This is a genomic window from Natrinema sp. LN54 (genome assembly GCF_052439245.1).
Lineage (GTDB): Archaea > Halobacteriota > Halobacteria > Halobacteriales > Natrialbaceae > Natrinema > Natrinema versiforme_A.
Genome location: NZ_JBQVRP010000003.1, coordinates 280,255 through 636,053, shown reverse-complemented (window position 1 = coordinate 636,053; position 355,799 = coordinate 280,255). Strand labels below are relative to the sequence as shown.

Annotated in this window: 335 protein-coding genes, 2 tRNA genes and 2 pseudogenes; 172 read left to right on the top strand and 167 right to left on the bottom strand. The window is 66.3% G+C overall.

The window, feature by feature from the left end; all coding sequences use genetic code 11:
* Positions 1–792 precede the first annotated feature (792 nt).
* Both ACT4ML_RS12375 and ACT4ML_RS12370 read left to right on the top strand, forming a co-directional pair.
* A complete protein-coding gene (locus ACT4ML_RS12375) occupies positions 793–1,170 on the top strand; it encodes a winged helix-turn-helix domain-containing protein (RefSeq protein ID WP_006431791.1) in 378 nt (125 codons plus the stop codon).
* A complete protein-coding gene (locus ACT4ML_RS12370; RefSeq protein WP_138243570.1) occupies positions 1,167–1,463 on the top strand; it encodes a DUF7521 family protein in 297 nt (98 codons plus the stop codon). Before ACT4ML_RS12375 ends, ACT4ML_RS12370 begins: the two co-directional genes overlap by 4 nt.
* A gap of 89 nt (positions 1,464–1,552) precedes the next feature.
* On the opposite strand, the gene lpdA is transcribed toward ACT4ML_RS12370, so the two are convergent.
* The 5 genes from lpdA to lipA form a co-directional block, all read right to left on the bottom strand.
* The gene (lpdA, locus tag ACT4ML_RS12365) at positions 1,553–3,022 is read right to left on the bottom strand and encodes a dihydrolipoyl dehydrogenase (RefSeq protein WP_444721144.1); all 1,470 of its coding nucleotides are present in this window, start codon (positions 3,020–3,022) and stop codon (positions 1,553–1,555) included.
* Between the two features lie 71 nt (positions 3,023–3,093).
* A complete protein-coding gene (locus ACT4ML_RS12360) occupies positions 3,094–4,773 on the bottom strand; it encodes a dihydrolipoamide acetyltransferase family protein (protein ID WP_444721143.1) in 1,680 nt (559 codons plus the stop codon).
* Positions 4,774–4,775: 2 nt separating this feature from the next.
* The gene (locus ACT4ML_RS12355; RefSeq protein WP_444721142.1) at positions 4,776–5,771 is read right to left on the bottom strand and encodes an alpha-ketoacid dehydrogenase subunit beta; all 996 of its coding nucleotides are present in this window, start codon (positions 5,769–5,771) and stop codon (positions 4,776–4,778) included.
* A gap of 4 nt (positions 5,772–5,775) precedes the next feature.
* Positions 5,776–6,882, bottom strand: a complete 1,107-nt coding sequence (gene pdhA / locus ACT4ML_RS12350; RefSeq protein ID WP_444721141.1) for a pyruvate dehydrogenase (acetyl-transferring) E1 component subunit alpha — start codon at positions 6,880–6,882, stop codon at positions 5,776–5,778.
* Positions 6,883–7,170: 288 nt separating this feature from the next.
* A complete protein-coding gene (gene lipA, locus ACT4ML_RS12345; protein ID WP_444721140.1) occupies positions 7,171–8,139 on the bottom strand; it encodes a lipoyl synthase in 969 nt (322 codons plus the stop codon).
* Between the two features lie 176 nt (positions 8,140–8,315).
* Between lipA and ACT4ML_RS12340 the strand changes: the two genes are divergently transcribed.
* Positions 8,316–8,837, top strand: a complete 522-nt coding sequence (locus ACT4ML_RS12340; RefSeq protein WP_444721139.1) for a PH domain-containing protein — start codon at positions 8,316–8,318, stop codon at positions 8,835–8,837.
* 70 nt (positions 8,838–8,907) lie between these two features.
* Here the strand turns inward: ACT4ML_RS12340 and ACT4ML_RS12335 are convergent, their stop codons facing one another.
* Both ACT4ML_RS12335 and ACT4ML_RS12330 read right to left on the bottom strand, forming a co-directional pair.
* Positions 8,908–9,927 (bottom strand): hypothetical protein, encoded by a 1,020-nt coding sequence (locus tag ACT4ML_RS12335; RefSeq protein ID WP_444721138.1) that lies wholly within the window; start codon positions 9,925–9,927, stop codon positions 8,908–8,910.
* The gene (locus tag ACT4ML_RS12330) at positions 9,927–10,850 is read right to left on the bottom strand and encodes a hypothetical protein (protein WP_444721137.1); all 924 of its coding nucleotides are present in this window, start codon (positions 10,848–10,850) and stop codon (positions 9,927–9,929) included. Before ACT4ML_RS12330 ends, ACT4ML_RS12335 begins: the two co-directional genes overlap by 1 nt.
* Positions 10,851–11,076: 226 nt before the next feature.
* Between ACT4ML_RS12330 and ACT4ML_RS12325 the strand changes: the two genes are divergently transcribed.
* The 13 genes from ACT4ML_RS12325 to ACT4ML_RS12265 all read left to right on the top strand — a co-directional run bounded on the left by ACT4ML_RS12325 (position 11,077) and on the right by ACT4ML_RS12265 (position 32,328).
* Positions 11,077–11,673, top strand: coding sequence for a hypothetical protein (locus tag ACT4ML_RS12325; protein ID WP_444721136.1), 597 nt, complete (start codon positions 11,077–11,079; stop codon positions 11,671–11,673).
* A 50-nt stretch (positions 11,674–11,723) separates the two neighbouring features.
* Positions 11,724–14,102, top strand: a complete 2,379-nt coding sequence (locus ACT4ML_RS12320; protein WP_444721135.1) for a DEAD/DEAH box helicase — start codon at positions 11,724–11,726, stop codon at positions 14,100–14,102.
* 92 nt (positions 14,103–14,194) lie between these two features.
* Complete coding sequence (locus ACT4ML_RS12315) at positions 14,195–15,745, top strand: hypothetical protein (protein ID WP_444721134.1); 1,551 nt, start codon at positions 14,195–14,197, stop codon at positions 15,743–15,745.
* Between the two features lie 241 nt (positions 15,746–15,986).
* Positions 15,987–17,582, top strand: a complete 1,596-nt coding sequence (locus ACT4ML_RS12310; RefSeq protein ID WP_444721133.1) for a cell division protein FtsZ — start codon at positions 15,987–15,989, stop codon at positions 17,580–17,582.
* A gap of 944 nt (positions 17,583–18,526) precedes the next feature.
* Positions 18,527–19,804: a hypothetical protein gene (locus ACT4ML_RS12305; RefSeq protein ID WP_444721132.1), complete on the top strand. Its 1,278-nt coding sequence runs from the start codon at positions 18,527–18,529 to the stop codon at positions 19,802–19,804.
* Positions 19,805–20,184: 380 nt separating this feature from the next.
* The gene (locus ACT4ML_RS12300; RefSeq protein WP_444721131.1) at positions 20,185–21,570 is read left to right on the top strand and encodes a cell division protein FtsZ; all 1,386 of its coding nucleotides are present in this window, start codon (positions 20,185–20,187) and stop codon (positions 21,568–21,570) included.
* Entirely contained in the window at positions 21,567–21,830 is a 264-nt protein-coding gene (locus ACT4ML_RS12295; RefSeq protein ID WP_444721130.1) for a hypothetical protein, read from the top strand. Before ACT4ML_RS12300 ends, ACT4ML_RS12295 begins: the two co-directional genes overlap by 4 nt.
* The gene (locus tag ACT4ML_RS12290) at positions 21,827–22,846 is read left to right on the top strand and encodes a hypothetical protein (protein WP_444721129.1); all 1,020 of its coding nucleotides are present in this window, start codon (positions 21,827–21,829) and stop codon (positions 22,844–22,846) included. The genes ACT4ML_RS12295 and ACT4ML_RS12290 overlap by 4 nt, the downstream gene beginning before the upstream one ends.
* Complete coding sequence (locus tag ACT4ML_RS12285; RefSeq protein WP_444721128.1) at positions 22,843–24,933, top strand: hypothetical protein; 2,091 nt, start codon at positions 22,843–22,845, stop codon at positions 24,931–24,933. Before ACT4ML_RS12290 ends, ACT4ML_RS12285 begins: the two co-directional genes overlap by 4 nt.
* A 3-nt stretch (positions 24,934–24,936) precedes the next feature.
* Positions 24,937–26,163, top strand: coding sequence for a hypothetical protein (locus ACT4ML_RS12280; RefSeq protein WP_444721127.1), 1,227 nt, complete (start codon positions 24,937–24,939; stop codon positions 26,161–26,163).
* A 2-nt stretch (positions 26,164–26,165) separates the two neighbouring features.
* Complete coding sequence (locus tag ACT4ML_RS12275) at positions 26,166–29,081, top strand: hypothetical protein (RefSeq protein WP_444721126.1); 2,916 nt, start codon at positions 26,166–26,168, stop codon at positions 29,079–29,081.
* Positions 29,082–29,084: 3 nt separating this feature from the next.
* Positions 29,085–30,080: a hypothetical protein gene (locus ACT4ML_RS12270; protein ID WP_444721125.1), complete on the top strand. Its 996-nt coding sequence runs from the start codon at positions 29,085–29,087 to the stop codon at positions 30,078–30,080.
* Positions 30,073–32,328, top strand: coding sequence for a hypothetical protein (locus tag ACT4ML_RS12265; protein WP_444721124.1), 2,256 nt, complete (start codon positions 30,073–30,075; stop codon positions 32,326–32,328). Before ACT4ML_RS12270 ends, ACT4ML_RS12265 begins: the two co-directional genes overlap by 8 nt.
* A gap of 54 nt (positions 32,329–32,382) precedes the next feature.
* Here the strand turns inward: ACT4ML_RS12265 and ACT4ML_RS12260 are convergent, their stop codons facing one another.
* The 7 genes from ACT4ML_RS12260 to ACT4ML_RS12230 all read right to left on the bottom strand — a co-directional run bounded on the left by ACT4ML_RS12260 (position 32,383) and on the right by ACT4ML_RS12230 (position 41,534).
* A complete protein-coding gene (locus ACT4ML_RS12260) occupies positions 32,383–35,322 on the bottom strand; it encodes a hypothetical protein (protein ID WP_444721123.1) in 2,940 nt (979 codons plus the stop codon).
* Complete coding sequence (locus ACT4ML_RS12255) at positions 35,315–37,078, bottom strand: AAA family ATPase (RefSeq protein ID WP_444721122.1); 1,764 nt, start codon at positions 37,076–37,078, stop codon at positions 35,315–35,317. Before ACT4ML_RS12255 ends, ACT4ML_RS12260 begins: the two co-directional genes overlap by 8 nt.
* Entirely contained in the window at positions 37,071–37,802 is a 732-nt protein-coding gene (locus tag ACT4ML_RS12250; RefSeq protein ID WP_444721121.1) for a hypothetical protein, read from the bottom strand. Before ACT4ML_RS12250 ends, ACT4ML_RS12255 begins: the two co-directional genes overlap by 8 nt.
* A gap of 1 nt (position 37,803) precedes the next feature.
* On the bottom strand, positions 37,804–38,862 hold the full coding sequence (locus ACT4ML_RS12245) for a hypothetical protein (protein ID WP_444721120.1): 1,059 nt from the start codon (positions 38,860–38,862) through the stop codon (positions 37,804–37,806).
* Positions 38,863–38,934: 72 nt separating this feature from the next.
* Positions 38,935–40,053: a hypothetical protein gene (locus ACT4ML_RS12240; RefSeq protein ID WP_444721119.1), complete on the bottom strand. Its 1,119-nt coding sequence runs from the start codon at positions 40,051–40,053 to the stop codon at positions 38,935–38,937.
* Between the two features lie 185 nt (positions 40,054–40,238).
* Entirely contained in the window at positions 40,239–40,889 is a 651-nt protein-coding gene (locus tag ACT4ML_RS12235) for an HAD family hydrolase (protein ID WP_444721118.1), read from the bottom strand.
* Positions 40,890–40,940: 51 nt separating this feature from the next.
* Entirely contained in the window at positions 40,941–41,534 is a 594-nt protein-coding gene (locus ACT4ML_RS12230) for a DJ-1/PfpI family protein (RefSeq protein WP_444721117.1), read from the bottom strand.
* Between the two features lie 431 nt (positions 41,535–41,965).
* Between ACT4ML_RS12230 and ACT4ML_RS12225 the strand changes: the two genes are divergently transcribed.
* The 3 genes from ACT4ML_RS12225 to ACT4ML_RS12215 all read left to right on the top strand — a co-directional run bounded on the left by ACT4ML_RS12225 (position 41,966) and on the right by ACT4ML_RS12215 (position 45,441).
* Positions 41,966–42,742 carry a DUF91 domain-containing protein gene (locus ACT4ML_RS12225; RefSeq protein ID WP_444721116.1) on the top strand — a complete coding sequence of 259 codons (777 nt, stop codon included), beginning with the start codon at positions 41,966–41,968 and terminating at the stop codon, positions 42,740–42,742.
* Positions 42,743–43,076: 334 nt separating this feature from the next.
* Positions 43,077–44,147 carry a tRNA-intron lyase gene (endA, locus tag ACT4ML_RS12220; protein ID WP_444721115.1) on the top strand — a complete coding sequence of 357 codons (1,071 nt, stop codon included), beginning with the start codon at positions 43,077–43,079 and terminating at the stop codon, positions 44,145–44,147.
* A gap of 139 nt (positions 44,148–44,286) precedes the next feature.
* Complete coding sequence (locus ACT4ML_RS12215) at positions 44,287–45,441, top strand: tubulin/FtsZ family protein (RefSeq protein WP_444721114.1); 1,155 nt, start codon at positions 44,287–44,289, stop codon at positions 45,439–45,441.
* A 54-nt stretch (positions 45,442–45,495) separates the two neighbouring features.
* Here the strand turns inward: ACT4ML_RS12215 and ACT4ML_RS12210 are convergent, their stop codons facing one another.
* Together ACT4ML_RS12210 and ACT4ML_RS12205 are read right to left on the bottom strand one after the other, a co-directional pair.
* Complete coding sequence (locus ACT4ML_RS12210) at positions 45,496–46,425, bottom strand: ornithine cyclodeaminase family protein (protein WP_444721113.1); 930 nt, start codon at positions 46,423–46,425, stop codon at positions 45,496–45,498.
* Positions 46,426–46,490: 65 nt separating this feature from the next.
* Complete coding sequence (locus tag ACT4ML_RS12205) at positions 46,491–46,886, bottom strand: methylated-DNA--[protein]-cysteine S-methyltransferase (protein ID WP_444721112.1); 396 nt, start codon at positions 46,884–46,886, stop codon at positions 46,491–46,493.
* 105 nt (positions 46,887–46,991) lie between these two features.
* Here ACT4ML_RS12205 and ACT4ML_RS12200 point away from each other — a divergent pair, with 105 nt between their 5' ends.
* From ACT4ML_RS12200 to pheT, 4 genes are all read left to right on the top strand, one after another.
* A complete protein-coding gene (locus ACT4ML_RS12200) occupies positions 46,992–48,572 on the top strand; it encodes a tryptophan--tRNA ligase (protein WP_444721111.1) in 1,581 nt (526 codons plus the stop codon).
* A 135-nt stretch (positions 48,573–48,707) separates the two neighbouring features.
* Entirely contained in the window at positions 48,708–50,102 is a 1,395-nt protein-coding gene (locus ACT4ML_RS12195; RefSeq protein WP_444721110.1) for a hypothetical protein, read from the top strand.
* Between the two features lie 365 nt (positions 50,103–50,467).
* Positions 50,468–51,994 carry a phenylalanine--tRNA ligase subunit alpha gene (gene pheS / locus ACT4ML_RS12190; protein WP_444721109.1) on the top strand — a complete coding sequence of 509 codons (1,527 nt, stop codon included), beginning with the start codon at positions 50,468–50,470 and terminating at the stop codon, positions 51,992–51,994.
* Entirely contained in the window at positions 51,994–53,706 is a 1,713-nt protein-coding gene (pheT, locus tag ACT4ML_RS12185) for a phenylalanine--tRNA ligase subunit beta (RefSeq protein ID WP_444721108.1), read from the top strand. Before pheS ends, pheT begins: the two co-directional genes overlap by 1 nt.
* Before the next feature lie 164 nt (positions 53,707–53,870).
* On the opposite strand, the gene ACT4ML_RS12180 is transcribed toward pheT, so the two are convergent.
* Complete coding sequence (locus ACT4ML_RS12180) at positions 53,871–54,068, bottom strand: hypothetical protein (protein ID WP_006431836.1); 198 nt, start codon at positions 54,066–54,068, stop codon at positions 53,871–53,873.
* Positions 54,069–54,305: 237 nt separating this feature from the next.
* Here ACT4ML_RS12180 and ACT4ML_RS12175 point away from each other — a divergent pair, with 237 nt between their 5' ends.
* The 3 genes from ACT4ML_RS12175 to pheA all read left to right on the top strand — a co-directional run bounded on the left by ACT4ML_RS12175 (position 54,306) and on the right by pheA (position 57,298).
* Positions 54,306–54,614 (top strand): non-histone chromosomal MC1 family protein, encoded by a 309-nt coding sequence (locus ACT4ML_RS12175; protein ID WP_006431837.1) that lies wholly within the window; start codon positions 54,306–54,308, stop codon positions 54,612–54,614.
* A gap of 468 nt (positions 54,615–55,082) precedes the next feature.
* Complete coding sequence (locus tag ACT4ML_RS12170; protein ID WP_444721107.1) at positions 55,083–56,387, top strand: MFS transporter; 1,305 nt, start codon at positions 55,083–55,085, stop codon at positions 56,385–56,387.
* A 98-nt stretch (positions 56,388–56,485) separates the two neighbouring features.
* Positions 56,486–57,298 carry a prephenate dehydratase gene (gene pheA, locus ACT4ML_RS12165; protein ID WP_444721106.1) on the top strand — a complete coding sequence of 271 codons (813 nt, stop codon included), beginning with the start codon at positions 56,486–56,488 and terminating at the stop codon, positions 57,296–57,298.
* Positions 57,299–57,325: 27 nt separating this feature from the next.
* On the opposite strand, the gene ACT4ML_RS12160 is transcribed toward pheA, so the two are convergent.
* Complete coding sequence (locus tag ACT4ML_RS12160; protein WP_175416333.1) at positions 57,326–57,484, bottom strand: hypothetical protein; 159 nt, start codon at positions 57,482–57,484, stop codon at positions 57,326–57,328.
* 465 nt (positions 57,485–57,949) lie between these two features.
* On the opposite strand from ACT4ML_RS12160, the gene ACT4ML_RS12155 reads away from it, so the two are divergent.
* Both ACT4ML_RS12155 and ACT4ML_RS12150 read left to right on the top strand, forming a co-directional pair.
* The gene (locus ACT4ML_RS12155) at positions 57,950–58,405 is read left to right on the top strand and encodes a peroxiredoxin (RefSeq protein ID WP_444721105.1); all 456 of its coding nucleotides are present in this window, start codon (positions 57,950–57,952) and stop codon (positions 58,403–58,405) included.
* A gap of 62 nt (positions 58,406–58,467) precedes the next feature.
* Entirely contained in the window at positions 58,468–58,887 is a 420-nt protein-coding gene (locus ACT4ML_RS12150) for an Hsp20/alpha crystallin family protein (RefSeq protein ID WP_444721104.1), read from the top strand.
* A gap of 38 nt (positions 58,888–58,925) precedes the next feature.
* Here the strand turns inward: ACT4ML_RS12150 and ACT4ML_RS12145 are convergent, their stop codons facing one another.
* Positions 58,926–59,696 carry an SDR family NAD(P)-dependent oxidoreductase gene (locus ACT4ML_RS12145; RefSeq protein WP_444721103.1) on the bottom strand — a complete coding sequence of 257 codons (771 nt, stop codon included), beginning with the start codon at positions 59,694–59,696 and terminating at the stop codon, positions 58,926–58,928.
* Between the two features lie 63 nt (positions 59,697–59,759).
* On the bottom strand, positions 59,760–60,257 hold the full coding sequence (locus tag ACT4ML_RS12140) for a hypothetical protein (protein ID WP_444721102.1): 498 nt from the start codon (positions 60,255–60,257) through the stop codon (positions 59,760–59,762).
* A gap of 107 nt (positions 60,258–60,364) precedes the next feature.
* Between ACT4ML_RS12140 and leuS the strand changes: the two genes are divergently transcribed.
* The 5 genes from leuS (at position 60,365) to ACT4ML_RS12115 (ending at position 67,273) form a co-directional block, all read left to right on the top strand.
* Positions 60,365–63,013: a leucine--tRNA ligase gene (gene leuS, locus ACT4ML_RS12135; protein WP_444721101.1), complete on the top strand. Its 2,649-nt coding sequence runs from the start codon at positions 60,365–60,367 to the stop codon at positions 63,011–63,013.
* Between the two features lie 298 nt (positions 63,014–63,311).
* A complete protein-coding gene (locus ACT4ML_RS12130) occupies positions 63,312–64,403 on the top strand; it encodes a HAMP domain-containing protein (protein ID WP_444721100.1) in 1,092 nt (363 codons plus the stop codon).
* 4 nt (positions 64,404–64,407) lie between these two features.
* Entirely contained in the window at positions 64,408–64,746 is a 339-nt protein-coding gene (locus ACT4ML_RS12125; protein ID WP_444721099.1) for a bacteriorhodopsin, read from the top strand.
* A 94-nt stretch (positions 64,747–64,840) separates the two neighbouring features.
* Entirely contained in the window at positions 64,841–65,605 is a 765-nt protein-coding gene (locus ACT4ML_RS12120) for a YqjF family protein (protein WP_444721098.1), read from the top strand.
* A 171-nt stretch (positions 65,606–65,776) separates the two neighbouring features.
* The gene (locus ACT4ML_RS12115) at positions 65,777–67,273 is read left to right on the top strand and encodes a sugar porter family MFS transporter (protein ID WP_444721097.1); all 1,497 of its coding nucleotides are present in this window, start codon (positions 65,777–65,779) and stop codon (positions 67,271–67,273) included.
* Positions 67,274–67,355: 82 nt separating this feature from the next.
* Here the strand turns inward: ACT4ML_RS12115 and ACT4ML_RS12110 are convergent, their stop codons facing one another.
* The 6 genes from ACT4ML_RS12110 to rio1 form a co-directional block, all read right to left on the bottom strand.
* Positions 67,356–68,348, bottom strand: coding sequence for an ornithine cyclodeaminase family protein (locus ACT4ML_RS12110; protein ID WP_444721096.1), 993 nt, complete (start codon positions 68,346–68,348; stop codon positions 67,356–67,358).
* Between the two features lie 376 nt (positions 68,349–68,724).
* Complete coding sequence (gene thsA / locus ACT4ML_RS12105; protein WP_444721154.1) at positions 68,725–70,386, bottom strand: thermosome subunit alpha; 1,662 nt, start codon at positions 70,384–70,386, stop codon at positions 68,725–68,727.
* Between the two features lie 281 nt (positions 70,387–70,667).
* Positions 70,668–71,225 carry a KH domain-containing protein gene (locus ACT4ML_RS12100; RefSeq protein ID WP_138243518.1) on the bottom strand — a complete coding sequence of 186 codons (558 nt, stop codon included), beginning with the start codon at positions 71,223–71,225 and terminating at the stop codon, positions 70,668–70,670.
* 104 nt (positions 71,226–71,329) lie between these two features.
* Entirely contained in the window at positions 71,330–71,824 is a 495-nt protein-coding gene (locus tag ACT4ML_RS12095; RefSeq protein WP_444721095.1) for a metallophosphoesterase, read from the bottom strand.
* Positions 71,825–71,898: 74 nt separating this feature from the next.
* Positions 71,899–73,122 carry a tryptophan--tRNA ligase gene (locus tag ACT4ML_RS12090; RefSeq protein ID WP_444721094.1) on the bottom strand — a complete coding sequence of 408 codons (1,224 nt, stop codon included), beginning with the start codon at positions 73,120–73,122 and terminating at the stop codon, positions 71,899–71,901.
* Positions 73,123–73,346: 224 nt separating this feature from the next.
* Positions 73,347–74,222 carry a serine/threonine-protein kinase Rio1 gene (gene rio1 / locus ACT4ML_RS12085; protein ID WP_444721093.1) on the bottom strand — a complete coding sequence of 292 codons (876 nt, stop codon included), beginning with the start codon at positions 74,220–74,222 and terminating at the stop codon, positions 73,347–73,349.
* Between the two features lie 138 nt (positions 74,223–74,360).
* Between rio1 and arcD the strand changes: the two genes are divergently transcribed.
* The 3 genes from arcD to ligA all read left to right on the top strand — a co-directional run bounded on the left by arcD (position 74,361) and on the right by ligA (position 78,575).
* Entirely contained in the window at positions 74,361–75,827 is a 1,467-nt protein-coding gene (gene arcD / locus ACT4ML_RS12080) for an arginine/ornithine antiporter ArcD (RefSeq protein WP_444721092.1), read from the top strand.
* Positions 75,828–76,000: 173 nt separating this feature from the next.
* On the top strand, positions 76,001–76,381 hold the full coding sequence (locus tag ACT4ML_RS12075; RefSeq protein ID WP_444721091.1) for a 2Fe-2S iron-sulfur cluster-binding protein: 381 nt from the start codon (positions 76,001–76,003) through the stop codon (positions 76,379–76,381).
* 88 nt (positions 76,382–76,469) lie between these two features.
* Positions 76,470–78,575, top strand: a complete 2,106-nt coding sequence (gene ligA, locus ACT4ML_RS12070) for an NAD-dependent DNA ligase LigA (RefSeq protein ID WP_444721090.1) — start codon at positions 76,470–76,472, stop codon at positions 78,573–78,575.
* Between the two features lie 95 nt (positions 78,576–78,670).
* Here the strand turns inward: ligA and ACT4ML_RS12065 are convergent, their stop codons facing one another.
* From ACT4ML_RS12065 to ACT4ML_RS12050, 4 genes are all read right to left on the bottom strand, one after another.
* Positions 78,671–79,192 carry a GNAT family N-acetyltransferase gene (locus ACT4ML_RS12065; protein ID WP_444721089.1) on the bottom strand — a complete coding sequence of 174 codons (522 nt, stop codon included), beginning with the start codon at positions 79,190–79,192 and terminating at the stop codon, positions 78,671–78,673.
* A 104-nt stretch (positions 79,193–79,296) separates the two neighbouring features.
* Positions 79,297–79,593: a translation initiation factor gene (locus tag ACT4ML_RS12060; RefSeq protein ID WP_444721088.1), complete on the bottom strand. Its 297-nt coding sequence runs from the start codon at positions 79,591–79,593 to the stop codon at positions 79,297–79,299.
* 401 nt (positions 79,594–79,994) lie between these two features.
* Positions 79,995–81,746, bottom strand: coding sequence for an excinuclease ABC subunit C (locus ACT4ML_RS12055; RefSeq protein WP_444721087.1), 1,752 nt, complete (start codon positions 81,744–81,746; stop codon positions 79,995–79,997).
* A gap of 96 nt (positions 81,747–81,842) precedes the next feature.
* Positions 81,843–82,565, bottom strand: a complete 723-nt coding sequence (locus ACT4ML_RS12050; protein ID WP_444721086.1) for a hypothetical protein — start codon at positions 82,563–82,565, stop codon at positions 81,843–81,845.
* A gap of 128 nt (positions 82,566–82,693) precedes the next feature.
* Between ACT4ML_RS12050 and ACT4ML_RS12045 the strand changes: the two genes are divergently transcribed.
* From ACT4ML_RS12045 to ACT4ML_RS12005, 9 genes are all read left to right on the top strand, one after another.
* On the top strand, positions 82,694–82,963 hold the full coding sequence (locus tag ACT4ML_RS12045; RefSeq protein ID WP_444721085.1) for a hypothetical protein: 270 nt from the start codon (positions 82,694–82,696) through the stop codon (positions 82,961–82,963).
* Between the two features lie 143 nt (positions 82,964–83,106).
* On the top strand, positions 83,107–84,033 hold the full coding sequence (locus tag ACT4ML_RS12040) for an ATP-binding cassette domain-containing protein (protein ID WP_444721084.1): 927 nt from the start codon (positions 83,107–83,109) through the stop codon (positions 84,031–84,033).
* Positions 84,030–84,983 (top strand): ABC transporter permease, encoded by a 954-nt coding sequence (locus tag ACT4ML_RS12035; protein ID WP_444721083.1) that lies wholly within the window; start codon positions 84,030–84,032, stop codon positions 84,981–84,983. The genes ACT4ML_RS12040 and ACT4ML_RS12035 overlap by 4 nt, the downstream gene beginning before the upstream one ends.
* Before the next feature lie 78 nt (positions 84,984–85,061).
* Positions 85,062–86,042 (top strand): ArsA family ATPase, encoded by a 981-nt coding sequence (locus tag ACT4ML_RS12030; protein ID WP_444721082.1) that lies wholly within the window; start codon positions 85,062–85,064, stop codon positions 86,040–86,042.
* 55 nt (positions 86,043–86,097) lie between these two features.
* Positions 86,098–86,283 (top strand): multidrug transporter, encoded by a 186-nt coding sequence (locus tag ACT4ML_RS12025; RefSeq protein ID WP_444721081.1) that lies wholly within the window; start codon positions 86,098–86,100, stop codon positions 86,281–86,283.
* 89 nt (positions 86,284–86,372) lie between these two features.
* Positions 86,373–86,882: a GNAT family N-acetyltransferase gene (locus ACT4ML_RS12020; protein WP_444721080.1), complete on the top strand. Its 510-nt coding sequence runs from the start codon at positions 86,373–86,375 to the stop codon at positions 86,880–86,882.
* A 114-nt stretch (positions 86,883–86,996) separates the two neighbouring features.
* Complete coding sequence (gene nrfD / locus ACT4ML_RS12015; protein WP_444721079.1) at positions 86,997–88,313, top strand: NrfD/PsrC family molybdoenzyme membrane anchor subunit; 1,317 nt, start codon at positions 86,997–86,999, stop codon at positions 88,311–88,313.
* Positions 88,314–88,539: 226 nt separating this feature from the next.
* Positions 88,540–89,766, top strand: coding sequence for a putative manganese transporter (locus ACT4ML_RS12010; RefSeq protein WP_444721078.1), 1,227 nt, complete (start codon positions 88,540–88,542; stop codon positions 89,764–89,766).
* Between the two features lie 100 nt (positions 89,767–89,866).
* Positions 89,867–91,174, top strand: a complete 1,308-nt coding sequence (locus tag ACT4ML_RS12005) for an outer membrane protein assembly factor BamB family protein (protein WP_444721077.1) — start codon at positions 89,867–89,869, stop codon at positions 91,172–91,174.
* Positions 91,175–91,252: 78 nt separating this feature from the next.
* Here the strand turns inward: ACT4ML_RS12005 and uvrB are convergent, their stop codons facing one another.
* Both uvrB and ACT4ML_RS11995 read right to left on the bottom strand, forming a co-directional pair.
* Positions 91,253–93,307 carry an excinuclease ABC subunit UvrB gene (uvrB, locus tag ACT4ML_RS12000; RefSeq protein WP_444721076.1) on the bottom strand — a complete coding sequence of 685 codons (2,055 nt, stop codon included), beginning with the start codon at positions 93,305–93,307 and terminating at the stop codon, positions 91,253–91,255.
* A 77-nt stretch (positions 93,308–93,384) separates the two neighbouring features.
* Positions 93,385–94,740 (bottom strand): sodium/calcium exchanger protein, encoded by a 1,356-nt coding sequence (locus ACT4ML_RS11995; RefSeq protein WP_444721075.1) that lies wholly within the window; start codon positions 94,738–94,740, stop codon positions 93,385–93,387.
* A 45-nt stretch (positions 94,741–94,785) separates the two neighbouring features.
* Here ACT4ML_RS11995 and ACT4ML_RS11990 point away from each other — a divergent pair, with 45 nt between their 5' ends.
* Complete coding sequence (locus tag ACT4ML_RS11990; RefSeq protein WP_444721074.1) at positions 94,786–94,950, top strand: hypothetical protein; 165 nt, start codon at positions 94,786–94,788, stop codon at positions 94,948–94,950.
* 131 nt (positions 94,951–95,081) lie between these two features.
* Entirely contained in the window at positions 95,082–95,351 is a 270-nt protein-coding gene (locus ACT4ML_RS11985; protein WP_444721073.1) for a DUF7553 family protein, read from the top strand.
* 36 nt (positions 95,352–95,387) lie between these two features.
* On the opposite strand, the gene ACT4ML_RS11980 is transcribed toward ACT4ML_RS11985, so the two are convergent.
* From ACT4ML_RS11980 to ACT4ML_RS11965, 4 genes and pseudogenes are all read right to left on the bottom strand, one after another.
* Positions 95,388–95,810, bottom strand: coding sequence for a DUF2267 domain-containing protein (locus tag ACT4ML_RS11980; RefSeq protein WP_444721072.1), 423 nt, complete (start codon positions 95,808–95,810; stop codon positions 95,388–95,390).
* A gap of 65 nt (positions 95,811–95,875) precedes the next feature.
* Entirely contained in the window at positions 95,876–97,249 is a 1,374-nt protein-coding gene (locus ACT4ML_RS11975; protein ID WP_444721071.1) for a hypothetical protein, read from the bottom strand.
* A gap of 81 nt (positions 97,250–97,330) precedes the next feature.
* Positions 97,331–98,419, bottom strand: a pseudogene (locus tag ACT4ML_RS11970) (saccharopine dehydrogenase family protein).
* A gap of 80 nt (positions 98,420–98,499) precedes the next feature.
* Positions 98,500–99,630 (bottom strand): ORC1-type DNA replication protein, encoded by a 1,131-nt coding sequence (locus ACT4ML_RS11965; protein ID WP_444721070.1) that lies wholly within the window; start codon positions 99,628–99,630, stop codon positions 98,500–98,502.
* 132 nt (positions 99,631–99,762) lie between these two features.
* Here ACT4ML_RS11965 and ACT4ML_RS11960 point away from each other — a divergent pair, with 132 nt between their 5' ends.
* Entirely contained in the window at positions 99,763–100,098 is a 336-nt protein-coding gene (locus ACT4ML_RS11960) for a hypothetical protein (protein WP_444721069.1), read from the top strand.
* Between the two features lie 19 nt (positions 100,099–100,117).
* Here the strand turns inward: ACT4ML_RS11960 and ACT4ML_RS11955 are convergent, their stop codons facing one another.
* The 3 genes from ACT4ML_RS11955 to ACT4ML_RS11945 form a co-directional block, all read right to left on the bottom strand.
* Positions 100,118–100,285, bottom strand: coding sequence for a DUF1059 domain-containing protein (locus tag ACT4ML_RS11955; protein ID WP_444721068.1), 168 nt, complete (start codon positions 100,283–100,285; stop codon positions 100,118–100,120).
* Between the two features lie 146 nt (positions 100,286–100,431).
* On the bottom strand, positions 100,432–102,486 hold the full coding sequence (locus tag ACT4ML_RS11950; RefSeq protein ID WP_444721153.1) for a MutS-related protein: 2,055 nt from the start codon (positions 102,484–102,486) through the stop codon (positions 100,432–100,434).
* 167 nt (positions 102,487–102,653) lie between these two features.
* Positions 102,654–103,487, bottom strand: a complete 834-nt coding sequence (locus tag ACT4ML_RS11945) for an aldo/keto reductase (protein WP_444721067.1) — start codon at positions 103,485–103,487, stop codon at positions 102,654–102,656.
* Between the two features lie 323 nt (positions 103,488–103,810).
* On the opposite strand from ACT4ML_RS11945, the gene ACT4ML_RS11940 reads away from it, so the two are divergent.
* Both ACT4ML_RS11940 and ACT4ML_RS11935 read left to right on the top strand, forming a co-directional pair.
* Positions 103,811–104,770: a DUF368 domain-containing protein gene (locus ACT4ML_RS11940; RefSeq protein ID WP_444721066.1), complete on the top strand. Its 960-nt coding sequence runs from the start codon at positions 103,811–103,813 to the stop codon at positions 104,768–104,770.
* Between the two features lie 86 nt (positions 104,771–104,856).
* The gene (locus ACT4ML_RS11935; protein WP_444721065.1) at positions 104,857–105,051 is read left to right on the top strand and encodes a hypothetical protein; all 195 of its coding nucleotides are present in this window, start codon (positions 104,857–104,859) and stop codon (positions 105,049–105,051) included.
* A 115-nt stretch (positions 105,052–105,166) separates the two neighbouring features.
* On the opposite strand, the gene ACT4ML_RS11930 is transcribed toward ACT4ML_RS11935, so the two are convergent.
* Together ACT4ML_RS11930 and ACT4ML_RS11925 are read right to left on the bottom strand one after the other, a co-directional pair.
* Complete coding sequence (locus tag ACT4ML_RS11930; protein WP_444721064.1) at positions 105,167–105,472, bottom strand: hypothetical protein; 306 nt, start codon at positions 105,470–105,472, stop codon at positions 105,167–105,169.
* A gap of 132 nt (positions 105,473–105,604) precedes the next feature.
* The gene (locus ACT4ML_RS11925; RefSeq protein ID WP_444721063.1) at positions 105,605–106,594 is read right to left on the bottom strand and encodes an aldo/keto reductase; all 990 of its coding nucleotides are present in this window, start codon (positions 106,592–106,594) and stop codon (positions 105,605–105,607) included.
* Positions 106,595–106,786: 192 nt separating this feature from the next.
* Here ACT4ML_RS11925 and ACT4ML_RS11920 point away from each other — a divergent pair, with 192 nt between their 5' ends.
* Genes ACT4ML_RS11920 through ACT4ML_RS11910 form a run of 3 tightly spaced genes read left to right on the top strand, consistent with a single transcriptional unit; the run spans position 106,787 to position 108,262 of the window.
* Positions 106,787–107,116, top strand: a complete 330-nt coding sequence (locus tag ACT4ML_RS11920; protein ID WP_444721062.1) for a DUF5789 family protein — start codon at positions 106,787–106,789, stop codon at positions 107,114–107,116.
* 29 nt (positions 107,117–107,145) lie between these two features.
* Positions 107,146–107,733 (top strand): YciE/YciF ferroxidase family protein, encoded by a 588-nt coding sequence (locus tag ACT4ML_RS11915; RefSeq protein ID WP_444721061.1) that lies wholly within the window; start codon positions 107,146–107,148, stop codon positions 107,731–107,733.
* A gap of 16 nt (positions 107,734–107,749) precedes the next feature.
* On the top strand, positions 107,750–108,262 hold the full coding sequence (locus ACT4ML_RS11910) for a YciE/YciF ferroxidase family protein (protein WP_138243478.1): 513 nt from the start codon (positions 107,750–107,752) through the stop codon (positions 108,260–108,262).
* Positions 108,263–108,317: 55 nt separating this feature from the next.
* Here the strand turns inward: ACT4ML_RS11910 and ACT4ML_RS11905 are convergent, their stop codons facing one another.
* Complete coding sequence (locus tag ACT4ML_RS11905; protein ID WP_444721060.1) at positions 108,318–108,536, bottom strand: hypothetical protein; 219 nt, start codon at positions 108,534–108,536, stop codon at positions 108,318–108,320.
* Between the two features lie 260 nt (positions 108,537–108,796).
* Between ACT4ML_RS11905 and ACT4ML_RS11900 the strand changes: the two genes are divergently transcribed.
* Complete coding sequence (locus ACT4ML_RS11900) at positions 108,797–109,957, top strand: glutamate-cysteine ligase family protein (protein ID WP_444721059.1); 1,161 nt, start codon at positions 108,797–108,799, stop codon at positions 109,955–109,957.
* On the opposite strand, the gene ACT4ML_RS11895 is transcribed toward ACT4ML_RS11900, so the two are convergent.
* Positions 109,954–110,523: a DUF6789 family protein gene (locus tag ACT4ML_RS11895; protein ID WP_138243475.1), complete on the bottom strand. Its 570-nt coding sequence runs from the start codon at positions 110,521–110,523 to the stop codon at positions 109,954–109,956. The genes ACT4ML_RS11900 and ACT4ML_RS11895 overlap by 4 nt on opposite strands.
* Before the next feature lie 119 nt (positions 110,524–110,642).
* On the opposite strand from ACT4ML_RS11895, the gene ACT4ML_RS11890 reads away from it, so the two are divergent.
* The 3 genes from ACT4ML_RS11890 to ACT4ML_RS11880 all read left to right on the top strand — a co-directional run bounded on the left by ACT4ML_RS11890 (position 110,643) and on the right by ACT4ML_RS11880 (position 113,193).
* Complete coding sequence (locus ACT4ML_RS11890) at positions 110,643–111,617, top strand: Gfo/Idh/MocA family protein (protein ID WP_444721058.1); 975 nt, start codon at positions 110,643–110,645, stop codon at positions 111,615–111,617.
* Between the two features lie 125 nt (positions 111,618–111,742).
* On the top strand, positions 111,743–112,609 hold the full coding sequence (gene larE, locus ACT4ML_RS11885; RefSeq protein ID WP_444721057.1) for an ATP-dependent sacrificial sulfur transferase LarE: 867 nt from the start codon (positions 111,743–111,745) through the stop codon (positions 112,607–112,609).
* Positions 112,610–112,836: 227 nt separating this feature from the next.
* On the top strand, positions 112,837–113,193 hold the full coding sequence (locus ACT4ML_RS11880) for a hypothetical protein (protein WP_138243472.1): 357 nt from the start codon (positions 112,837–112,839) through the stop codon (positions 113,191–113,193).
* 60 nt (positions 113,194–113,253) lie between these two features.
* On the opposite strand, the gene ACT4ML_RS11875 is transcribed toward ACT4ML_RS11880, so the two are convergent.
* The 5 genes from ACT4ML_RS11875 to tatC form a co-directional block, all read right to left on the bottom strand.
* Complete coding sequence (locus ACT4ML_RS11875; RefSeq protein WP_138243471.1) at positions 113,254–113,544, bottom strand: amphi-Trp domain-containing protein; 291 nt, start codon at positions 113,542–113,544, stop codon at positions 113,254–113,256.
* Positions 113,545–113,625: 81 nt separating this feature from the next.
* Positions 113,626–115,395, bottom strand: a complete 1,770-nt coding sequence (locus ACT4ML_RS11870) for a nitrite/sulfite reductase (RefSeq protein WP_444721056.1) — start codon at positions 115,393–115,395, stop codon at positions 113,626–113,628.
* Between the two features lie 404 nt (positions 115,396–115,799).
* Positions 115,800–117,146: an MFS transporter gene (locus ACT4ML_RS11865; protein WP_444721055.1), complete on the bottom strand. Its 1,347-nt coding sequence runs from the start codon at positions 117,144–117,146 to the stop codon at positions 115,800–115,802.
* Positions 117,147–117,152: 6 nt separating this feature from the next.
* Entirely contained in the window at positions 117,153–119,249 is a 2,097-nt protein-coding gene (nasA, locus tag ACT4ML_RS11860; protein ID WP_444721152.1) for an assimilatory nitrate reductase NasA, read from the bottom strand.
* 352 nt (positions 119,250–119,601) lie between these two features.
* Positions 119,602–120,579, bottom strand: a complete 978-nt coding sequence (gene tatC / locus ACT4ML_RS11855) for a twin-arginine translocase subunit TatC (protein ID WP_444721054.1) — start codon at positions 120,577–120,579, stop codon at positions 119,602–119,604.
* A gap of 140 nt (positions 120,580–120,719) precedes the next feature.
* On the opposite strand from tatC, the gene ACT4ML_RS11850 reads away from it, so the two are divergent.
* Positions 120,720–123,089, top strand: a complete 2,370-nt coding sequence (locus ACT4ML_RS11850; protein WP_444721053.1) for a twin-arginine translocase subunit TatC — start codon at positions 120,720–120,722, stop codon at positions 123,087–123,089.
* A 271-nt stretch (positions 123,090–123,360) separates the two neighbouring features.
* Here ACT4ML_RS11850 and ACT4ML_RS11845 read toward each other — a convergent pair whose 3' ends face one another.
* The 3 genes from ACT4ML_RS11845 to ACT4ML_RS11835 form a co-directional block, all read right to left on the bottom strand.
* Positions 123,361–123,564: a hypothetical protein gene (locus ACT4ML_RS11845; RefSeq protein ID WP_444721052.1), complete on the bottom strand. Its 204-nt coding sequence runs from the start codon at positions 123,562–123,564 to the stop codon at positions 123,361–123,363.
* Positions 123,561–123,914, bottom strand: a complete 354-nt coding sequence (locus tag ACT4ML_RS11840; protein WP_444721051.1) for a HalOD1 output domain-containing protein — start codon at positions 123,912–123,914, stop codon at positions 123,561–123,563. Before ACT4ML_RS11840 ends, ACT4ML_RS11845 begins: the two co-directional genes overlap by 4 nt.
* 94 nt (positions 123,915–124,008) lie before the next feature.
* The gene (locus tag ACT4ML_RS11835) at positions 124,009–124,650 is read right to left on the bottom strand and encodes a helix-turn-helix domain-containing protein (protein ID WP_444721151.1); all 642 of its coding nucleotides are present in this window, start codon (positions 124,648–124,650) and stop codon (positions 124,009–124,011) included.
* Positions 124,651–124,835: 185 nt separating this feature from the next.
* Here ACT4ML_RS11835 and ACT4ML_RS11830 point away from each other — a divergent pair, with 185 nt between their 5' ends.
* The 4 genes from ACT4ML_RS11830 to ACT4ML_RS11815 all read left to right on the top strand — a co-directional run bounded on the left by ACT4ML_RS11830 (position 124,836) and on the right by ACT4ML_RS11815 (position 126,855).
* The gene (locus ACT4ML_RS11830) at positions 124,836–125,492 is read left to right on the top strand and encodes a helix-turn-helix domain-containing protein (RefSeq protein ID WP_444721050.1); all 657 of its coding nucleotides are present in this window, start codon (positions 124,836–124,838) and stop codon (positions 125,490–125,492) included.
* Between the two features lie 102 nt (positions 125,493–125,594).
* Positions 125,595–125,948 (top strand): DUF7344 domain-containing protein, encoded by a 354-nt coding sequence (locus ACT4ML_RS11825; RefSeq protein ID WP_444721049.1) that lies wholly within the window; start codon positions 125,595–125,597, stop codon positions 125,946–125,948.
* A gap of 29 nt (positions 125,949–125,977) precedes the next feature.
* Positions 125,978–126,358, top strand: coding sequence for a hypothetical protein (locus ACT4ML_RS11820; RefSeq protein ID WP_444721048.1), 381 nt, complete (start codon positions 125,978–125,980; stop codon positions 126,356–126,358).
* A gap of 320 nt (positions 126,359–126,678) precedes the next feature.
* Positions 126,679–126,855, top strand: coding sequence for a hypothetical protein (locus ACT4ML_RS11815; protein ID WP_007109894.1), 177 nt, complete (start codon positions 126,679–126,681; stop codon positions 126,853–126,855).
* Positions 126,856–126,878: 23 nt separating this feature from the next.
* Here the strand turns inward: ACT4ML_RS11815 and ACT4ML_RS11810 are convergent, their stop codons facing one another.
* Both ACT4ML_RS11810 and ACT4ML_RS11805 read right to left on the bottom strand, forming a co-directional pair.
* A complete protein-coding gene (locus tag ACT4ML_RS11810) occupies positions 126,879–127,655 on the bottom strand; it encodes a 23S rRNA (uridine(2552)-2'-O)-methyltransferase (RefSeq protein ID WP_444721047.1) in 777 nt (258 codons plus the stop codon).
* A 90-nt stretch (positions 127,656–127,745) separates the two neighbouring features.
* Entirely contained in the window at positions 127,746–128,663 is a 918-nt protein-coding gene (locus ACT4ML_RS11805; protein WP_444721046.1) for a DUF106 domain-containing protein, read from the bottom strand.
* A 137-nt stretch (positions 128,664–128,800) separates the two neighbouring features.
* Here ACT4ML_RS11805 and ACT4ML_RS11800 point away from each other — a divergent pair, with 137 nt between their 5' ends.
* The 3 genes from ACT4ML_RS11800 (at position 128,801) to ACT4ML_RS11790 (ending at position 130,449) form a co-directional block, all read left to right on the top strand.
* Complete coding sequence (locus ACT4ML_RS11800) at positions 128,801–129,043, top strand: PRC-barrel domain containing protein (protein ID WP_444721045.1); 243 nt, start codon at positions 128,801–128,803, stop codon at positions 129,041–129,043.
* 189 nt (positions 129,044–129,232) lie between these two features.
* Entirely contained in the window at positions 129,233–129,976 is a 744-nt protein-coding gene (locus tag ACT4ML_RS11795) for a DNA polymerase sliding clamp (RefSeq protein WP_444721044.1), read from the top strand.
* 155 nt (positions 129,977–130,131) lie between these two features.
* Positions 130,132–130,449 (top strand): HalOD1 output domain-containing protein, encoded by a 318-nt coding sequence (locus ACT4ML_RS11790; RefSeq protein ID WP_444721043.1) that lies wholly within the window; start codon positions 130,132–130,134, stop codon positions 130,447–130,449.
* Positions 130,450–130,502: 53 nt separating this feature from the next.
* On the opposite strand, the gene ACT4ML_RS11785 is transcribed toward ACT4ML_RS11790, so the two are convergent.
* Complete coding sequence (locus tag ACT4ML_RS11785; RefSeq protein ID WP_444721042.1) at positions 130,503–131,372, bottom strand: alpha/beta fold hydrolase; 870 nt, start codon at positions 131,370–131,372, stop codon at positions 130,503–130,505.
* Positions 131,373–131,606: 234 nt separating this feature from the next.
* Here ACT4ML_RS11785 and priL point away from each other — a divergent pair, with 234 nt between their 5' ends.
* Positions 131,607–132,692 carry a DNA primase regulatory subunit PriL gene (priL, locus tag ACT4ML_RS11780; protein ID WP_444721041.1) on the top strand — a complete coding sequence of 362 codons (1,086 nt, stop codon included), beginning with the start codon at positions 131,607–131,609 and terminating at the stop codon, positions 132,690–132,692.
* A 40-nt stretch (positions 132,693–132,732) separates the two neighbouring features.
* Here the strand turns inward: priL and ACT4ML_RS11775 are convergent, their stop codons facing one another.
* Both ACT4ML_RS11775 and ACT4ML_RS11770 read right to left on the bottom strand, forming a co-directional pair.
* Complete coding sequence (locus ACT4ML_RS11775; protein WP_444721040.1) at positions 132,733–133,116, bottom strand: hypothetical protein; 384 nt, start codon at positions 133,114–133,116, stop codon at positions 132,733–132,735.
* A gap of 42 nt (positions 133,117–133,158) precedes the next feature.
* Entirely contained in the window at positions 133,159–133,428 is a 270-nt protein-coding gene (locus tag ACT4ML_RS11770; protein WP_444721039.1) for a DUF7472 family protein, read from the bottom strand.
* 193 nt (positions 133,429–133,621) lie between these two features.
* Here ACT4ML_RS11770 and ACT4ML_RS11765 point away from each other — a divergent pair, with 193 nt between their 5' ends.
* A complete protein-coding gene (locus ACT4ML_RS11765; protein ID WP_444721038.1) occupies positions 133,622–134,245 on the top strand; it encodes an SWIM zinc finger family protein in 624 nt (207 codons plus the stop codon).
* 42 nt (positions 134,246–134,287) lie between these two features.
* Here ACT4ML_RS11765 and ACT4ML_RS11760 read toward each other — a convergent pair whose 3' ends face one another.
* From ACT4ML_RS11760 to ACT4ML_RS11745, 4 genes are all read right to left on the bottom strand, one after another.
* Positions 134,288–135,823 (bottom strand): M48 family metalloprotease, encoded by a 1,536-nt coding sequence (locus tag ACT4ML_RS11760; protein WP_444721037.1) that lies wholly within the window; start codon positions 135,821–135,823, stop codon positions 134,288–134,290.
* 82 nt (positions 135,824–135,905) lie between these two features.
* A complete protein-coding gene (hjc, locus tag ACT4ML_RS11755) occupies positions 135,906–136,427 on the bottom strand; it encodes a Holliday junction resolvase Hjc (protein ID WP_444721036.1) in 522 nt (173 codons plus the stop codon).
* A 66-nt stretch (positions 136,428–136,493) separates the two neighbouring features.
* Positions 136,494–137,306, bottom strand: a complete 813-nt coding sequence (locus ACT4ML_RS11750; protein ID WP_444721035.1) for a lysostaphin resistance A-like protein — start codon at positions 137,304–137,306, stop codon at positions 136,494–136,496.
* A gap of 78 nt (positions 137,307–137,384) precedes the next feature.
* Positions 137,385–141,626 carry a PAS domain S-box protein gene (locus ACT4ML_RS11745; protein WP_444721034.1) on the bottom strand — a complete coding sequence of 1,414 codons (4,242 nt, stop codon included), beginning with the start codon at positions 141,624–141,626 and terminating at the stop codon, positions 137,385–137,387.
* A 271-nt stretch (positions 141,627–141,897) separates the two neighbouring features.
* Here ACT4ML_RS11745 and ACT4ML_RS11740 point away from each other — a divergent pair, with 271 nt between their 5' ends.
* The 3 genes from ACT4ML_RS11740 to ACT4ML_RS11730 all read left to right on the top strand — a co-directional run bounded on the left by ACT4ML_RS11740 (position 141,898) and on the right by ACT4ML_RS11730 (position 144,854).
* A complete protein-coding gene (locus tag ACT4ML_RS11740; RefSeq protein WP_444721033.1) occupies positions 141,898–142,155 on the top strand; it encodes a HalOD1 output domain-containing protein in 258 nt (85 codons plus the stop codon).
* Between the two features lie 120 nt (positions 142,156–142,275).
* The gene (locus tag ACT4ML_RS11735) at positions 142,276–143,082 is read left to right on the top strand and encodes a PAS domain S-box protein (protein WP_444721032.1); all 807 of its coding nucleotides are present in this window, start codon (positions 142,276–142,278) and stop codon (positions 143,080–143,082) included.
* A 197-nt stretch (positions 143,083–143,279) separates the two neighbouring features.
* Positions 143,280–144,854 (top strand): PKD domain-containing protein, encoded by a 1,575-nt coding sequence (locus ACT4ML_RS11730; RefSeq protein ID WP_444721031.1) that lies wholly within the window; start codon positions 143,280–143,282, stop codon positions 144,852–144,854.
* 197 nt (positions 144,855–145,051) lie between these two features.
* Here ACT4ML_RS11730 and ACT4ML_RS11725 read toward each other — a convergent pair whose 3' ends face one another.
* The 3 genes from ACT4ML_RS11725 to ACT4ML_RS11715 form a co-directional block, all read right to left on the bottom strand.
* Positions 145,052–146,341: an adenosylhomocysteinase gene (locus tag ACT4ML_RS11725; RefSeq protein ID WP_444721030.1), complete on the bottom strand. Its 1,290-nt coding sequence runs from the start codon at positions 146,339–146,341 to the stop codon at positions 145,052–145,054.
* A 175-nt stretch (positions 146,342–146,516) separates the two neighbouring features.
* On the bottom strand, positions 146,517–147,251 hold the full coding sequence (locus ACT4ML_RS11720) for a hypothetical protein (protein ID WP_444721029.1): 735 nt from the start codon (positions 147,249–147,251) through the stop codon (positions 146,517–146,519).
* 129 nt (positions 147,252–147,380) lie between these two features.
* Positions 147,381–148,676, bottom strand: coding sequence for an amidohydrolase (locus tag ACT4ML_RS11715; RefSeq protein WP_444721028.1), 1,296 nt, complete (start codon positions 148,674–148,676; stop codon positions 147,381–147,383).
* Between the two features lie 122 nt (positions 148,677–148,798).
* Here ACT4ML_RS11715 and ACT4ML_RS11710 point away from each other — a divergent pair, with 122 nt between their 5' ends.
* Both ACT4ML_RS11710 and ACT4ML_RS11705 read left to right on the top strand, forming a co-directional pair.
* Positions 148,799–149,476, top strand: a complete 678-nt coding sequence (locus ACT4ML_RS11710) for a stage II sporulation protein M (protein WP_444721027.1) — start codon at positions 148,799–148,801, stop codon at positions 149,474–149,476.
* A gap of 110 nt (positions 149,477–149,586) precedes the next feature.
* On the top strand, positions 149,587–150,492 hold the full coding sequence (locus tag ACT4ML_RS11705; protein WP_444721026.1) for a DUF4382 domain-containing protein: 906 nt from the start codon (positions 149,587–149,589) through the stop codon (positions 150,490–150,492).
* Between the two features lie 114 nt (positions 150,493–150,606).
* Here the strand turns inward: ACT4ML_RS11705 and ACT4ML_RS11700 are convergent, their stop codons facing one another.
* Entirely contained in the window at positions 150,607–153,207 is a 2,601-nt protein-coding gene (locus ACT4ML_RS11700) for a heavy metal translocating P-type ATPase (protein ID WP_444721025.1), read from the bottom strand.
* 84 nt (positions 153,208–153,291) lie between these two features.
* Entirely contained in the window at positions 153,292–153,879 is a 588-nt protein-coding gene (locus ACT4ML_RS11695; RefSeq protein WP_444721024.1) for an AsnC family transcriptional regulator, read from the bottom strand.
* 126 nt (positions 153,880–154,005) lie between these two features.
* Between ACT4ML_RS11695 and ACT4ML_RS11690 the strand changes: the two genes are divergently transcribed.
* Entirely contained in the window at positions 154,006–154,203 is a 198-nt protein-coding gene (locus ACT4ML_RS11690) for a CopZ family metallochaperone (protein WP_138243441.1), read from the top strand.
* A gap of 4 nt (positions 154,204–154,207) precedes the next feature.
* Here ACT4ML_RS11690 and ACT4ML_RS11685 read toward each other — a convergent pair whose 3' ends face one another.
* Positions 154,208–156,499, bottom strand: a complete 2,292-nt coding sequence (locus ACT4ML_RS11685) for a copper-translocating P-type ATPase (RefSeq protein WP_444721023.1) — start codon at positions 156,497–156,499, stop codon at positions 154,208–154,210.
* Positions 156,500–156,618: 119 nt separating this feature from the next.
* On the opposite strand from ACT4ML_RS11685, the gene hisG reads away from it, so the two are divergent.
* Positions 156,619–157,479, top strand: a complete 861-nt coding sequence (gene hisG, locus ACT4ML_RS11680) for an ATP phosphoribosyltransferase (protein ID WP_444721022.1) — start codon at positions 156,619–156,621, stop codon at positions 157,477–157,479.
* A gap of 22 nt (positions 157,480–157,501) precedes the next feature.
* Here hisG and ACT4ML_RS11675 read toward each other — a convergent pair whose 3' ends face one another.
* Both ACT4ML_RS11675 and ACT4ML_RS11670 read right to left on the bottom strand, forming a co-directional pair.
* On the bottom strand, positions 157,502–157,921 hold the full coding sequence (locus tag ACT4ML_RS11675) for a DUF7344 domain-containing protein (RefSeq protein WP_444721021.1): 420 nt from the start codon (positions 157,919–157,921) through the stop codon (positions 157,502–157,504).
* 359 nt (positions 157,922–158,280) lie between these two features.
* The gene (locus ACT4ML_RS11670) at positions 158,281–158,841 is read right to left on the bottom strand and encodes a TATA-box-binding protein (RefSeq protein ID WP_006671604.1); all 561 of its coding nucleotides are present in this window, start codon (positions 158,839–158,841) and stop codon (positions 158,281–158,283) included.
* Positions 158,842–159,045: 204 nt separating this feature from the next.
* Between ACT4ML_RS11670 and ACT4ML_RS11665 the strand changes: the two genes are divergently transcribed.
* Positions 159,046–160,140 carry a methyltransferase domain-containing protein gene (locus ACT4ML_RS11665; protein ID WP_444721020.1) on the top strand — a complete coding sequence of 365 codons (1,095 nt, stop codon included), beginning with the start codon at positions 159,046–159,048 and terminating at the stop codon, positions 160,138–160,140.
* Positions 160,141–160,367: 227 nt separating this feature from the next.
* On the opposite strand, the gene ACT4ML_RS11660 is transcribed toward ACT4ML_RS11665, so the two are convergent.
* The 3 genes from ACT4ML_RS11660 to ACT4ML_RS11650 form a co-directional block, all read right to left on the bottom strand.
* A complete protein-coding gene (locus ACT4ML_RS11660; protein WP_444721019.1) occupies positions 160,368–160,805 on the bottom strand; it encodes an acyl-CoA thioesterase in 438 nt (145 codons plus the stop codon).
* Positions 160,806–160,889: 84 nt separating this feature from the next.
* Entirely contained in the window at positions 160,890–161,894 is a 1,005-nt protein-coding gene (locus ACT4ML_RS11655; protein WP_444721018.1) for an AAA family ATPase, read from the bottom strand.
* 63 nt (positions 161,895–161,957) lie between these two features.
* The gene (locus ACT4ML_RS11650) at positions 161,958–163,085 is read right to left on the bottom strand and encodes a DUF7282 domain-containing protein (RefSeq protein WP_444721017.1); all 1,128 of its coding nucleotides are present in this window, start codon (positions 163,083–163,085) and stop codon (positions 161,958–161,960) included.
* Positions 163,086–163,368: 283 nt separating this feature from the next.
* Here ACT4ML_RS11650 and rnz point away from each other — a divergent pair, with 283 nt between their 5' ends.
* A complete protein-coding gene (gene rnz / locus ACT4ML_RS11645; protein WP_444721016.1) occupies positions 163,369–164,313 on the top strand; it encodes a ribonuclease Z in 945 nt (314 codons plus the stop codon).
* Positions 164,314–164,433: 120 nt separating this feature from the next.
* Entirely contained in the window at positions 164,434–166,407 is a 1,974-nt protein-coding gene (locus ACT4ML_RS11640; RefSeq protein ID WP_444721015.1) for a DUF460 domain-containing protein, read from the top strand.
* A 9-nt stretch (positions 166,408–166,416) separates the two neighbouring features.
* On the opposite strand, the gene ACT4ML_RS11635 is transcribed toward ACT4ML_RS11640, so the two are convergent.
* Together ACT4ML_RS11635 and ACT4ML_RS11630 are read right to left on the bottom strand one after the other, a co-directional pair.
* Positions 166,417–166,677: a hypothetical protein gene (locus ACT4ML_RS11635; protein WP_444721014.1), complete on the bottom strand. Its 261-nt coding sequence runs from the start codon at positions 166,675–166,677 to the stop codon at positions 166,417–166,419.
* 67 nt (positions 166,678–166,744) lie between these two features.
* On the bottom strand, positions 166,745–166,924 hold the full coding sequence (locus tag ACT4ML_RS11630) for a DUF7470 family protein (protein ID WP_138243432.1): 180 nt from the start codon (positions 166,922–166,924) through the stop codon (positions 166,745–166,747).
* A gap of 136 nt (positions 166,925–167,060) precedes the next feature.
* Here ACT4ML_RS11630 and eif1A point away from each other — a divergent pair, with 136 nt between their 5' ends.
* Both eif1A and ACT4ML_RS11620 read left to right on the top strand, forming a co-directional pair.
* Complete coding sequence (gene eif1A, locus ACT4ML_RS11625; protein ID WP_006431933.1) at positions 167,061–167,351, top strand: translation initiation factor eIF-1A; 291 nt, start codon at positions 167,061–167,063, stop codon at positions 167,349–167,351.
* Positions 167,352–167,771: 420 nt separating this feature from the next.
* On the top strand, positions 167,772–169,121 hold the full coding sequence (locus ACT4ML_RS11620; RefSeq protein ID WP_444721013.1) for a S8 family peptidase: 1,350 nt from the start codon (positions 167,772–167,774) through the stop codon (positions 169,119–169,121).
* Positions 169,122–169,196: 75 nt separating this feature from the next.
* On the opposite strand, the gene ACT4ML_RS11615 is transcribed toward ACT4ML_RS11620, so the two are convergent.
* The 3 genes from ACT4ML_RS11615 to ACT4ML_RS11605 form a co-directional block, all read right to left on the bottom strand.
* Complete coding sequence (locus ACT4ML_RS11615; RefSeq protein WP_444721012.1) at positions 169,197–170,309, bottom strand: pyridoxal-phosphate-dependent aminotransferase family protein; 1,113 nt, start codon at positions 170,307–170,309, stop codon at positions 169,197–169,199.
* 117 nt (positions 170,310–170,426) lie between these two features.
* Positions 170,427–170,909: a plastocyanin/azurin family copper-binding protein gene (locus ACT4ML_RS11610; RefSeq protein ID WP_444721011.1), complete on the bottom strand. Its 483-nt coding sequence runs from the start codon at positions 170,907–170,909 to the stop codon at positions 170,427–170,429.
* Between the two features lie 114 nt (positions 170,910–171,023).
* The gene (locus tag ACT4ML_RS11605; RefSeq protein WP_444721150.1) at positions 171,024–172,256 is read right to left on the bottom strand and encodes an MFS transporter; all 1,233 of its coding nucleotides are present in this window, start codon (positions 172,254–172,256) and stop codon (positions 171,024–171,026) included.
* A gap of 139 nt (positions 172,257–172,395) precedes the next feature.
* Between ACT4ML_RS11605 and ACT4ML_RS11600 the strand changes: the two genes are divergently transcribed.
* Positions 172,396–173,052 (top strand): DUF6517 family protein, encoded by a 657-nt coding sequence (locus ACT4ML_RS11600; protein WP_444721010.1) that lies wholly within the window; start codon positions 172,396–172,398, stop codon positions 173,050–173,052.
* 275 nt (positions 173,053–173,327) lie between these two features.
* On the opposite strand, the gene ACT4ML_RS11595 is transcribed toward ACT4ML_RS11600, so the two are convergent.
* Positions 173,328–173,666, bottom strand: a complete 339-nt coding sequence (locus ACT4ML_RS11595; protein ID WP_444721009.1) for a DsrE family protein — start codon at positions 173,664–173,666, stop codon at positions 173,328–173,330.
* Positions 173,667–173,832: 166 nt separating this feature from the next.
* Here ACT4ML_RS11595 and ACT4ML_RS11590 point away from each other — a divergent pair, with 166 nt between their 5' ends.
* The 3 genes from ACT4ML_RS11590 (at position 173,833) to ACT4ML_RS11580 (ending at position 177,313) form a co-directional block, all read left to right on the top strand.
* Positions 173,833–175,170: an O-acetylhomoserine aminocarboxypropyltransferase/cysteine synthase family protein gene (locus ACT4ML_RS11590; protein ID WP_444721008.1), complete on the top strand. Its 1,338-nt coding sequence runs from the start codon at positions 173,833–173,835 to the stop codon at positions 175,168–175,170.
* Positions 175,167–176,372 carry a homoserine O-acetyltransferase MetX gene (metX, locus tag ACT4ML_RS11585; RefSeq protein ID WP_444721007.1) on the top strand — a complete coding sequence of 402 codons (1,206 nt, stop codon included), beginning with the start codon at positions 175,167–175,169 and terminating at the stop codon, positions 176,370–176,372. The genes ACT4ML_RS11590 and metX overlap by 4 nt, the downstream gene beginning before the upstream one ends.
* Before the next feature lie 137 nt (positions 176,373–176,509).
* Positions 176,510–177,313, top strand: a complete 804-nt coding sequence (locus ACT4ML_RS11580) for a hypothetical protein (protein WP_444721006.1) — start codon at positions 176,510–176,512, stop codon at positions 177,311–177,313.
* Positions 177,314–177,502: 189 nt separating this feature from the next.
* Here ACT4ML_RS11580 and ACT4ML_RS11575 read toward each other — a convergent pair whose 3' ends face one another.
* Together ACT4ML_RS11575 and serB are read right to left on the bottom strand one after the other, a co-directional pair.
* Entirely contained in the window at positions 177,503–177,883 is a 381-nt protein-coding gene (locus ACT4ML_RS11575) for a hypothetical protein (RefSeq protein ID WP_444721005.1), read from the bottom strand.
* 197 nt (positions 177,884–178,080) lie between these two features.
* Complete coding sequence (gene serB, locus ACT4ML_RS11570) at positions 178,081–178,725, bottom strand: phosphoserine phosphatase SerB (RefSeq protein WP_444721004.1); 645 nt, start codon at positions 178,723–178,725, stop codon at positions 178,081–178,083.
* Positions 178,726–178,878: 153 nt separating this feature from the next.
* On the opposite strand from serB, the gene ACT4ML_RS11565 reads away from it, so the two are divergent.
* From ACT4ML_RS11565 to ACT4ML_RS11540, 6 genes are all read left to right on the top strand, one after another.
* Complete coding sequence (locus ACT4ML_RS11565) at positions 178,879–179,556, top strand: hypothetical protein (protein WP_444721003.1); 678 nt, start codon at positions 178,879–178,881, stop codon at positions 179,554–179,556.
* Between the two features lie 353 nt (positions 179,557–179,909).
* Positions 179,910–181,496 (top strand): phosphoglycerate dehydrogenase, encoded by a 1,587-nt coding sequence (serA, locus tag ACT4ML_RS11560; protein WP_444721002.1) that lies wholly within the window; start codon positions 179,910–179,912, stop codon positions 181,494–181,496.
* Positions 181,497–181,666: 170 nt separating this feature from the next.
* Positions 181,667–182,035 (top strand): phosphoribosyl-AMP cyclohydrolase, encoded by a 369-nt coding sequence (gene hisI / locus ACT4ML_RS11555; RefSeq protein ID WP_444721001.1) that lies wholly within the window; start codon positions 181,667–181,669, stop codon positions 182,033–182,035.
* A 1-nt stretch (position 182,036) separates the two neighbouring features.
* On the top strand, positions 182,037–183,215 hold the full coding sequence (locus ACT4ML_RS11550; RefSeq protein WP_444721000.1) for a DUF7118 family protein: 1,179 nt from the start codon (positions 182,037–182,039) through the stop codon (positions 183,213–183,215).
* Between the two features lie 68 nt (positions 183,216–183,283).
* Positions 183,284–183,679 carry a universal stress protein gene (locus ACT4ML_RS11545; RefSeq protein ID WP_444720999.1) on the top strand — a complete coding sequence of 132 codons (396 nt, stop codon included), beginning with the start codon at positions 183,284–183,286 and terminating at the stop codon, positions 183,677–183,679.
* A gap of 185 nt (positions 183,680–183,864) precedes the next feature.
* Positions 183,865–185,007, top strand: coding sequence for a sensor histidine kinase (locus ACT4ML_RS11540; RefSeq protein WP_444720998.1), 1,143 nt, complete (start codon positions 183,865–183,867; stop codon positions 185,005–185,007).
* Between the two features lie 82 nt (positions 185,008–185,089).
* Here ACT4ML_RS11540 and glmM read toward each other — a convergent pair whose 3' ends face one another.
* Positions 185,090–186,466: a phosphoglucosamine mutase gene (gene glmM / locus ACT4ML_RS11535; RefSeq protein ID WP_444720997.1), complete on the bottom strand. Its 1,377-nt coding sequence runs from the start codon at positions 186,464–186,466 to the stop codon at positions 185,090–185,092.
* A gap of 95 nt (positions 186,467–186,561) precedes the next feature.
* Here glmM and ACT4ML_RS11530 point away from each other — a divergent pair, with 95 nt between their 5' ends.
* The 4 genes from ACT4ML_RS11530 to ACT4ML_RS11515 all read left to right on the top strand — a co-directional run bounded on the left by ACT4ML_RS11530 (position 186,562) and on the right by ACT4ML_RS11515 (position 189,732).
* Positions 186,562–187,425: an HVO_0234 family beta-propeller protein gene (locus ACT4ML_RS11530; protein WP_444720996.1), complete on the top strand. Its 864-nt coding sequence runs from the start codon at positions 186,562–186,564 to the stop codon at positions 187,423–187,425.
* Positions 187,426–187,512: 87 nt separating this feature from the next.
* Positions 187,513–188,037: a hypothetical protein gene (locus ACT4ML_RS11525; protein ID WP_444720995.1), complete on the top strand. Its 525-nt coding sequence runs from the start codon at positions 187,513–187,515 to the stop codon at positions 188,035–188,037.
* A gap of 193 nt (positions 188,038–188,230) precedes the next feature.
* Positions 188,231–189,088 (top strand): ribose-phosphate diphosphokinase, encoded by an 858-nt coding sequence (locus ACT4ML_RS11520; RefSeq protein WP_444720994.1) that lies wholly within the window; start codon positions 188,231–188,233, stop codon positions 189,086–189,088.
* Positions 189,089–189,192: 104 nt separating this feature from the next.
* Entirely contained in the window at positions 189,193–189,732 is a 540-nt protein-coding gene (locus ACT4ML_RS11515) for a heme NO-binding domain-containing protein (protein ID WP_444720993.1), read from the top strand.
* 94 nt (positions 189,733–189,826) lie between these two features.
* Here ACT4ML_RS11515 and ACT4ML_RS11510 read toward each other — a convergent pair whose 3' ends face one another.
* The 3 genes from ACT4ML_RS11510 to ACT4ML_RS11500 all read right to left on the bottom strand — a co-directional run bounded on the left by ACT4ML_RS11510 (position 189,827) and on the right by ACT4ML_RS11500 (position 195,748).
* Positions 189,827–191,914 carry a CARDB domain-containing protein gene (locus ACT4ML_RS11510; protein ID WP_444720992.1) on the bottom strand — a complete coding sequence of 696 codons (2,088 nt, stop codon included), beginning with the start codon at positions 191,912–191,914 and terminating at the stop codon, positions 189,827–189,829.
* 301 nt (positions 191,915–192,215) lie between these two features.
* Entirely contained in the window at positions 192,216–195,422 is a 3,207-nt protein-coding gene (ileS, locus tag ACT4ML_RS11505) for an isoleucine--tRNA ligase (RefSeq protein ID WP_444720991.1), read from the bottom strand.
* A 95-nt stretch (positions 195,423–195,517) separates the two neighbouring features.
* Complete coding sequence (locus ACT4ML_RS11500) at positions 195,518–195,748, bottom strand: hypothetical protein (protein WP_138243406.1); 231 nt, start codon at positions 195,746–195,748, stop codon at positions 195,518–195,520.
* A gap of 115 nt (positions 195,749–195,863) precedes the next feature.
* Here ACT4ML_RS11500 and ACT4ML_RS11495 point away from each other — a divergent pair, with 115 nt between their 5' ends.
* The 4 genes from ACT4ML_RS11495 (at position 195,864) to ACT4ML_RS11480 (ending at position 197,749) form a co-directional block, all read left to right on the top strand.
* Complete coding sequence (locus ACT4ML_RS11495) at positions 195,864–196,562, top strand: uracil-DNA glycosylase (RefSeq protein WP_444720990.1); 699 nt, start codon at positions 195,864–195,866, stop codon at positions 196,560–196,562.
* 66 nt (positions 196,563–196,628) lie between these two features.
* Positions 196,629–197,048 carry an HIT family protein gene (locus ACT4ML_RS11490; RefSeq protein WP_444720989.1) on the top strand — a complete coding sequence of 140 codons (420 nt, stop codon included), beginning with the start codon at positions 196,629–196,631 and terminating at the stop codon, positions 197,046–197,048.
* Between the two features lie 95 nt (positions 197,049–197,143).
* Complete coding sequence (locus ACT4ML_RS11485) at positions 197,144–197,449, top strand: hypothetical protein (RefSeq protein ID WP_444720988.1); 306 nt, start codon at positions 197,144–197,146, stop codon at positions 197,447–197,449.
* Positions 197,450–197,521: 72 nt separating this feature from the next.
* On the top strand, positions 197,522–197,749 hold the full coding sequence (locus ACT4ML_RS11480; RefSeq protein ID WP_444720987.1) for a hypothetical protein: 228 nt from the start codon (positions 197,522–197,524) through the stop codon (positions 197,747–197,749).
* Between the two features lie 2 nt (positions 197,750–197,751).
* Here the strand turns inward: ACT4ML_RS11480 and ACT4ML_RS11475 are convergent, their stop codons facing one another.
* On the bottom strand, positions 197,752–198,777 hold the full coding sequence (locus ACT4ML_RS11475) for an A24 family peptidase C-terminal domain-containing protein (RefSeq protein ID WP_444720986.1): 1,026 nt from the start codon (positions 198,775–198,777) through the stop codon (positions 197,752–197,754).
* Between the two features lie 266 nt (positions 198,778–199,043).
* On the opposite strand from ACT4ML_RS11475, the gene ACT4ML_RS11470 reads away from it, so the two are divergent.
* On the top strand, positions 199,044–199,550 hold the full coding sequence (locus ACT4ML_RS11470; protein ID WP_444720985.1) for an HPP family protein: 507 nt from the start codon (positions 199,044–199,046) through the stop codon (positions 199,548–199,550).
* Positions 199,551–199,573: 23 nt separating this feature from the next.
* Here the strand turns inward: ACT4ML_RS11470 and ACT4ML_RS11465 are convergent, their stop codons facing one another.
* The 5 genes from ACT4ML_RS11465 to ACT4ML_RS11445 form a co-directional block, all read right to left on the bottom strand.
* Positions 199,574–200,020 carry a low molecular weight phosphatase family protein gene (locus ACT4ML_RS11465; RefSeq protein WP_444720984.1) on the bottom strand — a complete coding sequence of 149 codons (447 nt, stop codon included), beginning with the start codon at positions 200,018–200,020 and terminating at the stop codon, positions 199,574–199,576.
* A 17-nt stretch (positions 200,021–200,037) separates the two neighbouring features.
* Complete coding sequence (gene arsB, locus ACT4ML_RS11460; RefSeq protein WP_444720983.1) at positions 200,038–201,198, bottom strand: ACR3 family arsenite efflux transporter; 1,161 nt, start codon at positions 201,196–201,198, stop codon at positions 200,038–200,040.
* On the bottom strand, positions 201,191–201,586 hold the full coding sequence (locus ACT4ML_RS11455; RefSeq protein ID WP_444720982.1) for an ArsR/SmtB family transcription factor: 396 nt from the start codon (positions 201,584–201,586) through the stop codon (positions 201,191–201,193). Before ACT4ML_RS11455 ends, arsB begins: the two co-directional genes overlap by 8 nt.
* A 547-nt stretch (positions 201,587–202,133) precedes the next feature.
* Positions 202,134–202,523, bottom strand: a complete 390-nt coding sequence (gene fer, locus ACT4ML_RS11450; protein ID WP_138243398.1) for a ferredoxin Fer — start codon at positions 202,521–202,523, stop codon at positions 202,134–202,136.
* Positions 202,524–202,771: 248 nt separating this feature from the next.
* Positions 202,772–203,953 (bottom strand): anion permease, encoded by a 1,182-nt coding sequence (locus ACT4ML_RS11445; RefSeq protein ID WP_444720981.1) that lies wholly within the window; start codon positions 203,951–203,953, stop codon positions 202,772–202,774.
* 371 nt (positions 203,954–204,324) lie between these two features.
* Here ACT4ML_RS11445 and ACT4ML_RS11440 point away from each other — a divergent pair, with 371 nt between their 5' ends.
* Entirely contained in the window at positions 204,325–204,642 is a 318-nt protein-coding gene (locus ACT4ML_RS11440) for a hypothetical protein (protein ID WP_444720980.1), read from the top strand.
* A 65-nt stretch (positions 204,643–204,707) separates the two neighbouring features.
* On the opposite strand, the gene ACT4ML_RS11435 is transcribed toward ACT4ML_RS11440, so the two are convergent.
* The 4 genes from ACT4ML_RS11435 to ACT4ML_RS11420 all read right to left on the bottom strand — a co-directional run bounded on the left by ACT4ML_RS11435 (position 204,708) and on the right by ACT4ML_RS11420 (position 209,420).
* Entirely contained in the window at positions 204,708–205,892 is a 1,185-nt protein-coding gene (locus tag ACT4ML_RS11435; protein WP_444720979.1) for an anion permease, read from the bottom strand.
* 103 nt (positions 205,893–205,995) lie between these two features.
* Positions 205,996–206,817: an ABC transporter permease gene (locus ACT4ML_RS11430; RefSeq protein WP_444720978.1), complete on the bottom strand. Its 822-nt coding sequence runs from the start codon at positions 206,815–206,817 to the stop codon at positions 205,996–205,998.
* The gene (locus tag ACT4ML_RS11425) at positions 206,817–207,485 is read right to left on the bottom strand and encodes an ABC transporter ATP-binding protein (protein WP_444720977.1); all 669 of its coding nucleotides are present in this window, start codon (positions 207,483–207,485) and stop codon (positions 206,817–206,819) included. Before ACT4ML_RS11425 ends, ACT4ML_RS11430 begins: the two co-directional genes overlap by 1 nt.
* 78 nt (positions 207,486–207,563) lie before the next feature.
* Entirely contained in the window at positions 207,564–209,420 is a 1,857-nt protein-coding gene (locus ACT4ML_RS11420) for an SLC13 family permease (protein ID WP_444720976.1), read from the bottom strand.
* A gap of 63 nt (positions 209,421–209,483) precedes the next feature.
* Between ACT4ML_RS11420 and hisA the strand changes: the two genes are divergently transcribed.
* Both hisA and ACT4ML_RS11410 read left to right on the top strand, forming a co-directional pair.
* Positions 209,484–210,293 (top strand): 1-(5-phosphoribosyl)-5-[(5-phosphoribosylamino)methylideneamino]imidazole-4-carboxamide isomerase, encoded by an 810-nt coding sequence (gene hisA / locus ACT4ML_RS11415; protein WP_444720975.1) that lies wholly within the window; start codon positions 209,484–209,486, stop codon positions 210,291–210,293.
* A gap of 88 nt (positions 210,294–210,381) precedes the next feature.
* Positions 210,382–210,555: a hypothetical protein gene (locus ACT4ML_RS11410; protein ID WP_444720974.1), complete on the top strand. Its 174-nt coding sequence runs from the start codon at positions 210,382–210,384 to the stop codon at positions 210,553–210,555.
* A 223-nt stretch (positions 210,556–210,778) separates the two neighbouring features.
* On the opposite strand, the gene ACT4ML_RS11405 is transcribed toward ACT4ML_RS11410, so the two are convergent.
* A complete protein-coding gene (locus tag ACT4ML_RS11405) occupies positions 210,779–212,275 on the bottom strand; it encodes a TrkH family potassium uptake protein (protein WP_444720973.1) in 1,497 nt (498 codons plus the stop codon).
* Between the two features lie 107 nt (positions 212,276–212,382).
* Positions 212,383–212,643, bottom strand: a complete 261-nt coding sequence (locus tag ACT4ML_RS11400) for a hypothetical protein (RefSeq protein ID WP_138243390.1) — start codon at positions 212,641–212,643, stop codon at positions 212,383–212,385.
* Between the two features lie 275 nt (positions 212,644–212,918).
* On the opposite strand from ACT4ML_RS11400, the gene hisB reads away from it, so the two are divergent.
* On the top strand, positions 212,919–213,506 hold the full coding sequence (hisB, locus tag ACT4ML_RS11395; protein WP_444720972.1) for an imidazoleglycerol-phosphate dehydratase HisB: 588 nt from the start codon (positions 212,919–212,921) through the stop codon (positions 213,504–213,506).
* 226 nt (positions 213,507–213,732) lie between these two features.
* On the opposite strand, the gene ACT4ML_RS11390 is transcribed toward hisB, so the two are convergent.
* Entirely contained in the window at positions 213,733–214,521 is a 789-nt protein-coding gene (locus ACT4ML_RS11390) for a hypothetical protein (protein ID WP_444720971.1), read from the bottom strand.
* A gap of 146 nt (positions 214,522–214,667) precedes the next feature.
* Here ACT4ML_RS11390 and ACT4ML_RS11385 point away from each other — a divergent pair, with 146 nt between their 5' ends.
* On the top strand, positions 214,668–215,171 hold the full coding sequence (locus ACT4ML_RS11385) for an amino acid-binding protein (RefSeq protein ID WP_138243387.1): 504 nt from the start codon (positions 214,668–214,670) through the stop codon (positions 215,169–215,171).
* 18 nt (positions 215,172–215,189) lie between these two features.
* On the opposite strand, the gene ACT4ML_RS11380 is transcribed toward ACT4ML_RS11385, so the two are convergent.
* The gene (locus ACT4ML_RS11380; protein ID WP_444720970.1) at positions 215,190–215,600 is read right to left on the bottom strand and encodes a DUF7522 family protein; all 411 of its coding nucleotides are present in this window, start codon (positions 215,598–215,600) and stop codon (positions 215,190–215,192) included.
* Between the two features lie 192 nt (positions 215,601–215,792).
* Here ACT4ML_RS11380 and ACT4ML_RS11375 point away from each other — a divergent pair, with 192 nt between their 5' ends.
* A complete protein-coding gene (locus tag ACT4ML_RS11375) occupies positions 215,793–216,410 on the top strand; it encodes an IMPACT family protein (protein WP_444720969.1) in 618 nt (205 codons plus the stop codon).
* Positions 216,411–216,450: 40 nt separating this feature from the next.
* Here the strand turns inward: ACT4ML_RS11375 and ACT4ML_RS11370 are convergent, their stop codons facing one another.
* From ACT4ML_RS11370 to ACT4ML_RS11355, 4 genes are all read right to left on the bottom strand, one after another.
* On the bottom strand, positions 216,451–217,332 hold the full coding sequence (locus tag ACT4ML_RS11370; protein ID WP_444720968.1) for a hypothetical protein: 882 nt from the start codon (positions 217,330–217,332) through the stop codon (positions 216,451–216,453).
* A gap of 52 nt (positions 217,333–217,384) precedes the next feature.
* Positions 217,385–220,087 (bottom strand): TRAP transporter permease, encoded by a 2,703-nt coding sequence (locus tag ACT4ML_RS11365; RefSeq protein ID WP_444720967.1) that lies wholly within the window; start codon positions 220,085–220,087, stop codon positions 217,385–217,387.
* A complete protein-coding gene (locus ACT4ML_RS11360; RefSeq protein WP_444720966.1) occupies positions 220,084–220,557 on the bottom strand; it encodes a DUF1850 domain-containing protein in 474 nt (157 codons plus the stop codon). Before ACT4ML_RS11360 ends, ACT4ML_RS11365 begins: the two co-directional genes overlap by 4 nt.
* Before the next feature lie 105 nt (positions 220,558–220,662).
* Positions 220,663–221,613: a TAXI family TRAP transporter solute-binding subunit gene (locus ACT4ML_RS11355; protein ID WP_444720965.1), complete on the bottom strand. Its 951-nt coding sequence runs from the start codon at positions 221,611–221,613 to the stop codon at positions 220,663–220,665.
* A 160-nt stretch (positions 221,614–221,773) separates the two neighbouring features.
* Between ACT4ML_RS11355 and ACT4ML_RS11350 the strand changes: the two genes are divergently transcribed.
* Positions 221,774–222,052: a YgaP family membrane protein gene (locus tag ACT4ML_RS11350; RefSeq protein WP_444720964.1), complete on the top strand. Its 279-nt coding sequence runs from the start codon at positions 221,774–221,776 to the stop codon at positions 222,050–222,052.
* Between the two features lie 83 nt (positions 222,053–222,135).
* On the opposite strand, the gene ACT4ML_RS11345 is transcribed toward ACT4ML_RS11350, so the two are convergent.
* Together ACT4ML_RS11345 and upp are read right to left on the bottom strand one after the other, a co-directional pair.
* Positions 222,136–222,513, bottom strand: coding sequence for a cupin domain-containing protein (locus ACT4ML_RS11345; RefSeq protein ID WP_444720963.1), 378 nt, complete (start codon positions 222,511–222,513; stop codon positions 222,136–222,138).
* A 63-nt stretch (positions 222,514–222,576) separates the two neighbouring features.
* Positions 222,577–223,254, bottom strand: a complete 678-nt coding sequence (gene upp, locus ACT4ML_RS11340) for a uracil phosphoribosyltransferase (protein ID WP_444720962.1) — start codon at positions 223,252–223,254, stop codon at positions 222,577–222,579.
* Positions 223,255–223,530: 276 nt separating this feature from the next.
* Here upp and ACT4ML_RS11335 point away from each other — a divergent pair, with 276 nt between their 5' ends.
* The 4 genes from ACT4ML_RS11335 to ACT4ML_RS11320 all read left to right on the top strand — a co-directional run bounded on the left by ACT4ML_RS11335 (position 223,531) and on the right by ACT4ML_RS11320 (position 227,988).
* Positions 223,531–224,301, top strand: a complete 771-nt coding sequence (locus ACT4ML_RS11335) for a hypothetical protein (protein ID WP_444720961.1) — start codon at positions 223,531–223,533, stop codon at positions 224,299–224,301.
* 73 nt (positions 224,302–224,374) lie between these two features.
* Complete coding sequence (locus ACT4ML_RS11330; protein ID WP_444720960.1) at positions 224,375–225,097, top strand: DUF5828 family protein; 723 nt, start codon at positions 224,375–224,377, stop codon at positions 225,095–225,097.
* Positions 225,098–226,008: 911 nt separating this feature from the next.
* Positions 226,009–227,202, top strand: coding sequence for an anion permease (locus ACT4ML_RS11325; protein WP_444720959.1), 1,194 nt, complete (start codon positions 226,009–226,011; stop codon positions 227,200–227,202).
* 48 nt (positions 227,203–227,250) lie between these two features.
* Positions 227,251–227,988, top strand: coding sequence for a hypothetical protein (locus ACT4ML_RS11320; RefSeq protein WP_444720958.1), 738 nt, complete (start codon positions 227,251–227,253; stop codon positions 227,986–227,988).
* Positions 227,989–228,015: 27 nt separating this feature from the next.
* Here ACT4ML_RS11320 and ACT4ML_RS11315 read toward each other — a convergent pair whose 3' ends face one another.
* Positions 228,016–229,422 (bottom strand): hemolysin family protein, encoded by a 1,407-nt coding sequence (locus ACT4ML_RS11315; RefSeq protein WP_444720957.1) that lies wholly within the window; start codon positions 229,420–229,422, stop codon positions 228,016–228,018.
* A gap of 112 nt (positions 229,423–229,534) precedes the next feature.
* Between ACT4ML_RS11315 and ACT4ML_RS11310 the strand changes: the two genes are divergently transcribed.
* The 4 genes from ACT4ML_RS11310 (at position 229,535) to ACT4ML_RS11295 (ending at position 231,306) form a co-directional block, all read left to right on the top strand.
* Positions 229,535–229,837 (top strand): glutaredoxin family protein, encoded by a 303-nt coding sequence (locus ACT4ML_RS11310; RefSeq protein WP_444720956.1) that lies wholly within the window; start codon positions 229,535–229,537, stop codon positions 229,835–229,837.
* Positions 229,837–230,352, top strand: a complete 516-nt coding sequence (locus ACT4ML_RS11305) for a redoxin domain-containing protein (protein ID WP_444720955.1) — start codon at positions 229,837–229,839, stop codon at positions 230,350–230,352. Before ACT4ML_RS11310 ends, ACT4ML_RS11305 begins: the two co-directional genes overlap by 1 nt.
* A gap of 50 nt (positions 230,353–230,402) precedes the next feature.
* A complete protein-coding gene (locus ACT4ML_RS11300; RefSeq protein ID WP_444720954.1) occupies positions 230,403–230,990 on the top strand; it encodes an L-threonylcarbamoyladenylate synthase in 588 nt (195 codons plus the stop codon).
* A gap of 151 nt (positions 230,991–231,141) precedes the next feature.
* Positions 231,142–231,306 carry a hypothetical protein gene (locus ACT4ML_RS11295; RefSeq protein WP_444720953.1) on the top strand — a complete coding sequence of 55 codons (165 nt, stop codon included), beginning with the start codon at positions 231,142–231,144 and terminating at the stop codon, positions 231,304–231,306.
* 14 nt (positions 231,307–231,320) lie between these two features.
* Here the strand turns inward: ACT4ML_RS11295 and ACT4ML_RS11290 are convergent, their stop codons facing one another.
* Positions 231,321–232,004, bottom strand: a complete 684-nt coding sequence (locus tag ACT4ML_RS11290) for a CRISPR-associated protein Cas4 (protein ID WP_444720952.1) — start codon at positions 232,002–232,004, stop codon at positions 231,321–231,323.
* Positions 232,005–232,222: 218 nt separating this feature from the next.
* The gene (locus ACT4ML_RS11285; RefSeq protein WP_138243368.1) at positions 232,223–232,813 is read right to left on the bottom strand and encodes a conditioned medium-induced protein 4; all 591 of its coding nucleotides are present in this window, start codon (positions 232,811–232,813) and stop codon (positions 232,223–232,225) included.
* Positions 232,814–232,993: 180 nt separating this feature from the next.
* Between ACT4ML_RS11285 and ACT4ML_RS11280 the strand changes: the two genes are divergently transcribed.
* A complete protein-coding gene (locus ACT4ML_RS11280) occupies positions 232,994–235,180 on the top strand; it encodes a heterodisulfide reductase-related iron-sulfur binding cluster (protein WP_444720951.1) in 2,187 nt (728 codons plus the stop codon).
* Positions 235,181–235,291: 111 nt separating this feature from the next.
* On the opposite strand, the gene ACT4ML_RS11275 is transcribed toward ACT4ML_RS11280, so the two are convergent.
* From ACT4ML_RS11275 to alaS, 4 genes are all read right to left on the bottom strand, one after another.
* A complete protein-coding gene (locus ACT4ML_RS11275) occupies positions 235,292–236,032 on the bottom strand; it encodes a type 1 glutamine amidotransferase (RefSeq protein WP_444720950.1) in 741 nt (246 codons plus the stop codon).
* Between the two features lie 167 nt (positions 236,033–236,199).
* Complete coding sequence (locus tag ACT4ML_RS11270) at positions 236,200–237,447, bottom strand: class I adenylate-forming enzyme family protein (RefSeq protein ID WP_444720949.1); 1,248 nt, start codon at positions 237,445–237,447, stop codon at positions 236,200–236,202.
* A 100-nt stretch (positions 237,448–237,547) separates the two neighbouring features.
* Entirely contained in the window at positions 237,548–238,330 is a 783-nt protein-coding gene (locus tag ACT4ML_RS11265; protein WP_444720948.1) for an alpha/beta fold hydrolase, read from the bottom strand.
* A gap of 76 nt (positions 238,331–238,406) precedes the next feature.
* A complete protein-coding gene (alaS, locus tag ACT4ML_RS11260; RefSeq protein ID WP_444720947.1) occupies positions 238,407–241,184 on the bottom strand; it encodes an alanine--tRNA ligase in 2,778 nt (925 codons plus the stop codon).
* A 387-nt stretch (positions 241,185–241,571) separates the two neighbouring features.
* On the opposite strand from alaS, the gene ACT4ML_RS11255 reads away from it, so the two are divergent.
* The 3 genes from ACT4ML_RS11255 (at position 241,572) to ACT4ML_RS11245 (ending at position 245,242) form a co-directional block, all read left to right on the top strand.
* Positions 241,572–242,228: a hypothetical protein gene (locus ACT4ML_RS11255; protein WP_444720946.1), complete on the top strand. Its 657-nt coding sequence runs from the start codon at positions 241,572–241,574 to the stop codon at positions 242,226–242,228.
* On the top strand, positions 242,225–242,917 hold the full coding sequence (locus ACT4ML_RS11250; RefSeq protein WP_444720945.1) for a hypothetical protein: 693 nt from the start codon (positions 242,225–242,227) through the stop codon (positions 242,915–242,917). The genes ACT4ML_RS11255 and ACT4ML_RS11250 overlap by 4 nt, the downstream gene beginning before the upstream one ends.
* 123 nt (positions 242,918–243,040) lie before the next feature.
* Positions 243,041–245,242: a GAF domain-containing protein gene (locus ACT4ML_RS11245; RefSeq protein WP_444720944.1), complete on the top strand. Its 2,202-nt coding sequence runs from the start codon at positions 243,041–243,043 to the stop codon at positions 245,240–245,242.
* On the opposite strand, the gene ACT4ML_RS11240 is transcribed toward ACT4ML_RS11245, so the two are convergent.
* A complete protein-coding gene (locus ACT4ML_RS11240; protein ID WP_444720943.1) occupies positions 245,239–246,231 on the bottom strand; it encodes a replication factor C small subunit in 993 nt (330 codons plus the stop codon). The two genes, ACT4ML_RS11245 and ACT4ML_RS11240, sit on opposite strands and share 4 nt — an antisense overlap.
* A 263-nt stretch (positions 246,232–246,494) precedes the next feature.
* On the opposite strand from ACT4ML_RS11240, the gene ACT4ML_RS11235 reads away from it, so the two are divergent.
* The 5 genes from ACT4ML_RS11235 (at position 246,495) to ACT4ML_RS11215 (ending at position 249,549) form a co-directional block, all read left to right on the top strand.
* Positions 246,495–247,595: a bactofilin family protein gene (locus tag ACT4ML_RS11235; protein WP_444720942.1), complete on the top strand. Its 1,101-nt coding sequence runs from the start codon at positions 246,495–246,497 to the stop codon at positions 247,593–247,595.
* Between the two features lie 57 nt (positions 247,596–247,652).
* The gene (samp2, locus tag ACT4ML_RS11230) at positions 247,653–247,934 is read left to right on the top strand and encodes a ubiquitin-like small modifier protein SAMP2 (protein ID WP_444720941.1); all 282 of its coding nucleotides are present in this window, start codon (positions 247,653–247,655) and stop codon (positions 247,932–247,934) included.
* 214 nt (positions 247,935–248,148) lie between these two features.
* The gene (locus ACT4ML_RS11225; RefSeq protein WP_444720940.1) at positions 248,149–248,691 is read left to right on the top strand and encodes a redoxin domain-containing protein; all 543 of its coding nucleotides are present in this window, start codon (positions 248,149–248,151) and stop codon (positions 248,689–248,691) included.
* 3 nt (positions 248,692–248,694) lie between these two features.
* Positions 248,695–249,129 carry a GNAT family N-acetyltransferase gene (locus ACT4ML_RS11220; RefSeq protein WP_444720939.1) on the top strand — a complete coding sequence of 145 codons (435 nt, stop codon included), beginning with the start codon at positions 248,695–248,697 and terminating at the stop codon, positions 249,127–249,129.
* Positions 249,130–249,186: 57 nt separating this feature from the next.
* Entirely contained in the window at positions 249,187–249,549 is a 363-nt protein-coding gene (locus tag ACT4ML_RS11215) for a hypothetical protein (protein WP_138243343.1), read from the top strand.
* A gap of 45 nt (positions 249,550–249,594) precedes the next feature.
* Here the strand turns inward: ACT4ML_RS11215 and ACT4ML_RS11210 are convergent, their stop codons facing one another.
* The 3 genes from ACT4ML_RS11210 to ACT4ML_RS11200 form a co-directional block, all read right to left on the bottom strand.
* Positions 249,595–250,941, bottom strand: a complete 1,347-nt coding sequence (locus ACT4ML_RS11210; RefSeq protein WP_444720938.1) for a tryptophanase — start codon at positions 250,939–250,941, stop codon at positions 249,595–249,597.
* A gap of 131 nt (positions 250,942–251,072) precedes the next feature.
* On the bottom strand, positions 251,073–251,801 hold the full coding sequence (locus ACT4ML_RS11205) for a sugar ABC transporter substrate-binding protein (RefSeq protein ID WP_444720937.1): 729 nt from the start codon (positions 251,799–251,801) through the stop codon (positions 251,073–251,075).
* A 153-nt stretch (positions 251,802–251,954) separates the two neighbouring features.
* On the bottom strand, positions 251,955–253,133 hold the full coding sequence (locus tag ACT4ML_RS11200; RefSeq protein ID WP_444720936.1) for an aspartate kinase: 1,179 nt from the start codon (positions 253,131–253,133) through the stop codon (positions 251,955–251,957).
* Between the two features lie 216 nt (positions 253,134–253,349).
* On the opposite strand from ACT4ML_RS11200, the gene ACT4ML_RS11195 reads away from it, so the two are divergent.
* The gene (locus ACT4ML_RS11195) at positions 253,350–253,787 is read left to right on the top strand and encodes a hypothetical protein (RefSeq protein ID WP_138243336.1); all 438 of its coding nucleotides are present in this window, start codon (positions 253,350–253,352) and stop codon (positions 253,785–253,787) included.
* A gap of 169 nt (positions 253,788–253,956) precedes the next feature.
* Here ACT4ML_RS11195 and ACT4ML_RS11190 read toward each other — a convergent pair whose 3' ends face one another.
* On the bottom strand, positions 253,957–255,558 hold the full coding sequence (locus ACT4ML_RS11190; RefSeq protein WP_444720935.1) for a DNA-directed DNA polymerase II small subunit: 1,602 nt from the start codon (positions 255,556–255,558) through the stop codon (positions 253,957–253,959).
* A 221-nt stretch (positions 255,559–255,779) separates the two neighbouring features.
* Here ACT4ML_RS11190 and ACT4ML_RS11185 point away from each other — a divergent pair, with 221 nt between their 5' ends.
* A complete protein-coding gene (locus ACT4ML_RS11185) occupies positions 255,780–256,679 on the top strand; it encodes a S26 family signal peptidase (protein ID WP_444720934.1) in 900 nt (299 codons plus the stop codon).
* Positions 256,680–256,766: 87 nt separating this feature from the next.
* Positions 256,767–257,744 carry a S26 family signal peptidase gene (locus ACT4ML_RS11180; protein WP_444720933.1) on the top strand — a complete coding sequence of 326 codons (978 nt, stop codon included), beginning with the start codon at positions 256,767–256,769 and terminating at the stop codon, positions 257,742–257,744.
* A gap of 332 nt (positions 257,745–258,076) precedes the next feature.
* Here ACT4ML_RS11180 and ACT4ML_RS11175 read toward each other — a convergent pair whose 3' ends face one another.
* Positions 258,077–259,894, bottom strand: a complete 1,818-nt coding sequence (locus tag ACT4ML_RS11175; protein WP_444720932.1) for an AAA family ATPase — start codon at positions 259,892–259,894, stop codon at positions 258,077–258,079.
* Positions 259,895–261,277: 1,383 nt separating this feature from the next.
* Between ACT4ML_RS11175 and ACT4ML_RS11170 the strand changes: the two genes are divergently transcribed.
* From ACT4ML_RS11170 to ACT4ML_RS11150, 5 genes are all read left to right on the top strand, one after another.
* A complete protein-coding gene (locus ACT4ML_RS11170; protein ID WP_138246677.1) occupies positions 261,278–261,916 on the top strand; it encodes an Era-like GTP-binding protein in 639 nt (212 codons plus the stop codon).
* A 5-nt stretch (positions 261,917–261,921) separates the two neighbouring features.
* Positions 261,922–262,323 (top strand): DUF2073 domain-containing protein, encoded by a 402-nt coding sequence (locus ACT4ML_RS11165; protein WP_090618424.1) that lies wholly within the window; start codon positions 261,922–261,924, stop codon positions 262,321–262,323.
* Positions 262,323–263,354 carry an OapC/ArvC family zinc-ribbon domain-containing protein gene (locus ACT4ML_RS11160; RefSeq protein ID WP_444720931.1) on the top strand — a complete coding sequence of 344 codons (1,032 nt, stop codon included), beginning with the start codon at positions 262,323–262,325 and terminating at the stop codon, positions 263,352–263,354. The genes ACT4ML_RS11165 and ACT4ML_RS11160 overlap by 1 nt, the downstream gene beginning before the upstream one ends.
* 311 nt (positions 263,355–263,665) lie before the next feature.
* The gene (locus ACT4ML_RS11155; RefSeq protein ID WP_006432047.1) at positions 263,666–263,755 is read left to right on the top strand and encodes a hypothetical protein; all 90 of its coding nucleotides are present in this window, start codon (positions 263,666–263,668) and stop codon (positions 263,753–263,755) included.
* Complete coding sequence (locus ACT4ML_RS11150) at positions 263,755–264,540, top strand: DUF7089 family protein (RefSeq protein ID WP_444720930.1); 786 nt, start codon at positions 263,755–263,757, stop codon at positions 264,538–264,540. Before ACT4ML_RS11155 ends, ACT4ML_RS11150 begins: the two co-directional genes overlap by 1 nt.
* A gap of 195 nt (positions 264,541–264,735) precedes the next feature.
* Here ACT4ML_RS11150 and ACT4ML_RS11145 read toward each other — a convergent pair whose 3' ends face one another.
* Entirely contained in the window at positions 264,736–265,314 is a 579-nt protein-coding gene (locus ACT4ML_RS11145) for a DUF7090 family protein (protein ID WP_444720929.1), read from the bottom strand.
* 324 nt (positions 265,315–265,638) lie between these two features.
* Between ACT4ML_RS11145 and ACT4ML_RS11140 the strand changes: the two genes are divergently transcribed.
* The gene (locus ACT4ML_RS11140; RefSeq protein ID WP_444720928.1) at positions 265,639–266,319 is read left to right on the top strand and encodes a class I SAM-dependent methyltransferase; all 681 of its coding nucleotides are present in this window, start codon (positions 265,639–265,641) and stop codon (positions 266,317–266,319) included.
* A gap of 183 nt (positions 266,320–266,502) precedes the next feature.
* Here ACT4ML_RS11140 and ACT4ML_RS11135 read toward each other — a convergent pair whose 3' ends face one another.
* Positions 266,503–267,078, bottom strand: coding sequence for a DUF1684 domain-containing protein (locus ACT4ML_RS11135; protein ID WP_138246672.1), 576 nt, complete (start codon positions 267,076–267,078; stop codon positions 266,503–266,505).
* A gap of 148 nt (positions 267,079–267,226) precedes the next feature.
* Entirely contained in the window at positions 267,227–267,463 is a 237-nt protein-coding gene (locus tag ACT4ML_RS11130; RefSeq protein WP_444720927.1) for a DUF7127 family protein, read from the bottom strand.
* A 213-nt stretch (positions 267,464–267,676) separates the two neighbouring features.
* On the opposite strand from ACT4ML_RS11130, the gene ACT4ML_RS11125 reads away from it, so the two are divergent.
* Entirely contained in the window at positions 267,677–270,052 is a 2,376-nt protein-coding gene (locus tag ACT4ML_RS11125) for an ATP-dependent DNA helicase (RefSeq protein WP_444721149.1), read from the top strand.
* A 174-nt stretch (positions 270,053–270,226) separates the two neighbouring features.
* Positions 270,227–272,098, top strand: coding sequence for an SLC13 family permease (locus ACT4ML_RS11120; protein WP_444721148.1), 1,872 nt, complete (start codon positions 270,227–270,229; stop codon positions 272,096–272,098).
* 6 nt (positions 272,099–272,104) lie between these two features.
* On the opposite strand, the gene ACT4ML_RS11115 is transcribed toward ACT4ML_RS11120, so the two are convergent.
* The 5 genes from ACT4ML_RS11115 to ACT4ML_RS11095 all read right to left on the bottom strand — a co-directional run bounded on the left by ACT4ML_RS11115 (position 272,105) and on the right by ACT4ML_RS11095 (position 276,907).
* Complete coding sequence (locus ACT4ML_RS11115; protein ID WP_444720926.1) at positions 272,105–272,296, bottom strand: hypothetical protein; 192 nt, start codon at positions 272,294–272,296, stop codon at positions 272,105–272,107.
* Between the two features lie 154 nt (positions 272,297–272,450).
* The gene (locus ACT4ML_RS11110) at positions 272,451–272,762 is read right to left on the bottom strand and encodes a DUF4198 domain-containing protein (RefSeq protein WP_138246669.1); all 312 of its coding nucleotides are present in this window, start codon (positions 272,760–272,762) and stop codon (positions 272,451–272,453) included.
* A 71-nt stretch (positions 272,763–272,833) separates the two neighbouring features.
* A complete protein-coding gene (locus ACT4ML_RS11105) occupies positions 272,834–273,871 on the bottom strand; it encodes an ABC transporter ATP-binding protein (protein ID WP_444720925.1) in 1,038 nt (345 codons plus the stop codon).
* Positions 273,868–275,781 (bottom strand): ABC transporter permease, encoded by a 1,914-nt coding sequence (locus ACT4ML_RS11100; RefSeq protein WP_444720924.1) that lies wholly within the window; start codon positions 275,779–275,781, stop codon positions 273,868–273,870. Before ACT4ML_RS11100 ends, ACT4ML_RS11105 begins: the two co-directional genes overlap by 4 nt.
* 4 nt (positions 275,782–275,785) lie before the next feature.
* On the bottom strand, positions 275,786–276,907 hold the full coding sequence (locus ACT4ML_RS11095; RefSeq protein ID WP_444720923.1) for a thiamine ABC transporter substrate-binding protein: 1,122 nt from the start codon (positions 276,905–276,907) through the stop codon (positions 275,786–275,788).
* A gap of 108 nt (positions 276,908–277,015) precedes the next feature.
* Between ACT4ML_RS11095 and ACT4ML_RS11090 the strand changes: the two genes are divergently transcribed.
* The 3 genes from ACT4ML_RS11090 to ACT4ML_RS11080 all read left to right on the top strand — a co-directional run bounded on the left by ACT4ML_RS11090 (position 277,016) and on the right by ACT4ML_RS11080 (position 279,120).
* A complete protein-coding gene (locus ACT4ML_RS11090) occupies positions 277,016–278,140 on the top strand; it encodes an AI-2E family transporter (protein ID WP_444720922.1) in 1,125 nt (374 codons plus the stop codon).
* Between the two features lie 109 nt (positions 278,141–278,249).
* Positions 278,250–278,462 carry a hypothetical protein gene (locus tag ACT4ML_RS11085; protein WP_444720921.1) on the top strand — a complete coding sequence of 71 codons (213 nt, stop codon included), beginning with the start codon at positions 278,250–278,252 and terminating at the stop codon, positions 278,460–278,462.
* Positions 278,463–278,547: 85 nt separating this feature from the next.
* The gene (locus tag ACT4ML_RS11080) at positions 278,548–279,120 is read left to right on the top strand and encodes a DUF5518 domain-containing protein (RefSeq protein ID WP_444720920.1); all 573 of its coding nucleotides are present in this window, start codon (positions 278,548–278,550) and stop codon (positions 279,118–279,120) included.
* Positions 279,121–279,158: 38 nt separating this feature from the next.
* On the opposite strand, the gene ACT4ML_RS11075 is transcribed toward ACT4ML_RS11080, so the two are convergent.
* The 3 genes from ACT4ML_RS11075 to ACT4ML_RS11065 all read right to left on the bottom strand — a co-directional run bounded on the left by ACT4ML_RS11075 (position 279,159) and on the right by ACT4ML_RS11065 (position 281,585).
* A complete protein-coding gene (locus ACT4ML_RS11075) occupies positions 279,159–280,466 on the bottom strand; it encodes an ABC transporter permease (protein ID WP_444720919.1) in 1,308 nt (435 codons plus the stop codon).
* Positions 280,463–281,221 carry an ABC transporter ATP-binding protein gene (locus ACT4ML_RS11070; protein ID WP_444720918.1) on the bottom strand — a complete coding sequence of 253 codons (759 nt, stop codon included), beginning with the start codon at positions 281,219–281,221 and terminating at the stop codon, positions 280,463–280,465. Before ACT4ML_RS11070 ends, ACT4ML_RS11075 begins: the two co-directional genes overlap by 4 nt.
* 73 nt (positions 281,222–281,294) lie before the next feature.
* The gene (locus ACT4ML_RS11065) at positions 281,295–281,585 is read right to left on the bottom strand and encodes a hypothetical protein (RefSeq protein ID WP_444720917.1); all 291 of its coding nucleotides are present in this window, start codon (positions 281,583–281,585) and stop codon (positions 281,295–281,297) included.
* A 301-nt stretch (positions 281,586–281,886) separates the two neighbouring features.
* Between ACT4ML_RS11065 and ACT4ML_RS11060 the strand changes: the two genes are divergently transcribed.
* Genes ACT4ML_RS11060 through rpiA form a run of 3 tightly spaced genes read left to right on the top strand, consistent with a single transcriptional unit; the run spans position 281,887 to position 284,413 of the window.
* Positions 281,887–282,825, top strand: coding sequence for an ATP-binding cassette domain-containing protein (locus tag ACT4ML_RS11060; protein ID WP_444720916.1), 939 nt, complete (start codon positions 281,887–281,889; stop codon positions 282,823–282,825).
* The gene (locus tag ACT4ML_RS11055) at positions 282,822–283,655 is read left to right on the top strand and encodes an ABC transporter permease (protein WP_444720915.1); all 834 of its coding nucleotides are present in this window, start codon (positions 282,822–282,824) and stop codon (positions 283,653–283,655) included. Before ACT4ML_RS11060 ends, ACT4ML_RS11055 begins: the two co-directional genes overlap by 4 nt.
* Positions 283,656–283,705: 50 nt before the next feature.
* Positions 283,706–284,413, top strand: coding sequence for a ribose-5-phosphate isomerase RpiA (gene rpiA / locus ACT4ML_RS11050; RefSeq protein WP_444720914.1), 708 nt, complete (start codon positions 283,706–283,708; stop codon positions 284,411–284,413).
* A 45-nt stretch (positions 284,414–284,458) separates the two neighbouring features.
* On the opposite strand, the gene ACT4ML_RS11045 is transcribed toward rpiA, so the two are convergent.
* The 3 genes from ACT4ML_RS11045 to ACT4ML_RS11035 all read right to left on the bottom strand — a co-directional run bounded on the left by ACT4ML_RS11045 (position 284,459) and on the right by ACT4ML_RS11035 (position 285,637).
* Positions 284,459–284,863 carry a hypothetical protein gene (locus ACT4ML_RS11045; protein ID WP_444720913.1) on the bottom strand — a complete coding sequence of 135 codons (405 nt, stop codon included), beginning with the start codon at positions 284,861–284,863 and terminating at the stop codon, positions 284,459–284,461.
* Between the two features lie 18 nt (positions 284,864–284,881).
* On the bottom strand, positions 284,882–285,337 hold the full coding sequence (locus tag ACT4ML_RS11040) for a hypothetical protein (RefSeq protein ID WP_444720912.1): 456 nt from the start codon (positions 285,335–285,337) through the stop codon (positions 284,882–284,884).
* Positions 285,338–285,469: 132 nt separating this feature from the next.
* Positions 285,470–285,637, bottom strand: a complete 168-nt coding sequence (locus tag ACT4ML_RS11035; RefSeq protein WP_004267503.1) for a DUF1931 family protein — start codon at positions 285,635–285,637, stop codon at positions 285,470–285,472.
* A gap of 289 nt (positions 285,638–285,926) precedes the next feature.
* Here ACT4ML_RS11035 and larB point away from each other — a divergent pair, with 289 nt between their 5' ends.
* The 4 genes from larB (at position 285,927) to ACT4ML_RS11015 (ending at position 288,364) form a co-directional block, all read left to right on the top strand.
* Entirely contained in the window at positions 285,927–286,685 is a 759-nt protein-coding gene (gene larB, locus ACT4ML_RS11030) for a nickel pincer cofactor biosynthesis protein LarB (protein ID WP_138246655.1), read from the top strand.
* A gap of 119 nt (positions 286,686–286,804) precedes the next feature.
* On the top strand, positions 286,805–286,954 hold the full coding sequence (locus ACT4ML_RS11025; RefSeq protein WP_175416473.1) for a DUF7563 family protein: 150 nt from the start codon (positions 286,805–286,807) through the stop codon (positions 286,952–286,954).
* 72 nt (positions 286,955–287,026) lie between these two features.
* On the top strand, positions 287,027–287,275 hold the full coding sequence (locus ACT4ML_RS11020; protein WP_444720911.1) for a GIY-YIG nuclease family protein: 249 nt from the start codon (positions 287,027–287,029) through the stop codon (positions 287,273–287,275).
* A 99-nt stretch (positions 287,276–287,374) separates the two neighbouring features.
* Positions 287,375–288,364, top strand: a complete 990-nt coding sequence (locus tag ACT4ML_RS11015; RefSeq protein WP_444720910.1) for a hypothetical protein — start codon at positions 287,375–287,377, stop codon at positions 288,362–288,364.
* A 51-nt stretch (positions 288,365–288,415) separates the two neighbouring features.
* On the opposite strand, the gene ACT4ML_RS11010 is transcribed toward ACT4ML_RS11015, so the two are convergent.
* Positions 288,416–289,009: an NADPH-dependent FMN reductase gene (locus ACT4ML_RS11010; RefSeq protein WP_444720909.1), complete on the bottom strand. Its 594-nt coding sequence runs from the start codon at positions 289,007–289,009 to the stop codon at positions 288,416–288,418.
* Positions 289,010–289,158: 149 nt separating this feature from the next.
* Between ACT4ML_RS11010 and ACT4ML_RS11005 the strand changes: the two genes are divergently transcribed.
* Positions 289,159–290,553, top strand: coding sequence for a phosphoglucomutase/phosphomannomutase family protein (locus tag ACT4ML_RS11005; RefSeq protein ID WP_444720908.1), 1,395 nt, complete (start codon positions 289,159–289,161; stop codon positions 290,551–290,553).
* Between the two features lie 161 nt (positions 290,554–290,714).
* Positions 290,715–291,389 (top strand): TIGR00266 family protein, encoded by a 675-nt coding sequence (locus ACT4ML_RS11000; RefSeq protein WP_444720907.1) that lies wholly within the window; start codon positions 290,715–290,717, stop codon positions 291,387–291,389.
* A 44-nt stretch (positions 291,390–291,433) separates the two neighbouring features.
* Here the strand turns inward: ACT4ML_RS11000 and cysE are convergent, their stop codons facing one another.
* The 3 genes from cysE to ACT4ML_RS10985 all read right to left on the bottom strand — a co-directional run bounded on the left by cysE (position 291,434) and on the right by ACT4ML_RS10985 (position 293,537).
* A complete protein-coding gene (gene cysE / locus ACT4ML_RS10995; RefSeq protein WP_444720906.1) occupies positions 291,434–291,949 on the bottom strand; it encodes a serine O-acetyltransferase in 516 nt (171 codons plus the stop codon).
* Positions 291,950–292,204: 255 nt separating this feature from the next.
* Positions 292,205–292,873 (bottom strand): metallophosphoesterase family protein, encoded by a 669-nt coding sequence (locus ACT4ML_RS10990; protein ID WP_444720905.1) that lies wholly within the window; start codon positions 292,871–292,873, stop codon positions 292,205–292,207.
* 76 nt (positions 292,874–292,949) lie between these two features.
* Positions 292,950–293,537: an IMP cyclohydrolase gene (locus ACT4ML_RS10985; protein WP_138246647.1), complete on the bottom strand. Its 588-nt coding sequence runs from the start codon at positions 293,535–293,537 to the stop codon at positions 292,950–292,952.
* Between the two features lie 115 nt (positions 293,538–293,652).
* Here ACT4ML_RS10985 and ACT4ML_RS10980 point away from each other — a divergent pair, with 115 nt between their 5' ends.
* From ACT4ML_RS10980 to ACT4ML_RS10970, 3 genes are all read left to right on the top strand, one after another.
* A complete protein-coding gene (locus ACT4ML_RS10980) occupies positions 293,653–294,219 on the top strand; it encodes a homing endonuclease associated repeat-containing protein (protein ID WP_444720904.1) in 567 nt (188 codons plus the stop codon).
* A 124-nt stretch (positions 294,220–294,343) separates the two neighbouring features.
* Positions 294,344–294,416, top strand: a tRNA-Gln gene (locus ACT4ML_RS10975).
* 128 nt (positions 294,417–294,544) lie between these two features.
* Positions 294,545–295,255, top strand: a complete 711-nt coding sequence (locus tag ACT4ML_RS10970; RefSeq protein WP_444720903.1) for a rhodanese-like domain-containing protein — start codon at positions 294,545–294,547, stop codon at positions 295,253–295,255.
* 3 nt (positions 295,256–295,258) lie between these two features.
* Here the strand turns inward: ACT4ML_RS10970 and ACT4ML_RS10965 are convergent, their stop codons facing one another.
* The 4 genes from ACT4ML_RS10965 to ACT4ML_RS10950 all read right to left on the bottom strand — a co-directional run bounded on the left by ACT4ML_RS10965 (position 295,259) and on the right by ACT4ML_RS10950 (position 300,676).
* Positions 295,259–296,620, bottom strand: a complete 1,362-nt coding sequence (locus ACT4ML_RS10965; RefSeq protein WP_444720902.1) for an oxidoreductase — start codon at positions 296,618–296,620, stop codon at positions 295,259–295,261.
* Positions 296,621–296,695: 75 nt separating this feature from the next.
* A complete protein-coding gene (cgi121, locus tag ACT4ML_RS10960) occupies positions 296,696–297,208 on the bottom strand; it encodes a KEOPS complex subunit Cgi121 (protein WP_444720901.1) in 513 nt (170 codons plus the stop codon).
* On the bottom strand, positions 297,208–299,571 hold the full coding sequence (locus tag ACT4ML_RS10955; RefSeq protein ID WP_444720900.1) for an ATP-dependent DNA helicase: 2,364 nt from the start codon (positions 299,569–299,571) through the stop codon (positions 297,208–297,210). The genes cgi121 and ACT4ML_RS10955 overlap by 1 nt, the downstream gene beginning before the upstream one ends.
* 166 nt (positions 299,572–299,737) lie before the next feature.
* Entirely contained in the window at positions 299,738–300,676 is a 939-nt protein-coding gene (locus tag ACT4ML_RS10950) for a class I SAM-dependent methyltransferase (RefSeq protein WP_444720899.1), read from the bottom strand.
* A 114-nt stretch (positions 300,677–300,790) separates the two neighbouring features.
* Between ACT4ML_RS10950 and ACT4ML_RS10945 the strand changes: the two genes are divergently transcribed.
* On the top strand, positions 300,791–301,036 hold the full coding sequence (locus ACT4ML_RS10945) for a ferredoxin (protein WP_444720898.1): 246 nt from the start codon (positions 300,791–300,793) through the stop codon (positions 301,034–301,036).
* Positions 301,037–301,099: 63 nt separating this feature from the next.
* Here ACT4ML_RS10945 and mdh read toward each other — a convergent pair whose 3' ends face one another.
* Positions 301,100–302,014: a malate dehydrogenase gene (gene mdh / locus ACT4ML_RS10940; RefSeq protein WP_444720897.1), complete on the bottom strand. Its 915-nt coding sequence runs from the start codon at positions 302,012–302,014 to the stop codon at positions 301,100–301,102.
* A gap of 236 nt (positions 302,015–302,250) precedes the next feature.
* Here mdh and ACT4ML_RS10935 point away from each other — a divergent pair, with 236 nt between their 5' ends.
* The 4 genes from ACT4ML_RS10935 (at position 302,251) to ACT4ML_RS10920 (ending at position 305,710) form a co-directional block, all read left to right on the top strand.
* A complete protein-coding gene (locus tag ACT4ML_RS10935) occupies positions 302,251–302,727 on the top strand; it encodes a TIGR00725 family protein (protein ID WP_444720896.1) in 477 nt (158 codons plus the stop codon).
* Positions 302,728–302,798: 71 nt separating this feature from the next.
* Positions 302,799–303,485 (top strand): helix-turn-helix domain-containing protein, encoded by a 687-nt coding sequence (locus ACT4ML_RS10930; RefSeq protein ID WP_444720895.1) that lies wholly within the window; start codon positions 302,799–302,801, stop codon positions 303,483–303,485.
* Between the two features lie 239 nt (positions 303,486–303,724).
* The gene (locus ACT4ML_RS10925; RefSeq protein WP_444720894.1) at positions 303,725–304,477 is read left to right on the top strand and encodes an Sjogren's syndrome/scleroderma autoantigen 1 family protein; all 753 of its coding nucleotides are present in this window, start codon (positions 303,725–303,727) and stop codon (positions 304,475–304,477) included.
* Positions 304,478–304,852: 375 nt separating this feature from the next.
* Positions 304,853–305,710, top strand: coding sequence for a phosphatase PAP2 family protein (locus ACT4ML_RS10920; protein ID WP_444720893.1), 858 nt, complete (start codon positions 304,853–304,855; stop codon positions 305,708–305,710).
* Between the two features lie 71 nt (positions 305,711–305,781).
* Here the strand turns inward: ACT4ML_RS10920 and ACT4ML_RS10915 are convergent, their stop codons facing one another.
* The gene (locus tag ACT4ML_RS10915) at positions 305,782–308,232 is read right to left on the bottom strand and encodes a DEAD/DEAH box helicase (RefSeq protein WP_444720892.1); all 2,451 of its coding nucleotides are present in this window, start codon (positions 308,230–308,232) and stop codon (positions 305,782–305,784) included.
* 123 nt (positions 308,233–308,355) lie between these two features.
* Between ACT4ML_RS10915 and ACT4ML_RS10910 the strand changes: the two are divergent.
* Positions 308,356–308,854: pseudogene (locus ACT4ML_RS10910) on the top strand (TspO/MBR family protein).
* Positions 308,855–308,890: 36 nt separating this feature from the next.
* Here the strand turns inward: ACT4ML_RS10910 and ACT4ML_RS10905 are convergent.
* From ACT4ML_RS10905 to ACT4ML_RS10890, 4 genes are all read right to left on the bottom strand, one after another.
* Positions 308,891–310,063, bottom strand: coding sequence for an MFS transporter (locus ACT4ML_RS10905; protein WP_444720891.1), 1,173 nt, complete (start codon positions 310,061–310,063; stop codon positions 308,891–308,893).
* 168 nt (positions 310,064–310,231) lie between these two features.
* The gene (locus ACT4ML_RS10900; RefSeq protein WP_444720890.1) at positions 310,232–310,816 is read right to left on the bottom strand and encodes a dolichol kinase; all 585 of its coding nucleotides are present in this window, start codon (positions 310,814–310,816) and stop codon (positions 310,232–310,234) included.
* A 126-nt stretch (positions 310,817–310,942) separates the two neighbouring features.
* Positions 310,943–312,727 carry a glycine--tRNA ligase gene (gene glyS, locus ACT4ML_RS10895; protein ID WP_444720889.1) on the bottom strand — a complete coding sequence of 595 codons (1,785 nt, stop codon included), beginning with the start codon at positions 312,725–312,727 and terminating at the stop codon, positions 310,943–310,945.
* The gene (locus tag ACT4ML_RS10890) at positions 312,720–313,574 is read right to left on the bottom strand and encodes a CBS domain-containing protein (protein WP_444720888.1); all 855 of its coding nucleotides are present in this window, start codon (positions 313,572–313,574) and stop codon (positions 312,720–312,722) included. The genes glyS and ACT4ML_RS10890 overlap by 8 nt, the downstream gene beginning before the upstream one ends.
* 132 nt (positions 313,575–313,706) lie before the next feature.
* Between ACT4ML_RS10890 and ACT4ML_RS10885 the strand changes: the two genes are divergently transcribed.
* Both ACT4ML_RS10885 and ACT4ML_RS10880 read left to right on the top strand, forming a co-directional pair.
* The gene (locus tag ACT4ML_RS10885; RefSeq protein ID WP_444720887.1) at positions 313,707–313,868 is read left to right on the top strand and encodes a DUF7556 family protein; all 162 of its coding nucleotides are present in this window, start codon (positions 313,707–313,709) and stop codon (positions 313,866–313,868) included.
* A 265-nt stretch (positions 313,869–314,133) separates the two neighbouring features.
* Positions 314,134–314,646, top strand: a complete 513-nt coding sequence (locus ACT4ML_RS10880) for a hypothetical protein (RefSeq protein ID WP_444720886.1) — start codon at positions 314,134–314,136, stop codon at positions 314,644–314,646.
* 170 nt (positions 314,647–314,816) lie between these two features.
* On the opposite strand, the gene ACT4ML_RS10875 is transcribed toward ACT4ML_RS10880, so the two are convergent.
* The 6 genes from ACT4ML_RS10875 to ACT4ML_RS10850 form a co-directional block, all read right to left on the bottom strand.
* Positions 314,817–314,972 carry a hypothetical protein gene (locus tag ACT4ML_RS10875; RefSeq protein ID WP_175416471.1) on the bottom strand — a complete coding sequence of 52 codons (156 nt, stop codon included), beginning with the start codon at positions 314,970–314,972 and terminating at the stop codon, positions 314,817–314,819.
* Between the two features lie 193 nt (positions 314,973–315,165).
* On the bottom strand, positions 315,166–316,500 hold the full coding sequence (locus ACT4ML_RS10870; protein WP_444720885.1) for an ABC transporter ATP-binding protein: 1,335 nt from the start codon (positions 316,498–316,500) through the stop codon (positions 315,166–315,168).
* Positions 316,493–317,674: an ABC transporter ATP-binding protein gene (locus ACT4ML_RS10865; RefSeq protein ID WP_444720884.1), complete on the bottom strand. Its 1,182-nt coding sequence runs from the start codon at positions 317,672–317,674 to the stop codon at positions 316,493–316,495. Before ACT4ML_RS10865 ends, ACT4ML_RS10870 begins: the two co-directional genes overlap by 8 nt.
* 2 nt (positions 317,675–317,676) lie before the next feature.
* Entirely contained in the window at positions 317,677–318,711 is a 1,035-nt protein-coding gene (locus ACT4ML_RS10860; RefSeq protein WP_444720883.1) for an ABC transporter permease, read from the bottom strand.
* A 2-nt stretch (positions 318,712–318,713) separates the two neighbouring features.
* The gene (locus tag ACT4ML_RS10855; RefSeq protein ID WP_444720882.1) at positions 318,714–319,715 is read right to left on the bottom strand and encodes an ABC transporter permease; all 1,002 of its coding nucleotides are present in this window, start codon (positions 319,713–319,715) and stop codon (positions 318,714–318,716) included.
* A gap of 144 nt (positions 319,716–319,859) precedes the next feature.
* Positions 319,860–321,440 (bottom strand): ABC transporter substrate-binding protein, encoded by a 1,581-nt coding sequence (locus ACT4ML_RS10850; protein WP_444720881.1) that lies wholly within the window; start codon positions 321,438–321,440, stop codon positions 319,860–319,862.
* A gap of 376 nt (positions 321,441–321,816) precedes the next feature.
* On the opposite strand from ACT4ML_RS10850, the gene ACT4ML_RS10845 reads away from it, so the two are divergent.
* Positions 321,817–322,236: a PPC domain-containing DNA-binding protein gene (locus ACT4ML_RS10845; protein WP_444720880.1), complete on the top strand. Its 420-nt coding sequence runs from the start codon at positions 321,817–321,819 to the stop codon at positions 322,234–322,236.
* A gap of 1 nt (position 322,237) precedes the next feature.
* Entirely contained in the window at positions 322,238–325,873 is a 3,636-nt protein-coding gene (locus ACT4ML_RS10840; protein ID WP_444720879.1) for a DNA polymerase II large subunit, read from the top strand.
* Positions 325,874–326,104: 231 nt separating this feature from the next.
* Here ACT4ML_RS10840 and ACT4ML_RS10835 read toward each other — a convergent pair whose 3' ends face one another.
* Positions 326,105–327,016 carry an alpha/beta fold hydrolase gene (locus tag ACT4ML_RS10835; RefSeq protein WP_444720878.1) on the bottom strand — a complete coding sequence of 304 codons (912 nt, stop codon included), beginning with the start codon at positions 327,014–327,016 and terminating at the stop codon, positions 326,105–326,107.
* Between the two features lie 312 nt (positions 327,017–327,328).
* Between ACT4ML_RS10835 and ACT4ML_RS10830 the strand changes: the two genes are divergently transcribed.
* A complete protein-coding gene (locus ACT4ML_RS10830) occupies positions 327,329–327,667 on the top strand; it encodes a DUF7130 family rubredoxin-like protein (protein ID WP_444720877.1) in 339 nt (112 codons plus the stop codon).
* Positions 327,668–327,947: 280 nt separating this feature from the next.
* Positions 327,948–328,856, top strand: a complete 909-nt coding sequence (locus tag ACT4ML_RS10825) for a ketopantoate reductase family protein (protein WP_444720876.1) — start codon at positions 327,948–327,950, stop codon at positions 328,854–328,856.
* A gap of 118 nt (positions 328,857–328,974) precedes the next feature.
* Here the strand turns inward: ACT4ML_RS10825 and ACT4ML_RS10820 are convergent, their stop codons facing one another.
* Entirely contained in the window at positions 328,975–329,340 is a 366-nt protein-coding gene (locus ACT4ML_RS10820) for a NifU family protein (RefSeq protein ID WP_006432108.1), read from the bottom strand.
* Positions 329,341–329,430: 90 nt separating this feature from the next.
* Positions 329,431–329,748, bottom strand: coding sequence for a DUF5783 family protein (locus ACT4ML_RS10815; RefSeq protein ID WP_444720875.1), 318 nt, complete (start codon positions 329,746–329,748; stop codon positions 329,431–329,433).
* A gap of 217 nt (positions 329,749–329,965) precedes the next feature.
* On the opposite strand from ACT4ML_RS10815, the gene ACT4ML_RS10810 reads away from it, so the two are divergent.
* Complete coding sequence (locus tag ACT4ML_RS10810) at positions 329,966–330,355, top strand: hypothetical protein (RefSeq protein WP_138246620.1); 390 nt, start codon at positions 329,966–329,968, stop codon at positions 330,353–330,355.
* Between the two features lie 42 nt (positions 330,356–330,397).
* On the opposite strand, the gene ACT4ML_RS10805 is transcribed toward ACT4ML_RS10810, so the two are convergent.
* Entirely contained in the window at positions 330,398–331,198 is an 801-nt protein-coding gene (locus ACT4ML_RS10805; RefSeq protein WP_444720874.1) for a DUF7260 family protein, read from the bottom strand.
* Positions 331,195–332,127: a DUF7551 domain-containing protein gene (locus ACT4ML_RS10800; RefSeq protein WP_444720873.1), complete on the bottom strand. Its 933-nt coding sequence runs from the start codon at positions 332,125–332,127 to the stop codon at positions 331,195–331,197. Before ACT4ML_RS10800 ends, ACT4ML_RS10805 begins: the two co-directional genes overlap by 4 nt.
* Positions 332,128–333,386: 1,259 nt before the next feature.
* On the opposite strand from ACT4ML_RS10800, the gene ACT4ML_RS10795 reads away from it, so the two are divergent.
* Entirely contained in the window at positions 333,387–334,142 is a 756-nt protein-coding gene (locus tag ACT4ML_RS10795; RefSeq protein ID WP_444720872.1) for a PHP-associated domain-containing protein, read from the top strand.
* 37 nt (positions 334,143–334,179) lie between these two features.
* Here the strand turns inward: ACT4ML_RS10795 and ACT4ML_RS10790 are convergent, their stop codons facing one another.
* The 4 genes from ACT4ML_RS10790 to hemC form a co-directional block, all read right to left on the bottom strand.
* On the bottom strand, positions 334,180–335,709 hold the full coding sequence (locus tag ACT4ML_RS10790) for a DHHA1 domain-containing protein (RefSeq protein WP_444720871.1): 1,530 nt from the start codon (positions 335,707–335,709) through the stop codon (positions 334,180–334,182).
* 93 nt (positions 335,710–335,802) lie between these two features.
* On the bottom strand, positions 335,803–336,546 hold the full coding sequence (locus ACT4ML_RS10785) for a uroporphyrinogen-III synthase (protein ID WP_444720870.1): 744 nt from the start codon (positions 336,544–336,546) through the stop codon (positions 335,803–335,805).
* Positions 336,543–337,346 (bottom strand): uroporphyrinogen-III C-methyltransferase, encoded by an 804-nt coding sequence (gene cobA, locus ACT4ML_RS10780; protein WP_444720869.1) that lies wholly within the window; start codon positions 337,344–337,346, stop codon positions 336,543–336,545. Before cobA ends, ACT4ML_RS10785 begins: the two co-directional genes overlap by 4 nt.
* 14 nt (positions 337,347–337,360) lie before the next feature.
* Positions 337,361–338,500 carry a hydroxymethylbilane synthase gene (gene hemC, locus ACT4ML_RS10775; protein WP_444720868.1) on the bottom strand — a complete coding sequence of 380 codons (1,140 nt, stop codon included), beginning with the start codon at positions 338,498–338,500 and terminating at the stop codon, positions 337,361–337,363.
* A gap of 183 nt (positions 338,501–338,683) precedes the next feature.
* Between hemC and ACT4ML_RS10770 the strand changes: the two genes are divergently transcribed.
* The 3 genes from ACT4ML_RS10770 to ACT4ML_RS10760 all read left to right on the top strand — a co-directional run bounded on the left by ACT4ML_RS10770 (position 338,684) and on the right by ACT4ML_RS10760 (position 342,896).
* Complete coding sequence (locus ACT4ML_RS10770; protein WP_444720867.1) at positions 338,684–339,049, top strand: group I truncated hemoglobin; 366 nt, start codon at positions 338,684–338,686, stop codon at positions 339,047–339,049.
* A 206-nt stretch (positions 339,050–339,255) separates the two neighbouring features.
* Entirely contained in the window at positions 339,256–341,574 is a 2,319-nt protein-coding gene (locus tag ACT4ML_RS10765; RefSeq protein ID WP_444720866.1) for a nitric-oxide reductase large subunit, read from the top strand.
* A 122-nt stretch (positions 341,575–341,696) separates the two neighbouring features.
* Positions 341,697–342,896, top strand: coding sequence for a sensor histidine kinase (locus ACT4ML_RS10760; protein WP_444720865.1), 1,200 nt, complete (start codon positions 341,697–341,699; stop codon positions 342,894–342,896).
* 5 nt (positions 342,897–342,901) lie between these two features.
* Here ACT4ML_RS10760 and hemL read toward each other — a convergent pair whose 3' ends face one another.
* The 3 genes from hemL to hemB form a co-directional block, all read right to left on the bottom strand.
* Positions 342,902–344,248, bottom strand: a complete 1,347-nt coding sequence (gene hemL, locus ACT4ML_RS10755; protein WP_444720864.1) for a glutamate-1-semialdehyde 2,1-aminomutase — start codon at positions 344,246–344,248, stop codon at positions 342,902–342,904.
* A gap of 340 nt (positions 344,249–344,588) precedes the next feature.
* Positions 344,589–346,238 carry an ammonium transporter gene (locus tag ACT4ML_RS10750; protein ID WP_444720863.1) on the bottom strand — a complete coding sequence of 550 codons (1,650 nt, stop codon included), beginning with the start codon at positions 346,236–346,238 and terminating at the stop codon, positions 344,589–344,591.
* Between the two features lie 497 nt (positions 346,239–346,735).
* On the bottom strand, positions 346,736–347,749 hold the full coding sequence (gene hemB, locus ACT4ML_RS10745; protein WP_444720862.1) for a porphobilinogen synthase: 1,014 nt from the start codon (positions 347,747–347,749) through the stop codon (positions 346,736–346,738).
* Between the two features lie 211 nt (positions 347,750–347,960).
* Between hemB and ACT4ML_RS10740 the strand changes: the two genes are divergently transcribed.
* From ACT4ML_RS10740 to ACT4ML_RS10725, 4 genes are all read left to right on the top strand, one after another.
* Complete coding sequence (locus tag ACT4ML_RS10740) at positions 347,961–349,133, top strand: MFS transporter (RefSeq protein ID WP_444720861.1); 1,173 nt, start codon at positions 347,961–347,963, stop codon at positions 349,131–349,133.
* Positions 349,134–349,239: 106 nt separating this feature from the next.
* Positions 349,240–349,389: a hypothetical protein gene (locus tag ACT4ML_RS10735; protein ID WP_444720860.1), complete on the top strand. Its 150-nt coding sequence runs from the start codon at positions 349,240–349,242 to the stop codon at positions 349,387–349,389.
* A 64-nt stretch (positions 349,390–349,453) separates the two neighbouring features.
* Positions 349,454–350,254, top strand: a complete 801-nt coding sequence (locus tag ACT4ML_RS10730) for a TrmB family transcriptional regulator (RefSeq protein WP_444720859.1) — start codon at positions 349,454–349,456, stop codon at positions 350,252–350,254.
* A gap of 131 nt (positions 350,255–350,385) precedes the next feature.
* Positions 350,386–350,709: a 4Fe-4S dicluster domain-containing protein gene (locus ACT4ML_RS10725; protein WP_138246604.1), complete on the top strand. Its 324-nt coding sequence runs from the start codon at positions 350,386–350,388 to the stop codon at positions 350,707–350,709.
* An 8-nt stretch (positions 350,710–350,717) separates the two neighbouring features.
* Here ACT4ML_RS10725 and ACT4ML_RS10720 read toward each other — a convergent pair whose 3' ends face one another.
* Together ACT4ML_RS10720 and ACT4ML_RS10715 are read right to left on the bottom strand one after the other, a co-directional pair.
* Positions 350,718–350,882 carry a DUF6757 family protein gene (locus ACT4ML_RS10720; RefSeq protein WP_006183007.1) on the bottom strand — a complete coding sequence of 55 codons (165 nt, stop codon included), beginning with the start codon at positions 350,880–350,882 and terminating at the stop codon, positions 350,718–350,720.
* Positions 350,883–350,938: 56 nt separating this feature from the next.
* Entirely contained in the window at positions 350,939–351,718 is a 780-nt protein-coding gene (locus tag ACT4ML_RS10715) for a PHP domain-containing protein (protein ID WP_444720858.1), read from the bottom strand.
* Positions 351,719–351,875: 157 nt separating this feature from the next.
* On the opposite strand from ACT4ML_RS10715, the gene ACT4ML_RS10710 reads away from it, so the two are divergent.
* Positions 351,876–352,163 (top strand): DUF5789 family protein, encoded by a 288-nt coding sequence (locus ACT4ML_RS10710; RefSeq protein WP_444720857.1) that lies wholly within the window; start codon positions 351,876–351,878, stop codon positions 352,161–352,163.
* A gap of 245 nt (positions 352,164–352,408) precedes the next feature.
* Here ACT4ML_RS10710 and ACT4ML_RS10705 read toward each other — a convergent pair whose 3' ends face one another.
* Complete coding sequence (locus tag ACT4ML_RS10705; RefSeq protein WP_444720856.1) at positions 352,409–353,416, bottom strand: DUF5784 family protein; 1,008 nt, start codon at positions 353,414–353,416, stop codon at positions 352,409–352,411.
* A gap of 180 nt (positions 353,417–353,596) precedes the next feature.
* Between ACT4ML_RS10705 and ACT4ML_RS10700 the strand changes: the two genes are divergently transcribed.
* The gene (locus ACT4ML_RS10700) at positions 353,597–353,770 is read left to right on the top strand and encodes a DUF5786 family protein (RefSeq protein WP_229504785.1); all 174 of its coding nucleotides are present in this window, start codon (positions 353,597–353,599) and stop codon (positions 353,768–353,770) included.
* Between the two features lie 149 nt (positions 353,771–353,919).
* On the opposite strand, the gene ACT4ML_RS10695 is transcribed toward ACT4ML_RS10700, so the two are convergent.
* Positions 353,920–355,008 carry a YkgJ family cysteine cluster protein gene (locus tag ACT4ML_RS10695; protein ID WP_444720855.1) on the bottom strand — a complete coding sequence of 363 codons (1,089 nt, stop codon included), beginning with the start codon at positions 355,006–355,008 and terminating at the stop codon, positions 353,920–353,922.
* A 121-nt stretch (positions 355,009–355,129) separates the two neighbouring features.
* Here ACT4ML_RS10695 and ACT4ML_RS10690 point away from each other — a divergent pair, with 121 nt between their 5' ends.
* On the top strand, positions 355,130–355,375 hold the full coding sequence (locus ACT4ML_RS10690) for a DUF7561 family protein (RefSeq protein WP_444720854.1): 246 nt from the start codon (positions 355,130–355,132) through the stop codon (positions 355,373–355,375).
* Between the two features lie 156 nt (positions 355,376–355,531).
* On the opposite strand, the gene ACT4ML_RS10685 is transcribed toward ACT4ML_RS10690, so the two are convergent.
* Positions 355,532–355,620 (bottom strand) — tRNA-Gly (locus ACT4ML_RS10685).
* Between the last annotated feature and the right edge of the window lie 179 nt (positions 355,621–355,799).

The window sequence follows — 355,799 nt, the reverse complement described above, 5'->3', positions numbered from 1 at the left end:
CACCGAACTACCAAGGCTAACATCAGATCCCATCTGTACGGCGGACCGCAGGGGTGGAATCCTCATCTCGTGCGGATTTATTCCTAAGCCGTCCGGGGTATATAACCCCTTCGGACCGGAACCATCCGGGATGACGGGACGAGTTGAACGTCCCGTCGATCACATCTTTCGTGTTCACATCCGAATGCCCTCGTACATATAAGGGCGTCGGATCGCCGCCCAGCCGGAAATCGCATCCGGCAAGGGCGTGTGCGATCACAACTGAACGCCCACGCACGTATAAGGGCTCTGGACTGTCGCAACCGGGAACACCGGTCGCGAACACATCCATAGTGGAACCCTCGTGTACGGATAAGGCCGTCGGATCGTACCGACGGACACTCCGTGGGTGGATGTGAGACATCCCCCGCGCCGGGTTTCGGCCGGAGGGAACGTGGCGGTGTACGCCACGTCGTTCGCATTCCAATCGATGCCGGGTACACATATAAGACCGTCGGACCAGACTGATATCGGAACCCGCTACCATACCACGGTTTTCCACGAGAGGGTCGCATCACTAATACTAATAAATGCAGTCGCTCCTCGAGCAAATCGACTCAGGGCTGCAAAGGGTGTCACGCGGGCGGAGGTCGGCCGGTCATCCCGCCCTTGTAGGGAGTCGGACCGAATGATACCCGCGCGAGTCGCACTCGAGCGCGCACGCGCAAGAAGGCTTCGTGTCGACGGTTCGACGGCGGAGACCGGGGAACGCATCGATGCCGATAAACCACGTGCGTTGCAAGGTGGAGACGAATGGTCCGGGACCCGTTCGCTTCGGAATCGACGCCGGCCGCGGAGGAGATCTGCTCTGCGCTGGACGATCCCGACTGCCGTGAGATCATCCGAAACCTCGAGGAACCCATGACCGCATCGGAGCTGTCGAAGCGGTGTGAGATCCCGCAGTCGACGCTGTACCGGAAACTCGAGTTGCTGACCGAGGCGACGCTGCTCGAGGAGTCGACCGAGATTCGACAGGACGGACATCACGCGAGCAAGTACTCGGTCGCGTTCGACGAGATCACGCTCGGGTTGGACGAGGACCGGTCGCTGACGGTCCAGATCGATCGGCCGGCGCGGACGGCGGACGAACGGCTCGCGGACCTGTGGTCGGAGGTGCGAAAGGAAACATGAATCCATTTCCCGCCGGCTCGGCCGAGATCATGCTCGCGCTGGCCGTCGTCAAGACGCTCGTGCTCGTGGTCGGGGGCATTATTACGTACTTCGCGTTCAAGGCGTATCGACGGACCCGCCAGCGCGCGTTAGGCTATCTCGCGGGCGGGTTCGGCCTCGTCACGCTCGGGTTGGTGCTCGCCGGCATGTTGTACGAACTCCTCGGCGTCGAGCTCGCGACGGGGATCCTGCTCGAGAGTCTGCTCGTGTTGGCCGGCTTCGTGGTGATCGCGTACTCGCTGTACGTGCAGTGAGACCGGAGCCGTCTGTTCTTTCGGAGTCGGTACCTACCAGCGGAAAGTGAGAAACGAAGCGCGAGTACGGAACGCGGGCGGTCGCCGCGTCAGCGGTTCAGCGTGTGAATCGCATGTCCGAGCGCGTTTTCGGCGGCTTCCATCACCGCTTCCGAGAGCGTCGGGTGGGTGTGGACCGTCGACGCGACGTCCTCGAGAGTCGCGCCGAGTTCGATCGCGAGGCCGAGTTCGGCGATCAGTTCCGAAGCTTCGGGGCCGACGATCGAGGCGCCGAGGACGTAGCCGTCTTCGTCGTCGGCGACGATTTTGACGAATCCGTCGGAGTCCCCGGTCGTGAGCGCGCGGCCGCTGGCGCGGAACGGGAACTGACCGATCACGGTCTCGAAGCCGGCGTCTTCGGCCTCGGATTCGGTCATGCCGACGGTTCCGATTTCGGGATCGGTGAAGACGGCGGCCGGCATTGCTTGGTGGTCGAGAGCGGCGGGTTCGCCGGCGATCACTTCGGCGGCGACCTTGCCCTCTGCGCTGCCCTTGTGTGCGAGCATCGGTTCGCCGGCGACGTCGCCCGCGGCGAAGATGTGGTCGACGTTCGTGCGTGCGCGCGAATCGGTTTCGATGAACCCGCGGTCGTCCGTCTCGAGACCGGCTTCCGCGAGATCGAGCGTGTCCGAGACCGGCTGGCGGCCGACGGCCACGAGTACCTTTTCGGTGTCGAGTTCGAGACGTTCGTCTTCGACGGTTTCGGCGCTTCCTCCGTCAGCGGCGGCCTGCTCGGCCGGTTCGGCGACGACGCGGATACCGTCCTCGCCGTCGCGGTCGTGCCACTCCGTCGCGGTATAGCCGAACTCGAAGTCGATTCCGAGATCGTTCGCGCGTTTCTTGACCGGGCGTTTGAGGTCGTCGTCGTAGCCCGGGAGGATCGAGTCGAGCATCTCGAGGACGGTCACGTCGGTCCCGAGTTTGGCGAAGACGCTCGCGAGTTCCATCCCGATGTAGCCGGCCCCGACGACGACAAGCGAGTCGGGGACGGACTCGAGCGCGAGGGCCTGTTTCGAGTCGAGGACGGGTTCGTCCCCGTATTCGAAGTTCGGAATCTCGATGGGCCGCGAGCCGGTCGCGATGACGGCGTGTTCGAACTCGAGGCTCTCGGAGCCCTGCCCCTCGCCGCTGTGGGAGACGCGGACGGTGTTCTCATCGGCGAAGCGGGCGGTTCCCTCGAGCAGGGTGACCTGATTGGCCTTGCAGAGCTTCTCGACGCCGCCGGTGAGTTGGTCGACGACGCCGTCCTTCCAGTCCATCATTCCGGCGAGGTCGATCGCGGGGTCGGCGTGGATGCCCATCTCCTCGGCGGTGGCGGCTTCGTGGGCGACGTCAGTCGCGGTGATCAGCGCTTTCGAGGGGATACAGCCGTAGTTCAGGCAGGTCCCCCCGTAGGCGTCCTTCTCGACGAGCGTGACGTCGAGATCGAGTTGGCCCGCGCGGATCGCGGCCACGTAGCCGGCGGGGCCCGCGCCGATGACCAGTACGTCGGTTCCGGTGGTGACGTCTCCGACGACCATCAGTTATCCTCCTCCGTCGCGTGTGTCGTGCGTAAACTGTGTGCGTCCATATTCGGTAGCGTTGGCTTCGATCACTCGAGCAATAGTAGGCCGGGGTTCTCGAGGTACTCCATGACGGTGTTCGTAAACTGCGCGCCGACGGCCCCGTCGATCAGCCGGTGGTCGAACGACAGCGACAGCGTCAGTACCGAGCGGGGTTCGATCGACTCCTCGCCCGTCTCCTCGTCGACCACGACCCGGGGCTTGCGCTTGATCGCGCCGATCGCGAGGATGCCCGCCTCGGGGTAGTTGATGATCGGGGTGGCGTACTCGCCGCCGATCGCTCCGACGTTGGTGATCGTAAACGTCGAGCCCCGCAGTTCGCCGGGGCTGATCGTTCTGTCGCGGGCCTTCTGGACGACCTCGTTCATCTCCGAGGAGAGCTGCAACAGTCCTTTCCGGTCGGCGTCCTCGACCACCGGTACCATCAGTCCGACATCGGTCGCGGTCGCGACCCCGATGTTGTAGTAGTCGCGGTAGACGATCTCCTCGTTTTCCTCGTCGATGACCGCGTTCATCTCGGGGTGTTCGTTCAGCGCCGCGACGACGGCCTTCATGATGAACGGCATGTAGGTGAGCCGGATGCCGCGCTCCTCGGCACGCGGTTTGAGTTCCTCGCGTGCCTCGACGAGTTCGGTTACGTCGACCTCGTCGTGGTGAGTGACGTGGGGCGCGCTGTACTTAGACTCGACCATCGCCTCGGCGATCCGCTTGCGGACGCCCCTGAACGGCTCGCGGCGTTCGCGCTCGCCCTCGGCGAACTCGGTCCCCTTCGTCCCCACCCCCTCACCGGCTTCGACCGCGTCCCGATCCGCCTCCTGTGCCCGCTGCTGGGCGTTCGCGTACTCCTGTACGGCTTCCGGCGTGACGAACGCCTCACCGTCGCGCTCCTCGGTCGTCGGGACGGAATCGATGTCGATCCCCTCCTCGTCGGCGAGCCGCCGGGTCGCGGGCGCGGCCAGTGTCTTGTCGCGATCCGCCGACTCGACCTGTGTCGGCGTCTCGGTCCGTTGGGTACTCGAGGCCTCGGCCCCTGCCGCGGAAGCCGATCCCTCGCCGGTGCCAGTGGTACTCGCAGCGCTCGAGTCGCTCGTGCTCGATTCAGCGCCGGCCGTATCAGATGTGGCTGCGGCTGCGGGTTCGGCGGCCTCCGGCTGGGCCTGTACCGCGCCGTCGCCGGCCCCGCCGGTAGCGGCCTGCACGTCGGCCGCGGTGATTCGACCGCCGGGACCGCTCCCTTCGAGACTCGAGAGGTCGATCCCTTCCTCGCGGGCCAGCCGGCGCACGCGCGGAGGTGCGAAGACACGATCGTCGGGCGGCGCGACCGCTTCGGTGTCCGCCCCGGTCGCGCCGGGGTCGCCGGCAGCGTCACCGGTTTCCGCTTGTGGCTCGCCCGGTTCGTCGACGCCGGCGGGTTCGCTCGTCTGCTCTCGCTCCGATTCCGTCTCCGTCTCGGCTGCTCCTTCGGTTTCTCCCGCTACATCAAAGGAGATGATTACCGTCCCGACGGGGACGACCGCACCCTCCTCGACGTGTAACTCGCGGACCGTGCCGTCGACCGGCGCGGGAACCTCCACGAGGGCTTTGTCCGTCTCGACCTCCGCAACGGGTTGGTCCTCTTCGACTGTCTCGCCCGCTTCGACCAGCCACGAGACCAGTTCGCCCTCCGCGACTCCCTCGCCGACGTCCGGTAGTTCGAATTCCCTAACCATGATCAGAACTCCACGGCGTCTCGAATGCCGTCCTCGATGCGCGCCGGCTCGGGCAGATAGTAGTCCTCGAGCGCGTACAGCGGGAACGGCGTGTCGAAACCCGTGATACGCTCCACCGGGGCTTCCTGATACAGTAGGGCTTCCTCCTGCAGGGTCGCGGTGATCTCGGCTCCCAGTCCGCCGGTCTTCGGTGCCTCGTGGACGACCGCGGCGCGGCCGGTCTTCTTGAACGAGTCGACGATCGTCTCCTCGTCCAGCGGCGAGACCGTTCGCAGGTCGACCACCTCGGCGTCGATCCCCTCGTCTTCGAGATTCTCGGCGGCCTCGAGCGTCGGCCGGGTCATCGCGCCCCACGTGTAGACCGAGATATCGCTTCCCTCGCGGCGGACGGCCGCCTCGCCGAGGGGGACTTCGTACGATTCGTCGGGGACTTCCTCGCGGAAGGCCCGGTAGATGAGTTTTGGCTCGAGGAAGAGCACCGGATCGGGACTCCGGATCGCACTGGTCAGCAGCCCCTTGGTGTCGTAGGGGGTCGACGGGATGACGACCTTGAGCCCGGGCTGGTGGACGAACATCGCCTCGGTGGATTCGGAGTGGTGTTCCGGCGCGCGGATCCCGCCGCCGTAGGGGGCGCGGACGACCAGCGGACACGTGTATCGTCCGCGCGAGCGCGTCCGCAGGCGCGCGGCGTGGGAGACGATCTGGTCGAACGCGGGATAGATGAAGCCCATGAACTGGATCTCGGGGACCGGCCGCATCCCGTAGGCGGCCATCCCGATCGCCGTCCCGACGATGCCCGACTCTGCGAGCGGCGTGTCGACGACCCGGTCCTCGCCGAACTCGTCGTAGAGCCCTTCGGTCGCCCGGAAGACGCCGCCGTTCTTGCCGACGTCCTCGCCCATGACGATGACATCGTCGTCGCGAGCCATCTCGGTGTGTAATCCGTCCCGTACCGCCTGTACCAGCGTGAGGTTCTCCGAGCCTGATTCTGCAGCCATAGTATCACTCCAAGAGCGCGTCGTCGCCGTGGTCCTCGCGGATCGATTCGAAGTACTCGAGCTGTCGCTGTAGCCGTCGGGGCATCCCCTCGTAGACGTGGGCGAAGATCTCCTCGGGCTCGGGCCGCTCGACCGATTCCGCCGACTCGATCGCGTCGGCCACGTTCTCCTCGATCCGCGTCTCGATCGCGTCGACCCGCTCCGCGTCGAGGGTTCCCGTCGACCGCAGGTAGGTCTCGAGGCGCGGGATCGGATCCTTCTGCTTCCAGCGTTCGACCTCGTCGTCGGTCCGGTAGACCGAGGGATCGTCGGCGGTGGTGTGGGCTCCGAACCGGTACTGGACCGCCTCGATGAGCGTCGGCCGCAACTCGTCTTCGCCGGGATCCCTGGCTTTCTCGAGGGCTTCCTTCGTGACCTTGTACACCGCGAGCGGGTCCATGCCGTCGACCTGCACCCCCTCGAAGCCGTAGGCGGTGGCCTTCTGGGCGAGCGTGGCACTCGCCGTCTGGCGCTCGCGCGGCACGGAGATGGCCCACTGGTTGTTGTTACAGAAGAACACGTTCGGCGTGTCGAAGACGCCGGCGAAGTTCAGCCCCTCGTGGAAGTCGCCTTCGGAGGTCGCGCCGTCGCCGAAGTAGCAGACGAAGGCCTTGTCTTCGTCGCGGAGTTTCGAGGCCCACGCCGCGCCGGTCGCGTGGGGAATCTGGGTCGCGATGGGGACCGCGACCGAGAAGATATTGACGTCCTCGGGCATGTAGTTTCCGCGCTCGTGACCCATCCAGTAGAGCAGGGTCCGCTCGAGGGAGAGGCCCCGAACCAGCCCGACGCCGTGTTCGCGGTAACTGGGGAAGACCCAGTCCTCCTCGGCCAACGCGTGGGCGCTGCCGACCTGTGCGCCCTCCTGTCCGGACAGCGGCGGATAGGTGCCCATCCGCCCCTGTCGCTGGAGGCTGACGGCTCGCTCGTCGAACCGGCGCACGAGCCGCATCTGCTCGTACATCTCGACGAGTTGGTCGTCGGTGAGGTCCGGAACCTCGGCACCCTCTCGGACCCGACCCGCCTCGTCGAGTATCTGTACTCGCTCGCGGGGATCGCGCTGTAACGTACTCACGGGACAACCCACCTGTACATACCCTAATGAACTATCGCTCAGGATAAAGGAGTTTCCCAAAAGTAGGTTACTGTTCGTCGGATTTTTGCCGGACGGCTGTACGCCTCCGTACCAGATCTCGACAACAGCGAACAGAAGTGCGCAAAGTCGACCGATTTCTTCCGGTTGTGGAAGGTGACTCTCGAGCGCGAGCGACTGTCGGCGCGGGCGATCAAACGAAATGGACTCCCCGTGGCTCGTGGTCGGAACGAAGCGTCGCCCGGCAGGTGGCCGCGGTCGCGAGCGCTCTTAGGACTCGGTCTGTTGTGGCCGGGTACGACGCGCGTCGGCTCTCGCTTCCGCGACGCTCTTGCCCTCGCGCAAGACGGCGTCGACGAACAGTTCGCCGGCCTTGTACGACGAGCGCACCATCGGGCCGCTGGCACAATAGAGGAAGCCTAACTCATCTTCGGCGACGCGTCGCCACGTCTCGTACTTATCGGGGTGGTCGTAGCGCCGGACCTCGAGGTGGTCCCGCGAGGGCTGCAGATACTGCCCCAGTGTGACGATATCGACGCCGCGTTCGCGCAGGTCCGCGAGCGTCTGGTAGACCTCGTGGTCGTACTCACCGTGCCCGAGCATGACAGAGGTTTTGGTGTAAATGTCGCTTTCCCGACCGACCTGCTCGAGGACCGACAGGCTCTGCTCGTAGCCGGCGCGGCGGTCACGAACGGGATACTGCAGCCGCTCGACGGTCTCGACGTTGTGGGCGATCACGTCGGGTTCGGCGTCGATGATCTTCCGGACGAGTCGCTCCTCGCCCTGGAAATCGGGGATCAACACCTCGACGAGGATGCCGGGGTGGCGGGCCTTGATCTCGCGGATGGTCTCGGCGAAGTGGCCCGCGCCCTGATCGGGGAGATCATCCCGGTCGACACTGGTGAGGACGACGTAGTCCAGCCCGATTTCGGCGATCGCTTCGGCGACGTTTTCGGGTTCGTCGGGGTCGAGGGCCTCCATCCCACCGGTTCGAACGTCACAGAAGTTACAGCCTCGAGAGCAGCGATCACCCATCAGCATGAAGGTGGCCGTGCCGCCGCCCGACCCATCGCCGTCGGACCCGCCTCTGCCCGACCAGCACTCGCCCAGGTTCGGGCAGTTGGCCTCCTCGCAGACGGTGTGGAGGTCGTGGTCCCGCAGCGTCTCCCGGATGCCGGCGAACTCCCGTCCCGACGGCGGGCGACTCTTCAGCCAGTCGGGCTTGCGCGCGCGGCTCATATCCCCACATGGGTCCGCGCGGTCAAAAACCGTGGTGGTCCCGCGGCTCGTTTCGAGTCGGCCACGACGTGACACGTCGGTATGGAGCAGCAAACCGCCCGAAAATCGGCCGCGTCGCGGGTAACCGGTCCGTTCCCCCGATAGCTTTACGGACGGGTACGGAATAGGCGCGGCCGATGGCCTTCGGCTCGACGCCCGACTGGTTTCATATCAGCGACGACGAGAGCATCGTCTGGGAGAGCCGTCCGCATCCGTTCGCGATGGGGACCGAGCTCCCGGTCGGGATCGGGCTCGCGCTCGCGGGCATTCTGGTCGCCGGCTGGAGCGGGACCGACGGCGTCGGGCTGCTGACGATACTCGGCGTCCTCGTCACGGTGACCGGGGTGATTATCGCGCTCGCCCGGTATCTCATCTGGACGAACACGCGCTACGTCATCACCTCCACGGAACTCTACAAGAAGCGAGGCGTGATCTCAAGGGACGTGACCCAGTTCCGCCTCGATCGGGTTCAAAACACCAGTCTGCGCCAGTCCGGCATCGGCCGCCTGCTGGGTTACGGCGACCTGACCGTCTACACCGCCGGCTCCGGTGAACCGGAACTGGTCTTCGAACGCGTCCCCCAACCCGAACGGGCCAGCAGCCGGCTCAGCGACCGGCTCGAGGAGACCGCGGCCTCGAGCGAGGAAACGGCCGTCTGATCGCGGCAGAGACCGAACCGACCGCCCACTTACGTCCGCACGCTCGGTGTCATCGAGACTGGACGACCGCCTACCACGGGAACAGTGGCGGCAGCGCGGACCTGACCGCCGACGCCGTCAGTTCGTCGCCGTCCTCGCCGTGGCTCATCACCGGAGCGAGCCCGGCTGCGTCGGCGCCGTCGACGGATCGTTCGTAGCCCGCTCGCGTGTGCGGCGAGAACGGCGATCGGAGGCCCTGCTCTTCCATCGTCCACCGGCCGAACCGCTCGTTGGCGTTCTCGTTTCGCCGCCACTCGCCGCCCTCGAGCCGACTTCCCTCCTCGAACTCGGTCTCGTCGCGCTTTCGCTCGTCGACGTAGAGGTAGTGTTTGGGATACGGGCTGGCGTCCCAGGTCCGGGCGAGGGTCGTCCCGTCGGCCATCACCGCGAGCTCGAGGAAGGTGTACATCGTCGGCGGCTGGACGATGAACGCGGGCACCGCCTCGACGTCCATTCCCGTCGTCTCCAGGAACTCGACCGGCCCGAGTTCGTAGAACTTCTCGCGCATAATCTCGATGTACGTATCGGTGCCGCCGAAGACGACGGCGGCGCGGACGCCGTCGACGCCGTCGACCGTCTCGCGGACGGCGTCGCTCTCGAACCGCTTGTCCTCGACGTCGGCGGGGAGCTTGTCCTTCCCGTCGAACCAGTCGAGGTCGTCGCGCTCGATGATGTCCCTGACGACGTTCTCCTCGCCCGGTTCCCCTTCGACGGCGACGTACGACGGCCGCTCGTCCGCGTTCGTCTCGAGGGCGACGCTCGGCTCCACGAGGGTCCGTCCGTCGGGCGTCGCAAAGGAGAGGTCGATCTCGTTCGCGAGGCGGTACTGCCGGAGGCCCTCGTCGTACTCCGGGAGATGTTTTCGCATCTCCCGGACCGCCTCGAGGTCGTCGGGGAGATCGGTCACGGCGTCGGCGACGAACCACGCGTCGAGGCTCTTGCCGCCGTAGTCGGGCATCGCACTGTTCAAGGAGTCGCCGCCTTCCGAACTGTTCTCGCTGTGGCCGGGCAGCAGCGTGACGGTCGTCGCCGACGCGGCGCGGTCGACCATCAGGACCACCCCCCGCCGAACGCGATCTCGGCGTCCGCGACCGTGAGCAGGAACCGATCCGCGGCGAGGGTCTCGAACCGATACGGCTCGGTCTCGCCGTCGGCGAAGACGAACGCGCCCGTCTCCCCGGCCTCGAACTCCTCGAGAACCTCGGTCCGGACGTAGGCGCCGCGGTCGAACTGGAGGTCCCGCATCGTCGCCGCGAGTCGGGCCCGCCCCACGGGGTCGACCGAGTCGGTCGCGCGGATATTATCGAGGGCGATTCCGCCGCGGTACGCGACCGTTCCGTCCGGCGAATCGGACGAATTGGACCCGGTATCGGCCGGGTACCAGCCGATCTCGAGCCGGGAAACCGCGTCGAGAACGCCGAGATCGATGTCGCTCGCGTCCCAGTAGACGTGTCCCGGCGTCGCCTGCGGAACCGTCACCGGCTCTGACTCGGCGACCGGCTCCTCCGTCAGCCCGTCCTCGAGGAGGTCCGACGGACGATAGAGGCGGAATCTGAAGGCGACCGGCGCGTCGGTCCCGTCGATCCGGCCCGGCGTGACGTCGGCGACGAAGTACGGATGCGTCGAGAGGTCGAGATCGGTGACGGGCCGCGAGATCGTCGGTACCGACTCGCCGTCAGTGGCGACCTCGAGGGCGTACTCGCCCTCGGTGACGGCGATCGGACGGTCACCTCGGGCGACCCGCGACAGCGCGAGGTCACCGTCGGTCCCCCACCCGTCGAGCGTCGACTCGAAGGTGCCCAGCGGGAGTTCGTCTATCGCGTCGCCGATACCGTCAGTCGCATCGCCGATACTCGAGTCGCCGGTCGCGCGGTTCGACGCGGCCGTCCCGAACGCGGCGGCGACGCCGGTTCCCGCGACCGCCGACAGCACGCCGCGGCGCGACATCCGCCGCGGCTTCTCGTTTTCGGACATATACGAGAAGGCAAACATCATCGTCGTATTAATCACTTTTCGAGACCGTCGGCGCTCCTCGAGCGGTCGAACAGGCGCCGCGACCGACGAGACGAGTGGTGCGGTTTCGGTCGCAAATACGTCTCGTCGTCCGGAAACCGGCGATGTCGAGCCCGATCGAAACGCGTCAGATACGGAGATCGAACCACAAAGCACATTATATCAAACCGCTTCCGGAGGCGACACAATGAGTCGACAGTCGACGGTCTCCGACGACTCGGTTCCGAACCGCTCGAGCGTCGCGGCGAGTGCGGGACTCGGCGTCTTTGCCGCCGCGATCGGGTACCTCCTCACATATTTGCTGATCGGTGCCGAAGTTCGACAGAACCTCGACGGCGAAGTCGCCAGTTGGAAGGGCGTCGCGTGGTACTTCTACGAAGCCCACATGGTCGATATCGAGGCTACCAGACAGGCCGGTTCGTTCGGCGGAACTGGTATCCTCAATCTCATCGCCGAGTCGAACAGCGCAAGCGCCGACGTGTTGTACGTGCTCCCGCCCCTAGTGTTGTTCGCAGTCGGTGCGTTTCTGGCCGTGCGATGGGAGACTACTGATCTCGGCGATGCCGTCATGGCTGGTGCTCCGGTAACGATCGGGTACGCCGTGGTTCTCGGCCTCGGCGCGGTCGTTGCAGAAGCCAACACCGAAGCGTCCGTTTGGGGAATCGAGACGACCAGTTCGATCGGGCCGACGCTCCTGCCCGCGATCGTACTTGGCGGGATTCTCTATCCGCTGGTGTTCGCCACTGTCGGGGCTGCGATCGCCACCGCCATCAACGGACAGTAGCGGCGACTCGAAGGAAACGCCTTTGACCCGGCACTCCCCGTTTCCGTGTGATGGAGGTCGCCGAGGTTCTCCCCGAATTCGCCGACGCGTTCGCGTTCGAGGAGTTCAACCGGATGCAACGCGAGGCACTGCCCGCATTACTCGAGTCGGACGACAACGTGGTCGCGAGCGCGCCCACCGCCTCGGGAAAGACGGCGCTCGCGGAACTGGCGATCTGTAAGTCGCTCGCCGAGGGGGGCACCGCGCTCTTTATCGCCCCGATGCGAGCGCTGACGAACGAGAAGGAAGACGACTGGGACCGGTTCGAGGAGCTGGATTACTCGGTCTACGTCGTCACCGGCGAGCGCGACCTGAACCCGCGCCGGGCGCGCCGGGCGGACATCCTCGTGATGACCCCCGAAAAACTCGATTCGGCGACCCGCAAACACGACTCGCGACGGTACGATTTCGTCACGGATATCGACGTCTGCGTCATCGACGAGGTCCACCTGCTCGACGCCGACCGCCGGGGCTCGGTGCTCGAGGTGACGATCTCTCGCCTGCGCCGGCTCTGTGACCCCCGGGTCGTCGCGCTCTCGGCGACGATGCCGAACATCGAGGACGTGGCGGCGTGGCTCGACGCCCCCGAGGAGACGACCTTCGAGTTCGGCGAGGAGTACCGACCCGTAGAACTCAACGCGGGCGTCAAGACCTATACGCACGGCGACAACTCCTTTGCGGACAAGTACCGGCGGCTCTACCGGGCGCTGGATCTGGCCGAGCCCCACCTCCGCGAGGACGGCCAGTCGCTCGTCTTCGTCTCCTCCAGACAGGACACCGTTCAGGCTGCCAAGAAGGCCAGAGACGAGATCGCGGAACGTGACATTCCCATCGGCGCCCGCGGCGACTACGACTTCCACACCGAGTCGAAAGACAAGATCGAGGACGGCACGCTCCGGAAATCGGTGCTCGACGGCGTCGCATTCCACCACGCCGGGCTCTCGAAGAACGACCGCGACCTCGTCGAGGAGTGGTTCAAGGAGGGCCACGTCGAACTCCTCTTCTCGACCTCGACGCTGGCGTGGGGCGTCAACCTGCCCGCCCGCTGTGTCGTGATTCGGGACACGAAACACCACGACCCCCTCGAGGGCGAAGTCGATATGAGTCCCCTCGACGTGCTCCAGATGCTCGGCCGCGCCGGCCGCCCGGGCTACGACGACATCGGCTACGGGTGGGTCATCTCCGACTCGGCGGAAGCCGACAAGTACCGCCGGCTGCTCCGGGACGGCAAGGAGATCGAGTCCCGACTGGCCGAGAGCCTCGAAACCCACCTCAACGCCGAGATCGCGATGGGGACGATCACCGATCTCGAGGACGTGATGGACTGGCTCGAGACGACCTTCTACTACGTCCGCGGCCAGTCCAAACCCGACGACTACGACTTTCCGAACCTCCGCCAGCGGGTCCGGGACTGTCTCGAGGGGCTGGTCGACCGCGGCTTCGTCGAGACCGGCGAGGACCTTTCGATCGAGGCGACGCCGCGTGGCGTCCTCACTTCGAAGTACTATCTCAGGCTCGACACCGCGGCCCGATTCGCGGCGCTGTGTGACCGCGTCGGCGGCGAAGACGGCGGAAGCGCCAATGGCGACGAACTGACGACCGGCGCCATCCTCGAGGCGGTCGCGACCGCCGCGGAGTTCGACTCCGTCTCGTCGCGACAGGACGAACGCGACGCGATCAGCGCGGTCCTCGTCGGCGAGGATACCGACGACCTCGAGGCGGGCGAGCGGAAGGTGCTCGCGATCCTCCGCAGCGCGGCCAGCGGGTCGACCCCCTCCGAACTCCGCAGCGACGCGTGGGTCATCCGCCAGAACGCCACGCGGCTCCTCTCGGCGCTCGGGGCCTTCCTCGATCGGTTCGTCGGCCCCCACGCCGCGAACCTCGCGCGGCGGGTCGAGGCTCGCATCGAGAACGGCGTCGCTGAGGACGCGGTCGGGCTGACCGCCATCGACGGCGTCGGGCCGGGTCGGGCGAGCAAGCTCGCGACGGAGGGGCTCTCGACGCCCGGCGACGTGGTCGACGCGGGCGTCGAGGGCCTCGTCGACGCCGGCCTCTCGGAGGGCGTCGCCGACGGCGTCTACGAGGGCGCACAGTCCCTGCCCGCGATCGATATCGAGTGGGCCCAGTTCCCCGAGACCGTCGCGACGGGCGAGAACGAAGTCTGCGAGGTCACGGTCCGAAACGTCGGCGAACCCGCCCGAGCGGGCATCCGCGTGACCGTCAATAGCGTGGAGATGACGAGCATGAACACCTATCTGCGCGACGAAGAAACCCTCCCGGTCGGCGTCTTCGGTGCCGACGCAGACGAACTCGAGTTCACCGTCAGCGTCGCCTTCCCCGAGGAGCCGCTGGTCCCGATTACGGACACGCGGACCGTTCGCGTTCGGTAATCCCTGAACGACGATCCGACGATGGCTGTAACTGTTCGATAGTCGTTCGATAGCCGATACTTCTTTGCGGTTCTACCCTCGACACTCCCGACATGCAGACCGAGTTTCGGGTGGGAGAAGCGGCGGCCGCGGTGCGGTCGGGGGGTGGGGCCATCGAAACGTGGATCGGCGCGACGGAGTGGACAGGGCGATCCGGCACGGTGCTGTCGCTGGCGGACGATTCGACCGCGCTCGCACTCGTCGCGGCGGTGCTCGCGATCGTCGGTGCCGCGGTCGTCGTTCGGGTTCGGTCCGGGACGGCGACCGACGGGTCCGGCAGTTCCGACGATCGCTCGAGCGACGAACCGGCGAGGAACGACGTCGAGACCGAGCGCAGCCGCGAGGCGTTCGCGGATCGGATCGGGGAGTCGACCCTCGAGCGACTCAAGCCGATCGTTCCCGACGCGGTCGACCGCGTTCGCGAGGTCGCGGCCGACGATCGCGATCCGGATCGGGCGGCGCTCGATCGCGCCGAGCGGGACCTCCGTCGCGGGCTCGAGGACGCGCTCGCCGACGGTCGACTCGACGTGGGACTCACCGCGCCGGACGGCGAGCGCTACGAGGTCGTGAATCTGCCGAGCCGGTACCGCGAGTTCACACTGCCGCCGTCAGGTCAGACGGTCCACGTCGGGTCGGCCGAAGCGGCCGTCCGTGATCGACTCGAAGACGGGACGCTCCGTGAGGCGGCCATGGCCGCCGCGGCTGTCGACGAACACCGTGAGGAAGTCCACCGATACGTCCGTCGCCGCGAGGGGGAGATCGTCGACCTGCGAGACGAGATCGAGGCGACGCTGGGGGACGTCCGCGAACTGGTCGACCGACTCGAGGGGTCGCTGGCCGATCGCGTCGATGACTTCGTACTGGCGGGGCGACACGACGAGGTCGAGGGAGTCGCCGAAATCGAACGCGACGTATCGGACGCGACCCGGTCGCTGCACCGCTGTGCGTTCGACGACGCACAGCGGGAACTTCGAGACGCCCGCGAGGCCGCCGACGAGTTGCTCGTCACCGTCGACCTCCTCGGCGGCCTGATCGGCACGATCGAGCACGGGAGCGGCACGGTCGAGTTGCCGACCGCCGTCTCGACGGCGCTGGTGTCCGATCTCGCGCCGATCATCGAACGGCAGTACGACGTGGACGCGTCCGTCGAGGGGAACGCGATCGTCATTTCCGAACGGAACGCGCTCGGCGGCGAGGGCGACACGACGGGAGTCACGAGCGAGACGGCGAGAGGCGGCGACGGGTCGTCGGCGCGCGAACGGACGCCGACCGGTGGGTCGACGGCCTCGGCGGGGAGCAGGAACCACGTCACGACCGAGTCGGTCGCCGACGAGATCCTGTTCGTCCTCCGGGAACTCGACGGCGAGACCGGCGGCGACACCGTTCAGTGTCAGACCGAGCGACTCCCGACGGGCGTGGCACAACCGGCCGTCCTCAAGGAACTGGCCGCGTTCTGCCGGCGACAGACGGACATCGTCGCCGCGGTCGACCTGCAAGAGGGGGCCCCGCCGGGCTTTCTCGAGATCGAGTTCACCGATCGAACGACGCCGACCGGCGGCCTCGAGACGCTGCGGGAGCGCTTCGCGGAACGCCACGGTGGCTGAGCCGATCACTGCGAAACGGGTCGGCGGCGGAAGACGACCGCTGCGAGAGACGGCGTTACCCGCGTGCCGACGGCGGTGAGCGATCGAATGCTTTCGTTATCGGGCAAATATCAATAATTTTACTACAGGAATGTCCAGTAAATCGCGAACGCTATGTACGGAGGAGTACGATGCGCGAACACCGACGGATCACACGTAATCCTTTAGATAGTTCCGACGTACGGGTAGGGTAGTATCGAGAATGACGAATCTCTGTAAAATCTGTATGGCGCGGGAGGGAGAGTGGGAGCGGGCGACCCTCGTCGAGCACATCCGAGCCGCACACGGCGACGAACCGGCCTCCGTCGAACAGGTGTATCCGGAGTTGCGCGAGGAGGTCTTCGCCGCGGAGTCCGAGTCGGAGTCAACCGACCCCGGGCCCGGACCCGAACCGGGGACGCCGCCCGAGACGCCGAGCGAGGAGTTGCTCGATAGCTCGTACGGCAAGAAGTGGTTCCTCATCGGCGTCGGCGGCGCGGGGAACAACCTCCTCGACGCGATCTTGCTGCGCCGCGAAACGCTGTCGGAGAACAACGAGCGACGCGCGCGGATCTGGGAGGGCGGCCTCGCCGGCTACGGGGCGCTGAACACGAACGTCAGCGAACTCGAGCAGACCTACTACGCACAGGAGGAAAACGACTACAGCCGCAACGACCTGCTGCCGAACTGTATCATCGGCTCGGGTCGACACGATTACGCGGGGGCCGGCTACCGATGGGACATCGGCAGACAGCTCATGGAGGCCGATTTCGAGGGGGACGCCGACCCGTTCCGGGAGCGGTGGGACATGCGGACCGATCACATCAAAGATTCCCAAGCGGTGATGTTCGTCCACAGCGTGACGAAAGGCACCGGCTGCGGCGCGACGCCGGTGCTCGCCGAGAAGCTCAGAACGGAGGTCCTCGCGGACGAGACGATCGTCCCGAAACCGCTGTTCAGCAGCGTCGTCATTCCCTCGGAGGGGACCGAGTACTCGGAGTACGGCGGCCGCGCGAAGGTAAACGGCGTCGTCGGACTCGCGCGCACCTCGCGAGCGGTCGACGCGATCATCCCCTTCGACAACAACCGTCTCGAGAACGTCCAGGCGGACATCCGCCCGCGGATCGACCGCCTCGAGGAGTACAATCCGCCGCAGTACACGGAGATCAACCGGCCGCTCGTGGCGTTTCTCGAGGCGTTTACCATGTCGTCGGTGCCGCAGTTCCTCGATCGGGACGCGACGATGTCGATCATGGGCGACGTGTTCGATCCGGCCGACAGCTTCCGGCCGGTCGAAGACAAGTACCAGCTGAACCCCGACGTGTCGTTTACGCCGGCCGTGATCCTCGCGCCGGTGCTCGGACGGTCGCGGGCGAACGCCATCGATCGATCGAAACTCGAGATCCTCGTTCGGAACGCGCTGTTCCAGAACAAGCTGGCCGAGTTCGATCCGACGACCGCGTGGGGCGGGACGTTCCTGGCGTACGGCCCTCCGGAGAAGATGGACGACGTCTCGGAGTTCGTCGCCGACGGCACGTTGACCGAGATCATCTCCGGCGAGGAGTTCCTCGACGCGGGCGACGTCTCGGGGATCGAAACCGTCGACGTCCACGTCAAACAACTCGTCACGCCCGACCTCGACGACGTCTACCTCTGGGGGACGCTGTGGAACCCGGAGATGCCGTCGCTTTCGGACATGTACGATCAGGCCCAGCGGCTGAAACAGGAGGGCAATAGCGAACAGGCCGAGAACGTCCGCGAGGAGTGGGACGCGGTCGAGGCGCTGTTTTCCTCGCTCGGACGGGAGAACATGGCTTGAGGCAGCGACAGAGATCAATACCCCCAGCCAGAGATTCGACCGCAGCCGCCACACGGGACCGATATGGACCGTTCTGACTCGGTTCATAGCACTCTCCGTCTGCCACGTTTTCAGAAACGACTTTCTTCGATAGAAATCAATCTTGAACTGATATATCAGGGCAGAAGCTTAATCAGGACTTGAGTACATTCGTTCGCTATATAATGGCAGGGGAGGTTAACGGACTCCGATGGAAGATAGGGTGGTCACCGTGGCTCGTGATCATTGGTGTGACAATCGCGTTTACTGTCATCGGAGTAATGGGAGACAGCGTGGTACTGTTCGCCGGTCTCGGTTTGATTGGGGGAGTCGGCATTTGGTACTGGGGCGTCAGGGAAGTCAACAATAATTACCAGCCGTTTATCGAGGGCTTCGTCAGCGAATCGGAACGGAAGGCAAAGCAAGGTATCGCAGTCGATAGCGGCGAGATCTATAATCTGTTGTCCGGTTCAGGCAGTTCACCGATGTTGGTAAAACCGTCTGATACGTATTATAACACCTCTATCGTCCTGACTGATACGTCGATCAGTCTGCATGGAAAAGCGCAATACGATATGGAGTCCCGATCGGGGACAGACGGCGGTTCCGACAAAGAGATCTACTATGATCAGCTGACCGGTGTTCAGTCGAAGCAAACCAAGGGCCACACCGAACTCGAGATTCAGACATCGGGCGGGAACTCGACCACGATACACTCGAATACGAGCGACACTGTCGACGAACTCGTCTCCGAGATCCGGCAACGCATTCGGCGACTCAAAAACCCCAGTTCGAATCGAGAACGAAACGCCGGACCGCAGACGAATCGAAGTCACTCTCGCTCACCAGCGGCCCAGGAAGACCCATCACGAGAACAGGGGACGGAACCGTCACCGGTCACCGAACAGCCGCGCGACGACGAGCCGGTGGCCCCTCGAGACGACCGCGACGAGCCGACAGAGACGGCGGACCATCCGGTGACGACGGTCGCCGATGCCGTCACCTCGCGGACGCGACCGACCGATCCGATCGCCGACGATCTGTGTCGGGTTCTCTCGGACCCCGACCCGGACGAGGAGCAACTCGAGGACGCTCTCGAGGATGCGGTCGACCGACTCGAGCACGCAGGGGCTATCGCCGACGCCGTCGAAAGCATCGACGACCCGACGGTCGACGCACAGCTCCAGTCGGCGAAACGAACGCTGTCCGTGCGCGAGGGGCCGATCGCCGCCGGTCTCGAGCCGGTGTTCGATCGCGTCCTCGAAGGCAGCGAAACGGCGTCGGTCGAAGCCGAACTCTCGGCGACCGAGGCCGAACTTTCGGAAACCGAAGCCGAACTGGAACGGTCCAGAAGAGAGTACGAGCGGATACGGACCGCGGCCGAGACCGTCTGTCGCGAAGCCGACCGAAGCGACGCGCTCGCGTTCCGGGCGGACGATATCGCCGACCGAACCGCGGAACTCGCGGACGCCCTCGAGAGCGGGGCCATCGCGCTCGAGGACCCGAACGCGACGGGACCGACCGAGATGTCGGTCGAATCGATTGCCGCCGATCTCGAGCGCTCGATCAGACCGCAGTCGCCACAGTCCCGGGAGTTGCTCGAGACGCTGAGCGAGCCGGCGTCGGACGACACCGCGCCGGTCCTGCGGTCGACGGTCGACTCGCTCGACGCGTATGCGGACCTGCAAGCGTCGATCGCGGACATCGGCGAGCGCGACGTTCGACGGCGGCTCGACGCTCTCGATGACGAACTTCAGCGGGCGGACGGCGACGTCTACCGGCATCTCGCCGACCGGGTCCGGGAACTCGAGGCGATGCTCGAGCGGGACGGGGTGACCGACGTGCAGCTGTACGCGATCTATCAGGAGTGTACGTTCTACGATCGGACGCTGCTGCCGCGGCTGTCGCGGTCGCTCGGGGGAGACACCGGGGCAGATACCGGGCAGTTGATCGAGGATCTCGAGGAGCGGATCGACGAGATCGAGCGCGAGTACATCGACGTACGGGCCGATCACAACCACACCATTCCGCGTCACTTCCTCTCGCTGGCCGACGACCTCCGGGCCGAGGCCCAGCGCGTCGACGGCGAGAGTCCGATGCGGGCGGTCGGCCTCTGCGCGGCGGCCGACGAGGTGCTCGGACACGTCGAGGCGCTCTACGAGCGAAACGAGTATAGCGTCATGCTCCGCCGGCTCCGGGGGTAGGTCGAATCGCGGATCGCGCTGGTTGGCGACCGAAGCGGATCGGTGAATGCAGGTCGAGTTTTCGGCCGACTCCGGACGAGACGGCGAACGTCCGTCGCCGAGTGCGGGGTCGCGACCGCCAGTCACTGAACCGACTCGGATTCGGGCCCAACTATCTTATCACTGATATATATTGTCGATATATTCTATCAAAATAGTGTGGAATATCTCGCGATCCTGTTGCCAGTCGAAAATCGTTACTATCGGCCATCTCACTCGGAAACACGGTCATACATGTGGCCATTAGCTTTATTATATGATGCTCGAGTGGTCTGATTGACAAGACATGTACGATCCGTTAACTACATTTGGAGCTGAACGAGACGGTTTTCGATAGCTAGATGACGTACCTGTTCGTTGGGGCCGGACAAGCGGGGGGTGCGATCGTCGATTCGATATTCGATTACACCGACGATTCGCTGCTGGGGTTGTTCGATTCGGCCGACATTTCGACGCTCGGTCGGCCGCTGGTGTTCAATTCGACGATGCGGGACCTCCAGAACCTCTCGAACGTGCCGCCCGAAGATCAGTACGGAGTCGCAGAGCAACACGGGCTCGTCCAGGGGACCGAGCCCGGGTTCGAGGAGATGGTGACCGGCGGGTTCGGTCGGAACCCGGTCGATGCCGACGAGGTGATGGCCGAGCACGCGCCGCAGGTCCAGACGATCCTCGGCGAGAAGTTCGATCCCTCGTTCGTGAACGATGTCGGCGCGGCGTTCGACGACGCGCCCGAAGACGAGGACGGCGACCCGGTCGACGGTGGCTCGCTCGAGGATGACGCATCGGCCGAGACCGGTCCCGAACCGGCGATCGAGCCGACGGGCTCGGGCGTCCAGTTCGCGTTCCTGTTCCTCGGACTCGGGGGCGGGACCGGCTGCGGGATCGGCCCGCACCTCGCCCGCGAGATCAAGGCGTTCACCGACGGTCGGACCAAGGTGGTCGCGGTGGCGGTGCTGCCGAACACGCAGAATGCGGACACGGTCGGCGGTTCCGCCGACGACGGAGACGACGAAGACGACGTCAGCGCCGGCCGGCAGGCGTGGAACGCCCGGTACGGTCTGGATCGCCTCGAGGACGAAGTCGACGGGATCGTGCTGGTCGACAACCAGCGCATCTCGTATCTCGACTCGGCGGGCGGCGAGTTCGGCGAGTACAACGAGTACGTCGCCGCGTCGATCTACGATCTCGTCGCCGGACCGGTGTTGAGCGGGATCGACCCGAGCGCGGTCGACGGCATCGACACGCCGGACATCGACGTTCGGGACATCGTCACCTCGCTGTCGTTCGGCGTCGCCGGCGAGGAGTCGGAGCCGGGGTACGCCGCGATCGGTCGCTCGGTGACGATGACGCGGTCGCTTTCGGGCTATCTGCTGCCGTTCGTCGGAAAGCGCGATATCGACAGCGCGGCGCTCTCGCGGCTGTCGGCGGCGAAGCAGACGCTCGCGAAGGCCGACGTCGAGGACGCCCAGAAGGCGATTTCGCTGATCAGGGCACCGAAGTCGAACCTCGGGTCCGGCGGCCACAGCGTCGAGATCGGGACCGTCAAGCGATACCTCGAGGGGACCAGTAACCTGAGCGAGGTCAACCTCGGCGTCGCGATGAGCGACCGGAACCTCGCGTCGGTGACGACGCTGCTGACCTACCGCCGCGAGGACCTCGACCGGATCGCGGATATCGAAGCGGCCGCCGAGGCCTACGAAGCGGAAACGGAGGAGTTGCTCGCATGACGCGACGGCGGTACACGCTGTGCGTGCTCGTCCTCGTCGTCGTCCTCGGCGGACTCACGGCGACGGTCGCAGCCGACGACTCCGCCGTGGGAACGGCCGCCGAGGAGACGACTGGAGCAGACACCGCAACGTCGCTCGCGGAGCAAACGCTACCGCTTGCGGCCGGCGGTGCGCTGCTCGGGCTCGGGCTCGGGGCCGCGGTCGCGAGCGGAGTCACGTACTGGTACAAGAATCGGGAAATCGGAGGGCGACTGCAATGACGACTCGAGTGCGGCGAATCCTGCTTTTCGCGGTCGTCGTGTGCGCGATACTCGCCGTCGGATCGGGAACCGCCGGTGCGACCACGACCGATGTCGACTGCCCCGGCACCGATTCGACCGTCGTCGGCGATGTCGACGGCGAGTGGGTCGACGGTGCGGAGCGACTGTACGAGGGCTCGACGTTCGAGGTCGCCTACTGTAACGACGGCTCGAGGTACGAGGGCGACTGGCTGACCGACGACGGCGCCGACGGCTTCGAAATCCGCGACGAACCGAGTTCGACGACCGAGGGCGTCTACACCGTCGCGATCACCGGCGAGGCCGGAACGACGGTCGCGTTCGACGACTACGTCACCCTCAACGACGTCGAGTCCGGACTGGCCGTGACCGTTCCCGGCGAACCCACCGGCGAAGCGGCCCTCGCCGAACTCGAGGACGACCGCGCCGAGGAGTACCTCGAGGCGCGACGCTCGCTCGAAAACGCGACGGCGGCGCTGAACGAGACGACCGCGGCACTCGAGGAGGGCGACGCGGATTTCGCGGCCGCCGAGGAGGATCTAGATGAACTCGATGAGACGTACGAGACCATGAACGAGCGAGCGGACGCGCTGAGCAACTACCTGCTCGCGGAGGCCGAAGCCGGGAACGAAAGCGGCGCGATCGGCGCGCTCGCGGCGGTACAGGCGGACGCGAGCGAACAGCGCAACGAGACGAACACGGCGCTCGAGCGATACCAAACTGCCGTCGGAGCGGAACACACCGAGGCCAAATCGACGGTCCGGATGGCGACGCTGGGATCGCTCGCCGCCGGACTCGTCGTCGGCGTGGCCGCGGGGGCGGCGGTCCCGCTGATCGCGGCGCGGCGCGTCGAGGAGACGATGAAGCTGAGCCGGAACGTGTCCTACGACCGGAAGACGGCGCTGGTGCCGATTCTGGTGGGGCTCGTCCTGGCCGTCGCCGGCGCTGCGTTGCTCGTCACCCTCGGCGGGGCCGAGCTACTGGAGGTGATTCGATGAAATCGAACGCGAAGAGCGCGCTCGGGATCGGCGGGCTGGTCGTGCTGGCGGCCGCGATCGGTGCCGGCGTCTTCGTCTTGAACGGTTCCAAAATCGCGGTCTGGTTCGTCATCGGCGGCATCCCGCTGATCGTCGTCGGCGGGATCGCGCTGTACGTCCGCGGCGTCGTCTCCCGCAGCGGCACGAGCGAACAGCAGTACGTCGAAAAGCGGGCCCGTGCCGTCGCACAGGACTTTCAGGAAACGGTCCGAGAGCGAAACGACCTCCGCGGCGCGTACCCCGATTGGGAGTTCACCGCGGACGCACAGTTCGAGTCGATCGCGGGCGATCTCCGGGCGGAGGGCGTCGCGTTCGACCTCGAGTCGGGCGCGTTCGACCTCACGAAGTCGGTCAAGAACGCCGACGTGCAGTCCTTCGAGGGGATCGCGGCCGAGATCGACCGCGTCGAGGAGGAGGTCGAGACGGAGTTCCGATCGTTCGCGACCGCCGAACTGTCCCGGATCGACGGGGCCCTCGACCGGCTCGAGGAGGTCGACCTCGTCGGCCGCGACGCGGCGATCGACGAGCCAGAACCGGACGCGTCCGTCCCGACCTGTCGCGATTCGGTCGACGCCGCCAGAGCGACCGCGACGGAGACGATCGAGACGGCGATCGAAACCGTCCGCGAGATGGGACGGGGCGACCAGCGACCGGCCGACAGCGACGCGATCGAGCGGGATCTGGAGGCGGCCGAAGACGCCCTCGACCGCAACGAGTTCGGCGGGGCCGTCGAGTCGGTGCTCGAGGCGCGAGACCGGCTCCGCGATCAGTTCTCCGGCTCGTTCGACGCCGAGCGGGACGCGGTGCTGACGCTCGTCGACGCCGTCGAGGACGCCGGCGTGGCCGCACACGTCGACGCCGAGTACATCGACGCGATCGACGAGGTCGAATCGGCGGTCACCGGCATGGATTCGGCGCTCGATCTGTCGGAGGTCAGCCGGCGTCGCGCCGACCTCCGCCGGACCTGCGTCGACGTGGTCGCGGCGCTCGAGCGCACCCTCGCGGACGAAGTCGAGCCGCTCCGAGACGCGGACCTGCCGCCCGGCTACTACGCGGAGCCGGCCATCGCCGGCGAGACGTTCGTCGACGAACTCGAGGGGATCGACGACTTCGAGCGGTTCACCGAGCGGTGGCGGGAGGTCGCGGAGTCGCTCGCCGACGCCGTCGGCACCGCGAGCACCAAGGCCGCCGTCGTGGGGGCCTACGACGACGTCGCCGAGACTATCGAAGCGGAACTCGAGGCGTCGGGCGAGGTCACCGACGACGACCTGCCGGTGCGAAACGCCGACGAGTTCCTCGGGCTCTACTACCGGCGCAACGAGGCGGTCGAACTCGATCCCGACGTTCCGGTGCTCCGGCCAGGTGACGTCGAAACCCACGATCTCGCCGTCGAGGTCGCCTACGAGCGAGGCGGTTCGAAGCGGACGGCGACGCTGTCGCTGTCGGGGTCGGGGTACGACGAGACCGCGACCGTCGAGACGCGGGTCGCCGGAACGGCGACGTTCGCGGACGTCCCGGCCGGCAGCTACGCGCTCGAGGCCGAGCCCGGCGACGACGCGTTCGCGCCGATCGAGCGGGAGGTCCGGGTCGACGGCGAGACGGCGATCGATCTCGAGTTCACCGAACAGAGCCTCCGCGAACGGGTCTGTACGGACACCGACGCGGACATGAGCGAGCACCTGTCGGAGCTCCGCCCGCGCCTCGAGGAACTGTTCGAGGACGAGGGACACGTGTCGACGGCGATGGAGCTGCCGGTGCGGTCCGCACACGCCCCCTGCCTGCTCGCCGTCTGGGCCGAGACGGACGGCTACGACGCGACGGAGACCGGCGACGGCGAAATCGTCGTCTTCGAGCGTGATCGACTCGAGCGCGAACTGACCAACGTGGTCAGGTACAACCTCGAGCCGGGCGAGCGGCTCTCCTTCGACGACCTCGAGCGGAACTTCCTGACGGCGCCGGTCCCGCGGTCGGTCATCCGGGACGTTATCGCGGACCTGAGCGAGGAGCACAGCGTGACGACCAGCGGCGACGCGATCGAGTTGAAGTAATTCATGGGACAGACAGACACGTTTACGAGATGGAGCGTCATCGCCTCGGGAGAGGGTGGCGGCCGCATCGCATCGCAGTTTTTCGACCGCACCGAGAACCCGGGCATCGACGACCGGATTCTGGTGATGAACACGAACAGAGCGGACCTGCGGAACACGATCGACCGGCTCCGGTCGAAACTGGGGGCCAGCGAAGAGGAGGACGTGATCGAATCCCACGCCCTCGAGTTCGGCTCCCAGCAGGGGGCGGGGAACTTCTTCCCGAACGGGGAGGCCTGCGCGCGGGAGGACCTCGATCGGATCGTCAACCGGATCACGGAGTTCGGGACGACGGACGCGTTCATGCACGTCGCGACGCTCGGTGGGGGCACCGGCAACGGCTCGATCCCCTACGTCGTCGACCAGTTCAAAGACGGGTTGCGCGACCTGAACGACGACAACGCCTCCGAGGAGTGGATGGACAGCGTGATCCACGCCGCCGTGGGCGTCTGGCCCTACTACTACGAGCAGCCCCAGCGACACTTCAACGCGATCTGCGGGCTCTCGCGGCTGCTCCGGACCGACGACGACGAGCAGAACGCCGACATGGTGTTGCTCGCGTCGAACTCCCACCTCGACGACGACGAGACCGGCGCCGGCGATCAGTACGACTCGATCAACGACGCGATCATCACCGCGGTCGATCTGATGATTGGGGCCGGCCGGGAGACCCACAGCGTCATCGATATCAAGGACTACGTGACGATCCCGTCACAGATGGACGCCTACCACTTCACGCCCGCCGTCGCGACGGACCTCAACGGCTCCGTCTACGAACTCGAGTACATGCTCGATCAGGCGGCCGAGGGGGCGTTCGTGCCGATGGACGTGGAGACGACGACGGCCGCCTACGCGATCGTCCGCGCGCCCGAGCAGATGATCGACGACGGGGAGATCACCGAGCCGGACGTCTACGAGGCGTTTCGCGAGTGGACCGGCAAGAACGACATCAACGTCGCCGGGCAGGCGAGTCTCACGCCGAAACGCGGACGCGGTAGCGACGTGGACGTGCTCCTGTTGCTCGGCGGCTTCGATCTGAATCCGCTGCTCGATCACTCGTGGGACGATTTCGAGATGCTCGGCGACAGCCTCGCCGGCCAGTCCCGCGGTGGGGGCTCGGACCTGACGACCGCCGAACTCGACCGGATCGTCGACAACCTCGAGTCGTACGTCGAACGGAACGCGGAGTGAGCATGACGGCACTGACACTCGATTCCGACGCCCGTTCGACCGCGACCCGCGCACTCGTCGCCGTCGTCCTCGCGCTCGCACTCGCCGGTGCGACCGTCGCACCGGCGACGGCGGCAGCGACGGCCCAAGACGGCAACGGGGAGATCGGTATCGAACGGACCGGCGACTTCCTCGAGGTCTCCCTCTCGGAATTCGGCGACGACCGGCCCGAGGAGGTGACCCTCGAGGTCACTGCGGCCAACGAGAGCGCCTCGACGACCGAAAATAGCAGCGACGGCTCGGCCGAGGTGGCGATCGCCGAACTGGCCGACGGTATCGGCCACGAGTCGCTACGCGAGGCGACCGTGACGGTCACAGCCGGCGATCAGACGGCGACCGAGACCCTCGATCTGCGCACGATCGCGTTCGCGGGCGACGGGGTCCCGGTTCGGATCGACGGCGGCGACGAGCCACAGGTCGTGCTCCCGCTCGAGCAGCGCAACACGGTCGGGATCACGGAAAGCGACGCGGTCACGGTCTCCGCCGGCGGCGACGAGACCGAGGCCGAGATTCGGGCGAACGGCACCCAACTCGCGATCGACCACTCGTGGCTCGTCGGCGCGGTCGCGCCCGGCGACGGGATCGCCCTCGAGGCGTCCGTCGGCGGCTGGGAACCGACGGAGCGACCCCTCGAGCCGGAACTGCGCGATATCGGCGACGACCTCGTGCTCTGGCACCCGCTGGTCGAGACTGGCAGTCAGTACGACATCGCGGCCGAGGACGGCGACGGGAACCGGTACGTGAACAACAGCGTCGACCCAGTTCGCCCCGGCGAGATCGACCTGCCGTCGCTCTCGAGTGCGGGCGACGTTCGCGTCACCCTGTCGGCCGCGGACGGGAGCGACGCGCTCCTCGAGGACGAATCGCTCTCGCTCGCGGAGCCGGCCTCGCTCTCCGCGACGGTCGCGGACGACGGCTCGGCGGTCTCGTTCGAGCAGAGCGTCGACGGGCTCGCGGTCTCGTCCGTCGTCGTCAACGCGAGCGATGGGTCCCTCGAGCGATTCGCGCTCGAGAACGGGACGATCGAGAACGGCGCACTCGACCTCGGGGGGACGACGGTGACGGCGGACGACGAACTCTTGCTGGCGACCGACGCGGGGCTCGCGAAGGTGACGCTCAGCGCTGCCAACGGCAAGACGGAGGAAGACCCCAACGGGTTACTGAGTGATATTACTGAGATCGCCGGGCAGGCGGGCACGCTCGGCGGGCCGCTGGTGCTGCCGGGACTTGCCGGACTCGTCGTCGGCTACTGCGCCTACTGGTTCCGCGACGATTGGACCAAAGAGCGGCTCGGACTGAGCGCCCTCATCGCCGTCGGACCGGCGCTGACGGTCGCGATCGTGAGCGTCGTTCTCCTCACTGAGGATCCGCTCTCACTCGTACTGAGCGTTCATGGTCCAGCCTTCGGCGGCGTCTTGCTTGGTGCGGCGCTGGCACCGGTGACCTACTACCTTCTCGGCGTTCCGGCCGGTGCCGATCGGGACACCGGGTTTACGATCGACGTATCGGTTACCGACGGAGAGTATCCGCTGGTCAAGCGAGCGAAGATTCATTACAAACGAGTAGACGACGGCAAGAAGGACTCGCGAAATAAGACGATCTCAGACGGAGAGGGGCGGATCACAGTGCCGGATCAAGGGCCGTGGGAGGTCGTCGCGGAAATCGATTCACACTATTCCGACCTCGTCGAGGTGAGTAAGCACGACCCGAAGGCCACGCTTACCCTATCGCTCCCGTCGACGGGGCTCGTCGTCACCGACCGAGCTGACGGCGAACCGATCCCCAGTGCGACGGTTACGCGCGGGGACGACGGGGCCACGCTATCGACGAACTCGAATGGAGTCGCCAATATCGAACCGGGAGATGGCGGCTCGAGCGTTGACGTGGAGATTTCCCACGAGAAATACGATGGGAGAACTGAGACGATCGACTTCCCGCAGGACGGGGACAGACAGTTCGCCCTCACCCCACACACTGGGCGCGTGCGGCTAGTCTCCCGCGTCGACGGTGTTCAGACGCCGTCGATGCCGCTTCGACTCAGCCCGCGGGAGAAGGTGCTCGACGATCGCTACGGGACCGTCAGCATGACGACTGACCGCGACGGGGTCGCCACCCGCGACGGGCTCCTGATCGGGCAGTACCGGGCCGCGATCGGTGCGCCGGCCGGGCGCGATCACCTGTTCGACGGCGGGAAAACCGTCCTGACAGTGCGCGAAGACCGGTCGACGAAGGTCGAGGTCGACGCCCGCTTCACGTGGTCGCTGTCCGCGAGCCACCGGGATCGGATCGATCAACTACGACGTGAGGTCCGGGCCCTGTCCGACCACAGCGGGCGGGACACGACCATCCCGCGGTACTACGGCTCGGTCGTGACGGCGATCCTCGAGGCGGTCGAGTCCCTCCCCGACGCGGGCCATCACTTCGCCCACAGCGAGGCGGAGCCCGACGCCGTCGCGGACGCGCTGCTGGCCGCCGCCGAGGCGGCTATCGACGCGATCAACGACGCGATGACGACCAAGCGGAACGTCGATCTCTTCGCCGCCTGCGCGGACATGCCCGATCCCGGCGTCGGGTGGGAGGGCGACTGTGATCTCGAGACGGTCCTCGAGTGGCTCGAGTCCGACGCGATGAGCCGACGAAACACGCTCAAGGACCGGTACGAGAACGTCACGGCACAGGTCGAGACCCAGCGAGAGTCGGTCTCGGAAGCCGCGCCCGCCGAGGAGATGCTGCGACGCGCCTGGGAACTGGGCAGCGACGCCGGTCGCGGTGACGAGGCGATCGTCACCATCTACACCGCCCTGCTGTTGCTCGACGCGGTCGAGGCCGTGTTCGAGCGCGATCCCCTCCGCGATAGGCTCTCACGGACGGTGTTCTAAGCCATGCCCACACGATCTACCCGACGGTCGATGCTACTCGCGGCGATACTCGTCGTCGCGACGGTCGCGACGGTGCCCCTCTTCGGGGGGACCGCCGCCGCACAGGAGGAGAGCGCGAACGACTACTTCGAGACGTTCCGCGCGATGGAGGGGACCGAGGCCTACCAAGAGTACGACGAACTCGAGACGGTCCGAACCTTCGCCGTGTCCCAGACGCAGGTAACCGGCGACCTCTCGGCCGACGAGCGCGCGGAGTTCGCCGCCGTCGCCGACACGCTGCGGGCGTTCGACCGCGCCTACGTCCGCGCCGAAGACGGCGAGTACGAGGCGAGTCTCGCCGCCGCCGAGAACGTCAGCGCACACATCGACGACCTCGAGCGGTACGACCAGACGCAGGCGACCCTCGCCGGCCTCGCGCTGACGCGGTTCTACGAGCGACTCGGCGACGGGCTCTACGAGGAGGCCGACGCCGTGAACCGAACGCCCGACCGGATCGAGCGCCTCGAGATGACCGCGACCGCCTACGAGCGGGCGGACATGCCCGACGAGGCGGCCCAGTTCCGGGTGCAGGCCGAACAGTTGACCGCGGAGTACGAGCGCGACCGCGAGACCATCGCGACCGCGCGCAACGCCACCGCGACCTTCGTCGAAGACTGTGCCGACTGCGCGGACGTGCAGGCGGTCATCAGCGCCAACGGCCTCGAGACGTTCGCGGCCTACGAGGAGGCCCGAGCGACTGATAGTCAGATTCGGGACGCCCGCGACCGCGCGGCGACCCACGGACTCGCCGACCGCGAGCAGGAACTGGGCGCGATGGCCGACGACGTGGCCGAAACCCGAACGACGCTCGCGATCGCCTCGAGCGCGGTGCTGGTCGGCTACGGGGTCGCCGTCGGACTGTTGGGAACGATCATCGTCGCGCGGCTCTTCCTCTGGCGACGGACCTACGAGGCGTCCAGAGTCGGCTCGGTCGTCGCAGTGGGTGATAGCGATGTCTAAGCGCAAACGAGTGCTGTTCGTCTCGTTCGTTCTCGCGATCGGCCTGACGATGGCGGCCGTCCCGGGGGCGACGGCACAGAGCAGTGTCACCGTCACCGCGGAGAGCGGGACGGTCGATCTGGGGACCGAGACGGAGACGCACTCGGTCACAGTCGAGAACAGAGGGAACAACTCTGTCTCACTCGACATCTCGTCGCCGTCGGGCATCGACGTCGATCCGGAGCAGCGAAGCGTTCCGGGCGAATCGACGCGAACCATCGACCTCGATATCAGCGGCGACGACGACGCGAGCGGCGGAACGGTCACCGTAAGCGCCGGCGGCGACTCGGACAGCTTTCAGGTCGACCGGCTCCCGATCGCCGGCCTCGAGGACGAACCCCTCGACACCGGTGACGTACTCGTCGGCGGGAGCGCATCCGGTGAGGCCGATATCGAGGAGCTCACCGGCGAGGGCGGGCTGAGTTACGCCAGCGCGACCGTCGTCAGTACCGATCCGGACGCCGATCTGGGCGTCAGCGTGAGCGGCACCACGCTGAACTGGAACGTCTACGCCGACAGCGGCGTCGACCAGCACGAGGACCTCGAGTGGGAGGTGCAACTCGAGGCCAACGGCGATTCCAGAACGACCCGCACCGTCGAGGTCGAGAGCCGTGTCATCTACCCCGCCGAGTTCGGCGAGGTAACGCTCGACGACGAGATGACGTTCGACGAACCCCGCGGGTCGTCCTCGACGATCACGAAGACGGTCGATCTCGACATCGAGAACAGCGGCGACCTCGAGTTGGATCTCGACGGTGTGACGGCGTACGCATCGAACCGGGGACTCGACGTCTCGATCGCGGACCGACCGGACACGATCGACGGACAGTCTACCGGGACGGTCGAACTGGCGGTGACGGCGGACACCGGTCTCTCCGAAGGGACCTACGACGTGACCGGCTCGGTCAGCGCGGCGGATTTCAGCGTCAGTGACGCGAGCTACGACGGGACCGTCGACATCGAGCACGGAACGGAACTCGACGTTCCCAGTCGGATCGACCTCGGGGACGTGCCGATCGGCGAACCCGAACGGCGGTCGACGACCGTCGGTGAATCGCTCGGCTACAACGATGTCGAGAACCTCGAGATATCGCTCGAGGACGGGCCGGACAGGTGGCTGACGGTCGAAGAGTCCCCGTCGCGGCTCGCCGGCGGCGACTCCCAGCCGGTCGTCTTCGGGATGGCCTTCGAACCCGACGCCGAAGTGGGGACCAGCTACGAGTGGACGTACGTCGTCGACGGCGACGGCGTCGAGGAAGAGACCGTGACGGTCACAGCGTCGCCGGTCCCGCTCGATCTCGGGCCGATCCGGTCGGACGTGTCGTCCTACGACGGGACGGTCGCCGACCGCACCGTCTCGATGATCGACACGATGGACGAGCGGTCGCGGTCCGGCGACGTTTCGGGCGACGACATCACGCGGGTGCTGTCCTACGGGAGCGCCGCCTCGCTCTACCTCGAGTCGATGGAGACCGCAAGCGAGCGACAGACCGCCGGCGAGTACGAGTCCGCCCAGCGGGAGATCGTCCAGGCCGCGGCCGCCTACAACACGATGACTCTCTACGCGAACGAACTCGAGGGCGACGCCTTCCGGGCGGACAGTTCGGCGGTGGTGGCCGCCGCCGAGAGCGACCTCGATGCGGTGATCGCCGAACAGGAGGCGTACTACGAGGACCGCCTCGAGTCCGAGAACGTCTCGCTGATCGAGGAGGCGACGGTCCAGCGCCAGCTCGCCCGTGTCGCGCTGTTGCAGGGCGACGACGAGCGAGCAGCGACGCTCGAGTCGGACGCCGAATCGGCCTTCGAGAGCTACACCGAGTCAGTGTCTGCGGGCGAGCGGGCCCGCCAGCGGGCCGACGAGACGTGGACCGCGATGGAGGCGGAGCAGTTCGTCACGATCGCCGGACAGCCGCTGTTCCTGAACCCGGCCGAGTACGACGCGTACGCGGAGCGCGTCGACGAGATGAACGCCGCCTACGAGAACGCGACCGCGACGTTCGAGGACGCCGGCGAGACGAGCCGGGCCGAGGCGGTGACGGCGGAGTACGAGCAGCGGGCCGACGCGCTGCAGGTGACTCGCTGGTCGCTGTTCGGCGCGGTCGCGGTGTACGCGGCGCTCGTCATCGGGATCGTCTTCCGGACCGCACGCGGGATGTACTGGTATCTGCGGGACGCGCGCGAATCGGTCAGCGGCGACTTCCTCGTCTGAAATCCCGCCATCGGCCGGTCGGTCGGTGACGGCGCACTGTCAGGGAGAATCAGCTTATTCGAGTCGGAACGACGTCGACAGCGACGACGGAACGGTTCGGTTCGACGGTTCGTTTTCGACGCGGTCGATCGACCAGCGCTCGCGGTGGGAATCGGTCCAGTCGGCCTCGTCCGCGACCGAGGGGCCGGCCGCGCGAACGGCGTGTTCGCGCTCGGCGTCGTCGACCGCGTACCGCACCGTCGCGTCGAACGAGGGGTCCGACACGCCGGGTTCGATATCGACGAAGTGCTCGATCCGATCGCCGGGCTCGAGACGCTCGCGGCGCGCTTCGGAGTAGAACAGTTCGTTGATCGGCTCGCCGGTCGCCGACACCGCGACATCCGACAGCGGCCGGTCGCCCTCGTTCTCGAAGACGAGCACGACGGTTCCGTACTCGCCGGCGACCTGCGTCTCCGGGCCGATCGCGATCCGGAACCGGTCGCCGTCATCGCCGCTGTCGGGCGCGACGGACGAGACCGTCGCGACGATATCGATCCGGCGCTCAGTGCCGTCCCCGTCGGTGACTTCCAGCACTCCCTCGAGTGCGTCCGCGGCCCCGTCCACGCCCGCCGCGTCCCATCGCTCGGCGCTGGCGGTCGCGGTCGTCGACTCGCCGGCGGCGAGGCGGGCCTCGAGCGGGACCGCGCGGCCGGCGATCTCGAGCCCGCGAACCCGGCGGGGCCGGTCGTCGCGGTTCTCGAGGTCGGCGACGACGGTCCCGTCGGTCGGGTCGACGGTGGCCCGGACGGCGACGCCGTCCTCGTCGGCGGTAATGGTGTGCTCGGAAAGCCGCTCGCGAACGTCCCCGTCGACTCTGATCGACGCGGGCGGCAGGGTGGCGCTCTCGCCCGAGAGGACCGCCACCGAGCGCTCGAGGGTCGTCCGCTCGCCGCCCGCGAGCCGGCCGACATCGACGGTCGAGTCGCCGATATCGACGGCGACGGTCGCCACCGATTCGCCCTCGTTCTCGAGTGCGATTCGGTCGCGGACCGCGTGACCGACCGGGGCCCGCTCGCCGTCGGGCCGCCGCGTCGCGACGATGCGAGGGCCGCCGGCGGTCTCGTCGCCGGTCGCGGATTCGGCGGGGTCGGGACTTGGGCGTTCCTCGGCATCGGCGACTGCGGGGCCGCCAGCGGCCGTCTCGGGACGGTCTTCGATACTGTTCGCCGGCTCCGGCTCGTCTCCGCTCGTCGGCTCGGTTCCGACCGCCGACCCGTCTGAAGCGCCGCCGTCGCCGACCGAATCGTCGGCGGTCGCGGACGGCGTGGTGGCCGATTCGGATCGGACAGAACGGGCGGACCGGGATCGGCTCGCGCCGCCGAGCCCCGACGGACCCGAGAGCGTTCCCGGGCCCGCGCCGGAGAGCCGGACCCGCTCGTCGACGTCGATCGACTCGAGGCCGATCCGGGCGGTGCCGTCCTCGAACCGGGGGACGACGAGCAGCAGGTCGTCGCCCTCGACGGTCACCTCGGTCCGGACGCGACCCGCCCCCGGAAGCTCGATCACGAGCCGATCGACGACGGGCACCGAGCCGTCGGTCTCGAGGGTCGCACGGACCGCGTCCTCGTCGGGTTCGACATCGATCGTCGGGGCCGCCGGCAGCGTACACGTCGGGGCGTACTCCCGGCGGCGCTCGCCGCGGGCGACCTCGAGGCCGACCGACACCCGCCGGTCGGGTTCGTACGGCCGCGTGACGGATCCCGTCCACGTCTCGCCGGGCTCGAGCGCGTCCGTTCCCCCGTCCGTCTCGCGGAGCCGAACGTCCTCGAGCGCCACGCCGCCGACGTTCTCGACGGCGACCGCGAGTTCGGCGACGCCGTGGTCGATCGCCGTCGCCTCGAGATCGGTCTCGACGGCGATCCCGCCGCTCGCGGCGTCGTCGAGATCGATCGCCGCCCGCTCGACGACCGAGCCGTCGACGGCGAGTTCGACTTCCGTCTCGCCTTCGGCTCTGACCGACTCGACCGGGAAGTCCACGAGCGTCGTCTCGCCCGCCTCGATGGCCGCCGTCCGCTCGCTCGGCGAGAGCGTCGCCCCGTCGACGGCGGCGGTCAGCGAGACGCGGCGCTCTCGGTCGGTCGCGTTGGTCACCTCGACGTCGATCGTGCCGCCGACGCCGACGCCGTCAGTCGGGACGGCGATCCGGAGTCGATCGCGGCTATGCGCGTGGATCGACACCGTCCCGTCCCGGATCGCACAGGCGAGCGACCCGTCGGCCGTCGCGTACCCGTCGCCGCTCGAGAGGCCCGAAACCGAGGTCGTCTCGCCCGTGGGGTCGACCGCGCGGATGCCGTCCGCCGTGGTCACCAGCACCGACGAGTCGCCCACCGGTGCGATGTGGTCCGCCGCGAGTTCCGTCTGCCAGCGCGACTGGCCGGTCTCGAGGTCGGCCGAGACGAGCCGATCGTTCTGCAGGGCGGCGACGATCGCGCCGTCACACCGCCCGAGACTCCGCACGACGGCCTCGAGGTTCCGGTCGAAGGCGACCTCGCCGTCGGGGTCGATCCGGGTCAGGAACGACCACGTCGCGATCACGAAGCCGGAGGGCGTGCCGAGCAAGCCGTCGTCGGCCGGGCCGCCCGGCCGGGTGCGCTCGATATCGAACCGCTCGCGGCCGGTCGCGATATCGACGGCCCGGAGCCGATCCGGTCCGAGCACGCCGACGAGTCCCGTCTCGGGGACGGCGGCGATCGCGTGGGCGTCCCCGACCGGCTGCTGTCGAATCCGGTCGCCGTCCCGCGAGTAGGTCGTCAGCGCCTCCGCCGAGAGGACGAGCACGCGATCGGCCAGCGCGACATCGACGACCCGTTCGCCGTGGTCGATCTCGACGCTGTCTCCGCCCGTGGCCACGACGACGCGGTCGTCGGTCCCGAGCGCGATCGCTCCGTCACCGACACCGACGGCGTCGACGCGGCCGCTCTCGAAGGAGCCGACCTGTCGGTAGCCGTCACTCATCGCCCTCACCTCCGCTCGAGCCGGCGTCCCCGTCCGCCTCGTCGGGCTCCGAGATGTCGATCTCGGCCATGTCCGAACTCGACCGGTCCGTCGCCGCCGATTCCGAGGGCGGTTCGTCCGACGATGTCGCGGCTCCGTCCGTCGTAGCCACCTCCGCCGGCGTCGCGGCCCCGTCCGTCGCGGCCGGGTCGCCGCCGAGCAACTGGCCGAGCGACGACGGCTCCGAGCCGAGGGACATTCCCAGCCGGTCGGCCTGCTCCTCGACGTAGCGTTTGAGTTCGGGATAGCCCTCGAGGTCGTCGATCTGGGTCCGCACGCTCGCGACGTACTGGCGGATCGTCTTCGGCTCGGTCGCCTCGAGGCGCTCGAGGAAGTAGTCGGTGTCCGGTTCGATCGGCTCCCGATCGGGGAGGTGGACGCTCTCGACGAGTTCGCGCTGGAGTTCGCTCCCGAGGACGCGGTCGGCGATTTCGGCCGGCGTGTACCCCCGTGATTTCGCTCCGATCCGCTCGTAGTCGACCCCCGTCGTGCCGGCCATCTCGGAGAGGTGTTTGCGCCAGACCTCCGCCATGACCGTCTCGTCGGGCTGGGGAATGAACTGCTGGATCGGGAACCGGCGGGTCGCCGCCGGATCGATGGTAAACGGCATGTTCGTCGCCCCGATCACGAGCAGGTTGTCCTCGATCTCGTTCATCTCCTGCAGGAAGGCGTTTGTCAGCGACCGCTCGTGGCGCTGCAGGGAGTCGTCACCGCGGTCCGGAATGAGGGTGTCGACCTCGTCGAAAAAGAGGACCGCGAAGCCGTCCTGTGCGATCCCGTGGGCCTTCTCGAAGATCGCCTCGACGCGTTTCTCGGACTCCCCCGAGTACTTCGAGAGCACGTCGCTGCCCTTGATCTCGAGGAACTTGACCTCGCCGTAGCTCTCCTCGATGCGGGAGTTGAACTTCGCCTCGTAGGCGATCGCCTCCGAGATGAGCGTCTTCCCGCAGCCCGGCGGTCCATAGAGCAGCATGCTGTTGCCCCGCGAGGCGAACTCGTCGCCGTAGCGGTCGATGACCTCGTCGCGAACGTCTGGATCGAACAGCGCGAGCAGGTTCTCCGCGGTCCGCTTGACCTCCGGCAGCCCGGCGACGTCCTCCTCGAAGCTGACGGTCGGCTTCTTCGGCTCGAGCGACACCTGGACCTCCTCGTCGTCAGCCCCCTCCTCGCCGGCCCCGCCGGGACCGGGGCCGCGACCCGCCGCCGTTCTGGTCGCGCGAAGCTCCCGGAGTTCGCCGGCGTCGATGAACTCGAGGTCGGTATTGGGCGTGACCCGGAGCGTGGCGTAATCGGTCGGTTCCATCGCCGCGACCTCGAAGGTCGCCAGTTCGTCGCCTTTCGGGACGACTTCTTCCATCCGATGGAGGAGGTAGTCGTTCTCCCGGAGGAACGGCTCGAGGTCGTCGGGACCGATCTCGCTGGTGTGGATCTTCGCCGACGAACACTCCACGACATCGCGTTTCGAGACGTCGGAATCGACGAGGAAGTCCTTACCCCGGTCGATGCCGCCGAACACGGTTTCGACGTTCTGGTGCATCCGGACCTTGTTCCCGATTCCGTCGATGATCGAGTCGTCGACCGGTTCGACGTAGAAGAACGCCCGCCTGTCGTTGTGGCGAATCTCGACAGTGTCGGTGTTGGGCCCGACTTTCTTCGCTCCGATCTTGATCCGGGACGTCGGCTGATCTCGCTTCAGTATTGGCGTCAGGTTATGCATTGTCGTCACTCCGTAGCTGCGTCGTCGCGTCCTCGATCGTCGATAACAGTTCGTCCTGCCGCTGGTCCGCCCGATCGCGCACGTACCGGGTGTCGGCGTCCGCCCGGCGAACGACCAGCGAGAGCGTCTCGAGCATCTGGGCGATCGCCTCGCAGCCGGTCGCGAGCGGCCCGTCGGCGTCGCCGGCCCGCACTCGACGGACGATCCGCTCGAAGTCCTCGCGGACGCCCTCGAGTCGCTCGAGTAAGGTCTCGATGAGCGGTCGCCAGTTGCGCGCGTACGGCGCGGTGGTCGACAGCGGCACGATCACCCGTGAGTCGACGGTCTCGAGGCGATCGGCGGCCGCGACGCGGTCGGCGACCGCCGGCTCGAGGCGCTCGATCGGCGTCGACCCGCGCTCGTAGCCGGTCTCGAGGACCAGCCGAACGATGTCCGCCTCGTCCCGTTCCGCCGGCTTCCCCTCGGTCCCCGTTGCCGGTTCGGAGCCGCCGTCGGGACGGCACTCACGGCCCGCCCGATCGCCGGCCTCGGCCTCGGTCTCAGTCTCGAGTCGCGGCGGGAACGGTGCCCCGGCGCGAAGTAGTTCGGCGAGATCGACGAGCGCGGCCATCGCGATGTCGACCCACAGTGCGGGTTCCGAGCCCGAGAAGGTCCGCACGGAGAGGAGCCGCTCCCCCTGTTCGTCGACCCGACGAACACCCTGCAGCAACGAGTCTGCGCGCATCCTACGACATCCCGAGTTCGCTGGCCTCGGTTTCGGGGTCTGTCTCCTCGACCTCCTCGCCGGCCGTCTGCTGTGCGGTCTCGCCGAGCGAGCCGATATCGCTGAGGATGTCGTCGGCCATCGAGTCTAGCTCGTGGTCTGCCGTGTTCTCTAGCTCCTCCTCGAAGCCGCCGACGCCGGCGAGTTGGGTCGTCAGCTCCCCCATATTGTCGACGATGTTCATCGCCTCGTCGGGGAACGTCTGCTTCTTGAGCGCTTGGGTCCGGACCTGTTCGCGCTTGTTCCCGAGGGTCGTCTTGGCCGACTCCAGCATCTCGATGTTGTCGGCCAGCCTGTCGGCACCGCTCTCGACCTTCTCGGCCAGGTTCTCCTGATCGGCCTCCTTCATCTTCTTGTGGTAGATCAGCTTCCGCTTGAGCTGTTTGAAGCGTTCCCGCTCCTCCTCCGGGAGCGTCGAGGGGTCCTTCGGGACGCCCGCGCCGGTGCCGAGGCTCTTCAGTTCCTGTGCGGTCTCTTCGAGATGTTCGTCGATCTTCCCGGAACTCTGGTCGATATCGGCCATCCGGTTCTCGAGTTTCTCCTTCGCGCCGTCGACCCGGTCGATCGTCTCGGAGATCTTCTCGACGCAGGCGTCGATCGCGGCCGCCCAGTTGAGGATCATCCGGCCGTTTATCTCCTCGGGGTTGTCGCTGGGGTTGCGGAGCATCACGACCTGTCCGCCCTGCAGGTCCAGGATGTCCTCGTGGGCGAGGAACTCGAGCAGCGCCTCGGCCTGCTGTTCGCTCGTGACGATATCGCCCTCCTCGTCGCTGGCCGAAGCGAGCGTCTCGATCGCCCGTCTGCGGTCGATCCGTCCGTTCCCCTCCTTGAGTTCCATCGATCCCAGCAGATCGGTCTTGATGATCGCCCGGATGGCCCGTTCCCACTCGCCTTCGATGTCGTCGCCCTCGATCCAGCGGGCGTCGAGGCGAACCGGGTCGTCGGTCTGGTTGACTGGGTCGGCGATCACGAACTCCCGTCCGTCGCTTTCGATGCGTTCGAATTCGTACTTTTGAGGCATTGTGTCTCTGTTGCGGTCGCGTCGGTCGTTCAGGATGACTGTGTGTCGCGTTCGATTATACGTTCCGGCCCGTTAGGCGGCCATACCGCCGAACTCCTCCTCGTTGACGAGGCTCCGGTAGCGGTCCCGAACCGCGTCGCGGACGTACTCGTTGACTTCCGTCGCGTTGCTCACCTGCAGTTCCTCGAAGTGGTCCGCGGCCAGTTCCACCCACTCCGGCAGCGTGCCGGGCAACTGGTCCTGCTCGGCTTTCAGGTCGGTCCGGATCCGTCTGGCGTGGTCCTCGACCACGTCCTCGAAGGGGCCGACGGCTTCGACCATCTCCCGCCCTCGGTCGAGTCCGAGCCGGTCGACGACCGAGTCGCGGGTGCTCTCGAGGATCTCGCTGCGGACGCTTCGAGCCGTCGAGAGGACGTCGAATCGTCTGGCGATCTCGTTTTCGACGACCTGCTCGAACTCGCCGGTTCGGAGCACGTAACTCGAGTCCGCGAACTCGGCCTCCACGTCGTCTTCGATCCGTTCGGCCAGATACCGGGCGTACTCGTCGATCGCCTCCTCGACCAGATACTCCCCGTCGAGGTCGACGATGTACCCCTCGCGGTCGAGATACCGGATCACGTCGGCGGTCGCATCGACGTCGATGACGCTCTCGAGGTCGCTGTGGGCGATCTTCCCGTTCGAGGCCTCCCGCTCGAGCCGCGAGTCCAGGCCGACGTCGTCGGCGTGTTCTTTGAGCTGGGGGCCGATCGTGTAGTAGTCGCGCTTACCGGCGGTGATCCGCCGCACGTAGTTCCGGTCGTCGAGTTCGTCGGCGAAGAACTCCATGTCGTCGATGGCGAGCGAGAACCGCGAGCGCAGGGTCTCCCCGGTGACGACCAGCCGCTGGCCGAACAGGTTGGTCAGCTCCCGGGTGATGTTCATGTTTCCCTTGACGCCGAACGGATCCACGTAGAAGACGCCGTCCCGGAGTTGCTCGAGGTCGATGAACTCGTCGGCCGTCATCTCGGTCAGCGCCTTGCGCATGTCGCTCGAGGAGAGCGACCGCGCGTTGACGAGACCGATATCGGCGCTTTCGTAGGCGGACTTGATCTCGCTCTTCTGATCGGAGACGTAGATAAATCCGTAGTTGTCCTGGGCAATGTCGCGACAGACGTCTTCCAGAACGTCGGTATCGACCGGTAAGAGCGTCATTGTAGAGTGAGTTATATGCTCGCATACTAAACCTTGCGACCGTTGTATTCGTTTCCCGGCGACAGTGGATATTTCAACAGTTCGGGCGGAAATATCGAAAAACGGTCGCGGGAGAGCCGGCGCCAATGGGGATCGAGAAAACGAGCACAGCGATTACCCGCGGTCGCAAGCGATCGCGGGCAGCGTTACGCTGCCGTCTCGAGGACGCGCTCCCGAAGTTCGGCCGGCGAGTCCACGATCTCGTCCGCCGGCGAGCGGTCGATGTCGCCGTGGGCGTCGATCCGGTAGGCGACGACGACCGTCCCCGCTCGAGCGGCCGCCTCGATTCCGTTCGCAGAGTCCTCGACGACGACACACTCCGCGGCGGGAACGCCGATCTCGTCGGCTGCGTACTCGAAGACGTCGGGAGCCGGCTTGCTCGCCGCGTCGATGTCGTCGGCGCTGATGACGCGGTCGAACTCGCCCTCGAGGTCGAAGCGTTCCGTGACCATTCCGATCCAGTCGTGGGGCGAGGAGGAGACGAGCGCGGTCGGGACGCCGCGGTCGTCCAGTTCGGTGAGGAGGTCGCGGAGACCGTCTAAGAGTTCGACGCGGTCGGTGTAGATCTCCTCGGCGGCCTCGGTAAAGCGCTGGATGAACTCCTCGCGGGAAATCGCGGTGCCGTACTCCGCGTCGAGGTAGTCGTAGATCTCGCGGAAGTTCATCCCGCTCGTCTCGGCGACATCGACGTCCTCGTCGGGGACGGCCGCGGGGAAGATGTCCTCGCGCTGGAAGTCGACCCAGTAGTCTTCGCTGTTGACGAGCACGCCGTCCATATCGAACAACACAGCAGGCATGTATGGCGGGGTATTCGATCGCCGCGTATAGCCGTTTGGCCCGAACGACACTCAGCCGAAGACGGTACCGCGCCGTTCGTGTTCCATCTCCGTCTCGACCGCCTCGGCGATGTCCGCGCCGAACTCCCGCTCGAGCAGCCACAGCGCCAGATCGATCCCCGCGGTGACCCCGCCGGCGGTGAGCACGTCGCCGTCGTCGACGACGCGGTCGTCGATCACGCTTCCGGCGTACGCCTCGAGATCGTCGATCGCGACCCGATGGGAGGTCGCGGGTCGCCCCTCGAGCAGGCCGGCGTCGGCAAGTATCATCGCGCCGGTACAGACCGATGCAACCGTCGCGCCGTCCGCGTGCCGCGCGGTGACGGCCTCCGGCAAACGCCCGTCCTCGACGACGGCCCGGACGCCGCCCTCGGTGGTCCACCCGCCACCGGGAACGACGAGCAGGTCGGGGTCGCCGAGGACCCCGTCGGGCTCGACGCGGAGCCCGTGACTCGCCGTCACGAGCGCGGTCTCCTCGAGGGTCACCAGCCGCGTCCCGATCGACGCGCCGGCGTCGGCCCCGTTCTCGAGGACCTCGTAGGGGCCGATCGCGTCGAGTTCGTCGAAGCCGTCGAACAGCACGATTTCGGCGGTCGTCTCGTCCATACGGGATCGTCGCGATCGATCGTGAAATCCGTTGTGTAGACGGGCGACTCACCTGCCACTGACTGGCCGTGGCCGGTGGCTCGCCCTCGATCGCCGTCGCTGTGACCGACCGAACTCGCACGGTCCGCGACGATTTTGAACGGCATCGCAACGTCCGGTGCGCGGCCGCTCGAGTCGCTCGATCGCCGGCGACGACGTCGGCCGCTCGAGCGGGAGCGAACCCGGCGTCGGCGGCCCGAGCGACGGCCCCGTCGACGACCGGCCCGGTGATCAAGCGGGCGATAGAAACGGTACCGTTGCAGGACCGAACGGGGAGTAAGGCCGTCGTTCTCGAGCGAAGCGTTCGACCGCCAGCATCAATTTTATTCGAAATCGGAATCCGTCGGCGATCGTCCGCGGATTTAAGTACGAAACCGCGGCCAACCGCAGCCATGATCGACGACGCGATCCGCGTGCTCGCGGGCGATTGCACCGTCATCGCCGAGGACGCCGACCGGGAGGAGTACCGCGGCCGAGTGACGACGATCGTCAAACCCGACAACACCGTCCTCGTCCACGACAGCGACGGCTACCAGCCCGTCGCGTGGCTCACCCGCGCCGACAGCGTCTCGAGCGAGCGCCGAGACGGCTTCACCCTCGTCGCGAAAAAGGACACCCAGACGCTGCGGATCGCCGCCCACGAACAGGAGGGGTTCGCCCACTATCCGTCCTCGGCGGCCGGCACGCCCGTCGGGGAGTGTCCCGACTGCGACGGCGCGCTCGTGCGCTCGAGCGGCGTCCACTGCGTGGGCTGTGGCAACCGCTACGGCGTGCCGGCGGACGCGACGATCCGCGACGAGCGCTGCGATTGCGACTGCGGGCTCCCGAAGATGCGCGTCGAACGGGGGCTCGCCTTCACTGTCTGCCTCGACAGAGGTTGTGAGTCCCTCGACGCCGCGGTCAAGGCGGAGTTCGACCGCGAGTGGGCGTGTCCGGAACCGGGCTGTGACGGCGACCTCAGAATCCTCCGCCGCGGCGGCCTCATCGCCGGCTGCGAGCACTACCCCGACTGCGACACCGGCTTCGCCGTCCCCGCCGGCGTCGTCGACGGCGAGTGCGGCTGTGGCCTCCCGACCTTCGAAACCGCCAGCGGCGTCCGGTGTCTCGACGCGACCTGCGATCGAGCCCTCGAGGGACCGCTCGAGGTCGAATCCGACGCCGACGACTGAACAACACGATCGAACGCAACGGCGGAAATCCACCGTACGATAGCCGCCCGATCAGCCGCCGCGGCTGCGGGTGGGACTGAAAGGGGCTGACGGGGTCGGCGACGCCCGACACCCCGAGCACCGCACTCGAACGAAGTGAGATGCGGAGCGCAGGGGTGGCGCGCGAGTCGAGCCCGTCAGGGGCTTTCGAGGGAGGGACTGCAGAGCGATCCCCGAATTTCGTCGGGGTTCTCGAGCCGGTCGCCGCCGAAGCGGTGGCGCACCCGTATGCCGTGACACTCGCTCTCTGGAATCGATCCGCAGCCACTTAATCCCGGCCGGCCAACAGCCGGCTATGGCACTCGAGGGGCGGTTCGACGACGGCGTCGTTCGCGTGGGCAGCGACGCTCGCCAGCGGTATCACGACTCGCGAGGCTACGGCTATCCGCTCGAGGGCAACGAGATCGCCCTCGCACCCGTCGAGGCGGCACACCTGCTCTACCGGGGCGACCTCGAGGCGGTCATCGACGCCGAGAGCGGCGAGCGGCTGGGGTTCCGGGAGTTCGTCGCGCGCGAACCGGGCGAGGACTTCGGCGTTCGGTTCCTCGTCTACGCGGATCTGCGGTCGCGCGGGTTCTACCTCTCGCCGGCCGCGGAGCCGTGGGTGCAGGAGCCGCTGAGCGGCGAGGCCGACTTCGCGGTCTTCCCGCGCGGAAAGGGGCCCGGTGACGGCGAGATCGCCTACGCCCTGCGCATCATCGGCGAGCGAACGGATATTCCGGCCAGCGAACTCCGGGAGGGGGTACTGGCGGTCGTCGACGAGGAGAGCGAAATCACCTACTTCGAGGTCGGCCGGCGAGATCCGACCGGGACGTCGACCCCCGACGCGTCACTGCCCGAGGGCTGTGCCGCAGACCTGCTCGCCGACCGGGTCGTCGTCTGGGAGCCCCCGCTCGAGCTCTACGAGCGGACCTTCTACGGCCAGCCCCTCGAGGGGCGAGAGTACGACGAGCCGACGCTGCAGTGTTCCCTGCTCGAGGCGGCCTACCTCGCCGAACGGGGCGCGATCGATCTCGAGCCCGAGACGGTCCGCGAGCGGGGCCGCGAGGTCGAAGGCGAGCGGTTCGATCGCCGGCTGACCGTCTACACGGCCCTGCGGGAGCGCGACGTGGTGCCCAAGACGGGGTACAAGTTCGGGGCGGACTTCCGGACCTACGCCGACGTGGACTCCGTCGAGGAGTTGGGCCACTCCGAACTGCTCGTCCGGGTCCACCCGGCCGACTACGTCTTCGAACCGCGTGATCTGGCGCTCGACGTTCGGCTCGCCCACGGCGTCCGGAAGACGATGGTGTTCGCGCTCGTCGACGACGACGCCACGGGGGTCGAAGGGATCGACTGGTGGTCGCTCGAGCGGCTGACACCCTGAGCGGATTAGCTTAGCGGTCCATCAGTCGTCGGTTCTCAGCCCCGCTGCCGCCGGCGGCCACCGAAATCCACGCCGACCCGGTTCGGCGACGATCCGAGCGAGCGGAATCCTGAAAACCCCGACGGACGAGGAACGCACCATGCAACTCGAGGTGATCGGCGTCGGCGGCGCGGGCTGTCGGATCGCCGATGCGATCCGGGCCGCGGAGCCGACCGACCGCTCGTTTCTCACCGATGTCTTCGCGTTCGATACCGACGAGAGCGACCTGAACCGGACCGTCATCCCCGAATCCCACCGGTTTCGGTACGGCCCTGACGGGTCGGACGGCGGCCTCGAGGGCGATCTCGAGCGGCGTCGGACTCTCGGCCGGGATCACGTCGACGACCTCCTCGAGCGCGCGGACCGAGCCACACCGGGTGCGGCCGACGGGGTGCTCGTCGCGGTCGGCCTCGGCGGGGCGACCGGCGGCGGTGCGGTCCCGGCGCTCGTGTCGGCGCTCCAGCAACGGTCCGACGCGCCGGTCTACGTTCTGGCGACGCTGCCGGCCGACCGCGAGTTCGACGCCGCGGCAGAGCCGTCGGGAACCGGCCCGCACTCGAGCGAGCCGATCACCGCCACCGATGCACCGCCGCGACCGAACGCGGCGGCGAACGCCGTCGCCACCCTCGAGCGACTCGACGGGGTCGCGAGCGCGATCATCACGTTCGACAACGAGGACTGGCTCCGCCCCGGAGAGACGCTCGCAGACGGTCGCGACCGCTGTAACCGCGAGCTGGCGACGCGAGTCGCGGCCGTCTTCGCCAGCGGCGGTGATTCGGCGGAGTCGGTCGCCCAGACCGTCATCGACGCGAGCGACATCCGCCGGATCGTCGGCGACCAGTCGGCCGTCGTTGCGCTCGGCTACGGCGACCAGACGGTCGAGACGAGCGGCTCGCGGTTCGGCCTCGGGCTCCTGTCGGCGGAGCCGGACGTCGAGACGAGCGAGGCGGTCAGCGCCGTCGAGACCGTGGTTCGAAAGGGGATCCACGGGAAGCTCACCCTCGAGTGTGAGCCCGAAACGGCCGACCGCGGACTGCTGATCGTCGGCGGGCCACCGGCGTGGCTCAACCGCCGGGCGATCGCCGAGGGCCGGCGGACCCTCGAGTCAGCAATCGGCGGTTCCGGCATCCTCGGCGGCGACGCGCCGCGGCCCGACGGCGACCGCGTCTTCGCGGCGGTCGTCCTCGCCGGCGTCCGATCGGATCGGCTCGCGGAGTTGCGATCGGCAGCCGACCGGGCCGGTCGAGTCGACTGACGCCGGCCCGCCGCCGGTCGGTCTCGAAATCGTCTCGCCGGTCCGTTGCCCGAGCTACGCGAACCGCTCGAGGAATCGCTTTCCGAGAACGACCTCCGTCCCCGCCAGCCCGACCGAGCAAAACAGCGTGATCTCGTTCTCGCGTCGCCGTCCGCAGTCGGGATTCTCGAGCACGTCGGCGAGTTCGACCATCCGCTCGCGGTCCGCGCCCGACGCGACGTACGGCCGGTCGTAGGCGTCGACCTGCGGGAGCGAGTCGGTCGCGACGATGTCGGCGCGGGAAACGACCTCGAGCGGGAGTTCGTGAGCGTCTTCGAATCGCGGGCCGATCGTCGTGACGTGCGTCCCCGCTTCGAGCCACTCGGGGTCGAAGACCGGCTCCTCGCTGGTCGTCGCACAGACGAGCGCGTCGGCCCCGCGGACGACCGGTTCGGGATCGTCGAGCGCGCGGACGGGCGGTTCGACTTCGCCGTCGACCGTCTCGGCGAAGGACTCGCGGCTCTCGCGGGTCGGGCTGTAGACCAGCACGTCCTCGAAGCCGCGGGCCGCACACGCCGCGCCGACCTGCGCTCGAGCCTGAAACCCCGAGCCGAGCACGCCGAGCGTCTCGCTGTCGTCCCGGGCGAGGCAGTCGATCGCGACGCCGCCGATACCGCCCGTTCGAAGCCCGCCGATCGCGTGCCCGACGAGCAGCCCCTCGAACCCGCCGGTCGTCGCGTCGAAGACCGCGACCAGTTCGGTGTGCTCGTCGCCGGAGTCGGGAAAGGTCTCGTAGACCCGAAAGCCGGCCGCGTTCGCGGGTCCGGTCACGGCTCCCGCGGTGAACACGAGATCCCCCTCGCCGGCGTCGACGTGCCAGCGCGGCGGGGCCTCGAGCGTCCCGGCGGCCCGCTCGGCGAACGCGTCGCGCACGGCGGCGACGACCTGCTCGTAGTCGAACTGCGAATAGACGTCGGCGTCGGTGAGGACGGAAAAATCAGTCATGACCGACGTATCAGTCGGAGCGACCATAACAGGTGCGGCGCGGGACCCGATCGGGAGCCGAACCGTTACGAGTCGCCCGGAATCGCGGCCCCCTCGTGCTCGAGCAGCCGCCGTTTCAACGCCAGTCCGCCCGCGTACCCGGTGAGCGAGTCCGCGCCGACGATCCGGTGGCAGGGGACGATCACGGGAGTCGGATTGCGGCCACAGGCCTGCCCGACCGCGATCGGTGCCGTCTCGAGGTCTGCGGCGACCTCGCCGTAGGTTCGGGTCTCGCCGGGCGGAATCCCGGTCATCGCTCGCATCACGTCGCCCGTGAAGTCGTCGGGGAACTCGACCTCGAGGTCGAACGCCGTCCGCGCACCGGCCTCGTACTCCCGCACCTGCTCGCGGATCGCAGCCGGTTCCGCGTCGATCGCCGAGGCGCCGATCTCCTGCTCGTGCCCGAAGAGCTGAATCTGCATCGGTAAGCGAGGTTCGGTCCGCACTGACATTACTTTCGGTGGCCGAATATTTCGGCGACGGCGAAGCCGAAGGCTTTTGCGCGCTGCCACGCCAAAACGCACGTAATGACCGGAGACGACCCACTCGAGGAGTCCGAGTCAGGGGAACCGCTGACCGATGGAGGGGCCGCTGGTGCCGATGATGTCGCGCTGGACCCGTGGGGATCCTCGAGCGTCTCCGACTACCGGAACCTCTTCGAGGAGTTCGGCATCGAGGAGTTCGACGAGGTGCTCGAGGAGGTGCCGAACCCCCACTACCTGATGCGCCGCGGCGTGATCTTCGGTCACCGGGACTACCGCCCGGTCGCGGAGGCGCTGCAGAACGACGACCCGGCAGCCGTCCTCTCGGGCTTCATGCCCACCGGCGACCCCCACATCGGCCACAAGCTGGTCTTCGATGAGATCATCTGGCATCAACAGCAGGGGGCCGACGCCTACGCCCTGATCGCCGACCTCGAGGCCAACTCCGCCCGCGGGATGAGTTGGGCGGAGATCGACGAGCACGCCCGGGACTACCTGCTCTCACTGCTCGCGCTCGGGTTCGACCTCGAGGAGGGGACCCTCTACCGGCAGTCGACCAACCGCGAACTCCAGGATCTGGCCTTCGAACTCGGTGCCGACGCCAACTTCTCGGAGTTTCAGGCGATCTACGGCTTCGACGGCGAGACCGACGTCTCGCACATGCAGTCGGTCGTCACCCAGATGGCCGACATCCTCTACCCGCAACTCGAGGAGCCCAAGCCGACCGTGATCCCCGTCGGTCCCGACCAAGACCCCCACGTCCGGCTGGCGCGGGACCTCGCCGAACGGATGCGCTTTTTCAAGGTCAGCGACGCCTACGCCAGCTTCGAACTCGACCCCGAGGAGCGCGCGCTGGTCGCCGAGTTCTACGAGCGACTCGACCCCGCCGACTTCGACGACGACGACCTCCGCTGTGTCCACGTCGCCGAGGCGCTCGAGGAGACGCCGCTGTCGGAGCTCGGGGTCAGCGCCGACACGCTGAGTTCGGTCCTGACGAAACTGAACGAGGCGGGGATGGAACCGGTCCGGCCGCGCACCCGCTTTTTCGACCGGCGGGCCACCGACGACGCGTTCGACGCCCTGATCGACGCCATCGAGGGCGAAAAGCGAGTCTACGAGAGCCACGTCGACGCGTTCGAACTGGACCTCGCCGAGGCCGAGGAACTCGCCCGCGAGGTCGAAGTCGACAACGGCGGCTACGGCTTCCAGCCGCCCTCGTCGATCTACCACCGCTTCATGACCGGGCTGACGGGCGGCAAGATGTCCTCTTCGATCCCGGCGAGTCACATCTCGCTGCTTGACGACCCCGAGGACGGCTACGACAAGGTCAAGGCCGCGACCACTGGCGGCCGCGAGACCGCCGAGGAACAGCGCGAGAAAGGCGGGAAAGCCGACGAGTGTCCCGTCTACGAACTCTACGCCTACCTGCTGGCCGGCGACGACGACGAGTTCGCAAAGCGCGTCTACGACGAGTGCGTCGGCGGCGAACGCCTCTGTGGCGACTGCAAGGAACAGGCCGCCCAACTCATGAAGGAGTTCCTCGAGGAGCACCAAGAGAAACGCGACGAGGTCGAGGAGTTGCTCGAGGCGGCCGACATCGAACTCGAGTCGCCGCGCCGTCGCTGAGCCGGATCGACTCGGTACGGAACCGCCGAACACCAGCGCTGGCTCGACGCTGCCGGTTTTTTCGAATCCGACCCGAGATGCGTTTTGATGTCTGACGTAGATATATAGGGCCGGTTGTGGAACCGTGAGCTATCGATGGCTCGGCCCTCCCGTGACTCGGACGGCGACCTACTGGTCTCTGCCGACGTCCTCGGTGCAGTCGGCGTCACGGCGGCAGACATTCGACGGACTGCGGCCGAGGGCGACACCCTCGAGTCGGCGCTGGCCGACGCGCTCGCGACGCCGGTCGACCGGACGACGGTGCTCCGCCGGACGATCTGCCGGAGCGATCGCGGGATCGCCTGTGCGGCCCGCTACTCGCAGGCGGCCCTCGAGCGGGAACTCACCACCGTCTTCGAGGCGATCGGGTGGTCGCTCTCGGTCACGGGGACGCGGGACGGACTGGCACTGACCGCGACCGATCCGTACGATCGAAGCCGTGAGGCCGCCGTTACGTACCCCGAAACGCCGCTCGCGGGCGATAACTTCCCCGCCGTCCTGTGGACGCTCAACGAGACCGTCTTCGCGGCGACCGACGTGCGGTTCGTCCTCCTCTCGTCGGGCGTCGACCGCTGGCGGGCCGCACTGGTCGAAACGAGCGAACTCGAGCGGCTACGGGATCGTTACGGCCCGCAAATCGGCGCGTTCGATCGGCCGTTGTTGCCGAAGTACGGGCTCGAGGCGTACGTTCCCGACGCCGATGCCGACGGCGGGACAGCACCACCGCTCGGAGCCACCGCCGGCGACGGCGACCCGTGGCCGCCGTGGGCGCTCGAGGGCGGCGCTCGCCGACCGACGGATCCGGCTCCGACCGTCGACTCGCTCATCGACGAAGCGGAACCGAGCGCGGGCCCGGGCACGGAGCAGGCCACCGGTCCGGGTGGGGACTCGGGGGCAGATTCGAGGGCGACGGCGACCGGCGGCTCGAGCGACGCGGCGACTGCGTCATCGTCGGAAGCCTCGAAGCAAACGGCGGCCCCCTCGAGCGAGATCGACGGGTTCGAAATCCGGGGGACTCCGTCGGTCTCGCGGCGTCGGAGTACCGAGACCGACCCGTCCAAGAAGCGGGACTCCGGAACCGCAGGGTCCGGCGACTCGAGTTCGGCCGACGATTCGAGCGCGGTCGACGACTCGAGTCGAACCGACGAGACGGGGACGGACGAGTTCGGGACGCTCTCCGGAACCAGTACGACCGCGCGCGTCGGCAACGACTCGTTCGGGACGGATCTCGACAGTCCGTCCGAGGACGACCGCTACCGCGCGCTCGGTGCGGCGCTCGACGCGGGCGGCAACGTCTCCGTCCGTGGGCTGCTCGAGGACGACGAGTTCCTCCCCGAACTGCCGGCGACCGAGTCCGCGGAGACCCGCATCGAGTTCGCGGACCGGTGTGGGCCCGTGACGGTTCCCGAGACGAGCGCCGCCGCCGAGCAGTCGGGATTCGAGTGGGTCGAGACCGACTCGCTCGAGACGACGCGGATATCGAACAGCTGACGCGGGTCGCCGGAACGTCGAAGGGGGCTATAGTAGCCACTGACGGCCGAGTGTCGTGTGGTGACCCGCAACACAACGTTTTTATACTGTTCGTCGTATCCTCCGCGTATGGCAACCGGATCCCACGCAGTCGGTGTCGGCGATCAGCCACCGCGTTCGGTCCTGGGGTCCGGCTTCTTCTTCGCCCGGTAACCGGGCCGGTGGATCCGAGGGCGGCCATATCAGTCGCTCGCGGCGAAACCGTCCGCGTCAGCGCCGTCGGCTCGAGAGATGGAATCGGTCGTCACGACGGCGACTGCAACGGTCTCGAGTCGACTCGAGTCGGAACCGCTAACTGACCGACCCACGCCAATTCGGATAAGCGAATGCAACTGCCAGCACAACAGGTCGCGGTCTTAGAGGCCGCGACTGCGGACGAGGCAACGTCCGTCGATGCCCTCGCCGCGGCGACCGAGCTCCCCCCCGAAACCGTCACCGGGGCCGTCTTCGAACTCGAGGACGAGGGGCTACTCGCCGTCAGCGAACGCGTCGACGAAACGGTCGCGCTCACCGACGAGGGGCGTGAGTACGTCACCGACGGCCTTCCCGAGGTTCGGCTCTACGAGGCCGCACTCGAGGCCGGCGCCGACGCCGACCCCGTCTCGATGGGGCAGGTCATCGGCGCGTCGGGGCTCGAGGGCGGCGCGGTCGACATCGCGCTCTCGAACTACGCGCGCAAGGGCTACGGCGTGATCGACAGCGGCGAGATCACCGCCGATCCCGACGCCGACCCCGACGCGGACGCCGAAGCGACCGCGCTCGAGGAACTGGCCGACGCGGACGACGCGCCGGTCGACAGCGTCGACGTGGATTCGGAGACCCTCGAGTCGCTCGAGCGCCGCGGTCTGCTGGACCGACGCGAGTCGACGGTCCGCGAGGCGACCCTGACCGAGCGCGCCGTCACGGAGCTGATGGCGGGGATCGAGACCGCCGAGACGGTCGGACAGGTCACGCCGGAACTGCTCACGAGCGGCGAGTGGGAGGACGTCGAGTTCTCCGAGTACAACGTCGAGGCCGACGCCGAACAGTTCGACGGCGGCAAGGTCCACATCCTGCGCCAGACGTCCGAGCGCGTCAAGGACGTCCTCGTCGGGATGGGCTTTCAGGAGATGGAAGGTCCCCACGTCGACGCGGACTTCTGGATCAACGACTGCCTGTTCATGCCCCAGGACCATCCGGCGCGCACGCACTGGGACCGGTTCGCCCTGGAGCAGCCGACCCACATCGACGAGCTTCCGGACGACCTCGTCGACCGCGTCGAGCGGGCGCACAAGGAAGGCGTCGGCGAGGACGGCGAGGGCTACCACTCGCCGTGGGACGAGGACTTCGCGCGGGCGCTCGCACTGCGCGGGCACACCACCTCGCTGTCGACGCGCTACCTCTCGGGCGAGGAGATCGGCGACCTCGAGCCGCCACAGCGCTATTTCAGCGTCGAGAAAGTGTATCGCAACGACACGCTCGACCCGACGCACCTGCTCGAGTTCTTCCAGATCGAGGGGTGGGTGATGGCCGAGGACCTCTCGGTGCGCGATCTGATGGGTACCTTCGAGGAGTTCTACGCCCAGTTCGGCATCGAGGACATCCGGTTCAAACCCCACTACAACCCCTATACGGAGCCCAGTTTCGAGCTGTTCGGCACCCACCCGACGACCGGCGAACTCGTCGAGATCGGCAACTCGGGGATCTTCCGCGAGGAGATGCTCGAGCCGCTCGGTGTGGAGTGCGACGTGATGGCGTGGGGACTCGCCTTAGAGCGGCTGCTCATGCTGATGTACGGCTTCGAGGACATTCGAGACATCCACGGGACGCTGTGTGACCTCGAACTGCTGCGCGAGACGGAGGTGACCTACTGATGCCCACGGTCGATATCGACCCCGACGAACTGCGCGACCTGACCGGTCACGACGAGAAGAGCGACGACGAACTGATCGACGACCTGTTCGGCCTCGGCCTCGAGTTCGAGGGCCGCACCGAGGAGGGGGCGTTCGAACTCGAGTTCGCGCCCGACCGGCTCGACCGGCTCTCCGTCGAGGGGGTCGCACGCTCGATGCGCTACCAGTACGGCGACGCGCGAGGGACCCACGTCCCCTCGCCGAACTCGCCGGAGTGGACCATCGAAGTGGACGAATCGGTCCCCGACGAGCGACCCTACGTCACGGGCGCGGTCGTCCGCGACATCGATTTGGACGAGGAGAGCCTCGAGTCGCTGATCCAACTCCAAGAGAAACTCCACGCGACGATGGGGCGCAAGCGCGCGAAGGGTGCGATCGGGATTCACGACCTGACGATGCTGAAGGGCAACCCCGCGACCGAGGGGAACCCGACGATTCAGTACGTCGGCGTCGAACCCGACGCGGACCGGTTCGTCCCCCTCGATTCCGACGCGGAGATGACGCCGGCCGACGTGCTCGAGGACCACCAGACGGGGCAGACCTACGCCGATCTGGTCAGCGAGTACGAGCGGTATCCGGCGATCTACGACAGCCTCGGGCTGTTCTCGTTCCCGCCGGTGATCAACGGCCGCCGGACCGAGGTCTCGACGGACTCCCGTGACCTGTTCGTCGAGATGACGGGCACCGACCAGTGGACGATCGACAAGATGCTGAACATCGTCTGCTACGCGCTGTCGGCCCGCGGAGCCACCATCGAGGAGGTGCGCGTCGAGTACCCCGATTACGAACTCGTCCGACCCGACCTCTCGATGAAGACGAAGACGGTCGCTCACGACCGGATCGAGACCATCCTCGGCATCGGGCTCGATCCCGACGAGGTGATCGACCTCGCCGAGCGGTCCGGTCTCGAGGCCACGAAAGAGGAGAGCGACGACGGCGACCTCGTCTACGAGGTCACCATCCCGCCCTATCGCGTCGACGTGCTCCACCCGTTGGACGTCATCGACGACCTCGGGCGGGCCTACGGCTTCAACGAACTCGAGCCGCGCTATCCCGACATCGGGACCGTCGGCGGCCGCCACGAGCGCTCCCGGCTCGAGCGCTCGGTCCGCGAGCAACTCGTCGGCCTCGGCTTCGAGGACATGCTGAACTTCCACATGATCAGCGAGGGCGAGAACTACGACCGGCTCGATATCGCGCCCGGCGACGACGCCTACGGAGCCGGCGAGCCGGCGACGATCAAGGAGCCCTACAGCGAGGACTTCACCATGCTGCGGACGTGGGTCACGCCCTCGCTGCTGATGGTCCTCGAGCGCAACACGCACCGCTCGTATCCGCAGAACCTCGCCGAAATCGGCTTCGCAGCCGAAGTCGACGAGAGCGAAAACACCGGCGTCGCGGAGGGTCGCCGCGTCGGTGCCGTCCTCGCCCACCACGAGGCCGGCTACGAGGACGCCAAGGCGCGCCTGCAGGCGCTCGCTCGCAACTTCGACGTCGACCTCGAGACGCCGCCGACCGAGCACCCGACCTTCATTTCGGGTCGAACCGCGGCAGTCGTCATCGACGGCGAGGAAGTCGGCGTGATCGGCGAGGTCCACCCGAAGGTGCTCGTCGAACACGACCTCGAGGTGCCGGTTTCGGCCTTCGAGTTCGATCTCGAGGCGCTGCGCTGAGGGGAAGGCGGTCTCTCAGTTTAGCGGTTTGCTGCGATGGCGGTCCAGATACTGTACCGCGAGCGAAGCCGAAGGCTGAGCGAGCGGCTCTTTTTGGTCCAGATTTTTGCGCCGAGCGGTTCGCTCGCGGAGCGAGCGAATCCCGAGGCGTAAAAAGGTGGGTTCTAGAACTCGTGTTCTACGTCGTCGTCGTCTGCTTTCTGGATGATTATTTTGCCGTCCCGGACTCGGACGAAGACCTCGTCGCCGATATCCATACCCGCGACCTCGAGTTCGTCCTCGTGGAGGTTGAGGTGGACGTTGTGGTAGTTACCGTCGTCGTCTTTCGCACCGCTTGGACTCAGCTTCTTTTTCCGTACCATCGCGGGATTCTATTCCGAACTTCGCCGCAGGATATACTTAAGTGTTTTCGACGCCACAACGAATGACTTCGGGACGCGACCAGTGTGCCGGAAATACGAGACGGCGACGCACTCGAAACGCAGCTACTGCGGGAGAAATGGTCACGCAACACACTTAAAGATACCGCCGCAGTCGGTCGATTTGCGGGGATATCTTTATGTCGGATCGTGTGCTGAATTGACACGGAGGCGAAAATCATGGTACGCGAAGACGGTAAACGGAACTTTGCACTGCGCGAATCGGGCGGTGACGAGTCGAGCGTCTTCTCGGGCAACACGCCCCGACAAGCGGCGCTCAAAGCGGCCCGACGGCTCGAGCCGGGCTCGAGCGAGGAGGATGCGGAACGGGTCGAGTTACAGCTCCGAGAGAAAGGAACGGACAAGGTCCACATCTACGACGGCTGGGCGTGGGAGGAGACGGCCCCCGACGACAAGCCGGACTGGATGCCGAACGAGATCACGGAGGCCAACGTCGCGAAGAAAGGAATCGAACACCTCGAGGAGTGAGGCGGCCGATCGGTAGCTTTCTCCGGCAGCAGATCGACCGGAAGCGATACGTCTCGGTCGGCAGGGATCGAGAGCGGCGCTGAGAGGTCACAGCACTAGCGGAGCGCACGGAGAGGGGATGAATACGGAGCGGGTGCCTCGACGAAGGAGCAACGTCTAATTTTAAAATCTGTCCATCATTGCTGAAAATGTGACGTTTGTTCGAAGTATAAACGGGATAGTACTAGCTGAGTTTGTGCCATCACTGCCCTATAGTTGGATGGATTCTAATAATCAAGTATATACGGGAGTCGCCGGACCATCCGAGTGACACATGTGGAGAAACATCGAAAAGAAGAATTCATTGATCGAGAGAAGGGGGAAGATACACGAAATATCCAAAACTATTGTGTCACATTCGCCGTGGTCGTGGACGCGAGCAGACTGTGGAGTCACCGGCGGCATCGGGGGTGACTGGTCGTGATCAAGATGACCAAGTGGCGGACGCTGGTGTTGGCGACGATCGGGTTCAACTTCTCGTTCCTGATCTGGTTCTCCTTCGCCCCCTTTACCGGCCCGATGGCCGACGAGTTCGGCCTCTCGGTGGCCGAACTCGGCCTGCTGGCCAGCGCGAACATCTGGCTGGCCCCGTTCGGTCGGATCCTGACCGGCTGGCTCTCCGACCGCTGGGGCGCGCCGACGGTGTTCGCGATCGTGTTAGCGTACGTCGGCGTGTTCTCGATCGCGTCGGCGTTCGCGCAGTCGTACACCGTCTTCTTCGTCGAGCGGATGATCGTCGCGACGGCGGGGATCACGTTCGTCATCGGCATCCAGCACGTCTCCGAGTGGTTCGAGGAGGGTGAACTGGGAACCGCCGAAGGGGTCTACGCCGGCATCGGCAACGCCGGCGCGGCCGGCGGAGCGCTCATCCTCCCCCGCGTGTTCGGCGAGAGCTGGAGCGGCCCCCTCTTCGAGAGCAACTGGCGGGCCGCGTTCTTCTACACCGGAATCGTCTCGATCCTGCTCGCGATCACCTACTTCGTGCTCGGCGAAGCCGCGAAGAGCGAGGAGAAACGGCAGGCGACCAAGGCGAGCGCGAATCTCAGAGACTGGCTCTACACCGCCACGCGCTACGGAACCGTCGTGCTCGCGCTGGCCTACGTGATGAGCTTCGGCCTCGAGCTCTCGATGAACGGCTGGCTCGCGACCTACTACCGCGAAGGGTTCGACACGAACAACCTCGTGCTCGCGAGCACGTTCGCCGCGACGTTCTCCGTCGCGGCCGGCCTGTTGCGACCGATCGGCGGCTACGTCAGCGATCTGCTGGCCCGCAAGGAGAAGAACATCCTGCCGATCTTCACCGGCAGATACCGCGAGCAGTGGACGTTCGTCTCGCTGTGTTTCATCGTCGTCGCGATGGTGGGCATGACGCTGGCCGGCCTGACCGGCGAGGTCATGCTGGCCGTCGGGGCCGGCTTCGTCGTCGGGATGGGCTGTGCGTTCGCCGAGGGCGCGATCTTCGCACAGGTCCCGGCCATGTTCCCCGACAGTTCGGGGAGCGTCGCCGGCGTCGTCGGCGGTGTCGGTACCGTCGGCGGGATCGTCTACCCGCTCGTCTACGCCGCGCCGCTGATGCCGAGTCTGCACACCGGCTACTCCGTCGTCGCGGCGACGATGCTCCCCATCGTCCTCCTGTGCGCGTGGGTCTTCCAGCCCCACGTCGCCGAGCGGGCGACCTCAGGTGGCTGGCTCGTCTCGAGCGAGCGTCCGTCCGGCGCGCCGACCGACGACTGAGACGGACTGCGACCGATCGCGGCCGCACCGATCGACGGTCGATCCGCGCGTCGGAAAACCCGACGGTCTTTTGACCCGTTCCCTGCTATCGTCGGGTAATGACTGCAGTTACGCTCGGACCCGAAGGAACCTACTCCCACAGAGCGGCGGGCGCGATCGCCGACGACGACGAGATCGACTTCCGGCAATCGGTCACGGCGATCGTCGACGCCGTCGCGAGCGGCGAGTACGACCGCGGCGTCATCCCGATCGAGAACAGTATCGAGGGCAGCGTCACCGAGAGCCTCGACGCCGTCGCCGACTACGAGGTCGCCGTCGTCCGCGAGATCGTCACCCCGATCAGACACGCCTTACTCGCGCAGGGTCCGGAATTCGACACCGTCGCCAGCCACTCGCAGGCGCTGGCCCAGTGTCGGTCCTACCTCGACCGCGAGCACTCCGGCGCCACCCTAGAGGCCGTCGCGAGCACGGCACAGGGCGTCGAGTTCGCCCGCGACGATCCCTCGGTCGCGGGGATCGGCCACCCGGCGAACGCGGGCGGCGACCTCGAGGTGTTAGCCGAAGACATTCAGGATCAGGACTCGAACGCGACGCGCTTTTTCGCGCTCGCGCCCGCCGACGAACGCTCGACCGGCGGCGGGAAGACCTCGCTCGTGGTCTACCCGAACGCGAACTACCCCGGCCTGCTGCTCGAGTTGCTCGAGCCCTTCGCGGACCGGGACATCAACCTGACCCGCGTCGAGTCGCGGCCGAGCGGCCAGCGGCTCGGCGATTACGTCTTCCACATCGACTTCGAGGCCGGGCTCTACGAGTCGCGGACGGCGGACGCGATCGCGGACCTCGAGGACCTCGCGGAGAACGGCTGGGTCCGACGGCTCGGCTCGTACGATACCGAACACGTCGTCGAGTAAGCGCGGTCGCTCGAACCGAGTCGTCGATCAGTCGGTCGTCGCGGCGTTCTCGCGGCCGATCCACGTGCGGATGCGGTCGGCGTACGTCGCCGCGCCGAGCCCCGCGACGAACGAGAGGAAACTCGGGACGAGAATCCAGAGAAGATTGGGGTGCTCCGAACCGGTGTGAAGGACGGTATCGATCATACTCGAAGCAACCGGCACGGCGGGTATAAGCGAACCGGATTTGGCAGCACCATCCGGTACCGACTCGAGACGGTACGGCTGTCACGGCGTCGAAGTCCGGGTGCGAGAATCGAACCACGCCGAGACGTGCTCGCTCCGCTGCGCGCGACTCGTCTGATTCGATCTCGCCGTCCGGCTTTTCCGCTCTCGTTTTACTCGTCGCGAAAAAGTCCGGGTGCGAGAATCGAACTACGCGTCTCAGCCGCACAGGCTGAAGGATAGGCCACTACCCCAACCCGGACACGAGCACGCTGCACTCATTGCTACGGCGAGGGATCTATAATAAGCTCGGAGACTCCTCACGAGCTGTAAATCACGGAGAAGTACTTGAGGCGCGAACGGGAGCAGACCACGCCGACCGGTGGCGAGGGGGAGACGAGGCGACCGACCGCAACTTGTTTTTCCTCGTCTCCCGGTACCACGAGTATGGTACTCGCTGCGGGCGACGACGCGCCGACCGTGACCGCACCGAATCAGGACGGCGACACCGTCAGCCCCGACTTCGAGGAGCCGACGGTCCTCTACTTCTATCCGCGGGACGACACGCCCGGCTGTACGATCGAGGCGAACCAGTTCCAGCGCGAGCGCGAGACGTATCTGGACGCCGGCGTCGACGTCTACGGCGTCTCGACGGACGACGTCGACTCCCATCGGTCCTTCTGTGACTCGGAGGGCCTCGAGTTCGACCTGCTCGCGGACCCCGACGGGGAGATCGCCGAGGCCTTCGGCGTCGAACTGCGAGACGGCGCGACCGCGCGGACGACGTTCCTGCTGGCCGACGGCGAGGTCAAAGCCGTCTACGAGGGCGTCGATCCGGACGGCCACGCGCGTGAGGTCTTGCTCGACGCGCTCGACGACGGCCTCGTGACCCTCCCCGAGTAGTCGCCCCTTCTGTCGTCGCGTTGCGGGCAGAATTTATCCCCGTCGGGCTCCTACGACCGAGTATGCGACGCAATCCGTTCGACAACATCGAGGAAATGCTCGACCGCGTCAGCCGTCAGGTCGAGGAGGGAATGACCGCCGGCGGCCTGCAGGTCCCCGGGTCGGTCCCGGTCGACGTCGCCGACACGGACGAGGAATACGTCGTCACGGCCGACCTGCCCGGCTACGAGACCGACGACATCGAACTGACGCTGTCGAACGGCACGCTCCGCCTCGAGGCCAACCGGACCGACGAGGACGACTACGCCGAGGGGCGCTATATCCGGCGCGAGCGGACCGAAACCTCGGCGAGCCGGCGGATCCGCCTCCCGGAACCGGTCGACGAGGAGGAAGTCGCAGCCGGCTTCGAGAACGGTGTGTTGACGGTGCGGCTACCGAAGGTGTCGAGCGGTGAGGACTCGCGACAGATCGACATCGAGTAGTTCGACCGACTGGACCGCCGCTCGAGCCGTTGATCCGACTAGTACCACGCCCCGCCCGAGGAGACGTTGATATCCTGTCCGGTGACGTGTTGTGACGCCGCGCTCGCGAGGTGGACGGCCACCTCGGCTACTTCCTCGGGCGGGACGAGATCGTCGATCATGAGACTCTCGAGCACCTCCTCCTCGACGGCCTCGGCGGGGACGCCCGCTTCCTCGGCCTGTCGCTCGAAGACGCCCCGGATCCGATCGCCCTCGACCGGGCCGGGACAGATCGCGTTGACGGTGACGCCGTCGTCGCCGAACTCGGCGGCCAGCGCCCGGGTCAGCCCGATCACGCCCATCTTCGAGGCGGCGTAGGGCGTCCGGTTCGCGTACGGTCGCTTGCCGCCGATCGAGGAGATGTTGACGACGCTCCCCCGCTCTGACTCGCGCAGGTGCGGTGCCGCCGCCCGCGTGACGCGGGCGATCCCGACGACGTTGACGTCCAGCGTCTCGAGCCACTCGTCGTCGGTCGTCTCCTCGATCGGCGCGGTCGGGCCGGCGATCCCCGCGTTGTTCACGAGACAGTCCAGCCCGCCGAAGGTCTCGACCGTCTCGTCGATGGCGTCGGCGACCGATTCGGGATCGGTCACGTCGGTCTCGACGGCCAGCGTCCGCTCGGGTGCATCGATCGCGTCCGCGGTTTCGTGGATGCCGTCGCTCCGGGCTGCGAGAACGACGTTCGCACCCGCGTCGGCGAACGCGACGGCGATTTCGCGGCCGAGACCCTGACTCGCTCCCGTGACGAAGACTGTGGAGTCTGCTACCATGACTCGAGAGTTGCGGGGACGAGGATAAAACGTTCCGCCCACGCGTCGCAGGCCTCGTCGACGTTAGAACTCGAGGCGTGCGTCGATCGATTCGACGGTGGCATCGACGGCTTCCGGGAGGTCGTCGGGGCGGTCGCCGCCCCGTTTCGGCGGCTCGAGGGGGAGTTCGACGGGGTGATACGCGAACCGCTCGACGGCTCGGGCCGCAATCGCGCCGACGAACTCGGCGTTTACCCGCTTCGAGGAGACGCCGCCCGAGGCGAGGTCGTAGTACTCGGTAAAGCAGTGACAGACGGTGATCGAATCGTACTCGTCGAGCAGGCCCGCCTCGAGGTGGCGAAACAACTTCGCCGCGTTGTCGGCGGGATCGGCCCGCCGCCACTCGAGTTCGATGAGTACCAGCCGGGAGTCGCCGATCCCCGCGATGTCGACCGGCGTCCCGGCGAGCCGGTGTTCGACGCGCCACTCGAGGCCGGGGCGGCGCTCGGCGAACGCGTCGCGGAGGCGTTCTTGGGTCTCGCGTGCGAGTTCGCCCACGAGCTCGAGCTGGGAGCGGGTCACCGTAAGCGTTGCTCTCGAGAGACCGGCGCTGGAGCCGTTCGACGGCCCGGTGGGCCGCGGTATGGAAAGGTATAGGGTGGCGTCCCGCCCTAGAGGTATATAAGCAAATGAGCGACGCGGGATACGACCACGCGACGGTCGAACGGCGCTGGCAAGAGGCGTGGGACGATGCGGACGTCTATCGGACGCCCGACGACGTCGAGGATCCGACGTACGTCCTCGGGATGTACCCGTACCCCTCGGGCAAACTCCACATGGGTCACGTCCGTAATTACACCATTACGGACGCGTACGCCCGCTACCGCCGGATGCGCGGCGACGATGTCCTTCACCCGATGGGGTGGGACGCGTTCGGCCTCCCCGCGGAGAACGCGGCCAAAGAGCGCGACACGAACCCGCGCGACTGGACCATCGACTGCATCGAGACCATGACCGATCAGATGGAGTCGATGGGCTTTGGCTACGACTGGGACCGAGAGATCACCACCTGTACACCCGACTACTACCAGTGGAACCAGTGGCTCTTCTCCCGGTTCCACGAGGAAGGGTTGGTCGAGCGCCGCGACGCCGAAGTCAACTGGTGTCCCCACTGCGAGACGGTGTTGGCAGACGAGCAGGTCGAGGGCGAGGCCGAACTCTGCTGGCGCTGTGACACCCCCGTCGAACAGCGCGAACTCGAGCAGTGGTTCCTGAAGATCACCGAGTACGCAGACGAGTTGCTCGAGGACATCGACGACTTGGAGGGGTGGCCCAACTCGGTGCGCCAGATGCAGCGCAACTGGATCGGCCGGCAGGAGGGGACGGAACTCGAGTTCGGCATCGACGGCTACGGGGACGTTGAGGCCTTCACCACCCGCGTCGACACCATCCACGGCGCGACCTTCTTTGCGCTCGCTCCGGACCACCCGATCAGCGAGGAGTTGGCGGCGGAAGACGCCGACGTTCGGCACTTCATCGAGGAGGAAGCCGACCCCGATGGCGACGAGCCCAACGGCGTCGAGACGGGCCTGACCGCGACGAACCCCGTCACCGGCGACGAGATCCCGGTCTACGTCGCGGACTTCGTCCTCTCGGACGTCGGGACCGGCGCGCTGATGGCCGTTCCCGGCCACGACGAGCGCGACCACGCGTTCGCCGAGAAACACGGCATCGACATCGTCCCCGTCATCGCGCCCGAACCCGATGGCGACGAGGAACCGACCGCACCCGACGTAGCGGAAGGCGCCTACACGGAAGACGGCGTCCTGATCAACTCCGGCGAGTACGACGGCCTCGACAGCGAGACCGCCCGCGATCGCCTGACCGAAGACATCGACAGCGCCGAGTGGACCGAGCAGTATCAGCTCCGCGACTGGGGAATTTCCCGCCAGCGCTACTGGGGAACGCCGATTCCGGTGATCCACTGCGACGACTGCGGTCCCGTGATGGTGCCCGAGGAAGACCTGCCGGTCGAACTGCCGGAGTTCATCAACACCACCGGGAATCCGCTGGACGCCGCCGAGGAGTGGAAGCAGACGACCTGTCCGGACTGCGGCGGCGACGCGACCCGCGAGACGGACACGATGGACACCTTCGTCGACTCCTCGTGGTACTTCCTGCGGTACGTCTCGCCCGGACTGGACGAGGCGCCATTCGACTTAGCGCAGGCCAACGACTGGATGCCCGTCGATCAGTACGTCGGTGGCATCGAACACGCCGTGATGCACCTGCTGTACTCCCGCTTTTTCACGAAGGTCCTGGCGGACCACGAGGGACTCGAGCACCGCGAGCCGTTCACGAACCTGCTCGCACAGGGGATGGTCCAACTCGAGGGCGAGAAGATGTCCAAGTCGAAGGGCAACGTCGTCTCCCCCCAGCGGATCGTCGAGGAGTACGGCGCCGACACCGCACGGCTGTTCATGATGCAGGCCGCCCAGCCCGAGCGGGACTTCGACTGGAGCGAGGAGGGCGTTCGATCGACCTACGCCTTCCTCGACCGGTTGAAGGGGATGGTCGAGGGCTATATCGCCGACGAGCCCGACGGCGACGACGACGCGATCGCGAGCTACGTCGACGCAGAGATCGACGCGACGATCGCCATCGCCAGCGACGAGTACGACGACCTGACGTTCAACAAGGCGCTGCGCGAGACCCAGGATCTCGTTCGAACGCTCCGGCAGTACGCGGAGTACACCGACCCCCACGCCGAGACGTACGAGCGCGGGCTGTCGGCCGTCGTCCGACTGCTCTCGCCGGTCGCACCGCACCTCACCGAAGAACTCTACGAGACGCTCGGCAACGACGGGTTCGTCGCCGAGGCCGCGTGGCCGACCGCCGAGGTCGACCGCGACTACGTCGCCAAACGCCGTCGGCTGGTCGCGAACACCCGCGAGGACATCCGCGACATCGTCGAGGTCGCCGGGATCGAGGATCCGAACGCGATCGACGTCGTCATCGCGCCCGACTGGAAGTACGACGCCCTCGAGATCGCGATCGAGAGCGACGCCGACAACCTGATCGGCGAACTCATGCAGGAGTCACACATCCGCGACCAGGGCGACGCGGCCGCCGATTACGGACAGGACCTGCAGGCAGAGCGAGAAGCGCTCTCGATGACCCTCGAGCCCGAGGCCGAACACGCGGCCCTCGAGTCGGCCGCCTGGCTGATCGAACGCGAGTTCGACGCGCCGGTTCGCGTCGTCCGGGCCGAGGACGCCGACGAGGACGTGCTCGCGAACGCCGAGCCCGGTCGGCCGGCGATCGAGATCGACGACTGAGCCCGTTCCTCGGCGACCCCGGGATCGACGGCTTCTCTCGAATCGGATCGGGTCGATCACGGCGAGTCGCTCCGACCGTGCCGGTATCACTCGCTCGGGAACAGAATTATCGTTTATATTTCATACTTGTCGCCGAACATAGATCCGGTTGCTACCACCTGTCGGCGGCGCTCAGACGAGGCAGCGATTAATTATCAGCTGTGATAGTAATTCCAACCGACACATTCAATTGGCGCGGGAGACCACGGATAACGAAGGCGTCGGGCAGCCTCGCGCTGCCCACCCGCCGTTTGACACTATGGCACTCGAGGACTATCTCCCTGATCGGCTCAGAGAAACGTACAGTGTAAAGATCGGTCTCATTTTCCTGCTGGTCGCCGTGATGACGATCGCCGTCTCCGCGCTCTTCTTGGGACACGTCTCGGGCACGGTCGGCCCGGCCGCGGAAGACCACTTCAGCGATCGCACCGACGACCGGAGCGACGTCGCAGCGAACTGGCTCGAGACGACGGCCGAAACGGCGAACGGACTCGCCGCGGACGCGACCGTCCGAGCGGGAACGGACGACGAGATCAGCGATCGACTCGCGACGGCCCAGTCGACTCGCGGGGATCGGATCGCTGAAATGCACTATCTCGACGGCGACGGCGAGATACGCGCGAGCAGCGCGGACGGCGCGGTCGGCGGGAACTTCTTTGAGACGGCCGGCGTGCAGGGCGCGACCGACGGCCCCCGCACCCACGACGCGGTCGGGAGCGAGGACTCGGTGCTCTCGTTCGTCTCGAGCGTCGAGGGCGAAGACGAGCGATACGTCGCCGTTTCGGCCCCCACGAGCGCGTTCGCGTCCGTTCTCGAGACCGACGGTGACTCGCGTCGAACGGTCGTCACGAACGCCGACGGCGAGACGATCGCGGCGGTCGGCGAGGAGGCCCCGGTCGGCGACGACGCCGTCCTCGCCGCGGTCACACCGGATTCGGACGGGGTCGCGACCGGCACCCCCGACGGCTCGGAGACGGAGTTCGCGGGGACGGCGGCGACGATCGAGAGCGGCGGCGAGTCGCTGACGGTCACGACCTACGATACCGCGGCGGCCGTCTACGGGCCACAGGGGACCGCGACCTCGTCGGTGCTTGCACTACTGCTGATCTTCATCCTCCATCTCGGGCTCGTCGGGATCGTCCTCGGCGGCAACGTCTCGCTGAACCTCCGTCGGCTCGCGTCCAAGGCCGAGCGGATGGGGAACGGCGACCTCGAGGTCGACCTCGAGACGGACCGGATCGACGAGGTCGGGACGCTCTACGGCTCCTTCGACTCGATGCGGAACTCGCTCACGGAGACCCTCACCGATCTCGAGGAGGAACGCGAACGCGCTCGCGAGGCCCAACAGTAGACTGATGATCTGGCCGATTACGACACGCTCCGGCCAGCAGAGCGGCGAACGAGTGCTCCTCTTCGGGAAGCTCCGGAACCTGCTCCTGTTGCTCTGGGTCTTCTACCTGGTCATGGGATTCGTCTCGCGGCAGGGACTGGGACTGCTCGACGCCTTCGGCGGAATCTTCGTCACGGCGTACATCGACGCCCTCACCCGGATCGGGTTCGGCGTCCTGTTACTCCGGGCGACCGACGCCGTCGATCAGGTGATCGTGGCGACCGAGTCGTCCGATGGAGACGACGGCTCGGACGGCGTCACCCTCGAGAAGACCGACGGGACCGCGGTCGATCCGGCGGACTGACGACGCCGGCCGAAACACCATCGGATCTGACAGCAGACTATCTATTTTATACACCGGCTCGTCGTAGGGTCCGGACAGCAACTGTTGGTCGAGGATGAACGCACAACGTACGGATCCCTTTCGATGGACGTTCGCAGACGGGTCGTCGCCGAAAGCACCACACGTCGCCTCGATGACATGGCGAGACGGGTTGTTCGTCCACTGGCCGGTCGATCCCGACGACCTCCGGCCCCACGTCCCCGGACAGGTGACCCTCGAGACTCGAGACGGCCGCGCGTGGCTGAGCGTGCTCCCGTTCGTGCTCACGAACGTAGGGCTCCGGGGGACGCCGTCGATCACCCGGCTGGCCTTTCCCGAACTCAACGTCCGGACCTACGTCCGGTATCGCGGCGATCCCGGCCTGTTTTTCTTCAGCATCGACATCGGGAACTCGCTCGTCGCGACGAGCGTCGGTCGAGCGACCAGATTACCCGTCTATCGCGCCAAGATGCGCGTCGGAGCCACCGAGGATAATCACGTCGCCTTCGAAAGCGAGCGCCGATCGAGTGAGTCGGCGGACGATACCGCCGCTCGGTTCGCTGCGACCTACTGCCCGAACGGCGAGGTCTTCACCGCCGAGCCGGACACGCTCGAGCACTGGCTCACGGCTCGTCGCCGGTTCTACGCTCCGGAAGCCGACGGCGTCCTGACCGGCGAGATCGCCCACGATCCGTGGCCGCTCCAGCCGGCCGCGGTGACGATCCACGAGAACACGCTGTTCGAGGCCAACGGCCTGCCGACGCCGACCGGCGATCCGGTCGTCCACTACGCCGACGAACTGTCGATGACGGGCTCGATTCCGCGCCGAATCGGAACGTAACCGAGTCTCGGTGAGAGGCCTGGACGACCGATTTCGACGCGGTAATACCGTCCAGACACCGGAAAGCCGCCGATACTTTCCGTGCGGGAGAGCGTCGACTCCGGCTACGACGGACGCACATCGTTAGATTTGTTAACTACAGTGTGAGACAATAATTTACACAGAGTAGCAATGTCTACGACACACTCAGGAGCGACCGGCAGCGGCCGGAATTCGTTCGTCTACGTCGTCGCGGCCTTGGCCGCACTCAACGGGTTACTGTTCGGATTCGACACCGGCGTTATCTCCGGCGCGATGTTGTACATCCGGAACACGTTCGAACTGACGACGGTGTTTGGCGTGTCGATGAACGCCTCGTTCGTCGAGGGGATCGTCGTCAGCGGCGCGATGATCGGTGCAATCGTCGGCGCGGCCCTCGGCGGTCGGCTCGCCGATCGGCTCGGTCGGCGACGGCTCATCCTCGTCGGTGCCGGCATCTTCTTCGTCGGGTCGTTCATCATGGCGATCGCCCCGACCGTCGAGATCCTGATCATCGGTCGAATCGTCGACGGGATCGGCGTGGGCTTCGCGTCGGTCGTCGGACCGCTGTACATCTCGGAGATCTCACCGCCCAAGATCCGCGGCTCGCTGGTTTCGCTGAATCAACTGACGATCACCAGCGGTATCCTCATCGCCTACCTCGTGAACTACGCGTTTTCCAGCGCCCAACTGTGGCGCTGGGTCGGCCTCGGAACGGTCCCTGAGGAGGTGTTCGCAAGCGGCGGCGGGTGGCGCTGGATGCTCGGTCTCGGCATGGTCCCCGCGACCGTCCTGTTCCTCGGAATGCTGTTCATGCCGGAGAGTCCCCGGTGGCTCTACGAGCACGGACGCGAATCGGACGCCCGCGAGGTACTGACGACCACCCGCGTCGAGAGCCACGTCGAGGACGAACTCCGCGAGATCAAGCAGACGGTACGCACCGAATCCGGGACGCTACAGGACCTGTTCGAGCCGTGGGTGCAACCGATGCTGATCGTCGGCGTCGGGCTGGCGGCGTTCCAGCAGGTCACCGGCATCAACACGGTCATGTACTATGCACCGACGATCCTCGAGTCGACCGGCTTCGCGGACACCGCCTCGATCCTCGCAACCGTGGGGATCGGTGCCGTCAACGTCGTCATGACCGTCGTCGCAGTGTTCCTGATGGACCGCTCCGGCCGCCGTCCGCTGTTGCTGACCGGACTGGCCGGAATGACCGTCATGCTCGCCGTCCTCGGCGTCGTGTTCTACCTGCCCGGCCTCTCGGGCGCGATCGGCTGGGTCGCGACCGGGAGCCTGATGCTGTACGTCGCCTTCTTCGCCATCGGGCTCGGCCCGGTCTTCTGGCTGATGATCTCCGAGATCTACCCGATGGAGGTCCGCGGGACGGCGATGGGCGTCGTCACCGTCGTCAACTGGGCCGGCAACCTGATCGTCTCGCTGACCTTCCTCCGACTGGTCGACGGCATCGGCCAGACCGGCACGTTCTGGCTCTACGGCGTGCTCTCGCTGTTCGCGCTCGTCTTCTGTTACCGGCTCGTCCCCGAAACGAAAGGGCGGTCGCTCGAGGAAATCGAAGCCGACCTCCGCGAAACGGCGTTCGGCAGCGAGACCAGCGAACGGTCCCGTGCCGTCGAGACGGACGACTAACGATCGAGAAAACCGCGTTCCGTATTTTTCGCGAGACGACACTCGGGATTCGGCGCTGGTCGCAGACCGGCGGTCGGAACCGTTACTGGTCGGTGTCGATCATCCCGAAGTCGTATCCGGAATCGGTCTCGCGAGCGTTTTCGTAGACCACGCGGGCGGCCGCGACGTCCTGAATGGCGAGCCCGGTCGAGTCGAAGACGGAGACGCCCGTCTCCTCCGTTCGACCCGCTTTCGCACCGACGACGAGTTCGCCGATTTCGCCGTGGATGTCCGCGTCGGTCAGGGCCCCCTCGCCGTAAGGGACGTTGATCTCGCCGGAGTGAGTACACTGCTCGTGATCGTCGATCACGATCCGCGCCGCATCCAGTAGCTCGTCGCTCAACTCGTGTTTCCCCGCGGCGTCCGCCCCGATCGCGTTGATGTGGGTCTGCTCGCCGACGTCCTCGAGACCCACGATCGGGTCCTCGACCGGCGTCACGGTCGACAAGACGTCGCAGTGACCCGCCTCCGAAATCGAGCCGCCGCGAACGTCGAACCGGTCCTCGTAGGTCTCGACGAACCGCCGGACGCGGTCCTCGTCGGGGTCCGAGACGACGACCTCCTCGATCGGCCGCACCTCGCTGATCGCCTCGAGTTGGGTGTACGACTGGACGCCGGCCCCGACGAGTCCGAGCGTCGTGGCGTCCTCGACGGCCAGATAGTCGGTGGCAACGGCGGCCGCGGCACCCGTTCGTTTCATCGTGAGCGTCGTCCCGTCCATGATGGCAAGCGGGAACGCGGTCTCGGGGTCGGAGTAGATCATCGTCCCCAGTACGGTCGGCAGCCCGTGGTCCGCGGGGTTGTCGGGGTGGACGTTGACCCACTTCAGCCCGGCGGCGTCCCAGTCGCCGGTATCGAGATACGCCGGCATCGAGCGAAAGTCGCCGTTGTACTGCGGGAGGTCGATGTACGATTTCGCGGGCATCTGGGTGTCGCCGCGCTCGAAGGCCCCGAAGGCCTCCTCGACGGCGTCGATGACGGCCGCGAGTGCAGCGTGCTCGTCGACGTCGTCGCTGTCCAGTAGAAGCGTGTTCATACCCGCGAATATTGCGGGCTCGCACTTAGTTCGTCGTGACTCGACGGCAGCGTGGGATACGGGACCGTCCGATATATGCTACGCTATCGCTGCTCACGGTAGACTCGAGCCAATCGCGGATCGAATACTTGCCACTCACCCGAAGGTACTCGGCGCGACAACGAAACAGCAAAACGCAAAGATGGGCCGACTCGAAACGGCGGAGACGGTGATTTGAGCGGTAATGGACACCGTCTCCCTCCGCGAGGGCCGCAGGCCCGAGCGGGCCGACGACCGATGTGGTGGCCCCGAAGGGGCCGAACGGAGGGAGGAGTGCTTTTAATCGAATTTTTGCCGAGGGCGCGGCTTTGCCGCGCCCGAAGAGCAAAACTTCGTTTTACATCATGCCGCCCATGCCGCCGCCCATACCGCCCATGCCGCCGCCCATGCCACCGCCGCCCGGCGGCATCTCTTCGTCATCGTCGTCGTGGGAGACTGCGAGGTCGCCCGCGGCGATGACGTCGTCGATGCGAAGCAGCATTACGGCCGCCTCGGTGGCGGACTCGATGGCTTGGGTCTTCACGCGGAGCGGCTCGTAGACGCCCTCGGCGTCCATGTCGATGGTGTCGCCGGTGTAGGCGTCGAGACCGGCACCCGTGTCGCCGCCGTCGTGGGCGCTGCGGAGTTCGACCAGCGAGTCGATGGGATCGAGGCCCGCGTTCTCGGCCAGCGTGCGCGGGATGACCTCGAGCGCGTCGGCGAAGGCTTCGACGGCGAGCTGCTCGCGGCCGCCGACGGAGTCGGCGTAGTCACGGAGCGCGAGCGAGAGGTCGATCTCGGGCGCGCCGCCGCCGGCGAGGACCTTGCCGTCCTCGATGGTCGTGCGGACGACGCCCAGCGAGTCCTCGACGGCGCGGTCGATCTCGTCGATGACGTGCTCGGTGCCGCCGCGGAGGATCAGGGTGACGGCCTGCGCGTCGTCGACGTCCTCGACGAAGATGCGCTGGTCGCCGGCGATCTCCTTCTGGGCGACGCTGCCGGCGACGCCGAGGTCGTCCTCGGTGAGGTCGTCGACGCTCGAGACCGGCGTCGCGCCGGTCGCGCGTGCGAGCTGACCCTGGTCGCTGGACTTGACGCGGCGGACGGCGATGATGCCCTCCTGTGCGAGGTAGTGCTGGGCCATGTCGTCGATGCCGCCGTCGACGAAGACGGCGTCGGCGCCGGCGTCGGCGATCTGCTCGGCCATCTCTCGCAGCTGGGCCTCCTCCTGCTCGAGGAACTGCTCGAGCTGGTCGGGGTCGGTGACGTTGACCTCGGCGTCGATCTCGGTCTCCTTGATCTCGAGGTCGCCGCCGATGATCGCGACGTTGGCGTCCTCGGCAAAGTAGGGCATGTTCTCGGAGACGCGCTCCTTGTCGACGATGACGCCCTCGACGAGCTCGGAGTTCTCGATGGAGCCGCCGACGACCTTCTCGATCTTGATGTTGTCCGTGTCGACGCCGTCGTCGTCGGAGACCGTGCGAACGGCCTCGACGATGAGCTCGGAGAGGAGGTCCTTGGCGTTCTCCGCGCCCTTGCCGGTCATCGCCGTCGCGGCGATCTGCTCGAGGATCTCGGTGTCGTCCTCGTCGACGTCGATGGCGATCTCCTCGAGGGCCTCGGTGGCCTCTTCGGCGGCCTCTCGGTATCCCTGCGCGAGGGTGGTCGCGTGGATGTCCTGGTCCAGCAGGTTCTCGGCCTGACTGAGGAGTTCGCCGGCGATGACGACCGCGCTGGTGGTGCCGTCACCGACTTCCTCTTCCTGGGTCTCGGCGACTTCGACGATCATGTCGGCCGCGGGATGGTCGATCTCCATCTCCGAGAGCAGGGTGACACCGTCGTTGGTGACGATGACGTTGCCCGAGGAGTCGACGAGCATCTTGTCCATCCCCTTCGGGCCGAGCGTCGTCCGAACCGATTCGGCGACCGCCTTCCCGGCCTGCACGTTCATCGACTGCGCGTCCTCCCCGGAGGTGCGCTGGCTGTCCTCCGAGAGTACGATAAGGGGCTGGTTGCCCATCTGCTGTTGAGCCATAGTCACTCGAGGGATTGTTTGCTATTCTATATAAACCTTACCCTATTGAATAGGTAGGGGCGCTAGAGGTGGCTCCTGTCGTGCGTTTTCGAACCGGTGGCTGTTCGGGTATTTATACTTGCACTGTGTGAGAACCACCGCACAGATGACGTGTCGGCGGGGATTCGAACGGGTTCAGCTATCGGTCGAAAAGCGGTTCACACGGCGACTCCTCCGAGCGCGGGAGAAGACGGTCGACGGAGCAGAAATCGGGGCGAACAGACGGATCAGGACTGACCGCCGGGGAACCGGTGGTACTCCATTCCCTTGTGTTTCATCTCGTTGTGCTTCTCCTCGAGGAAGGAGTAGACCGCGCCGTGGGGCGCGCCGTCGAGCAGCATCTCGGCGGCGCTGCGGACGACGTCGACCTCCTGTGGCGCGCCGATGACACCGAGCGTCGAGCCGTAGATGACGACATCGGCACCGGTCAGTTCCTCCATCAGTTCCCGGGTCCGGCCGCCCTCGCCGATGAGCCGGCCCTTCTTGCGTTTCATGTCGGTCTTGTTGCGCGAGGCGGCGTCGATGTCGACCACGTCGAACAACATCATGTCGTCCTCGAGCAGTCGCAGGGCGTCCTCCGGTGCGAAGCCGCGGCCGATGGCGCGGACGATCTCGGGGCCTTTGAGGCCGAGCACGGGATCGCCGACGGTTTCGACGGCGACGGAGCCGTTCTCCGAGTCGATGTCGAGTCGTACTTCGGCTTCCGCCTCGATCTCGCGCATCGTCTCGCCTCCTTCACCGATGAGAACGCCGATGCGGTCCTGCGGAATCTTCACGTGCTGCATACAGTCCGGTACTCGCTGGTCGAGGTTAAGCGCTTGGTCCGCGAGTACCGGGTGTTCCGTGGCACCGTCACACGCGTCTCGAGGCGCGGCGCGGTCGAAGCCCGCTACTCGCGGACCGAGCGGAACCGCACCGACTCCGAGCGGGTGTCGACGATTGCGACCGTCCGATCCGACGCCAGCACGTGCGCGCCGGGATTGAGTACCGTCGTCCGCCCGTCCTCCGACAGCTCGCGCTCGTGGTGGTGGCCGTAACAGACGAAATCGTAGCTGTCGCCGGCCGCGATCGCCGCGACCTCCGCCTTACTCTCGCCGTGGAGAACTGCGAACGAGAGCCCGTCGAACTCGAGGTCGGCGAAGCGGCCGTGGAGTCGGCTCTCGTCGCCGAGCCGGTCGAACGCCGCCTGGATGTTCGCGACGTCGCCGTCGTTGTTCCCGAGGACGCCGTGAAGTTCGAACCCCTCGAAGTAATCGATCATCAGGGGTGCGACGAAGTCGCCGCAGTGAACGACGATCTCGACGCCCTCCTCGGCGAAGACCTCGGTCGCCCGTTCGATGGCTTCGACGTTGTCGTGAGTGTCGGAGACGATGCCGATGTTCATACGCGTTCGCGTGGGAGCGAGCCACTAAGGCGTTCGGGGAACGCCGATTCGGGAGACACTGCGCGATCGAACGGCTATCGATCGAGTCCCGTCGGCACGCCGGCCCGCTCGAGCGCCCGCTGCCGCTCCTCGTCGGTCAGCCGGTAGGGCTCGAGGTCGGCCTCGATCGATCCCAGTTCTTCGCGCCGGCGCTGGTGATCGGCGAGAAACGCTGTAATCCGCTCGATCGCGAGTTCCTTCAACTCCCCGCTGAGCAGGTCGCCAGACCGGTAGTCGGCCGCGATGCGCTCGAGTTCGGCGTCGTCGGGTTCGAAGAAGTATCGGAGGTACTGGAAGGGGACATCGACGGTCGGGTCACCGCCCTTCTCGCGGTGTTCCTCGATGGTTGCTCGGCCGCCGGTGTAGGCGTGGGTCCGGATCGTCTCGGCGACCGTTTCGGGATCGGCGGTGAGTTCGATCGAGGGCGCGTCGCCGGAGGAACTCATTTTGCCCGGTCCGTCGAGACTCGGGAGGAACCGGCCGAGCAGCGCGCCCGGCTTTTCGACCGGCAGCGCCTCCTTCGCGGCGACGTCGCGACAGACGCGGACGTGAGGGTCCTGATCAATGGCGATGGGGACCAGCGTCGGCTGCCGGCCGGCAACGAGTTGCGGGAGCAAGAGGTGAGTCGCCTGCACAGCGGGGTAGAACTGTAGGCCGACGGTGTCCTGCTCGCCGTAGACGGCCTCGACTGTGGCTGGCGTGAGGTGCTTCGCGAGGCGGACCGCGATCGGGTAGACCACGTCCGCGTCGGCGGTGTCGACGACGATCCGCGTCCGGTCGGGATCGAAGCCGACGGCGAGGATATCGCGCAGGTTCTCGCGGGTGTGCTCGCCGATGGCGTCGAACGGCTGGTCCTTCGCGAGGAACTTCTCGTCGTCGGAGAGCGGGATATAGACCGTCGCGCCGGTCTCCCGCTGGAACCGCTTCGCGAGGTACAGCGGGAGGACGTGGCCCAGATGCATCGGTCCCGAGGGGCCGCGACCGGTGACGATCGCGTGCGGATCGCCGGCCGCGGCGGCTTCGAGGTACTCGTCGACGTCTCGGCCCGCGTAGAACGTCCGCCGTCTGAGCAGCGGGTGGTCAGGGAAGCGTTCGATCTGCTCGTCGGTGAGCCGGTCGGCCCCGAACCGCTCGAGCAGTTTCTCGTAGTCGATCTCGCCGTCGACGGCGTAGGGAGTGACGGTGAACTGGTCAGCGGGCGAACTCGAATCCGTGCGCGTCGTCTCAGTGGTATCTGCGGTTTCGCGTGAGTCTGTCATTCGTGTCTCGGAGTCGACTGCAGCGGCTGGAAGACGATTCAAACGGAAAACGAGCGAAGGGAGCGTCACCGCCGCGGTCGCCGGGTTAGGCCGCGTCGTCCGCCGCGACGACACTGTCCGCTCTCGAGAGGGGCTGCCAGCGCCACTGCCACTCGAGAGCGGAGATCACTGTCCGCCCATTTTCAGTCGGTGGTGAAGAAGATTTCGGGGGATCGACTCGAGGATCAGTCTCGAGACGGGTCCGGTTCCGGACTCGTGACGAACTCGAGGAGGTCGTCCTCGGTCACCTCGAGCCCTTGCCGGGAGAAGAAACTCGCGACGTTTCGGCAGTCCCGCTCGAGGAACTCGCGGCTGTTGGGATGGTGGACGGTGACGGCCTGTCCGAGGTCGATCAGGACCAGTTGACCCTCGTCCTCGTCGAAGACGACGTTGTACTCGCTCAGGTCGCCGTGGATCAGGCCGGCCGAGTAGAGCCGGCGCATGTACTCGCGCATGACCTCGTAGGCGGTCTGGGGGTTCTCGATCTGGACCTCGCCGAGCCGCTTCGCGCGGCCGTCTTCGGTCCCGATGTACTCCATGACCAGTACGTTGCGCTCGGTCGCGATCGGTTCCGGCACCCGCACGCCCGCCGCTTTCGCGCGCTCTAAGTTCGCCAGTTCCTTTTTCGTCCACGCGAGGACGACGTCTTTCTTCTTCCCGCCCAGTCCCTCGAATCGGGGGTCGCCCTCGAGATAGTCACGCATCTGCCGGAAGTTCGAGGCGTTGATCCGGTAGATCTTGACCGCGACCTCGCGGTCGTCGCCCAGCGCGTGGTAGACGTTCGCCTCCTTGCCCGTCGAGAGCGGCCCGCCGAAGGCCTCGACGTAGCCGTCCTGGACGAGCTTGTACAACGCCGCGAAGGTCGCGTCGTCGAACACCGACTGCTCGACCTTGAACTGCTCGGCGTCTTTGATCCGCTCCTCGAACTGCTCGAACTCGCGGTCGCGTTTGCGGGCGATCCGGTCCGCCTCGGTGTCCGAGACGTCGATCTCCTCCCACTCGTCGCCCGGGGTATCAGCTTCCTCGAGGTCGACCAGTCCGAACTCCGTTCCCTGTCCCATCTACTCGGTCGTAGGCTCTCCGACGGGTAAAGTACTGGGTCTGGTCGCCGGCTCGGTTCGGTCGCTGCGACGCCGGAAGTCGACCGGCGAATGACGGTTTATTTATAGCCGCTGTCGCAAACTCGGGTCGACCCGAACATGGGACTGGATTTCACACCGAAGACCTACGACGAAATCCCAGAGGACAAGCAGCCGTCGTTGGGGGAAGCGCTCGTCCCCATCACGGGAATGCTCTTGTTCCTCTCGGTCGGGATGATTTGGCTCGATATGGACCCGCAGATGCCGCTGCTGTGGGGGATCGCCTTCGCGGGACTGTTCGGACGGTACTACTTCGGCTACTCGTGGGGCGACCTCTACGACGGCATCGGGCGCAGTATTCTGACCGGGCTTCAAGCCATTCTCATCCTGTTCGTCATCTACATGCTCATCTCGTCGTGGATCGATTCCGGGACGATCCCGACGCTCATGTACTACGGGCTGGAGTTCCTGTCGCCGCGGATATTCCTCCCCTTTACCGTCGTCCTCTCGGCGGTCGTCGCCTTCGCGATCGGGTCGTCGTGGACGACGGCCGGGACGCTCGGCGTCGCGATGATCGGGATCGGCTCCGGGCTCGGGATTTCGGAGGCGATGACGGCCGGCGCCGTCCTGTCGGGAGCCTACACCGGCGACAAGAACTCGCCGCTTTCCGACACCACGAACCTCGCCGCCGCGGTGACGAACACGGACCTGATGGATCACATCCGCGCGATGCGTCCCGGGACCGCGATCTCCTTTGCGATCTCGCTGCTCCTGTTCGTCGTCTTGGGCCTGAGCGCGAGCGGGACGATCCCCGCCGACCGCGTCGCCGAGATTCAAGGCGGACTCTCGAGTAGCTACGTCATCTCGCCGATCACCTTCGTCCCGCTGATCATCACGTTCGCGCTTGCGCTGTATGGCTTCCCGGCGTTGCCGTCGCTCGGAGCCGGTATCTTCGCCGGCGTCGCGGTCAGTACCACGCTGCAGGGCGTCGGCTTCGCCGCCGCGTGGGAAACCATCCACTTCGGGACCGGCCCCGAAACAGGAGTCGACCTTACGGACGAACTGCTCGCGAGCGGCGGCCTCGAGGGCTCCGTGTGGGTGATCTCGATCGTCGTCGCCGCGCTGGCGCTGGGCGGAATTTTGCAGGAAACCGGCGTGCTGGCGGCGATCGCGTACCACATCGGACGGGCCGTCAGCAGCGTCGCGGGCCTGACCGCCGGCACGGCCGTGGGGACGGTCGCGATGAACTTCCTCGCCGCGGAGCAGTACATGGCGATCGTCGTGCCCGGCATGACGCTGCAGAACCTGTACGACGAGTACGACCTCGACAGCCGGAACCTCTCGCGGGCGGTCGAAGCGTCGGGGACGACGACGTCGGCGTTCGTGCCGTGGGGCTCGGGCGGCGCCTTCATGGCCTCGGCGCTCGGCGTACCGGTGATCGAGTACGCCCCGTACTACTTCTTCGGGATCCTCTCGCCGCTGGTCCTGATCCTGATGGGGGCGACCGGTTGGGGAATCGTCTACACGGAAGACACCGACCGGGACGCCGCCGAGACAACGGGCGAATCGACGCCAACCGTGGACTGATTCCGCATTCCGGACTGCGGCCACCCTGTCGCGGACGGAGAACCACACCGGTCACAAGGAGATCGTGTTTCGCGTCTCACCCGTGGCTCGCGCGCACGGACTTTTGCCGTCGCGGACCGTACCCACGCTATGATCGACCGATCCGAACGACGAGCGCAGCCAACGGGGGGACGATGACGGACTACGACGTGACCCTCGAGTGGGCCGACGGCCGGACCGAGTCGGTCGTCGTCGCCGAGGACGAGACGGTGCTCGAAGCGGCCCAGCGGGACCGTATCCGGCTTCCGTACGACTGTCGGACCGGGACCTGCATCACCTGCGTCGGTCGGCTGGTCGCGCTCGAGGACGGAGACGGCGACCTCAAGGAGAACGAACCGAACGAACCGATCGACGCCGCGGAGGGGTTCACGTACCGGCGGTCACCGCAGGCGCTGACCGAGCAGGAAGGGGCGGACGGCTACGTCCTGTTGTGTATCGCCTCGCCGCGAGCCGACTGCCGCATCGAGGTCGGGCCGCGAGTCCGCGCCGAGGTCGGTGACAGTCCGTGGGCGTAGGCCCCCGCCGGCACGCGGGATTCGGGCCGAAGCAACTGCAGTAACGTTAACGGCTCCGCGGAGCAAGCTCCGAGCAAGACCGATATCGATGTCGCTCACACACGAGACTGCAGACGAAGACAACCCGTATCTCCGGGATCCGCCGACCGATTTCGCGCCGCTCGAGGAACTCTCGGCGGCCGAGGCCGAACGGCAGGTCGAACTGCTTCGGGAGGCGATTCGCGAGCACGACCGCCGGTACTACGTCGAGAGCGAGCCGCTGATCGCCGACCGCACGTACGACGCGCTCTTCGCCCGACTGCGCGACCTCGAGGACGCGTTCGATCTCTCCCATCCCGACAGCCCCACGCGAAGCGTCGGCGGCGAGCCCATCGAGGCGTTCGACACGGTCGAGCACGTCGCGCCGATGCTGTCGATCGACAACAGCGGCGAGGAAGACGACGTCCGGGAGTTCGACGAGCGGGTGCGCCGCGAGTTACGCGCCAGCGGGCACGCGGGCGACGTTCGGTACGTCTGCGAGCCCAAGTTCGACGGCGTTTCCATGGAGTTCGTCTACGAGGAGGGCAGCTTAGAGCGGGCGGTCACCCGCGGGGACGGCCGCGAGGGCGACGACGTGACCCGCAACGCCCGGACCATCGGCTCGGTGCCCCAGCAACTCCACGGCGATTACCCCGAGACCCTCGCGGTTCGGGGCGAGGTCTACATGCCGAAAGACGAGTTCCAGAGACACAACCGCGAGCGCATCGAGCGCGGCGAGGACCCCTTCGCGAACCCGCGCAACGCGACCGCCGGCACGATCCGCCAACTCGATCCCTCGGTCGTCGCCGAGCGCCCGCTCGCGGTCTTCTACTTCGACGTGCTCGCGGCCAGCGAACTCGAGGACACCCATCGAGAGGAACTCGAGCGCTTCCCCGAGTTCGGACTGCGGACGAACGACCGCGTCGAGGTGGTCGACGACATCGACGGGGCGATCGACTACCGCAACCGCCTGCTCGAGGCCCGCGACGAACTGGACTACGAGATCGACGGCGTCGTGATCAAGGTCGACGACCGCGAGGCCCGGGAGGAACTCGGTCGGACGGCGCGCCACGACCGCTGGGCGTTCGCCTACAAGTTCCCCGCCCGCGCGGAGGTCACCCCGATCGCCGATGTCGCGGTACAGGTCGGCCGAACGGGTCGGCTGACGCCCGTCGCCCTGCTCGAGCCGGTCGACGTGGGCGGCGTCACCGTCTCGCGAGCGAGCCTGCACAACCCCGACGAGATCGAGGCGAAGAACGTCAACGTCGGCGACACCGTCCGCGTGCAGCGGGCGGGCGACGTGATCCCCTACGTCGAGGAGGTCGTCGAGAAGGGCAGCGAGGGCCACTACGAACTGCCCGAGACGTGTCCCGTCTGCGACAGCCCCGTCGAGCGCGACGGCCCGATCGCGTTCTGTACCGGCGGCCTCGGCTGCGACGCGCAACTCCGGCGCTCGATCGAGTACTACGCGAGCGACGACGGCCTCGACCTCGAGGGACTCGGTGAGAAAAGCGTCCGCCAGCTCGTCGATGCCGGCCTGCTCGAGACGGTCGCGGACCTCTACGAACTCGACCGCGAGGACCTCACCGACCTCGAGGGCTGGGGTGAGACCAGCGCCGAGAACCTGCTCGCGGAGATCGACGCCAGCCGCGAGCCGCCCCTGCCCGACTTTCTCTCCGCGCTGGGCATCCCCCACGTCGGCCCGACGACGGCCCGCGAACTCGCCCGCGAGTTCGGGACGTTCGAGGCCGTCCGCGAGGCCGCCGAGGACGAGCCCGGGCAGCTCGAGGGCGTCGACGACGTCGGCGAGACCGTCGCCGAGACGATCCACGAGTTCTTCGCGAGCGAGGCGAACGCCGCCGTGGTCGACGACGTGCTCGAGCACGTCTCCCCGCAGGAAATCGACGTCGATACCGACACCGGCGGCGAACTCGAGGGACTCACGTTCGTCTTCACCGGGTCGCTCGCCGAGATGACCAGAGGCGAGGCACAAGATCTCGTCGAGACCCACGGCGCGAACGCGACCGGCAGCGTCTCCGGGAACACGGACTACCTCGTCGCCGGCGAGAACCCGGGCGCGACGAAACAACAGGACGCGGAAGACAATGACGTGCCGATCCTCGACGAAAGCGAGTTCCGGGCGCTGCTCGCGGACCACGGGATCGACCTCGAGTAGCGAGTATCGGGCGAATCGGGACAGCCGGAGCCGGGGCGATAGTTCAACAGCGCGGAAGGCAGTTCAGCGGCCCGGAGACAGTTCAGCGGTCCGGCTTACAACTCGAGCGTGTAGACCGCCTCGGGATAGTAGTCGCCGTCGATCTCGACCTCACCCTCGTCCGTCTGTTCGAAGCCGAGTCCCTCGTAGAAGGCGCGGCTGGCGTCGTTGAACGCGAAGTCGATCGACCGAATTCGCTCGATATCATAGGCCTCGAGTTCGGCCATCAGTCGCTCGTGGAGTTGCGAGCCGATGCCCTCGCCCTGCCGGTCCGGGTGAACGTACATCCGGAGGATATCGGCTTTGTCGCCCTGTGCGACCGCGTGGGTGAAGCCGACGACCTCGCCGTCTTCAGCGGCGTTACCGCTTCGTTTCGAGGCGCGTTGCGCCTCGCGCTCTTCCGCAACGAGAACGATCGTTCCCGGTGCCTCGAGCGGCATCGAATCGTCGGTGTACCAGTCGTCGACCGTCCGGTCGATCACGTCCGCCTCGAGTTCGTCGTAAGTGTCGTGCCACGTGGCGCAAGCGACGGCCGTGATCGCCTCGAAGTCGTCGGTCGTCGCGGGTCGAACGTGCATACGTCATTATCGAACGTGGAACATAAATAGCCCGTTGCCCGAAGCGACCGATTCTGCGGCGAGCGCTCCTCGAGCGTCGGCGGGCGGAGACGGCCGTCCCGTCTTCACTCGCGAACGTCGAATCCCCGGTCCCGAAGCAGGTCCGGGACGCGGTCGCGGTGGTCGCCCTGCAGTTCGATCCGGCCCTCGTCGACCGTGCCGCCCGTCCCGAGCGAACTCTTGAGGTCCGAGGCGGTCGATTCGATCTCGGATTTCGTGAGGTCGAAGCCCTCGATGATCGTCACCGGCTTGTCGTACCGGCGGCTCTCGGTCCGGATCGATAACACCTGCTGGGAGGTCTCGAGGTCGCCCTGACTGTCGAGTTCGTCGAGCAAGTCGTCGAGGTCGTCTTCCTCTGCCATACTCACACATGGATCAGGCCGGGGGATAGCCCTGTCCTTGCCTTCGCAACGGTCGCATTACACGCCGACTTCAACGGCGCATCGAGAACGGGTCGCTCGAGAACCGGACTGGTGCCCGCTACTGCAGTGGCGCGCGCTGTGGTGTGGCGAGCGAACAGCGAGCCACACCACGAAAACTGTGCGAGGTCTTCGCGAGTAGCACGAGCGAATGGCTCGGAAGACGCACTGCGTCTTCCGGTGGATGAGCGAACGAACCGTGTGAGTGAGCGAATCGGCTGGGGAGGACGTGGCGATTCACTGTTGCCACGATAGCGGGACACTCGTCTCCGTCGTTACTCGCTGTGAACTCGACCGTTCTATCCGAAAAGCGGGCGAAGACAGTAAATCGTATTCAACGGCTGTCAGAGTCTCGATTTGATCGTCTCCGCCGTCTTCTCGCCGATTCCCTCGACGCTCTCGAGGTCGTCCAGACTCGCCTCCCGAACGTTCTCGACGCTGCCGAAGCGTCCGAGCAACCGCTTTCGCGTCTCGGGACCGACCCCCTGCACGTCGTCGAGGACCGTTTTGACCTCGTCTCGGACCGTCTGGTGGTACTGCACGGCAAAGCGGTGGGACTCGTCGCGCACGCGCTGGAGGAGGTGCAGGTGCGGCGCGTCGCTCGGCCACGAGAACGTCCGATCGGGCGTGACCACCCGCTCCTCGGTCTTCGCCAGCGCGACCGCCGGCACGTCCCAGCCGACCGCCGAGAGCGCGTCTCGAGCCGCCTCGAGTTGGCCCTCGCCGCCGTCGATCAGGAGCAGGTCGGGGTCCGGCCGATCGTCCCGGTCCTCGACGGCGCGGCGGGCGCGCCACTCGAGTAAGGCGTGCATATTGTCGTAATCGTCGTTCTGGTCGGTCAGCTTCTTCCGGCGGTAATCGGCCTTCTCGGCGCTGCCATCGACGAAGGTGACGTTGCTGCCGACCGCCGCTTTTCCCTGCGCGTGGCTCACGTCGAAACCCTCGATCCGCCGGGCCGACTCGATCTCGAGGGCGTCCGCGAGCATGCCGCACTCGTCGCGCCGACCCACGTTGCGCCGGGCGTTCTTCAGCGCGAGTTCGACGAGTTTGGCCTCTCGGCCCGCGCCCGGCACGCGGACCGAGACGCCCTCGGCCTCGAGCCACGCGGCGACCTCCTCGTCGCCGTGGCGCTCGGGCAGGAGCAGGGCGTCGGGGAGGTCGCGTTCGGCGTAGTACTGGACGAGGAAAGCGGCCAGCACTGCGGGGACGCCGCCCTCCTCATTTCCGGCGCCTTCGGCCGCGGGCGCCTCGAGCGTGTGCCGATCCCGATCGACCAGTTTGCCGTCCTCGGCGCGCAGCCGGGCGACCGTCGCGTCCTCGCCCTCGATCGCCACGCCGAGGACGTCGACGCCCTGCTCGTCGCCGACCGACTGGACCGCCTCGCCGCCCTCGCCGTGGAACGCCGCGACGGTCTCGAGGCGGTCCCGCAGGTTCGCCGCGCGCTCGAAGTTCTGTTCCTCCGCGGCGGCTTCCATCTCCCGACGCAGCGGGTCCGCGAGGATTCCCGTCTCGCCCTCGAGGAACCGCTCGACGGCGGTGACGTCCTCGCCGTAGCTCTCGAGGTCGATCTCGCGGGTACAGGGGGCGGTACAGAGCCCCATTTCGTAGTCCAGACACGGCCGGTCCCGGCCGGTGTACTTGTGGTCCGAACACCCGCGGACGCCGTAGGTCTCCCGCAGGGCTTTGACGACCGTCTCGACCTGCCCCTTGCTGGTGTAGGGGCCGAAGACGGTCGCCGACTCGTCGGGATCGCGGGTGACCTCGATCCGCGGCGCGTCGTGGTCGGTCAACTGCACCATCGGATACGATTTGTCGTCCTTGAGCCGGACGTTGTACCGCGGCTGGTGGCGCTTGATCAGGTTCGCCTCGAGCAGCAACGCTTGGGTCTCGGTGTCGGTGACGGCGATCTCGATGTCGTCGGCGCGGTCGACCATCCGGCGGATCCGCGCGCTGCGGGGGTCGGCGTAGGACCGCACCCGATCGCGGAGATCGACCGCCTTCCCGACGTAGAGCGTGGTGTCTCCCTCGCGGAACTGGTAGACGCCGGGCTCTCGCGGCAACGACCCGGCCCGCTCGCGAACCCCGTCGGCGTTCATCGGCGGCCCTACGGAGTCAGGAGGTTTCAGCCTGACTCCTCGCCACCGGTCGGCACACTGGACGGTCGTGCTCGCCGCCGCGCCGACGCCGACCGCTCAGTCGCTCGCCGCCGGGTCGTCGCCCATCGCTCGATCGCGTCCGTCGTCGCTTCTCCCGTCGCTCCGGCTGCCGCTCTCGCTCCCGCCCGCTCCCTCGAGCGCCGGCCCGTCTCCCGGTCGAATCGCGCGCTCGAGGTCGGCGACGGCATCGGCCTCGAGATCCGCGTCGCTGACGGCGAACGCGAGGTCGTCCCCGCCGTGGACCCTGCAGACGAGTCGACGCGAGCGCGATCGGACGTACCGGGCGATGAGAGCGAGCGCGAGCGCGATCGCGGCGACGCCGCTCAGGAGCACGCCCCATTCGACCAGCAAGAGAGCCGTTTCGAGGAGGTCGAGGGCGGACTCGACGACGCCCGCGAGCTGTGTCGCGCCCGGTGTCGATTCGCTCCACCCGAGGTCGACGCCCGGAACCAGCGTCGCGAAGCTGACGCCCCTCGTCAGTTCGATCAGTCCGATTCCGACGAACGCGGCGACGAATCCCACGCAGAGATCGCGCAGTCGGTGGTCGGTCTCGACGGCGATGGTTCCGACGTTCGGCCGGTCGACGTGGCGAACGGTCGGCCCGCTCGAGTCGGACGGAACCGCCAGTACGCGCTGGTTCGTGACGACGACCGTCGCGCCCTCGAGGTCGGCCCGGTGCTCGACGGTCTCCCCGTCGTGACACAGTTCGTCGACGTGTTCGCGCCACTGCTCGACGCGTTGGCTCCGAGAGTCGGCCATGAGCACTCGTTGTCCCCGCTCCGACGCCGACCACCAAGTACGTCGGGGCCCGTTCCCGGGAGTAGGCCCCGCCTTCCGATCGTGCCGACTCGGTACATTCTCGGTGGTCGACGCCGAACCCGCCGGGTATGAGTGACTCGACGGTGCAGTGCTGGCTCGTCGAACGGGAGATCGGGGATCGGGACTTCGTAACCCTCGTCTACGCGACGCCGGACGGCTCGCGCTATCAGCAACACGAGCGGTCGTCGACGGCGCTGCGGACCGGGCCGACCGTCACCGCGGCGACCGAAATCCCCGAAGACGAACTCGAGCCGGTGCCGGACGAGGAGACCCGGCAGCGGTACGCCGAGGAGGTCGACCGAACGGCGGAGCGGTACGATCCGGACGATCCGATCTAACCGCGATGCGACCCGCCGCGATCGTTTCGGACTCGGGATCGTGAAATCACGATCGGCGAGATGCCCACCGCGCGTAAACCGATGGTTTCAGCTGTAGTCGTGATGTCAAAAACCTTATCGGGCAACGCTGTGTCCACACGGACATGCCCGCTATTACAGTCGACAACCTGACCAAGTCGTTCGGTCAGACCCTCGCGCTCGAGGAGCTCTCCTTCCAAGTCGAGGAAGGCGAGGTGTTCGGCTTCCTCGGTCCCAACGGTGCCGGCAAGTCGACGACGATCAACATCATCCTCGATTTCGCCCGGCCGACCGCGGGCGAGGTCAGCGTCCTCGGCATGGACGCCCAGCAGTACAGCCGGGACATCCGGCAACGGACCGGCGTCCTCCCCGAGGGCGTCGAGACCTACGACCGGCTGACCGCCCGCCAACACCTCCAGTTCGCGATCGAGTCCAAAAACGCCGACGCGGACCCCGAGGCGCTGCTCGAGCGCGTCGGCTTGGTCGACGCGATCGACAAGAAAGCCGGCGGCTACTCGAAGGGGATGGCCCAGCGGCTCATGCTCGCGATGGCGCTGGTCGGCGAACCGGACCTGCTGATTCTGGACGAGCCCTCCACCGGACTCGACCCGAACGGCGCCCGCGAAATGCGAGACATCGTCCGCGAGGAGAACGAGCGGGGCGCGACCGTCTTCTTCTCGAGTCACATCATGGAGCAGGTCGAGGCGGTCTGTGACCGCGTCGGCATCCTCCGGGACGGCGAGATGGTCGCCGTCGACTCCGTCGAGGGACTGCGCGACTCCGTCGAGGGCGGCACGACGCTGCGGGTCACCGTCGACCGGATCGACGACGACGCCCTGCAGGCGGTCCGCTCGCTGCCAGACGTGACGAACGCCACCGTCGAGGGCCGGGACCCGCCGACGGTCGTCGTCGCCGTCGACGGCTCGAAAACGGCGGTTCTCTCGACGCTCGAGGACCGCGGCATCGAGGTCCGGGACTTCACGACGACCGAGGCGTCGCTCGACGACGTCTTCCAGTCGTACACCACGGATACGGGGGTGCATGCGCGATGAGTACCGAAACCGGTACCGCGTCCGATTCGACGGGCGGCTCGGCCTCGAGTTCGGTCAACCTCGAGAGCGTGCGTGCGGTCGCGAAGAAGGACTTTCAGGACTCGATCCGCTCGTGGCTGTTCTGGGGGCTGAGCGTGTTCTTTTTCACCCTCATGGCCGCCTTGGCCGGCTTCATCTCGTGGGCGAATCCGGACGATCTCACGACGATCGGATTCATCTCGCTGGTCAGTCAGGTGTGTAAGCTCGTCATCCCGCTGATCGCGCTCATTCTCGGGTGGAAGTCCATCGCCGGCGAACGCGAGACGGGGAGCATCAAGGTCTTGCTGTCGCTGCCCCACTCGCGGAAGGACGTCCTCCTCGGCAAGCTGCTGGGTCGGACGGCCGTGCTCACCCTGTCGCTGATCATCGGCTTTCTCATCGGCATGGTCGCCGTCGCGTTCGCCGTCTCGGAGTTCTCCTTCCCGGCATACATCGCCTTCCTGGCGATGACGATCGTCTACGGGCTCGCGTACATGAGCATCGCCGTCTCGCTCTCGTCGCTGACCCGTTCGACGACGATGGCCGGCGCGGCGATGTTCGGCGTCTTCGTCCTGTTCTACATCGTCTGGAACTCGATCCAGACCGCGCTGGGACTCCTGATGAATCGAGGGTACATCGACGGAGTCACCTACATGGCGACGGACTTCACCGGACAGCAAGTCGAGCGGACCCGATTGCCCGACTGGGCGCAGTTCATCAACATGGTCGACCCCGGTAACGCGTACCAGAACACGATCACGCTGTTCAGTTCCCTCTCGAGTGACTCGATCGGGACGACGTTCAACGAGGCCGCGTTCCCGGACGGCCTCCCGTTCTTCCTGCAGGACTGGTTCTCCTGTATCATCCTGCTGTTCTGGATCGTCGTCCCGATCGCCGTCGCGCTTTACCGGTTCGACCGCGTCGACATCTGATCGGCACCGTCCTCGCAGAGCGGCGACTCGGTTTCCGTTGCGGGATTCGTTTACGGTCGTAGCCGTGGGACGTGGGCTATGACCGACTGCATCTTCTACGGCGGCAAGGGCGGCGTCGGTAAGACGACCTGTGCGGCCGCGACCGGCCTCTCGTTGGCCGCCGCCGAGCGAGAGACGCTCGTCGTCTCCACCGATCCGGCCCACTCGCTCGCGGACTCGCTCGAGGCCGAGATCGGCCCGGAGCCGACCGAACTGGAGGGGGCGCTCGAGGCGGTCGACGGGGCCGACTCGGACCCCGCGGGCGGCCTCTGGGCCGTCGAAGTCGATCCCGAGACTCGAAACGAGCGCTACGAGAAACTGACGCGGGCGCTGGCCGCGGACCTCCGCAGCGCCGGGATCAGTCTCTCGGACGCGGAGGTCGAGCGGCTCTTCGCGACGGGTGCGCCGGCCGGCAGCGACGAGATCGCAGCGCTCGACCTGCTGGTCGAGTACGTCGACGCCGGCGAGTGGGACACCGTCGTCTTCGACACCGCGCCGACGGGCCACACGCTACGGCTGTTCGATATGCCCGACGTGATGGGGGTGGCACTCGAGACGGCACACTCGCTTCGCGGACAGGCAAAGCGGATCGGGAACGCGGCCCGGACGGCGGTCTTCGGGCCGATGTCGATGATGACTGGCACCAGTGACGAGGACGAAAGTCTCGCGGCGTTTCGGGACCGCCTCGAGCGCGCACGTGACCTGCTCGTCGATCCCGAGCGGACCGAGTTTCGCGTCGTGCTCGTCCCGGAATCGATGGCGATCGCTGAGACGGAACGGCTCGTCGAGCGATTGCGCGAGACCGGCGTGCCGGTCGAACGGCTGGTCGTGAACCGCGTGCTCGAGGACCCCCACGACGGCTGCCCGCGCTGTCGGTCGCGGCGGGACCGCCACGAGGAGCGGCTGGCGGAGATCCGAACGGCGTTTCCGGACCTCGCGGTCGCGACGCTACCGGCTCTCGAGGGAGAGGTGCAAGGACGCGAGTCGCTCGCGGCGATCGCCCGGCGGTTGCCGGACTGAGCGGTCGGACGGGGTTGCCCCCTGAAATTATTATGTTAGACGTTTTACAGCCGATATGGCGCGTTCGCTCGGTCGAAACTCGTCCCCGCTACTCACGGCGATCGGCCTCGCCGTCGCGCTCGTGGCGATCGTCGGCACGCAGGTCCTCGGGTGGGAGTGGGGCTCCGGACAGCTCCTCCCGACGATCATCGGCGTCGCGGCCGCCGTAATCGCCGTTTTCGTCCTGCTCAGCCGGCGCTGAACGCGAGAGACGGGCGGTCGCCGCGAGTCGACGGCGACCCTAACTGAGACGGTGCAACCACTTTGTCACTCGCTGTCGTAGCGCGCGGTATGGAGATCAGACCCGCGACCCTCGACGACCGCGACCGGATCAGGGCCGTCGCCCGCGAGACGTGGCACGAGACCTACGACGAACTCGACGCCGAGACGATCGACCGAACGGTCGACGAGTGGTACGGCGACGAGGCGCTCGAGACGGCGCTGTCGAAGCCGGGAACCGCCTTTCTCGTCGCAGAGAAGCGCGAGGCACAACGCGCCTCGGAAACGGACGACGAAATCGTCGGCTTCACCCACGGCGTCGTCTCCGAGGAAGAGGGAGACGTACTCCGCATGTCCGTCCATCCCGATCATCAGGGGGAGGGGATCGGCACCGCGCTGTACGAGCGGCTGCGCGAGGACCTCCGGGACTTCAACATGGAGCGGATGCGCGCGATCGATCTCGCCTCGAACGACGGCGGCCGGGAGTTCTACGAGGAACACGGGTTCGAACTGACCGAGGAGGACGACGTCGAGATCGGCGGCCAGCGGCGACGGGAAGTGGTCTACACGCTCGAGTTGTAGCCGGCCCGGCCTCGAGGACGAGTCGCCGCCGGCGGCCGATCGATCCGCCGACTCGACCTTGCAAATGCATCGCAGGGACGCAAGTGAGCCGCTGGTGAGTTCCACCGTAGCACGATGGGGACGAAAACGCCCAGCGAGGCCGACATCTTGCGACCGATCGGACAGGTATCGAAAGCGTATTTCATACTGGTCGCGGTCGCGGGACTGGCCTTCGTCGCCTTCCTGATCGGCTGGGCCTTCCAGTTACAGCGGGGACTTGCCGTCACCGGCCTCGGCGACTGGGGGAGCGGGGGCGGCGCGACGTGGGGGGTGTACATCGGCGCGTTCATCTGGTGGGTCGGCATCGCCCACGGCGGCATTATCCTCTCGGCCGCGGTCAGGCTGTTAGGCATGGACCGCTACATGCCCGTCGCGCGACTCGCCGAGTTGCTGACGATCGCCGGGCTCTCGGCGGCCGGCTTTTACATCATCGTCCACCTCGGCCGGCCGGACCGGATGGTCACGAGCGTCCTCGGCCACTATCACGTGACGGTCCACGCATCGCCGTTGGTATGGGACGTGACCGTCATCACGGCCTACTTCGTCCTGACGGCGACCTATCTCTCGCTCACCTTACGCTACGATATCAGCCGACTGCGCGATCAGCTCCCGGACCAGCTCGGTCCGATCTACAGTCTCATGACGATCGGCTACACCGAGAGAGAAGACGCGGCCGTCGAACGGATGGTCTGGTGGCTCGCGCTCGCGATCATCATCATGGCACCGCTCTTGCTCCACGGCGGCGTGATTCCGTGGCTGTTCGCCGTGATTCCGACCATGCCGACGTGGTTCGGCGGCGTCCAAGGACCGCAGTTCCTCACCATCGCGCTGACCTCGGCGATCAGCGGCGTGATCCTCCTCTCCTTTGCGTTCCGTCGCGCCTACGACTGGGAACACATCATCACCGACGACATCTTCCGCGGACTGCTCCTGTGGCTCGGCTTCTTCTGTCTGCTCTTCCTGTGGCTGCAGCTCCAGCAGAACATCACCGGGCTGTTCACGGCGCCCGTCGATCTCACCCACGCCGCGGTCGCCAGAGCCACCACCCCCATCTACGTCTTCGCGATGAGTCTGGTCTTCGTCGTGCTCGCCTACATCTTCGCGCAGTCGATCCGCCCGGAACTGTTCACCAAGCGCCGAGCCGCCATCTCCGGCATCGCAGTCTTGACCGCAACGATCATCGAGAAGGTGCTGTTCGTCGTCGAGGGCTTTCTGCACCCGACGTTGGACATCTACCACGCGACGCCCGGCGTCTACGTCCCGAGCCTGATCGAGATCTTGTCGATTATCGGCACGATCGGGATGGTCGGACTCTTCTTCCTCACCGTCGCCAAAGTGTTCCCGGTCGTCGAGCTCCACGCGATCGAACACCTGCGGGACGATCACGAATAGCGACGTGAGACGTTGCTCTCGCCGCTCCCGTTTCGCCGGCCGTTACGCGAGCCAGTCCGTCCGTCGTTGCCGCCGTCGGCGCACCGACGAGGCCGCGTGAGCGCTCGTTCGGCGATTCTCTCGAGAGACTGCCACCACCAGCAACTATTTATTCTATGCTGCTAAACCCTTATTTAGAGATGTCTAATCCTCGAGTCGCGAACTCGCACCCCGCGAGTGACCGGCCATGAACGAGCTTCTAACGGTTCTCCTCGAGTCGCTGCGGGACGGCTACGTGCAGGTGAGTGCGTTCGTCGCCGTGACGGTGCTCGCGTTCGGGCTGCTCCAGTACTGGACCGACGGGGCCGTGATCGCCGCGATCGAGGACAACGAGCGACTACAGGTGCTGTTCGGCGGCCTGCTCGGGCTCACGCCCGGCTGTGGCGGCGCGATCGTCGTCATGCCGCTGTACGTCCGCGGTACGGTCAGTTTCGGCACCGTCGTCGCGACGCTGGGCGCGACCGCGGGCGACTCGGCGTTCGTCATCCTCGCGCTCGCGCCCGAAGCGGCGCTGTACGCTTACGCCATCGCCTTCGTCGCCTCCGTCGCGACCGGCTACCTCGTCGATTCGGTCGGGCTGGGCGTCTCGAGAATCGACGCCGCCGTCGCGCACCTCTCGCCCGACGCGACGCCGGACGGCGGAGCAGTGGTCAACGGCGGCGTCGGGCCGAACCCGGCCCACGACTACGGCGGCCCGGCACCGACCCACGCCCACGAAACGGGACCGGATCGACGCTCTCGAGTGCTCACGCCGCTCTCCCATCTCGCACACGTCGCGTGGTGGGCCATCGCCGTCGCGGGGCTCGCCCTCGGCACGCTCTACCTGCTGCGGGGCGGTCCCGAGGTGCCGCTCGCGCTCGGCGTCGGCTTCGACGGCCTGTTCACCGTCGTCGGCATCGTCGGCTCCGCGCTGTCGCTGTACCTCTACGCGATCGGCCGCCACTACGTCGGCGAAGGGGAGATCGCCCGCGCTCGAGACTCCTTCGGGTCGGTCTACGACACGCTCACCCACGCGGCGATGGAGACGAGTTTCGTCACCGTCTGGGTGCTCGCGGCCTTCCTGCTCTACGAGTACGGCGTCCTCCTGACCGGCGTGAACGTCGCCAGCCTCGCCGCGGCGGCCGGCGTCCTCGCCCCGATCGGCGGCGCGGTCGTGGGGCTGATCCCCGGCTGTGGACCGCAGATCCTGTTAGCGAGCGTCTATGCCGGGGGCGAGCTCCCGTTCTCCGCGCTCACCGCCAACGCGATCTGTCAGGACGGGGACGCCCTGTTCCCGCTGCTGGCCGTCGACGCCAAGGCGGCGATCGTCGCCTCGATCTACAACTTCCTGCCCGCCGTCGTCGTCGGCGTCGCGCTCCACTTCCTGTGGGGGCCTGTCTTCGGCATGGCGGAGTTCGGATTCGGCGTGCTGTGATCTCGATTCCGGGGCTGGAACGCGACTGCACCTCGTGAACCGAACGTGTAACCGCTACTCATCACAATTGAATTAAGTGTCGGCCTCTGACAGGGAGCGCATGCGACGCCGCGAAGCGCTCGAAGCGATGGCAACCGGGGCGATTACGACGACCGTCGGTTGCGTCTCGTCATTCCTCCATACAGAACCGCCATCGAGCGCGTGGGAGTACGACGTATCCGACGTTCTGGCGATCGAGGGTACCGAAGCGCGAACGATCATCGCCGCCGAACGGGAACTCCTCGGGCTCACACGCGACGACGGCGACGTTTCCTGGCGACACTCCAGTACGTCCATCGCCGGCCTCGAGCGTGACGAGAACAGCTACTATGCGTATGGTTCGGGAGGTGTCCTCGCGGTCGATCCCCGGAACGGCGAGAAGCGGTGGCACGTCGGTGGCAGTTACCAGCGGCTCTACCCGGCCGAGTCGACGATCGTCTGTTACGCCTCTAACGGGCGCGAAACGGTTGGTCTCGATCCGGAAACCGGTGAGACGGTATGGACGTGGGAAGGGAACATGATCTACACGTACACCCCGACGTTCGGCCTTGTGCCAGGAGACGAATACCGGGGCTTCAACCTCGAGGAGGGCTCCGTCACGTGGACGTTTAAAGAAGGGGACGACCGGGCCCCGGTCGCGGTCGTGGACGGATCGATCGTGCTCTGGGTTCGGGCGGAGTCGACGGCGGCGCTGGTCGCACTGGATCGGGACACCGGGATCGAGCAGTGGCGGTTCGAGGTCACGGACGACCGGTACGGCGACGGCGGGGTGGTCGACGGGACGCTGTACGCATCGATATACGGCGGAACCGATCCGACTCGCCTCCACGCGATCGATGTCGAGTCGGGGCGAAACCACTGGTCGACGACGATCGAGACCGGGTTCGACATCTCGAAGGTGACGCCGGAGGTCGGCGTCGACGGGACCGTGATCGCAACTGCATCACCGAACGACCCGCTCCCGGGAACCTGTGCGATCAATCGAACGACGGGGGCGATCGAGTGGAGCAAACGGGATCACGAACTCATCACGACGACCGATGACTACGTCGTTCTCGAGGGCGACGGCGGCGACTTCGTCGGGCTGGAACCGGACGGCTCGGCGGCGTGGGACGGCGGAATGAAGTTCGTTCCGCAGGTCGGCAGTCCCGCGTCGGACGGACTCGTCTATACCCCACCGGAAATCGTCACGTTCGAGGACTCGTTCGTCGCTGCGTTTACCGGCACGAACGCCGTCGAGTCGTGGGACCTGACGGCTGGGACGCGTCGATGGCGGAAGTCTCTCGAGACGACCGTCGACGCGTTGTTCGCTGCGAACGACGAGCTCTACATCGTTGCAGACGGGACGGTCTCGGCTGTTCACCGATAACGCTCGGCGACTGCGTCGTCGAGCGAGACGACAGGTGTGCTCTGGCAGGCCGGCCGCTTCGGCCATGAGATCGGGTGGTCAGAACTCATCGCTCGGCGGTGCGATCCCCTCGTCGCTGCCCTCGAGTTCGAACTCCTCCCGAACTTCGCGAATCCGATCGCGAATATCAGCAGCCAACTCGAACTCGAGGTTGCCCGCGGCTTCCTCCATCTGGGCCTCGAGTTCGTCGATGTAGCGGGCGGCGTCGTCCTCGTCTTCCAGTTCCCGGCCGGAGACCTCGCTGGTGTCGGTCTTGCTGCCGGGGAGGTTGGTCTCGCCGATCTCCTTCTCGATCGTGGTCGGTTCGAAGCCGTGGTCTTCGTTGTATTCCTGCTGGATCTCGCGGCGGCGCTGGGTCTCCTCGATCGCGGACTCCATGGCGTTCGAGGGCTCGTCGGCGTAGAGGACGACCTCGCCGTTGACGTTTCGGGCCGCCCGCCCCATCGTCTGGACCAGCGTCGTCTCGCTCCGGAGGAACCCCTCCTGATCGGCGTCGAGGATCGCGACCAGCGAGACCTCGGGGATGTCCAGTCCCTCCCGCAGGAGGTTGATCCCGACGAGCACGTCGATTTCACCCAATCGCAACGAGCGGATGATCTCGTGGCGCTCCAAGGTGTCCGTCTCGTCGTGCATGTAGGCCACGTCGACGCCCGCTTCCTCGAGGTACTCGGTCAGGTCCTCGGCCATGCGCTTGGTGAGGGTAGTGACGAGGGTGCGCTCGTCGCGGTCGATGCGCTCGTCGATGCGGTCCATCAGGTCGTCGACCTGTCCGCTGGCGTCCGAGACCTCGATCTTCGGGTCGACGAGGTGGGTCGGCCGAACGATCTGTTCGACGATCCGCTCGCTCTCCTCGCGCTCGTAGTCGCTCGGCGTCGCGCTGACGTACAGCGTCTGGTCGGTCTTTTCCTCGAACTCCTCGAAGGTGAGCGGGCGGTTGTCGTAGGCGGTCGGCAGCCGGAAGCCGTTCTCGACCAGCGAGTCCTTCCGGGACTTGTCGCCGGCGTACTGGCCCCGAATCTGGGGCAGGGTCACGTGGGACTCGTCGACCACGGTCAGGAAGTCGTCGGGGAAGTAGTCCATGAGGGTGTAAGGGGCCTCGCCCGACTCGCGATCCGAGAGGTACAGCGAGTAGTTCTCGATCCCCGAACAGTAGCCCGTCTCCTGCATCATCTCGAGGTCGAAGGTCGTTCGCTCTTCGATGCGCTGGGCCGCGATCATGTCGCCTTTCCGCTCGAAGTAGGAGATCCGGGAGTCCAGATCGTCGCGGATCTCGTCCATCGCCTGCTCGAGTTTCGTCTCCGGAATCGAGTAGTGCTCCGCGGGGTGGATCAACACCGCCTGCTGGTCGCCGTGGGTCGTCCCCTCGAGCGGGTCGACCTTGACCATGCGATCGATCTCGTCGCCCCAGAGTTCGACGCGGACCGCGTAGCGGCCGTACATCGGGTAGATCTCGACGGTGTCGCCCCGCACCCGGAAGGTGCCCTGCGTGAAGTCGACATCGTTGCGCTCGTAGTTCAGGTCCACGAGCTGTGCGAGTAGCTCGTCGCGGCCGACCTCCTCGCCGACCTCGAGTCGCAGGGACATGTCGATGTAGTTTCGCGGGTCGCCGAGGCCGTAGATCGCGGAGACCGAGGCGACGACGATGACGTCCTCGCGCGTGAGGAGGGACCGGGTGGCGGAGTGGCGCAGGCGGTCGATCTCGTCGTTGATCGAGGCGTCCTTGTCGATGTAGGTGTCGCTCTGCTCGACGTAGGCCTCGGGCTGGTAGTAGTCGTAGTAGGAGACGAAGTACTCGACGGCGTTGTCCGGAAACAGGTTCCGGAACTCCTCGTAGAGCTGGGCCGCCAGCGTCTTGTTGTGGGCGATGACCAGCGTCGGCTTCTGAATCTCCTCGACGGTCCACGAGACGGTGTTGGTCTTCCCGGAGCCGGTCACCCCGAGCAGGGTCTGTCTGTCCATCCCCGACTGGAATCCGTCGGCTAGTTGCTCGATCGCCTCGGGCTGATCGCCCGCGGGTTCGAAGGGGGCATCGACCCGAAACGGCCGATCGACGTCCGGACGGTCCGGCTGGAGGGGACCTTGCGCGTCACTCATTATCGGTATCAAGAGGTCAAGGCACTTTACGCGCTCGCATTACGCGACCGCGAGCGGAGACGACGGCGACCGATGAGTCAGTCCGCGTGCTCCGTCTGGGACGGTCTGGGCCCTCGACCGATCGCTGCCCGCGTAGTCAACGCGGTCCGCTCGAGGAGTTCGCGGACGCTGTCGCGTCGCCGGACGAACAAGGCGAGACCGAGCAGGACGTACACGGCGGTGTAGCCGTAGAGGATGGTCATACTGAGCTCCGTCACGACCGGCTCGGTGTACGCCCGGATGACGTAGAACTCCGCGAGGACCTGCGTGACGAACAGTCCGAGCACCGCGAGCGCCTCGCGGGTGCTGATCTCGAAGTTCGTCAGGATGGCGATCGCGAAGAAGCTCTGGGCCGCGGTGATCCAGATCTCTGCGACCTGCTTCGAATCGAACGGGAGCGTTCCGACGCTCCCGGCGGAGATCGAGTAGACGACCGCGAGCGTCCCGATGAGCAGCGTCCACTGATTGAGCTTCGAGGAGATGAGCGCGTTGAATCCCGCGGTCGTCCGCGCTTTGTTCACGAGATAGGCGACGACGATCAACTCGGGGCTCTCCGAGGCCAGCGGAGCGAGCCACTGGATCATGAAGAACTCGGGGATGCCATACTGGAGGCCCACCTGCTCGAGGCCCTCCGCGAACGGATGTACCGCAGTGAAGATGATCGCCCCCGAAAACGCGAACCCGAAGAGGACGACTGCCACCCGCTGGAGCGTGGGAAGGCCCTGGAAGTATGCGGGCACACCGACGTGTGCTTCGGTTTCGTCGACGTCACTCCGAATAATCACGAGGAGGTAGAGCAGGTAGAGGCCGACGAGAACGAGCGTATCGACCATCCCGATACCGCCGCCCAGCGGGACGAGAAACGCAAAGGCCGTCGCCACGAGGAGGAACACGATCTCGAGGGAGATCGCGCGGTCCAGCGTGACCACGTCCGCGAGGGTTCCCGAGCGGTGTTCGACCGCCGGATCGGCCGTGTACGTCGCGCGGTAGATGCTGAACAGCGCGATCCCCGACCAGCCGAGACCGATGAGAATCCGGTTCGCACCGGTCATGTTGGCGACCGCGAGGTTGCCCGCCTCGCTGGAGCCGGCGCCGGCCTGCCAGGCGTACAGCGCGTCGACGGCGTATTCGGGAGCCACGGCCAGGACTGCCAGCACCGCGATGGCGAACGCCTGCGGAACGTCTTTCTCGGCGGTTTCGGCCGCCCACGCGAGCAGGAACGCCGCGCCGAGGATCGCGGTTCCGGCGACGGCGACGGCGAGACCGGCCGCGATGTTTTCGCTCGGATGGACGGTTCCGTAACCGCCGTGGGAAAGGAACGTTCCGATCCACGGAACGGTCAAGAGCAGCGTGACGATGACGGCGACGAGCGGATGGCGTAACCGAGACGACATGTATTCAATACTGAACAGGCTGGCCCCCCATATAAGCCACAAGATATGGCACTGACGGGCGATTTCGAGAGCGTCATGGCTCGAGGAAGCGAAATTCCGATTTTGTCGACATTCGACGATCTACTCGGTTCGAAGGCTATGGCTGCCGAATTCGACAGTATCAGGGATAGAGAGATAGGTGCCAGTGCCGGAGACGAACTGCGCGGCTGATCAGTCGGTCGGTATATCGACCCCGGACGTGACCCGCGAAACGTTCAGCAGGAACTGACGCGTTCGGGTCTCGGACGGACGTGGCGATTGCTCGCCCAACCGTTATGACTCGAGTCCCCGTCCGTCCGCCCATGACGGAGCAACTCCAGCAGGCCCGCGACGATCTCGAGGAAGCGGCGAAATCGGCGGACAGCGACGATATTCGCGAGGACATCCGCGAGACGACCGACGCGTTCGCCGATTACGTGATGAGCGACACGGCACCCGATCACGCCATCCTCGACGAGCGACTCAACACGCTCCGACAGGTCAGCGAGCAGGCGGACGGCAACACCGAAGACAAGGTCGAATCGGCGATCGATTCCGTCGAGGACTACCGCGAGACCGTCGATCAGGCCTGAGAACACGAACGGACGGCGGTACCGAATCCGCGACGATCAGTATTCTCCCGGCGTGCGATCGGCCGCGTCGATGTCCGCGTCCGTCTCCGCGAGCAGTTCCTCGAAGCCGTAGTCCTCGAACTGGTCGACGACCGCCGCGCGCTCGCTCTCGTCGACCGCCTCGAGGACCGTCCCGAGGACGGTCGTCGCCGCTTCCTCGCCGTGTAACTCGACGGTGTCCATGCGCTGGTCGATCCGAGAGACGAACTCCTCCTCGGAGAAGCGCTGGCCCGACTCGCCCCCCGTGAGGTGCTGGCTCAGATCCCCCGGCAGCTGTGCGGCGAGGTCCGCGGCCTCGTCCTCGCTCAGCCGTTCGCCGAGCGTCTCGAGGACCGCCCGCGTCGCGTCCGTTGCCGCGTCCTCGTCCGCGTCAGTGGCGGCTCGGTCGCCCACCGTCTCGAGCAGTGCGTTCTGGTCCATGTCCGTGGCCACGGGGACTCGTCACGTCACGGTTCGGGCGGCACCTGCCGGGGTCGCGCCGCGGATCACTCGACGATGTCCTCGAGCCGACCGCCGATCTCCGCGAGGTCGTCGTTGATGTCGTCGCCGGAGCTCTCGCCGGGCAGAATGTCGCCGAGCGCGGCGCCGAACGAGGCGACGGTCCAGACGACGCTGATGCGAGCGATCGCGACGACGGGGTCGTGCCAGTCGGCGACCCGTCCCCACATCGTCATCAGCGCCGCGGCAGTCAGAAACGAGACGACCGAAATGCCGACCATGCGTCGCGGAACGAGGCCGAATATCGGCCGGTGCACCTGTACGTCCTGTGGTCCGGCCCAGTAGACGAGCGCCATCACCATCAGCAAGACGAACGCCGCGTTCGCGAGGAAGAAGACGGGGAACCCGCCGACCCGAAAGGAGAGGAAGTACTCGGCGACGTCGAAGACGCCGTCCTCGACCAGAAACGGCACGGCGAAGAAGATGCTCCCGACGAACGCCTCCGCGATATCGCGGGTGGTGTACTTCCGGATCCGGTCGCCGAACGTGTCGTCGAGGGTCGCGTGTCTCGTTCGCTCCCTGAGACGCCGCATTTCGTGGCGTTCCTCGTGATCGTCGGCGTGGGACTCGAGGCTGTCGAACTGCTCGAGGATCGCGTCGACGAGTTCGATATCGGTCAACCGTCGGCTCGAGGCCGCGGTCGGGGTCTGGGTCGCGGTCGAAGCCGAGTGCCGTCCGTCGCGGGCCCCGTCTCGGCCGGCTCGGAGGCCGTCGCGATCGGCCACAGCGGACGGCGCGGAGTCTTGAACCGAGAGGATATCGCCGAGCGCGGCGCCGAGCGAGCCGACGGTCCAGAGCACGTTGATGCGGGCGAGGGCTTCGGTCGGCGGCTGCCAGTTCCCGACCCGGCCCCAGACGGTCATCAGGACGGCCGCGGTGAGAAAGGAGACGACGAGGATCATGATCACCCGCGTCGGGACGCGGCCGAAGAGGAGCTCGGCCTCCGTCTTGTCCCGGCCCGTCCACTCGACGAGCGCGTACGTCATCGTCACGACGAACAGCGTGTTCGCGAGCAGGAAGACTGGGATCGAATGGACCGTCACCTCGAAGAGGTAGTCGGCGATGTCGAAGACCCCGTCCTCGACGAGCAGCGGGGACGTGAAGATCACGCTCCCGACGAACGCTTCGATCGCGTCGCTGACCCGGAGCCCCCGGACCCGCGAATCGATCAGCCCCCGCTCGTGGGCCGCCGACAGGAGCCCCTCGAGTTCGCGGATCTCCTCGTGAGCGTCGCTCGATTCGGTGTCGGCCGCGAAGTCCGTGAGCCCGTCGAAGAGATCCTCGACGTGGGCGGGCGTCGAGTGCGGTTCGAAGCGGCCCGCGCCGTCCTCGAGAGGATCGGCCAAGGGATCGGTGTCCATTCTGGGTAGATCGCAGGGTACGAACGGGAGCGGGTATAGCGTTGTGGTCCCGGATCGACGAGGGCGCTCCCGAACGCGTCGTCACCTGAGCAGCGGACTCACTGGTGACGACGCGTTCGGCGTCGACTCGTCGAAGTAGCCGTCGACGCCGTCGAGTTCCAGCACGAATTCGGGGCCGAACGCACCGGCCGGGGTCCGGAACCCGTCGTCGACCCCGCCGGCGAGTACTCGCCGCGCGGTCGTCACGGCCGCGTCGACGGTCACGACGTACGGGTCGGGGGTCCGCAGTCGGGAGACGACCCGCTCGTCGTCGGTCCTGGCCTCGCCCCAGATATACGCCGACCCGCGTTCGCGGGCTCGTTCCGACGGCCCCTCGCGGACGCCGGCCACCTGCTTCAGCGCCCATCAAACCGACTTCGATTCGAACAGCGGCGCGAGATAGCGGTGCGATCGCAGTGCCAGCCGAGCGGGCTGGGGCATCACCGCGTACACCTCGACGTTCGGGGTCCCGGTCGTGTAGTGGGCCGTCGACACGTCTCCCATCGGCATCGTGACCGCCGGCCGCTCGCCGCGACCGAAGTCGATCTCGCGGGTCCGCCACGCCGTCGGCACGCTCTCGAGTCGGCCGTCGCGGCGAACGGCACCGCCGGTATCGGCACCCTCGAGGACCGTCCGTATCGTCCCGATCGACGGCACGCGAAACGAGTCGACGCCCAGCGCGAGATCGGTCGCGTCCGGGAGCCGCTCGGCGAGATGCGCGGCGAGACAGTCCATCGGAACCGTCGAAAACGCGGCAGACGGGAGGAGGGTGACGGCGGCGTCGGCCGCCGCGTCGTCCCGATCTTCGAGCCCCTCGATGACGGGAATCTCGCCGGTGATGTCGACGTAGTCGGTCCCGCTTCGGAGACACCCCTCGACGAGCGCGTCGGCGGTGTTCGAGAACGGGCCGGCGCAGTTCAAGACACAGTCGACGTCCGCGAGGGCCGCCGCGACGACCGCGGGGTCCTCGAGATCGAATCGTCGGCCCGGCTGTCCGAGATCGTCGACCTGTTCGCGGAGCGGATCGCGGTCGCGACCGGCCAGAATCGGATCCAGTCCGCGGTCGATCGCCTCGCGAGCGATCAGGCTCCCGACGAACCCGTACGAGCCGTAACAGAGGAGCGAGGGCATACCCCGCGTACAGGTCATCGACGGGTAAGCGACCGGCCAGAATAGTCATCGGTCTCGGGCCGTCGACCCGCGAAAACGGGTCACTCGAGCCGGTCCAAGACCGCCTCTTTCTCGTAGGACAGCGAGAGCGACCGCGAGCGCCCGCGGCCGTCGACGTCGGCGTAGTCGGCGTCGATCAGCCCGAGCTGGTCGAGTTTGTTGACGATTTCGGAGTAGCGGGTGTAGCCCAGGTCGGTCCGGTCGTGGAAGACCTCGTAGACCTCGCCGGCCTGCTCGCCGTCGCGGTCGGCGATCACCTCGAGCAGCGCCTGCTCGGTGTCGGTCAGCCCCGAGAGGCTCCGCGAGAGGTTGATGTACTTGGACTTCTCGTAGGCGTCCTCGACGTCCTGACGCTCGACGGTGCGGCTGGCGCGCATCTCGGCGTTGAGCCCCGCGCGGCGCAGCAGGTCGATTCCGACCCGCAGATCGCCGCTCTCGGCGGTCAGATCCGCGACGTACTCCAACGTCTCCCGACCGATGACGCCCTCGTGGAAGCCGCGCGTGACCCGCTCCTCGAGGATGTCGACGATCTCGGGCTGGTCGTAGACGGGGAAGTAGACGTCTTCGGGGCGGAACACGCTCTGGACCCGCGAATCGAGTTCGTCGATCACGTCGAGTGCGGGATCGGAGGAGACGACGACGACGCCGATCTTGGCGCCGGGGTACTCCTCGTGGGCGCGCAGCAGCGAGTAGAGCGTGTCACTGGCCTCGTTCTCGTAGAAGAGGTAGTTGATGTCGTCCAAGGCGACGACCAGTACCTTGTCCTCCTCGACGAGTTTCTCGGCGATCTGGCCGAACAGCTTCTTGAAGGAGATGCCCGACGAGGGCGGCTCGTAGTCGAACGTGCCCTCGAAGAGCCGCGAGAACACGGAGTAGCGGGTCGCGTTGACCTGACAGTTGACTCTAATCGTTCGGACCTCGCTCGTCTGGGCCCCCACCTCGTCGAACAGTTTCTGGATCGCCGTCGTCTTGCCGGTCCCGGGCGGCCCCCGAACCACGACGTTTAACGGTCGCGACCCCCGCACCGCCGGGCGCAAGGCGTAGGTCAGGCTCTGGGTTTGGCCCTCGCGGTGCTTGAACGTCTCGGGGACGTAGTCGATCTCGAAGACGTGCTCGTCCCGGAACACGGATTCGTCCCACGACAACATCCCCTCTTCGGGGTCGTCTGCCATCACTTTCACCCTGCTTCCGCAGCGTCTTAATGCTTCGGTGGGTCGATCCCTCGCTCGATACCAACTGTCACCAGTTAGTGTTTCACACAGTCACAAACATTAATATTCATTATATCTATTTAGCTCGTAGCGATGACGCCACCGGAACCCCCAGACGCGATTCCCGACTTCCTGCTCGAGCAGTTCGACGACCTCTCGCCGGAGACCCTGCGGGGGGTCGCCGACTACGCTCGCGAGGAAACGTACGCCAAACCCGACGAGATGCCGGATTCGATGTCGACGGCCTTGGCGCTACAGGACGACGAGACGGTCGCGGCGATCGCCGACTACGCCGACGCGCTCGCCGAGTTCCTCGCGGAGCGAGACGCCGACTCGCTCAGAGAGATCACCGGCGACCCGAGCGACGAGGAAGAGAAGTGGGGTCACAAACGAATACTGGAGTGGCACGGCGGCGGGCGGCAACGGTAGCCGTCGGGCAGTCGGCGATTCAGGCGGCCTCGATTCGCTCGAGCCACCGATCGAGATCCGCCGGCGCGATTCGGGTGCGATGTGCGACGCGGGCGTGGGCTCTCGCGAGCCGCGCCGCCTCGGAATCGGCATCACAGCGCAGCTCGAAGGAACAGCCGTCCCTGGGACACTCGAACTGATATGGCATGTGATACCACAGACTCCGCGCAGTCGTAGGTGTTGTACTTGCATGCCCCAGTGCAGTATGGCGACTCTCGCCGGTTCCGACCGGGCTGCTGGCGGGAATCGAGCGGAGTGGACTGGGACCCGTCGACGGGAAACGGGGGGATCGAACTAGTCGAACTTCTCGAGCAGCCGATCGTAGAAAACGGGTTCGGGTTCGCCGCCGTCCGGCGCGCCGCCGTTTGCCGCCAACCGGTCGTCTCGAGCCTCGTCGGCCAGTTTCTCGACGATCAGTTCCGGCGTCGACCGCGCGAGGTGGTCCTTGACCGGCGAACGGTTCACCTCGAGTTCCCCGTCGACCAGCCCGACGGCTTCGATCCCGTCGACGGTCACGTCGAATGCGGCCATCTCGCGGATCTCGTCGGCCAGATGGGAGACAAACACCGCCGTCGCGCCGTTCTCAGCCAGCGCCTCCAAGATCCCGGCGATGATCTTCGCCGACGCGCCGGGTTCGGTGATGCTCTCGAGTTCGTCGACCAGCACGAGCGAGCCCTCGCCGCCCTCGGCGAGGTCCGCGAACTCCCGCACGGTGGACTCGAAGGCCCCCGCGTCGAGGGTCCCCTGCGTCTTCGCGTGATAGTGCAAATCGTCGAACCGCCGCAGGCGAACGCGCTCGGCGGGCACCGGCAGTCCCATGTGCGCCAGAATCACCACGCTCGCGACCAGGTCCAGCGTGGAGGTCTTCCCGCCGCTGTTGACCCCTGACAGCAGGGCGACGCCGGAGACCTCGTAGTCGACGGGGTCGATCGCCTCGAGTGGCTCGTCGAGCAGCGGCGAGCGGCCGCCCTCTATCGCGAAGCCGACGGCATCGCCGGCGTCCCCATGCTCGCCCGACCCTACGAATTCGGGCATCGTACAGTCGTACTCCCGGGCGAATCGGGCGATCGCGAGTTCGACATCTAACTCGAGAGCGTCGCGGACGAGCTGGCGGGCTCCCTCGCGCTGGTCGGCGAGGTCGGCCGCGAGTTCGCGTTTGAGCCGGCCCGCGCGGCGCTCCTTGGCCGCCGTCAGCTCGTCGCGCAGGCGGCCGATGACATCTTCGTCGCGCTCGACCGGAAACGTCGGCTCGTCGCTGAACGCGCGACGGGCGATCTCGGCCTCGCCCTGATCGAGGTCGAGCGCGTCGACGAGGTGATCCCGGGCGGCCTCGACGGCCGCGGCGTACTCGTCCGCGAGTTCGCGGGAGAGCAGGGAGTCGACGCCCGCGCCGCGTTCGACCAGCGAGAGCAGGTCCGAGCCCTCGATCGTCACGTCCTGTTCGCGGATGGCCTCCCGCAGGTGGTCGTTGGCGACGCTCTCGGCCGCTCCGGCCGCCGCGTCGAGGTCGTCGACCGCCGTCGTCAGCCGGTCGAGTTCGTCGTCGCCCGCAACTGTACCGTCCTCGTCAAGCCGCGAGAGGCCGTCCTCGAGCGCGGCGAGATCACAGGGCGCGTCGAGGCCGGCCTCCCGGTGGACCTCGATGGCCGCCTGCAGCCGGTCCCGATTGCGCGCGAAGAAGGCGAGCGGGCGCTCCGGGACGACCTCCGCCGGCGTCTCGAGGGCGTCGGGCCGGACCTGCACGTCGCCATCGAGGGTGACGCCGGCGAAGGACTCGTCGAGAGCGATCACGGTGGCGTAGCCCCGCGCGAGTTCGGCCAGCCCCTGTGCGTCCTCGACGATCTCGACGGAGAGCTCCGGGATCGCCTCCCGGGCCTCGGAGTAGCGCTCGGCGTCGGTCGTCGCCAGACAGCGCTCGCGGACCCGCACGTCGCCCGGCTCCCGGAGGGGTTCGACCCCCTCGAGCGCCGCGAGCACGGCCGGCTCCGGCTCGCGCTCGAGCGCGTCGGCCGCGAACGACTGCACCTCCTCGATGCGCGAGCGCCGGGGGCTCGGATAGATCGTCTCGAGTCGCTGGGCCGCGTAGTCGGTCACGGTGCGCTCCTCGAGCCGGCCGAGGAGTTCGCGGTAGACCTCGCGGGCGCGGTCGGTCGCGAGGAAGCCGCCGGGATCGTCGTGCTCGAGCCGGATCGCGCCGCGCGCGATGCGGGCCGCCCGGCCCTGCGAGATTCCCGGCGCGGTCGCGATCGCCTCCACGTCGCCCGCCCGCAGCGCGCGCTCGGGATCGTCGAGTGCGGACAGCGCTCGGGCCGTCTTTTCGCCGACGCCCGGAATCGACTCGAGGTCCATGTTCTCGACCGGCGTATCAAACCGGAGCGAGAAAAAGTTCCCGCCCGGAGCGCCCGTTCGTGGTATCACGGAGCACGCGCCTCGAGCCGCTCGCGCGGAATCGAAACCGGTGCGTAAGCGGCGAATCGCTGTCGAAATAGAGGGATTAGTGGCGACGATCCCCACCGTCAGGACCGAATGCCGTAGGTGTCGTCGTCGAGGTCGATCATGTAGACGTTGTCCATCCGATCGATGTCGTCGATGCGGGCGACATCGTCGGCGTCGAGTTCCCACCCGAAGAGATCGATGTTCTGCCGGAGATGCGATTCCGAGGTCGACTTCGGCAACACGACGACGTCCTTCTGGAGCGCCCACTTCAGGGCGACCTGTGCCGGCGTCTTCTCGTAGGCCTCGGCGACGTCGTTCAACACCGGATCGTCGAAGAGTTCGGTTCTGGCCAGCGGCGCGGCCGCCTCGACGACGATGTCGTGTTCGCGGCAGTACTCGAGCAGTTCCTCGCGGTAGTACCACGGGTGGAGCTCGATCTGATTGACCGCGATCGGCACGTCGGCCACCTTCCGGGCGAACATGAGCTGGTACTTGCTGAAGTTGCTGACGCCGACGTTTCGAATCAGCCCCTCCTCGTGAGCGCGCTCGAGCGCGTCGAACGTCTCCCGTAGCGAGATCGCGGGGTTCGGCCAGTGGATGAGATACAGGTCCAGCGCGGAGACGCCGAGTTTATCGAGCGACGCCTCCAGCGACTCGAGGACGTTGTCGTAATGCAGGTTCGATGGGAGCACCTTCGAGGTGAGAAAGAGGTCCTCGCGGTCGTGCTCGGAGAGGACCTCACCGATCTCGGCCTCGTTCTTGTATCCCTCCGCCGTGTCGACGTGAGTATAGCCGCGGTCCAGCGCGGTTCGGACCGTCTCTTTCACGGCGTCGCCGCCGACGTCCCACGTGCCGGCACCGACGACCGGGATCTCGTCACCGCTCGGGAGCGATCGCGTTGGCACTGTGTCCATAGAAACCACGTACACGTTTTCTATCAGCGTGGAAAACGATTCCGAACCCGGTAATATCGGGACTTCACCGCCTGTACGGTTGCTGTGTCGATCGGCGCTCGTCCAGTACCCCGCGTTTTTCGACGAGACTGGCAGAAATAGGCCGGTAACGACGGTCACGTGCGGAGATGGCACGCGCTGACGCGGTTGTCGCACTTTTATACGGCCGCACGTCGCCCCATCGAGCATGCAGCCGACACGGCGGCCCGATCGCTCGGGCTCGAGACGACGAGTTCGGACGCGAGCGAGCCGACAGTCGAGCCGAAACCCGCGGGAACTGATACATGGCGCATGAGCGAACCGACGTCGTCGGCGACCGCATCGAACTGCTCCGGGCCTACGGCTACGGGCTCTGTATGGGTGCAGCGGACGCGCTGCCCGGCGTCTCCGGCGGGACCGTCGCGCTCCTGCTTGGTTTCTACGGGCGGCTGATCGCCGCCGTCACCGCACTCACGCCTCGTCGGGGGATCGCCGTCCTCCGGGGGTATCATCCCGAGAACCGGTCGCGGGCCCGGGAAGCGCTGCTCGAGATGGACCTCCAGTTTCTGGTGCCGCTGGGGGTCGGAATGGTCACCGCGGTCGTCCTCATCGCCGATATCGTCTCGTCGCTCGCGGAGTCCCATCCGGTGGCGATATTCGGCTTCTTCACCGGGCTGATCGCCGCCTCGGCGATCGCGCTCGGCCGGAGCCTCGAGTTCTCCTCACCGGCACACCTCAGCGCTGCAGCGGCGGGCGCGACGCTCGCACTGCTAGTCGCCGCCGACATCGTCCAACTGCCCGGCGGCGGGCCGGTCGTGATCTTCGTCGCCGGCGCGATCGCGATCAGCGCGATGATCCTGCCGGGTATTTCGGGGTCGTTGATCCTGATCCTGCTCGGGCAGTACGTCTTCCTCTCGAGCGAATTGAGCGCGTTCGTCCGCGCCGGTGCGGACCTGCTCGGCGGCGGTTCGCTCGCGGCGGTCACCGACCCGGGGACGACCGTGGCGCTGTTCGTCGCCGGCGGCGTCATCGGCCTCGTCACTATCGCCCGCGTCGTGCGCGCCGCGCTGGCCCGCCACCGCGGCGTGACCCTCGTCTTCCTGGTGAGTCTGATCGCCGGTTCGGTCCCGGCTCCGCTGCACAACATCGGCGAGACGCACGCGTGGACGACGGAAACGATGGCGATGACGGCCGCGTGGGCCGCACTCGGGGCGATCGTCCTGTTCGCGCTCGAGCACCTCGTCGGCGGGTTCGATCCGGAGTAACCGGGCCGGGATCCCGACTCTGCGGATAGAATAGCACTTGCAACCGCCGGGACCGGCGCTATTTCGTCGTCGCGCCTAGAACGGGTATGCCAGTCACGGCTCTCCTCGGGAGAAACCCGACGCGATCACCGCCGATCCGCGCGGTCGTGGCGGCGGCGAAGCGGGAGTTCGACCGCGGCAACTGGGGCCGCGGATGCGTGCTGCTCGGCCTCGTCGTCCTCGCGCGACTGGGGAGATTCATCGATCCGACGGCACGACGAGTTTCCGACGCGGCGCGGTAATCCACCGCCGATCGCGACCGACGCTGCTCAGTCGCCGAAGTCGGCGTCCTCGAAGTGTTCGTTCGCGAGGTCGTCGACCATGTCCTCGATATTTTCCGCCTTCTCGTCGTCGAGGTCATCGACCGCACCGACGCCGTGACCGCCGCTTTTCGCCGTCTGCAGGGCGTTCTTGTTGAGGTTCCCCGTCGGGATCGACGACCGGGAGTTTCAGATCCGTGAAGTTCTCCGGCGGAAAGCCCGACGCCGAGAGGATGAAGTGGTCCGACACCTCGCTCAGATCGTCGGTCTGGCGAGACTCTGACGAGTCTCGCTGACCATCCGAGCTCCGCTCGGAGATATCGAAGTCCTCGAGTCGCGGTTCGTCCCACTCACCGGTCGTCGTGTCCGAAACGTCGGGTTCGTGTAGCTCGTAGTCGGTCATGCGCGACGGGACGCCGCGCCGGAAAATCGGCGTGGTCCTTGCGTACTCACGGCCTCGAGTCGAACTCGAAGGCTCGCCGCGAAGCGTCTCAGCCGAGCAACGCAGCGGCCGTCTCAGTGGCTGCTACCGGCGCTACCAGCGGTGGTGGACGTGTTCGAACACGTACTCCTCGTAGACGTCTCGGACCGCGCCGTGGACCCGATTCGATAGCGGCGACAGCTCCGAGGCGGCGGCGTTGCTCCGGACGTGGTCCGGCGAGGTCGTGCCCGGAATCACGGTCGAGACCGCCTCGTGGTCGAGGATCCACCGGAGGGTGAGTTCGGCCAGCGACAGGTCCTCGGGAACGTGGGGCTCGAGCGCCTCGACGGCGTCGTGGCCTGTTTCGTAGGGGACGCCGGCGAAGGTCTCGCCGACGTCGAAGGCCTCGCCCTCGCGGTTGAAGTTCCGGTGGTCGTCCTCGGCGAACTCCTGGTCGCGCTCGAGCGCGCCGGTCAACAGCCCCGAGGCGTACGGTACCCGGACGATCACGCCGATATCGTTCCGTTTCGCCTGCTCGAAGAACAGCTCGTTCGGGCGCTGGCGGAACGGGTTGAAGATGATCTGGACGGTCTCGACGACATCGTACTCGATGGCCTTGAGCCCTTCTTCGACCTTCTCGACGCTGACGCCCGCGTGGGCGATCTTCCCCTCGGCTTTCAGTCGCTCGAGCGCGTCGAACGTCGACGGCTGGTAGTACGCCTCGGTCGGCGGACAGTGCAACTGGAGGAGATCCAGCGTCTCCTCGCCGAGGTTCTCGCGGCTCCGGTCGACGAACGAGGAGAGGCGGTCGTAGTCGTAGCGATCGGCCTCGTGTGGCTCGAGCCGACGGCCGGCCTTCGTCGCGACGAACACGTCGTCGTGAGCCCCGCGCTCGTCGAGGACGTGCCCGATGTGGCGTTCGCTGCGGCCGTCGCCGTAGACATCTGCGGTATCGATGAAGTCGATGTCCGCGTCGATCGCGGCGCGGACGACGTCGCGACCGGTTTCGTCGTCGACATCGCCCCAGTCGCCGCCGATGTTCCACGTCCCGAGGCCGACCTCGGAGATGTCGTTGCCAATCGAACCGAGTCGTCGATAGTTCATGTGCGACCGTTCGCACGGATCGGCCTATGGCTTGGCCTGCCGGCAACCCGTTCCACGGCCTCGATCGAGCAGTGACCGTGAATTACTGAAGTGCTGAGATACGGCCGTAGAGGTGCCAGAAAGACGATTTAATCGTCCTGTCGTCGCCTGCAGGCTGTGGTACTTTCCCGCCCATCGGGATAGGTCCACCCGATGAACCACATCGACGAGACCACGGACGAGATCCGGTCGCTGGACGTCGGCGCTATCAACGAACTGTTCGGGGACGCGACGTTCCCGATGACCACCGACGAGGTGCTCGCGGAGTTCGACGATGTCGAAATCACGTACCCGCGGCGGTCGGATTCCCTCGAGACGATCCTCGAGACGTCGGGCCACGAGACCTACGGGACGCGGGACGAACTCGAGTTGGCGATCATGAACGGCGTCGGGCGGGACGCCGTGGGGCGGCCGCGGTACAGCGACCGCGGCGACAGCCCTCACAACACCGACGAGCACATGCGAAATCAGCAGTCGTTCTGAACGGCCGATTCGCGACCGAGACACGAGCCATGAGCACGACATCGACCACACCGCGCGACGCGCTCGCGACCGAGTTGGAACGACTGTACTACATCGAACGGGAGCTCTGTGACGAACTCGAGACGCTGGCGGGCGACGTCTCGATCGACGCGGTAGCCGACACCCGCGCGACGGAGTGTCGAGAGCGGCTGTGGGAAGCGGTCGACGAGCACTGCTACGAGACCCAGCGACACTGCGAGCGGATCGAGCGGGCCTTCGACGCGCTCGGCGAGGAGCCCGACACGCGACGCGCCCCGGAGTTCGACGGCCTGATCGCCGACAAGGAGGCGTTCAACAACGTCGTCCTGAACGACGAGCTCCGGCCGTTGTACTACCTCGAGACCGCGCTGAAACTCGAGGCCCTCGAGTGTACGGCCTACGAGACCGCGATGGCGCTCGCGAGCGCCATCGAAGGTGAGGACGCCGACGCCGTCGTCGACGCGCTCCGACCGAACTACGACGACGAACGGGCGATGCGGGCCGATCTCGAGTCGCTGTCGGACGGCGACGCCCTCGAGACGCTACTCGCGGCGAGCCCGGTCGACGACGCCAGTCGCGGGTCCCTCGATCGACGATGACCGCCCCGATCAGACCATGAATATCGAAACCCTCGAGGACGTGTTCGGATATCAGCTACAGCGCGCATACTACGTCGAACGCGCCCACGTCGAACTGCTCGCCGAGATGGCGACCGACGCCGCGAACGACGACCTCGCGGCGCAGTTCGAGACCCACCGCGACGAGACCGAGCGACACGTCGAGCGACTCGAGCGCGTCTTCGAGGCGCTCGGCCGGCGGCCGCGAGCGAGTCGGTCGCAGACGGCCGACGGCCTCGCCGAATCGCGCCGGACTCGCTTCGATGGAGCCGACGGCGAGTCGCCGCCGACGTACGTCGATCTCGAGATCGGTCTCGCGGCGGAGCGCCTCGAGGTCCGGTCCTACGAGGGACTGCTCAGGCTGGCGGGGCGGCTCGCCTACGCGGACGATATCGTCGAACCGCTCGAGGAGACCCTCGAGGAAGAACGGGCGACCCGCCGGCGACTCGAGGCCCTCGAGACGGAGATATCGATCGTCGACTCGCTGGAAACGGGGCGCACGGAGCAGTAGCGAAGAGCGCGGTCGACGTGCGGAAATCGCCCTACGACCCGCGGGAGGGCAGCGGTCACTCGTCGGTCGGCTGGTGGAGCCCGAAGACACACTCCAAACCGAACATGACGAAAGCCATCGTAAGCGCCCGGACGAGGAGGAGTTCCCCCGTCATGAGACCGACCACGAGAACGCCGGTACCGGCCGACGCCCCCAAGAAGGCCGCGTACGACCGTTGAGAGAGTCCCCGCAACCACGTATCGCTGCGGTCGTAGAGACGTTTCACGGGACTCATTTCCTCCCGATACGGTTCGTCCCGGCAAATATGTTTCGGGACCGACACGTTCCGGCTGAATTGATCGGCTCCGTTGGGACCGCAACGGGAGAAATACGGCAGGCGGCTGCAGGCACGGCCGCTTCGGGAAAACGCGTCGATCATCGAGACACCGAAATACGGAACTCGAGCCGCCGACCGACCCGAATCGCGTCTTCTGTGGAAGCGAAATCGACTGCCCTGCATCGCCCGATTGGCCGCCCGACGGAAATCGCCCGACAATGAAAACGAGCATCGAAGTCGAGTACTGGGTCGTCGATAGCGACGGCACCCTCACCGAACCGGGGCCGCTCGCGGACGTATCGGACCGAACCGAACGGGAGTTCGTCGAGCCGCTGTTCGAGCTGAAGACGCCGCCCTGCGAGTCGGTGTCGGAGCTCCGAACGGCGCTCGTCGAGGAACTCGAGGCCGTCCTCTCGAGGGCGGCGGAGGTGGACAAACGCCTCGTTCCGCTCGGCACGCCGATCAACGGCGACGGCATCGACCGTCGCCCCGGCGAGCGGGGCCGCATCCAGAAGGCGGTGATCGGCGACGACTTCGATCACGCGAAGTACTGCGCCGGCACGCACATCCACGTCGAGAAGCGGAACGTGACCGACCAGCTCAACGCGCTCATCGCGCTCGATCCGGCGCTCGCGCTGGTCAACTCCTCGCCGTACTACGGCGGCGAGCGGATCGCCAACGGAGCCCGCGCCCACTGTTACCGCAAACAGAGCTACGAGTCGTACCCGAAACACGGCCAGCTCTGGCGCTACGTCGAGAACGTCGGCGAGTGGCACCGCCGGCTCGAGCACCGCTACGAGGAGTTCAGAGACGCGGCCCTCGAGGCGGGCGTCGACGCGGACGCGGTCGAGGCACACTTCTCGCCCGACGACGTGGTCTGGACGCCCGTGCGGCTGCGCGATTCGATGCCGACCGTCGAGTGGCGCTCGCCCGACGCCGCCCTGCCGAGCCAGCTACTCCGGCTGGCCGACGAACTCGAGACGGTCATGGAACGGCTCCACCACACCAACGTTCGGATCGACGGTGCCGGTGCGGGCGACGGCGACCGCGATGGGGGACGGCGAGGGAAGGGCGGTGCGCTCACTAGTATCGAGGACGAGCCGACCCCTCGCCCCGGCCACGTCACCGGCGAGGAAATCGCCCTCCCCGCGTTCGAAACCGTCCGTGACCTCGTCGGATCGGCGATCCACGACGGCCTCGAGTCGGCGGCCGTCGCGGGCTACCTCGAGCGGATGGGCTTTACCGTCGGCGACTACCACCCCATCGCGATGCGGATCGACGGCCGACAGTACGTGACGAAAGCCGACGCCCGCGAACTGCGACTCGAGTACGCGAGCCGGCTCGAAGCGGACGTCGCGGAACTGAGCGAGGAGGGTTAGTTGCCGTCGTCGTACTCGTACTCCCGTTCGGGATCCTCGACGCCCTCGGTCCGGGAGCCGATCCACGCGCCGAGCGAGAGTCCGTAGACGAGATGTCCGGCGTGAAAGAGCGCGAGTTCGTCCGCCTCGAGGCGGATGTCGAGCAGTTCTTTCAGCATGAACTGCGCACCGAAGGCCGACAGGACCATCCCGTAGATCGAACCCCAGACGAGCCCGCGCTGTTCGGGTTCGATCTCCCGTCCGGCGTCGTACAGGGAGAACAACGCGCCGAAGACCACGCCCGAACTGATCCCGTAGACGAGGTGCAGAGCGAGGCCGGCGACGGGGTGGTCGTCGGGGTCGCCGTCGGCGACGTACTGCGACCAGAAGTTCGCCGACGGCGGCAGTGATCTGAGGATCGGCAGGCGAAAGGCGGTCATGATGAGCGTCGCGACGAAGCCGGCCTGCACCCCGCGAGCCACGGCGTCGGCGACGTGTTCTTCGCGCTGGTGGTCGTCGGCCTCGCTCGGCTGCCCCTCGGTGTCGGCGATCGAGCGCAGCCGTTGGAGTTGGTCTGATACAGCCATAGTGATCCGGATGACGCTCCTACCACGGACGGCTCCTTAACCGTCCGGCGCGCTGTTTACTGGTCCCGCCTCGCGGACGACTGCTTGAATATTTATACGAGTTCGCGAAACACACCGACATGGATTTCGGCGTTCTCAGTACGGCCGGTATCGCACAGAAAGCGTTCCTCCCGGGAATCGCGGCCAGCGACCACGACGTGACGGCCATCGCGTCCCGCGACGAGGCCGACGCGCGCGCCGTCGCGGCGGAGTACGGGATCGAGGAGACCTACGGCGACTACGGCGACCTCATCGCGAACGCCGATGTCGACGCGCTCTACGTCCCGCTACCGAACTCGCTCCACGCGGAGTGGACGAAACGCGGGGCCGACGCGGGACTCGACGTCCTCTGTGAGAAGCCGCTGGCGGTCGACGCCGCGGAGGCGCGCGAGGTCGTCGACTACTGCCAAGAGCAAGGCGTGACCCTGATGGAGGCGTTCATGTACCAGTACCACCCGCGGACCGAGCGCGCGTTCGCGCTGGCCCGCGACGAACTCGAGGACGTGCGCTCGGTGACGGCGACGTTCAAGTACCGGCTCGACCGGACCGAGGACATCCGCCTCTCGCCCGAACTGGCCGGCGGGAGCCTGATGGACGTCGGCTGTTACGCCGTCTCGGTGGTTCGGCAAGCCCTCGGCGAACCCGAGCGGGCGTATGCGACCGCGGCCGACACCCGCGACGCCGGCGTCGACACGGAACTGACCGGCGTCCTCGAGTACGCGGACGGCGTGACCGGCCGGGTCTCGTCGGGCTTCGACACGGAAGGCGTCCAGCGCTACCGCATCGAGGCGACCAACGGCTGGGTCGAAGTCCAGGACGCGTTCGACATCCCCGAAGGGGAACTGTCGCTCGAGTACCGGATCGACGGCCGTCACGGCGTCGAGACGTTCGCGCCGGCCGACCAGTTCCGCCTCGAGATCGAGCACTTCGCCGACTGCGTCGCCGCCGGCCGCACGCCGCGGACGGACGGCGACGAAGCGATCGCGAACATGCGAGTCCTCGACGCGCTGTCGGAGAGCGCCGCGGAGGGGCGAGTCGTTGACCTCGATAGCTGAGCGCCCGCGCCGCGTGAGCGGTCGTCCGCCGAGTCGTCGAGCCGTCGAGGAGTCGTGCTCGACCCGTCGAAACACCGCACGACCGACGCAACGTCCTTTTGCCCGTCCGGTTCGAACCTCGAGCCATGACAACGGTCGAGGCGAAACTCGAGGCCGCCCGCGAGGACCTCGCGGCTCGCGACGGGGTCGTCGTCGCCTTCTCCGGCGGGGTCGACTCGAGCGCCGTGGCCGCGATCGCCCACGACGCGCTCGGCGAGGACGCGGTCGCCTGTACCGCGAAGAGCGAGACCCTGCCCGAGGCCGAACTCGAGGACGCCCGACGAGTCGCCGACGAGATCGGTATCCGCCACGAGGTCGTCTCCTTCTCCGAACTCGAGAGCGACGACTTCGTCGAGAACGACGACGATCGCTGCTATCACTGCCGGACGATGCGACTCGGCGAGATGCTCGAGACCGCCCGCGAACTCGGCGTCGGAACCGTTTGCGACGGGACGAACGCCGACGACCCGGGCGCGGGGCACCGACCCGGGCTGCAGGCGGTCGAGGAACTCGACGTTCACTCGCCGCTGCTGGCCCACGACATCACGAAGGACGAAGTGCGGGCGATCGCCGACCACTATGACCTCTCGGTCGCCGAGAAACCCTCGATGGCCTGTCTCTCCTCGCGGATCCCGACCGGGCTCGAGGTCACCGAAGACCGACTCACGCGGATCGAGCGGGCCGAAGCGCTGTTGCGACAGTGGGGATTCGAGCAGTTCCGGGTGCGCGACCACGACGGCCTCGCCCGCATCGAGGTCGCGCCCGACGAACTCGAGCGGGCGCTGGAACTCGAGTTCGTCGAGACGGTCCGAGCCGAACTCTCGAACCTGGGATTCGATCACGTCACGCTGGATCTCCACGGCTACCGCACGGGCAGTGTCAGCCCCGAGACCGAATCCGAGGAGCCGGTCGTCGAGGACGTCTTCGCGACGGAGTCCTCGAGCGACGATTGAGCGACGGACGAACGCGGTAGCCGGGGTCGAACGCGGACGGGAGTCGACCGCCGCGACAAGCGTAGATTCGACGGTCATCCGAATTACATGGCTGTTAGAAGACAAATATTCAGAATATAACCACTATTTACGCGGAGAACCCACCAATGGTGAAGTATCTGGACTATCGGTCGATAATATTGCTCGTTGCGATACGAACGTAGCACTCGGGTTGGTATCAGTGATCGATGGAAGCCGACGTGCCGCTCGAGTGGAACACGGAAGAGTGTCGGACCTATACCCCGGCCGACACGGACCGGGAAATGCAGTATCGGACGTACCTCCACGAATCAGGCGATCTGCGGCTGAAGGTCGCGCCCGCCTCGCTCGACGGCGAGGACCACCCCGGCTACGCGCTGACGGCGACGAGCTACCCGGGGCTCGACCTCTCGGAAACGATACGGGTCAGAACCGTCCTGACGTTCGAACGGTGCGAGCGGACCGCCCGCGAATTCATGGACCTGTTCTCCGCCAGCTACGACGGCCCGGGCTCGCTCGAGGACGCGCTGGACTACGCCTACGAGCGGACGCGCGAGCACCGCTAACGGCGGCTGGAGCCGATTTCTCGTCGATCGGATACCTCGCAACGACGGCCGGAGAGTCCCTCACTCGATTTCTAACGCTCCGTCGCTACTCTCGTCCTCGCCCTCCTCGACCTCGTCCCACTCGAGTTCGAACTCGACGCTCAATTCGCCGGGGCCGTCGGCCGGCCCCTCGCGTTCGGCTTTGACCTCGAATGTCGGCCGGGCGGGCGGCTCGAGAGTCACGGACTCGGAACCGGCTGTAAGCGTGATCGCCTCGCCGGCGTCTAAGTTGTCCGCGACGCGGCGGAGCAGTGACGCGATTTCCGCTCGGTCCCGGTCGCTCTCGGACTCGAAGAGTACGTCTTCGGGCATACGAGACCGTACGGTCCGGAAGCTGATAAATACGCGCTCGAGAAATCGAGTCGTCTCGCCTCGGGGCGGACCGAAACCGCGTCAGTCGTCGGACGGTGCCGCGGACTCCTCGCCGGTGGCGGCCGCCGCGGACTCGCTCTCGGCGAAGGGGTACCACGACTGCTTGGCGTCGGCCATGTACGGCGCCTCGAAGTCCGTCTCCTCGGGCTCGCAGAACTCCACGAGCTGTTCCTCGGCCGTCGCCTCGACCCACTGACGGAACGTCTGGCCGTCCTCGCGGTGGGCCGCGTAGGCCTCGAGCAGGTTCCGGATCGCGCCCGGCGCTTCGTCGGCGGGCACGCGCTGTTGGACCCAGTCGATGAAAGAGGGGTCCTCGCCGACGCCGCCGCCGACGCCGATGTCGAAGGCCTCGACCATCTCGCCGTTCTTGCGGGCGCGCATCCCCTGCAGGCCGATATCGGCGGTCATCGCCTGCCCGCAGTCGGCCGTACAGCCGGAGTAGTGCATCTTGATCTTGCCCACGTCGTCGGGCAGTTCGACGTTCTTGTTGAACCAGCGCAGCATGCGAGCCATCCGACCCTTCGTCTCGGTCAGCGCGATCGAGCAGAATTCCGTGCCGGTACAGGCCATCGCGCCGCGTTCGAACGGACTCGGTTCGGCGGGGTACTCCTCGAGGATCGGTTCCGCGAGCAGCCCCTCGAGGTCCTCGTCGGCGACGTCGACGATGACGGGGTTCTGGCGGCGGGTCAAGCGGACCTCGCCGGAGCCGTACTCGTCGGCAAGATCGGCGAGTTCGATGGCGTCCTCGGCCGGCAGGCGGCCGACGGGAACGCTCAGGCCGACGTAGTTCTGGCCGTCCTTCTGATCGCCGACGCCGACGTGGTCGTGCTGGCCCGCTTCGACGGGGCGGCCGGCGTTGTAGGTGTACTCCTCGCGGAAGTCCTCACCCTCGGTGTGCATCTCGAAGTCGACGTATTCGTCCTGGAGCGTCTCGCGGATTTTTTCCATGCCCCAGTCCTCGGCGAAGAACCGGGCGCGGTTCTTCGAACGGTTCTGGCGGTTGCCGTAGTCGTGGTAGAGTTCGACGAAGCCGCGGCCGACCTCGTAGGCGTTCTCGGGGCGAACGAAGACGTCGAGCGGCGTCGCGGCGCGGGGCTGGCGGCCGCCGAGCCCGCCGCCGATACAGACGTTGAACCCGCGGACTTCCTCGCCGTCGATCTCCTTGGTCGCCGGCTCGAACCCGATGTCGTTGAGCGAGTCCTGTGCGCAGCCGACCGTACAGCCCGACGCGCTGATGTTGAACTTCCGGGGCATGTTCGCGAGCGCGTCGTCCTTGCGCAGGTCCTCCTCGAAGCGCTCGAGCAGCGGGCCGGCCTCGACGAACTCCTCGGCCTTCCCGTGGAGCGGACAGCCCGAGATGTTGCGCATCGTGTCCCCGCCCGCCGAGCGGGAGTGGACGCCGGCGGCCTCGAGTTTCTCCCAGATCGCCGGAACGTCCTCGAGTTTGAGCCAGTGAAGCTGGACCGATTGACGGGTGGTCAGGTCGATCCACCCGTTGCCGAACTCGGGGTTTTCGACGGGCCCTTTCGCGTACTCGCGGGCGACCTCGCCGATCGTCCGCAGTTGGTCGGGCTCTAAGATGCCGCTGGCGTTGGTCAGCCGCATCATGAAGTACGATTCCTGCCCGGAGCGCTGGTGGAACAGCCCCCAGAACTTGAACCGGGTGAACCACTTCTCGTGTTCGTCCTCCGGAATCGCCTCGTAGCCGCCGTTGTCCGCGAACTCGAGGATGTGTTCGCGGACCTCGTCGCCGTAACAGCCCTCCTTGAGTTCCTCTTTCTTATGCGCCATCGGCGCTCACCTCACTGACCGAACGATCGGCCTCGAATCCGCAGAGTTCCTCGCCAAACATGTCGTAATTCACGTTTTGACGACATGGTCCTAAAACATATAACAGTAATCGTTTACAAAACCAGTTTTTCGACGTGGTTTCGGGACCGGACGTGGTATCTCCAATGACATATGCACTGTATTAGGACGTATATCACGGCTGACCGGGGCGGAGAATGGGCGATTACACACCGGGCCGGGCGGCCAACCCCCCGATTAGGGGTGGGATCGGACGGCGATCTCGCTTTCAGCGCGCACACCGGTCCGCGAGCGACGCGGCTCGGCCGGTGTGACGCGTCGCGCGGGATCACGACCGCTCGAGAACTCGACGAACGGGCAGGAGACGGGGCGAAAAACGAACGGCTTCAATCGTCGGACGGGACCGCCGTGTCCGGGGTCGGCTCCACTCGAGTGCGGTAGAGTCCAACGGAGAGGCCGATCGAGACGACCGCGAGGACGAGGAACACGACGTAGCCGTTGGCGTAGCCGGCGGGCCCCTGCAGGTCGACGAAGAGGCCGAGCACCGGTGGGATGACGAAGCCGCCGAACGCTCCGAGGCCGCCGACCAGCCCGGACGCGCCGCCGACGGCCTCCGGCACGTACTCGGGGACGAGTCCGAACACCGCCGCGTTGGCGACGCCGATCCCGATCCCGAGCAGGACCGTCCCGCCGATCGCGACCGGGACGGTTCGCGCCGCGATCAGCACGGCCGCGGCGACGCCGACGACGACGAAGCTCGCGATTGCAGTGGGCTCGCCGCCGAATCGGTCGCTGACGACGCCGCCCGGCACGCGGACGAGCGCCGCGAGCAGGGTGAACGCGAGCGCCGTGAGGGCTCCCGCGCGTTGCACGGACAGATCGTGGACGGCCGCCCAGTAGGACGGAAACCACGTCGTCAGCGCGAGAAAGCCGCCGAAGGAGGTAAAAAACAGCGCGACGAGGACCCACGTCCGCCAGATGCTCGCCGCCTCGCGGATCGAGGCCATCGCGTCGCCGCTGGGGAACAGCTCCTGTCCCCGCGTTTCGGCGCGCCGCTTCGCGGCGTCGGCCGCGAGGCCCTGTTTCCGGAACTGGAAGAACGGCGCGTCGACGGCGACGACCGCGTAGGCGAGCGTCCCGCAGACGAGGAAACCGAACCACGCCAGATACGCGCCGGTCAGGCCGAGCGCGGCGAGCGCGACGGGGACGACGAGCGTGAAGATCCCCGGCGAACTGTTGCCCAGCCCCGCGTACACCGCGAGCATCGTTCCCTGTCGCTCCTCCGGGGACCAGTACGACGTCTGGGCGGCACCGACCGAAAACGTCGCGATTCCACAGCCCGACAGCGAGCCGAACAGGAACACGAGCGGGTAGTGGGCCATGGTCAACCCGTCGGTTCCGAGCGTGACGAGAATCGTCGATAACCCGGCCATTCCCACGACCGCACAGCCGAGCAAGACGAGAAACGGCTTCGCCGCGCCGACGTCTTCGACCCACGCACCGAAGGGAATCCGGAGCAGCGAGCCGGTGAGTTGCGGCGCGGCGACCAGCAGTCCGAGCGCGAGTCCGGACAGTCCCATCGCTCCCTCGAGTTCGGTCGCGACGGGGCCGTAGAGGACGACGCCGGCGAAGCCGACGAAGAACCCGAGGGTCGCGGACGCGACGCCCCGTCGGGCGTTCCCGCGAATCTCGAGCGCGTCGTCGACAGGCTCGGAATCCGATCTCGCCGTCATGAACTGTCAGGCGCTCGCTTCGGCGACCGACCTGACGTCCCGTTCCCGAAGCGACTCGAGGCGAACCGCACACTGCTTGAAGTTGGGTTCGTTCGAGCGCGGGTCGACATCGGGTAACGTGAGGTCGTTCACGTCGGGGTGGTGGATCGGCAGCCAGACGACGCCGTCGGGGATCGCTTCGTCGGTCTCGACGCTGACCGTGACCGACGCCCGGCGGGAGACGACGCGAGCGAACTGCTCGTCGTCGCCGTCCTCGAGGTCGTCCGCCGGGGCCTCGAGTTCCTCCGCGAAGGCGGCGGCCGTCGCCGGGCTGACCCGGGCCGTCGGCGGCTCGTCTTCGCGGGTCCGAACGCCGGTGTTGTAGGCGTCCGGGCGGCGCGCGGTCGTCAGCGTGAACGGGTAAGACTCGTCCGTCGGCTCGGGAAGCGGGCGAGCCTCGCCCGTCGAGAACCGGGCGCGACCCGACTGGGTCGGGAACGACCACGAATCGTCGGCGGCGTCGCTCTCGTCGGACTCGTAGTACCGGTAGCCCGCCGACACGTCCGGCTCCGGTGCCGGCCAGCGGACCGCGCGCTCGGCCTCGAGACGGTCGTAGCTGATCCCCGAGCAGTCGGCCGGCGTACCGGCCGTGAGCGCGGCGAACTCGTCGAAGACCGATTCGGGCTCCGGCCGGTCGTCGAACAGGTCGGGGACGAGGCGATCGGCGAGCTGGCCAATCAGCGTGAGATCGGTTCGGACGCCGCCGGGCGTGTCCGTCGCGGCTCGAACCCGGGAGATCGTTCGTTCCATGTTGGTCGTCGTCCCCTCGGACTCGCCCCACGTCGCCGCGGGCAGGACGACGTCGGCGTACTCGACCGTCTCGCTGCGGAAGGCGTCCTGCACGACGAGGAACGAGTCCTCGAGTTTCTCGCGGACGCGGGTCGCGTCGGGCATGCCCGCGACGGGGTTGGTCGCGACCGCGTAGACCGCGTCGACGTCGTCGCCGATCGCGTCGACGATGCCGACCGGTCCCGGCCCCGGATCGTCGGGGAACCGCGAGACCGGTACGTCCCACGTCTCGGCGACCTCTCGGCGGTGGTCCGGATCGGTGAAGGGGCGGTGGCCGGGCCACGACCCCTTCGAGGAGCAGACGCGGGTCCCCATCGAGTTGGCCTGTCCGGTCAGCGAGAACGGCCCCGAGCCCGGCCGGAGGTTGCCGGTCGCGAGACACAGATCGATCAGCGCGCCCGCGGCCGCGGTCCCGTTGACGCTCTGGTTGATCCCCATCCCCCAGTAACAGAGGGTGCGATCCTCGAGCGCGTCGGCGAGGCGGTCGACATCGTCCATCGAGACGCCCGCCATCTCGGCGGCCTCGGCCGCGTCGGGCAGTTCCGCGCGGAGCTCCTCGAAGCCGACCGTCGCCTCGGCGACGAACGCCTCGTCGACGCGGTCCGTCTCGACGACGCGAGCGAGGACGGCTCGAGCGAGCGCGAGGTCACCGCCCGGCTCGAGCGGGACGTGGTGGTCGGCGACCTCGGCGGTCTCGCTGTGGACGGGATCGACGACGATCAGCTCGGAGTCGTCCTCGTCGGCGGACTGGCGGATCCACCGGAACATGACCGGGTGAGCGGCCGCCGGGTTCGCGCCCCAGACGACGTGGCTCTCGGCCTCGGGGATGTCGTCGTAGGTCGGCGGCGGCGCGTCGCTGCCGAAGGCGTCGTAGTAGGCGGTGACCGCCGAGGCCATACACAGCGTCGTGTTGGCGTCGTAGTACCGCGTTCCGAACCCGCCGCGGGCGAGTTTCCCGAGCGCGTAGGCGGCCTCGTTGGTCTGCTGGCCGCTCCCCAAGACGGCGACGCTGTCGCCGCCCGACTCGAGCGCGCTCCCGAGTCCGCCCGCCGCGCGCTGGAGGGCGGACTCCCACGTCGTCGGGACGAGTTCGCCGTCTTTCCGCTCGAGGGGACGGGTCAGCCACTCGCCGCCCGGATCGGCGGTCTCGCTGACGCCGCGCTGGCACGCCAGTCCCTGATTGACCGGATGCGCGGCATCGCCGCGGACGGTCTCGAGGCCGTACCCCCGTTCCGGGGCCTGCTGGACGTGACCGCAGCCGACCGCACACCGCATACACGTGGTCGGGACGAGTTCGGTCACGGGTCCCACCCCGCCGCGTCGGCGCGAATGGGACAATGTGATTTACAATCACACCCATCAAAGCGAGATTGGCTCAACATCATTCAAATGTTCACAGATTAGGAGAACATATGCACCTACTAAACGGTGATCGTTTACGAACTGTGAATTTTATCGGGAGAACAGACCGGAGTCCGCAATATGCGAACGGATGCATACAATATAAGGCCATTATATGACGGGTATGGCGGCTGATGACCGAACGAATGTCCACGGGTTCTCGACTCGTCTGCGGAATTGATGTCGAGAATACCGCGTAGAAAAACGGAACCGAACTCGAGTCGACTTACTCGCGCCCGACCCACTTGAGGACGAACAGCGTCCCCTCGAACAGCAGGATCATCGTGATGGCGACGAGGATGGGTGCCATCATCGTCGGATCGATGGTGAACATGAACGACAGCCCTGCGAAAGCCGCCCAGAAGTAGAGCCGCTTCTGGGCCAGCCAGCGGCGGGTCGTCACGCCCATCATGATCGCCAGCATGATGAACAGCGGAATCTGGAAGACGATCGCGAGGAAGCCGGTCAGCGTGATGATCAGGTTGAACGTCTCGCCGAGCGCGTACGCGATCATGGCGCTCTCCTCGGCGTAGTAGGTGAAGTACTCGAAGAGGATCGGGAGGACGAGGACGTACGAGAACAGCATCCCGCCCGCAGCGAGCACGACGCTCGTCGGGACGGCCGCGAGGTAGTACTTGCGCTCGTTGGGATACAGCCCGGGCCGCATGAACAGGTAACACTCGTAGACTAACACCGGCAGGGCGAACATGATCCCCAGCAGCGACGAGATCTTGATCCGCGTCAGCCACAGCTCGAGCGGGTTGTACACGTGCGGCGGCGGGACCTCGCTGACCTCGTAGGGAAAGACGTTGAACCAGACGAATTCGATGGCTTGGGAGGCCCACAGAAGTCCGATCGCCGTCCCGCCGGCTCCGAACAGGAGGACGACCGCGAGCCGGAGGACCATTTCCTCGATGTGGTCGGCAAGCGGCATCTCCTCGTCGTCCGGCGGCGTCGAGATCCCGCCGATATCGTCGTCGGAGTCGGGATACGTCGGCTCGGGGTTGTGCCGGTCGCCGACGACGCCTTCGCCGTCGGTCTCGAGACTGGGTTCGTCCGGCTCGTCGCGGTCGGCCGATCCGTCGTCGGATACGGGATCGGCATCGGCATCGGACGCATCGGCGGCTGGCCGTCGCTCGTCAAGGTCGTCCCCCGACTCTCGGGTGCCCTCCACGTCGCGGTCGTCCGCCGGCTCGTCCGACATCTACGGGATAGTGATAGGGCACCGGTTATAGGCCTTTTTCTTACGAACACCCCTCGAGAGTGAGAAGGCCGCTCGATCGGTCCTCGAACCGCACACCCACTCGAAAGGTTGATAACTGGATGTCAGTTACCGTTTACCCAATGAGTTCTGCCGTCGACGAGGACACTGCCAAGGCCATCAATACAGGCCGGGAGACGCTCGGCGCACTACTCTCGGGCGCCCAGCAACACCTCCAGAAGGTGTTTATCGTCTTCCTGCTGGGCTTCGTCGGCTCCTTCTACGCGCTGCGCGTGATCATCTGGGATTTTCTCGAGGCGACCGCGAAGGGCCAGATGGGGGAGGCGGTCGCGGGGTCGACCGACATCATCACCCGAACGCCGTTCGAGGTAATCCTCTTACAGGCCAAGATCGGGATGGTGGCGGGTATCATCGTCGCGATCCCCGCCCTGCTCTTTTTCTCCCGAAAGGCGCTTCGTCGCCGCGGCTACACGAGTTCCGTGCCGATTTCGCGGCGGTTCATCGCCGGCTTCATTCTGGCGTCGCTGTCCCTGTTCGTCGCTGGCGTCGTCTACGCCTACAGCATCTTCTTCCCGTACGCGTTCGACTTCCTCGCCAGTAACGCCGTCAGCGCCGGCGTCAAACCCAGCTTCGGTATCACGGAGTTCACCGAGTTCATGGCGTTGCTGACGCTGTCGTTCGGACTCGCCGCCCAGCTCCCGCTTTTCATGAGCGTGCTCGCCTACACCGAGATCGTCCCCTACGAGACCTTCCGGGACAAGTGGCGACACGCCGTCGTCGCCGTCACCGTGTTCGGGGCCATGTTCTCGCCGCCGGACCCGTTTACCCTCGTGATGTGGGCGATGCCGATGGTCGGCCTCTACGTCTTCAGCCTCGGGCTGTCGAAGCTCGTGACTAACCTCCGTCGGCGCGGCGCCGCCAAGGCCGCCGGCTCGGGCACGGCCCACATCAAGCGCCGAACCCTCCAGTTCGTCGGCGCGTTGGGCGCACTCACCGTCGCACTCGCCGCGGCAATCAATCAGGGCGGGTTCGACGAACTCGAGGAGTCGGTCTTCCCGCTGTTCCCCTCGCAGATTCGTCCCGGCCCCGGCGGACCCGGCGGTCTCGGGACGTACGCGGCCGAACACGGCCTGTTCGGTGACATCGTCGTCGGACTGGGCGTCGCGCTGGGCATCGGCCTGCTCGTCCTGTTCGCGTACACGGTCAAGGTCCTCCAGAGCCCGGTCTACCCCCGACAGGACGACATCCGCCGCGCCGACGATCCGACCGATGTCGATTTCGAAACCCTCAGCGCCGAGGACATCGGCGACGTGCCGGCGCAGGTCTTCCAGCGGATGAGCGAGGACGACGCCCTCGAGTACTCCCGGAAGGCGATGTACGACGACGATCGGGCGAAAGCCGAGGCGATCCTCGACCGCTTCGATACGATCCAAGACGCGACCGAGAGCGACGAGTCGGCGAGTGCTGACGCGGCGGGAAGCGCCGCGGGCACGGCAGCTGGCTCGGGTTCGGGTGCGGGCGCGGCCGCCGCGGACGATGATGACGAGGGTCTCTTCGCGAGCACCGCCGCCGGGATGCTCGATCCGTTCACCGAGGACGAGACCACCGAAGACGATATCGGCGGCTACGCCTACGACATCGCCTTCATCCTCAACAGTCTCACCTCGAAGGTGTTCCGCATCGTGGGGCTGTTCATGGTCGTCATGGGCGGCAGCTTCTTCTGGCTCTACTCGGGCGGGCTCAGGGACGTGCTCAGGCTCTTCCTCGATCAGGTCCCCCGAGACGTACTCGAGGAGGTCGTCGCCGACGGCGTCGATCCGAGCACGATGGGGCTCCAAGAACTCATCGAGGAGATGGACATCGTCATCGCCCTCCACCCCGTCGAGGTGCTCATCTTCGAAGTGAAGATCAGCGCGCTCGCCGGCATCGTCGCCGTGTTACCGCTGTTGCTGTACTACGCGTGGCCTCCCGCCCGAGAACGCGGACTGGTCCGTGGTGACCGACGCACGTTCCTCGTGTGGGGTGGCTCCCTGCTCGTCGGCTTCGCGGTCGGGACCTACTTCGGGTTCTTCTACGTCGCGCCGACGATCATCTCGTATCTGGTCTCCGACGCGCTCAGCAACGGGATGGTCATCTCCTACCGGATCAAGAGCTTCTTCTGGCTCGTGATCTTCACGACCGTCGGCATCGGCTTCCTGCTGAACATCATCGTCACGATGGCGCTGTTCCACGTCGGCGGGATCGTCAGCTACCGCTCGATGCTCGAGCGGTGGCGGCCGGTCGTCGTCGGGACCTTCGTCCTCGCGGCCTTCTTCAGCCCGAAGGGCGTGCTGATGATGTTGCTGTTCTCGATCCCGATCGCGCTCACGTACCTGATCGGCCTCGCCGTCCTCTACGTCCTGACCGGCGGCGGCAGATTGTTCGGCGGCGGTGGCGGCGGCTCGACGGCCCCGCCGGACGCCGAAGAGACCGGTGCGACCGCGACGGAGTGACGGTATTCATCGCACGCGCACCTGCACCGATGTTTCACCGGTCGCTCGGTCTTGCAACTGCTTCGTAGAGGAGATCGCTGTCCCGATCAGACTACTCAACTCATGCGGTACACGCGCTGTCCGTGAGGAGAAATCGGCTGGGGACGTGACGAGTCCCTGTTGCCACGATAGAGGACGCTTCGTCACACTGCACCCGCCCGAATAAGCCGCTGGGCCCTTCTACTCAATCACCGCTCAGAGAAATCGTTTCACACGCGGCACGTGCTCTCTATCACTCGTTCGTCGACGGAATCTCCCGCTCCTCGTTCTTTCGTACTTCGGTAACGATCACGTCCCAGTCCGGATAGTCGGTCCCGTTCCGACAGTCCCAGCCGCCTTCGATCTCGAGCTCGCTGTCGTACGCACGACGGAGGAGCGCTTGCAGTTCGGCACGTAACTCCGCTTCGGAGGAGGGCGGCGTCTCGTCGGCAGTCATCGGCGGGTGATTCCGACGGTCTCGTCGGCCGTTCGGTCCGAGCCCGGTGAGGAGAGTGTCACGACCTCGTTACTGAATACGGTTATTTCGTACCCTTCGATCGTAAACGAGACGTCGACCGATCCGTGCGGCGTGTCTCGACGTCGGACCAGCTCGTCGAGGGCATCGGTATCGACCGTGTCGTGGAGCGGGTCCAGTTCGACCGGATTGACGCCAAGAACGTTCGATACTGCGGCGATGACGGCCATGCCCGCAGAGGTCGCGTCCCGATCGTACTGGGCACGGTACGTGCCTGACTCCTGGTCGAACTCCAGCGATTCTAACGCGGTACTTGCTAAGCTGGCAGTCATAGGTATCTACGTCCTTCTAGCGGCCTGCGTCGGTTTAACAAGGATACTGATTATACAGGAGGTTTTAATACCACCCCCGGATTGCCGGACGAGGCTACTGATTGATGAGCGTCGCATCGATGAGTCGTCGGTGACCGCGTCTGAGCCGGGACGAGAGCGACTGCTGTGTAATGCCGATCTCCGCGGCGATATCCTCGAGCGAGGCTTCGCGCGGCGAATCGAAATAGCCGTGTTCGTAGGCCAACATCAGTGCTTCTCGCTGGGTATCAGTCAGCTCGTAGTCGTCGCCCTGTATCGGGAGCAACTTGTGGACTGCGGTAATCTCGATGGGAATGTCGTGCGTTTGGCATTCGGTGCGGAACTCGCTGATCGCCTCACGGCTCTCACCGCGGACTTCGAAGTCCCACCCGTCTCTCGTCCCGACTCCGGAGAGCACGGAGACGTTAGTTTCGGCGAGGGCGCTCAAGATGCCGAAGTACTCCGGTTCCCACTCTGCACGCATGAGATACTCCTCGTCGACGCTGTCGATGAGTTTGGTGGTGGCCAGTCCAGCATGGGTTTCGAACGCGGCTTCGATGTCCTCGGCGGCCGCGCCGCGGACCCAGAAATACGGGATTATCAGATCCTCCTGCGGGAGGAGTCGCTCCATCCTGATCGTTACCCCGGGGAGGGTTTCGAAGACCGTCCCCAGTGGAAACTCGTCCGCCGGACTCGTAAACTCCATCACGGTAGCCATACTCATGGTTCGCCGCGAAGGCCGATAACCCGCGCGGGTGGTGTACCAAGCACCGACGATGACGGCCCGGACTCGAGGACGCCGTATGAGTGAGGGAGTATCACATATCCGATTTCGTACAGGCATGGTGGACCATGCCGGCCCGTTTTATCATAATATAACCTACCAAGGGAGCAAGAACAGTAATGAGCGTGATTGCAGAGTTTCGGATTCCATCTGCGGATTTCGAACTCGGACGGATTCTCGACGTCGAGGGGATCACCTCCATCGAACTCGAGAATCTCGTCCCGATCGGTGGGGCGACCGTTCCGCTCTTCTGGATCCATAATTCGACGCGAGACACGTTTCTCGAGTCCGTCCAACGCCACCCGGCCGTCACCAGCGCGGCGGAGGTAGACGTGTTCGACGACAGGACGCTCGTCACCCTCGACTGGGACGCGAACCACGATCACCTCTTCGAAGGAATCAGCGAGAGCGGGGGACAGCTCTTGAGTGCCGTCGGAACGCCCGAGACGTGGGAGTTCGAATTGCGATTTCCCGATCACGACGCCCTCAGCGAGTTCAGGACGCTCTGTGAGGACGCACAGATCTCACTGGAGGTGAGGCGCGTGTACAACCCGACGAAACCCGACGCGGGTCCGTGGTACGGATTGACCGAACTCCAGCGCGAAGCCATCATGCTCGCCGTACAAATGGGGTACTACGACATCCCGAGGGGCTGTACGACCAAGGAACTCGCGGACGAGCTCGGGATTTCGGATCAGGCCGTGACGGAACGGCTCCGTCGTGCGATCGCGTCGCTCGTCACGTACACGCTCGTCCACTCCGAATCATCGGTCTGAAGTCCGGTTCCCTCGTGCATCAAGGCGAATCCACACGGGGCTCGCGAGGGAATACGTGACTATGGGCCGGAAACAGGGACGAGTCGTCAGTGGGGAACACGGATGACGGACAATACAGTCGAACAGTGGAAATCGGTTCCGTCCGATGACGTTCTCTCGGCAGTCGCCAGCGAACAGCGCCGGGCCGTGCTTCGATCGCTGGACCGGACCGATGGAAAAACGATAGCGGTCGGCGCGCTCACGGATCGGGTCGCCGAAGCGCTTCGAAACGGAGGGGTGCCGGACGACGAACAGCGACAGCGCGTCCGCACCGCACTCCACCACATCCATCTCCCGAAACTGGAGGACTCCGGACTGATAGCGTACGACACCGGGACCGGTCGGGTTCGGATCGTATCCGGCGGACTGGACACGGACCTGCAGGCACTGATTACGCCGCACGGAGTCCGTGAATGACGCAGACACCGAGACGTGGGGAACGCTCGATGATGCGCAACGACGAGGCGTTCGAGGCGTTGGCCGACGGTCAGCGACGCGAGTTGCTGGTCGAAATACTGGAATCCGGCCGATACGACGTCCCGGAGTTGCCCGGCAGTTCTCAGGAAATCGCCGAAGCGAACCGGGGGTTCCTCCGCGAGTACCTGTCCACCGCTCGAGAGGGTAATGAGGGCGACAAGGAACTCATCAGTATGCACCTCGTTCACATCCCCGCGCTCGCTGACGGGCGCTTCGTCGAGTGGAACCGAGACGACCACGTCGTCACGAAGGGGCCTCGATTCGACGAACTGGTGCCCGTTCTCGAACTGATAGACGAGTTGCCAGACGACCGTCCAGCGACGGATGCCGTCGTCACGCTCGGGCAGTGAGCTGGATCAGTACCTAGTGACGGGTGTGGTAACGGGGCGTATTCTGCTGCGTTGGCAGGACGGAACTATCACGCCTCCCCCAACCGCACGTCCTCCCCGGCCGATTTCTACTCGCGAACAGCTCGAGAATGTGATTTCGCACTAGTCACGCCTCGCAAACGGCGTGCGCCGCCGTACGCCGGTTGACCCGTCCGGAGTGAGACACCGTTCGCCTAGATGGGATCGCGGCCGACTCGAGATCCGTCTCGAGGCGACGGACCGATCGAAACCGTGTGATCAACCCTATTAAGTCGGCGACGTGCGAACGACTACCCAGACTGATGCCCAAGATCAGCGTCGAAATCCCGCAGGAACTCCTCGACGACTTAGACGACCACGTCGGCGACGACGGCAAGTTCGTCAACCGCAGCGACGCGATCCGTTCCTCGATCCGCAAGAACCTGGATATCTTAGACGAGATAGACAAACGCCACGACCGCCTCGAGGACCAGGAATAGCAGCGGTCGGCCCGCTCAGTCGGTCAGTCCCGGTCGATCCGCTGGGCGAACCCGAAGTTCGGCTTGACGTCCTCGACGCGGACGGCGACGGTCTCGCCCTCCTCGGTATCCGGAACGAACAGCCGGTAGCCGTCGACGCTCGCCATCCCGTCGCCTTCGCTGCCGACGGCCTCGATTTCGACCTCGAGTTCGTCGCCCGGCCGCACCGAGGCGGTGAGCCGACCCTTGGCGATGAAGTAGACCTCGGAGGACTCGTCGCGGCTGGCCTTCGGTGAGGTCGCGCGGACGTACTGGAACTCCTCCTCGACGTCCGCCCGAAAGTCGTCGACATCCGGTCCCTCGAAGACCTTCACGACGAAGTCCCCGCCGTTGTCGAGGAGTTCGAGCGCGGTCTCGAAGGCCTGTCGCGCGAGGTGCAGCGAGCGGGCCTGATCGAGCGAGTACTCGCCGGACATGTTGGGGGCCATGTCCGAAATCACGGCGTCGACCGGACCGCCGGCGGCGTCGATGACTCGGTCCCGGGTCTTGTCTTCGGTCATGTCCCCGCGGAGCGTCTCGACGTTGTCGTGGTCGTCGAACTCCTTGATGCGCTGGAAGTCAACGCCGATGACGTCGCCCTCCGGGCCGACTTCCTCGGCCGCGACCTCGAGCCAGCCGCCCGGTGCCGCACCGAGGTCGACGACCGTGTCACCGCGGTCGATGACGTTCTCGAGTTCGTCGAGTTGTTTGAGCTTGTAGGCCGCTCGCGAGCGATACCCCTCCTGTTTCGCTTTGTTGTAGTAGTGGTCTTTGCCTGCCATCAGCGTGTCACTCAGTTATCGCGACTAGCCGGTCGAGACGGATAGGTGTCGCGACTCGTCGTTTCGACGGCCGAATCCGCAGTCGGAGGGCTACGAGGACGACCCGGTCCGGAGATCGAGCGTCTTCTGAATGAGCTGTCGGGCCGCCATCGAGCAGACGAAATACCAGACGATCCACGTCTGCATCGGGCCGACGAGGGATTGCTGCCACGTGACCGAGCCCGCGAGCGGGACGACCAGCCCCGTTTCACCGGCACCGAGATGGCCACTGCGGACTTTCCAACGGAGCCAGAGAAAGACCGGAATCGTCAACAGCATGATCCAGACCATCGGCCGGAACTGTAGCTTGAACATGCCGAGCTGGTCGCCGGCGGCCGCGATCTGCTCCTCCTGAATCCGCTCGAGGGCCGCGTCGTCGCCGCGCTCTGTCGCCGCCTCCTTTCGCTCTCGGAGGTCCTCCATCCGCTGTTTGTACTCCTCGAGTTTCTCGCGGTCTAACAGCCTGGATTGTAACACGGTCGAATAGAGCCCGGTGACGACCGCGAGGAAGACGATGATGAGGTGAAACGGCACGAATTCGGCGACGGGGCCGAGTACGACGCTCTCGACCGACGCGACGATGTTCCGGATCTGGGCGTTCCAGTAGCCGGCGAACAGCAAGAGTGCGAACACGCCCGCGGCCTTGTCTGCGGAAGTCCAGGACGGCGACTCGATATCGTCCAGCCCCGTGTGCTCGGAGGGCTCGTCTCCCGTCCCTGTGCGCTCGGACGAATCGTCTCCCGCGAGGAGCTGCTCGACTCGGTCGGGCTCCGCGATCGCGAATCCGGTTCCGGCGCTGACGAGCACCTCTCGTTCGATGAGTGTTCCCCACTGATCGCTCGACAGCGAGTCGCTGACGTCGCTCCACTCGAGTTCCTCCGTGCCACCGTCCGATCGGTCGTAGACGATGGCGAGGGCCTCGCGGACCGACTCGTTCTCGAGAAGCGCCACCAACTGATCGATAGGCATTCGCTAGCCGAGGCTCCCAGCTACCGAATTATCAACCCTTTCGTTTCGGCGATCCGGTCTGTATCCCATTCCGACCGGTCTATCGAGTTTCGAGCGCCGGACCAGCAGTTATGCGGCCGAAGCGTGGACCGCCAACTATGAGCGACGAGATTACGGCCGAGGACGGCGGAAAGCGCGTCATCGACAGCAACGGCACCGAAATCGGGGTCGTCCTCGACGTCGAGGACGGCACGGCCTACGTCGAGCCGAACGACGAGATCGGTGGCGAACTCAAGACCAGACTCGGCTGGGGCCCGGACACCGGGAGCCGGTATCCGCTCCGAAACGACGCGATCGGCGAGATCACCGACGAAGAGGTCCGGTTGCGCAGCGAATACTGAGACGAGGCCCGATCGCGGACAGAACCGGTCGTGGTGTCTCGCGTCTCGGGTTCGTGATTCGCCTCGAGTGAGCACGCGAATTCCCCGTCCGTCGAGTGACCGTCCGAACCACCCTCCGCGCCGCCGACCGAGGTTCCGTCCGCGCGTAAAGGGTGGCTTTTTATGTCGACCGTCCGTACCCCGACCTATATGTTCAAGGCCATCGTGAGCGCCGAAACGCTCACCAGCGCGCTGGATTCGATCAGCGTGCTGGTCGACGAGTGCAAGATCCACCTCGAGGAGGACGGTCTGGAAATCCGGGCCGTCGACCCCGCGAACGTCGGGATGGTCGACCTCTCGCTCGATGCGGCTGCGTTCGAATCGTACGAAGCCGACGGCGGGCTGATCGGTGTCGACCTCTCGCGGCTCGAAGACATCGCTGGCATGGCCGAATCCGGCCAACTCATCCAACTCGAACTCGACGAGGAGACCCGCAAACTCCAGATCCAGATCGACGGCCTCGAGTACACGCTCGCGCTCATCGACCCCGATTCGATCCGACAGGAACCGGACATTCCGGACCTCGATCTCCCCGGCGAGGTCGTCCTCGAGGGCAAAGACGTCAACCGCTCGGTGACCGCCGCCGACATGGTCTCCGATCACATCGCGCTCGGCGTCGACGAGACCGAGGAGTACTTCTACGTCGACGCGGAGGGCGACACCGACGACGTCCACCTCGAGCTTACACGAGACGATCTGATCGATCTGCAGGTCGGCCCCGCTCACTCGCTGTTCTCGCTCGACTATCTCAAAGACATGAACAAGGCGATCCCGAAAGACACCGAGGTCACACTCGACCTCGGCGAGGAGTTCCCCGTCAAGATCTACTTCGGCTTCGCGGAGGGGCAGGGACAGGTCACCTACATGCTCGCGCCGCGCATCCAGAGCGAGTAACGCCACTGCCGTTTTCGCAGTTTCTCGGTATCGGCTCCCGCCGCCGACTCCATCGGTGTGAGGGAGCGACTCGATGCCGTTCCGTCCGTCGGACTACTTAAAAATTCGATATGGAAAGGGGAGCGGCTACCGGGACACTCGTTCTCGGATGACATATGCCCTCCGCGAACGATTCCACGGACGAGTCGGAGCCACGCGACACGAGTTGCGTCGCAACGTTCGATCCCGCCAGCGAGCGGCCGAGCGAGGCCGTCGTCACCGCGGTCGCCGCGCTCCGAGAGGCGGAGCCGGCCGACCTCCCGCCGCTGTACGAGGCCGTCGATCCCGACGCGCTCGACTCCCTCGTCGAGCACGGCCAACGCGTCGGCGACGCGGGGACCCACGAGGTGTGGTTCACCTACGACGCGTTCGATATCGGCGTCCGAACCGACGGCGAGATCCGGATTCGAGACGCCGCTGCGACGGTCAGTTGAGCCTCCCCGCTCGACCTCACTCACTCGAGTCCCTACCGCCGGCACGACTCTCGTTACTCCTGTTCGTCCAGAAACGCGAGCAACTGCTCGTTCACGTCGTCGGCGTTCTCGATGAAGAAGAGGTGCGAGCCGCCCTCGATGAGTTCGAGACGGCTGTCTGAGATTTTCTCCTCGAGCAGTCGCGCGTTCTCGACGGGGACGACCCGGTCGTCCGTCCCGTGGAGGATGAGCGTCGGGATTCGAAGTCCGTCGAGGCGATCGCTGACGTCGAAGTTCAGGACGGCGGCGGCTTGGGCCTCGCGAGCGGGGTCGTCGGCGTCTTGCTCCAGTCGCCACTCGAGAATCCGGTCGATGAGATGTGGGTTCCGGTTGGTGAACCGCTCGTTGAACGCGGGCCGCATCCGGTGGCGGAGCGTCTCCCGCTCGCCCGCGCCGTCGGGCGTGTCGAACATGTGGGCTTGGGTCTCGTCGGGCACCGGTGCCGCGTCGGGGCCGCCGTGGGACGTACAACAGAGCGTCAGCGATTTCGCACGGGAGTACTCGATCGCGTACCGTTGGGCGATCATCCCGCCCATGCTCGCGCCGACGATGTGGGCGTCGTAGATTCCCGCGTCGTCGAGGACGGCCTCCAAATCGGCGGCCAGTCCGCCGACCGAGTAGCCGGCCAGTTTGAAGAGCACGGGAGCACGGAGTGTGGCCGGGAGCCGCGGAACCAGCGGCGGGAGGCCGGTATCCGACCGGCCGGTCCCCCGGTTATCGGGGGCCACCACGTCGTACTCGCTGGCGACGGCCGCGCGCTGCCAGCGCCACATCCACCGACCGAATCCGAGTCCCTGCACGAACACGACCGGCGCTCGACGCTCGCCGTCGCTCCGGTCGTACTCGTAGTAGATCGACACGCCGTCTCTCGTCGCCTGTGGCATACTCGAGACGACGTGTCGGACACCCTTGAAATCGATCATCGAAACGGGAGCCAAACGGCGTCGGGCGATCTCGCGTGCCGCCGTCGACTGCCGGTGCCGACTTTATTACCCGCGGCGTCGCCGACTATTCACGGGTAACGGGCGGCGAGATACGTCCGCCGGAACGACGGTCGTAATAAGAGATGATTATGCTAATCAGCGCGTTTATCCCATCGGAGTAATATCGTTTTACCGATGCAGCGACTTCACGCCCGATACCCGTTTCTCGAGGCGGCCCGCGAGTCCGTCGCAACGGAGGCGGTCGATCTGGCGACCGTCGTCGAACAGGATCGGGCGGTCGTCGATCGCGCGCGCCAACGCGTTATTACCGCGCTCGAGTCGGGGGAGACCGGGGAGCCACACCGCGACGCCCGGATCGAATTGCTCTCCTATCCGGTCGCCCGAGTGCTCGTCTCGATGGTCGACGAACGCGTGCTCGTCCGCAAGTACGCCCGGGCCGAGGCCGCGACGGCCTACGAGCGGTTCACCGCCGACATGGCCGATACCACCGAACTGAAAAGCGTCGAGTCGACGGGGCTGGAACTCGACGAACTGCTCGCGGAGTTCGACCTCCGGGATGCGGTCCGCGAGGCGAGCGGCGAGGAGTACCGAATCGACGTCGGCACCTACCTGCCGCTGGCCGAAGACCTGTGGGACGACGAGTGGCGACTCGTCAACCAGCCGTTAGAAGCCGGCGAAGTCCCCGTCGACGAGGAGGAACTGCTCACGCTCCTCCGGGAAGCGATCCGGGGTCGCATCGAGGACGGGCTTCCCTTCGAGGTGCCCGACGCCATCGCGACCGTCCTCGAGGACGAGACCGCCGAGATCCGAGAGGTACTCGCCGACCTCGAGTTGACACAGGACATCGATACCGTCGTTCCGGACCTGTTCCCGCCGTGTATGAAGGCCCTGCTCGACCAGATCCAGAAGGGCGAGCACCTGCCCCACCACTCCCGGTTCGCGATCACCGCCTTCCTGACGAGCATCGGGATGACCACCGACCAGGTCGTCGACCTCTACCGCGTCAACTCGTCGTTCGGCGAGGAGATGACCCGCTACCAGACCGACCACATCCGCGGTGATAGCTCGCCGACGGAGTACTCGGCCCCCTCGTGTGCGACCATGCAGTCCTACGGCGACTGCGTGAACAAAGACGACCTCTGCGAGCGGATTCCGCACCCGATGGCCTACTACGAGCAGCGGATCGACGACGCCGACGACGAGGAACTCGAGGACTGGCGAGAAGCGGAGGACGACGGCCAGTCAGCGAGCGGCGACTGACTCCGCGGTCGGTCCGCGCTCGATCGAAACCGTCGACCGATTAGTTTTCCGGCGGTTCGTCCGACAGTTCGTCGGCCTGTCGTTGAATGTCCTGCAGCGCCCGTTCCTGTTCGCCGCGGGTGATACCGCCGGACTCGACGTGACGGCCCCCGTACTGCCACGACGGAATCGCGTCCCAGACGTTCGAGCGATCCTCGTCGGACTCGTCAGCGGAGGACGGATCGTCCGTCGCGGATCGTCGCCACTCGAGGCCGATTGCAAGCGCCGAGAAGACGAGCAACCCGCCGATGGCGGTGACCGGGTCGACGATCGCTGTCGACCGCACGAGCAGCGACGAACCGAGCAACGCGACCGTGACGACGGCGGCGACTCGGCCGAGTCGGGAGCGATAGCGTCGGGTCGGCGTGTCGTCGGAACTCACCATACCGAATGTCAGACGTCCAAGGAGAAAAGCGTACCGACGGGTTCAGAACGTGCCCTGTGCGTCGACGTCGTCATCGTCGTTCGCCTCGAGGCCGTCCTCGGGATCGTTCAGCGTGTAGGCCAGCGCGATGCCGACCGCGGTCATCAGGAGGATAAACCCGATGATAACCCCGACGAGCATCTGACCGCCCTCCGGCGAGAGCGTGCTGTTTTCGGTTCCGTAGGCGGAGCCGACGTAGATCATGGCCGCGATCATCAGGACGACCGAACCCACGGACACGGCGATTTCGACGAGCTGTTCGCGTTCGACCATTGACTAATCGCTTTCGTCGGCCCGGTGAAAAGCGCTTCGAAGGGGGTCAAGCGGCGTTGGCTGGGGGCCGATCGCCGCGGGCATACCCGGCATAAAGGTCGTACTTGAACATGCAGGCGCGGCCGTTATTGCCCTCGAGGCCCTATTTACGTCGAATAGCCAGCCGACCAGCGAATCCCATCTCGACGCACCTATGAAAACAACAGCGTCACCGAAAGCGCCGCTTCACGTACCGTCTGCCGACCATCTCACCGAGCGCTCGCGCCGGGCGCGAACCGAGCCGATGTCGGTGTTGCCGCTGGGCGACGGCCTCTACGAGGTCGAGTCCGCGAGCGACCACACCTATCTCGTCGATCTCGAGGCGAGTAGGTGTACCTGTCCGGATCACGTCTTCCGCGAGGCCCGCTGTAAGCACATCCGCCGGGTCGCGATCGAGATCACGGAGGGGCGCACCCCGCCGCCGGGCGAGGTCTCGGTCACCTGCCACGACTGCGACGAGACGATGTTCGTCGCGGAGGACGCGACCGCGCCGTTCTACTGCGACGAGCACGCGATCGGCCCCGGCGACACCGTTATCGACCGCGAGACGGGCGACCGCCTCACCGTCGTCGACGTCTCTGACCTGCGGGCCGACGCCGTCGAAATCGGCTCGGCCGACTGCACCGTCGCCGAGTACGGGACGAACGAGGGCTACCACCCCGACGTGCCCGTCGTCGGCGCGGTCTACCCCCACGCCACCGTGGCCCGAAACGGCGTCGTTCCCGCGTCGCTGAAGGTCTACGTCTTCCCGCGGACCCGCCTCGAGACGGCGGCGTAGACCGGTCTCGGCCGCCGATTTTCCGAGTTCGATGCCGACCGATCAGCGGCGCTCCCGCTCGAGTGCCTCGAGTTCGGCGAGGCGCTGTTCGGTCGGCGGATGGGTCCGGAACAGCCGGACCCGGAGCCGGGAGAGCCCGTGTCGGAGCCCGCCGAGGACAGAATCGGGAGTCTCCGGGTCGGTCGTCATCGGCTCGAGCGGCAGGATCGACAGCGACGAGACGCTCGCGACCTCGCGCAGGTCTCGGTTCGGCGTCGCTGCGATGCGGTCGTCGAGCGCCCGCAGCGCGCCGGCGAGGGCGGCCGGCGACCCGGTCACCTCGACGGCGGTGCGATCCGCGGCCGTCTCCCTCGCCCGCGAGAGGACGGCGGTGATCGCGCGGCTTCCGAGCCACGCGGCGGTCGCGACGACGAACAACACCAGACTGAGGAGCCAGCCGTCGCTCTCGTCGTCCTCGTCGTCGTCCGGATCGGGCGGATGCGTCGCCGCTCGCCACTCGTCGTTCGGCCCGAAAATCTCCGCCTCGCCCCACTCCGTCTCGGGGTCGGGTTCCTCCGCGGGCGGTGCCCACTCCTCGTCAGTTCGCCGTCGATCGCCGCGGAACGGCAGGTCATCGCGGACCCGCGCCCGCAGGCCGTCGGCGAGGACGACCGGCGTCGAGACGGCCGTCATCACCATCGCGTCCCTGTTCGCCACGTGGGCGAGTTCGTGGGCGATGACCGCCTCGAGTTCGTCGTCGGAGAGGGCGGTGACGGCGCCATAGGAGAGGATGAGGTGTGTGTCGCTCGGACGAAAGCCGACGACCATCGCTTCCGGAGCGTGGGTTTCGGAGATGGAAATCGTCGGCACCGGCACGCCGAGCTGGGACGCGACCGCCGTCGTCGTCGCGTGGATACCGGGCAGGTCGTCGGCGGTCGTCGGCGTCGCGTCCGCTCGTTGTTCGATGGACGCGACCTGCGCGTACTCGCGGTAGCCGAGCGCGATTAGCACGAGGAGAGTGATCCCGCCGGCCGTATACACCCCGAGGATCGGCCCGACGACCAGCGCCGAGAGGGCGAACGCGAGGAGCCAGAGCGTCGCGAGAAAGCCGACGGTGACGAGCACGAGCAGGAGAACCGCGACGGCCATTCGAAACACGAGCGTCCAGTCCGTCGACTCCCCGACCGCGGTGACCGCCGCCACCGAGACCGCCGCGATGGCGACGGCGAGCCCGAGCGTAACGACCCCCGCCGCGGTCGCCGCACCGTCGATCCCGAGCGGGATCACGACGAACAGGAACACCGTCGTCCAGACGGCGGCGAGGAAGGCGACCGTCGCACCCGCGAGACAGACCACGTAGGCGGCCATCGAAAGCGTGGGGTACCCCTCCGCGGAGACGGCGACGTACCCGAGGACGAGCAGCGGAACGGCCGCGAAGACGGTCGCCGCAGTCGGCGCTGAACCGGGACCGATCGCGACCGTCCACAGAAGCAGACTCGTTATCCAGCCGATCGCGGCCACCCCGATCGTCGCGGTCGCGAACGTCACGACGGAAACGCCGGTGACGACCGGGGACCCCCATCCGGAGCCCGTCGACATACGTAGGAATTCTAACTATCCCGGATAAATTACCCGGTTGCGCGCCGAGAACGACGGCAGACTGGCGGGCTCCGAGGGGCACTCACTCGAGCAGGTCCGCGGCCTCGTCGACGTCCATGACCCCCTGCTGGACGGCGTTGAGCACGCGCAGGGTATCTTCGTCCGGTCCGTCGTCGCCGGCGTCGCCGACTTCCTCGAGCGTGACCTTCTCGGACTGGCCGGTGAACTCGGGGAAGTCGGTGCCGTCGGCGAGGGCCGTCTCCTTCTTGACGCGGTAGTTCCCGCCGTCGGTGACGTGGAGGTCGCCGGGGTGGAAGAAGTACCAGTCCTCGCGGTCGAAGCGGACGCCGATCCGCGGCTTCGCGCCGAAGTTCTGGGCGAAGAAGGTCAGCGCCTCGACTTCTTCGCCGGTGAGGTAGATCGGATCGCCGGAACTCGACTTCGCTTCGATCGCGTAGAACTGCTCGCCGTCGCCGGCGAGCACGTCGGGGAGTTCGCGCTCGGTCGCGGAGCCGCTGGCGGGCGCACGCATCACCGCGAAGCCGGCCTCGTCGAGTTCGTTGACGAGTTCCCGCTCGCGGCGGTCGCCCTTCGCCTGAGACATACCACTCCCTCACCGCCGGTCGGTAATAAAGGAACGGACGGCGCGGCGGTCGCGAGCGATCGCGGTCTACAGCGGCGCGGCCGACGCGAGTTCGACCAGCATCGACGTCGACGGGTCGGCGGTCTCGAGGTCGTACTCGAGGGCGATGTAGAGCAGCCCGAACTGGACGGCGTTGAAGGCGGCGTGGGCGGCGATCGGAACGAAGAGGTTGTCCGTTTTCGCGTAGAGGTATCCGAAGATCATCGCGCCGCCGAAGACGACCGCGACGGGAACGGCGGTCGCGAGCAGCGACTCGGAGAGGACGGCGTAGACCGGGAAGTGAATCAGCCCGAAGATGGCGCTGGCGATGACGACCGCCTGCGGACGCGAAAAGGCGTCGTAGAGGCGCTTCTGGACGATGTTCCGGTAGAGGAACTCCTCGGTCGGCGCGTTGAAGACGAAGACGATGACGATCATGACCAGCACCATCGTCTGGTCGTCGCCGATATAGGTCGTGACTGAGTTGTCCGCGGTCGGCAGCGAGAGAAACTGCACGAGCACGCTGATGAGGACGTAAAAGGCGAGGCTGCCGACGATGCCGGCGAGGACGTAGCCCCAGTCCCGGCGCGTCGGCGTTCGGAGGTCGACGTACGACCAGCCGCGGTCGGTGACGGCGAGATAGAGGCCGCCGACGAGGACGAACCCGACGAACCCGAGGATCAACAGCAGCGCGCGGCTGCCGATCGACGCCTCCGTCGGTTCGTAGATCAACTGTGAATCCAGCAGGAACGCGGGGATCGTCGTCACCTGTTGGGATCCGAGTCCGACGATCGCGAGCCCGGCGGCGACGAGTATCGAACGGATCGGCCCGTCGGTCCGACGGCGAGACGGAGTTGCCATGCGACGTGGTACGGTCACCGACCCCTTGTGCGTTCCTCTCCCGGGACTCGAGCCGACGTGGCCGTGCGACCCAGCCGCTCACTCCGCCGGGACGGCGGACTCGTCCTCGAACAACTGCGCTAACAGCCGCCGCTGGCCGATCCGCAGGTGTCGGTTGACCGTCGGCTGGGTCACGCCGAGCATCTCGGCGATCTCCTCGCCGGTGCTCTCGCGGGGCCAGTCGAAGAAGCCGGCGAAGTAGGCCGTCCGCAGCACCTCGAGTTGCCGGTCGGTCAGCATGTCGAACAGGGAGGTGACGAGTTCGCTCCGCGTGCCCATGGAGCGCTCGACGTGGCGGCGAGCCCGCAGTTCGACGGTCGCGTACTGTTCTCGGAGCACGTCGACGAACTCGCGAACGTCGGTGCCCGTCGGCACGTCGACAGTGAGCTCCAACTGGTCGCCGTCGGCGTGCATCGAGCGCGGGCTGCCGCCGCGGCGGACCAGCCGCGCGGCGAGGACGTCGCTCGCGACGGTCGCCTCGAAGCGACAGCCGCCGTCCGCGTCGCTGATCAGTCGATACGACGTGACCGAGACGAGGTCGTCGAGGGCCGCCCGCACGTCGTCGGCCGGGACGCCGCCGGTCTCGAAGAACAGGAGCGTCTCGTCGGACGAGTGGGCACCGAGGCCCTCGTACTCGACGCGGGCCCCCGTCGCCGTCGCGAGCCGCGAGAGGATGTCGTCCGAGCCCTCGAGCCGGAGCGTGAGTTCGAGCAGCGTCTCGGCGTGCAGTGCCTCCCGCGTTTTGACGGCGGTGATCGCGTTCGCAATCCCCTCGCCGAGCTCCGTCACGACCGTCCGCTCGAGGTCGCCGAACGCGTCCGGCTCGTCGGCGTAGACCGTGAGGACGCCGTAGGTATACTCCGCGTAGGAGAGCGGGACGCTGATAACCGACTGGAATCCGCGGTCCAGCGCCCGTCGCCGCCAGTCCTCGCCCTGCAGTCCGTCCACGGTGTTCGAGACGACCGTCGGCGTTTCGCTTCGGGCGGTCCGAACCGACGGCTCGGCCGACGCGTCGTACTCGAGGGGCACGTCGTCTAAGTACGCCTGCCCGGAGCCGGCCCACGCGCGGGGCTCGAGGCGGGTGCCGCTGGCGTCGAGGGCCCCGATCCACGCAAAGGAGACGGCGTCGGCCTCGAGCAGCCGTTCGGGGACGGTCCGTTCGATCTCCTCGCGGCCGTCCGCGCCGATGAGCACCTGATCGATCCGTCTGATGAGTTCCGTGATCTCGATCTGGCGGTTGAGCCGCCGGTTCCGTTCCTCGAGTTCGGTTTCCCGCTCGCGGAGGCTGGCCTCGCTCTCGAGGCGGTCGAACGCGGCCTCGGTCGTGGCCACGAGCGTCTCGATCAACTGCCGGGCCGCGGCGTCGATCGGGTCGCCGCCCGACGCGACCGCGAAGACGCCGTGGTCGCCGATCGGCACGACGATCCCGCTCTCGACGTCCGGGCCGAAGACCGGCGACCGATCGAACGAGGCCGGATCGTCAACGACCGTCCCCGTCCCCGTCACGTAGGCGTTCCAGAGGACGGAGTCGCCGTCGCCGACGGCGACCGACGACGCGCCGTCACAGAGCCGTTCGAACCCGTCGGTGACGGCGATCGGCTCGAGTCGATTCACGTTGGAATCGAGGCCGTAGACGGCCACGCTCGAGGGCTCGAGGATCTCCGCGGCCGTCTCGACGACCAGCTCCGCGACCTCCCGGTCGGTCTCGGTCCCGAGGAGGTCGCGGGCGGCGCCGTGGAGCGACTCGAGCGCCAGTTCGCGTTCCTTGTGGTCGGTGATGTCCTGGATCGTCCCGCGGACGCCGACGATCTCGTCGCCGTCGGCCGCCGATCGGGCGTCGGCAGGGCGGCGTCCCTCCCGGTCCTCTCGGACGGGTTCGCCGACCGATCGGATCCACCGTTCGTTCCCGTCGGCCGTCAGCATGCGGTGTTCGATCTCGTAACTCTCGCCGTCCTCGAGCGCCGCGTCGACGGTGTCGAGAACTGCTGCCCGGTCGTCCGGGTGCGGGAACGAGGCCGCCCGTTCGGCGTCGATCGCCGCGCCCGACGGGAGTTCGTACAGCCGACGCAGTCCGCCTGTAAGCGTCACCTCCTGTGAGTCGTCCCGGACATCGAGTTCCCAGCCGCCCATCCCCGCGAGCCGCTCGGCCTGCTCGAGCAGTTCCGTCGTCCGCTCGAGGTCGCGTTCGCGCTCCTTGCGCTCGGTGATATCGCGGAGGACCCCCGCCGTCCCGCTGAACTCGCCGTCGACCGTCGGCAACAGCGCCATGTGGTTCTCCGCGTCGATCACGTCGCCGTCGGCGGTCTCGAGGGCCATCTCGAACGTCCGGGACGGTTCGTCGGCGCGGAGTAACTCGCGGACGCGCTCTCGTGCGATCTCGAGGTCGCCGTCGGCCATCACCACCGAGACGTGTTCGCCGAGCAGTTCCTCGGGGTCGTAGCCGGCGACCGAGGCCGTGGCATCGTTCAGGAAGCGAAACTGCCCGTCCGCGTCGAGCGTGTACACCAGTTCGTCGAGCGCCTGAATGATCGTCTCGGCGCGCTCGAGTTCGCGTTCGCGCTCCTTGCGCTCGGTGATGTCCTGAAACGCCCCGCGGAGCGCGATTATCTCGCCGTCATCGCCGTCAGCTCGAACGGGTTCGCCGATCGAACGGACCCAGCGAACGTCGCCGTCGATCGTCTGGACGCGATGTTCCAGATCGTATGCCTCGCCGTCTTCGAGTGCGCGCTCGACGGCCCGGCGAATCTGCGGTCGGTCGTCCGGATGATAGAACTCGATCGCGCGCTCGAGATCGATCTCCTCGTCCGGCGAGAGGCCGTGGATCCGGTAGACCTCGTCGGTCCATTGCATCTCGGCGGGTGCTGTCGTCACATCGAGTTCCCACGCGCCGACGGCCGCCAGCTGCTGGGACTGCTCGAGCAGGCGCGTGGTCCGCTCGAGGCGCGCCTCGCGCTCGCGGAGCCGGCGTTCGGTCTCCTCGCGCTCGCTGATATCACGGCCGATTCCGGCGAGTACCGTCTCTCCCGTCGGCGCCTCGAGCGGCGAGGCGACGAACTCGTAGGGGATCCGCTCGCCGGCGGTCGTCACGAGCTCCGCTTCCGTCCGGGTATCGCCCGTCTCGTAGGCGACCTCGATCGCGGTCGAGATCCGCGAGCGATCCGTTTCGTCGAAGAAGTCGAGCGCGTGCATCTCCGCGATCTCGGCGTCCGTATAGCCGGTCACCGCGGCGAGGCTCTCGTTCCAGCGTCGTACCTCGCCGTCCTCGTCGAGGATGTAGAACACGTCGTCTAACGCGTCCAGTATGTCGTCGGTGAACGCTTGTGCCCGCTCGAGGCGTCGCTCTCGCTCCCTGATGGTCCGAACGGACGCGTGGCGTTCGAACGAGTGGCTGATCCAGCGGGTCATCAGGTCGACGAACGACGTTTCGGCCGGCGTGAACGGTTCGTCTCGCGGCTCGCGGTTCAGAAAGCACAGCGTCCCGTAGAGTTCGCCTTCGACGACGATCTTCCCGCCGACGTAGCAGCTGATTCCGAGTTCCTCGGCCGCCGGATGATCCTCCCGTCCCGTCGCCGCGGCGTCGTGGATTCCGAGGATATCGTCCGACGTGACGGTGTCTCGGCAGTAGATCGTCGACAGATCAAGTTCGGTGCCCTCGAGTTCGCCGTCGCGTCCGACCGCGGTTTCGACTGCATATCGGCCGTCAGCCTCGTCGATTCGCGAAACGAGCCCCGTCTCGACGCCCAGTCGATCACAGCCGAGCTCGAGCAGCCGGCGGACTTTCGCCTCGCCCTGCAGGTCGGGATCGGACGTGATCCGGTACAGGTCCCGGCGGTAGCGTTCGCTCTCGGCGCGCCGGCGCTCGCGTTCACGGACCGACGCGGCCAGATCATCGACGACCGCCGCAAGCTGGCCGACCTCGTCGTCCCGGTCGATCGTGAAATCGACCGGCTCGTCGCCGGCGGAGCAGTCATCGGGCTCGGCGACGGTCGCGGGCTCGTCGGCGAACGGGGCGGGTCCGTCGCCGTCGATCCGCGAGACGAACCGCCGCAGATCGTCGGTCAACCGTTCGATATCGTCCGTCCGGTCAGAGCCGCGCCGTGCGGCGAGACCCAAAAAGAAGAGGCCCGATCCCGGTTCCGACCCGATCCCAATCGCCGCGAGGTCGGGAAGCGGCGTTCCGGTCCCGACGGCGAGCAGTACGCCGACGACCACGAGGAGGGCGGCAAGCAGGTGTCGCGGAGCATCCGCGAGCGTCCCGGTGTGGACCGCGGTAACATCCATACCCCACCTATGGAACGACCGACAATGATACGAGCGGTTCGTTCCTCGTAATATATCGTAAATTTCATCTGTGAGGTATAGCGGAATAGCGAGCAGGAACGCCAGCTCCGGCCGTGGGCCAAGGTCACGCCGATTCGAGCCATCGGCCGATCGAACGCCGCCGCCGGCCCGCGATTCCACGCGGACACTATACACGTAGTGTCGCATCCGCGACGAAATTACGTGTATAACGGGCAGGCGGATACCGGTCGGTCGCCTCGTTCGAACTAAGATGCACGAAACCACACTGGACTACCACAGCGACTCTATCAGTCTGCGGATCGTCGAGGCCCTCGCGGACGCGACCAATACCGACGCACACGAACTCGAGCCACTGTACAACGTCGTCGATCCCGAGGCACTCGACCGGCTCTGTGGCCCCGACTCGAGCGGCGGGGTTCGCGTCGAGTTCGAGTACGACGGAGTGCTGGTCGAGGTCGGCAGCGACGGAACCGTCGCGGTCGACGGGATAGTCCATGCGAGCGGATAACCGGCGACGGTTCGACTCGAGACCGACGGTCGCCAGTAGCCAGCCACGACGAGGGGCCACGACGAGCCGGCTCGAGCCGCGAAGGCGCGATCGAACGGGTTCTACCCGAGGTCGATCCCGATGCTAATTCCCACGACGGAGATGGCCGATCCGACCGAACGCACGCGTCGGTCACAACTGACCCTCCTGGTAGTCGCCGCCGATTCGGATCGCGACCGCATCGAACGCGCGTTCGACGACGGGACCGACCTCACCGTGGAAACGGCGGCCACGCTCGTGGACGCGTGGGAGCGACTCGAGGCGATCGACTGCCTCATCGTCACGCCGCAGGCGGCTGGAGAGACCGACCCCCACGGAGCGGACGGTGACATCGTCGCAGCCGTCGACGATCACCTCGAGATGGTCAGAACCACCGCAGCCGAACTGCCCGTCGTCGTCCTCGCGGACGAGCGAACGGCCGACCTCGCGGCCGCGGTCCGATCGTACGACTGGACCGCCGTCATCGAACGGTCCGAGGCGACCGGGCGGCTCGCCGACCGCGTCCACGATCTCCTCGAGCGCCACCGGCTAGCGACGCTGTCACGGCGGTCGTTGGCGAGCATCGAGTTCGCGGGCGACGCCGTCGCGATCGTGGATACGGACGACGAGATCCAGTTCGCGAGTCGCTCCTTCGCGATGCAGTTCGGCTTCGATCACGCCTCTCTCCCCGGGACGCCGTGGCGGGAACTGTTCACCGACGACGCCGTCGACCATCTCGAATCGGCGGCGCTCCCGACCATTACTGAGGGGTGGCGGTGGACCGGCACCTGTACCGGCCAGCGGAACTCGGGCGACACGTTCGCGGCTCGCGTTCGACTCGGCGGCCTCAAGGACGGCGGACTGGTGTTCGTCGTCGACGAGTCCGACGGTGACGACACGGAATCCTGACTCGCATCCGTCGGTATACGTCGACTACTGATCCGGACGTCGCTGATATGCCCAGCAGACACTGTTTCGTTCGCTTCGACGGGAATAGAACCAATTTGGGAAGCACTGATACATCTATTCAACAGATACATAATGGAATTTCCTATAGATATTGTTATTAGAAACATTTTAATATCTTCACAGCAGTTGCTAATTTGATGTTCGGAGACAGTGGTTCAACAAGGAGAAGCGTCCTTCAAAAGGCAGGTATCGTGGGTGTAGCCGGAACCGGAGCGTTCTTTAGCAGTAATACGGTCACAGCGAGTAGCACACCGGTCCCGGTCATGAGTGTGGAAAATAACGACGAACTCGGGCGGAATCTCGAAGTCGGAGACACAGTTACACTCTCCGGCACTCAGTCCGTCGACCCCGATGGCGGGAGCCTCTCCTACCAGTGGACAGTCGATCACTACGACGAAGGGCTACTCGCCGGTGGGTCCGATGAAACGTTCGAGTACCAATTCGAGCACGTTGGCAACCACGTCATCGGGCTCAGCGTCGAAACTGACGGCGGCAACCGAGAATTCACGACCTGGAACGTCACGGTCATCGACGGCAGCCCGGAAGACGGGATGCCCTTCGCTGGCATCGACATCGATACGCCGCTCGAGGTCGGCACGTCCACGACTCTCGAAGCCTACTCTCGCGTCACCGATCCGGAAATCGAAGCCGCAGACTGGCGGATCGTCTACAATTCGCCTGATCGAACGGAACGTCACGTTCGACGCTCCGGCATGGAAATCGAATACACGTTCGACCAGCCGGGAGAATACCTCGTCGAAGTTAACGTCGAGGGAGACAACGGCGAAGAGAGCTTCCAGTCGAAATTCGTAGAAGTTTCCGGTTCCAATTCGGAACCGCCCGTTCCAATCATGACGGTAGCGAACGAGGATGACCTCGGTCAGAACCTCGAAGTCGGAGATACGATCGAACTCTCCGGAACTCGGTCCGATGCTTCCGCCGGCGGAAGCCTCTCCTACCAGTGGACAGTCGACCACTACGACAAAGGCCTCCTCGCCGGCGGGTCCGATGGGACCTTCGAGTACCAGTTCGAGCACGTCGGCAATCACGTCATCGGGCTCAGCGTCGAAACTGAGACCGGTCACCAGGAATTTACGACCTGGAACGTCACAGTCATCGACGACAGACCGGAAGACGGGATACCCTTCGCTGGAATCGATATCGACACGCCAGTGGACGTCGGTACATCCACGACTCTCGAAGCCTACTCTCGCGTTACTGATCCGGGAATCCAATCCGCAGACTGGCGTATCATCTACAATTCACCTGACCGAACGGAACGCTACGTTCGACGCTCCGGTATGGAGGTCGAGTACACGTTCGACCAGCCGGGAGAGTACCTCGTCGAAGTCAACGTCGAGGGCGACAACGGTGAAGAGAGTTTCCAGTCGACGTTCCTCCAAGTAGCCGATCCGAACCGGGAACCGCCGGTTCCAGAACTGGAGATCGAACCCGAGAGCGACATCTTCTGGGTCGGTGACACTGTGACGTTCGACGGCAGCAACTCCTCTGATCCCGAAGGCGGTTCCCTCGAGTATCAGTGGATTGTCGAGCACGAAGAGGAAGGACTCATCGATGGAGTATCCGAAGAGTCCTTCGAATACACCTTCGAAATGTCCGGTGAGCACTACGTCTCGCTAACGGTCGAAAACGAGGTCGGACAACGAGAGTGGGATTCGACGACGGTCACTGCGATCCCATCAGACTACTAGTAGCGATAAGCATCGACGGGTCAGTCAAAGATATCCGTCTTCGATATTTTTGACCGTCGGTCACCGAGTTCCTCCGGTCGTAACGGTTGTTCTCGGATGGAAGTCCGAGAACCCACCCATCGACGCATCGACGGAATAGGTGTTGTAGCCAGTCAGTCAGCAGTCCACACTACGGCTGGCCGCTATCGACGCCGATATCAGGTCCCGTGGTCCCAGCTGTCCATGTACTCGCGCTGGGTGTCGGTCAGCGAGTCGAAGTCGACGCCCTCCGCCTCGAGTTTGATCTCGGCGATCTCCTTGTCGAGGTCGTCGGGAACGTCGTGGACGCCCGCATCGTAAGCGTCGCCGTTCTCGAGCATTTCTCGCACGCAGACGGCCTGAATACCGAAGCTCTGGTCCATGACCTCGACGGGGTGGCCCAGCGAAACGGGCGCGGCGAGGTTGACGAGTCGGCCCTCGGCGATGACGTTCAGCTTGCGGCCGTCCGCGAGTTCGTACGCTTCGACGCCGTCGCGGGCCTCGTAGCGGTCGACCGCGAGGTCGTCGAGTGCCTCGAGGTCGATCTCGATGTCGAAATGGCCCGCGTTCGCGAGGAGAACGCCGTCTTGCATCTTCTCGAAGTGGTCCTCGACGATGACGTCGCGGTTGCCCGTCGTCGTCAGGAAGACGTCGCCGACCTCGGCCGCTTCCGACATGGGCATGACCTCGTAGCCCTCCATGTGGGCCTCGAGCGCGCGCCGGGGCTCGACCTCGGTGACGATGACGTTCGCGTTCTGGCCCGACGCCTTCTGTGCGACGCCCTTCCCGCAGTAGCCGTAGCCCGCGACGACGACGTTCTTGCCGGCCCACGAGAGGTTCGTGGTCATGGCGATGGAGGCCAGCGAGGACTCGCCGGTGCCGTGAACGTTGTCGAACAGGCGCTTCATCGGCGTGTCGTTGACCGCGAAGACGGGATACTCGAGCGCGCCGTCGGCGTCCATCGCGCGCAGGCGGTGGACGCCGGTGGTGGTCTCCTCGGCCCCGCCGACGATGCCGTCGATCAGTTCGGGGTAGTCCTCGTGGATCGCGGCGACGAGGTCCATCCCGTCGTCGACGGTGATCGTGGGCTCGTGGGCGATGACGGCCTCGATGGCGGCGTAGTACTCCTCGTCGTCGACGCCGCGCTTGGCGTAGCTGGTGATGTTCTCGTGGGTGTCCAGCGCCGCCGAGACGTCGTCGTGGGTCGAGAGCGGGTTACAGCCGGTCACCGCGACCTCCGCGCCGCCCTCCGCGAGCGTCTCGACGAGCATCGCCGTCTTCGCCTCGACGTGCATCGCCATGCCGATGCGCTCGCCCTCAAAAGGCTGCTCCGCGACGAACTCCTCGCGGACGTGTTCCAAGATCGGCATGTGTTGGGCGGCCCAGTCCATCTTCCGGCGTCCCTCCTCGCGAGCGGACTCGAGATCGTCCAGTTGCTCGCTGATCGGGGGGTACTCGGTCTCGGTCATGGATCGACAGAGTGGGACCGTAGCCAAAACGGTACCGAACCGTTCCGACGGCCGACTCGAGCGGCGACTCGGCTCCGGGTACAAAACTGCGCCGTCACGGGTTAAAAACGATCGGCGAGAATGGTGGGTGGGCCGCGGATACTACGTGCCTGTTCGATCGACGCGATCGCGGTCGTTACTTGGGGCCGGCGTGGCTCGGCGGGCCGCCACCGCTGCCGCCGTCGTCGTCATCGTCGTCGGAGTCGTCGTCATCATCGTCGGCATCCTCGACATCATCCTGGTCGGTATCTTCAGCGTCGTCGGCATCCTCGACATCATCGTCGGCAGTGTCATCTCCATCCGACGGACCGGCGTGGCTCGGCGGGCCTCGCTCATCGTCGTCGTCAGTCGGCGGGCCGCGTTTGTCGTCGTCATCGGCGTCTTCGTCGTCATCAGCGTCGCTGGGCGGGCCGGCGTGACTCGGCGGGCCGGCGTGGCTCGGCGCGTTACCCGGGTTGTTCGCGACGACGAAGCTCGCGACCGAGAGACCGATCGACTCGTTGGAGTCGTTTTGCTGGCTCTCGGCGTACTCGGAGACGAGCGCACCGAAGTTCGTCGCGGTTTCGTTGTCCGTCTCGTTGTCCGCGGTTTCGTTCTCCGCTACGTCGTCATCCGTTTCGTTCTCGTCTACCTCGTCGGTCTCATTGAGGTCGTCCGACTCGTTGTCGTCAGTCGTCTCGTTCTCGTCTACCTCGTCCGTCTCGTTGCCGTCAACCGTCTCGTTTGGCTGAACCAACGAGGGGTTGACATCGACGCTATCGACGGATCCCGCGTCAGCGGTCCCCGTATTCGCTGCCGCGGTCATCGGTGCGAGCACGGACGCACACATCATGACCGCCAGTACGAGTGCGAATAGCCGTTTTTGTCTCATTCCGAGTCGAACATTCACGGATCCCTGAATAAACCCCGTCGGCAGTTCGATCAGTTCGCCGACTCGTATCGGGCGATAAGAATCGTTTTTACAGTTTATAACGAAATCTGAGCGTTCAACAGCCGTTCATCACTCGGCTCGAGCGACCAGCGACTCGGCCGCCTCGAGCGCTCGCTCCCGGACCGCCGCTTCGTCGAGCGAGAGTACCTCGCGGTCGCGCATGAGCACCCGGCCGTCACAGACGGTGTGGCGCACGTCGGCCGCGGCGGCCGCGTACGCGAGGTGGCTCACGAGGTCGTGGCGCGGCGTCAGGTGGGGTTTCTCGAGGTCGATGACGGCGAGATCGGCCGGTGCGCCCGCCTCGAGGCGGCCCGAATCGAGGCCGATCGCGTCGGCGCTGCCCCGCGTCAGCATCTCGACGACCGTCTCGGCGGGCACCGCGCTGGCGTCGTCGGCCGCGAGCTTGCCGAGCATGGCCGCGTCGCGGGCCTCGTCGAGCATCGAGAGGTCGTTGTTCGAGGCCGCGCCGTCGGTTCCGAGGCCGAGGGTGACGCCGGCCTCGCGCATTCGCTCGACCGGGGCCATCCCGCTGGCGAGTTTCATGTTCGAGGCCGGGCAGTGGATCACGCCGGTGCCGGCCTCGGCGAGCAGGTCGATCTCGGTCTCGTCGACGTGGACGCCGTGAGCGACGAAGTCTTCGGGTTCGAGCATTCCGTGTTCGGCGGCGTACTCGAGCGGCCGAATCCCGTGCTCATCGACGATCGGGGCGACCTCGTCGGCGGTCTCGTTCGCGTGGTAGTGGATCGGCACGCCGGCGTCCCGGGCTTCGGGGACGAACTCCTCGAGGTACTCGCTCCCGACGGTCGTCAGCGAGTGTGGCATGAACGCCGTCGAGAGCCGGCCGTCGGCCGCACCGTCGTACTCGCGGGCGACCTCGAGGCTCGTCCGGGCGTCCTCGCGGGCACCCTCGTCGTCCTTGACGACGGTGACGACGCCGTGGCCGAGGCGGGCACGGAGACCGCTCTTCTCGACTGCAGCGGCGATTTCGGGGACATCGAAGTACATGTCCGCGAAGGCCGTCGTCCCGGACTTGATCAACTCGAGCAGGCCCAGTTCCGCACCGACGCGGACATCGTCGGCCGTCAGTTCGGCCTCGGCGGGCCAGATGTCCTCCTGCAGCCACGCGTCCAGCGGCTTGTCGTCGGCGTACCCGCGCAGGAGCGCCATCGCGACGTGGCAGTGGCCGTTGACGAACCCCGGCGTCACGAGGGAGTCCGCGGCGTCGAGCGTCTCGTCCGCCTCGCCCGCGAGGTCGGGAGCGATTTCGAGGACGGTGCCGTTCTCCTGATCGATCAGTACGTCCGCGGTCGTCACCGTCAGGTCGGGTCGGAGGACCCGGCCGTCGGTGATCGCAAGCGTCGTCATTGTCACACGGTTCTCGCCGGGCGGCCTTATTGTGTCGATTCGAACGATCACCGCCAGCCGCCGGTGCGACGAGGACAGAGACTAGTCGGCGGATTTAACATTTCGGTCGCGGAATAACCGGTATGAACGAACGATCGCGGCGCGCGGAGGGCGGCGGCTTCCTCAGCAGCTATCCGCCGCGGGCGGCGCTGGCCGACGCGTGGGACGAACACCGCCGGTACGTCGGCTTTGCGGCCGGCCTGTTCGCGCTCGGCGTCGTCGTCGGGGTCCTCCTCTTGGCGGCCGGCTACAACCTGCTCGAGATCATCGCCGACCTGCTCGGCGAGAGCCTCTTCCCGGAGGACGTCGACGAGTTCGGCGGACTCGAGTTAGCGCGATTCCTGCTGGTGAACAACTCGCAGGCGTTTTTCCTGTCGATCGGCGGCGCGCTGTCGCTCGGGCTCCTCACCGCGTGGGCGATGGTGTTCAACGGGATCATCGTCGGCAACGTCGGTGCCGCCGTCGCCACCAACGTCGGCCTCGATTACATCCTCGTCGGCCTCCTTCCCCACGGCATCTTCGAACTCCCCGCCCTCTTCATCGCCGCCGGCGTCGGCTTCCGGCTCCTGTACCGGTTCGGACAGCGGATTCGGGGTAGCCGCGACGCGGTCTTTACCAAACCCTACCTCTACCGGACCGCCCTCCTCGTGCTCGCCGGCTGGCTCCTGTTGGTCGTCGCCGCCTTCGTCGAGGCCTTCGTCACGCCCGCGCTGCTCGAGGCCCTGTTCGCCGAGCGACTCGAGGGACTGAGCACGCCCTGAGTGACTGCTGCGGCGACGAGTCACTGTTTCGGACGGTTCAGTCGCGCTGAACGATATGAACGGCCCAACCGTCGACTCCCTTTTTCACTATCTGATTACTGTCGCTCGGTATGAACAGACGCGCAATCCAACTGCTACTGGTCGCGGCTCTCGTGGCCGTCGCCGGCTGTGCCGGTGGCATGGGCGGACAACCGGCGAGCGAATCGGCAGGCGACGATCCGCAGAGCGTGGACGACTCGAGCGACGGCGGCATGGGAACGGCCGCCTTCTACGTCAGCGACGAACCGAACGTAATCGACGACTTCGAACACCTGAATGTGACGATCACGAAAGTCGGCTTCAAGACGGCCGGCGGATCGTCCGAGACGGACGGCGAGAGCGACGATGCGGACGACGAGAACGAGACCGACGAGACGGACAGCGAAACCGACGGCGAAGGGGAGGCACAAACTGACGGCGACGGCGAGAACGACAGTGACGGGGAAGAGACGGACAAAGAAGATGGTGAGGAGAAAGACGAGGACAGTGACGGCGAGAAAGACGATGACGAAGAAGACGGCGACGGCGGTGGCGACTGGGTCGAGTATGACGTCGACGAACGGACGGTCGACCTCACCGAACTGAAGGGCGCGAACGCCTCGATGGTCGACGAGTTCGACCTCCCGGCCGGCGACTACGAGAAAGTCTTCATCTACGTTAGCGACACCGAGGGCGTCCTGAACGACGGGAGTACGACGCGAGTGAAACTCCCGAGCAGCAAGCTCCAGCTCAACACGAAGTTCTCCGTCGGCAATGGCGAGCGGGTTGACTTCGTCTACGACATCGCACCCCACAAGGCCGGCAAGAGCGGGAAGTACATCCTCAAGCCGGTGATCAGCGAGAGCGGGACCGGCGACAAGGTCGAGATTCGCGATATCGACAAGAAAGACGAGAACGAAGGCGACGACGAAGACGAGAACCACGGCAACGGCGGGAACGGAAACGGTGCGCCCGAAGCGAACGAGACTGACGAATAGTCGACGACGCTGTGACGACGCCTCGAGAGCGCTGTCGACTCAGGCTCGAGGCCGCGATTCGTCACGAACTCTTTTGCGAGTGGAGCAACGCGCCGGCAGCCGCTCGAGCGCCGATCAGCGACGGAACCGGCCGAGCAGTTCGTAGTCCCGATCCGGCGTGTACCGGCGGAACAGCAGGCTGTTCGAGAGGACCGACACCGACGATAACGCCATTGCGCCGGCCGCGAGAACGGGCTGGAGCAGCCCGAGCGAGGCCAGCGGGATCATCGCGGTGTTGTAGCCCAGCGCCCAGACGAGGTTCTGCTTGATCTTCGCCAGCGTGGCCTCGGAGATGCGGATCGCCTTCACCACGTCGAGCGGGTCGTCCCGCATCAGCGTCACGTCCGCGGCCTCGATGGCCACGTCCGTCCCGGAGCCGATAGCGGTGCCGACGTGGGCGACGGCGAGCGCGGGCGCGTCGTTGACCCCGTCGCCGACCATCATCGCCTTGCGGCCCGTCGACTGGATGTCCTCGAGGGCGTCGGCTTTGTCCTCCGGCAGCACGCCGGCCCGGACGTTGTCGGGGTCGATCCCGACCCGCTCGGCGACGGCGCGGGCCGTCCGCTCGTTGTCGCCGGTGATCAGCATGACATCGAGACCGCGCTCGCGCAGTTCGCCGACCGCGTCGGCGGAACTCTCCTTGACAGTGTCGGCGTCGGCCACCACGCCCGCGACCGCGCCGTCGACCGCGACCAACATCGCGGTCTTGCCCTCGCTTTCGAGCCGTTCCATCTCGTCTTCGGCGGGCGCGGGATCGACGCCCCGCGCCTCGAGCAGCCGCCGGTTGCCGACCAGCACCTCGCGGCCCTCGAGGGTCGCCCGGACGCCCTGTCCGGGGACGTTCTCGAAGTCCTCGGGATCGGATAGCTCGAGGCCGCGTTCCTCGGCCCCCTCGACGATAGCCTGTGCGAGCGGGTGTTCGCTGTTGCGCTCGGCGCTGGCGGCCAGACGGAGCACCTCGCTCTCGTCGAGCCGCGCTCGAGTCGCCACCGCGCCGCCGTCGGCCGCCGTTTCGCCGCCGTCAGCGGCCGCTCGATCGCCGTCAGCCTCGAGCGCGACCACGTCGGTCAGCGTCATCTCGCCGGTCGTCAGCGTGCCAGTCTTGTCGAAGACGACGGTATCGACATCTCGCGCTCGCTCGAGCACGTCGCCGCCCTTGAACAGGACGCCGTTCTGTGCGCCCAGCGTGGAACCGACCATCGTCGCGGCGGGCGTGGCGAGCCCCAGCGCGCAGGGACAGGCGATCAGCACCGCGGAGGCGAAGACGACGACCGCGAACTCGAATTTCGAGAGGACCGCGGGGCCGCCGCCGACCAGCCCCAGCACGGGCACCGCGTCGACGACACCCGCGAGCGCCTCGGGGAAGAGGAACCAGACGAGCCCCCAGAACAGGGCGTTGAGGATGACCGCGGGGACGAAATACGCCGAGATGCGGTCCGCGAGGTTCTGGATGTCCGGCTGGCGCGACTGGGCCTCCTTGACGGTCTGGACGATCCCCTGCAGGGCCGTGTCCGAGCCGACCTTGGTCGCCTCGACGACCAGCACGCCGTTCTCGTTGATCGTCGAGCCGATCACCTCGTCGCCCGCCTCCTTCTCGACGGGGACGGACTCGCCGGTGACCATCGACTCGTCGACCGCGGACTGGCCGTCCACGACGACGCCGTCCGTCGGCACCTTCTCGCCGGGCCGAACCTTCATCCGGTCGCCGACCGCGACGTCCTCGAGGTCGACCTCCCGTTCGGTCCCGTCCTCGTCGACCAGCGTGGCCGTCTCGGCCTCCATCTCGAGGAGTTTCCGGAGGGCGTCGCTGGCCTGTCCTTTCGATCGGGCCTCGAGGTAGTTCCCCAGCGTGATGAACACGAGGATCATCGCGGCGGTGTCGAAGTAGAGATTGCCCGCCAGCAGATCCAGCAGGACCACGAGGCTGTAGAGGTACGCCGTCGAGGAGCCGAGCGCGATCAGCACGTCCATGTTGGCGGTCCGGTTCTTCGCAAGCGCTGTGTAGGAGTTCTCGAGGAACTCGCGGCCCAGCAGGACGTAGACCGGCGTCGCGAGCAGGAACTCGACCCAGCCGAAGGAGACGCCGAAGACCGTCTCCGGAACGTAGGTCCCGCCGAGCAGGAACGTGTCGGCGAGGAAGAACAGGAACGGGGCGGAAAGCACCGCCCCGAAGATCGTCAGCCGGCGCTGTTTGCGGATCTCGGCCTGACGGGCGGCGTCGCGCCGGTCCTGATCCGACTCCTCCTCGTCGCCCTCGTCGCGGACCGGCGTGTAGCCGGCCGACTCGATGGCCACGTAGAGGGCCTCGAGCGAGACATCCGCCGGGTTGTACTCGACGGTCGTCTCGTCGGTGGCGTAGTTGACCTCCGCGTCGATGACGCCGGGTACGTCCTCGAGGGCCGCCTCGTTGGTTTCGGCGCAGTTCGCACAGCTCATGTCCGTGATCCCGATCGAGCGACTCGCGCGGTCGGCCTCGTAGCCGGCCTCGTCGATCGCCTCGTAGATCTCGGCCAGCGAGATCGCCTCGGGATCGTACTCGACGCTGCCGTCGTCGGTCGCGAAGTTTGCGGTCGCTTCCGCCACGCCGTCTCGGGACTCCAGGGCCTCGCTGATCGTCTGCGAACAGTTCGCACAGCTCATGCCCCGGATGTCCACGTGTGCGGTCCGGGTACTCATTGGTAGCTAGTAGGGGCTCCCGTCTTACCCCCTTTGCTGATCGAAATCCAAACTGCAGCGGGCCGAGAACCTTCGAGTCGAAAGTCAGGCTCCCGCCTCGAACCGGTCGTACCGATCTTCGAACCGGCCTCGACAGGACGGACAGCAGAAGTGGTACACCTCGCTATCGATTCGAGCCGACTCGCCCTCGCTGTCGACCGTATTGCCACACTCCGCGCAGGTGAGCGCGAACTGCGTCCCCTCGAGCGAGGGCGTCCACTCCGCGTCGTCGACCAGCGTCACGTCGTACTCGACGCCGTCGGCGGGCAGGAGTCCCTCGAGCCACTCGCGGACGCGCTGGACTTGTGCGCGGGCGTAGAACCAGATTTCGCCGTCGGCGGTGACGAACACGTGCTCGACGGCGTCGGAATCCGCGACGGCCGCTCTGCAGTCGTCGACGGCAGCCGCGGGAACGGTCGCCCGGACGAACACCGGCACCCCCGCCCGGAGCTGTGACTGGTCCACGTCGACGGTGAAGCCGTTGATAACGCCCGCCTCCTCGAGGCGCTGGACGCGGTCGGAGACGGCGGGTCCGGAGAGGTCGACGCGCTCGGCGATTTCGCTGTACGGCCGGCGGGCGTCCTCGCCCAGCAGCCGCAGGATCTGCATATCGGTCTCGTCGAGATCGCGCATACGTCCGGTTCGGACGCAGGAGCAAAGAATATGGCGACCGTCGGTTTGGAATCGAAAGCTGATCCCCCGATCGCGTTACCATCGAAAGCAGTAACGCACAAAGACCGGACGCCCCTATGGGCTACTATGAGTCGAACCATCACCGTCGAAGGCATGTCCTGTGAACACTGCGAACAGACAGTCGAAGACGCGCTCGAGGGCGTCTCGGGCGTCGAATCGGTCGACGTCGACCGCGAGGCGGAGCGGGCCACCGTCGACGGCGACGCGGACCCGCAGGAACTGGTTCGCGCGGTCGACGAGGCCGGCTACGACGCATCGGCGTAGAGAGTCAGTCAGCCGGCTGGGGCTCCCGCGGCGCGGTGACTCCCGACAGGCTCGGCACGGAGAGGTCGGTCCGACGGAGGAACTGCGCGTTGATCGCGACGATCACCGTGCTGAGCGACATGAGCAACGCGCCGACCGCGGGCGAGAGGAGGATCCCGATCGGCGCGAGGACGCCGGCCGCCAGCGGGAGCGCGAAGACGTTGTAGCCCGCGGCCCAGACGAGGTTCTGTTGCATCTTCCGATAGCTCGCGCGACTCAACTTGACGAGTCGGACCGCGTCCATCGGATTGTTCTTGACGAGGATGATGTCCGCCGACTGGACGGCCACGTCCGTCCCGCTCCCGATCGCGATGCCGATGTCGGCTCTGGTGAGCGCCGGCGCGTCGTTGACCCCGTCGCCGACCATCGCGACGGTTTTGCCCCCCTCCTGTAGCTCCGTGATCTTCTCGTCCTTGTCCTCGGGCAACACCTCGGCGAAGACCGTGTCGATCCCGAGGTCGGCCGCGACCGCTCGAGCCACGTCTTCGGAATCCCCGGTCAGCATCGCCACCTCGAGTCCCAACTCGTGGAGCGCGTCGACGACCCGGTAGCTCTCCTCGCGGATCACGTCCGCAAGCGCGAATGCGGCGATCTGCTCGCCCTCGCGGATTACATAAACGACCGTCTGCGCGTTCTCACCGGCCCTGTCGGCAAATCGCTCGAGCGCCGCCGGAACGTCGCCCTCGAGTTCCGAGAGCAAGTTCGGCCCGCCGACGTAGACCCGCTCCCCGTCGACCGTCGCGCGGACCCCCTTGCCTTTCAGCGCCTGGAAATCGGAGGCGGTCCACCTCGAGACCCCGCGCTCGTCGGCCGCCTCGCGGATCGCTCGGGCGATCATGTGCTCCGAATCGCCTTCGACGGCGGCCGCGAGTTCGAGAGCCTCGGCCTCGGAGACGCCGTCGACGGTCGCGATATCGACCACGCCCTGTTCGCCCTCGGTGAGCGTCCCGGTCTTGTCGAAGACGACGGTATCGAGGGTCCGGGCCTGCTCCATCGCGATTCGGTCCCGGACGAGCATCCCGTTGCGCGCGGCCAGCGAGGTGTTGATCGCGACCACCAAGGGGATCGCCAGCCCGAGGGCGTGCGGGCAGGCGATGACGAGGACGGTGACGACGCGTTCGATCACCGCCGAATCGAATCCCGTCGCGATCGTCCACGCGATCGCCGTGACGACGGCCGCACCGAGGGCGACGTAGAACAGCCAGCCCGCCGCGCGGTCGGCCAGCGCCTGCGTCCGGGACTCGCTACCCTGCGCCTCCTCGACCAGCCGCATGATGCCGGCCAGGGTCGTCTTCTCGCCCGTCGCGCTGATCCGCACCCGGAGGCTGCCATCGCCGTTGACCGTCCCGCCGATGACCTCGTCGTCGGGTCCCTTCGAAACCGGCGTCGACTCGCCGGTGATCATCGACTCGTTGACATCCGACTCGCCGTCCTCGACGACGCCGTCGGCCGGCACGCTCGCGCCGGGCCGGACGAGGACGAGGTCTCCCTCCTCGAGTTCGCTCGCCGGAACCGCCTCGGTCTCGCCGTCGTCCGTGATCCGCTCGGCGGTGTCGGGCATCAGTTTCGCCAGTTCATCCAGCGCGCTCGAGGCCCGCCGAACCGAGCGCATTTCGATCCAGTGGCCGAGCAGCATGATGTCGATCAGCGTCACGAGCTCCCAGAAGAAGGCCGCCTCGGTGGGGACGACGAGGCTCGCGAGGCTGTAGACGAACGCGACGGTGATCGCCATCGAGATGAGCGTCATCATCCCGGGCGCGCGGTCGCGTAGTTCCGGAACGGCCATTCTGAGGAAGGGAACCCCGCCGTAGGCGAAGACGATCACCGCGAAGACGGGGGTGAGCCACTCGCTGCCGGGAAACGCCGGCATCGAGAAGCCGAGCCAGTCCTGCAGCGTCTCGCTGTAGAGCAAGACCGGAATCGAGAGCAGCACGGAGACGAAAAACCGCCGCCGGAACATCGTTTCGTGCCCGGCGTGCATGCCGCCACCGTGGTCGCCGTGCCCGCCGTGTCCGCCGTCTTCGTGACCGCTATCACCGTGAGCACCGACGGCGTCGCGACCGTCCGGGCTGCGTGTACCGTGATCGGCGCGGGCCTTCCCCTGTTCCTGCCGGTCTCGAATCCCCTCTCGGCCCCGTTCGGCGTCGTCGGCCTCGTCCTCGAGCAGCGACTCCTTCGTCCGATCGGTCCGCTCGTCCTCAGGACCGGTATCGGCCGTCTCCGAGCCGTCCTCGGATCGGTGGTCATGGTCGTCCATCGGAACCACTACGCCGCCGAGGCCCAAGGGACTGGGGGTGGCAGCCGCCGAAACGGGCCGAACCGCCAACTCGGCCGGATGAAAAGACAATTCCCCCGCCGCCGCCAAGGGACCAGCATATGCGAATCGCCGTTCCCAACAAGGGCCGCCTGCACGAGCCGACGATCGACCTCCTCGAGCGGGCGGGGCTCCACCTCGAGAACGGGGCCGACCGGAAGCTCTACGCGGACACCGTCGATCCCGACGTGACCGTGCTGTTCGCCCGCGCGGCCGATATCCCGGAATACGTCTCCGACGGCGCGGCCGACCTCGGGATCACGGGCTTCGATCAGGTGCAAGAAGCGCGCGTCGACAACGTCGCCGAACTGCTCGACCTCGAGTTCGGGCGCTGTCGGCTGGTGCTCGCGGCTCCGGAAGACGGCGGCATCGACGGCGTCGAGGATCTGGCGGGCAAGACCGTCGCAACCGAGTTCCCGAACATCACGGCGGACTTCTTCGCCGAAACTGGCGTCGACCCCGACATCGTCGAGGTCTCGGGCGCGACGGAACTCACGCCCCACGTGGAGATGGCCGACGCTATCGTCGACATCACGAGTACCGGAACCACGCTGAAGATGAACCGGCTGGCCGTCGTCGACGAGGTCCTCTCGAGTTCGGTGCGCCTGTTCGGTCGCGAGGACGTCCTCGACGAGCCGAAGATCGGCGAGGTCCGGACCGCGCTCTCCTCGGTCAAACACGCCGAGGGCAAGCGCTACCTGATGATGAACGTGCCGCGGGATCGACTCGAGGCCGTCCGCGAGGTCATTCCGGGGCTGGGCGGGCCGACGATCATGGACATCGCCGACGAGGGAGACGACGAGGCGAAGGTCGCGGTCCACGCCGTCGTCGACGAGGGAGACGTCTTCGAGACGATTACAGAGGTCAAGAACGCCGGCGCGAGCGATATTTTGGTGACCGAGATCGAGCGCCTCGTCGAGTAATCGCGGGCGGTCGCGGCCCGCGTTACTCGAGTCGGGCGGCGATCGGTCGGTCGAGGGACTCGAACTCGAGGAGGGATTCGAACGCGGCGCAGTTGGCCGCCGGGCCGACGAGGCTCCGCACCCGATCGAAGTGGACGATATCGTGTTCCTCGAGCAGGGGGAGGTGCGTTTCACGGAGCGAGGTGTGGATCCGCTGGCGCAGTCGGTGGATCGTCGTCCCGACCGTGGGATCGTGCTCGGCGTCGGCGAGTCGCCCGACCAGCGTTCGCAACGCGATCGGATCGTCGGCGGCGAGTACGCAGCGGACCACTTCGCGCCGGCGATCGCTGTCGACGACGTGCCGGATCGTCTCACGCGCGAGCGGGCGGCGGCCGATCGCGGCGTCGCTCCCGAGGTGAAACCGATCCGAAACCGGCGTCGTTCGATCTGGGTGGATCGTCATGGACACGTGAGAGTCAGGAACGGGTTCCCGGATAAACGCGAACGGTCGTTTTGACGAGTCTGGCTCGATTCAGGCGAGTCGGCCCCGCTCGGGCGGGATTGAACGGTCGATAATCCGGTGAAAGGGACGATGGGGAGTATGACAATCGGCGAGATCGGCAATGGCTCGAGACGGAGGGTGCGTCGCGCGGACGGGTAAGTAGACACTACCGGCGCACTATCGGCGGGTGGTCGAACGATGGACGCTCACGGACACGGCGCCTGCTGTCGGCGGGCGCGAGGACGTGTCCGTGAGCGGAAAACGGACTGGTGGCGCGGGCACCGCTCGAGGCGGTCGAAGGCGGCCGAAAACGGGCGGCGTTACTCGAGCAGGCCGAGGTCCTCGAGCCGGGAGACGATCTTGTCGACCGCGTGTTCGGCGTCTTCGGGCTTTTTGCCGCCGGTGATGACGAGCTTTCCGGAGCCGAAGAGCAGGGCGACGACTTCCGGTTCGTCGAGTCGATAGACGAGACCCGGGAACTGCTCGGGCTCGTACTCGATGTTCTCGAGGCCGAGGCCGATGGCGATCGCGTTCAGGTTGAGGTTACGGCCCAGATCGGCCGAGGTGACGATGTTCTGGACGACGATTTCGGGATCTTCGTTGACCTGAATCTGGAGTTCGCGGAGCTTGTCGAAGACGATTCGCAGGCTCTCGTGAACGTCGTCGGTGCTTTTCGCGCCGGTACAGACGATCTTCCCGGAGCGGAAGATCAGGGCGGCGGATTTGGGATTCTGCGTTCGGTAGACGAGACCGGGGAACTGCTCGGGGTCGTAGTCGGCCCCCTCGAGGTCCATGGCAACGCTCTGGAGGTCGAGTTCCTGTCCGATGCCGGTCGACGCCACCACGTTTTCGATGTTGATGGTGTCCTTCGGATCCGTCATTAGTCGCTTAAAAAGACGTATTTAAGGTTTATAAAGGTTAGTACCGCCACCTGATATATCCGGTTTATACGCTCCCTGCGATTTCCGGGACGGCCGATTTCCGGGTGGTAGACGGGGCGCAGGTGTGATATTTGGTATCGTGCATAACCGGCCGGTTCGCGGAAAGCGGTAGGCTCATGGCCGGTCCGAAGCGATGGTTCGACCGTGTATCTGCTCGAGTTCGGCGGCGAAGACGACGCGTTCGCGGCCCGCGAGGCGGCCAGCGCGGCGACCGGCATCCGCCGAATCGCACCCGGGCTCGCCGTCGCGGGCGGAATCGTTCCCGAACGCGTCCGCGGACTCGCCTACACCCGGCGCGCGAGCGAGCTCCTCGGCCGCGGCGACGCCGACCTCGCGAGCGCTCGCACCGTCCTCGAGGCCGCCTCGATCGACCGAGAGGGAACCGTCGCGGTGCGAGCGACGGACGTCCACGGCTCGAGCGGCGTGAGCACCGAGCGCGCGGAGCGCGAACTGGGACAGGTGCTGGTCGACCGCGGGTTCGCGGTCGACCTCGACGATCCGGACCATCTCTTGCGAGTCGTGTTTTCGGAAGGTGTACTTGCGGCCGATTCGGGCGCGGACGCTCTCGAGCACGAGGAGCGTGCGGACGGCGAGGAGTCCGCGGGCGAGCGCGTCTCCGTCTGTGCGCTCGGGTGGCTCGCGGCCGAGAGCGTCCGGGATTTCGGCACTCGAGCGCCGACGGACAAGCCCTTCTTCCAGCCCGGCAGCATGGATCCCCTGCTCGCGCGCGCCGTGGCGAACGTCGCGGGCGCTCGGCCGGGTGCGACGATTCTGGACCCGATGTGTGGCACCGGTGGCGTACTCGTGGAGGCGGGGCTGGTCGGCGCTGACGTGGTCGGCACCGATGCGCAGGCGAAGATGGCCGCCGGAGCGCAGGAGAATCTGGGTCACTTCCTCGCGACCGACGAGCCCTCGCCGACCGGCGTCTCGCGGGGCTCGTGGCACGTCGGTCGCGGCGACGCGACCCAGCTACCGCTGGCGGACGACGCGGTCGACGGCGTGGTCTTCGACGCCCCCTACGGCCGCCAGTCGAAGATCGAGACCCACCGGCTCGAGGACCTCGTCTCGGGCGCGCTCGCCGAAGCCCGGCGGGTCGCGCCGCGCGCGGTCGTGATCGCGGATCGATCGTGGCGAAGCGAGGCGCGAGCGGCGGGCTGGGAACTCGAGTCGGCGTTCGAACGGCGCGTCCACCGGTCGCTGACGCGGTACGTGATGGTCCTCGAGCGGCGAACAGGGTGATTTCCCTTCGGTATTGTACGTGACAGCAGGGTGATTTCACCTGCCGTCCGAATCACCGACGCGACGAGTGCGCTGCTATCGTGGCAACGGGGAGTCGCCACGTCCTCCCCAACCGATTCGCTCGTTCACTACGTTCACTCGCTCATCCCTCGCGCAACGTTACGTCGCGGTTCGTCGCGGACTCACCGCGCCCCGGCGCGCGCCACCGCAGAAATCACAGTGGGCGTTCAGCCCTCGATCTCGTGGACCCGATCCCGAAGCCGCTCCCCTTCCTCGCTCTCGATCGAGAGGTCGGGAACGGGGACCTTCTCGCCGTTCTCGTCGATCGCGACGAACGTGAACGTGGACTCGGTCGTTTTCTCGCTCTCTCCCGTCCGGGGTTCCTCGCGCCACGCGCGCAACGCGACGTGGACGCTCGTTTTGCCGGCGTCGTAGACGTAGGCCTCGACGAGGGCGGTGTCGCCGATTTCGATCGGGCGCTCGAAATCGAGTTCGTTCACGCGGGCGGTGACGCAGGTCTCGCCGGCGAATCGCATCGCCGACATCGCGCTCACCTCGTCGAGCCACTTCATCAGATTGCCGCCGTGGAGCGTGTCGTTGTTGTTCGCGTGGTTCGGCTGGACGCGAAACCGGTTCTTGATGTGGGTCTCGAGAAGCGTCGGCATGCCGGATCGTTCTCACGGGAGGGGGATAACGGTCGGTGTCGGCGAGAGATTGGCCGGTGAATCGTCCGTCACCGGTGTCGGGAGTCAGGCGTCTCGGCCCAGTTCCGCCAGCAGGTGCGAGACGTGAACGCGGTCGCTCGTCCCCTCGTGCATCTCGAAGTCGACATCGGCGGCCAGCCGGTGGATGCGCGCGAGTCGGTCGCCCTGATACCGCTTGCGGGCGATGCGGAGGACCTCCTCGAGCACCTCGTTGCCGTCTAACCCCTCGTCGACGAGCAGGTCGTCGAGCGTCGAGCGGGCGTCGGTGAAGTCGCCGGCCTCGGCGTCGTCTAACATCGACTCGATCTCGTCGTCCAGTCCGACCTCGCCGATGGTCTCGTAGGCCGCGCTCATCGTGAGTTCGCCCTCGTCCTCGACGGTCGTCTGGGCCGCAAGAATCGCCTGTCGGAGGTTCCCGTTCGCGTAGCCCGCGACGAACTCGAGGCCGTCGTCGTCGTAGTCGACGCCCTCGCGCTCGACGATGCGCTCGAGGACGGCGACGATCTCGTCGCTGCTCGGCGAGGGGAAGGAGACGGGGAAACATCGCGAGCGGATCGGCGGGATGAGCTTGGTGGGCTGGCGGGTCGCGACGATAAACTGCGTCGTCCGGTGGTGTTGTTCCATGATCCGGCGCAGGGCCTGCTGGAAGTCCTCGCGGACGTCCTCGGCGTTGTCGAGCAGGATCGTCGTGTAGCCGCCCGAGACCGGGGCGTAGCTCGCGGACTCCTTGAGGACGTGGTTGATCATGTCCCGTTTCGACATCGACGAGCGGCCGACGAGGAAGTGCTCGAACCGGGGGTCGTTCTTGATCTCGGTCTTGGTCCGGCCGAAGAAGTCGGCGACGTTGATCTCGACGAAGTCGTTGTCCGGGTCCGCGTGTGCCTCGCGGGCCAGTGCGCGCGCTGCGGCCGTCTTCCCGCTCCCGGGCGGTCCCTGCAGGAGGAGGTTGATCGGCTCCTCGACGGCTCGCTCCAAGTACTCGCGAGCGTCGTCCTGTGGCAACTCGGCCAGCTCCGGGGCGTGGGTTTCGGTCCACAGCGGCGCGTCCATCGCCAGCCGATAGGTGCGGGGCGGGTAAGAATCGGTCGGTTAGTCGTCGCTCGAGGCGGGGGATTACTCGCCGGTCGACTCGTTTCCGTCGCCGCTCCCGTCTGTCGAGTCGTCCGCGCCCGCGTCGGCGATCGTGAACGTCGTTTCGACCGGCTCGCCCTCGAACTCGATCGGCGACGCGGCGTCGGCTTCGCCCGGCGAGCCCGCGTAGAGAGCGGCCGTCAGTTCGTCGTCGTCGGCGATCGACGCGTCGTCGGATAGCTCGACGGTCACGTTCTCGTGTTCGCCGGGCTCGAGTCGGTCGGTCGTACCGACCGTCGTGCCGTTTTGCTCGACGGCCACGAATCCCTGCTCGGGGATCGCCGCGGCGACCGTCACGGTCTCGTCGGAGGCGTCGGCGACCGAGACGCTCGGATCGGTGTGGAACTCGAGGTCGATGTCCGAGACCGCGCCGTCGCCGTCGGTGTAGATACCGATCGTCCGGTTGCCCGGCGGCGCGCCGCTCGTGTCCGTCTCGAAGGTCACGGTCCGGGACTCGCCGCCCTCGAGTTCCAGCACCTGTCGCTCGAAGACGGCCCCGTCGATGCGGACCGTCACCGACTGCTGGGTCTGGAACTCGGTCGGGTTGCGGATCGTCGCGTTCACCTGAACCGTCTCGTTGGTCGTCGCCGTCGCGGGCGCATCGATCGATTCGACGAGGAACGAGTCGCCGAGCGCGTCTTCCTCGGTGGTCGTCACCGTCGCGGTGTCGCTGACCGGAACCCCGTTCTCGAGGTAGGGTTGGTCTTCCTCGCCGTCGGTCGCCTCGTACGCGTAGCCCTCGTCGTCGGAGGTGTCCCGGTGGACCGTCGCCGTGAGCTGGCCGACGAGTTCCCGGGTGGAATCGTCCTCGCGCTCGACGGTGACGTTCTCGTGGGTCCCCGCCTCGAGTCGGTCGGAGACCGCGAGCGGTTCGTCGCCGCCGTCGGTGAGCACGACGTAGCCGCCGTCGGAGAGGGAGACCTCTCGAATCGTGACATTGCTGCCGTCGCCTTGCTGGTCCTCGAACGTGATCGACGCCTCGGGGTCCTCTTCGACGCCGAAGATGGCGGGGGCCTGCCCGACGACGATACCGGCGGCGAGCACGATCGCGATCGCGATCAGGATGGCGACGATCCGCTTGAGCGTGCCGAACGTCAGTCTCGAACTCATTGGGGGTGTCGTCGTTCCCGTGTTGGGACTGGACCGACGTAAAACGCACAGTCCGTTCGCAGGCCGGTAGATCGTTCCGAGACAGTTTACGTGAATAGTCGCCACTTATCACAGTTCACGAACCCTGTTCGTCGCCCCAGCTGAACCGATAGAAATTCGAACCGAACGACCGACTCGAACACTGACGGCGACGATTCCCACGGACTGGGGTCGGTTCCGGACCGGAAATACGGGCTCGAGCGATCCGAAGCCGGTTTAGCCGCGGCCCGCCGAAGGGCTACCGATGGCACTGCGCGTGACGTTTCTGGGGACGGCCGGGGCGATTCCGACGACCGAACGGAATCCGAGCAGCGTCTTCGTCACCCGCGAGGGCGAAGGGTTGCTGTTCGACGCCGGCGAGGGAACCCAGCGTCAGATGATGCAGTTCGGGACCGGCTTTTCGGTCTCCCACCTGTTCGTCACGCACCTCCACGGCGATCACGTCCTCGGGATTCCGGGACTGCTCCAGACGATGGCCTTCAACGACCGCGAGGAACCGCTGGCGATCCACACGCCCCACGGCACGCGCCAACAGCTCAAATCGCTGGTCAACGCCCTCGGGAACCGTCCCTCGTTTCCCGTGCGGATCAGCGAAGTCGGCGGCGGCGACGTCGCCTACCGCGCCGAGGAGTACGAGGTCCGCGCGTTCGAGACCGACCACGACACCCGCTCGGTCGGCTACGCGCTCGTCGAAGACGACCGCAAGGGCCGGTTCGATCGCGAACGCGCCGAGGAGTTGGGCGTGCCGGTGGGACCGAAGTTCTCGAAACTCCACGAGGGCGAACCCGTCGAACTCGAGGACGGCACCGTGGTCGACCCCGAGCAGGTCGTCGGCGACCCCCGCCCGGGCCGGTCGATCGTCTACACCGGCGATACCCGCCCCGCCGAGGCGACGATCACAGCAGCCGACGAGCCGGACCTGCTGATCCACGACGCCACTTTCGCCGACGACCGCGCCGACCGCGCCGCCGACACCGCCCACTCGACGGCCCGTCAGGCCGCCGAAATCGCGAACCGAGCCGGCGCGGACCGGCTCGCGCTGATGCACCTCTCCTCGCGCTACGCCGGGCGGACCGACGACCACGAACGACAGGCTCGCGAAGTCTTCGCGGGCGATGCGGACGACGCGTTCGTTCCCCAAGACGGGCAGTACCTCGAGATTCCGTATCCGGACGACGACGAGCAGTGATCGACGGGTCCCCGTCGCCGTGACCACGGTCGCGATCTCGTTCGAGCGCCGGCGGTCCGCGATTCGAGCGGCGTGCGAACCCGCGTCGGATTTATAGCCGTCTCGTTCCTATAGCTCTCTGTGAGTACGCGAACGAGTGCGCTCGATGCAGTCGTCTTCGGCGTCGACATCCAAAGCGGTGACGTGCGCGGCGATGCGCCATCGTACGCACTGGCCGTCTACGACGGGGAAGACGTCACCCGGGACGTCGTCAGCCACCGAAAGCTCAGGCGACTGATCGACGACGAGGAGCCGGCGATCATCGCGACGGACAACATGTACGAGTTGGCCGCCGACAAGGACCAGCTCATCCACTTCCTCGGCTCGCTGCCCGCCGGGACCATGCTTGTCCAAGTGACGGGTGCCGAACAGCCCGAGCCGCTCTCCCGCGTCGCGAAGCGACACAACATCCCGTACGGAAAGGACCCGATGCAGGAGGCCGAGGCCGCCGCCCGACTGGCCGCCCACAACGTCGGCCACGAGGTCTCGGCCTTTACCGACACGACCGAAGTCAAGGTCGCACGCGGGCGCTCGACCGGCAGCGGCGGCTGGAGCGAGGACCGCTACACTCGCCGCATCCACGGCTCGGTCCGGAAACGGGCCCGCGAGGTCGAGTCCGAACTCGAGGACGCCAACCTCGAGTTCGAGAAGGACGCCCGGGAGTCCTACGGCGGCCTCGCAAACGCCATCTTCACCGTCCAAGCTCGGCCGAGCGACATCCCCGTCTCGCGCAACCGGTCGGGCGACGTCCGCGTCGAGATCGAGCGCCAGCGCCGCGACGGCATCGAGTTCCGGCCGCTGGTCAAGCGCCGCGATCACGTCATCGTCGGGATCGACCCCGGGACGACGACCGCCGTCGCCATCGTCGGCCTCGAGGGCGAGGTGTTAGACGTCTGGAGTTCCCGCACCAGCGACACCGCCGACGTAATCGAGTGGATCGTCGAGCGCGGCCGGCCCGTCATCGTCGCGGCCGACGTGACGCCGATGCCCGAGACCGTCGAGAAGTTCCGCCGGAGCTTCGACGCCGCGGGCTGGGCCCCCGAAACCGATCTCCCGGTCGACGAGAAACAACACCGCACGCGCGAGCACCCCTACGATAACGACCACCAGCGCGACGCGATGGCCGCCGCGCTGTACGCCCTCGACGCTCACGAGGACCAGTTCGCGCGGATCGCCGACAAACTCCCGCCGGGGATCGACCGCGGCGAGGTCACCGCCCGCGTCGTCGCCGGCGAGGAAAGCGTCGAGGCCGTCCTCACCGACCTGAACGACGAGGATGAATCCCAAGACGACTCCACCGACCACGAGCCCCGCGAACTGAGCGAGGAGGAAAAACGGATCAAGGACCTCGAGCGACAGGTCGAGCGCCTGCAGTCCCACGTCGAGCGCCTCGAGGGCCGCGTCGAGGACCGCGACGACCGGATCGACGAACTCGAGACCGAACTGGGCGTCGCCCGCCGCGAAGAGCGCAAGGAGGTCCGCCGGGACCGCGAGGTGAGCCGACTCGAGCGGAAGGCGAACCGGCTCGAGCGCGAGCGCGACGAGGCCCGCGAGGAGGTCGAGACGCTCGAGCGGAAAGTCGAGCGGATGAAGGCCCTCTGGAAGCTCGATCACTCGAACTTCAGCGACGTCTCCGCGGAGAAGGAGGGGCTGGTCCCGGTCAAGGTCGTCGAGAAGTTCACGAAGGGCGCGATCCGCGAGGCCGACGAGCAGTACGGCATCGCCAGCGGCGACGTGGTCTACATCCGCGACGCCAGCGGTGCGGGCCGTTCGACGGCCGAACTGCTCGCGGAGTTCGACCCCCGCGTGATTCTCAAAGACGGCGGCCTCTCCGAAATCGCCGACGAGATCCTCTTCGAGAGCGAGATTCCGGTCGGCCCCGCGGACGACGTCGCCATGCAGGAGGTCGACGAACTCGCCGTCGCTCGCGAGGACGACGTCGAGGCGGCCATCGACGACTGGCACGAGCGCGCCGAAGACAGAAAACGGGACCGCAAAGCCGCGATGGTCGATCAGCTCATCAGCGAACACCGAGCCGGCGACAACGAAGTATAGATCGATCGGTTACGGTTCGGGTCCCGACTCGACCGGCGACAGCACCGTCGGCACGTCCTCGAGTGCGACCTCCTCGCTCAGATCCTCGGTATCGTTGACCGGCCCGTTGACGAACAGCGCGTGGCCGATAAAGGCGATCGCGACGATCCCGAGGCCGACGATCGCAACCGGGAGCGGGACGGGCGTCGCGTAGCCGACGACGGCTCCGGTCCCCAGACTCGTCGCGATCGCGATCAACACGAGATCGTAGTACTGGAGCGTGTGTCCCATACGGAGACAACGAGACGGAGGCGCAAAACGCTTGAGCCTCAGTACCCCGGGACAGACGAGCGAGCGGTCAAAACATGCCGAAACTCTGGAGCATCCCCGAAATCAGGGACTTGACGACCAGCCCGAGGCCGGCGACGATGAGCGCCATTCCGGCTGCGATCAGGGGATTCTGAGACGCGATGAGACCGATACCGGCGAGCAGGATCACGATACCGGCGATACCGAGTGCACCGAGGTTTTTCAACATACGCGGGATTCCAGAGCCGAGCGAAATAAACGGCGTGGTTTCGGGGTCTCACCGCGGTCACATGCGCCCCAGCAGGACGTGATTCGGCCGATCGAATCAGTAAAGGGTTAAACCGCTCGACCGCCAATCCACGGCCATGAGCGACGACGGTGAGGGTGGTCGGAAGAACCTCCGGATGCCCGAGGACGACGAGGTCTTCGCGACCGTCACGAATATGCTCGGGGCGAATCGGGTCAAAGTACGCTGTGCCGACGGGACAGAGCGCACCGCTCGCATTCCCGGCAAGATGCAGAAACGCATCTGGATCCGCGAGGACGACGTCGTCCTCGTCGAGCCCTGGGACTGGCAAGACGAGAAAGCCGACATCACGTGGCGCTACGAGAAGAGCGAAGCGGACCAGTTGCGCGACGAAGGCCATATTCCGTAGACCGAAGTTTTACACTGCGAAATTTTACTCTGCGAGCGCGGCGCTGCCGCGCTCTCGGTAAAATTTCGATCAAAAGCATTCCTCCTTCCCCGCCATTCACTACGTTCATTCTGGGTCAGTCGTCAGCCCGCTCGCAGCCTGTCGGCTGCTCGCGGTGAGCGGCGGTGCTCACGGGCCGCTTCGTTCCCCTTCGCTGTTCCGCGGTTCTCGCCCCTACGGAGCTCCGGACCGCGCACCGCTCGGGTTCTCCGAACCGGTCACTCGCCGACGGGACGCATGAACTAGGTTCACATCCGCGTTCTCGAGGCTCGCGTCCGAGCGAATACGAACCGATGGCGCTCGAGAAGGCACGATCCATCGTATCTACTGACTATCAGTCGACACAGAAGACTTATTCCGCCCTTGTTCATCCACCTGTGCATGAAACTCAGCCGGCGACGAGTACTCGGTGGGATCGGAGCCGGTGCCGCGGCCGGGCTGCTCGGGATGCCGGCGTCGGCAGCGGAGGACGGTCTCGGAACCGACACCGAGCGGGTATTCGTACATCCGAAAACGGGGTTGCTGGACGAACTCGGCGAACTCCTCGACGTGGTCGAGGCCGTCGGCGGCACGACGGTTCTCGAGTTCGACAACTTCGAGTTCGTGGTCGCGGAGGTGCCGTCGACCGGACTGGACCAACTGCGTCGCGACCGCCGCGTGGAGGCCGTCGAAGACGACGACGAGACGGGAATTCCGTCGGACTGGTCGCCGTCGCTGCCGAACCTCTTCGATCCGCCCGGCGGGTCGGATTGTGCGACCCATCCCGACCAACGAGCGTCGTGGGGTGTCGAACGGATCGGTGCCGACGCCGTCGAACCGGACGGATCGGGCGTCGACGTAGGAATTCTCGACACGGGTATCCAGTCGGCCCACTGCAGCCTGTCGGTCGCCGGCGGTCGGAACTTCACCGCCGACGGAACGGCCGGGGACTACGAGGACCGCCACGGCCACGGGACCCACGTCGCCGGGGTCGCCGGTGCCGACGACAACGACCGCGGCGTCGTGGGCGTCGCTCCAGCGGCGAATCTGTACGCGGTGAAGGTGCTCGGCGACGACGGCTCCGGCCGGTACAGCGAACTGATCGCCGGGATCGACTGGTGCATGTCGAACGACATCGAGATCATCTCGATGAGCCTCGGCGGCGACGCCGAGAGTGCCACGCTCGCCCGGGCGATCGACGCCGCACACTCGGACGGCCACCTCCTGCTCTGTGCGGCCGGGAACGAAGGAAACGACGGCAGCGACTCGTGTGCCGCGGAGACGATGACCTACCCGGCGACCCACGAGAACGTCGTCGCGGTGACTGCGATGGACGAAAACGACCGGCTGGCATCCTACAGCAGCGTCGGCTCGGCCGTCGACCTGCTAGCACCGGGGACGGCCATCACCTCGAGCACCATCGACAACGAGTACGCCGAAGCCAGCGGCACGAGCGTCGCCACCCCGTTCGTCACCGGCGTCGCGGCGCTGGTCTGGGAGACTCGCGAGGAGGACGGCCCGGGACCGACCGACCCGGTCCGGAAGATTCTCGGCGAGACGGCGGAGACGGTGCTCGGCACCTGCGCGGAAGGCGACGGGCTCGTGAACGCTCGGGCGGCACTCGGCGACGAGCGCGCGACAGAGGGCAGAGAGTGGAGCGACGGTCCCGTCGGCGGGTTCCGGTCGCTCCTCGAGCGGGTCGTGGACCTGATCGCCGGCTTCCTCGAGTGGCTCCGGGGACTCGTCTCGTAGCCGGATCGAAAACGGCGGACCAGCAAGGAGAAACGAACTCGATCCGACCGCTTTCCTCGCTGCGTTGAACGCCGGCTACAGCCCGGCGACGTCTTCGATGGCGTCGGTAAGCTCTTTGATCGACTCGAGGTCGTGTTCACCCATGTGGCCGATGCGGAAGGTCTCCTCGCCGAGCTGCGAGCCGTAGCCGTTCGAGAAGACGAAGTCGTACTCCTCGCTGACGGCGTCGATGGTTTCCGCGACGTCGATGCCCTGGGTGTTCTCGATGCAGCTCACGGTCTGGGACTCGTAGCCTTCCTCGGGGAACATATCGAAGTGCTCACGGGCCCACTCGCGGGTGTACTCGGCCATCTCCCGGTGGCGCTCGTCTCGGGCCTCGTGGCCCTCCTCGAGCATGTGTTTCATCTGTTTGCGGTAGGCCAGCATGATCGGAATCGCCGGCGTGGAGTGAGTCTGCCCCTTCCTGTCGTAGTAGTCGATCGTCCGCTGGAAGCCGCCGTACCACGATGCGGAGTCTTTCTCGAGTTCGCGGTCGTAGGCGTCGTCGCTGACGACGCAGACGGCCAGTCCCGGCGGCATCGCGAAGGCCTTCTGGACAGATGTAAAGATGACATCGATGTCGTGGTCGTCGATCTCGACGAGGTCGCCGCCCAGCGCGGAGACGGCGTCGACGACGAAGTAGGTGTCCTCGAACTCGGCGACCACGTCGCCGATCTCCTCGATGGGGTTGCGGACGCCGGTCGAGGACTCGTTCATCACGCAGGTGACGACGTCGTACTCGGTGTCGCTCTCCTCGAGGCGTTCGCGGACATCCTCGGGTTTGACCGCCTGTCCCCACTCGTACTCGAGGGTGTCGACGGACTTGCCGAGGCGTTCGGCGACGTTGGCCTGGCGTTCGCTGAAGCTGCCACAGGTTGTGACAAGGACGTTCTCGTCGACGAGGTTCAGAATCGAACTCTCCATGAACTCGGTTCCTGAACCGGTGAGGATGATAACCTCGTTGTCGGTGCCGAGGAACTCCTTTGTGTCCTCGACGATGGTCGTGTAGAGGTCGGTCATCCGGTCCATTCGGTGGCCGAACATGGGCTCGCCCATCGCCTCGATAACGTCCTCGCGTACCTCGGTCGGACCCGGGATATACAGCGTCTTATCGGGATAGTTGTCTTTATATTCGCGTTTTTCGGTCACGCAAATCACCTAACTGGGCCATACTGCGTAGCGAAACGGTATGGTACTTTTGATGCCGTACTGAGACCGGGAGGATAGCCGAAATTGAGAAATGAAAACGGCGAGAACGGACGCGAATTACTCGCTCTGAACGTCGATGCTGCCTGCCATCCCAGAGTCGTAGTGGGGTTCGCAGACGTATTCGGCCATCTCGCTCGTGACTTCGATCTCGTAGACTTGATCCTCGCCGGGCTCGGAGACCTGTTCCGTGGAGTAGTCACCGACCACTCCTTCACTGTCGTCATAGATCGCGAAGTTGTGGCCCTGACCGTCACCCTCGTCCCAGCCGATCGTGTAGGTCTCGCCTTCCTGGAGGGCGATCGTCGGGTTCTCTTGGCCCTCAATAGAAGAGGGGCTCTTGCCGGTCCAACCCAGGCTATCGGCCTTGAACAGGATTTCCGTATCGGGTTCGATCTCAACGGGACCATCGTTGCTGTCACCGTTGCCGTTACCGTTGCCGTTGCCGTCACCGCTGCTACAACCGGCGATGAGCGCCGTCGACGCTGCCGCACCGGTGAGCTTCAGTGCTGTCCGCCGCGAAACCGGATTATCTCGTGCCATCACCGGAGGTTGGGCCTGAGCACATAAAAATTGATACCTTCTCCCGATACAACGTTATGCGAATCCATACCACAAGATAGGAGAGTCACCGCTGCCAGACTTGTTACAGAGGGATTAGGTATCCCGGCTGTCGCCCGATCGAAACCGCTCGGTCGGCTCGAGCGAGAGGCGCAGGAAGACGGGTACCGTGACGACGGCGATGGCGATCTCGAGGCCACCGACGACGAGGAACGCTAGGTCGTAGCCGTAGGTACCGGCGACGGTGCCGCCGATGAGGAAGCCGCCGAGGAAGCCGAGGCTCCCGGCGACGTTGAACCCGGCCATGGCGATCCCGCGCTCGCTCTCGTCGGCGAGATCGGTGACGAGCGCCATCGTGGCGGGGGCGACCAGCGCGCCGAGGACGCCGACGCCGCCCATCGCGATCGCGGCGGTGGGAACCGACGGCGAGGCGCCGACGAGGAGGATGCCGCCGCCGTAACAGATCGAGCCGACGACGATCGGAACGGTGCGGCCGATCCGGTCCGAGAGGGCACCCATCGGATACTGCAACAGGGCGAAGGGCGCGAAAAAGCACGCCAGCATGAGGCCGGTCGTCCCGGCGTCGAGCCCGAACGTCTCCTGAAAGTAGAGGGTCCCCACCAGCGCGAAAAAGCCCGCCGTGAGCCGGTCGACGAAGCCGAACGCGTACGGGATCGAGAGGGTCGGTTGCCGGCGGATGCCGTCCACGAGCGCTCGAGCGCTCCGGCGGTCGTCGACCGCGCGGTCCTCGACCAGCGAGACGAGCGCGCCGACACAGACCAGCAGGCCGGCGGCGACGAGCAGCGGCGCGAGCGGACTGAACTCCGTCAGTTGGCCGCCGATCGGCGCGCCGAGCGCCGCGCCGAGTCCGATGGCGATCCCCGCCGCGCCCATGTTCCGGCCGTGGCCCCCCTCGAGGTCCATCAGCATGGTCATCGTCAGGGAGAACGCGCCGATGGTCATCGCCCCCTGAAAGACGCGCAGGAGGAGGATGCCACCGAAGGGGATCGACCCGAACGTCGGGGCGGCGGCAAGAACGGCGTAGCCGACCGCGCCGGCCAGCGCGCCGACGACGATAAACGGCGTGCGCCGCCCGGTCGTATCGCTGGCGATGCCCCAGACGCCGACGAACGCGACGTAGGCGGCGAATTCGGCGACTAGAAACCACATGCTCGCGTCGAGCGGCGTCGCCGCGAACGCCGATGTCGCCGCGTCGGCACCCAGCGCGTCCACGAGCGTCGCGACACCCGGATAGAGTAGCACCTGCGAGAACAATACCGCGAAGACGAGGGCGGCGAGTACGATCCGGTCCCGGTCACTCGAGTGCACGAGCGGCCCTTGGGACTGCGGGAGTATGAAGCCGTTCGTCTCGAGCGGTTCCCGACTCCGTCCGCCAATACCGTCAGCGCCGATCGCGGAGACGCGCGGAATCGACGCGTTTTCGTTCGCCGGCGACCTGTGGCTATCGATGACAGTCACGCGCCGCGAGTTACTCGCCGCGGGAGCGACCGCCGGGACGGGGATCGTCGCCGGCTGTACCGGGGTCGCCGAGGACTCGCTCTCGTCGACCGTCGGGACCGTCTCGCGGGCGGCGCTCGAGGAGACCGGCTACGAGGAACACACCGTCGAGGAGGTCGTCGTCGAGCGGACCGTCAGCCGCTTTGGCATCGAGCGCTCGATCGAGGCCCGGAACTGGTACGCCGAGTACGACCGGGCGATCGCACTCGATAGGGTCGGGCTGACGCGCGTACAGGCGGCGGTCGTCGCCGTCCTCACGACGCCGCAGGTGTCCGTACTGGGGAAGACGTTCAACCCCGTCGGCGAGTACTCGACGGACGACCTCGTCGCGATGATTCAGGAGCGGTACGACCGACTCGAGGACGTCCGGCTCATCGACGAGCGGTCGATTTCGATGCTGGGGACCGAGACGACGCTCGCCCGGTACGAGGCGAGCGCTCGACTGATCGAGACCGGGACCACGCTCGACGTCTACGTGAGGGTCAGCGACCCCATCTCGCACGGGGACGATTTCGTGGTCTGCGTCGCCGTCTCGCCGCAGGTCAACGGCTTCGAGACCGAATCCGCGGCCGTGCGGACGATGCTCGAGTCGCTCGAGCACGAGTGAAATCGACTGACTGGGTTTTCCGGAGTGGTTCCGACGAAGACGAGTGGTCTGCTATCGTGGCAGCAGGCAATCGCCACGCCCTCCCCAACCGATTCACTCACTCCCGCTGGTCGTTCGTTCATCCCTCTCGCAATATGTCGGCCGTCCTCGCTTTCGCTCGGCCGGCCACAGCGCGCCATCGTGTATCGATTGACCAGACTGGAATAGGACAGTGTTCGCCCGTACCGAACCGGATCAGTTGGGTTTCGAAAACGGCTCTCGGGTCGGAGACGGACCTATGGTCGAATGTAGGCGTACCCCTCGCTCTGCAGGCGCGTGAGTTCGCCGCCACCGGAGGGGACGGTCTCGACGCCCTCGACGAGGTCGGACTCCGCGAGGTCTTTCAGGTCGAGCGTGTTCCCGCAGGCCTTGACCGAGATGCCGGTCTCGAGCAGCGATTCGACCGTGTCGCTGCCGTCGCCGCCGGCCGTTAGCGGCTCGATGCCGTCGGCCTGTGCGACGATGGCGATGTCGTCGATCTCGACGGAGTCGTCCTTCGTGAGGTTCTCGGCGATCGTGAGCGCGGTCTGTTGCTGTTCGGGTTCGTCGGCGATGAGATGGAAGACTGTCTGCACACGCGAATAGCACCGTCGTCCGACAATAGCGTTTGAGCCTGCAAGCGAAGCGGTCGCGGGAAGTTCCGGCTCGAGCGGCTGAGTTATCCGTGCATGATATTCTCTAGTCTGCGGTTTTTGCCGTTACTGCGGTGCATATGAACGTGGAGTAGTATGCATACTAAACATGAGCGACGACGCGAGCGACGGGCACGACGCCGAGAGCGAGCGCGGACTCGGAACGCGCAGCGTCCACGCCGGCCAGTCCCCCGATCCGGAGACCGGCGCGATGGCACCGCCGCTCTACCAGACGACCTCCTACGTCTTCGAGGATGCCGATACTGCGGCCGACCGCTACGCCCTCGAGGACGACGGCTATATCTACTCTCGCATCGCCAACCCGACCGTCACGACGCTCGAGGACCGGCTCGCCGACCTCGAGGGCGGTACGGGCGCGGTCGCGACGGGCAGCGGCATGGCCGCGCTGGACTCCGCAGTTCTGATCCTCGCCGAAGCGGGCGACAACGTGGTCTGCTCGACGGACACCTACGGTGGGACGACCGCCTACTTCTCGAAAACGGCGAGCCGACGGGACATCGAACCGAAATTCGTCCCAACGCTGGAGTACGACGCCTACGAGGAGGCGATCGACGAGGACACCGCCTTCGTCCACGTCGAGACGATCGGCAACCCCTCGCTCGTGACGCCGGACTTCGAGCGAGTCGCCGAGATCGCCCACGACAACGGCGTCCCGCTCGTGGTGGACAACACCTTCGCGACCCCCGCTCTCTGCCGGCCGCTCGAGCACGGGGCCGACGTGGTCTGGGAGTCGACGACCAAGTGGCTCCACGGCTCCGGGACGACCGTCGGCGGCGTCCTCGTCGACGGCGGCACCTTCCCGTGGGGCGAGCACGGCTACGACGAGATCGCCGGTCCGAACCACGCCTATCACGACGTCGACTTCTCGCGGGACTTCCCCGAGGCACCCTTCGCTGCCGCGGCCAGATTCCGCTCGCTGCGCAGTCTGGGCAATCAGCAGTCGCCGTTCGACGCCTGGCAGACGCTGCAGGGTCTCGAGTCGATGCCCTTGCGCGTCGAAAAGCACTGCGAGAACGCCGCGATCGTCGCGGAGTACCTCGCCGACCACGACGATGTCGCGTGGGTCACGCATCCGGGACTCGAGGACCATCCCACCCACGAGAACGCCCAGAAGTATCTCGAGGACTTCGGCGGGATGGTCGCGTTCGGACTCGAAGCGGGATTCGAGGCGGGCAAAGCGTTCTGCGAGAACGTCGAGGTCGCGCAGTTCCTCGCGAACATCGGCGACGCGAAGACGCTCGTGATCCATCCCGCGAGCACCACTCACGGCCAGCTCTCGCCCGAAGAGCGCGAGGAGGCCGGCGTCACCGAGGACCTGATCCGGATGTCGGTCGGGATCGAGGACCCCGAGGACATTCTGGCCGACCTCGAGCAAGCGATCGCGGCGGCGACACGGGCCTGTCGGGACGAGGGTGAGCGTCCGTGACGACGAGGAACACGACCGATCTGGGCGAGTTCCAGTTCCTCTCGGGGGAGTCGATCCCGAACCTCGAAGTGGCCTACGAGACCTACGGCGAGTTCACCGGCGACAACGCGGTGCTGGTCTGTCACGCGCTGACCGGCAGCGCCCACGTCGCCCGCCGGCCGGACGCGGGCGGTGAGACCGCGGGACAGGCCCGCGCGTGGTGGGGCGACGTGGTCGGCCCCGGGAAGGCGATCGACACGACCGAATACTACGTCATCTGTGCGAACGCGCCGGGGTCGTGTTACGGAACGACGGGACCCTCGAGCGAGAATCCCGAGACGGGCGAGCCCTACGGCACCGACTTCCCGCCGGTCACGGTCGGCGACTGGACCCGCGCCCAGCGGAAACTGCTCGACGAACTCGGCGTCGGGCGGCTCCACGCCGTCGTCGGCGGCAGCGTCGGTGGCATGAACGTCCTCGATTGGCTGCGGCGCTTCCCCGACGACGTCGAACGCGCCGGCGCGGTCGCCAGCGCCGCCCGGCTCGACGCCCAGTGTCTCGCGCTCGACACCGTCGCCCGGCGGGCGATCACGGGCGACCCCAACTGGAACGGCGGCCACTACTACGGCGGGCCCGGACCCGAGGAGGGACTGGCTCGAGCGCGCCAGATCGGCCACATCATGTACCTCTCGAAGGCCTCGATGGGCCGCAAGTTCGGCCGCCGCTCCGCGGGACGAGAGGCCGTCCGCGAGGAGCCGCCGGACCCCGCGGCCGCCTTCTTCCCCTACCGGGAGGTCGAGTCCTATCTGGACTATCAGGCGGACAAGTTCACCGACCGGTTCGACGCGAACAGCTACCTCTACATGACCCGCGCGATGGACGACTTCGATCTCTCGGCGGGCTACGAGTCCGACGCCGACGCGCTGGCCGCCTTCGAGGGCGAACTCCTCCTCCTCTCGTTTACCGGCGACTGGCACTTCACGACCGAACAGGCCGAGGCGCTGGCCGAGGCCTGTCGCGAGGCCGCAGTCGACGTCGCCCACCACGTCGTCGAGTCCGACCACGGCCACGACGCGTTCCTCGTCGAACCCGAAAAAGTCGGGCCACCCGTCGCCGACCTGCTCGAGACGGGACTCGCCGGCCGCGCGATCACCGACACGGAACCCGAGACCGACGACTCCGGTGAGTTCGCGCCGGTCCACACGAGCCTCTTTTCGAAGTAATGCGTTAGTGTTGGCTATATATTACGGATATTAGGTAGGTCGGAAGACGCTTCTAAACGGCGTTTCACGGTCGATAACCGAGATTCGTGAAAAATAGTGCCGAAAGGTATAATATCTCTCTGTCTGATGCTTCGATGATGTCAGACGGGAAGCAACTGGATTACGACGACGAACCGGCAGGGCAACAACAGCGGTCGCAGGCACAGCACCAGACGCTGGACGACGGGACTGATCTGCCGATCAAGGAGGGGGCAGTGTTCGGTGCTATCAGCGTGATCGCCACGTATCTCGCACACCTGTTCCTGACGATGATTACGACGGCACAGAGGACTCCGATAGCCGAGACGGTCGGGATCGGTGACGACGCATCGCTGGTCGTCACGGAGATGGTTCCGTCTTGGAAGGCCGGGGGCTGGAGTTATCTCAGCGTGTTCGGGACCGGATTCGAAGTCGACGGAGAGGCTGCAACGCTCGGTAACGCGCCGAATCACGCCGCCGCGTTCACGGGCGGTTCGTTCACGCTATCGACGCTGTTCCTGTTCCTCCTGACGGTCGGTGGCATCGTCGCCGCCGGCTACGCGGTCGCAAAATACACGGACGCTGACAACGCCGTCGACGCCGCCAAAGCCGGCGTCACCGTCACCCTCCCGTACCTCGTCTTCGCCGTGCTCGCGGCGTTCCTGATGAGCCACGCCTACTCCGAGGTGCCGACCGTGGAAGCACTTATTCGAGGCGAGCAGACCGGCGTGATCGGACTCGAGCAGGGAGACTACCTCAACGACGCGGGAGACTCGGTCCCCTCCGGCGTCGAGTTCGCGCCGTCGACCAGTGACGCGCTCCTCTTCGCGGGAATCATCGTGCCGGCCGTCCTCGGTACCGTCGGTGGCCTGCTCACCCAGCCTCGTGACGCGCTGGAGACCGTGATGGCGAAGGTCCAGTAACGAGACGAGAGAGCTTCGATCTCGAGACGGACAGTGTAGCAGGACGATTCATTTTTCACCGCGACCAACGCGGAGAACGGATCCGCGTTCGAATCGCCGCCGCTGAGAGCGAGCGTCGGACGACCGTCGAGCGGTCTACTGTCGAGAAGAACGGGAACGGGGAACGGATACAGACTGCGCGACGGAAGATTAGTACTGCTGCTGGTCGGGGCTGTGCTCGAACGGGGCGTACTGCTCGGCGTGAGTCGAGTCCGACCGTCGGCGAGCGAGCCAGTACTGTACGTCGGAGACGAACAGCGCGAGGTTTTCGCGGGCGACGAGTTTCATCGAGATGCCCTGGGGCGACCGGAACAGGGCGATCAGCGACCACATCGACCCGGCGGCGAACGCGCCCGTCGCGGAGAAGGTCATCCCGAGCGTGAAGAAGGTCATACTGTAAATGAACCCGATCCCCATCGACGGGAGGCTCGTGCCGAGAGGGACCCGCGCACTCGAGTCGCGCAGGGTCGGCGCGAGAAAGACGATCGAGAGGCCGCTTCCGAGCATGAATACGAAGTCTTGCCACATCATCAAGAGCACTTACTCGGCTATGAGTTAAAACTCTCTCGGTGGAGAAATGGGTCGTTAGACCTGAGAGTCGCCGAAAATTGACGGTTCGGCTCGATTAACGAGAACGGTGAGTAGCGACCGACTGTCCGGAATCGGGCGAGAGATGCGAACCGACAACAGCCGGTTACGAACGATAAATCGTGCGTATCGCCGACGGCTCAGTGGTCGGCGAGCACGCCGTCGTCGACCAGCGTCTCGCGGGCTTCGGCCATCGACGTGACGACGACGTCACAGTGGGGTTCGACCGCCGGCTTCGGCTCGAAGCCGATCGCCAGTCCCGCGACCTCGAGCATCGGCAGGTCGTTCGCGCCGTCGCCGACCGCCACGGTGTCCGCGAGGTCGACGCCGACGTCGTCGGCGAGGTCCTCGAGCGCGTCGTCCTTGGTGCCCTCGATCAGCGGCCCCTCGACCGCGCCCGTGAGTTCGTCCGCTTTCATCGGGAGTCGGTTCGAGACGATGTGATCGACGGCAACGCCCTCGCGCTCGAGAGCGGCCGCGACGCCGCGTTCGAACCCGCCCGTGAGGATGGCGGTGGTGACGCCGGCGTCGTTCAGTTCCGCGATGAGGTCGGCCGCACCCTCGCGGAGGACGACCTCGTCGAAGGCCGCTTCGGCCTCGGCCTCCGGCAGTCCCTCGAGCAGGGCCGCGCGCTTGCGCAGGCTCTCGGCGTACTCGATCTCGTCGTTCATCGCGCGCTCGGTGATCTCGTCCATGTCGGCGGCGACGCCGCGGCGGTCGCCGAGCAGCACGGTCATTTCGGAGTCGGAAAGCGTCCCGTCGAAGTCGAAAGCGACGACTGTCATTGCGCACCGATTGTCGGTCCCCGGATAAACCAGTTCAGGTTTCGGTTCCGCGACGGCTCGCCGTTGTGGCCGCGATCGGCCGCTCGAGACGGTACTGGTTCCACGCGTCGAACGACCGAAACGTATTCCCGGTCGTCGTTCGTTGCCGGGCACATGTCATCGAATCAGCAGTACGAGACGGGGCCCTCGCTCAAGGACGAGCGAGAGTTCGACGAGAGCGAGGACGACGGGGACAGCGGAAATGGCGACGATCCGACCGACGGTCCGCGTCGCAGGCGGCGAAAACTGGCCGTTTCGCCGTGGAAAGCCGGGCTCGCGTCGGGCGTGAGTGCCTTCGCGGTCGTCTACGCGGTGGCCTATCACTTCGTGAGCGTACTGATCGCAGTGTCGGGAACGGGAGCGGAGGACGAGCCGAGCCGGTGGATCCTCGCGGGGTTCGTGACGCTGGGGAGCCACGGTGCACCGATCGAACAGGGCGGCGAATCGATCGGCTTCGGATTTAGAATGGGTCAAGGCTTCCTCAGCCACGTTACCGCGCTCGTTCCGGTCGTCGTGTTGCTGGTCGCCGGCTATCTGCTCGTTCGCTCCGTCCGCCTCGAGACGCGTTCGGACGCCGGCCTCGCGCTCGGCTCGTTCGGACTGAGCTACCTCGCGATAGCGGTCGGCCTCTCGCTGATCGCCACGTGGACGCCCGAAGGGACTAATCCGGAGCCGATCACCGTCCCGACCGACGCATCCTTCTTTCTGACGATTGGCGGGACCGTCGTTGTCTTCGTCGCGATCGGAGCCGCCGTCGCCGCCGTCCCGGGACTGCTGGCCGATGACCGCTAAGGCCGGCGGTCGGCTGAGATGGTCGCTCGAGATCCGGTGCTGAAACGACTACGCGCTTTCGTCGACCGGGGTCTTGACGATCGTCACCGGTCGGGATCTCACCGGGAGGACGATCCGTGACGCCCGATCGACAGCGACGGGCCCACCCGCTGGCACACGGCTCCGAACTGCCCGGCGACCGCCGTCGGCTCGAGCGCGGATCGACTGCTCGTGTCACCAACACGAGACGGGCGACGCCGGGAGAACGGCACGGAGCCGTCAGTCCGGAAACGGACGCGCGGTCGACCGCGGTATTTTTTGCCACCTCCGACCACAACGGAAGGGTTTACATGCTCCACACGGTTGTCTCGCGCATGAAGGTTCTCGTCACGGATCCCATCGCCGATGCGGGTCTGGACGTACTCAGAGACGCCGGCCACGAGGTCGAGACGGGCTACGAACTCGAGGGCGACGACCTCCTCGAGGCGGTTTCCGACGCAAACGGCATGATCGTTCGCTCGGGGACGGAAGTCACCGAAGACGTCCTCGACGCCGCCGAGGAACTGGTCATCGTCGGCCGAGCGGGGATCGGCGTCGACAACATCGACATCGACGCCGCGAAAGACAACGGCGTCATCGTCGCCAACGCTCCCGAGGGGAACGTTCGCGCGGCGGCCGAGCACACCGTCGCGATGACGTTCGCGGCCGCGCGCTCGATCCCGCAGGCCCACATCCGCCTGAAGAACGGCGAGTGGGCGAAAAGCGACTACCTCGGCGCCGAACTCGACGGCAAGACGCTGGGCGTCGTCGGCCTCGGCCGCGTCGGACAGGAGGTCGCCAAGAAACTCGACTCACTGGGCATGGACATCGTCGCCTACGACCCCTACATCAGCGAGGAGCGCGCTGAGCGCATCGGCGCCGAACTCGTCGAGTTCGAGCCGTGTCTCGAGGCCGCCGACTTCGTGACCGTTCACACGCCGCTGACCCCCGAAACGGAGGGGCTGATCGGCGAGGACGAACTCGATCTGCTGGGCGACGGCTACCTGATCAACTGCGCCCGCGGCGGCGTCGTCGACGAGGACGCCCTCGCGGCAAAAGTCGAGGACGGCACCCTCGCCGGCGCGGCGCTCGACGTCTTCGCCGAGGAACCCCTCGCCGCGGACTCGCCGCTGCTCGAGCACGACGACATCATCGTCACGCCCCACCTCGGGGCCTCGACGGAGGCCGCACAGGAGAACGTCGCCACCTCCACCGCGGAGCAGGTCAACGCCGCGCTCGTCGGCGAACCGGTCGCGAACGCGCTCAACGCGCCCTCGATCGACGAGAGCGCGTTCCCCCGCGTCGAGCCCTACATCGACCTCGCCGAAACCGCCGGCAAGGTCGCCGCCCAACTGCTCGAGGGCCGTATCGAGACCGTCGAGGTCACCTACGAGGGCGACATCGCCGACGAGGACGTCGAGTTCGTCACCGCGAGCGCGCTCAAGGGCGTCTTCGAACCCCTCGAGTGGCAGGTCAACGCGGTCAACGCGCCCCAGATCGCCGAGGACCGCGGCGTCGACGTCACCGAGTCCAAGACCCGACAGGCCGAGGACTTCCAGAGCCTGATCTCCGTGACCGTCAGCAACGACGACGACGAGGTTTCGGTCGACGGCACGCTGTTCGCGGGCGACGACCCGCGCATCGTCCGCATCGACGGCTACCGCGTCGACGCCATCCCCCACGGCCGGATGGTCGTCACGCGAAACACCGACGAGCCCGGCGTCATCGGCCTCATCGGCTCCGTCATGGGCAACCACGGCGTCAACATCGCCGGCATGTTCAACGCCCGCGAGACCATCGGCGGCGAAGCGCTCACCGTCTACAACGTCGACAGCGAAGTCCCCGACGAAGCCAAAGCGGAACTCGAGGACGACGAGCGCGTCATCGGCGTCAGCGACATCACGCTGAACGGACAGGCCTGATCGGCCTCGGGGAGTCGAGTCGATACTGATCTAGGAGCGATTTTCTACACGATCCGATGGATCGAGTATCCGCATCTCGACGGCGTTTTTGATTCCGCCGTTTTCGAGCAGCGATGCGTGCCGCCACCAGCGGCAAAAGACCTATCGCTCGGCCGACCGATACCGCGAGTATGGACGACGACGTTTCGGTCGACTTCGGCGAGGACGGACTCGTCCCCGCCGTGGCACAGGACGCCGACACCGGCGAGGTACTGATGCTCGCGTACGTCTCGCCGGACGCCCTCGAGCAGACGCGCGAGACGGGGAGAGCGCACTACTACTCCCGGAGTCGGGACGAGCTCTGGGAGAAGGGCGCGACGAGCGGCCACGTCCAAGCCGTCGAAGAGGTCCGGGTGGACTGCGACGCCGACACGCTCCTCTATCTGGTCGACCAGGAGGGCGGCGCGTGTCACACCGGCCACCGGTCGTGTTTCTACCGGACGATCGACGGCGAGAACGTCGGCGAACAGGTGTTCGATCCCGACGCAGTCTACGAGTGAGATGAGCGAACGCGCCCCTCCCGCCGACGCCGGCTCGAGCGCTCCCGACCGGCGTACCGGCGAGCCGACGCCACTCGAGTCCCTCAAAGCCGCCCGGAAGCGGCTCGCGACGGCCGACGAACGGATCGCGGACCACGGCGAAGAGACCGTCGAGGAAGTGACAACGGCCTACCGGAACGCGACGACACTGCTCGAGGACTACGTCGACCGCGCGACCGGGACTGGCAAGGAGAACTTCCAGGCCTACATCGAACTCGAGGGGAAGTTCGACGGGCTCGTCTCCGGGCTGTCCGAGGATCTCCCCGAGTACGAGTCCTTCGAGGACGCGCTCGAGGCGATCGACAAGCGCCGGCTCAGCGAATCGGATTTCGAGCGCGCCCGCGAGTGTCTCGAGCCGGCCGCCGAGTACGCCGATCTGCTCGAGGAACGTGAGGCCGCCCGCGAGGAGGTGGCGGAGGCCCGAAAAGCGGCCGCCAAACGCCTGCGGGGACTGGGCGACGAGATCGACGAGCGCGAACGGCTGCTCGAGTTGGCGAACGCGGATCTCGACGCGCCGGTCGAGCGGCTGCGAGCGCCGATCGAGACCTACAACGAGGCCGTCCGTGAGGCGTTTGCAGAGTATCGACTCGAGGCCAGCGCGCGCGAGGTGTTCGACCTGCTCGAGCGCAGTCAGTGGTATCCGTTCGTGGACTACGAGCGGCCGCCCGACGACCTGGCGGGCTACGTGCGCGGGAATCCGGCCGGCGAGTACACGATCCCCGAACTGCTCGAGTACGCCGACTACTCCCGGTCGAAGCTCTCGCACTACGTCGACAGCGCGGACGAACTCAAGCGCAATGTGGCGACTCAGCAGACGTATCTCGACGGGATCGACGCCGAGCCGCTGACGATCGACTGGCCCCCTGAGCCGGCCGGCGCACTGCGCCGTCGGGCGCGGGAGTACCGCCCGTTCGTCACCCGGATCGCCGACGAAGACACCGTCGCGGCGCTGCGCGAGGTCCGCCTGCTCGCGACCGATCCCGACTACGACCGCCTGCAGACCGCCGCGCAGGCGGTCGCCCGACTCAGCCCCGCCGAGCGCGAGCGCCTGACCGACGGTCGCGTCGCGGACGAACTCGAGGCCCTGCGGACCGAACGGGAGCGACTCGAGGACGCGCTCGAGACCGAAGATCCGGTCTGAGTCGCGGGCCCGAACGCTCCGACGCCACCGCCCCCGGGTTTTAGCCGCTACTCTCCGAATGGTCGCGTATGACCAGACACGTCCTCGTCCCGATGGACGACTCCGAGCCGGCGAGAGCGGCGCTCGAGCATGCCCTCGAATGGGTTCCGTCCGATCGGCTGACAGTCGTCCACGCGGTCGACGACCTCGAGGCGGACTACGGCAGCGTCGTCGCGGGGGACGACGAACCGGAGTTCTTCGCCGACGTTCGTGCGCTCGCCGACGAGTACGACGAGGCGGTCGAGACGGCCGTCGTCACGGGGAGCGGGCCAGCCGACGCAATCCTCGAGTACGCGGCCGAAGAGAGCGTCGACGCGATCGTCATGGGCAGCGAGGGGAAGGCCGGCGTCTCTCGGGTGTTGCTCGGCAGCGTCGCGGAGGCAGTCACGCGGCGTGCGGAGATTCCGGTGACGATCGTTCCGTAATAGTGTACTCCTCGGACACAACGCTCGCGGTAACTACGAATGCGTAGTTACCGCCCGTCCAGTGTCACCTCACGATGAGTCAGCAGTGTGCCCTTTACCAAACGCTATGTTTCTAAGGTATTTTCAGTCGAATAAATCGGCCACGTGTCCCAAACTTCTACACAGAGGAGAGGACACGTGTATATATGGGTGAGCAGCGAGTAGCAAAGGCGCAGTTCGCTATCGTCGGCCTCGGAGTAACGCTGTTTCTCATCGCCGTCGCTCACCATACGAGAGAGTTTTTCGTACTGAATCGGGGAATCGGCCCAGTGGCAGCGATCCTATTAGATGGGCCGCTGGCTCTCGGATTGGTCTATGCCGGTTACCGGTTCTCGGACGCGGATTTCGATCGGGAGGATCACTGGCGGATCTCTTATTGGAGTCTCCTCGGTAGCGTCGTATTCGTGTCCGTAATGGGTGTGACGTTCCTCATCCGCATCCTCGAAGGACGGATCATCGCCGAACCGCTGTTTCCGCTCCTCACAGCGGCCGAAGCAGGCGGTTTAGCGGGCGTCATCGGCGGCTATTACAACGCTCGGTCGCGGAGAGATGCCAGGCAGGCGAGAGCGGCATACGAACGGGTAGAAGAACTAAACAAACAGCTCGAAGCCTCGAATGAGCGGCTCGAAGAGTTCGCCTACGCGGCCTCCCACGACCTGCAGGAGCCGCTTCGGATGGTCGTGAAGTACCTCGAGCTCCTGGACGAGCGGTACGGTGACCGATTCGACGGCGACGCCGAGGATTTCGTCGAGTACGCTATCGACGGGGCCGAACGGATGCAACGAATGATCGAAAGCTTACTCGCGTACTCCCGTATCGAGACGGACGCCGATCCGTTCGAGCCAGTGGATCTCGAGGCGATGCTGGAGGAGGTGTTGACCGATCTCCAGATCAAGATAGAGGAGCACGACGCCGAGATCACCGTCGAAGAGCTGCCCCGCGTGAAGGGAGACCGTGGGCAGTTGCGCCAATTGTTCCAGAACTTGTTGGATAACGCGATCCAGTATAGCGGTGACGAACCGCCCAGCGTTCGCGTGTCAGCCGAGGACGATGGCTCAGAATGGGTGATTTCGGTACGCGACGAAGGGATCGGCATGGACCCGGAGCAAACCGATCGCGTCTTCGAAGTCTTCCAGCGCCTTCATACACAGAACGAACACCCCGGCACGGGAATCGGCTTGGCGATGTGTAAACGGATCGTTGAGCGCCACGGTGGGGAGATCTGGATCGACTCCGCGCCCGGCGAGGGAACGACGTTCTCACTGACGCTGTCTGCGGTACCCGAGTAGAGCGGGGAGCCCTGCGCCGAGCTACGTCTCTGATTTGGCCGTCTACGACAACAGTCGCTGGCAACGTCAGGATAGCCCGGATTCAGACGTCGGCTTTCGCGTCGGCCAGCGCCTCGTACATGTCGCCCGCGAGTTCCGCGGCGCGGTCGCCGTCGCGGGCCTCGGCGTAGATCCGGACCAGCGGTTCGGTCCCGGAGGGGCGGGCGAGCACCCACGCGTCGCCGTGGTCCAGCCGGTAGCCGTCGCGGGTGTTGAGGTCGGCGTCTGCGGCGTGGGCCTGATTGGCCGCCGCGTCGAGCATCGCGTCGCGTTCGGCCGTCGACTCGTACTCGACGTTGCGCCGCACGTTCACGTAGCCGTCGTAGGGCGCGACGATCTCGCTGACCGGCCGCTGGGCGACCAGTTCGAGGAATCGGGCGGCCGTGTAGGCCCCGTCGCGCGAGAGCCGGTAGTCGGGGAAGAAGATCCCGCCGTTGCCCTCGCCCGCGATCGGCACCCGCTGGCCGTCGGCCTCGAGTTCCTCGATGCGCGTGATGATGTTCGTCGAGCCGATCGGGGTCAACTCGAGTTCGGCTCCGACCTCGCCCACCACGTCGACGAGCCGCTGGGAGACGTTGACCGCGGAGACGGTGGTATCGCCGGCCTCGAGTTCGGCGGCGGCGAGCGCGGCGAAGGTGGCGTCGCCCTCGACGTACTCGCCGGTTTCGTCGAAGAAGATGGCGCGGTCGGCGTCGCCGTCGTGGGCGATGCCGACGTCGGCCTCGGTCGCGCGGACGAGTCGGCCGAGATCGGTGAGGTTGTCGGGGACCGGCTCGGGGTCGCGACCGGGGAAGTGGCCGTCGGGCTGGCCGTTGACGGTGACGACGCGACAGCCGAGTTCCCGGAAGAATTCGGGGCTGGTCAGCGACCCCGCGCCGTGGCCCGGATCGAGCGCCACGGTGAGGTCGGCGTCGGCGATCGTCTCCCGATCCGCGGCCGCGAGCAGTTCGTCGACGTACTCCCGTCGAACGCCGTCGATCTCGCGGACGCGCCCCGTCTCGTCCCACGGGGCGACGGCGAAGGACTCCGCGAGCAGCGTCTCCTCGATCGTCTCGAGGGCGGAGATCGAGAGCTCGACGCCGTCGCTGCCGACGAGTTTGACGCCGTTGTACGGTGGCGGGTTGTGCGAGGCCGTGATGATGATCACGGGGACCCCTTCCCGTTCGGCGTGGGCCTGTGCCCCCGGCGTGGGGACGATCCCGAGGCGGTCGACGTCGGTGCCGGTACTCGCCAGCCCGCTGGCGGCCGCATCGGCCAGCATCCGTCCCGTGTGGCGTGTGTCGCGGGCGATCGCGACCCGGTCCCCACCGCGGCCGTCGCGCCAGATCGTCCCCGCCGCTTTCGCGACGCGCAGGACGAACGCGGGCGTCAACTCCTCGTTGGCGACGCCCCGCGTCCCACTCGATCCGAAGACTTGCATCACGCGCTAGTCTAACCGGCCCCCCCAAAGGGGTTCCGCAACCCGATTCCGACGCGGGACGGAACGTTTTCGGCCCGCCCCCGCAACGTTCCCGTATGGACTCGATCGAAGAGAAACGCGTCTACGGCGACCGCGAGGGGGCGATCACCGCCTACGTCGCGAGCGCGATCGGCGTCGTCCGCGTCCGCGTCGCCGGCGACACCGTCGGCGAGTTCGGCCTCTGCGAGCGCTGTGAGGCCCGGGATATCGCAGCGACCCGCGACGCCGTCGCCGTCGCGACCGACGAGGACGTTCGGATACGCGCGCTCGAGGACGGGGCCGACACCGACGACGCGGGCGACGAGCCGTTCGTCAAAACGGGCTTCGGCCCGGCGGTCGCCGTCGGCTACGACGACGGCGGCGATCTGATCGCAGCCGATCCGGACGGCCACCTCGCGTGTCGAGCGGCCGGGTCCGAGGAGTGGACCACACTCGAGGACGAGACCGTCGCCGCGGTGCGGGCGATCGACGGCGACCTCGTCGGCACCGACAGCGGCGTCTACCGCGCCCACGACGGCGGTCTCGATCACGCCGGACTGACGGACGTGCGGGACGTCTCGGCCGCCGGCGTCCCGCTCGCGGCCACCGCCGACGGCCTCTACAAGCTCGGCAACGGCTGGATGGAGATCCTCGAGGGGCAGTTCGACGCCGTCGCGGCGGACCCGCGCTCGGAGCCCGGGCGGCTCGTCCGCGCCCACGCGGTCGCCAGCGACGCGGTCTACGAGTACGCGGCCGACGACGACGAGTGGCGGGAGCGTGCGGGTGACCGCTCGAGCGGTCGGATCGTCGGCGTCGGCTACGGCGACACGGTGTACGCCGTCACGGAGTCGGGGACGTTCTGCTCGGCGAGCGATGGGGAGTGGCGGACGCGAACGCTGGGGGTCACCGGCGTCACGGGCCTCGCCGTTCCGCCGCGGTAGGCGGAACGCTACTCTCGAGTGCGGGACCGAGATCGCGGCCGATGTCTGACGGACGTTTATTTAGCCAGGATCACTCGCTTTCAGTACATGAACGAGCTACCGCGGCGACGGCTACTAGCTGCGACCGGCACCGCACTCACCGGTGCGGTCGCCGGCTGTATGGGCGGTGACGACGGAAACGGAGACGGCGGGAACGGAAACGGAGACGGGGACGAGAGCGCGGACCCGGAAACCGGGAGCGAAACCACCGAGGCGGCCAGCGGCACGCTGCTCGGAGAGATCTCCCTCGAGAACATGCACGACGAGGCGCACACGATCGACGTCATCGTCGAGTTCGGCGACGGCCCCGAGCACTGGTCGACCCACGAACTCCCCGAGAACGACGGCGCGGAACTCGAGCGAAACTGGCCGACCGAACCGGGATCGTTCAGCGTCATGTTCCGGCTCGACGGGGGAGAGCCGACGCAGGTGACGCCGGCGCGGTGGAACGATCCGGACTGTGTCAATCTCTTCGCGATGATCGGTCGCAACGGCGAACTGACGGTCCCGAGCACCACTGAGGGCGGTCCCTGCAGCAGCGGCGATGCGACCTTAGACGACGCCGAAGAGTGAACGGGCGGGTCGGCGAGGACTGGCACGATCGCGAACGGACTCGGCTCGAGTCGCGCCCAGCGATCGTTTAAGTGCTTCTGGTCACAAGGTGAAGCTACGAGGAGCTTTTCGCGGGAGACGGAACCGACGGACGAGCCGCCGCTCTCGGTCCGAGAACGAAAACTGGTTTAGCCCCCGGCCTGTCCCACCGACTATGATCGTCAGCGGATCCGCGTCGCAGGCTCTCGCCGCGGCGCTCGCACGCGACCTCGAAGAACCGCTCGCCGCCGTCGAGTACGACCGCTTTCCCGACGGCGAACTGCTCGCGGCCGTCCCCGGCGTCGCCGAGGCCGAGCCGGACCGAGCGGTGATCGTCGCCTCGACCGTCTCGAGCGACGCCCACCTCGAGGTGCTTCAGCTACAGGACGCCGTCCGCGAGGCCGGCGTCGAGGAGGTCGTCACCGTCCTGCCGTACATGGGCTACGGGCGACAGGACGACGCCTTCGAGCCGGGCCATCCCGTCTCCGCGCGTGCGGTCGCCCGCGCGATTTCGACCGGCGCGGACCGCGTGCTGACGGTCAATCCCCACGAGGAGGCCGTCTGTGACTTCTTCGAGCCGACGGCGACCGCCGTCGACGCGGCCGGGCGACTGGCCGAGCCCCTGCCCGAAACCCTTGCTGACCCCGTCTTTCTCTCGCCCGATGCGGGAGCCATCGAACTCGCCGAGACGGTCCGGGACACCTACGGCGCGGGCGAGACCGACTACTTCGAGAAGACCCGCCACTCCGGCACCGAGGTCGAAATCTCGCCGAGCGATGTCGACGTGGCCGGCCGCGACGTCGTCGTCGTCGACGACATCATCGCGACGGGGTCGACGATGAGCGAGGCCGTCGCCGTCCTCCGCGATCGGGACGTCGGTCGCGTCTTCGTCACCTGCGTCCACCCGCTGCTCGCCCGCGACGCCGTCACGAAGCTCTCGCGGGCCGGCGTCGAGGCGATCTACGGCACCGACACCATCGAGCGCGGCGTCGAGACCGTCTCGGTCGCACCGACGCTCGCGGCACACCTGTAACTAAACGGTTAAGTAGTATCCATACACTGGCTTAGTTGTTAGCGCGTGGCACGAGACCGGCTCGGCCACACGAGAAGCCGCGGACAACGGACCACAGCAGCCAGATGCACGGAATCGTCCACAAGACCCTCAAGGAATACGTCGTCGAGCGGACCGACGACGGCACCTGGGACACGATCGTCGAGCAGTCCGGCCTCGAGCCGCAGCTATATCTCCCCGTCTCGAACTACGACGACGAGGAGGTCGACGCCATCCTCGAGACGCTCTCGACGATGGCCACCCAAGACAGACACGCGATCGAGCGCGACTTCGGCAAGACGCTCGCCCCAGAGCTGCTCTCGACGTTCAGCGCCCACATCCGGCGCGACTGGGAGCTTCCCGAACTGCTCACCGGCTTCGAGGACGTCTACGACAACATCGAGACCGCCACGGATAACACCGAACTCCCGGACCTCTCCTGTACTCGCGAGGACGACCACGCGATCGTCACGTACGACACCCACCGAGAGCAGCGATACTGCGGGCTCGCCCACGGGATCCTCGAGGGCACCATCGCCGCGTTCGACGCGGACGCGCCCGTGACGAAAACCGCCTGCGTCGACGACGGTGCCGACGCCTGCCGGTTCCGCGTCGACCTCGAGTGATCGCCGGGAGTCTGATTCCGAGACCGATCGCAGCAGATTCGACTTCTCATCGGGGTTGACGGGAGAGCTACGAATCCGCGCACCTCCCCAACCGTCACCGGCGACGAGCCAACAGTGTACTCAGTAACGCCGCCGCGACGGCGACCAGCGCCGCCGGGACGCCGAAGCCGGGGACTTCCTCGAGGCCCGCGACCGCGCCGCCGCCGACATCGACGGTCGTCACCCGGTCGTGGACCGCGATCTCGTACCGCCCGTCCTCGTCGAACTGAATCTCGGCGTCGACCGTCGTCGTCTCGCCGGGCCGAATCGCGACCGGGCGCTCGGCGACGACGCCATCGACGGTCCGGAACGCGAGGACGGCCGCCCCCGGTCGATCGCCGGCGGCCTCGATCGTCGCGGTCGCGGTCACCGACTCGCCGGCGTCGATACCGTCGGGCGCGTGCTGCAGGTCGGTGACGGCCACGCTCCCGGACGACCTGACGACGGCGGTCAGTCGCTCCGAGCCGATCCGAATCGTGTACTCGCCCGGCTCGGACGGCGTCCACGAGAGGGCGTGGGTCGCCGTCGCTCCGGGCTCGAGGGTCCCCCGTCGAGTATCGACCACCCGTCCGCCCGCCTGTAGCGTCGCGTCGTAGGTTCCCGCCCGCTCGCCGGTGTTTTCGACCGTCGTCGGGATCGTCACGGACTCGCCCGCCGGGACCGCGATGACGGCGCGGTCCTCGCCGTCGGTGCGGCCGAGGTCCGACGCGCTCCAGCGGGGCCACTCCTGTCCGGCCACCGCGAGCGATTCGGCCTCGATTCCGTACTCGAAGGCAGCGACCGACTGCCCGAAGGCGGCCTCATGCTGGCTTCGGTTCCACATCTCCGGCGTCGCCTCGGTTTGCGTGTACCGCTCCGCGGCGGCGCGAACGTCCGCCCCGCCGGCGTCCTCGACCGCTCGCAGGAAGTCCGTCTCGGTCACCGTCTCCTCCCGTGCGTTCAGCGTCCGGAACACGTCCTCGAGCGTTCGATCGCCGTCGGTGGCGAGCCGGAGCCGGCGGTCGATCTCGCCGGCGACGAGGGCCCCTTTCGCGTAGTCGGTCTCCGGATCGTCCCACGTCGACCCGTCGGCGAGGACGCCGTCGGTGTAGCGTGATCGCTCTCCCCGCTCGAGGAGGGTGCTGAACTCGCCGAACTCGGTGTGCCCGCTCTCGAGGGCGAGCAGGCCCGCGTAGTAGTCGGCCTGCCCCTCGACGACCCAGTCGGCCTCGGGCGCGGTGGCGACCGCCGTCGTCGAGAAGCGCTGGCGGACGTGGACGTACTCGTGGAACCAGACCGGGTTCCGCTCGTCGAGCGTGGCGTCCTCGACGACCCACGCGTCCGACTGGCCGTACTGGATCCCCCGGTTCGAGCCCCAGTCGACGTCGCTCGGAACCGCGACCATGAACACCTCGTCGCTTCGCATGCCGACCTCGAGCCGCCCGCTCGCGTCCGCGAGGGCCGTGAGGATATCGTCGGGCGACTCCTCGAGGTCGGCGACCTCGGGCACGGCCAGCCGGAACGTCTCCCCGTCGACGTCGCGTTCGTACTCCTGTACCTCGCCGAAGAACGCGATGTCGCCGCCGGTCGCGCCCAGGCCGTCGACGGTCACCGTCTCCTCGATGCCGACCGGCTCGGTCCGACGCAGCGAGATCGCGACGTCGGGGACCCCCACGACGCCCCACTCGCCGGTGTCGACGAACGTGTACCCCGCGCTCGAGTCGGTCCCCCGCTGCTCGCCGCCGCCGCGCTGATCCGCCGGCATCGCGTACCGGATCGTCGGCTCGGCGGTTTCCTCGTCCCACTGGAAGGTCCGCTCGCCCGTCCGCTCGAAGCCCGCGACGGACTCGACGGTCGCACCCCGCTCGAGTTCGATCTCGAACTCCGTGACGGGATCGGGGACCCGGAAGGTCATCTCCGTCCCGAACGTCTCGGGGTCGTCCGGCCGATGCCGGAGGACGGTCGTCCGGTGGAAGACGTCGTCAGCGCCGGTGCTCGTCCCGACCGCAGCGAAAGACTGGCTCGACTCGAGTTCGGACCCCTGCACGGACTCGGCAGTTGCCGAGGGCTCGATGGCGCTCCCCGACTCGAGGGTGACAGCGCCGGCGGGTAGACTGGTGGCGAGCAAGACGACGAACGCGAAGACGGCGACCCGGGATTTCACTAGCCAATGCTGGCCAGTCAGCGCTCAAGACGTTTATGGCAGCGATACTGTCACGTCCAGAAGAAACAGATCCAAACCAGAACGATAGAGAAACGGGAATACCGCGGCGGGTCAGTCCGACGCTTCCGCCGCCGCCAGCGGTTCGATCGCGATCTCGGCATCCACCTTTTTCCGCTCGGGTGACTCACTCCGGTCGTCACCCCTCGCGCAAAAATCTGTCTGGCGAGAGCAAAGCTCTCGCTGACCTTGCTTCGCTCCGCTCAGCAAGAGACCAAAAAGCCGCCTCACTACGTTCGGCGGACTAGTCAGACGCTTCCGCCGCCGCCAGCGGTTCGATCGCGATTTCCATCGTCACGCCTTCGACGTCCCACTCCTTGCGGTGGCCGTCCTCGACCGGGCGGCGCTCGTCGGCGCGGACTTCCTCGCTGACCAGGTCCTCGTGGTCGGCAACGAGGTCGGCGATGCGGTCGTCGTCGATCTCGAGTTCGAGCGCGATCCGCTCCTCCACGTCGAGATCGAGGTCCTTGCGCATCTCCTGAACGCGGCGGATGACCTCGCGGGCGTAGCCCTCGCTCTCGATGTCGTCGGTGAGCGAGGCGTCGACGTAGGCCACGCCGCGGTCGTCGCCGTCGGTGCCGAAAGCGGTGCCGGCGACGTCGTCGGGCGTCTGCGTGACGAACGAGACCATCTCGTCGGTGATCTCCTCGCCGTCCTCGAGCGCGTCCGCGACGGCGTCCTCGATCGCCTCGAGGCTCGGCTCGTCGATGCGGGCCTCGTTGAGCGCGTTCATGACCTGTCCGGCGCGGTCGCCGAAGGCCGGCCCGAGTTCGCTCATGTCTGCCTCGGCACTGTACTGCAGTTCGCCCCAGCGATCCTCGGGCGAGACGAGTTCGATCTCGCGGGCGTTGAGCCGGTCCTCAAGCAGCCCGGTGTGGCGCTCGACGGCCTCGACGACCCGGTCGTCGTCGGCGGCGACGACGACGCGCGGAACGGGCCAGCGGAGCTTGCGGCCGGCCTGCTGCCGGGCGTTCGCGCCGGCCTCCTCGATCGCGCGGAGGAGAGCGACGTCCTCCTCGAGTTGCTCGTCCTGCCAGTACTCGTCGACTTCGGGCCAGTCCTCCATGTGGACGGTGTCGAACCCGTTCTCGCCGGTCAGCGTGCCGTAGATCTCCTCGCTGATGAACGGCGCGTACGGCGCGAGCAGCGCGACGCTCTCCCGGAGGACCCGGTAGATCGTCGCGTAGGCGGCCTGCTTCGAACCGCTGTCCTCTTCGGCCCACATGCGCTCGCGGACCGCCTGCACGTAGAACCGCGAGACGTCTTCGACGACGAACTCGAGCAGGGCGTCGATCGCCTTGTCCTGCCGGAAGTCCTCGAAGTGGGCGGTCATCTCGGCTTTGGTGGACTGCAGCCGAGCGAGCACCCACTCGTCGATGAGCTCGAGGTCCGAGTCGACGTCCTCGAGCGTCGTCTCGGTGGGGTCGAACTCGTCCAAGCGCATGTACGGCAGCGGGAACCGGAAGACGTTCCACAGGGTCCGGAGGTGGTTCTCCATCGTCTGCATCCCGTCCCACGAGAAGCGCATGTCGTCGCCCTGCGGGTTGTTCGACAGGAGGAACAGCCGCATGGTGTCCCGGCCGTGGCGGTCGATCGCCTCGTGGGGATCGATCAGGATGTCCTTGGACTTGCTCATCGCGCGGCCGTCGGGCATGAGCGCGTGGCCGTGCATCAGGACCTCCTGATACGGACTCTCGCCGAGCGCGGCGGTGCCCATCCCCAGCTGGGACCAGAACCAGCCCCGCGTCTGGTCGTGGGCCTCGAGGATGAAGTCGGCAGGCCAGAGCTCGTCGAACTCGCTGTCATCGGCGGGGTAGTTGAGCGTGCCCCACGACGCGACCGAGGAGTCGAGCCAGACGTCGAACACGTCCTGCACGCGTGTGTAGGTCGTCCCGTCCTCGGTGATCGTCAAGTCGTCGACGGTGTCCTTGTGGAGGTCGACCGCGTCGGGGTCGATATCCTGATCGACGCGCTCGGCGAGTTCCTCGCGGTCGCCGACGACGATCATGTCCTCGTCGTCGTCGCGGTCTTCGGGGGTCCACACCGGGAGGGGGATACCCCAGTAGCGCTGTCGCGAGACGTTCCAGTCGGGGGCCTCCTCGACGAAGTCCCGGAAGCGGTTGTCGCGGGCCCACTCGGGGTGCCACTCGCTGTCCTCGATGTTCTCGAGGAGTTCGTCCTTGACGTCGGTGATCGTGATGAACCACTGGTCGGTGACGATCTGGAGGATCCCCGTGTCACAGCGCCAACAGTGGCCGTAGCTGTGCTGGACGGTCCCCGACGCGAGCAGCGCGCCGTTCTCGTCTAAGTCGGCCGTAATCTCGTCGTCGGCGTCCTTGACGAACTGCCCTTCGTACTTGCCGGCTTCCTCGGTGTAGACGCCGTCGCCGCCGACGGGGCAGAAGATCGGGAAGCCGAGTTCGCGGCCGCGCTCGAAGTCCACTTCACCGTGGCCGGGCGCGGAGTGGACGAGCCCGGTGCCGTCCCCGCCCGTGTCGACGTAATCGGCCGCGTAGACCTCGAACGCGCCCTCGGCGTCGACGTGGTCGGGAACCTCCTCGGCCAGCGGGTGCTCGTAGGACCAGCCGAGCAGGTCCTCGCCCGTGTGCTCCTCGACGACCTCGTAGTCGTCGTAGCGGCCTTCCCGCAGAACTTCCTCGTGTTTGGCTTCGGCGACGTACAGCAACTCTTCTTCGCCGTCTTTCTCCGCGCGGACGCCGACGTAGTCGCCCTCCTCGTCGACGGCGACGAACGTGTTCGCCGGGACCGTCCACGGGGTCGTCGTCCAGATGACGAGTTTGCCCTCGCGCTCGGCGAGGTCGAATTTCACGTAGATCGAGGGGTCCTCGACGTCCTCGTACTCGACTTCGTTGTTCGCGATGGCGGTCTCACAGCGCGGACACTGCGAGATCGAGCGGTGGCCCTTCTCGACCAAGCCGCGGTCGGCGGCCTTCGAAAAGCCCCACCACGCCGCTTCCATGTACTCGGGTTCGACCGTCTTGTAGGGGTCGTCCCAGTCCATCCAGACGCCGAAGTCCTGAAAGTCCGACTGGAGCCCCTCGAGTTGTTCCTCGGCGTAGTCCTTACACTCCTGAATGAAGTTCTCCTCGCCGAACTCCTCGATGTCCTTCTTGTTCTCGAAGCCCAGTCGCTCCTCGACGCGGGTCTCGATCGGGAGCCCGTGCATGTCGTAGCCCGGCCGATCGGTGACGTCGTACCCCTGCATCCGCAGGAAGCGCAGGTAGACGTCCTTCAGCGACTTGTTCCAGGTGGTTCCCATGTGCGCCGATCCCGACGTGTACGGCGGGCCGTCGACGAAGAAGTAGGACTCGCCGTCCGATCGGTGCTCGACCGTCTGCTCGTAGGCGTCGACGTCGTCCCAGTACTCGAAGACCCGCTGCTCGAGTTCGTGTGGGTCGTACTGGTCGTCGACCTCGTCGAACCTGCTCATACCCGACCTAATCGCCTCCGGCAGTAAAGAGGAATCGATATTGCAGGTCGCTCGCGGAAAGTTGGCTCGAAAACAAAGACGGCGCTCGCGGCCCCTCAGACGTACTGCGAGAGGACCTTCTGGTACCCCAGTCCGTACGCGCCGGCATAGAGCATGACGCCGCCGAGGGCGGCCAGCCACAGCGCGATCATCGCCTCGCCGGCCCCGTAGTGTTGCAGGCTCGCCTGTTCGACGAGGACGCCGCCGACCGTCAACGCACCGGCGACGACGGTATAGAGGAGCAGTTGGAGTGATTCCGCGAGTAGTTCCGGACCGATCGATGTCATTAGCCCGCTGTTACCCGCCCATCGAACGTAAACCTGTCCCCTCGCGTGCGACGCGACCGCACGACACGACTGCATGAACCGACTCGCATAACTCGTTGCAGACGTATCCCCGTGTGTGCCCGCGCCCGACACCGACTCCGATACCGCGCCCGATTCGGCCGCGACCGGAGAGCCGCCCTACCCGACCGATCGCAACGTCCTCGAGCCCGATTGCGCCCGCTGTCCCGCCCTCGCCGAGAACCGCGAGTGCATCTCGTGGGGAACCGGCGACCTCGAGGCCAGCGTCGTGGTCGTCGGCGAAGCCCCCGGCTACGGCAACCCCGAGGCCGACCCGTGGCGGGGCGGCAACTGGACCGGCAAGGCCTACACCTCGCGCCACTCCGGCCGGCGCATCCGCCGGATGGTCGAGCAGGTCGGCTACGGCGACGACGCCTACTACACGAACGCCGTGAAATGCTTTCCCGCGGAGCCCGACGACCGCGCCACGAACCGCGAACCCACCGCCGAGGAGCGCGCGAACTGCCGCACCCACCTCCTGACCGAACTCGAGCAAGTCGATCCGACGGTCGTGCTCGCGACCGGCAAGCACGCGACGCAGACGGTGCTCGCCGCTGAGGATCGAGAACTCGAGGGCTTTATCGACAGCGTGCTCGAGCCGGTGTGGTGTGAACGGCTCGACGTTCACCTCGTGCCGATCCTGCATCCGTCCTATCAGGACGTCTGGATCGGCCGGCTGGGGTACGAGCCGGAAGAATACCTCGAGGCGATCGGGGAGACGCTCGACGACCTGTGTGCTCCCGGCGAGTACGCGTAGCTGCACCCCCGCGCCCCGTCGAATCGTCGGGTAACTTTCATACGACGAGACGACGCACACTCGAGTATGAGTACGATCTTCAGCCAGATCGTGGAGGGAGAGATCCCCGCGCGAATCGTGTACGAGGACGAGGAGACGGTCGCCTTTCTGGACGCCAACCCGCTCGCGCCGGGCCACACGCTGGTGATCCCGAAAGACGAGTACGAGCGGCTGAACGACGTGCCCGACGACGTCGCGACGGACCTCTACGCGACGATTCATCGCATGGTCCCCGCCGTCGAGGCGGCGGTCGACGCCGACGCGACCACCGTCGCGTTCAACAACGGCGAGGAGGCCGGACAGGAGGTCCCACACGTCCACTGTCACATCATCCCGCGCTTCGAGGGCGACGGCGGCGGCCCCATCCACGCCGTCGCGGGTGACCGGCCCAGCCTCGCCGACGACGAACTCGACGACATCGCCGACGATATCGAGTCTCGGGTCTGATTCCGCCGGAGACTCGAGCCGGACTCGATCGACGGCCGACATCGGCGAAGATGTTCGCAGCGAGATCCTTGCGCCGCCGCCGTGATCGGGGATACATGAGCGATCGAGAGGCGGCCCTCGAGGACCTCGCAACGAGGCTCCGCGGATACGACGCCGTCAGCGACGCCTTCCTCGCGAAGAGTTTCACCGATCGCCACCTGATCCTCGACCTCGAGGCGGGCGAGTCGGTTCCGCTGGAAGTCCGCGAGTTACTCGTCGATCACGACCTTCGCGGGGCCAACGAGGTGTACGGGAACGGCGGCGAGAACCCGTCGTTTGCGGGCGATCTCGACAACGGGACGCGCCACCAGTTCGTCGACACGCGGACCCGCGGCGACCACCAGTCGTACGTCGTGGACTGACCCCGCCGACCGCCGTTGGCTGCTGCCGCAGGCCGCCGTGACGTTTTTACGATCACCGGACGAGTCTCGCGTATGACCCTCGCCGGCATCGTCGCTCAACTTCGCGCCCACCCCGTCGCCACGGTCCTCGAGGTCGGGAGCGTCCTCGTCTGTTGTCTGCTGTTCATCGGGACGTTCGTCCTCCTCTCGAGCGGGGTGCCGACTGGGAGGGGTGACCCGTGGCTGGCGCTGATCGGCGTCGGCGTCGCCTTCGTGCTCTTCTGGACCGTCGTCGTGCCGCTGTACGAGCGGACGCTGTAGCGTCAGAACACCGTTCCCAGCAGCAGGTCGCCGTAGACCAGCGCGATCACCAGTCCGGCGAACACCGGGACGAGGAACGGCGTTCCCGGCGAGATCCAGACCGTCTCCTCCTCGGCGAGCACCTCGAGGCCCTCGCGCAGCGTCTCGGGGGTCGTGCCGTAGGCCGAGCCGTCGATGTCCGCGAGGAACGCGTCGGCCCCCCACGGATCGTCGTAGTCGGCTGGTTGCGATTCCGGTTCCGCCGAAGGAGTTTCATCGGCGGCAGCCGACTCGAGCGCGCCGCCGTCGCTGCGAGGTGTGTCCGCGGTCACCGCGCCGTCGGTCGGCGGGTTCGGCTCGGCGGGGAGCGTGTCCGGATTCCGGTAGCGCGCGGGCGCGTCGCGGACGTCGGCCAGCGAGATCCCCCGCCAGCGCAGGTACATCCGCAGTGCGTCGAGGTCGAGTCCGCCTCGAGAGAGCCCCGTCGGCGTCGAGAGCAGGCGGCCGTGGGTCTCCGGAATCCGATCCCACGAAATCGGCCAGCCGACGAACATGACCGGGGCGATCCGGCCCGCGGCGGCGTTGCGGACGGCGAGGACGACCGGCAGCGCGACGCCCACGAGAACGGCGTTCGTCAGGATGGTAAACGAGAACGTCCCGATGTCCGTCGCCCCGGCGAGCGGGAGCGTCCGCGATCCCAGCGCGTACTCGGGAAAGGTCGGAAAGAGCACGGCGAGGACGAGCAGGGCCTTCGCGTCGGCCCCGCCGAAGCCGCCGAACCACCAGAACAGGTAGGCGATGGGGACGACCAACCCGAGGCTGATCGCCGTCGGAATCAGGAACTCGAATGTCCACGCGTTCCCGCCGGCGGCCCACGCCAGTCGGGCATCCCAGCAGAGTAGGACGGCTCCGAGAAGCGCGAGGGGGATCCAGACGGTACTCGAGACGCGCCGGGTCTCGATGTCGCGGTAGGCGACCAACGCGAAGACGGGAACGGCGACGAGTCGAAGGAGGTCCGGACCCGTCGCGACGGCACCAGCGATCGTCACGACCGTTCCTCCGAAGCGCGGTACCGTTACGTTTTCGGCCTCCCGACCCGCCGGCGTCGGCGGGTGAGTCGCGTCGGCCTCGGACTCGAGGGACCCGACGGCGGCTGACTCCCGGTATTACCGGCGTGTCACGGGAGATACCGCTAAAAGTGAACGCTGCGACCGGTTGTGGCGGCGATCGGTCGACTTCGGGCGATTAATCGACCGAATCGGTGGAAATCGTGACAGCGAACGGCATATCAGGCCGTCCCGCCAAAGCGACGATAATGAGGGAGGGTGCGGCGTTCTCGACCCTGTACGTCGGCGTTTTACTCGCGGTTCCGGGACTGCTGGCGTGGGTGACCGGGCAGGCGTTTATCTTCCCGAGTCTCGGCCCCTCCGCTTTCCTGCTCGCGACGGTCCGGGAGGGGGAGGTGACCGTGCCTCGACGCGTGATCGGCGGTCACGTCATCGGCGTCGCGGCCGGGCTGGTGGCGTATCACGCTATCGCGCCCGAACTCGGCGTGAGCGTGACCACGGCCGCGCCGATGCTCGCGACCGCACAGCTCCGCTTCGTCGCCAGCGGCGTGGTCGCCGTCGTCCTCACTTCGGGCGGGATGCTCGCGACCGAGACGGTTCACCCGCCCGCCTGCGCGACGACGCTGATCGTCTCGCTCGGCTTGCTCCCCTCGCTCGCCGACGGTGCGCTGATCGTCTTCGCCGTCGTCGTCCTCGTCGGCGTCCACGAACTCGTCACCCACGACCGCTCGTTCGGCGATTACGTACCGACCTGAACCGAACGACGGGAGCGCTCGAGTTACGCGGGATCGCTGAACTCGTCGAACAGCGCGACGACCCGCCGCTCGATGTCGTCGCGGATTTCGCGGACATCCTCGAGGTCGCTCCCGTCGGGATCCTCGAGCGCCCAGTCGCGGAGGTCAACGTCGGCGCCGACCTCGCCGACGTCGAGCGTCGAACAGCCCATCGTCGCGACGGTGTCACACGACCGGCATTCCTCGAGCGAGATCTCCCGCGGCGTTCGGTCGGCGATATCGAACCCCGCCTCGTCCATCACCTCGATCACTTCCTCGTGGACGCGATCCGCGGGGTTGGTCCCGCCGGTGCGGAGTTCGACGCGGTCCTCGAGGCCGCGGCGCTCGCGTTCGCGCTCGGCGAACGCGGTGGCCATCTGGGAGCGGCCCGCGTTTTGGACGCAGATGAAGGCGATGCGAATCGGGTCGTCTGCGGTGGATTCCGTTGCCATGATCGTGGGTTATGTAGTTAGTCGTCGGTCGGTGAGTCGGCCGTCGTCGGCTCGAGGCTGCCGGTGTCGAAGCCGCGCCAGTCGAAGCGGCGCTGGAAGTACAGCGCGACGTTGACCAGCGCGAGCAACACGGGGACCTCGATGAGCGGGCCGACGACGGTCGCGAAGGCGACGCCGGAGCCGACGCCGAACACCGCCACGGCGACGGCGATCGCGAGTTCGAAGTTGTTCGAGGCCGCGGTGAAGCCGATCGCGGTCGTCGTCGAGTAGTCGGCCCCGATGCCCCGGCCCATGCCGAAACTCACGAAGAACATGACGACGAAGTAAATCGTCAGCGGCACCGCGATCAGGAGGGCGTCGCCCGGCGCGGCGACGATGTTCTCGCCCTGCGTGGCGAACATGACGATGACGGTAAACAGCAGGGCGACCAGCGTCAGCGGATCGATTTTCGGGATGAACGCCTCGTCGTACCACTCCTCGCCTCTCGTTCGGGTGCCGGCGTAGCGAGTGAGCAGTCCGCCGGCGAAGGGAATGCCGAGGAAGACGGCGATGGCTCTGAAGACCTGCACGGGCGAGACGTCGAAGGTCGTGATGCCGGCGACGAGCGACTCCATGCCGAGCAGCGGCGGGAGGAAGAGGCCGAAGAACCAGACGTACACCCCGTAGGTGACGATCTGGAAGAGACTGTTAAACGCCACGAGACCGGTCACGTACTCGGTCGATCCCTCCGCGAGTTCGTTCCAGACGAGCACCATCGCGATACACCGGGCCATCCCGATGAACACGAGCCCGAGGAAGTATTCGGGGCGGGCCGGCAGGCCGGGAACGAGGCCGCTGAAGAAGAACACCGCGAGCCCGAACATCAGCGTCGGGCCGATGAGCCAGTTCTGGACGAGACTCAGCCCGAGCACGCGCCAGTTGCTGAACACCGTCGGGAGCCGCGAGTAATCCGCCTTCGCCAGCGGCGGGTACATCATCGCCACGAGCCCGATCTCCACGAGGTGGAGGTCCCGGATCGGCTCGGTCACCGACGGTGCCGCGTAGCCGAGGCCGACACCGATGACCATCGCCGCGAAGATCCACACGGTGAGATACTTGTCCAGAAAGTCCATCGAACGCGGGTCGCCGCAGCTCTCGCAGCCGCAGTCCGGCCCGTGTTCGTGGGTCGCGTTACTCATGAACAGTCCCTTCAAGGACGGTCACGAGGGCGACGGCGCGGTTGGTCGCCCGATATTTCTTCCAGCGGCCGTCCTTCCGCCCGTCGACGAGTCCGGCGTCGACGAGGTGGGAGAGCGCGTGACTGAGCCCGCTCTCGGTCACGTCGACGACCGCCTGTAGCTCGCAGACACAGAGCTCCTCTCCGGCCGCGACGAGGGCGCGGACGAGCGTGTACCGCGTCTCGTTTGCCAGCGCCGAGAGCACGTCGAGTTCCGTCTCGACCCGCTCCGCGCCGATCGCCGCCTCGAGCGTCTCGAGTTCACCCAGCCGCCGTTCGACGTCCTCCTCGCGACACGCGTCGAGTTCGTCCTCGAGATAGCGTTGTAATCGGTCCGTGGCTTGTCCCATCAGCCTCGAGTTGAGCGGTAGTTCAATTAATAGCTTTGGTCCGACAGTGGATTGGACGATATATCGGCCGATGTTGCGAAGACTGAGCTATCCGGCAATCAGTCGGCCTAACTTAATTGAGTAGATACGCAACTGTATGTCGAACGAATCGTCCACCCGATCCTACGTCGTCTCACGCGCGAGCGAACCGGTTCGGAAACAGCGAGACGGAACGGCATTTACCGGTGCGTTCGGTCGACGGACCGGGGAGTCGGATCGCTGCTTCGTCGAGGGACTCCGACCGGCGTCTACGATCTGCTCGGCGGTGCGACGGTACTGATCGATGCCGTCGTCACGATCGAGTAACGCGGGTCGCTGCGCTTCGACCCGCTCTCTCCGACCGAAACGGGGCGATAGATCTCGAGCACGGCGATACGGTGGTCGCCGAGCACCGGCACCGCGGTCAGCCTCGAGAACGCGCCGGTCGCGGACACGTCAGTAACGAGAGTGAAAACGCGATCCCGAAGTCGGGATCGCCGGCAACAGCGCACGAAGCGCCGGTGTCAGTTTAAATGACGCGGTTCTGCAGGTAGTCGAGGTGCTTTGCGTTGTAGACGATCTTGACCTCGTCGGTCTCGGCCGATCCGATACAGGTCAGACGGACGTTCTTCTCCTCGACCTCCTCGTCCGAGAGGATCTGCTGCATGTCCATGTCGATCTCGCCCTCGAAGACGATCGCTGCACAGTTCGCACAGGCACCGGCGCGACACGAGAACGGCCAATCGTAGCCCTGAGCCTCGGCCGCCTCGAGGATGTATTCGCCCTCGGCGACGTCGAGCGTGCCGTAGTCCTCCTCGTCGAGGCCGGCGTCTGCGGCCTGCCCGAAGAGGTCGTCGTCGTCCATGTCCCAGCCCTGGTCGTCCAGTACTTCGTAGTTGAGGTATTCTACCGTGGGCATCACTCGGCGATTCGTGGGCCGCACTGGTATAGCTTGCTGTTCAGTCCTAAATTGTCTTTGAGTCAGAATTGGCCAATTAGAAGGAAAGAACCCCCCGATTCGTTACAAGAACGGGGATCGAAGGGAAGAGGAAACAGAAATGTACGAACCTGTTCGACGGAGCGTCGCGTTTGTTGCCGGATGCGAAATCGGTGGCCATCGTCGTGTCAGCGAGGGTCCGACGCCGGACGATCGATACCGGGCAGTCATCAGAGCGGCACGAAGAGGAAGAACCCGTACGCCAACCCGGCCGAGGCCGAGGGGCCGATGATCCAGAACGCGACGAACCGCGCGACGGCGTCCGGTCTGACCAGATCGTCCGCCTCGAGGACGTCGTCCGGTTCTTCCTGTCCGATTTTGGGCACGTCGTCGGGCGTCTCCTGTGTCAGGACGTTCGTCGAGAGCTCGAGCGTGTCCTCGCCGCGTGCGAGCCCGGCGATGCTGGCGGTGCGGCTGGCCCGGCCCCAGCCCAGCCCGACGATGGTCATCACGGTCGCCATCACGAGGCTGATCGGGATGCCGATCGCCGAGAGGAAGGTGGTGATCGAGGCGGCGGTGACGGCGACGATCAGCGCCGCCAGCAGCGGGAGTTCGGTGAGGTCGTTGCCGACGGCCTCCATCGTTCGGCGGGCGATCGTGAAGCCGCCGAGGCTGATCGCGAGCGCGCCGATGGCGATGCCGAGGTCCGTGCCGTCGTAGCCGCCGACGTCGAGCGCGCCGCTACCGACCAGCGGCGCGACCGCGTTCGCGACGTTGCTCGCGCCCGCGCCGAAGGCCATGTAACACGCGATGACGACGATCAGGATCGTCGTCGTAAGCTCCTTCCCCGTCGTCCCCGGGCCCATCGCCGGAGTGGGAACGAGACCGGAGCGCTCAAGGGTGAGCAGCGGGCCCTCGGACTGGCGGATCTCGAAGTAACGATCGAGATGCGGGTAGATGTAGCGACCGACGAGCCCGCCGATCCAGAAGGCGATGATCGGGGTGACGACCCACCACGAGACGATCCGCCCCATCACGACCATGTCCAGCGTTTCGGTCGCCAGCCCGAGGCCGGCGATCGCGCCGACGGCGGTCATCGACGTCGGAACGGGGACGCCGAAGAGGTTCGCGAGCAGCATCCCCAGCCCGATGAAAAACAGGACGACGATGCTGGCCTGCAGCGTGAAGACCTCCGCCGGAACGATGTCGCCGCCCATCGTCTCGATGACGTTGCGGCCGACGGTCCAGCCGCCGATGAAGACGAAAATCGACATGAGCGCCGCGGCCGCCGTCTTGCCGATGACGCCCGCGCCGACGGCCGGACCCCACGCGATCCCGGTCGAGGAACCGCCGATATTGAACCCGACGAAGACGGCCACGACGATCCCGACGAGGAGAATCGCGGAAACCATACCCGAAGCCATTCTACCCGCCCGAAAAGACGTTTCGGGAAGTCGATATGACTGTCATCGGCTGCGATAGATGCGGGCCGTCGGTTCTGTCGAGAAGGACCACGCTCGAGGTGAACTCGAGCGTACCGACCAACGCTTCCGGACGGCGCTGTTAGTGTCAGGTATTCTTGAGTCTCTACTGTTCTCTATAGTTACTGTAAATCAGACCACCTTCTGGACACTGAACCGAGGACCGCATTTGGTCCCGGAGGAGTGGAACAAACAGGAGGATGAAACCGTTCAGAGAGCCGCTCAGCCGACGTAGCTATCTATCTAATGCACAGCTGATAGAATAGAAATGTTTTTCATACCACATTTGTATTTTCTATATAATGTCTAATGGGATATCTATTCGGCGTGAGGGGTGGACAGAAGTGGTTCTGTTTCTGCTAGTGACGGTCGTGATTTCCTTTGTCTGGGTTACGAACGGAATGCATGTAAGCTATCTCGCCAGTATTTTCGGTCTCGGAGTCGGTCTGTCGGTATATTTCGTCGATAGGCTGTCACTGAGACCCTTGATAGAGCTACCAGTCGTTCTGGTATTGTGTATTCTGCTCGCCGTATTCGTTGTTGAGGAAGCATTAATTTCCGGGGCTGTCGCTGCATGTGTAGCCATAACTGCAGCAAAAGCATACGACGTATATCTGTAGTTTCAGGTGAGAAAGGCATCAACCGAACGACAGAGAGGCCATCGTCCAGTCGAACGCCGATCCGATCAGAAGCCGAAGATCGGCACGAACCGGAACGTGAGATAGGCCCCGATCGTCGAGATGGCCGGCACGACGTTCTGCATGAGGATCACGCGGGCCGTCGTCGAGGGGTCGAACAGGTCCGACGCCTGCGGGATGTCCTCGACGTCCTCCTCGCCGATCTCGGGGGAGCGTTCGCCCTCCTCTTCGGCGGTCAACGCGCCGACGGAGACGCGGGTCTCCTCGCCGGCCCGAACGCCCGAGAGGGTCGTCGTCCGCGTGGCTCGCCCCCAGCCCAGCCCGACGATGCTCATCGTCGCGATGACGACGAAACTCGCGGGGATCCCGATCGACGAGAGGCCGATGACGATCCCGGAACTGATGACGGCGACGACGATCGCCGCGGTCAGCGGGAGGTTCGTGATGTCGTTGCCCAGCGTGTCGAGGGTGCGGCGAGCGATCGTAAAGCAGCCGACCGCGACCGCCGCCGAGCCGATCAGGATCAGCGGGATCATATCGACGTCACCGGTGCCGTAGATCGGCGCGATCGCGTTGGCGATGTTACTCGTCCCCGAGGCGAAGCCCATGAGACAGCCGATCCCGACGACGACGAGCGCGCCGGTGATCTCCCGGCGGTCGGCGTCGGCGCCGAACCGGAGTCGCGGGACGACCCCGGATCGATCGATCGAGACCATCGGTCGACCGCCCTGCTTGCTTTCGATAGCGATCCAGGCGTTGATCTGTGGATAGAAGTACCGACCGACCACGCCGGCCACCCAGAACCCGAGGATCGGCGCGACGATCCACCAGACGGCGATCTCGCCGAGCTCGTTCCAGTTGAGTTCGCCGGTTGCAAAGCCCAGCGCGGCGATCGCGCCAACGGCGGTCATCGACGTCGAGGCGGGGACGCCGGCGTAGTTACCGACGAACAGCGCGCCGCCGATGAAGAAGAGCACGGCGACGTTCGAGCGCAGCGTGAAGATGGAGGTGTCGGTAACGAGTTCTTCGCCGAGCGTCATGACCACCTTCGGACCGATCGTGTAGGCTCCGAGAAAGAAGAAGATCGACATCAAGCCGGCGGCCATCACCTTCGTGATCACGTTCGCACCGACGGCCGGACCGAACGCGGGACCGGTCGTCGAGCCGCCGATGTTGTAGCCGACGAAGATTGCAGTCAGAATGCCGACAATGAGCAGCGGTTCCGCGTTCACGCTCGGTAGTCACGCGATCCGATACTAAAAATACGCCTATTCGTTCCGGTCCGTGAGACGAGCGTCGCGACCGGCCTCGCCCGGGCCGACGGGTTGGCGGAGTCTACGCGGATTCCCCGTCGATCCGCTTTAGCTGCTCGGCGTCGGTGAAGACGTACTTGCCGATCAGCAGGCTGCTGGTCATGCTCGTCAGCCCGCCCGCGGCGAATATCATCGCCATGATGACGAACTGGTAGAGCGCGGCGTACAGCGGGTTCTCGCCGCCGAGGATCATCCCCGCCATGATGCCCGGGATCCAGACCCAACCGAGGCTCTTCAGCGAGTCGATGGTCGGGATCAGTGACGCCCGAACGCCGGTCTTGACGTGTCTCGAGACGACTGCGTGAGGCGGCGCGCCGAGCGCGAGACCGGCCTCGATCTCGGTCCGGTTGTCCTCGATCTCGTTTTTGAACCGGTCCAGCGCGAGCGAGTTCGCCTTCATCGCGTTGGCGATGATCATGCTCCCGACGGGGACCAGATTGCGCACGGTCGTCTCGATCGCCCCCGCGAGCGCCATCGTGGAGATGACCAGCCCCGAGCCGACGACGATCGCGACGAACGAGACTCGGATCACTCCCGGGAGCCCCTCGCCGCGGTTCTTCGAGATCCAGGTCGCGCCGGTCATCATTCCGAGGAGGATGACGATGCTCCACGCGAACTCGGCGGTGAGCAGGAGGCCGACGATCGACCCCATCGTCACGATCTGGACGAACCCGCGGACGAGCGCGACGCCGAGTTCCCGCTCGAGCGAGAGCCCGCGGAGATGCGAGAGGCCGACCACGAGCGCGGCGAGGACGGCCGCGACGGCGACCTGTCCGAGTCCCCTGCGGAGGACGGGGTCGGCAAACTGCGCGCCGAACTCGGCGGCCGACGACAGCGCCGCCATCAGGCGAGCACCTCCGCGACCGGCCCGAGTCGCTCGACGCGTCCGTCGCGCAGCGACAGCACCCGGTCGGCGAGTCGCCGGGCCTGTGGCTCGTCGTGGGTGACCATCACGACCGTGAGGTCGAGGTCGCGGATGAGCTCCGCGAGGAGGTCCTCGACGCGCTCCTCGGACGCGGAATCGAGGTGCGAGGTCGGCTCGTCGAGCAGGAGCACGTCGGGCTCGTTGTAGAGGGTCCGAGCGATGGCGACGCGCTGTCGCTCGCCGCCCGAGAGGACCTCGACATCGCGCTCGGCGTACCCCTCGAGGCCGAGGCGCTCGAGCAGTCGGCCGACGGCGGCGTCGTCGACCGGCTCGTCGCGGAGCAGGGCGCTCCGGGCGACGTTTTCCGAGACGGTTCCGGGAACCAGCGCGGGGTCCTGTGGCACGAGACCGACTCGCTGTCGGAGCGTCTGCGGCGGGATCGACCGGTAGTCCGTCCCCTCGAGTAGCACCGTTCCCTCCGTGGGTTCGTCGAGTCGGTTGAGCAGTCGGAGCAGCGACGATTTGCCCGCGCCCGAGGGACCGACCACGACCAGCACCTCGGATTCGGCCACCGCGACGGAGACGTCGTCGACGATCCGGTCGCCGTCGACGACCCGCGTCAGGCTCCGCGTCTCGAGTATCGTCATTGTCGGTGAATCCGACTCACGATCGGAAGTGCGGTTCGATCAACGAGCGGGAGGCGGCCGCATGGATCGGGGCGGGGCTCAGACGCCCCAGAAGAACGCGATGCCGAGGACGGTCACGATCGAGAGCACGAGTTGCAACGGCGCGCCGATCCGCGCGTAGTCGCCGAAGCGGTAGCCGCCGGGGCCGTAGACGAACAGGTTCGTCTGGTAGCCGATCGGGCCCAGAAAGGCGGTGCTCGCGGCGAAGGTCACCGCCAGCACGAACGCGAACGGGTTCGCGCCGATGCCCGCCGCGGCGGCCGCCGCGACCGGGATGAGCAGCACGACGCTCGCGTTGTTACTGATGACCTCCGTGAGCAGCCCGGTCAGGATGTAGAACAGCCACAGTACCGCGATCGGCGGCAGAAAGCCCGCCGACTGGACGACCAGCCACGCGAGGTAGCCGGCCGCGCCCGACCCCTCGAGGGCGACCCCCAGCGGGATCACCCCCGCGAGCAGGAAGATGATGTCCCACTCGACGGCGTCGTAGAGTTCGTTCGGCTCGAGGACGCCCGTGACGACCATCGCGACGACGCCGGCGAGTGCGGCGATGAGGATCGGGTAGATCTCGAGGGCCGCGACGGCGACGACGCCGATCATGATGGCGACGGCGATCGGTGCCTTGTCGGTCCGGTAGTCGGGGCGAGGCGGTTCGCGGGCGACGATCACGTCCTTCCCTCGAGCGAGTCGGTCGAGCGTGTCCGGCGGGGCCTGTACGAGCAGCGTGTCGCCGACGCCGAGCCGTCGTCCGACGATGCGCTCGCCGACGAGTTCGCCGCGGCTCCGCAGTCCGAGGACGGCGGCGTCGTACTCCTCGCGGAACGCCTCGAGGTCGAGGCGCTCGCCCACGAGCCGCGAGTCGAGCGAGACGACCAGTTCCGTGAGCACGCCGTCAGAAGTCGGGAGGTCCGCCGCACCGTTCGGTCGGCCGACGGGTTCGACCCCCTCGGCGTCCTCGAGCGTCGCGATCGCGTCCCGGTCCGTCCGGACGACGAGCACGTCGCCCTCCCGAAGGGAAGTCGCCTGTCGCGGGGCGACCGAGCGCTCCCCGGCGCGGACTACCTGCACGACGTCGATATCGGGACCGAGCGTCTCGCTCGCGTCGCGGACCGTCTCGCCGACCAGCGGGGAGCCGGGGACGACGGCCACGTCGGCCACGTAGTCGCCGACCGCGTAGGACTCGAGGTAGTCGGCGCGCGGCGGGACCCGCTCGGGCAGGAGGTAGTGGCCGACGAAGATCAGGTACAGCGAGCCGACGACGACGACGATGGCACCGAGTTGGGTGAACTCGAACATCGAGAACCGGTGGAGTTCGGGATACTCGGAGCCGAGACGGGCACTGACATCGCTCGCGAGGATGTTCGTCGAAGTGCCGATGAGCGTGAGCATGCCCCCCATCTGCGAGGCGTAGGAAAGCGGGATCAGCAGCTTCGAGGGCGACGTGTTCCCCCTGTTCGCGACGTCGGTGACGACCGGCACCAAGAGTGCGACGACCGGCGTGTTGTTCAGGAAGCCGGAGACGGGACTGGTCGCGGCGACGACCGCGAACAGCTGCTTTCGGAGACTGTCGCCCGCGAAATCCGCCATTCGGCGCCCGAGTTCCTGGACGATCCCCGTCCGGCTGATGCCGCCGCTCAGGATGAGCATCGCCAGCACGGTGATCGTCGCCTCGTTCGCGAACCCGGAGATGCCCGTCTCGGGATCGACGCCGGTCCACGGCTCGAGGACGACGAGGATCACGATCAACAGGATCGCGGTCACGTCGATCGGCAGGCGCTCGGTGAGAAAGAGGACGAGCGCGACGGCGACGACGCCGAAGACGACGAGCATGTCGGTCGTCACGTCGGACTGGGTCGCGGTCGCTTGGGCGAGGAAATCGCACGCCGACAGCGCCATGAGACGACCCACATCGACCGCACATGTAACAATTCTGTTGAGATAGGGGACAGTGTCGCGGCGATGTCGGTCGGCGAAACCGTCGCCTTTACTCGCGTCGGCCTCGCGGACACGGGTATGACCAGCGACGACACGAGCGGCGAGTTCGGGGCGTTCGAGGTGATTCCGGCGGTCGACATTCAGGACGGTGAGGTCGTCCAACTCGTGCAGGGAGAACGCGGGACCGAGAAGAGCTACGGCGACCCCGTCGAGGCCGCCCGGCGATGGATCGACGCCGGCGCGGAAACGCTCCACCTCGTCGACCTCGACGGCGCGTTCGAGGGCGAGCGGGCGAACGCCGACGCCATCGAGGCGGTGATCGACGCCGTCGACGTGCCGACGCAACTCGGCGGGGGAATCCGTACGGCCGAGGACGCGATCGACCTGCTCGAGCGCGGCGTCGACCGCGTCATCCTCGGCACTGCGGCGGTCGAGAATCCGGAGATCGTCGCGGAAATCAGCGAAACGCACCCCGACAGCGTGGTCGTCAGCCTCGACGCGAAAGACGGCGAGGTCGTCGTCGAGGGCTGGACCGAAGGCGCCGGGATTTCGCCGGTCGAGGCCGCCGAGCGATACGCGGAACTGGGGGCCGCCGCGATCCTCTTCACCAACGTCGACGTCGAGGGCCGACTCGAGGGCGTCGCGGCCGATCCCGTCCGCGAACTGGTCGATGCGACCGAAATCCCCGTGATCGCCAGCGGCGGGGTGGCGACACTCGAGGACGTGCGCGACCTCGAGGCGGCCGGCGCGGCGGCCGTCGTCGTCGGGAGCGCACTCTACGAGGGGAACTTCACGCTCGCGGAAGCGCAGGCTGCGATCGACGCGAGCGAGTAATCGCGACGGTCTCCCACCGTCTCGGTCCGGCGAGTCGTCCCCTCGAGTGACGCTGGATTGAAGCTGTCGAATATCGAATCAGAAACCGATGGCCGACCGCGACTACCACCGGTCCGATCACGTCCGGATGGCCGCCGTGTTCGCCCTCCTGCCGCCGATGATATTCGTCGGCCCGCTCGCCGCGATTCTCGGACTCGCAGTCGGACTGTTCCTCTGTCCCGACGGCGACTCGAACGACGGTGCGCTGTCCGGGACGGCGTAAGCGATTGAAAACAGGCTATGTTCGGTGGCCGGGAGCACGGCTCGAGCAATGCGAGAGCCGTGCGACTCGGGGAAGGGCAGGCGGTTTACCGATATCACCGCGAGCGAAGCCGCAGGCTGAGCGAGCGGGCCGACGACCGACCTGTAAGGGAGGGAGGAGTGCTTTTCATCAAAGTTTTGCCGAGTGCGGTCGCTTCGCGACCGCACGCAGCGCAAAAGTTTGGTTAGGAACGCCAAAACTCTGGGGTCAACAGCACGAGAACGGGGATGATCTCGATGCGACCGATCCACATCATGACGATCATGATCGCACGGGTCAGCGGCGAAAAGGCCAGGTAGTTGTCGAACGGGCCGGCGACGCCGAACGCGGGGCCGATGTTGAGGAAGATCGAGGCGGCCGCGCCGAGGGCGTCGAACTCGTCGACCGGGGTCCCGACGCGGGCGGCGTCGACGACGATCACGACCGTGAGCAGGAAGAAGATGACCAGCGCGAGGGTGACGTACGTGAAGACGTCGCCGATCGTCTCCTCGTCGACAACCGAGTCGTCGAGCCGGAGCGGCCGCACGGCGTTCGGGTGAACGGCGGTGAACAGGGTCCGGCGGAACCCCTTCAGAATGACCAGCCAGCGGAGCGACTTGATCGAACACGTCGTCGATCCGGCCATCCCGCCGGTGAACATACAGAGGAACAGCATGTGCTTCGCGCCGGGCGACCAGAGATCGAAGTTGACCGAGGCGTAGCCCGTCGTCGTCAGCATCGAGACCACGTTGAACAGCCCGTGACGGATCGTCGGCTCGACGCCCATCGCGAGATCGGGGTCGAGCACGAGCATGGCGACGACGATCGCCGTGATCGACGCGAGGAGGCCGACGTAGAACCGGAATTCGTCGGACTCGAGCGGCCGGCGGATATCGCCCTGCGTCACGGCGTAGAGGAGCACGAAGTTGGTCGCTCCGAGGAACATGACCGGGATCAGCGTCCACTGGACCGAAGCGGAGAACGCGCCGATGCTGTCGGGTTGGGGCGAGAATCCGGCGGTGGAGACGCTGGTGAGCGCGTGCGCGACGGCGTTGTAGAGGTCCATCTCCGGCGCGAGACCAACGAGGGAAAGCGCGAAGAGGGCGAGCGTCGTGAGGACCGTCAGGCCGATGTACAACCCCCAGATGAGGCGTGCGGTCTCGTCGAGATGGGGGCGGAGCTTGTGGACGTTCTGCGTCTGCGTTTCGGTCTCCATCAACTGGGCACCGCCGACGAGCAGGTGAGAGAACAGGCCGATGGCGACGATCAGGATCCCGAGGCCGCCGAGCCACTGGAGGACCGCCCGCCAGAGCATGATCGCCCGCGAGTGCGCGCCGAAGTCCTCGATGACGGTCGCGCCCGTGGTCGTCACGCCGCTGGTGCTCTCGAAGACGGCGTTGACGGGTCGTGCGAGCACCCCGTCGCCCGCGATGAGAAACGGGATCGCGCCGACCAGCGCGACCCCCAGCCACGTCAGGGCGACCATCAGGAACGCCTCCCGCTGTTGAATCTCGCGATCGGCGGTCAATCTCTCGAGAGCGGTTCCGAAGACGACGGTGACGGCGATGGTGAGGAAAAACGGGACCGGGTCGTCGCCGTCGACGAGCGAGAGGGCGAGCGGTCCACCCAGTGGGACGGCGAGCCACTTCAGGACCGTCCCGGTGAGGCTACAACTCGAGCGCCAATCGACGCGAATCGTCATCGACTGTCTGCACGTGTACTGCGAAGCGGGATAACAGTTCGGCAGAAAACGGTCCGCACGGAACAGTCGAGATCCGGGGGACGGGGCTCGAATTCGACGCGGCGGACTCAGCTATCGTAGCCGTGGCCGGCGTAGAGGGCGAAGACGTTAGCCAGCAACAGGACCCCGAAGGTCAGCGTGACGGTCGGATCGCCGAGTCCCTGTGCGAGGAGGGGGAGGTGCACGAAGGGCAGAGCGATGGCGACCCAGAACGACAGGAACTGGGCGGGGCCTTTGATCGAGCGGACGACGCGGCGGGTGCGCTGGGGCTCCGTCTCAGGGCTCGACGGGGGGATCGATTCGTTCGAAACGGGGGAGGGGTTGGACATGGGATCGGGACACCTCTTCTCAACTACGACATTCACCCTACCCATCATATAATCGGCTGAAGATTGGCGTGGTTTCGGTCCGTTTCACCCCCGTAATGGGATCGAAATGACGTTTTTAAACGCCCTCAGAAACCGTTAGACGTTTTATAGCCCTTTTTGATTTATTTTTCCGAATGTGGGACGCGCACAGCAGGATTCGGCCAACGTCCCCGGTCGGTGACCGGCTGCCGGCGACGAGCGGAATCCCCTTGTACCGGGAACGGTATGGATCTAGCATGAGCGAGCGAACGGCGACGATCACGCGCGAGACGGCCGAGACGGCGATCGAGTGCACGCTCGAGATCGACGGGAGCGGCGCGGCCGCGGTCGACACCGGGATCGGCTTCTTCGATCACATGCTGACGTCGTTCGCCAAACACGGCCTGTTCGACCTCGAGGTCGACTGCGACGGCGACCTCGAGATCGACGACCACCACACGGTCGAGGACGTCGCGATCGTGCTCGGGGAGGCCGTCGACGAGGCGCTGGGCGATCGCTCGGGGATCGTCCGGTACGCGGACCGGCGGGTGCCGCTGGACGAGGCCGTCGCGGGCGCGGTCGTCGACGTGAGCGGGCGACCGCGGTTCTACTTCGACGGAGAGTTCTCGCAGGCAGAAATCGGCGAGTTCACCAGCGACATGGCGCGTCACTTCGGAGAGTCGCTCGCGATGAACGCCGGTCTGACGCTGCACCTCGAGGTCGACGGTGAGAACGCCCACCACGAGGTCGAGGCGCTGTTCAAGGCGCTCGCACGAAGCCTCGACGACGCGACGCGGCTCGACGAGCGGCGGGACGGAACTCCCAGTACGAAAGGGACCCTCTAGTCGTCGACGACCGGCCACCGGTACTCGGCCGGGTCGTCGCGCGTCAGCCGTCCGGTACCGTCGTGGACCGCGATATCGCCGTCCTCGAGCCCCCGTTCGAAGTCATCTCCCTCGGTTCACCAGCCTGAGAGAGTACGAGCACCTCGAGCAGCCACCACAGCGCCGACGCTCCGTAGAGGACGAACCGTGCGCAGTCGGTCGCGCCGGCGGTCGGACCGGTCGTGATTCAGGGACGGCGGAGCAGTCCCCCTTTCTCGACGAACTCGCCGTCCTCGACGGCGTAGTCGACGATCGCCTCGACCTCGTGACTCTCGAGGTCGTAGGCGCCCGCGGCCAACTCTTCGACGGCGGTCCGTTTCATCGGGAACTCGCGGTTGCGAAGGAGTCGGACGACCTTGTTGTACGCCGTCGGCGGGCGGTTGCTCGAGCCAGTCGACTCGGCGTCGTCCGCGGCCGCTGCGTTCGACGCGTCTCCCGTCTCCGTCGGCTCTTTCGACGTCGCTCCGTCCGCCGGTTCGTCGCCGTCTTCGTCCGCCGACCCAGCGGCGTCGTCGTCCGTTCGCTCGTCGCGTTCGAAGGTGATGCCGCCCTCGAGTCCCGGCTCTGCGTCCGATTCGGAGTCGGAATCGGGATCGGCCTCGTCGGCGGGCTGGGATGTCGTCCCGTCTTCGGACTCCGCGGGCGTCTCCGAGACGGTCGCGTTCGGACTGGTCGTCCGGGGTCGTTTCTCCGTCGATTCGTCGGCGGTAGCGACGACGGCTCCCGAACCGTCGGTCTCGTCGTCGCCGGTCGAATCGCGGTCGCCGTCGGCGGGACCGGTTTCGGACCGGGCTCCGCTCTCGGCCCCGGCGCGGGCGAGCAGCGGTTCGAGCAGCGTCTCGAGTCGATCTTTGCAGTCGGCACAGGGGACGACGCGGCGCTGTTCGGCCTCGGTCGGCTCGAGTTCGGGCGGGACGATCTCGAACGCGCCGACGGCCTCGGCGTCACAGAAGTCACAGCTCCGGAGTTCGCGCATAGTGTCGGCTCTCACGGGGACGGTAAAAAAGCATCCGTCAGACGGAGTGTCCCACGGATCGCTCGCGGCTGCGATGGAACGGCGGAATCGCCGCTCGAGACCGATCACCGGACATTATACCGGAGCGGCCGTACACTCGGCAACGAATGTTCGACGAGATCATGGAGAAATTCGAGGGATCGCCGAGCCAGCAGGCGGTGATCCGGCTGCTGCTCGAGCGGGGGTTCTCCGTCAACGACGACGGGCGGGTCGTCTCCGGCGGGATCGAGATCCCGAACACGGGGATCGCCCGCGAGATCGGTGTCGACCGACGGGTCGTCGACTCCACGACCGATGTCATCCTCGAGGACGACGAACTGCGCCGCATCTTCCAGAACATCTCGCAGGTACCGAGCCTGATGGATTTAGCGCCGGTCTTGGACCTGACGGTGCTCTCGATCGAGGTGATCGACGCCGAGCGGGAGGGGATCGTCGCGCAGGTCACCGGGACGCTGGCCGATCACGGCATCTCGATCCGCCAGACGATCAGCGAGGACCCCGAGTTCACGGACGAGCCCCGGCTCTACCTGATCACCGACGAGGAACTCCCCGGCGAGACGATCACCGCGATTCGCGACCTCGAGTTCGTCCGGAAGATCGAGATCCAGTGATCGGCGGTCGGCTCGGGGTCAGTCCCCGTCCGCGTCGACGTCGACGGTGTCCGCGAAGTCGTCGAGGACCGACTCGAGGGCGCTCGTGAGTTCCTCGAAGCGCTCCATGGACATGTCGTCGGTCGTCACCCAGACGCCGTGTGGGCCGCGGATGACCCGCGACAGGTAGCCGTTCTCGAACATGCGGATCGTCGCCTGATACTCGCCGAGTTGCGTGTTCCGGTAGGCCGACTGGGAGCGAAAGCCCAGCCGCTCGTGTTCGGCGAAGCCGATGAGGTCGGCGGTCTGCTCCAAGTCCGACCGCAGATACAACTGCTCGACGTCGGCCTCGGTGAAGTAGGTGATACTGCGCAGTTCGTCTCCGACCGTCGTCCGGCAAACGCTGCGGAGTTCGTCCGCCAGTTCGGCGTCGATAGTCTCGCCGTCCATGTGTGCATATAACACATGGAACAGTAATAGCGTACGGGTCGGGGCGAAACGTCCTGCAACCGTCCCCGACGACCGAACCGCGGGGACCGACGGGCTCTTTTCGCCGGCCGGGGTAGCACCGACCATCGCTATGGCCAGCCTCGAGCACCGAAACCGGCAATGTGGCCGACGAGACGCGGAGCGTGAGCGGGCGTGAGCGACGCGTACCGAACCGTCGCGGAGTCCGCCACCGCCGAGTTCGTCGTCCAAGGGTCCGAGTTCCTCGGCCACGTCCAACCCGTCGAATCCGTCGACGCCGCCGAGTCGTTCGTCGAAACCGTCCGCGAGGAGTACGCCGACGCCACCCACAACGTCCCCGCCTACCGCGTGCGGACCGGCGACGACGGGACCCACGGCCACTTCCTCCGGGAGTACTCGAGCGACGACGGCGAGCCCTCCGGCTCGGCCGGCAAGCCGGCGCTGAACGTCCTGACCCAGCAGGACCTCGAGAACTGCGCGATCGTCGTGACCCGCTACTACGGCGGGACGAACCTCGGCGTCGGCGGCCTCGTCCGGGCGTACTCCCGTGCGGTGAAAGAGGCGGTCGAGAAAGCCGGCATCGTCGAGGAACACCCCCACGAGCAACTGCGGATCACCGTCGAGTACGACGACTCGGGGACCGTGCGGTCGATTCTGGAGAGCGAGGGCTACGAGTTCGAAGCCGACTACGCGGCCGCGGTCAGTTTCGACGTGCGTGTGCCACTCGCCGACGGCGAGGCGCTCCGGGACCGGATTCGGAGCGCGACGAGCGACCGCGCCGACCTCGAGTGAGGCGGCCGACGGCTGAAAGACGGCGGCCGCTGGTGGACCGTTACCGTGTCCAAACGCCGGGTGCGTCGTCCGGCAGGCGGCCCTCGATTTCGGTCTGAAGCGCCTCGAGGTCCTCGAGTTCGTCGCGATCGAAGCGAACGTCGAGGAAGCCGCGATCCACCACGAGTTCGTCCTCGCGTAGCCGCACGTGCGAGATGTCAGTCCACGGGACGAGCGAGCGCGTGTACGGCCGCCGTTTGACGAGCCCGGCCTCGTAAACCCGGACTTCGGGCGCGTCGCTGAGCGACCCCACGCGCCATCGGCCCTCGGCGAGGCCGCCACAGACCCAGAATATCGCCAGCCCGAACCACACGATCGACGGCGTCCAGTCACCCGCGGCGGCGTTCGCCCCGCCCAACAGGAGCCACAGCGCGAGCACGACGGCATCCAGTATCGGATTGCCCGGCGGGGTCCACGGCCACGCGGCCGCGGGGTCGTCACCTGTGATCGCGTCGACGTACCGGGTCTGTGCGACCCACCCCAGCAGCGAGCCGGTGACGGCGACGGCGACCGCCGCGACGAGCGCAACGGGCGCGAGCCGCGACTCGAGCGCTCCGAACACCGATACGACGGCCACCGCTCCGAACGGGACGGCAAGCGCGACGACCGCCGCCCGACGGCGACGGGTTCGACCGATCCGACCCGCGAGTCCGCGGACGCGCCTCGCGATCGCGATTCCAACGAGACAGCCGCTCGAGAACCCGGCGACGGCCGCACCGGGCACGAACAGTAACGGGGCGGTAGTGAGCGCGGCGACGACCGCCGCGATGCCCGCGAGGAGCGCGCCGACGTATCCACCGAACGCGAGTTGAAATGCCGCGTCCGGTCGGTCGTCGGTGCTGCCAGCGGTGTCGCTCGAGGCGATCGGCTTTCGGTCGGACACGGGTACGCGTTCGACCGCTCGTGTTAAAATAGTAACCGAATCGGAGAGCGGGTTACGCGTCCGCCGTCGGAGCGGAGACGTCCGTCTCGGACCCCGGCAGTCGAGAGCGGTTACGTTGGGAGAGACCGACGAGAATCACCAGCCCGACGGCTCGCAACAGGAGCGTGACCGTGAGACCGGTGAGGCCAATGGAGACGCCGGCCAGGGAGAGCACTGCCTCGACGATGAGCAGGGGAATTTCGGGGACCATCAGCAGGATCGACGCGATCGCGTACAGCGTGCGATTCCCGGAGTCGACCGGCGAGAACTGACAGCCGATGATCGTCACGCCGAGGGCGTAGACCCCGAGGAACATCCCGAGGACCGGGACCACGACTTCGGGGAGGAAGAAGCCGAGATCCGAGACGTCGGCCAAGCCGATAACGCCCCATCCGTCGCCCGTTTCGCGGACGAGCAGGATGCCCGGCGAGAAGACGAAGGCGAAGGGGACGAGGATCTTGTTCAGCGAGAGCAGGAACGCGCTGATCGCGGTCTTGAGTTCGTCGGCCTTGGCGATGCCCGCACCGGCGAAGGCGGCGACGGCGACGGGCGGCGTCACGTCCGCCATCAGCCCGAAGTAGAGCACGAAGAGGTGGGCGGCGAGGACCGTCCCGACGGCCTCCTCGATCGGCCCGCCGAGCATCGCGACCAGGATGATGTACATCGCGGTCGTGGGCATCCCCATCCCGAAGATGATCGACGCGATCCCGGTGAGGACGAGCAAGAGCAGGATCGAACCGCCGCTGACGGCCGAGATGAGCGCGGCGAGGTTCGGCCCCAGTCCGGAGACGCTGATGACGCCGGGGACGACGCCCGCCGCGGCGACCGCGATAACGACCGTCGTCGCGGTGCGTGCGCCGGACTCCATCGATTTCAGCACGAACGTGCCGAGTCGATAGCCGGTGTTCTCGGCGAGCGACGGCCGGTTGATCGCCGCCGCGGACCGCTGTGCGGACTCGTCGACCGCCTCGTCCAACTCGAGCAGCGGCGAGTCCGCGCGCGGTCGAGCGAGCAGGAAGGCGACGCTGACGAGGATCGCGATCAGCCCGAGGTCCGACACCGCGGCGGACGCTGCGGCACCGAGCGAGTACGGATCGGCCGCCGACTCGAGACCGAGTAGGACCTGTCCCGCGCTCGCGAGTCCGACCCCGTAGGTCGCGAAGGCCGCGAGTTGGGCGACGAAGAGCGCGGCGATCGATCCTAGCAGCGGGACGGCGTTCCGCTCGTTGTAGGCGGCGACGACCGCGACTAGCGCGACGATGGCGAGGATCGTGTACCAGCCGGCGCGAGCGATCGAGAGGCGAGCGAAGACGAGGAAGTAGATCAGGAGCGCGATCGGCACCAGATAGAACCAGCCTGTCCGGAGCGCGTCGAGGGCGTCGGGCAGTTCCGCGCGCGGCAGTCCGCCGATACCGCCGCGGACGGCCTCGAAGTGAACCATCACCCACATCCCGAAGAAGAACGCGATGGCGGGCAGGGTCGCGGCAACGATCACGTCCGGGTACGGTGTGCCGGTGTACTCGACGATGAGGAACGCGGCCGCCCCCATCACCGGCGGCAGGATCTGTCCGCCCGACGAGGCGGAGGATTCGACGGCCCCGGAGAACTCGGGCGAGTAGCCCGACCGTTTCATCAGCGGGATCGTGAACGCACCGGTCGTGACCGTGTTCGCGATCGACGAGCCGCTGAGCATCCCCATGAAGCCGCTCGAGACGACGCTCGCCTTCGCCGGGCCGCCCTTCCGGGTCCCGGTCGCCGAGTAGGCGAGGTCGATGAACCACTTGCCGGCGCCGCTCATCTCGAGGAACGCACCGAAGAGGACGAAGATGTAGATGAACCGAACGCTGACGGTGACGGGCACGCTGAATATGCCCGCTTCGACCGTGTACCAGAGGTTGTAGACGATGCTGCCCCACGTTTCGGGGAGGATCGAGAGCGCGCCGATCGGCGAATCGCTCGGGATGACGTATCCCCACCGGGCGTAGGCGATGAACAGGCCGACCAGCGACATGAGGTGGACCCCGAGGGTCCGTCTGGTCGCCTCGAGGACCAACAGGATACCGAGCGTCCCGAGGAGGAACGCGTAGGAGACGCTATCGAGCGGAATGCCGACCATCGTGGCGGCAGTGACCAGCGGCTCGAGGAAGGGATACATCTCGTGGAGCGGGCGGGCACCGTGGATCCCGAGGACCGCGAACTGCTGAATCTCCTCGATCTCGGTGACGATGTAGTACGTGGGAAGGATCGAGAGGACGACGAGCGCGACGTCGACCGGCGTGATCCGATTCATCTCGGGATCGACGGCGGCCCAGCGGACCCCGTCCGCGAGTCGCGTCGCCGCCCTCGAGAGCGGGTGATCCGGCCCGAGCTTCGACTGGAGGGCGGGCGAAATCCGACCGAGCCGTCTGGCGACGAACCCGTCTCCCCGGCTCCCCGGGAAGAGCAGGAACGCGAGGATCAACGCGAACGTGACGTGGATCGCGTTGACCTGTAGCTGTTGGAGCGAACCGAGGGAGAATTCGCCGACGACCGGCAGCGTCGCGCCGAACTCACGGCTGCGCGCGGCGAGCCACAGTTGAAACGCCGAAAACAGGATGCCGACCAGCGCGACGGCGACGACCGCGGGACCCCGAAGGGTGCGGCGGCGCTCGACTTCCTGCATGATTTCTTCTTGCTCTTCCTCCGAAACCGCGTCCGTATTCGTATCAATGCTCATAGGGAGTCAGAATATCGTCCGTCGTCGAGTTTCGAATCGGCCGCCGTGAAACGGTCGGTCAGGAGGGCCGTATCGAACAGTCCGCCGTCGACGGAGATATCGACGGGCCCGTCGGACCGCTCGACCAGATCGTACCGCTCACCGTCGATCACGAGTTCGTGACCGGCGATCGAGCCGGGCGCGACCGGGACCGCCTCGTAGGTATCGTTGCGCGTCACGACGAGTCCCTCGTCGGTCCGTTCCATCGACTCGGCGGCCGGGAGCCCCGCGCCGTGAGAATGGAACACCATCCGATCCATCCGGAGGACGTCATCCTCGACGACGTACACGTCCTCGACCGGCGTCTTTTCGACACTATGGGTGTACGCCAGCGTTACCTCGTCACCGTCGTCGACGGGGACCTCGAGCAGGCGCTCGCCCGAATCGGCATCGGTGACGACGAGCGTCTGCCCGCCCGAAGCCGATGACACGACGGCTGCCGATCCGAGGAGGGCGGCAACCACTACGAGTGCGGCGATAGCGACGGACCGTCTGGTCGGTCGTTGCATATAACTTATCGAAGGTGACCCGGTGCGTTATCCGAAGTACGCTTCGGCGCCGGGGTGGAGGTCGATCGGCATCCCCTCTTGGGCCGAGTCGGCGCTGATGAAGTCCGTCTTGTAGTTGAGATCGTCAGTGTTGTCGAAGATCGCCGCCGTCACCGTTTCGACGACATCGTCTTCGACCCCGTCGTGGGTCGCGATCATCGCCTGGACGGAGACGGTTTCGACATCGGCGTCGACGCCGTTGTAGGTGCCGGCGGGAACGGTATCGTCGGCGAACCACTCGGCCTCGGATCGAATGTCCTCTCGGAGGTCGCCCGAGATTTCGACCAGACTGATATCGTTGCTCGTCGCGAGGTCCTCGATGGAACCGACCGGCCAGCCGCCGACGACGAACGCCGCGTCGATATCGCCGTCCCGGATCTGGTCGGCCGCCGTATCGAAGTCGGCGTTTTGCTCCTCGAAGTCGTCTTCCGTGATCCCCGCGGTCTCGAGGATCTGGAGGGCGTTGACCTGCGTCCCGCTACCGGGAGCGCCGGTGTTGATCGCCGCGCCGTCGAGGTCCTCGACGGACTCGATTCCCGAATCGGCCTGCGTGATGACGTGGATCGTCTCGGGGTACAGCGTCGCGACGCCGCGGATGTTATCCATCCCCTCGCCTTGGAGTTCCTCGATACCGGTTCCGTTCGTCGCGAAGTACGCGATATCGTTCTGGATCAGCGCGAAGTCGGCCTCCTCTCGGTTGAGGCTGCTGACGTTTTCGACGCTGGCCCCGGTCGACTTCACCTGCAGGGAGTAGTCCGTGTTGTCCTCGAGGATGTCCTTGAAATTCCCCGAAAGCGGATAGTACGTTCCGCCGGTGCCGCCGGCGTCCCACGAGAGCGTGTTACCGTCCCCTTCCCCACCGAGACAGCCGGCGAGGCCGGCAATCCCAGTAATACCTGCCGCCTTCACGAAAGATCGTCTGTTGAAATCGTATGACATACTCCGAGCCGTAGTAACGGAGCCATATATAGATTTTTGATTGTCAATCATAATCCGAATGCTGCTACGGATACACACACGGTTGAGGTTGATTGGCAGATGTTCGTTCACTAATAAATCAGTTTCCACAACCTTATATCCTTAAACGTGTATTATGGTCATGAACGGGCCGAACGCGATCGAAACGGCGGAACTCGGGACCAGTTATTCCCGCATCGAGGTCGTCCGCCCGCCCATGGACCGAAACGTCGGCGGATTCGACCGGTTCGGCCGCCTCGTCCTCGCGGCGATACTCCTCGTCGTCGGCTACCGAAATCGGGATCGGACGCTCGGCACGCTGGCGTTCATCGCCGGTAGCGACGTCCTCGCAACCGCGATCATCCAGCGGTGTCCGGCGAACGCGGTGCTGGGAATCGACACCTGCGGGACCGGAGAGTAACGATCTGGGACGAGACGACCGGGTGCACGAGGCGAGACAACTGCTCGAGACCCGCTCGAGACCGGTCGAAAATCGCGCGACGCTCACTCCTCGGGCTCGTACGGGACGGCGTCGCCGTCGACCGGCGGCGCGCCGACCGCGATCACCGAGACCGCGTCGTCGGCGTCGTCGGGGTTGTACGCTCGCTGGGGCGCGCCGGGTTCGACAGCGAACAGCGACCCCTGCGGGACCGTAAACTCCTCGTCGGGCGTCTCGACGTGAAGCGTTCCGGAAAGGACGACGAACGCCTCCTCTTGGGTTTCGTGATAGTGATAGGCCAGCGGCAACTGCTCGCCCGGCTCCGCATCGAACCGGTTGATCGCGACGGTTTCCATGCCCGCCGCGTCGCTCAGTCGGCGGAGATCGCAGGGTCGTTCATCGACTCGCTCGAGGTTGTCCGGATCGACGACGCTGTAACGCATGGAGAGTCGATTCGAGGCGATCCGCAAAAGTCCGTCGCCACCCCTTGGGACCCGAGCCGCCGCTCAGGTCGTCCGGAACGCCCGGTCGCCGGCGTCGCCGAGCCCGGGGACGATGAAGCCGTCCTCGTCGAGGCGGTCGTCGATCGACACCGTCAGCAGGTCGGCCTCGTCGACCGCTTCGTTGACCCGGAGCAGTCCTTCGGGTGCCGACACCGCGGAGAGGACGATCAGGTTCTCCGGTTGCACGGCGTTCTCGACGACGTGCTCGAGGACGGTACACATCGTACTCCCCGTCGCGAGCATCGGATCGGCGATGATGACCGTGTCCTCCTCGTGGATCTCGGGCAGTTTCACGTAGTCGACGGTGATGGGGAACGAGCCGTCCTCGGCGCGGCCGGCCTCCTCGTCGCGGCTCGCGCTGATGACGCCCTGTCGCGCTCGCGGGAACGCCTTCAGCAGTCCCTCGACAAAGGGCGTCGCGGCGCGGAGCACGTTGATGATGACGACGTCGTCGAGCCCGCGGACGCGCTCGCCCATGGTCTGCTCGAGGGGCGTCTCGATCTCGACGTACTCGGTTTCCATGCGGCCGTCGATGATCTCGTAGCCACAGATCCGGCCGAGTTTGACCAGCCCCTTTCGGAAGCTGACCTGCTCGGTCTCGACGTCGCGCAGGCGCGAGAGCGTGTCCTTCGCCAATGCATGCGTGATGAGATACGCGTTGTCCCGGTCTTCGATCGGCATATCCCTACAGCCACTCGCCGGGTAGTTCACAGTATCGATCACCCGCGAGCCCCGCGCCGGAACGCGATCTCGAGGCATCGACGGCTCGCGAAAGATCGGCTTGAGACCGCTAATACGATTTTACCGAGCCGTGATCGACGCTGCGGGTCGAATTCGAGCGCTGACCGCACGGATCGAAAACCGTTCTTGGGTACCGGAAACGGTCGAAACGGTGGGACCGGTTTAATCGCTCGATCGGCGTAGGCCCCGACGCTCCATCACGGGCACTGCATTCCAATGAGTCACCAGAACCAACAGCCACGGCAGGGCGGACAGCAGCCGACACGGATGACGGGCGAGCGCGGGACCCCCGGCGGCCAACAGATGGGGGGCCAAGGGATGAGCGGCGGCCAGCAACCCATGGGCGGCCAACAGACGGGCGGTCAGCAGTCGATGGGGAGCGGCCAGCAAATGGGCGGTCAGGGGATGGGAACACAGGAAATGGGCGGCCAGCAGATGACCGGGCAGGGGATGGCCGGACAGGGAACGCAGGGCCGGCAGTCGTTCGAGAACCACCTCACGAACGAGCTCCGGATCGCGCTCGAGGACTTCACCGAACTGTCCCACATCGCCGACTGGTGTGCGAAGATGTGCGCGTCGGAGGGGCCACAGCTCGCGACGTGTGCGGCTATCTGTCGCGACATCGCGGAGCTGGCCGAGTTCAACGAGAAGCTGATCGCGCGCGACTCGATGTTCGGGCCCGAGATCGCGGACACGTTCGTCCGGATCGCGACCGAGAGCCTGCCCGAACTCCAGCAGTTCCAGCAACACCCCCACGTCGCCGAGACGATTTCGGCGATCGACCGCACGATCGACTCCTGTACGACGCTCCTCGAGATGGTCGGTGGCGGCCAGCAGATGGGCGGCCAGCAAACGGGCGGCCAACGGATGAGTGGACAGCAACCGATGGGCGGTCAACAAACGAGCGGACAGCCGCCGATGGGGAGCCAGCAAATGGGCGGACAGCAACCGATGAGTGGTGGCCAGCAGATGGGCGGGCAGCGCTAAGGCCGTCCCCCGGACAGGCGACGGACGGCAGAGAAGTTTATACCTATCCGCACGCTACCACTCGGCCAGCCGAATGGAAGAGAGCATCTCGGGGTTCAAAGTTCGCGGTGACTGGGGCGACATCGTCGAACACGGCGAGCGCATCACGCGCGCGCTTCGAGACGTCGATGTCCACGATCCTGACCAGGAGTACGGCGCGCGCTTCGCACGCGCCTTCGAGGAGTGGGACGAGTGGCGTCCCAAGGCCCACGAAACCCTCGATTCCGACGTCAGCGAAAAGACCGCCGATCAGGCCAGCGTCGAGGAAGGGAAAGGCGAGAAAGCCGGCAAAGAGCCGGACGAAGACATCAAGACCGCCGGCGAGAAGCTCTCGGAGTCCTACGAGCAACTCGAGGACGACGACGCCGAGGCCGCGGTCGACAACTGGAAGGAGTCGATCGATTACGTCGCGCGCGCTGCCGACTCCGCGAGCCGGAAGGCCCTGCGTCGCGTCGAGGACACGGTCTACCAGAACGTGATGACCCAGCTCGCGCCCTACTACTTCGACAACGAACTCATCAGCGCCAACATCCAGCAGGCCGCGCGCAACGGCGGGAACGGCGAGCAGTTCGTCTTCGAGGTCAACGTCAACGACGACGTGCTCAAGGAGAGCGTCTCCGACCGGCTCGCCGACTACGAGGACGAGGTCGACCGCTGGCACGTCGAAGTCGAGAAGGACACCGACGCGTCCGAGGCCATCGAGGGCGCCGAGCCGCCGCCGGAGCCCGACGATAACTCGCGGTCGACGACGAACTGAGCGAGAACGCAGATCATGGTATCGAGATCGGCGAGCCTGCCACGCGGAGTGTTATCTCGAACGGACCAGCGTGACGAATAGCTAGCCGAACCTAGCGATCAGGGGGTACAAACGAAACCGACGTGCGACAGTCTTCGACGTCGGGTACGGTACCGACATCACTCGCCAGCAAAAGTCGCGACTCGCTCTAATCGGGTGCGCACTCTCTAGAGTAACACCCCTGTGAGTGTGGCAGCCATCAGTCCGTCTGCGAGCCCCTCAGCCATGACCGTCTGTAGGCCACCTCTTAGAAAATCATAATTATTGGCATAGTATTTACTCAGATCGGGGCAGAGAAATGGCCTCTCAAACAACTATGAATAAAGCCCCACTCAGCGTCGGAATACTGGGCTGGCTCATCCTTCTCAACGGGATCCGGATCGCTATTCGAGGCAGTAGTGGGGCTGCCTCTCTCGGGACGTGGCCATTGATCGTCGTAGGCGGGTGCACGGTCACTCTCGGTTGGACGATCATTACCGGCCGACCGATCGGTCTCGCCGGCGGATTCCTTACCTGGAGTTGCCACGTTATAGCGGGGTTCTTCGGTGTTCTCAACGAAGGGACCGTCGAAGGAGATTCGATCTGCTACTGGGTATCGTGACCGCGACAACGCTCTGGCTGACCGGACTCTGGATCCTGTACAGAAACAGGGGGTTCTTTCTCGAGCACGTCGCGACCGATTCCGAGCCAGTCGAGTAATACGTGCGGTTCCCATGCGGCGGAAAACGGGCACGATAATCGGGCAGATGCTCGCGGATCTCCCCACCGCATTGACTCGAGCAGAACCTGTGCGATTGCGCTCTCTGTTCGGCCGCCGCTGGCAAGGGCAGGTCGGCACACACTTGTACGATCCGCTAATAGGAGGCGAGTAGATGGTCGAAATCGCCACGCTCGGAACCTTTCTCGTGGCCGCACTCGCGAGTCTCTTCATGGCTTGGGCGATCGGTGCCGGCTCGAGCGGCTCAACCCCGTTCGCACCGGCCGTCGGCGCGAACGCGATTTCGGTGATGCGAGCGGGCTTTCTCGTCGGACTGCTCGGTTTCGCCGGCGCAGTTCTACAGGGGGCGAACGTCTCCGAGGCAGTCGGGACCGGACTGATCGGCGGCGACGTGACGCTCTCGTCGCTTGCCGCCACGCTCGCCCTGCTCATCGCGGCCGGGCTGGTCGCGATCGGTATCTTCACTGGCTATCCGATAGCGACGGCGTTTACCGTTACCGGCGCAGTCATCGGGACCGGTCTCGCGATGGGCGGTGACCCGGCGTGGCCGAAGTACACCCAGATCGCCACGCTGTGGGTCCTGACACCCTTTGTCGGGGGCTCGATCGCCTACGCGGTCGCCCGAGCGCTCCGCGCCGAGGTGGTCGCCGAGGAGTACCTCATCATCGTCTTGGCCGCCGTCGTCGGCGCGATCGTCGCCAACATCGAGTTCGCGCTCCTCGGATCAGGGCCCGGCGGCGCGTCGATCGCACAGGCCTCGAGCGGCTGGATTCCCGGACCGGCGATCGCCGGAACCGCCGCCGCGACGCTCGTGATCGCGGCGCTGTGGGCGGGCGCGATCGCGGTCGATCTCAGAAGTGGAACCGAACGGGGCGAGCGCCACTTCCTGCTGATCCTCGGCGGGCTCGTCGCGTTCTCCGCCGGCGGCAGTCAGGTCGGGCTCGCGATCGGTCCGCTGATCCCGCTGTCGGGCGAACTGGACCTGCCGCTGATCGCGATGCTCGTCGGCGGCGGCTTCGGCCTGTTACTGGGGTCGTGGACCGGCGCGCCGCGGATGATCAAGGCGATCTCGCAGGACTACTCCTCGCTGGGGCCGCGGCGGTCGATCGCCGCGCTCATCCCCTCCTTTATCATCGCGCAGGCCGCGGTCCTGTACGGCATTCCGGTCTCGTTCAACGAAATTATCGTCAGCGCGATCATCGGGAGCGGCTACGCCGCGGCCGGCAGCGGCGGCGGCGTCAGCGCCCGCAAGATGGGCGTTACCGTGCTCGCGTGGATCGGGTCGCTCGCCGGTGCGATCGTCGTCTCCTACGTCGGCTACACCGCCGTCGGCGCGATCCTCCTCTGAGCGGGCCGACATCGAACGGTCTTTACACGACGGATCGTGAGTTCGAGTATGGACGAGGACGCCGTCGACGTCACCGACACTCCCGACGAGACGATCCAGTGGCGGCGGGACGCGAGCACCTCCCGCACCGTGCGCCTCCTGTGGATGCTCGGGGTCGGTACCTTCTTCGCCGCGATCGGCATCGTCATCTGGTGGCGACTGTACAGGGTCGCCGGCGAAGCCGCCGGCGGGGCCGGCCGGACCATCATCACCGCGCTCGTCGTCGCATTCGCCGCGACGGTCCTCGCGCTGGCCGCCTCGAGTCAAACCGAACGACACCTCGAGCGACTCGTCCGGCAGCTCCCGGTCGACGTGCCCTCAGGAACGAGCCTGAATCGGGCGATGGACGCCGCCGTCGGGACGGTCGTGATGGGGTCGGTCATCGGCGGGCTGATGGGAATCGGTCGATACGTCTCCCAGACCGGGTTACTGGCCGGTGCCGGCCCCTTTACCGGGCTGGCGGCCCTCTGTCTCCCGCTCGCGCTCATCGCCCTCGTCCTCGCCTCGTTCCTGCAGTCCGTCGGCGCGCTCGACCGCGACGAGGGGACGATCTACCTCTACGAACCGGAGCAGGCGATCGACCTCGCGGTGATCGATACCGTGTCGGTCCGAGAAATCGGGGACGCCGCAGTGCTGGGGCTCACGTACGCTCAGCCGGACGGCCAGTACGTACAGGGGCCGCGCCGGATCGTCGTTCCGCCGGCGGTCGCTCGCGACATCGCGGCGATCGTCGAATCGCGGGACTGACCGGTCGAAGAACTCGGACGACGCGGCTCACTCGTCGTTTTCGTCGATTTCCATCGGCGCAGCCTCGCTTTCCGCCTCCGTCTCATTCTCCTCGTCCGGCACCTCGAGTTTCTTGAGGCGAGCTTTCAGAATGCGGGTGTTCTCGACGGTCTCGACCGTGATGCGGACGCCGTCGTAGGTGATCTCCTCGCCTTCCTCGACCAGCCGGCCCGCGCGGTTGAAGATGAAGCCGGCGATGGTCTCGAACTCCTGGCCCTCGGGGAGGTCGATCTCCAGCGACTCGTTGACGTCCTCGATGTTGACCTCGCCGCGGACGAGGACGGTGTCGTCGTCGATCTCCTCGATAGGCTGTTCCTCGCCGCCCTCGAGGATCTCGCCGATGATCTCCTCGATCATGTCCTCCATCGTCACCAGCCCCTCCGTAGTCCCGAACTCGTCGATGACGATCGCCATGTGCATCCGGTTTTCCCGCATCTCGGTCAGGAGTTCGTCGACGTTCTTCGATTCGGGCACGTGCAGCGTCGGCTGGATGAGATCCGCCAGCTCGAGTTCGGCGTCGCCGGTCTCGCCGTAGTTGAGATCGCGCACCAGATCGCGGATGTGAACGACGCCCTGGACGTTGTCGAGGCTGCCCTCGTAGACGGGGACGCGGGCGTGGCCGCTCTGGATACAGGTCTCGATCGCCTCGTCGATCTCGGCGTCTTTCGGAACCGCGGTCATATCGAGTCGCGGAGTCATCACCTCCTTGACGATCGTGTTGTTAAAGCGGAAGATCCGCTGGAGCATCTCGTGTTCCTCCTCCTCTAAGACCCCCTCGCGCTCGCCGGACTCGATCATCTCCTGAATTTCGTCACGGGTCACGTACGGCGACTCGATCGCACCCGTCGATCCGATGAGGTTGTTGATCTGGCGCGTCAGGTAATCGAAGAGGGCGATCAGCGGATAAAGCAAGTACTCCGTCGCCTTCAGCGGCCTCGCGATGCGAATCGACCACGTCTCGGCGTTCTCGACGGCGTAGGACTTCGGGACGCTCTCGCCGAACAGGAGGACGAGCGCGGTGATCCCGAACGTCGCGAGCAAGACCCCGACCAGCCCGCCGAAGTGCATCGACAGGATCGCCGTCGCGATCGAGGACATCGCGATGTTGACGATGTTGTTGCCGACCAGAATCGTCACGAGCAGCCGGTGGGGGTCGTTCTTGAGCCCCTTGACCAACTCCGCACCCGGGACGTCGTCCTCGATCATCCCCTCGAGCCGGTGTTTCGGCAGGTTGAACATCGCGATTTCGGACGAGGAGAAGAACCCGGAGAGGGCGATGAGGACGACGACGGCGAGCGCGCCGAGAGTCGTCACTACCGACTGATCGAACTCGAGTCCCACGAACGGGACTTCATAGGCAGCCAACGGAACCGCAAACAGCGGAGACAACGCCATTGATATACAGCCTTATAGCCGGATCGGTTAACCGTTTCCCATTTTACAACGGGTTACGGACATCGCCGCCGGCGACGACACGTTTACCCGGTCCGTTCCCCTACGTTCGAGTATGAGCGAGACCGCCGAGCCACCGATCACGTTCTACCGGCTCCAGGGCTGTCCGTACTGCGAGCGGGTCGCCCGGCTGCTCAACGAGTACGACCTCTCGTACCGGTCGCGGTTCGTCGAACCGATGCACTCCGAACGGAACGTCGTCAAGCGCGTCGCCGGCGTCCGGACCGTTCCCGTCGTCGTCGACGAGAACACCGGCGTCACGATGGCGGAGAGCGCCAACATCGCCGACTACCTCGAGTCGACCTACGGGCGCGACCGTCCCGACGCGGCCGCGGCGGGTGCCGGAGGTGACGACTGATGCCGGAGTTCGATGTCGTCGAATTGGGTCCGGCGGACCACCCCGAACCCGGCGAGGAAGCCCCCGAGTTCACCCGACCGTTCGTCACCGACGAGTTCTGGGAGGATCGAACGCTGTCGGACCTCGTCGGCGATGGCGAGGGTCGAACCATCCTCGTCTTCACCCCGATGACCGGCTCGTTCCTCGCCAAGTACATCTGGGACGAACTCGCAGAACGCAACTGGGACGAACGTGCGGACCGCGTCGTCGGCGTCACGGCCTCGACGCCCTACGGCGTCAAGCGGTTCCTCGAGGACAACGACTACCCCTTCGCGTTCTTCGCCGACCCCGGCAACAGGGTCGCGGAATCGTACGGGATCGACCACGACCTCGACGGCATGACCGGTATCAGCGAACCGCGGGTCGCCTTCTTCGCGCTCGGCGTCGATCGAACGGTCGAGGGCGCGTGGGTCGCTACCGACTGGCCCGACTTCCCCGACTACGACGCCCTCGAGGCGGAACTCGGCCTCGAGTAACCGGCGCTGAGCGACAGCTTTTTGCGCGCGATCCACCGATTTCGAATCGAATGAGCGAGTTCGACCGCGCAGCCGAGGCGATCGAGGCGGGGGAGCTCGTCGTCTACCCGACCGAGACGGTCTACGGCCTCGCCGCGGACGCCCTCGATCCCGCCGCCGTCGAGCGCGTCTTCGAGGTGAAAGGCCGGGACCGCTCGAAACCGATCTCCTTCGCGGTGCCCTCGGTCCCGTCGGCGCTGCGACACGTCCGCGCGACCGAGCGGGAGCGACAGTTCATGGGAACGTTTCTCCCCGGCCCCGTGACGGTCCTCTGCCGGCGACGCGAGTCCGTCCCCGACGAACTCACGGCAGGGCGGGACCGCGTCGGAGTCAGGGTACCGGACCACGCCGTCGCGCTGCGACTCTGTGAGCGGGCCGGGACGCCGATCACGTCGACCAGTGCGAACGTCAGCGGACGGGCGAGCGCCCGACGGGTCGCCGACCTCGATCCCGAGATCCGCGAGGCCGCGGCCGTCGTCCTCGACGACGGGGAAACCGACGGCGGGACCGAAAGCACCGTCGTCGACGTCTCGAGCGAAACGATCCACCGACGCGGCGCGATGGCCGACGAGATCGAGGTCTGGCTCGAGCGACACTGAACCTCGACAGCCGCGACTGCCGATCGCCCGGTACCCGCTGCTGCCGTCCCGTTGGGCGACGATAGCTATATAAGACAACGATCCGATAGGTTCGCATACGTCGCCCCATGAGCAGTCATCCCACCACGAGTCGTGGTTCGGGACGCAACCAGTGCTGTGGTTCCTCCTCGCCGTCGCGGTCCCCGGCGGTGTGTACGCCGGCAGTGGGATCGTGATCGGTGGGCAGTCCCTCGAGAGCGCGGTGCCGATCGGCATCACCTTCGGGCTCGTCTTCGCCGTCACGACCGCGGTCCTGAAATACGCGCGAGGTCGGTAGCTCGCGCCGACGGGCTACAATCCCAGCAGCGACCGCACGGTCCGGGTTTTGACGCCACACTCCGCGGCGAACTCGCAGGACTCGCACTTCGAGCGATTGTTCGTCCGGGACGGCGGCCCGTCCAGTTCCCGAACCGCACGGAGCGCGCTCCGATACTGGGCTTTCCGTCGCGTCGTCATCCGCACCGACCGAATCACACCGGCGGCCGGATACTCGAGCCACGCCCGTTCGACCGGTTCCTGGTGCTCCCACGCCAGCGCCTTGGCGGCCGCGACCGCGTGGACCGATTGGGATCGCCAGACGCCGTTGTCGGGCGGTTCGCCCGGCGAGACAACCACCGGCTCGAGCGGGTCTGCGAGTACCTTGTGGACGATCCCGCGACAGTCCCGGCCGGTCGCGAGCACTTCCCGATCGCGGGGATTCCGGAGCCGGTCCCACTGACCCGCGTCCTCGAGTCGCCGTCTGGTCGCAGCCAGCCGATCGCGGTATTGGGTCGGCGAGCGGGCGATCGGTTCCGCCGCGAGGTCGTCCGGCGGGGCCTCGAGCAGGGCTTCGTACCGGGGCTCGAGATCTCGAACCCGCTCGACCTCGGGCGGTGGCTCGCGGTTGACATCGTCGCGGGTCCGCTCGTAGTAACACTTCCGGGCGCAGTAGGCGGCGGTTCGGAGATCGCTAAACGAGACTCGAGTGTCAGTCACGAACCGTCTGGCCGCGCCTTCGCATAAGAAGTCTCGTGAGCTTACAGGTAGGCGGAGCGAAGGTCGATGCATCCGCGAGCGAACGGAGTGAGCGAGCGGGCCGACGACTGATCCGGAGCGAGTGGAGGGGAAAGAGGAGTGCTTTTGGTCCAGCTTTTACCGAGGGAGGTTTCGCTGGTAGTAACCAGCGAAACCTCACGCAGCGTAAAAGGTGGGTTCTAGAAGTCCACGTTCGTCTCCATCCCCTCGGTCGCGTCCTCGAGGCCGTCCTCGCGGAGGTCAGAGGTCATCTGCTCGGAGAGTTCCGAATCCGCGAGGATGCTGTCGAACTCGTCGCGGTAGCGGTCGTTGGCCGCTCGAGACTCGTCTTCGGCCGCGGCGATGCGCCGGTAGCGACGGATCCGGTCGGCGCTGACGTCGTACTCCGCGGCGAGCGTGGCGTCGTCTTCCTCGCGATTGCGGATCGCTGCGAGATCGACTTCGTCGGCGTCGTCCTCGCCGACGAGGTGCAGCGACATCCGGGCCTCGAAGATGTCCGCGGCATCGACGCCGAGATCGTCGGCGATCGCCTCGTCGCTCCGGCCGTCGTAGAAGGCTCTGGCGACCGCAATCAACTCGTCGTCCGATAACTGCGTCTCGAACGCGTAGCGTTCCCGCATCTGCTGGACGACACTCTCGAGGCGATCCTCGTCCGATCGCTCGTCTCGCTCGAGGGAGCCGCGCGTGTTCTCTTGGGACTCGGTGACGGTTTCCTCGCCGTCGGTGACGTCAGTGAAGATATCCCGGAGTTCCTCGGTCTTATCGTTCATGGGTGGACACTCCAGACGGGAGTCTATTTAAACCTGTTGCCAGATCACGTTGGGTCGGACTACTGACATGATCGACAATTATGAACTCGAAATAGTCCGAAAATTTTCGCAAGACGGCGCAGGGGTGGTCTGCCGAGCAGTGTGGCAAGAATTAAGTTACAGCCCTCCCCCTCAATGGACATGCACGCGTTAGCACAGTCAGACGTCGCGAGGGACACGTACTGGGGAATCACCAGCGTGGAATACGCGGTGTTCTACCTCCTCGCGTTTACCGCCGTCGCCGTCTTCACGTACGGCGTCTACCGGCGGTTCGCCCGCTATGCGGCGGGCGACGACGATTCGTTCCCTCGTGTGAACGATCTGCAGAACCGTATCGCGAGCGCGGCCAAGATCGTGCTCTCGAACGAGAAACAGTTCAACAGGGATCTCTACGGCGGCCTGATGCACTCGTTTATCCTCTGGGGATTCCTGACGCTGTTTATCGCGACGCTCATCCTCATGGCCGAGGAGTACGCCGCGGAGAAACTCCTCCACCTCTCCTTCTGGAACGGTGACTTCTATCTCGCCTACCAGTTCATCGTCGACGCCATGGGGCTGCTGTTCGTCGTCGGCATCGGGATGGCCATGTACCGACGGTACTGGGTCCGCAACCATCGCCTCTGGGACCGCCACACCTCGAGCGAGGACGATCTCTTCATCTGGACGCTGTTCGCGCTGGGTGTCGGCGGCTTCCTGCTCGAGGGCCTCCGTGTCTACAGCGCCGGGATCCCGGACCACGAAATCGTCAGCTTCGTCGCCTACGGAATGGCGCTCGGCTTCGACGCGATCGGACTCCCGACGCTGGGAGCCGAACAGGCCGGCCTCAACGGTGGCGGCCTGAACGTCGAGAACCTCCACTGGCTCGCGTGGTGGTCTCACTCGCTGATCGCGTTCTTCTTCATCGCGTGGATCCCCTACGCCAAGCCGTTCCACATGATCTCCTCCTTCGCGAACGTCGTCACGCGCGACGAGAAGGCCGGCCAGCGCCTGCCGAATATCCCCTCGGATCTGGACGCGACCAACGCCGAGTCCATCGACGACTTCACGTGGAAGGAAATCCTCGATCAGGACGCCTGTACCAAGTGCGGCCGGTGTTCCTCGGTCTGTCCCGCGAAGGCGTCCGACCGCCCGCTCGACCCGCGCAACGTCATCCTCGACCTGAAATCCTACCGCGAGGACCTCGAGGCCGGCGGCGAGGAGCAACCCATCATCGCCGACGGCGGGACGAGCGTCATCAACTCGGAGACCATGGAGTCCTGCATGGCCTGTATGGCCTGTATGGACGCCTGTCCCGTCGAGATCGAGCACCTCAAGAGCTTTACCCGGCTCAACCGCCAGATGGCCGATCAGGGCGACGTCGCCCCCAGCATGCAGGACGTCTTCCAGAACGTCATGCAAAACGGCAACACCTTCGGCGACTCGCCGCGCAATCGCGGCGACTGGGCCGACGAACTGGACTTCGATGTCACCGACGCCCGCGAGGAGGAAGTCGACTACCTCTGGTACGTCGGCGACTTCCCGAGCTACGACGAGCGCAACAAGCAGGTCGCCCGCTCGCTGGCGACCATCCTCAAAGAGGCCGACGTGAGCTTCGGCATCCTCTTCGACGACGAGAAGTTCGACGGCAACGACATCCGCCGCGTCGGCGAAGAGTTCCTCTACATCGAACTCGCCGGCCACCACGTCGAGACGTGGGACGACTGCGAGTTCGACAAGATCGTCTGTACCGATCCCCACTCGTACAACACCTTCAAGAACGAGTATCCGGAGGTCGACTTCGAGGAGTTCGCGGACGACCCAATGATGCCCTTCGACTACGAAGAGCAGTGGAACGAGGACGGCGAGATCGACGTCTACCACTGGACCCAAGCCGTCGAGGAACTGGTCGAGGAGGGCAAGCTCGACCTGAACGGCACCGAACTCGACTACACCGTCACCTACCACGACCCGTGTCACCTCGGGCGGTACAACGACGAGTACGAGGCCCCGCGCGAACTCATCACGGCCACGGGCTGTACGTTAGACGAGATGCCCCGCAACCGCAGCAACTCCTTCTGTTGTGGCGGCGGCGGTGGCGGCCTCTGGATGGACTTCGAAGAGGAGCCCAAACCCAGCGAGGAGCGGATCCGGGAAGCGCTCGAGGACACCGACGCCGGCAGCGGCGTCGAGAAGTTCGTCGTCGCCTGTCCGATGTGCATGACGATGTACGAGGACGGCCGCAAGACCGGCGGCTACGAGGACGACATCGAAGTCGTCGACGTGGCCGAACTCATCGTCGAGGCGATCGGCAAGGCAGACGAAGCGAAGGTCGAAGTTGCGGCCGACTGACGACTGCTGAGACTGTGGCCGTTTTTGCGGATGTTGCTGTTTTTCGCTCCGATTCCGCCACTTGAGAGGCGTCACCAAAACGTGATGCGTCGAAAATCAGTAGAGTCGTCGTTAATCGGAACCGCGAACAGCCGACACGTCTCCCGTCGCTTCATCGCTGGCAACGCCGTCCGCTCGCTTTACCTCGCGGACGAACTCGAGGAAGTTGTCGAAGACCAGTTTCGCCTCGCAGGCCCGCTGGTAGTTCGCCTCGGTGATCTCGCCGAGGATGGACTCGAGGCGCTCGTCGGAGAGTTCCTTCCGGTGGACGAGTTCGCGGGCGGTCTTGGTGTCGTACTCGGGGTGGAACTGGACGCCGAAGACCCGGTCCTTGCGGAAGCCGTGGTTCGAGTAGTCGTTTTCGGCGAGGGGCTCGGCACCCGGCGGGAGGGCGGCGACCTCGTCGGAGTGGCTGGTGAAGGCGGTAAAGGACTCGTCGATGCCGTCGAACAGCCGCGACTCGCCGGTGTGCTCGATCTCGCTGTAGCCGACTTCGTAGACGCCCATGTCTTCGACGGTGCCCCCGAGGACATCGGCCAGTAGCTGGTGGCCCCAACAGACGCCGAGGAAGGGAACGCCACGATCGATCGCCTCGCCGACCCACTCCTTGATGGGGGCCATCCACTCTTCGTCCCAGTAGACCGACGCTCGAGAGCCGGTGACGACGGCCCCGTCGTACGCGAAGTCGTCGGGGACCGTGCCGTCGGTGGCGTCGAATTCGGCGAGCGAAGCGTCGAGTTCGCGTCGGAAGTTCCGCGTCGTGTTCTCGTCCCGATGGGCCGCGTTCAGGACGGCAATTCGGAGCTGACTCACGGGACGCTAGTGGCCACTCGAGACGCATAGACTTTCCGTCCCGCGCCGCCGTTGCCGCAACCGCTGACGGCTAGGACCGGCGTTCCGTGGCCGTCGAATGAACGGAATCCGGTCGCGGTCGCAGTCGAAAATCCGACGCGAAACGGGCGCGGCCGATCCGCGACGCCTCACTGGAGATAATACCGACCGTCGGCGTCGCGACGGACTCGGTCACCGGTGTCGAACCACCCGTCGGCAAACTCGCCGCGATCATCGGCCTCGTCGTGGTCCTCGCTGTGCAGTTCCGCGGGCTCGTACCAGTTCTCCTCGTCGGTCCCGGCGGCGTTTACGTATCCGTCGGCGACCATCGGCCCGGAGAGCTGCAGTCGGCCGGTCGCCTGACCGTCCAGCACCGTTCCGTCGTCGTCGACCAGGCGAACTCGACAGTCGGGAACCGGCCGGCCGACGGCGGTCTCGTCGGTATCGGCTCCGCTCGCACCCGCCTCGAACCCCTGGCTCAGCGCGGTCGGACACTCGAGACGGCCGTAGACCCGCGCGACCGGAACCACCCGATCGCGGTAGGCCGCGATCACGTCCTCGCTGACCGGGGCCGCACAGACCGCTCGCTCGAGCGAGTCGACGGCGGCGTCGAAACCGGATTCGGCGGCGAGATCACGAAGGGTCGTCGCCCGGCCGGGCAAGAACGTCGCCGACTCGGACTCGATCGCGGCGAGCGCGTCACCGGGATCGAACGCGCGATCGAGCAAGAGGGTGCCGCCGGCGTACAGCACCGACAGCGCGACGCGAATGAGGGCGTCCGCGGCCGACAGCGGTGTGGTCAGCGGGACGATATCGTTCGCGGCGAGCCCCCACGCCGCGACGGCCGTGGAGCAGTTGTGCTCGACGGCCGCGGCGGAATAGCCGGCGATCGGACGCCCCGTGTCGCCGTGGAGAGCCAGTAGCGGGTTGTTGCCCGCCGCCGCGCGCCGCTCGTCGAAATCGACAGTGGCGCGATCAGCGTCGGCGAGTTCCTCGAGTGTCACCGTCCGATCGAAGGGAATCGACCGCACCAGATCCCGTTGGGCCGCCTCCGAAACGACCAGATCGGGATCGAGGACGTCGAACGGGCGCTCGACGGAGGCCGGCGTCAGCAGGTGCGAAATCGGCGCGAACGTCGCACCGAGTCGCCGACAGGCGAAAACCAGCGCGAGCGCGGCGACCCGGTTTCGCGTGACGAGACAGACGGTGTCTCCCGGGCCGACATCCAGCGCCGCGAGCCGCTCGGCCGTCCGCGTCGCGATCGTCGATAACTCGTCGTAGGAGACCCGATCCTCGTGGATCGTCTCCGCCGGCGCGTACAGCCGCTGCTCGGAGATGTCGACGACCGCCGTCCGATCCGGGAACTGCTCGGCCCGGCGAGCCAGCGAGAGGGTCACGGGGTATTCTCCCACGCTCGAGTACGTAGTAGATAGGGGGTCAGTCGCAAGCAGGGGACGACGGGTGCAGAGAGACGGCGCGCTGAAGCGACGAGTCGACTCAGTCGTCGTCAGTGTGCTCCTCGAGAAAGCCCAGCAACAGATCGTTGACCGTCCGCGAGCGCTCGACGAAGGCGAGGTGGCCCGCACCCTCGAGTCCGGTGAACTCCCCGCGCGGAAGCCCGCGAGCCAGTTCCCGTCCGGCCGCGGGCGACACCAGTTCGTCCGCCTCGCCGTGGATCACCCGCGTCGGCTGTGTCACCTCGACCAACCACTCGGTCGCGTCGAACCCCTCGAGGGCCGCGACCTGTGCCTCCCAGCCCGCCCGATCGGCGTCGCCGTCGACCCGCCAGTCGACGATGCCCTCTACTGCGTCGGGCTGGGCCTCGCGGAACTCTTCGGAGAAACCCGCCTCGAGGGACTTCTGGAGCGCATCGGGATCGTCCGGCGACGCGAACAGCGGCTCGAGGTCGAACGCCGATCCCTCAGCCGCCGTCCCGAACAGCGTCAGCGTCTCGACGCGACTCGAGGTCCGGGCCGCCGCCAGCGCGATTACGCCGCCGAGCCCGCAGCCCACGAGGTGGGCGCTGGTGATCTCGCAGTCGGCGAGGACCGCCTCGAGGTCGGCGACGAGTGTCTCGAGATCGTACGGACCGGGCGGGGCATCGGAGCGGCCGGTTCCGCGGAGATCCCAGACGACGGCCTCGTGGGGGCCGGCGACGGCGGCGTGTTGCCAGCCCCAGAGCCAGCCGCCGAGGCCGGCCTCGGGGACGAAGACGACGGGCACGCCCTCCCCCGCGCGGTCGTAGTACAGCGAGACCGATCCGTTCGATGCAGTGGGCATGGGAGAATCGACGGGACGGGTACCGAAAGAAGGGACCGATTTCGACTCGAGCGATCGGCCTAGCGAAACCGCCGAATCAGGCGTTGAGGATCTGGCGCAACACGTCGGGGGCATCCTCGAGCGCGTCGTCTAAGTCATCGACGTTCGGGCCGCCGCCCTGCGCGAAGTCCGGCGGGCCGCCACCGCCGCCGCCGACCTTGGATGCGAGTTCGCCGACGACGTCGCCGGCGTTGACGCCCACGTCGTCGGGCACCGCGACGACGAACTGGGCGCCGCTCTCGCCGCTGCCCAGCACTGCGATCTTGCCCTCTTCGACGAGGGCGTTTGCGGTCGCACGGAGTTCGCCCATATCGGCGTCGATCCGGTCGATGACGGCCGTCGTCTCGCCGATGTCGACTTCCTCGCCGCCGCCACCGCCGCCGGCGCGGGCCTCGGCGAGTTGTTCTTTGAGGTCCTCGATCTCCTTGCCTCGAGCCTTCCACTCGTCGAAGAACCGTTCGGCGGTCTCGGGCACGTCTTCGGGGGACACGTCGAGGACCGCGGCGGCGTCGTACAGCGCGTCCTCTTTGGTCTGGGTGGCCTCGATGGCGGCCTCGCCGGCGGCGAAGGTGATTCGCTCGACGCCGTCTTGGACTCGCTCGGTGTTGAGGACCTTGATCGAGCCGATATCGCCGGTGCGGGCGACGTGGGTGCCACCGCAGGCCTGGACGTCTTCCTCGACGTGAATCAGCCGGATCTGCTCGCCCGGGGGGATGCCGCCCTGATAGAGATCGAAGCCATGTTCGGACTCGGCGTCGTGGCGGTCGGGCCACTCCTGGGTGACCTGCGTGTTGTCCATGACGATCTCGTTCGCCCGTTGCTCGATCTGCTTGACGTCCTCGCGGGAGATCCGGTCGTAGTGGCGAACGTCGATCCGCGAACTTTCGACGCCCTTCTGGGCACCGGCCTGCCGGATGTGCTCGCCCAGCACCTGTCGCGCGGCGTGGATGACGATGTGGGTCGCCGTGTGGTGGCGCATGAGCTGGCGTCGGCGACCGCCGTCGATCTGTCCGTTGACCAGTTCGCCCTTGCCGGGGTCCTCGTCGGTCCGGTGGAGGATGACGCCGTCCTCGATCTGGACGTCCGCGACCTCGACGGTCGTATCGTCGGTCGAGAGCGTCCCCGTATCGGCCGGTTGGCCACCGCCCTCGGGGTAGAACATCGTCTGGTCCAAGACGACGTCGTAGCCGTCCTCGCGCTCGAAGACGTCGAGCACGACCGCCTCGAACTGCGTGCGCTGCTGGTCGTCGTAGTAGAGTTTCTCCGTCTCCGGCAGGTCCTCGAAGCGCTCGTCCGCCTCGTCCTCGTCTTCGGCGGCCGCCTCGGGCGTGTCGTGGCGCTTCGCGACGAGGCTGTAGAAGTCGTCGGGGATATCGACGTCCGCGCCCGTCTCCTCGGCGATCTCGGCGACCATGTCCGGCTGGATGCCGTGGGAGTCGTAGAGTTCGATCAGCTCCTCGGTCGGAATGGGCTCGCCTTTCTTCGCGTACTCCTCGGCCAGCGTCTCGACCCGGCGACCGCCCCGCTCGAGCGTCTCGCGGTACTTCTCGACCTCGGTGCGGACGATGTCCCGGATCGTGTCGCGGTTCTCGTACTCGAGGCGCTCGGCCTGCATGTCGACCAGTTCGTCCAGCGGCGCGTCGATGCCGACGGTGTCACAGAGCCGCTTGGTACGTCGGAGGACCATCCGCGCGAGATAGCCCGTGCCGACGTTCGAGGGAACGATGCCGTCGCCGAGCATGTAGGCGAGCGTGCGGCAGTGGTCGGCGATGGCGTAGATGTCCTCGAGGGGCTCCATCAGCGCCTCGAGGTCGTCGACGGCGACGTCGAGTTCGGCGGCGATCTCGCTGCGGGCGGTCTCCATGTCCTCGGCCTCGTCGATGTCCATGTGGCCCGCGAGTTTCGCGGCGCGGTGGATCAGTTCCTCCTGCTCGTCGGTGTGGTCGAGCCCGGCGTTCTCCTTCAAAAAGGCGATCATGTCGGGGTAGACCGCCTCGTAGACGGTCGGCGTCCCTTGGGAGACCCACGTCCACCGCTCGAGCCCGTAGCCGGTGTCGACGATGTAGGTGTCCATCGGGCTGTAGCGGTTCCCGTCTTTCATCTCGTACTCGCCGTCGGGGTCTTGCTCCATGGACATGAAGACCAGCGTGGCGAGTTCGACGCCGCGGTAGATGACCTCGATGGCGGGGCCGGCGTTGCCGCCGCCGACCCACGGGTCCTCAATGTAGATGACCTCGTCGAGATCGACGCCCATCGAGTCGAAGAAGCCGTCGCAGAGTTCGACGGTGTGGTCCTTCCAGTAGACCTCGCCGTGGTAGGCGTACTTGTCCTCGGGGACATCCTCGCGCGTGTTGAACGCGTGGTGGGCCATCATCTCGAAGGCCATCGTATGTCGGCCGGTCTTGCCGACGTTGTCGATGTCCTGCATCCGAATGCAGGGCTGGGAGACCGTCAGCGGGTTCGCCGGCGGCGGCGTCTCGCCGCTGGTGACCAGCGGCTGGAAGTCGTAGATCGACGCCTGGGTCAACAGGACGTCGTCGCGCCAGCGGTTCGCCGCGACGGGGTAGGGATCGATTCGCTCGTGGTCGTTGGCCTCGAAGTAAGAGAGAAAGGCCTCGCGCATCTCGGTGAGGCTGTACGACCCATCGAAGCCCGAGTTGTCGATGAAGCCGTACTCTTCGCAGGGCGGCTCACCGCAGGTCACCCGGTCGTGGTCGCGCGTCCAGAAGTGAGCGCCACACTCCGGGCACTCCTTGCGCTCGAACCCTTCTTCCTCGAAGTACTCGAGGCGGTATTCCTCCGCCAGTTCGCTCATTACGCGTGTATTCGCCCTGCAGCGCGTAAAACAGTTCCGCAACTGCCGTCGCGAAACCAGCATCCGACGCGACTATGAGCGAGACAGTTGTGAACGGGAACACCTCGTACCGGAACGCCGATACCGCGGATAGACGGTGTCCGTCAATCCCTCGCGGCGCTCGCGCGGCGGCTCGTCGATGCACAGTTGCGCCGCCAGTGCCGAGAGAAGTGATAGGAAAATAATAAGTATCTGTCGATAAAATACACGTATAATGGTGGGAATGGAACGGAGTCGGACGGGTGGACAGGTGAGTCGATCCGGGAGGTGCGATCGGACGGTTCCGAACCCTCCCGCGGACGGACACGGGCGCGGTGACGGGTCCCGAAACAGGGGCGACCGCTGATCATGTCGACGCGACGGTCCCTGCTCCGGAAGGCGGGCCTGACCGGTATCGGAACGACGATCGGCGTGACGCTCCTCCCCTCGCCGCCGAACGCGACGGACCCCAGCGGCACGGTCGAGGCCGCCGAACCCCCCGAGGAAGTCGCCGACTGGCTCGACGAACCGATCACCGACGAGAGCGACGCGCCGATCGGCCGCTACCACTACGAGCCGACCAGAAACGGGTTCCGCGCGACCGCACCGTTCAACGTCGTGCTCCTCCCCGAGGCCGACGGCGAACGGGGCCTCGAGCGCGTCATGTCCGTCCTCGACGACGAGGGGTGGGTCCGCAGTCCCGAAGAGTACACCCGGTTCGCGTGGGATCGGGAGCGCGAAGCGTACGTGCGCCAGCAGGCGACGTCCGCCCAGACCTACTACGGGACCAACGGGCGGCGACACGTCCGGTGCTGGTCGTTCGAGAGCATCGTCTCGATGCAGGCCCACGAGGACACGAGCGCCCGCCCGAAACACGGTATCGCCTCCTACGAGCGCGGTCGGGACACCGTCGAGGCGATCTTCGCCGAGGACGGCTGGGAAATCGCCCCCGGCACGATCGACCTGCGAAACGAAAAGGGGCCCGACCACGACGGGCTCGCGACGGTCATCGCGGAGGACCCGTGAGCACCGAAACCGACGACCGTCGATCGCTCGACACGCGAGCGGCTATCGGTGCCGCCCTCGAGCACCCGCTGCTCGGACTCGAGCGGCGACGAACGGCGCTCACCGTGGTGTACCTGTTGGGGCTGGTCGCGATGTTCTGGGCCAGCTACCTCGGAACGCGGGTGCCGGTCACCGACGCGCTGCGCAATACGCTGACGACGGGGCTGGACACGCTCAGCACGGTCTTCATCGCGCTGGTGACCCCGACGATCCTGCTCGTGCCGTTGTGCTATGCGATCTGGAACGGTGGACCAGGACTCTCCTTCGTCCTCCCGCTCGTGCCGGTCGGTATCGGAGACGTCATCGCCGGCGCGTACGTGCTCGATCTCGACGTCGCGATCGGCCTGACCGTCGGCGCGACCGCGGCCGCAGTCGCGCTCGTCGCCGTGGACGTCCGACGGGCCGGCTCGCTGCGGTTCTGGCGGGCCGGCGTGGACGAGGACCGGTTGCTGTTCGTCACCGCAGCCGCGGTCGTCGCCGCCGTCGGCGTCGGCCGCTTCGTCGACACCGCACCAGCCTACATGCTCGAGTGGTACGCGCCCCTCGGCGGCTGCTGGCTCGTGACCGCCGCGCTCGTCGGCGGCTACTGGATCGTCTGGGCTCGGTCGGCGCTGGGGGCTGCCGGCGGTCACGACCCCGCGGATTCGTAGCCCGCTCCGACTGCGGGCCGGTCACCGGGTCTCGGTTTGAATCCGACGATCGCGAGGAACGACTCAGTGATCGATATCGGGGATACCGTTTTATCGGGGGAGAGTCTCACGCAACACAGACACTTGAACGGCGACGGCACGACGACCACACCGGCGAACCCGCGACCGCGGACGGTACTCTACGTTGCCGGCTCGGAGACGGCCGCGAGCGACGGCGCCGCGGAACTCGAGGACCATCCCTCGGGCCCGAAGCGGTCGGTCCACGCCGTCACCGCGGTCGAGCGGGTCCGGAGTTGGGCCCCGGAGGCCGACTGCGTCGTCTTCGCCGAGACGCCGACGACGGCGGCCGGCTCCGCGCTGCTCGAGGTCGTCGACGCCTGCGGCGCGACGCCCGTGATCCTCTTTACCGAATCGTCGTTCGCGCCGACGGCCGCCCGCTCGACGGGCGGGATCGACGGCTACGTCCGCCGTGATACCGACGACGCCGTCGCATACCTCGCGGACGAGATCGAGTGGGTCTGCAGGGGCCAGAACGGGGCGACCGCCGACGCCGATACCGAGACGGAACCGGAGACAGATAGCGAAGACGACGTGATCGCGATGGGCGGCGAGCGAGCGCCGTCGACCGGCGATCCGGCCGACTCGACCGGGCCGGCCGCCCGGCTCCTCGAGTCGGTCCCCGAACTGGTGGCCTGTCGCGACCGTGACCGGCTCTTCGAGTTGCTGGTCGAGAGCGCGGCCGACGCCCTCGAGCGCGAGTCCTGCTGGCTGTCGACCGTTCACTTCGGGGAGTTCACGCCGCGAGCGACCGCGCCGACGGTTTCCGAGGCCGACCTCGAGCCGCTGTCGCGCGAGGGGCCCCTCGGCGAGGCACTCCGAACGGGCGAGGTGCTTCGGATCGACGATATCACGGCCGACGACCGGTTACCGACCCCGCTCGAGGGGATCGCGTCGCTGTGCTGTGTCCCGGTCGGCGACGTGGGTATCCTGCAGATCGCCGCCGCGGAGCCGGCGGCGTTCGACGAGGGCGACTGCGACCTGCTCGCGACGTGGTGTCGAGGTGCCGCCGCGGTCCTCGAGCGGATCGACGCCGACGCGAGCCACGACACGGCGCGGGATCGACTGCGGACGGAACGGGACCGGATAGCGACCGAGCGCGACGAGATCGCCGCCGAGCGCGACCGGCTCGCGGACGAACGCGACCGCTTGCGAGCCCTGTTCGCGAACGTGCCGGAACCGGCGATCCGCTACGAAATCGACGACGGGCGGCCGATCGTCCGGACGGTCAACGACACCTTCGCCGATGTCTTCGGCACCGACCCCGAGGCGATCGTCGGTGCGCCCGTCGACGAGGACACCGTCCCGCCGGGCCTCGAGGCCCGGCGGGCGACGCTGCTCGAGTCGCTGCGGGCGGGCGAGCGCCGCCAGTTCGTCAGTCGCCGGGAGACCGACGACGGCGTCCGCGAGTTCCTGCTGACGCTGGTGCCGGTCGAGGCGGGCGCGAGCGGAGACGCGGCCACCGACGAGAACGGGACGGAGCGGACGCCCGATCACAACCCCGAGGGGCTGATCGTCTACAGCGACGTGACCGAGGCGAACCGCCGGGAGCGGGAGGCCGCCGCCGCCGAAGCGCGCCTCGAGACGATCGCGGAACTGGTCGACGACGACGTCCGAACGCCGCTGAACGTCGCCCGCGGCTACCTCGAATTGGCCGCCGAAACCGGCGATCCGGAGCACTTCGCGGAGGTCGACGACGCACAGGAGCGGCTCCGCGAACTCGTCGATCAACTGGTCGCGATCGCCCGGCGGGACGACGTGCTCGTCGAGACCGAACCCGTCGCCGTCCACGACGTCGCGCGGCGGGCGTGGGTCGCCGTCGACACCGGCGACGCGCGGCTCGTCACCCGGGCGGCGAACGACCGCGTACTCGAGGCGGACAAAGCGCGGCTGCGAGAACTGTTCGAACACCTGCTACAGGCCGTCGTCGACGGTGCGGAGGGCGGCGATTCCGACGCCGAAATCGGGGCGGGTGACGCGGGCGACGACGCGCCGGTGGTCACCGTCGGCGCGACCGAGGACGGCTTCTACGTCGCCCGGCGTACCCCCGACGGCGACGCCGCGACCGTCGACGACGGACTCGAGACGAACGCCGTCCCCGGTCGACTGGCCGCGGCCGACGGCACCGGGTTCGGGCTCGGTACCGTCGAGCGCATCGCCGACGCTCACGGCTGGAGCGTCGGGGTCGCCGAGGACGACGACCGCGTCGCGTTCGCGTTCCGCGGCGTCGACGGTGGCGGAGATACAGCAGCAAAGAGCGACCGTTAGTTGTCGTCGTCGAGCGCCAGCGACGCCAGCATCGCCTCGAGTTGCAGGCGCTCGTTCGCGCCCTCGGTGATCCGGAAGTCGACCTCGCCGAGTCGCTCGAGCAGGCGGACCGTCGCCTGCTCGGGGATGTCGAACTCCCACGCGGAGCGGTGGAGTTGGTCGATGACGTCGCCGCCGGCGAGGCCGCGCTCGGTCAGGAGATCCTCCAGAGCGGCGCGGGCGGCGGTGAAGTCGCCGTCGATGGCGTGGTCGACCATCGCCTCGACCTCCTCGGGGCGGGCGGTGGCGGTGATCGCGAAGACGGTCTCCTCGTCGACGGTCTCGCCCATCACGGCGGCGGCCTGCAGGGCGTTGATCGCCTTCCGCATGTCGCCGTCGGCCGCGTAGACCAGCGCGTCGACGCCGTCGTCGGTCACTTCGATGTCCTCGGTGGCGGCGATCTCCCGGACCTGCGCTTCGATTGCTTTCCCGGAGAGTTCGGTAAAGCGGAAGACCGCACAGCGAGATTGGATGGGGTCGATGATCTGGCTCGAGTAGTTACACGAGAGGATGAAACGGGTGTTGTTCGAGAACTGCTCCATCGTCCGGCGCAGCGCGGACTGGGCGTCGGATGTCAGCGCGTCGGCCTCGTCGAGGAAGATGATGCGGTGGTCGTAGCCGCCGAACGAAGAGCGCGCGAAGTCCTTGATCCGGTCGCGGACGACGTCGATCCCGCGCTGGTCGGAGGCGTTCAACTCGAGGAAGTTCTCGCGCCAGTCGTCGTCGTAGACCTCGCGGGCGATGGCCTGCGCGGCCGTCGTCTTGCCGGTACCGGCCGGCCCCGCGAACATGAGGTGGGGGAGGTCGTCCTGCTCGACGTAGTTTTGCAGGCGCGGCACGATGTTCTCGTGGCCCTTGATGTCGTCGAGGCGCTCCGGTCGATACTTCTCGATCCAGACTTCGGTCTTCCCGGGTGTTGGCTCCGCCGCCTCGGCGTCGGCCTCGCTCATACCGGCCGAAGGGGCGGCCGGAAGATAAATCGCCCGAAGGTCGCTCTCGAGTCCGGCCGATCGCGACCGCGCCGAGCGCCGATTTTGACTTGCGATGGCGACCGACCGGTGGCGAAGAGCCATCACCGACGGACGAGTAGGCGCGCAACTGACGACCGCACGCGAGAAATCGTTCGAGAGACGGTCTATCGGCCCGCAACCGGTCCGATTCCTGACATCTGTGTAACAGGTTTTACTCCCTGCTCGGCGAAGCGAGAGACTAGATGTTTGGGACACATTCACTATCGCAACTCGTCGTCGTGGTCCTGGTCGCGCTCGTCGCCTGTAGCATCGTCCCGGCCACGGCCGCCGCCCAGACGAACGGCCAGACCGGCGGGACGGTCGTCGTCGAGGAGGACGAAACGGTCGACAGCCTCGAGGCGTTCGGCGGAAGCGTCGTCGTGCGGGGCACCGTCACCGGCGACGTCAGCGCCGTCGGGGGCGATGTGCGAATCGAAAACACTGGCGAGGTCGGCGGCGACCTCGAGGCGGCCGGCGGGAGCGTGACTATCGCCGGCACCGTCGACGGCGACGTCGAGACCGGTGCGGGGAGTCTCACGATCACCGAGTCTGGCACCGTCGGCGGCACCCTGATGGCCGGCGTCGGGAGCGCGACGATCGACGGCACGATCGAGGGCGACGCCGAAATCGGGGCCGAGACGATCCGGCTGGGAGAGAGCGCCTCGATCGCGGGCGATCTGCGCTACGACGGCGACCTCGAGGGCAACACCGACGCGGTCGCGGGCGAGATCGAGGAGGACGCCTCGCTCGGCGTCGACGTCGCGCCGACGATCCAGCCCTTCGCGTCGTGGCTGTTCGCGGCCTACGTCCTCGCGGTGAACCTGCTGATCGGTGCCCTGTTGCTCGCGCTGTTCCCGCGATTCTCCGACGGCGTCGCCGACCGCGTCGCGTCGGGACCGCTCCGTTCCGGGCTGGTCGGACTGGGGGTCCTCGTCGGGGTTCCCGTGCTCTTGGTCGCACTCGCGATCACCGTCGTCGGCATCCCGCTGTCGCTGATCGGCGGCTTCGCGTTCGCCCTGTTGCTCTGGATCGGCGTCATCTACGGCCGTTTCGCCGTCGCCGCGTGGCTCCTCTCGCTGGTCGGCCTCGGTAACCGCTGGCTCGCGCTCGTCGTCGGGCTGGTCGCCGGTGCCGCCCTCGGTCGGCTGCCGATACCGATCGTCGGCGACGCGATCAACCTGCTCGTCCTCCTGCTCGGCCTCGGGGCGCTCGTTCGCGGGCTGGTCGGCCACTGGCGGACCGCCCGAAACCGCGAGCAGGACCGGCCCGTCGGTCCCGGTCCGGACGAACCGACCGCCGATTGAGGCCGATCCGCGGGCCTCGAGCGATGCGCTCAAGGCCGCGCTCGCGTAACGCGAGGTATGCACGTCACCGTCGACGTCAAGGGCGAGGACACCTACGAACTCGATCTCGAGGCGGTGGCGGGGGCCGCGGCCGCCGACGCTGATACCGCTGGCGGGGCCGACGACGCCGACGACGCCAGCGGTCCCGCCGGCGCAACGCCGACCTACGCGGACCTGCTCCGCGAGGTCGACCTGAGCCCCCACGAGGTGAGCGTCCTCGTCGACGGTCGCCCGGTCCCCGAGGATCAGCCCGTCGAGAGCGACTACGTGACGGTCCTACGGCTGATCAAGGGCGGGTGATGCCGTCGGCTCGCGCGGCGACCTGAGTTCTGCGACGGGGCTCACTCGAGGAGACTTACACCGAACGGCTCGAGAGACCGAACAGGTTGCTCACCTGCGATCAAGATACGTGGGCAGTTTCCCCGAGTAGCGTCGTGTGTTGAAGCCCATAGAGAGCCCGATCCTCGGCCACCGAAAGCCTAGTCGCTTTCCCGGTCGACGCGGTACGCGGCGTATGGCCGAACCCGCCCTCGAGGTGACGCTGCCGAACGTCGGCCCGGGACCGGATCGACTGGCGCTCGCGGACCTGACGGCACCGATCGAACCGGCGGACCCGACGACGGGCGACGAGCCGGACCCCGCCTACGACGCCGTCGTCCTGTTGCTCCACCGCGACCACCACGCGGGACAGTGTCGCCGGCAGGTCCGGGCCGTCGCCGACCGCTACGACGAGTTCCGCGAGCGGGGCTGTGCGGTCGTCTCGGTCGTTCCCGAACCGCGCGAGCGAGTCCGAGAGTGGCAAGAGCGGTACGACCTCCCCTATCCCATCTGTGCGGATCCGGACGCGACCCTCGGCGACGCCTTCGACCAGCCCGTTCGCCTCGGGTCGCTCGGTCGCCGCTTCGATCTCGTCGGCCGGATGCCGGCCGCGATCGTCTTCGACGTCCGGGCCGCGGATCCCGGCGAGCTGGCGGTCACCGCGGCCTACCGCGGCCGAACGATGCTCGACCGACCCGCGATCGACGCGTTGTTAGCCCACGCCGACCGACGCTCCTGACGAATGTTCGTCCGCACCGCTACCCCGGACGACGCCCTCGAGGTGCGGCGCATCCTCGACGCGGCCATGCTCGAGCCGGGAAACGTCGAGAGCCGAATCGCGGAGGGAAACGTTCTGGTCGCCGGCGACGAGCGCGGCGGGACGACCGACACGAACCGCGAACGGGTGCTCGGCACGGTCGTGCTCGAGTCCCTCGAGGAGGGCGGAGACGGCGACCGGGGTGCCCACGTCTCGGCGATCGGTGTTCGTCGCCGTCACCGCGGGCGCGGCATCGGCCGGGCGTTGATCGACCGCGCCATCGACCGAGAAGGGCGGCTGACGGCGCGGTTCGACGACGGCGTCCGCCCGTTCTACGAGCGGGTCGGCTTCGCGATCGAACCGATCGACGAGCAGCGACACCGCGGCATCAAGGGCAGTCCCGAGACCGAGTCCGACTAACGACCCGTCGCCTGCTGGCGGAGCTTTCTCCCGAGAGAACGTGGTAGCCACCGCCGCATGGCACTCAAAGGGTTACTCAGCGGCAATCCGTCGCGAAACGCCAAACTCTACCTCGGGATCGGTCTCGTCTCGCTGGTGAAGGCGGTCGCGGTCCGCAACGACCGAAACCGGTTCCGCCGGGAACTGACCGACGCCGCTATGTTCATCGGCGTCGGCCTCGCGTTGCGCCAGTACAGTCAGCTCAAAGCCGAGAAACGACAGGAGCTCGAATCACAGGTCCCCGACTGGGCGATCGACATCGCGACCTCCGAACAGGCCCAGCAGGGCGTCCGGAGCCTCGCGAAACAGCGGATGGGACGGCAGTCCGAACCGGAGCCGAGCCTGAAGGATCGGGCCCAGCGCGCGCTCTTGAGTCGCTGATCGCGGTCCCGGGACCGCTCGTGCGGTCGGTCGCGTTTTCAGCACTCAAGACGAAATCGGCTCGAGGTCGGCCGTAAAGTGACGTAACTCGCGGTTTTCGGGTTCGGAGACGATCTCGAGTCCGTCGACCGCCTCTCGCTTCTCGAGGACGGCTGCGGCGGTCTCCGCGACGTGTTCGAAGTGTTCGGTGTGATACGTACGGCGCGGCACCGCGAGGCGGACCAGTTCCGGTCGGTCCGTATCGGGGAACGCGAAGCTCCCGAGTTCGACCCCGCGGACGCCGCCCTCTCGATACAGTTCGCAGACCAGCGCCTGCCCCGGGAACTCGTCGTCCGAGAGATGGGGGAGCGCCGCGCCGGCGTCGAGGTAGACGGCGTGGCCGCCGGGCGGCGTGTAGATCGGCACGCCGGCGTCCTCGAGCAGCGCGGCGAACTCCCGGACGCCATCGAGGCGGTCGGCTACGTACGCTTCCTCGACGGCCTCCCTGAGGCCGACGGCCAGTGCGGCGACGTCTCGCCCGGACATCCCGCCGTAGGTCGGAAAGCCCTCGTAGAGGATCGCTCGCTGCTTGCACCGCTCGAACAGCGCCTCGTCGTCTGTCGCGACGAAGCCGCCCGCGTTGGCCAGTCCGTCCTTCTTGCCGCTCATGACGATGGCGTCGGCGGCGGAGAGCTGTTCGCGTGCGATTTCGTCGATAGCTGCCTCGGCGAACTCCGCTTCGCGCCGCCGGACGAAGCCGGCGTTCTCGGCGAACCGGCAGGCGTCGATAACGAACGTCGCACCGATCTCGTCGGCGAAGTCCCGCACCCGACGCGTGTTCTCGACGGAGACCGGCTGACCCGCCGTCGAGTTGTTCGTGATCGTCAGAACGACCAGCGGCACGCGCTCGGCACCCACCTCGTCGACGACCGAGCGGGCGCGCTCGAGCGAGAAGTTTCCCTTGAACGGTGCATCGGACTCGAGGTCGTGAGCCCCTTCGGCGGGGCAGTCGACCGGGTCGGCCCCCTGATTCGCAACGTGGGCCCGCGTCGTGTCGAAGTGGGTGTTGTTGAGCGCGACGTCGCCCTCCTCGAGGAGGGTGCCGTAGAGGACGTTCTCCGCGCCCCGTCCCTGATGGGTCGGCACGACCCGCTCGAACCCCATCACGTCCCGGACGGCCGACTCGAGTTCGTCGAAGCTCCGCGAGCCGGCGTAGGACTCGTCGCCGCGCATCAGCGCCGCCCACTGGGCGTCGCTCATCGCACCGGTACCGCTGTCGGTCAGGAGATCGACGAAGACGTCCTCGGCGTCGAGATTGAAGGCGTTGTACCCGGCTTCGGCGAGTGCTCGTTCGCGCTGGTCCCGCGAGGGGAGCCGGATTCGTTCGGCTACTTTCGTCTTGTACGCGACCATACCCACGCAACGCCGTCGCGCGTGTTCAGTCTAGCTGAGAGTTCGTGTTCATCGATGAGTCGAACCGTCCGTTTCGGACCGGATCGGATCACCGACGGGCGAACGTAGCGACGGACCGTTGTGCGACCCCATCAGTCCCCGTCCGCGCCGGCGCGACCGAAGGCGTCGGTATCGATTCGCGTCGTCGTCGGGTCGGGACCGACGAGTTCCAGCTCGTCCGCCGTCCCGTGGGAAAAGCTGAGCGACCGGTCGGACGCGGAATCGTCGCTCCGAGCAGTGTCTCGAGTGTCCGTCCCCGCGGCGCTTCGGGACTCTGGCACCGGTCCGCCGTCGCCATCGGCCGCAGCAGCCGGTTCTTCGGAACCGGTCGGCGCTTCGGCCTCGAGTATCACCCCGGACTCGAGCGGCGCTTCGGTCTCGTCGGCAGCGGCCGTCTCGTCGGACCCGACCACGCGCTCGGCGACCGCGTTGAGTTCGGCGGCCGTCGACTCGACGAGGCCCTCGTCCTCGCGGCCGGCGACCGTCGGCTCGGCGACGACGGCCGCCTCGAACTCCTCGAATTCGGACGGGGATGCTCCGTCGATCTGATCGGCCGGCGCGTCGGTCGAGTCGGTCGAGCCGTCGGAGTCCCGGTTCTCGAGCTCGGCCGCTCGAGTCTCAGTGGCCTGGGCCTCGAGGTCGGCGAACAGTTCGGCGGCCGTCGTGTCGTCGACATCGATCCGGTCGTCCGGGATCGTATCGTGTGCGCCGCCGTCGGCGGCGAGTTCGTCGGGCGATTCGACGCCGAACTCGGCCAGCACCGCGTCGGGATCGGGGTCGATCTCTTCGAACACGTCCGTGCCCGGCTGCTCTGTGCTCATAGGAGCGACTCCCATACCGTTCCCCTTCGTTACGACCCCGTTACCGAGATTTCGAGCGGCTAATCAACGACTAAAACAGTGTCTCGCTCGCGAGAACGTCGCCGCGAAATCGGCCGACGGGATCGGTTCCGGTCCCGACTCGAGGCGCGCTCCCTAGAACAGGTCCTGGGTCAACTCGAGGGTCTCCTCGCGGTCGTCCCAGTTGACGAAGAGGGCGACGCTGGTCGCGCTCGTGATGATGTCCTGCAGGTGGATGCGTGCCTCGGCGAGGGGGTTGACGATCTCGCTGATGATCCCCGGCTGGTTGGGGAGTTCGCCGCCGGTCACGCGGATGACGGCGATCGGCGAGTCGACGGTGACACTCGAGAGTTCGTCGCGGGCGATGACCTCGCGGTGGAGGATGTTCTCGGCGCGTTCGGCCTCCTCCTCGTCGATGTAGAACGTGATGGTGTCCATTCCGCTGGCGACGGCGTCGACGTTGACGTCGCTCTCGTGGAGCGCCTCCGAGAGGTGATGGAAGATACCGGGCTCGTTTCGGATCGCCCGGCCGGCGACGGTCAGGCAGGCCAGCGGCCGCTCGCGCAGGTCGACGAGGTTCTTGAACTCGCCTTCGATGCTCGTCCCGCCCGAGAGCAGGTCGCCGTGCTGGTAGTGGACGACGCGGACGTCCAAGTTGCCCTCCTTGTAGGAGAGCGCGGAGGGCGCGACGACCTCGGCCCCGCGGAAGGAGAGGTTCCGGAGTTCGTCGACCGAAATCTCGCCGACGTTCCGGGCCCCTTCGACGACGTGGGGGTCGCCGGTCATGACGCCCTCGACGTCGGTCACGATGACGACCTCGTCGGCGTCCATGTACTTGCCCATCATGACCGCCGTGGTGTCGCTGCCGCCCCGTCCCAGCGTCGTGATCGAGCCGTCCGGCCCCTCCGCGAGGAAGCCGGTGATGACCGGAACCGTACCGTCGAGATCCGCCGCGACCTCCGCGGCGCGTTCTCGAGTCTCCTCGACGTTGACCTCGCCGTACTCGTCGGTGACCACGGGCCACCGATCGCTGCCGGGCTCGAGGAAGATCGCGTCGATGCCGCGGGCAGACAGCGCGGCCTTGAGCATGCGAACGGAGGTCCGCTCGCCCATGCTGACGATCTGGGCGCGGTCGGCCTCGTCGGTCTCGAAGGAGATTTCGTCGAGCAGTTCGTCGGTGGTCGACCCCATCGCGCTGGCGACGACGGCGATCTCGTGGCCGTCCTCGACGGCCGCGGCGATCGAATCCGCGGCGCGGTTGATCCGGTCCCCGCTACCGAGACTCGTCCCGCCGAACTTGGCTACGACGCGCATGCCGACACCTCACTGGCCGCGTGCGTTACGGTGGTATGACTCATACTCGGTCCGTTACCAGAGCGTGCAGATAACTGTGTCCCATCGTTCGCATTTTTATCCGCCCCCGCTCGAGCGCGGGGCCGCCCGACCGGGCCGACGATCGGTCCCGAACGATCGCTATCGATGGTGATCCGCGACGGGATTTATGTTCGTGCGCCGCATTACCATACGTCGATGAACGTACGGGACGCACTCGAGGCCGATGCCGACGCGCTCGCGTCGATCGCCGACTCCCCGACGGACGTGATGCGGAATCTCGTCCACGACCGGACGGTGCGCGTCGCGGAGGACGGGAGCAACGATCCCAACGCGGACGTCTCGGGATCGCAGTACGACGGCTCCGATCCGGAGGACCTGCTCGGCTTCATCAGCTTCGACGCGCGCGAGGACACCGTCCACGTCACCCAACTCGACGGCACGGACGAGGCCTGCAAACGGCTGCTGGCCGAACCAGTCCGATTCGCCGAACGCGAGTCGATGGCCGTCGAAGTGCTGGCGTCACAGGACGCCGACCCCATCGAGAACGCCGCCGAAGACCTCGGCTTCGACCGCCGCGGCCGGGGCCCGCGGTTCAACGGCTCGCCGACGACGCGGTTCCGACTCGAGCCATAGCAGCCTCGAGAGAGCAACGAGCAAGAACTCTGTACTGCGAGTGAGTGCCGAAGGCACGAACGAGCAGGCCGACGACTGACCCGAAGCGCAGCGGAGGGGAAAGAGGAGTGCTTTTGATCGAAATTTTGCCGAGGGAGCGGCTTCGCCGCGACCGCAGAGCAAAATTTCGTTAGGAGAACTTCTGGACCGTGACGTCGAGCGTGTCCAGATCGACGATCGGTGCGAAGCCGGCGTCGGGATCGATGTTGACGCTCTTCTGGAAGTCGGTCTGGGCCTGCCAGCAGCCGGAGTTGATCGCGAGCACGTCGTGGTACTTGCCGAAGCCGAGTTTGTGGACGTGGCCCGTATGGAAGATGTCGGGTACCTCGTCGATGATCAGATAGTCTTTCTCCTCGGGTGCGAGCCGGGTGTGGCCCCCGAACTGGGGCGCGACGTGGCGCTTCTTGAGGAGGTGGTACATCGCCTTGTGCGGGTCGTCGTAGCTGGCTTTGTCCTCGGGCAGTTCCGCGATGACCTCGTCCAGTGAGACGCCGTGGTACATCAGCACGGAGACGCCCTCGACGGTCACCATCGACGGGTTGCTGACGATCTGGGGGTCGTGTGCGGACATGATCTCCCGGAGCTCCTCGTCGAAGCCGGGCTGGGGTTCGGCGAGGCGGACGGCGTCGTGGTTCCCCGGAATCATGACGATCTCGATGTCGCCGGGGATCTTCTTCAGATGCTCGCTGAACGCCTCGTACTGCTCGTAGATGTCGACGATGTCGAGTTCGTCGTCCTGATCGGGATAGACGCCGACGCCCTCGACCATATCGCCGGCGAGCAGCAGGTACTCGACGTGTTCGGCCTCCGGCGTGTGCAACCAGTCGGCGAAGGCGTTCCACGCGTCGGCCATGAACTCCTGACTGCCGACGTGGACGTCGCTGATCAGCGCCGCCTGCACGTGGCGGTCCGCCGTCGACGGCTCGTGGGTCCGCGGAACGTCCGGGAAGTGCATCGAGTCGACGAAGGCGATCCCCGAATCGTCCGCCAGCGTCCCCTCCATCGCCAACACCTCGTCACAGAGCAGTTCGTCGACCAGATCGACGTACTCCCGATCCTTCATCACCAGCCACGGGAAGGTCCCGGTCGCGTCCTCGAGTTCGACCAGCCAGTGGCCGCTGGCCGTCGAGCGGATGTCGTTGACCAACCCGACCATCGCGACCTCGCTGCCGCCCGGCATACTCTGAATTGCCGTCGCCGGTCGGTGATTGATCCGCCCGCGCAGTTTCGCTCCGAGTCGATCGAGGCGATCCCGAAAGACGGAGACGAAGTCGCTGTATTCGCCCGTTCCCGTGCTCTGGCCGGTCATATCGCCGACGATCTCGACCGACCGTTGGGCCGGATCGGCGGACCGGTTCGCCGACGGAGACCCCTCCGTTTCAACTGGAGCGGGATCGGCCCGTTCACCGCCGCTGGCCCCACCAGTTCCAGTCGAAGCGGAGGGGGTTGGGGAGGGGTCCGTGGAGGAGTGGTCTACAGGCGTGGGACCGTCTCCGACAGCGGCGGACTCGGAACTGGGTTCGGCCGAGCCGCCCGCGTCGTCCGTCGAGAGGGCCGCCTCCACGTGCTCGGTACGGACGACCAGCGCGTCGTCCGGGATGTCCTCGAGCACGCGCTCGAGGGCCGCGCCGGGGTCCGCGGCCGACGCGAGCCGGGTCACCGCCTCGCGTTCGGCGTTGTACCCGCGGCTCGTGAGTTCGCTGACGATCCGAGCGGGGGCCTCGAGTGGCACACACCTCGCATTCGCGAGGGAGGCAAAAAGGGTAGCGACTCGCCGTCTCAGACGGGCGTTTGTCGGGCGATTACTGAGGAAAGTGGCGGGCAGAGAAGAGGCGGGAGCAGCGCAACACGGGCAGGAGCGACCGGCGTCAGCCACCCGCTCCCGCGTGGGGCTCGCCCGCGAGGGTGCGTTCGTCGGAAGGTTAATGTCTCGGTCCGCGAAATCGACTGCCGATGGACGGTCCCGACGGCGAACGGAACGGCGAGCGGTCCGACACTCGCGAGGAACGTTCCGATGGGGACTCGTTTCCGGCTGATTCCTCCAGTAATCGCGACTCGGATGCAACCGATCGCCGACCGAATCCGGGCGCTCGAGCGCGAGCCGATCGCGACGAGACGGTCACGATCGAGGACGACGGGATCGTCCGCTGGCTGCTCGAGACCGACGACTGGACGGTCACCGTCGGTCGAGATATCGCGACGTGTCTCGCTATCGTGGCGGTCATCAGCCTCCTCCTGTTCGGCATCAGCGGCGTCTGGCCGGCGTTCGTCGCCGTCGAGAGCGGGAGCATGGAACCGAATATCGCGCAGGGAGACCTCGTCTTCATCGCCGACGATGACCGGTTCGTCGGGAACGGTGCCGTCGCGGGAACCGGTATAGTCACGTTCCAGAGCGGGCAGGCGACCGATCACGAGAAATTCGCCACCAGCGGGGACGTGATCGTCTTCCTGCCGAACGGCGATCCGACCGAGACGCCGACGATCCACCGCGCCCACTTCTGGGTCGAGGAGGGCGAGAACTGGATTGAGACCGAGGCCGATCCCGGTTTCACGAACGGTGCGACCTGCAACGAGATCGTCTCGTGTCCGGCACCGCACGACGGCTTCATCACGAAAGGCGACGCCAATCCCGGCTACGACCAACTGCCGCGGTCGGGCGCGGACACGACCGTCGTCAGCGCGGACTGGGTCACCGGGAAAGCGATGACTCGAGTCCCGTGGATCGGCGGGATCACGTTGGCGGTCGGCTCGGTGCGGTCGCTGACCGGCGTCGGCTCGATCGCCGTCCTCGCCGGGGCGGGCGTCCTCGCACTCGTTCTGTTCGCGATGGCCGCCGGCGAGCGCGACCCGTAACGGTATCGATGGCACGGAGTCGCCGCCGATCGGTACCGACTCGTTCGAACAGAAAGTTGATTGTCGGGCCCGGTAAAACGGGTGACGATGAGCGGTTCTAACTCCGGGAATTCCCCGGACGATTCCGGCGACAACGATCGCGAGCAACGGGATCGAAGCGCCGGCGCGTCACAGCCACCACCCGCGGCCGAGGAACCGTCACGGAACGATCCCGAGTCCGTTTCCGATTCCGACGCCGATGCCGTAACGATCGAGAACGACGGCGTTCTCCGCTGGTTCCTCAAGACCAACGACGAGACCGTCGTGATGGCTCGAGACGTGCTGAGCAGCGTCGCCATCGTCGCGGCCGTCGGTCTCCTCCTGTTCGCGGTCAGCGGGATCTGGCCGCCGCTGGTCGCCGTCGAGAGCGGGAGCATGGAACCGAACATGCACACGGGGGACCTCATCTTCGTCGTCGACGACGACCGATTCACCGGTGATAACCCCGCTGCCGGAACTGGCGTCGTCACGCTCGAGAACGGCCAGGAAAGCGGCTACGATAAGTTCAGCAACCCCGGAGACGTGATCGTTTATCGACCGAACGGCGATACGGCGGAGACGCCGGTGATCCATCGCGCCCACTTCTGGGTCGAGGAGGACGAAAACTGGGTCGATACGAAGGCGAGCGAGGAAATCGTCGGCGACGCGACCTGTGCAGAAGTCACTACCTGTCCCGCCGATCACGCCGGCTTCGTCACGAAAGGTGACGCCAACGACGGCTACGATCAGTACGGGAACGGGATCAGCGACGTCGTCAAACCCGAGTGGGTCACCGGCAAAGCGATGTACCGGATCCCGTGGCTCGGCAACGTCCGCCTGACGTTCGATAAACTCCTCGGCGGGATGCTCGCTCCCACGTCGCCCTCGAGCCAGTCTCTACAGGACCCGGCATCGGCGACGATGACATCGACGCCGACCGGTCCCGATGCTCCCGGCTCCGGCCTGCACGGTGAACTAGCCGGCGTCGTCGGCATCGCCAGTGTCGGAGCCGGTGCCACGGTCGCGATCGGCCGGTCCCGTCGCTGAGTCGGCCGCGTGATCGCTTCGACTCGTCTCGTTCCGTTTTCCCGCTCTCTTTCTCCCTGAGCATCCTCGTACTCGCTCGTCGCCCGACTCGTTCTCCCGCGTCCATCTCGATGTGGCGAGCCGATTGGGTACCGACGACAGTCAACGACGGCGACAACGGTCTAGAGTAGGACGGTCTCGAGTGGAAGGAAGGGGGTTGCCGCGAACCGATATCGAGTCTGCTCGCCGACTCGAGTAGGTCGTGAGCGGCGAGCGGTCACGCGGGACGAGTGGCGAGAGAGTGACATTGAACGGGAGAGACAGTGGTCGACTGGCCGACGGGCGGGGGTTCGTCAGTTCTCGAACCGTGCCTGAACGAACGGCTGGATGTCGTCGATATCGCTCAGTCGGGAGTCGCTCAGTAAGACGGCCTCCGTCTCTTCGAGTGGAACGGAGAGACTGATCTCCTTGGTCCGGCCGTATCGCCCCTTCGAGACGACGACGGCGTTGACGATCCCGAGCATGTCGAGTTCGCTGATGAGATCCGTCACGCGCCGCTGGGTCAGGACGTCCGCGTCGATCTCTTCGCAGAGGCGCTTGTAGATGTTGAACACCTCGCCCGTGTTGATGCTGTGGACGCCGTTTTTCTCGAGGAGGATGATCGCGAAGAGGACGAGCTTGCTCTGGGTGGGCAGGGTGCGGACGACCTCGACGACGCGGTCGAGTTCGATCTTGTCCTGGGCCTGCCGGACGTGTTCCTCGATGATCGTTTCGGCCTGCGATCGCTCGGCCAGTTCGCCCGCGGTCCGAAGCAGATCCAGCGCGCGTCGCGCGTCGCCGTGTTCCTGCGCGGCGAAGGCCGCACACAGCGGGATCACGTCATCGGAGAGCGCGTTGCCTTTGAACGCGACCTCCGACCGGTGTTTGAGGATGTCCCGCAACTGATTCGCGTCGTAGGGCGGGAAGACGATCTCCTCCTCGCCCAGGGAGGACTTGACCCGCGGATCGAGGAAGTCGGTGAACTTCAGGTCGTTCGAGATGCCGATGATCGACACCCGCGAGTTCTCCAGTTCGGAGTTCATCCGCGAGAGGTTATAGAGCGTGTCGTCACCGCTTTTCTCGACGAGCTTGTCGATCTCGTCTAACATGATGACGACGACCCGCTCGTCGTAGTCGACGGCGTCGAAGAAGACGCTGTAGACCCGATCGGTCGGCCACCCGGTCATCGGCACCTCCTCGAAGGAGTCCTTGTCGGCCTCGAGTTCGTCGATCCGGTCTTCGACCTCGGATCGGCTCCCGAACGGCGTCGACTCGAGGGGGTGCTCCGGCGGGAGCGTCGCCGACTCGGTCGTCGCCTCGTCGCGATCGGAAGCGTCGGTATCCGTCGGCTCGGGGTTCTCCGCGGGCGATGTATCGGGCGGCTGTGATGACTCGTCCGAAGACCCCCCTGCTTCGAGTGGAAGATCGCTCGACGTCGCGTCGATGTCGCTTATATTGTCTCCAGTCGAAATGTCGGTCTCCGACACTGTCTTCTCGGTCTCTGTTCGCGTCTCCTCGCTCGAGACGAAATCGAAGGGGTCCGATGCCGTTCCCTCGTCAGTTCGATCGGTCGAGTCGGCCGCGTCAGCACGCCGGCGTTCCGCATCGGCGTCGTACTCCTCGAGGGCCTCGAGCAGCGACTCGAGGTCCGCGACTCGATCGTCGATACGCTCTTTGTTCTTCTCGATGAACTTGTTCGCGAGCTGTGCGAGCACGCGGTACTGGGTATCGGTGACCTCGCAGTTGATGTACTCGACGTCACACGGGACGCTGTACTTCTGGGAGGTGCTCTCGAGTTCCTTGCTGACGAACTTCGCACTGGCGGTCTTGCCGGTCCCCGTCTTCCCGTAGATGAGAATGTTCGACGGCGTTTCGCCGCGGAGCGCGGCGACGAGAATCGTCGCCATCTTGTTGATCTGGTCGCTCCGATGGGGGAGTTCGTGTGGCGTATAGGACGGGCGGAGGACCTCCTTGTTCTCGAAGATCGGTTCTCCGCTGAGAAGGTCGTCGAATAACCCCTGATTCGACTCTTCGTCGCCGAGATCCGCGTTCTCGAAATTCGACGAGAACCCGCTCGTTCCGTCGACCTCGACCTCGTCTGAGCCAGTGATCTCTGAGTTATCGTCTGACATCCGTCATTCAGCACCCCCTTATTTCGAGTGGAACGCCGGACCGGGGAGCAGGAATATTACGGTATGATGGCCTCCGTGGGATGATCCACGGTTCCAGATACCCGATTCGGGTCCAGTTGATGCAAACGAAACAGAGGAAAACCACGCTAATAAAGCCTTCCCTTCCCCCCTCGTTCCGATCGACCGAACTGTTTCGCCGCCACGTCTATCGGTCTCTGAAAGTCACGTCCGGTGTTCGATCGCGACGCTGCCGAACGATATCGTTTGAAGATGAATATATAATTGTACGTGCGTACGAGCGACACGAGGATGTTCTCGCTCGAGACGAAACGGGACCGGTCACGGTGAAGATCGGGATGCGTGTCAATCCGCCGCTGTTCTCGTCAACTCCCGGTCGTGGTGACGACCGAAACGGTGTCCCATTGGGGATCGTTTCGAGTCGACGGGACTCAGTTACATAGGGTCTCTTCTCTCGAGCGAGTACAGCGACTGCTACTGTGTGCGAAGTTCGTATCAGGATTCGACCCGCTGGTTGACCGGTGGCTTGGACTCCCTCTCTGTTCAGGCGATCTGTGAGTCGATGGCGAGATGACTCATTCGGGAGGTATCGGATTCGAACTGTGTCTTTGCATAAGATATCAGTCAGGTTCATGCGATCAGACGGAGAACGATCTCGGAGATCGAATTAGAGTGTGTTCCATGCTAACAGTTAGCTCCCAAGGGTGGAAGCCCCCCACCCCTTTGTTTCGAGTGGAACGAGCCAAAGGACGGGGGAGGGGGAGGACGGCCATTTAGGACGGGAAGCTTTATTTTGATAGGCTAGAAACAGTATCCGCAGAACTAGCAGACCAAATAATTCTACTAGAGTTGTTTTTGTTGTTGCTAGTTCCTGCTAGAATCGGTTCTCATTGTTCCATGAGTTACTAGACCAGCGTCTGGGTTACTAGAACCGTCTCTTTCAACCGATTCGTCCGTCTCATCCCCCTGAACGGCGGCTCGAGTCGAAAGGAGGGTGAGGAACCACTCCAATCGCTCCGAATCAATCCGTCCGACCAGCCACGCCCTCGACAGTCTCCAGTTGAAACAAAGGGGTGGGGGCTTCGAGATGGTCTCCGGAGTACTAGAATGATATTTATTCTCACTTCCCTTTCTCTGTTGCTGGCCGAGAAACTATCACAATGCGTACTCGTCTCGAGTGAGAGCGCCGGTATCGTTCTTCGGCGACGAGTATCCCGATTATCGAAATTCGACTCATCTTCGCAGCAACTATCTCGGCTACTAACAACTCTTTTACATCGAATTGTCTACATGTCTGACGTAGGCTTAAGTGAGTCCAGTTTGTAGTACGCGCAACTGCACCCCGCGGTGCTGGAGGCCCCCACGATGGGACTGTTCACAGAACTCAAAGATAGTATATCTCGGGCTACGGATCGCCTGTTTTCGGAACAGGAGCCCAAACGAATCGGTATCTACGGTCCGCCGAACGCCGGCAAGACGACGCTCGCGAACCGGATCGCGCGTGACTGGACTGGTGACGCGGTCGGCGCGGAGAGCCACGTCCCTCACGAGACGCGTCGCGCACGCAGAAAAGAAAACGTCGAGATCGAACGGAACGGGAAGACGGTGACCATCGACATCGTCGACACACCGGGTGTGACGACGAAGGTCGACTACGAAGAGTTCACCGACGAGATGGAGAAAGACGACGCCATTCGACGCTCCCGCGAAGCGACCGAAGGTGTCGCCGAAGCGATGCACTGGCTGCGGGAGGACGTCGACGGCGTTATCTACGTGCTAGACAGCGCGGAGGACCCGATCACGCAGGTCAATACGATGCTGATCGGCATCATCGAGTCCCGCGATCTCCCCGTCCTCATCTTCGCGAACAAGATCGACCTCGACGAATCGAGCGTCAAGCGGATCGAGGACGCCTTCCCGCAGCACAAGACGGTGCCGCTGTCCGCGAAGGAAGGCGAGAACATGGACGAAGTGTACGACAATATCGCGGAGTACTTCGGGTGATTACGATGCCAAAAGCTACCAATGCGGATGATTCGGACGCACCCGACGGCGTGCAGATCGACCTGATCAGCGGCGAGCGCATGGACGGGATGGCGACGATGGAGAAGATCAGGATGATCTTGGACGGCGTCCACGACGGGAACATCGTCATCCTCGAGGAAGGGCTCACTCCCGACGAGGAGAGTCGGCTCATCGAGGTCACGATGGCCGAGATCAGCCCCGACGAGTTCAACGGGATCGAGATCGAGACGTACCCCAAATCCGAGACCCGCGATTCGTCGTTGCTCGGCCGCATCATGGGGGGTGACGAGACGGAAGCGAAGCTGACGGTGATCGGCCCGGCCAATCAGATCGAGACGCTCCACAAGGACGAAACGCTCATCAGCGCGCTCGTGTCCCGTAACTAATGCCGCATCAGTGTACGAACTGCGGCCGGACGTTCGCCGACGGCTCCAAGGAGATGCTGTCGGGTTGTCCCGACTGCGGCGGGAACAAGTTCCAGTTCGCGCCGACCGCGACGGCCGCAGCCGAATCGTCCGCCGGAACCGAGACGGACACTGACGACTCGGGATCGGTCGACACCGCGAGTACTTCGGCACAATCCTCGGCCGGCGAGTCGGACGGCGTCGCGACTCGAGCCGCGGAGACGGTTCGTGACTGGATGTCGACCGGTTCCGGCGACGAGCCGACGACCGACGCCGCCGAGCGATCGCGTTCGGACGACTCGACCCCGACGTCGGCAGCCGCAGCGAATCAGTCGTGGCCCGCGAGCGAGGACGCCGCCGCTCCGGAGTCGGACACGTCGCCGGACGGCGAGTTCGACGAGTGGCCGGAGACGGCTCGACGCCCCGAGGATCGATCCGGGTCGCCGGACGAGACGGCCGCTGACGCGGCGACCGAGGCGGGGTCGGCCGATCGAACGCGGTCCGACGGCGACTGGCCGGACCAACCCTCGAGCGGGCCGACGGCTACGATGGCGGACGACGAGAATTCGGCACAGGCCGACGCCCGGAGCGCAGTCGTTCCCTCGGACGATCTCCCGTCACATTCCGAGACGCCCGGTCGTGATTCCGAGACGGCCGGCCGAGACGGGTCCGAACGCGATCCCGACGCCGGACGTATCGCCGATACGCACACCGAAACCGGACCCGAGACCGAAGCCGCGACCGGAACCGGGGCCGACGACGATGACGACCAGCCCCCGGAGCACGGGCGCGTCGTCAGCGAACCGAGCGGCCAGCGCCCGTCGATCGAGGAACTCCGGGCGGAGCTCAACGAGCAGTTCGAGAGCATCAAGATCGTTCGGCCCGGGCAGTACGAACTCAACCTGATGGAACTCTACAACCGCGACGAGTACATCATCTCCTTGCAGGAAGACGGGCGGTACGTGATCGACGTGCCGGATTCGTGGCACGCCGGCGACGACGGCGAGGACTGAGCGGCCCGGTTCGCGCTCCGCTCGCTGCCCGCATCAACTTCGCCGCGGACGCCGTCGTGTCTCCGGACAAGCTCGTGAGAACACCAGAGCGTTTCGACTGCGCTTTTCCGTTGATCGATCGGGACAATCCGTTTCCGCAAACGTTTCGCTCCATACGAAATGATGGCTGGTTCACATCGCCGACGTCCCCTGCGTCCGACTCGCTCGAGCGCTCGAGCGAAACCGAGGAGAGCGCTCTCGTGGCTCACGGAGAGGCGGCACACTGAGCGGAGACAGATGGATTTAAGCGACGCGGAGACGACCCCACGCACATGAGCACCGCAACCAAGGTCGTTCTCACCACGGTCGCCGCATCGGCGCTGCTGTCGATTCTGCTCGTCTTCCAGAACGCACTCGCCTGATGTTCGAGGCTCGAGCGCTCTCGGACCGGGTCGAGGCCGTCCGGGAGGCCCGCGTCCCCGACGTACAGGTCCTCGACTGCGAGCGCGACTTCGAGACGCTGAACCCGGCGCTTGCCGAGGATCTCGGGCTTCTCGTCGACGCACTCGAGCCCGCGAGCTATCCCGCCGAGTGGTTGCCCGACGACGCCCCGGCGTTGCTCGCCCGCTACGCCGGGTCGGATCTCACGATCGGGATGCCGGGCGACGGCAGCGTCGTCTGGACCCGACAGACCCAACCGCCGGTCGTGCTGGTCAAACCGCGCGTCGAGGGCTCGCCCGACGCGTTCGTCGACTTTCTGATCGCCGAGGCGCTCGTCCAGGTCGATCTCGACCTTCCCGAACATTTCATCGGCTTCTTCGAGGAGTCGTACCGCGACCTCGACCGGGCGGTCGCGCTCGATCCCAACGGCACCTATCAGGTCGCCGCGGCGCTGTACGACGGCTGGGTCGGGCTCCAGACCCGCGAGGTCTTCGCGGAGTGGCACGACGACCATCCCGAACTCGCCGACGCGTGGCAGGACGCGGGGACCCGACTCGAGGACCGCGTTTCGGGGCTTCCGCGTGCGGTCGCGCGCGGCGACACCGAGTTCGCGGACGCGACGGAACTCGCCTGCGCCGCGATCAAACACGCGATCGAACTACCGGCCCCCTTCGCCGCACTGGACACCGAGGCCTATCTCGACCACGGCCCCGAGTACGCGATCCAGTGGGCCGAGAAGACGTTCGACTCCCTCGCGGACGAGTAACCGACGACAGTTCGCCGTTTCTATCGTCGTTTTTCGACCGGGCGTATCCGAGCACCGGCGATCTGTGAGTCCAGCGTTCTCGTGCGGATCGCACTCGGAAAACGGGACTCTCGCTATCGTGGTGGCGGAAATCGCTACGGGGTAGATTCGGTTGCCGCGGCAGGTCGGACCCTGAGAATCACGTGGCGCTCGCGTTCAGAACTCGGCGTCGACGCTGCCGTCCTCGTCGAGGTCGATGATACCGTCGAACAGTCCGCGGAACTCGTCGACGACCGCTTCGTCGTGGGGTTCCTCCGAGAGGTGAAAGAGACCGACCGCGTCGTGGTCCGCGAGCAGTTCGAGAATTCGCTCGACGGCCTCGAGCGCCTGTTCGTCGCCGGCGTAGTAGGCGAGTTCGGTGACGGAGTCAAAACTGATGCGGAGTTTGCCGTCGTGCTCGTCGAGGAAGCCGTCGATGTGTTCGACGATGCCGTCGATGTCGTCGGGTGCGGCGACGTAGTGGACGGTGTCGCTCGAGCGCCGCGAGTAGCCGCGTTCGATGCTGAGCGTGTCCAAGATTTCGGCGCACTCCTCGTCGACGTCGTAGTGCTCGAGTTTCTGTCTGACTTCGCGGGCGGTGGTTCGCGTGGAGATGACGAGGAAGTTGTCGGTATCGGTCTTGAGGAAATCGGTGTCGATGCGGTCGGTCTCTCCGGTGCTCGGGTGGAGGAGGAGCACGCCGGTCCCGCCCGGTATCGTGTCCGGGGTGCCGTCTATTTCAAGCGTGTAGTCCATATTGGCGTCAACAACTTTGGGAACTCCCTTAAGCGTGCGGATGTCCGTTCCGACGGAGTCGCGGCTGACGGTCGTCGTGGGAACTCCGGTGAGTGGAGGAAGGGTCTGAAAAACTGGCGAGGGGTTGGGACAGCGGACTCACCGAGCGTGACACGAAATCCGGATGCCCGCGGATTTCGAGTACCGACGACCCTTCACCTCCTAGTTTTTAGGCTAACCTAAAGTATCTATCGGTGGTTCTCCGCTCGGTGAGAACGGTGGGGCCGACTCGAGTGGCGCGGCCGATGGGAACGCGTTTAGGCCCGCGGGGCCCATGTTTTCCGTATGAGCGTACGCGAGGAGTTCGACGACTGGGCGGCGAGCGGCCGCGACAGAGGAATGGAGGAGCGCCACTGGCACACCGCAAAACACGCGCTCGCCCGGATGCCCGTCGAGTCCGGCGACACCGTGCTCGATCTCGGCTGCGGGAGCGGCTACGCCGGCCGAGCGCTCCGAGATACCAAGGGCGCCGGCCGGATCTACGGCCTCGACGGCTCGCCGGAGATGGCCCGCAACGCCGCGGGCTACACGGACGATCCGAACGTCGGGTACCTCGTCGGCGACTTCGACGAGCTGCCGTTCGCCGACGACTCGATCGACCACATCTGGAGTATGGAAGCGTTCTATTACGCCGCGGACCCCCACCACACGCTCGAGGAGATCGCCCGCGTCCTCCGACCCGGCGGCACGTTCTACTGTGCGGTCAACTACTACGAAGAGAACGTCCACTCCCACGAGTGGCAGGAGTTCATCGCGATCGAGATGACTCGCTGGGATCGCCGGCAGTACCGCGAGGCCTTCCGCGAGGCGGGGCTGGCCGTCGCCGAACAGGACAACATCCCCGATCGAGAGATTACCATCCCCAGCGAGGCAGAGTTCCCCACCGAGGACTGGGACACTCGCGAGGACATGGTCGAACGCTATCGCGAGTTCGGAACGTTGCTCACCGTCGGCGTCGCCCCGTGAGCATTTCGTATTCGGCCGTTGTCGCCGACCTGTCAGCGAAAACCCCCTGATTTCGACTCGAGCCTTCGATTCGCCGCGTACAGCCCGCAACACGTCCGGTGGTTCGAGTCGAAACGCCCCTCGCACGCACGTAATTGAGAGTCACTCGAGTTGCCGTCTCGTTCCCGAGGCCGGTCGCTCGCGCTAGTCGTCCCGTTCGCCGGCCGGAATCGTTACCTCGAGCCAGTTCTCCTCGGGAGGGAGCGGACAGTCGAAGGTGTCGCTGTAGGCGCAAAACGGCGAGTACGCGAGGTTGAAGTCCACGACGATTTCGTCGCCGTCCGCGAGGTCGCCCGTCGGCTCGAGTTCCATGTACCGGCCGCCCTGGTAGGTCTGCTGGCCCGTCGTCTTGTCGCGGAACGGGACGAACAGCGGCTGTTCGTTCGGGCTCTCCTGCCGGTAGGCCGCCAATTCGAACGTGCCGTCTTCCAGGTCCTCGTTTTCGCGGTCGAGGTCGAACTCCAGCGTGGCAACGCGGAGATAGCGCATCTCGCGGCCCGCGGTGGTGTCGATCAGCACGACCTCGGGCTCTTCGTGGACCCGCGCCGTCGCGGTCACGCGGTAGGTCGGGTCCGGATCGAAGTAGTCGAGGCCCTCGAAGTCCTCGCGCTCTTCGGGCGGGATCGGCGACTGGGGGTGGTCGGCGAAGAACTCGTCTTTCTCGGCGCGTTTCGACTCGAGTTCGTCGCGCCAGCGGTCGACGTCGATAGAATCGCTCATAGCCGGAGTAGTCGACGGACCGGGGAAGGCGTTGCGCTTCGGTCCCGTTTCGAAACACCGGCCGGCTCGGTCACGGGTCGACCCCGTCAAAACACAAAACAGTGGCCAATCGATCGATCGTCCTCGCCGCAGTCGGTCGTATCGGTCGCTACTCTTCGATCGTGAGTACGCCGTTTCGCGCGGAGACATCGCTCGCCTCGGGCGGGAGCTCGAACTCGAACTGCTCGCCGTCCGCCACGATGATCGCGGTCGAACCGACGATGTCGACCGAGGTGTCTGCGGCCGAACTACCGAAATCGACCGCGATGATGCTGCCGTCGCCGTACTCGAACGTACGGATGACCGCGTCTCGGTCGACGTTCTCGAGGGATTGGGGAACCTTCACAGACGGCCGTAGGAACTCTGGTGGTTAAAGGGTCACGCTGGCAGCAACCGGTGCGTGGCCTCGGTGGGACTGTCGGACCGTGGTTTCGAGTCGCTCGAGCAACTCCCGACAACTCGATATTCGCTCCGACATCCGCTCCGGACATTTATCCCGCATGACGCGGCTACTCGAGTCCGTCAACGCTATGGACGACCGACGATGAGTACGGAGAGAATGACGAATTGGCGGACGGTGTTCGGTCACACCCAGCCCTACGAGCCGCAGGTCGACGGTATCGAGACGGCCATCGACACCGGCCGAGAGGGCGGCTACACCGTCATCGAGGGGGCCTGTGGCACCGGGAAGACGATGATCGCGCTCACCGCGGGGATCGACCTCGTGCGCGATCCGGACACCGACTACGAACGCGTGCTCGTGCTCACGAGCGTCAAACAGCAACTGCGCCAGTTCGAAGCCGACCTCGAGACGATCAACGATAACCTGCCCGCCGACTGGGACCCGGTTTCGGGACTCACGCTCGTCGGGAAGGCCGACGTCTGTCCGTATAACCGAGAGAACGCGGCGGGAATCGACGACGGCAACGTCTACGACCGCTGTGAGACCCTGCGGGATCGCACCCGCGACCTCACCGGCGAGGCCGGCGACACGACGGCCAAAAACTTGGCCGCCCGCGCCCGAAGCCAGCAGATCGGGCTGGCAGACAGCGGGAACCGGTCGAAGAATACGTTCCTCGAGACGGCGGGCGAACCCACCCCGTACCCGCCGGAGCTTCCGGAATACGGCGAGGGCGGGCCCGTCGGGGCCGAAACCGAGTACTGTCCGTTCTACGCGCAGTATCTCGAGGACCTTCCCGAAGAGGAGGAGGACGGGTCGGCCGCCGAAGCGGTTCCCTACGATTTCACCGACGCGGGGATGGTCACGCCCGAGGAACTGGTCGCTCGCTCGGTCAAACACGGCACCTGTCCGCACTCCGTGATGGGTGCCGCCCTCGGCGAGGTCGAGGTCGTGATCGGGAATTATTATCACGCCTTCGACCCCCGGACGGTCGGCTCCTTTACCGGCGCACTACTGGACGAGTCGACGTTCGTCGTCTGCGACGAAGCGCACATGTTAGAGCCCCGCGTGCGCGATCTGGTCAGCGAAGGGATCGCCGACCGCACCCTTCGTGACGCCGAAACCGAACTCTCGCGGGTCATCCAGCCGATCACGTTCGAACGCGAGGGCCGACAGGCCGAAGGCGGCTCGAAAACCGCCGACGCCGACCTCGTCCGCGGGGAACTGAACGACAGCGACGTCTCGTTCGAGGAACTCAATCGAACCCTCGAGTTCGTCCAGGACCTCCGCGAGGAACTCGATCGGCGGGTCACCGCACACCTCGACCGGAACTACCGGGGCTGGCAATCGAACCTGAACGACCTCCGCGACGAGGAGATCCCGCTCCGCGATCCCGGCGTCCCCGCCGAAGACGAACTCTCGGAGTGGGCGAGCGAAGCGGGACACGGCGACGCGGAGTGGGTCCGCGCCGAGGCCGTCGGCGCGGTCGTCGAGCGGGTCCTGAACGAGGCCGAAGACGAGGACCGAACCCGCGCCGCGCCCGCCGTCGGCCGCGTGCTCGGCGAGTGGTACCGCCGCGGTCACACCGACTACTTCCGGGAGATCGAACTCGAGCGGACGTGGGACGACACCGAGCCGCCGGACTCGTGGCGGCGGGCCTACAACGCCCGACTCGCCCTGCACAACTGCGTTCCCAGCGACGCGATCGGCGACCGGCTCGGGATGTTCGGCGGCGGGATTCTGATGAGCGCGACCCTCGAGCCGATGGACGCCTTCACCGAGGTGACCGGGCTCCAGTACCTCGCACGCGAGGAAGACCGGCCGGTCGTCGAGCGCCGATACGGGCTCCACTTCCCCGCGGAGAACCGCGAGAGCTTCGCCGTCGCCGCGCCGAAGTTCACCTACGACAATCGCGGCGCTCGGGACGAAGACACGCAGACGCGCCGATCCTACGCGAACGCCATCGAGAAAATCGCAGGGCTCCCCGGGAACGTCCTCGTCGGGATGCCGAGTTACGCCGAAGCAGAGTGGGTCGCCGGCGAACTCGAGGGCCGCGTCGACAAGTCGGTCCTGCTCGACGCCGCGAGCGACGACGAAACCACCCAGTCGCTCAAAGACGAGTTCTTCGCCGGCGAGGGGAAGGTACTCGTCACGAGTCTCCGGGGCACGCTGACCGAGGGGGTCGACTACAGCGGCGACCGCCTCGCCGCGGCCGTCGTCTGCGGCGTGCCGATCGTCAACACCTCGAGCCCGCGGACGAAGGCGGTTCGCCGGGCCTACGACGACGAGTTCGGCGACGGCTTCACCTACGCGCTGACGGTCCCCGCGGTACGGAAGGCCCGGCAGGCGATCGGCCGCGTCATCCGCAGTCCCGACGACGTCGGCGTTCGCGTCCTCCTCGACGAGCGCTACGCCCGCGATAGCTGGGACTCCGTTCGGCCGTACCTGCCCGAGGACAGCGAGTTCCAGCCGGTCAGTCCCGACATGCTCGACGTGGGGCTCGAGCGGTTCCGCTCGCGACTCGCCTCGCAGTAGCGGGCATCGAACCGCGGGCCGGGTTTAGGGGCCGGATACATCCGTCTCGAACCGGGGGCTTCAAGCGGGGCCGGCAGGGAATCCATCCTGGTAACTGTGTCCGGACTGCTCCCGTCAGCTATCGGTGTCGCTCCGCTGGTCGCCGATTCCGGCGGTCTCGAGGTGACGCCCCAGATGCTGGTCGTGTTCGGAATTATCGCCATCGCGCTGGTGCTGTTCATTACCGAGTGGCTGCCAATCGACGTGACCGCCATCCTGATAATGGTCCTGTTGATGGTGCTCGGGGCCGACGGCGTGGTGAACTTCACCGAGATTTCGACGGGCGAAGGGACCTCGGGGTTTTCCAATTCGGCGACGATCACCGTCCTCGCGATGCTCATTCTCAGTTCGGGGATCAGCCAGACCGGCGTCGTCCAGATCCTCGGCCGCAAGATGTCCGCATTCGCGGGTGACGATCTCGACAAACAGCTGCTCGCGACGATCAGCGTCAGCGGTCCGATCTCCGGTTTTATCAACAACACGCCGGTCGTCGCCATCCTCGTGCCCGTCATCTCGGATATCGCTCACAAGGGGAAGACCTCTCCCTCGAAGCTCCTGATTCCGCTGTCCTACGCCTCGATGTTCGGCGGGATGCTCACCCTCATCGGCACCTCGACGAACATCCTCGCGAGCGACGTCTCCGCACGCCTGCTCGATCACCCCTTCTCGATGTTCGAGTTCACCAAGCTCGGAATTATCGTGTTGCTCGTCGGCAGCGTCTATCTCATGACGATCGGCCACCGACTGTTGCCCGAGCGCGTCCCCGTCGAGGAGGACTACGTGCAGGAGTACGCGATCGAGGAATACCTGACCGAGGTCGTCGTCAACGACGACTCGCCGATCGTCGGCACGACCGTCGCGGACGCTATCGATCACGTCGAGTTCGACGCCGACATCATCCAGGTCGTCCGCGACGACGAGGAGTTCATCGAACCGATCGGTCAGAAGACGATTCGGGCCGGCGACCTGCTCCGACTGCGCGCCGACCGCGACACCGTCCAGCAGTTCGTCGACCGGGAAACGCTCACCCTCTCGGGCAGTCCCGAGACCGCCGACGACTTAGAGCCCGACGAAGTGCCGGATCGGACCCTCGTCGAAGTGGTCGTCCCCCGCGGCTCGTTCCTCGTCGGCGAATCCCTCGAGAGTTCGACGTTCCGCCAGCGCTACGATGCGACCGTGTTGGCCTTCCGCAGTCGGGGCGAGACGGTCCGCGAGGACATGGACGAGCGCCGCATTCGCGTCGGCGACACGCTGTTGGTGCAGGCGGCCCCGGACAGCATCGATCGCCTCTCGCAGAACGACGACTTCATCGTCGCACACGAACCCGAAGAGCCGAACTACCGGACCGAGAAGATTCCCCACGCGGCGGCGATCATGGCCGGCGTCATCGGCTTCGTCGCCGTCCCGTGGGGGGCGGTCGGTGCGACCCTCGCCGGCGCGACCGGTATCGCCGGGCTCGAGGCGATGTCGGCGCTCTCCTTGCCGATCCTCGTGACCGCGCTCGCGGGCGTCGTCGCGATGGTCGCAACGGGCGTGCTCAAGCCGACCGAGATCTACGACGCCGTCGAGTGGGACGTAATCTTCCTGCTGGCCGGCATCATCCCCCTCGGCATGGCCCTCGAACAGACCGGCGGCGCGGACCTGCTGGGGAGTCTCGTCGCCGCAACGGGGGCCTATCTGCCGGTCCTCGGCGTCCTCTGGGTGTTCTACCTCGCGACCGGACTCATCACGGGCGTCATCTCCAACAACGCGAGCGTCGTGTTGATGCTTCCCGTAGCCGTCGAGACCGCCGACCAGATCGGCGCGAACCCCTTCGCGTTCGTGCTGGCGGTCACCTTCGCGGCCTCGACGGCGTTCCTCACGCCCGTCGGCTACCAGACGAACCTGTTCGTCTACGGCCCCGGCGGCTACAAATTCATGGACTTCGTCCGCGTCGGCGCGCCGCTGCAGTTGCTGCTCTCCGTCGTGACCGTCTTCGGCATCGCGTTCTTCTGGGGCCTGACGTAGCGACTCCTACTCCTCCGTCGCATCCTCTTCGTCCCGCTCGTCTCCGTCGGAGTCGGCGGCTGCCTCACTCGTCTCCTCCTCCTCGAGCGGCGGCTCGTCCTCGTCGTCTCGCTCGAGGGCCTCCTCGAGTTCCCGCTCGCGCTGACGCTCTTCGGCGTCGTCGGCTTGATCGTTCCGACTGTCCTTGGTGTCTGCCATGCTATCGTATACGGTGGCGACCGGGATAACGGTGTGCCATGCCAATTCGTCGCTCATCCGAGACGGGCGTCCGACCGTCTGCTCGCGTTCGGACGACTGAACGCGTCTCGAGCCCCGAGACGAGTCGCTGGGCCGGTCGCGCGATGCGATCTCCTCATCGGGAACCCACGTGCCGACGCGGACGGCGTCTGGACGCGCTCGGCACCACCCGAACGAGCGTCGACGCCGGCTCGTACGCGACGCGCTCGCTCGGGGACTTCGCCGCGACGAGCTTCCAGTATCCGGGCGAGTCGATCCGCAGTCGACACAGCCCCCGCTCGTCCGTCCGTATCGATTTCGTCTCGGTCGTCACGAGGGCCCCTTCGACGGGCTGTCGCCGGTCATCGCGGACGCGAACGGTGACTTCGGTCCCGACCGCGATCTCTCTCCGCTCGACGGCGATCCGGAGCTGACGAGTGATTTTCATGCGGGTGTATAGCACACTCGAGCGGAAAAGCGATCACCTGCGAGTTCCGGCGAGCGTCTCCCTGAGCCGGCTCAGCGCCGAGCGACGACGTGTGCGTCCTCGGGCGCGAACCCGACCGTCAGTTCGTCGCGCTCCGGGACGGACGGCCGCTGGAGGACGATTTCGGTGCCGTTCCACCGGCCGTTGACGCGGACGGTTTCGCCGAGGAACTCGCTGGTCTCGACGCTCACCGTCAGCCGGTTTCGCTCGGCGGACTGCGAGAGCGCGCCCGGGCGCACGCAGATCGTGACCCGGTCGGTTCCCTCGGGGAGCGACGGCACCGCGAAGGTCTCGCCGCCGAGATCGACCTGTGAGTACTCGCCCTCGCGGCCGCGGACCTCGCCGTCGAAGACGTTGTTGTCCCCGACGAACTCGGCGACGAACCGAGTCGCGGGCTCGCGATAGATCTCCTGTGGTCGGCCGACCTGCTCGACTCCGCCGTCGTTCATGACCGCGAGCCGGTCCGAGATCGCCAACGCTTCGGCCTGATCGTGCGTGACGTAGACCGTCGTGATCTCGAGCTCCGACTGAATCCGCTTGATTTGCCGGCGTAGCGACTCCCGAAGTTGCGCGTCGAGCGCGCTCATCGGTTCGTCGAGCAAGAGGAGATCCGGCGCCGGGGCGAGCGCTCGAGCGAGCGCCACCCGTTGGCGCTGGCCGCCCGAGAGTTGCTCGGGGCTGCGCTGGCCCATCCCCTCGAGATCGACCAACTCGAGGAGGTCGGCGACGCGGTCGTCGACCGTCGCCCCGTCCGGCGGCTCCCGGAACCGGAGCCCGTAGCCGACGTTTTCGGCGACGCTCATGTGGGGGAACAGCGCGTAGCTCTGGAAGACCACGCCGACGTCTCGCTGCTCGGGCGGCACGCCGGTCATCTCCCGGCTATCGAAGCGGACCGCGCCGTCGGTCGGCTCCTCGAAGCCGGCGATCGTCCGCAGCGTCGTCGTCTTCCCGCAGCCGGAGGGCCCGACGAGGGTGAAAAACTCCCCGTCGCGAACGGTGAGATCGACGCCCTCGAGGGCGACGGTGTCGCCGTAGGCCTTCGAGACCCCCTCGAGGCGAAGCTCCGTCATCGTTCGAACCTCCCGCCGACGCGGTCGACGACGACGAAACTCGCGGCCGTGACGGCCAACAGCACCGTCCCCATGGCGATGGCGGGGCCGGAGCGGTGACCGAGGTAGCGCTCGACGGCGACGGGCATGGTGTAGGACTGGCTGCCGCCCGCCAAAATCACCGTCGAAGAGAACTCGCCGATCGAGATGGCGAAGGCGAAGGCCGCGCCGGCGACGATGCCGCTGGCCACGAGCGGCAGTTCCACGTCACGGAGTGCACGGTACCGAGAGGCTCCGAGCGCGCGTGCGGACTCGACCATCGCCGGGTTGAGATTTGACAGGAGCGGAGAGACGTTGCGCGTAACGAAGGGGTAGGCCGCGACGGCGTGGGCGAAGACGATCGCGACCGCGCCCGTCACCTGAAACCGCCAGCCGCCGGGCAGCGGGATTCCGAAGACGAGCCCCTGCAGGAGTCCGATCCCGAAGACGACCCCGCTGACCGCGAGCGGCACCATCGCCAGCGTGTCGACGATCGCGCCGCCGCGTCCGGCACGCACCGTCACGACCGAGACGACCACGCCCATCGGCACGGCCACGGCCAGCGTCGCGACCCCGAAGACGAGCGAGTTCCGGATCGCGACCCACGGCAGCGTCTGGTAGTCGGCCCCCTCGAGTTGGCGCTCGAGCAGGAACGCGTAGTGATCCAGCGTGAACCCGTTCCCGCCGGTGACGCTTCCGATGACGAGACTCGCCATCGGGCCGACGAAGACGACGAGGGCGACGAGTCCGTAGCCCAGAATCGCCAGCCGGCGCGGCGAGAGCGCCGTCCGGAGATCCGGAAACAGCGGCTCTCTGTCGGGGTTGCTGGTTCCGCGAGCCAGACCGGACCGAGCGGATTCGTACCGGAGGTAGGCGTAGGTCAGGGCAAGCGAGAGGATCGTCTCGAGGACCGCGAGCGTCGCGGCCTCGGCGTAGGCCAGCCGGCGGACCCGATCGTAGATCCAGACCTCGACGGTCGCGAGCTGTAGCCCGCCCAGTGCGAGCACGATGGGGAAGGTCATGAAGGTGAAAATGAACGTCAACAGCGCGCCGGTCAGGACCGCCGGAAGGAGCTGCGGGACGACCACGTCCCGGAACGCGCGGCGCGGACTCGCCCCGAGGCTGCGGGCGGTTTCGACGGTCCGAGCGTCGACGGACTCCCACGCGGCGACGGTGACTCGCGCCACCAGCGGCGCGTTGTAGAACGCGTGGGCGACGATGACGATCGCGAGCGGATTCCACTCGATGAAGGGGTACGGCCCGAGTCCGGCGACGCCGAGCAGTCCATTGAGCGTTCCCGTGCGACCGAACATCGCGTAGAAGCCGACCGCGACCATGATCCCCGGCAGCACGAACGGCAGGATCGTCAGCGAGCGCAGCGTTCGCCGCCCCCGGAACTCGTAGTTCGCGAGCACGTACGCCGCCGGCAGGCCGAGCGCGACGCTCGCGACCGTCGACAGCGCGGCCTGATAGGCGGTAAAGCCGAACAGTCCCGTCCGCACCCCCGGCGTCTCGAGGCCTGGCACTGGAACCGGGAGCGGGACGCCAGGAAGCGGGTACTCGAGCGAAATCGACACCGAGACGGCCGCGAGCCAGCCGGTGATCGACTCGAGGTGGTGCCGGACCGCAAGCGGCTCCGCGAGGACGTCCGCGAGCGCCCCGACGTAGAACGGATCGGTGAGGACCTCGCGAAAGAACGCGAGCGTCGCCCCGCCGTCGTCGACCACGGCGTTGACGAAGACGACGCCGATCGGGAGATAGAGCATGACGGCGAGGACGGCGGCCGTCGCGAGCCCCGTCAGGGAAAGGGCGTGGCGCTCGAGCCAGCCGCGAGCGGCGGCGGACCCTCGTCGAAGCCGGGCGAACCGGCCGGACCGATCCGATCGGAGCACGGCCCTATCGGCCGGCGAACTCGCGGGCCCAGTCCTCCGTCCAGCCGCCGAGGTTCCCCCGGAGGTCGTCGTAGCCGACCGTCACCGCCTCCGGCGGAACGTGGGCGTACTGGTCGAACTCCTCGTCGAGGTCGACGTACGCCGACTCGACCGCCGGGAACTGGACGTTGCGCTGGGCGATGACGGCCTGGGCGTCGTTCGAGAGGGCGAAGTCGAGGAATTCGTAGGCGAGATCGAGTTCGCTCGCCCGCTCGAAAATTCCCATCCCCTCGGGGTTGGCGTACCCCTGATCGTTCGGGAACGCGATCTGATGACGGCTCATGTCGTAGCCGTACTCGTTGGCGAACACTTGATCGGTCGAGTAGGAGACGACCATCGGCCGCTGTCCGTTCATGTAGGACCCGTTGTACGATTGTTGCCAGTCTTCGAGGATACGAACGCCGTTGTCCTCGAGGTCGCGCCAGTAGTCGAGATAGCCGTCCTCGCCGGCGGCGTCGATCGTCCACAGCAGGAACGCTTGGCCCGGATCCGAACGCTGTGCGTTCTGGGCGAGCAGCGCGTCTTCGTAGGCCGGTTCGGTCAGCGCCTCGAGCGTCTCGGGTTCGTCGACTACGTTCTCGTCATAGACCAGACAGATGTAGCCCGTGTCGTAGGCGAGCACGCGGCCGTGCGGATCGCCCATATCGAGTCCGTCCCGGATGCGCTCGGCGTTGTCGATCCGGTCGACGTTGAGTTCTCGGAGGAGGCCGCCGTCGTCGAGCGTGTCGTCGATCCGGACGAGGTCGTCGATGTTGGCCCCGAGATAGACGTCGGCGTCGAGGTCGGCGTTCTGCCGTTCGCGATCGATGTAGTCGTTGATGCCGTTCTCCGGGAGCGTCCAGGTCAGTTCGGCGTCGGGGTAGGCCTCCTCGAAGGCCTCCTTCAGCCACGGACCGGCCGGATTCTCTCCGTTGACCATCGAGTCGTACGTCGCAACCCGAAGCTCCCCCTCGAGGTCCGGGTTCTCCGGTTCTGGATCGGCGTTTCCATCGTTGTCGTCCGAACCGTCCCCATCGCGAGTCAGACAGCCAGCGACGCCGGCGATTGCGCTTCCGCCGACCGCGCCGACGAACGTTCGTCGTCTCATTACGCGGTGGTTGTACCGGGTGGTCTTAAGGCCCCTGATCGACGTTGTTCCGTTCCGCTGTCGCCGCTAGAGCCGAAAGACTTTATTCGCCGGGTGAGATTCACTGCTGTGACTGGACCGACGACCGGGACGAACTCGAGCGCAAACGGACGCCGCCGGTACGTCCTCGCGGGAATCGTCGTCCTCCTCGGCGCCATTACGGCCGGTATCCTGCTCGAGGTCCTCGGGACGATCCTGTTCGCGCTCACGGTCGCCTACGTCCTCATGCCCGTCCAGCGCTGGCTCGTCAGGCGGGGCCTCTCCGAGTGGCTGGGCGCGCTCGCGGCGACCGTCGTCGGCTTCGTGGCCGCGATCGCGGTCTTCTCGCCGATCGTCGTGACCCTTTACTTCCGCACCGAGCAGGTGCTCGACGCCGTCGAGAGGCTCCCGCGGGAGCTCTCGATCACCGTTCTCGAGGCGACGTATTCGATCGAGGCCGGCCAGGTGCAGGCGCTCGCGGTCGACTATCTCAGCAGCGCCGCGACCACGTTCGCGCTGGCACTGCCGGTGCTCGCGATCAAGTTCGCGCTGTTCGTCGTCCTCCTCTTCGGCCTTCTGCTCAAGGGCAAAGAGGCGGGCCGGGCCGCCGTCGCGCCGATTCCCCACGGCTACCGGGACGTCGTCTACGCGCTCACGACGCGGGCCCGCGAGACGCTGTACGCGATCTACGTCCTGCAGGTCGCGACCTCGATCGCGACGCTTCTCATCGCCTACCCGCTGTTCTGGGTGCTCGGCTACGAGGGGGCCCTGACCCTCTCGATCGTCGCCGCGGTGTTGCAGTTCGTCCCGATCATCGGTCCGAGCATGCTCATCGCCCCGATCGCCGTCTATCACGTCGCCGCCGGCGACGTCGTCGCGGCGACCCTGATCGGCGTCTTGGGGCTCGGACTCGTCGCGTGGCTCCCCGATATCGCCGTCCGGCCGCGGCTCTCCCGCCGCTCCGCCGGCCTCCCCGGCAGCCTCTACTTCGTCGGCTTTACCGGCGGCCTCTTCACGCTCGGCCCGATCGGAATCGTCGTCGGGCCGCTGCTCGTCGCGGTCTTCGTCGAGGCCGTCGACCTGCTCGCCGACGAGGTCAACAGCGACGCCACGTTCGGCGAGATCATCGAGTCCGACCTCGAGGACCCCCCGAACGAGACCGCCGACACGGAGACGACCTTCGAGGAGTCGAGTTCGTCGGTCGCCGACGACTGACCGTCGACCGCTCCGATTTCCGTCTCGACTCCGCACAACTGACTGTGATGTGAATCCGGACCAATACCTTTTACATTAAATTAATAATCCTGACGGGAGGTGTCCGAGTATGCGCCGCCAGACCTCGTTCCCGGTCGCCCTCCTCGTTACGGGGATCGCAATTCTCTGTATGGTCGTGATCGCATCCGGCTTTCTCGACCCCGACTGGATGCTCGAGACCCTCGGGTTGGAGGCCTATCTCGGTGCGATCGTCGTTCTGCTGATCTGTACCGTCCTGTCGTTCCGGCTCGATCTCGCCGGGGCGCTCCGACGGAACCCGTAGTCGGCGACACGACGCTTGGGTCTCGATATCGGATGGCGATCCCGTAATCCCCCTCTATTTTCACGCTCCCCACCGTTCGTTCAGTATGGCCAGCAGTCGAACGCTCATCAACGCGATCATCGGAGCCGTCGTCGGCGTCGTCCTCTCGTTCATCCCCTTCTCGACCGTGCTCGCCGGGGCGATCGCCGGCTTCCTCGAGGGGCCGGACGGCCGAGCGGGAGCGATCGCCGGGACGCTGGCCGGTGCGATCACGTTCCTTCCGATCGCGGGTGGCGCGGTGCTCGTGTTCGGGTTCCTCGGGTTGGGACTCGGCTTCGGCGTCCCGTTCGAGGGCGTCGCGTTCCTCTGGGTCCTGCTCGTCGGCGGCATGCTGTTCCTCCTCTTCTATACCGTCGGCCCGGCGCTCTTGGGCGGCTATCTGGGCGCGTACCTCGCACGCGAGTATCCCGACCAGCGACGGCGCACGCGGGAGACGATCCGGCTCGATACGGGATCGAGGCGGCCGTCACGTCCGACCGAGACGACGGGTGTCAGCGGTCGCGAGCGGGATCAGGGTCGGGATCGGGATCGAACCACGTCGGGCGGTCTCGAGGGCGACCGTTATCCGGACCGCGAGCGGGACCGAGAGCGCGGTCGCGAACCCGATCGGGAGTCGTAGGCGGCGGGCGACCGCAGCCGGCGGCCTCGGCGCTCGAGTCACTCGTATCTGAGCGCGTCGATCGGGTCCGTCCGCGCCGCCCGCCACGCGGGATACAGCCCCGCGAGGATCCCGACGAGGACGCCGACGGCGATCGCGAGCGCGACGTACTCGAGGGGGTAGACGAGCGGAATTTCGATATACTGCGCGCCGAGATAGCCGGCGAGCAGTCCCAGTCCGGTCCCCAAGATTGCGCCGATGACGCCGAGGATGACCGCCTCGGTCAGGAACAGGCCGAGCACGTCGCGGTTCTGCGCGCCGACGGCTTTCATGATGCCGATCTCGCGGGTCCGCTCGGTGACGCTGACGAGCATGATGTTCGCGATGCCGATCGAGCCGACCAGCAGGGAGATGGCCGCGATGCCGACGATGAAGTTCCGCAGGAGATCCAGGATGTCCTGCAGCTGTTGGAGCAGTTCCGTGCTCGTCTGGAAGGTGACCGCGAGGTCGTCGCCCAGCAACTCGCTCGCGTCGGAGTCGTCGCTCTCGAGATAGGCGGTCGCGCTCTCCCGGGCGGCGTCGATGTCGGACTGGTCGGTCGATTCGGCCTCGACGATGATCGCGAGGAAGCGGGCGTCGTCGCCGCTATCCTCTCCCTCGTCGGTACTCTCACCACCATCGCCGCCATCGCCACTACCGCCGATCCCCAGCCCGGACGCCTGTTCGGCGTAGTAGGGATCGGTCGGCACGTAGACCCGCGGCGAGGACTCGAACCCTTCGAACGGGCTCAGTCCCTCGTTGGTGTCGGTGATGCCGACCACCTCGAGGGTCGTCCGCTCGCCGCCGAGGATCGTCACCGCGAGTTCGTCGCCGACGGTGACGTTCTCCTCGAACTGGTTCGCCGCCGCGGGGTTGATCACCGCCTCGCGTTCGCCCATCTCGAACTGTCTGCCCTCCGTTATCCGTTCCTCGCGGATGTACGACGGCCCCGAGGCGATCAATCCGTTGCCCTGTGCGACCTGCTCCTCGCCGTTCGAGATCGCCTGCGTCTGAATCGTCGCGTAGCCGTAGGCCGCCTCGACGTCCTCGAGGTCCTCGACCGCCTCGAGGTCGTCCTGCGTGAAGACGGGTTGCGCGCCCGCCAGCGGGCCGCCCTCGGTGTCGGGATCGGCGGCCCACCCGTAGACGTTTCGCTGGTCGTCGGGACTGATGTCGCCGATGAGTCCCGCCTGCAGGCTCGCCCCCAGCGTCACGAAGGCGATGACCGCCGCGATGCCGATCACGATCCCCAGCGTCGTCAGCGCCGACCGGAGCTTGTGGCCGCGAATGGACCGCCACGAGAGGCGCAGGCTCTCGAGCGGGTTCATTCGCCATCACCGCCCGACTCCGACTCTCGACCCGTGGCCGGATCCGTCGTCGCGCCGTCGACGGCTCCGTCGAGGGCTTCGATCCGCTCGAGTCGCCCGTCGAGCAGGTGGACGATCCGGTCGGCTCGCTCGGCGACGTGGCGCTCGTGCGTGACGACGAGCATCGTCGTCCCGCCCTCGTGAAACTCGTCGAAGAGGTCCAGAATGTCAGCTTCGGTGTCGGTATCGAGGTTTCCCGACGGCTCGTCGGCCAGCACGATCGCGGGATCGTTGACCAGTGCCCGCGCGAGCGCGACCCGCTGGCGCTGGCCCCCCGACAGTTCGTTCGGCAGGTGATCCACCCGGTCACCCAGTCCGACGCGCTCGAGCAGGTCCCGCGCCCGCTGCCGGCGCTCCGTCCGGTCGACGCTCTGGAACAACTGCGGGAGCGCCACGTTCTCGAGGGCGTTCAGCCGCGGCATGAGATTGAACGTCTGGAAGACGAAGCCGACCGCCGTTCCGCGGAGCCGGGTTCGCTCGCGGTCCCCGAGCGCCCCGACTTCACGACCCCCCACGACGACCTCGCCCGCCGTCGGCGTGTCCAGACAGCCCACGAGATTCATCAGCGTCGACTTTCCGGAGCCGCTGGGCCCCATGATGGCGGTGTAGGAGCCCTGCGGGACCTCGAGGGAGACGCCGTCGAGCGCGTGGACGGGCTCGCCCAACTGGTAGGTCTTGCGGACGTTTGAGAGGCGGACCGCCGTCTCCCGTGCCATGCTGGGTCGTCCACGGACGGTTCAAAAAAAGTTCGGCGCGACGGCACGCCGCTCTCGACGGACCGAGAACCCGTTACCACTCACCGGAAGCGGACTCGCTTTCCACGGATTCGGCTGTCGTCGCGTCACTCCGACGGAAGTAATAGACGATCAAGACGATAATCCCGATCGGCGGAAACAGAAACAGCGGTGCACCGACGCCGAGACTCCATGCGAGTTCGTTGTTCTCGCGGGGTGTGGAATCCTTATATACCCAGTAGGCGACGCCGATCGAGATGAGAAGCAGGACCGCCGTTCCGGCGTAGTAATACAGCATCATCTCCTCGCTGACCGCCTGCAGCGGGACGAGCGCTAGTTGCGACACGGTCTCACCCCGCTCGAGTCGTCGGTCGATCGACCGTCACACCGCCGGCGTCGGTCGCTGAGACCCCGATCGATGCGCTGTCGCGCGCGGATACGCATGATTTGGAGCACAGGTGATAAATATTTCACATATTATCTATATCTTTTGCTCGTATTCTGGCAGTGATATTCGAACTGCGATCCCATCAAAGACTGTGTTCGACCAGCCGATAGAAGGTCGCGGGTCGATCCGGGTTCAGCGAGTGATAGTTACCCAAACAAGCTATTTGTATGAGGTCCTATTCTAGTACGATAATTGAACTATGGCTACAATCGACATCTCCGGTGTGACGAAACGGTACGGGAGCGAAACGGCGCTCGACGGCTTAGATCTCTCCGTCGAAAACGGAGACATCTACGGCTTCCTCGGCCCGAACGGTGCGGGGAAGTCCACGACGATCAACCTCGTGCTCGATTTCATTCGGCCGACACAGGGAGACGTGCGCGTGTTCGACCTCGACGCGCAGGCGGACAGCCTCGAGATCCGCAACCGAACCGGCATCCTCCCCGAGGGTGCCGAACTCTACGATCGCCTGACCGGCCGCCAGCACGTCGAGTTCGCGATCGAATCGAAACGGGCCGACGACGACCCCGACGAACTCTTAGCGCGGGTCGGTATCGCCGACGCGGCCGAGAAGAAAGCCGGCGGCTACTCGAAGGGGATGGCCCAGCGACTCATGCTCGCGACGGCGCTGGTCGGCGAGCCCGACCTGCTGATTCTGGACGAGCCCTCCACCGGACTCGATCCGAACGGGGCCCGCGAGATGCGTGAGATCATCCGCGAGGAGAACGAACGGGGCGCGACCGTCTTCTTCTCCTCGCACGTCCTCGGGCAGGTCGAGTCGGTCTGTAACCGCGTCGGCATCCTCCGAGACGGGCACCTGATCGCGGAGGACACCGTCGAGGGCCTCCGCGACTCCATGCCGAACCAGACGCGACTCCGGGTGACGCTCGACCGAATCCCCGACGACTCGTCGGCCGCCCTCGAGACGATCGAGGCCATCGAGGGCGTCTCGTCGGTAACGCCGGAGGGGAGAACCCTCGTGGTCGCCTGCGAGGACAGCGCGAAGACGCGCGTGTTGCGGGCGATCGAGGACATCGGCGTGTCCGTCGAGGACTTCGCAACCGACGAGTCCTCGCTCGAGGACCTGTTCGTGGCCTACACGTCCGATACTGCCGACAGCACGAGGGCCGTCCGATGAGCGCGATCACCGTCGCGAAGAAGGACTTCAGGGACGCCGTTCGATCGCGCGTGCTGATCGGGCTGACCGTGCTGTTCGCCCTGTTTACCGCCGGCGGCGCGTTCCTCGCCTCGCGGCTCTCGGAGCTGTTCGAGGAGGGCGGTGCGGAGTCGACGATCGAACTGATCCTCGCCTTACAGACACCGGCCGGCTTTCTCGTCCCGATCATCGCCCTGATCATCGGCTACGGGGCGATCGCCGGCGAGCGAGAGAGCGGGAGCCTGAAGTTCCTGCTCGGGCTCCCCCACCGGCGTCGGGACGTCGTCCTCGGGAAGGTGCTCGGTCGGACGGGCGTGGTGGCCGTCTCGATTCTGATCGGCTTTGCCGTCGGTCTGATCGGCCTCTTCGCGTTCGTCGGCTCGGTCTCGATCCCCGACTACGTCGCCTTTACCGCCGTGACGATACTGTTCGGGTTCGTCTACGTCTGTCTCGGCGTCGGTCTCTCCTCGATGACGCGGTCGACGACCAGAGCGGCGGTCGGTGCGATCAGCATCGTCGTCCTGTTCAAACTCCTCTGGAGTATCATCGCGCAGATCCTGCTCTATGCCGTCGAGGGATCGCTTCTTATGGAGTCGTTCCCCGACTGGTATCTCGCCTTCCTTTCGCTCCGCCCGGAGGCAGCGTACGGCTCCGCCATCAGTGTCTTCATGTCCGAAACGTCGACACAGGCGTCACCCATCGAGAGCCTGCCACTCGTCGCCGAGCCGTGGTTCGGCTTCGTCATCCTCGCGATCTGGGCGGTTGTCCCCCTCGGACTCGGTCTCTTGTGGTTCGACGGCGTCGACCTCTGAACCGGGGCCGAGTTACAACGTTTTTCACGCCGCCGCTCGCTTGAGAAACCATGAAGACGGAGGGCGGTTCCGACGCAGCGAAGCGCCGCGCCGGCGAACGTGCGGCCGAGGCAGTCGAGGACGGGTTCGTCGTCGGGCTCGGCACCGGTTCGACGACCGCCCACGCGATCCGGGCGATCGGCCGGGCCGTCGACGACGGCCTCGAGGTCCGCGGCATTCCGACCTCGTTTCAGTCCCGTCAGGTAGCCCTCGAGGTCGGCATCCCCCTGACCGAACTCGACGCGGTCGACGGCGTCGACCTCGCGATCGACGGCACTGATCAGGTGGTCGACGACCCCGACGCCGCCGCTCACGGCGCGCTCATCAAGGGCGGCGGTGCGGCCCACGCGCGCGAGAAACTCGTGGATACAGCGGCGGACCGGTTCGTCGTCGTCGCCGATCCCTCGAAGCTGACCGACCGGCTCGAGCGGTCGGTGCCGGTCGAGGTGCTTCCCGATGCCCACACCACCGTGGCGGGCCGAATCGAAGCGATGGACGGCGAACCGGCACTTCGAACCGCAGAGCGAAAGGACGGCCCGGTCGTGACCGACAACGGGAATCTGGTGCTCGACTGCGCGTTCGGTCCGATCGACGACCCCGACGCGCTGGCGACGAAACTCTCGGAGATGCCGGGCGTCGTGGAACACGGCCTGTTCGTCGGGGTGGCCGACGCGACCTACATCGGCACCGACGACGGTGTCGAGGTCCGCCGCTACTGACACGTTCTTCGCCCGTCACCGACCGGATCAGACTCGTTCACAGCGTCACGCCGCTTCATCCGCGGGGGTGCCGACCGGCCGTGCGAACAGTCCGGCGATCACGTACATCGCCCCCAGTAGGCGGGTCGCGGGCACGACCCATCGTTTCAACTCGAGCTCGTCTGCGTTCTCGTAGGTCACCTCGAGACTGCGTTCGACGACCGTTCGCGGGAACAGCGCCAGTACGAACCTGACGACCGCGAGCGCGGTCTCGATACGTGCCGGGACGCCGTCGTCACGACCGAGCAGCCAGACGAACGCCACCCCCTCGAGTCGAGCCATCGGAACCGTCCACGGTCGCAGCCGTCCTGCGCCGGGGTCTGTGAACGCGATCCGCTCGCCCATCTCGATGATCTGTCTCGGGGCGACGATTTCGAGGACGGCGAACCCGATCGCCAGTAATCGTCGCATGGCTCGTGACGGTCGTCGTCAACTCGAGCGGAGCCGTAGCCGGCTCGAGGACGGATCCGCGTCGGTCTCGCTCGCGGACGCCGTCGGCTCCTCGCCCGTGCTCCGCGAGAGCAGGGTCACGGTGAGATAGAGCACGCCGAGCAGCCGCGCCGCGGGCACGACCCACGGTTGCAGTTCGAGATCGTCGGTATTCGCGTAGACCAGATACTGACTGAGTTCGATGATCGGCTGCGGAACCAAGACGAGCGTCAGGCCGGCGAGCCCGAGCACTCCGGTGACGAGCGTCGATCCCTTCCGGCCGCGGACCAGCAGCCAGACGAAGAGCAATCCCTCGAGTCGCGCGCCGGTACGCGCCAGCGGTCGTCGCCGGGTTTCCGACGGGTTTCGCAGTCCGATCCGTTCGCACAGTCCGATGATCGGTTCCGGCTTGGCGATCTCGGCGAGTCCGAAGCCGATCAGGAGTTTGCGCAACATGTATCGCACCTACCACGGCGAGTGGCAAAAAACTCGAGCCGGCAGCCGGGTGCCAGACCGCCGAACGTCCCGTGGCCGACTGGACGCGTCGCTATCCGAGTAGCGTCCGAAAAAATCGCAAGCGATCGTGCCTTACAGGTCGCGGGGCTGGACCGTCTTCCGGTCGTTGGCCTCTGCGCGTCGGGCGGCGTCTTCGAGCAGTTCGTCGACTTCCTCGTCGAGTGCGTCGTAGAAGTCCGAAGCTACGTTTTTGTCATCGAGCGCTTCCTTGACGGCGGCTTTGACGATAAGATCTGCCATACGATGTACCCGTTTCGCGTTACCTCATATAACGGTTTTGGTTAGTCGTGGAAATACGGGGGTTGCAGCGGTTGATTCGCCTGTTTCGGGTACCAAAACCACCGGAAAGTATATGTCGGATGAATTGCCGCCCCGAATTTCGGGCCGATCGAGCCCCGGCATTCGGGTCGCGCGCGGGCCTCCGGGGCTGGCGCGCACGTTCAGCGATCCGTACGATTGGGAACGAGTACCGTCCGAGGAGTCGAGGCCGGGTCGACGGATTCGAGTGCGTCGACCGCCGAGGACGACCATGCGCGAACTCCTCGAGGCCGTGGCCGACGGCTCGCTGTCGCCGGCACAGGCCGAAGCCGAACTCAGGGGGTACGTGGTCGGCGAGGCGGGTCGATTCGACGCCGCTCGCGAGCAGCGCCGCGGGATTCCGGAGGCGATCCTCGCGGAGGGCAAATCGGCCGAACAGGTCGCCGCACTCGCCGAGACCGCCCTCGAGACGACGGGTCGGGCGTTGCTCACCCGGCTCTCCGACTCGCAGTTCGACGCCCTCGAGTCCCACCTCGGGGACGCCGTCCCCGACGCGACGATCGATCGCCGGAGCGCGACGGTCCGCATCACGACGCCCGACTACGAGCAGCCGTCGCTGGACGCGACGGTCGGGATCGCCACCGGCGGAACGGTCGACGGGCCGGTCGCCGACGAGGCGGCGGCCGTCTGTCTGGACGCCGGCGCGACGGTCGATCGGGTCGACGACATCGGGGTCGCGGCGCTTTCACGGACCCTCGACCAACTCGACCGGCTCCGCGAGGCGGACGTTCTCATCGTCGCTGCCGGACGGGAGGGTGCGCTGCCGACCGTCATCGCGGGTCTCGTCGACACGCCGGTTATCGGCGTCCCCGTCTCGAGCGGCTACGGTCACGCCGGCGACGGCGAAGCGGCACTGGCCGGACTGCTCCAGTCCTGTACCGTGCTGTCGGTCGTCAACATCGATGCGGGGTTCGTCGCCGGCGCGCAGGCGACCCTGATCGCGCGGGCGATCGACGCCGCTCGAGACTGACTCGGACACACCCTTTCGGAAAAATCCTTTTCATAACCGAAAAGCCAAACAGTGTATGGAGAAGGTTATTTATTCGTTCGCCCAGTAGTCCGAGGTACCGGCTTCGGCCGGTGTGACCAATGCCCAAGTGTGATCACTGCGGCGCGCACGTCTCCGAACGGTTCGCACGCGTCTTCGCCGACGAACACGGCGAAATCCACGCCTGCGTGAGCTGTTCGGCCAACGCCGGAATCGCGGAAGCCGCAAAAGAGCGCGCCCGCGGCGCCTGACGCATCGCGACCGACAACCACACGCCCCCTCGGACGAGTCGCTTTTTACCGTCCCACACCTGCCCACGAGCGATGGCCGATCACGTCGTCTACGTCCTCGAATGTGCCGACGGCTCGCTCTACACCGGCTACACGACTGATCTCGAGCGACGCGTCGCCGAACACGACGCCGGCGAGGGCGCGAAGTACACCCGCGGACGGACGCCGGTCGAACTCCGATACCACGAGCGATTCGACTCCAAATCCGCCGCGATGTCCCGCGAGTACGAGATCAAGCAACTGAGCCGCGCCCGGAAGGAACGACTCGTCGGCCTCGAGTGAGGCTCCGCCCGGTCGAGGGATGAAGCGCCGCTGTCCGCTATTATATCATCCATCACATCCGAAAAATAGATGTGATCCCGGTGTGATAGGTACCCTGAGATGGAACCCGACATCGTCGACGATCTCAAACAACCCGAGTACACCGGCGAGAACCGGTGTGAACCCTGTACCGTCCTGAACCTCGGTATCGCAGCGGTGGTCAGCACTGCCATCGCGCGCAAATCCCGAGTCGGTGGCCTCCTCGCCGCCGGCGTCTCGATCGCGCTGATCTACCTCCGCGGCTACCTCGTTCCGGGCACGCCGACGCTGACCAAGCGGTATCTCCCGCCCGAGGTCCTGCGCTGGTTCGGCAAGGATCCCGAACCCGATGTCGCGAGCGGCCTCGGATCCGTCGATACCGTCTCGGCTGATGCCCCCGAGCCCGCTCGATCCGCCGGCGAAACCGACGCGACGAGCGGCACCGGTGCGGCCGACGACGTGACCTCGTTCGACGAGAGCAGTGTTGCCGATACGCCCGACGCGGACGATGCGACTGTCACCACCAGCGATCCCGCTGGCGAACGAGCGGCTCTCGACCTCGAGACGTTCTTCCTCGAGCACGGCGTCCTCGAGCCGTGTTCGGACCGAGACGACCTCTGTCTCACCGACGATTTCGAGACCGCCTGGTTCGACGAAATCGAGCCCCTCGAGGAGTCGGACGTCGACGCCGTGGCGGCCGTCGATGCCTTCGGGTTCGACGCCGATCCCGACGCGTTCGAACTCGAGACCCGTGGCGAGGGCCGCGTTCTCCTATCGCAGTCGGGTGCGGCCGGCCGGTGGCCCTCGCGTGCCGCACTGATCGCTGACGTCGCCGCGAGCCGAACCCTCGAGACGTGGGTCGACGACTGGGATGCCTTCGACCCCGAGACGAAAGGCGAGGTCCTGAACGGTCTCCGCATGTTCCTCGAGACGTGTCCGTCCGGCGGCGACGTACGGATGGGCGAGGAGGTCGTCGAATCCTGCTGTAGCTCCCACGAGGTCGTCGCGGTCACCTGCGAGGAGACGGGCGAGCGACTCTTCGAACAGCGCCTCGCCGACGTCGACGCCTGACTCGCACTGGTCGACCGCTGCTGACCAGTGACCGGCGACTCGAGCCGGAACTCAGTCGTCGGCTGCCGCGGATCGCGACGACGTGACGCTGGGATCGATAAAGGCGTACTCGGCGATCATCCGGCCGAGTTTCTCGACGCGGTCCCGGAGTTCGGGGTCGCGGAACCGGCGGCCGTCGATCGCGTCCGGATCGGTTTCGAACTTTTCGGACGCGTTTCGGAGCCCGACCTGATGGGGGAGGACCCAGCCGTGGACGCCGCGGACGGTGATCCGGAGGTGATCGAGCGTCGAGCCGTAGCTCCCGCCGCCGGCGGTCGCCAGCAGCCCGACGGTCGTCTCCTCGTACTCGTCGAAGCCGCAGTAGTCGTGGAAGTTCTTCAGTGCGCCCGAGTACGAGCCGTGATAGACCGGCGTCCCGAGGACGACGGCGTCGGCCTCGCGAACGAGGCGGGTCACCGCCTCGCTGTCGCCCTGTTCGCCGATATCGGGATCGTAGACGGGGAGGTCGTACTCTCGCAGGTCGAGGAGCGTCGTCTCGGCACCGGCTTCCTCGGCCGCTCGGAGGACGTACTTCAGCGCCGTTCGCGTGTAGCTCTCCTCGCGGAGGCTGCCGCTGACGGCGACGACGGATGGGGAGGGCGTCATAACCCGCTGTACGCGACCGATTCGGAAAATACTATTGCCGACGTTGTGACGATGCGGACCGACCCATCGAATCCCTCGCGTCACAGTGTCGCTATCGCGTTCTGCCCGCCAGCGTCGCTTTTTTCGCGCCGGCCATCGACCACCGGAGTATGGAGACGATCAGCTTCGGCACCGACGGCTGGCGGGCGACGCTCGAGGAGTTCACCGCTCCCCGCGTTCGGATGGTTGGGCAGGCGGTCGCGACGTATCTCGCGGACGAGGGACTCGAGGGACCGGTCGCAGTGGGGTACGACGCCAGAGAGACCTCGCGCGGGTTCGCCGAGGAACTGGCGCGGGTGCTGTGTTCGAACGGGTTCGACGTCCTGCTGTCCGATCGGGATCGGCCAACGCCGCTGATCGCCTACGCGATCGTCGACCGCGACCTCGCTGGCGGGCTCGTCATCACCGCCTCCCACAACCCGCCGGAGTACAACGGCGTGAAGTTCATCCCCGAGGACGGCGCGCCGGCCCTCCCCGCCGTCACCGACGCCATCGCGGATCGGCTCGCCGAACCCGACCCGCTCCCCGAGGCCGAGCACGGGACCGCTCGCGAGGTCGACTTCGCCGAGCCACACGCCGACGCCGCCCTCGAGTTGGTCGAGTCGATCACCGGCAGCGCCGATCTCTCCGGGCTCTCCGTCGCCTACGACGCCATGCACGGCAGCGGCCGCGGGACGACCGACGCCCTCCTCGAGCGCGCCGGCGCCACCCTCGAGCGCTATCGCTGCGAGCGCGATCCCGAATTTGGCGGCGGCTCACCCGAACCCGCCGCGGAGAATCTCTCGGACCTGATCGCGGCCGTCACCGACGACGGGAGCGACGTCGATCTCGGAATCGCTAACGACGGCGATGCCGACCGGATCGCCATCGTCACGCCCGAACGCGGCTATCTGGACGAGAACCTGTTTTTCGCCGCCCTCTACGACTACCTGCTCGAGGACGCGTCGGGCGCGGCGGTCCGGTCCGTCTCGACCACCTTCCTGATCGACCGGGTCGCCGAGGCCCACGGCGAGACCGTCCGCGAGGTCCCGGTCGGCTTCAAGTGGGTCGCCGAGGCGATGGCCGACGGCGACGCCTTGGTCGGCGGCGAGGAGTCCGGCGGCTTCACCGTTCGCGGCCACGTCCGCGAGAAAGACGGCGTTCTCTTGGCCGTGCTCGCGGCCGCGATGCACGCCGCGGAACCGCTCGACGACCGGGTCGATCGGCTCCTCTCCGAGCACGGCACCGTCGTCCAGGACAAGATCAGCATCGACTGCCTCGACGACGAGAAGTCGCGGGTGCTCGCCGACCTCGAGGACGTGATTCCCGAGACCGTCGCCGGAACGGCAGTCGAAGATATCAACACCGCAGACGGGTTCAAACTCCAACTCGCCGACGGCTCGTGGCTGCTGGTCCGACCGAGCGGCACCGAGCCCGTGTTGCGGGTCTACGCCGAAGCCGCCGACGAGGATCGGGTCGGGGAGTTGCTCGAGGCAGGCGAGGAGTTGGTCGAACCGCTGATCTGAGCGGCCCACGGTGGATAGCAGTAGGGAGTAGCGCGATTTCGGTATTCAGAAACGGGCTGGCACTCGATCCGATCCCGACGTGTGTAAACTGTTCAGTGGTCGAACCGGGTAGTCGGTAATTTAATTAACACTACGGCGAATCGCTCTGGCAAGACCCTCCAATGGACTACGAGTTTACACACCAACCGTCGTACACGCACTTGATCGTGACACTGGAGCCGGGCGAGTCGGTTATCGCCGAACCGGGCGCGATGGTCGGTCACTCTGCGAACGTCTCGATGGATACCGGAACGAGTCGAGACGGACTCCTCAGTTCGGCGAAGTCGCTGCTGGGTGGGGAGTCGGCGTTCGCCAACGAATTCACCGCCGAAGACGAACCGGGGACGGTAACGTTCGCTCCGCCGTCACCGGGCGACATTATGCCCCACGAGCTTCGGGACGAGACGCTGTACTCCACCGACGGGGCGTTTCTCGCGGCAACCGAGGGTATCGACATAGACTCTGAGATCGGCGGTCTCAAGTCGATGTTGGGTGAGGCCAGCGTGACGCCACTGGCACTGAAAGGGACCGGAACGGCCTTCATCGACGCATACGGTGGTCTCGAGAAACTCGAACTGCCGGCCGGCGAGTCCTACGTTTTGGACAACGAACATCTGATCGCCTGGGACGACGAGGTCGACTACTCGGTCCGGCGGGTCGGCAATCTCAAATCGACCCTACTGAGCGGGGAAGGTCTCGTCTTCGAGTTCACTGGCCCGGGGACGGCCTGGTACCAGACGCGTGACATGGACGCGTTGGTGTCGGTCCTCGCTCCGCGCCTGCCCAGTGATAACTGAGAACTCCAAGTCTCGAATCGATAACGGTTGCCGAGAGCATTCGGTTAGTCGACTCGCTCCGCCGGCACGCCGACGACGGTCGCGCCGGGTTCGACATCTCGGGTGACGACCGAACCGGCACCGACGGCGGCGTCCTCGCCGATCGTGATATCGCCCAACAGCGTCGCGTTCGCGCCTAACTGCGCGCCGTCCTCGACCGTCGGATGGCGCTTGACCGGCGCGTTGGTGTCGCCGCCGAGCGTGACGCCGTGGTACATGTGAACGTCGTCGCCGATTTCGGCCGTCTCGCCGATAACGACGCCCATTCCGTGGTCGATCGTCACCCGCCGGCCGAGCTCGGCGGCCGGGTGGATCTCCACGCCCGTCAACAGCCGAACGAGGTGGGAGAACAGCCGCGCCAACAGGCGACGGCCGGCCCCGCCGCTCCAGCAGCGGTGGGCGAGCCGGTGGGCCCAGACCGCGTGCAGGCCCGGATAACAGAGGCAGACCTCGAGCCAGCCCTGCGCAGCGGGGTCGCGCTCGCGCATCGCCCGCACGTCCTCACGCACGCGTTCGAACATCGCTCTCGATCGGCCTCGCAGGAGCGGTCTCGATGCGACGCTGGCCGCGAGTCGACGGACGAGTCGGCGAGCGACAACACCGGCCCACGGCGTAACGAGGACAGTTCCTGTCGGGACGCCCGGTGGGGCCGGTAGATACCATATCCGAACGTAGCAGTGGGGGTAGTGTAAAAAGATTCGTTTCCGGCATCCCGCGGATTCGCGCTCGTACGGCGGGCTCCCCACGTCGATTTCGTCGGCGTCGGCCCCGCCGGGTTACTTGCCTCGAGCGAGTCGCGTCCCGATGCGTTCGGGCAACCCTGCCTCGTCGACCGCCGCTTGGACCGCCTCGATGTCGTACTCGACGCGATAGGTGTCGACGGTCAGCGCGTCGAGATCGAGCACCGCATAGCCTGCTCGCGGATCGCCGTCGCGGGGCTGGCCGACGCTGCCCGGATTGACGACGATCCCCTCCGTGAACTGCTTTGCGCCCTGCACGTGGGTGTGGCCGAGCACCAGCACGTCCTCGTCGCCGAGCAGCCGCGCCGAGAACTCCTCCGGGTACGTATACCGAGTGTACCGGTCGGGATCGTCCGGGTGGCCGTGGACGAGTTTCACCCGGCCGTCGCACTCGAGTCGCTCCGCCGGCAGGGAACCGACCCACTCGAGTTGGTCGTCCGAAAGCTCCTGCTCGGCGTAGTCGACACCTGCCTTTGCCATCCCGTTGAACCGGAAGGGCGTCTCCGCGGCGACGGCGGCGTCGTGGTTTCCCATCACCGTCGGCACGCCCCGCTCTCGCAACTCGTCGACGCAGTCGGCGGGCCACGGGTTGTAGCCGACGACATCGCCCGCACAGTACAGTTCGTCGACCGGCGGCATGTCCTCGAGGACGGCCTCGAGCGCGACCCGGTTGCCGTGAATGTCCGAAACGAGTCCGACCTTCATGCTCGAGGATAACTGCCTCGAGGGGTTTGTAGGTTAGTCGTTGCCTCGAGCGAACCGGCCAGCGCCGTCGCGTCGATCAGTCGCCGTTCTCGATCGCCGTTTCGAACCCGTCTTCGGTCCGGGCGACGCCGGCCGCACAGACCGCGTGTTCGAACTCGAGGTCGTAGGCCTCGCTCGCGGCCGCCGCCGCGTCGTCGGCCTCGAACTCGAACGCCTCGGGCGAGTCCGTCTCGTAGGTCGCGACTAGCGTCGGCTCGTCGACGGTCTCGACCAGCAGCGCGTCCTTGCGAACGGTTCCGATCAGCGCCTCGCCGTCGCCGATCGTCGCCGCGATCCGGGGCGTGTCGTAGTCGTCTTTCTCGTAATCCAGCGCCAGCAGGCTCTCGGCCAGCGCGTCCCGGGCGGGATACCCTAACTCGAGTTTCTCCGCGATCGGATCGACGTGCGAGCCGTTGCCGAACGCGGCCGTCTCGCCCGTCGGCGTCTCGACGATCCGCAGGCAGTTGTAGGAGACGTAGGGGTTGTCCGTCTCCGGCGCGTCCTCGGTGGGACCGACGGTGAGCGCCTCGTCTCGAGCGGTGAGCTCTCGGTTCGGGAACGACCGCGAAGAGACGCGATACGCGCCAACTTCGGGGCCGACGACGACGAATCGTCCGATGTACATACTCGCAGGTGCGCGAGAGAACGGAAAAGGGGTATCGGTTCGCGTCCGCTCTCTCGCTGGTCTCGGAGCGTAGCGCGGACGAGGGTTTATACGGGATGCCGCGGCCAACGGGTGCATGACCACCGAGGCGAAGTGCCTCGAGGCGCTCCGGGAGGCTGCCGAGCGACTGGGTGAGTCGCCGACGAAAGCGCAGTACGAGGAGTTGGGCCTGACGCCGGCGTCCGCGACGATCATTCGGACCTGCGGCGGCTGGAACGACGCGAAAGAGATGGCAGGGCTCGAGACTGCGTACTCGCGGGGGTCTCGAGTCGGGCCAAAACCGGACGATGTTGAACTTCCGGACGGAACGTCGTGGGAGGACCTATCTGTCGACCAGCGGTGGCACTACAAACACGCTGACCGGAACACGGAGCGGTCGCTCGAACGGCGGGAGTCACACAGAGCGTGGGCAAACGAACTGCAGCGAGCGCGTGGCGGTTGTACTCGTTGTGACGAGACGGATCCCGCTTGTCTCGACTTCCACCATCTCGACGCGGCGGAAAAAGAGATGGCTGTCGGGAAACTGATCGCCTTCGGCTACTCGAAAGAGCGAATCAAAAGCGAGATCGAGAAATGCATCGTTCTCTGTGCAAACTGCCATCGAAAGGAGCACTACGGTTCCTCCCCCTCTGAGTACGACTGAATCTGAATTCCGCTACCGGCGGCAGTTTTGCTCTCGGAGTTGCAGCCGAGTTCGTAACACTCTAATACGGAACCCAACTATGTTGCAATACACCGTCGCAAACGAAGGTCGACGGAAACATGTCAGTCCATTGGGGTAGCGGCCAATCCTGAAGCCTTCTGGGGGCTTCGACCCTGGTTCGAATCCAGGATGGACTACTTCTCTGCCGTTTCGACTCGAGCACTTCACCAGTTCCACCTCCCGGTTTCCAGTCGAAACGAAGGGGTCTCACGGTAACTCTCGCGTCACCAGAAGTCATATCTCCCTGTCCTCGTTAGCTGTCCGTATGAATCGACGGACGTTCCTCGCCGTTAGCGGGACGACGACGGTCGGCGTGGTCGCGGGCTGTCTCGGTGGCAATAGCGACGCGACAGCGGCCAACGAATTCGACTACGAACTGAACCCGACGCCCAGCGGAGTCGACGTTCCGCTCGTGCCAGTCGAGGATGCCTACGAGTGGTACAAAAACGACGAGGCGAAGTTCGTCGACGCGCGCACTCGAACCCAGTACGATGAACGGCGGATCAAAGGCGCCGTCTTCTCGCCGGCAGCGGACGCCGGCGACATCGAGGACGATCCGGTCGAGGAGTGGTCGACCGATACCCGGGTCGTCACCTACTGTGCGTGTCCGCATCACCTGTCCTCTCAGCGTGCCGCCTCCCTGATCGACGCGGGATACGAACACACGTACGCGATCGACCAGGGACTCGGCGGATGGATTAACGGCGGCTACCCGCTCGAGGGGTCGGCCATCGACGCCGAATGGGAACTGTACGAGATCGACGGCACGACCGATTCCGAGTACGCCGGTGAGATGGTTCGACTCGATCAGATCGGTGAGAACCGCGTCGAAGTGGCGCCGATCCAGGACGACGGCTCGTACACGCTCCAGTTACACTATGCGGGGTCGACGGACTCGCAGTTCAAAGTCGAAGCGCCCGACTATACCGTCGAGGGAACCCTCGCGGAACTGACCGACGGAACCCTCTCCGGCTGACCGTCACGGCTCGGAGCGGTCGTACGCCCCCTCCCGCTCGAGGTCGCCCCGCTTGCGTAGCACAGCAGGCGTCCGGCAGATCCCCGGCGCGCCGGTCACCTGCGGTACCGTACAGTTGTTGCAACTTTCACAGAGCACGCGCGGATTTTCGGTCTCGGACTCAGTCTCGAGCAGCCGCGCCCCGAGCCGCGGTTCGGCGTAGAAGGGCCGGGCCATGCCGACCATATCGCAGGCCGGTGTCTCGGGATTCTCACTCTTGTTGATCGCACCTCCCAATAGCTGGTCCATCTCTTCGCGCTCGCGAATACCACCTTCTGCCAGCACAGGAATCGAAACCTGCTCGCGAACCCGCCGACAGAAGTCGGCGTTCCACGCGGGTTCGAAATCGTACTGCAGCGACTGAATTCGGTTGGCCAACGAGACGAGTCGCTTTCGCGCCGCGCCGCCGAACGCCGCGTCGTACTCCGCTTGCAGCCCCTCGTTGGTCCACGCCCGCTCGGGGTACTCCCCGCGGACGATGCTCATGTCCCAGACGACCGATGTCTGAACCGGAACGACCGCGTCGTAACCGATTTTCTCGAGTCGGCGAGCGATTTCGACGCCGTCCTCGAGCGACAGCTTTCGACGGACGACCGGCCGCGGCGGCGCCGGGGTCTCTGCCGGGACCTTGGTCAGCAGGGGCACGTCGCCGGCGCGGTCGCGGATCTCGTCGTGGACGACCGCGAGGAACTGCAGGCGGGCCTCGGGCGAGCCACCGAACTCGTCGTCGCGGCGGTTGTAAAACGGCGAGAGGAACTGCTGGACGATCCCCATATTTGCCCCGGCGAGGTGGACCCCGTCGTAGCCCGCCTCGACGGCGCGGGCCGCCGCGCGCCCGAAATCCGCCGCGAGCTCGTACACCTCCGCGGTCGTGAGGACGTGCGGATCGTACTCGAGGAACCCAAGTCGGTCGAGCAGCCGCAACTGCCACGGTGGCTCCGAGACGGCGAGTTGCTCGAGGTCAGGGTTCTCCGCGCGGTATTCGGCGTGCCACGTCTCCATGCTCCGGAGGCCGCCGTGCTCGAGTTGGACGACGATCCGGCTCCCGTGGTCGTGGATCCGATCGGTCAGTCGCGACAGTTGCGAGACGAACGCGGGATCGTGGACGCGGGTCATCCCCGGCGCGGCACAGCCGCCGTCGCCGCGGACGATCGTCGCGCCCTGACAGATGAGTCCGACACCCGACGCCGCCGCGGGCTCTAAGTCGTCGATCAGCGCGTCGACCGCGTCGGGGCCGTTGCCGGCACACTCGAGCAGCGGCGCACGATACAGCCGATTCGGGACTGTCATACCGCCGATCTCGAGCGGGTCCTCGGGGGTGGCCATAGCTAGATGTCGGCAGGGTCGCACAAGAGCGTGGCGTCGACTCTCTCGAGTCGCGGCGGCTGCTCGCTCTGCCGGCTACTTTTTGACTTCGAGCAGCGCGACTCGCTCGCGAACCAGCGCCGACAACGACGCGTCGGTGGCCGCCCGTTCGGCCGCGGGAATCTCGAAGAACTCACAGAGCGTCTCGGTATCCCGCGTCTCGAGGGTCGACGCTCGCCCTTCGAACGCCTCGAGGCGTTCGACCGCGTCGAGTGCGGCCGCTTCGTCGGCGTCGCCGTTCCCATCGTCGTCGACGAGCACGACCGCCCGGGTCTCGCCCTCGCCGACGCCCATCTCGAGGGCGCGGTCGATCTGTCGGCGACCGGCGGCGTACAGCAGGATCTCGACGGCGCGGTCCCGGGCGACGTTCTCGCCGCGTTCGATGGCGCGGTCGGCGAACTCGACGGCCCGCTCGAGGTGCCGTCGATCGGCGACGTAGCGGGCGTCGAACGCTTGAATCGTCACGCCGTTGCGGTCGTCGATCTCGCCGAGGTCGGCCACGAACGCGTCCAGATCGCCGATCTCGAGGCGGCAGTCCAGTAGCTCCATCAGAAATCACCCAGACTCGCCTGACTGTCGTCTTCCGTCGGCGTCTCCTCCGCCGTTCCCTCGGTCGCCGTACCGTCGCTCGAGTTCGCCGCCGTCGTGTCACTGCTGCTCGACCCCATCGATGCCGGCTCGACGCCGTCCATCGAGGGGTCCTCCCGGCCGGCGTTCTCGAGGATGGTCTCGGCCGTTTTCTCGCCTTTGAGGACGGTGAGAACGACCCCTTTGTCTGCAGTCCGGAGGTCGGCGGGTTCCTCGATTCCCGCCGCGTAGAGGCGACGGGCGCGCTTGCGGCCCACGCCGCCGACCGAGACGAGTTCGAGTAATTCCTCACTCACGCCGTGCTCGACTCGGGCACGGGCCTCGCGGACGGCGACGGTCCACTCGCTGTCGATTTCGGCGGCCAGCGACTCGGCCGCACCGAGCAGCCACTCCGCGGTGTCGACCTTGCCGCGCAGGTCGCCCGGCCCGATCTTGTACCGGTCCGTGATCCGCTCTTCGTCCGTTTCGTCGGCCCAGTCCTCGAGCAGTTTGCCCGTCTTGAGCGCGGCGAGCCAGTCCTCGAAGCGGTCTTCCTCGTACTCGCTGGGCGCGTCGCCGAGCAACTCGGCCTCGCGCTCGTAGTAGAGTTCGCCGTACTGCTCGTCCTCGCCGGAGCGCAGGTAGAGTTCGTACATGTCCGGCGTCCGCGAGACGAGGTGGTAGAGCCCCAGCGCGGTCGGACGTTCGTCGGCGTCCTCGAGGCCGTGGACGATCTCCGCGGCGCTCATCGGATCCAGATAGAGCCGCGAGACGGTGTGACCGAGGCTGGTCGCCTCGAGTTCCTCGTCGCGGCCGCCGCTCTCGAGGTCGGCCGCGGTGGTGAACGCGCCGTCGGCGGCGCCTTCGCTGTCGTCGCTGCCCGTATCGCGCTCGATGAAATCGTTCGACTCGAGGTACTCGAGTACCGTGTCGGTGACCGTCTCGAGCCGACCCGGTTCGCTCGACTGGCTGGCGTAGAGGGTGGCCTCGAGGAACTCGAGCAGTCCCTTGCGGGTGCGAGCGAAGCCGGAGGCGATGGTCGCGAGGACGTGGGTCCGCAGGGCGGGTTCGGCCGCCAGCTTCGACCGGACCGGTTCGGGATCGGCCCAGATGTAGCGGTCGAACAGCTCCTCGCTCTCGTCGTGGCTCTTGGCGAGCAAGACGGCCTCGCCGTAGGGGTCGAGCCCCGGCCGACCCGCCCGCCCCATCATCTGGTGGACCTCGAGGACGTCCAAGGGTGCCATGCCGCCGGCGCTGGGGTCGAAGCGCCGCCAGTCGCGGACGATCACGCGGCGGGCGGGGGTATTGACCCCCGCGGCGAGCGTCGGCGTCGCCGAAATCACCTTCAGCAGCCGGTCGCGAAAGGCGTCCTCGACGAGGCTCCGCTGGCTGCTCGAGAGGCCGGCGTGGTGGAAGGCCGACCCGCGTTCGACGGCCTCGGCCAGATCCCTGCTCGTCTCGGTGTCGCTGTCGTCTCGGATCTCGTCGGCCAGTGCCGCGAGTTCGGTCTGCTCCTCGGCGGTCAGTTCGTTCCGCGAGACCTGTCCTAATCGCCGCGCGGCGGCCTCGGCGTTCCGCCGGGAGTTGACGAACACGAGCGAAGACCCCTCTTCCTGCAGGATATCGCGGACGAGCGCGGCCTCTTGCTTTTCGCTGCCGTCGACGGGCACCTCCCGGGTCGAGCCGTCGTCGAAGTTCAGGGCGTTGCCGTAGTGGACTCCCATCTGGAGGTCGATCGGCCGCCAGTCGGTGTCGACCAGCGCGGCGTCGAGCCAGTCGGCGATCTCGTCCGCGTTGCCGACCGTCGCCGAGAGCGCGACGACCTGCATCCGCGGGTTGAGCTTCCTGAGTTTGGCGAGGGTCACCTCGAGCGTCGGCCCTCGATTCCGGTCGTCGATCAGGTGGACCTCGTCCGAGACGACGCAGGTGAGATCCGAGAGCCAGTCGGCTCCGTTTCGCACGAGCGAGTCGACCTTCTCGCTCGTGGCGACGACGATGTCCTTCGTCGCGAGCCAGTCGCTGGTACTCTCGTAGTTGCCGGTCGTGACCCCCGTCGTCACGCCGAACTGCTCGTAGGCCTCGAACTCCGCTTTCTTCTCGCTGGCGAGCGCTCGCAGGGGGACGATGTAGAGCGCCTTCCCGCCGCGCTGGACCGCCGACAGCATCGACAGCGCGGCGATCATCGTCTTCCCGCTGGCGGTGGGGACGGCGGCCACGAGGTTCTCGCCCTCGGTCGCCCCGGCCTCGACCGCCTCGGCTTGGGGCGGGTAGAGCTCCTCGATGCCCTCGCTCCGGAAGTGGTCGACGGCACCGGGCGGGAGCCCCGTCAGCTCCTCGGTATTCATTATCCGCCCTTGGCGCGTCCCGCGGTTTAAACTATCGTCTCGAGGGCTCGGCGGCGTTCGGCGACGCGCTCGGGAGACGAACGATCGGCGGCGCCCACCGAGGTAACGCGACCATCTCGGCCCGCACGACGGTCCTCTCGAGCCGTCGCGCTGGCGTCTCCGAGGCTCACTCCCCTTTCGCCAGCGACGCGATATAGCGGCCGGCCGATCCCGGGCGACGAACGTCGGTCACGAGCCACGGCGTGTCGATTGTCGCCTCGCGCAGGCGGGCCGGTGAACACAGAAGAAACTGCAGGGTTCGGCCGACTATCCGACCGCGCTCGCCGCTCTCGTCGGCAGACTCGTACTCGAGGTGGAAACACCGGTGGGCGATCCCCGATCGGGGATCAGATCGGTAGCCGAGGAAGTCGTCGCCCACCCGCGACGGATCGTAGTTGTCGACGACGGCCACCCCCTCGTCGCCGGTGACGCGGGCGAATTCACCGAGCAACTCGCGGATGCCGGCTAGCGACCGGCCGAGCCCGATCTGGGTGCCGACGGCGTGGACGGCCCCGAACGCGCCCAGCTCGATCGGGAGATCGAACATGTCGCCGACAAAAACGTCCTCGAGTCCGCGCTCCGCGGCTTCGCTGTCTTCTCGCGGGCTGGGGGACGGCGAAGCCGTCCCGTTCGAGGCGGCATCGCCGCCTCGCAGCCCGCTCGAACGGGACGTGGAGCGTTGCTCCACGCAACTTCGCCTCGAGGTCCTGCGGACCTCGCACCGCTCCCGGGCCGTCAGGACGGCGTTCGGGCTCGCGTCGACGCCGGTGGCTTCGACCCCGCGATCGGCCCACCACAGGAGGTGTTTCCCCGCTCCGCAGCCCGCGTCGAGGACCGGTTCGGCGTCTGCGAGTCGCTCCAGTCGGTCGATCGTCTTCGCCTCCCACGACTCAGGGCTCGAGAAGTAGAACTCGGCGACGTTGCCGTCCTGTGTCTCTGCCCCGTCGCGATAGGTCAACCGTCCCGGCTCGTCCCGCCAGTGTGCGAGCATCGCCCGTCCCAGCGGGTCCGCTCGAGTAAACTGTCGGTTCGGTTCCGCGGACGACTCGGTCCGATCCCGCGCCATGTTCGTGTCGATACCGCCCTCGATAATAGATCTGTGCTGACAAATGGTTCCGACTAACACACCACACGGTCGACGACCGCTAACGATTTACCGCGATCGACCGAACCTCCGGCCATGAAAGTCGAATTCGACGAGGACACCTGTATCGGGATGTTCCAGTGCGTCGCGGAGTGGGACGCCTTCGAGAAGGACAAATCGAAGGGGAAAGCGATCCTCGCCGACAGCGAGGAAGTCGAGGACGGGATGTTCGTCCGCGAGGTCCCCGAGGGCGCGGAACTCGACGCGAAGTTCGCCGCCCGATCCTGCCCCGTGGACGCGATCGTCATCTACGACGACGAGGGCGAGCAACTGATTCCGTAACGACGACTCGAGCGGCGCGAGAAAGAACGAAAGACGGCTACTGTCTCGGTCTCGGAACGCCGTCTACGAGATTTTGTCGTACTGTTCGGAAAGCTTCTCGGCGGCCTCGCCGAGCTGGTTGCGCTCGAACTCGGTTAAGTCCCACTCGACGATCTCCTCGACGCCGTCGGAGCCCAGCTTCACGGGGACGCCGAAGGCGGTGTCCTCGTGGCCGAACTCGCCCTCGAGTTTCACGCTGCCGGGGAGCACTTCGCCGGTGTCGCGCAGGATGGCCTCGACCATGTGGCCGACGCCGGTCGCCGGCCCCCACTGGGTCGCGCCCTTCTTCTCGATGACGTTCATCGCCGAGGTCTGGAGCTCTTCGAGCAGGTCCTCGCGCTCGTCCTCGTCGAACTCGGGGTCCTGCCCGTTGACGCGGACCTTGGAGAAGACGGGGACCTGCGCGTCGCCGTGTTCGCCGAGGATCGTCGCGTCGACGTTCTGGACCGGCGCGTCGAAGCGCTTGGAGATCACGTAGCGAAAGCGAGCGGAGTCGAGCCGGCCGCCGAACCCGATCACCTTCTCGCGGGCGCGGTCGCCCGTCTCGTAGAGGTGGCGGTTCAGTAGGTCGACGGGGTTCGATGTCGTCACCGTGATGAAGTCGTCGTTGTGCTCGGCGATCGAGGAGCCGATGTCCTCCATGATCGGGGCGTTGTCGCCTGCCAGATCGATCCGCGTCTGGCCCGGCTGGCGCGGGATTCCGGCCGTGATGACGACGACGTCCGAGCCTTCGGTGTCCTCGTAGCCGCCCTGTCGGATCGTCGTGTTCGAGTCGTAGGCCGCGCCGTGGTTGGCGTCGGCGGCCTGTCCGATCGTGTCGTCTTCCTTGTCCGGAATGTCCACGAAGACGAGCTCGTCCGCGATGTCCCGAAGCGCGATGTTGTAGCCCGCAGCGGCCCCGACGGTGCCGGCCGCGCCGACCACGCTAACTTTCGTCATACCGCGTAATGCTTCCCCATCCCACACGTTAAATCCGTCGAAACCTCTGACTTCGAACCGGTTCGGCGAGAAATATTTCGACGACTGTCGTATCGCGTCCCGATCTCGACGGGCCGATGCGCTGACTCGACCGCGCGGTTCGATGTCTCACCTCCGAAACAGGGAAGCGGTTCTCCGTCGACCCGCTGTGGCTCGAGACCGAACCGATCATGATCGGCGCTCACGCCTCTCCGTGTATGCGCGTCAGCGTCATCGGCGGCGGAACGATCACGGACGAACAGGCGGCCCGCGCGGAAGCCGTCGGGCGGGAACTCGGCGCTCGAGGCCACACGGTCGTCTGTGGCGGCCGCGGCGGCACGATGGCGGCGGTCTGTCGCGGCGCCAAGGCGGCGGGGGGCACGACCATCGGGATCCTGCCGAGCGAGCGCCGCGAGCAGGCCAACGACTACGTCGACGTGGCGATCGCGACCGGGCTCGGCCACGCCCGGAACGCGCTCGTCCCGCTGAACGGCGACGCGGTCATCGCGCTCACCGGCGGCGTCGGCACCCTCTCGGAGATCGGCTTCGCCGGCATCTACGACCGCCCCGTCGTCGGCCTCGAGACTCACGACGTCTCCGAACTCGGCATCGATCACGCGCTCGAGATCGAGCCCGTCGAGACGCCGGCGGCAGCGGTCGACGCGGTCGAGGCGGCGCTCGAGCGTCGTTCCTGAACGGGCGTCCGGCGGGTCCGAGCGGCGATCAGATGGAACTGATATAGCTGCGGAACTGACTACCGGCCGGTATGGGGCTCGTGGCCGAATTCGACATCTCCTGTGAGCAGCTTCCGCTCGTCAGCGTCGCAGCGGCCGTGCCGGACGCGGCGCTAACGCTCGAGTTACAGTACAATCACGGCGAGCGGCCGCCGTTTCTCGCTACCGTGACCGGTGGCTCGCCGACCGCGATCGAACGCACCCTCGACGACGCCGTCGATGTCGCCGAGTGGACGCTGGTGGGTGAAGCCGGCGACACGCGGCGCTATCAGGCGTTACCGGCGCTCAGCTTCGAGGAGCAACTCGGGGCTCACCTCGACGATCTCGAGGGGCTGAAGGCGCTTGCGACGGCCGACGCCATCATCGAACGGATCGAAGTGACTAGCGAGGGGTGGACGCAGACCGGCTGGTTCGCCGACCGAACGGCGTTCGACGCGTTCCGAGAGTTCTGGCAGCGCAACGACTATTTCCGGCTCCGTCGGCTCACTCGAGACGGTGACCCCGAACCGCCCGGCGACGGGCTCACCGATCCCCAGCGCGAGGCGCTTCGGACGGCCTACGAACTGGGCTATTTCGGCGTTCCGCGGGGTGCGTCGCTCGAGGACGTCGCGGCGGAATTGGGCGTTTCGGCGTCGTCGGTCTCCGAACGCCTGCGCCGCGCCCAGACGCGACTCATCGAGGAGTCGGTCGCCACGATGTGGCCGCCGCTGCACCACTGAGGGCGTCGGTCACGTCGGTATCCAGACGACACCCGACCGGGTCGCGACGGAGCGTCGGACCTTCCGGCAGGAGCAACCGTCACGGGCTTGATCGGCGCTCGGACTGTACCTCGCTTTCGAGGATGTATCGTCGAACTGCGTAGCGCTCCGCTCGCCGGCGTTCGGGTGCCGCAGCGTCGACCGTTCGTCCACCCGGCCCCTTCGCAGCTTTTTCGACGGTCCGCCGCCTCTAGACGAATATGAGCGACTTCGACAAGGAAGCCGAGCGCGAGAAACTTCGCGAGAAGTACGAACAGGACAAGGAAGAGCGCGAGGCGACCCAGCGGATGAGCGACCTGCTGCTCAAGGGCGCGACGATGACCAACGCCCACTGTGGTACCTGCGGCGACCCGCTCTTTCAGGAGAACGGCACCACCTTCTGTCCCAGCTGTCACGGGAACCCCGACGCCGTCCAGGGCACCGACCTCGAGGCCCAGCCGGCCGAGGGAGGACAAGCGGGGGCGGCCGACGACGGTGCCGACGCCACGGCGACGGCTCCCGATCAGGCGGATCCAAACCCACCGGCCGACTCTACAGCCGATATCGAGTCGGGGTCCGGGTCGGGGAACACCGGCCGCGCTGACTCCGCGGTCGACGTCGAGCCGACGACCGATCCCGCGTCGGCGACCGGCCAGCGAACCGACGAGCGAGCGCAGTCGACGCGAACTGACGCGGACGCCTCGAACGCTGCGACCGACGATCGACAGCCGCGCTCGACGGCCCGGCCGAACGCCGCGAACGCCGCCGACACCGATTCCGCACGATCCTCCCGCCGCGCCCCCGCTTCGAGTCCGCCGTCGGTCGACGGCGACCTCGAGGCCGCCCGCGACGCGCTCGTCCGGAGCCTCGAGAAGTTCGCCGAAGAGGCCGCCGCGACGGACGATCCCCACTACGCGACGGAGTGTCTCGAGGCGGCCCGTGAGGCCGGCGAGGCGCTGTCGACGCTGCGCTGACGGCGGGTAACGCCGATCTGCGCTGTTGTGTCGCCCGATCGGGTACGCAACCGGTGGTGCTTCAATTCCGATTATATCCGCTGTTCTCCCGGATATCGGACCCGTCACTCGAAACCAGCGTCGCGTTCGACTCGAGTGTCACGCCAGACCAATAGATATAAATTAAATTAAACTACACGTATCGATAACGGACATGCGGTGCTGGGTCGCCACATGGCGGACACCGGATGCGACGACGCCGGTTCCGAGGGTGACTGGACGGGTCGTCCAGTCTCTCGGAACGGTTCATCGCCCTCCCGCGATATCCGGTTCCGCGGCCACCAGACCAACGGCTCGCGACCGCTTGCTACCCTGACTCATGGAGGACCCCTACTGATGGCACTGGGCTACGTCACGTTCATCACGGCGGCGATCGTCTGCATCGGCATCGGAGTCACCTGTACCCTCTGTGTCTCCCCCTCGGCGTTCCGTCGAACGGCCGCTGATCTCAAGAATCGTATCCGCACCGTCGCGCCGTACGTCGGGGTTACGGTGCTGGTGTTGCTGTTCAAACGGTTCACGCACGAACCCCGTCTGGAACTCTCGTATGCGCTCGATTGGGATATCACCGAGGAGATTTACGCCGTCGAAGGACTGTTCGTCGCCCACCTGCAGACGATCGTCCCCGACGCCCTGATCGGGTTCTTCTCCGCGATGTACATGTTCGGGTTCCCGTACCTGCTGGTGACTGCACTCGTGCTCTACTTCCTGTTGCCGACCCAGCGTCACTTCAAGGAGCTACTGATCGCCTACGCGCTCAACGCCGCGGCCGGGTCGCTCTTCTACACGCTGTTTATCGCCTACGGCCCGCGCAATCACCTGTCGGCCGTCAGCGGACTGATGTACGAGTTCTACCCGCAGACGCAGGAACTCACGGCGGAGGTCTCGGCGAACACGAACGTGTTCCCGTCACTGCACACGTCGCTCGTGGTCATCGTCGCGCTGTTCGCGTGGCGGTCGCGTCGGGTCTACCCGCGGTGGTTCTCGATATCGTCGGTCGTGGCGACCCTCGTCGTCATCTCCACGATGTATCTTGGCATCCACTGGTTAGTGGACGTCCTCGCGGGCGTCGTCCTCGGGATCTGGTGTGTCCTCACCGCCGAACGGCTCGTCGCTCGCGCGGAGGGCGAGGCCGACCGCGTTTCCACCCCCGACGACGGCGAGGAGAGCATCGCGTCCGATATCAGCGATTGACCTGCGCCGAGCCGGGTCGGAGCCATCGTCCGATCTCCGTTCGGTTCCCTCGAGCCGATCGCGATCGCCGACTACCCCGTATACTCGCTTCCGATGACCTCTCGGATGCGCTCGGCGGTCACCGTCCCGACGCCGTCGGCCGCCTGTAACTCGTCCTCGCTCGCGATCATCACCTCCTCGACGGTGCCGAACTCGTCGAGCAGCGACCGCGCGGTGACGGGGCCGATCTCGGCGATCGAGGCGACGACGTACTCCTGTTGCTCGCTCAGTGTCTTGCTGCCCTTCTCGCCGTGGACCGACACCTCCCGGTCGGCGGTCTCCTGTTCGCGACCGCCGATCACCGCCAGGAGGTCGGTCGTGTCGTCCTCGCTCTCGGTCCGCAGGACGCTCGCGCCGAAGTCGACGGCGAGACTCGAGAGCGCGCCCCGGACCGCGTTCGGGTGGATGTCCCGCTGTTCGTACAGCCCCTCGCCCTCGACGACGACGATCGGGCGCGAGTAGTGGCGGGCCATCGCGCCGACCTGCTCGAAGACAGACCGGTCGCCCCCGACCAGCGAGTCCACGAAGTCTGCGACGGATTTGCGCTCGACGACGACCCGATCCGACAGCACGTAGTCGCCCACGTCGAGCGTCTCGAGGCGCACATCGATCTCCTCGCGTCTCGAGAGGTCCCGCGCGATGTTGGCGTCCATCTCGCGCTGGTCGGCGACGATTTCCACCGTGTCTCCCTCGGCGTGGGGTTCGTGGGTCTCGACCCCGTCGTCGGCTCCGTCAGCGTCGCCGTCGTCGTCCGCCTCGCCGCTCGAGTTTTCAGGGACGAACTCCTGCAGGCCGGGCCGATCCTCGACCCCCTCGCTTCCGCTGGAAGACTCGCCGACGGCGTCGCCTTCGCCGCCGTTTCCGTCCACTTTCACTCCGCTCTCGCCGTCGCCGAAATCGGCCAGCGACTGCTGGGAGTCGTCGAGTTCCTCGGCGAGTTCGTCGGCCATCCCTTTCAGTTCCCGCAGTTCGTTTTCCATCTCCTTCTCGCGGCGGCGCGAGATCCAGAAGTAGGCCTCGTCGCGGGTGTCTTCGGCCATCAGAACGACGACGCGACCCTCGGACTGGCGGCCGGTTCGGCCCTTTCGCTGGATCGATCGGATCGCGGTCGGGACGGGCTCGTAGAAGAGCACGAGGTCGACCTCCGGCACGTCCAGTCCCTCCTCGGCGACCGACGTGGAGACGAGCACCTCGAACTCGCCCGCGCGGAACTCGTCTAACACTTCCTGTTGCTGGTTCTGGGTCATACCGTCCGACCCCTCGCGGTCGCCCTGCCCGACGAACCGCTTCGCGTCGAAGCTCTCCGAGAGGAAGTCCGTCAGCGCCTCGGCCGTGTCGCGGGACTCGGTGAAGACGATCACCCGATCACCGCCCTCGAGGCCAAGCGTCTCGGCGAGCAGCATGCGCGCCTTGCTGTACTTGGGGTGGATCTCGTCGAAGCTCTCGGCCTTGCGCATGGCCTCGCGCACCCGCGGATCGGAGACCATCCGCTGGCTCGCCTTCGACGCGCCCGACGATCGGGCCTGATTGCGCTGGCGCTCGAAGTAGCGACGCAGCGCCTCGACGCTCTGGGTCTCGACGAGGGTGACGGCCTGCCGGAGTTTCATCACTTCCGCGTGAATGGACATCCCCTCGAACCCCTCGGACTGGTCGTTGTTGATCAACTCCTGCAGTTCGGCCCGCATCCGATTCAGGTCCTTCTGGGACTGATCGGGCTGGGTCGAACTCGCGACGCCGAGTTCCTTGAGCTTCTCGAGGCGCTCTTTGATCACCTCGTTCAGCGCGTCCCGGATCTCGAGGACCTCCTCGGGGAGGTCGATCCGCTCCCACTCGACGTCGGTGTCGTGGGTGAACTCGTCGACGTCGGCGTCCTCCTCGGTCATCACCTCGACTTCGTCCAGCCCGAGGTTCTCACAGACCTCGAGGATGGCCTCCTCGTCGCCGCCGGGCGAGGCCGACATCCCGGTGACGAGCGGCCGCTTCGCGTCGGCGTGGTAGCGCTCGGCGATGTAGTTGTAGGCGTAGTCGCCGGTCGCGCGGTGGCACTCGTCGAAGGTAATGTGGGTCACGTCCGACAGCGAGACGCGGGAGCCGACGAGATCGTTCTCGATCACCTGCGGCGTCGCCATCACGACCGTCGCCGACTCCCACATCGCGGCGCGGTCCTCGGGACTCACGTCGCCCGTGAAGACGACGATCTCCTCATCGGGGATCTGCAGCGCTTCGCGATAGAAATCCGCGTGCTGCTGGACGAGGGGCTTGGTCGGGGCGAGCATCAGGGACTTGCCGCCGACCTCCTCGAGTCGCCGCGCCGTGACGAGCAGGCTCACCGTCGTCTTCCCGAGCCCGGTGGGGAGACAGACGAGCGTGTGGTGGTTCGCCGCCGTGCCGGCGAGTTTCAACTGGTAGAGTCGCCGCTCGAGAAAGTCGGGCTCGAGAAGGGGGTGCTCGATAGACGCGATTTCCTCGTCCGTCGTAGCCATTACCGGCCGTTCACCGCCGCCGCGAATAAGGGTTCCCGTACCGCGGTGGAAGTGGTCTCGCGGGTCGACGGGGTCGGGTGCGCCGAGAGGGGAGTATACGTCCGTCGCTGCCGTAGGTGTCGTATGGAAACCCGGCCGATCACCCGTCGCCTCCCCGACGGCGGATCCCTCCTGACCGCACCGGTTTCGTCCTACTGGTCAACCTCGTCGGCGCAGCGCCGAGCGTCGTCTCCTCGCCCGACACGCCGTGGTTTCGCGCCCTCGAGAAGCCGTGGTTCTACCCGCAACGATCGCGTTCCCGGTCGTCTGGACGCTGCTGTTCACCCTGCTCGGCGTCGCCGTCTGGCTCGTCTGGCGGAGCGACGCCGACGGCCGCCACCTCGCGCTAGGGTTGTTCGTCGTGCAGATGGCGTTCAACGTCGCGTGGACGCCCGCCTTTTTCGCGCTCGAGGCACCGCTTCTCGCGCTCGGCGCCATCGTCGCGCTCTGGGGACTCGTCGTCGGCACGATCGTCGCGTTTCGGCGGGTCGACGCGCGCGCTGCGGCGTTGCTGGTCCCCTACCTCGCGTGGGTGACGTTCGCGGCCGTACTCAATTTCGATATCTGGCGGTTGAACGCCTGACGGCCACGTAAACGGCCCATCTGAACTCCGAAACGGTTATTGCTCCGACAGCGGCGGGAGCCACCACGTCAACACCACCGCGACGGCGACGAGCCCGGCCAGCACGAGATACGCCTCGTCGAAGTAGTCCCGATCGGCGAGCGCGCCGAACAGCACCGGGCTCATCGCCCCGACGGTCATGTAGACGGTCCGCAGGAAGCCCAGTCCCGTCCCCTGCATGTCCGCCGGAAACGCCGCGGTCATGTACGGCAGCGTGATCGTCCCGTAGCCGAGGATGCTCGAGAGAAAGGCGGTCCCGACGACGAGGGGCCAAAAGCCCTCGAGCAAGGGAAGCGCGACCAGCGACGCGGCGGCGACGCCCAGCACGGGCGGCAGCGCTTTCCGAATGCCGAACCGGTCGTACAGTCGTCCCGTCAGCGGCTGGACGAGGATTCCGGTCGCGAAAAAGGCGCTGAACAGCCCGGTCGCGACCCCCTCCGAAAACCCCTTGACCTCGATCAGATAGGTCGGGTAGAAGCCCGTAAACGACTGCCAGACGCAGTAGGTCAGGATCTGGATCGCGGCCACGGTGACGATTTCGGGCCGGCGGAGCTCCCTGCCGACGTAGCGGACCGTCTCGAGGGAGACGCTGTCGACGGCACTTTCCGCATTCGAGGTGCGCCCGGGGACGGCGAGACGGAGGCCGATCGCCACGAGCGCGAACGCCGGCACCGCGAGGCCGAACCCGTACTGCCACGCGAACGCCGAGGCGATGCCGCCGGCGGCCAGCGGCAGGAGCGTGTTACCGGCCTGTCCGGCCGCCATCGTCACGCCGATCGCGGTGCCGTCGTTGTCGGGATAGATATCTGAGAGCGTCGTAAAGCGGGCGACGCCGTACAGCGCCGTTCCGAACCCGAACGCGCCGGTCGCGACGTACACCACGGGCGCGGAGCCGGCGACGGCGACCAGCCCGAGCGTTACCGCGGAGATACTCGTACTCGCGACGAGGACGTTCCCCTCACCGAACCGGTCGGCGAGCAGCCCGCCCGGAAGCTGTCCCAGCGCGTAGCAGAGCCAGAGGGCGGTCAGCAGGAAGCCGGCCGTCGTCAGGTCGAGCCCGTACGCGTCTCGGAGATACGGCAACAAGACGGGGTAGGCGAGCCGAACGCCGATCGAGAGAAACCAGCCGGCGGCGACGGCGACCAGAATGCCGCTGCGGTCGTCGGTCACGACCGATCGCACGGTCGCCAACCGGTTGCGCGTTCCCAGTAGAGACACGAGTAGATTCACCCGTTCGCCGGCGACGGCCTTGAGCGGCCCAGAACGGTACGGCCTTGCCGATATCGGAACCGGCCAGCTTGATCCGCGGTGATCTCCCGACTCGAGCTCGGCTCGGGCCTACACCGGCGCGAACTCGAGTGCGAGAAACGCTAGGCAGGCGGCGTAGATCGGGATCGTCAGGTTGTCGTCGACGATGTAGGTCCGGATCTCGAGAGTGACGCCGTCGGCAAGCGTCGCGCCGAGGGCGGCGACCAGCGCCGCCGCGATGGGCAGGAACGGGATCGCGATCACCGTCGAGACGAGAAACATCGTGCCGAGCACCTTCGGCGGCTTGACTCGTTTGAGCGTGTTGTCTGAGACCGTGCCGCTGATCGGGTCGCCAAGCGCGAGCATCAACATCGCGGGGAGGGCGATATCCGGCTCGAAGACCACCACGACGGCGGCCATGCTGATCAGGTACAGCGCGTAGGCGGCGGGGTTGTCCTGCTCGTACTCGCGGGTGAGCACGTCGTAGAGCCGCCAGTCGAGTCCGACCCGGAGCCGCAGGAACTCGAGGACGAGCGCGCCGGTCGCGAGGACGACCATGAGGACCTGAAACCGGACCCACGTGAGACCGAGCTCGAGATAGTTGGCGAGCAGATAGAGGGCGACCAGTCCCGAGCCGCTGGCGTGGACGAGTCGCCGCTTCAGTTCGTCGGCCATTATTTCGTGCCTCGAGAGAGGTGACCTTCAGTCCGTCGGTTAGTTCTCCCGAGCGCTATATACTATATAAAGGGGAGGACAGGGATCGATGGTCGTTCCGAGGAGCTGTGGCCCGATCGGTGCGGCTTACTCCTCGAGGTCCTCGAACTCGAGGTCGCCGGCCCGGATCGCCGACAGTGTCTCGGCGAGGTCGTCGATCGGCAGCCGTTTCTGGTCGGTCGAGTCGCGCTCGCGGACCGTGACGCCGCCGTCCTCCTGTTCGATGCTCTCGAAGTCCACTGTCACGCAGAAGGGCGTCCCGACCTCGTCCTGCCGGCGGTAGCGCCGGCCGATGTTGCCCGACTCATCGTAGGTGACCGACAGCCCGGCCTCTCGCAGTTCCGCAGCGATCGCCTGCGCTTCAGCCTCGAGTTCATCGTCGGTCTGGAGCGGGAAGACGCCGACGAAGGTGGGGGCGACTTCGGGCTCGAGCTCGAGGAAGGTCCGGTCTTCCCCAGAAACCTCGTCCTCGCGGTAGGCGTGGTGGAGGACAGTGTAGACGAGTCGATCCACGCCGAAGGAGGGTTCGATGACGTGGGGCGTGATGTGCTCGCCGGCCTCGGTCTGTTCCTCGACCGCGAAGCCGGTCTTTTCGACGGGGACTTCGTGGCTCTCGCCCTCGAGGTCGATCTCGACCGTGTCGCCCTCGAAGGCCTCGCGGTCGCGAGCGGCGAGGGCCTCGAGTTCGTCGACCACGGCTTGGGCGTCGCCGCCGAACTCGGGGCCGAGGTAGCTCATGTCGGGGTCGACGGTGGCGCGCTCGACGGTCTTCGGTTCGTCGTACTGCCGGAAGACGGTAAAGCGGTCGCCGGAGTGTTCGGCGTGTTTCGAGAGGTCGTAATCGCTCCGGTAGGCGAAGCCGGCCATCTCGATCCAGTTGCCGTCGATCTCGCTCTCGGCGTCCCAACAGTCCGCGGCGTAGTGGGCGCGTTCCCCCGAGAGGTGCTGGCGGAACCGGAACCGGTCCATGTCCACGCCGACCGCCTCGTACCACGGCTTGGCGACGCCGAGGAAGTAGGCGACCCACGGGCTGGTGATGACCCCCTCCCCGACGGCCTCGCCGATCGTCATCCGTACCTCCTCGCCGTCGTCGGCGTTCTGCTCGCTGGCGGGGTACAGCGTCACCTCGACGTCTTCGACCGCATCGAGGTCGGGCTCGTCTTCCTCGGGATCGATGAAGTACTCGAGTTCGGCCTGCGTGAACTCGCGGGTCCGGATGATCGAGCGTCGGGGACTGATCTCGTTGCGATACGCGCGGCCGATCTGGGTCACGCCGAAGGGGAGCTGGTTGCGCGCGTACTCCTTGAGCCGCGGGAACTCGACGAAGATGCCCTGAGCGGTCTCGGGTCGCATGTAGCCGGGGTCGGAGTCGCCGGGGCCGATGTTCGTCGCGAACATGAGGTTGAAGGTCTCGACGGCTTGGCCCGCGAGTCCCGCGCCGCAGTTCGGACAGACGAGTTCGTACTCGGCGATGACCTCCTCGACCTCGGGGATGGGGAGGCTCTCGGCGTCCTCGTACTCGGTGTTGTCCTCGACGACGTGGTCCGCGCGGTGGCTCTCGCCGCACTCCGGACACTCGACGAGCATGTCGTCGAAGCCGTCGAGGTGGCCCGAGGCTTCGAAGACGGGTTCGGGCATGATCGTCGGCGCGTCGATCTCCATGTTGCCCTCCGCGACCGCGAAGCGGTCCCGCCACGCGTCCTCGACGTTGCCCTTCAGGGCCGCCCCCTGCGGGCCGAAGGTGTAGAAGCCGCCGACGCCGCCGTACGCGCCCGACGACTGGAAGAAGTAGCCGCGCCGCTTGGCCAGTTCGACCAGTTTCTCGCTCGTCGGCTCCGCCTCGCCCGCGTCCGCCTGTGGGTCGTCACTCATACAGCGCCTCCAGTAGATCGACGTCACAGACGATGCCGACCAGTTCCTCGCCCGTGACCAGCGGAATCTGTTCGATGTCGTTGCTGATCATTCGCTGTGCGGCCTCCTGGACCGTCGTGTCCGCCGCGACCGTCACCACGTCGTCGCTCATGAACCCCCGGACCGGCCCCGCCGGGATCTCGATGTCCCGCGTGGGGAGATAGCGGCTGCCGACGGCCTTAATGCCCTCCCAGGACCACTCGTCGTCCTGATCGCCGAAGTTGTCGCCCGTCTCCTCCTCGCCCTCGACGATGCGAGCGACCTCGAGGATGTCGACCTCCGTCAAAACCCCGCTCATCCGGCCGTCGTCGTCCAGCGCGACGGTATAGGGGACGTTCGCGTAGGAGAGTTCCCGCTCGGCGACCGGCAGCGGCGCGCCCTCGTAGGTCGTGTTGACGTCTTCGCTCACGTAAGCGTCAACGGTGCCTTCGGTCTCGTGATCGCCCGCCGCGATCGCGTGGATCACGTCCGTCACCGTGATGATCCCCTCGAACTCCCCGTCGACGACCGGCACGCGGCGTGCCCCCTCCTCGACCATCGTCCGCGCGACGTCCTCGAGCGCGGTCCCGGCGGTCGTCGTCGGGACGTCTTCCTCCATCAGCATGACGAGCTGGTCCTCGTCGGGCTGGTCGATGAGCGTTTCCCGGGAGATCAGCCCCCGGTACTCGAGGCCGTCGTCGGTCGGTTTGACGACCGGGACGGACGAGAACGACTGTTCTTGCAGGTACTCGAGGATGTCCGAGCGAGTACCGGGCAGGTCGGCGGTTACCACGTCCTCGCGGGGCGTCATCGCGTCGGCCACGTTCATATCCCCACGGTACGGCGAAAATGAGTATAAACCCAGTGTTTCACACCCGATATCGGTTCGGTTTCCGACCGGTCCCGTGATCGGACAATCAAATTCGATGAATTTATATGTAGGTGGGTGTCACTCACTCACATGGCGACGAACCCCCACGCCATGACGTCCGACGAGACGATTGTCGGTTCGATCGATTCGACGGCCGTGAGCGACGAGTACGTCATCGCGGATATCTCCGCAGACGGTGCATGGATGTCCATGCAGGCGGACGACGCACCGACGCTTCCGGCCTGGCGATAACTGGGGGTGGGAAATGGGATCGTTCTGCAACGAGTCCGGTCGCGACTCCCGTCGCGGCCGGCAACGGCATACCGACAGTCGCTGCTGACGCCCGCGCGGTCCACCGTTCGTCCGTGCCGCGCGACTGGACGGCTCTGACCGCCGGACAGATCGCAGCGTACGCGTCCTCGAGCGTCGGCTCTCCGTCCGCCGACGCCGAGCCGGCGGTTCTCACCGAGGTATGTCACACCCTACCGTTTAGTGCGCTGGGCTGGTCGCGTCGTCTATGGGACGGTCTCGACCGCGACGGGAAACGGACACCTCGAGCGACGAGTTCGAGTTCGATCACGGCACGTCCCGGCCGTCCGTCGTCACGTTCCTCGCGGCGCTGGTCCCGAACGCGCTCGCCCGACGGGCCGTTTCCGTCTCCGTCGCGACCGATCAGGGTGTCTACGAGCGCGACGACCCCGTCGAAATCACCGTCGAGTTCAAGAATCGACTCCCGGTGCCCGTCGAGCTACCGACGGCCGGCCAGCGCCGCTGGGGCTGGCGCGTCGACGGCGACCTCGAGGCCAGCGACGAGCGCCGCTACACCCGCAGTCGGCCCGCGACGTTCGACTTCCGCGGCGGCGAGCGAAAGCGCGTCTCCGTGACGTGGAACGGCCGCCTCGAGCGGACGGCCGACGGGCGACACGAGTCCGTGGTTCCGGAACCGGGCGAGTATGAGGTGCGAGCGTTCGTCGCGACGCGAGAAAAGCGGACTCGGCCCGGCGATTCGACGATGATTACGATCCGCTAACGGGTCGAACGCGGTGTACGGAAGAACGGATCACGGTCGGAAGCGGGGGCGGACCGTCCCCGGACAACCGCTGCGTGGCGTCTGCAACTCGCCGTGTGATTTCGAGCCCCGATTTCGACGGGGGCAACCGGTGGTATCCGGTCGATACAGTCGGGTGGCTCCGTGCCGGCTTATCCGGTCAGGAACCCGCCGGGAGAGACCTGCGTCGCAGGGCGGCCGTCATCGCTCGTCTGGACGCCCGAGAACGACGGTGAGTGTTCGATCGTTCGCTGTACCTTCGCGCCGAATTTCGTGTGTGCTGCCAGAACGGCGAGTATCTTACTCATACACGAGTTAATAGTTGCGGCAGCCTTGTAAGCCTTTTTGCGATGATAATACGTGTTGGATAATCGCCGATCGGACCATTAGCGAACGACTCTCACGATCTCGTTGTGTCGTGCGATCTCTCGGTCGAACACCGCCAGAAACGTGTTCAGTTCCTCGAGGTGAAATCGGTCTCTCCGCGGCGCTCGCCGCCTCTCATCGGTGGAGGTGACAGGCCGCAAAGTGGATCCCGTCGCCGCGCTCGGACTCGAGTTCGTAGGCCGGTCGCTCGCGCGCACAGATGCTTTGCTCGGCGAAAGAGTCGAGCAGGAGATCGGTCGCCGCTTCCCAGCGGTCGGAGTCGTCGTCGGCCTCGCGACCGGCCCCGCCGTCGGTCGCGACGAGGTCGATCGCTTCCTCGACGATCGATCCCGCCTCGCCCTGCGGCAGAACTCCGTCGAAGAACTCGGCCTCGATCCGGGCGGCCGACATCGACTCGAACGACCGCCGCTTGACCGCTCGCATGAACGCTCGCGTCTGCGCCCACTCCCCGTCGGCCCAGTCGTACGCCTCGGGCGCGATCAGTCGCGGACACCGCGTCCGGAACCGACACCCCGAGGGCGGATCGACCGGGCTCGGCACCTCGCCCTCGAGCACGCCGCGCGCGCCGTTCTCCCGCGGATCGGGGACGGGAATCGACTCGAGCAGCGCGCGAGTGTAGGGGTGTTGGGGGTTCTCGAACAGTTCTTCTTTCTCCGCCAACTCGACGATGTGGCCGAGATACATCACCGCCACGCGGTCGGAGATGTGGCGGATCACGGAGAGGTCGTGGGCGATGAAGAGGTAGGTCAGCCCGAACTCGTCTTGGAGTTCGTCCATCGTGTTCAGCACCTGCGCCTGAATGGAGACGTCCAGCGCGGAGACGGGCTCGTCGCAGACGACGAAATCGGGGTCGACCGACAGCGCCCGCGCGAGGTTGATCCGCTGGCGCTGCCCCCCGGAGAAGGCGTGGGGGTGGCGGTTGTAGTGGCGCGGATCGAGCCCCACCTTCTCGAGGAGGTCCTTCGCCCGGGCCTCCCGGCCCTCGTCGTCGAGCAGCCCGTGGGCCCGCATCGGCTCCTCGATGATCTGGCCGACCTTCATCCGCGGATCGAGCGAGGACTGGGGATCCTGAAAGATCATCTGCATGTCCGAGCGGGTCCGCCGGAGTTCCTCGCCGCTCAGGTCGGCCAGATTCTCCCCCTTGAAGTAGATGTCCCCCTCGGTGGGCTCGAGCAGGCGCAGGATCGTCCGCCCGAGCGTGCTCTTCCCGCAGCCGGACTCGCCGACGAGCCCGAGCGTCTCGCCGGGCCGCACCTCGAGGGAGACGTCGTCGACCGCTTTGACGTGTTCCCGATCGACGCTGATCGGCGGGAACTCGTCCGGATCGAACTGCAGGCCCGCGAGCAGTCCCGACTCCTGCGAGAAGTACTTCGTGACGCCCTCGAGTTCGAGCAGCGGTCCCTCCCGGTCGTACCTGCGCTCCTCGTCCAACCGAATGCCACTACTCACGGCTCCCACCCCCGCTGTCGTCGCCGGTCGGGTTGGCCGCGAGTTCCGAGTCCGCGCCCGAGTCGCCGCTCCCCTCGTCTCTCACGGTCGACGCGCCGCCGGCGGCCCCCTCGAGCGGCGGGCTCTCGTCGTAACCCACGTCGAAGGCGTCGTGTTGCACGCAGGCCGCGCGGTGGGGTTCACCGCCGGCGTCGTCGACCACCTTCGCCTCGGGGTGGACCCGCTTGCAGACCTCACGCGCGTCGGGACAGCGCGGATGGAACCGACAGCCCGACGGCGGGGTGATCGCTTCGGGCATGACTCCCTCGATCGCCTCGAGTTCCGTGACGGTCCGATCGGGGCGAGGGATCGAGTCCAGCAGGGCGTCCGTGTAGGGGTGTTTGGTGTCGTAGAACAGTTCGTCCACCGGCGCTTGCTCGACGATCTCGCCGAGGTACATCACGTTCACCCGGTCGCAGATCTCGGCGACGACGCCCAGATCATGGGTGACCCAGATGAAGCTCGTCCCGTACTTCGCTTGGAGGTCGTCGACCAGATCGAGGATCTGGCCCTCGACGGTGACGTCTAAGGCCGTCGTCGGCTCGTCGGCGATGATGAGGCTGGGCTCGCAGGCCAGCGCCATCGCGATGAGCACGCGCTGGCGCATCCCGCCGGAGAACTGGTGGGGATACTCCTCGTAGCGTTCCTCGGGATCGGGGATGCCGACCTCCCGGAGCATGTCGATCGCCTCCGCTCTGGCCTCGTCTTCGGCCAGTCCGCGGTTGAGTTCGATGAACTCCCGCAGTTGACCGCCGACGGTGAAGACGGGGTTGAGCGACTCCATCGGGTCCTGAAAGATCACCGCGATCTCGTTGCCCCGGATTCGGGTCCGTATCTCCTCGTTCGAGAGCACGTCGTCTCGCTCCCGGAGTTCGCCGTCCGGCCCCTCCTCGAGGCCGAAGAGGGTCTCGCCCCGGTAGGTGATCTCGCCGGCGACGATCTCGCCGGGGTTCTCGACGAGACGAAGCAGGCTCATCGAGGCGACCGATTTGCCGGCCCCGCTCTCGCCGACGAGGCCGACGATTTCGCCCTCGCGGACCTCGAAGGAGATGCCGTCGACTGCGCGTACTGTACCGGCTTCGGTGAAGAACTGGGTCTTGAGGTTCTCGACGCGGAGTAGTGGTTCGGAACTCATTGTTAGTCGTCGATTCGCGGGTCGAGGGCGTCCTGCAGGCCGTCGCCGAACAGGTTGAAGCCCATGATGGTGATCATGATCGCGATACCCGGCCAGATCGAGAGCCAGACGTTCGAGTGCATGTAGCCGTGTGCGATGTTGAGCATCTGGCCCCAGTCGGGCGTCGGCGGCTGTGCGCCGTAGCCCAAAAAGGAGAGCCCGGCGACGATGAGGATCGTCACGCCGATCTGGAGCGTCGCGTACACCAGCACCGGCGCGAAGCTGTTCGGCACGACGTGGCGCATGATGATATGTCGGTCCTTCACGCCGGCCGCCCGCGCCGCCTCGATGTAGTCCATCTCGCGGATGCTCAGGACCCGGCTCCGGATGATGCGGGCGAAGACCGGCACGAACGTGATCCCGACGCCGAGTACGGCGTACCAGATGTTCGCCCCGCCGACGAAGACGGTGAAGACGATGATGAGGATCAGCGGCGGGATCGAGTAGACCGTCTCGACGGCCCGCATCAGGATGTCGTCGGCTCGCCCGCCGTAGTAGCCGGCGACGGCACCGATGATCGTCCCGCCGGCGAGCCCGATGAACGTCGAGACGAGCCCGACGAACACCGACACCTGCGTGCCGTAGACGATCCGCGTGAAGTAGTCCCGCCCGGTGTGGTCCGTGCCGAGGGGATGCTCGAGCGTGCCGCCCGCTGGCAGCGGATTCCACGCCTGCTCGGCGAGCGGGAAGTACGGCGGCATGTGCTGTGTCCCCTCGCCCGGCGGCGGGATGTGGGTCGGGTGATCGAAGATCGGCATCAGTCGCGCGAACGTGAAATCCGACAGGAGCCCGAACGTGAGCAGGGAGAGATTGCTGTCGACCACGGCGTAGATCGCGACGAACAGCACGATCGTCACGACGTACAGCCCCCAGCGGGCCGTCGTGTCCCGTTTGATCCGCGCGACGGTGTAGCGCCAGCCGACGCGGGCCTCGACTTCCTCCTCGTCCTCGGACGCCGGTTCTCGGCCGCTCTCGAACTGTGATTCACTGACTGCCATGGTTACTCTCGCTCACCGTAGGTGACTCGCGGGTCGACGTACGCGTAGGAGATGTCGGTGATGATGACGCCGATCACGAACAGGAACCCGAGCATCATCGTGATCCCCATCACGAGCTGGTAGTCGTTCGTCGAGATCGCGTTGACGAACAGCCGCCCCATCCCGTTGATGTTGAACACCGTCTCGACCAGCACCGCGCCGCCGATCGCCGTCGACAGGTTCAGCCCGACGATGGTGATGATCGGGAGCTGGGCGACGTTGAAGGCGTGCTTTCGCAGGATCGTCCGCTCCGGAACGCCATACGCGCGAGCTAACTTGACGTACTCGCCCTGCAGCGACTCGATCATCTGGGTGCGCTCGACGCGCATGATCGTCGCCATCTGTAAGGTCCCCAGCGCGATCATCGGCAACAGGAGGTGTCTGGCCGACTCGTAGTAGAGCTCGAGGTGGCCGTCGATCCCCCGGTAGGCACTCGGCGGCCGCCACGGGTAGATGAGCCCGCTCGAGGGGAGCCAGCCGAGTGTGACCGCGAAGATCAGGATCAGGACGATGCCGATCCAGAACGACGGGGTGCTGACGCCGACGAGCGCGGCGATTCGCGAGACGTGATCGGTCGGCTCGTTCCGCCGGTTGGCGGCGATGATTCCCAGCGGAATCGCCGTAGCCAGCGCGAACGCGTACGCCGACAGGACCAACAGGAGCGTCGGCCCGATCCGGTTCACCATCAGGTCGGCGACCGGCCGCTGGTGGTGGATGCTCTGTCCGAAATCGCCCTGTAGCAGGCCGCCCATGTAGGTCAGGTACCGCTCGTGAAGCGGCCTGTCGAGTCCGTACCGCCGCTCGATCGCCCTGACCAGTTCCTCGCTGTGTTCCTGTCCCTGCAACATCAGACTGACCGGATCGCCCGGTCCCAGATTCGCGAGCAGGAACGTGATGACGGAGATCCCGATCAGGACGGGGATCGCCTGCAGGAGCCTGTATATCGTGTACTTGAGTAGTTTCATCGGTTCGCGAGTCGGGTTGTCGTCTCGTCTGCGCTCGGTCGACGGCGCTGGCGTTCGATCCGCCGAGGTGCGGTTACGGTCGATTGTTCCGGACCGACCGTCGGATCGACCTCGGCGACCGACCGCCGAATCGGGCCGTCGCGCTCACTCCATCGACACGTTCGCGTGATCCGCGATGAGGTCCGGATTTCGCGTGACCTCCGGGTGCGCTTGGAGGTCTTGGACGTAGTCCCTCGAGGCCATCGTGTTGTCCTGCGTGAATGCCGGAAGCGCGGGCAGTTCCTCGACGATCTCCCGGATGACGGGCTCGTAGAGGTCGTATCGTTCGTCCTGATCGGCCGAGTTACGCGCCTGCGCGATGTCGTCGTGGAAGCCGTCGCTCCCCTCGTAGAAGTGGCCCTGATTGACCTCTGCTTGGCTCTCGTGGAAGAGCGAATAGAGGTAGAAATCGGGGTCCGGGCCGCCGGTCCAGCCCAGCAGGTACATCTGGTAGTCGTCCGCGCTGCCGGTCGTGTACGTGTCGACCAGCGTCGCGAAGTCGAGCACTTGGACGTCCGCCCCGTAGCCGATCTCGTCCAGCCGAGTGGCGATCCGCTCGGCGAGTTGCGCCCGGATCCCCTCCGGGGTGATGATCGTCGGCTCGAAGCCGTCGGGCGCGTGTTCGTCGAGCAGCGACTGGGCCTGGTCGGGATCGTAGTCGGGGAGGAGGTCCTGATACTCGTCCGCGGGGAAGCCCCAGACCTCGTTGACGACCGGCGGGATCGGGCTGTACATCGGCGAGGTCACGTTCGCGCCGTTGGACTCGATGAAGTCCTCCATCGAGAACGAGTGGGCGATCCCTCGCCGCACGTCGGTGTTGGTCGTCGGCCCCTCGTTGCAGTTGAACGCCATGTACATGAACGTCGGGCTCTCCGCCGAGTGGAGGGTCACGCCGTCCTCGCCCTCGAGGACGTCCCAGTCGTCGTTTGGAATGCCCGCGATGGCGTCGGTGTTCTCCGAGCGGATGTCGGAGACGCGGCCGGCCTCGTCGTCGTGGGCCTCGAAGCGGACCCGCTCGAGGTTCGGGTCCAGGTCGCCCCAGTAGTCGTCCCACCGCTCGATCTCGACGTACTCGTTTTCCTGCAGTTCGGCGAAGGTGAACGGCCCCGACCCCACGGGGTCCGTGTTGAACGCGTCGCGGTCGTCGGTCCGGACCGATTCGGGGACCACGGTCACGCCCATCGTCTGGAGTTCGAACGGGCCGTACGGCTCCTCGCCGAGGTCGACTTGCAGCTGATAGTCGTCGACGACCTCGGTGTTCTCGATCATGTCGTACTCGGCGGCGTTTTCGGTCTCCTCCTCGACGGGCGCGGTAAACGAGTGAGCCACGTCGGCGGCGGTCACGTCGTCGCCGTTGTGGAACTCCGCGGCTTCTTCGATCTCGAAGATGTACCGGGTGCCGTCGCGCTCGACGGTCGGCTCGCCCGTCGCGAGATTCGGCTGGAGCTCGAGGCCGTCGTCGAACTCGTAGAGCCCGTCGAAGACGAGCTGTATCACCTGGAAGCTGTAGGCGTCGTTCGAGATGACGGGGTCGAACTGCTCCTCGCGCGACTGCTCTTGCGTGAAGTGGAACGCTTCGCCGTCGCCGCTGCCGCCCCCACCGATACACCCTGCGACCACTGCCGCGGAGACGGCGGCCCCCGAGGCGAGGAGTCGCCGCCGCGTCGTTGACTGATTGGACACCATCCTGCTGTGTGGTAGCATCCCACCTATTTTGGTATCAACAGGGTAAAACGTGCAAATCGCTTTTTACTGCTCGATAATGGACTCGTACTCTCTCGTGTGAGTTCGATTTCTGTACACTAATGCGTCATACTGTACATATTAGCCGATTTCTCTCGCGGCCGAGCGACCGCCGGTCGGTTATATAACTGGATACTAGTTGTACTAGTGACTATTGTGCGTGAGATCGAGGCCGCCTCTCCGGGCACCTGCCCCGAACTCGCGTCGCGCGCAGTCGCTCGCAACGGCGGGCAACCCGACACTGCCGCGATCGACCGCGCTGCACTCGGCCGCGGCGCGACCGGTGGGCTTTTTCTGCCGGCCGTCACAGTAGATGCGTATGAACTACCGAGCCGTCGAAACCACTGAGGAGTACGTCGCCAGCCTCGAGCACGGTGCCGACTGGCGGGCCGAGATCGAGTCGCTCGCGGACGACGTCGAGGCCGACGCCGCCTGGTTCACTGCGCTCGGCGCGGTCCAAGACGCCGAACTCTGGTTCTACGATCAAGAGGAGTGCGAGTACTACCCGATCGAGTTCGACGAGCCGCTCGAGGTCGCGAGTTGCGTCGGGAACGTCTCGTGGCTCGACGACGAGCGCTTCGCCCACACGCACGCGGTCCTTTCGGACGACGAGGGAACCACCTACGCCGGCCACCTGAACGAGGCCACCGTCTGGGCCGGCGAGGTCCACATGCGCGTCTTCGAGGAGCCCCTCGAGCGCGAGTACGACGAGACCACCGAACTGGACCTCTGGCTCTGATATGCGGCCGGAAGACGAACGGTACTTCGAGGGGCTCGAGGACCAGCTCGACGAGGCCTTAGATGTCGCCGAGCGAGCCAAAGAACGGGGCGGCGATCCGAAACCCGAGGTCGAGATCCCGGTCGCCAAGGACATGGCCGACCGCGTCGAGAACATCCTCGGAATCGAGGGCGTCGCCGAGCGAGTCCGCGAACTCGAGGGCCAGATGAGCCGCGAGGAGGCCGCCCTCGAACTCGCGGAGGACTTCGCCGAGGGACGCGTGGGCGACTACGAGACGAAAGCGGGCAAGGTCGAGGGAGCGGTCCGCACCGCGGTCGCGCTCCTGACCGAGGGGGTCGTCGCCGCGCCCATCGAGGGGATCGACAGGGTCGAAATCCTCGAGAACGACGACGGGACGGAGTTCGTCAACGTCTACTACGCCGGCCCGATCCGCTCGGCCGGCGGGACCGCACAGGCCCTCTCGGTGCTCGTGGCCGACTACACGCGCGCGCTGGTGGGCATCGAACAGTACAACATCCGCCAGGAGGAGGTCGAACGCTACGCCGAGGAGATCGCCCTCTACGACAAGGAGACCGGCCTCCAGTACTGTCCCAAGGCCAAGGAGGCCAAGTTCATCGCCAAACACCTCCCGATCATGCTCGACGGGGAGGCCACCGGCGACGAGGAGGTTTCGGGCTTCCGTGACTTAGAGCGGGTCGACACCAACAGCGCCCGCGGCGGGATGTGTCTCGTCCTCGGGGAGGGGATCGCGCTGAAAGCACCGAAGATCCAGCGCTACACCCGCAACTTAGACGAGGTCGACTGGCCGTGGCTGCAGGACCTCATCGACGGCAACTACTACGACGACGAGGACCACGCCGCGGACGACACCGATGACGCCGACGACACGGACGAGGAGGCTGCGGAGAGCGACGAAGACGAAGTTGCGGACGACGACGCCGACGGCGACGCGGACGAACCCGACGGCCCGCCCCGCGTCGAGACCTCCGAGAAGTTCCTCCGGGACCTGATCGCCGGCCGTCCCGTCTTCTCTCATCCCTGTGCGAGGGGCGGCTTTCGGCTCCGCTACGGCCGAGCGCGAAACCACGGCTTCGCGACCGCGGGCGTCCACCCCGCCGCGATGCATCTGGTCGACGACTTCCTCGCGACGGGGACGCAGATCAAGACCGAACGCCCCGGGAAGGCCGCCGGCGTCGTCCCCGTCGACTCGCTGGAGGGGCCGACGGTCAAACTCGCCAACGGCGACGTTCGGCGGATCGACGACCCCGAAGACGCCCTCGAGATTCGAAACGGCGTCGAGGCGATCCTCGACCTCGGCGAGTACCTCGTCAACTACGGCGAGTTCGTCGAGAACAACCACCCGCTCGCGCCCGCCTCCTACACCTACGAGTGGTGGGTACAGGACCTCGACGCCGCGGGCGCGGACGTTCAGGCCCTCGAGGACGACCCCCGGATCGACCTCGAGTTCCCCGACCCCGAGGAAGCCGTAGCGTGGGCCACCGAGTACGACGCGCCGCTCCACCCCGAGTACACCTACCTCTGGCACGACATCTCCGTCGACGCGTTCCGGTCGCTGGCCGCGGCCGTCGCGGACGGCCGGATCGAGGGGGACCTCGAGGGCGACTCGACGCTCGTCCTCGAACACAGCGACCCCGTCCGCGATGCCCTCGAGCGGATCGTCCTCGAGCACCGTCAACGGCCGGACGAGGACCGTATCGAAATCGACGACTGGCGGCCGTTCGTCCGCACGGTCGGCTGCGAACCGCGACGCACCGCCGCCGACGGCGCGGCACTCGAGCCCGAGGCCCGCGAGCCCGCCGTCGAACTCGAGCGGACGTGGGCCGACGCCGACCTCTCCGAGCGCGCCCGAACGTGGGGCCACGAGGCCGAGGGCGACAACGCCATCGAGGCGGTCAACGAGGTCGCGCCGTTTCGGGTCCGCGAACGCGCCCCGACGCGCGTCGGCAACCGAATGGGGCGACCGGAGAAGTCCGAGCGCCGCGACCTGAGCCCGCCGGTCCACACGCTGTTCCCGATCGGCGAAGCCGGCGGCGCACAGCGCAACGTCGCCGACGCCGCCAAACACGCCGAGACGATGTCCGATACCCCCGGCGTCGTCGAACTGCAGATCGGCCGCCAGCGCTGTGAGTCCTGTGGCACCGAGACGTTCAAGAACCGCTGTCCGGACTGCGACGCCCGGACGACGCCGGATTACCGCTGTCCGGACTGCGACCAGCGCCTCGAGCCCGACGAGGCCGGCCGCGTCGAGTGCGACCACTGCGAGCGCGAGGGGACCTGCGTCGAACCCCGCGAGATCGACGTCCACGAGGAGTACCGCGACGCCCTCGAGTCGGTCGGCGAGCGCGAGAACGCCTTCGAGATTCTGAAAGGCGTCAAGGGACTCACGTCGTCGACTAAGATACCCGAACCCATCGAGAAGGGGATCCTGCGCGCGAAACACGACGTTTCCTCGTTCAAGGACGGCACCGTCCGCTACGACATGACCGACCTGCCGGTCACGTCGGTCCGGGCGAGCGAACTCGACATCGACGTCGGCCAACTCCAGGCGCTCGGCTACGAGGAGGACATCCACGGCGAACCGCTCACCCACGAGGACCAACTGGTCGAACTCAAGGTCCAAGACATCGTCCTCTCGGACGGCGCGGCCGAACACATGCTGCAGACGGCCGACTTCATCGACGACCTCCTCGAGCAGTACTACGGCCTCGAGCCGTACTACGAGTTCGAGGACCGGCAGGACCTCGTCGGCGAACTCGTCTTCGGGATGGCACCGCACACCTCGGCCGCGACTGTCGGGCGCGTGATCGGGTTCACCAGTGCCGCAGTCGGATACGCGCATCCGTACTTTCACGCCGCGAAGCGGCGGAACTGTGACGGTGACGAGGACTGCGTCATGCTGCTTCTCGACGGACTTCTCAACTTCAGTAAGTCGTTCCTGCCCGACCAGCGCGGGGGGAAGATGGACGCCCCGCTGGTCATGTCCTCCCGCATCGACCCCTCCGAGATCGACGACGAGGCCCACAACATGGACGTCGTCACGCAGTACCCCCGCGAGTTCTACCTCGCGACACGCGAGCAGGCAGACCCGGAGGACGTCGACGTCGAAATCGCCGAGGACACCCTCGGAACCGACACGGAGTATACCGGCTTCGAGCACACCCACGACACCACCGACATCGCGATGGGGCCCGACCTCTCGGCGTACAAGACGCTCGGCTCGATGATGGACAAGATGGACGCCCAACTCGAGCTCTCGCGCAAGCTCGCGGCCGTCGACGAGACGGACGTGGCCGAGCGGGTCATCGAGTACCACTTCCTGCCGGACCTGATCGGCAACCTGCGGGCCTTCTCCCGGCAGGAGACGCGCTGTCTCGACTGCGGCGAGAAGTTCCGGCGGATGCCCCTGACCGGCGACTGCCGCGAATGCGGTGGCCGCGTCAACCTCACCGTCCACAAGGGCTCCGTGAACAAGTACATGCAGACCGCGATCCAGGTCGCCGAGGAGTACGACTGTCGCGACTACACGAAACAGCGGTTAGAGGTCCTCGAGCGCTCGCTCGAGAGTATCTTCGAGAACGATAAGAACAAGCAGAGTGGGATCGAGGATTTCATGTAGGAAATTTTGCTCTGCGTGCGGTCGCGAAGCGACCGCACTCGGCAAAATTTCCATCAAAAGCACTCCTCCCTCCTCTCCGTTCGCTTCGCTCACTCCGAGTCAGTCGTCGGCCCGCTCGCTCAGCCTTCGGCTTCGCTCGCGGTCGGAATCGGGTAACTGCCTGCCCTTCCCCGGGTCACGCGGTTCGCCGCGAGTGCGGCGAACGCGCGTTCCCGGCCACGTACGACTCGATTAATCGCCGCTGGCTCGAGTCACGCCGGGCATTCCTTCTTTGGTGTACTGCGGCATCGGCGAATCCTGCGGGTCCGGCAGCCACTCGCGGAGCCGCTCGTTGAACCGCTCGGGCTGCTCTCGAGGCGTCCAGTGGCCGCAGTCGTCGATCAGTTCCAGTTCGCTGTTCGGAATCTTCTCCGCCGCGCGGATCGACCACTCGACGGGGACCAGCGGGTCCTGTCTCCCGTGGACGAGCAGCGTCGGGACCGCCAGCGACTCGAGGTCGTCGACGAAGTTCGTCGCGACGCGGCCGCTGAAGGTGAGTTCGTTGTCCTGAAACGCCTTGAAGGCCTGTATCGAGCCCGGCTCCATCAGTTTCCGTCTGGCGTCGTCGACGAAGCGATCGGGCAACGCGTCGGCGTCCGCGACGAGCGAATCGAGGACCATGCGGACGCTCCTCGTCGTGGTACTGGCGGCGATCTTCCCGAATTCGGTCATTCCGGGGACCTGTGAGAGGGTCTTCCACGCGAGGGCGCTGGGCAACCGCCCGCCGAGCCCGTAGCTGTCGACGAGCGCGAGCCGCTCGATGCGGTCCGGATTCTCGAGCGCATAGCCGAGAGCGACGCCGCCGCCCATCGAGATGCCGGCCAGCGAGACGCGCTCGAAGGGGAGCGTCTCGAGGAAGCCGTCGAGGATGTCGACGTACGTCTCGACGGAGTGTGTGACGTCTCCCGTGCTGTTCCCGTACTCCGGCCAGTCGAGCGCGTAGACTCGATAGTCGTCCGCGAGGGCGTCGATAGTGTGTCGCCACGAGACGGTCGCGTCGTCGATACCGGCACCGTGACAGAGGACGACGGGCGGACCGCTCGTCCCCGCCCGCCGGTAGGCGATCCGACAGTCGCCGACGGGAGCGATACCGGTCCCGCTCATGATCGAATCACGTCATCGTTGGAACGTCCTGCATCCGTATTAGCACACGGATTGCGACTGAGGGGTGTGTCGGGCGGGACGATACCGAGACGAACTATCATAGCACGTGTCTCTCCGAAGACTGTATATTGTTTTCTATTACCGTGATGAGAGCTATCATACTCTCGGAGTCCGAGCGGCTCATGTGTGCGCTCACGGTATCGACAGACTCCCTCATCTGAAAGCTCCTCTATCGCGCGACTCACACCCTCGAGCGGCCGCTCGCACAATGCACGCTGTGTCTTTATCGACGTTGCTGGCGTGGACGTTCCCATGGTCGAGACTGGCGAGACACCGACGAAAGAGGGCGAGGAGGAGGCCGTCGAAGAGGTGGAGAACCTCAACTTCGGACAGACGGTCTACGACGGGGATGGGAACGAAATCGGACGCATTCGCGGCTTCGAACAGAGCGGCTTCTTCGTCACCACTCGCGAGGGAGCCGAGGCGATGAGCGTCGAACATGCCCGTTCGGGGCAGTCGTTCGGCGAGGCCCACTTGATGTGGCGCTGTATGGAGTGCGGTGAAATGGGCGACATCGAGGGCGGTCTCCCCGACGAATGTCCGAACTGCGACACGCAGCGGGAAGATCTGATGTACTGGACCGAGGACTGACTCGAGGCGGCATCGACCGATCGGTTCGGTGCTCGCCCTCACTCCTCAATTCTATATATCGAAATAGGATTTATTCCAGCTCGCGACGTCGATTCGTGCGGGCAATTCGCACGCTCCGCGAGCAGCGACGATTGGGGCTCGAGGCGGACACTGTATCCCGAAAACGGGGCGGCACCGACCGTGAGGACCTGTACTACTGGACCGAGGACTGAGCACGGCCGCCTGCCTCCCCTGATCCCAGACGACAACCGTTTTTATTCCGCTCGTTCCACCTCGAGCCATGGATATCGTCGTGTTCGGTGCGGGGAGTCTCGGCAGTCTCGTCGGCGGACTGCTCGCGCGCGAACACGCGGTCACCCTCGTCGCTCGAGCGGCCCACGCCGACGCCGTTCGCGAGTCGGGACTGCGCCTCGAGGGGGTCGGAGCCGAGTATCCCGACCGCGTGTTTCCGGCGGCGACGACCAACGGAACGGGTCTCGAGGCGGACCTCGCGATCGTGGCGGTCAAATCGTTCGACACCGCCGCGGCCGCGGAGGCGCTCGCGACGGGGTCGTTCGAGGCCGTGCTCTCGCTGCAGAACGGGATGGGAAACGAGGCGACGCTCGCGGCGCGGCTCGAGGCCCCGGTCCTCGCCGGCACGGCGACCTACGGCGCGGTCCTGCGGGAACCGGGCGTCGTCGACTGTACCGGCGTCGGCGAGGTCGTGCTGGGCGCTCGCGACGGCGGCCCCTCGAATACCGCGGATCGGATCGGCGAGGCGTTCGCGGCCGCCGGCCTCGAGACGACCGTCGCCGACGACATGCCCCGCCGCCTGTGGGAGAAACTCGCGGTCAACGCGGCGATCAACCCGGTGACGGCCCTGACCGCGACGGAAAACGGTGCCGTCCTCGCGGAGCCGGCCACTGACCTCGCACGTAGCGCCGCCCGCGAGACGGCACGCGTCGCTCGCGCCTGCGACGTTACCCTGTCGGACCGCGACGCGCTGGCCGCGATGGAAGGGGTCGCCGAGGCGACGGCCGCCAACACGTCCTCCATGCGCCAAGACGTGCTGGCCGACCGCCGCACCGAAATCGACGCGATCAACGGCTACGTCGTCGACCGCGCGGCCGATCACGGCCTCGAGGTCCCGACGAATCAGACACTCGCGGCGCTGCTCAGGACGTGGGAACGCGGTCGAGACGTGCGGTGATCCGTCTTCGCTTCTCGCGGTGATCAGAGACTGAGCGACCGAAGTCGGTCACACCCGGCGCCGGTGCTATGCGGCTAAAATAGCAAAACCGTCGGTTCGGAACCGCGCGGACGAGGCGTTAGAACGGTGCTTCCGGGCCTTCGTCGGCTTCGCCGCCGTCGTCGTCGACGGTCTCGCCGGGGAAGGAGGGGCTCATGCCGCCCATCTCCTCTTCGCCGCCGTCCATGCCGGTGGAGGCGTTGACCTTCTCGACCTCGGGGATCTCCTTGACCATTCGGCTCTTGATCGCCTGAATCGTCATCGGCGAGATACCGCAGCCACTGCACGCGCCACCGAGGGCGATGCTGACTTCACCGGTCTCGCGATCGATGTCCTGAATCGCCGCGCTGCCGCCGTGCATCTGAATCTGCGGGAAGTTCCGTCGCAGGAAGTTCGTCACGCGGTCCTCGAGGTCGTCCCCGTCGTTCTGGGTCTCGGTGCTCATAGAAATCCATTGGGTATCAGCCCCCCTAAACCTTCCGTCCTCCATGTTCGGCTGCCGGCGACCGCGACGCGCGGACGGCCGAACTCCGTGTTACTGGAAGCCGAAGACGCGCTGCAGTTCGGTTTCGATCTCCTCGACGTGGGTCTCGAGTACCGTTTCGAACCGGTCTTCCTCGACGAGCACGCCGGAGACCCGTCCGTAGGGGTCGTCGGGGAGTTCGACGCGGAACTCGCCGTCCCCTTCGTAGAACGGTTCGCTCTCGTTGAGGACTTGCTGGTCGATCGCGTGGACCAGCTCGGAGTCGTATTGGTCGTTCATACGGTTGAACGCGTTCTTGTACGCCTGCTGCAGTTCGGGGAAGTAGTTGGCGTACTTGTCCTCGAACTTGTCGGGATCGAAGTCGGCCATACCGTAGTCCAACGGTAGCGACACTAAAAGTCGGACGATTGCCCCCGCTCGGCGGGTCCTCCTCCGGATCGATCGGCTCTGGTAGGATCGCGTTGCGTTCGGACCCGACTCGCGGCTCGGAGACGTAACACACAGTTGATGCTGTAGGGGGTCCCTATATAGGAGCGTGCGCTTGCAAGCGGAACGGACACTCCCGTTCTGGGCGATATCGACGCACATGGCTGCTGATCAGGACCCCATTCCGCGCGAGGCGTTGCCGCCGAGATGGGGGCTCGCCGAACTCCGAAACGATCGGTTCACCTATCGTCACAGCCGGCCGCCGATCGAACTGATCGCGGAGGCGACCATCGCCGACCGATCCCACCCGGGTCTGGGCATCTGTCGGTGCTGGGAGCTCCGATATCGGTACTTCCTCGCGGACCGGACGATCACCGAGTCGATCGGCCGCGTCTCGACGCAACGGGCCGCCGTCGACGGCCTGCTCGACTGTATGCACCGCATTCACGACACCGTCTCGGCGGCCGACGACGCACTCGAGGTGGGCGAAGTACTCGACAGCGTCTCCCTCACCGATCTCGTTCCGAACGGCCTCTCCCGGCCGAAATAGTGCCGACGGCACCTCGATACCTGGCGACCGCACCCGGGACCGTCACACGCGCCGGGTCAGGTGCGCTCGAACCGTTTCCTGACAATCCCCACAGATTCCGTACAACCGCGTCGTACTCGAGAGGAGCGGATACCGGGCCGAACACGCCGAGTAAAGCGATGCTACCACCGTTCGATACCGAGTCCCGCCCGGACCGTAGCGATTCGTCGACCCGGTAAACTGTGCTTGCCGCGCTTCGGTCCGCTCCTCGAGTCGCTCCCGATAGGTCGCGAGCCGCTCGTGTTTCGCCCGCAGCGTCTCGAAGTCACACTGTAAGAGTGACTCGTCGGCCGTCGACTGCAGCCACGCAACGATCTCGTCGATTTCGTCGATCGCTGCCTCGAGCGTGTCCCGTTCGTTTTGCAGGGTGTCTTGGAGCGCCGTCACCTCCCGTTGTCTGTTCCCGATCTCCGCGAGAACGGCCCGTTTGAGCGGCGGCGTCCACCCGGTTTCGGTCGCGAGCGCGACGGCGATGTCCTCGGTCAACTCCGCCGCGATCGTCTCGGCGAGCGATTCCTCGTCCTCGAGGTCGGCGGTGCTGTGTGGCCGGACCGTTTCGGCGAACGCCTCCCGGACGGTGACACAGCGGTCTCCGGACACTTCAGGGGTCGATCCCTGTACGCCCGCCGTCGCCACCGGTGTCGCCGCGGTCGCTTGTTGGATTCCCGCCGACGCGGGGGGTTTCGCCGGCACCGCCCGCACGCGCTCCGCGAAGGCCTCGAAGGCTTCCCCGCGCTCTGCAACGGCGTCTTCCTCCACCTCGAGATGCTCGAGCGCCCGGTGGGCCGCCGTCGACCCGGTCATTGCTCCGCCTCCCGCGTACAGACGAGTCCGCCGGTCGCCTCCGTGTCGCTCGTCAGGACGAACTGCCAGTCACCGTCGCCGAGTGCGGTGACGTCGGTCACGCCGAGCGCTGCGGTCGTCGTCGCCGACCGACGCAGGATATCGATCCCGATCGGCAGCGTCGGGAACCGTTGCTCGCCGCACTCGATGACGTATCCTCGCAGGGAGACGGTCCAGATGTCGCCGGTCGCGTCGGCCGAATCCCGCGTGACGCCGTACTCTCGGACCAGCGACAGCGAATCCAGGAACGCGAGGCTCTCGTCGACCGGATCGTCCGCCGGCTCGACCGGTGAGAGATTCGCCGCTGCCGCTTGCAGCACCTCGGTCCGTTCCGTTGCGCTCAGATGCGCCTCGAGTTCCGACGCCATCGCCTCGAGTAGAACCAGACAGAGCGTGTTCCGATCGATCGTCGCTTCGGCGGCGGCCATATACGTCTCCATGATCGCCCGCTCGGCGTCCTCGTGTTCCCGGACCGAGAGCGACTCGAAGACGGCCCCCGAGACGTCGTGGCAGAAACTGATCAGCGGGTCGTCCCGACTCCCTTGCGTTCCACTGCTCGACGGCTGCGCTTGGGTTTTCGGTCCTGCTCGAGCGGAACCGTGAGTGGCCTCGTCCGTCTTCGTGTCCGCATCTCCGTCCGCGTCGGCCGGTCGCTCCTGACAGGCGACCGGATCGTAGTAGGGTAACTGCGGATCGTACCGTCTGAGCGCGGCGCGGTACTGTTCGGTGGCCCGTGCGGCGTCGGCCGCGTCCGTGCGGGTCGCAAAGCGCTGGCCGGCGACCGGGACGGGCCGTTCGCCGGAGCGAGCGCAGACGACGTAGTACGACCCGTCGTCGCTGGCCAACTGTTCGATGTGATGGCGAATCTCTCTGAGTGTGGTTCCGACCATGGGTTTCCTCCAGTCGTTTCTCCGCCGCGGGCTCCGCGCGGACCGTGCTCGACGGACGAGTGCCGTACTGCAACCCCGCCGAACGGCCCGTCTCCGCGCTCCCGTCGTCGGATCAGTTATTGTTTAGGCCAACCTAAACCATGATAAGTCCATCGAAGTTTAGGCTGCCCTACCAATTCGCCACGGCGACCCCTCGTCCGTCCGTTGGTCGAATTTAGTATATCGTTATATGATTCATTCCTTGAATGCGCACGGCGTGATTCGGCCCGCTCGAGTCCGCGAACGCCAGCAGACGAACAGGTCGACACATCGATCTCGAGCGACTGAGCTATCACTGGCCGCGTGATGTGGTGTGGCGTTCGAGGGACTCCGCCGCTTTCCGAACCAGTCGGGTATGACGGTCTCGCTCCTCGGCGCGAGCGGGTGAGTTGACGACGAATCACCGGACGAACTGCTCGAGCGGAGGATTAGCGTCTCGTGAAGCGGCGAAATCGCCGGTATTGACCGCTCGAACTTCGAGGCCATCGCCGGGGACGACCGATCCGAACGAGATCGCGAACCGCTGCCGGCCACGACGCCGTCTCGCCGTCCTCGGACCGGAAGGATGGAGGACATCGACGTGCTCACCTCTCCAGCCTCCTCGAGGACCGACGCCGACGGCTGTCGTTCGACTGCTCTGGTCCTCCGGTGGGTCAGACTCGCAGTCGGAGCAGATGGGGGACTCCTCGCAACCGATTCGTTCCACGATTGCATCCCACTCGCGCGAATCTCCATCGACGCGCTCGAACTCGCTTGCGAGGCCGACGACCTCGGTCGTTTTCTTGCCCGCCCGCGGTCATCGCACCCGGGACGTGAACAGGGAGTACCGGATTGCCGAGAGCGAACTCGCCGACAAGGACGGGGAGAGTTACGATTCGATCGCGGTGCTTGCAATCGTGTTCCGCTGAAAACTCGAGCGCAGCGCTGTCGATACCAGCTCGATAGTCGCTCCTGATCGCCGGTCGTCCGCGAGATCGCTGTAGAGTCCGCTCGAGACGCGTCTGATCTCCAACCACTCATTTCGCCGGTTTTTGCCGTATCGCTGTGTCTTCCGTTCGAACTCGGTCTCCCTCACGACTGTCCGACTCGAGTCACAAACCACATAACGATATATTGAATTCCGAACAGCGCGCTACTGCCGGTCAGCAGCGCAGTGTTTATGCGCGACAACGAGCTATTGGTGGTAGCGACTTCCGCCGCACCTGATACCTGGCATCCCCATGACCACTCAGATTCCGTTCGCGATCGACTTTCACGTCCACTCCGACGACTCCTACGACGGGCACGAACCGATCGAACTCATCCTGGAACACGCCGCCGATATCGGACTCGACGGCGTCGTCATCACCGACCACGACGAGATCGACGAATCGCTGCGCGCCGCCGACCTCGCACCGAAATACGGGTTGATCGGCATTCCCGGCGTCGAGGTTTCGACCCAACAGGGTCACCTGCTCGCGATCGGCGTCGAGAAGCGTCCCGATCCCGGCCGGCCGTTCATGGAGACCGTCGAGACCGTCCGCGAACTCGGCGGCGTGGCGATCGTCCCCCACCCCTTTCAGCGCAGCCGTCACGGCGTCCGGAAACGCAATATCGACGACGCCGACGCTATCGAGACCTACAATTCGATGGTCTTTACCGGCTACCGAAACCGGCGTGCTCGCACCTTCGCGACGCGTCGCGACTATCCCCAGATCGGAGCCAGCGACGCCCACTACCTGCCGAACGTGGGTAAGGCCTTCACCGAGGTTCTCGTGACCCCCGACACGGCGAACCCGACGAAGGCCGATATCGACGGCGACGACCTCGTCGATGCGATCCTCGAGGGCCGGACCCAGATCCACGGCAAGCGCACGCCGATCCGCAAGAGCGCGGTTCAGTACGGCAAAGGTGCGGTGCGGAAGACGGCGTACATGTTCACTTCGCGCGCACCGTTGCTGCCGACGGTGCCGGCCTCGATGGACAGATCGACGTAATCGGGTCTCGAGTCGGCAACGCTGGGAATCGTCTCCGTTACGAGAGTTGCTCGCCGACGATTTCGTCGGCGTGCTCGACGAACGCCTCTTCCGTACCTTTCGGCACCGTTGCTCCCGCCGCGACGTCGTGGCCGCCGCCGTCGCCGCCTACAGCGCGGGAGGCCTCGCCCATCACGACCGAGAGGTCGAGTCCCTGTCGGACGAGCGAGTGGGTGCCCCGCGAGGAGACTTTGACCTCGTCGTCGTCCTCCGCGGCGTCGCCGCTCCGGTTCGCGGAGCCGTGCCCCGCGCTCTTCTCCGCGAAGGCGATGATCGGCTTCGAGCGGCTGATCCCCTGATTTCCCATCGCCATGCCCGCGACGATGCCGACGATGGTCTCGCGAATTTCGTCGCCCGCGTGGAACCACTGGACGTGGTCCTCCTGGGTCGCGCCCTCGCGAGTGACGAGGTCGATCCCGTTCGAGAGGTTCCGCCGGTGTTCGCGCAGGAGTTGTCGCGCGCGCTCGAGCGCGCCGTCTCGATCGCCGAGACAGACGCCGAGCCCCACGTCGGCTCGTTCGTAGCGCGCGGTCGCGTTCAGCAGGGTCGAGAATTCGCTTGCGTCCCGGAGCTCGGTGCCGACGGGCTCCTCGCTCAAGACGTAGGCCGTACTCACGAGTTGGTCGATCTTTTTTGCTGGGACGCCGCTCGAGACGGCTCGTTGGACGAGCGCGCTGGCGACGGTCTGTTTCTCGTCGTTGGTCAGCCCGGCCCAGCGCCGCCACTCCCCGTCGCGTTTCAACTCGAGATCGAGGCCGTCGAGGAATCGCAGCGCGCCGTTTTCGTCGTTCGAGATCCCCGGAATGTGAACGTCGGTCGCGTACTCGAGCAGTTTCGGGAGCGGCCGGGTCTGTTTCCCGTAGAGTGCGAGGTCCTTGCCCGTCTCGAGGACGCCGGCGTCGACCCCCTCCTCGACGATGCCCGCGTTCGCGCCGTGGAGTTCGCCGCCGGAGGCCTGCATGTCGCCGACCGCGCCGACGACCGCGAGGGCGGCGAGGTCGCGGTTGTCGGCGCGGACGTTCGTCGCTCCCGACGCGGTGACGATGCCTCCATCCGCCGCGACTGCAGGGTCCGGTTCGGTGTTAGAAACCGACGCTAGCGCCCGCGCGAGGACGTAACTCGCCCCGGCTCCGGACAGCTCCGAGGCCCCGTTGATCCCGAACAGCAGCGGGTTGAGGTGGTACTCAGTCTCTCGGTCGGCGGGCTGGTGGTGGTCCGCGATAACGGGGGTGAAATCGCCCGCCGCCTCGTGGTCGCCGATGATATCGAGTTGGCCGCTCCCGAAGTCGGTGAAGAGAACGGTGTCGTAGTCGGTCGCCGCGATCGCGGCGACCGCGTCCTCGTCGAGTTGCTTCTCGAAGACCGTCTCGAAGGGGATCGCAGCCCGCTCGAGGGCCTGTGCGGCGATCGCGGCGCTGGTGAGCCCGTCGGCGTCGATGTGCGAAGCGAGCAGCACGCGATCGGCGTCGCACAGCCGTTCGGCGCACGTTACCGCGCGATCCTCGAGTTCGGGAACCGGCCCTGCCATCGGGGAACAGTGGGGCGGCTTCGCTCATAAACCCGCGGATCGGTCGACGCGCGGCTCGAACGAGACGGCCGAAGCGATGCGAAAACGCGCTCGTTACTCCTTTGGAACCGGCGTCGCCGCGAGCGTCTCCCGCGCGAGCGCCTCGAAGGTCGCTTCCGCGGGCACCACGTCGATGTCGATCCCCTTCTCCGCCGCCGTTTCTGCCGTCGGCTCGCCGATGACGCCGACGGTGGCGTCCGCGAGCCCCGCGAGTGCGTCCTCGCGGATCCCCCGCTCGGCGGCGGCCTCGAGGAAGTGCGCGACGGTCAGCGACGAGGTGAAACAGGCGGCGTCGAGGTCGCCGTCGGCGGCCAGTCGCGCCGAGTCGCCGCTTCCCTCGGGACGGGCGAGTCGGTAGAGAATCGTCTCGTGGACGTACGCGCCCGCGTTCTCGAGTCCCTCGAGCAACACCGGGCTGCCGTGGTCGCTGCGAGCGACTTCGACGCGCGCGCCGTCGACCTGACTTTCGAGGGCGGAAACCAATCCGCTCGAGGTGAACTCCTCGGGAACGAGATCGACCGCGTACCCCTCGTCGCGGAGTGCCTCGGCCGTCGCGGGGCCGATCGCACAGACGGTCTCGCTGCTCGGCTCCCAACCCGCCGCGGAGACGAGTTCCGCGCCGGTCTTGCTCGTGAAGACGACGTAGTCGGCGTCGGTCCGGGGCGTGGCGTCGGTCGCCTCGACCGCGAGCATCGGATCCGGAACCGGCTCGGCACCGAGGTCCGCGAGCAGGTCGGCGGCTCGCTCGAGGCGGTCGTCGTCGGGCCGGAAAACGGCGACGGTGGGCGTGTCAGTCATCGGTACTCCTCCCCTTCGGCCGCGCCGTAGTCGTTTCGCAGGAAGTCGACCACCGACTCGCGGGTTCCCGCCACGTCGCCGATCACGGTCACCGCGGGCGGCGAGATCCCCGCCTCGTCGCGGGCGTCGACGATGGTCTCGAGGGTGCCCGTCGCGACCTGCTGACCCGGCCACGTGCCGCGCTCGACGAGCGCGACCGGCGTTTCGGGGGCCATGCCGGCCTCGCGCAGCGCTTTGGTGTAATCCGGCAGGCGGCCGACGCCCATCAGGACGACGATGGTGCCGCCGGTCGCGGCCAGCGCGTCCCAGTCGACTGCGGACTCCTCTTTCGTGGGGTCCTCGTGGCCCGTGACGAAGGAAACCGAGGAGGCGTGATCGCGGTGTGTCACCGGGATGCCGGCCACCGCGGGCGCGGCGATCGCCGAGGTGACGGCGGGGACGACCTCGAAGGGAACCTCGCGGGCCGCCAGATACTCCGCTTCCTCGCCGCCGCGGCCGAAGACGAAGGAGTCGCCGCCCTTGAGTCGGACGACGGACTCGCCCTCGCGGGCGAGTTCGACCAGTCGCTCGTTGATCTCGGACTGGGGCGTGCGCTCGCCGCCGGCGCGCTTGCCGACGTCCTCGCGGCGGTCCTCGGGGAGGGTCTCGATGATTTCCGGGCCGGGGAGCTTGTCGTGGAGGACGACGTCCGCGGCCTCGAGCAGGCGCTTCGCTTTGACGGTCAGCAGGTCGGGGTCGCCGGGGCCGCTGCCGACGAGGTAGACGGTGCCCGGTTCGGCGTCGATGGTGTCTCCTGACATTCGGTACTCGCTAGCTACTTCCCCTCGGGCTTATTTTCCTCGGAGACGCCCTCGTCGTCGCCATCGGCGTCTTCGCGGGCCGCCGCGATGAGGTCCGCCGCGCCGCGGTCCGCGAGATCGCGCGCGAACTCGCGGGCGGCCTCCGCGTGGGTCTCGACGGGCAGATCCCGGCTCCCGGTCACCGACTCCTCGCCGTCGCGGTCGAAGACGGTGACGGTCGTGCGGACGTACTCGCCCTGCAGGATCGCGTAGATGCCGACCGGGGCGATACAGCCGCCGCCCAGTTCCGCGAGCACCGTCCGTTCGACGGTCGTCTCGACGCGACTCCGCGGATGATCGATGGCGGTCTGGATATCGCGGGCCGTCTCGCCGTCCCGTGCGGTCACCGCGAGCGCCCCCTGTCCCGGTGCGGGGACGAACGTCGCCGTCGGCAACTCCTGATACTCGACGTAGTGTGCGAGCCCGCTGCGCTCGAGGCCCGCCTGCGCGAGGACGATCGCGTCGTACTCCGTCTCGACCTCGCGGCCGAGCGCGCCCTTCTCGAGTTCCGAGAGGTCGTCGAACCACTCGTCGGTGGTGCGGTCGTACTCGGGCTCGAAGTCCTCGTCCCCCGTGTTGCCCTTCCGCTCTTTATCGGCTTCCGTCCGTTCCTGATGCTCTTCCTGTAGCGCGGGCGCGAGCAGCTTTTCGATGCGCGTATCGACGTTCCCGCGCAGCGGCTCGACCGCGAGATCGTCCCGTTCCGAAAGCAGTTGGGCACGTCGTCGGAGACTCGAGGTGCCGACGGTCGCGCCGTCGGGCAGTTCCGAGAGCGTCGCCCCGTCGGGCGTGATGAGGACGTCCCCCGGCCGTCCTCGCTCTGGCACCCCGGCGGTCACGAGTTCCTCGGGCTGTTCGGTCGGCATGTCCTTCATCGAGTGGATCGCGGCGTCGAGGTCCCCCTCGAGGACGCGCTCGTCGAGTTCGCGGACGAACGCGCCCGTCTTCCCGAGCCGGTGAATCAGTTCGTCCCGGATCTGGTCCCCCGTCGTCTCCACGGTGACGAGTTCGACCTCGTACCGGCGTTCCTCCAAGGCTTCCTTCACCAGTGAAGCCTGTCGCCGGGCGAGTGCGGACCCCCGTGTCGCCAGTCGCAGCGTCCCGCGCGTTCTCATAGACAGCAGTCGGTGCCTCGAGTATGAAAAGCGCACGCTTGTCCGACGGCGAGTGCGATCCGCCCTCGTGGCACGTGAGCTGCCCGACCGCGCCGTTGGATTCGACGGGACTGATAAATGCCCACCTTCGATCGAACTGGTTCGGACCGGATTTTATCCGTCTAACTTTAGTACACACGCCCGATGAGCGGAACCCTTTACGAACGACTCGGTGGCGAAGACGCGATCACGGCCGTCGTCGACGAGTTCTACGACCGCGTCATGGCGGACGAACAGGTTGCAGGCTACTTCGACGACGTCGACATGCAGAAACAGCGCGCCCATCAGGCCCAGTTCATCAGTTCGGTCACCGGCGGCCCGGTCGAGTACTCGGGCGGCGAGATGGCGGCCGTCCACGCGGACATGGGCATCACTCCCGCTGACTTTCAGGCGATCGCGACCCACCTCGACGAGGCGCTCGTGGAGTTCGATGTCGGCGAGGACGACCGGGAGGCCGTCCTCGAGGAAATCGCGAGTTATCAGGACGATATCGTGACGGCGGCCGACTGAGTCGCGTCCATCGCACCGGCCGATCGAACAGTTCGCGACGTCTTATGGTACCGGACGAGACAGCAGTTCTTCAGCGAGACTGTACCGACGTGACGACTACGAACGTTTTACCCCTAACTGCTGTCCCGAACTAGTTCGAACCTTTTTCCAGATCGTAGGAATTCACGGGCCGTTTGACGGGGCGTAGGGTTCGAGTTGGGACTGTCATGCAGATATCCAGAAAGCAACTCGCCGCCTTCCTCGCGACGATTTTCGTCGTGAATCTCATCGTCATGGGCGGTGGGGCGTGGCTATCCTACGCGAACGAACCGGAAATCCCCGACACGATCGTCGGCCCGGACGGCGAAACGGTCGCGACGGGCGACGACGTCCAATCCGGGAAGGCGGTCTTCCAGGAGAACGGCTTGATGAATCAGGGCTCCATACTCGGCCACGGCAGTTACTACGACACCGACTACACCGCCGACGCGCTCGAGTTGAAGACCGAGCACATGCGCGAGTATTACGCGCAGGAGCGTCACGGCCAGAACTACTCGCAACTGAACGCGTCGGTACAGGCCGGGATCGACCAGGAGGTCCGGCAGGAACTCCAGTCGAGTAGCTACGAGCCCGACCAGGTCGAGTACTCCGACGCGGAGGTCTACGCCCACGAACAGGTCCGCGAGGAGTACGTCGAGCGCTACCACGAGGGCGACCGCGAGCGCGGCGTGCCCGCGGGACAGGTCCCGAGCGTCGAGGAGGCCGAGGAGTTCGCCGACTTCGCGCTGTGGACCGCGTGGATCTCCCACACTGAGCGCCCCGGCTCCGAAGCGTCGTTCACCAACGACTGGCCGTACTCGCCCGACGCGGGCAACGAGGCCGGCGGGCCGGTGATGACGTGGAGCGTCATCGCCATGGTGTTGCTGGTCGCCGGGGCGGGGGTCGCGATCTGGCTCTACCAGAGCGTCGAACTCCCCGAACCCGAGGCCGCCGGCGTCTCGATCCCCCATCCGCGGGAGATCGATCTCACGCCGAGCCAGCTGTTGAGTACTCGATTCGTCCTCATCGGCGCGTTACTGTTTGCCGCCCAGACGTTCCTCGGCGGCCTGCTCGCACACTACTACGTCGAGCGCGACGGCTTCTTCGGCCTCAACGAGTTGATCGGGTTCGACATCCTCCAGTGGCTCCCGTGGTCGATCGCCCGGACGTGGCACGTCGACCTCGGCGTGCTCTGGATCGCCACGATGTGGCTCGGTGCCGGACTCTTCCTCGCACCGCTGCTGACCGGCCGCGAACCGCCGAAACAGGCCCGCTACGTCAAGGGGCTGATCGGCGCCCTGCTCGTCGTCGCGGTCGGCGGACTGGCCGGCATCTGGCTGGGCATCAACAACGTCTTCGACGGCCAGCTGTGGTGGCTGCTCGGCAACGAGGGACTGGAGTACCTCGAGATCGGTCGCATCTGGCAGGCCGGCCTGCTGGTCGGCTTCCTCGGCTGGACCGCCCTCGTGGCGCGCGGGTTCAAGCCGCTGCTCGACCGCGAACCCCGCTACGGACTGGGCCACATGATCGTCTACGCCGGCGGGTCGATCGGCCTGCTGTTCATTGCCGGCTTCCTCTACACGCCCCAGACCAACATCGTCACGACCGAGTTCTGGCGCTGGTGGGTCGTCCACATGTGGGTCGAGGGCGTCTTCGAGTTCTTCATCGTCGTCGTCATCGCGCTGACGCTGGTCTCGATGAACCTCCTGACGAAGAAATCGGCCGAGAAGGCGGTCATCTTCCAGGCCGCGCTCGTCATGGGCAGTGGCATCATCGGCGTCTCCCACCACTACTGGTGGGTCGGCCTCCCCGAAGCCTGGCTGCCCATCGGCAGCGTCTTCTCGACCCTCGAGTTCATCCCGCTGCTGTTCATCCTCTACGAGGCGCTCGGCCAGTACCGCGCGATGGACACCGCGGGCACCGACTTCCCCTACCGGATGGCCTTCTACTTCATCGTCGCCTCGAGCGTCTGGAACTTCTTCGGGGCCGGCGTGATCGGCTTCTTCATCAACCTCCCGCTGATCAGCTACTACCAGACCGGGACCTACCTCACCGTGGCCCACGCCCACGGTGCGATGTTCGGGGCCTTCGGCCTGCTCGCGATGGGGATGGCCGTCTACATCCTCCGGATCACGACCCGCGACAGCCACTGGACGAGCCGACGGCTGCGCTGGTCGTTCTGGCTCTGTAACGTCGGGCTGGCGGCGATGATCTTCCTGTCGCTGCTCCCCATCGGCTTCCTCCAGCTCGAGACGGCCTTCACGCAGGGCTACGCCGCCTCGCGCGGCCTCGAGTTCTACAACGGCGGGCTGGTCCAGACGCTGTTCTGGCTGCGCATGCCCGGCGACACGCTGCTGATCGCCGGCGCGGTCGTCTTCGCGTGGGACGTCGCCGCGAAGTTGCTCTTCCAGCGGAAGGCGACCGCCTCGGAGACGAGCAGTCACGTCATCGCGGACCGCATCTTCGGCGACCGCGACGCCGTCGACACGGTCAGCGACGACGACTGAGTCACGGTTCGCGTTCGCGGTTCGTTTTTTGCGTTTCGTTCGATACCGCGATCCAGCCGAAACGGGGCAGCGAGGCCGCGATGGCCGGAACTGCTAACCGATTCGATCGTGACCCGCAGGGTATGCAACGGTCAGAGAACGCCACCACCCCCTGTACGGACCGGATCCCGGCGTATTTGATCGGGCTCGGAATCGGACTGGCGTTCGTCGTGCTCTGTGAAATCGGTCTCCTCGTCTCGACCGACCCGACGCTGGTCACCGACGGGCAGTTTCTGGTCGGGGCCGTCACGTCCGTGCCCTTTCTGGTCGGGATCACGTACGCCGGCTACTGGCTCCGTTCGGGCGCGCTCTCGCCGGACCGGTACCCGCGGATCGGGTGGTGGTGTCTCGGCGGCCTCACCACCTTTCTGCTCGTCAATCTCGCGCTCATCGCCGTCGTGCAGACTGGATCGCAGGTGCTGGTCTTCTCGTGGATCCGGTGGGCCGTGGCTTTCGGTGCCGGGACCGGGTTGCTCGTCGGCTGTATCGAAGGCCGCTCCATCGAGCGCGCGCTAACCGCCGAACGCGCCGCGCTCCGAGCGGAACACGTAGAGGAGCAACGGGAGTATCTCAGCTATCTCAACAGCATCCTCCGCCACGAGGTGCTAAACGCCGCGACGATCATCAACGGCTACGCGTCGCGGCTCCTCGCGGAGGGATCGCTCGACGAGCGCAACCGGGAGTGGCTCGAGATCATCATCGACGAATCGGAGGACATGTCGACGGTGATCGACGACGTTCGCGTGCTGTTACAGACGACCGAACGGAACTATCGACCCGAGCCCGTCGACGCCGCTCACGTGGTCGCCGACGAAATCCGCAAACTGGAGACTACGTTCGACTCGGTCGTCGTGGAGGCGTCGATTCCGGACCGCGCGGTCGTCCGCGCCGACGACCTGCTCGCCCGCATCTTCGCGAACCTCCTCTCGAACGCGGTCGAACACAACGACGCCGCGACGCCGCGGGTTTCGGTGACGGTCGACCCCGGTCCCGACACCGTCCGCTTCGAAATCGCGGACAACGGGCCCGGCATCCCCAATTCGGAACTCGAGTCCCTCTTCGATCGGGTCGAGAGCCGCGGGAGCACGCACGGACTGGGCCTCTATCTGGTCGCCCGACTGACCGAGCGGTACGACGGAACCGTCGAACTCGCCGAAACCGGCCCGGAGGGCAGCCGCTTCGCGGTCGAACTCCCGGCGGCCTCGAGCGACGGGGACGCTGAACCGCTCGAGAGCGAGAACACGTCGGCGACCGCGCGTACTGCGTCTACACAGTCGCTGTGATCCGGCTACAGCGCTTCCTTGTAGGCCTCGAGGGTCTTCTCGACGTCTTCCTCGGTGTGACCGTAACTGACGAACTGGCACTCGAACTGGTTCTGCGAGAGGAAGACGCCCTGCTCTTTCATCTTCCCCCAGAAGATGCGCCGCCAGCGCTCGGTCTCGGCGTTTTTCACGTCGCCGGCGTTCTTGGGACTGTAGTCGTAGCGCGGACAGGTCGGGTCCTGCCGACAGCCCGCCGGACACTGCTCCTCGAGCGAGTCGGGGCCCGGCCCCTCGCGCGTGAAGATCACCTTGAACATGCTGTCGGTGCCGGTTACCGTGTAGCTGGGAGCCTGATCCGCGACGATGTCGGTCAGCCCGCGCCGGAGTCGGTCGCCGAGCCCGTTGACGTGGGCGTAGACGTCGTTTTCAGCGGCGAACTGCAGGGTCTCGAGGCCGGCGGCCATCGTGACGGGGTGGCCGGAGAAGGTGCCGGCTTGGAAGACGTCGCCGGAGGGGGTGAAGTGCTCGATAATTTCGGCGCGGCCGCCGATCGCACCGACGGGGAAGCCGCCGCCGATGATCTTTCCGAAGGTGGTCAGGTCGGGGGTGACGCCGAACTCGCTTTGGGCACAGCCGAGGCCGCCGACGCGGAAGCCGGTGATCACTTCGTCGAAGATCAGCAAGGAGCCGTGCTCGTCGGTGATCTCGCGGAGGAACTCGTGGTAGCCCTCCTCGGGGTAGACGATGCCGTAGTTGCCCAGAATCGGCTCGGTGAGGACGGCTGCGATGTCGTCCCCGTGTTCCTCGAACACCTCGCGCATGGCGTCCTCGTCGTTGAAGGGAACCGGGAGCGTGTGTTCGGAGAACGACTGTGGTATCCCCGCGGAGGACGGTTTCGGATCGTCGGCGTCGCCCTCGACCAGCGTCGACTCCTGTGCGCCGTGGTAGCCGCCCTGCATGACGACGATCTTGTTCCGGCCGGTGTACCCCCGCGCGAGCCGCACCGCGGAGGTGGTCGCCTCGGTGCCGGAGTTGACGAAGCGGATCTTCTCGACGCTGGGGACGTGGCGGACGACGAACTCAGCGAGGTCGACCTCGACCTCAGTCGGGGTGCCGTACATCGGCCCCTCGCTGGCTTTCCGCTGGATGCCCGCCTGCACGGGGTCGGGTAGATCGTGGCCCAAGAGCAACGGACCGAGCCCGAGCACCCAGTCGACGTAGCGGTTGCCATCGGCGTCGATGACGTGGCCACCCTCACCTTTCTGGACGAAGAACGGATAGGGTTCGATCGCTGCGCGGACCGCCGAGTTGACGCCGCCAGGCATCACCGACAGCGCCCGGTCGTACAGCTCGCGTGAGTTGTCCTCGGTCATGCGCGTGACTTGTAGTTCGGACGGCAAAGTAGTACCGAGGTCCGTCTCCGAACCGCCGGTCATCCCCCCGAACGTGTGCGCCTCACGGGATCGTACCGGACCGCGAGAAAAGCGACGAAATCGTATCGAATCCAGTACAGCGTCACGATCGAACCCACGAGGACTGCACTGGGTGTCGGCCGCGAGCCGAGACGGCTCCGGCCGACGGTGACGCCCGAGTAGGCCGAGCGTCGAATCGCCGACTGTGGTTGCCAGCAGCCTCGAGCATGTCGGTCGCGTGAGTCATCACGTCGCGGTCCATCGGCGTGTGGACCGCGATGGGCGACCGCGTGTCCCGAGTTCAGACGGCGTCGGGGCCGGTCTTGCCGGTCCGGATCTGCGTCGCGCCCTCGACGGGCATGACGAAGATCTTGCCGTCGCCGGGTTCGCCGGTTTCCGCGCCCTCGCGGATGGCGTCGACGACCTCTTGGGCGGGGATGTCGGCGACGACGCACTCGATCTTGACCTTCTGGTGGAGGTCGACCGTGTACTCCTCGCCGCGCCATTGGCCCTTCTTTGCGGGCTGGGAGCCGCGACCGGAGACGTTGGTAACCGTCAGCGACGGTGCGCCGGCTTCGGCCAGCGACTGCTTGATCTCGCCGAGTCGGTCGGGGCGGACGATGGCGGTGACCATCTTGATCTGTCCGTCGTTGGGTTCACCGCCGTCGGTACGGATGATCTCGTCGGAACCGCCGTCCGTAGCGACATCGGGCTGGCCGAACTCGGGGTAGGTGTCGACGCCGTGTTCGGAGACGTCGAGCCCGTCGCGTTCGTGTTCCGGCGAGACGCGGGCCTGTCCGGCGGCCTTGAACGCGTACCAGATAACGCCGGTTGCGACGACCGTCCAGACGGTGATGACGGCGACGCCGATGAGTTGGGCGATGAACGCGTTCGCGATGCTATCGACGACGCCCGGTGCAGCCACGAAGGGGAACAGCAACGTTCCGAGGACCCCTGCGGAGCCGTGGACAGGGAAGACCGCACAGACGTCGTCGATCTTCAGGTACTGCTCGACGAACGAGAAGACCAGCGGCAGCTGCGCGCCGGCCAGTCCGCCGACGACGAACGCGCCCCACCACGCGGTGGTGTCGGGGATCGCGGTGATCGCGGCCAGACCGGCCAGCAGCCCGTTGGCAACGTACAGGGTATCGACTTTCCCGGTCTTGAGCCAGGCGACGAGTCCGGCCCCCATCGCACCGCAGGCCATCGCGACCGTCGTGGTCAAGGCGACGCGACCGAGCTGATCGCCGAGGAACGCGCCCTCGTCGATGATCGCCGAGGTACCGACGTTGAAGCCGTACCAGCCGAAGGCGAGGATCAGCGTGCCGAGCGCGGCGAAGGTCAGCGAGTGGCCGGGAATGACGTTCGCGCTCCCGTCGCTGTTGTATCGATCCATGCGTGGACCGAGCACCCACGCGGCGGTGAGGCCAGCGATGCCGCCCATCCCGTGGACGATCATCCCGCCCGCGAAGTCGTGGAACAGGACGTCGTTGTACGCGAGGAGTTCGCCGGCCCACGTGAGGCCGGTGACGACCGGGTAGATGACCGCAGCCAGTAGGAAGGTGTAGGTGACGTACGCACGGAGCTTCGCGCGACCGGCGACGGCTCCCGAAACGATCGTCGCCGCAGTCATCGCGAAGACGGCTCCGTACAGCCAGTCCATCCAGTTGGACGCGGCGCTTTCGAACTGGAACGCGAGGCCGTCTCCGGCGACGAGGCCTTCGACGGTCGCACCGATGAGGAAGAACACCGTTACGCCGACCGACCAGGTCAGCAGGTTCTTCGTCAACTGGTTCGCGACGTTCTTCGAGCGCACCTGCCCCGCCTCGAGCATGGCGAAGCCGGCGTGCATGAAGAAGATCAGGAACGTGGCGACCAGGATCCACACGTAGTTGATCGAGTCGATCAACATCTCGAGCTCCGCTTCGCTCTGTAGCAGCGTCGGCTCCATCAGGCGCTCACCTCTGCGTTCCCCACACCGCTGCGTTCAGTGACCAAACGATCGTCCCTTTCCAGTGCAATTCCGTTCATATTTGTCCTCCAAATCACGTTCGAGTCCGTTGTACTTGTTCCATTTAAGGGTTAGCGTTGACAGTTCTGCAAAATAATGGCCGTAATAGGACGATCCGTCCAAAGTTAAATCAGATTTAATCTGTATAAGGGTATTGAAAATCACGTATTTTTCGAGCTTCGGTTATATTCTACGCGTTTGTCAACCGCTACTGAGCAACGAACCCGTTCGAATCCGAGGTAATTACCGTTGAGATAGCGGCTGAGAGGGGCGTATCGGCGTCCCTCCGCTCGCGCGCGGCAGATATTGCCTTCCCCGCCCGTGGGCCGAACCCGAGATTGACATTCGTCTATTCGACGGTGATGAGCGGCGTGGAATGGTCGCTTTCCGAGCGTACGTCTCCGCGCCGGATCCGGAGACGGGAGACTCGGCCGACCCTACAGCCGTTTCGCGACGTCCTCGGCGAAGTACGTCAGAATCAGATCCGCACCGGCCCGCTTGATCGACAGCAGCGACTCGAGGCCGACCGCCTCGAGATCGAGCCATCCCTTCTCGGCGGCGGCGTGGAGCATGGCGTACTCGCCGGAGACGTTGTAGGCGGCGACGGGGTGGTCGAACTCCCGGCGGACGGCGCTGACGATGTCGAGATACGGCAGGGCGGGCTTGACCATCATCACGTCCGCGCCCTGCTCGTCGTCCAACCGGACCTCCCGCATGGCTTCGCGCGAATTCGCGGGATCCATCTGGTAATGTCGGCGGTTGCCGAAGGAGGGAGCACCGTCGGCGGCGTCCCGGAAGGGCCCGTAGAACGCGCTCTCGTACTTGGCCGCGTAGCTCATGATCGGGACGTGTTCGAACCCCGCTTCGTCCAGCGCCGACCGGATGGCTCCGACCATGCCGTCCATCATCCCGCTCGGAGCTACCATGTCCGCGCCCGCACGAGCGTGAGACGTGACGATCTTCTCGAGGGCCTCGAGCGTCGCGTCGTTGTCGACGGTCATCGTCGGCTCGCAGGCGGGGCCGTCCGCGTCGACGACGTCCTCGCTCCGGAGTTCCTCCTCGAGCGGGCCGCAGTGGCCGTGGTCGGTGTACTCACAGAGGCAGACGTCGGTGATGACGTAGGCGTCGGTCTCGCTCGTGATGCGGCGCAGTGCCTCCTGAATGACGCCGTCCTCGGCCCACGCGCGGCTCCCCTCGGGGTCTTTCGATGCCGGAATACCGAACAGCATGATCGCCTCGACGCCCGTCTCGAGGACTTCCTCGACGCGGTCGACGATCCCGTCGATCGGCACGCGGTCGTGGCCGGGCATCGACTCGATCGGCCGGCGTTCGTCGGTCGTCGCGTCGACGAACACCGGTGCGATGAGATCGGCGGGCTCGAGGCTCGTCTCGCTGACGAGGCCGCGCACCCGGTCCTGTCGAAGCCGTCGGGGACGATGAGTGAGATCCATAGCCGTGTATTCGGCGGGAGTCGCAAAAGCGATGCGCTCGATCGTCTCCGTCGGATCGATTCCGGCCGTGCCGGTCTCGTGACCAGTGTCATCGAACCGCAATCCAGTGCCGTCTGCCGGGAGCAATACCCTCATCAGTCGGAATCGATGAGCCACGAGTGACTACAGCCGACGTGATGATTGCGATGACAGGACTACTCGAGGTCGACTGATGCGCTGGCGATACAAGGAAACCGTCCTCGCGATGTGTACGCTCGCCTTTCTGGCGACGATGGCCGGCAGACTGGTGATCAGTCCGGTGGTGCCACAGATCACCGCGGAGTTCGGCATCTCGAACTCGGTGATCGGACTCGCGCTGACGGGGATGTGGATGGCGTACTTCTGCTCGCAGTTCCCCAGCGGCGTCTTCGCGGACAAGTACGGCGAGCGGCGGATCATTCTGGTCGCCGTCGGCGGGACGGCCGTCGCGAGCGCCTTCCTCGCGGTCGCGCCGCTGTTTCCGGTCTTCGTCGTCGGAACCGTCGCGCTCGGGGCCGTCGCCGGCCTTCACTACAGCGTCGCGACGTCGCTGCTGACCCGTACCTACGACGAAATCGGGGCCGCGATCGGCGTCCACAACAGTGGCGGTCCGATCGCGGGACTCGTCGCGCCGCCCGTCGCCGCGTGGATCGCCGTCCGGTACGGCTGGCGCGCCGCGATTGCGGTCGGCACCGTCGTCGCCGTGCCGATCTTCGTCCTGTTCGCCCGCTCGGTTCGGCCCACCGCGCCCCAGCGGCCCGACCAGCCGATGGCCTCGCGCTTCGAACTCGCGCCGCTCATCGAACTGCTCTCCCGGCCGAAGATCGCCTTTACGTGCGTCCTCGCGATTCTGGGCGATTTCGTCTGGCAGGCGACCTCCTCGTTCCTGCCGACCTTCCTCGTCGCCTATCGCGGCCAGTCCGCGACGACGGCGAGTCTCGTCTTCGGCGGCTACTTCGTCGTTCAGGGGATCACGCAGGTGGGCGTGGGGGCGGCCTCCGATCGGTACGGCCGCGAGGTCACCACGGCGGCCTGTATGGTGCTCTCGGTCGCCGGCTTCGGCCTGTTCATCGCCGTTCCGGGGCCCGTCTCCGTCGTCGCGGGGACCACCCTCCTCGGGATCGGCCTCGGCTGGGGCGCGGCGCTCCTGCCCCGGTTCATGGACGAACTCTCCGCGGCCGAGCGCAGCGCGGGGTTCGGACTCGTTCGCACCGTCTACGGCTTCGTCGGCGCACTGGGGTCGGTGATGACCGGCACGCTGGCGGATCTGTTCGGCTGGGGCGTCTCCTTCGGCTTTCTCGGTGCGTTGCTCGCCCTCGTCTTCGCCGCACTGGCGGTTAACTGGGCGTTCTCGCTGGGCTACTGACTCGCGCTCGAGGCCCGCGCGGCTGTTGTTACGGCGGGAGTAGGCGTCCGCCGACTCGCATTGAACTCACAGACTGCTTATATGTTGTGCGGACGAAGAACGGTCTATGGAAGCACAGTCACGGCGGAAGGGCGCAGCACGATGTACGGACTGTGGCCGGGCGCTTGCGGTCTGGCTCTCGCCGGACGAGGTTCGGCCGATCGGCAGCTCGGACGGCTGTCCCTGCGGGAACACCTCTTTCCGAGTCTTCTCCTGAGGGCTGATAACGGGGCGGCGCTCGAAAGCCGCGCTCTTTCCTCCGCTCTGGCCATGTACCTACCGTGTCAAACGCCGAGGAAGCGGTCACGACCCTCGAGGGGCTGGGGCTGACGGAGTACGAGTCCCGCTGTTTCGTAGCGCTCGTCCGCCTCTCGAAGGGGACCGCAAAGGAAATCAGTCAGGTCGCGGACATCCCTCGTTCCCGGGTGTACGACACCATCGAGCGCCTCGACCGGAAGGGACTGGTCAACGTCCAGCAGACCGAACCGCGCCAGTACAAGGCCGTCCCGGTCGAGACGGCGTGTCGGCGGATCCGCGAAGACTACGACTCCCGCATCAACGCCGCCGAGAACGCGCTCGGCCAACTCGAGGAGCCGGACTCCAAGGACGACGAGGGGATGTGGGCGATCACGCAGAAAGACCACATCACCGACCGTGTCGTGATGTTCCTGGAGGAAGCCGAGGAGACGGTTCACTATCTCGTTCCGGCGACCGAGGTCGTCGACCAGCAGATCCTCACGGAGCTCCGGTCGGCCGCCGAGCGCGGCGTCAGCGTGTACATCGAGGTCGCGACGGACGACGACCGCGCGGAGTTCGCGGACGCGGTTCCGGACGCGGACATCGAGATAATCTCGGCGCTCCAATCGACGAACGAAGTCTACAACGAGTGGCCGGCCCAGTTGCTCATGGTCGACCAGCAAGCGATCGTCGCGGCCGGCATCAAGGAGAGCGACCTCCCCGACGTGGTCAACGAGATGGCCGTCTGGACCTACGGCCGCGATCACGGCTTCGCCGTCTGGATACGCGAACTGCTCGACGACAGGCTCGCAGAACGCGACGACGACCGAACGACGGACGACTGAGTTTCCGACCCCCGTGACGACTTTCCTCGAGCGAGACCGATCGTGTTCGGCGATCCTCGTCGTTTCGGCGCGCCTCTCCCGCCAGCGAGTACGCAATTTTAAGTACGCGACTCACATTTAAACTGCTAGCAATGGCCATAGATCCACAGTTCCACGAGAACCGCGAACAGGTCGACGAACACGAGGGACACTCGGTCTGGGGGCCCGTCGACGAACCCGAAGAACTCGGCATCCACGGCACGCACGTCGCCGTCGACTTCGACATCTGTCTCGCCGACGGCGCCTGCGTCGAGGACTGTCCGGTCGACGTTTTTGAGTGGATCGACACGCCGGGACACCCCGAGAGCGAAGAGAAAGCCGACCCCGCGAACGAAGCGCAGTGTATCGATTGTATGCTCTGTGTCGACGTCTGTCCGGTCGACGCCATCGACGTCGACGCCGGACGAACGGCCTAACGGACGCCCTATTCGGCGCGATCGACGTCCACTTTTTCCTTCAGGCTCTCGAGCCCGTCTGCCTCCGCCAACTCTTGCAGACGCTCGCGGAAGTGCTCCTCACAGAGGCCAACTTTGAGCCCGTCGGACTCCGCGGCGAAGGCAGCCTCGCGGTCGCAATAGTGGCAGTTCATACTCCCTCGTTAGGACCACGATGCATTGAACCCTCCGCTAGCGGCCATGCTTTGGGTTACTCGACTGTCAACTCGAGTCGGTCGTAGGCCTCGGGGGAGAGCCCGTCGACGCCGAGTCGCTCGTCGTGGGCGTCGCTGCCGCCGGTCGCGAGCAGGTCGTGGCGCTCGATCGCCCGCTCGACGGGTTCGCGATCGACCTCGCGACCGTAGGGGTACTGCAGTTCGACGGCGTCGAGATCGGCGGCCAACGCGAGGGCGCTCTCGGGGTCGCGATACCGCAACGGGTGGGCCAGCGAGACGAGCCGACACGACTCGGATAACGCCGCCTGCCCGCGCTCGAACGACGGGACGTCTCGAGGGACGTAACACGGACAATCGGAGCCGATGACGTGATCGAACGCGCCCTGATAGTCGTAGTCGGCCTCGGGATGGGCCTCGATCGCCCGCGCGATGTGTGGCCGCCCGAACCCGCCGTCGATGGTCACGTCGAGATCGATATCGAGCCGCGACTCGACGCAGTCGACGATCGCTCGGCCGCGCTCGATGCGGTTCTCCTGAATCTTCCCGAGGATCGCCTCGAGTTCCGTGCTCGGCTCGAGGCCGTAGCCGAGCAGATCGATCCGCTGGCCCCCCGGCGTCTCGACGCGCAGCTCGATCCCGTGGACGAGCGTCACCCCGTCGCGCTCGACGACCGGTCCGTCGAACGGCTGTACCCGATCGTGGTCCGTCACCGCGACGACATCGACGCCGCCGCGCCGGGCGGCTTCGGGGACGGCCTCGAACTCGAGGCTCCCGTCCGAGCGCGTCGTGTGGACGTGTAAATCCGCATACGGCATACGGTATCCGAACGGGCCCGCTCGTAAAGGCGTTACTCTGATTCGCACCCGTCGTCCTCGATCTCTAGTGTAATATTAGGTGTATAAGGTGTCCAGTGCTACTAGGAAACATACGTGGACAATGTTTATAATTATCGTTCACAGAAGATAGGGTGTAATGTTGCTCAACGGCACCGGCGACGTCATCGACGACCACGAGTATCCCGCCACGACCGAGGAACTGATCGAGGAGTACGGCGACCGTACCCTCGAACTCCCGAACGGTAGCGAGACGGTCGGCGATGTACTCGCCCGCCTCGAGTCCGAAACCTTCGACAACTCCGAGGACGCGCGCTTTGCCGTCTACTCCGCCGTCAGCGACAAGGCCGTCGGCCGCGTCGGCTACAGCGACCGCGACCCGACCCCGGTCGGCAGCCCGTACTCGCCCGACGCCGTTTCGTTCTAAAGAACGAAGTTTTTTACTCTCGGGTCGGCCGAAGGCCGACCGCTCGAGCAAAAAAATTCGATTAAAAAAGCCGAGCGTTCGCTTCGCTCACGCTCGTACAACTGCTTGTACTTCCCACTGGTGGAGAGGCCCCTATTGGCACCCGCGAGCGACCAACGGGAACTATGGCATGCCACAAATACGCCACACTCCGTTGCAGGGTGTGAGAGGGCACAGACGACAGCCTCGAGCGCGGTCTCGACGACTCAGTCCAGAAATTCCATCGCGTCGCCCAGATCGAGGGGGACCGCGCCCTTCCGATACCCCTCGACGTGGCCGTTCGGCCGGACGCGGTAGACGACCGCGGGCCGGTGGCGCACGTCGGGTTGTTCGCCGCGGACCGCGGCCCACGCATCGTCTCGGAAGCTCGAGCAGTCGACGAACAGCACCGCGCCGCCGCCGTGTTCGGCCAGCTGGCCGTTGGTCTTGGTCTCGGCGGTGTCGCGGACGGCGGCTACGGGACCCGAGGCGGCGCGGTTGCCCGGCGGTTGCGGGCGAGTGACTTCGACGAGGACGTTCGTGTCGGCGCTTTCGGCCCGGAAATCGAGCGAGTGACCGGTCGTGACCTCGATCTCCGGGACGACGCCGTAGCCCGCGTCGGTGAGGATCTTCGCGGCGATGAACTCGGCCATCGCGGCGCTCATCCGGACGCGGTCGACGTGGTCGCTGGTCCCGAGTTTCCCCGACATGACGTGTCGGTACTCGTCGAGAACGCCGGTCTGCAGGAACGCCTCGAAGAAGCGAGTGGCCTCCCGGCGGCCGGCGTCGGGAAAGCCGGCGGCGTGCTCGCGGAAGAACGCTCGAGTCGAGTGACGGCCGTCTTTGGACATGAAAACCGGCAGGAAGAACCACGAGAGATGCGGGTAGTCGGCGAGCCACGGGTCTTCCTCGTGGAGCGTCGCGGTCAGTTCCCGTTGGGCCCACCGCGAGACGTGATAGGGGACTTCCTGCCAGCCGAACTTGTCGGTCTTCCAGAGCGCGGAGGGCGTTTCGGTGTTGCCCATCCAGTAGGCCTCCGAGTCGGTGCGTGCAAAGAGGGCGACATCGCCGTTTTGCATCTCGAAGCGGTGTGTCTGCCAGCCGCCGCCGATCTTGAACCACGGCGAGACTTCCTGTGCGCCGATATTCGACTGGAGCGGCTGGAGAATATCGTGTTGTACTCGCCCGTCGCTCCACGACTGGGGCGAGTAGCGAAAGCGAAGCGGCCGTGCCACGCTCGGTAGTAGGCCGCGGGGGTGCATATATCGTTCGTTGTCACCTGTCGAACGAATCGTCCGATTCGTCGCCCGATTCGTGTAATCGTTACAGGAAACGGGATTCGTTTTACGCGATCAGCAGATGTGATGGACCGTTACATTAATAGTCGCGACGCCCCTACCATGTCTATACTTACCATGTCAATGGGTGCCTATGACGAGGACGAGCACGAGCGCCGCGAACAACAAGCATCGAAGGTCGACACCGATTTCGACGACGAGCGGACGATCTACCGCGGCGAGGTCGAGTACGATTCGGGCGATTCCACCGAGGAACTCCTCGACCGGTTCGAACAGATGAAATCGGACTAGTGCCGACCGGCGGTGCGTTTCTCCTCTTTTGGCAGGGGTTTCCGCGGGTCCAGAGTGCAGTCCGTCCGTTCGAACCCCCCTCGACTCGTCCGCTCTCGTTCGCACGCCATCGAATTCGTACGACTTCGAACGCACTCGCGCCGAACCGGTCACTCGAGGGCGTCCCAGCCCGGGGTTTCGGGTGCGCCGCGGGCCGTTTCGACGGCGTCGGCGACGGCCGGTGACGGAACGGTCCCGCCGGCCGCCCGGTAGCGCCGGTTCCAGTCGCGGATCGCTGGCCCGACCCAAGACCTCTCTTCCGAAGCGGTCGATTCGCCGTCTCCGCCCTCATCCTCGAGCACCCGCGCTTTCGCCCGCTCGAAGTGGTGGTCGGAGATTGCCAGCGTTCCGGGGCTCGAGGCGGCGGCGACCGCGATCGCCTCGGCTCGATCCGCCCGCGTGAGGTCGCCGTTCGCGGCTCGCTCGACGATGCCCTCGAGATCGGCCGGCCGCGGATGGCAGAACAGTTTCGCGCCGATCGCCTGCGAGCCGAGCAGCAGTCCGTCCGGGTCGTCGTGATCGGCCTCGCACAGCCGGTCGCCGCCGAACGCCGCCTCGACGCGTTCGCACTCGGTCGCCTGCTCGAGCGCGAGGTTGCGTTCGGGGTAGGCCCCACACTCGTCGGGATAGCGGTCGCTCCCGTGAATTCGACACTGCAGCGTCGTCGGATCGAGAAAGACGCAGGTCGGGAGCCACGTCGGCTCCTCGCGACCGAACGGGGCTACCGGCTTCGGCGGTTTTCGGAGGCCCACGAAGAAGACCGGCCGGCCCGCGACGGCGGCGACGGTGTGGCCGTCGATGTCGACGCCCTCGTCGTCGGCCCCGTTCCCTCGCGGCGCGCCGCTCGCGGGTCGTTCCTCCCCGCTCGAACCGCTGGAGCGCTCGCCGCGGGCGTCGCGGGCGTACCAGAACCGCGGTGTCAGCGCGTCGGCCATCCCCGCCTCGAGGAACGCCCGTACCTCGTCGCGGGTCAACGGGACGAAGTTCGCGTCGTCGTCGAGCGGCTTCCGGGACGATCCCTGCTCGTCGCCGCCCTCGGTGAACGGGTCGCGCGACCGCTGGCGTCGGCGGTTGGCTCCGCCGTCGCCTCCGCTTTCGGCGTCGGTGTCTCGAGCCGCGGCCGTCGCTCCGTCCTCGCGTTCGAGCAGCGGTCGCCAGTCCATACAACAGCCCGCACAGCCCTCGCAGTTCACCTCCATACGCGGCGGTACGCCGCTGTGGCCTATAACCGCTGTGCGGACTCCCGCCGCCCGGGCCTCGAGCGGCGCGACCGAGTCCGACGGGAGAACGACTTTGACCGTCGGGCACCCACGCCAACGTATGTCGAAGGACTCCTGTGACGGCTGCGGCCGAACGGTCACGGTGTCGGGCGGGATCGCCAACCTCTGGTCGTTCGGCACCGACGCCGGCACCGTCGGGACCGCGATGACGCTGGAACTCGAGGACGGATCGTCGCATCTGCTGTGTTATCCGTGTATCGAGGCGCTGCCGGACTATCCGACGGTCGAGGACATCGAGCGGTTAGAACGGGTCGACGAGGAGACCTCGCAACTCGGCGTGCTGTAACGTCGATCGATCCGGGCGACTCGGCGACGATTATCGGCCGCAAAAAATGTCGGACGTCGGAGCGTGGAGGCGAGTGTGACGGTCACGGTGCACTGCGCCGTGGCGACGCGAGCACGACGGCCCGCAGTCGCGTCCACGGCAACCCGTAACCGTGAGCGGAAGGGGTGGGATTCGAACGCCACGGGGCGAAATGCCGCCGCGGAACCAAGTGGCACCGCGGTGCTCTACCGCTGAGCGACCCTTCCGCACGTCGATCCGACGGCGGATCTCGTATTTGTAATCGGCCGGCTACCCCCTCGTCGATAGCCGGCCGTTTCCCGTAGGTGCGTGATACTCGACGGTAGCCGGCGGTTTCGACGGCGCTGCGGGTCCGGTCCCTCTGGAACACTGCAGCGGGCGCAACGGTCCGCAGCATTTAGGACGC

Excerpts from the sequence above, each read along its gene's own strand:
- lpdA (WP_444721144.1), bottom strand. The coding sequence starts at position 3,022 with ATGGTCGTCGGAGACGTCACCACCGGAACCGACGTACTGGTCATCGGC.
- ACT4ML_RS11025 (WP_175416473.1), top strand. The coding sequence starts at position 286,805 with ATGCCCAAGTGTGATCACTGCGGCGCGCACGTCTCCGAACGGTTCGCA.
- ACT4ML_RS11445 (WP_444720981.1), bottom strand. The coding sequence starts at position 203,953 with ATGGTTTCCGCGATTCTCCTCGTCGGGATCGTCGTGGCCGTCTTCGTC.
- upp (WP_444720962.1), bottom strand. The coding sequence starts at position 223,254 with ATGCCGATCGAAGACCGGGACAACGCGTATCTCATCACGCATGCATTG.
- ACT4ML_RS11565 (WP_444721003.1), top strand. The coding sequence starts at position 178,879 with ATGTCATCGAATCAGCAGTACGAGACGGGGCCCTCGCTCAAGGACGAG.
- ACT4ML_RS10795 (WP_444720872.1), top strand. The coding sequence starts at position 333,387 with ATGACCACTCAGATTCCGTTCGCGATCGACTTTCACGTCCACTCCGAC.
- ACT4ML_RS10765 (WP_444720866.1), top strand. The coding sequence starts at position 339,256 with ATGCAGATATCCAGAAAGCAACTCGCCGCCTTCCTCGCGACGATTTTC.
- ACT4ML_RS12255 (WP_444721122.1), bottom strand. The coding sequence starts at position 37,078 with ATGCATAACCTGACGCCAATACTGAAGCGAGATCAGCCGACGTCCCGG.
- ACT4ML_RS10900 (WP_444720890.1), bottom strand. The coding sequence starts at position 310,816 with ATGGCCGACGAACTGAAGCGGCGACTCGTCCACGCCAGCGGCTCGGGA.
- ACT4ML_RS12270 (WP_444721125.1), top strand. The coding sequence starts at position 29,085 with ATGCCCACACGATCTACCCGACGGTCGATGCTACTCGCGGCGATACTC.
- ACT4ML_RS12045 (WP_444721085.1), top strand. The coding sequence starts at position 82,694 with ATGAGTGACTCGACGGTGCAGTGCTGGCTCGTCGAACGGGAGATCGGG.
- ACT4ML_RS11080 (WP_444720920.1), top strand. The coding sequence starts at position 278,548 with ATGGCCAGCAGTCGAACGCTCATCAACGCGATCATCGGAGCCGTCGTC.
- ACT4ML_RS12060 (WP_444721088.1), bottom strand. The coding sequence starts at position 79,593 with ATGGCAGAGGAAGACGACCTCGACGACTTGCTCGACGAACTCGACAGT.
- ACT4ML_RS11305 (WP_444720955.1), top strand. The coding sequence starts at position 229,837 with ATGCCGGAGTTCGATGTCGTCGAATTGGGTCCGGCGGACCACCCCGAA.
- ACT4ML_RS12075 (WP_444721091.1), top strand. The coding sequence starts at position 76,001 with ATGACGGACTACGACGTGACCCTCGAGTGGGCCGACGGCCGGACCGAG.
- ACT4ML_RS12025 (WP_444721081.1), top strand. The coding sequence starts at position 86,098 with ATGGCGCGTTCGCTCGGTCGAAACTCGTCCCCGCTACTCACGGCGATC.
- larE (WP_444721057.1), top strand. The coding sequence starts at position 111,743 with ATGACAACGGTCGAGGCGAAACTCGAGGCCGCCCGCGAGGACCTCGCG.
- ACT4ML_RS11135 (WP_138246672.1), bottom strand. The coding sequence starts at position 267,078 with ATGAGCGATTCTATCGACGTCGACCGCTGGCGCGACGAACTCGAGTCG.
- ACT4ML_RS11315 (WP_444720957.1), bottom strand. The coding sequence starts at position 229,422 with ATGGCGTTGTCTCCGCTGTTTGCGGTTCCGTTGGCTGCCTATGAAGTC.
- ACT4ML_RS11455 (WP_444720982.1), bottom strand. The coding sequence starts at position 201,586 with ATGGGACAAGCCACGGACCGATTACAACGCTATCTCGAGGACGAACTC.
- ACT4ML_RS11155 (WP_006432047.1), top strand. The coding sequence starts at position 263,666 with ATGAGCACCGCAACCAAGGTCGTTCTCACCACGGTCGCCGCATCGGCG.
- pheA (WP_444721106.1), top strand. The coding sequence starts at position 56,486 with ATGACTGCAGTTACGCTCGGACCCGAAGGAACCTACTCCCACAGAGCG.
- glyS (WP_444720889.1), bottom strand. The coding sequence starts at position 312,727 with ATGAGTGACGACCCACAGGCGGACGCGGGCGAGGCGGAGCCGACGAGC.
- ACT4ML_RS11430 (WP_444720978.1), bottom strand. The coding sequence starts at position 206,817 with ATGGCGGCGCTGTCGTCGGCCGCCGAGTTCGGCGCGCAGTTTGCCGAC.
- uvrB (WP_444721076.1), bottom strand. The coding sequence starts at position 93,307 with ATGAGTGACGCGCAAGGTCCCCTCCAGCCGGACCGTCCGGACGTCGAT.
- ACT4ML_RS11000 (WP_444720907.1), top strand. The coding sequence starts at position 290,715 with ATGGACTACGAGTTTACACACCAACCGTCGTACACGCACTTGATCGTG.
- tatC (WP_444721054.1), bottom strand. The coding sequence starts at position 120,579 with ATGTCGGACGAGCCGGCGGACGACCGCGACGTGGAGGGCACCCGAGAG.
- ACT4ML_RS11845 (WP_444721052.1), bottom strand. The coding sequence starts at position 123,564 with ATGACTGCCGACGAGACGCCGCCCTCCTCCGAAGCGGAGTTACGTGCC.
- ACT4ML_RS11765 (WP_444721038.1), top strand. The coding sequence starts at position 133,622 with ATGAAAACAACAGCGTCACCGAAAGCGCCGCTTCACGTACCGTCTGCC.
- ACT4ML_RS11185 (WP_444720934.1), top strand. The coding sequence starts at position 255,780 with ATGGACGGTCCCGACGGCGAACGGAACGGCGAGCGGTCCGACACTCGC.
- ACT4ML_RS11500 (WP_138243406.1), bottom strand. The coding sequence starts at position 195,748 with ATGACATCGATCGGTCCGGAACTACTCGCGGAATCACTCCAACTGCTC.
- ACT4ML_RS10860 (WP_444720883.1), bottom strand. The coding sequence starts at position 318,711 with ATGGCAGTCAGTGAATCACAGTTCGAGAGCGGCCGAGAACCGGCGTCC.
- ACT4ML_RS11740 (WP_444721033.1), top strand. The coding sequence starts at position 141,898 with ATGCACGAAACCACACTGGACTACCACAGCGACTCTATCAGTCTGCGG.
- ACT4ML_RS11610 (WP_444721011.1), bottom strand. The coding sequence starts at position 170,909 with ATGGCACGAGATAATCCGGTTTCGCGGCGGACAGCACTGAAGCTCACC.
- ACT4ML_RS12040 (WP_444721084.1), top strand. The coding sequence starts at position 83,107 with ATGCCCGCTATTACAGTCGACAACCTGACCAAGTCGTTCGGTCAGACC.
- ACT4ML_RS12330 (WP_444721137.1), bottom strand. The coding sequence starts at position 10,850 with ATGTCCGAAAACGAGAAGCCGCGGCGGATGTCGCGCCGCGGCGTGCTG.
- ACT4ML_RS12290 (WP_444721129.1), top strand. The coding sequence starts at position 21,827 with ATGACGACTCGAGTGCGGCGAATCCTGCTTTTCGCGGTCGTCGTGTGC.
- ACT4ML_RS12130 (WP_444721100.1), top strand. The coding sequence starts at position 63,312 with ATGGCACTCGAGGACTATCTCCCTGATCGGCTCAGAGAAACGTACAGT.
- ACT4ML_RS11735 (WP_444721032.1), top strand. The coding sequence starts at position 142,276 with ATGCTAATTCCCACGACGGAGATGGCCGATCCGACCGAACGCACGCGT.
- ACT4ML_RS11350 (WP_444720964.1), top strand. The coding sequence starts at position 221,774 with ATGAACGGGCCGAACGCGATCGAAACGGCGGAACTCGGGACCAGTTAT.
- ACT4ML_RS11990 (WP_444721074.1), top strand. The coding sequence starts at position 94,786 with ATGGCACTGACGGGCGATTTCGAGAGCGTCATGGCTCGAGGAAGCGAA.
- ACT4ML_RS12370 (WP_138243570.1), top strand. The coding sequence starts at position 1,167 with ATGAATCCATTTCCCGCCGGCTCGGCCGAGATCATGCTCGCGCTGGCC.
- ACT4ML_RS11355 (WP_444720965.1), bottom strand. The coding sequence starts at position 221,613 with ATGTCATACGATTTCAACAGACGATCTTTCGTGAAGGCGGCAGGTATT.
- ACT4ML_RS10875 (WP_175416471.1), bottom strand. The coding sequence starts at position 314,972 with ATGAGTAAGATACTCGCCGTTCTGGCAGCACACACGAAATTCGGCGCG.
- ACT4ML_RS11540 (WP_444720998.1), top strand. The coding sequence starts at position 183,865 with ATGGGTGAGCAGCGAGTAGCAAAGGCGCAGTTCGCTATCGTCGGCCTC.
- ACT4ML_RS12300 (WP_444721131.1), top strand. The coding sequence starts at position 20,185 with ATGACGTACCTGTTCGTTGGGGCCGGACAAGCGGGGGGTGCGATCGTC.
- ACT4ML_RS11525 (WP_444720995.1), top strand. The coding sequence starts at position 187,513 with ATGAACGAGCTACCGCGGCGACGGCTACTAGCTGCGACCGGCACCGCA.
- hemC (WP_444720868.1), bottom strand. The coding sequence starts at position 338,500 with ATGAGAACGCGCGGGACGCTGCGACTGGCGACACGGGGGTCCGCACTC.
- ACT4ML_RS12200 (WP_444721111.1), top strand. The coding sequence starts at position 46,992 with ATGACCGGAGACGACCCACTCGAGGAGTCCGAGTCAGGGGAACCGCTG.
- ACT4ML_RS12065 (WP_444721089.1), bottom strand. The coding sequence starts at position 79,192 with ATGCACGTTCGACCCGCGACGACCGACGACTTCGAGGCGATCACGGCC.
- ACT4ML_RS11975 (WP_444721071.1), bottom strand. The coding sequence starts at position 97,249 with ATGGACACCGATCCCTTGGCCGATCCTCTCGAGGACGGCGCGGGCCGC.
- ACT4ML_RS10820 (WP_006432108.1), bottom strand. The coding sequence starts at position 329,340 with ATGAGCACCGAGACCCAGAACGACGGGGACGACCTCGAGGACCGCGTG.
- ACT4ML_RS12210 (WP_444721113.1), bottom strand. The coding sequence starts at position 46,425 with ATGACTGATTTTTCCGTCCTCACCGACGCCGACGTCTATTCGCAGTTC.
- ACT4ML_RS10800 (WP_444720873.1), bottom strand. The coding sequence starts at position 332,127 with ATGGTCGGAACCACACTCAGAGAGATTCGCCATCACATCGAACAGTTG.
- ACT4ML_RS10920 (WP_444720893.1), top strand. The coding sequence starts at position 304,853 with ATGGCACTGGGCTACGTCACGTTCATCACGGCGGCGATCGTCTGCATC.
- ACT4ML_RS11950 (WP_444721153.1), bottom strand. The coding sequence starts at position 102,486 with ATGGACCTCGAGTCGATTCCGGGCGTCGGCGAAAAGACGGCCCGAGCG.
- ACT4ML_RS11205 (WP_444720937.1), bottom strand. The coding sequence starts at position 251,801 with ATGAGCACAGAGCAGCCGGGCACGGACGTGTTCGAAGAGATCGACCCC.
- ACT4ML_RS11895 (WP_138243475.1), bottom strand. The coding sequence starts at position 110,523 with ATGGCTGTATCAGACCAACTCCAACGGCTGCGCTCGATCGCCGACACC.
- ACT4ML_RS12280 (WP_444721127.1), top strand. The coding sequence starts at position 24,937 with ATGGGACAGACAGACACGTTTACGAGATGGAGCGTCATCGCCTCGGGA.
- hemB (WP_444720862.1), bottom strand. The coding sequence starts at position 347,749 with ATGGATCTCACTCATCGTCCCCGACGGCTTCGACAGGACCGGGTGCGC.
- ACT4ML_RS10790 (WP_444720871.1), bottom strand. The coding sequence starts at position 335,709 with ATGGCAGGGCCGGTTCCCGAACTCGAGGATCGCGCGGTAACGTGCGCC.
- pheT (WP_444721108.1), top strand. The coding sequence starts at position 51,994 with ATGCCCACGGTCGATATCGACCCCGACGAACTGCGCGACCTGACCGGT.
- ACT4ML_RS12340 (WP_444721139.1), top strand. The coding sequence starts at position 8,316 with ATGGCCTTCGGCTCGACGCCCGACTGGTTTCATATCAGCGACGACGAG.
- ACT4ML_RS11635 (WP_444721014.1), bottom strand. The coding sequence starts at position 166,677 with ATGGGACACACGCTCCAGTACTACGATCTCGTGTTGATCGCGATCGCG.
- ACT4ML_RS11915 (WP_444721061.1), top strand. The coding sequence starts at position 107,146 with ATGAGCACGACATCGACCACACCGCGCGACGCGCTCGCGACCGAGTTG.
- ACT4ML_RS11745 (WP_444721034.1), bottom strand. The coding sequence starts at position 141,626 with ATGGATGTTACCGCGGTCCACACCGGGACGCTCGCGGATGCTCCGCGA.
- ACT4ML_RS11105 (WP_444720925.1), bottom strand. The coding sequence starts at position 273,871 with ATGACGGAGCTTCGCCTCGAGGGGGTCTCGAAGGCCTACGGCGACACC.
- ACT4ML_RS12150 (WP_444721104.1), top strand. The coding sequence starts at position 58,468 with ATGCGACGCAATCCGTTCGACAACATCGAGGAAATGCTCGACCGCGTC.
- ACT4ML_RS10750 (WP_444720863.1), bottom strand. The coding sequence starts at position 346,238 with ATGGAGCCGACGCTGCTACAGAGCGAAGCGGAGCTCGAGATGTTGATC.
- ACT4ML_RS11850 (WP_444721053.1), top strand. The coding sequence starts at position 120,720 with ATGAGTTCTGCCGTCGACGAGGACACTGCCAAGGCCATCAATACAGGC.
- cysE (WP_444720906.1), bottom strand. The coding sequence starts at position 291,949 with ATGTTCGAACGCGTGCGTGAGGACGTGCGGGCGATGCGCGAGCGCGAC.
- ACT4ML_RS12145 (WP_444721103.1), bottom strand. The coding sequence starts at position 59,696 with ATGGTAGCAGACTCCACAGTCTTCGTCACGGGAGCGAGTCAGGGTCTC.
- ACT4ML_RS11325 (WP_444720959.1), top strand. The coding sequence starts at position 226,009 with ATGGTCGAAATCGCCACGCTCGGAACCTTTCTCGTGGCCGCACTCGCG.
- ACT4ML_RS11960 (WP_444721069.1), top strand. The coding sequence starts at position 99,763 with ATGACGCCACCGGAACCCCCAGACGCGATTCCCGACTTCCTGCTCGAG.
- ACT4ML_RS11825 (WP_444721049.1), top strand. The coding sequence starts at position 125,595 with ATGACGGACAATACAGTCGAACAGTGGAAATCGGTTCCGTCCGATGAC.
- ACT4ML_RS10990 (WP_444720905.1), bottom strand. The coding sequence starts at position 292,873 with ATGAAGGTCGGACTCGTTTCGGACATTCACGGCAACCGGGTCGCGCTC.
- ACT4ML_RS11520 (WP_444720994.1), top strand. The coding sequence starts at position 188,231 with ATGATCGTCAGCGGATCCGCGTCGCAGGCTCTCGCCGCGGCGCTCGCA.
- ACT4ML_RS11410 (WP_444720974.1), top strand. The coding sequence starts at position 210,382 with ATGGCCGACCGCGACTACCACCGGTCCGATCACGTCCGGATGGCCGCC.
- ACT4ML_RS11020 (WP_444720911.1), top strand. The coding sequence starts at position 287,027 with ATGGCCGATCACGTCGTCTACGTCCTCGAATGTGCCGACGGCTCGCTC.
- ACT4ML_RS10880 (WP_444720886.1), top strand. The coding sequence starts at position 314,134 with ATGGGACGGTCTCGACCGCGACGGGAAACGGACACCTCGAGCGACGAG.
- ACT4ML_RS11675 (WP_444721021.1), bottom strand. The coding sequence starts at position 157,921 with ATGACGATCCACCCAGATCGAACGACGCCGGTTTCGGATCGGTTTCAC.
- ACT4ML_RS11055 (WP_444720915.1), top strand. The coding sequence starts at position 282,822 with ATGAGCGCGATCACCGTCGCGAAGAAGGACTTCAGGGACGCCGTTCGA.
- glmM (WP_444720997.1), bottom strand. The coding sequence starts at position 186,466 with ATGCAAGTCTTCGGATCGAGTGGGACGCGGGGCGTCGCCAACGAGGAG.
- rpiA (WP_444720914.1), top strand. The coding sequence starts at position 283,706 with ATGAAGACGGAGGGCGGTTCCGACGCAGCGAAGCGCCGCGCCGGCGAA.
- ACT4ML_RS11865 (WP_444721055.1), bottom strand. The coding sequence starts at position 117,146 with ATGACGGCGAGATCGGATTCCGAGCCTGTCGACGACGCGCTCGAGATT.
- ACT4ML_RS11940 (WP_444721066.1), top strand. The coding sequence starts at position 103,811 with ATGGCGCATGAGCGAACCGACGTCGTCGGCGACCGCATCGAACTGCTC.
- ACT4ML_RS12005 (WP_444721077.1), top strand. The coding sequence starts at position 89,867 with ATGCGACGCCGCGAAGCGCTCGAAGCGATGGCAACCGGGGCGATTACG.
- ACT4ML_RS10700 (WP_229504785.1), top strand. The coding sequence starts at position 353,597 with ATGTCAATGGGTGCCTATGACGAGGACGAGCACGAGCGCCGCGAACAA.
- priL (WP_444721041.1), top strand. The coding sequence starts at position 131,607 with ATGCAGCGACTTCACGCCCGATACCCGTTTCTCGAGGCGGCCCGCGAG.
- ACT4ML_RS11660 (WP_444721019.1), bottom strand. The coding sequence starts at position 160,805 with ATGCCGACGCTTCTCGAGACCCACATCAAGAACCGGTTTCGCGTCCAG.
- larB (WP_138246655.1), top strand. The coding sequence starts at position 285,927 with ATGCGCGAACTCCTCGAGGCCGTGGCCGACGGCTCGCTGTCGCCGGCA.
- hisB (WP_444720972.1), top strand. The coding sequence starts at position 212,919 with ATGAGCGAGCGAACGGCGACGATCACGCGCGAGACGGCCGAGACGGCG.
- ACT4ML_RS10695 (WP_444720855.1), bottom strand. The coding sequence starts at position 355,008 with ATGGAGGTGAACTGCGAGGGCTGTGCGGGCTGTTGTATGGACTGGCGA.
- ACT4ML_RS11210 (WP_444720938.1), bottom strand. The coding sequence starts at position 250,941 with ATGGTCGCGTACAAGACGAAAGTAGCCGAACGAATCCGGCTCCCCTCG.
- ACT4ML_RS11925 (WP_444721063.1), bottom strand. The coding sequence starts at position 106,594 with ATGAACTATCGACGACTCGGTTCGATTGGCAACGACATCTCCGAGGTC.
- ACT4ML_RS10965 (WP_444720902.1), bottom strand. The coding sequence starts at position 296,620 with ATGGCCACCCCCGAGGACCCGCTCGAGATCGGCGGTATGACAGTCCCG.
- alaS (WP_444720947.1), bottom strand. The coding sequence starts at position 241,184 with ATGAGCGAACTGGCGGAGGAATACCGCCTCGAGTACTTCGAGGAAGAA.
- ACT4ML_RS10890 (WP_444720888.1), bottom strand. The coding sequence starts at position 313,574 with ATGAACGTGGCCGACGCGATGACGCCCCGCGAGGACGTGGTAACCGCC.
- ACT4ML_RS11265 (WP_444720948.1), bottom strand. The coding sequence starts at position 238,330 with ATGCCCACTGCATCGAACGGATCGGTCTCGCTGTACTACGACCGCGCG.
- ACT4ML_RS11875 (WP_138243471.1), bottom strand. The coding sequence starts at position 113,544 with ATGCCCGAAGACGTACTCTTCGAGTCCGAGAGCGACCGGGACCGAGCG.
- ACT4ML_RS11170 (WP_138246677.1), top strand. The coding sequence starts at position 261,278 with ATGGGACTGTTCACAGAACTCAAAGATAGTATATCTCGGGCTACGGAT.
- ACT4ML_RS12320 (WP_444721135.1), top strand. The coding sequence starts at position 11,724 with ATGGAGGTCGCCGAGGTTCTCCCCGAATTCGCCGACGCGTTCGCGTTC.
- ACT4ML_RS11590 (WP_444721008.1), top strand. The coding sequence starts at position 173,833 with ATGAGCGACGACGCGAGCGACGGGCACGACGCCGAGAGCGAGCGCGGA.
- ACT4ML_RS11770 (WP_444721039.1), bottom strand. The coding sequence starts at position 133,428 with ATGGTCGAACGCGAACAGCTCGTCGAAATCGCCGTGTCCGTGGGTTCG.
- rio1 (WP_444721093.1), bottom strand. The coding sequence starts at position 74,222 with ATGGGACAGGGAACGGAGTTCGGACTGGTCGACCTCGAGGAAGCTGAT.
- ACT4ML_RS12315 (WP_444721134.1), top strand. The coding sequence starts at position 14,195 with ATGCAGACCGAGTTTCGGGTGGGAGAAGCGGCGGCCGCGGTGCGGTCG.
- ACT4ML_RS11685 (WP_444721023.1), bottom strand. The coding sequence starts at position 156,499 with ATGGACGACCATGACCACCGATCCGAGGACGGCTCGGAGACGGCCGAT.
- ACT4ML_RS11720 (WP_444721029.1), bottom strand. The coding sequence starts at position 147,251 with ATGAGACAAAAACGGCTATTCGCACTCGTACTGGCGGTCATGATGTGT.
- rnz (WP_444721016.1), top strand. The coding sequence starts at position 163,369 with ATGGCACTGCGCGTGACGTTTCTGGGGACGGCCGGGGCGATTCCGACG.
- ACT4ML_RS10770 (WP_444720867.1), top strand. The coding sequence starts at position 338,684 with ATGAGCGGAACCCTTTACGAACGACTCGGTGGCGAAGACGCGATCACG.
- ACT4ML_RS12115 (WP_444721097.1), top strand. The coding sequence starts at position 65,777 with ATGTCTACGACACACTCAGGAGCGACCGGCAGCGGCCGGAATTCGTTC.
- ACT4ML_RS11890 (WP_444721058.1), top strand. The coding sequence starts at position 110,643 with ATGGATTTCGGCGTTCTCAGTACGGCCGGTATCGCACAGAAAGCGTTC.
- ACT4ML_RS11920 (WP_444721062.1), top strand. The coding sequence starts at position 106,787 with ATGAACCACATCGACGAGACCACGGACGAGATCCGGTCGCTGGACGTC.
- ACT4ML_RS11995 (WP_444721075.1), bottom strand. The coding sequence starts at position 94,740 with ATGTCGTCTCGGTTACGCCATCCGCTCGTCGCCGTCATCGTCACGCTG.
- ACT4ML_RS11880 (WP_138243472.1), top strand. The coding sequence starts at position 112,837 with ATGGAAGCCGACGTGCCGCTCGAGTGGAACACGGAAGAGTGTCGGACC.
- ACT4ML_RS11150 (WP_444720930.1), top strand. The coding sequence starts at position 263,755 with ATGTTCGAGGCTCGAGCGCTCTCGGACCGGGTCGAGGCCGTCCGGGAG.
- leuS (WP_444721101.1), top strand. The coding sequence starts at position 60,365 with ATGAGCGACGCGGGATACGACCACGCGACGGTCGAACGGCGCTGGCAA.
- ACT4ML_RS11700 (WP_444721025.1), bottom strand. The coding sequence starts at position 153,207 with ATGAGTACCCGGACCGCACACGTGGACATCCGGGGCATGAGCTGTGCG.
- ACT4ML_RS11815 (WP_007109894.1), top strand. The coding sequence starts at position 126,679 with ATGCCCAAGATCAGCGTCGAAATCCCGCAGGAACTCCTCGACGACTTA.
- ACT4ML_RS12020 (WP_444721080.1), top strand. The coding sequence starts at position 86,373 with ATGGAGATCAGACCCGCGACCCTCGACGACCGCGACCGGATCAGGGCC.
- ACT4ML_RS10980 (WP_444720904.1), top strand. The coding sequence starts at position 293,653 with ATGACCACCGAGGCGAAGTGCCTCGAGGCGCTCCGGGAGGCTGCCGAG.
- ACT4ML_RS11935 (WP_444721065.1), top strand. The coding sequence starts at position 104,857 with ATGCCAGTCACGGCTCTCCTCGGGAGAAACCCGACGCGATCACCGCCG.
- ACT4ML_RS12195 (WP_444721110.1), top strand. The coding sequence starts at position 48,708 with ATGGCTCGGCCCTCCCGTGACTCGGACGGCGACCTACTGGTCTCTGCC.
- ACT4ML_RS11930 (WP_444721064.1), bottom strand. The coding sequence starts at position 105,472 with ATGACCGACTACGAGCTACACGAACCCGACGTTTCGGACACGACGACC.
- ACT4ML_RS10725 (WP_138246604.1), top strand. The coding sequence starts at position 350,386 with ATGGCCATAGATCCACAGTTCCACGAGAACCGCGAACAGGTCGACGAA.
- ACT4ML_RS11335 (WP_444720961.1), top strand. The coding sequence starts at position 223,531 with ATGAGTCACCAGAACCAACAGCCACGGCAGGGCGGACAGCAGCCGACA.
- ACT4ML_RS11910 (WP_138243478.1), top strand. The coding sequence starts at position 107,750 with ATGAATATCGAAACCCTCGAGGACGTGTTCGGATATCAGCTACAGCGC.
- ACT4ML_RS11620 (WP_444721013.1), top strand. The coding sequence starts at position 167,772 with ATGAAACTCAGCCGGCGACGAGTACTCGGTGGGATCGGAGCCGGTGCC.
- ileS (WP_444720991.1), bottom strand. The coding sequence starts at position 195,422 with ATGAGCAGGTTCGACGAGGTCGACGACCAGTACGACCCACACGAACTC.
- ACT4ML_RS11980 (WP_444721072.1), bottom strand. The coding sequence starts at position 95,810 with ATGGACCAGAACGCACTGCTCGAGACGGTGGGCGACCGAGCCGCCACT.
- ACT4ML_RS10690 (WP_444720854.1), top strand. The coding sequence starts at position 355,130 with ATGTCGAAGGACTCCTGTGACGGCTGCGGCCGAACGGTCACGGTGTCG.
- ACT4ML_RS11650 (WP_444721017.1), bottom strand. The coding sequence starts at position 163,085 with ATGAGTTCGAGACTGACGTTCGGCACGCTCAAGCGGATCGTCGCCATC.
- ACT4ML_RS12325 (WP_444721136.1), top strand. The coding sequence starts at position 11,077 with ATGAGTCGACAGTCGACGGTCTCCGACGACTCGGTTCCGAACCGCTCG.
- ACT4ML_RS11120 (WP_444721148.1), top strand. The coding sequence starts at position 270,227 with ATGCTGGTCGTGTTCGGAATTATCGCCATCGCGCTGGTGCTGTTCATT.
- ACT4ML_RS12375 (WP_006431791.1), top strand. The coding sequence starts at position 793 with ATGGTCCGGGACCCGTTCGCTTCGGAATCGACGCCGGCCGCGGAGGAG.
- ACT4ML_RS11320 (WP_444720958.1), top strand. The coding sequence starts at position 227,251 with ATGGACGAGGACGCCGTCGACGTCACCGACACTCCCGACGAGACGATC.
- ACT4ML_RS11330 (WP_444720960.1), top strand. The coding sequence starts at position 224,375 with ATGGAAGAGAGCATCTCGGGGTTCAAAGTTCGCGGTGACTGGGGCGAC.
- arcD (WP_444721092.1), top strand. The coding sequence starts at position 74,361 with ATGGGACTGGATTTCACACCGAAGACCTACGACGAAATCCCAGAGGAC.
- ACT4ML_RS12285 (WP_444721128.1), top strand. The coding sequence starts at position 22,843 with ATGAAATCGAACGCGAAGAGCGCGCTCGGGATCGGCGGGCTGGTCGTG.
- ACT4ML_RS11300 (WP_444720954.1), top strand. The coding sequence starts at position 230,403 with ATGAGCGAGTTCGACCGCGCAGCCGAGGCGATCGAGGCGGGGGAGCTC.
- samp2 (WP_444720941.1), top strand. The coding sequence starts at position 247,653 with ATGCACGTCACCGTCGACGTCAAGGGCGAGGACACCTACGAACTCGAT.
- ACT4ML_RS12310 (WP_444721133.1), top strand. The coding sequence starts at position 15,987 with ATGACGAATCTCTGTAAAATCTGTATGGCGCGGGAGGGAGAGTGGGAG.
- ACT4ML_RS12160 (WP_175416333.1), bottom strand. The coding sequence starts at position 57,484 with ATGATCGATACCGTCCTTCACACCGGTTCGGAGCACCCCAATCTTCTC.
- ACT4ML_RS11695 (WP_444721024.1), bottom strand. The coding sequence starts at position 153,879 with ATGCGCGATCTCGACGAGACCGATATGCAGATCCTGCGGCTGCTGGGC.
- ACT4ML_RS10845 (WP_444720880.1), top strand. The coding sequence starts at position 321,817 with ATGAACTACCGAGCCGTCGAAACCACTGAGGAGTACGTCGCCAGCCTC.
- ACT4ML_RS11655 (WP_444721018.1), bottom strand. The coding sequence starts at position 161,894 with ATGGACGCGCCGCTGTGGACCGAAACCCACGCCCCGGAGCTGGCCGAG.
- ACT4ML_RS11710 (WP_444721027.1), top strand. The coding sequence starts at position 148,799 with ATGAACGAACGATCGCGGCGCGCGGAGGGCGGCGGCTTCCTCAGCAGC.
- ACT4ML_RS12275 (WP_444721126.1), top strand. The coding sequence starts at position 26,166 with ATGACGGCACTGACACTCGATTCCGACGCCCGTTCGACCGCGACCCGC.
- ACT4ML_RS10815 (WP_444720875.1), bottom strand. The coding sequence starts at position 329,748 with ATGGCCGACTTCGATCCCGACAAGTTCGAGGACAAGTACGCCAACTAC.
- ACT4ML_RS11095 (WP_444720923.1), bottom strand. The coding sequence starts at position 276,907 with ATGAGACGACGAACGTTCGTCGGCGCGGTCGGCGGAAGCGCAATCGCC.
- ACT4ML_RS12030 (WP_444721082.1), top strand. The coding sequence starts at position 85,062 with ATGACCGACTGCATCTTCTACGGCGGCAAGGGCGGCGTCGGTAAGACG.
- ACT4ML_RS12295 (WP_444721130.1), top strand. The coding sequence starts at position 21,567 with ATGACGCGACGGCGGTACACGCTGTGCGTGCTCGTCCTCGTCGTCGTC.
- ACT4ML_RS10840 (WP_444720879.1), top strand. The coding sequence starts at position 322,238 with ATGCGGCCGGAAGACGAACGGTACTTCGAGGGGCTCGAGGACCAGCTC.
- ACT4ML_RS11440 (WP_444720980.1), top strand. The coding sequence starts at position 204,325 with ATGTCTAATGGGATATCTATTCGGCGTGAGGGGTGGACAGAAGTGGTT.
- ACT4ML_RS12095 (WP_444721095.1), bottom strand. The coding sequence starts at position 71,824 with ATGAACATCGGCATCGTCTCCGACACTCACGACAACGTCGAAGCCATC.
- ACT4ML_RS12245 (WP_444721120.1), bottom strand. The coding sequence starts at position 38,862 with ATGCCTCAAAAGTACGAATTCGAACGCATCGAAAGCGACGGACGGGAG.
- ACT4ML_RS10925 (WP_444720894.1), top strand. The coding sequence starts at position 303,725 with ATGAGCGACTTCGACAAGGAAGCCGAGCGCGAGAAACTTCGCGAGAAG.
- ACT4ML_RS11285 (WP_138243368.1), bottom strand. The coding sequence starts at position 232,813 with ATGAACGATAAGACCGAGGAACTCCGGGATATCTTCACTGACGTCACC.
- cobA (WP_444720869.1), bottom strand. The coding sequence starts at position 337,346 with ATGTCAGGAGACACCATCGACGCCGAACCGGGCACCGTCTACCTCGTC.
- ACT4ML_RS10955 (WP_444720900.1), bottom strand. The coding sequence starts at position 299,571 with ATGAATACCGAGGAGCTGACGGGGCTCCCGCCCGGTGCCGTCGACCAC.
- eif1A (WP_006431933.1), top strand. The coding sequence starts at position 167,061 with ATGAGCGACGACGGTGAGGGTGGTCGGAAGAACCTCCGGATGCCCGAG.
- ACT4ML_RS11795 (WP_444721044.1), top strand. The coding sequence starts at position 129,233 with ATGTTCAAGGCCATCGTGAGCGCCGAAACGCTCACCAGCGCGCTGGAT.
- ACT4ML_RS11085 (WP_444720921.1), top strand. The coding sequence starts at position 278,250 with ATGCGCCGCCAGACCTCGTTCCCGGTCGCCCTCCTCGTTACGGGGATC.
- ACT4ML_RS12035 (WP_444721083.1), top strand. The coding sequence starts at position 84,030 with ATGAGTACCGAAACCGGTACCGCGTCCGATTCGACGGGCGGCTCGGCC.
- ACT4ML_RS10740 (WP_444720861.1), top strand. The coding sequence starts at position 347,961 with ATGCGCTGGCGATACAAGGAAACCGTCCTCGCGATGTGTACGCTCGCC.
- ACT4ML_RS11530 (WP_444720996.1), top strand. The coding sequence starts at position 186,562 with ATGGACTCGATCGAAGAGAAACGCGTCTACGGCGACCGCGAGGGGGCG.
- pheS (WP_444721109.1), top strand. The coding sequence starts at position 50,468 with ATGCAACTGCCAGCACAACAGGTCGCGGTCTTAGAGGCCGCGACTGCG.
- ACT4ML_RS10760 (WP_444720865.1), top strand. The coding sequence starts at position 341,697 with ATGCAACGGTCAGAGAACGCCACCACCCCCTGTACGGACCGGATCCCG.
- ACT4ML_RS11480 (WP_444720987.1), top strand. The coding sequence starts at position 197,522 with ATGACCCTCGCCGGCATCGTCGCTCAACTTCGCGCCCACCCCGTCGCC.
- ACT4ML_RS11365 (WP_444720967.1), bottom strand. The coding sequence starts at position 220,087 with ATGAGCATTGATACGAATACGGACGCGGTTTCGGAGGAAGAGCAAGAA.
- ACT4ML_RS11715 (WP_444721028.1), bottom strand. The coding sequence starts at position 148,676 with ATGACGACGCTTGCGATCACCGACGGCCGGGTCCTCCGACCCGACCTG.
- ACT4ML_RS11955 (WP_444721068.1), bottom strand. The coding sequence starts at position 100,285 with ATGCCATATCAGTTCGAGTGTCCCAGGGACGGCTGTTCCTTCGAGCTG.
- ligA (WP_444721090.1), top strand. The coding sequence starts at position 76,470 with ATGTCGCTCACACACGAGACTGCAGACGAAGACAACCCGTATCTCCGG.
- ACT4ML_RS11060 (WP_444720916.1), top strand. The coding sequence starts at position 281,887 with ATGGCTACAATCGACATCTCCGGTGTGACGAAACGGTACGGGAGCGAA.
- endA (WP_444721115.1), top strand. The coding sequence starts at position 43,077 with ATGGCACTCGAGGGGCGGTTCGACGACGGCGTCGTTCGCGTGGGCAGC.
- hisG (WP_444721022.1), top strand. The coding sequence starts at position 156,619 with ATGCGAATCGCCGTTCCCAACAAGGGCCGCCTGCACGAGCCGACGATC.
- ACT4ML_RS11730 (WP_444721031.1), top strand. The coding sequence starts at position 143,280 with ATGTTCGGAGACAGTGGTTCAACAAGGAGAAGCGTCCTTCAAAAGGCA.
- ACT4ML_RS11725 (WP_444721030.1), bottom strand. The coding sequence starts at position 146,341 with ATGACCGAGACCGAGTACCCCCCGATCAGCGAGCAACTGGACGATCTC.
- ACT4ML_RS11485 (WP_444720988.1), top strand. The coding sequence starts at position 197,144 with ATGAGCGATCGAGAGGCGGCCCTCGAGGACCTCGCAACGAGGCTCCGC.
- fer (WP_138243398.1), bottom strand. The coding sequence starts at position 202,523 with ATGCCCACGGTAGAATACCTCAACTACGAAGTACTGGACGACCAGGGC.
- ACT4ML_RS10930 (WP_444720895.1), top strand. The coding sequence starts at position 302,799 with ATGGGGCTCGTGGCCGAATTCGACATCTCCTGTGAGCAGCTTCCGCTC.
- ACT4ML_RS10720 (WP_006183007.1), bottom strand. The coding sequence starts at position 350,882 with ATGAACTGCCACTATTGCGACCGCGAGGCTGCCTTCGCCGCGGAGTCC.
- ACT4ML_RS12010 (WP_444721078.1), top strand. The coding sequence starts at position 88,540 with ATGAACGAGCTTCTAACGGTTCTCCTCGAGTCGCTGCGGGACGGCTAC.
- ACT4ML_RS11280 (WP_444720951.1), top strand. The coding sequence starts at position 232,994 with ATGCACGCGTTAGCACAGTCAGACGTCGCGAGGGACACGTACTGGGGA.
- ACT4ML_RS11905 (WP_444721060.1), bottom strand. The coding sequence starts at position 108,536 with ATGAGTCCCGTGAAACGTCTCTACGACCGCAGCGATACGTGGTTGCGG.
- ACT4ML_RS11110 (WP_138246669.1), bottom strand. The coding sequence starts at position 272,762 with ATGAAAATCACTCGTCAGCTCCGGATCGCCGTCGAGCGGAGAGAGATC.
- ACT4ML_RS10865 (WP_444720884.1), bottom strand. The coding sequence starts at position 317,674 with ATGAGTTCCGAACCACTACTCCGCGTCGAGAACCTCAAGACCCAGTTC.
- ACT4ML_RS11240 (WP_444720943.1), bottom strand. The coding sequence starts at position 246,231 with ATGAGCGAGGCCGACGCCGAGGCGGCGGAGCCAACACCCGGGAAGACC.
- lipA (WP_444721140.1), bottom strand. The coding sequence starts at position 8,139 with ATGAGCCGCGCGCGCAAGCCCGACTGGCTGAAGAGTCGCCCGCCGTCG.
- ACT4ML_RS10735 (WP_444720860.1), top strand. The coding sequence starts at position 349,240 with ATGGAAGCACAGTCACGGCGGAAGGGCGCAGCACGATGTACGGACTGT.
- ACT4ML_RS11180 (WP_444720933.1), top strand. The coding sequence starts at position 256,767 with ATGAGCGGTTCTAACTCCGGGAATTCCCCGGACGATTCCGGCGACAAC.
- ACT4ML_RS12230 (WP_444721117.1), bottom strand. The coding sequence starts at position 41,534 with ATGGACGAGACGACCGCCGAAATCGTGCTGTTCGACGGCTTCGACGAA.
- ACT4ML_RS10715 (WP_444720858.1), bottom strand. The coding sequence starts at position 351,718 with ATGCCGTATGCGGATTTACACGTCCACACGACGCGCTCGGACGGGAGC.
- ACT4ML_RS11515 (WP_444720993.1), top strand. The coding sequence starts at position 189,193 with ATGCACGGAATCGTCCACAAGACCCTCAAGGAATACGTCGTCGAGCGG.
- ACT4ML_RS10885 (WP_444720887.1), top strand. The coding sequence starts at position 313,707 with ATGGCGACGAACCCCCACGCCATGACGTCCGACGAGACGATTGTCGGT.
- cgi121 (WP_444720901.1), bottom strand. The coding sequence starts at position 297,208 with ATGGAGCTACTGGACTGCCGCCTCGAGATCGGCGATCTGGACGCGTTC.
- ACT4ML_RS11470 (WP_444720985.1), top strand. The coding sequence starts at position 199,044 with ATGAGGGAGGGTGCGGCGTTCTCGACCCTGTACGTCGGCGTTTTACTC.
- arsB (WP_444720983.1), bottom strand. The coding sequence starts at position 201,198 with ATGAGTAACGCGACCCACGAACACGGGCCGGACTGCGGCTGCGAGAGC.
- ACT4ML_RS12175 (WP_006431837.1), top strand. The coding sequence starts at position 54,306 with ATGGTACGCGAAGACGGTAAACGGAACTTTGCACTGCGCGAATCGGGC.
- ACT4ML_RS12355 (WP_444721142.1), bottom strand. The coding sequence starts at position 5,771 with ATGGCTGCAGAATCAGGCTCGGAGAACCTCACGCTGGTACAGGCGGTA.
- hjc (WP_444721036.1), bottom strand. The coding sequence starts at position 136,427 with ATGTCTCAGGCGAAGGGCGACCGCCGCGAGCGGGAACTCGTCAACGAA.
- ACT4ML_RS11425 (WP_444720977.1), bottom strand. The coding sequence starts at position 207,485 with ATGACGATACTCGAGACGCGGAGCCTGACGCGGGTCGTCGACGGCGAC.
- ACT4ML_RS11830 (WP_444721050.1), top strand. The coding sequence starts at position 124,836 with ATGAGCGTGATTGCAGAGTTTCGGATTCCATCTGCGGATTTCGAACTC.
- ACT4ML_RS11310 (WP_444720956.1), top strand. The coding sequence starts at position 229,535 with ATGAGCGAGACCGCCGAGCCACCGATCACGTTCTACCGGCTCCAGGGC.
- ACT4ML_RS11145 (WP_444720929.1), bottom strand. The coding sequence starts at position 265,314 with ATGGACTACACGCTTGAAATAGACGGCACCCCGGACACGATACCGGGC.
- hemL (WP_444720864.1), bottom strand. The coding sequence starts at position 344,248 with ATGACCGAGGACAACTCACGCGAGCTGTACGACCGGGCGCTGTCGGTG.
- ACT4ML_RS11165 (WP_090618424.1), top strand. The coding sequence starts at position 261,922 with ATGCCAAAAGCTACCAATGCGGATGATTCGGACGCACCCGACGGCGTG.
- ACT4ML_RS11015 (WP_444720910.1), top strand. The coding sequence starts at position 287,375 with ATGGAACCCGACATCGTCGACGATCTCAAACAACCCGAGTACACCGGC.
- ACT4ML_RS11215 (WP_138243343.1), top strand. The coding sequence starts at position 249,187 with ATGGCACTCAAAGGGTTACTCAGCGGCAATCCGTCGCGAAACGCCAAA.
- ACT4ML_RS11380 (WP_444720970.1), bottom strand. The coding sequence starts at position 215,600 with ATGGACGGCGAGACTATCGACGCCGAACTGGCGGACGAACTCCGCAGC.
- ACT4ML_RS12155 (WP_444721105.1), top strand. The coding sequence starts at position 57,950 with ATGGTACTCGCTGCGGGCGACGACGCGCCGACCGTGACCGCACCGAAT.
- ACT4ML_RS11125 (WP_444721149.1), top strand. The coding sequence starts at position 267,677 with ATGACGAATTGGCGGACGGTGTTCGGTCACACCCAGCCCTACGAGCCG.
- ACT4ML_RS11010 (WP_444720909.1), bottom strand. The coding sequence starts at position 289,009 with ATGACGCCCTCCCCATCCGTCGTCGCCGTCAGCGGCAGCCTCCGCGAG.
- ACT4ML_RS11945 (WP_444721067.1), bottom strand. The coding sequence starts at position 103,487 with ATGGACACAGTGCCAACGCGATCGCTCCCGAGCGGTGACGAGATCCCG.
- hisI (WP_444721001.1), top strand. The coding sequence starts at position 181,667 with ATGGACGACGACGTTTCGGTCGACTTCGGCGAGGACGGACTCGTCCCC.
- ACT4ML_RS11160 (WP_444720931.1), top strand. The coding sequence starts at position 262,323 with ATGCCGCATCAGTGTACGAACTGCGGCCGGACGTTCGCCGACGGCTCC.
- ACT4ML_RS11235 (WP_444720942.1), top strand. The coding sequence starts at position 246,495 with ATGTTTGGGACACATTCACTATCGCAACTCGTCGTCGTGGTCCTGGTC.
- ACT4ML_RS11705 (WP_444721026.1), top strand. The coding sequence starts at position 149,587 with ATGAACAGACGCGCAATCCAACTGCTACTGGTCGCGGCTCTCGTGGCC.
- ACT4ML_RS11385 (WP_138243387.1), top strand. The coding sequence starts at position 214,668 with ATGTTCGACGAGATCATGGAGAAATTCGAGGGATCGCCGAGCCAGCAG.
- mdh (WP_444720897.1), bottom strand. The coding sequence starts at position 302,014 with ATGACGAAAGTTAGCGTGGTCGGCGCGGCCGGCACCGTCGGGGCCGCT.
- ACT4ML_RS12050 (WP_444721086.1), bottom strand. The coding sequence starts at position 82,565 with ATGGCCGACTCTCGGAGCCAACGCGTCGAGCAGTGGCGCGAACACGTC.
- ACT4ML_RS10850 (WP_444720881.1), bottom strand. The coding sequence starts at position 321,440 with ATGGTGTCCAATCAGTCAACGACGCGGCGGCGACTCCTCGCCTCGGGG.
- ACT4ML_RS11345 (WP_444720963.1), bottom strand. The coding sequence starts at position 222,513 with ATGCGTTACAGCGTCGTCGATCCGGACAACCTCGAGCGAGTCGATGAA.
- ACT4ML_RS11820 (WP_444721048.1), top strand. The coding sequence starts at position 125,978 with ATGATGCGCAACGACGAGGCGTTCGAGGCGTTGGCCGACGGTCAGCGA.
- ACT4ML_RS11810 (WP_444721047.1), bottom strand. The coding sequence starts at position 127,655 with ATGGCAGGCAAAGACCACTACTACAACAAAGCGAAACAGGAGGGGTAT.
- ACT4ML_RS10950 (WP_444720899.1), bottom strand. The coding sequence starts at position 300,676 with ATGGCGCGGGATCGGACCGAGTCGTCCGCGGAACCGAACCGACAGTTT.
- ACT4ML_RS11175 (WP_444720932.1), bottom strand. The coding sequence starts at position 259,894 with ATGTCAGACGATAACTCAGAGATCACTGGCTCAGACGAGGTCGAGGTC.
- ACT4ML_RS12120 (WP_444721098.1), top strand. The coding sequence starts at position 64,841 with ATGAACGCACAACGTACGGATCCCTTTCGATGGACGTTCGCAGACGGG.
- ACT4ML_RS11040 (WP_444720912.1), bottom strand. The coding sequence starts at position 285,337 with ATGTTGCGCAAACTCCTGATCGGCTTCGGACTCGCCGAGATCGCCAAG.
- ACT4ML_RS10935 (WP_444720896.1), top strand. The coding sequence starts at position 302,251 with ATGCGCGTCAGCGTCATCGGCGGCGGAACGATCACGGACGAACAGGCG.
- ACT4ML_RS10970 (WP_444720903.1), top strand. The coding sequence starts at position 294,545 with ATGAATCGACGGACGTTCCTCGCCGTTAGCGGGACGACGACGGTCGGC.
- ACT4ML_RS10785 (WP_444720870.1), bottom strand. The coding sequence starts at position 336,546 with ATGACTGACACGCCCACCGTCGCCGTTTTCCGGCCCGACGACGACCGC.
- ACT4ML_RS11005 (WP_444720908.1), top strand. The coding sequence starts at position 289,159 with ATGGAGACGATCAGCTTCGGCACCGACGGCTGGCGGGCGACGCTCGAG.
- ACT4ML_RS11630 (WP_138243432.1), bottom strand. The coding sequence starts at position 166,924 with ATGTTGAAAAACCTCGGTGCACTCGGTATCGCCGGTATCGTGATCCTG.
- ACT4ML_RS10945 (WP_444720898.1), top strand. The coding sequence starts at position 300,791 with ATGAAAGTCGAATTCGACGAGGACACCTGTATCGGGATGTTCCAGTGC.
- ACT4ML_RS12090 (WP_444721094.1), bottom strand. The coding sequence starts at position 73,122 with ATGACAGACTCACGCGAAACCGCAGATACCACTGAGACGACGCGCACG.
- ACT4ML_RS11870 (WP_444721056.1), bottom strand. The coding sequence starts at position 115,395 with ATGGCGCATAAGAAAGAGGAACTCAAGGAGGGCTGTTACGGCGACGAG.
- ACT4ML_RS11775 (WP_444721040.1), bottom strand. The coding sequence starts at position 133,116 with ATGGTGAGTTCCGACGACACGCCGACCCGACGCTATCGCTCCCGACTC.
- serA (WP_444721002.1), top strand. The coding sequence starts at position 179,910 with ATGAAGGTTCTCGTCACGGATCCCATCGCCGATGCGGGTCTGGACGTA.
- ACT4ML_RS11225 (WP_444720940.1), top strand. The coding sequence starts at position 248,149 with ATGGCCGAACCCGCCCTCGAGGTGACGCTGCCGAACGTCGGCCCGGGA.
- ACT4ML_RS11785 (WP_444721042.1), bottom strand. The coding sequence starts at position 131,372 with ATGCCACAGGCGACGAGAGACGGCGTGTCGATCTACTACGAGTACGAC.
- ACT4ML_RS11390 (WP_444720971.1), bottom strand. The coding sequence starts at position 214,521 with ATGCGCGAACTCCGGAGCTGTGACTTCTGTGACGCCGAGGCCGTCGGC.
- ACT4ML_RS11580 (WP_444721006.1), top strand. The coding sequence starts at position 176,510 with ATGTCAGACGGGAAGCAACTGGATTACGACGACGAACCGGCAGGGCAA.
- ACT4ML_RS11670 (WP_006671604.1), bottom strand. The coding sequence starts at position 158,841 with ATGACGGATCCGAAGGACACCATCAACATCGAAAACGTGGTGGCGTCG.
- ACT4ML_RS11465 (WP_444720984.1), bottom strand. The coding sequence starts at position 200,020 with ATGGCAACGGAATCCACCGCAGACGACCCGATTCGCATCGCCTTCATC.
- ACT4ML_RS12225 (WP_444721116.1), top strand. The coding sequence starts at position 41,966 with ATGATCGACGACGCGATCCGCGTGCTCGCGGGCGATTGCACCGTCATC.
- ACT4ML_RS11405 (WP_444720973.1), bottom strand. The coding sequence starts at position 212,275 with ATGACGATTCGCGTCGATTGGCGCTCGAGTTGTAGCCTCACCGGGACG.
- ACT4ML_RS11600 (WP_444721010.1), top strand. The coding sequence starts at position 172,396 with ATGACAGTCACGCGCCGCGAGTTACTCGCCGCGGGAGCGACCGCCGGG.
- ACT4ML_RS11255 (WP_444720946.1), top strand. The coding sequence starts at position 241,572 with ATGTCGACGCGACGGTCCCTGCTCCGGAAGGCGGGCCTGACCGGTATC.
- ACT4ML_RS12170 (WP_444721107.1), top strand. The coding sequence starts at position 55,083 with ATGACCAAGTGGCGGACGCTGGTGTTGGCGACGATCGGGTTCAACTTC.
- serB (WP_444721004.1), bottom strand. The coding sequence starts at position 178,725 with ATGACAGTCGTCGCTTTCGACTTCGACGGGACGCTTTCCGACTCCGAA.
- ACT4ML_RS12215 (WP_444721114.1), top strand. The coding sequence starts at position 44,287 with ATGCAACTCGAGGTGATCGGCGTCGGCGGCGCGGGCTGTCGGATCGCC.
- ACT4ML_RS10810 (WP_138246620.1), top strand. The coding sequence starts at position 329,966 with ATGGCTGCTGATCAGGACCCCATTCCGCGCGAGGCGTTGCCGCCGAGA.
- ACT4ML_RS11790 (WP_444721043.1), top strand. The coding sequence starts at position 130,132 with ATGCCCTCCGCGAACGATTCCACGGACGAGTCGGAGCCACGCGACACG.
- ACT4ML_RS11965 (WP_444721070.1), bottom strand. The coding sequence starts at position 99,630 with ATGGCAGACGACCCCGAAGAGGGGATGTTGTCGTGGGACGAATCCGTG.
- ACT4ML_RS10855 (WP_444720882.1), bottom strand. The coding sequence starts at position 319,715 with ATGAAACTACTCAAGTACACGATATACAGGCTCCTGCAGGCGATCCCC.
- ACT4ML_RS10835 (WP_444720878.1), bottom strand. The coding sequence starts at position 327,016 with ATGAGCGGGACCGGTATCGCTCCCGTCGGCGACTGTCGGATCGCCTAC.
- ACT4ML_RS11800 (WP_444721045.1), top strand. The coding sequence starts at position 128,801 with ATGAGCGACGAGATTACGGCCGAGGACGGCGGAAAGCGCGTCATCGAC.
- ACT4ML_RS12055 (WP_444721087.1), bottom strand. The coding sequence starts at position 81,746 with ATGAACGCCGACGGGGTTCGCGAGCGGGCCGGGTCGTTGCCGCGAGAG.
- ACT4ML_RS11115 (WP_444720926.1), bottom strand. The coding sequence starts at position 272,296 with ATGGCAGACACCAAGGACAGTCGGAACGATCAAGCCGACGACGCCGAA.
- ACT4ML_RS11035 (WP_004267503.1), bottom strand. The coding sequence starts at position 285,637 with ATGGCAGATCTTATCGTCAAAGCCGCCGTCAAGGAAGCGCTCGATGAC.
- ACT4ML_RS11045 (WP_444720913.1), bottom strand. The coding sequence starts at position 284,863 with ATGCGACGATTACTGGCGATCGGGTTCGCCGTCCTCGAAATCGTCGCC.
- ACT4ML_RS11545 (WP_444720999.1), top strand. The coding sequence starts at position 183,284 with ATGACCAGACACGTCCTCGTCCCGATGGACGACTCCGAGCCGGCGAGA.
- ACT4ML_RS11490 (WP_444720989.1), top strand. The coding sequence starts at position 196,629 with ATGAGTACGATCTTCAGCCAGATCGTGGAGGGAGAGATCCCCGCGCGA.
- ACT4ML_RS10710 (WP_444720857.1), top strand. The coding sequence starts at position 351,876 with ATGTTGCTCAACGGCACCGGCGACGTCATCGACGACCACGAGTATCCC.
- ACT4ML_RS10825 (WP_444720876.1), top strand. The coding sequence starts at position 327,948 with ATGGATATCGTCGTGTTCGGTGCGGGGAGTCTCGGCAGTCTCGTCGGC.
- ACT4ML_RS12100 (WP_138243518.1), bottom strand. The coding sequence starts at position 71,225 with ATGCAGCACGTGAAGATTCCGCAGGACCGCATCGGCGTTCTCATCGGT.
- ACT4ML_RS11400 (WP_138243390.1), bottom strand. The coding sequence starts at position 212,643 with ATGTCCAACCCCTCCCCCGTTTCGAACGAATCGATCCCCCCGTCGAGC.
- ACT4ML_RS12360 (WP_444721143.1), bottom strand. The coding sequence starts at position 4,773 with ATGGTTAGGGAATTCGAACTACCGGACGTCGGCGAGGGAGTCGCGGAG.
- ACT4ML_RS11140 (WP_444720928.1), top strand. The coding sequence starts at position 265,639 with ATGAGCGTACGCGAGGAGTTCGACGACTGGGCGGCGAGCGGCCGCGAC.
- ACT4ML_RS11750 (WP_444721035.1), bottom strand. The coding sequence starts at position 137,306 with ATGGCAACTCCGTCTCGCCGTCGGACCGACGGGCCGATCCGTTCGATA.
- ACT4ML_RS12235 (WP_444721118.1), bottom strand. The coding sequence starts at position 40,889 with ATGCCTGCTGTGTTGTTCGATATGGACGGCGTGCTCGTCAACAGCGAA.
- ACT4ML_RS11420 (WP_444720976.1), bottom strand. The coding sequence starts at position 209,420 with ATGGCGCTGTCGGCGTGCGATTTCCTCGCCCAAGCGACCGCGACCCAG.
- ACT4ML_RS10830 (WP_444720877.1), top strand. The coding sequence starts at position 327,329 with ATGGTCGAGACTGGCGAGACACCGACGAAAGAGGGCGAGGAGGAGGCC.
- ACT4ML_RS11075 (WP_444720919.1), bottom strand. The coding sequence starts at position 280,466 with ATGAACCCGCTCGAGAGCCTGCGCCTCTCGTGGCGGTCCATTCGCGGC.
- ACT4ML_RS11900 (WP_444721059.1), top strand. The coding sequence starts at position 108,797 with ATGAAAACGAGCATCGAAGTCGAGTACTGGGTCGTCGATAGCGACGGC.
- ACT4ML_RS11575 (WP_444721005.1), bottom strand. The coding sequence starts at position 177,883 with ATGATGTGGCAAGACTTCGTATTCATGCTCGGAAGCGGCCTCTCGATC.
- ACT4ML_RS11985 (WP_444721073.1), top strand. The coding sequence starts at position 95,082 with ATGACGGAGCAACTCCAGCAGGCCCGCGACGATCTCGAGGAAGCGGCG.
- ACT4ML_RS12205 (WP_444721112.1), bottom strand. The coding sequence starts at position 46,886 with ATGCAGATTCAGCTCTTCGGGCACGAGCAGGAGATCGGCGCCTCGGCG.
- ACT4ML_RS11195 (WP_138243336.1), top strand. The coding sequence starts at position 253,350 with ATGAACGTACGGGACGCACTCGAGGCCGATGCCGACGCGCTCGCGTCG.
- ACT4ML_RS12180 (WP_006431836.1), bottom strand. The coding sequence starts at position 54,068 with ATGGTACGGAAAAAGAAGCTGAGTCCAAGCGGTGCGAAAGACGACGAC.
- ACT4ML_RS10915 (WP_444720892.1), bottom strand. The coding sequence starts at position 308,232 with ATGGCTACGACGGACGAGGAAATCGCGTCTATCGAGCACCCCCTTCTC.
- ACT4ML_RS11550 (WP_444721000.1), top strand. The coding sequence starts at position 182,037 with ATGAGCGAACGCGCCCCTCCCGCCGACGCCGGCTCGAGCGCTCCCGAC.
- ACT4ML_RS12240 (WP_444721119.1), bottom strand. The coding sequence starts at position 40,053 with ATGACGCTCTTACCGGTCGATACCGACGTTCTGGAAGACGTCTGTCGC.
- ACT4ML_RS12110 (WP_444721096.1), bottom strand. The coding sequence starts at position 68,348 with ATGAACACGCTTCTACTGGACAGCGACGACGTCGACGAGCACGCTGCA.
- ACT4ML_RS12260 (WP_444721123.1), bottom strand. The coding sequence starts at position 35,322 with ATGAGTGACGGCTACCGACAGGTCGGCTCCTTCGAGAGCGGCCGCGTC.
- ACT4ML_RS11690 (WP_138243441.1), top strand. The coding sequence starts at position 154,006 with ATGAGTCGAACCATCACCGTCGAAGGCATGTCCTGTGAACACTGCGAA.
- ACT4ML_RS12335 (WP_444721138.1), bottom strand. The coding sequence starts at position 9,927 with ATGGTCGACCGCGCCGCGTCGGCGACGACCGTCACGCTGCTGCCCGGC.
- nrfD (WP_444721079.1), top strand. The coding sequence starts at position 86,997 with ATGGGGACGAAAACGCCCAGCGAGGCCGACATCTTGCGACCGATCGGA.
- hisA (WP_444720975.1), top strand. The coding sequence starts at position 209,484 with ATGTCGGTCGGCGAAACCGTCGCCTTTACTCGCGTCGGCCTCGCGGAC.
- ACT4ML_RS11805 (WP_444721046.1), bottom strand. The coding sequence starts at position 128,663 with ATGCCTATCGATCAGTTGGTGGCGCTTCTCGAGAACGAGTCGGTCCGC.
- ACT4ML_RS12265 (WP_444721124.1), top strand. The coding sequence starts at position 30,073 with ATGTCTAAGCGCAAACGAGTGCTGTTCGTCTCGTTCGTTCTCGCGATC.
- ACT4ML_RS11760 (WP_444721037.1), bottom strand. The coding sequence starts at position 135,823 with ATGTCGACGGGCTCCGGATGGGGGTCCCCGGTCGTCACCGGCGTTTCC.
- ACT4ML_RS12125 (WP_444721099.1), top strand. The coding sequence starts at position 64,408 with ATGATCTGGCCGATTACGACACGCTCCGGCCAGCAGAGCGGCGAACGA.
- thsA (WP_444721154.1), bottom strand. The coding sequence starts at position 70,386 with ATGGGCAACCAGCCCCTTATCGTACTCTCGGAGGACAGCCAGCGCACC.
- ACT4ML_RS10805 (WP_444720874.1), bottom strand. The coding sequence starts at position 331,198 with ATGACCGGGTCGACGGCGGCCCACCGGGCGCTCGAGCATCTCGAGGTG.
- ACT4ML_RS11220 (WP_444720939.1), top strand. The coding sequence starts at position 248,695 with ATGTTCGTCCGCACCGCTACCCCGGACGACGCCCTCGAGGTGCGGCGC.
- ACT4ML_RS11835 (WP_444721151.1), bottom strand. The coding sequence starts at position 124,650 with ATGGCTACCGTGATGGAGTTTACGAGTCCGGCGGACGAGTTTCCACTG.
- ACT4ML_RS11840 (WP_444721051.1), bottom strand. The coding sequence starts at position 123,914 with ATGACTGCCAGCTTAGCAAGTACCGCGTTAGAATCGCTGGAGTTCGAC.
- ACT4ML_RS12250 (WP_444721121.1), bottom strand. The coding sequence starts at position 37,802 with ATGCGCGCAGACTCGTTGCTGCAGGGTGTTCGTCGGGTCGACGAACAG.
- ACT4ML_RS11070 (WP_444720918.1), bottom strand. The coding sequence starts at position 281,221 with ATGGCACGGGAGACGGCGGTCCGCCTCTCAAACGTCCGCAAGACCTAC.
- nasA (WP_444721152.1), bottom strand. The coding sequence starts at position 119,249 with ATGCGGTGTGCGGTCGGCTGCGGTCACGTCCAGCAGGCCCCGGAACGG.
- ACT4ML_RS11200 (WP_444720936.1), bottom strand. The coding sequence starts at position 253,133 with ATGCGCGTCGTAGCCAAGTTCGGCGGGACGAGTCTCGGTAGCGGGGAC.
- ACT4ML_RS10985 (WP_138246647.1), bottom strand. The coding sequence starts at position 293,537 with ATGTACATCGGACGATTCGTCGTCGTCGGCCCCGAAGTTGGCGCGTAT.